This window comes from Halorhodospira sp. 9628, assembly GCF_022228075.1.
Classification (GTDB): domain Bacteria; phylum Pseudomonadota; class Gammaproteobacteria; order Nitrococcales; family Halorhodospiraceae; genus Halorhodospira; species Halorhodospira halophila_A.
The window spans coordinates 1-391047 of sequence record NZ_JAJNRF010000002.1 but is presented as its reverse complement, the minus strand read 5'-3'; the positions used below and the strand labels follow the sequence as shown (position 1 = coordinate 391047).

Below are 391047 nucleotides of genomic sequence, written 5' to 3'. Positions count from 1 at the left end.
GCCCCTTTTTCACTGACCCGCGCAAACCGACGCTTGCCCACCTGCAAGAGGCACCCGACGCCGGCCTCCAGGCGCGCCTTGGGATCCTCCACGCGCTCACCGTCGACCCGCACCGCCCCTTGTCGGACCATGCGCAGCCCTTCGGAGGTCGAGCCGACCAACCCCGCCTCCTTGAGCGCCGTGGCGATGCCGATCCCGCCCTGCTCATCATAGGACAGGGTGACGTGCGGCACATCCTCCGGGACGGCGCCGTGCCGGAACCGCGCGACGAAGGCCTCACGCGCCCGCTCGGCCTCCGCCCGCCCGCGGAACCGCTCGGCCAGCTCGAAGGCCAGGGCGTCCTTGGCATCCCGCGGGTTCATCCCCTCCTCGCTAATGCGGCGCTGCATCGCCTCGACCTCATCCCAGGGGCGCAGGCTAAGGAGCTCGAAATAACGCCACATGAGCTCATCCGAGATGGACATCAGCTTGGCGTAGATGTCCTCCGCGGACTCCTTCACACCTACGTAGTTGCCCAGCGACTTGGACATCTTCTTGTGACCATCGAGACCGACGAGCAGGGGCATGGTCATCACCGTCTGCGGCTTCTGCCCGAACTGACGCTGGAGCTCGCGGCCGACGAGCAGATTGAAGCGCTGATCCGTGCCTCCCAGTTCGAAATCGGCCTCCAGCGCCACCGAGTCGTAGCCCTGGATCAGGGGGTAGAGGAACTCGTGGATCGCAATCGCCGAACCGGCCTGGTAGCGCTGGTGGAAGTCGTCGCGCTCGAGCATGCGCGCGACGGTGTAGCGGGAGGCGAGCTGGATCAGATCCCCAGCCTGCATGGTGCCCATCCAATCGGAGTTGAACACCAGCCGCGTGCGCTCCGGATCGAGGATGGCGTAGATCTGCTCCTCGTAGGTACGCGCGTTTTCTCGCACCTCCTCCGGGGTCAGCGCCGGCCGGGTGGCGCTCTTGCCGCTCGGATCCCCGATGGTGGCGGTGAAATCGCCGATCAGGAACAAGACCTCGTGACCGAGGTCCTGAAACTGCCGAAGCTTGTTGATCAGCACCGTGTGGCCGAGGTGAAGATCCGGCGCGGTGGGATCGAAGCCGGCCTTAATGCGCAGCCGCTTGCCCGACTCCAGGCGCTCTTCGAGTTCCGCCTCCGGGATGATCTCCTCGACCCCGCGCCGGATCAGCGCCCGTGCATCTTCCTTCGTCATGCCTCGCCCCCTGCCCATCACTATGTAAAATCGCGTATTGTACCGTAACCCCCGGATTGTGGCCGAGCCCGGCGCCGCGTCAGTGGCTGCCGCGCACGCTCGCCCGGGACCGATCCCGCGAAGCGCCGACTGGAGCCTAGCCCCGTGCAGACCCGACTGACCGAGCTCGATTTCAAGGGCCGCCGGCCCGCGACGGGCCGACGCCGCCGGCACCGCCGCCCCGTGCTGCGCATCGCTGCCATCACCGGCAGCGCGAGCGCCGCCGCCGTCCTGATCTGGCTCTGGATGGATGGCTCACCGTCCCCGCAAGGGTCCCCAGCCGACTCCGAACTGGTGCTGCCCCCCGCCGAGGCCGCACCGGCCACCGCAGGCACGCGCACGGACAACGCCAACGGCCTTGAGGAGGCGCCGGCCGGCCGACTGACCACCCTGGCGCTCGCCCCTGCAGCCGACGAAAGCGATCCGCTGCCGGCCTCGACCGAAAGGGAAGACGAGGCCGCGCGGGCCGACGTACGCCCAGAGCTGGAGGAACACGAGGTCACGGTCCGCTCCGGCGACAGTTTTGCTCGCATCCTCTCCCGGGCCGGGCACACCGCCGGTGACGTGCAGCGCATCCTCAACGCCGGCGAGTCCGCCGAGTCCGCGCTCACGCGCCTGCGCCCGGGACAGACCCTGACCCTGCTGCGCGACGACGAGGGGACGTTGGCCGGGGTGCGTTTCGCCATGGACCCCGAGCAGAAGCTGCTCGTCCGCCGCGGCGATGACGGCTTCGAGGCGAAGACCGTGCCCCGGGAATTGGAGCGCGAACTGCGCCAGGTCGAGGGGACGATTGAGGGCTCGCTGTTTCTCTCCGCCCGCCGTTCCGGCTTGGACGATCGGATGATCATGCAGCTCGCCCGGGTTCTCGATGGCGACATCGACCTGGGGCGGGACCTGCGTAGCGGCGACACCTTCTCCGTGCTCTACGAGCGCACCCTTGGCCCCGATGGGCAGACGCTGCGCAAGCGCCTCAAGGCGATGCGCCTGGAAGGCGCCCGCAAGACGCTGGAGGCGCTGCGCTTCGAGGACCCGGACGGCCGGGTGAGCTTCTACACCCCGGACGGCACCAGCCTGGCGCGGACCTTCACCCGCTACCCCCTGGATTTCGAGCGAATCAGCTCCCACTTCGATCGCAATCGCCGCCACCCGATCCTCGGCGTGCGCCGGCCCCACCTGGGCGTGGATCTGGCTGCGCCCACCGGCACACCGGTGCGCGCCGCCGCCGACGGGCGCGTGGTGGAGCGCCGCCGCAACGGGGGCTACGGCCGGGTGATCACCCTGCGCCACGGCGAACGCTACCAGACCCTGTACGCCCACCTGTCGCGCTACGCCTCGGGCCTGAGCGTGGGCGACCGCGTCCAGCGCGGCGAGGTCATCGGCTACGTGGGGGCCACCGGGCAGGCCACTGGCCCGCACCTGCACTACGAGTTCATCGACAACGGCCGCCACCGCAACCCGGTAACCGTGGACCTGCCCCGCGCCGAGCCGCTGCCCGACGAGCATCGCAGCGCCTTCCGCGAGCACGCCGCGCCGCTGCTGGCGAGCCTGCGCGGCGAGTCGTCGGCGGACATCCAGCTGGCCAGCGGTGAGGAGCGCCGTTGAGCGAACGTGGCGCCGAGGGAGGCTACATCGGCCTGATGTCGGGTACCAGTGTCGACGGCATCGACGCCGCGCTGCTCCGCCTGGGTGCCGACGGCGCGGTAGGCGATATTGTCGCCAGCGCCTGGAGCCCGCTGAACGACGCCCTCGCCGCTGCGGTCCACGAGGTCGGCGCAGAGACGCCGCTGCACCGGCTCTGCGAGCTGGACCGGCGCCTGGCAGAAGCCTTCGCCGCAGCCGCGGCGGCGCTGCGGCAGCAGGCTCCCGCCGAGCTGCCGGTGCACGCCGTCGGCTGCCACGGCCAGACCGTCTGGCACCAGGGGCCGGACCCCACCACCGGGGAGCCGGGACACAGCCTGCAACTCGGCGACCCGAACCGTATCGCCAGCCGCACCGGGCTACCGGTGGTGGCTGACTTCCGCCGCCGGGATATTGCCGAAGGCGGGCACGGCGCACCGCTGGCGCCCACCTTCCATGCGCATTGTTGGGGGCAGCAGGATGAGGCGGTCGCGGTGGTCAACCTGGGCGGGATCGCCAACCTGACCCTGCTACCGGCCGACGGCGGCCCGGTGATCGGCTTCGACAGCGGGCCGGCCAACACGCTGCTCGACGCTTGGGCACGCCGCCACCTGGGCGCGCCCTTCGACGCCGACGGCACCTGGGCGGCCAGCGGCCGCGTGGATGCCGCGCTCCTGGCGCGGCTGCGCAGCGACCCCTACTTCGCCCGGCCGGCTCCGAAGAGCACCGGCCGCGAGTACTTCAACGCGGCCTGGCTGCTGAAGCACTGCCAGGGCACCGAGGAGCCGGTGGACGTCCAGGCCACCCTGGCGGAGCTGACAGCCAGCACCGTGGCCGATGCGCTGCACGCGGGAGGGGGCACCCCGCGCCGGGTACGGGTCTGCGGCGGCGGGGCCCGCAACGAGCACCTGATGAGGCGGCTACAGGCGCACTGCCCGGGGGCGGACGTGGCCAGCACGGCAGTGCTGGGTATGGACCCGGACTACGTGGAGGCGGCCGCCTTCGCCTGGCTGGCCTGGGCCCGCCTCCACGGCCACCCCGGCAACCTGCCGTCGGTCACCGGAGCACGGCGCCCCGCCGTTCTGGGCGGCGTCTACGCACCGTGACCCCGGCGGCGCGGCTCAGATGGAGAACGAGGAGCCGCAACCACAGGTGGTGGTGGCGTTGGGGTTGCGGATGATGAACTGCTCGCCCTCAAGGCCACTGGAGAAATCGACCTCCGCGCCCTGCAGATAGATGCCGCTGACCGGGTCAACGACGATCTGCACCCCGCGCTTCTCGATGATGGTATCGCCCTCCTCGACGGTCTCGTCGAAGGTAAAACCGTACTGGAAGCCGGAACAGCCGCCGCCGGTGATGAACACGCGCAGCTTCACGTCACCGCCCTGCTCATCCTGGAGCAGCTCGCGGACCTTGTCCGCGGCGGCATCGGTGAAGATCAGCAGCTGATCGTCGGCCGGGGCGTGGGTCTCGGGCTCGGCGATATCGCTCATGGGTGGTCCCTCCGCAGGTGGACGCCGGGGCCGACAGGCCCCTAGCGGATAACATGCATTTTGTAGGCGCCTACCCGCCAGGTCAAACCGGCCCCTAGGGCACGTAGGCCAACCCCTCCAGCCCGGCGGTCTCGTCGAGGCCGAACATCAGATTGAGGTTCTGGACCGCCTGCCCGGCCGCCCCCTTGGTGAGATTGTCGATCACCGAGAGGATCACCGCCCGGTCGCTGCGCCCCGGCGGCTGGTGCAGGCCGATGCGACAGTCGTTGGTGCCCCGGACCCAGCGCGTCTCCGGATGGGCGCCGCGGCCGACGAGGCGGACGAAGGGCTCTTCGGCGTAGCGCTGCCGGTAAAGGGCCTCGAGCTCGTCCAGCGGACGATCCACGGCCACGTGCAGGGTGGCCTGCATGCCACGGGTCATCGGCACCAGATGGGGGACGAAGGTCACATCCACCGGTGCCCCGGCGGTCTGCGCCAGGGTCTGCTCGATCTCCGGCAGGTGGCGGTGGCCGCTGGCGCCGTAAGCCTTGAAGCCCTCGTTGGCCTCGCAGAAGAGGGTGGCCACCTTGGCCGCCCGGCCGGCACCGGAGACACCGGACTTGCAGTCGGCGACCACCGGTCCATCACCGAGCGCACCGACCTCGAGCAGCGGCAGCAGCCCCAGGGCCACGGCCGTGGGGTAGCAGCCCGGATTGGCCACCAGCCGCGCCGCCGGCAGGGCGTCGCGGTAGCGCTCGGGCAAGCCGTAAACGGCCTCTTCAAGCAGCTCGGGACAGCTGTGGGCCATGCCGTACCACTCGTTCCAGACCGCCGGGTCGCGCAGCCGGAAGTCGGCCCCTAGGTCGATCACCCGGCAGCCGGCCTCGAGCAGCGCCGGCGCCGACTCCATGGCAATCCCGTTGGGCGTTGCGAAGAAGACCACATCGCAGCGGCTCAGACGCTCGGTGTCGGGCGCGGTGAAGACATTGTCGACCACCCCCTCGAGCGCCGGCATAAGCTCGTCCACCCGGGTACCGGCCTCGGCCCGCGAGGTGATCTCCGCCAGCCGCAGCCCGGGGTGGCGCGCGACCAGGCGCAGCAGCTCCATGCCGGTATAGCCGGTACCGCCGACAATGCCTACTTCGATCATGGGTCTTTCCTCTCCCCCTGGTTTCCGGTTACTGATAGCCGCATGGGCTCCCGCCGCCACGCGGGCAGGGCCTACAATACGCGCGGAGCCGGCGCCGAGCGAGACGCCGCCCCTATCCAAACGTCAGGAGGACCCGTCGTGCTGTACATCTGGATCCAAGCCTTCCACGTTATCGCGATCGTGACCTGGTTCGCGGCCCTGTTCTACCTGCCCCGGCTGTTCGTCTACCACGCCATGGCCGAGGACGAGATCAGCAACGAGCGTTTCAAGGTCATGGAGCGCAAGCTCTACCGCGGGATCATGAACCCGAGCGCGATTGTCGCCGTGGGCCTGGGCATCTGGATGCTGGTCTTGTTCCCGCAGCTGCTCAACGAGGGGTGGATGCTGACCAAGCTGGCCCTGGTCACCCTGCTGATCGCCTACCACCTGTACTGTGGCCAGCTCCTGCAGGCCTTCGCCGACGACCGCAACGAGCGCAGCCATGTCTGGTACCGGGTCTTCAACGAGTTGCCCGTACTGATCCTGATCTCGGTGGTCGTCCTCGCCGTGGTCAAGCCCTTCTAGACACCCCCAAGCGCACGGGACCCCGCCGGCGTCGCCGACGGGGTCCCGTGCAGCAGCGATCCGCTAGGCGGCGGGCTCAGCCCTCGCCTTCGCCCTCGCCTTCGTTAGCCGCAACCATCTGCATCTGCAGATAGCTGGCCTCGCCGAGCTGGTCCATGAGCTTGATCTGCGTCTCGAGCCAGTCGGCGTGGCCCTCCTCGTCGGCGATCAGGCTGGTGAACAGGTCGCGCGAGGCGTAGTCCTGCACCGACTCGCAATACGCCGCCGCCTCGCGGTAGTAGGCCAGGCTGTCGTGCTCACCGGCCAGGTCCGCCTCGAGCATCTCACGCACGTTCTCGCCGACCTTGAGCTTCTCCAGCTCCTGGAGGTTGGGCAGGCCACCGAGGAAGAGGATACGCTGCATGAACTGGTCGGCGTGCTGCATCTCCTCGATGGACTCCTCGTACTCCTTGGCGCCGAGCTTGTCGAAGCCCCAGTCGTACGCTAGGCGGGAGTGGAGGAAGTACTGGTTAATCGCCGTGAGCTCTTTCTTGAGCCCGCCGTTGAGGTATTCGATGACCTTCTTGTCACTTGCCATGGCGCCCCCTTGTGAACGCGTTCCTGAATGTAACCGTGGTTGATTCTATCAAGGCCCGGGCGCAGCGTCTGTCGATCCGGCGGCCGCCCGGGGGGCAGGCGGCTCCACTGTCACCGGTTCCGGCCCGGTCGAACCGGCAGCACGCCGCTCCAGCGGGCAGTCGGCGCACTCGCCGAGCAGCTGCCGCGCCTCGGGGCCGCATTTGCCGCAGCAACCGGCCACCCCCAGCCGTGTGCGCAGCTCGCGCATGGAGGCGCACCCGCAGGCCACTGCCTCGCGGATCTGCCGCTCGGTTACGGCGTTGCAGATACAGACGTACATGGCAGGCCCCCGATCACTCCGACAAGGGACCATCACACCTTGAACGCGAGTGATTGTCAATTGCGAGGATTTACTTGCCCGCGCGCATCAGTCCGCCGAGTTCGTATTCCTCCAGCGTGCGGCGCAGCATACGCCGGACCTCCTCGGGGGAGTCCATCTCGACGGCGCGGTTGGCCAGCTCGGCAGCGCGGGCGACCGGCACCCGGCGCACCACCCACTTGATGCGCAGCAGGCTCGAGACGCTCATCGACAGCCCCTCGATGCCGAAGCCGACCAGCAGGATCGCCCCCGCCGGATCGCCGGCCATGCCGCCGCAGACGGTCAGGCGCTTGCCGTGACGCCGCGCCGCCTGTGCCACATGGCGCACGGCCCCGAGCACGGCCGGATGGAGCTCGTCGTAGAGCCCGGCAACCCGACTGTTGTTGCGGTCCACCGCCAGCAGATACTGGGTCAGGTCATTGGAGCCGAGGGAGAGGAAGTCGGCCTGATCGCAGTAGCGATCGATCTGGTAGATGGTGGCCGGCACCTCGATCATCACGCCCAGCGGAGGGATGCGCGCCTGGATGCCCTCCTCGGCCAGCTCCTGGCGGGCACGCAGCAGCAGCCGGCGCACATCGGCGATCTCCTCGAGCCGGCTGACCATCGGCAGCAGGATCTGCAGGTTCCCCAGCCCCACGTCAGCGCGCAGCATGGCGCGCAGCTGCGTAAGGAAGATCTCCGGGTGGTCCAGGGTCAGGCGGATGCCGCGCCAGCCCAGGAAGGGGTTCTCTTCCTCGATCGGGAAGTAGGCCAGCGACTTGTCGCCGCCGACGTCCAGCGTGCGCAGGGTTACCGGCTGCGGCGCGAACTGCTCCAACACCCGGCGGTAGAGATCGGCCTGCTCCTCCTCGCCGGGAAAGCGATCGCGGATCAGGAACGGGAACTCGGTGCGGTGCAGTCCAATGCCGTCACAGCCGGCGGCCAGCGACAGGTTGATGTCCGAGATCAGGCCCGTATTGGCGTAGAGGGCGATCGTGCGCCCGTCGGGGCTGGTGGCCGGCTCGTCACGCACCGCCTCAAGCCCCTCGGTGAACTCCGCCTCGTCGCGGATCAGGCGCTGGTACTCATGCTCGACGGTCTCGGTCGGGTCGACGTAGAAGCGCCCGGCGTAGCCATCCACTACCACCGGCCGACCGTCCATCTGCCGGGTGCGCAGGTCGTCGACGCCCATCACCGCGGGGATGCCCAGCGCCCGGGCGAGGATGGCCACATGGGAGTTGCGCGAGCCGGTGGCCGAGACGACGCCGACGAGATGGTCGTGGGGGATCTCGGCGAGCTGCGAGGCGCTCACCTCGTGGCCCACCAGCACGGCCTGATCGGGCAGGGCCTCGACCCGGCCACCCTCGTCGCGCAGCCGCCCGAGGATCCGCCGGCCAAGATCGCGGATGTCGCTCGAGCGCTCGCGCAGGTAAGGGTCGTCCATGTTCTCGAAGACCTGCACGTGCTCACCGATGACCTGGCGCAGCGCCCCGGGCGCCCAGTTGCCGGCGCGGATGCGCTCGACGGTCTCGTTGACCAGGCTGTCGCCCTCGAGCATGCGCAGGTAGACGTCGAAGAGCATCTGCTCGTCAGCGGTGACCGAGGCGGAGATCTGCTGACCGAGCTGGCGAAGCTCCGCCGTGACCTCCGCCACCGCCTGCTCGAAGGCCGCCACCTCGGCTTCCGGGTCGGTGGCGACGCGGTCGGGGATGGCATTGAGATCCGACTGCGCGTAGGGCACCACCGCCGTACCGATGGCCACCCCGGGCGCCCCGGGCAGTCCGCGCAGCGCGCGGCTGTCCTCGGCCACCGGCTCGTCGCCAATACCGTGGATGCCGCCGCTGGCCCGAGCATGGGCGATGGCCCCCGCGAGCTGCGCGGCGAGGGTGACGAGGAAGGCGACCTCGCTCTCCTCGAAGCGGCGCTGCTCCGTCTGCTGGACGACGAGCACGCCGAGCACCGAACGGTAGTGGATGATGGGCACGCCGAGAAAAGAGGAGTAGCGCTCCTCGCCGGTCTCGGGGAAGTAACGAAAACGCGAGTGCGCCGGGGCGTTCTTGAGGTTGATCGGCTCCTCGCGCTCAGCGACCAGGCCGACCAGCCCCTCGGCGGAGGTCAGCCGCACACGGCCCACGGACTCGCTGTTGAGTCCGCGGGTGTCCATGAGCACGAAGTCGCCCTGGGCGGCATCGAGGAGGTAGACCGAGCAGACATCCACCGCCATGGCGTCGGCCACCCGCTCGACGATGATTCGCAGCCCCTGGCGCAGGTTGGGCGCTGCGTTCACTTCCCGGGAGACGCGGTGGAGGATTTCCAGCATGGGGCCCCGCCCTATCGCAATCGTCGCCGCGCCGCCGGCGGGATGGCTGCAGGGGTGCCACCCTCGGTACCGGTTCCGGCCCAGTCACCGGCCTGCAGGCAGCCGGAAAGTTCCTGCAGCGCCTGGCGGTAGACCTGGCGCTTGAAGAAGATGACCTCGTCGACCGGATACCAGTAGTCGACCCAACGCCAGCGGTCAAACTCGGGACGCGGCACCCGGTCGACGCGCACCCGCTGCTCGTCGGCGAGCAGGCGCAGCAGGAACCAGATCTGTTTCTGCCCGATACACCGGCTGCCACGGCGCCGGATCATGCGGCGGGGCAGGCGGTAACGGAGCCAGCGGCGCGTCGCACCGAGCACGGCCACGTCCGAAGGCGTCAGGCCGATCTCCTCGCGCAGTTCGCGGTAGAGCGCCTCCAGCGGAGTCTCGTTGGCCTCGACCCCGCCCTGCGGGAACTGCCAGGCGTCTTCTCCGGCCCGCCGAGCCCATAGCACCTGGCCGTCGTCGTTGGCGACGATGATGCCGACATTGGGCCGAAAGCCGTCAGAATCGACCACCCGGAGACGCCTCCCTACGCGGAAATTGCCGATGTTATTCTTTCACAGGGGGTGCAACCCGGGCAACGTTGCCGCAGGGCCGGGCCCGCCTGATCCCCGCTCCCCACCCACCCGATAACCGGAGGAGGTGCAGTGTCCGTCGCCCTGTTCGACCTGGATAACACTTTGATCGCCGGTGACAGCGACAGCCTGTGGGGCGAGTACCTGGTAGCCCGCGGAGCCGTGGACAGCGAGGCCTTCGCCGAGACCCACCGGCGCTTCCACCAGGACTATATCGAGGGGCGACTGGATATCGACGCCTTCCTCGCCTTCGCCCTCAGCCCCCTGGCCGAGCACCCGGAGGAGCAACTGAACGCCTGGCGTGCCGACTTCGTCCGCGAGTGGATCGAGCCGCTGGTGCTGCCCGCCGCCGAGGCCTTGCTCGACGAGCACCGCCGCGCCGGGCACCGCCTGGCCATCGTCACCGCCACCAACCGCTTCGTCACCGCGCCCATCGCCGAGCGTCTGGGGGTTCCCACACTGCTGGCCACCGAGCCGGAGCGCCGCGACGGCCGCTACACCGGCCGCCACACCGGCACCCCGACCTTCCGCGAGGGCAAAATCCGGGTGGTCGACGCATGGCTGCGCGAGCGCGGGCTGGAGCGGGCCGAGAAGTGGTTCTACAGCGATTCGCTCAACGACCTCCCGCTGCTGCGTCATGTCGAGCACCCGGTGGCCGTGGATCCGGACGAGACCCTACGCAGCGAGGCCCGGCGCAACGGCTGGCCCGTGCTGACCCTGCGCCAGACGGAGACGCCCGAGTGCTGCTCGGCCTGACCCTGCTGCTCGGGTTCCAGCTGCTCGGCGAGGTCATCGCCCGGCTCTTCGGCTTGCCGCTGCCCGGCCCGGTGATCGGCCTGGCCCTGCTGTTCGCCACGCTAATCGCCGTGGGCCGCGTCCCCACGGGGCTGCGCACCGCTGCCGAGGGGCTGCTGCGCTACCTGGCGCTGCTGCTCATCCCAGCGGGGGTGGGCATCCTCCTGCACCTGCCGCGGCTGCAGACGGACGCCGTGGCCATTACCGCGGCGCTGGTGGTCAGCACCGGGGTGGCGCTGGCCGTGACCGCGGCGCTGTTCCAGTGGCGCTGGCTGCGCCGCGGGCGCGCTGGTCGGGCGGAGGACGACGGTGACTGAGGATTTCCAGGACATCTGGGCCTTCCTGGCCGAGAGCCCGCTGCTGGGGCTCACGGTCACCTTGGTGGCGTTCCTGATCGGGCAGGCGCTCTGGCGACGGCTGGGCAACGCCCCGCTGGCCCACCCGGTACTGATCGCCACCGCCCTGCTCATCCCCTTCCTGCTGCTCACCGGCACCGACTACGACACCTATTTCGAAGGGGCTCAGTTCATCCACTTCCTGCTCGGCCCGGCCACCGTGGCCCTAGCCGTGCCGCTGTTCGATCAGCTGCCGCGCATCCGGGAACTGCTGCTGCCGATCACCGTCTCGGTGGTGGCCGGCAGCCTGGCCGCGGCGCTGTCGGCGGTGTGGGTGGGGGCGGCACTGGGCGCCTCGCGGGAGACCCTGCTGTCGCTGGCGCCCAAGTCGGTCACCTCGCCAATCGCCATGGGCATTGCCGAGCGGCTGGGCGGGCTGCCGTCACTGACCGCCGGTCTGGTGCTGATCACCGGCGCGCTGGGCTGTCTGATGGCACCACTGATCTTCCGCCTGCTGCGCATCCACGATGAGGCGGCACGCGGCCTGGCGCTGGGCCTGTCCGCCCACGGCTTCGGCACGGTGCAGGCGTTCAGCAGCAGCGCCGCGGCCGGGGCCTTCGCCGGCTTGGGCCTGGGGCTGGCCGGACTGGTGACCGCCTTCCTGCTGCCGGTGGCCCTGCCTTGGTTGGCGTCAGTCGGCGGCTGAGGCCCGCCGGCGCCGGGCGTACCAGCGCAGCCCACCGGGCAGCACCAGCGCGGCGGCGAGCAGCCCGAGCAGCGGTCCATCGCCGATGCGGGCGTAGGGGGTGACGCCGCTGCGCCGCTCCACCTCGGTAACCAGGGTGGCCACCTCGAACTGCGCCCGTCGCTCCACCACCCCACCGTCGGGACCGATCACCGCGGTGATCCCGGTGTTGGTGGCGCGCAGCATCCAGCGCCCGGCCTCGGCCGCGCGCATGCGCGCCTTCTGCAGGTGCTGATGGGGCGCCAACGAATCGCCAAACCAAGCGTCGTTGCTGACGTTCACCAGCAGATCCACCGCGCCCGCCGTGCGCCGCACGGCGACGGGGTAGGCCACCTCATAGCAGACCGTGGCGCCCAGGCGCAGGCGATCATCGACGGCCAGCGGCTCCGGGCGCGGCCCGGGGCTGTAGTCGGCCATCGGGGCGCCGAGGAAGTCGAGGCTGCGACCAAAGAGATCGCGGAACGGGACATACTCGCCGTAGGGGACCAAGTGGCGCTTGTGGTAGACATCGCGCTGCTCGCCGAGGACCACCACGCTGTTGTGCAACTGCCCGCCGTCCGGAGCCCACTCCCGGTAGGGGATGCCGAGCACCAGCGTCCCCCCGGCCTCGCGGACCCGCTCGGCGACCTGCTCCAGGTACGGCTGTACCGTATCGAAGCGACGCGGTATGGCGGTCTCCGGCCAGACCACCAGGTCCGCCCCGGCGTGCTCGGCGGTCAGCTCAGCGTAGCGGCTCTGGATGCGCTCGAGCTGCACCGGATCCCACTTGATGTCCTGACTGAAGTTGCCCTGGATCAACGCCGCGCGCACCGGCTCGCCTTGGGCCTCGGTCCACGGCCGGTCCGCTGCCAACCCGGCGGCGACCGCCGCCACAGCCAGCGCCGCCACGCTCGCCCCGCGCCGCCACCCGGGGGCCGTCACCAGCCACGCCGCGGCGCCGGCGAGCAACACCAGCAGGGCGCTCAGCCCGAGCACACCGATCACCGGCGCCAGCCCGGCCAGCGGCGTGTCCAGGGCGGCGTAGCCGACGAACAGCCACGGGAACCCGGTGAACAGCCAGGTACGCAGCCACTCCACCGCCACCCACGCCGCCGGCAGGGTGACCAGCAGGCGCAGCCCGGGGCCGCGCCCCAAACCGCGCCCCAAACCGCGCCCGAGGGCCACCGCCAGCATGGGGAACAGCGCCATAAAGGCGACGAACACCACGGTGACCAGCCCCGAGAGCGCCGGACCGGCACCGCCGTAGTCATTGATGCTGACGAACACCCAGGAGACACCGACGCCGAACTGCCCCAGACCGAAGGCGTAGCCGGCCTGCAGGGCACGCCGACGCGGTGCCAGCGCGGCCACGGCAAAGAGCACCGCCGGGGCGAGCACCGCCAGCAGCGCCCAGTCCAGCGGCGCGAAGGCCAGCGGCAGCCCGGCTCCGGCCAGGCCAGCGGCGAACACCCCGGCGCGCCCGGCAGCGAGACGCTCAGCCGTCGTCATCGCCCTCGCTCCCCACGGGCATGACCCGCAGCAGGTGGATGCGGCGCTGATCGGCGCGCAGGACGCGGAACTCGAAACCGGCGAAGACGATGCGCTCGCCGCGGCACGGCACGTGTCCGAAGCGCTGCGCCACCAGGCCGCCGACGGTGTCGAGGTCGTCCTCCTTGAGTCCGGCGGAGAGGGCCTCGTTGAACGCCTCGATGGGCGTGACCGCCTTGACGATCCAGCTGCCGTCGTCACGGGCCAGGATGGGGGCATCCTCATCGAAGTCGTGCTCGTCGTCGATCTCGCCGACAATCTGCTCGATCACGTCCTCGATGGTGACGATCCCGGCCAGACCGCCATACTCGTCGACCACCACGGACATGTGGTTGCGGCTCTCGCGGAACTGCTTGAGCAGCGCATCGAGCCGCTTGCTCTCGGGGATGAACAGCACCGGGCGCAGGACCTCGCGCAGCCGGAAGCCGTTGTGCCCCTCCTCGTGGAAGAGGCGCAGCAGGTCCTTGGCCAGGAGGATCCCGATGACGTCGTCCTTGCTCTCGCCGGTGACCGGGAAACGCGAGTAGCCGGTGCGCACGATGGTCGGCAGCAGGTCGCGCGGCTCGGTATCCCGGGCCACAGTGGTGACCTGGGAGCGGGGGATCATGATATCGCGGGCCTGGAGCTCGGAAACATGGAGCACGCCCTCGATCATGGACAGGGCGTCGGCGTCGAGCAGACCGAGCGACTGGCTGCGGCGCAGGTGCTCGACCAGCTCGTCCCGCGAGCGAGGTTCGGGCTGGGTCACCAGCCGGCGCAGGCGATCGCGCCACGAGACGCTCTCGCCAGCGCCGCTGCTACTGTTCGCTTCTCCGTCGGGCATGACCTCTTTCAACGCTCTAGATAGGGGTCCGGCACCCCAAGCGCGGCGAGGAGGCGCCGCTCCTCGGCCTCCATCCGCTCGGCCTGCGCCGGCTCCTCGTGATCGTAGCCCAGCAGATGCAGGGCCCCGTGGACCACCATGTGCGCCCAGTGGTCCGCCTCCGGTTTGCCCTGTTCGCGGGCCTCTTGGGCCACCACCGGGGCGCAGAGGACCAGATCGCCGAGGATCTCTGCCGCTTCGGGAGGCAGGCCCGGCGGTAGCTCGCAGGGGAAGGAAAGCACGTTGGTGGGCTTGTCGCGCCCGCGATACGCGTGGTTGAGCGCCCGGGACTCGTCCTCGTCGACGATGCGCACGGTGAGTTCGCCGCCGCGACCATGCGCATCGAGCACCGGCGCAAGCCAGCGCTGCACCTGCGCGGTGTCCGGCGCCGGCGTCCCGGCGACGTGCTGGAAGGCCAGCTCGAACTCGCTCACTTGCGTCCCTTGCCCGTACCCTGACCGCCGATCTGGCGACTCCGCGAATCGTACGCCTCGACGATGCGCTGCACCAGCGGGTGGCGGACGACATCCGAGGCGGCGAAGAAGGTGAAGCTGACGCCATCCACCTCGTGGAGCACCTCGACCGCATCGCGCAGCCCGGAGGGCTTATCCGGCGGCAGGTCGATCTGGGTGACATCGCCGGTGACCACGGCTGTGGAGCCGAAGCCGATGCGCGTGAGGAACATCTTCATCTGCTCGACGGTGGCATTCTGCGCCTCGTCGAGGATCACGAAGGCGTGATTCAGGGTGCGCCCGCGCATGAACGCCAGGGGCGCGACCTCGATGACGTTGCGCTCGATCAGCCGGCTGACCCGTTCGAAGCCGAGCATCTCGAACAGGGCGTCGTAAAGCGGCCGCAGGTACGGATCGACCTTCTGCGCCATGTCACCGGGCAGGAAGCCGAGGCGCTCACCGGCCTCCACCGCCGGGCGCACCAGGACCACCCGGCGCACTTCCTCGGCCTCCAGGGCCTCGACGGCGCACGCCACCGCGAGGAAGGTCTTGCCGGTGCCGGCGGGACCGATGCCGAAGCTCAGGTCGTTGTCGCGGATGCGCTGCACGTAGGCCCGCTGCCCGGGGCCGCGACCGCGCACGACGGTCTTGCGGGTGCGGATCGCCGCCGCCTCTTCGTCGCGCTCGTCGCGCCGCCGCTGCGCCGGCGCGCTGGCTTCGCTATTGGCCTCCCCATCGGCCTCCTCGTCCGGCTGCCCGGCCTCTTCGTGGAGCTCCTGCAGCCGCGCCTGCTGCAGATAGAGGTGCACGTCCTCCGGCTCGAGGTGCTGCGCGGCAGCGGCCTCGTAGAGTTCCTCAAGCACCTGCCGGGTGACGCGCACCGCCGTGTCCTCGCCGATGACACGGAAGCGATGCCCCTGGTTCTGGATCTCGACCGCCAGGCGCCGTTCGAGCTGGCGGAGGTTCTCGTCGAACTGCCCGCACAGCCGTGCCAGTCGTTCGTTGTCGGCCGGGGTCAGCTCGAGGTCGATAGCTTGCGGCCGGTCGCTCACGCCGTCACCCGCCTGCGCCGACTGCTGCGTGCATGGCTTGTTCCTCCACAGAGACGACGCGCCCCCGCAGTGAGTGGGTGCGCGCGTCGGTGATCTCAACTTCGGCAAAGCGGCCGATCCACGACGGATCACCCGGGAAGTTCACCACCCGGTTGCCCGAGGTGCGGCCACAGAGCTCGCTCGGGTCACGCCGGGACGGACCGTCGATCAGCACCGACTGCTTGGTGCCGAGCAGTGCACGGGCGGCGGCACTCTGCTGGTCGTGCAGGCGAGCCTGCAGGCGCTGCAGCCAGGCGCGCTTGTCGGCCTCGGGGACCCCGTCGTGGAGCTCCGCAGCCGGCGTCCCCGGCCGCGGGCTGTAGACAAAGCTAAAAGCGCCGCCGTCGAAACCGACGCGATCGACCAGGGCCAGGGTCTCTTCGAACTCGGCCTCGGTCTCACCGGGGAAGCCGACGATCAGGTCGGTGGCGAGCACCAGCCCGGGACGGACGGCGCGGATCTCCTCGATCAGTGCCTCGTAGGCGGCAGCATCGTGGCCGCGCTTCATGAGCTTGAGGATGAGGTCTGAGCCGCTCTGCACCGGCAGGTGGAGAAAATCGGCCAGCTCGGGTACCTCGCGGTAGGCGTCGATGAGCCCGCTATGGAACTCCGCCGGGTGCGAGGTGGTGAACCGGATGCGGTCGATTCCCGGGATCCGCGCCACCGCCTCGATGAGCAGGCCCAGATCGGCCGGCTCGCCGTCGTCGAGGGCGCCGGCGTAGGCGTTGACGTTCTGCCCGAGCAGGTTGACCTCGCGCACCCCCTGCCCGGCGAGGCTGCGCACCTCGGCGAGGACGTCGGCCACCGGCCGACTGATCTCGTCGCCCCGGGTGTAAGGCACCACACAGAAGGAGCAATACTTGCTGCACCCCTCCATCACCGAGACATACGCGGTAGGCCCCTCGGCCCGCGGCTGCGGCAGGTGGTCGAACTTCTCGATCTCGGGGAAGTCCGTGTCGACCTGTGCGCCCCCGCCGGCGCGCCGGCGCGCCAGCATCTGCGGCAGCCGGTGCAGGGTCTGCGGCCCGAAGACCAGGTCGACGAAGGGTGCGCGGCGCAGGATCTCGGCCCCCTCCTGGCTGGCCACACAGCCGCCGACGCCGATCAGCACCGAGGGGTTTTCCTGCTTGTAGCGCCGCCAGCGGCCGAGCTGCGAGAAGACTTTCTCTTGAGCCTTCTCGCGCACCGAGCAGGTATTGAGCAGCAGCAGGTCGGCCTCTTCGGGGCGCTCGACCCGGTGGGCGCCGGCCTGGCTGACCAGCACGTCGACCAGACGCTCGGCGTCGTAGTCGTTCATCTGGCAGCCCTGAGTCTCTACATAGACGCGCTCGCTCACCGTCTGCGCCACCTCGCGGTTTGCTCTCGCTTCACGGAATTCGTTTCCCGACATTCTAGCTTTGGCCATGCGGCACGCCCAACGACCCCGACGGTCATCCGGCAAGTGGCGCGAACAGCGCCACGCTGGCGTACCACAGGGCCGCCGCGGCGGCGCCGGCGGCGACGTCGTCGGCCATGATCCCCAGCCCGCCGTGCAGGCGCCGGTCGAGCCAGCGGATGGGGCCGGGTTTGAGGGCGTCGAAGAGTCGGAAGAGCACGAACAGCAGCGCGGCGTCCACCCACACGGAGAACACCCCGAAGCCGGTGACCAGCGGCAATGCGGCCACCAGGTAGCCCCCCACCTCGTCCCAGACAATGGCCGGGTGGTCGTGGACCCCGGCCTCCTCGGCCGCCCGGCCGCAGATCCAGACGCCGACGACGATCACCGCCAGGGTGACCAGCAGATAGAGGCTCAGCGGTGCGACATAGAGCAGCGCGAACAGCGGCAGCGCCGCCAGCGTGCCGAACGTCCCTGGCGCCCGCGGTGCCAAGCCAAGTCCGCCGGCGGTAGCGAGCCAGTGCAGGGGTCTACGCAGCCGGAACGGTGTGTTCAAGAGCCCTCCGCGAAGTGGTCGTAGCCGCCGGGATCCAGGGCGCAGACCACCCCGCCGGCGTCCACGCCGCGCAGCCCGGGCGTCTCCTCGACCGTGCCGATGCGCGTCACCGGGGTGGCGGCATGCTCGCGCAGGCAAGCCATCTCATCCTCGCGCTCCACCGGCAAGGTGAAGCAGAGCTCGTAGTCATCGCCGCCGTGGAGCAGGTGGCGCAGATCCCCGCGCTCGTCGATGAAGGCCTGGGAGCGGGGCAGCGCCTCCAGCTCCAGAGTGCCCCCAACACCGCTCTCGTCGAGCACCCGCGACAGGTCGGCGGCCAGCCCGTCGGAGACGTCGATGGCCGCACTCGCCCGGCCGAGCAGGGCCGTCCCGGCCGCCACCCGCGGCTCGGGCCGGAACAACCGCCCAGCCAGGTAGGCGGGGTCGCCGGCCAGGGGCGTCGCCTCCTCGCGCTCGAGCCACAGCTCCAGGCCGAGGGCCGCATCCCCCAGGGTGCCGGTGACCCAGATGCCGTCACCGGGCCGGGCACCGCCGCGACGCAGGCCGTGCTCGCCGGCGACCGAGCCGAGGGCGGTGACCGACACCGACAGCGGTCCGTGGGTGGTGTCACCCCCGACCAGGGCCACCCCGTGACGGTCGGCCAGCGCCTTGAAGCCAGCGCTGAAACGCTCTAGCCACTGCGGATCCTTCTCGGGCAGGGTCAGGGAGAGCAGGGCCCAGGCCGGCCGGGCACCGACGGCGGCCAGATCGCTGAGATTGACCGCCAGCACCCGGTGGCCCAACGCCTCCGGCGGGATGTCCCCGGGAAAGTGAATGTCCTCGACCAGGGTGTCGCAGCAGGCGGCCAGCAGGCCGGTGTCGGTGTGCAGCAGGGCCGCGTCGTCGCCGACCCCGAGCGCGACCCCGTCACGCTGCGCGGTCAGGTCGTGGAAATAGCGCTGGATGAGCGCTGCCTCGCCTCCGCCGATCACTGCCGATTCCCTCGCCCGGGTTTGCGCTCGCCCCGCTCGGCGGCGCGCAGCCCCACGGTGGCGCCGAAGCGGTCGAGCACGCCGTTGATGTAACGGTGCGACTGGTCGGCGCCGAAGCGGCGCGCCAGCTCCACCGATTCGTCGATGACCACGCGGTAGGGCACCTCCAGGCGCTCGGATAGCTCGTAGGCGCCGAGGCGCAGGATCGAGCGCTCCACCGGGTCGAGCTGCGCCAGGGGCCGGTCGAGCAGCGCCGAAAGCTGCTCGTCGAGCTCCGCAGCACGGTCCGTGATGGCGTAGATCAGTTCGCGGAAGTAGGCCACGTCGATGTCACCGAGGCCGGCGGCGAGGAACTGCCGCTCGATGTCCTCGGCCGACGCGCCGGTGACCGCGTACTGGTAGAGCGCCTGGACGAGCTTGGAACGCGCCCGGGAGCGGCGCTTGCCTTCGCCTGAAGCCGCCATTACGCCTCGAGCTGCCGCATCAGATCGACCATCTCCAGGGCCGAGAGCGCCGCCTCGGCGCCCTTGTTGCCGGCCTTGGTCCCGGCGCGCTCAATGGCCTGCTCGACGGTCTCGACGGTGAGAACCCCGTAGGAGACCGGCACGCCGGAGCCCATCATGGCCTGGGCAACGCCCTTGGTGCACTCGGCGGCCACGTACTGGTGGTGGTCGGTGCCGCCGCGAATGACGGCGCCGAGGGCAATCACCGCATCAGCGCGACCGGCGTCGGCCACGCGCTGGACCGCCAGCGGCAGCTCGAAGGAACCGGGCACGCGGATCAGCTCCAGATGCTCCTCCGGGACGCCGTGGCGCCGCAGGGTGTCGGCGGCGCCGTCGATCAGCCGATCGACGATGAGATCGTTGAAGCGCGCCGCCACGAGGGCGAACCGCGCGTCCTGCAGCGCGACGAGTTGTCCTTCGGTTACTTGCATGCCTGGTTTCCTGAAGAAAGTTTCGGTAGGACCGGCGCTTGCGCGGGTTCCGGCGCTAAACTACAAGCCCGGCGGGCGCCCCGCAAGCGCCGGCGGTCAGCCCTCGGGGGTGACGTACTCCACCACCTCCATGCCGAAGCCGGAGAGCGCGTGCATGCGACGCGGGGCGCTGAGCACGCGCATGCGGCGCACCCCGAGATCGGTGAGGATCTGCGCGCCGATGCCGTAGGTGCGCAGATCCAGTGGCACGCCGCCGCTCTCCTCGCTGCAGCCGCCGCCCTGGTAGCAGCGCATGTGCTCAAGGATGTCGTCGTTGGCGTCGGCATTGCGCAGCACCACCACCACGCCCGACTCGGCTTCGGCCACCTGGCGCAACGCCGAACGCAGCGGCCAGCCGCAGCGCGGCCCGGTGGCACCGAGCAGGTCGGCCAGCGGGTTCTCCAGGTGCACGCGCACCAACGCCGGGGTCTCCTCATCCACCTGCCCGGCGACCAGGGCGAAGTGGAGCGCGCCGCTGACATTGTCCTGGTAGGTGTGCATGCGGAAGGTGCCGTACTCGGTGGGCAGCTCGCAGGCGCCGACGTGCTCTACCGAGCGCTCGTTGCGCACCCGGTAGGCGATGAGATCGGCCACGGTGCCGATCTTCAGCCCATGGGTCCGGGCGAACGCCATGAGGTCGTCGCGCCGCGCCATGGTGCCGTCCTCGTTGAGGATCTCGACGATCACCGCCGCTGGGGCAAAACCGGCGAGTCGGGCCAGGTCGCAGCCGGCCTCGGTATGCCCGGCGCGGGTGAGCACGCCGCCGGGCTGGGCCATCAGCGGGAAGATGTGCCCGGGCTGGACCAGGTCCTCGGGGCGCGCACCCGGCGCCACCGCCGCCTGCACGGTTCGCGCCCGGTCGGCGGCCGAGATGCCGGTGGTCACACCCTCCGCCGCCTCGATGGAGACGGTAAAATTGGTGGTGTTCTTCTCATCGTTGTTATGGACCATCAGCGGCAGACGCAGCTGCTCGCAGCGCTCGCGGGTCAAAGTCAGGCAGATCAGGCCCCGGCCGTAGCGGGCCATGAAGTTGATGTCCTCGGGCCGGATGAGGCTCGCCGGCATCACCAGGTCGCCTTCGTTCTCCCGGTCCTCGTCGTCGAGGATGACCGCCATGCGCCCCTGGCGCAGGTCCTCGATGATCTCCTCGATACTGTTGAACTGCACCGTCTCGCTCATGCCCTCATCCATTCCCGAATCCGGCCTGTCGTAGCTGCTCAAGGGTCAGCCCACCGCCGCTGCCATCTCCTGTCCCGTCGCTTCCGGCGCTGAGCAGCCGCTCGACGTACCGCGCCACCAGGTCCACCTCGATGTTGACCGGATCGCCGGCGCGGCGTTCCCCCAGGTTGGTGGCGGCCAGGGTGTGCGGGATCAGGTTGACCTCGAAATCCCGCCCGGCAACGGTGTTGATGGTCAAGCTGACACCGGCCACGGCGATGGAGCCCTTGACGGCCACGTAGCGGGCGAGCCCCTCCGGGACCCGGAAGCGCCAGCGCTCGGAGCCACCGGCCGGCGCCCGCTCGACGACCTCGCCGACCCCGTCGACGTGCCCGGTGACCAGGTGGCCGCCCAGCGGCGTGGTGGGGGTGACCGCGCGCTCCAGATTCACCCGCGCACCGCTGCGCAGCCCGCCAAGGGTGGTGCAGCGCAGGGTCTCATCGGAGACGTCGGCACGGAACTGCCCATCCTCGATGCCAGTGGCGGTCAGGCAGACGCCGTCGACGGCGATGCTGTCGCCAACCCGACACTCGGCCAGCCCCAGGTCAGGGGCGTCGATGCGCAGGATCCGCCCGTCGCCGCTTTGCTCGATGGCGGCCACGCGGCCGCACGTCTCCACGATCCCGGTGAACATCCCGTTAATCCAACCTCGCGGTGATGCGGATTTCCTCCCCCACCCGGCGCACATCGCTGAACGCCAGCGGGCGGCGCTGGGCCATGGCGTCGATGCCGGGCAAAACCAGCAACGGCCGGGCCGCGTCGCCCATCAGGTGGGGGGCGGTGTAGACGATCAGCTCGTCGACCAGACCCGCCTGCACCCAGGCTCCGGCCAGGGTCGGCCCGGCCTCCACCCAGACCTCGTTGATCTCGCGATCGGCCAGGGCGTCGAGCACCGCACCCAGGTGGAGCCCTCCCTCCTGCAGAGGGATGGGCAGCAGCTCAGCCCCACAGCCGCGCAGCGCCCGCGCCCGGGCCTCGTTGACGTACTCGGCATGACCGACGAGCACCGGCCCCGGCGCCCGGAACAGCGCTGCCTGCGGCGGCGTGGTCAGGCGCGGGTCGAGGACCACGCGCAGCGGCTGTCGCTCGGCCGGAACCGCCGGTTCGACGTCGCGGGCATCCAGACGGGGGTCGTCCGCCCGCACGGTCCCCACCCCGGTGAGGACCGCCGCGGCCTGCGCCCGGCCCCGGTGGACATCGCGGCGCGCCGCCGCTGAGGTGATCCAGCGGCTCTCGCCGGAGGCCATGGCTGTGCGCCCATCCAAACTCGCCGCCAGCTTGACGCGTACCCACGGGCGCCCACCGGCGATCCGGCGCAGAAACCCACGGTTGAGCGCCTCGGCATCGGTGGCCAGCACGCCCTCGGTGACCGCTACTCCGGCGGCCTCGAGCTGCGCGATGCCGCCGCCGGCGACCCGGGGATTGGGGTCGCGGTGGCCAACCACCACCCGGGCCACACCGGCTTCGATCAGGGCGCGGGCACACGGAGGCGTGCGCCCGTAGTGGGCGCAGGGCTCCAGGGTGACATAGGCGGTGGTGCCGGCAGCCTCGCCGCCGGCCGCCTGCAGGGCCGCCGCCTCGGCGTGCGGCCCACCGGCCTGCTCATGGGCGGCCTCGGCCACCACCGCCCCGTCACGCACCAGCACGCAACCGACCCGCGGATTGGGGTGCGGCGGCGGGAACACTGCGGCCGCTCGCCGGACGGCGCGGGCCATCCAGCGGGCATCGTCCCGGTGGCTCTCAGTCGTCGTCACGCCGGTGCTGCTCCAGGCCTTCGATGACCTCGCGGAAGGCGCCGACATCCTCGAAACGGCGGTAGACCGAGGCGAAGCGGACATAGGCGACCACGTCGAGCTCGCGCAGCTCTTCCATCACGTACTCGCCAATGGTGCTGGCCCCCACCTCGCGGTCTCCGGCACCGGAGACCCGCTTGCAGACGCGGCGCACCGCCGCCTCGACGGCCTCAGTGGCCACCGGGCGCTTCTCCAGCGCCCGCCGGAAGCCAAGGCGCAGCTTGTCCTCGTCGAACGCCTCGCGCCGCCCGTCGGACTTCACCACCCGGGGGTAGACCAGTTCGGGGGCCTCGTGGGTGGTGAAGCGCTCGCCGCAGGACGGGCACTGGCGCCGCCGCCGCACCTGCTCCCCCTCACCGACCAGGCGGGAGTCGACCACGCGGGTGTCGGTGTTCTGGCAGTAGGGGCAGCGCATGGGCGGTCAGCCGTCGTCCGGCATCAGCCGTAGACCGGGAACTCGCGACAGATCTGCTGCACCTCGCCGCGCACGCGCTCGACCACCGACTCGTCGCCCATGTTGTCGAGGACGTCGCAGATCCAGTCGGCCAGGCGCGTGGCCTCGGCCTCCTTGAAGCCGCGGGTGGTGATCGCCGGCGTGCCGATGCGCAGGCCGCTGGTGACGAACGGCGACTGCGGGTCGTTGGGGACGGTGTTCTTGTTCACCGTGATGTTGGCCCGTCCCAGCGCGGCGTCCGCATCCTTGCCGGTGAGGTTCTTGGGGGTCAGATCCATCAGGAAGAGGTGGTTGTCGGTGCCGCCGGAGACGACGTTGTAGCCGCGCTCGATGACGCGCTGGGCCATGGCGCGGGCGTTGGCCACCACCTGCTCCTGGTACTGCTTAAACTCGGGCTCGAGGGCCTCCTTGAAGGCCACGGCCTTGCCGGCGATGGCGTGCATCAGCGGGCCGCCCTGAGTCCCCGGGAAGACCAGCGACTGGAACTTCTTCTCGAGATCCGGGTTGGAGCGGGCGAGGATGATGCCGCCGCGGGGACCGCGCAGGGTCTTGTGGGTGGTGGAGGTGACCGCGTCGGCATAGGGGATCGGGCTGGGGTAGACCCCGGCAGCGACCAGGCCGGCGATGTGCGCCATATCCACGACCAGGTAGGCGCCCACGGAGTCGGCAATCTCGCGCATGCGCGCCCAATCGACCACCTGGGAGTAGGCGGAGAAGCCACCGATGACCATCTTCGGCTGGTGCTCGGTAGCCAGGCGCTGGATCTCGTCGTAGTCGATCTGGCCGTCGTCGTTGATGCCGTACTGGACGGCATTGAACAGCTTGCCCGAGAAGTTGACCTTGGCACCGTGGGTCAGGTGGCCGCCGTGATCGAGGCTCATGCCCAGGATGGTGTCGCCGGGCTTGAGCAGGGCATGGAAGACAGCAGCATTGGCCTGGGAGCCCGAGTGGGGCTGGACGTTGGCGTAGTCGGCGCCGAAGAGCTGCTTGGCACGGTCGATGGCGAGCTGCTCGGCTACGTCGACGTGTTCACAGCCGCCGTAGTAGCGCTTGCCGGGGTAGCCTTCGGCATACTTGTTCGTCAGCACGCTGCCCTGCGCTTCCATCACGCGGGGACTGGCGTAGTTCTCGGAGGCGATCAGCTCGATGTGATCCTCTTGGCGCTGGCGCTCGTCCTCGATAGCGGCTGCCAGCTCCGGGTCGTAACCCGCGATGGTCATGTCTCGGGAGAACATATCGACTCCTTGCTCGGCTTGGGATCCGGCATTGCACAATCCGCCAGTATAACCGAAATTCCTCCCGGGTCCGAATCGCGCGCCGGTCGCCTTATGCATCAGGGCGATAGCGCCGCGGATGGAGGCTCGGCGGGGAACGCGCCCTTGGGCCCGGCCCCTCCAGCCACGCGCCCGCCGAAGCCCCGGTCGGCGGAGGCGCCCCCGGCTTGCCGGATCATTGCGGACGCGCCGAGCAGCGCAGCCCCGGCGGGGGATCAGCGCGAAGCTTTGCCGGTTCGCGCTGATCAGCGAGGTTCTGTCTGAGCGGCGCGCCAGCGCCGCGAGTTTAGCGAGCGGCCCCGCCGGGGTGAGCAACACAGGGAACCCCGCCGATAGGCGGGGCGCGTTCGCCGATCCGGCAAGCCGGGGGGCGCCTCCGCCGACCGGGGCTTCGGGCTGGGCATACCGGCCAGGTCGCGCGCGTTTCCCACCCCGCCTCCACGCGCCGTCCACTGTAGCGGATCGACCCTTGGAGCCCGCCGCAGCGATCTTCCTATACTGTGGGGTATGAGCCTCAGCGCCCGAACCTACAGCCGCGCCGAACAGGCCGCCGACCGAATCCTGCACTGGGTGGCCATCGCCGCCGCCCTGGCCGGAGCGGCCGTTCTGGTCACCCTGGCCATCCAGCGTGGCGACCCGACCCTGATCGGCAGCGTCACCCTCTACGGGCTGGCGCTGGTCGCCCTGTTTCTAGCCTCGGCGCTGTGCAACCACGACCTCACCGACCACCACTCGACGCGCGCCGAACGGCTGCGCCGCCTGGATCACGCGACGATCTTCTTTATGATCGCCGCGACCTACACCCCGTTCACCGTCAACGCCCTCGAGCCACCCCACGGCTGGGCGCTGCTGGCCTTCGTGTGGGCGGTCGCGCTGATCGGCATCGGCGCCAAGCTCCTGCTGCCCCGGCCGCCGGGCCGGGCGTTCTCGGTGGTCCTGTGCCTGACCCTAGGCTGGTCGGTGGTGGTCGTCCTCGATCCGCTGGTGGCGGCACTGTCCACGGCCGGGCTAATCCTGCTGGTACTCGGCGGCGTCCTGTACAGCGCCGGGGTACTGCTCTACCTCTGGCACCGCCTGCCCTACCACCACGTCGCCTGGCACGGGATGGTCCTCGCCGCCGCCAGCTGTCACTATGCAGCCGTTCTGGCGGGCGTAGTCCTGGCGCCGGAACCGACCCAGCTCTGATCCCTCCGGGGCACCTGCGTAACGGGCCGACATGACCGATCTACTGCTCTTCGCCGCCGGGCTGGCCGGCGTCATTGCCGGTGCCGAGCTGCTCGTCCGCGGCGCCAGCCAGTTGGCCCGGCGGCTGGGCCTCGCTCCGCTGGTCATCGGACTGACCGTGGTCGCCTTCGGCACCAGCGCCCCGGAACTGGCCATCACCCTGCGGGCCGCCTTCACCGACCACGCCGCCGATCTGGCACTGGGCAACGTCGTCGGCAGCAACATCGCCAACATCCTGCTGGTGCTCGGACTGGCGGCGCTGATCGCGCCGATCGTCGTCGCGCGGCGGCTGATCCGCATCCACGTGCCAGTGATGCTGGCCGCCTCGCTGCTCACCTTGCTCCTCGCCCGGGACGGGACGCTGGCCGGTTTGGACGGCGTGATCCTGCTCACCGGGTTGGCCGGCTATCTGGCCCTGACCCTGGCCCGGGACCGGGGCCAAATCGCGGCCGAGGCCGAACCGAGCGCTCCAGCACGCCTCCCCGGGGCCCTGCTGCGACTGGTGATAGGCATCCCGTTGCTGGCCGTGGGCGCCTTCCTGCTGGTGGACGCGGCGGCGGCGCTGGCCGCGGCACTGGGGATCAGCGATCTGGTCATCGGCCTGACCCTGGTGGCAGTGGGCACGTCACTGCCGGAGATCGCCACCACGGTCAGCGCCTACCGGCTCGGCGACCGCCAGATGGCGGTCGGCAACCTGGTCGGCAGCAATATCTTCAACCTCCTGGCCGTCCTCGGCCTGGCCGCTCTGGCCGCGCCTGGCGGGGTGACGGTGAACGCCGCCGCCCTCGCCTTCGACCTGCCGGTGATGCTCGCCGTCGCCTTCGCCTGCCTGCCCGTTTTCTTCACCGGGCACACCGTCGCCCGCTGGGAGGGGGCGCTGTTCCTTGGGTATTACGCCGCCTACTGCGCCTTCCTGTTCCTGGCCGCGGCGCAGCACCAGGCCCTGGGCCCCTTCAGCGCCGTGATGCTCGGTTTCGTGGTGCCCCTGACGCTGATCACGCTGGCCGTGGGCGTCACGCGGCAGCTGCGCGACTACCGCCGCGGGTTGTATAGTTGACGTGACACCCGAACCCTCTGGGAGTAGCCGACGATGAGCCGCCACTTCGACGCCGCCGCTGGCCTATGCGAGCAGCCAGAGCCGGAGACCGACGGTTTCAAGCTCAACCACACCATGCTGCGCATCAAGGATCCGCAGCGCTCCCTGGACTTCTACACCCGGGTACTGGGTATGCGCCTGGTGCGCCGCCTGGACTTCGAGGAGATGCGCTTTACGCTCTACTTCCTCGCCTTCCTGGACGACCGCCAGGCTGCCGAGGTCCCCAGCGAGGATGGTCCGCGCACCACCTGGAACTTCGGCCGCGAGGGGGTGCTGGAGCTGACCCACAACTGGGGCGACGAGAGCGACCCGGAGGTGGCCTTCCACGACGGCAACACCGAGCCCAAGGGCTTCGGCCATATCGCCATCACCGTCCCCGACGTCTACAGCGCCTGCGAGCGCTTCGAGGCGCTGCAGGTAGACTTCGTCAAGCGCCCTCAGGAGGGCCGGATGCAGGGCATCGCCTTCATTCGCGATCCGGACGGCTACTGGATCGAGGTGGTGCAGCCCGATCTGCTGGAACGCCAGGGGCTGGGCTGATCATGCCCGGCCTTTTGATGCTGCTCGGGATGGCGGTGCTGATCGTCGCCGGCATCGCCGTGCGCGAGCGCACCGAGGTGATCAGCAACACCGCGTTCATCCTCGCGGCGGTGCTGCTGATCCTGGCCATCCTCGCCTTTACGCGGACGATCTGAGCTTCAGCGCGGCCGACCGGCGAGGGCATGCAGCACCTCGCCCAGGCAGGCAGTCAGCCGGCGAGCCGCGTCGAGGTGCAGGAACTCGTCCGGGCCGTGGGCGTTGGAGCCGGGCCCGGCCACGCCGGTGACCAGGTACTGCGCCGCGGGGAAACGCCGCTCCAGCCAGTTGAGCAGCGGGATGGTCCCGCCCTCGCCCATGTGCACCGGTGCCGCTCCGAAGTGGCCCTGCGAGGCCTCCTCCAGGGCGCCGGAGAGCCATGGCTCAGGCTCCGGCGCGGCCCAGCCGGAAGCCACCGCATCGGGCTCGAAGCGCACCCGCGCCCGGGCTGGCGGATCCTCGCAGAACAGCGTCTCCAGCCCCTCGGCCACGGCCTCCGCATCGACGGTGGGGGGCAGGCGGAGCGCCAGCTTGGTGGCGGTGAACGGGCGCAGCACGTTGCCGGCGGCCTCCACCGGGGGCAGCCCCTCGGCACCGACCACCTCCAGCGCGGCGCGCCAGGTGCGATCGAGGATGCGCTCGGCGGGGTCTTCGGACTGCGCCTCGACCCCGCGCAGGAAGGGGTAGCGGTCGCGAGTCAGGTCGCCGAGCACGGCGCCGGCGTGCTCGGCCTGCTGCCGGCGCAGACCGGGGATGGTGACGCCGCAGAGCTGCGGCAGTACGCGGCCGGTCTCGGGATCCTCAAGGCGGCTGAGGAGCTGGCGCAGGATGCGGAAAGTCGACGGCACCACGCCGCCGGCGTCGCCGGAGTGCACCCCCTCACGGAGCACATCCACGCGCAGGGTACCGGTGATCATGCCGCGCAGCGAGGTGGTATTCCACAGTCGGTCGTAGGTCCCGCACCCGGCGTCGGGGCAGACGATGAGATCCGGCTGGCCGATGCGCGGTGCCAGGGCATCGAGGTAGGCCGGCAGGTCGAAACTGCCGCTCTCCTCGCACGCCTCGATGACCAGCACGCAGCGGGGATGGCGCAGCCCCGCCGCCTGCAACTCGGCGATGGCCACCACCGCCGAGAAGACGGCGTAGCCGTCGTCCACCGCACCGCGCCCGTAGAGCCGGCCCTCGCGCACCACCGGCTCCCAGGGACCGAGGCCATCAGACCAGCCCGTATTCTCCGGCTGTTTGTCCAGGTGACCGTAAAGCAACGCAGTGCCCGCCGAATCGTCGCTTCCGGGCAGATCGACGAACAGCAGCGGGGTCCGCCCCTCGAGCCGCTCGATGCCCACCTCTGCACCGGGCAGGTGGCGCTGACAGAAGGCCTCCGCCAGCTCCAGCGCCCGGTCCAAGTGGCCGTTGGCCGCCCACTCCGGGTCGAAGTGCGGCGATCGGGCCGGGATGCGCACGAACTGCTCCAGGGCCGGCAGGGCCTCCCGGTTCCAGGTATCGATCACCCGCTGCGTTTCCAGGACGTTAGCCACCTTGTTCCTCCGCCAGCTCTTGAATCACTTGGTCGTGGATGCTGCGCGCTGACTCGTCGGCGAGGACGAAGCAGGCGCGCCGTACGTGCCGGAGCTGCGCCGCCGTGCTGCGCAGGGTGCCCACGGCGACGCGGGCGGCGCGCTCCATGGGAAACCCGAAGGCACCAGTGGACAACGCCGGCATGGCCAGGCTGGTCAGCCAGTGCTCCTCGGCGCGGCGCAGCGCGTTGCGGTAGCAGGCGGCGAGCAGCTGCTCGCCGGGCTCGTCGACGCCGTAGACCGGCCCGAGGCAGTGGATGACGTGCCGGTTCGGCAGGGCGAAGCCGGAGGTGATCACCGCCTGCCCCGGCTGGATGGGCGCCAGCGGCCGGCACGCTTCGGCCAGCTCCGGGCCGGCGGCGCGATGCAACGCGCCGGCGACCCCGCCGCCGGGCATCAGCTGGGCATTGGCGGCATTGACCACGGCATCGCAATCATCCTGGGCGGCAATGTCCCCCACCCGCGTCTCTACAATGAGATCCGCGAATCGTGCCTGCATCCTCCCTCCTGACAACGGCGCCCGGCAACCGGCTGGCCACCGGGGCAACGTGACAAGGCCTCTTCCGGGAAGGTAGCAGTCAGGAGCCGCCGCGGGCCTCACGGATGGCCTCGTAGGCGGCCCGGATCTGGCGGGTCCGCTCGCCGGCGGCCTCCAGCTCCTCCTCCGAGACGCCCCGGGCAATCAGTCGGTCGGGGTGGCTCTGACTGATCGCGCGCCGGTAGGCCCTGCGCACCTCGTCACTACTCGCCCCGCGACTGAGCCCAAGCAGCCGGTAGGCGTGGTCCAGGGTCGGGCGCACGCCGCGGCGGACCGTGCCGCGGCGCAGCTCGGCCAGTCGGGCGTCGAGGTCGGCCCGGGACACCCCCACCTGGTGCCAGATGCGGCGCAGCAGTCTTTCCCGCGGCGCATCCAGGGCGCCATCAGCCAGCGCCACGCGCAGCTGGAACTCCAGAAAGCGGGCCAGCTCCTGGGGACGGTTGCGGCCAACCACCCGCAGCAGGCCAAGCACAGGACGCAGCGGGGCGTCGGGCGCCTTGCCGCGGTTGAAGATGGTGATCGCCCGCCGGCGGCCACGCTCGTCCAGCGGCAGCTCTCCCAGCACCCGGCGGGCGGCGGCGATCTCCTGCTCGCTGACGCGGCCGTCGCTCTTGGCCAGATGACCCATGGTCAGGGCCGTAGCGCCGAGGAAAAGACGCTGCGTGCGGCCCAGGCCGCAGCCGCTCCAGACCAGCCCCACGACCTGGGTCAGGCGCACCCACAGATCGATCAGGGCCCCCACGGCCAAGCCCGCCACCGCCCCGCTCCAGCCGGCGATGAGCCAGCCGCCGAGGGTGGCGAGGATCCGCCCCGACCAGCGGCGAACTATGCGGTACGGCTGCTGCATCCACCTCACCTTCCAGCGCGGGCCAAGGATACCCGAGCGGCTGCGTCGAGGGCAGCCCGCTTGCATCCCCGGCCGCGTTTTACAATGCTCGTCGATCGGGTGACCCTTAGGGGACACGGACGCTGCCAACAAGAAGGGGAATCATCGTGCCGGACAAGCATGTCGCAGTCGTCGGCGGAGGGATCGCCGGCGCCGGAGCCGCCTGGCTGCTGGCGGGCCGGCATCGGGTCACGCTCTTCGAGGCCGAGGACTACGTCGGTGGCCACACCTGCACCATCGACGCCCGCCTGAGCGACGGCCACCACCCGGTGGACACCGGGTTCATGGTCTTCAACCCGCGCAACTACCCCCACCTGTGCGCCCTGTTCGACCACCTGGGCATTGAGGCCCAGGCCTCGGACATGTCCTTTGCCTGCGCCGACCGCGACGACGACCTGGAGTATAACGGCGAGAGCCTGCGCGGGCTTTTCGCCCAACGGCGCAACCTGGTCCGCCCGGGCTTCCTGCGCATGGTCTACGACATCCTGCGCTTCAATCGCCGCGCCAAGCGCGATCTGGCCGGCAGCCTGGACGACCACCTGCCACTGGGCGAGTACCTGGACGCCGGCGGGTACGGCCCCGGGTTCCGCCGCCACTACCTGATGCCCATGGCCGCGGCGATCTGGTCCGCCTCGCCGAGCACCCTGCGCGCCTTCCCGGCCCGGCGCTTCCTGGCCTTCTTCCGCAACCACGGACTGCTCGATCTGGCCGACCGCCCGCAGTGGCACACCGTCCCCGGTGGCGCGCGGCGCTATATCGACCAGCTCCTGCCGGCCCTCCACGCGGTGCACACCAGCACGCCGGTGCGTCGGGTCCAGCGCCTAGACGCAGGAGGCGTGCGGCTGAGCGGTGACGACGGCGAACTGGGCGAGTTCGACGAGGTAGTCCTGGCCGCCCACGCCGACCAGACGCTGGCCATGCTCGACGCCCCCACCGACGAGGAGGCCCGGCTGCTCGGCCAATGCCGCTTCCAGGACAACCTGGCGCTGCTGCACACCGACCCCTCGGCCATGCCGCAACGCCGCCGCATCTGGGCCAGCTGGAACCACATCAGCGCCGCCGACGAGCAATCCCGGCGCCCGGTCTCGGTCACCTACTGGCTGAACCGCCTGCAGCAGGTGCCCAGCGAGCAGAACATCTTCGTCAGCCTCAACCCAGTGGACGCCATCGACGACGCCTACGTGCAGCGGCGGCTGGCCTTCACGCACCCGGTCCTCGACGGGGACGCCGCCGCCGCCCAGGACGCGCTGCCGGCGATCCAGGGCCGCGACCGGCTGTGGTTCTGCGGCGCGTGGACCGGCTTCGGCTTCCACGAGGACGGTCTGCGCTCGGCGGTGCGCGTCGCCGAGCAGCTCGGCTGCCCGCCGCCGTGGGGCGGCGAGGCGCAGGCCGCCCCGGCCAGCGCCACCGCGGCCGCCGGACAGCCGGCGGGGGAGGCGGCATGATCGAAGCCCCTGCGCTCTACGTCGGTGGGGTCACCCACCGGCGCAGCATCGCGCCGCAGTACCATTTCCGCTACCGCTACGCCGCGTTCCTCTTCGACGTTGACGACCTCCCGGCGCTGGATGCGCGGTGCCGGCTATTCGCCTACAACCGCAGCGGGCCGATCAGCCTTCACGATCGGGACTACGGCCCGCGGGACGGTACGCCGCTGCGCCCGTGGATCGATTCGGTGCTGGCCGAGCGCGGCCTGGACACGGCGGACGGCCGCGTCCTGCTGCTGACCGTGCCCCGAGTGCTCAACCACGCCTTCAATCCGCTGTCGGTGTGGTTCTGCCTCGACCGGGACGAGCGCCCGCGCGCCGTGCTCTGCGAGGTGCACAACACCTTCGGCGAGGTCTACGGCTACCTGCTCCACCAGGACGGGGCGCCCATGCCTTTCCCCATTCGCAGCCAGGCCACCAAGGTCTTTCACGTCTCGCCGTTCCTGCCCGTCGACGGCGAGTACCGCTTCCGCTTCTCGGCGCTGACCGAGTCGCTGGCGGTGGCCATCGGCTACCATGGCGAGGAGGGGCGCCGCCTGTCGGCGGTGCAGACCGGTGAGCGCCGTTCGCTGACCGACGGTCAGCTGCTGCGCATCCTCGGCCGGCTGCCGCCGCCGGGGATCCGCGCCCTGGTCGGCATCCACTGGCAGGCGCTGAAGATCTACCTGCGCGGTGGCCGATTCCACAGCAAACCCGAATCACCCAAGGAGCTCGTTGGATGACGCAGATCAGCCAAACCGGATCTGCCCGCACACAACCCGGTGTGCCGCTGGCAGCGCGGCCGCTGATCCGTTGGCTGGCGCGCTTTCGCACCGGCACCTTGCGCCTGCACCTGCCCGACGGCCGCTCGCTGATGTTCGGCGGCGAGATCGATGGCCCAGCTGCCGAGATGACCCTGCACCGGCCGGCCCGACTGGTCGCGCGCGTCCTGCACCGCGGCGACATCGGCTTCGCCGAGAGCTTCATGGCCGGCGAGTGGGACACCCCGGCGCTGGCGCCGCTGATCCAGGTGATGGCCAGCAATGAACACGCCTACAACGCCACGCCGGCAGGGCGCTGGTACACCCGCGCCCTGCTCGGGCTGCTGCACCGACTGCGCGCCAACACCCTGCGCGGCAGCCGGCGCAACATCGCCTACCACTACGACCTGGGCAACGACTTCTACCGCCTGTGGCTGGACGAGACCATGACCTACTCCTCGGCACTCTTCGCCGAGCCCGAACAGCCACTGGCCGACGCACAGCGCAACAAGTACCGGCGCACCCTCGATGAGCTGGGCGCGCAGCCCGGTGAGCGGGTGCTGGAGATCGGCTGCGGCTGGGGCGGTTTCGCCCGGGAGGCAGCCGGTGCCGGGTTGGCGGTGACCGGGCTGACGCTCTCCCGCGAGCAGCTGGCCTGGGCGCAGTCGGCGCTGGCCGAGGCGGACCTGAACGACCGGGCCGATCTGCGCCTGCAGGACTACCGCGAGGTGTCCGGGCAGTTCGACCACATCGTCTCCATCGAGATGTTCGAGGCCGTCGGCCAGGAGCACTGGCCCGCCTTCTTCGACACCGTCTACCGCTGCCTGCGCCCCGGCGGGCGGGCTCTGCTGCAGATCATTACCATCGACGAGGCATCCTGGCCGGTCTACACCGGTGGCCCGGACTTCATCCAGCGCTACATCTTCCCCGGCGGCATGCTGCCCACCGAGCACCACGTCCGCGAGGGCCTCGGCGCCGCCGGGCTGCACTGCGAGCGGGTGACCAGCCACGCCGGTGATTACGCCGACACGCTGCTGGCGTGGCATGAGCGTTTCCTCGCCTGTAGCGACCAGGTCCGGGCACAGGGCTTTGACGAGCGCTTCCGGCGCATGTGGCGCTATTACCTCGGCTACTGCGAGGGCGGCTTCCGTTGCGGGCGCATCGATCTGCAGCGTTTCCTGGTCCGGCGCCCGCATGCCTGACGAGACGCCGGTCTATCCGATCCGCACCGTCGCGGAGTTCACCGGCGTCAACCCGGTCACCCTGCGGGCGTGGGAGCGTCGCTACGGACTCATCCGTCCACACCGCACCGCCAAGGGCCACCGCCTCTACTCGGAGGGCGATATCGCGCGGATCCGGCGGATCCTCCAGCTCCTCGACCGCGGGGTGCTGATCAGCCGGGCCCGCGAAGCGCTCGCCGCCGAGGAGAGCGGCGAGGAGATCGCCGCCGGTGAGGAGCCTTGGCCGGCCTGGCGCAGCCACCTGGCCCGGGCCCTGGCGCGTTTCGAGCCCGCCGCTCTGGACGGCGCCCTGAGCGAGCTGCTCAGCCTCTACCCGGTGGACCGGGCGGCGAGCCACGTTCTGCTGCCGGTGCTCAGCGAGCGCCTGGCCGGCGATGCCGAGGCGGTGGCCGAGGGGCACCTGCTGGCCGCTTACCTGCGCGGGCGCCTGGGGCACCTGGCCAATCGGGCGCCGGCGCAGGGCCAGGGGCAGCGCCTGCTGCTGGCCGCACCGGCGCAGCCGGGACCCGCCACCGGCGTCACCGGCGTGGCCCTGTGCATCCTGGCGCTGACCGCCCTGAACCGGGGCCACCACCCGGTACTGCTCGGCGAGGCGGTGCCGGCGGCGGCCATCGATGCCGGGGCCCGCCGCGCTGCGGCGGACCACCTGCTGCTCTACGGCGGCGCCCATCCGGCGGCAGCCTGGGACGAGGCAGTAGCCAACCTGGCCGGCGGCTGGCCGGGCCAGACGGCGGTCACCGGCCCGGCCGCTGAGCAGCCCGATGGCCTGCCGGCCGGGGTGCGGGCCCTGGCCGGCGAGCCCCACCAGGTCATCGACCGCCTCTGCCACCCACCGCAACAGGGAGACTGAGCCGTGAGCACCGCCCTTGTCTGGCTGCGCCGGGACCTGCGCCTGGCCGATCAGCCGGCCCTGGCCCGCGCCGCACAGGCTGCGGAGCGCATCGCCCCGGTCTACATCCACGCCCCGGAGGAAGCCCGACCCGCCGCCGGCGCAGCCAGCCTGTGGTGGCTGCACCACAGCCTCGCCGCCCTGGACGCCGAGCTGGCCGCCGCCGGCAGCCGGCTTTGCCTGGACAGCGGATCGAGCGCCGAGCGGCTGTGCCACTGGGCGCAGATCAGCGACGCCACGGTGGTCTACTGCACGGCCATCGCCGAGCCGTGGGCCCGACAGCAGGAGGCTGCCGTCGCCGAGGCGCTGGCCGGGATCGGGGCCCGCCTGGAGGTCCTCCCCGACGGCCTGCTCACCGACCCGAGCGCTGTGCGCAACCGCAGCGGCACCCCGTACCGAGCCTTCACCCCCTTCTGGCGCAGTGTCCGCGCGCAGCTGGATCCACCACGTCCGACTTCGCCCCCGGCACTGCCCGGTTTGCCGGAGGCCATCCCGGAACCACAGCCGCTGGAGGCACTGGGGTTGCTGCCGCGCATCCGCTGGGACGAAAAACTGGCTGCCTCCTGGCAGCCCGGTACCGTCGGCGCCACGCAGCGCCTGGAGCGGTTCCTGGAAACGGCAGCAACCGCTTACGCCGAGCAGCGCGACTACCCGGCGCGACCAGGGACCTCGCGGCTGTCGCCGCACCTGCACTTCGGCGAGGTCAGCATCCGCACGCTCTGGCACGCCGTACATGACGCGCGGCAGGCGCAGCCGGCGGCGGCCGAGGCCCTGGACACCTTCCTTGCCGAACTGGGCTGGCGGGAGTTCGCCTACCACCTCCTCTGGCAGCAGCCGCAGCTGCACGACACACCCATCGACAAGCGGTTCGGCCGCTTCGCCTGGCGCGAGGATCCGGACGGCGCCCTGCTCGACGCCTGGCGCCGGGGTGCGACCGGCGTACCCCTGGTGGATGCCGGCATGCGCGAGCTCTGGGCCACCGGCTGGATGCATAACCGGGTGCGCATGGTGGTCGGCTCCTTCCTGGTCAAGAACCTGCGCCTGCCCTGGCAGCACGGCGAGGCGCACTTCCGCGATACGCTGGTGGACTGGGATCTGGCCAGCAACAGCATGGGCTGGCAGTGGGTCAGCGGCTGCGGTGCCGACGCCGCCCCCTATTTCCGCGTCTTCAACCCGGTCCGCCAGGGCGAGCGCTTCGACCCGGATGGCGAGTATGTCCGGCAGTGGGTCCCCGAGGTCGCCGGCCTGCCCAAGAGCCATATCCACCAACCCTGGGCGGCGCCCGCCGACACCGGGGCGCGCTGCGGCCTGCGCCTCGGGCACAACTACCCCGAGCCGCTGGTCGATCTGGCCACCAGCCGCAAGGAGGCGCTGGCAGCATTCCAGGCCCTCGGGTAGGGTAGGGTGCATGACAACAAGTACGCCCGTTTCCCAGACCCGCATCCAGAGCTTGCCGCTGCTGCACAGCGGCAAGGTCCGTGACATCTACGCCGTGGACGACCAACGGCTGCTGATCGTGGCCACCGATCGGCTCTCGGCCTTCGATGTCATCCTTCCGGACCCGATCCCCGACAAGGGGGCGGTGCTGACCCGGGTCTCGAACTTCTGGTTCCGCAAGACTGGGCACTTGGCCGCCAACCACCTGCTCGATACCCCACCGGAGTCGGTGGTGGCCCCGGAAGAGGCCGATCAGGTCCGCGAGCGCGGCGTGGTGGTCCGCCGCCTGCAGGCACTGCCCGTGGAGGCCATCGTCCGCGGCTACCTGGCTGGCTCCGGGTGGCAGTCCTACCAGCAGGACGGCACCGTCTCCGGGGTCGCCCTGCCCGGCGGCCTGCGCCAGTCGGACCGACTGCCCGAACCAATCTTCACGCCGACCACCAAGGCCGCTGTCGGCGACCACGACGAGCCGATCTCGTTCGCTCAGACCGTCGAGCTCATCGGCGCCGATCTGGCCGAACGGATCCGCACCATCGCCCTGGAGATCTTCGCGTTGGCCACCGAGCACGCGGAAGCCCGCGGGCTGATCATCGCCGACACCAAGCTGGAGTTCGGCGTCACACCGGAGGGCGAGCCGGTGATCATCGACGAGCTGCTGACCCCGGACTCGTCGCGCTTCTGGCCGGCCGACGCCTGGCAACCCGGCACTGCGCCCCCGGCCTTCGACAAGCAGTACATCCGCGATCACCTCGAGGCGCTGGGCTGGGACAAGCGCCCGCCGGCGCCCCACCTGAGCGACGACGTGATCCGCAGAACCGCGGATAAGTACCGCGAGGCCGAGCGCCTGCTCACCCGCTAGGCGCCGTCCGCGGAGCCGCGGCCATGGACCGACCCACGGGGCAGAATTGATCATGCACAATACAGACGTCGCGAATGTGGTAGAGTCACCCCGTCAGGGCATCAACCCCGCGGAGTGGATCCCCATGGAGCCAAGCGACTGCGAGAACTGCGCCATCCGCTCCGTCGCGCTGTTCGGCGAGATCGACCCGCAGACTGTCGCGCAGCTTCAGGATCAGGCCCAGGAGTTCCGCGAACCGGCAGGGACGGTGCTCTACCAGGAAGGCGGCAGCGCCGACTCGGCCTTTACCCTGCGCGAGGGCATCATCAAGCTGGTGCGCAACCAGCCCGGCGGGCGCGAGCAGATCGTGCGCCTGCTGGTCGGCGGCGACTTCTTCGGTGCCGAGGGGCTGTTCGGCGACGCCCACCACCACAGCGCCATCGCGCTCACCCCGGTCTCCCTGTGCCGGCTGCCCAACACCCTGCTGGAGCAGCTGCGCACCGCCGATCCGACCTTCACCAACGCCCTGCTCAACCGGTGGCGACGCGCCCTCAACGAGGTCGAGACCTTGGCCCTGGATCTGGGTGCGCGCAAGGCCGAGGAGCGCGTGGCCTCGTTCCTGCTCCATTGGCAGACCAAGCACGGCTGCCAGGCCGAGTGGCTGCCGCTGCCGCTGTCGCGCAGCGAGCTAGGCGACCTGCTCGGCCTGCGGGTAGAGACGGTCAGCCGGGTGATGGCGCGCTGGAAGCGCGAGCGGGTCTTCGAGGAGCGTGGCGGCCACGTGCGCCTGCTCGACGCCGACGAACTCCACCAGCTCGTGGAAAGCGCCCGCAGCACCTAGCCACCCGGCGGGCCACCCCCGCCCGGCGCCCGCCGCCAAAACCGCTTCTGAATCGCAAAACCAAAACCGCCCCACCCGGCGATGCCGGATGGGGCGGTGGCTACAGCGAATGCCGCAGCTGGTCAGGCGCGCATCAGCGCCACCGTGGTGTCGAGCATGCGGTTGGAGAAGCCCCACTCGTTGTCGTACCAGGCGCAGGCCTTGATCAGGCGACCGCCCATGGCACGGGTGAGGGTGGCATCGAAGATGCTCGACGACGGGTTGTGGTTGAAGTCGATGGAGACCAGCGGGTCTTCGTTGTAGGCGAGCACGCCGGCGAGCTCACCCTGGGAGGCCGCCTTCACCACCTGATTGACCTCCTCGACGCTGGTGTCGCGGGAGGCGGTGAAGGTCAGATCCACCAGCGAGACGTTGATCGTCGGCACGCGGATGGCGAAGCCGTCGAGCTTGCCGTTGAGCTCGGGCAACACCAGACCCACCGCCGCGGCGGCACCGGTCTTGGTCGGGATCTGCGAATGGGTGGCGCTGCGGGCGCGGCGCAGATCCTTGTGGAAGACGTCGGTCAGCACCTGGTCGTTGGTGTAGGCGTGAACCGTGGTCATCAGGCCGGCCTCGACCCCGATCTTGTCCTGGATGGCCTTGACCATGGGCGCCAGGCAGTTGGTGGTGCAGGAGGCGTTGGAGACCACCTCGAGCTCCGGGGTCATCTGCTGATGGTTGACGCCGTAGACGAAGGTGCCGTCCACGTCCTTGCCGCCGGGAGCAGAGATCACCACCTTCTTGGCACCAGCCTGGATGTGGGCACCGGCAGCCTCCTTGGTGGTGAACAGCCCGGTGCACTCCATGACGACATCGACCCCGAGGTCCTTCCACGGCAGGTCGGCGGGGTTGCGCTCGGCGCAGACCTTGATGCGGTCGCCGTTGACCACCAGGTCACCGCCTTCCACCTGCACATCGCCGGGGAAGCGGCCGTGGGCCGTGTCGTAGCGGGTCAGATGAGCGTTGGTCTCGGCGTCGCCGAGGTCGTTGATGGCGACGATGCGGATCTCGTCGGTGCGGCCGCTCTCGTAGAGCGCGCGCAGGACATTGCGGCCGATACGCCCGTAACCGTTGATCGCTACGTTGATGGTCATGGATCCTCCTCCCTCAATTACGCTTCATCTTGAATCTGCTGCGGTACTCGCCGGCGCCCCCGCCGTCCTGCACCGCGTCCGTTGCGTCGAAACGGCGACCGCGGCAGTGTAACCGATCCATCCGCGCTGCGGGGATACAGGCCATCAAGATTGAGGATGCCGGTAATTAGCTGGCGCGATAGCTGATTTGTCAGGGGCTTGCCATGGATGATCACTACCTCTTCACCTCGGAGTCGGTCTCGGAGGCCCATCCGGACAAGATGGCCGACCGAATCTCCGACGCCGTGGTCGACGCCGCCCTCGCCACCGACCCCCACGCCCGGGTGGCCTGCGAGACGGCGATCAAGACCGGCATGGTGCTGCTCTTCGGCGAGCTCACCACCTCGGCGTCCATCGACTTCGAACGGGTCGTTCGCGAGACCGTCCGCGACCTCGGCTACAGCGGCTCGCAGCTCGGCTTCGATGCCGACACCTGCGCGGTTCTCCACGCCCTGGGCCAGCAGTCGCCGGACATCGCCCGGGGGGTCGACCGCGACGACCCGCAGAGCCAGGGAGCCGGTGATCAGGGGCTGATGTTCGGCTACGCCTGCGACGAGACCCCGGCCCTGATGCCCGCCCCCATCCATCACGCCCACCGGCTCATGGAGCGTCACGCCCGGCTCCGCCGCGCCGGCAGCCTGCCGTGGCTACGCCCCGACGCCAAGTGTCAGGTCACCTGCCGCTACGCCGACGGCGAGCCGGTGGCCATCGACGCGGTGGTGCTCTCCACCCAGCACAGCGAGGCGGCGAAGCTGGAAACGGTGCGCGAGGCGGTCATCGAGGAGATCCTGCGCCCCACCCTGCCAGCGAGCTGGCTGGATGAGCGGACCCGCTTCTACATCAACCCCACCGGCCGCTTCGTCGTCGGCGGGCCGCTGGGCGATGCCGGGCTCACTGGGCGCAAGGTGGTAGTGGACACCTACGGCGGCATCGCCCGCGTCGGTGGCGGCTGCTTCTCGGGCAAGGATCCGTCCAAGGTCGACCGCTCGGCGGCCTACGCCTGCCGGTACGTGGCCAAGAACCTGGTCGCCGCCGGTCTCGCCCGCCGCTGCGAGGTGCAGGTCGCCTACGCCATCGGGGTCGCGGAGCCGGTCTCGATCTCGGTGGAGACCTTCGGGACCGGGGTGCTGCCGCGGGCCCGGCTGACCGAACTGGTCCGCCGCCACTTCGATCTACGCCCCTACGCCATCATCCGCGACCTCGGGCTGCTGCGCCCGGTCTATCAGATGACCGCCGCCCACGGGCACTTTGGCCGCGACGGCGAGGCCTTCACCTGGGAGCGCACCGACCGCGCCCAAGCCCTGGCCGCCGACGCCGGGCTCTAACCGCGGCGACGAACGCCCCGAGGAGGACACCCATGGCACTGAACTGGATCCCGCAAGGCGGTGAGGTCCTGATCCAGGGGGCCAGCCGCGGCATCGGGCTGCAATTTGTCGAGCAGTGCCTGGCGCAGGATCGGATCGCGCGGGTCTGGGCCTCCTGCCGGGATCCGGCGCGGGCGCAGGCATTGCAGGCGCTGGCCGAGGCCCATCCGCAACGGCTGCGGCTGCTGACCCTAGACGTGACCGAGGAGTCGACCATCCAGGACGCGGCGGCGGAGGTGGCGGCGGCGCAAGGCCGGCTGCATCTGGTGGTCAACGCCGCCGGGCTGCTGCACGACCGGGCCCGGCGGATCCGGCCGGAGAAGCGGCTGGAGGCGGTCACGCCAGAGGCGCTCTCTGCGCTGTTTCAGGTCAACGCCGCCGGCCCGCTGCTGGTCGCGCGTCACTTCCTGCCCCGGCTTGAGCACGGCGATCCGGCGGTCTTCGCGGCGATCTCGGCGCGGGTGGGCTCGATCGGTGACAACCGCAAGGGGGGCTGGTACGCCTACCGGGGCTCGAAGGCGGCGCTGAACCAGTTCATCCGCACCCTGGCGGTGGAGTTCGAGCGCCGGGCACCTCAGGTCAGCTGCGTGGCGCTGCACCCGGGGACGACGGACACGGATCTCTCGGCGCCGTTCCAGGCCTGGGTGCCGACCGATCAGCTGTTCCCGCCACAGCGCACGGTGCGCCAGCTGCTGGCGGTGATCGATGGCCTCGATGCCTCGGACAGCGGCGGGTTCTTCGCCTGGGACGGGCAGCCCATCCCCTGGTAGAGGCGCATCGGGCCTGGCGCGGTGGTGCTGCCGCTGCCCTCCTGCGGGTCCTTTCTGGACGCGCCGAGCAGCGCAGCCCCGGCGGGGGTTCAGCGCGAACCTTTACCGGTTCGCGCTGATCAGCGAGCGTCAGCGCGGCGAAGCCGCGCATTGTGAGCGGCCCCGCCGGGGTGAGCAGCGCAGGGGACCCCGCCGTCAGGCGGGGCGCGTTCAGCGGACCCGCAGGAGGGCAGCGGCAGCACCACCCCCTTGGGCCCCGCGTGGTTCCTAGGCGCCCCCCAGCAACCGGGCGAGTCCGGCGAAACCCTCCTGACCGCACTTGGCCCCGGCCACCTGATTGGCCCGGCACAGCGCCCGCTCCGGCGCCTGGCCGCGGCTCAGGGCGTCGATCAGCCCGGCATTGAAGCAGTCGCCGGCGCCCACCGTATCCACCACCTGCGCCGGCGGCCAGGCCGGCTCGTGGTGGAGAGTGCCGTCGCCGCGGCGCAGCCAGCCGCCGTCGGCGCCCCAGGCGCAGAAGGCCAGCCCACCGCAGGGCATCCCGGCCAGGAAACCCTCTGGATCGGCGTGGCCCGTGGCCTGCGCGTAGGCGCGGGCGTAGATCGCCACGTCGGCCGCCGCGGCCAGGGCGTGGATCTCCGGGCGGGACTTCTCGAGTTCCACCGAGATCGGCAGCTGCGGCGCCCGCGCCCGGGCATCCCGAATCATGGCCCGGGTGGCCGCAACATTGCGCCCCTCGAAGTGAAGCCAGTCGACACCGTCCAGGGGCAGCGCAGCGAACTCCGCGGCGGCAAGCTCAGGGAGATCGCGGTGGTGGACAATGGTCCGCGAGCCGGTGGCACGGCTGACCGTGATGTAGGAGACCGGGGAGCGCGCGCCGGCGCACACCGGCGCATGGCGATAGTCGATGCCGCGCTCGGTCAGTGCTGCAGCGATCCGTGCGGCGTCGGCATCGTCGGCCAGGACGCCGAGCCAGCGGCCGTGGTGACCGAGTTGGGCGAGCACATCCAGGGTATTGGCGGCGTTGCCGCCGCGGGCCACGCGCTGGGCGATGGCCCGCACCTCGTCGTCCTCGGCCGGATAACGTTCGGTGGTATTGATGACGTCGAGGGTGGCGATCCCGACGGCGAGGATCGTCGGCATGATTCGACTCCTTGCGACCGTCTCTCTTGGCGGCTGACCCAGCGGCAGGGCACGGGCGGGATCAGTCGCTGCCCTGCTCCGGATCGCGCCCAAGCAGATCACCGAGCCCGGCGAAGGGCGTGTGCGTCGCCTGGGGAGCGGCGCCGCGCCCCTTCTTGCGCGGTGCTTCCGGGCCGGTGGCCGGACCGATCTCGCGCTGATGCTCGTGGTCGTGGCAATAGAGGCACAGCAGCTCCCAGTTGCTGCCGTCCTCCGGGTTGTGGTCGTGGTTGTGGTCGATGTGGTGGACGGTAAGCTCGCGCACGTTGCGCCGGTCGAACTCGCGCCCGCAACGGCCGCATACCCAGGGGAAGAGCTTCAGCGCCTTCTCCCGGTAGCCGCGCTCGCGCTCGGCGCGCTCCTGCTGGGCCCGGGCGACGATGGCGTCCAGGCGTTTCCCGTCGGACTGCCCCATGGCTGACCTCCCTGATCCGGCTCGATGTACCTGTAGCACCGTCTATGGTAGCCACCCCTCCCCGGCACCGCCACGCCGCCGCGGCGGGCCGGGGCCGTCGGCCGCCCCTGCCGCCCGCGGGGCTCAGCCGGTGATGTAGGGGGTCTGGCGCAGGTAGCGATCCTCGCTCAGCTGATCGAGCAGGAAGGTGGCCACATCGGCTCGGCTCACCGAGCCGGCGCCGGTCTCCCGGTCGGTTCCGGCGCGCCACTGCCCGCGGGCCGGACGGTGGGTCAGCCGCCCCGGGCGAACCACCACCCAGTCGCGGTCGCTGTCGCGCAGGATCCGCTCGAGACGCTCCTTGTCCATCATCAGCTCCTTCATCAGGGTACGAATCAGCAGCCGGAAGACCACCGAGACCTGGGCGTAGCTGTCACCGACCCCCATGGCCGAGATCGCCACCACCCGGGGGACACCCTGCTGTTGCATCGCATCGACGATCACCCGGGTGCCCTCGCTACACAACCGCGGCGGGTTGCGCCGGGTCTGCCCCAGGGCGATGACCGCGCCGTCGCAGTCGTAGAGCGTCCGCCCCACGGCCTCCGGGTCGAGCACGTCGCCAACCACCACCTCGACCCCAGGGAGTTCCGGTACCCGGTCCGCGCTGCGCGCCAGCACCCGACACCGCCATCCGCGCGCCAGGGCCTGGCGCACCGCCTCGGCCCCGACGCCACGGGTCCCACCAAACACCGCAATCTTCATGGACGATTCTCCTCCCCTTCCCGATTCCACTGTGGTACAGTCCACCCGTGTTTGCAGAGGCGCCCCCGAAATTGGCGCCCCAGGTTACCGCCCGACGCTCCTGCGTGATCCCGGCCCGGTACCCTCGAACCGGTCGTGGATCGATCCGCCAAGGCCTTTCCTCGATGTTCCTTTCACTACCGGCGCTTGCGTCGGCGCCTTGGCGTGTCCTGATTCAGGAGTGTCTCTATGACCTTTGATAACCTCGGCCTCTCCCAAGAACTGCTCCGCGCCGTCGCCCAGCAGGGCTACGATCAACCGACCGCCATCCAGGCTCAGGCCATCCCGGCGGTACTCGGCGGCGGCGATGTCATGGCCAGCGCCCAGACCGGCACCGGCAAGACCGCCGCGTTCACCCTGCCGCTGCTCCAGCGCCTGACCGACACCGCTCCGCAGCAGGGCCAGCGCCGCATCCGCGCCCTGGTGCTGACCCCCACCCGCGAGCTGGCGGCGCAGGTCAGCGCCAGCGTGGACACCTACGGCCGCCACCTGCCGCTGCGCTCCACGGAGATCTACGGCGGCGCACCGATGGGCAAGCAGACTGCCGCGCTGCGCCGTGGGGTGGACATCGTGGTTGCGACGCCGGGCCGGCTGATCGACCACCTGGACCGGGGCAACGTGGACCTGCGTCAGGTCGACATGCTGATCCTTGACGAGGCCGACCGCATGCTCGATATGGGCTTCAAGCCGGCCATCGAGCGGATCCTGAAGTCGGTGCCGAACCACCGGCAGACTCTGCTCTTCTCGGCGACGTTCTCCGGCGCCGTGGGCGGCCTGGCGCGCCGTTTCCTCAACGATCCGACGGTCATCGAGACCGGCACCGCCAATGCCGCCGCCGAGGCGGTGGAACAGGGCGCCTACTTTGTGGATGCCGGGCGCAAGCGCGAGCTGCTCACCCAGCTGATCAATGACGGCGACTGGCGCCAGGTGCTGGTCTTCACCCGCACCAAGCGCGGCGCCGACCGCCTGGCCGAGCAGCTGGAGCGCGAGGGCATCCGCTCGCAGTCGATCCACGGCGACAAGAGCCAGGGGCAGCGCGGCCGGGCCCTGGCCGCGTTCAAGCGCAAGTCGGTCCGCGCCCTGGTCGCCACCGATGTGGCCGCCCGCGGGCTGGACATCGCCGGCCTGCCCCACGTGGTCAACTACGATCTGCCCAACAACCCCGAGGACTACATCCACCGCATCGGCCGCACTGGTCGCGGCGGGGACAGCGGGGAGGCCTGGTCGCTGGTCGGCGGCGAGGAGCGCGGCCAATTCAAGGCCATCCAGCGGCTGGTCAAGCGCGAGATCCCGGCGCAGATCGCCCAGGGCTTCGAGCCGGCCCGCCGCGGCGGCGGCAACCCCGGGCGCGGCAACCCGCGCCGCGGTCAGGGCGGGCGTCCCGGGCGCGCCGCCTGACGCCGGCAACCGGCACCCGCAGACCGGGTGAAAGGGGGGTGTCGCCGCGGCGGCACCCCCCTTTTTTGATCCCCACTACCCAGGCGCTGACCGCTAGGCGTCCTTGACACCCTTGGCGGTGGGCCCCGGGTGCGCCAGCCCTGCCGCCTGATCCAACCGCGGATGACCCTGGCGGAAGGTGTCGCGCAGTCGGCCGCTGCCGTCGTCCTGAGCATCGAGGGCCTGCAGGGTCCCGGTGACCAAGTGGATGGCCGCCAGCACATCGCCGGTGTGGCCGCTCTCCGAAATGGTGTGCATGTTGCGCACCGGGATCCCCAGCGAGGCGGCGGTGCAATCGACGTTGCCGAGCACCCCGGCCATGCCGTCGGTGCCGGTATCGCGACCGCTGACGTCGCGCTGGACAGGGATCTCCTGCTCGCTGGCCACGCGCTGGATCACGGCGTTGAGCTGCTCGCTGGCCACGGCACCGACGGTGTAGGTCACCCCGGCCCCCATGGTCAGCGGCTGGAAGCGCTTGTCCGAAACCCCGGGGGCGGCAACGTAGTCCTGGTCCACGTCCACGGCGATCAGTGCATCCGGGCGCAGCTCGCTGGCCAGTACGCGGCTGCCGAAGCGGCCGATCTCCTCGTAACTGGCGATGGCGAAGAGCATGCGCACGTTGCGAGCGCCGCCGGCCTGGGCGATCTGGTGCGCAGCCTCGGCAGTGGTGAAGCACCCCAGGCCGTTGTCCAGGTAGGCCCCGTAGAAGGTGTCCGGGCTGAACCCACGGCGGATAGGCCGGTTGAGGAGGATCGGGTCACCGGGGCGGACGCCCAGCCCCTCGACCTGCTTCTTCTTGTTCTCGCCGTGGACCTGCAGCTCCAGGTAGAGCTGCTCCTTCTTGACGCCCTTACGCCCGGTGCGGGTCTCCTCGTCGGCGAAGTGGATGGCCCCTAGGGCCTCGATCGTGCCGCCCTCGATGCGCCGGTAAGCACCGGGGTTCTCCGGGGCCTCGCTGAACAGGGTGACCTCGTGGCCGATCAGCGTGCCGGGCAGGAAGGAGTCGCTGTCGATCCAGACCTTGCCGTCGTCGCCGATGCTACGCACCTGCATGCGGATCTTGTCGGCGTGGCCGACCACCATCACCTTGAACAGGTCGTCCCGCCCCGGGTGGGTATCGAGGACGATCCCGGCGTGCCCCTGGAACTGGTGCACGCGCCAGTCGGCAGGCGCGAACGAGTCGAAGTACGGCTTGAGCACCCCGTAGGTCATGGCCCCTTCGAGGCCAACGGGGCTGGGCGCGGCGAGGACGTCGCGCATGCGCTGGAACTGCTCTTCGGGCATGGACTGGGTCCACGGCTTGCTGGACTGGGACATGGGCCTCCTCTCGCGTGTGGCTATCGGATTGCGTGATACTGGTCGCCAGGCTCACACCATAGCGCAGCTCAAGCCGTGGCATCGAACCGCAGATACGCCAGTGCCGGACTCGACGTCGGCACCTCCGGGTGCCGGGCGGCGGTGGTCGACCACCAGGGCGGGGTACTCAGCCGCGCCCGGGCCGAGTGGCCGGACGGCGTCATGCCCGCCGATCCGGAGACCTGGTGGGTGGTCGCCCGCTCGGCCCTGGCCCGGGCCGTGGCCGAGACGCGGCGACCGGTCGGCCGGGTGGCCGTGGACGGCACGTCCGGCACCGTTGTCTGGACCGCCACCGATGGCACGCCACTGACCCGCGCTATGCGCTACAACGAGCCTGCCGCCGGCACCTGGGCGGCGGTGGTCGCCCACCAGGCGCCGGCGACGAGCGGCGCCCACGGCAGCAGCTCCGGCCTGGCCCGCGCCCTGCACCTGGCCGCGCTCTACGGGTTGCGCGGCCCGTGCCAGCTGCTGACCCAGACCGACTGGATCGCCGGGCGGCTGTGCGGGCGTTTCGACTGCACCGACGAGAACAACGCCCTGAAGCTGGGTTACGATCCGGTCAGCCGGTGCTGGCCGGACTGGCTCCAGAGGGTACCCCTGCCCGACGACTGCTTGCCCGCCGCTTTCGAACCGGGCACCGCCATCGGCACGATCCGCGCCGAGGTGGCCCGGGCCACGTACCTGCGCGACGATTGCCAGATCGTCGCCGGCACCACCGACTCCATCGCCGGTTTCCTGGCCACCGGCGCCCGCGTCGGCGGAGAGGCTGTCACTTCGCTGGGCACGACGCTGGCCCTGAAACAGGTGAGCCGCCAGCCGGTCTTCGCCCCGGAACACGGGGTCTACAGCCACCGCCTGGGCGATCAGTTCCTCGCCGGTGGTGCCTCGAACTGCGGCGCTGGCATCCTGACTCGCTACTTCAGCGAAGCGGAGCTAGAGGCCCTGAGCGCCCGGCTTGACCCGGACCACGACACCGGCCTGGACTACTACCCGTTGCCAGCCGTCGGCGAGCGCTTCCCCTACGCCGACCCGCAGCTGCAACCGCGACTGGAACCCCGTCCCGAAGACCCGGTCCGCTTCCTCCAAGGGCTGATGGAGGGCGTCGCCGCCGTGGAAGCCGAGGGTTATCGCCGACTGCAGGAGCTAGGCGCACCGGCGCTGGAGCGCGTGATCACGGTGGGCGGCGGCGCCGCCAACCCGGCCTGGACGCGGATCCGCAGCCGCTACCTGGGCGTGCCCGTCAGCGCTGCCGAGGAGGCTGAGGCCGCCGTGGGCGCGGCCCGGCTGGCCGGCGGGCTGATCGACACCTAGCTGGAATACCCGCCCTGTCGACGACGCCCGGCCGGCTCCAGGCTGCCGTCCGTGAAGGCGCTCGGGTAACGGCGCAGCACCTCGGGGCCGTACTCCCGGGCGCGTCGCTCGTCGTCCCGCTTGCGGTACGGATCGAACACCCGCCCCGGCGGCAGCGGCTTGCGCGGGTCCATGTACCAGCAGTAGAAGTCCCACTCCTCCTGCAGCCGCCCCAACGGCACACTGAGGTGATTGTCCGGGCGGAGGGCGCTGAACCCGCCGAAATGACCGCCGTAGGACCCCGGACTGTACTCGGGGATGACCTGTAGCTCCTGCCAGGGCACCTCGATGTATTCGCCTTCACCAACCGGCGGGAGGGAGACGGTCTGGTTGCGACGATCGAAGGTCACCGTGTGCGGGGGCCGCTTGCCCCGGCGCATGCGGATATAGCTGCGCAACTGGCGCAGGGCGATGGCCAGGGCATACGCCGGCAGGAAGGCCAGCAGCAGGGAGAGGAGAGCAAGGGCGCCCATCCAGATCGCAAACTCCGATGGGTATTCAGCTAGAGCCATGTGGGCTGACAAGCTGGTCAGCGCCACGAATAAAACTAGGTACGCAACCGCCAGAATCAAGGGAAACGATACCGTATTTCCAGCATCGCATTTACAAAGCACTTGTACATGGTTCTCATTGGCCACCACAAAAACCGGCGCCTCTTCCGGCGCCCGATCCAGCACCGGCCAAGGCGGCAGACGATCCGCATTCCTGACCAACCAAGGATTTGAAGCCGAACGGCGCGCCAGCCAACGGCTGATGAATGGCGGCCGGTAGAATGTAAGTGCCATCGAGCCCTCCCTGTCACGCCCCCGTGCCCTGATCGCCCTCCGCCCGGGTGAACACCTCATCCACGGTGAGGGCGCGGGCAAGCACCGCGGCCTCGGCCCGGCCGTGCCAGGCGGGCACCGGCACCTGGGCCACCCAGTAGCGAGGTGTCCCGTCCGCCTCGGGCTCCGGCAGGGCGTCATCACCACCACCGGCCGCCGGCGCCAGCCGCTGGCGGACGAGGAAATACAGCTCGCCGCGCCACCCCGCCGGGACCGACACCTGGTCCCAAGAGAGCGTCAGGCTCAGGGCGCCCGGCGCCCCCAGGGGCTCCGCCTCAAGGAAGGCGGGCGGCAGCGGGGTGAGCTCTCCGCCAGCGCCGCTCTCGGGACAGCGCAGGACCCGGCACTCCAGGCGGTCCCGCCGCCAGACCACCCCCTCCAGGGTCAGGCGGACCTGACGCAGGCCACCGCGACCGCCCAGCTGCTGGCTGTACTCGGCGGCCACCCGCAGCGGCGGCCGGTGCAGGACCCGCTGCCACCAGGCAGCCACGGCCGGCCAGTCGTCCCAACTGCCGGCTTCGGCGGACCGCCGGGGCTGCGGCCCGGCCTCCACCGCCCGGGCGACCCAGGCCCACCCCGGATCCCCGGCCGACGCCCCCAGCCGCTGCCGTGACGACGCCGTGAAGGGGCCATTGCGGCAGAAGTCGGCAAACCGGGAGTCATTAAGGAACGAAGCTACCCCTGAGAAAGCGATACCCGTTACCAACAAGCCCACACCAAGCAGACCTGCCCCGGAAATCCACAACATGCCTGCGGCCCCGTAGGAGACACTCGCTGCAGTCCACGCTCGAGCGGCGGGTGCGTCGTCGCGACTGTGCCTTTGGAGACTCAGGCCTGCCGCATGAGCAGCACTTGCAAAAGCTGCGGCCGCACCCAGATAAGTGGTCACCGCTCCAAGCCGCTCCATGCGCGCGTACCGCGGGTCCCCCAACGGGATCCGCGGCTTCAGATAGGCCAACCGGGTCTGGGCCAGGAGCTCGGCCAGGGTCAGGGAGGAGGCTACGGCCCCGGCGATGTGGTACCAGTCCTCGGTGCGGGTCTGGCGCACGGCCTGGCCGATGTTGATCAGCTCCAGGGCGCCGAAGACGCTGCGCAGTGCGTGGCCGCCGGAGCTGGTGGAGAGGCGTTCGGCCAGGTCGGCCAGGCGTCCCTCCGGCATGCGGGTGGAACGCAGCTCGCGGACGCGGACCTCCTCCTCGATGCGCAACTCGGCGGCGCGCGGGCTGCCGAGGATCTGTAGCAGGCCATGGCCAGCATCGGCGGTGACGGCGTGGTAGTCCGGGGTGCCTGCGGCAAGGATGCGGAAGCGCCGCTCGTGGCCCTGGTGCTCGATGCGCAGGGTCCGGGTCTCGCCACCTGCTGGCGCCCCGGCCCGGCGCTGGAGCTCGGCGAGCGGGACGCCATCAAGGTCGGGTGCCGGGTAGCTGACCGTGGTCACTTCCAGCCCGGCCAGCAGGGACAAGCCGGGCAGCTCGCGGAAGCGCCGGGTGATGCGCAGCACGTGCTCAAGGGCGTCCCCCTGGTAGGTCACCGGCTCGGCAAAGGTGCTCAGCAGCAGGTACAGGACCTCCGCCGCATCGTCGGCGGTCACCGCACGGCGCTGCTCGGCCAGGTCGCAGCAACGCTCCCCCGCCTGGAGCCGCCGCGGAGCCCGGGCGAGCTGGATTTCCAGATCCCGGGTCGGGCGCGGCAAACCCGACCCCCGTGCCCCGGCGCCCAAGGCCAGGGGCTCCGCCGGCAGCAGGCGCGCCGCCACCCGGGCCAGCCCGGCCGGCTCGCCCTCGGCAGCGAGGACGGTGCGCAACAGGGCACGGGCCTGCTCCAGGTCGGCGGTGTCCGCCTCGCCCTCGGCCTCCGGGGTATCGCCGATGTGGCCGTCGGCTGCGTCTGCCGGCACCGCCAGCTCATGGAAGTGCACCCCCAGGGCGGCCAGGCCCTCTAGGATCCGCCGCGGGCTGTTGTCGACGTAGTCCGCCAGGGCGTCGGCGTAACGCTGACTGCCGAGCAACGCCAACCGCTGGCGACGTACCCGGCGGAGGGCGGCGCGGAGCTCGCTGCGCTCGGCCACGCCGAGCAACCGTTCGAGAAACTCGCGGTCCGGCGACCGCTCGCCGGGACCCAGGCGCTCCTCTACGAAGGCCAGCCGGAAGGTCCCCGCCGCCACCGCGTGGAGCGACTCGGCCGCCGCCAGCTGCTGCTCATCCACCTCGGGCGTCGCCCCGGCGGCCAGACGCTCCGGGTCGGTGCCGGTCTGCAGCCCGACGACCAGGGCCTCGAGATGATCCGCCAGCGCCGCCTGCTCGCGGGCCAGCCGACGCGCCTCACCCAGGGGATCGTCGAGGTAGAGCACCGCCAGGCCGTCGTCGGCGTAGGGGCTGAGGTCCTCGCGCACCGGTTCGGACTCCCCCTCCTCGGCCTCGGCGTCGCAGAAGGCGCCGCTCGCACCGATCCGCCCCGAATCGCCGGGCCCGGTGTCGGCCCTATCGGCAGGATCGATCGGGAAGAAGCGGTCCTCGGCGGGCGGCTCGGCATCCGGCGGCGCTGCGTCGTGGGCACCGGCACGGGGGTCATCAGGGGCAAGCCCACCGGCGGCCGCTACCCGCGCCCAGGGCAGCTGCACGGCCGAGAACAGCCCCTCCAGACTCACCGGTGCGCCCCCGACGCGCATCGGCAGCAGCAGCACCGGCCGCCCCTCGCCGCCCGGGCGCCGCACGTCGCCGCGCTCGTAGGCCAGGTTGACCTCGTGGAGGCGCCCGCGGGGATGGACGTAGCACTCGCGCCACAGGTACCGCCGGCCGCCCTCCCGGCGGAACAGGTAGAGCCAGCCGCCGAAGCCGAAACCGGCGTCCCGGTGGCGCAGCTCGGCGTTGCGGGCAAAGCGCACCAGGGTGGGCATCAGGACCGTAGGCGGCGAGGCGGCGGCCTCCGCCTCGTCCTCCGGGAGCCAGACCGGCTGCTCGGCCCCACGGGTGAGGGGGATCTTGCAGAACCCGTGGTGCCGGTCGGCGTCGATCAGGCTCAGCCTCAGCGCACCGGGGCCCTCCGGGAGCTCCTCGATCCGCGCCACCCACCCCTCGCCGTCGTGGACGCTCCAGCGCAGGGCCCGACTGCGGAACCAGTCGTCCTGCTCGGGCTCGGCCACCACCTCCCCGGGCAGAGGGGCATCGGGTCCGCCGCAGATGTCGACGCGCGTCTGCGGCCGGGGGTGGGAGGCCGGGGGCGGGTCGCCGCCGGCCAGGGTGCTCGGCGGCAGCTGCTCCTGAAGCAGCGGGGCCGGCGGGGTGTTCTCGTGATTGGCTACCATCGGGTCGAGGGCCCGGGCCACCGGCATACCTTCGACGAAGACATCCGGCGAGCCGCTACCGGGGAGGAAGGTGGCCGGCCCGGTGATCGTCCCGGAGACGGTGCCCCCTTTATCGCCGCCCTCGTCACCGCGGGAGCGCGCGAACTGCGAGCCCTCGGTACAAACCGGGTGCCCCTCGACGAAGACCGTGCCGGCGGTGGCCGCGGCGTCGCGAGACTCGGCGACGTTGAGATAGGGGATCGACACCGTCGAGCTGCCCACCGTAGTGCGGCAGACGTCGGTGGTCAGCAACTCGCCGCCCGAGCCGGCGTGCACCAGGGTGCGGCCATTGGCGGTGACCGTGGGCCGGCTCATGCGGATGCCTCCCCGCGCGACCCGCCAGCCTCTCCCCCACCTTCGCCGGGTCGTCGCAGTTCCAGGGCGCCGGCAACTCCGCCGCCCACGGCCGTGAGGAGAACCCGCTGCGGGCCTGACGCGACGCGCAACAGACCGGCCGCCGCCACCAGCTGCAGGGGCAGCGTGGCGGCCCCGGCGAAGCCCAGGGCCCGCCAGACGAGGTGGCGCGCCGCGACGGGCTCCCGGCGCAGAGCGGGCACTAGGCGGCGCGCGTTCGCCCAGGCGTGGCGTTCGGCCGGGGTCCGGCCGAATCCGTGGAGCTCGGCCCGGTCGCCGCCCTCCTCCGCCTCCGGCACCGCCGTCTGGAGCACCCGTTGCCAGGCTCCCGGCTGCTCCGGCGGACCGCCCAGGGCAAAACGCCGGAGCCGCACATCTGCCGCCCCGGCCCCGCGGTCACCGTGCAGTAGCAGGAAGGCGGCACCATCCGCGGCCGCCGGCCCGTCGACGGCAGGGAGACACTGGCGACGGACCCTTGGGTCGGCGCAGGCGGCCGGGGCGGCACAGGCATCCAAGCCACCGATCAGGATGCTTGTCAGGCGGCGCTCGACCACCGCCTGAACGGCGCGGTGAAGCAGCTGCAGGGGCGCCATCGCCCCCTGCGGCCGCCACCAGCGGACTCGCCGCAGGGCCGGCACCCGCTCTACCAGCTCCCCGACCAACCGGTCACGCCGTGCCCAGCACGCCCCGGGCCGGTGCGGGCCCGGCGGCAGGAGCACTGCCGCCGCGGGCTCCGCTGTCGCCAGCCGTTCGCGGAGCCGGGCCGCGCTGTCGCCGAGCAGGCGCTCCATCCGTGCCGCGTAGCCATCGCCCTCCCGGGCCGGATCGCTGAACACCGGGATTGGCTCCTGCGGCGCCTCGCCGAGGACCTCGGGCTGCGCGATGCGGTGGCCATCAACCACCGCGCAGGCCAGGGTGGCGGGATCGGCGCCGGCGGCGTGCTGGACAGCCAGCGGCTGGACGAACACGGCAGCGGGCGTGGTACGGCTCATCGCTCACCCCTTTCCAGGCCACCAGTGTCCACGCGCAGCGCCCAGCCCGGCCCCGGCGATGGCTCCGCCAGCCAGCCCCGCCAGACGACCCACACCCGGGCAGCATCGGCGTCGATGCCCAGGGTGTCGGCGTGCACCGGTACCCGCCGCCCACGCCCGGGCCGGCACAGGGTGACCTGCGGGCCACCGCCGGGCAGCCGCCAGGTGACGGTGCGCTCCGGCTCCGCATCCGGGATCACCCCCTGCAGACGGATGCGCTCACCGCCCTGCAGTGGGGCAGCGATGCGCTGATCCGCAGGGGCGGCGTTCCAGGCATCGGGATGCGGTAGGCGCCGGTAGCGCAGCCGGCCCTGCCGGTAGGCCTCGGCGTCCAGCTGGCCGAAGCGCCGGGCCCGGGGGGCCCAGGCGGCGGCCAGCGGGCCGAAACCAGCCGGGGCCCCGCGCCGGGTCGCGCGCTGACCATCCCAGAGCAACCGGGGCTGCGGCCCGGCGGCGGCACCCAGCCACACGGTCCGGTGCCCCCGCCCGACCGGATTGCGGGCATAGCGCCGATGCCGGGGCCCACCCGGTGGCCCGCCGTAGGCCAACTCGTAGGTGAGCGGCACCGGGAGCTCCAGGGGCCGGGGCGGGCTGGACCCGCGCGGCGCCCGCTCGCCGACGGCCCAGACCCGCTTGGGCGCCAGGCAGGGCCGGCCGCCGGCGTCCTCGACGCTCAGGCAGGCCGTCGCGCAGTCCTGGCCCGGCGGCGGCTGCACGGCACCGTGAAGCAGGCAGTCGCAACCCTGCTTGAAGGGGACGCACTCGGAGGCAGCCACCGGCGCACTGTCGGCGGGATCCCCGGCGTAGCGCTCGGCGGGCTCCAGCGCCGGTGGTGCATCGTCGAGGTGCAGCGCGCCGGCCGCCCCACCGCGGAAGAAGCCGGCCTTGACCGCCACCACGATCCCCGGGCGCCCAGCGGCGTCGAGGTCCGCCCAGGCGCGCGCGTCCAGCGGCCCCTGCACCGAAACGGACAGCATCGGCGCAGGCCTCAGTTGATGGCGACGCGTGCCCCGCGGATGCGGTACTCGCCGCGGGCCCGGGTCTCTACCGCCTCGGCGTCGATGCGGACGGTGCCGTCGGCACCGAGTTCCAGCTCGGCGCCGGCCACCTCCAGGCGGATGCCGCCGTGCCCGCCGCGCAGCAGGTAGCTGCCGTCGGGGCGCCGCTCGAGCGCGGCGCGGGGCGGCTCGTCAGCGTCGGCGAGGGCATGGACTAGGTAGAGTCCCCGATCGGCCGGATCGAGCAGCGCCACCACCCGGTCGCCGGGCTTGAGCGAGGCCAGCTCGCGGGCGTGGCCGGCCACCGGCCATTCGCTGATCCCCTCCGGGGTGTCGACGGCCACGCGGGTGGCCCGGCCCTGCGGCGTGGTGGTGAGAACCTCCGCCCAGCAGGCGGCGGTGGCGGCGTACAGCCCCACATTGGCGGGGCCAAGGACCGGTTCATCTTCCATGACGAACGTTCTCCTGTGCTATCCCATCCCTGGTTGCAAGCTTTACGGAACACCCACCGCCCGTGCGCCGTCAACAGTGCAAAACGTAAGGATTCTCCCCGGGCGGTAGACCCACCTCCCGACAGGAGGCAGACTCTCGTCCGGCGAGCCGCGACCCACGACTGCCCGGAGCCCCGCCATGAGCGACCGCAATAGCGAACTGATCCGCCGCGACCTGAACGTCCTGTTCCACCCGACCACGCAGATGAAGGACCACCACGACGGCCTGCCCCTGATTCCGGTGGAGGAAGGCCGCGGGGCGTGGCTTAAGGACCGCGACGGCAAGTGGTACCTGGACGCCATCAGCTCCTGGTGGGTGAACCTGTTCGGGCACTGCAACCCGCGCATCAACGAGGCCGTCCGCGGCCAACTCGAGCGGCTTGAGCACGTGATCCTGGCCGGCTGCTCCCACGAACCGGCGGTGCAGCTGGCCGAGCGGCTGGTAGCGCTCAGCCCCAAGGGACTCGAGCGGGTCTTCTTCACCGACAACGGCTCCTCGAGCATCGAGGTGGCCCTGAAGATGAGCCACCACTACTGGCGCAACACCGGGCACCCGGAGAAGACGCGCTACATCAACCTCTCCAACAGTTACCACGGCGACACCATCGGCGCGCTGAGCGTCGGCGACGTGGGCGTGTTCAAGGACGCGTACGAGCCACTGCTCATGGAGCCGATCACGGTGCCGTCACCGGACTGTTTCCACCGCGAGCCCGGCACCAGCTGGGCGGAGCACTCCGAGCAGATGTTCGTCCACATGGAGGCAGCCCTCCAGGAGCACGGCCACGAGACGGCGGCGGTGATCCTCGAGCCCCTGGTCCAGGGGGCCGGTGGCATGCGCATGTACGACCCGGTCTATCTGCAGCGGCTGCGCGAGGCGTGCGACCGCCACGGGGTGCACCTGATCGCCGACGAGATCGCCACCGGCTTCGGCCGCACCGGGACCCTGTTCGCCTGCGAGCAGGCGGGCATCGCGCCGGATTTCATGTGCGTCTCCAAGGGCATCACCGGGGGTTACCTGCCCCTGGCCGCGGTCCTGCTCACCGAGCCGGTCTACCAGGCGTTCTTCGACGACTTCACCCGGCTCACCGGCTTCCTGCACTCGCACAGCTACACCGGCAACCCGCTGGCCTGCGCCGCGGCCCTGGCCACGCTGGGGATCTTCGACAGCGACGATGTCCTCGCCCGCAACCGCGAGACGGCACAGCGCATGGCCGAGGCCGCCGCGCCCCTGGCCGGGCACCCGCACGTCGGCGAGGTGCGCCAGCAGGGCATGATCCTGGCCATGGAGATGGTCCGGGATCCGGGCCTGAAGACCCCCTTCCCTTGGCAGGAGCGCCGGGGCCTGATCGCCTACCGCCATGCGCTGGAGCGCGGCGTGCTGATGCGCCCGATCGGCAACGTCCTCTACTGGATGCCGCCCTACGTGATCGAGCCCGACGAGATCGCACTGCTTGGCGAAGTGGCCGCCGAGGCCATCGACCGGGCCACCCGCGACTAGCCGCCTGCTGCCCGGTCACCGGGCAGCCCCGAGCACGGAGACCCCGTCATGCCGCGCCTCTACATCGCCCAGCCCTTGGCGGCCGACAGCGTCATCGAGCTGACCGCCGACGCCGCCGCCCACGCCCGGGCGCTACGCTTGCGCCCTGGCGATACCGTGACCCTGTTCAACGGCAACGGCGGGGAGCACGCGAGCGAGGTGGTGGCCGTGGAGCGCCGGCGGGTGACGGTGCACGTCGGCGCCCACCAGCCCACCGAACGCGAGCTGCCGGCACCGGTGCAGCTCCTGCAGGCCGTGGGCAAAGGCGAGCGCATGGACACCGCGGTGGAGAAGGCAACCGAACTGGGCGTGAGCGAGATCGTGCCAGTCATGACCGAGCGCACCGTGGTGCGCCTGAACGATCCGCAGCGGGCGTCCAAGCGCCGGCGGCACTGGGAGGCGGTGGCCCGCGCGGCCTGCGAGCAGTGCGGCCGCAACACCCCACCGCGGGTGACCGAACCGGTCCCGCTGGGCCGGGCCTGGGCGCAGTGCGACGGCTATCCGCTGCGCCTGACCCTGGACCCGCTGGCGGAGCCGCGCCTCAGCGAGTTGACCGGGACGGCGGCGACCTCGCTGCTCATCGGCCCCGAGGGCGGGTTGAGCCCGGCAGAGCTCCAGGCGGCCGAGGCCCACGGGTACCGGCGCGGTCGGGCGGGCCCGCGGGTGCTGCGCACGGAGACCGCTGCGGTGGTCGCCCTCGCCGCGGTAGGCCTGGCCCTCGGCGAGCTCTAGCCGACGCCCGCCGAGGCGGCGCACGCCTGGGCCAGGGCGTCGGCGAGCTGCCCCTCGTCGTAGGGCTTGAGCAGCACTCGGGCGGCACCCAGCCCTGCGGCAGCGAGCCGCTCCTGATCCACGGCCCGCGTGCTCACGGCCACCAGCGTGCCGGCGTCAATGCCGGCCTCGGCCACCAGTCGCTGCAGCACGCCGAGGCCTTCCTCGTGCTGGAGCATCTCCATCTCCAGATCGACGAGCAGCGCCCGAGGCGTACCCGCCGCCACTGCGCGGTGGGCCTCCTCGAGCCCGGCGGCCCCTTCCGGGTCGAAGCCCTGGCGGGCCAGGCGATGCCCGGTGATCCGGCGCATGGTGCGCGAATCGTCGAGAACCAGGACGCGGGGCCGCGCGGAGGCCTCGCCGGCGGGCTGCTCCGGGGCCGACGCACCGGGCATCGGCAGGCGCAGGGTAAAACGGGTGCCGGCGCCCGGTGCGCTCTGCATCTCCAGCGTGCCGCCGAGTTCGTGGACCACGCCGGCCACCTCGTCCATGCCCATGCCGGCGCCCGGCTCACCCTCGGGGTCGAGGGTGGAGACGCCCGGCAGACAGATCAGGCTCAGCGCCTCGTCGTCACTGAGCGCCGCCGTGGGTTCGTTGGGGTCGTAGTCGGAGACCTGGCGCTGCAGCGCCTCGGAATCCAGGCCGGCGCCGTCGTCGCTGACCACCAGCAGCGCCTCGTCCTGGCCGTGGTGCAGGCTCAGGGCGACCCGGCCGACCTCGGGCTTGCCGGCGGCGGCGCGTGCCTCGGGGGGCTCGATGCCGTGGCGCACGGCATTGCGCAGCAGGTGCTCCAGTGCCGGTCCGAGGGCCACCAGGTGACCCTCGGGCAAAGTGCACGACGCCCCCTCGACCATCAGCTCGACGCGGCGCCCGCACTCGCCGGCAGTGGCGTGCACCAGGCGATCGAAGGCGTCGACATGCGGCTCTAGGGTCGCCCTTGCCGGCGCCGGGTCAGGCTCCGGGCTCAAGCCAGAGGGCCGGTCGGCGCCCGGGGCCGGATCGTAATCCGGCTGCGGTGCTTGTGGCGCCGCGGGGTCCAACCCCGGCTCGGCCGCTGCCTCGCCGGCAGGACCGGTGGAGGCGTCACCGCCCGCGTCCTCGGCGGATTCGGCCAACTCAGTGGCCAGCGCATCGCCGAGGACCTCCGCGCCGGTACCGCTCTGCAGGCCCCAGGCGTCGGCGGTACTGGCCTGTGCGTCGCCGTCTTCGCCGGCCCAAAGCTCGCTGTAGTCGTAAGCCTGCGCTCCAGCGCTCGCCTCCGCGCCACCGCCTAGGACCTCGCGGCGCAGCACGCCGACGCTGTCGGCCAGCTGCTCAAGGCCGTGGCGCAGGCGCTGCCCGGTCTCAGCCGTGGCGCCGTCGGCCAGGGCGGTGGCCACCTCGCCCTCCAGCTCGTGGCAGCGGCTGAAGAACTCGGTGAGCCCGGCGAAGCGCGCCCCGCCCTTGAGGGTGTGCAGGATGCGCTGGATGGCCAGCCCGGCCTCCGGGTCGCCGGCGCGCCAGCGCTGCAGGGCGGCGCCGATCTGTGACAGCGCCGGCCCCACCTCGGCGTAAAACAGCGCCTGCAGATCGACGTCGCTGCGCACCAGTGCCCGCGCGGCCGACCCCGCCTCGTCCTCGACGGGCGCCGGCATGGCCAGGGTGGCCCCGGGCAGACGCCGGGCGGCGGCCTGGACCTGCGCGACCCGGCCGCTGCCCGGAGCCTCGGTCAGCGGCTGAAGCAACGCCTCGGCCATGCTCGGCTCTGGCAGCCCACCATCGGCGCCCTGCTCGACCAAACGACGCAGCTCGCGGTCGTAGGCGGCGATAGCCCGCTTCTGCACCGGGTCCAGGGTGTCGCCCTGGTCGAGCAGATCGAGCACGGCCAGCGCGCTCCAGCAGACACTGCCGGCGGCGCTGTCGCCCAGGGTGGCCTCCAGCGGCTCAAGGACACCACGCAGCTGCCCCAGCGCCTGGCGCTCATCACCGCGGATCAGCTCCAGGAGCCCGCGCTGGTAGGCCAGGCGACTGGTGCGGACGGCCTCCCCGCCGGCCCCGCCCGAGGCCTCGGGTGCGCCCGGATCGAGGCACTGGCGCAACAGCGCCAGGCTGTCGTAGCGCGGCCCGCCGCGGGCGCGGCGCAGGCCGTCGATGAGGCTGGCCAGTTCCGCAACCGGATCTTCGGCGCGGACGGCGATGCGTTCGATGGCCCGCGGCAGCCGCAGGACGGCGTCCATCAGCGCGGCGCGCAGCGGTTGGGCCTCCACCGCGGCCGTCTCCGGCGCCTGGTAGGCCCGCTCAAGATCGCCGGCGGCGGCACGCAGCTCGGCGCTGAGGTGTTCAAGCTCGCGCACGCCGACGAACAAAAATCCGCCATGCAGGCGCTGGAGCTCACCGTGGAGCGCGGTCAGCGCGCCGGGCTCGTCGCCGACTTCCTGCAGACGCACGGCCGCGGCGCTGACGCTGTCGCGCAGCTCGGGCAGCAGCCGGGTCAGCTCGCGCCGGGGGTCGACGCCGAGGGCCTTGGTTCGTCGCTCATCCATGGGTTGGTTACAATGCCACAAACCACTCAGCTGCCGTGAATCTGCCCATGAGCGCTCGACTCGGCGTCGTGATGGACCCCATCGCCGCCATCCACCCCCGCAAGGACTCCACCCTCGCCCTGATGCTCGAGGCCCAGCGCCGCGGCTACGAGCTCTGGTACTTCCTGGCCACGGACCTCTACGCGGACGGCGGAGCCGCCTGCGGGCGCGGCCGGCCGGCAAAGGTCCGCGACGACGAGCGGGACTGGTACACGCTGGGCGAACCGCGGCCGATGCCCCTGGCCGAACTCGACACCATCCTCATGCGCGAGGATCCGCCGGTGGATGCCGGCTATATCAGCGCCACGCAGCTGCTGTCACTGGCCGAGGCGCAGGGGGTGCGGGTGGTGAATCGACCGGCGGCGCTGCGCGATGCCAACGAGAAGCTCTTCGCCCTGCACTGGCCCCACCTGTGCCCGGCCACCCGTGTGGCCGCCGACCCGACGCAGCTGCGTGCGTTCATCGCCGAGCAGGGCAAAGCGGTGCTCAAACCGCTGGATGCCATGGGGGGGGCCTCGATCTTCGTCCTCGAGGCGGGCGATCCGAACACCAGCGTGGTCCTGGAGACCCTCACCGACGGCGGCCGGCGCTACGCCCTGGCCCAGGAGTACCTGCCCCGCATCGAGGAGGGCGATAAACGGGTACTGGTCTTTGGCGGCGAGCCCTTCCCCCATGCCCTGGCGCGGATCCCGGCGCGGGGCGAGACGCGGGGCAACCTGGCCGCCGGCGGCCGCGGCGAGGCAGCACCGGTCACCGAGCGCGAGCGCGCCGTCTGCGCCGAGCTGGCCCCCACCCTGCGCGAACGCGGCCTGGAACTGGTGGGGCTGGACTTCATCGGCGAGCGGCTGACCGAGATCAACGTCACCAGCCCCACCTGCTTTCGCGAGATCGACGCCCTGTGCGGCGTCAACACCGCCGGCGCCTTCTTCGATCACCTGGAGGGCTCGGCATGACACGCCTGGTTTCCGCGGGCCGCGCCCTGGCGCTGGCGGCCCTGGCCGCCGCCATGGGGCTGGCCGGCTGCGCCGATGAGCCGGATTCGACCCGACTGCAGTTCATCTCCCTGGGCACGGAGGTGGAGATCCATATCCTCGATGCCGGCGACAGCGACGCCGAGGCGGCCGCCAAGGCGGCCCGGGCGGAGATCGACGCCATCAGCGAGGCCTGGGAACCGACTCGCGGCTCGGAGCTCGGGCCGCTCAACGAGCGGCTCGCTGCCGGCGAGGGCATGACCGTCAGCAAGGAGCTGATCGCCATCCTCGAGCGCGCCCGCGAGATGGAGGAGCGCACCGGCGGGCGCTTCAGCCCGGCCATCGGCGGACTCACCGAGCTGTGGGGCTTTTCCGCCCAGGACGGCCCGCTGGCCGAGCCGCCACCGGCCGAGGAGATCGAGGCCTGGGTGGAGCAGGCGCCGCGCATCGCCGACCTGAGCTGGGATGCCGATCGCTACGTGACCAGCAGCAACGACGCGGTGCGCATCGACCTCGGCGGTATCGGTAAGGGGTTTGCCGGCGAGCGCGCCATGGCCGCCCTGCGCGAGCAAGGGGTGCGCACGGCGCTGATCAGCCTCGGCGGCGATCTGATCGCCCTGGGGGCGCCGGCGGATCGGCCTTGGCGGATGGGCGTCCGCGACCCCCGGGCCGGCACGGTGCTCGCCGCCGTCGAGGCGCACGCCGATGAGAGCGTGTTCACCTCCGGCGACTACGAGCGCACCTTCACCCACGAGGACCGCCGCTACCACCATATCCTCGACCCGACCACCGGTTACCCGGCCATGGGCAGCCGCTCGATGACGGTGATCCACGAAGACCCGGTCCACGCCGACGCCGCGGCCACGGCGCTGTTCATCGCCGGCCCCGAGGACTGGCGGGCCCTGGCCGAGGCGCTGGAGATCCGCTATGCGCTGCTCATCGACCGCGAGGGCGTGGTCCGGATGAGCGAGGCCATGGCCGAGCGGGTTGAGTTGCGGGGCGAACCGGAGACGGTCCACGTCGAGTGAGCGAGGCACCAGCCGTGAACGACCCCGCGGTGCAACCGGATGACCGTCTGGGCATGGCGCTGTTCCTCGCCGTGGTGGCCCACGCCCTGGTGATCCTGGGCGTGGGGCTGACCTGGGAGGGCGACGAGCGCCCCCAGGATGCCTCGATGATGGAGGTCACACTGGCCTACGACGAGGCCGAGACCCCCCCGGAGGACGCCGACTACCTGGCCGATCTGGACCAGGACGGCGGGGGCGTGGCTGAGCAGGCGCAGATCCCCTCACCGGTGGCCGGCGAGCCGATCCCCGCCGTGGAAGCCCCCGAGCCGGGCGAACCGGCGGCCGCCCCTGAGGCGCGGGCCGAGTCTCTGATCGACAGCGAGCAGGCCGAGACGCCAACACCGCCCGCCGATGAGCAACCCCGGGCCGAGGAGCGGCCTTCGCTCCAGGATCTGCTCGACAGCCGGCGCCAGGCGGCCGCCGCCGAGGCGGCGGCGCTGCAGCAGCGGCTGAGCCAGCCCCGGGAGCCGACCAAGCGCTTTCTCAACGCCCGCACGCGCTCCCACGAGGCCGCCGCCTACATGGAGGCTTGGACGCGCAAGGTGGAGGCCGTGGGTAATCTCAACTACCCGAGCGAAGCCCGCGAGCGGGGGCTATCCGGGCAACTGATCCTCGAGGTAACGCTGATGCCGGACGGGTCGCTAGAGGACGTGCGCATCATCCAGCCGTCGCGCCACCGGCTGCTCGACGAGGCGGCGGTGCGCATCGTCCGGCTCGGTGCCCCGTACCCGGATGTACCCGAGGAGGTCCTCGAGGGGCAGGACCGCCTGGTGATCACCCGGACCTGGGCATTCATCGAGGGCCGGCGCGTGCGCGCTCAATAACTGCCTTGCCACCCTTGTCCCGGCTGCGCGCGGTGGCCGATACTGGAGCGCATGAGCGAGCAAACCGGACAAGGCGGGGACCAGCTGGGCAGTCAGTTCCTGATCGCTATGCCGGCCCTGGACGACCCGAACTTCGCACAGACCGTGACGCTGCTCTGCGAGCACAGCGAGGACGGGGCGATGGGCATCGTGGTGAACCGACCCACCGAAGTCACCCTCGGCGATCTGTTCCGCCACCTGGAGCTGGAGATCAGCGACGGCTGCCCGCAGGATCAGGTCGTCTACGCCGGTGGACCCGTGCAGCGCGAGCGCGGCTTCGTGCTCCACCCGGCCGGACAGGAGTGGAACGCCACCGCGCCGGTCTGCGAGGGCGTGGCCCTGACCACGTCGCGGGACATCCTCGCCGCCCTGGCGCGGGGCGAGGGCCCGGAGCGCTTCCTGGTGGCGCTGGGTTACGCCGGCTGGGGCGCCGGCCAACTGGAGGAGGAGCTGGCCCAGAACGCCTGGCTCTCCGGCCCCGCCGATGCCCGGGTCATCTTCGACACCGATACCAGCCAGCGCTGGCGCGCCGCGGCCGCGCACCTGGGTGTGGACATCGCCCTGCTCTCCTCGGAAAGCGGGCATGCCTGAGCCGCCCGGCGGCATGCTGATGGGCTTCGACCCCGGTGAGCGGCACATCGGCGTGGCCGTCGGCGAGGCCCTGTTGGGCACCGCCCGCGGCGTGACCACCCTCAGCGCACGCCACGGACAGCCGGACTGGGCGGCAGTCGCCGGGCTGCTTGAGCACTGGGCGCCGGCGGCGCTGGTGGTGGGGCTGCCCAGCCACGCCGACGGCAGCGATGCCGACAGCACCGCCCTGGCCCGGCGCCTGGCCGGCCGCCTGCACGGGCGCTTCGGGCTACCGGTGCACACCATCGACGAGCGCCTCTCCTCGCGTGCCGCGGAGGAGCGGCTCGACCCGCGGCAGCGCCAGCGCGACCCGCAGGCCGTGCACGCCGAGGCTGCCGCGGTCATCCTCGAGACCTTCTTTGCCCAGCAAGGGGTGGCATGACTGACGCCGAGATCGACGTCCCGCAGTTGCTCGACACCGTCGCCGCGGAGATCAACACCGAGCTGGAGCGCCGCGGCATCCGCTCGCCGATCCTGGTGGGCATCCACACCGGCGGCGTGTGGGTGGCCCGCGGGCTGCACGACCGGCTCCTCGCCCGCCCGCCAGTGGGCACCCTGGAGGTCGCCTTCCACCGCGACGACTATGCGACCTCCGGGCTCAAGGCGGCGGTGCAGACCTCCGAGGTTCCAGTGACCCTGGACGGACGTGCTGTGCTGCTGGTCGATGACGTGATCCACACCGGCCGCACCACGCGGGCGGCGCTCAACGCCCTGTTCGACTACGGCCGCCCACAGCAGGTGCTCCTGGCCGTGCTGGTCGACCGCGGTGGACGGGAGCTGCCGGTCCAGCCGGATGTCACCGGGACCCGGCTCGAACTCCCCGGTGGGCAGCGGCTCAAGCTGCGCGGCCCCGAGCCGCTGCGCTTCATGCTGGAAGGAGAGACGCCGTGAGCGTGCAACTCGACCCGCAGGGGCAGCTGCGCCACTTGGTCACCACCGAGGGGCTGCCCCGCGAGCTGCTCACCCGCATTCTGGATACCGCCGAGTCGTTCTCCGGGGTTCTCGGCAAGTCGGTCAAGAAGGTTCCGCTGTTGCGCGGGCGGACCATCATCAACCTCTTCTTCGAGCCGAGCACGCGCACCCGCACGACCTTCGAGCTGGCTGCCCAGCGGCTCTCGGCCGATGTGCTCAACATCGACGTGGCCACCTCCTCCACCAGCAAGGGCGAGAGCCTGCTGGATATGCTGCGCAACCTCGAGGCGATGCAGTGCGACGCCTTTGTGGTCCGCCACGCCGACAGCGGCGCCGCCGAGTTCATCGCGCGCCATGTGGCCCCCGGGGTGGCGGTGATCAACGCCGGCGACGGGCGTCACGCCCACCCTACCCAGGCCCTGCTCGACGCTTTCACCATCCGCCGCGAAAAGGGCCCACTGGAGCCGCTGACCATCGCCATCGTTGGCGATATCCTCCACTCGCGGGTGGCCCGCTCGCAGATCCACGCCCTGCTCGGCCTCGGCGCTGGCGAGGTGCGGGTGATCGGGCCGCGCACGCTGCTCCCGCGGGATATCGGGCGGCTGGGGGTGCGGGTCCACGAGGACATGGATGCCGGGCTCGACGGCGCCGACGTGGTGATGATGCTGCGCCTGCAGCGCGAGCGGATGCGTGGCGCCCTGCTGCCGAGCGAGAGCGAGTTCTTCGCCCGCTACGGGCTGACCGAGCGGCGCCTGGAGCGCACCCACCCGGAGGCCATCGTCATGCACCCCGGCCCGGTCAACCGCGGCGTCGAGCTCGACCCCCAGGTGGCCGACGGGCCGCGCTCGGTGATCCTGCGCCAGGTCACAAACGGCATCGCGGTGCGCATGGCGGTCATGTCCATGGTCCTCGGCGGGCAGGGCGAGATCCCCACCGAACCGATCGAGGAGGCGTCGAGTTGAGCCGCATCCACATCCACGGCGGACACGTCATCGACCCGGCCAGCGGCCTGGACGAGCCGCGCGATGTATTCATCGCCGACGGGCGGATTCTCGCCGTGGGCACGGCGCCGGACGGGTTCGCCGCCGACCGGGCCATCGACGCCACCGGGCAGCTGGTCCTCCCCGGCCTGGTGGACCTGGCCGCGCGGCTGCGCGAGCCCGGCGCCACGCGCAAGGGCGGCATCGTCCCGGAGAGCCGGGCGGCGGCGGCCGGCGGGATCACCACCCTGCTCCTGCCCCCGGACACCCGGCCAGCCATGGACACGCCGTCGGTGGTGGAGCTGGTGCACAGCCGCGCGCAGGTGGCCGATGCCGCCCGCGTGCGGCCGCTCGGGGCGCTGACCCGCGAGCTCGATGGCGAGTACCTGGCCGAGATGGCCGCCCTGCGCGACGCCGGCTGCCCGGCGGTCTGCGACGGCGGCCGCCCCGTCGCCAACACCCTGGTGTTGCGGCGCGCACTGGACTATGCAGCCACCTTCTCGCTGCCGGTCGTCCTCACCCCGGAGGATCCGAGCCTGGCCGACAGCGGCCGCGTCCACGAGGGCGAGACCGCCACCCGGCTGGGGCTGCCCGGGCAGCCGGCGGCGACCGAGACCGCCGCCGTCGGGCGGATCCTGGCCCTCGTCGAGGAGAGCGGCAACCCGGTCCACCTGGGCCGGCTGTCCACGGCGCGCGCCGCCGCCATGGTCGCCGAGGCGCGCCGGGCACAGCTGCCGGTGACCGCCGACGTGGCCATCCACCAGCTGCTGTTCACCGAACAGGACTGCGACGCCTACAACACCGCCGCCCACGTCCGCCCGCCGCTGCGCACCGCGCAGGACCGCGACGGGCTGCGCCGGGCGGTGGCCGAGGGGGCGATCACCGCCATCTGCTCGGACCACCAGCCCCACGACCCTGACGCCAAGATCTGCCCCTTCGCCGACAGCGAACCCGGTGTCAGCGGCGTCGACACCCTGCTCGGGCTGACCCTGCGCCTGGTCGACGAGGGGCTGCTGTCGATCGCCGAGGCGGTCGACCGGGTCACCCTGGGCCCGGCCCGGGCGCTCGGCCTGGAGGCCGGCACCCTGACGCCCGGCGCCGCCGCCGATGTGGCGGTCGTCGATCCGCGACAGACCTGGCGGGTGACCCCCGAGAGCCTGCACAGCCGCGGCCGCAACTCCCTGGTCCTGGGCCAGGAGCTGGCCGGCCGCGCCACCGCCACCCTGGTCGCCGGGCGCATCGTCTATCCCCGCACCCCGTGAACCGAACCGATTCGGAGGCAACCGTGAGCGCTTCGCCCAACGTCGTCGATGTCACCATCGAGAATTTCAAGGAACAGGCCATCGATGCCTCGATGCAGCAGCCTGTGCTGATCTACTTCTGGGCGCAGTGGTGTGAGCCCTGCAAGACCCTCAGCCCGCTGCTGGAAAAGCTGGCCGATGAGTATCAGGGCGGCTTCCGCCTGGCCAAGGTGGACTGCGACCAGCAACAGCAGCTGGCCACGCAGGTGGGGGTGCAGAGCCTACCCACCGCCCTGCTGGTCAAGGAAGGACAACCGGTGGACCAGTTCATGGGCGCCGTCCCCGAGGGGGAGCTGCGCCAGTGGCTGGGCCAGTACGTGGAGGCCCCCGAGACGGACCCCTATGAACAGGCCCGGGAGCTGATGAGCGAAGGCCGCTCCACCGAGGCGGTCCCGTACCTGCGCGCTGCCCGGGAACAGCGTCCCGATGAGGCCGGGGTCACCATCGACCTGGCCCGCGCGCTGCTGCAAAGCGGTGACGCCGACGAGGCCTTCACGCTGGTTGAGGGGCTGTCTGCCAACGATCAGCAGGACCCGCGGGCGCAGGGGATCCTCGCGCGCAAGGAGTTCGCCGAACGGGTGCGCGACCTGCCCGCGCTCGAGGCGCTGGAGCAGCGTGTGGAGGCCGACGCCGGCGACGGCCAGGCCCGCCTGGAACTGGCCTTGCGCCTGGTGGTAGCCGGCGGCGAGCTGGAGGCCCTGGACCACCTGCTCCACCTCGTCCAGCGCGACCCGGAGCGTCGTGACGAGGCCCACCAGGTGGCGCTCCAGGTCCTCGGCATGCTCGGCCCCGAGCACCCGGAGGCGCGCCGCTACCGCCAGCGGCTGTTCCAGCTGCTGCACTGAGCGGGGGCGTGGAGGCGTGCGGCCGGCGGGCCGATGTCAGATGGCCTCGCCGGCCTCCTCGGCCCGCTTGCCGCTGCGCTCGAGCACGCGGTCGATGAACGCCCGGGTCTCGTACGGGGCCCGGCGGTGGAGCAACCAGCGCAGATCCTCGAGGTTCTGCAGGTTCGGGTTGGAGAGCAAGTTGCGGTAGACGTTGCCCGGCCCCCAGTTGTAGGCGGCCAGGGCCAGCCATGTGGCCATCGGCTCGCCGTAGCTGGCGTAGCGCTCGTGGAGGTGGGCCAAGTAATGGCTGCCGAGGAGGATGTTCAGCCGCGGGTCGGCCAGATCCTCGGCCTCGATCTCCAGGCCCTCGCGCTCGCCGAAGCGCTCGAGCCACTCCGGTACGCGCTCGCCAACGTCCACCGCTGCCATCGGGCGGACCTGCATCAGGCCCACCGCCCCGGCACTGCTCACCACCCCCGGGCGGTAGTCGCTCTCGGTGCGCACCACGGCACGGATCAGATCGGCGCTCAGGCCGGTGACCTCAGCCGCCTCGTCGATCAGCTCGTCAAGGTGCTCGCGCGGGATCGCCCGGTTGGAGCCCACCGGCTGGTCGCGCTCGGCCTGCCGGTCCTCGACGATGGTCTCGACCACCGCCCGGGACACCTCGGGCATCCCGGCCGAGGCGCGCAGGCGCTCGAGCTGTTCGGAGCAGTCGGCGCCAGCCGCACCCCGCTCGGCCGCCCACGGCGAGTGGTGCAGGTGATACGCCCCGAGCGAGGCGAACACCAGACCACAGCCGCCGATGAGCCAGTTGGCGTGCATGCGCATGACGCACCCCCTTGCATGAAGCCCTGCCAATTTCCTCACTTTAACACGGGTATCAGGCGGCCGACGGCCTCGCCCCTGGCGCGGTTCGACGCGGCACGCAGCGCCCCGTATCATTCCGGGGTCGGTTCTTCCCAATAGCCTAGACGGGATCCGAGAGATCATGAGCGAAATCGCCAGCCGCCTGGCCGCGGTGCAGGAGCGCGTCCGCGCCGCCGAGGCCAGCCACGGCCGCCCGGCCGGCAGCGTGCAGATCCTGGCGGTCAGCAAACGCCACCCGGGGGCCGCCATCCGGGCCGCCCACGCCGCCGGGCAGCCCGCCTTCGGCGAGAACTACTTGCAGGAGGCCGCCGAGAAGCAGGCGGAACTGGCCGATCTGGACATCCAGTGGCACTTTATCGGCGGGGTACAGTCGAACAAAACCCGCGAGGTGGCCGAGCGCTTTGACTGGATTCACACCGTCGACCGGGCCAAGATCGCCCGCCGGCTCAGTGAGCAGCGCCCGAGCGATCGAGAAGCGCTTAACGTCTGCCTGCAGGTGAACATCAGCGAGGAGCCGCAGAAGGCCGGCTGCCCGCCGGACGACGTCTTCGAGCTCGCCGCCGCCGTGGACGGCCTGCCGAGGCTGCGCCTGCGCGGGCTGATGGCCCTGCCGGCACCGGCCGAGGCGTTCGCCGAGCAGCGCCAGCCGCTGGCCCGGCTGCGCAAGCTGCGCGAGGAGCTCCACGAGCGCGGCCACCGCGAGCTGGACACGCTGTCGATGGGGATGTCGGCGGACCTCGAGGCGGCCATCGCCGAGGGCGCCACCATCATACGGATCGGTACCGCGATCTTCGGGCCGCGGATGTAGAGGAGGAATCACTATGGCCCAGCACGCGCGCATCGCCTTCATCGGAGGCGGCAACATGGCCCGCTCGCTCATCGGCGGGCTGATCGCCGACGGCTACCCGGCCACGCACATCGTCGCCAGCGAGCCCGAGACCGAGCGCCGCGAACGCCTGGCCGGCGAACTGGGCATCGAGACCTGCGCCGACAACGCGGCGGCGGCGGAGGCCGCAGATGCCGTCATCCTGGCCGTCAAACCGCAGGTCATGCGCGGCGTGGCCGAGGCGCTCGGGCCGATCATCGCCCGGCGCGGCGCGGTGGCGATCTCCATCGCCGCCGGCATCCGCCTGGGCGATCTGCAGCGCTGGCTCGGCGCCGGAACGGCCATCGTGCGCACCATGCCCAACACCCCCTCGCTGGTACAGAGCGGTGCTACGGCGCTCTATGCCAACGAGCAGGCCAGTGAAGCGCAGCGCGAGCTGGCCGAGACCCTGCTGCGCGCCGTGGGGCAGACCCGGTGGCTGGAGAACGAGCAGCAGATGGACGCAGTGACCGCCATCTCCGGCAGCGGTCCGGCGTACTTCTTCCTGGTCATGGAGGCGTTGGAGGAGGCTGGCGTGGAGCTCGGCCTGGACCGCGAAACGGCCCGTCTGCTGACCCTGGAGACGGCCACCGGGGCGGCCCGCATGGCCCTGGAATCCGACGATCCGCCGGCGCAGCTGCGCCAGCGGGTGACCTCACCGGGGGGCACCACCGAGCGCGCCCTCGAAGTCCTGGAAGCGTCCGATCTGCGCGGTGCCTTGCAGCGGGCGGCCGAAGCCGCCGCGACCCGCGCCGATGAGCTTGGCAACCTGCTAGGGGAGCAGTAATGGAATCCAACCACTTCGCCGACGCCCTGATCTTCCTGATCGCCACCGCCTTCTCGCTCTACATCCTGGCGGTCCTGCTGCGCTTCTTGCTGCAGACGGTGCGTGCCGACTTCTTCAACCCGATCTCGCAGTTCCTGGTGCGCGCCACCTCACCGGTGCTCAACCCCCTGCGCCGGGTCATCCCCGGGGTCGGCGGCATCGATCTGGCGGCGATCGTACTGATGTTCGTCCTGCAACTGGCGGCGCTCTACATCATCTTCCTGCTCGCCTACGGGCAGCAGCCGCCGCTCGGGCCGCTGGCGATCGAGGCGGTGGGACGCCTGCTGGGCCTGGTGCTGAACCTCTATACGGTGCTGATCCTGATCGGCGTAATCATCAGCTGGGTCAACCCCACCGCCAGCCACCCGGGGCTGCACCTGCTCCAGCAGCTGGTCAACCCGATCCTGCGCCCGATCCGCTCCTTCATGCCGGATATGGGCGGACTGGACCTCTCGCCGCTGGTCGCCTTGGTGCTGATCCACGTGGTGCGGATGCTCACCGTCTACCCGCTGCGTGGCCAGGTACCACTGCCCATGTAGCCGCCGCAGCCCCGCGGCGTCGCCGGGGTGTCCGGCGGCGCCGTGATCCGTCCCGCACCCCCATCGACCGCTACGGTTGCCGACGCCATGGCCTGGATCACGCCGGACCCGGAACACGACGCCTGGCTGGTGCACGTGCGCGTCACTCCGCGCGCCAAGCGGGAGGCGCTGGACGTGCAGGGCGAGCGACTGCGCGTGCGCCTGAACACCCCACCGGTTGAGGGCAAGGCCAACGCCGCCCTGTGCAAGCTGCTGGCCCGGCGGTTCGGCGTGGCCAAGTCGGCCGTGACGCTGCTGCGCGGTGAGCGCAGCCGGGACAAGACCCTGCGCATCACGGCTCCCAAGCAGTGGCCGGAGGGGCTGCCGCGCCCGGAAGCCCCCCCGCCAACCTGAGGCGGCTTGTCCCGGCCATAGCCGGCTCGCTAGACTGCACGGCTATTGCTCAGCGAGCGGAAGTGTCATGGTGAGAAGCCCGCCGACCGACTCCGTCGGACTGGTGACCCAGCACAAGGCAACCTTCGAGGAGCCCCTGCCGCTCGTCTGCGGTCGGGAGCTGCCCCGGTACGAGCTGGTCTACGAGACCTACGGCGAGCTCAACCGCGAGGGCACCAACGCCATCCTGGTCTGCCACGCGCTCTCCGGCAATCACCATGCCGCCGGCTACCACTCCGAGCACGACCGCAAGCCGGGCTGGTGGGAGACGTGCATCGGTCCGGGCAAACCGCTGGACACCAACCGCTTCTTCGTTGTCTGCAGCAACAACCTGGGTGGCTGCCACGGCTCCACCGGGCCGGCCAGCATCAACCCGGAGACGGGTAAGCCCTACGGCGACCAGTTCCCCATCGTCACGGTGCGCGACTGGGTACGAAGCCAGGCACGCCTGGCCGATGAGCTGGGCATCCGCCAGTGGGCGGCGGTGGCCGGCGGCAGCTTGGGCGGCATGCAGGCGATGCAGTGGGCCATCGACTACCCCGACCGCCTGCGCCACGCCATTGTCATCGCCGCCGCGCCGCGGCTGTCGGCACAGAACATTGGCTTCAACGAGGTCGCCCGCCAGGCGATCATGAGCGACCCCGAGTTCCACGGCGGGCGTTACTACGATTACGGCGTCTCGCCCCGTCGTGGGCTGGCGGTGGCGCGCATGCTCGGACACATCACCTACCTCTCGGACGACGCCATGCGCGCGAAGTTCGGGCGCGATCTGCGCGGCGACATGAGCTTCGACTTCGAGCAGGTGGACTTCGAGGTCGAGAGCTACCTGCGCTACCAGGGACAGCGCTTCGTGCAGGACTTCGACGCCAACACCTACCTGCTGATGACCAAGGCGCTCGACTACTTCGATCCGGCCGCCGACCACGACGACGACTTCTCCGCGGCGCTCGCGCACATCCAGTGCTCGACCCTGCTGCTCTCCTTCTCCAGCGACTGGCGCTTCGCCCCGGCACGCTCGCGCGAGATCCTCCGCGCGCTGCTGGAACACAACAAGCCGGTCAGCTACATGGAGATCGAGGCCACCCAGGGCCACGACGCCTTCCTGATGCCCATCCAGCGCTACCTGGAGGCCTTCTCCGCCTACATGGGCAACGTCGCCCGGGAGGTGGGGGCGTGAATCCGCTGCGCCGCGAACTGGAGATCGTCGCCGACTGGATCGAGCCGGGCTCCCGGGTTCTGGACCTGGGCTGCGGCGACGGCACACTGCTCCACTATCTGGTCCAGCGTAAGGGCGTAACCGCCTACGGCCTGGAGATCGACCCGCGCAAGGTCACCCGATGCATGGACCGCGGCGTCAATGTGGTCCGTGCCGACCTGGACGAGGGGCTGGACGACTTCCATCGCGACAGCTTCGACCACGTCATCATGAGCCAGACCGTCCAGGCGGTGCGCTACCCGGACAAACTCCTTGAGGACATGCTGCGTGTGGGCCGCCACGGCATTGTCACCTTCCCCAACATCGGCTACTGGCGGCTGCGCATGCAGTTGCTGCTCAAGGGGCGCATGCCACGCAGCCCGGCCCTACCCAACGCTTGGTACAACTCGCCGAACATCCACCTGTGCACGGTGCGCGACTTCGAGCGCCTGTGCGCCACCATGGGCGTGCAGATCCGCGAGCGGCGCCTGCTCGACCGCGCCCACCGCTCGACACCGTTCATCGACCTGGCCCCGAACCTGCTCGGCGAGGTGGCCATCTACCGTTTCGTACGCGGCAGCGACTCCCTGTAGAATCCGGTCAAGGACGGGCGGTCGCCGCTCCGGGGTGCCGCCCGCGATCTCACCTGGCAGGAAACCGGGAAGTCTATGCAGCCCGAGTACGTGCGGTACAACCAGACCATCGTCGAGCGGCGGCGCTCCGCCTACCAGGACATCGTCATCGCCCACGATCCGGCGGTGGGGCACCTGCTCTACCTCGATGACGACCTGCAGATCGCCAACGCCGACGAGCCCTACAACCAGGCAATCACCCGGCCGCTGCGCGAGGCCAACGCACTGGGCGATGTGCTCATCCTCGGCGGCGGCGACGGCGGCGTCCTGCGCGCGCTGCTCGATGCCGGCGCGCGCCGGGCGGTGCTGGTGGATATCGACGGCGACGTCATCGAGCTCTCACGCCAGTACCTGCCGGATCTCTGCGGCGACGCCTTCGACCGGCCCGGCGCCGAGGTGGTGGTCGGCGACGCCTTCGCCTACCTCGACGCCGAGGAGCGCTGGGACGGCATCATCTATGACCTGACCATGGATCCGGTCCGAGAAGACCAGCCGCGAACCGAGTATATCCGCGAGATCCTCGCCAAGGTCTCGGACCGACTGAACCCCGGCGGGGTCATGGCCATGCAGTGCTGCGGCGCCGACGAACCCGGCCTGCGCGAGGAGATCCGCGCCGGACTGGCCCACACCTTCGCCGACTGGGGCGACTGGGAGGCCGAGGTACCGTCCTTTGACGTACCCTGGGTCTTTGCCTGGGCGCGCGCCCCGCGGGAGGCATCGTGACAACCTGGCTGATCACCCACCCCCAGTGCCTGGAGCATGACGCCGGCACCGGCCACCCGGAGAGCGCCGCGCGGCTGCAGGCCATCCTTCAGGCGCTCCAGCACGCCACCTTCGAGTACGTCCTGCGCGAGGAGGCGCCGCTGGCCACCACCGCGCAGCTCGAGCTGGCCCACGACCCGACCTACGTGCGCTCGCTGCTCGAAAGCGTCCCCGCGGAGGGGGCCCGGCACATCGATCCGGACACCCGCCTCTGCCCGGCCACCGGCGAGGCCGCGCGGCGGGCCGCCGGAGCCGTCTGCCACGGGGTCGACGGCGTGCTCTCCGGGAAGGCGCAGCGCGTCTTCTGTGCGGTCCGCCCGCCGGGCCACCACGCCGAGTCCGATCGGGCCATGGGATTCTGCTTCTTCAACAACATCGCCGTCGGCGCCGGCCACGCAGTGGCCAACTACGGCCTGCAGCGGGTGGCGATGGTCGATTTCGATGTTCACCACGGCAACGGCACCGAGGAGATCAGCCGCGGCCGGCCGGGGTTCCACTACTTCTCGACCCACCAGCACCCCCTGTTCCCGGGCACCGGCACACCGGGCAGCGACAACCCGGCGAACATCGTCAACGTCACCCTGGCTGACGGCGATGGCTCTGAGGCGTTTCGCGAGGCCTTTACGCAGACCATCCTCCCCGCCCTCGACGCGCTGCAGCCGGAACTGATCCTGATTTCGGCAGGCTTCGACGCCCACCGCTCGGACCCGCTGGCCACCCTGCAGCTGGACGAGACCGACTTCGCCTGGGCCACCCGGGAGTTGGTGGACGTGGCCAAGCGCCACTGCCAGGGGCGCGTGGTTTCGGTGCTCGAGGGTGGCTACAACACCTCCGTGGTCGGCCGCTGCGCCGCGGCCCACCTCGAGGCACTGATGATGTAGGCTAAAGGCCATGCACGTGGAGGCGAACCGGAGCCCTTACCTCAACCCCGCCGAGCGCGTGCGCGGGGCCCAACGCACCCAGCAGCCCGAGGCTGCCGGGCGGACCGACTTTGCCCGCCACGCGGAGGCCGCTCGCCCCGCCTCACCCGTCCGCCCCACACCGCTGGCCGCCGAGGGGTTGGCCAGTGGCGGCGTGGGCCAGCCGCCAACCCCCCGACTCGGCGACGCCGGGGGGTTCCGGCCGCCGGAGCTCATCGCCGCCCGCTACGAGGGCCAGGATCGCAGCCTGACGCCGGAGGGCGGGCTGCGCAGCGGCGGAGCCGGCAGCCACGGCCTCCGGCCGGATACCGAGGATCTGCCCCGGGGGCTGCGGCAACTGGTCGAGGTTCAGGCCATGTCGCAGCCCGATGTCCTCGGCCGCGGCGGCCGCCTGGATCTGACCATCTAAGCCCCCCATGCCGGTTCAGACTCGCTACCAGGACGATCTGGCCCGGGGCGTTATCCACCCCGATCCAGCCCAGCAGCGCGCCGTGCAGGCCCTGCAGACACTCCACGACGACCTGCTCGCGCAGCCGGCCGGCGCCGGGTGGCTGGGCTGGCTGCGCCGGCGCCCGGGCACCGCCGCCCCCGGACTCTACCTCCACGGCCCGGTCGGGCGCGGCAAGACCTATCTGGTGGACGCCTTCTTCGATGCCCTGCCCTTCGCGGCCAAGCAGCGCCTGCACTTCCACCACTTTATGCGGCGTACCCACGACGCGCTGCACCGGCTGCGCGATCACCGCGATCCGCTCGGCCACCTGGCCCGCGACTTCGCCGCCGAGCATCGGGTGCTCTGCTTCGACGAGTTCCACGTCAGCGACATCGCCGACGCCATGATCCTTGGCCGCTTGCTCGAGCAGCTCATCGGCGAGGGGGTTACTCTGGTGGCAACCTCCAACGTGCACCCGGACGATCTCTACCGCGACGGCCTGCAGCGGGCCCGCTTCTTGCCGGCCATCGATGCGCTCAAGCGCCACTGCCGCGTGGTGAACCTGGACGGTGAGCGGGATTACCGGCTCGAGCGCCTGGAGCAGGCGCCGGTCTACCTGATCGGCGCGGCCGGCGAACACGACGCGCGACTGCAGGAGCGGTTCGTGCAGCTCGCCCCGGAGCCCGGGCAGAGCGACGGCACCCTGGACATCGAGGACCGACCGATCCGCGCGCGCCGCTGGGCCGATGGCGTCGCTTGGTTCGATTTCACCGAGCTGTGCAGCGGGCCGCGCAGCGCCTCCGATTACATCGAGCTGGCACGACTGTTCCACACTGTGCTGGTCGCCGACGTGCCCCGCTTCGAGGCCAACCGCGAGGACGAGGCACGCCGGTGGATGGCGCTCGTCGACGAACTCTACGAGCGGCGGGTCAACCTGATCTGCTCGGCGACCGCAGCGCCGGAGGCCCTCTACGCCGGCCGGCGGCTGGCCTTTGAGTTCCAGCGCACCGCCAGCCGGCTCCACGAGATGCAGAGCCACGAGTACCTGGCCGAGCCCCATCGCCCCTGAAGCCAAGGAGAGATCGCCATGAACCAGCGCGGCGGCAAGACCGGCTACCGGCCGCAAATCCAGCGTCTGCGGCGAGGCGAAAAGCGCTCGCACCTGCTCTACTATCTACCGGTACACGACGGCAACGACGGGACGCGGCTCGGTGTCCTCGGCGATCTCTCGCCGGACGGGCTGCTGCTCATCGGGGACCGCGCTTTCACCCCCGGGCAGCGCCTGCAGCTGCAGATCCGTGGTGAGCCGGGCAGCGAGATCGCTGGCGATGTACGCATCGACGTCACCGCCGAGGCGCGCTGGTCGGCACCGGACGTGAACCCGGCCTATACGGCCACCGGGTTCCGCCTCGCCAACCCAGACGAGCGGACCCGACACGCCATTGAGACCCTGCTCCACGACCTCGGCCTGCTGGCCGGGGCGGACGACGAGGACGAGACAGGAGGACAGCCATGAGCGCCGACGCCGACAAGCACCCCCAGGACGACGACCCGCGTTCGCTATCCGATCACCGCATCCGCGAGAAGCACTCCCGCGAGGAGGTCCGGCGCTGGCGCGAGCAGGCGGCCGAGCACCATCGGCGCTGGTTCGACGTCATGAACAACCCCTACGGGCAGGACTGACGCTCCCCCCGGGGGCACGACGGCCACCGGGGGAGAGACGCCCCGCGCTTACGCCGGGACGCGGGGGTTGAGGCTGTAGGTGGTGGTCATGCTGGCCTGATCGAGGATGTGCGGGCGAATGGCCTCGAGCAGGTCGGGCCCGCGGAAACCCGCCGCCACCGGCGCACGCTCCACGTCGAGGGCGTAGAGGGTGAAGATATAGCGGTGCGGGATGGAGTCGTTCCACGGCGGGCACGGCCCGTCGTAGCCGTAGTAGGTACCGCGCATCTCGTCACTGCCGGCGAGGAAGTCGGTGTAGTCGTTGACCCCCTGCCGGGTGCCGTGGGGCCCCTCGGGTGCATCCTTGCCCCCGGGCACCACGCCCTCGGCGAAGGCGCCCTCGGCCACCTCGCCCAGCCCCGGATCAAGGTCGACCAGCAACCAGTGGTAGAAGTCCACCCGCGGCAGGTCCGAGGGGATCTCCCGGTCCTCGCGATTCACGTCGCCGGCGTGGCTCGGGGCGTCCGGGTCGTGGCAGACCAGGACCAGCGAGCGCGTGCCCGCCGGCAGATCCGACCAGGCGAAGTGGGGGCTGAGATTCCGGCCCAGGGCCATGTGGTTTTCGGCATCCGGGATCCCGAAGGCGTACGGCTCCGGGACCGGTCGACCGTCGGTCAGGCTCTGACTCGTCAGGCGCATAGCTTGCCCCTCCTGCTGTTTGGGTTACCCTCGTGGGGATTGTAAAGCCGGCAGGCGCAGCGTGACGATGCAACAGCGACTGTTCGCGTACGGGACCATCCTCGCGGGGGCCGACGATCCGCAAGTGCAGGCAGCCATCCAGCGCTACACCGAACGCATCGACGAAGGCTGGATCCGTGGGCGCCTTTACGACCTGGGCCCCTTCCCGGGCGCGGTCCCCCGCCTGCCACAGGATTCCCGCGAGACCTGGGTGCGCGGGGTACTCCTCACGGTGCTCGATCCTCGCCGGGTCTTCCGCGTCCTCGACCCCTACGAGGACTGCGATCCGCAGCGACCGCGGGCCGGGCTGTACCGCCGGGAACAGGTCGCCGCGCACCCCGCCTCGGCCCCGGAGGCGCCGCTGACCTGCCAGATCTACTGGATCAACCGGGTCCCGCCTTACGCCCGCTTGATCGACAGCGGCGACTGGCACCACCACGTACAGAGCCGGCCGCCCTACGCCCCGCGTGGCGGCGCCTCGTAGCTAACGCGGCAGCACCAGGTGGTCGGCCACCCGCTGCGGGTCGGGCGTGGCCAGCGGGGGGATGCGCCCGAGCCGCGGCGCCGGCAGGCGGGCATCGAGGCTGGCGATCTGCGCCTCGCGGCGCGGGTCGTCGGCCTCCAGCTCGCTGGCCACCCAGCCGGCCAGAGTGAGGCCGTCGGCACGGATCGCCTCGGCGCTGAGCAGGGCGTGGTTCAGACAGCCCAGGCGGACGCCGACGACCAGCACCACGGGCAGGCCGATCTGCCGGGCCAGACCGGCCACGTCCTGCGTCGGCCCCAGGGGCACCCGCCAGCCGCCGGCCCCCTCGACGACGGTGAACCGCTCCTGCGCCAGCGCCCGGGCCGCCGCGACCAACCCCGCAACATCGATGGATCGCCCCTCCTCCGCGGCCACCAGGTGCGGGGCGGCCGCCGCCTCCAGGGCGCACGGATTGACGGTGGCGTAGGGCGGAGCCGGATCGAACAGGGCCTGCAGCTGCTCGGCGTCGTCGTTGCGCAGTCCGGCGGCGGTGCGTCGGCAACCGGCGGCCACTGGCTTCATGGCCGCCACCGGGACCCCGCTGCGCTGCAGGAGACGGATCAGCCCCCCGGCGTAGACCGTCTTGCCGACTCCGGTGTCGGTGCCGGTGATGAACACCCCGGAGAGACCGTCCCGGTGCGCGCTCACCGCCGCCTCCGCCGGATACCGTGGACATCGAGCCGGACCTCGCCGGTCTCGTCGGCGCGCTGCGGGGTTCCGGCCATACCCCAGGCGTGGCCGTAGACCACCTCGTAGGTGGCCGGCACGCGGCCGTCGGGCTGACGCCAGGCGAGGCTATAGGCGGCCTCCACCCGGGCCAGGCGGTGGGGTGAGAGCAGACCGCGGGGGCGACCGGGGGCGGCGTTGGAGGCACCCAGGGCCTTGAGGTCGCGCATAACGGCACGCGGGTGGGCATAGGTGAGATTAAAGGGCTCGCCATCGAGCACCGGGTCGACGAACCCCGCCTCGAGCATCCGGTCGCCGACGTCGTGCTTGTCGGGAAAGCGGTGCACGCGGGCGTGATCGTCCACCTCGGCCCAAGCCCCGCGCAGCTCGTGCAGTGTATCCGGGCCGAAGGTGGCGAACATCACCGCCCCCTCCGGGGCGGTCACCCGCTGCAGCTCGCGCAGGGCCGCCGGCAGGTCCTCCGCCCACTGCAGGGCCAGGCTGGAGAAGACCAGTTCAAAGGTGTCGTCCGGGTACGGCAGGGCGTGAAGATCGGCGCAGACGCAGCGCGGACGTCGCAGCCACGGCGCCCGCCGCCGGGCCCGCTGCAGCATGGCCGGAGCGATGTCCAGGGCGTGGACCTCGGCTTTGCGGTAGCGCCGGATCAGCGCACGTGTCGCGTAGCCGGTCCCGGCACCGAGGTCGAGGACACGGCGCGGGGCCACCCGGACCGGATCGAGCCGCTCAAGCAGGCGGTCGGCGACCTCGCGCTGGAGTACGGCGACCTCGTCGTAGCGCTCCGCCGAGTCGTCGAAACTGCGTCGCACGCGACGGCGATCGATCCGCTGGGCATCGCCTGGGTTCACGATCGGACCTCCTCGAGGAAGCAGTGGATGGCCTGTGCCACTTCGGTGGCGTGGGTGCAGTGGGGCAGATGGCCAGCGTCATCGAGGATCTCCACCCGGCCGCCACAGGCCGCGGCGCCCCGCTGCAGCGCCGCCGTGGGCACCAGAGGATCACGCCCCCCCCCGAGCCATAGCGTCGGCGGCGGCTGCACCGCCCCGGCAAGCGCCCCGCGCAGGTCAGCCTCGGCGAGGGCCGCCAGCCCGGCCGCCAGCCCGTCGTTGGAGGCCTGACTGGGGTCGGCGACGGCAGCGGCATCGTCCGCCGAGACCCGCCCGAGCTGCCGGCGAAAACGCCGATCGGTCGCCGCCGGGCTCCGCCCGAGGCCAGCCTGCATGGCAGTCAGCTCTGCCGCCGGAGTCGCACACGGCCAGTCGGCCTCCATGGTAAACCGAGGCGTGGCAGCAATCAGGACCACACCGCGCAAGGGCTTGCCTCGGCGCAGGGCCTCCAGGGCAACGGTGCCGCCTAGCGACCAGCCCACCCAAACCGCATCGTCCGGCGCGGCATCGATGACCGGCGCAGCCACCCCGGCGAGTTCCACCGTGCCGGGGTCGGCGCAGCCGCCATGGCCCGGCAGCTCAAGCACGTCAGCCGGCACCTCCAGAGCGGCCCGCAAGGGGGCGAAGACGCGCGCATCGAAGGACCAGCCCGGGACCAGGAGCAGCGGCGCTGTCACGACACCGCCTCCGGGGTGGCGGGGTGGCGACGAGCGGCCGCATCCAGGGCCTCAAGCAGCCGGTCGATGTCCGCCTCGCCGTGGCAGGCGGTCAGGCTGACGCGCAGTCGGGCGGTTCCCGCCGGCACGGTCGGCGGCCGGATCGCCGCGACGCGCAGGCCGCGGCGATCGAGCTCGGCACTCCAGGCGCTGGCAGTGGCGCTTTGGCCGACGAGCACCGGGAGGATCGGCGTCTGCGGCCCCGGCGGTTGCGCCACCGGCAGGCCCAGCTCCCGGGCGCCGGCGCGGAAGCGGCTGATCAGCGCCTGCAGCCGCTCACGCCGCCACTGCTCGGCACGGGCGATGCGCACCGCCTCCAGGGCAGCCGCCGCCTGCGCCGCCGGCGGTGCCGTGGTGTAGATGTACGGACGGGCCCACTGGCGCAGGGCGTCAATCAGGGTCCGGCTGCCGGCGACAAAGGCACCGAAGGTACCGAACGCCTTGCCCAGGGTACCCACCAGCACCGGGACCCGCTCCGGCGCGCAGCCGGTGGCCGGCACGCTGCCCTGCCCCCCGGGCCCGATCACCCCGAGGCCGTGGGCGTCGTCGACCACCAGCACCGCACCGGCGGCCTCGGCGACGGCGGCCAGCTCAGGCAGCGGGGCAACGTCGCCGTCCATGCTGAAGACACCGTCGGTGACCACCAGCGCAGCGCGCTCGCCCACCTGCTCCGCCAGATGCGCGGGGTCGGCGTGGCGGTAGCGCCGCGGGCGCGCCCCAGCAAGGCGTACGGCATCGATCAGCGAGGCGTGATTCAAACGGTCCTCGGCCACCGCCTGCCCCCGCCGGACCAGAGCGGTGATCACGCCCAGATTGGCCATGTAGCCGGTGGAGAAGAGAAGCGCGGCCTCCCGGCCGGTGAACGCCGCCAGCTCCGCCTCGAGCGCCTCGTGCTCGGGGCGGTGGCCGGTGACCAGGTGCGCAGCCCCGGCGCCGCTGCCCGAGCGCTGCGCGTGCTCGGCGAGAACCCGGGCCGGGCGCGGGTCGGCAGCCAGGCCGAGGTAATCATTGCCGCAGAAGACGGTGCACCGCCGGCCATCGCGCCGGACGGCGGTGGCCCCGTCGTAGCCGTCGAGGACCTCGGCGTGGCGGTACAGCCCCGCCTCGCGGCGCTCGGCGAGCCGCGGCGCCAGCCGCGCATCGAGCCGGGCCGCCGGATCGCTCACGGCTCCAGCTCGGCGCAACGGTGGGGGTGCGGCTCGAGCGTCATCCCCAGGCGATGGAGCAGCTGCCGGTCTGCGTCCGTCTCCGGGTTGCCGGTGGTCAGCAGCCGCTCGCCAAGGAAGAGGCTATTGGCCCCGGCGCTCAGGCACAACGCCTGGAGCTCGTCGCTCATCTGCTCGCGCCCGGCGGCCAGACGGACGTAGGAGCCGGGCATGACGATGCGCGCCGCTGCGATGGTGCGCACGACCTCGAACGGGTCCACCGCCTCGGTCTCCTCCAGCGGGGTACCGGGAATGGGGATCAGTCGGTTGACCGGCACGCTCTGCGGCTGCACCGGTAGGTTGGCCAGGGTGGCCAGCATCTCGACGCGGTCGGCGCGCGACTCGCCCAGGCCCACGATGCCACCGCAGCAGACGCGCATCCCGGCGGCGCGGATGCGCTCGAGCGTCTCCAGTCGCTGCTCGTAACTACGGGTGGTAACCACCTGATCGTAGTACGAAGCGGAGGTGTCGAGGTTGTGGTTGAAGTAGTCGAGCCCGGCCTCGGCCAGCCGCTCAGCCTGCCCCTCGGCGAGCAGGCCGGCGGAGAGGCAGCTCTCCAGCCCCTCTTCCTTCACCGCCCGGATCATGGCTTCCAGGGTCCCCAGGTCGCGGTCCCTGGGACCACGCCAGGCTGCGCCCATGCACAGCCGGGTGGCACCGCTGGCGCGGGCCCGGCGGGCTGCCTCGCGGACGGCCTCGACGTCGATCAGCCCCTCGCGCTCCAGGCCGGTGTCGTAGCGGGCGCTCTGCGAGCAGTAGGTGCAATCCTCGGCGCAGGCCCCGGTCTTGATCGAGACCAGGGTGCAGGCTTGGACCTGGCCCGGGTTAAAGTGGCGGCGGTGCACCTCCTGGGCACGGAAGAGCAACTCCGGGAGGGGCAGCTCGAACAGGGTATGGATCTGCGACGGATCCCAGCTCAGGGCGTCGGTCTCGGTCATGATCGGCTCACTGCTGATTGGCCGCGGGCCGTGCCGCGCAGGAAGCGCTCATGGTAGCAAGGAGGCCGCCATGGTCAACTACAGGCTTGCACGATCAGTCAACAAGTGGCTGGATATTATCCCGCCAGCCCTCTACCCACCGCGCTGCCGGTTGTGCGATGACCCGGGCGTCGACGGCCTCGACCTGTGCCGCGGCTGCCGGGCCGACCTGCCGTGGAACACCCCCTGCTGCCCGCACTGCGCCCTGCCGGGGGACGGCGCCCTGCCGTGCCCTTGCCGGCAGAGCCCGCTGCCCTTCCGGGCAGCGGTGGTGCCGCTGCGCTACGAGGGACCGGCCGAGCGCCTGATCACCGCCTTCAAGTTCCACGGCCGGCTGGCCGACGGGCAGCTGCTCGGCGCGCTGCTCGCCGACGCCGTCCGCCGGGACGCGGCGCCACTGCCCGCGGCCGTCGTCCCGGTCCCGCTCCACGCCCGGCGGCTGCGCCAGCGTGGCTTCGATCAGACGGCGGAACTGGCCCGGGCGGTGCGCCGCCGGCTCCCTCCCCTGCCGCTGTGCCGGGCACTGCGCCGGCGCGACGGCGATGCCCGCCAGGCCACCCGCAGCGCCCGGGCACGGCGCAGCGCCATCCGCGGCGCGTTCAGTGCCCGCCCCGGGCGGGTGCCGGGACACGTGGCCCTGCTCGACGATGTGGTCACCACCGGGGCGACGGCCGCCGAGGCGGCGCGCACCCTGCGCGCCGCTGGAGTGCAGCGGGTCGATCTGTGGGCGCTGGCGCGGACGCCGTAGGCATCGCGCCCGGTGCAGGGGCTAGAGGTGCAGGTCGGCCACCAGGCCGGCAAAGACTACGCCGCCGAGCCAGGCGTTGTTGAGGAAGGCGCGAAAGCAGTCCTGGCGCTCACGCCGGCGGATCAGGTACTGCTGATAGGCGAACAGCCCGGCCGCCCCGGCCAGCCCCAGGTAATAGGCCACACCGGCCTCCAGGTGCAGGCCGACCTGCAGCAGCGCCAGCAGCATCAGCGCCTGCAGGATGGCAATCATCAGTCGGTCCAGGTCGCCGAAGAGGATGGCCGTGGACTTGACGCCGATCTTCACATCGTCATCCCGGTCGACCATGGCGTACATGGTGTCGTAGACGGTGGCCCAGAGCACGGTGGCGATCAGCAGCAGCCAGGCCACCACGGGCACCGCCCCGGTCTGCGCGGCGAAGACCATGGGCACGGCCCACCCGAAGGCCAGCCCCAGATGGATCTGGGGCAGGTGGGTGTAGCGCTTGGTGAAGGGGTAGGTCGCCGCCAGCACCACCGCTACCAGCGACATCAGGATGGTCAGCGGATTGGTCAGCAGCACCAGCCCGAAGGCGAGCAGGCAGAGCACGACAAACAGGGCCAGCGCCTCGCGCTCGGAGACGCGCCCGGTGGCGAAGGGCCGCTGCCGGGTCCGCTTGACGTGCCCGTCGATGTGGCGATCGGCGAAGTCGTTGATGACGCACCCGGCGGCCCGCATGATCACTACACCGAGGGTGAAGATGACCAGCAGATCGAGATCCGGCACCCCGGCAGCCGCGATCCAAAGCGCCCAGAGCACCGGCCAGAGCAGCAGGAAGTTGCCGATGGGCCGATCGAGCCGCGTCAGCTGCGCATAGGTCCGCAGGCGCGCGTTCACGCCCCCTGGGCCGGATGGCTCCCCGCTATGCACCTCGCCGCTCACCCTCAACACCCTCCGGGAAAAAGACCTCGGTTACCAACAGACGCCGGCCGGCAACGGACAGCGTCGAGCGTCGCGCCCAGCCCCCGGCCGGCGACGGCAGACCGTGAGCGCGCAGCCAGTCGGCCAGCGGCTCGCGTCCACGCAGCCGGGCCACCGCCAGCGGACCGCGCTGCACATCGGCCGCCGAGAAGAGCAGTCGGCCCAGGGGGCGCTCGCCCAAGCGCGGCAGCCTCGCCAGCGGCCCGAGCAAACGATCCGGCACGATACTTCGGGCGTAGATAGTCGGGCCACCCTCGCAATCGAGCACGACCTCGCGCAACCAGGCGTGTCGTCCCACCGGCAACCCGAGGGCGACGCCCTCATCCGGGGCCGGCCGCTGCCAGGCCTGGCGCAGAACGTGAACGTGAACCGGACCGAAGCGCTCGAGCTGCGCCGTCAGGGAGCCGCGCTCGGTGAGCAGCCGGTGCACTGCCGGTTTCGGCCGCCCCGGGACCGCGGCCACCCCCGGCCGCCAGGCTGCCACCCGGGGATGCCAGACAGCGCGTTCCCTCACCCCGTTTGCCACTGCGAATCCACCACCCGTCATTGCGGAGCCGATCACACCTGCCCGTAGCGCTCGGCTTCGCCGACCCAACGGCGGATGAGCTGCTCGGCGGTCCCGGGAGCCCGCTCCAGGAGCTCGGCCCCCACCTGCTGGACGGCCTCGAGCAGATCCGCGTCACGGCGCAGGTCGGCCACGCGCAGGCTCAGCGCACCGGTCTGCCGGGTACCCAGCAACTCTCCGGGGCCGCGGATGTCCAGATCCCGCCGGGCGATGGCGAATCCGTCATCGGTCTCCCGCAACACGGCGAGCCGCTGCCGGGCGCTCTCAGACAGCGGACCATGATACATGAGCACACAAGTCGACGCCGCGCGGCCGCGCCCGACCCGTCCACGCAACTGATGGAGCTGCGCCAGGCCAAGCCGCTCGGCGTTGTCGATGACCATCAGGCTGGCGTTGGGCACGTCGACCCCGACCTCGATCACCGTCGTGGCCACCAGCAGCGCCACCTCGCCCCGGGCGAACGCCCCCATGGTGCGTTCCTTCTCGGTCGGGGTCATGCGGCCGTGGACCAGCGCCACGCGGTGGGCATCGCCCACGGCCCGCTCGAGTTCGGCAGCGGTGTCCTCAGCGGCCTGCGCCTCCAGTTCGTCCGAGGCCTCGATGAGGGTGCAGACCCAATACGCCTGGCGCCCCGCGTCGAGGGCAGCGCGGATGCGCTCGATGACTTCTCCGCGACGCCGCTCGGCGACCACCACCGTCTGCACCGGCGTGCGTCCCGGCGGGCGCTCGTCCAGCGAAGAGACGTCGAGATCGGCGTAGGCGGTCATGGCCAGGGTCCGGGGGATCGGGGTGGCGGTCATGGTCAGCTGGTGGGGCTCGGCGCCACCGCCCTTGTCTTTAAGCGCCAGGCGCTGGTGCACACCGAAGCGGTGCTGCTCGTCCACCACGACCAACCCCAGACGGCGGAACTGCACCTCCTCCTGGAACAGCGCATGGGTCCCCACGGCGATGCCGGCACGGCCCTCGGCCAGGCGCTGGCGCGCCGCACGACGCTCGCTCGCCGACGCGCCGCCGGATAGCCAGGCCACTTCCACACCCAGCGGCTGGAACCAGCCCTGCAGACTGCGGCAGTGCTGCTCGGCGAGCAGCTCGGTGGGCGCCATCAGCGCCGCCTGGTAGCCACTGCCCACGGCCCGGGCGCAAGCCAGGGCGGCGACGACGGTCTTGCCCGAGCCGACATCCCCCTGCAGCAGGCGCAGCATCGGCACCGTATCCGCCATGTCCGCGGCCAGCTCGGCGTCCACCCGCTGCTGCGCGCCGGTCAGCGGGAAAGGCAGGCTCGCCTGCAGCTGCCCGGCCAGCGCCTCGCCCTGGTCCAGCGGCGGGGCGCCGGCCTCCGAGCGCAGCGCCTGGCGCCGGCGACGCAGGGTGAGGTGGTGGGCGAGCAGCTCCTCGCAGGCCACCCGGCGCACCGCCGGATGGGTGCCGGCGAGCAGCGCCTCGGTGTCGGTCTCCGGCGGCGGGCGGTGAATGGTGCGCAGGGCCTCGGCGAGGGTCGGCCACTGCCCGTCCACCCACGCGGCCTCGGGCAAGCACTCCGGGGCAGCCTCGGGGAGCAGCCCCAGAGCGGCGTCGACCAGCTTGCGCAGCTGCCCCTGATGCAGGCCGTCGGTGCTGGCATAGACCGGGGTGAGGGCGTCCTCACCGGGACCGTCGGCATCGCCGGGGGCCACCCGCTGGTGCTCCGGATGGGCCATCTGCAGGCCGCCGTAACCGGCCCGCACCTCACCGAAGCAGCGCAGGAGTACGCCGCGGGTCAGGCGCTCGGCCTGGCGCGGATGGAAATGGAAGAAAACCAGATCGAGCTGCCCGGTGCCGTCACTGAGCCGGCACAGCAGGCGCTTGCGCCGCCCCCGGGCCACCTCGGACCACTCCACCCGCCCCTCGATCAGCACCCGCTCGCCGGGCTGCAGGCCACCGATGGGGCGCAGGCGGGTGCGGTCCTCGTAGCGGATGGGGCGGTGCAGCAGCAGATCGCCCACCGTGTGCAGCCCCAGCCGTGCCAGGCGTTCGGCCAGGCGCGGGCCGACACCCGGCAGGCTGGTCAGCCGCCGCTGTGCCCCTTCCACGGCCGGGCTTCAGCCCTCCCGGGGCAGGTAGAGCACGGCGTCCATCTCCACCGCCGCCCCCTTGGGCAGGGCGGCCACGCCGAGGGCGGCCCGCGACGGGTAGGGCTCGGAGAGGTATTGGGTCATCACCTCGTTGACCAGGGCGAAGTGGCTCAGGTCGGTGAGGTAGATGGCGATGCGCACGGCGTCGGCCAGAGTGCCGCCGGCGGCCTCGGCGACGGCACCGAGGTTCTCGAAGACGCGGGCCACCTGGCTGTGCATGTCGGCGCCGACGAGCTCACCGGTCTGCGGATCCAGCGGGATCTGCCCGGAGATATAGACGAAATCCCCGGCCCGCACCGCCTGGCTGTAGGGGCCGATGGCGGCCGGCGCGGCCTCGGTGTGGATGGTTTCTCGGGACATGGGCGCTCTCTCTCTCCTTAACCGTCTTTCTTGCGCACGATGCGCTGCACCGGCGGCATGGCCCGCAGATGGCGCACCACGGCCGCCAGGTGGCGGCGGTCACGCACCAGGATCAGGAAGCGGACGGTGGCGATCATACCGTCGCGCTCCTCGATGGTGACGTTCTCGATGCTCGCCCCCTGCTCCGAGATGCCGTGGGCGAGCTGGGCCAGCGCGCCGCGCTCGTTGACCACGTCGATGCCGATCAGGGTGGGGAACTCGGCGTCGACATCAGCCTCCCAGTCCACATCCACCCAGCTCTCCGAACGTTTGCGCTGGCTGGCCACGTTCTTGCAGTCGCGGTGGTGGATGACCACGCCCCGGCCGGTGCTGACGAAGCCGACGATCGGGTCGCCGGGGATCGGCCGGCAGCAGCGCGCGAAGGAGACCACGGTGCCCTCGTTGCCGCGGATGGTCAGGGTGCCGTGGGGCTCGGGCTCATCGGGGCGCTCTTCGAGCTCGACCTCGCCCTGCTCCAGGCCGCTGAGCTGCTGCGCCACCAGCCACGGGACCCGGTTGCCCAGGCCGACATCGCGGAATAGGTCGTCGAGGCTGGCCAAGCCGGTGCCGGCCAGGGCCTCGTCGACACGCCCGGGATCGAGGGCGTCGAGGTCCACCGACAGCGCCGAGAGGGCGCGCTCGACCATGCGCCGGCCGAGTTCGATGGCCTCGTCATCGCGCAGCCGCTTGAGCGCGTGGCGGATGGCGGTGCGCGCTTTGGCGGTGACCACGAAATCGAGCCACACCGGATTGGGGCGCCCCACCGGGGCGGTGATGATCTCGACCATCTGCCCGCTCTGCAGCGGAGTGCGCAGCGGCGTAAGGCGGTGGTCGACCTTGGCGGCGATGCAGGAGTTGCCCACGTCGGAGTGGATCGCGTAGGCCAGGTCCACGGGCGTGGCGTTGCTCGGCAGTTCGAGGATGTCGCCCTTGGGGGTGAAGACGTAGATCTCGTCGGGGACCAGGTCGATCTTGACGCTCTCGATGAACTCCTCGGAGGTCCCGACGCTGCGCTGCATCTCGAGCAGGTCCTTGACCCACTGCCGGGCCCGCACCTGGGCCGTGTTGCCGCTCTCGCCAGCGTCCTTGTAGAACCAGTGCGCGGCGATGCCCGACTCGGCCACGGCGTGCATGTCGCGGGTGCGGATCTGCGCCTCGAGGCGGATGCGGTGCGGGCCGACCAGGGTGGTGTGCAGCGACTGGTAGCCGTTGGCCTTGGGGATAGCGATGTAGTCCTTGATCCGACCCGGCCGAGGTTTGTAGAGCCCGTGGAGGATGCCGAGCACGCGATAACACTCGTCGACGGTGTCGACGACCACCCGGAAGCCGTAGACGTCGAAGACGTCGCGGAAGTTGAGCTGCTTGTGGACCATCTTGCAGTAGATAGACCACAGGTGCTTCTCGCGGCCGGCCACGTCGGCGTGGATCCCGGCCTGCTCTAGGCGCGTACGCACTTGATCGCAAACGGTGTCGAGGATCACGCCGCGCCGCCCGCGCTGCCGGGCGAGCTTCTCCTTGAGCGCCCGGTAGCGCAGCGGGTAGTGGGCGGCAAAGCCCAGGTCCTCGAGCTCGGTGCGCAGGCTGTTGATACCCAGGCGCTGGGCGATGGGGGCGTAGATGTCGAGGGTCTCGCGGGCGATGCGGCGGCGCTTCTCCGGACGCATGATCCAGATCGTGCGCATGTTGTGGAGGCGGTCGGCAAGCTTGATCAGGATGACGCGGATGTCCTGGGCCATGGCCAGGATCATCTTGCGAAAGCTCTCCGCCTGCGCCTCCTCCTTGCTCTGGAAGTCGATGGCGCCTAGCTTGGAGACCCCGTCGACGAGCTCGGCCACCTGTTCGCCAAAGCGCTCGGCGATCCCCTCTTTAGCGGTGGGGGTGTCCTCGATGACGTCGTGGAGCAGTGCGGCCACGACCGCCTCGGCATCGAGGCGCATCTCGGCGAGGATGCGGGCGACGGCGATCGGGTGCGTGATGTAGGGCTCGCCGGAGCGGCGCCGCTGCCCCTCGTGGGCGGCGGCGCTGAACCGGTAGGCCTCGCGGACCTGTTCGATCTGGTGGGGCTCGAGGTAGCGCTCGAGCAGGGCACAGACTTCCTGGATGCGCCGCTCCGGGTCGGAAGCCGACGCCGATTCACCGGCGTTGATGACACTCGCGGCGCGCGCCATACATTTCCCGGACCGGTCTCTCAGGTGGTCGGATCGGAATCACCGGACCCCGTCCCGGCGTCCTCCGCCGACTCGTCGAAGGAGCGCTCTTGGCTGGCGCCCGGATCCGGCTGCACGGGGCCGCCGCCGACCTCGGCCTCGACGTCGGCGGCGCTGAAGCCACCCAGGCTCAGGCTCTCCGCCGCGTTATCCTCGGCGCCGGTCAGGATCTCGGAGGTGACGTGGCCGGCGGCGATCTCGCGCAGCGCCACCACTGTCGGCTTGTCGTTCTCCCAGTCGACCAACGGCTCGATGCCCTTGGCCAGCTGCCGGGCCCGCTTGGCGCCGGCGAGCACGAGCTCGAAGCGGTTGTCCACGTTGTCCAGGCAATCCTCTACGGTGACGCGAGCCATCGCGCTCCTCCAGACACAATTCAGCAGATTGACATGTTATTTTAGCGCGTTGCCGCCCTGCGAGGAAGGTCTCTCGCTGGCGCGGTGCGCATCCGGCGGGCCGGGCAGCAGTTCCAAAAGCAGGGTATCGAGCATCTCGTAGCCGGTTTCGCTGGCGCGGATCCGGCCCTCGCTCCACGTCAGCCAGCCGCGGCTGCATAGCGGCGCCAGCCAGGCGCGCAGTGCCGCGCGGGTGCAGCCACTGCGCGCCACGGCCAAACGCTCTGGGAGCCCCTGCCGCAGGCGTAGACCGTTGAGCAGGACCTCGAAGGCCTGTTCCGACGGCGTCAGCTCGATGCACTCGGCATCGGCCCGCTCGCTGCCGGCGGCGGCCATCCAGGCCCGCGGCGAGTGGCGCTGGCGCGTGCGCCGCACGCGGCCGTCAGGGTCGGTGAGCTTGCCGGCCGCCCCGGCCCCCAACCCTAGGTAGTCGCCGAACGTCCAGTAACCGAGGTTGTGGACACTACGCTGACCCGAACGGGCGAAGGCCGAGACCTCGTAGCGCTCCAGCCCCGCCTCCGCCAGCCGCCGGCGGCACGCCACCTCCATCGCCAGCAACGTGTCCTCCCCGGGCAGCCCCGGCGGTGGGCGGCGCCCGAAGGGCGTATCCGGCTCGATGGTCAGCTGGTAATGACTGAGGTGATCCACCCCCAGCTCGATGGCCGCGGCCACGTCGGCCTCGGCCCCGGCGACTTCCTGCCCGGGCAGGCCGTACATGAGATCGACGTTGACGCCGTTAAAACCGGCGCTGCGCGCCTCGGCCACTGCCTCGCGCGCGGCGGCGGCGTCGTGGATCCGCCCCAGACGGGCCAGCAGCGTGTCATCCAGGGTCTGCACCCCGAGCGACAGGCGGGTCACGCCGGCCTGGCGGAAGCCCCGCAGCCGGGCCGTCTCGTTGGCGCCGGGGTTTGCCTCCAGGGTGATCTCGGCCCCCGGCTCGAAGCCGAGGAGCGCATCGAGGTCGCCCAGCAGTTCGCTGATCACCGCCGGCGGGAAGAGGCTCGGCGTGCCCCCGCCGATGAACACACTGGCCACCCGGCGGCCGAGCGCCGCCGGCGCCTGGCGGCGCAGCTCCCGGCCCAGAGCGGCCCGATAGGCGCCGGCCGGGAGTTCACCGCGCAGGGCGTGGGCATTGAAATCGCAGTAGCCGCAGCGCTGCAGGCACCAGGGCAGGTGGATGTAGACCGCCAGCGGCGGCAGCCGCACCCCGGCGCCGGTGGTCATGGCCGTGACCAGTTCACCCGGCCACCTCCGCAGCGATGCCCTGGATCAGCCCGCGCAGCGCCTGGCCGCGGTGGCTACGGGCGTCCTTCTCGGGGGCATCCAGCTCGGCGGCGGTCCGGCCGAGCTCCGGATCCTCGAAGACCGGGTCGTAACCGAAACCGTGCTGACCGCGCGGGGTCTCGACGATCCGCCCCGTCCAGCTGCCGTGAGCGACCAGCGGCGCGGGGTCGGCGGCGTGGCGCAGATAGACCATGACGCAGTGGAAGGTACCACGCCGGCTGCCATCGCCGCGCTCACGCAGCTCGGCGAGCAGCCGCTCGATGTTGGCGGCGTCACCGGCATCGCTGCCGGCGTAGCGCGCCGAATAGATGCCGGGCTCGCCACCGAGGGACGGAACGGCGAGCCCGGAGTCGTCGGCGACCGCGGGCAGGCCGCTGCGCTCGGCGCAGTGGCGCGCCTTGATCAATGCATTCTCGACGAAGGTCAGCCCGGTCTCGGCCGGGGAGTCGATACCCAGGTGCCCCTGGCTGACCACCTCGGCGTCGTAGCCCTGGAGCATGCGGGTCATCTCGGCAATCTTGCCGGCATTGCCGGTGGCCAGCACGATCTTCATGTCGCCAGTGCCTCCTGCTGATGCTGCAACAGCTCGCCGACGCCCTTCTCGGCCAGGGTGAGCATGCGCTCGAGTTCGTCACGCCGGAAGGCGTGCCCCTCGGCGGTGCCCTGCAGCTCGATGAAAGCGCCGGCATCGTTCATCACCACGTTCATGTCCGTCTCGGCCTCACCGTCCTCGGCGTAGTCCAGATCGAGCACCGGCTCGCCGCGATAGACCCCCACCGAGACCGACGCCACCTGCCCGTGGAGCGGAGAAGCCGAAAGGGCGCGCTGGCGAACCAACCCGTCGAGGGCGTCGGTCAGGGCCACGAAGGCGCCCGTGATCGCCGCCGTCCGCGTGCCACCATCGGCCTGCAGCACGTCGCAGTCGACCACCACACTGCGTTCGCCCAGCCCCTGCAGATCAACAGCGGCCCGCAGCGAGCGGCCGATCAAGCGCTGGATCTCGACGGTCCGTCCCTGCTGCTTGCCCCGGGCGGCCTCACGATCCGAGCGGGTGTGGGTCGAGCGCGGCAGCATGCCGTACTCGGCGGTGACCCAGCCGCGCCCCTGCCCGCGCAGCCAGGGCGGCACACGCGCCTCGACGCTGGCCGTGCACAGCACACGTGTGTCCCCGAAACCGATGAGCACCGACCCCTCGGCGTGCTTGGTGAACTGTCGCTGGATGGAGATCGGGCGAAGCTCGTCGGCCCGTCGACCGCTTGGGCGCATAGTGCCTCCTGCTGATGGGGGGCAGCGTGGTCGCAGCCCCAGGTGGAGAGTATGGACGTGGTTGCCCGGGTAATGGATTATACGGGCTGGGGTTTCTACGGCGCTGCGCTCCCGGTGCCAGGGCGGCGCACCGCACCGGCGCAAGAGAGCCGGCGGAGGCGCGCGCCTGCACCTGTTCCCAAGGAGCGTCCATGCGCATCAACGAGCCCGTCACGCAGCGCAGGGTGGCCATCCCCCGAGGCGCCACCATCCTCTCGACCACCGACCCGAAGGGGCGGATCACCTACGTCAACGAGACATTCGAGCAGATCAGCGGCTACCGCCGCGATGAACTGATCGGCCAGCCGCACAACATGATCCGCCACCCGGACATGCCGCGCACGGCATTCTACGAGATGTGGGCGACGCTGCAATCCGGGCGCTCGTGGATGGGGCTGGTCAAGAACCGCTGCAAGAACGGGGATCACTACTGGGTCCACGCCTATGCGACCCCGGTGCTCGATGCCCGGGGGGAGATCGTCGAGATCCAGTCGGTGCGCACCGCCCCACCCTCCGAGGCGGCGGTGGAGCGGGCCACCGCCGTCTATGCGCAGGTTCGCGCCGCCGAACCGGACAAGGGCGAAGTCGCCCCGGTGCCGCGGCCGGCGCGTCGTTTCGGACTCCGCGAGCGGCTACTCGCCCTGCTCCTGCCGGCCCCCGCAGCCGCCGTGGCGGCCAGCGCGGCCGGCCTGGGCACCGCCGCCCTGGCCGCGGTCACGCTGACCGCTACGGCCCTGGCCGCCGGCGGCGCCGCCTACCTCTGGCGGCCATTGAACCAGGCGGTCGAGGCAGCCCGGCACCTGGTCGACGATCCGCTGGCCGAGCGACTCTACACCAATCGCCGGGATGAGGTTGGTCGCCTGCGGCTGGCCATGCTCCAGCTGCAGACCGAGATGACCGCCGTGCCCAGGCGCCTGGCCAGCGTGACCGATCACCTGCAGACGGTGCGCAACGAGGCCGGCGAGGCCATCGGCGAGGCACGCAGCCAGGCCCAGCGGCAGACGGCAGAGACCCAGCAGGTGGCCACGGCCATGGAGGAGATGTCGCAGAGCGTCCAAGAGGTGGCCCGTAACGCCTCCATGGGGGCGGAGACCAGCGAGCAGGCGCAGAGCCAGACCCACCACGGCATGCAGACGGTGCAGCAGAGCGCCGATGCGGTCCGCGAGCTGGTCGAGCGGGTGCGCGGCTCCTCGGAGATCACCCATCAACTGGCCCAGGAGACCGATCGCATCGGCACCGCCCTGGACCTAATCCAGCAGATCACCGAGCAGACCAACCTACTGGCGCTCAACGCCGCCATCGAGGCGGCGCGGGCCGGCGAGGTCGGCCGCGGCTTCTCGGTGGTCGCCGAGGAAGTGCGGGTCCTGGCCGACCGCACCTCGTCCTCGACCCAGGAGATCAAGGGCATCATCGACTCCCTGCAGGAGGGCACCGGGCGAGCCGTGGCCGCGATGAACGAGAGCAGCGAGCGCGCCGAGCACACCCTGGCCCTCTCCGACGAAGCCCGCGGAGCGCTGGAGGCGATCAATCAGGCGGTCTCTTCCATGCAGGAGATGAGCATGCAGATCGCCAGTGCCACCGAAGAGCAGAGCGCCACGGCCGAGGAGGTCAACCGCAACATCAGCAACATCGACCAGCTGGCGCAGCAGGTACAGCAGTGCACCGACCGCGCCGGCGAGCGGATGGAGATCCTCACCGGCGAGATCGACCACGCCGCGCGGCTCGTGCACCGTTTCGCGGATCAGCAGTAACACCGCGGCCGTGCCCTGGCATGGACACCACCGAAGCGATTAGCATTTGCGTCCTACCCGCCGGCCGGAGGTCGCACCGTTGATCCACAGCATGACCGCCTTCGAACGACGCGAGGCGCAGGGGGACTGGGGGGGGCGCTCCGGCCGCCTGACCTGGGAGCTGCGCTCGGTCAACCACCGGTATCTGGAGCTCCACCCGCGCCTGCCGGATGAGCTGCGCGCCATCGAGCCGCAGGTGCGTGAGCGTGCACGCCAGCGGCTCGGCCGCGGCAAGCTGGAGTGCACCCTGCGCTTCAGCCTCGAGGCCACCGGCCAGGGCGGGCTGGACGTGGACTGGCAGCGGGTGGACGAGCTATCACGGATCGCCGCGGAGATCGGCCGGCGTTTCGGGAACTCGGCCCAGCCGGCGTCCACCGCGGAGATCCTGCGCTTTCCGGGCGTGCTCGGCGAGCCGGCGGTGGACCTGGAGCCGGTGCGCGAGGCCGCTGTCGCCCTGCTTGACGACGCCCTGGAAGGGCTGCGCGACACCCGGCGACGCGAAGGGGAGCAGCTGGCCGAGCACATCCGCGCCCGCGCTGAGAGCGCTCGCGACATCGTCGCGGAACTGGCCGAGCAGCGCGGCACGATCAACCAGCGCATCCGCGAGCGGCTCACCGCGCGCCTGGACGAACTCCCGGCGCCCGCGGACCCGGGCCGCCTGGAGCAGGAGCTGGCCTACATCGCCCAGCGACAGGATATCGACGAGGAGCTGGAGCGCCTCGGCACGCACCTCCAGGAGGTTCTGCGCCTGCTGGAGGCCGCCGAGCCGGTGGGCCGGCGTCTCGACTTCCTGATGCAGGAGCTCAACCGCGAGGCCAACACCATCGCCTCGAAATCGGGCCATGTGGCCAGCAGCAGCGCCGCCCTGGACCTTAAGGTCCTGATCGAACAGATGCGTGAGCAGGTGCAGAATGTCGAGTAAGCCCACGCCCCCACGCGGCAACCTGTTCATCGTCTCGGCGCCTTCCGGCGCCGGGAAGACCAGCCTGGTCCGGGCCCTGCTCGAGCAGGTTCCCGGTCTGGAGCTATCAGTCTCCAGCACCACGCGCGCACCGCGCCCGGGCGAGCGCGACGGCGTGGACTACCACTTCTTCGACGAGGCGCAGTTCTTGGAGCGGGTCGAGGCGGGCCGGTTCCTAGAGTACGCGCGGGTCTTCGAAAACCTCTACGGCACGTCGCAGGACGCCGTCGAGGCGCGCCTGGACGCCGGCGCGGATGTGATTCTGGAGATCGACTGGCAGGGGGCGCAGCAAGTGCGCGCGGTGCTGCCCGAGGCAGTGTCGGTGTTCATCCTGCCGCCTTCCCGGACGGAGCTGCGCCGCCGGCTGAGCGAACGCGGCCAGGACAGTGCAGAAGTGATCGAGCGCCGCCTGGCCGAAGCGGTGGACGAGATCGCCCACTACGCCGAGTACGACTACCTGGTGATCAACGACACCTTCGGCCAGGCGCTGGGGGAGCTACGCACGCTGGTCGAGGCGCAGCGGCTGACCTGCCGACGCCAGCAGCGCCTCCAGGCCGAGCGCCTGGCGGAACTCTTGGCGCGCTGAGCCCGGCGGCACGGGCCCGGCAGGCCACAACGGCAACGGCGGCCGGGCTAACCGCGGTCCGTACGCAGGCGCACGACGATATCCACGCCAGAGATCTGCTTGCCCTCGGGGACCTGGACCTTACGCCGGACCTCCTGCTCATCCACCTGCAGGTGGACGTCCTCGATCTCGCCGCTGTCCTCGTCGTAGAGGTGATGGTGGGCCTCGGTCTTGGTGTCGAAGTACGACTTGCCAGAGTGAACGATGACCTCGCGCAGGAGGCCGGCGTCCTTGAACTGGTTCAGGGTGTTGTACACGGTGGCCAGCGAGACCTTGACACCCTGGGCCGTGGCCTCTTCGTAGAGGGATTCGGCGGTCACGTGGCGATCCTCGCCGGAGAACAGGAGACCGGCGAGGGCCAACCGCTGCTGGGTCGGGCGCAGCCCCACCGCACGCAGATAGCCGGCACCCTGCTCCTCGCTGAGGATCGAATTGTCTCGGGTTTGGGTCATTTCGGGTCCTTGTCCGCGGGCGGAAGTGCGGAAAAATACAGAATTAGTCTAATCCAAAGCAGACGGCCCACTCAACCGCGCAGCCCGTCTTCCCAACCGCGGCGAAAAGGTCGAGACTAGGCGCCCATGGACGCCGCAGCCTGGATACTCGCCGCCGCCAGCGTAATCGCCGCGGTCGTCGGCCCGGCGGCCGCCGTACACGCCCTGCTGACCAAACGCGAGCCCCAGGTGGCCGCGTCCTGGATGGCGGTGTGCATCATCTTCCCCGTCGGTGGAGCCCTCCTCTACTACGTCTTCGGCATCAACCGCGTCGAGACCCGAGCCCGCAAGCTGGTGGCTGAGGAGCGCATCCCGCCCAGCCCCGGGCCGTCCATGGAGACCCACAGCCCCTCGTTGGGCCCTGAGTACGCCGAGCAGATCCGCATCTCCGATGCCGTCACCGGGCGGCCGCTGGAGTACGGCAACCGGGTCCAGGCCCTGCGCAACGGTGAGCAGGCCTATCCGACCATGCTCGAGGCGATCGACGCGGCGCAGCGGACGATCTTCCTGAGCACCTACATCTTCGAGAGCAACACCAGCGGGCGGCAGTTCATCCGTGCCCTCACCGCTGCGCACCGCCGTGGGGTCGACGTGCGGGTGCTCATCGACGGTGTCGGCGAACTCTATTCCTGGCCCCGCGCCAGCCGGCTGCTCCGTCGCACCGGGGTGCCGGTGGCCCGCTTCCTGCCCCCGCGGCTGCTGCCGCCGCAACTGTCGATCAACCTGCGCAACCACCGCAAGATTCTGGTGGTCGACAGCCAGACCGGCTTTACCGGCGGCATGAACCTGGGCGACCGCCACCTGCTGCAGTCCGACCGCGAGCACCGCGTAGCGGACATCCACTTCTTAGTCGACGGCCCCGTGGTCAGCCAGATGGAGCAGGTCTTTCTGGAGGACTGGGCGTTCACCACCGGCGAGGAGCGAGGGACCACACACCGCGGCAGACCCCACGTGGACGGCGCCCTGAGCCGGATCATCACCGACGGACCCAACGAGGACCTGGACCGGCTAGTCATGACGCTGATCGGCGCCCTGTCGGCGGCCCGCGAGGAGATCTGGGTGGTCACGCCCTACTTCCTGCCCATGCGCTCACTGATGACCGCCCTGGAGGCGGCGGCACTGCGCGGCGTGGAGGTCAACGTCCTGCTGCCCGAGCAGAACAATCTGCCCTTCGTCCACTGGGCCACACGGCACATGCTCGGCGAGTTGATCCACTGGGGGGTGAACATCTACTACCAGCCACCGCCGTTCGCCCACACCAAGCTGTTCATCGTGGACCGGCGCTACGCCCAGGTCGGATCTTCGAACATGGATCCGCGCAGCCTGCGGCTGAACTTCGAGCTCAACGCCGAGTTCTACGACCGCACCATCGCCGGCGAGATGGCCGCCGACTGCCAACGCATCCGAGCCCGCTCGCGCCGCATCAGCGAGGAGGAGCTGCGCCAGCGCCCGCCCCTGGAGCGGGTCCGCGACGCCGCCTGCTGGCTCGCGTCCCCCTATCTCTAGCGGCATAATGCCGGTCATGGTCGAGACCGCAGAACACCCGCTGGCCGAGGCACTGCGCGCACGCCTGGGCCCCGATGCCGTCCTCAGCGAGCCCACGCGCACTGCCCCCTACATGGCCGAGCAGCGCGGCCAGTTTCCAGGCCGCGGGCGACTGGTGGTCCGCCCCTCCGACGCCGAGTCCGTGGCCGCCGCCGTCACCCTGTGCCGAACGCACGGCGCCGCGGTGGTGGCGCAGTCGGGCAACACCGGCACCGTCGGCGGCGGCTCTCCCCGGCACGAGACCGAGGTGGTGGTGAGCCTGGAGCGGCTGCAGCGCATCCGCAGCCTGGACGCCGACGACGGACTGTTGGTCGCCGAGGCCGGCTGCACCCTGGCCCACCTGCAGGAGGCCGCCGCCGACGCGCAGCGCTTCTTCCCGCTGAGCCTCGCCTCCGAGGCGCAGTGCCGGATCGGCGGCAACCTGGCGACCAACGCCGGCGGGCTGAACGTGCTGCGCTACGGCAACGCCCGCAACCTGGCCCTGGGCCTGGAGGTCGTGCTGGCCGACGGCCGCATCTGGAGCGATCTGCGCGGGCTGCGCAAGGATAACAGCGGCTACGACCTGCGCGATCTGTTCATCGGCTCCGAGGGGACGCTGGGCATCATCACCGCCGCGGCCCTGCGCCTGCTCCCGCCGCCGCGCAGCCGCCGCGTGGCGCTGCTCGCCCTGCCGCGGCTGGAGCCGGCCCTGCCCCTGGTGCGGGCCGCCCAGTCCGAGAGCGGCGAGGCGGTGGTCGGCGCCGAGTTGATGAGCGCCGAGGCCCTGGGGATGGGCCAGCTGCTCGACGATACCCCGGAGAACCCACTGCCCGGTTCCCCCTGGTACCTGCTGCTGGAACTCGCCACGGCCGACCCGCGGGCGGACCTGGACGAGGCGCTGGCAGCAGCTCTGGAACCGGCCGAGACCGCCGGCGACCTGGACGACGCCCTGCTCGCCCCCACCGAGGCCGCCGCCGCACGGCTGTGGCGGTTGCGCACGGCCATCCCTGATGGTCAGAAACGCGCCGGGGCGAGCATCAAGCACGACATCTCGGTGCGCCCCGGCACTCTCGCCGCGTTCGTTCCCGAGGCCCTGGCCGCCGTGACCGAGCTGGACCCCGGCGTCCGCCCCTGCATCTTCGGCCACGTGGGCGACGGCAACCTGCACTTCAACCTCAGCCAGCCGCCGGACGCCAAGCCCGAGGCTTTCCGCGCACGCGCCGAAGCCTTCCATCGGGCGGTGCACGATGTGGTCTGCCGCCATGGCGGCTCGGTCGCCGCCGAGCACGGCGTCGGCCAGGCGAAGCGCGACGAGGTCGCCCGCTGCGCCGACCCCCTGGGCCTGGAGTTGATGCAGCGGATCAAGGGCGCCCTGGATCCCGACAACCTGCTCAACCCGGGCAAGGGGGCCGCGGCGGCCCAAGCGCCGGCCCCACCGGATTGCGGAGACCCTTCATGAGACGAGGCTTGCTGCACGGGGCCCTGCTGCTGGCCCTGCTACCGCTGTTGGGCGCCTGCGCCAGCTCCGGGGATTCGGGCAATCCCAACGGAGAGGACGAGTGGGCCACCGAGGATGAGGCCTGGGATGACGACGATTGGGGCGCCTACGACGACTGGGATCAGGGCACCTGGGATCCGCTGGAGGGTTTCAATCGCCGGGTGCACGCCTTCAATGAGGTCGCCGACCGCTACGCCATCCGCCCGGTGGCCGTTGCCTACCGTGACACTGTGCCCAGCGGAGTGCGCCGCCCGATCAGCAATTTCCTCAACAACCTGCGCGAGCCGTTTCACGCCGGCAACCAGCTGCTGCAAGGCCGTGCCAGCGCCGGGACACGCAGCGTCACCCGCTTCGCCATCAATTCAACCATCGGCGTGCTGGGCCTATTCGACGTGGCTGGCGCCACCGGCCTGGAGCGGGAGCGCAGCGACCTTGGGCTGACCCTGGGCCATTGGGGCGCCCCCGAGGGCCCCTACCTGGTCCTGCCGCTGCTCGGCCCGAGCACGGCACGCGACAGCAGCGGCCTGGCGGCCCAGTATTTCAGTCGTGAATACCACAGCCCCACACACTGGGCGGACATCCCCTCTCCGGAGCGTTACACCGTGCCGATCATCGCCGGCATCGATACCCGGGTAGCCCTGCTCTCGCTGGACGAACTCATGGCCGAGACCGGCACCGACTCCTACATCTTCATGCGCGAGTCGTACCTGCAGAACCGTCGCGAGCGCCTCGGCGAAGACGACTGGGGTGACTGGGACGATGACGACTGGGAAAACGGCGACTGGGATGACGAGGACTGGGACGAAGAGGAGGACTGGTAGCGGACGCCGTGACCGCTCGCCACCGGTGTGACTCAAGTCAACAGACGCAGGCGCCGCTACACTGGTTAGGAAGTAACCAGCCCGGCCCCAGGCCGAAGGAGGGTGCCGTGTTCCATGTCCCCCCGATCCGGGATACGCAGCGCGATATCCGCCTCCGACAACTGGAGGGGATCGCTGAGATCCAGCCGGTGGCCCCGTACCCGCGTATCGAGCCGATCGGCCACTCCGGCGACGAGACCGGGCGGCCGGACGCGGTGGATGAGCGGCTGCGCCGCGGCCAGCGTGCCCGCGCGCGACGGTCCAGCAGCGGCGATAGCGACCATCAGGTGGACGAGTACGCCTAGTCGTAGACCTGCCCGCCGCTGAGGAAGTTGCCCAGCAGCCCGCTGATGCGCGGGAAAACCCGGTCGAAGCGCAGCTCCCAGTAGCCGTCGGCGGCCTGCTCCAGGCTGCGCACGGTGGCGTGGATCTGGCTCTGCGGCACCCGGCGCAAGTGCTCGGCGAAGCGCTCGGCGTTGGCGCGGTGGCGAAACCGGCTGCAGAAGTGGTGGGCCACCTTGTGGGTCTCACGGTGTTCGCGGGCGGCATCGAGCAGCGAGTCGACCAGCGCCCCGCCGAGTTCGGTGCGCAGGGTCTCACGGTCGAGTTCCGGGGACTCCTCAAGGATCAGAACCAGGCGCATCAACCGGTTGGTAAAGTACTCGGGGGGCAGGTCGAGCAGCGCATCCCCCATGGCGCTGAGATCCTGCACCACCGAGGCCGGGGTGACGTATTTGGCCCGTTTGCGCCGGTCGCCCTCCTCCTTGAGCACCACGCCCTCGACCCCGCGGGCATCGAGCCCCGCGATCACCTCGCGCAGCTCGCCGGCCTGATCGGCGGTGAAGCGGCCGTGATACGGCACCGCCGGCAACCCATGCGCGCGGAGCAGCTCGCGGCGCTCCTCGACCTCCATGAACTCGACGCGGTCCCAGCGCATCAGGTCGAAGACCAGCAGCGCCACGTCCTCGTCGATCTCCGGGGGGTGCCCCTCCAGGTAGGGGTTGCCCGGCCCGGCCACCTCGGCGCAGATGACCAGATCCGGCTCGGCGTCGAAGACGGCGGAGTCGATCAGATCGGGCAGACGGTCGGTGGTGAACGGGCAGACGAAGCCACCCCGGGAGAAGGCCAGCTCCTGGCCCCGGTAACGGATCAGGCGAACGTTGAAGCCATCGATCTTCTCCTCGGCGTGAAACGGGGCCCGGAAGTGCTGCGCCAGTCCCTGCTCGAGGTTCAGCACCCGACCGATGGAGGGGTAGCCGGGTACGGCACGATCGCCGAGGAACACGGTGCCCCGCGGCCAGCCGGAGAAGCCGTCGGTCAGGCGGATGTAGTCCAATCCGGCGTAGTGCTCATGCCGGGCCTTGTTGCGCGTCAGCGCCTGGTCGACCAGCGAAGCCTCGGGCATGGCGCCTCCTTGCTACGATTGCTGGAGTAGCCCCTGCACCGTCCTGCGGACACCGTCGCGATCCAGACCGTGCTCGGCCAGGATGTCACCGCGCGCCCCATGATGCACGGGAGCGTCCGGCAGCCCCAGGTGGGTGACCGGGGTGTGCACGCCGGCACTCGACAGGCACTCGGCCACGCCACTGCCGGCCCCGCCGGCGATGACGTTCTCCTCCAGCGTCACCAGGTGCCGATGTTCGCCGGCGAGCCGGCGCAGCAGCGCCTCGTCCAGCGGCTTGACGAAGCGCATGTTCACCACCGTGACGTCGAGCTCCTCGCCCACCGCCTCGGCCACCGGCAGCAGGGCGCCGAAAGCGAGCAGGGCGACACCGCTGCCCCCCTCGCGGCGCACCTCGGCCCGGCCCACCGGCACTGGTTCCATGTCGTCGGGCAGTGCCACGCCGGGGCCGGTGCCGCGCGGGTAGCGCACCGCCGCGGCCCCGTCGAGGGTCAGCCCGGTGGCCAGCATCCGCCAACACTCGGCCTCATCGGCCGGCGCCATGACGGTGAGATCCGGGATGCAGCGCAGGTAGCTGAGGTCGTAGGTGCCCTGGTGGGTGGCGCCGTCGGCACCGACGATCCCGGCCCGATCCACGGCAAAGAGCACCGGCAGACGCTGCAGGGCGACGTCATGGATGACCTGATCGTAGGCGCGCTGCAGGAAAGTGGAATAGATGGCCACCACCGGCCGCGCGCCCTCGCAAGCCAATCCGGCGGCCAGGGTGACGGCGTGCTGCTCGGCGATGCCAACGTCGAAGTAGCGTTCAGGGAAACGCCGCGCGTACTCGACCAGACCGGAGCCCTCGCGCATCGCCGGGGTGATCGCCACCACGCGCTCGTCGGTGCAGGCGGCGCGACAGACCCAACGGCTGAACACATCGGTGTAATTGAGCTTGCTCGCCGCCCCCTTGGTCAGCCCGCGGGCCGGGTCGAAGCAGCTCACGCCGTGGTAGGAGATGGGGTCCTCTTCGGCCGGGGCGTAGCCCTTGCCCTTGCGGGTGACCACGTGCAGCAGCCGCGGTCCGGGCTGATCGCGCAGGTTGCGCAGCACGCGGACCAGCCCCTCGACGTTGTGCCCGTCCACCGGACCGAAGTAGTGGAAGCCCAGTTCCTCGAAGAGCGTAGCCGGCGCCAGCAGCCCCTTGACGTGACCCTCGGTGCGCCGCGCCAGCTCGTGGATCGGCGGAAGGTAGCGGAGCATGTCCCGCGCACCCCGGCGCAACTGCCCGGCCAGCGGCTCGGAGAGCAGCCGCGTGAGGTAGTTGGACAGGGCGCCGACGTTCTCCGAGATCGACATCTCGTTGTCGTTGAGCACGACCAGCAAATCGGCCTTCACGTCGCCGGCGTGGTTAAGCGCCTCGAGCGCCTCGCCGGCACTGAGGCCACCATCGCCGATGATCGCGGCGCAACGCCGGTGCTCGCCGCCAGCACGCTCGGCCAGCGCCATGCCGAGGGCAGCGCTGATGCTCGTCGAGGAGTGGCCCACCCCGAAGGCGTCGTAGGGGCTCTCGTCGCGGACGGGGAATCCGGCGGGACCGCCGGCCTGGCGGATGCGGGGCAACTGGCTGCGCCGGCCGGTGAGCACCTTGTGGGCGTAGCACTGGTGGCCCACGTCCCAGACCAGTCGGTCGCGGGGGGTATCCAGGGCGTAGTGAAGCGCGAGGGTCAGCTCCACGGCCCCGAGCCCGGCAGCGAGGTGCCCCCCGCTCTGCGAGACGCTCTCGACCAGATAGTCGCGCATCTCCTGGGCCACGGCCGGCAATCGCTCCAGCGGCAGGCGCCGCAGATCCTCCGGATCATCGATGGCCGACAGCAATACCTTGTCCTCGTCGTGCGTTCCCATGGTCATCGGGGCATGATAGCCGATTCAGGCGTGGCCTGGACCAGGGTCGGCGTCGAAGTGCCTCGCCCCCCACCCACTAGGGCCGGACGGCGCTGGCCAGGATGTAGTCCAACCCGGCGTAAAGCCGGTCCGCATCCATCCGCCGCGCCCAGCGCGCCGGCAGACGGGCCACCGGATGAATCCGCTCGAGAGTCTCCGGGTGCGCCCGCAGCCACGCGTGCAGCGGCGCGTACACCTGCTCGCGAATCGAGCGCACGTGCACGTCCACGAAGCCGGCCGCGGTCAGATACCCGGGATAAGCGAGCCGTGTGTAGCGGTTGGCCTCGGGGATGGCGAAACGGCTCGCCACCAGCCACCAGGACAGGCGCTGACGCAGCCGATCCACGGCACGCTTGGCCGGCGGCAGCGGGATGATGTCGGCGGTCACCAGACGTCCGCCGGGGCGCAGGACCCGATACGCCTCGGCAAAGAAATCCGCCCGGGTCTGGAAGTGGAAGGCCGACTCCAGGGCCACCACACAGTCCACCGACGCATCGGCCAGCGGCATGGCCGTGGCCGAGCCCTCGCAGAGCTCGATGCGTTCCTCTAGGCCGGCCTCGACCACCCGCTGCCGGGCCACGGCCACCTGGGAGGCGGTGATGTTCAGCCCGATGATCCGGGCCGGCTCGTGACTACGCACCCAGAGCAGGTCCTGATCGGCGAACCCGAAACCGACATCGAGGACGGTGTCCTCCGGACCGAAGCCGGCGGTATCGGCCACCAGCCGCGCCAGCGCAGCGCTGGCCGCATCCAGGTCGTCCTCCTCGGCCCAGTACCCCAGGTTCAGATAGAGTCCCTCGGCGGTGATCGCACCGGTGCCGAGCAGGTCGTAGACGGCCTGGGCATCGCGGCGCTGAAAGGGGTTGAATAGCCAGTCCAGATAGCCGAGCGCGCTCCCGGCGGGACCGCGGCGTTCGTCGGATGGGGCGGGGTGTGGGGACATACCAGGCTCACGGACGCGTGTATACCAGGATCATACTACGGAGCCTGGTAGCCGTTGGCGCCCCACTCCAGACAGGGAGATTCAGCGGTGGAAAGCGCAGATGGCCCTAATCCTCGCACGCCTCACCGCCGTCCCCGCGGTTTTGGCCATTTGCCGCTCGGGCCATTACTTGGGGATAAAACGGGGAGGACTCAGGTAAGGTATCTGGTGGCTATGGGTGGAGTCGAACCACCGACCTTCGCATTATGAGTGCGTTCCAGGGCCTTTTTTAATCAATTTCTTACGCTCCAGGTTGCTGATTTTACACGTTTTCGACAAACCCCGACCAGTCCCGACCAGTCGAACTGCTGCACTCTGCTGCAGCACCAGTGCAGCAGTGCAGCGACCCTCGCATCTGCCATACTTCCGAGGCTGCCCCCTCGCACGGAGAGCGCCGTGGAGTTCCTCGTCGTACTCGGGTTCATCATCTGGAATATGTGGGCCAACGAGAATCACCCCGGCCGGATGGCCGTCTGCAATATCATCACCCTGGCCTTGGTCTTCGGCCTGATGCTCGGCCTATGAACGAAGCCCATTGCCTGCTCGATGAAGGCATCGGCTGGCTGCTGACCGCCGCCACCGTCGCCCCGGCCTTTGCCGCGGGCCTGGCCACCTTCATGGGCCTCGATGCCCTGGGCAAGCGGCGACACGCCCTGACCCACCGGCACTACCTCTACCAGCTTGCCGGCATCGGCCTGGGCGTGTTCCTCGTCTTCCCCGTCGTCGGCTCGATCATCGGGAGCGCACTACGCGAATGGGCCTGCTCGACGCTCTAGCGACGGCCTGACTCCTCGCCGCGCTTACAAGCCCCGGTCGCTGATGGCGTGGCCTGCCGGTCACGCTCCAGCGCCATGCGCGCCCTAAGGACGTCGCACTTCGGACTGAAAGCGCCTTCCACACCCCACCTGGCGTGAATTCCCCCGGGATATAGTCCTGGGTAAACGGGGCCTAGGTTGGCCAGGGCGCGCCTATTGCCCTTCATCCACCGAGACGGTTCTGAATGCGGTAGGCTGAGCATACGAAGTCGACCCGGGGCATCTAGACTCTTTGGAGGCGCCCTTAACAACCACAATAACCTCGGAAGAAAGGAACCAAAGGAGGAGCACATGGGCCGTCTCCGTTCGCTCTGGATGATCATCGGCGGGTGCCTCCTAGCGCTGTCCATGCACGCAGCATTCGCGGCAGATCCGCAACAGCGCCTTTTCAAGGCCGCATGGGGAGGTACAGGTGACTTCGAAGACGCGATGGAAGCGCTCGAGGCAGGTGCTGATGTCAACGTGCTAGACGAGCACGGCTGGACCGCCCTTATGCGCGCCGCTGTTGGAAACAAGCCAGCCATGGCGGAGGCCCTGATTGCCCACGGCGCCGACGTTAATGCTCGGAGCCAGGACGGCGGCCTAACTGCTCTCATGCACGCCGCCTCTCACAACACCAGCCCGGCCATGGTCGAGACCCTGATCACTCACGGAGCCGACGTCAATGCTCGGTGTCGTTTAGGCTGGTCTGCGCTAATGTTCTCCGCCGCGTTCAGCGTCTCCACCATCGCCGAGGCCCTGCTCACCCACGGCGTAGAAGTCAATGCTCGGGATAGGGACGGCGCGACCGCCCTCATGTTAGCCGCCGAGTACAATGACCCACCTATGGTCACTACCTTGATCGAGCACGGTGCCAATCTTGGAGGACGTGACGATCAAGGAAAGACAGCGGCGGATCTGGCTGAGGAAAATGCCGCTGTGCGAGGTTCCGACGTCTACTGGCGCCTCCACGACGGGCGCTACGAGTAAAAACCAGGCAGACGGGGAAGTTTCCCGGACCCGCTCCGCCCGTCCCCTTTGCCCCACCGACCGCCTAGCGCGGCCGCTAGAGGGTTCCGAGGCACAACGGCGACGCGACCCAAATCTGTCTGCGGGTGCGGCCACCGACAGGTCGTGCCGCTGCGGCGCTACTGTTGTTCCGTAAAGTCACACGGCCAGCCAGCCACAATGCCGCAAGCCGCCGACACCCACACGATCCGCGAAGGGACCCAGGTCATGCGGCTCTTGACCAACATGCTGTGCCGTAGAGTTACACGGCTAGCCGGCTACCCTGACGCAAGCTGCTATTTCCACACGATGCTGGCAGGGGCTTTTTGAGCACCTGCTTGCTCCACCTCTCGTCCAATATACCGCTGCCGGGTTGCGTTTCCCCGCGCGCAGTCCTCAGAGCAGATCCACCAGCTCGGTCCACGAATCTAGCTCAATTATCGTAGTCTTATTGGTTAGCGCCCCGTGTAACACAGACATAAGCTTCCTGCGAGCCCTGGAATCGGGATTCACGATTATCAGGTGTGTTAAAGTTTTTCCGCCTTCTGCGGCCGCAACCCGAAGCAGTACTTGGCTCAACAAATCTGTGTTAGGAACGGAGTATCCCACGACCACAAGGATTGGCCCCGTCCGTAGACCGTTCCGGGCCTGCTTCCAGATCTCACCAAGTACGGTATCTTCCGAGATTCTCTTGTTCCACACTGGCGGCACCACTTCGTCTCTCGACCGCTCACCATCCTCGTAAGGGTCTCGCCTTAAAGATACGCCTCCGTCATTGTGGCGACGCCAATTTAGTGATCCATGAACTTTCAGGAGCCGTATCGATTTATTGGCGATACGACCCGGCCCGGAGTGGTCGCTCCAGTCTTCTGCGCCATCACGCACTTCAATACCATATCCTGTCGCTGCCGACCACTTTTTACCGGCGTGCGATTTTAGGGCGGAATCTATGATGCAGTCATAGTTATAGGAAATAATTGAATCTCCGGATCTTAGCGCAGACGCTAACTGCTTGTGGTATTCACATTCAACACTTCCGCCGGAGCAGATGCTGCGCAGCGCACGAAATGTACTTGCCAGATAGCCGGAGAAATTCTCTAGATGCTTTTCATATTGCTTTACTCGACGGCCCCGGTCCACCCTTAAGGTTGCATGGAACTCGTTGAGGGATTCGAGCTGCGTAAAGAACGGCTCCATCGCTAGACGTTCCGACACGCCGAATTCTTTACGGGCAAACTCAACAAGTTTGGATAGACCTCTACCTTCCGAGGTATTTTTAAGTCTATCAATCTGGTCGAAGAAATCGGTGTCTAGTGGACTCTGCGCCCATGTATCATGGAAGCATGATGCGCCGCGCGATGCGCCAGCCCCCAAAAGAACATTTGCCTGCTTCGTAATTCCGAGCTTGGTTAGCTTCAAAAAGCCTCCTTATGGCGCGACTCTTAGTCGAGATAACGAACTGCTGACCTGCAGCTTAGGATCAATGCGAGCATCTCCTTCGATGCGCAGCATCTTGTTATGTGCTTCGTTCCCTGCGTTTTGCATCTTGCTTTTCCGCAGAAACCCTCGGGTTTTCAGGGGTCTTCTGATACAGCTCCTCTATCTCTTTCGGCTCAGTAATAGATTTTTTTACTATGAAGTTGACGAGATCGAACAACTTTGAAGAGACATAGTCAAAGTCGTCCTCTGACATTTCCCCGGGATGCACAGCGTTATTTCCAGTAATTCTAACGGTATCCGCAACCCTTATCACCTCTGGAGGCAAAACATTATCCTCGGCGAGAGAGCGAATATCGTCGTTTATGTTTGCGCCATCCTTTCCAAGATGTTTGCAGAGTTTTTGTAAGCCTAGACGTAGCAATGCTGCGGCGCCTCTTGGTGATTTCGCGGATATTTTCGCGGCCTCTTCATAGTCGGCCCTTACGTCATCCGGCATATCCGGTGCTGGGAGGGGTGCAACACCAGTGTCCGGATATAGCATCACACCACGGGAAGGCACGGGGATACCACGTTCATTTTTTCTAGTTTCCATGATCCGCCACAAGGAACTCTCCCGGCAGTAAGAGCATTTCGCTTCAGAATAAGGCCGTGGAGAGTCATACCGGGAAAACTTATACCATTCCATGTGAGCGAACGTGCCACATATTGGGCAATGAAAAGAAGATTTTGTTATGTCCGGCTCAACATAATTCATATCACGCTCGCCCCTCTTTATTTACATATTCAATGGTGGCATATGCGGAATCGGGAAGACCCGGGGGTCCGCTGAGTCTTTATAACGCAGTAAGGGCCTCTTTTAAGTCTCCCACCACAAATCACCCTCATGGCTCGCCATACCGATAGCTTCCAGCGCCTCTAGGGCAGCCTGGACGGCCTTGCGAGGCCGGTGTGTATAGCGGGCCGCGATGCTGTCGGTCGTCTGAGGCCCTTCTGAGAGAGCCTGGCGAACCGCCCGGATGCGATCACCTGTGTTCTTCGGGAACGTCGGCTTCTTCCCGGCCGGCTCTGCGGCGGTAGAAACCGCGGCCAACTCGGTCTGCTCCGCCTCGTGCTCGCTGCTCTCACCCGTCTCGTCCCCCGCCTCGTGTGGCGCCTGAAACTCGGGACGCAGCCAGCGCACATGCCCGCGCGCCTCCTCAGCGGCACGCTGGGCGTTGAGGTCTACGAGCCGCTGCAGTAGCTCTTGCTCGGCTTCTTCTTGGTCCTCGGGCTTGTCTTGAAGCGGCGTGGTCCCACCGGGACGGCAGAGCAGCACGTCTGCGAGGTCGTCCCAGCCATAAGCCTCGAACACTGCCCGGTCGAGTTCATCGTGTAGCTCCGCAAGTACCGAGACCAGCCCCTGCTCGTGGATCGTGCGCTCCTTCTTCGTCAGCGTCTCCCCGGCCCGGATTTTCTCCAAGACGTTGTACATGTTCGTGAGCGTAAGCTCCGAGTGGTGCCTTTGGCGCTCCTTGCGGTGAGCATCGAGATGCTCGGCGAGGTCTGCGATCCGCTCAGCTAGGCTGTCGCCCACCTCGGGGAAGGGGAATGTATTGAAACAGCTGGAATGATTGTAGGTCGGATCGTTGCCCGCCCCGAGCCAGCTTCCCGATGCCAATGCCCAAGCAAAATGGATTCGGCTAGACAGCACACCCAGGTAGAATGGAGCATCAAGTGCTATGTTGACCAGTTTAGATTCTGGCAGGATTGAATGCTCTAAAAAAACAAAAAAGTGGTGCTTAGAGGTTCTTGTTTTAGATATGTAACGCGGGAGTCCCGCTACCATGCGTCGCCAGTCGATTCTAGGCTCACCGAAAACCCACCAGTAATTACGATAGACAGAGCGCTTGTTCTGGTCTCTCTCGGGTTTAACCCTCTCGAAAACATGCTGATAGATTGCGGGATACCGCTTACGGACGGTTTCAAGGTCAAGTCCATGGAGATCTATGACTTTTACACCACGCGGTATCTGTGAGACGTCTCGACCGTTCCTGAAATCGCGGATCACCCGGTCGGTCGGGTCCAGACTTTCTTTAGAAAGCTGACTTGCTTTATCCGGCTCTACGATAAAACCGGAACCGTGGAGCTTAACTCCCATGGCACTTAAACCCGTGTTCGAGGCAAGCGACCGAGCGGCCCCGACGTTGGCTCCAACGGAAAGAGTGGGGTATATAACGCCCTCTTTTTTTCTGAGCGCCACCGTAACTCCGTCATCGCCACTTCGGACTTCATCAGTAGGTGTCGCAAGCACACCTTCGTGATGACCGTGCTGTGCGACGCTCATCGCAATCCGCACGGCGGCGCCGTCATTGCTGTCCACCCAAGGGTGATCCGGTATCGCAAAAACCAGAGACAGTGGCTTCTTATTATCCTGTAAATGAGCTTCCAAAACTCTACGATTGAACGATTGCCGAAGGCTGTTGGTCGTAATGAACCCGAAGCGCCGCAGCTCTCCCGATCTCGCCTTCTCAGCAGCGATGTGCCACCAATATAGTACAAAATCCGCCGAATCTGGCACTAGACGCCTGAATACGCGTCGCACCGCATCGGTATAGCCGTCTCCGAGGGCACGGCGCATATTGGAAGGACCGAGGAACGGGGGGTTCCCGACTATAAAATCCGCCTCCGGCCAGTCCGCTCGTCGGGGATTAATGTAGTGGTAGACCTGAAGGCGCTGAGCCTCGTCAGGCACCAGCTCGCCTGTAGCCGGGTGCTCTTTGTACGAGCGACCATCCCATATTGTTATCGGCTTACCATCTTCGTCGAGTTGCGGCTCCACATCGTCGTACTCGATCAGCGCGTCCCGATGCTCGATGTTGTGAAACCGACGCAGGATAGGCTCCGGGAGATTGTCCACCCGGCCGTGGATGCGGTAGTGCCACTGCACATAGCCGATCCACAGCACCATTTCCGCAATGTGGGCTGCCCACGGATTGATCTCCAAACCGAGGAACTGGTGCGGGTCTACGGTCATGCCCTCGGCATCGAAACCCGTTTGCCCACCACGCAGCTCCGAGAGCAGCTCTAGGACCTCACCCTCCAGGCGTTTGAGGTGTTCCATGGCCACATAGAGGAAGTTGCCCGAGCCGCAAGCCGGGTCCAGCACGCGCGTCTCCAGCAGCCGACCGAAGAAGCATTCCACGGCGTCCCGGGCTTCCTTCTCCTTCCCCTGGGCAAGCAGCATCGCCGCCTGCGCCTGAGCATCGGCCCACTCCTCGCGTAGCGGCTCGACGACCGTCGGCAGGACCAGGCGTTCAACGTATGGCCGGGGCGTATAGTGAGCGCCGAGCTTATGCCGCTCCTTGGGGTCCAGGGCCCGCTCCAGCAACGTCCCGAAGATCGCTGGCTCCACCTCGGTCCAGTCGTGGGAGGCTGCGTTGATCAGAAGATCAAGCTGCTCTGTGTTGAGGGGGATGGGGTTGATCTCATCAAAGAGCCCCCCGTTGAACTGCGGGATTCGCACCAACCAACGAGACTCAAATCCACCATCACGCATCCGCTCCCAAAGAGCTCGCATCGCATCCGGGAACACCTCGGGGTTCTGGCGTACTTCCCGCAGCATTTCCTGGTAGCGGCCGTGCGGGATAAGGCCGATGTCCTCGGCGAACATCGTAAACATGGCCCGCATCAGGAATCGGGAGACGCGCTCAACCTCGTAGCCGCCCTGCTCTAGCGAGCGCGCAAGCTTTGCCAAGTCGTCGCTGATCTGCCGGGTAACACGCGCCGCGCGCTTGGACAGGTCGAGCGCGTCCGGGTCCAGCCAGACAAGCCGAAGGCGCTCGCGGACCTCTGGATCCCGAAGATCCTCTAGGCGGATTCTGTGTTGAGCTGGGCTGGGGTATGGGACGTAGTTGCCGCCGCTACGTGAGAACTCCGAGTAGCACTCGATGACCTGCCCCACATCGACCACCAGGATGAACGGTGGCCGACCTTCCCATGCTGGCAGCGCCCGAACGTAGCCCTGGGCTTGCTCAAACGCCCGCTTGAGGGCCTTGTCCCAGCCGGTGGTGTTCTCTCCGGCCCTGATCTTCTTCGATTCCAGAACGAAGCAGCCACGCCGGTAGAGATCCGCCCTCCGGTTGTGGACGGAACCATCTGGGCCGTGCTCATGCAGGCGCCGCTCAAAGACGTACTCGTTCTCCTCAGCGCGATCCCCGGCCGGATCCGGCTTCGGAAGATCTAGGACATCACACAGCTCGGTGAGAAAGAGTTGGGAGTTGGCTTGCTCGGTCCCGGCGACGCCGCTCCAACGGCTGATGAACTGCTCGACCGGGTGTTCCGTGTCTACTGCTTGCTCGGCCATCCTTGTCCTCGGGCGCAGAGTGCGAGTACGTTTCCCACGAGGCTTATCAGGGTACCATTTCGCCCCTCGGTAGCCGAGCGGCCCGGCCTTTCACTTGCCTTGATGGGAGTCAATCACGCTCGACATGCCACATAGGTCTATGCCTGACCCGGGCGACCACGCTGCCCGGTGGATCAAAAACGATTGGACCGGTCAGCAACACCGACCGCCGAGGGGGCTACCACCCGACGCCTTGGTTGAGGTCGAACTGCGCGACGGTGAGCGCGAGACCAACATCGCAACTCGCTTCGTCTGGAGCCACACCGGGAGCGAGGTCGACATCCTACGTTATCGTCACCTTATCACCTGAAAATGGATGGTCAGTTCGCTGGGCAGCGTGTACCCGCCTCGATGTCGCGCTCGTCGAGGCCAGACTCTCTTGGTTAGCTCGGTCGACTGTCTTGGATGTCACGGGAGACTGAGGTCCAGGCAGAGCGCTGGGACGCGATGACACAGGACGAGCATTTCCTCGAGCCTCATTTGGCCGCGATGGAGCTTCATTACCTCCCGTACCGGAGGGATCATCGACACCGCCTTGGTTTTCAAAATACTACTCATCTTCCGCGAGGGTAAATGCAGCGATGAAGGGATGTCTACAAGTAGTTGGCTGGATGGTCGTCGGATTATTTGCTTTAGCATTCTTTAGCAGCCTATTCGATGATGGCCACGAAAGAGAAACCCTATATTCACACGGTACGGTGAACATCAGGAGCGAACCAACGACAGACTCAGAAGTTGTCGCCCAACTTAGCGAGGGCGATCAGATTGAAGTGCAGTATGACGATGCCCAAGAGGGCTGGGCACGGCTAGTTGGGCATGAGAGTGAAGGATACGTTTTTACTGAGGTTCTTCACGATACCCGACCGGAAGGATGCCACGACAACTGGACGAAATGCAAAGACAATAAAGACCTTATAAACAATTACGCTGGAATCACTGACGCTCAAATTTCATGCGAGAGAGCCGCAAGTGAACTCGCCAAATATGGCGACCCAGATTTCCCTTTTATATCATTTGGCAGATTCAGGCAAGGCGATAATTACATAGAAGAAGGGGTCATAGAGCTGATCGAAAATGAAGCAAAAATGTCGAACGCTTTTGGTTCAATGTTAAGAGTTCGTATACATTGCTATTATGACCTAGAAACAGAGCAAGTGGTTGACATAGATATTATTCAATAAACCGCAAGCAGTGAAGGCGCTACGTCATGAACCCTGATTACTTTGGAGACTCCTATGACATCGTCAAGAAGTTTTTTGTCGAGAGATTGCACGGCATCGGATATAAGGTTTATGCAGATCCCATGCTAACTGGTGAATGGGAAGATGATGGTGCGGCGTTCCTGAAATTCATTGGGGTCAAACACGCTGAAGATGCACCGGAAGATGGGCGCGGCATTGCCCTGTTCATAGACCCAGACACTGGAGTCAACGAGAAAGGCAGCATTAAACACTGCCCAATCGGATATGCTGCGGATCAAGCAGGTAAATTTTCAATTGTTTTTGCGTTTGATCAGTCTTTCTCTCGCGCACATGAAACAGCTAGCAAGATGCAGGAAAAGCTTGCGCAGCTACGCGACATGGGAGTAAACGGATTTTACTACCACTCCCATGCACCATTCCTTTTTGCCGCGCGCGATCTTTCGCATCTATCACAGGCAAGAGAGTCTTTTATTAAATCCGGGATTCCAAAAAAGAGGTTCATTGGCCTGTAGAGTGCGGACAAGATGGCAGATCAACTATCCGCGGCGTCAAATGAAAACACAGGTATGCGCAGCGAGATCGCCTGTAAGCACTCACAATTCAAACGGGTGCTGAGGCCAACGGCAAGCGCGGCATAGGGATAGATAGAGCCTTCCACCCTATGACCTTAGGAGCGCGTTCCTTGGTAAGACCCACCACAGGGAACGAGGCAGACAAGGTAGCTCCAGTCCCTCAGCGCGGGGCAATTGCTGCGGCCGTACTGGACAGATGGTTCGTCTTTGCCTCAACACGCCTCACCGCCCGGTTATATGCCGGATAGCTGATTGCGTTCCGCTGGTAGTCACGTTCCAGCGCTCGACGTTCGGCGTGAAGCGCGCGCCGGCGCTGTTCGATCTCCATGCTCCGGAACCAGTAGCCGAGGTCCACATCGTGTCCCCGCGCCTTGATGCCGACGCCCGAGGCGAGCGACTGAGGGATGCTCGTTGGGCGGTCGAGGAGATCGCGCTCGCCGCGTAGCGCGGACATAAGCGAGGCATTGTGCCAGGAGCCTGGGATGTACGCCCCACTTGGCACGTAGGCACGCCACAGGAAGCCCATGCGGGCGTTGAGCCGGTCCCGCCAGTCCGAGGCGAGCGGGTCGTAGATTTCCTGCCCGGTGAAATTCTGCTTGTTGAGGTATAGCTCGAAGCCGATCTGGAGCGGGCCGCCCATCTGCAACCACGCCGGGACGCCGGTGACGCCCTGCTGGGTGTCGAAGACATCGCCGGCCGGCACCCAACGCATAATGTCGAGGTACATGGGGTTGTCGTACTGGTCGCGCCACGGCAACCGCACCATGCGGTTCCAGCCGATGTCCGTGAACGGGATTGAGGCCCAGGTCATGCCTTGGACCTCGGGGCGCATCGTGCGCCGCTCCTCGTCCTCGTCGCCGGGCTCCAGCTCGAAGGCAAGCAGGTTGGCCAGGTAACCGATAGTGATGTACTTGGCGAGCTTCCAGGGCCGGTGGGCGATGGCCGTGGCGATGGCCGGCGCCGCGCGGTAGGTGTAGCTGATAAACGGCAGCACACTCTGCCGGGCGGCGTTCACCCAGGGGGCGCGGATGTTGTAGTCGAGGAATTGCACCCGCGCCTGCCGGGCCGCCTCGGGCGCATCCATGCCCATGCCGCGCAGGCGCATGTATGTCCCCATGCGGAAAATCTCATCCTCGACCTGGTAGAAGTCCACCATGCGCCGGTCGGCCTTCTTCACCCCGTCCCACAGCCGGTAACCAAGCTGGGAGAGGAAGCGCACCCGGCCACCCATCGACTCCTCACCGCGCCGGGCCTCGGCCAGCATCTCATCGACGATGGGCGCGAGCACATCGCGCTGGATCTCCTGGTGGACGAAGGTGCCGCCGAAGGCGCCATGCTCACGCGCCTCCTGGTACATGGGCCCCTTGTGCGCGAACTCCCGGATCCCCGCGGCAAGGTCACGCACGCGCACGTCGATCAGGTCCATGAGCCCGAGGTTCGACATCACGTTGTTGACGTGGACCACCGGGGACCGCGCGGTCTTCATAAGCTTCCAGTGGGTCAACAACTTACGCCACGTCCCCGGCGTCTGCATGATGTCGAGTTCGTTCAGGTCGCGCCAGATTTCCGGGCGGACGTACATGCCGGCCAGATCGCCCCACTTGAACGCCCGGGCGCCCTTGGCCACCCGGGTCTCGGGCACCCGCACCCAATCGACGCCCACAAACGTCGAGAGCCGCCGCGCCTCCTCGGCGTTGACGATCTCCGGCGCCTCGCCGGTCTCGGTGGTCGGCTCCATGGTGGCCCAATCCGGGTTCTTGGCGATGTCGGAGAAGAACCGGGCGCTGGAAATATCGTGCGCGAGAAGCTGGAAGCTCTTGATGAGGTTGTAGCGCACGTCGAGCACCTGGCCCATGTCCTCGCGCTCGGCGCGGGTGAAGTCGCGGCGGAGGATCAGCTTCTCGCCCCGGGTACCGGCCACCTCGAAGGTGCCGCGGTTCTCCCAGGTGTCAAAGCGCGCCGGAAGCTCCCGGTCGGCGGGCCAGAACACGCGCTCGCGCACGCGGCGCTGGGCCAGCTGCGCCGGGTCCATGCCGGTGAGCGGGTCCATGCCCTCGGGCGTGTACTCCAGGCGGTCGAGCATGACCCACTCGGTGCCGACCAGGTGGGTGTCGGCCTGGCCGGGACGCAGCTTCCGCCCCCACCAGTCGCGGGGCACGTTGCGAAGCAGCCGCTCGGTGGTGACCTCCTCCTTGAGCCCGCGCATCCGCAGCGAGTCGCCGCCGATCTTCTTGCGGTGTTTGCGCTGCGCCTGGTGCATCCACTTCGGAAGCCCCGAGAGTTCCGCCTCGTGCTTCTGGTAGCTGCGGTGCAGCCAGTCGGTGATCGCGCTATCGGCCTTCATCAGCCCAAGCTCGATCATCTGCCCGGTCAGGTCATCCAGGGCGGCACGGATCGGCACCGAGAGCGATTCCAGCGCCTCGGTCGGCACCTCGCCCTCATCGAGTACGCGCTGGAGCACCAGGCGCTCCTCGCGGCTGAGGTCGGCCTTCTGGATCTGCTCGACCAGCCCCTCCATCTGCCCGAGGATCCGCCGGCTCTCCGACTCCCGGGCGGCATCGCGCTGGATGAACGACTCGGGCACGCCGTAGCGGTCGATGAGCCCGGCCCGGGCCCGCTCCACCAGCGGGTGCAGCCAGCGCCCGAACGTGCCCTCCGGGTCCACGGTGCGCTCATGGAGCGTCTTGCGGATCTGCTCGGTCAGTTGCACACCCGGGCGGAAGCGGCCGTACTCATCCGTGCTGCCGGTCAGGTCGAACACCGCGCTGAACATGCGATCCACCGGGGCGCCCTTGCGGATGCCCTCGCTAACCTGGCGCTGCCGGTCCAACGCCTCGGTGCCCTCCTGGCCGCGGCGGGCAAAGGCCGCCTCGCCGGCCATCTGATCCGGCGTCTGCGCCTCCAGGGAGCGATGGGCCCGGCGCAACAGGGCCCGCAGGTCCGCGTCGTTGAGTCGGATGGTCAGCCCGAGCCCGCGCAGCCACTCGCGCAGTGCCGCCACCGCCCGCTCGATGATGCCGGCGTGGGTGCCGTCCTCGGCCATCTGCGCCAGGCGCTCCTCGGCGATGATCGCCCGGTGCGTGGCGTTCTGCGGATCGAAGGTGCCCGGCTGGAAGTAGCTGTCGATGATCGCCTGATTGCCCTTCACGCCGCCGGTGGCCGCCCACACCTGATTGAGCACCGGGCGGATCCCGGTGCCGAGAAGGTTGCGCAGCCCGTAGTGGCCGACCGCCTCGTGCAGCAAGGTCCGCTCCAGGGCTTGGGCGCTGTCGTGGCGATCCGCCACCAGGTAGATCACCCCTCGGTAGTAGACCCCGCGCATGTCCTCCAGGGCCCCGGCCTGCTCGGCCAGCGCGTGGATGTCGGCGGGCAGATCGCGCACGCTCTGCACCGTCTCCAGGCGCGGGCCGTTCCACCCGGCACTGACCGTGGCAACGTGGCGCCGGGCCTGCTCAACCGGGAGCCCTTGCCCCAGGGTCGAGGACCGCTTGAGGCTCGGCCCCTCGGCCCAATCGCGCAGCGCACCCAGGTCCACGCCTTCCATCTCGTGCCCAAGCGCCATGTCATCGACGCGCAGGCGAACATCGCCCGGTGTGCCGCGCTCGACCATCTCGGTGGCCATGCGCCGGATCTGCGCCCGCCCACGGCCATAGGGCGCCAGGGCCGGCGAGCCGCTGATCCGCACCTCGTGCGCATCGCCGTAGCGGACGTAGCGTAGGGTGTCGTCGGCCTCGTAGGCGTCCATGTCCACCACGATGTTGCTGTGGTGCCAGTCCACCGCGTCGCCCTGGCGCTGCGTGTAGTGCTCCGACGGGCCTTGCCGCGGGACCATGCCGATCCAGGGATCGTGGTAGGGGCCGCGGGCATACCGCTCCTCGCTGCCGCCGGCCTCGCCGCCTTCCTGGCTTTCGCGGGCGAGTTCCGCCTCCAGGGCCCGCACCTGGCCTTGCAGGTCTTCCAGGCGCTCGGCGCCGTCGTACTCCTGACTCAGACGGCTCTCGTACTCCCGAACCTCCTGCTCGGCCTCGGTGATGCGCTTTCGGTGGTGCTCGATCTCCGACTCGAACCCGCGAAGCTGGTGCTCAAGCGACTGGATCAGGCCCCGGGCCGAGCCGGTCACGCGCACGTCGGCCGAGTAGTCGCCGGCACGCTTGAGCCCCACGTCGGCGAACCGCTCGTGGGTGCCCCACACCGTCGCCATGATGTCGAAGCCGCCGATCTCGCCGATCTTCTTCGGCGGCGCCATGCCCTGCCCCTGCTTTAACTCCTCGATGCGCTGGAGCATCGCCTGGCCGGCCTCCAAGCGGTCGGTGAACGCCTGATCGCCGATCTTGGCGGTGAACGCCTCGCCGCTGGTGTCCTGGCGCTGGGCGATGTCCTGCTCGATGCGCGGGATCCGGTTCTCCGAGGCTTGGCGGCTCATCTGTGCGCGGTTGATCCGCTGACGGATCACCGACTGCTCGCGCTGGTGCGCCGCCTTGCGCCGCTGCTCACGCTCAAGGTTCTGGCGCAGTTCGGTGAGCTGCATGATCCGCGGGTCGGCCGTCGAGAGCGCCTTGGCCTGCTCGTACTGGCTGGCTTCGCCCAGGTCATCCATGTCGCGCAGCGTCGGGTCGCCGCGGAAGAAGCCTTCGATGAAGCGCGCCTTGCGCTCCATCATCTGCCACATGGTCGAGTCGTAGGTGCCCTTGGTCGAGTAGTCGTGAATCTCGATCTCGGGGTTCATGTTGCCCTGGCGCAGAATCCGGCCGTTGCGCTGCTCGTCGTCGGCCGGGTACCAAAGCGGGTCGAGGTTATGGACCGCGTAGAGCCGGCGCTGGGCGTTGACGCCGGTGCTCATCTTGGCCGTCGAGCCGATGAGCACGCGGACCTTGCCCTCGTTCACGTCGTTGAACAGCCGTTGCCGTGCGGCGTGGGTCTTGTAGTCGCGGATGTCGGCAATCTCTGAGCGCGGCACCCCGCGGCGGGCCAGTTCGGCGCGGATGTAGTTCGGCACCGAGAAGCCCCGTGTGCCCGAGAGCCCGAGGTTGGCAAAGATCATCTGCGTGGCCGGGCCAGCGTCCACCGGGGTCTCGCTGTAGCCATCGGCACGCGGCTCGTAGAACGGCTGCGCGCTCGTGCGCCGGTGGATCTCGGCCACGTTGTCGATGAGCATGTTGAGCTTGCTGCCCGGGTCTTCGCTCACCTCGCGGTCGGCCAAACGCATGTCGATGGCGGCATGGCGCCCATCGTTGATGACCGAGAGCATGATGTCGTCGCCAGGCTCCGGCGGGCCCTTGCGCCGCTCGATGGCCTCCATCCGCGCGGCCAGCTTCGCCTGATACTCGACCAGCGCCTCCGAGCGTTCGGCCAGGTTCATCTGCCGCTTGCCCCCGCGCAACCGGGGCCGGGTGACGTACTCGCCAAGCTGCTGGCTGGTCACCACGTCCATGTTCTGGCGAACCATGTTCGACAGTTCCGGGACGTTGACGAACTTGGCAAAGCGCGTCACCGACTTGTAGTTGCCGGCGGCGTCTTGCTCGAGGTCCGTGACCGTATCGCCAAAGGCGCCGGCCCAGGCGTCGAAGTGCGACAGCCCGCGCGCCTCCAACTCCTGCGGCTGGAGGTAGCGGCTGATCGTGTAGAGCTCGGCCATGGTGTTGGTCACGGCCGTCCCCGAGGCCAGCACGAGGTTCTGCCCCGGGTTCACCCGCTCCAGGTGGCGGCTCTTGGCGTACAGATCCCACGACGCCTTCGAGCCCTCGGGGCTGACCCCCTTCACGCCGGACATCTTCGTGGCGAAGTCCAGCTTGCGGAAGTAGTGGGCCTCGTCCACGAACAGAAAATCCACCCCCATCTCCTCGAAGGTGAATACCTGGTCCGTGGCCTTCTCCGCCTTGCCGGTAAGCCGCTGCTCCAGGCGCTCGATCTGCTTCTGCAACCGGGAGCGCGTGATGCGGTTCTCGGCATCCTTGTCCATCTGCTCAAGCAGTTCGCGGTAGTCGTCGATCTGCTGCTGGATCAGACCGTCCTGGAACTCGTTGCTGACCGGGATCATCCCGAACGCCGAGTGGGTGATGATGATGGCGTCCAGGTCCTCGCTCGCCACGTTGGCGATGAACTGCTTGCGCCGGCTGGTGTGAAAGCGCCGCTCATCTGCCACGGCAATGCGTGCCGTGGGGTACTGCTCATAGAACTCCTTGGTGAACTGCGCGAGCATGTGATTCGGGACCACGTACATGGGCTTGTTCACCAGCCCGAGCCGGCGCATTTCCATCCCCGAGCCGATCATCGCCGAGGTCTTTCCGGCGCCAACGCCGTGCGCCATGTATGTGTTGCCCGACTGGATGATCCGCGCGATCACCCGCTTCTGATGCGGGCGCCACTGCCAAGCGGACGAGACGCCCAGCGTGGTCAGGTAGGAGCCGTCGTACTCGCGCACGACCGTCGAGTTGAACTGCTCGTTGTAGATTTCGGCCAGTTCCGCGGCCCGGCCCTCGTCCTCCCAGGCCCAGGTCGAGAACTTCTCCTTGATCGTCTTGAGCTTGTCCTGTGCAGCCTGCGTGGCCTCGGTATCGACCCAGGTGGTCCGGGTGCCGTCAGCGAGCTTTTCCGAGCGGGTGACCTGTGGCGTGCGCCGGTTCAGTGCGTGCTCGATCAGCTCGGTGGCCGACAGGTCCGCCGTGCCCCACTCGGCGGTGGACGCCGCCGATCCCTTATCCCCACTGACCTCCCAATAGGCGAGCTTCGGCGTATAGCGCGCGGTGAGCGTGCGAAGCCCTAACCCATCGGTGGCGAACCGCTCCACGATTGCCTCGGGGATCCACGGGGCGCCCAGGGTGGCGCTGATCTCCGAAGGCGTTAGATCGACCGGCTGCACCGCCTCCAGGGCGGTGACGTTGCGCTCGAACTCGGGGTTCTTCTCCGCCGCCGCCTCGGCGCGGCGCAGCTTCTCGCGCACGTTGCCCGAGAGGTACGCATCGCGCAGGACGTAGGTGTCTTCGGTGCCGGGGAGCTTGTAGATGCTCTCGCCCAACTCCTCGATTGCCTGCGTCTGCGACTTGCCCGAGAGCGCGGCGATCTCTGGGATGTCGAGCCGGCCCTTGCGGTTGAGGACATGGAGCATCGCGTCGTTGACCGAGCGGATCTCGGGCGCGCGCTCGCGGGTGATGATGTTCTCGAAGAAAACATCGCTCTTGCCCGACTCTCCGGTTTCCTCGCTGTAGACCTCGATGGCGCGCAGGCGGTAGCTCTCGGGGTCATCCATGAACGGGTCGATGTTCTCCCGCTTCTCGATGACCAGATCCTCCATGGCAGCCGGGTCGAAGCTGCCCTCATCGAAGCTGCGCCCCTCCCGCTCGGCCTGCTCGCGGGCGGTCTTGCGAGCGGCGGCGACCTTGGTCAGCGATGCCCCCTCGGCAATCAGCCCCGAGGCGTCGAAGTCACCCTCGCGCCAGATCTCCCCGGCATACCGGGCTTCTTCGCGTGCCTCCGCGCGGGCCGCCTCCTGCTGAACGATGGTCGGGCGCCGGAACTGGCGTTCGAGCTTGTTGATCGGCCCGAACCGCTCCACGAAGGCGTCGTAGGCTTCGTTGAGCCGCGCCCGGGCGACCTTAGCGTTATCCGCCTGCCCGGCCAGATCCGCGGCGTAGACCGCGCGCAAGGCATCACGGATGGGGACCAGGCCACGGATGCGCTCGATATGCCCCTTGGCAATGCCCGCCTGCCCCTTGCCGCGGGCCTGCACCGGCACGCCGACACCATCGCGCACCTGCATCAGCCGCTCGCCGTCGAAGTAGAACGAGCCGTCCTTCTTCTGATCGGTGCCGAAGTCGATCTCCGCCCGCTCGTCCTGGGTCACCCCCTCGGCCATGACGTTCTCGGGGAACTGCTCGATGGCCCGCGCCAGGGCCTTGTCGAGCGGCTGGCCCTTGACCCCGCGCACGGCGTAGCGATTCTCGTAGAGCGGGTCAAAGAAGCCCTGCTCGCCGAGCACCATCTCCGGGTTCTCGGCGAAGTAGCGGCTCATCCGCCCGGTGATCGACTGCCCCTGTTTGTTCGGGAGAGTGACCTCAACCGTCTCCGTCCAGCTACGATCCCCAGCCGGCTCCCCCTCCAGGCGCTTGCGCAGCACCACGATGTCGGTGGTGACCGAGGTGTGGGCGGTCTTCTCGAAAGCGGCACCCGGCAGACGGATCGCGCCCACCAGATCGGCCCGATCAGCCAGGTACTCGCGGGCGCTGGCGTCGGCCTTGTTCATGGTCCCGGCCGACGTGACGAAGGCCAGGAGCCCGCCGGGGCGCACCGCATCGAGGGACTTGGCAAAGAAGTAATCGTGCAGGAGGAACCCTTGCGGGTATCGGGAATCGCTGCGGATGGGGATGTCGGCAAACGGCGGGTTGCCGATCACCAGATCGAAGGTATCCCGCGGCAAGGGGGCCCGGGTGAAGTCGTCCTGGCGCACGCCCCAGCGCGGGTAGAGCGCCCGGGCGATGCGCGCGGTGATGTGATCGAGTTCCAGGCCGGCGTAGTGCGTGCGCGCCGCCACGTCGGCGGGCATGGTGGCGGGGAAGTTGCCCACGCCCATGCCCGGCTCGAACACCTGGCCGCCGTCGAACCCGAGCCGACGGACCAGATCCCACATGCCCCGGGTGACCGTCTCCGATGTGTAGTGGGCGTACTGCAAGCTGCGCTCGGCGGTGCGGTACTCGGTATCGCTCAGTAGCTCGCGCAGTCGGGTGCCGATGTCCCGATAGCCCTTGGCGTACTCGCCCTGGGCGTCCGGGAACGCACCCTTGAGCCCGCCCCAGCCGATGTAGCGGGCAAGCTGCGTCTGCTCCTCCGGTGTGGCCGGCCGACCCTCGGCCTCAAGGGCCTGGATCAGTTCGATGGCGCGCAGGTTATCCCGCGCCTTCTGCTTCGGGCCGCGGGTTTCCTCGAGCCCGCCGGGCTCTACGGTAAAGTTCTGTGGATCTCGTCCGGGTCGCTCTCGAAGTCGATGAACGTCTCGCGCACGATCTCCTCGGCCTCCCGCCTGTGGGGCTGTTTCACCACCCCGTTCGGGAGCTTCGGCGCGTTGGCGGTCAGTTCCCGGTACATTTGGTACGCCTGCTTGGTCACTTCCTGGAGGTGTTCCTCCATCTTCCCGGAGCGCATCAGCTCGCGGTACATCTGCGGCGCCCGCTCCTGCATGGCCCGCAGATACGGCATCTGAAACTCCATGGCCCTGCCCCTCTTGCAGATCCCGCGCAAAGCGCAGGACGTAAGGCTTGATTCCCGTCCCGAAATTATCGAGTACCGCGCGGATGAACGCACGCAGATCCTTCCCGGCGGCCTGGAAGTCACGGAGCATCGCCTGAAAATGCGGCTTAGCCTGCTGGTAGGTGTTCTCATCGAAGGACAGCCCCGAACTCAGCCGCCCGGCCTTGGTGCCGAACAGCGCGGCAAGCCCCGCCACCGCCTCCTGCCCGGCGCTGGAGAGGTTCCCGCCCATGCTCTTGGCGATCTCCGCGGCCGTGCGCTCGACCGACTCCTGCTGCTCGGCGCGGGCCTGTTGCTTGCGCGGGCGCTTCTTACCATCGGGCTTCTCGGCCGTCTTGGCCCGGGCCCCCTGGGGGCGCTCGGTCTGTGCGGCACCACGCTCGGCGGCCACCTCATCGAACAGCGCCGATAGCTCGGCCTCGTCCATCCCGGCAAGCTGACCGGCCAGGGAGCCGTCGAGCTCTGCGTCCGGGGCGCTCGGCATCCCAGCATTCGGGTCTGCTTCGCTGGGTGTGGTCTCGATGTCAGCGGGCGCCTCGCTGACCTCGGGCTGCTCGGGCACGGCGGCTTCGGCCGGCGCCGGCTGCGCCGGCTCTACCGGGGCCTGCGCCTCATCCCGGGTCCGGGTGAACGCATCCTCGTTGAGCACGATCAGGGTGCGCGGGAGCCCTTCGGACTGGATCAGGTTGTAGACATCCAGCGAGCCCTCCACCGTCTCGAAACCGCGCTCGGGGAAGGCGATGGCGTCGTAGCCCTGCTCCTGCGCCTGGTCGATCACCTGCTGCGCACGGTCCCGGCCACGGGGCATCCGCTCGACCTGCATCACGCGGGCATCCGGGTCCAGGCGGAAGGTCAGCACCGAGCCGCGTGCGTCATCGGGCGGCATCCGCGAGGCTTGCAGCTCCCGCTTGTTCTCGGCCCACTGGCCGAACAGTTCGGCGGCCCGGCGGCTCTCGGTCAGGTAGAAGTGATCGCCCTGGTCAAAGGCGTTCATGCCGACGCCGGAACCGGAGCGCTCGGCGTCGAAGCGGTCGAAGTCTATGCCGGCGGCGGTGCCGTGGTACAGGTCACCATCGAGGCCCAGGGCGCTCGCCGTGTCCTCGGCGCCCTGCGCTGCCGCGGGCTCGGCGGCCGTCTGCTCGGCTGCCGGCTGCTCGGCGGCCTCAACCGGCTGCTGGCGCTCGGCGGGGAGCGGGCGCGCATCGGAGTCGATGATCTCCTCACCGGCCTGGTTGACGTACACCCCGTCCTCGTCCTCCAGGGCGCGGACCAGTTCGCCGTCGGATGCCTCGTGGGTCGGCGTGAAGGGCTCGCTCGGGGTGGTCGCGGCCGGCTCCGCGACGGGCTGGGGCTCCGGCGTCGGCTCGGCCACGGCCTCCGGGGACGGCTCGGGGTTGGCCTCGGCCGGGGCGGCGGTCTGCGCGCTCGGCTCGGCCTCCGTCTGCGGGGGGCGAAGCGCCCAGGCGCCCTCGCCCACTTGCTCCGGGGTGTGGTCGGGGAGTTTGCGGCTGCGCGCGGCGGCACGGGCGGCGGCCTGCGTCGGGTACGGGCTGCCATCGGCCTTGTAGACCAGTCCCGGGGCGGCTTGGGCGTCAGCGATGTCGGTCTGCGCCTGCGAGCCATCGAACAGCGCCCCCTCGCCGGCGCCGGCCGGGACGTGGCCGGCCTCACCGCCGGATAGGCGCTCATCGACGGCGCGCTGCTCGTCGTGAAGGCGCTGTTGCTCCTGCGTGGCGCCACCGATCATGTCGGTCTGCTCGGGCGCCGGAGCCTCGGCCGGGGCCTTGCGCTGCTCTGGCACGGCCTGGCCCAACAGGTCGGTCTGCCCCTCGGCAACCGGCCCCGGGGGCTGCTGCTCCTGCGCCGGTTCCTGCGCTGGCGCCTCGCCCTGCGTTTGCTGGAGAAGCGAGCGGCGAAGCTCGGGGTCGGTGTGCCAGCGCTGCCACCGCTCGCGCTCGGCCTCCAGGGAGCGCAGCCGCTCGCGGGCCCCGGTTTCATCCTGCACGTCAATCCCCAGCTCGCGGGCGCGCTGCGGGTTCTTCGACGGGTTGCGCAGAAGCCGGATGTCCTCGCTGATCTCCCGCTGCCGCGCGGCGGCCTTCTTCGCCAGTTCCTCGGCCTGGCGCATGGCCGAGTCATCGAGCCCGAACAGATCCACCTGCTCGGGCCCGCGGCCCTCGGCGCCCATCGCCTGCACCGCCTGCATCATGGCGGTGGCCGTCTCGATGCTCTCCCCGCGCTGGATGCGCTCGATGCCGAGCGCCTGCAGCCGCTCGTCGTTGGGTGCTGCCCGGGCTACCGCTGCTGCTTGCCGGTCCCCGATCTGCTCACTCTGGTGTAGTTGATAGAGGGTTTCCGATCCTTGGGACGCGATGGCGAATCCATCTCGGCCTTTAGCGCGTTCGAGTAAGCCTCGGCGTTGCGCTTGCGCCTCATCCGTTCCGCGTTGCTTGAAGAACGCCGCATAGTCGGCAACCTCCCCTTGTCCGTCGCGGATGTTCATTTCCGCATCCGCGACCATGGCATCTTCGCGCGTGAAGCCGTCGGCCTCGCGCACCACTTGAGCCGGAATCGTCTGCTCGCCCGTTCGACGGGCCAGGTCCAGCCGGTGCCGCCCGGTAATCACCTCCTGGCGGCCGTCCTCACGCTCCCATACCAGGATTGGCGCCGTGCCCAGGCGCTCGTACTGACCGCCCAGGGGCTCGACCACCCCCGATTCATCCGCCCCGCGCTTGAACTGTGGCACGTCGTGCGAAAGCTGGAGTTGCGCGACCGGCACCTCCTGCATCGGGAACTCCACCCCGATCTCATCGGCGGCCATCGACGGCTCGGCGTGCGGCGCCTGCTGCGCGGGCTCCTCGCCCTCGGCAACCGGATCCGCGTAGGTGCCCGGTCGGGCCACCCAGCCCGCCTCGTCCTCGGTCGGCTGCTCTTGCTCCAGCGGCGTGTCCGCCTGGCTGTACGCATCATCCTCCGGCTGCACACGCTCGAATCGCTCGGACGCGGCCGTGGGCGACTGCTCCTCCTGGCCGTAGAGCGAATCGAGCGGGGCATCCTGCTCGGTGTCACGGGTGGCCGACGGGGCGCGCGCACCGCGGCGCTGGAGCGGGAACAGGAGCGCCTGGAGGGCGGCGGCGCCAACGGCCGCCGTCTCGCCGCGCTCGGGCACCTCGTCCCAAATGGGGTGGTCCTCGTCGTACTCACGGCGCAGAAGGTTCTGCAACAGCGCGCCGGCATTCTCGACGGTGTACTCGGTCACGCCGGCCTCACCCATGCGGCGCAACAGGTAGGCGCTGGCCGACGGGCGCATCGGCTCCGGGATCTGACGCAGGATCGGCCCCAGGGAGAGGATCTGCACGATACCCGGCAGACGGCCCTCCGCGGAAAGCTCCAGGGCGTACTCATCGTCAATGCCCAGCTCGGCCGCCCGCTCCGGGTTCTCCTCCATGAACTGCTTGACGTTCTGATACGCCTCGGACTGACCGGCCGCCTGCGCCGAGAGCGCCGGGGCGACGTACTGCGCCCCACCCCGGGTCATGCCCGCGCCCCTGCCCACCACGGCCAGGCCGGCGTAGAACGCCAGCGAACCACCACCCTCGGCCGCCTGCTGCACGAAGCTCTGCTCATAGGCCGGGTGCGGCGCCAGGCGGTCCCGAACCCCCTCGGAGAAGTAGGAGCCGAGCCGGTACAGCCCGCCTTCCTCCACCGGGCGATTCGGGCCAACACCCCGGCGATGTTCCATCCGGTCCACATCAAGCTGAAAGCCCTTGAGCGTTTCGCCCAAGGCGCCCGTGGCACCACGGGCCACGGCCTTCGGCGCCTCGACCAGATGGCCGGCGACGGTGCGCTCGGCGGCATGGCGCTCGGCCACGGCCTTGCGATGCACCGACTTATCCAGGCCACGCATCAGGTCCGACCAGTCCTCGGGGCCGCTCGGCTGCGCGGTGGGCTCGGGCTGCGGTGACGGCTCCGGGGTGGCTGCCTCGGCGGGAGCCGGCTCCTGGCGGGGTGCTATCGGGGCGCCGGCGGTCACCGGCTGCGGCAGCTTCGCCAGCGTCCCCTCCACCTCGGCGGGATCGACGCCAAGACGGGTGATCTGCTGCCGGATCTGTGTCGGGCTCAGGCCCTCCTCGGCCAAGCGCGTGACCAGGCGGGATTTGCGCTCCGGGGACCAGCGTGGGACTTGAGCACGGATCCGCTCGAACGTGCGCTGGCTATCCTGCGCCGCCATGACCGCTCTGCCGTCCAGGGCACGCTCCTGGTCCGTGAGCCCCTGATTCTTCCACCCGCCCTCGAGCTGCGCCATGCTTACTCGGCCCTCTCCATTGTCCGGCGTGCCAATTCACGCAACCGGCGCATCAGCGCCGCATCGACCTGATCCTCATGCTCCAGCGCCCAGCGGATCGTCTTGCCCAGGGCATCCCGATCCGGGGTCCGCCCCTGAACGACCTCCTCGATGGTCGCCGCCACATCCTCCGGCGGGGCCTCGGCCCGGCGCTGGAACAGCCCGGCGACGTTCTGACGAACGCCCTCGACGGTCTCGTAACCCCGCCACCAGGCATCGCCGGCCTTGCCGATGCCTTCGCGCAGCCCAGCGGTATTCCGCTGGTACATACCGTCGGGGTCGGTGTAGTAGTCCCGGGCCGTTTGCATGGAATCGCCCACCGCATCGAGCGCCCGATTCCGAGCCTGGACGGCGGCGCTGTCGTTGACCCGCACCGGGTTATTGGAGATTGTCTCAGGGCGTTCGAGACCCATCCCCAACTGATCCCGCGGCAAGATGGGCCCGCCGGCCATGCCCTCGCCGAACGACAGCCCCGTGCGCTGATCCCGGTAGGGGAGCGCGTCGGCCGCGCCCGGTCCTTGCTCTGCCTGCTGCCCGGCGAACATCTGCTGCCCGCCGGGGGTCATCGGCTGACCGGGGGCCTGCCGGCCCGCGCCCTGGCCGGCGTACATTTGCGCCAGTTCCGCGCGCAGACGCTCGGCCTCCTGCGCCTGAATCTGCTGCGCGCGGGCTTGTACCGCTTCTTCATCCACATGGCGCCGGCTCATGCGCCCCTCGCCGGCTTCCTTGCGCTCCTGGTCGATCTGCTCGGCGGCTGCCTCCATCGCGCGTTGCGGGTGCAAAAGTGGGTAGTCGCCCGAGAAGGCGAGCCGGGCTGCGGCGTTGCCAACCTCGTGCGGAGGCATCAGGTGCCCGGCCTCGGCCTCCTGGCGGTAGACATTCAGCGCCGCATCCCGCGCCCAGCTCTCGACATGGGCCACGTTCGGGTCGCCGATGAACTCCTCGCCTACCTGGCGGCGGACGTAGTTGTTCACCTGCTGGCCGAGGGTGTCGTAGATCCGGTTGTAGTCGGTGCTGCCCGGGGTCAGGTCCAGCCCGGCGCCGCCGGCGCCGGTGCCCGAAGCCCCGGGTGCGTCGAGTTGGTAGAGCCGCCCATCCGGGCCACGCTGCACCCAGCCAAGTTCCTCGTGGCGCATCGGCTCGCCGAACTGCGAGCCCTGGCTCATCATTTCCCGGTGATCGGCCACCGGCTGCCCGGTGCGCTTATCGAAGTACACCCCTTCGCGCCACTCCAGGTCCGGCTCTGGGGCCTCGATCCCGGCAAAGCGCGCCACGTCCTCGGGCCGAAAGCCCAGCACCTGATCCTCGGCCTGTGCCGAGGGCTGACCGTCCTGCGTCCACAGCCCGGCAGTGCCGGTGTGCTCGGAGCCGATCAGAAGCGACCACTCGCCATCGTCGGACACCTGCGCCGCACCAATCGGGTGGCGCTTCTCGTCCAGGTGCAGCGCCGTGCGAAAGACCTCCGGGTTCTGCTGGACGATGCGCGTAGCCATCGCCTCGTCGCCGGATTGCATCGCGCCGTAGAAGTCCCGAGCGGTGCGCTGCATCTGCGCACGCTGGTGCTCGGCCATCTGCTGATCGTGGACCTGCTGCGCGCGCTCATTCTGCGCCCGACGCAGACCAGCGATCTCGCGCTGGTTACGAAGCTGCGCGCCGGTGCTCACCCCCTGGGTCAGCCCTTGGGCCATGCCGCCGAAGAATCCAGCCATGATCGCGTTCCTCTATTGGTACTGCTGCTGCCAGGGGGAGAGCCCAAACCCGGTGGAGGGCGTGCCGTGGACGTGGGTGGCGACTTGCATGTTGTTCGTCGGGTCGGGGCGCCACAGCCCGGCGGTATTGCCCGAGGCCGGGGCTGCCGTCGGTGCGGCGCTGGGGGTGTAAGGGACGCTCCCACCACCACCGCCACCGCCCATGGCGGCACCGCCAATCGACGCGCCCGCCATGGCGCCGGCCGGCCCACCGACCATGGCGCCTGCGACACCGCCCACGACCGTGCCGATCATCTGTCCGGTGCCCGCAGCCCGCGCGTCCGCCGCGCCGGCCTCCGCCTGGTGCATCGCCGCCGTGTTCTGCTTCGCACTCACCCGCCCGGCATGGGCTGCGTCCGTGGCCGAGTGCGCCAGCGAGAAACGGTGCGAGCCCATGCTCATCGCCCCACCGCGCAGCGCATCGGTACGCGCCTGCGCCCGCTGATGCTCGGCCCGACGCGCATGGTTGACGGTGCCGGCGGTGGCCGTCGCCTCGGCAAGTCCCGCCCGCCGGTCCATGCCCTGAAAGCGCCCGGAACTCGGGTCGATGCCGAAAGCGGCCATGCGCCGGCGCTCATCCTCGCGCTGGCGCTCGAACTGCTGCGAGACATCGGCCGCGGCCCGATCCGTGACGCCTGCGTAGTCGGCCTGAGCGCCACGCTCGGCCTCGGCGATCATCCGGTTTTCCAGGTCGCCGTAGAGGTCGTTGTACTCGTCCATCTGCCCCTGGGCCCACTTGAGCCGCTGGGCAGCCAGCTTGTTGGCTTGCTCCTGGGCCTCGCGCATCCGCCGCCGCTCACGCCGGGCCGCGCTGCGTCCTCCGCTCATGCTGTCACCTCGATTGGTTCAACCCGGCCGGGCTGGATCAGGTAGAACGCCCCGTCGCAATGGACGATGGCGGAATCGTGCGTGTATCGGTGGACCTGGACCATCGGCGCCTCGTGAACCGCTGCCCACTCGTTGTAGAGCGCCGCCCCGCGCAAGGCGCCCCCGGCATGGGTCAGCCTACACAGCGCACCGAGCATGATCCCCAACGGGCCGTCGAGCCCCGAGGCCGCTCGCATCCAACGCTCCAGGCGCCAGGGCCAGTCCTGGATGTTGAGCGCGGTGTAGACCTCGCCCTCGTGCTCGTAGAGCCGCTGCATCCCGCTCTTGGCGGCCATGTGCAGCGTCGGGCGGTTGTCCGCCTCGACCTTGCCAAGCAGTCGCGAGTAGCCCAGGGCGCCGAAGGCGTGCGCTTGCCCCAGGCGCACCGCCTCGGCCTTGTCCGAGCAGCGGCGGGTGAGCAGGTTGTGAACCTGCGCACTGGAATCGCTGATCCGGTCGATGGCGAAGAATCCGGTGATCTCTCCGCCCTCATAGACCCCCAGCACCGTGGTCGCCGGGTCGCTCAGGTAGGCGTCCCAAGCACTGCCTTGGCCGCAGCGGCCCGCGACCTCGGGGCTGTCCATGATTTTCTGTATGTGCCGTGGGTCCGTTGTCTCATAAACGGATTGGGTCAAGATCGTTTCCCTCAAAAGCGCGCGCACTTATCGTTTCAGCCCCGTCGCCGTCATCGTGCCGCCCCGATTTTCAAAGGCCATATTCGAGCCCGTATACCGGGCCTGGACCGTATAGGTATTCGTCCCGGTTCCCGGGCTTTTATCGAGGTACGAAAGACTCATTGGACCCAATCCCTGCGAGAAGATATACAGGTAGCCAAGGGAGTGGGCCCACGTCACATAACTGCCGACGTTGCCCCAGCTATGCACCGTGCTCCCGTTTTTCAAAAGGCGGGCCTGCACGCGGCCTATACGGATGTCTCCCTGCCTGAATGAGACATACCATTGGTCATTATCTACCGGAATGTCGGCGCCGAATAACATGGCCATTACGTCAATACGCGCCGGCTGCCCCTCGGAATTGAGATTCACACTGCCGAGTTCGCGCCAGGAAGTGCTCAGGTTCCTTGCGGTTAGATTGGAACCCTCCGTAATAACGACATTGTTGCCGCCGAGGGTGAGGATATTATCAATATCCGCCGAAGTCGCATGGATATTGCCCCGAAAATACCCATTCATAAACTCGGCGTTACCGTCACGCCGGATCCTGAAACCGGAGTTTCCGGGCGCGAAGTTGTCGCTCTCGATGGCGTTCTCAACGCCAAGATCCCATACGTTCAGATTGCCGATGTACGCCTCGGTCGCCTCCAGGGAATCGGCGGCGATCTGATCGACCGCGGCCTGTTTGATCTGCGCGTAGCTGATCGAGGCATCCTTGATGACGGCCTCATTCAGATAGACCGTCCCGCCGTCCACGACGAAGGGGAAGACCTTGCCCTCCTGGGTGTAGTCCACCGATGGGTGACCGAGCCATAGGCGGTCCACGTTGAGCCCGAAGGTCACCGCATCGCCGTCGGCCTCCAGGCCGATGCCACCGACCACCGGCGTCCCGTCGTTGGTGGTCTGGAGCCGAAGGGTCCACTGCGCGTTTACGTCGTTGCCGTCTACCGCGACCTTCGCGCGCTGCTCGATGGCAGCGTTCGCCTCATCGACGGAGCCGGAAAGCTGCGAGACGGCCTCGGCCCGGGCGCCCTCCTCGTCAGCGATGGCCGTCTCCAGACGGGCAACGTCGGCCTTACGCTCCGATTCCTCGTCCTCGATCTCCGCGCTCATGCTGTCGAAAGCGCTGACCCGGGCGCTCTGCTCCTCGGCAATGGCCGTATCCAGGCGCGTGACCTCGGACTCGGCATCACCCATGCGGGCCGTCAGGGAGTTAAAGCGCGTGCTGACCGATAGCGCCGAATCCACTTCGGCTATCGTGAACTGGATCGCCTGCGCCGCATTGCCACCGAAAGCGGCGACCAACTGCCCGAGTTCGATGGCCGCTGCCGACTCCTCATCGGCGTAGCTCTTTAGATCCGAACGGGCGTCCGCGATGGCCTGCTCCCGCTCGTTGGCCTCCGCCGCGATAGCCTCCTGGCGCTCGCCGGCCTCCTCGGCAATGCGCGCGGCAACCGAGCCCTCCAGTTCCGCCGGCCCATCGACCAGATCAATGCGTTCGCGCAGCGAGCCATAAAGCTGCGATTCGGTAATCTCCCCGGTCAGTTGCTCCAGGAAGTAGTCGGCGTCTCGGGCCGTCTCGGCGTAGCGCGACTGCGAGAATGGGCCCCGAACCCCGGCCAGGGAGACGTTGCGCACCCAATAGTAGCCACCCCAGCTACTCCCCACGACATCCGTGTGGATGCGCGCGAACTGCACCCCGACCATGACCGCCTGGCCGATGTCGGCGACCTGCGCACGCCAGACTTCGACGTGGGAGTGGTTGCTGTACTGCGGCCGCCCCCAGGTCAGCAGTACCCGGGTAAAAGACGCCTGGGCCTGGAAGTCGGCCACCCGCGGCGGCGTGGTGACGTTCGGCGGCGGCTCGACCGGCTCCAGGGTGCCGCCGGCGCCAACACCCGCGCGCAGCCCCTCCTTGAGTTTGGCGAGCCCGATCTCCACCAGGTCACGCCGGGTCAGCTTGGCATCGAGCGGGTCGCCCCGCTGGCCCTCGCCAAGCTCGATGACTTGCTTCACCGCATCGAGAAACTGGCGCTCGGCTGGGCTGGCGTCGGTGGGCACGCTGGGAAGCTGGGTGGTGCGGGTGGGCTTGCTCATTGCACCAGCGCCTCCATGCTATCCCCGAAGGCGACCTCATCCACCGTGTCGGTGCCGGTGACCTCCCACTCGAAGGATCGAGCCAGGTATCCCCCCGGCAAGGGGAAGGGGTCGGGGTTGGTGACCGTGTGCTCGTGGACCGGCTTGCCATCAGCGAACAGGCGAAAGGTGGTGTTCTCGTAGCTGGCCGCGATCACCTGCGCGGCACCGGCGTTGGCCGGCAGCGGGACCGGGAACTGCGGTGAGCGGTAGTGCATCGGCATCCGCGCATCGGCGCTGTCCCAGCGCTGGATCATCCCCTCGGGGTCGAGGAGGTAGAGCCCGTCATCGAGCGGGTCGCGGTGCCCGGCGATGGCCTCCAGGTCCAGGTCGATGAAGCCAAGCTCCGGTTGCCGCGGGTCGAAGATAAACCCGCCCCCGTCGTAGAAGCCGACGTAGCGCCCGCCCCACTCGAAGGCGCGGATCGTCTCGGGCTTGTACGCCGCCCACTCGCGCTCGGTGATGTGCTGATGGGTCAGCAGTTCGGCGCCACGGGTGCTGATCTGCACCAGACCGGCCGGAGAGGCGTAGACGCAGGCATAGCCGAACGAGACCATCGACGCCGGCGAGGCGCACGATTCGTTGACCTCCAGGCGCCGGGCCTGGAGCGCGCGCGGGTCGGAGCCAGTGACAAGATACGGCCGCCCGGCCGTGACCACCGCGATAGAGACATCGAAGACGCCAAGCGCGGTGATCGACTCATCCAGGCTCAGGCTGTATAGCTCCGGCCAGGCGTGCGGGCGGTACGGCTCGCTGGCGTAGAGCCGGTTGTCGGTGAACCCGAGCATGAAGCCGCCCGGGTGCGTGTCGAACCCGCGCAGCCCCTTCGGCGGCGGATCCCAGGCCGTGCTCTCCAGTGCCGTACCCAGGACCGTGCTCCGCACCGTGTCGGTGAAGCTCTGATCGGAGAGTTCCACCTCGGCGACGAAGCGAAACGCCGCCCCCCGGTTGCCCGAGGCCGTGCGGTAGATGCGCCGTCGCTGGATCAACCGCCCGGCGCCCTCATCGACCGAGAGCGGGGGAAGCTCGATCTCCACCGCCTGCGTCACACCGACCGTGATCTGCACCGGGTCCGATGTCGGCGGCCCCTCCTCGCCAAGTTCGGTGACCAGGGTGTGCGTGTAAAAGCGCACCTCCTGCCACTGCTCCGGATAGAAGGGGCGGAACGTGCCGGAGACGAACGCGCTGTAGGCCACGTTCTCGGCGTCGGTGTTGTTGAGCGTGAAGGTGGTCTCATCGACGACCCGGATTTGAAAGCCGTCGAGGTGGTTCAGGTACTCGGCCAGGTGGTTCTCGCCCCCCTCCTCATCCGGGCTCTGCGCCTCGATGTCAAAGCGCACCACCTCGCCGTCCTCCAGGCCGTGCTCGCCGTCGGTGACCACCCGGATAGGCCATTCCCGGTGGATCTGCGCAATGGCCACCGTGGGCGGCTCGACCGCGCTGACGCCAAGCTCATTGCTCGGCGCGGGCACGCCCAGCCGGTAGCTCGTCACCGGGTACCGCTCACCGCCCTGGTAGGCGGCCGGCGTGTAGGTGTAACGCGGCTCGTCATAGCGGGGGTCGCCAGCGAAGTAGATCCGCTGCCATACGTCGTCGTTGAGCGGGCCAGGGGCCACGTCCACGCGCCCCGGAAAGCGCAGCCAGTAATCCTCGCCGCCGACGCGCCAGCGGTAGATCGTGCCGACCGTGTGGCCATCCAGGTCCACCGGCTCCACCGGCTCGGGCTCGCGCAGGGGGCGCAGCGCGCCGCTGTCCAGGTCGCAGTTGCGCGCCGCCTGGGCCTGCCCCGCCTCCAGCAAACGAGCCGAGCGCCGCGGCCAGGAGCCCCGGAAGAACCGTGTGCGATGGTGCATGGTGATCCCTCTTAGAACCGGCTCGGCGCCGTGCGGATCGGGTCGGTGGTGAAGTTGCGGGCCCGCTCAAGCTGGAAGCGCGAGAGGTGATCGCGGTAGAGCGCGCGGTAGTGCATCCCAAGCTCCGGTGCGCTCCACTCCACCCCGGGCATGACCAGCAGCCGCGCCTTGGCCCCCGCAGCAATGGCCTCCGCGCCCCGACTCAGCAGCCAGCCGGGCACCTCGTTGGACTGCTCGGCGAGGCCCAGCAGCAGGTCGGCGGTGTGGGCCCGCTCGCCGCCCTCGGGCTCGACGCGCTTGGGCGGGGCGAAGCGCGCCGGGACAGCCTCGCCGCCCTGATCCCGGGCATGGACCAGGGCCAGGGCCACCGAGCCCTCCAGGGGCTCGAACTCGTAGACCCCATCCCCGGCCGGCGTCAGCGTCAGGCGGACCTGCCAGCCTTGGCCGTCGCGCAGCCACTCGTTGAGCGCATGGCGCACCGCGTTCAACGCCACGGCTTTCGGGCAGCCGGGCGCCTCGGGCAGCACGTCCCGCAGCAGCGTGTCGATCTTCTCCATGGGGAACCCCGGTTAGTTGTAGGTGGCCGGGCGGTAGAGGGTCTGCGTGCCCTCGGCCGGCCGATAGAGGGTCTGCGTATCGTCGGCCGGGTGGTGGATGGCTCCGTGCAGATAGCCGCCGATGCTGCGCGAGGAGGCGTCGGTGCTCGACGACACCAGGGCCTTCGCCACGACGATGGCCCGTGCGCGGGCCACCATGTCGGTGACGGCCTGGACGTTTGCAGCATCGCCGTCCGCCCACGTCCCCCGGGCAAAGCCGCGGGTAAGGGCCTCGGCCCGTGCGGCCGCCCACCGGCGACGTGAGCCGAGGGCCAGGGCGAGCGCGCGACTGGTGCCGAGCGCGCGCGCATTGCTCGTGCGCTGCCCCGAAGCCAAGGCATCGCCTGCCGAGCGGCCATGGGCGCTGACGCTGCGGACCCGGCGCGCACGCTCGCCGCCGGCGGTGCTCTCGGCGCTCGTCTGCGCCGCCACACGGCGGGTCCGGGCGGGGATTGCCCCGGCGCGGGTCTGCGCCTGCACCCACAGCGAAGTGTCCCCGGCCAGCAGCCCGAGGGCTTGCGCCGAGGTTTCGGCGTGAACAGCGGCACGGCCGCGTAGCTCGATCCCGGCCAGCGCCTCGCTGCCGGTTCTCGCCCCGGTCGATGCGGCATCGGAGCGAATCAGCCGCGCCGAGGCGCGCACCTGGGCGTTGGACTCGACCCGGGCAGCCAGCAGGCGCAGCCGGATCGCAGCCGAGGAAAGGCCACTGGTGGCCGCGATGCTGAACGCCCCACGCCGCTCGCGCTTGGGCAGGGCGCGGGCCTCGGTGCTCGACTCGACGCGGGCCGAGGTGATCCGCCTGCGGCTCACCCGCAAGGCATGGGCGGCCGACTGCGCGCAGGCACGGGCCGACGCCGCGACGATCCGACCCGAGCCGGCCCGGGCGGAACTGACCGCCTCGGCCCCAGCCTGCGCCGCCGCCGTGCGAATCCCGCGCGCGCTCACCTGCGTGACGGCGCGGATGTCGGTCGAGGCGTTGGTGAAGACGGTGAAGCCGATCCGTGGCGGGCGAACGCCGTTGATGCCAAGGCTGACGGGGCCGGCAACGAAGTTATGGCCGCCGGAGTGGCGGAAGCCCACCGCGCCGGTGGGGTGGCTGTTGTTCGTCCCGGTTACTGTCCACTCGGTGGGCTCGCGCTCGTTCGCGGGCCAGACCTTCATGCGCAGGGTAGAGCCCGACGCCCGGGCGCGCAGGAGGAAAAGCCCACTCGTCGCGCTGGTAACGCCCTCCTCGGCAATGACCGAGATGCTCGACGGGCTGGTGCCTATGACGGCCGAAAGGCCCGGGATCCCCGTGGTGTTGCGCAGCAGGAAGAAGTACCCGTTGCCGGTCGATTGCAGGCGCAGCGCAACACCGAACCCGTCCGCCCACGACGTGCTGTGCGAGGGGTAATCAATGGCCGCCAGGACTTCCTGCTCGTCCGTATCATCGGGCGGGGTGTCCCAGCGGACCACCGAGTAGATGCTGCTATTCGGACGCAGCCCGACCCCTTCGGGCATCACCGGGCTCTCGGTGACGGTGTACGCCGACATGTCGCCGACAAGCCGGGTGATATTCTCCGGGGTTTGTCCCAGCGCCACCCCGGTCCACTGCTCCAGGTACTCGTCCGGGACGGCCGGCCGGGACTCGCCGCTTGCACTGACTGCCGTGGTGGCGGTGGCAGCAGCGGACGCCGCCCGGGTCAAGACCGGCTGGGCGCTCGCCGAGGAGGACGCCAGGACGCCGGCACTGGCCCTGCGGACCCGCAGGATCACCACCTCGTTCGCGCTCGCCGCCGTGCTTGCCCCTACGCTGGCGCTGGCCTCCCGAAAGCGCCGACGCCCCGCGGCAACCGCCATCGACGTGACCGCCCCCGCGCTCGCGCTGGCCTGCACAAAACGCCGGCGTCTCGCGGTAGCAGCCATTGAGGTGACCGCCTGCGCGCTGGCCGCGAGGAGACGCTGACGGTTTGCGGAGGCCGCCGTCGAGGTGGACGCCTGCACACCCGCGCTGGCCTCCTTGGCCGCCCGGGTGGTGAACGCCTGCCACTCGGACCAATCACCAGCCTCGTCGCCCTCGACCGCGCGCACGCGCCACTGGTAGTCGGCGCCGGGGGCCAGGCCGGTCAGTTCGTAGTGCGTGTCGGGGATGCCCTCGACCAGCGTGCTTGGCCCGCCGAGTTCGCGCCACTCCAGGTCAAAGGTGGTCATGGCAGTTCCCAACCCAGCCGGGCGGAGCCTGCGGTGATCTGCGTGCTCTGGAGACTGACCGGGATCGGAGGCGGGCCACCCGGAGCGGGCGGCGGATCACCGTCCGTCCCGGCCGCCATCGGCCCAATAAAATAGGGATGGTTCTCCCGGTGAGACAGGCCGACAACGCCGGCGTCCCATTGGCTGTTGGTCGCCTCCAGCGTCCAGGCGGCAGGCTCGGGGGTTTCGTAAGGCCACACCTTGAGGCGCAGGTTCGAGCCCTGGGCCTGGGCGCGCAGGCTCCATAGGCCACCCGTGGACGGGGCAATCACCGTCTCGGTGTAGATATTCAGCCCCGTAGTGCCCTGGCCGATGGCAGCCCGCAGGACGTGATCCTCGCCCCAAACATGCTGCGAGTAGAGCCCGAGGTGATACCCCCCGCCGGAGAGGTTCGAGCGCAGCATCACGCCGATGTAGCACTCCGTCCAGCCTGGGGTAATGCTCGGGTAGTCCACCACGGTCAGGACTTCCTGATCCTCGGAGGGGAAAACGTCTACCCAATGGGCGTGGGTCATCGGACTGGAGGAAGGCGGGCGGGCCCCTACGCCGTCGGGCAGGGAGCCACGCGACTCGACGATCCAGTTCTGGTCGGCGCCGCCGTAGTAGCCAACGATATTCGGCGGGGTAGTGCCGATGGGCACGCCGGTCCAGTCCACTTGGTATTGAGCCATCAGACACCCCCGACGCGCCGCATCGTTAGCCGCTCACCCATCAGTCGATGGACACCTGGACCTCGCCGGCGGGGAACCGGAGGATGTCGCCCTCCAGGATCTCCCGGGCCGTTGCCAGGGGGGCGATAGCCAGGCGCGTGCCGCCGGAACTGGCGTCGTAGACGGCCACCTCATCGACCTCGCCCCAGGTGCCGGTCGCCTCGGAGAACTCCACGTCGGCGTTGGTGAACACGGCCCGGCCACTGCTCGATGCCGCGGTCGGAGCGCCGAAACTCGCCGCCTGGCGGCTGTGGCCGTTGCCGCTCACCTCACTGCCGCCGACACGGGCGGCCAGGTAGACGGTGCCGCTGCGAAAGACATGATCGAGAGCCATGTCGCGTGCTTCATTGGTAAAGCCTGTCATGGTGGCCTAGTCCTCTTGTCGTGCTATGCCCGCTGGTGGGGCTCTTGGGTGCGGGGGTCTGTGCGCTGGGAGACAGGCACCTTCTCGCCAAGCGCGTGGTAGAACCACTCGTAGTGGGCTTGGGCCTTCGGCTCGATGCCCGCTCGGGTGTCCTTGAGCCAGGCGCGGTAGAGCATCCAGTGGCGCAGCGGCTCGCGGTAGTGGCTGGGCATCTGCCCAAGGGTCGGGTAGGCACCAACCTCGAAGGCCGGAGGCTGCTGGATGTAGACGATCTGAACGCGCGTGCCAGGGCGCACCGCCGGCACGGTGTGAAAGACCCGGGGCTGGCGTTCATCCCACAGGTAATGGTCCACCTGATCGGCCTCGGGGCGGCCGCGCCAGGCCGGGTCGAAGCGGGCCAGGGTCGCCCCATCGACCCGCGTGATCGCCTCCCCGGGAAGGCCCTGGTCCACGTTCGCGGTGACCTCCATCAGCCGCACGCCATCCTCGGGGATGTGGTGGGTCACGCCCCGCTGCAAGGCGACCGAGGCCACCCGCTGGAACGCCTCGGGGCGCACCAGGGCAAGCTGGTCCAGGGCGGCGCGGAGCATGTCGGAGAAGTGCTCATCGGTCCACGCCGGGTAGTCGGGGTGCTCGATCAGGTCAAGCTGGACGCTGCGCACGAGGGCGGCGGTATCAAGCATGGCCGATGCCCTCCTCCACGCGCTGATGCGCCCGGACCTGGTGCATATCCCGCTGCGCCTCGATGCGCCCGGTCACGGCCGTGACGAACTGCTCGTAGTAGAGGGTGGCAAGCTGCGGGCGCGGGGTGCTCGACTTGGCGTGCGCCCGGGACATGACGTAGTAGTAGATCGGGGTCTGGAATACGTCATCGAGCGTGATGGGGCTCTCCAGGCTCTCCACCTCGGCCGGGGATGCGGAGTAGACGATCTCCAGGTGGCCGGCCGGATCCGGTTGCCCCGGGGTGACGTAGAACGTCTTGGGGTCGCGCTCATCGAAGACGAAGTGCTTGACCTCCGCGCTCGGTGGCTCCGTGTGCCAGTCCGGGCGGGTGGCGTCGAGGATGGCCCGGCGCACGGGTCGCACGGCACGGCCGGGGGTGTTGCCGTCACCGCCCATGTTGCGCACCACGTCGATCAGCGTGATGCCCCCCTGCGGCAACCGCTGCCGGGTGCCCGGGGTCAGCGCCACCACGTCGTTGAGGGCGTTGGCCGACGGCTTGAGAATGACGATCTCGCGCTGCGCGTCGGAGACATAGGTAAGCAGGTCGGCCGAGCCCCAGCGCACGCCGGCTTCATCGTTGAGCGTGCTCGAAGCCCGGTCGAGGATCATCTTCGCCGTCACCGTCGGCATCGTCTCAGCCCCCCGTCTCCAGTCGGCGGATCTCCGCGGCGAGCGACTGTGCCGAGCGGCGCTTGTCGAGCTTCACGCCGTGGCGCTGCTCGGCGTACTCGGCGAGCACGTCGCGGGAGAGCTTACGCACGGGGTAGAACTCGCCGCGGATCTCGATCACCAGGTCTTCCGCGCCCTCGCCGTCCTCCTCGCCGCTCTCGGGCTGCTCGCCCTCCTGGGCCTGCTTCTGCCCGGTGTCGGTCGCGCCGCTGACCAGCGCGTACTGATCGGGGTGGCGCTTGAGCATCCGCGCGGCGATCTCCTCCTCGACCTCCTGCACGTCGCCAGGGCCGGACCAGAACACGCCGCTGCCGTAGAGCCGATCCCGGTGGGTCGGCTCGCGGCCGATGTACTTCACCTTCATGGGGCTACCCTCCGGCGGGGCGGCGCGTGGCCGCCCCGGATTGCGGGGTTACTTGCCTTGCCAGTCGTAGGTGGCGACGACGGTGATCTCACCGTCCACGCCGGCGCCGAGCGAGGCGATGATGTCGCAGACCTCCTCGACCACCTTGGGGGCGTGGTTCGAGTCGGCGCGGATGCGACCAGCACTGGCCAGCGACTTGGAGCCGGTGAAGTAGGTCGCCTCGGTGTCGTTCTCGGTCATGTAGCCGAACGAGGCGCTGGCCCCGCTGCCGCAGGCACCGTGGACCACCATCAGATCCAGGAGCCGGGTGTGGGCCGGCAGGCGAATGAAGTGGACGGTATCGCCGCTGGAGCCATCGACGTTGAGAGTCGCGGTGGCCGTGGCGGTGTTGCCGTACTCGCCGGCATGGATGATGTCGGTGTGAAGCTGCTCGAAGTTGATGCGAGCCATGATTCAGTCCTCCAGGGATTCAGGGAGAGGGGACGGCGCTGGGCCGCCCCCATGGCCGGCTCAGGCGGTCGGATCCGGCGCGTAGGAGTCCACTGCGATCACGCCGTGGTCGGTCATCAGGCCGGTGTCCTGGCGCTTGAAGCGGACCTTGGCCTTGCCGCCCATGAACGCCATGGAGACCTCCATGCCGTTGTCGTGGTCCACCTTCTCCTCGTGCCAGTTCGCGTGGTAGCCGCTGGTGCCGTGGTTGCCATACGCCTCGGCGAGCGCCTGGGCGCCGAGCAACAGGGCCCGGTCCACCGGCGCAGCCGCCTCGTTCTCGACCACAGCACCGCTGGAGTTGTGGCTCTTGACCGGCGAGCCCTGGTAGAAGCGAACCGCGCGGTTGTGTTTCTTCACGAGGATCCCGTTCCACATGCCGCACTCGCCGAGAAACAGCGGGTGGTTCCAGCCCTGGCTGCGAGCGTGGGCGTTCGAGATGAACGTGCGCCAGTCGTTGCCCGACGTGCTCTGGAGGAACTGGTACCACTGCCGGCTGGAGATCGTGAGCAGGTAGAGCGGGTTGTCGTCGGCCTGCGGGTCCATGTTGCCGCTGGCGTCTTGCAGGCGGATCGGCTGGAGCGGGAACACATCGTCATCGAGGGTCGCCCGGAGCATGTCGATGGTCTCCAGGGTGATGATGTTCGTACTCCCGATCTGGCTCACGTTGTCCGCGCTGCCGGCGCAGAAGTACCGGCCGTAGGACGGCGGCGCCACGTCGTTCACCACGATGTCGGCGAACTCCTCGTGGCTCTCCTTGGGCACGGCCCAATCAATGCCATCGTCGTCACCGCGGGCACCGGCCATGTGGACGTGCGCAAGCTGATCCTCCAACCGTGCGCCGTAACCAGCCAGGTTGGCCTTGGCGATGCCGCGAAGCTGGTGAACAGTGCGCTTTTGCGTCATGCGACCGCCGGTGTCCACGCCAGCGCGGTACTGGTCGATGCGCAGGTCCATGGAACTGAACGTCAGATCCATCATGCGCCCGGCCAGCTTGCGATCACCCATCGTCGGGCGGCCGGTGATGATGTTGAACAGGTCCACGCTCACCTGGTCGCCGGCGCCGGTGCTCAGGTCGCGGATCTGCACGATGGGATAGTCCGGGCTGGTCTGCCCCTTGAGCTTGGACTCCGCCCCGGACTGCTTGGGCGCGGGGCCGGTCAGTCGGCGACGGAACGACGGCCGGCGCTGGGTCTCAGCGAAGGCCGCAACGGAATAGAGCTTCTTGGCCAGCGGAGAGCCGACCGGGATGTTGGTACGAGCCATGATCTTCGTCCTCGACTACTAGAGCCGGGCCAGAAACTCCTCGCGTTGGGAATCGCTCATCCGCTCGAGCTTCTCGGCAAGCTGGGTTGCCGACATGCGCTCGACTTCCTCGGATTCACTGGCCCCCGCGGCAGCGCCGCCCGGCAGGTCGGATAGAGAGTTGGGTGTGTCGTCGCTGGTCCGCTCCGCCTCTTGCAGCCGGCGGGCGGCAGCGGCGGTCACGTCCTCGGTGTTGCGTTGCGATGCGGTGGAGATGCCGAGCATCTTGACCACCTCGCGGAAGCGATCCTCCAGCGAGTAGTCCTGATACTTGGGGTTCGCGCGAAGCTGCTCATCGAGGGCCACAGCGGCGGCATAGCGCGGGTCGCCGCTTTGCTCCCATTCGATGAGGACCGGCTTGCCGTTGGCGTCGGTGACCGCGGCCTTGGCCTGATCGACCTCGGCCTGGATCCGCTGCTGCTCGGTCTGCTGCACGCGCTCCTCGGCCTGCTGGTGGCGACGCTCGATCTCCTCGCGGAGCTGCTGGTTCTGCCGGTAGAGCACCTCCAGCGGCTTCGCCAGTTCGTCGCCGTAGTCGCGCCGGAACGCCTCCAGGTCCAGTTCCTCGGTACCGCCCTCCTCTCCGCTATCGGGGGAGTTGCCGTCTTGCTGGGGGGCACCCTGGGCGCCCTTTGAAGGGGCCTGGCCCTGGCGCAGTTGCTCCAGCTCTTGCCGGAGCCGTTCAGCCTCGCGCTGGTACTCGGTGGCCTGCTTGCGCGCGCCTTCGAGCACCGAATACGGGATCTCGTGCCGGCCATCCCGCGTCTTGACTACCCGCTCGGGCTCATCGTCCGTGCCGGTGTTCTCGCCCTGGCCCTGCTGCTCGGTCTTCGGGTCGTCGCCCTGCTTGGACTGCTGCCCGCTATCCACCACCGCGCCCGTTTGGTCCGCGGTCGGTTCGCCGGCACCACCCTCGCCCTTGGCGCCCGAGTCGGCTGGCTCGCCCGAATCACTGCCTTGCTCGTCGGATTCGCCTTCGAGTTCAGCCAGGATCCGGTCGATCTCCTGCTCATCGTTCGGGATACCTTCGGGGTTGCTCAGGTAGTCATTGGTATTTCCACTCATCGCGTCGTCTCTCCTATCGCCTGGAGTTGCGTGGTCGGGGACTGTCGTGCCCCTAGAACGAAAAAGCCCGGCTCAGAGGCCGGGCGTTTCGGTGTGCCGCGTCTGCTGCGGCGAGGGGGGTGGGCCGTGTCGTGGCCCCTCCGGTGTCTGTTGCGCTGCCGCCTGTTCATCCCGGCGCAAGCGGGCCCCGCGCTCGAACAGTTCGGCGTGCTGGGCGGCCTCGGCGCGCATGTCCTCGTGGGATCCGCGCTCGATCTCGCTGATGGTCTTGGCGGTCTGCGCGGCCTGGTGTTCGGTATCGACGCCGGCGGTCTTCTGCGCCATGGCGATGGCGCGCTGGGCGTCGGCCATGGCCTTCTCGGCACGAGCCTCCAGGTCGCGGACCCGGGCCTCGCGCTCGCGCAGTTCCAGCTCGGCGGCCTGCTGCTGCATCTCGGCCTGGCGCTGCTCGGCCTCGGCCTGCTGCTGCGCTTGAAGGGCCTCCTCCTCGGTCTGCGGCTGCTTGCTGCCGCCGCCCATGCCGGTGACCGCGCGGATGCGCTCGACGAACTCCTTGCGGTTGGGTAGGTCGGAAGCCTCGATGATGATGTCCATCACGGCCGCCTGCAGTTCTGGGGGGAGCGTCTGCGTCAGCTCCATCATCCGCGCGAGCAAGTGCTGTCGGTACGTCGTGCTGCTCGGGGTCTCGTCGAGGGCGACCTGGGTGCGCAGCTTGAGGATGTCGTTGGTCCGGTACTCGTAGCCGAGCTCATCGTGCTCGGGGTGGTTCAGGAGGACATCCTTGACCTCGCCGGTGACCGACTCGACGCGCACCGGCAGGTCGGTCTTCTGGCCCAGGTCTTCGACGAGCATCGACATGAGCAACTCGGCGGCCAGACGCCGGCCGTCCTGGTAGTTCTCGATGATCTTGCCGAGCACCTGCTGGCCCTGCTCGACCAGACTCTTGATCGCCTCGCCCGACTGCCCGGATCCGGCGCCGCGACCCATCATCTCGTGGAATAGGCCCGAGGCGTCCTGGATGTTCTGCTTCGCCTCCTGCATCACCTCGAACTGCTGCGGGTTGAGCCGCGCGTCGGTGTCCACGTTGAACCCATTGGCGTTCTGCCGGCTCGGGTTCGTGATGATGTAGGCGTCCGAGCGCGCGACCTCCTGCGCCGCCTGGGCATGGTCGTCCACCGCATCCCGGTCGGCGATCACCCGGCGGGTGGAGAGGTTGTAGAGCATCTTGCTGCGCCGGGCGTTGACCTCCTCCTGCGGGGATTTCATCGCGCGGATCAGCCCGTAGGGGGCGCCGCTGCGATCCTCCCGGTAGCCGAAGAACGGCACATAGGGGAAGTGACCGTGGGTGTACGGCGAGGGGCGGTCGGCGAGTTGGTGCGGGCCGAGGTAGTAGGCCACGCGCAGCCGGAAGGAGCGGGCCTTGCGTGGCGTTACGAGACCCGCGGCAACGGCGTTCAGGTGCCGCCGGTCCTCTCGGTTGAGTTCGACGACCCGGCCATCGGGCAGGTCGAGCACCCACATATCGGTGTGGACGCGGTACCACACTTCGTAGAGCGCAAGCCGGTGGCGCTCGGTGTCCAGCCACTCCTCCTCTTGGAGCGATGTCGTCTGCTCGATCTCCCAGGAGCGGCCGAGCGAGACATCGACAGCGTTCGGGTCATCCCACGCCGGGCGCTGGGCGACCGACTGGCGGATCAGCCGCTTGTGCCGCGGGAAGTGTCCCTCCAGGTCGTCGGCGTCGTACCAGCGTTTGCGTACCAGGTACCGGGCGTCCCGGAGCATCGGGTCGCGGGAGCGGTAGTCGAACCAGATTTCGTCGCGGTGGACGGCCTGCACGCGGTACGGGTACTTGAACGGGTCGGACTCGCGGCTGACCTCCAGCCACCCGATGCCGACCTTCACTTGCGATTCGTGGGCCTCCGAGCACCCGGTGTTGAAGCGTGCGAGGCGCACGGCCTCCTGGAGTTTGACGTTCAGGGCCTCGGCCACCTCGGTGGCCTGGTCGTCCTCGCCGCGCACGATGGGGTCGGTGCGGGTACGCGCCTCCAGGCCGAGCACGGTGTCGATAGTTGGGCGAATCAAATTGACGACGATGGGCGCGATGCCCAGCTCACGCATCCGCTGCATCGTCTCGGTATCAAGCTGATTGCCATCGTAGAAGTCGGCCTCGCGCGCGGCCTCGGCACGCCATGCGGGCTCATAGCGCAGGTCGGTGAGGATCTGCTCGATGCGCTCGCGGGGCAGTGGCTTTGTCATACGGGTCAGACTCTCCAGTCGGGTGCCGGGCGGGCGACGGTGGTGCCGGCGGATGCGGACGGCGGCTCGGCGTGGCGGATCATCATCAGCGCGTACCGGGTAGCGTCGAGCAAGTCGTCGCGCTCCTTGACGATCTTCCCGTCCTTGCGGTGGTAGAGCCGGAACTCCTCAAACCAGTCTTTGAGGTGGCTGAATACCTTGAACCGACCGGTCTGCATTCGGTCGAGCATTTCGGCCAGGCCGGCCTCCACACTCGTGCGCGAGAGCCGGGTGTCGTCTCGGGTTTCTGGGAACGCGGCGTGGGTGGGGAGCATGTTGAGCCCCTGCTCCCGGTACTGCTCGGCAAGCTGCACGCCGGAGCCCTTCTCGGTCTGGTACCCGTCGTGCGGCCAGGCCCACGGCAAGCGCGGCCCCCAGGGCTTGAGCGCCGCGGCGTGGATCACGGGCGTCGCCTGGCTCTTTCGGTAGCCGTTGGTGACGTAGATCGTGTCCGAGTCGCGGTCCCATACGATCTTCGCGGCGGCGGTCGGGTGGTCCCAGCCGAAGTCGAGGCCACCGATCACTGGCCAGATGGCAGGCACCGTGAACGGCTCGACGCTGATCTCCTCCTCGGCGATGGGGAAGATCCGCCCGGAGCCGAGGGTCGGGATGCCGTGGGCGCGAGCCTCGCGCTCGTGTGCCGGGAACGAGGCGATGATCCGCTGGCGCTCCTCGGCGTCGATGTGCTCGGCGTCATGGATGGTCATGTTCGTGTCGTGGCGCTGATCGGAGTCTTCCATCAGATACCTCGACACGACCGACGACATGCCCATCAGCGGCGTGAACGAGAGCGCGACGATCCCTCCCGTGGCGATAGTCCGCGCCAGGCCCTCGTCGTAAATGTCCTCAGGCGGTTCTTCGTCATACCAGACGAAATCGACCGGCGGGCCCTGCCACTTGCGCCGGCCCTGGGCGTAATAGCGAAACCGAAGGAAGGAGTAGCCGCCGCTTGCGTGCTTCACACGGATGTAGTCGTAGAGGTGGCTGACGCCGGCGGCCATGCCGTAATCGCTGGTCAGACACCGCTTGGGGACCAGTCCCGTGCCCTCCTCGCCCGGATGCCCAAGAAGTACGCGCTGGCCGTTATCGCGCGTCGTCTCGCCGGTCTCACCACTCGCCCACACCACTACGGGGCGATCCCAGCGCCGGCCGGGCCACCAGTCGGGGTACTCGCCGGTGAGGTGATAGGCGACCTCGGCGCCGGTCGCAAACGTCTTGCCCTGCTGGTTGCCTGCCCGTAATAGCCTTTCGCGGAAGCTCGCCCCGGCGGCGTGGAACTCGCGCTGCTTGGCGTAGGGTCGGTAGTCGGCCAGGCGCTCCTGGGCAAGCTCCTCGTCAATCTGCGCGAGGATCGCGCGCCGCTCCAGGGGCGACAGGCCCTCAATGAAGCTCGGGTCGAGAACCTGCATCGCTGCCCTTCTTCACTGGCGACTGCTCGGCCTTCTGCTCGGCGGCCTTCACCTGCTCACGCAGGGCCTTGAGCGTGTCGCGATCCAGGGTGCCGAACATGCCCCGTTGCTCGTTGTCGGCCTTGTACCCGCCGACGTGCTTCATCAGCTTGTCGAGGGCCTGGTTCTTGTCGATCAGCCGGTACTCGAGCACCTGCGCCTCGCTGCCCGGGATGGCGCGCACCTTCACGCGGGAGAGCGCGGCAGCGGTCTGGTCGTCCAACTCCTGGACCGGCTTCGGCGAACCGTCCTCGCGGAACAGCTTGCGCGGGTCAGCCATCGCCACTCGGGCCAGCTCCTCGATCACCCGCTCGGCGGTGATCTCCAGCTTCTGAGCCCGTTGGCTTTGGCCTTTGTCGATTTCCGCACGCACCCAAGGTTTTCCAAGCAGTTCCGGGCCTATCCGCGATGCGGTCTTCTCGCTGTAGCCGGCGCGGATCGCCGCCTTCGAGGCGTTGGCGTCAATCAGGTATTCCTGCACGAACCGGCGCTGCCGGTCGGTAAGCCCGGAGGTCTTGCCCATGGTTTTGATCCTGCTTCTACGGAGCCCGGTCACGCACACGAACCGCACCGGTGATCAGTGGCCGCGTTGCTCCAACACCTGTTCTGCCGCTTCCTGGGTGTTTTTATATACAGCCCCGGAGATTTGCGCGCGGTGGTACTCCGTCAGCCCCCACATGACGATGCCGAGCATGAGGGCGACGAGGGCGCCGACGACGCTGGCCACCTTCCAACCGCCGGATCCATACCCTCGGCGGTAGGCCAGATCATCCCGCAGCGAGTCGAGTTTCCCGCCCAGCGTCTCGCCCATCCGGTCTACCTTGACCTCGATACGATCCTGGCCTTTCTCCAGGATCACGACGCGGCCCTCGACGTGGCCCAACTCGCGGTGCAGGTTGACGTACAGTTCCGCGTTGGTTTGTTCTGGTGGCTGGGTCATTGATCTTCGATCAGGTTTACGATCCGTGGTAGCCAGTACCCGGCGTGCTCCTCTCGCCAGGCCGTATGCCCGATAGTGTCGGCCTCGCGCTCGGTGTCGATGCCGCGCACGCGCTGGTCTTCGGTTTGTGGGCCGTAGCGCCCCATCGCGCCCCAGTGGTGGCGCCAGGCCCAACTGACCGGATTGACCCAGGCCCAAAGCCGCGCCATTTGCACGGCGAAATCGCGCCGGTTGTAAAGGACCGTGATGCTCCGGGCGCCGGGGCCGAACTCGGCGTGCTTGGTGAGCGCTGGCTGGATCAGCAACATGCGGTCACACTTCATCCCCGCCTCCAGGGCCTCCCAGCAGACCAAGGCGCCATTGGAGAATGCGACGACGTGATCCTCGGGGCCGATGTCGGTAGCCAGGTCGTGCCCAACTCGACGAGAGCGCCGGCGCGTCGTCAGTGGGCCCACCCAGCCGTAGTCGTGGATCACGGCCTCGCAACCAGCAGCGATCAGTTCGGCGGCCAGGGCGTCCCAACCCGAGGCGTTCTTGTTGAACGCCCCGTGGACGAGGTGGACAACGGATCCGCGCTTACTCATCGCAGTTCACCCGGACGCTGTGCGGGGCCGCGGCGGCGTTGGCGCGCTGGCGAAGCGCCTGCCGGTCTTCCTTGCCGGTTGCCAGGCAGTAGTCATGCACCGCCTGGCCGACGCGCTCGGCGGCCCGGTCGCCGCGCTCGGTGATGGCCGCACAGCCAGCCATCACGGACACCACCAGACCGATGCCGGCGGCCATTACAAGAAGAAGTCGCCCGTGCCCGAGCCCCTGGTATCGTTCGATCATTCCTCCCACCCCGCCTGGATCAGTCGGTCCACGTATTCCTGGTTGACGTAGCGCCCATCGGTCATGCGCGGACTGCCAGCGTTGTACGCCGCGGCAACGCCCGTCCAGCCATGCTGATTCCCGAAGCGCCGGTATAGGCGCATCAGATACTCGCACCCGTATTGCAGGTTGGTTTCCGGGTCGCAGAGCGCGGAGAGGAAGGTTCCCTTGAATCCGATCTCGCGCGCGGTGGCGCCCATGATCTGCATGAGCCCCCAGCTCGTACGCTGGCCATAGGACTCGGTGGGGCGCGAGGCGCCGGGGGGTGCGTAGAAGGGGCCGCCACGGTGAGGCGCGTTGTGGCGCACGTCCCATAGCCAGCGGTAATTGGCTTCCATCCGCATCGCGTAGGGATTGCCGGCGCTCTCGACCTCGATGATCGCGCGCAGCAGGCGCACAGGGATCCCGTACCGCTCCGAGAACCGGGCGGTAAGCTGGTCGATGTCGTGCATGTGGGGGGCACCGGGGGGCAGGAATAAAAAAACCCGGCGATCCGCGAGGAAGCCGGGCTTGCTTACACCAATGGCATGGTAGCTATCGAGACATAGTATTGTCAGACCTGCTGCGCGTCAATATCAGGCAGCCGACTATCGAGCACCGCAGCCACCCTTTTGAGTCCTACCGCCTCCCAATCGTCGATCTGGTCGTGCGCCGCCTGCACCACCCGCCGGTAGTTCGGCCAAGACTGTCGCGGGAACCCCACCTTGCGCGCGTAGTCCGCGGGGCGCAGGCGCGGGTTGCCGAGTCCGGTCCACCGCTTATCCCCCATCGCCGCGAGCATCAGCGACTCCAGGCGATCCGCTGCCACCTTGAGCCCGGGAATCCGCTCCCGCACGGCGAGGGTCAGCAGGTCGTGCAACCGGAACACGCCCTCATCGGACACCCATTCCGCGGCCGGCTCAGCGTAGGCGATGTAGAGCCACAGCCGGGAGGGCTCAGGGCAGTCATCCACGGCCGCGAGCACCCGGCCACAGTCGATCCCATGGGCAACGGCCCCTGCCGTGCTGGTCGCAGGCGAGAAGTCGATCCGGCAGCGGTAGCGCATCTGATCGGATTCCGGCGTCTGCCACCCGTGGAGCGTTGCGATGGTGATGGCCAGCTTGGCGCTGTAGGTCCGTATCACGCCTCTCCCTCCCCCTCTACGGGCACAATCTGAACGCGGGTCCACCCCTTCTTCCTCGGTGCGAACGTCGGCTCGGCGGTGAGTCTCACGATGCACTGCGGGTCGTCGTCTTCGATGATCCCCAGGCCGTGCGGGTTGCGCTTTGAGGGGCGAACGAGGCAGTCGAGCAGCGGCTTGAGCCCGCCGTAGAGCCCGTCCCAATCCGGCAGCCGCTCGCTGTAGCGCTGGATGTGAACCTGGCAGCGTGCGACAGGCTGCGCCGGCGGCGTCACGGCTGCGCGCACCATCCAGGCCACGGCTTCGGTGTGCCGGCGCCGGTCGCGCCAGTGCATCCGCTGCCAGCGGTTGAGCAGGATCGTCGGCTCCGGCAACTCGAAGTCGATCATCCGTCACCCTCCGCGGCCCGGAACCCGCGGCAACGCCGCCCCCGGGCCGGACGCCTGAGCCCCTTCTTGCACTCGGTCACCAGCTCGCCCCATGCGCTGCCGAGGTCTCGGGCGTAGAGGCAGATTTCGCACTGGCGCTCGCGGATCTGCATGGCATGAACGGCCTGCTCGACGGAATCCAGCGCGTCTCGAGGTACATGACGCCGACTCATCAGAATCCCTCCTCATCGACGCGCGGCAGGGCGAATCCCTCGACGCGCAGCAGCCCCATTTGCAGCCAGATCGCCCGGGTCCGGGCCGCGGCCAGGATCCAGGCGCCGAAGATCGCACCCGGGCCCAGGTGATCCGGGCACGGCACCCGGCCGTCGAGCACGTCATGGCAGGCCGAGCAGCAGAACGCGCCTTCGAGGTCCGAGCCTTTGGTCGCCATGCCCCCGTTGCCCAGGGGCGGGTGGGCAAGCACCACGGTCTCGGGATCCCAAGAGCACACGCCGGGCAGCCGAAGCTGGCATTGCTGACCTCGGGCGGAGTCGCGGAGCCTCTTCGAGCGCACCGGCGGCGTTTTCTGGAGCATCACGCAAGTTCCCTCCCCGCCCAATCCGGCTCGGTCAGCCCCATGCCCAACCCCGTGAAGTGCTGGTAAACGTCATCGAGGTACTGACGCTTCTCAGGCACCGTCATCAAGCGGGTCACCGGAAAGTCGATGGGCACCTGCATCAGCAGCAGCTTCATTTCGTACTCAAGCGGGCGCACCACCCGGTCGTACTGCTCGCGGAAGTCCTCGTGAGCGGCCCTGAGAATCGGCACGCCGAAGTGCAGCTTGCAGAACGCCCGGTACTCCTCGGCGCTTTGATCCCCCTGCTCCTCGGCCTCGTTCATCCACAGCCGCTGCAGGCGGTTTTGGTTCAGTGAGCGTGGCGCCCCTTTGCTCAGACTGGCTGTGAAGGGCGGCTTGCGGCTCTGGATCAGGGCCATGAGCCGCCGGCGGTCGTTCTCGTCCCGGACTGCGATCTGCGTCATCGGACATCCCCCGTCAGCCGGGTCCGGGTGCGGTACCGGATCCAGTCGCGCACCGTGAAGTAGTGGTAGCCCAGGCGCTGGGCGATCTCGACGGTGCTAAGGCCCTGCTCGTGTAGAACCCTGGCCCGCTCAACGATCTCGTCAGTTGCCCGAGCCCGAGGGTGTCGCTCACCGTGAGACATCGGCATAGGGCTCACACCTTGTTCCAGGGGCGCATCGAGGCAGCCCACTCGGGGTTCGGGAACACGCCCATGAAGCGATACCCGCGGTCGTCGATGGTCACCAGCGCCGGCGGCTTGCACAGCGGCCAGCGCACTTGGCGGACCAACCAACGCCCAGCCCTATGCGCCTCATCTCTCAACGACTCGCCGCCGAGCTGGTACCCGGCGTCGATCCAGGGCTTGCGGTTGGTGATCAGGAATGCCCCGGCGGCGTGCCGGCGCATCCACCGCTTCATCGCGCGCCGGCCCCCGAGCTTGTGGCTGCGCGAGGAGTGGATCGCCACCTGGTACCCCTCACCGAGCGCGTCGAGGATGAACTCAAACGCCCCGGGCACCGGACCATCCGGGATCACGCGACCCCCCTGCCAGCCGCTTTCATAGCTATGGATGACGCCATCGAAGTCCAGGCAGATGATCGGCTGCATGTCAGTCATCCCCCGTGCCCATCAGCCATACCAGCGCATCCATCACCCCGCGCACCGTGACCACGAATGCCACGACCACGGCCGGAATCATTGCCACCCACATAGCTGCTGTACTCATGCGACCTCCTTGTTCGCTCGCGCGAGGATCTTTCCGGCGCTCACCACCCAGCGAGCGCCGTACCCAAAATCCCGTTGTTCGCCGATCTCGCGGACACGCTCGCTACTGATCGGCGGGTAGACGGTGCAGACATCCGGCCAGGCGATCTGGACCAGGACGTAGTGAACTCCAGGGCGCAGATGCTCGGCGTTGAGCTTGAGCATCGGGTCGGCCCCGGTGTAGGTCGTCGCCTTGACCTCCAACTGCCGCCCGTCGCGGGCGGTCAGGTCGGCGGCGTGCCCATCGCCCTGCGGGCGGACGGTCTGATCGACGCGGGCCCCGTAGACCCGGGCCGCGGCCAGTTCGGAGAGCACGCCGGCAAGATGCATCCCATAGGGACTGACCTTGGCCGCCTGGAATCCGACCGGGCCGGCCTTGGTCGCCAGGCGTTGCGCGGCCAGCGTCGAGGCGAACGCCACCTCGGCCGGGGTCAGGCGCACCGCGGTTGGCGCGATCACCGCGCACCGCGTGCGGCAGACTCCGCCGCCAGGGCGACGTAGCCCACGTCATCGAGATAATCGTCTTCGCGGTACTCGCCCTGGGCGCCGCGGACCTTCTTGAGCACCGACATGAACTCCCAGCCCTCGGTCTCGGCCATGTACCCCCGGGCAAGGATCCGCGCCCCGTAGATCGTCCAGAACGCATCGACGGCGGCGGCCATCGACCGCTCCCCGTTCTCCTGGTCCCGGCTCTTGCCGCGCTGATTCATCACCTCACCAGCCCGGGCCAGGTAGTCTGAGGCGGTATTCGTCATCGCCCCTTCCTCCCCTGCCAGCCCTCGCGTACCGAGCGCTCCAACGCCGCGGCGGCCGGCTCGCCGTAGATCGAACGGAACCGCTCCAGTGCCTTCCGACGCTGCTCCCGTGTTGGTGCGTGGAGAATCTGCACCGCCTGCTCGCGCAACGGGGCCGCGCACGGCCCGATGACCTGCTCCCGGTACGTCGCCACCCGGGCCGCCCCGCCGGCGGTACCCCCGACCTCTCGCACCTCGACCCGGGTGCCGACCTCGTGCCCGTCCTGCTCGGCGTAGGTCATCCGCCCATCGAATGCCGCTTGGAGTTCGGCCAGAACCGGATCCTCGATCAGTGCCGAGAGAGCCTTGCGGTTGTGTTGCCGGATGTCCTCGATCACAACGCCACCTCCCGCAGCAAGCGCATCCACTTGGCCAGGAACCAGTCACCGCCCTGGCTCGACGGCCTCGGGAAGACCTGGTGGGGCTGGAACTCGCAGAGCAGCCAGACCCGCGGGGCGCGCAGCCGGATATGGGGCGCATCCGGGGCCTGGCAGATATGGAAGAACGGCCGGTGCGCGTAGCCGCGCTTGCGCCCGCCGTCCACCGCCTCCTGCCAATCGCCGAGTTGATAGCGATGGCTGCGGCAGAAGTAGAGCGGCGCGTAGCCGTCCCCCATCCGCCGCATCAGCTTGTAGCCAAGCTGGATCACTCCGCCTCAACCTCCCGACGCGCATGCAGCACGTCGTTCCAATCAGTGCCCGGCACGGGCGGGAAATGGACCTCGACATCGAAGCCCGTGAGAACCAGACGGTGCGCCAGGCCATAAGCCGCGGCGTGACCGGCGTAGTTGTGGTCGTGGTCGGCGTAGATCCGCACCGACCGCGTGCCGGCCGGCGGGGTCCAGGACTTCATCAGGGCGGTGTTGATGAGCGCCCACACCGGGACGCCGTGGAGCATCTTCGCGGCAATGGCCGACTCGATCCCCTCGGCAACACCGAGCACCGGCCCAGGTGGGTAGAGCGGGATCGACGCCCCGGCGAGCGAGCCGGACTTGCTCGGCAGGATCTTCCGCGGCTCCATGCCCGAGAGCTTCTGCCCGCCTTGCAAGTAGGTGACGTGGTAGGTCTCGAAGGCTCCGTCGCGTAGCACGGGCGCGCACATCGCCGGGTAGTGGCCGATCACTCGCTGATGCTCGTCGTAGTAAGCCAGGGAGCGGTGCCACCGCAGCCCAGGGGCCATTTCCAGCCCCCGGCTCTCCAGGTACCGACTGCGCCCGCTGTGCTCCACCTCCCGCTGCAACCGCTCGGCGCGGGTTGGCTTGCGCCGGGCCGGGATCGGCCCGGCGCCGATCACCTGTTCGATACGCTCCGCCGCGGCCTTGAAGTCGAGCCCCAGGCGACACATCACCAACTGCACCCCGTCTCGATCCCCGTTCGAGCAGTGGCAGAAGAAGCTGCCCGAGCCGTGATGATCGGAGAAGCGGTACTTCGGCTTATCGTCCGGGCGGCAGGGGCAGCGTTGGTGCTTGCGGCTCTCGATCCACTGCGGGCCCAGGATCTCGCTGATGATTCGCTCCCACTGCCCGCGGCAACGCTGGCGAAGGTCGCTCATACCGTCACCCCCGCCTGCTTGGCCTTGGCCTTGCCTTTGGCGAATGCGATCTGCCGGCTCTTGACCCAGGAGAGCATCGCCGGGCCCGGCTCACGCGGGGCGACGTTGCGCAGGCTCGGGTGGTTCGGCCAGGTGCCGAACTTTTCCTTGAACTTGTTGGCCGCCCAGCCGTCCTTGTAGCCGCGTTGTTGCGCCACCCCACGCAGTTCGGCGTAGAAGCGGGCTTGCTCGACCAGGCGATCCCCCTGGGCTTGCTGCTTTGTGCGCCCCTGCTCGTCGGTCTCGAGCAGATCACCCTCGACGAACGCGACCTCGCGGCGCTTGCGCGGCGGCTCCCACCCGCACGCAGGACAGTCTCGGCGGTGCTCGTAGACCAGCGAGCACTCGCCGCAGGTGATCGGCTCACTCTCCTTCTTGCGCCGGCTCACGACCCGATCCTGGACCCGCTCGGCGCCCGAGAGCGTCCACTCCACAGGGTCCGATACCCGCCCCAGGGTTCGGCGCACGCCGCCGTGGTCGATCACGATGGCGTCCTCCTTGCCCGGCGCGGGGCGCAGCACCCGGCCTACGGTCTGGTGGTAGCGCACGAGGCTTTTGGTCGGACGGGCGAGGACGACGCAGGAGAGCGCCGGGGCGTCGAAGCCGAAGGTGAGCACGTCCACGTTGACGACCACCTGGCTGGCGCCGCTGTAGACCCGCTCTGTGACCACATCGCGCTCGGCGCGCTGCATCCCGCCGTGGATGTAATCGGCCCGGACGCCGACATCACGGAAGCGGTCACGCAGGCTCAGGGCATGGGCCACCGAGTTGGCGAAGACGACCGTCTGCCGATCCGGGGCGATCCGTCCCCACTGCTCCACCACGTCACCGACCATCTTGGGCGTGTTCCACCGCTGCTCGATGCCGGCTGACTCGAAATCGCCGCGGGCCTGCTTGAGCCCGGACAGATCAGCCGGGGTCGGCTCGAAGTAGCGCGCCGGCACCAGGTAACCGTCTTCGGTGAGTTCCTGCACCGTGGCCGCTTGGATGATCTGCTCGTAGAGCATCCCCAGCCCCCGGCCGTCACCGCGCGCCGGGGTGGCGGTCAACCCGAGGATGATGGCGTTCGAGTAGTGCTCGCGGAGAATCCGCAGGTAGGTCGGAGCGACGGACAGGTGCGCCTCATCGACGATCACCAGATCCGCGCCTGGAGCCCGGCCGATGCGCCCCTTGTCGAGCCAGGAGCGCAGCGTGTCCCAGGAGCAAATCTGCGCCGGCTCTTGCGGGCACCGCCTCTGACCGGCCATGACGATGCCGTGAGGCACCTGAGCCCGGCCGAACGTGGCGCTGGCCTGGCGGATCAGCTCGCGGCGCGGAGCGAAGAACGCCACACGGCGGCCCTTGGCAACAGCCCCCGCGGCAATGGCCGATGAGATCATCGTCTTGCCGGAACCTGTGGGGCTACTCAGGATCAGCGCGCGAGAGCCGGCACTGATGGCCCGGCGCAAGCGGTCGATGGCCTGGGCCTGGAAGGGACGGAGGCTGCTCACCATGGCACGTCCTCCTCCGAGGCGAAGCCCCCGCGCGCATCCTCTCCCCTATCTACTACCTCTATATCCCCCTTCCTATTGCCGGGGGAGTTCTTTTCTGTGTCTGAGTCTGTATCTGCCTCTGTATCTGGCCCGTTTCGGGAACGTTTCTGTAACGTTTCACCCGTTTCACTCGAAGCCTTCGCCCGCTTGCTTGCCCGGTGCGCCTGGACCCGGGCGGTGCTGTTGTCGCTCTTGTACTGGCGCTTGTGCCAGCCAAGGGGCTGCCAGTTCTGGTCAATCAGCCCGACCTCACGCAGCCGGCGGTTCAACTCGCCCAACTCTCGGACCTGGAGCCCGAGCTTGACGGCCAGCTTGCGCTCCAGGAGTTCCGCGTCGGTGTTCTGGTCGAGGATTCCCTTGCCCTTGCAAGCCAGTAACGCGACGTAGTGCCAGCGATCCTCGAACGCGAGTAAGCGCAGCTTCTCGTCGTCCACGATCTCGGTGTAGAGGCGGAACCAGGGCAGGGATTGGTTGCTGTTCTTGTTCTTGGCCATCAGCGTTGCTCCCCGCTGCTGACGGCGGTTTTTACCGGGTTCGACTTCGCTGTCTGCACTAGGTGCTTGCCGATGCTGTCCGTGAGTGTCATGCTCAAATCCTCAACTTAAGGGTTGATCCAGAACCCCGGCTCATGGCCCGTCACAGCCGCCGGGGTTCTTTTTTTGCCCTACTCATTGCCCATTCACCGCTGGGCCACCCCTCCCTCCTTTGCTGCCTCGCTCCGGTGTGGTGATGTGAAAACATCCGGCCTGAGCTCCTCGGCGGTCACTGCCCCGCTGGTCAGGCGCTCGATCACCCGGCACCGCTCGGCGGAGACACGCCGTATCCCGTACATCCAGTGCTTGACGGCGCTAACGCTGACGCCGATTTCGCGCGCCAGGCGTGCGAGCGTCGTTCTCACTGGCTCGTCCTGCCCGTACACCCACGCTCGTAGATCCATACCCTAAAGGTACTCGCAGTAGCGCACCAAGGCAAGAAAGGGGAGCAAAGGTCACAAGCGCCAAGCGGGCGCAGACCAGTGGAAAGATCGAGCGGCTTGTCTAAACTTGAGGCGCAAGGGTACAGTGAGTACACACACCCCTTGCACGGGCAATCCGCCCAAAAGAAGGGGGGAGGGAAGTGAAAAAATCCGCGCGCGATGAACTAACGAAAAGGTAAGAGCTGTGTCTGAAAACTCTTGGAGGGAGCGAGCACGCGAACGGATGCGTGAGCTGAACCTAACGACGGACGACCTCGCGGCTGCGCTAGGGGTTACCCGCTCGGCGGTCGGCCACGCACTCCGCGGACGCACCCGGATCAACACCGACCAACTGCTCACCCTCTCCACAACCCTGGAGTGCTCCCCGACTTGGCTGCTTATCGGCGACCAACATGGAGCGGAACTAGACCCGGGCATCACCCCCCTCTACCAGTGGGAGGTTGCCCGTCAACTAGGTAAAGGAATGAAGCCTGATAACGACAGCGTTGTGGACTGGTTGCCATCGCCGGATCCACACCGGACTTACATTGCCTTCAGCGTGCCTCACCTAATCTCGGTGGCCGATCACTTTGCCGAAGGAGACCGAATTTACATCGATGTCGACCTCGAACCCGAGCACATGCGGTTTGTACTTGCCCTGATTGACGGAGAACCGATGATTCGTCGCTACCTCAAAGAAGGGGGGCAAGCCTTCCTCGCGCCCACCAACCCGAACTGGCCTGCCCAGCCAACCCCGGCCGAGCAAGCCGAGATCATCGGCGTTATCACGCAGCGAATCCAAAAGCTTTAGCTCCCCCGCCCCCCTCCGCAAGACCACCGAGCCTCGTGACTGCGACACCCTGACACATATACTTTTGTTCATTCAGCCCTGATGCCCGGCGCGCACCTCCGGGCTTTTTTTGCCTTCCTGTGTGACAAATAGTACTTGCAAGTGGTACCGCACCTGTCTACTCTTTGAGGTACAGAATGTAGCCCAGGAGCGTCCGTCATGTACCGCCTCCCCGGACACACCGACCCGATTGACCTTGCCGAGCGGGTCCATGCGCACCGCGAGGGACTGATCTGCGCCCGTGAGGACGCCATCGACCGCCGGGCCGCCGAGCACATCCAGGACGCCGAGAACGGGCGGCATGACCTGGAACTGATCGAGTACGCCTTCCAGCACGACCTGGAGCACCGGCTGTTCCGTGCCCTGCGCAAGTCCGCCCTGGCCGGGCATGAGCCGGCGCGTACCGCCTACTACGACCTGATGGACCGCTGGGCCCGCGAGCGGGTCGAGGACGAGGACCGCGAGCAATGAAAGACGCCATGGGGGCCGTGCTCGCTGTCACGGCGCTGATTCTTCTGATGGGCCTGGAAACCGCCCTGGGAGGGTGACATGGACGAGAAAACGGCCGACGAGGTTATCGACCGGATCTTCGCGGCACGCATGGCCCTGGCCCGCGCCGAGTTGGACGAGTGGACGCAGGTGCTGGCTTCGGTGATCGGTGGGCTGAAATCGGACCTCGCCACGGTGGCGACAGCGCCCAACGCACAAGGTGCGCTTCTCAGCATCGCGCACCGCCTAGAAGCGCGCGCGGCAGGGCTGGAGGAAGGGCAATGAGCGCCCCGTTCACGGAGGGCGTCCGCGCTCGCCAGCGCGGCGAGGAGAGCGACCCACCGGCCGAGCCCGAGGCGCGGGAGCAGTACGAGGCGGGCTACGTCGCCGCCGAGGACGTAGAGGAGCTAGGGCTGTGAAAGACACCCCTGCACAGACGATGACGCCATCCGTCCGCGCCGCGGTGATCCGGGAAGCGCGCCAGCGCACCCGCGAGTCCTTGCAGGTGGCCCTGGCGAGCCTGGATGAGCACGAGCGCGATGCACTGGCCGACGCCCTCGCAACGTGGATCACCGAGCGCACGTTTTGCGCCACACCCGGCGAGCGGGCGATCAACGGCATGGTCACCGACGCCCTGGAGCGCCGGGGAATCGACATTTGGGAAGGGCCGATTGGCCCGACTGTAGAGCGGGGCGACCCCGCTGAGGAGGAAGCGTGAGCGAGAGCACTGCCATTGAGCACAACCGGGAGTCTGTGCCGGCACGCTCTGAGGCACCCGACAACGGGAGCCTGGTTCAGAACATCATCCGCGCGGCATCCGACCCGTCAACCGACGTGGAGAAGATGGAACGCCTCTGGTCGATGTACGAGCGGATCGAGGCGCGCAACGCCGAGGCCGAGTTCAACCGCGCGATGTCCCGCTGCCAACGCCAGATGGGGCGGGTCTCGGCTGACGCCAATAACCCGCAGACCCGTAGCCGGTACGCCACCTACGCGCGGATGGATGCCGCCCTGCGCCCGATCTACACCCAGGAGGGCTTCTCGCTGTCGTTCGATACCGAGGCGGTGCAGGACGGCTGGGTGCGCGTGCTCTGCTACGTCTCGCATGAGACCGGCCACACCCGCACCTACCGGGTGGACATGCCCTCCGATGGGATCGGCGCCAAGGGCAACGCCGTGATGACCCGCACCCACGCCAGCGGCTCGGCGATGAGCTACGGGATGCGCTACCTGCTCAAGCTGATCTTCAACGTCGCCATCGGCGAGGACGACGACGACGGCAACGCCGCCGCCAACCCACCCCGCCCTGCTGCCCAGGGCAGCCAGACCGTCAACGCCGAGCAGCTTGCCGCCATCGAAGGGGCGCTGCGCCGCTGCCCCGAGGGCACCCAGGGCCGCGTGCTCAAAAGCATGAAGGTCGAGCGCCTGACCGACATCCCGGCCTCGACTGTGCCCACCGTACTCAAGCGACTGGAACTGACCGCGAAGCATCACAGCCAGGAGGCATCCGAATGATCGTCCACGACGTGGAACAGGGCACCCCCGAGTGGCACCGCGCCCGCGCGGGGGTCATTACCGCAAGCCGCTTCGCCATGCTGCGGGAACGCATGAAGACGGGGGCGAACAAGGGCGACTGGAAACAGGATGCACGCAAGTACGCGATGCGCCTGGCTATCGAGCGGATCACCGGCTGGCCGCTGGACGTGGACGAGTACCAGCCCTGGCAGGCCGAACGTGGTCACCGGCACGAGGAGGAGGCGCGGGAAACCCTGTCGCTGATCCTCGGCGCCGACATCGAGCAGGTCGGCTTCGTCACCACCGATTGCGGCCGCTTCGGATGCAGCCCCGACGGGCTGATCGGCTCGGACGGGGGCGCCGAGTTCAAGGCATTCCTCGACCCGACCAAGATCATGGCCATGTGGCTAGACGACGACTTCTCCGAGGTCCGCGACCAGGTGCAGGGGTGCATGTGGATCTGCGAGCGCGACTGGTGGGCGGTCTTCCCCTACCACCCCGGCCTGAACCCGAAGCTCCACCGCGAGCACGCCGACCCGGACTACATCCAGGCGCTCACCGCCGACCTGACCGCCTTCGACGCCCTGGTGGAGTCCTACCAGATTCGCCTGGCCGATGACGGAACCCGCGCCCCCGAGGAAACGGCCGCCTCGCAGAGCGAGGACGACGAAAGCGTCGTGGGCATTTTTGAGGGAGGCAGCGCGTGATGCAGCACGTCTTCCGCGTCGTGGACCTGGAGACAACCGGGTTGGATCCGGAGCGCGACGGGATCTGCGAGTTCGCCTCGGTCGATGTCGCGGTCGATACCGCGACCGGAGAGAGCGAGGTGATCGCCTACTGCCAACAGATCACCAACCCGGGGCAACCGATCCCCGCCTCGGCCAGCGCCATCCACCACCTGACCGACGAGGACGTGGCCGATGCCCCGTCCCCGATGGACTGGCTAGCGCGAGCCGCGCAGCACCCGGGTCCGCTGGTCGCACACAACGCCGAGTTCGAGCGGGCATTTTTCGAGTGCCACGGCATCAACAACGCCACCTGGCTCTGCACCCAGCGCCTTGCAAAGCATCTGCTGCCGGGCCTGGAAAGCTACTCGAACCAGTTTCTTCGCTACCACCTCGGCCTCATTGCCCCGGGCGCGAAGGGGATGCCGGCGCACCGGGCCCTGGCCGATTGCTACGTCACAGCCGCGCTGCTGGGCAACCTGCTGGCCCGCGATCACGGCTGCCCGAGCATCCGCGCCTTGATCGACTACGCCGATCAGCCGGTCGCCCTGGAGCGAATGATGTTCGGCAGGTACCGCGGCCGCCGGTGGGAGGAGGTACCGACCGATTACCTGCGCTGGATGCAGCGCCAGGCAGACGGATGGGACCGCGACACCGAGCACACCCTGGAACTGGAACTTCAAAACCGCTGCGTCACGGTCTGAGGAGGCCGCCGCCATGCAACAGATGATCGAGATTCAGGCCCAGCCCGGGCTCATCCAGGTCAACTACGAGCAGCTTGAGGCCGCCCTGGCCGAACGCCTGGAGCAGTACCGCCAGGTGGTATCCCCCGACGGTGTGAAGGCCGCCAAGGCCCAGGCCACGGAGATCAACGCGCTCAAGAAGACCCTGGCTGAGCGCCGGAAGAAGGCGGCCGACGAGGCGCGGCAGCCGATCACCGAGTTCGAGCGTCAGATGAAGGCCCTCGAACAACGCTGCGAGGAAGCCCGCCAGGATCTACTGGAGCAGGTGCGCCGGTACGAGGACCAGACCCGCGAGCGGGCCCGCGCCCTACTGGCGAGTCTGCGCGATGAACTCTGGCAGTCCGAGGGCGTGAGCCCCGACTACCGCACCGCCGACTACGAGGATCTGGTTCTCCTGAGCAGCGTCACCCCAAAAGGCGCGCTGACCAAGGCGGCACGGGAGAAGCTGCAGGAGCGGGTCCGCAATGACCGCGACCGCGAGCAGATGGTCACCACCCGGCTCCTGGAACTGGAGGCCCGCAGCTACCGCGAGGGCCTGCACGCCCCGCTGACCCGGGAGCACGTCGAGCACGTCCTGGTCGCCCCCGACGACGAGTACGAGTCGGCGCTGCGCGCCACCCTAGACCGCGAACTGGAGCGCCAGGAGCAGGCCGCCCGACGGCAACGCGAGCAGTGGGAGCGCGAGCAGGCCGAGGCCCGAGCACGCGAGCAAGCTGCGCAGGCCCGGCGCGAACGGGCCGCTGAATTGGAGCGCGCCGGCTGCGAGGAGGGCCGCGCCCTGGAGGCCGCCCAGGGGGGTGAGTCACCGCAGCCTGCCGCCTCCACCCCAGGACCACAACCGCCCCCGGCAACGGCCCAGAACGGGAAGGTCCGCTACTCCGTGCTCGCCACCTTCTACATCGAGGTATCGCCGCGCGTGAAGCGTGCGGCCATCGAGGCCGAGTGCCGCCGGGTCATGGAGCGCGCCGGCGTCACGACCCTACAAAGCGTCCAAGCGCTCCCCATCAACCAAGTCGAGGAATCGTTGACGTGAAGAAGCTGCTCATTGGTATGGCACTGGCGTTTGCGGTGACTGCCACCCAAGCCAGCGAGGACTGCGAAGCGGTCCACGAGTTCGCCTTCCAAGTGATGAAGGAGCGACAGGTCGGGCAGACGATCACCAGCGTCATCGGCCAACTGCCCCGGGCAGTCGATCCGTCCGTGTGGGGGCTGATGACGATGATCGTCTACGAGGCCTACGAAATGCCACGGAACCTGAGCCCTGACTACCAGCGCGCGGCCGCAACCGAGTTCGCCGCGAATTGGTATCTGAACTGTATCCGCGTAACCGAACCCGGCGCACTCCCGGGGACGACCTACTAAGCGAGGGACGAGTAATGGCAGAACGCGGCGTTAACAAGGCGATCCTGATCGGCCGATTGGGGCAAGCCCCGGAGGTGCGCCACACCGGCAGCGGCACCCCGGTCGCCCAGGCATCGCTGGCAACCAGCGAATCCTGGAAAGACAAACAAACTGGCGAGGAGCAGCAACGCACGGAATGGCACCGGCTGGTGTTCTGGCGCGGTCTCGCGGAAGTCGTCGGGAAGTACCTGAACAAAGGGGATCGGATCTACGTCGAGGGGAAAATCCAGACGCGCAAGTGGCAAGACCAGCAAGGCCAGGACCGCTACACCACGGAGATCGTGGTCGATCAGATGCAGATGCTCAACACCCAAGGCCAAGGCGGCCAAGGCGGTGGCTATGCCCCTCAGCAAACAGCCCCGCAACAGCAAGCGTCCCAGCAACCGGCGAACGGCGGCGGGGCCCCGGCGGACTTCGATGACGACATCCCGTTCATGCGGGTGGACTGGAGGGTGTTCTGATGCTCGCCCCCCGCAGAAGCTGCTCAGTGCAGCACATCATCCTGGACCCGCGGCTGCGTGAGGATCGCTACCGCCTGCACAGGGCTACCGAGCAGGCGGCCGGGATCGACGTGCGCGCCTGCATTGACGAGCCGCTGACCCTTCGCCCGGGCGCCAAGGAGTTGGTGCCGCTGGGCGTTGCGCTCAACATCGACGACGCCTGGGCCTGTGCGCTGCTGATGCCGCGCAGCGGCCTTGCGCACAAGCACGGCCTGACGTTGAGCAACTCCGTCGGCCTGATCGACAGCGACTACCAAGGCCAGGTCTTCGCATCGGTCTACCACACCGGGTGCCCGGATCGGGAATACACCATCGAGCCTATGGAGCGGATCGGCCAACTGGTCTTTGCCCCGGTGTTCCGGGTCGATCTTGTGGAGGTCGCCGAGTTCGCGCCAACCGAGCGCGGTACCGGCGGTTTTGGCTCATCGGGTGCCGTATGAACCGGCGGCCCACTCGCACCCCGGACGAACACCGGGCACTCCTGGAGCAATCACTGACCGATCAGGCCCGGGCGCTAACGCGCTCGCGCCTGGCGCGCAACGAGGCCGAGGGACGCCATGACTCCGACGATTGATCCTGGCCGCCACGGTTGCCACTCCGATCTGGCGCCGCGCACGCGGCTACCGGCCTGGAGTATCACCACACGGTGCGGCGCATACGCCGGCCGCGCGTTCATGGACGAGGAGCACATCCTTCGCCGCTGCGATGGTTGCGCCTACCGCTTCCACATCCCGCGCGAGAGGGGGCAACGCCACGGCCTGGTGATTGCTGATGGGGAACAGGAGCCGAACCGATGACCGACACCAAGAACACCAAGGCGGTGAGCGCGCACGACATCACCTACCTGGGGCTGCTGCACCAGGTGCTCCACCAGGGCGAAGACTCCTCGGACCGCACTGGCGTAGGCACACGCTCGATCTTCGGGGAGCAGCTTCGATTCGATCTGGCCGACGGTTTCCCACTGCTGACCACCAAGCGGGTGTGGTGGCGCGGTCTACGCGAGGAGCTGTTCTGGATGCTGCGCGGGCAGACCGACCTGCACGAGCTGCCCGAGGACGTGCGCAAGCTTTGGTCGCCCTGGGCGAAGGCCGGGATGCTTGGGCCCATCTACGGCGCGCAGTGGCGACATGCGCAAGGGGTCGATCAGATCCAGCGCATCGAGCAAATGATCCGCACGGAACCCCACTCGCGCCGGATCCTCCTCTCGTCCTGGCGCCCGGAGGCCATTCACCTGATGGCTCTGCCCCCGTGCCACGTACTGATGCAGTTCCGGGTACTCGGTGGCCGGCTCCACTTGCAGCTCTACCAGCGCAGTTGTGACTACTTCTTGGGCGGGCCCTTCAACCTGGCCGCCTACTCGCTGCTGCTGTCGATGATGGCCAAGGTCACCGGGTATTCGCCGGGGACGTTCATCTGGACGTTCGGCGACGTGCATCTGTACCACAACCACCTCGCCCAAGCCCGCCGGCAACTGATGGCCCCGGCCACGGCCGCCCCGCGCGTGGAACTGGAGCCGGCCGCCTCGGTGATCGACTACGCCGAGGGGCGCGCGGCGGTGGAACTCCACGCCTACTACCCGAGCGAGACGATTCCAGCCCCGGTGGCGGTGTGAGCATGGACGAGAACATCAAGCTGCACGGTTTATGGGACCAGGCGGAATGGCGCTGCGCCTGGGAATCGGCCCTGCGCTTCATCCACGAGGACGGGCCCGGGCTCTACGGGCGAAGCCAGGCGGTCACCTACGAGTACGACGGCGATGGCGAGGACATCGCCATCTGTGTCTGGCGCAACAAGCACGGGCTCAATGCAACGCGCGTGTCACTACAGGGAGAAGGGGCATGAGGCAGGTTCTTTATATCGACGACGTGGCCGAGCGGATGGGGATGTCCCGAGACGCCTTGCGATCCGCGGTCAAACGCGGCCACGTGCCCCGGCCCGGAAGGATCGGCCGGCGATGGGCATGGGATCGAATAGAGTTCGAGGAGTGGCTGGGGCATCACCTGAGGCAGACGAAGCGTGCCTAGCCTTTTGAGCAGTGGCACGAGAAGCAGGTTCGGCCATAAATGACGATCTGCGCGCGTTGGCATGCTCCGCTAGCCCCGGTCAGAGTGCGACGCTCTGCGGCGGTTGGACTGCTTCACTTCTGGGTTAAGCCGCGGGCCGAGATAGCTTTGAGCGATGCCGGCTAACAGACCGCTAAAAAGGACGGTCTGGATCTGGGTTACCTGTCCTTCCTCCAGGTAGTGCAAGCAAGGGGGAGCAAGCAGGTGCCAGAACCAGACCAGCGCCGAGAGGATCAATGCGCTGCCAATCAGCGTAGCCCCTATAATGGCAATCCAGTTCGCGACCTCACGGAAGCGCTCGCCGCGGGCTGTCTCGCCTTGAAGAACGATGTCCTCGTAGTCCTCGTTCTGAAAAGCTTCGGCCTCGCGCCTGGATAGCGGATCAAAAGAGGACTCGCCCTGCTCGCCAGCTCCCTTTGGAAGCGGGATGCGCCTCTTCGACCCACCGGCCTGCTTATCCATCACTCCCAGCCTGATCTTCAGCCTCTTCTTTGTGCCGACGGTAAAGCTCCTCGAAGTGGGCCTCGATCAGATCGTTTGAGATTGACCCGTTCATGCCTTGGCTATGCCACGTAATGAACCAAGGAGTTCCACTCTGATGGGTAATGGTTGAGAGCAGGAGCCCGCTTTTATCCCCGTAAATCTCCAACACCTGGTCAAGCAGGTCATCCTCGTAGTCGTTGAGCTCGGCCGGTTTCGCAGCAATAGCCTCTACCGGGCTACTGCGGTAGCATTTGACTTGGTCGTAAACCGATCTCACGACGGGTCCATACCGCCACGCCTCAACCGGCTCGTTGATGAGCGGGCGGCTGTAAAGCCCAAGCATCCAGCCGTGAGCAATGTAGACTAGCTTGATGAGCTGCATGGGCGTGAGGGGCTGCCCACGCTCGTGGGCCTTCTCCAGCAAGCGCTTTGCTACGCCACTTGCGTCATGCCCCGCCATAAGCACCTCCTTTGAGTGAACTTCGGTGCGCTTGACACCCGTCTATGCGCGACAATGTCCGAAAACTGGTGTTCCGCGGGTGCGACCCTTAGCCGCGGCCAGCCTCGCTGGCTTGTGTGAAACTTGGGCGCGGCCATACAAACGTCGATCAGCCCATCTTCTTGGCCAGGTCCGCCGCCCGGTGGTTCGCGTAGCGCCTCAACGTCTGCATCGACTTGTGTCCGGTGATCGCGGACACCTCGGTGAGCGAGAACCGGCCCGACTCGACCAGCCGCGATGTCGCCTCATGGCGCAGGTCGTGGAAGGTAAAGCCCTCGACCTCGGCCGCCCGGCGCAGACGCTTCCAGGCCGAGCCGATGCCATCGGCGCACCACGGCCAGACCGCACCGTCGATCCGGCGCGGTATTGACTCCAGCGCCGCCACCGCCGCCCTGGACAGCGGCACCTCGCGCGGTTCGTTGGTTTTGGAATCCGGCACGCGCACTACCCGAGCGCGCAGATTCACGTCCGCCCAGCGCATCGCGGCGATCTCGCCGCGGCGCATCCCCGTCTCCAGCGCCACGGTCAGTAGGGCGTCGAATTGCGGGGTGGCGTGCTCACGCAGCCGGCGCTCCTCCTCCGGCTGGAGCCTGCGATCCCGGGCTTGCCCCGGGGAGGGCCACCAGATCGACTCGGTGGGATCACGCAGCCCCTCCATGCGCCACTCGCTGCGCGCTACCGTGTAGAGGTGTGAGAGCAAGGCTAGATCGCGGCGCACGGTGCCCGAGGAGACATCCTCCAGGCGATCATCACGCCAGCGCGCCACGTCGGAGCCACGCAGGTTGATGAGGGCATAAGGCGCCAGGCCGGATCGCAGCCACAGGCGGATCCTGCCACGCTCCTGGCTTTGGGATTTCTTGCGCGGGATGACCTCGCGCTGGTACCGATCCAGTGCCTCGGCGAGTGTGGTGCGCGCCGCCTCCCGGGTGTCGATCCACTCGCCGCGGTCCATTTCCGATTCCTGGTCACGGACCCAGCGTTGCGCGTCGGCTTTCGTCGGAAAAGACTTGACCAGCGGCGGGTATCCCTGCCGCCGGATTTGTGCTTGCCAGCGTTTGCCGCGCTTGATGATGGTGGCCATGGGAGGATCATGCCACCACCGCCACTGCGATAGCTAGCTCGCTCCGAGTGCAGCAGTAGTGCAGCAGTTGGCGTTTTCGGAGCGGGGTTGGCGCTGTAAGTATCTGATTTTATGGTGGCTATGGGTGGAGTCGAACCACCGACCTTCGCATTATGAGTGCGACGCTCTAACCAGCTGAGCTACATAGCCACGTGGCACCGCGTATTCTCCGAGCCCGCGCTGATCGTGTCAAGGCTGCGGCCGCCGTGTGCCGGGGCCCTTGGTACGCTGGGCCGGTTCCGTCAGAATAAGTGCCGGGGCGCCCGGACGCGGCAGGTCCGTGCTGTGCGCCAACGACGATCCACCACGAACGACCTGGAGGAGATTCCGCATCCATGCAGATTCAGATCAATCCTGGCGCCGGCGTGCACGTCTCAGACGCGCTGGAAGAAAGCATCCGTGAGGCACTGGGCGCAGTCGACCGGCGCTTCGGGGAGCAGTTGACCCGCATCGAGGTGCACTTCCAGGACATCAACGGCCCCAAGGGCGGGGTCAACAAGCATTGCCGCATCGAGGCCCGCCCCCGTGGGCTGGATCCAGTGCTGGCGGAGAACACCGCCGATGATGCCTACGACGCCGCCCGCGGCGCGGCCAAGAGGCTTGAGCGGGTACTTGAGGGCCGCCTGGGCAAGCTCGCCGACAAGCAGCGCAAGGCCGACCGGAACGCGGAACGGCCGGAGTAAGGCTTTCGGGCGCGGCGGCGGCAGCTGCGCCGCGCCCGCTTTGCCGCCCCGAGGCGGGCAGTGTCAGACGTTGAAACGGAAATGCACCACGTCTCCCTCGTTGAGGACGTACTCCTTCCCCTCCAGCCGCCAACGCCCGGCATCCTTGGCACCCTGCTCGCCGTTGTAAGCAATGTAGTCGTCGTAGGCGACCACCTCGGCCCGTATGAAGCCGCGCTGCATGTCGGTGTGGATGCGGCCGGCCGCCTCGGGGGCGGTGGCGCCGCGGCGCACGGTCCATGCCCGGACCTCCTTCTCGCCAGCGGTAAAGAAGGTCTGCAGACCGAGTAGGTCGTAACCGGCCCGGATCACGCGGTTGAGCCCCGGCTCCTCGAGCCCGTACTCGGCCAGGAACTCGTCGCGCTCCGCGTCATCGAGCACGGCCAGCTCGGCCTCGATGGCGGCGCAGACCGGCACCACCCGGGCACCCTCGCTCTCGGCCAGGGCCTGGACGTCGGCCAGCAGCGGATTGTCGCTAAAGCCGTCCTCAGCCACGTTGGCGATGTACATCAGCGGCTTGAGGGTGATCAGGTGGTAGCCTTGCAGCTGCCGGCGCTCCTCTTCGCTGAATGCCTGGGTCCGCAGCGGCTGCCCCTCGTCGAGGGCCTGGCGGGCCCGCTCGAGTAGATCGCGCAGGCGCACCGCCTCCTTGTCACCACTCTTGGCGGCCCGCTCCTGGCGCTGCAGCGCCCGCGAGACGGTGTCCAGATCGGCCAGCGCCAGCTCGGTGTGGATGGTCTCGGCGTCGGCCCGCGGGTCGACGCGCCCCTCGACGTGGTGGACGTCCTCGCTCTCAAAGCAGCGCAGGACCATGGCTACGGCGTCGGTCTCGCGGATATGGGCGAGAAACTGGTTGCCCAGCCCCTCTCCGCGGGAGGCGCCGGAGACCAGACCGGCGATGTCCACGAACTCCATGGTGGTGGGGATGGTGCGCTCGGGGCGCACCAGCTCCGCCAGCCGGTAGAGCCGCGGATCGGGGACGGCTACGATGCCGACATTCGGGTCGATGGTGCAGAATGGGTAGTTCTCTGCCGGGATGTCGTTCTGGGTCAGGGCGTTGAACAGCGTCGATTTGCCGACGTTGGGAAGCCCGACGATGCCGCAGTTAAATCCCATGGCGCGATCCTGAAAGCGGTTGGGTGACTTGGAGGGCGCGTGCAGGCCGGCGGGCCGGCCCGTCTCCCCTAGGCGTGGAGCTGCTGGCAGGCGCGGTCCCACTCCCCGGCCAGCAGACGCGCTATCTCGTCGGCGGCGTCGTCGATGGCCCGTTCGAGCAGGCGCAGCTCGTCGGGGGCCGGACGGGAGAGGACGTGCGGGACCACCTGGTCCTTGTGCCCCGGGTGACCGACGCCGATGCGCAGCCGGGCGAATTCGGCGGTACCGAGGGTCGACTGGATGTGGCGCAGACCGTTGTGCCCGCCGTGCCCGCCGCCCCGCTTGAGCCGGACGCTGCCCGGTGGCAGGTCGATCTCGTCGTGGGCGACCAGGATCGCCTCGGGCGGGATCTTGAAGAAGTTCGCGAGCGCACCGACGGCCTGACCGCTGTGGTTCATATAGGTCATCGGTTTGACCAGCCGGCAGTCGTAGCCGTCGATGAGCACACGGGCACAATCGCCGCGGAACTTGGACTCTTCCCGCAGCTCGCCCCCGTAGCGACGGACCAGCTCATCAACAAGCCAGAACCCGGCATTGTGCCGGGTTCCAGCGTACTTGCTGCCAGGGTTGCCGAGGCCAGCGATGAGCCGGAAATTGCCTTCCCGGCCGGCCACTTCGGCGTTACTCGGACTCGGAGGACTCGGCCTCGTCGCCGCTGCTGGCGCCTCGCGTCTTACGAGTTGCCTGAACCGAGACCACAGGCGCATCGTGCCCCTCGCCCTGTTGCAGCGCCGCCGACTGGACCCCCTCGGGCAGCGTCAGCTCACTGATGTGGACCGCCTGGCCAACCTTGAGGCTGGAAACGTCGATATCGATATGCGGCGGCAGATCCTTGGGCAGGCAGACCACCTCGAGATCGAGCAGGTCGTGGTGGAGCACGCCGCCCTTCTTCACGCCCGGGGACTGCTCCTCGCCGTGGATGTGCAGCGGCACATGCACGGTGATCGGCTGGTCATCGCGAACGCGCTGCAGGTCGATGTGCTGAACCAGCGGTTTGAACGGATGGCGCTGCAGATCCTTGACGATGGCCTGCTCGGTCTCAGAGCCCATCTGGACCTGCAGGATCGTGGAGAAGAAGGACTCCTCCTCGAGCAGCCGGTAGAGCTGATCGTTCTCGAGCGCCACCGGTTGCGGCTCTCTGCCGGCACCGTAGACGACACCCGGGACGCGCCGGGCACGACGCAGACGGCGCATGGCGCCGCGGCCGGTCTCCGTGCGCGGATGCGCGTCGAGCCTCATTTCCACCGTCATGATTGGTTCCACTCCTGGTTGGGAATCACTCCACGAAGAGCTCGCTCACCGACTCGTCGTTGCTGACCCGACGCATCGTCTCGGCGAGGATCTCCGCGATACTCAGTTGTCGAATCTTCGGGCACGCGGCCGCTTGCTCGCCGAGCGGGATGCTGTCGCTGACCACCAGCTCGTCGAGCTCGGAGGCCGCGATCTTATCCACTGCGCTGCCCGAGAGCACCGGGTGGGTGATGTACGCGACCACCTTGCGTGCGCCCCGCTCCTTGAGGGCGCCGGCAGCCTGGCAAAGGGTGCCGGCGGTATCCACGATGTCGTCGACGATGATGCAGGTCTTGTCCTGCACATCGCCGATGATGTTCATGATCGAGGACTCGTTGGGCCGTGGACGGCGCTTGTCGATGATGGCCAGCTCGGCATCGTCGAGCCGCTTGGCCACCGCCCGCGCCCGGACCACGCCGCCAACATCCGGCGAGACCACCACCTTGCGCGGGTAGAGCTGACGCCAGATGTCACCGAGCAGGATCGGCGAGGCGTAGACATTGTCCACGGGGATGTTGAAGAACCCCTGAATCTGATCGGCGTGCAGATCCACGGTCACCACCCGGTCGTAGCCGGCAGCCTGCATCATGTCCGCGACCAGCTTGGCCGAGATGGGCACGCGCTGAGAGCGCGGGCGCCGGTCCTGCCGGGCGTAGCCGAAGTACGGGATCACCGCGGTGACGCGCGCGGCCGAGGAACGGCGCAGCGCGTCAACGATCGCCAGCAACTCCATGAGGTTGTCGTTGGCCGGCTGACAGGTGGACTGCACGACGAAGACGTCCTTGCCGCGGACGTGCTCGTTGACCTCCACCATGATCTCGTCGTCGCTGAAACGGCCGACCACCGCGTGCCCGAGGCGGATCTTCAGATGGGCAGCAATGGCCTCCGTCAGTTGCGGGTTGGAGTTCCCCGCAAAGACCATCATGGGTCCGTTTACTTGCACGGCTAGACGTCCACCTTACAACTCGGTGTGTAGCGGATATGGCTGGGGCGGCAGGATTCGAACCTGCGAATCCCGGTACCAAAAACCGGTGCCTTACCGCTTGGCTACGCCCCAGTTGTTGACAGGTCAGCCGGGGTGAGCCGCCGCCGCCAGCGCAGTGTGCAGCGGAGACCGTTCCACGGCCCGAGCGACGAACCCGGACCACCTCCCGGGCAGGCGCTCTAGGGCAGCTTGCGCTGGCTCTTCGGCCTGGAAGCCGACGAAACAGCAGCTGCCGGTGCCACTCATTCGCGCGTCGCCGTGCCGGGCGAGCCACTCGAGGGCTTCAGCCACCGCCGCCCAGCGGCCCCGGACCACCGGCTCGCAGTCGTTGCGAACGGCGCCGGCGCGAAGGTCGGCTATTGTGACCGGAGACGTATCGCGTGTCAATTCCGGTGCGCCAAAGACTTCGGCGGTGGAGATGCTCGCCCCCGGATCGACCACCAGGTACCAGCGGTTGCCCCCCGGCTCGGCGGGCATCGGTCGCAGGTGCTCGCCCACGCCTTCCCCCCAGGCACTGCGCCCACGGACGAACACCGGCACATCGGCGCCGAGGGCCAGACCGAGGCCCGCGAGCGCCTCCTCGCCCAGCCCGGCCCGCCACAAGTGGTTGAGGGCTACGAGCACCGTGGCGGCGTCCGAGGAGCCGCCGCCAACCCCGCCCCCGGCCGGCAGGCGTTTGTCCACATGGATATCCGCGCCGTACCCGCAGTCGGTGGCCACCTGCAGCGCGTGAGCGGCGCGCACGGTCAGGTCGTCCTCCGGGGCGACCCCGGGCAGATCGCTGCAACGCACGATGTACCCGTCGGAGCGCGGGCGCAACCAGATGCGGTCGCCATAGTCGAGCAGCTGGAAAGCCGTCTGCAGCTCGTGGTAACCGTCGGCGCGCCGACCGAGGACGTGAAGGAAGAGGTTGATCTTGGCCGGCGCCGGCCACACGCTCCACTCAGCCATCCCCGCGACTCCACCCCGACAGCGCCACCCGCATCTGCGTCGAGCCACTATGTAGATCCACGCGGCTGGGCAGGTCCATACCGTCCACTTCGGTCCAGCCCTGGAAGTCCACCTCCCAGCCGGCCTGCTCCAGCCGGTCCGGCCGACCGGCGCGATCCAGACTCAGCTCGTCCACCCCCAGGCCCGCGGCCGGACGGCCAACGATCCAGTCGCGCAGTGCAGTCACCGGCAGCCGGTGGCCGGTCTGCGCGGCCAGCAGATCCTCCGGGCTCTGCGCCGTGGCACTCTGCCCGGCGCCGTCGCGCAGGGTCACCTGACCCGGCTGGCCTTCGATGCGCACGGCACCGGCCCCGAAGGGCCCGGAGAGGTTGATGGTGTAGGACTCGCCCCGCTGCTGCCAGCGCAGGGAGAGGCTGACCGCCTCGCCGTCGGCGCGCAGGGCGGCGCGCCCCCTCACCGACCAGTCGCGCAGCTCGGCGCGCTCCTCCAGGAACGCCTCGTAATGCGCCTGCCGCTCGTCCTCGGGGACGAGCAGCGCGCAGCCCGAAAGCACTCCGACCGCCAGCAGCCCGGCAAGCAGCCGCGCCCCCCATCTACTCGTCATCCAGATCCACCTCGTAATCCTCCAACGTCCGCTCCAGAACCCGTCGGCCGCGTTCGGCGTCCAGCGCCCGGCGCCAAACCTGGCGCGCCTGCTCTCGCTCGCCGAGCTCCCAGAGCACCTCGCCCAGGTGGGCACCGATCTCGCCGTGGGGCTCCTTCTCGAAGGCGCGGCGCAGATAGTCCAGCGCGGCCTCCGGATCTCCCTCTCGGTAGAGCAGCCAGCCCTTGCTGTCGAGGAAGGCGGCGTTGTCCGGCTCCTGCTGCAGCGCGCGCTCGATCAGCTCGCGGGCCTCGGCCAGATCGCGCTCGGCATCGACCAGGGTGTAGCCCAGGGCGTTCTGGGCGTGGGCGTCGCCCGGATCTGCCTCGAGGACCCGACGCAGATCCTCCACGGCGCCGTCCACATCCCCGGTCTCCGCACGCACCAACCCGCGCCCGTATAAGAGGTCCTGATCGTCGCCGTCCGCCTCCAGCCCGCGCTGGTACGCGCCCAGCGCTGCCTCCGGTCGTCCGGCCTCGCGCAGCAGGTGCCCCTCCAGCAGCGCCGTGCGCGACGTCAGCGCCGGCTGCGTCTCGCGCACCCGCTCCAGGTGCGCCAGCGCGTCGTCGGTCTCCAGGGCGCCGGCGTGCCCGGCCTGGAAGGCAACCCGCAGCAGGGTCGCCCCGGCCTCGCGATCCGCTGGCGCGAGCTCGAAGGCCCGCGCGGCCGCCGCCACCGCCTTGTCGTCATCGCCGGCCCGCTCCGCCGCCGCGGCCAGAACCCGGTGCGCCTCTGGCACGTCGGCGTGGACCTCGGCCAGCTCGGCCAGCACGCGTGCAGCCGCTTCGGCGTCGGCCCCATGCCCGAGGAGCATGCCGAGCTGCAGGAAGGCCTGTCCCGCTGTCCCCGGCCAGCGCTCGATGGTCTTCTCCAGCTCTTCGCGCGCGGCAGTCTCGTCACCCCTGCGCAGGGCCAGCAGGCCGAGCAGCTGATGGGCCTCGACCCGCTCCGGGGCAAGCTCCCGCCAGCGCTCGGCGGCCTCGCGGGCCACGCCCTCCTCTTCGAGGACAAAGCTCAGCTGCACCGCCCGTTCGGCCACGCGCTCGTCGCGGCTGACTGCCATGGCCCGGGCGTAGTGGCTCAGGGCCTGGTCCAGCCGATCCCGGCGCACCGCGATCTCTGCAGCTAGCACATGGCGGATGGCCTCATCCCGTGGCGAGGGCTCCCACGGCTCGGCCTCAGGGGCCAGGGCAGCCGTCGGCGCTTCAGCGGGGGGATCGGTATCGGGCTGGGGGCCGGCACACCCGACGACCAGGGCGCAGACGGCCAGCGCGACACCAGGCCGCAGGCGGCGAAACGCCGGACAGCGGCCGCCCCTGGAGAATTCGATCGGATCGGGCATTTTTTCCGTGGGCGAGACGCTTTACCGAAGCGTCCGCATTTCGTAATAATCCGGGTTGACGCCTGATGGTGCCCTAACGAAGCCTAATGACGCCAGTCTCATGCCATTATTTGCAATTGGACTCAATCACGATAGTGCGCCAGTAGCAGTCCGTGAGAGCCTGGCGTTCAACGCCGAGGCCCTCGGGGACGCCCTGCAGAGCGCCCGCAGCGAGACCGGTGCCGACGAGGTGGCAATCCTCTCCACCTGCAATCGCACCGAGATCTACATCCGGCTGCCGCATACGGACCCCGAGGTGGTCATTGGCTGGCTGACCCGCCACCAGCGGGTGGATCTGCGCAAGGTCCGGCCCCACCTTTACGTTCGCCGCAGCACCGAGGCCATGCGCCACCTGATGCGGGTCTCGGCGGGGCTCGACTCCCTCGTCCTCGGCGAGCCGCAGATCCTCGGCCAGGTCAAGGACGCCTACCACAAGGCGGCCAGCGCCGGCTGCCTCGGCGCGGTGCTCGAGCGCCTGTTCCAGCACGCCTTCTCGGTGGCGAAGCAGGTGCGCACCGACACCGACATCGGCTCCAACCCGATCTCGGTGGCCTTCGCCGCCGTGACCATGGCCAAGCAGATCTTCGACGACTTCCCCAAGCGCACCGCGGTGCTGGTCGGCGCCGGCGAGACCATCGAGCTGGTCGCCCGCCACCTGGCACAGCAGGGGATTGGCCAGGTGCTCGTCGCCAACCGCAACGTCGAGCGCGCCAAACGACTGGCCGAAGCCCACGACGGCGAGGCCATGAGCCTCAACGACCTGCCGCGCCGTCTCCCCGAGGCCGACGTGGTGGTATCCTCGACAGGCAGCTCATTACCCATCCTCGGCAAGGGCACGGTCGAGCGGGCGGTACGCGCGCGCCGGCACAAGCCGATGTTCATGCTCGACCTGGCGGTACCGCGGGACATCGAGCCCGAGGCCGGCGAAATGGACGACGTCTACCTCTACACGGTGGACGACCTGCGCGGGGTAGTGGCCGAGAACATGCGCTCGCGCCAGGACGCCGCGACCCAGGCCGAGGCCATCGTCGAGCAACAGGTCCGGCACTATCTCGAGTGGCGCCGCGCCCGCGACGCCGGCGAGGCGATCCGTTCGTTCCGCAACCGGGCCGAGAGCTACGCCCGCGCCACCCGGGCGCAGGCGGCGCGGCAGCTCTCCCGCGGCGAGGACCCCTTTGAGGTGATCGAGTGGTTGACCCACACGCTCACCCGGCGGCTGGTCCACGCCCCCACCGTTGGCCTGCGGGCCGCCGCCGCCAGCGGCGACCGCACGCGGATCCAGCACGCACTGGAGACCCTGGCCATCGACCAACAGCTGGTAGAGAGGTCTAGTGAAGGCGACGATTCGCAACAAGCTGGAGCGGATGGCGGAACGGCACGAGGAGATCGGCGCGCAGCTGGCGGATCCTGATGTCGTCGGCGACCCGTCGAAATTTGCCGAACTTTCCCGCGAATACGCCCGGCTGGAACCCGTCGTCCAGGACCTGAACGCCTACCGCGAGGCGGCCGATGCGGTCGCCAACGCGGAGGCGATGCTCGACGACAGCGACGCCGAGATCCGCGCCATGGCCGAGGAGGAGGCCGACGAGGCGCGCCATCGGCTCGAGGAACTCGAGGGCCGGCTACAACGGCATCTGGTGCCCACCGACCCCGACGACCAGCGCAACGTCTTCCTCGAGGTGCGCGCCGGTACCGGCGGCGACGAAGCCGCGCTGTTCGCCGGCGACCTGCTGCGCATGTACCTGCGCTACGCCGAGCGCCAGGGCTGGAAGACCGAGATCCTCTCCGCCCGCGAGGGCGAGCATGGCGGCTACCGCGAGGTCATTGCCCGGGTCAGCGGGCGAAGCGTCTACGCCCGCCTCAAGTTCGAGTCCGGCGCCCACCGCGTCCAGCGGGTACCAGCCACCGAGTCCCAGGGGCGGATCCACACCTCGGCGTGCACGGTGGCCATCCTGCCCGAACTCGACGAGGTCAGCGGCATCGAGATCAACACCGCCGACCTGCGGGTGGATACCTTCCGCTCGTCGGGCGCCGGCGGCCAGCACGTCAACACCACCGACTCGGCCGTACGCATCACCCACCTGCCCAGCGGGCTGGTGGTGGAGTGCCAGGACGAGCGTTCGCAAAACAAGAACCGCGCCAAGGCGATGGCGCTGCTCCAGGCGCGCCTCAACGAGCAGGAGCGGGCCCGGCAGCAGTCGGAGCGCAGCGAACAGCGCCGCCTGGCGGTGGGGTCGGGGGATCGCTCAGAGCGGATCCGGACCTACAATTTCCCGCAGGGCCGGGTGACGGACCACCGCATCGGGCTTACGCTCTACAAGATCGAGCAGATCATGGAAGGGGGGATGGATGAACTCCTGGATGGACTGATCCAGGAGCACCAGGCCGAAGCCCTCGCCGAGATCGCCGAGGACTCCGGCTGATAAAACCGCGGCGCAGCGCGTGATCTAGGCCACGCGCTGGCGCTCGCGGATCTCCTCCAGCGACTTGCAGTCGATGCACATGGTCGCTGTCGGGCGCGCCTCAAGCCGACGCAGGCCGATCTCGACCCCGCACTGCTCGCAGTAGCCGTAGTCGCCCGTGCGGATGCTCTCCAGCGCCTGATCGATCTTGCGGATCAGCTTGCGCTCCCGGTCCCGGGCCCGCAGCTCCAGGGCAAACTCTTCCTCCTGGGTCGCCCGGTCCGACGGGTCGGCGTGGTTGTTGGCGTCGTCGCGCATGTGGTGAACGGTGCGCTCCACCTCCTCCTGGAGTTCGCGCTTCCACGCCAGAAGCAGCTGTCGGAAGTGCTCCAGCTGCTCGTCGCTCATGTACTCTTCGGTCTCGCCGGCCTGATACGGCTCAAAGCCCTTGACCGGCATCGCGTGTCTCGTCGGAGCCATACCGCGTCCTCCTCCCTTTGCGGCCCTCGCCGCCCTCAGCGAAGCGCTCGGGCTGTGCTCGCCAGAGCACTAGCCCGAGAGAAATACATCAGCATTTGCGCAGAGTCAACTACAGCAGTGCGCGCTCGCGCAGGCTGCCGCGCAGCTGCCCTGCGGCCTCCCGGAGGACCTGTTCGGTGGTCTCCCAGTCGATGCAAGCATCGGTGATGGACACCCCGTAGTCCAGCGTGCCCGGGTCGGCACCGAGCTTCTGGCTGCCCCATCCGATATTGCTCTCGAGCATCACCCCGACGATCGAGCGGTTGCCCTCGCGGATCTGACGGATGACATCCTCGAGGACCATCGACTGCAGCGCCGGGTCCTTGTTGGAATTGGAGTGGCTGCAGTCGACCACCACGCGCTGCGGCATGCCGGCCTTCTCCAGAGCCTGCTCGCAAAGGCGGATGCTCACCGAGTCGTAGTTCGGCTGCGAGCCGCCGCGCAGCACGACATGGCCGTACTGGTTGCCGCGCGTCCGGATGACCGTGATGCGCCCCTCCTGATCGATGCCCAGGAAGCTGTGGGGCGACGCTGCCGATTGCAGGGCGTTGATCGCCACCGTCTGGCTGCCGTCGGTGGCGTTCTTGAACCCCACCGGAGTGGAGAGGCCGCTGGCCAGCTCGCGGTGGGTCTGGGACTCCGTGGTGCGGGCGCCGATGGCGGTCCAAGAGACCATATCGCCGTAATACTGCGGCGCGTAGGGGTCGAGGGCCTCGGTGGCCGTGGGCAACCCCATGGCGGCGATCTCGCGCAGCAGCTCGCGCCCCATGCGCAGACCCTTGTCAATCCGGAACGAGTCGTCCATATCCGGATCGTTGATCAGGCCCTTCCAGCCCGTGGTGGTACGCGGCTTCTCGAAATACACCCGCATGACCACGTAGATGTAGTCGCTGAGCTCATCGTGCAGCGCCTTGAGCCGCCGCGCATAGTCGAGCGCCGCCTCGGGGTCGTGGATGGAGCACGGCCCGACCACGGCGAACACGCGCTGATCCTTGCCATCGAGGATATCCCGCAGGGCCTGACGCCCCTCCAGCACGGTCTGCCGGGCGGCATCCGTCAGCGGGACCTCGGCCTTGATCTCAGCCGGAGTCGGAAGACGCTCACCGTTGGCTACGTTGACGTCGTTGACGTTATCGCTCTCTTGCATGTCGGTCTCGAGTCGCCCCGCCCGCCGGCGGGTGGTGAATGGCTAGCCGATCAATAGTAATCGCGCTTGACTCAGACCATCAAGGAGCTTTAGACCGCGTGCCGCACCGCGGCCCGCCAGTAGTAGCCGGGCGAACCGCCGTGCACGGCGGCGGCGTCGATGACCAGCCGCACCACCTCGCCGCCGGCAGCGGGGACGGAGAACATCGGCTCGAGGAGCACCTCCTCGAGCACTGCACGCAGGGCGCGGGCCCCGGTGCCCCGCGCCTGCGCCCGCCGCGCCACCGCCTCAAGGCCGTCGGCGGTGATCTCGAGCTCACAGCCGTCGCGGGCGAACAGGAGCTGGTATTGACGGATTAGGGCGTTGCGCGGCTCGGTCAGGATACGGATTAAGTGCTCGGTGGATAGCGGCTGCAGGCACTCGACCACCGGCAGGCGACCAACCAGCTCGGGGACCAGGCCGAAACGCTGCAGCGCAGCGGCGCGATGGGCCATGGGCGCCGCCGGGCCAGTGGCGGCAGCGGTGAAACCCGCACCCGGGCGCTCGGCGGCGAGGGCCTCCAGGCCCTCGAAGGCGCCGCCGCAGATGAACAGGATCTGGCCGGTATCGACGGTAACCGGGCTGCCCTGGCACCCGGCGCTGGAGACCGTCACCCGGCGCCCTTCGAGCAGCTTGAGCAACGCCTGCTGCGCCCCCTCGCCGGCCAAATCGGGTCCGCCTTCGACCCCACCCCGGGCGGCGAGCTTGTCGATCTCGTCGATGTAGACAATGCCCCGCGCAGCCCGCTCCGGATCGGCGTCACAGGCCGCGAGCAGCCGCCCGATCACCGCTTCGACATCCTCGCCGGCGTAGCCGGAGGCGGTCAGCGTGGTGGCGTCAACGCTCACGAAGGGGACCTCGACGCAGCGCGCCAGGCACTCGGCCAGGTGGCTCTTGCCGGTGCCGCTGGGGCCGACAAGCAGGATGTTGCTCTTGCCCAGCTGCACCGACTCGCCGCGGGCGGCAGCGACCAGGCGTTTGTAGTGGTTGTAGACGGCGACCGAGAGGACCTTCTTGGCCTGCTCCTGACCGACGACGTAGTGATCCAGATAGCGGCGCAGCGACCGGGGCACCGGCAGGGAGGCGAGGATCCGCTGCTGCCGGCGCTCGCGATCGGCCTCCAGCGCTTCGTTGCAGCTGGCGATGCAGTGCTCGCAGATAAACGCCGCCTCGCCGCCGATCAGCGGCCCGGCGACCTGCTCATCGTGCCCGCAGAAGGAACAGCGCCGCTCGGTCTCCTCTGGCACACCCGGGATGCTCTCGGGGGCCTCGAGCCAGGCACCGGACACATCGCCACACCATCCCGGCATTGCACTCTCCCCGCTGCTCGTTTGCCATAGGCCTCACCCTGTTCCAACGGCAGGCCAGCAGGAACCTTGAGAGTGGTATACTCCCGTCCATGGATCGCAAACTACTCGACATCCTCTGCTGCCCGATCACCAAGCGCCCCCTGCAGCCGCTCTCGGCGCAGGAGCTGGAGGCGCTCAATCGCCACATCGCCGAGGGGCAGGCCCGCTACCTGGACGACACGGTGGTGGACGCACCACTGGACGAGGGCCTGATCACCGACAACGGCAGCCGTATCTACCGGGTGGATGACGGCATCCCGGTGATGCTCGAAGAGCGCAGCATCCCGGGCGCCACCGCCGGGCGCGGCTGAGCGGCGAGACCCCTGCGGGAGGGCCGGTGAGCGAGGCAGGGCGGAGCATCGGCCAGGCGCTGCGCGAGGGCATCGATGCGCTGCGGGCGTCGAGCGCGTCGGCGCGGCTTGATGCCGAGCTGCTTCTCGCCGAGGTCCTCGGTGTCGGCCGCAGCCACCTGTTCGCCTTCCCCGAGCGCCCGGTCCCCACCGCGACCATCGACGCCTACCGGAACCTGCTCACCCGTCGGGCCGCCGGTGAGCCCGCGGCCTACCTGCTGCGCCGCTGCGAGTTCCGCGACCTGTCGCTGACGGTGACCCCGGCAGTCCTTGTGCCCCGCCCCGAGACCGAACACCTGGTCGAGCAGGCCCTGGCTTGCCTGCCCGCCGGGGGCAGCCTGCTCGAGCTGGGCACCGGCAGCGGCGCCGTCGCCCTGGCGGTGGCCAGCGAACGCCCCGACGCCCGGATCACCGCCACCGAGCGCAGCGAGGCTGCCCTGGCCGTGGCGCGGGAGAACCGGCAACGCCTGGGACTGACGAGCGTGGAGCTGATCGCCGGTGACTGGGACGAGGGGGTGCCGGCCGGCCCCTTCCAGGTCATCGCCAGCAACCCACCTTACGTCGAGACCACCGCTCCGGAGTGGACCAACGGCGGCCTCGGGCACGAGCCGCGCGAGGCGCTGGCCGCCGGCTGCGACGGGCTGGCAGCTATCCGCAGCCTGCTTGCACCGGCTGCCGGAGAGCTGGCCCGGGGCGGCTGGCTGATGCTCGAGCACGGCGCTGCCCAGGGCGAGGCCGTGCGCGGGCTGTTCGCCGCCGCCGGGCTGGAACAGGTGCGCACCGAGCGCGACCTGGCCGGACTCGAGCGACTGACGCTGGGGAGACGACCGTGAACGACGAGCAGCTGCTGCGCTACAGCCGGCAGATCATGCTGCCGGAGCTCGATATTGCCGGGCAGCAGCGCCTGGCCGGCAGCCGGGCGCTGATCGTGGGCGCCGGCGGGCTGGGCTCGCCGCTGGCCCTCTACCTCGGGGCCGCCGGGGTGGGCGAACTGCGCATCGCCGATGACGACACCGTGGACCTGTCCAACCTGCAGCGCCAGATCGCCCACCGCCACGACGCCATCGGCCAGCCCAAAGCGACCTCAGCGGCGCGGGCCGTCGCCGCTCGCAACCCGGAGATCACCCTCTCGCCGCTGCAGGAGCACCTCGAGGGCGGGCGCCTGAGCGCTGAGGTGGCCGCTGCCGACGTGGTCATCGACGCCACCGACAACTTCGCCACCCGCTTCGCCCTCAACGCCGCCTGCGTGGCGGCACAGCGGCCGCTGGTCAGTGCCGCGGTGATCCGTTGGGAGTTGCAGGTCACCGCCTTCCGCCCCGGCGGACGACCCTGCTACCGCTGCATCTACGCCGAAGGGGATGAACCGCAGCTGACCTGCAGCGAAAGCGGGGTGCTCGGCCCCCTGCCCGGCGTGGCAGGGACCCTCGAGGCGGTGGAGGCGATCAAGATCCTCTCCGGCGCCGGCGACCCCCTCTTCGGCCGCCTGCTGCTGATCGACGCCCTGCGCATGCGCCTGCGCACACTGACCGTGAACGCCGACCCCCACTGCCCGGTCTGCGCCGACGCGGCGTAGACCCCAGTCAGTGGTAGCTATCGCTGCCCGGGGCAGCGTTGGCGTCGCTGAGCACCTGCGCCACATCGACCCGGTCGTAGCTGTAGGTGGCGCCGCAGAACTGGCAGCGCACCTCGACCACACCCTCCTCGGCGAGCACCTGCTCGACCTCCTCGCGGCCGAGACCGCGGAGGATGGAGGCGATGCGGCCGGCCGAGCAGCGACACCGGAAGGCGAGCGTGCGCGGCTCGAAGACGCGCACGGTCTCCTGATGGAAAAGCCGGTGCAGGACATCGTGCGCCGGCCGCTCGAGCAGCTCGCGATCGGTCAGCGTCTCGGCCAGGTAGCCGATGCGATCCCAGGCGTCGGGATCCGCCTCGGTGGGCTGCGTGCCGCCACTGGCGGGCAGCCGCTGGTGCAGCAGCCCACCGGCCCGCCGGCCGTCGCAGGCCAGGTGCAAGCGGGTGGGCAGCTGCTCGGAATCCCGGAAGTAGGCTTCCAGCGTGGCCGCCAGACCACCGTCATCGATGCCGACTACGCCCTGATAGCGCTGTCCCTCCTCCGGCTCGATGGTGATGGCCAGGCGGCCGCCGGCGCACAGCTCGGCGAGGCCGCCGCGGGCGGGTTCGCCCTCGTAACGGGCGGTTCCGCGGAGGGTCCCGTCGGAGGCGTCCACCTGGGCCAGCAGCATGGACACCGCCGCGCCCTCGCCCCCCTCGACCTGGAGGCTGAGCACACCGTCGGAGCGGATGGTGGCACACATCAGCGCCGCCGCAGCCATGGCTTCGCCGAGTAGACGCGCCACCGCCGGCGGGTAGTCGTGGTGCTCACGAACGGCGGCGAACACCTGATCCAGCTGCACGATCTCGCCGCGTACGTCCGCGTTCTCGAAGATGAAGCGTTGACTGGCGTCGCTCACGATCCGTCCAGCTTTCTCTTGAGTAGCTCGTTGACCTGCTGCGGGTTGGCCTTGCCGCCGGAGGCCTTCATGACCTGCCCGACGAAGAAGCCGAAGAGCTTCTCCTTGCCCGCACGGTACTGCTCGAGCTGCTTCGGGTTGTTGGCGATGGCCTCGTCGACTAGGGCCTCGATGGCCGAGGTGTCGGTGACCTGCTTGAGGCCCTTACTCTCGATCACCTCGTCCGGCTCGCCCTCGCCGGCCCACATGGCCTCGAAGACATCCTTGGCGCCACGGCTCGAGAGGGTCTCGTCCTCGACCCGGGCCACCAGCTTGCCGAGCATCTCCGGGGTGACCGGCGAGTCGCCGATCTCCCGACCATCCTTGTTGAGGTAGGCGAGCAGCTCGCTCATCAGCAGGTTGGCAGTGCGCTTGGCGAAGCCGCCGGACTCGCTGACCGCGTGCTCGAAGTAATCGGCCATGTCCCGGGTGGCGGTCAGCACGCCGGCGTCGTAGGCCGGCAGGCCGTACTCCTCCTCGAAGCGCCGGCGCTTCTCGTCCGGCAGTTCGGGCAGGGTCTCGCGCACCTCTTCGACCAGCGCCGAGTCCACCTCCACGGGGAGCAGGTCCGGCTCCGGGAAGTAGCGGTAGTCGTTGGCCTCCTCCTTGGTGCGCATGGAGCGGGTGACGCCCTTGTCGACGTCGTAGAGGCGGGTTTCCTGGACGACTTCACCGCCGGACTCGAGCAGATCGATCTGCCGCTCGACTTCGTACTCGAGGGCCCGCTCGACGAAGCGAAAGGAGTTGAGGTTCTTGAGTTCGGCGCGGGTGCCGAAGGCTTGCTGCCCGGCCGGACGCACCGAGACGTTGGCGTCGCAGCGGAAGGAGCCTTCCTGCATGTTGCCGTCGCAGATCTCCAGGTAGCGCACCAGGGCGTGGAGCTTCTTCATGTAGGCGGCGGCCTCGGCCGGCGAGCGCAGATCCGGTTCCGAGACGATCTCCATCAGCGGCGTCCCCGCGCGGTTGAGATCCACCCCGGTCATGCCGTGGAAATCCTCATGCAGGGACTTGCCGGCATCCTCCTCGAGGTGGGCACGGGTGATGCCGATGCGCTTGCCGACGCCGTCCTCGAGTTCGATGTCCAGCTGACCACCCTCGACGATGGGCAGGTCGTACTGCGAGATCTGATAACCCTTGGGCAGATCGGGGTAGAAGTAGTTCTTGCGCGCAAAGACCGACCGCGGCGCGATGCGCGCCCCGACGGCCAGGCCGAACTTGATGGCCATGCGCACCACCTCGCGGTTGAGCACCGGCAGCACCCCGGGCATGCCGAGGTCCACCGGACAGGCCTGGGTGTTCGGCTCGGCGCCGTAGGCGGTCGGCGCGCCGGAGAAGATCTTGGTGCGGGTCGCGAGCTGCGCGTGGATCTCGAGACCGATGACGGTTTCCCACTTCATGGGTGCGGTCGCTCCGTAGGCTTTGGGCGCGTCGAGCGGACGCGGGCGTGGGTTCTAGGGTATCCGGGGTCGCCCCGCATCTACTCGAACCCTTCAGGGACCTGCTTGTGCCAGTCCGTAACCTGTTGGTACTTGTGCCCGACGTTCAGCAGCCGGGCTTCGTCGAAGTAGCCGCCGATCAGCTGCAGCCCCACGGGCCGGCCGCGCGAGAAGCCGGCGGGGACCGACAGGCCGGGCAGGCCGGCGAGGTTCACCCCGAGGGTGTAGATGTCGGAGAGATACATCTGCACCGGGTCATCGGCGCGCTCGCCCAGATCGAAGGCCGGGGTCGGCGAGGTGGGCCCGGCCAGCACGTCGACCTGCTCCAGCGCCTGGCGGAAGTCGTCCGCCACCAGGCGGCGGATCTGCTGCGCCTTGCGGTAATAGGCGTCGTAATAGCCGGCGGACAGCGCGTAGGTGCCAACCAGAATGCGGCGCTGGACCTCGTCGCCGAAGCCCTCGGCACGGCTGCGCTTGTAGAGATCCTCCAGATCCTGCGGGTCAGCGCAACGGTGGCCGAAACGCACGCCGTCAAAGCGCGCCAGGTTGGACGAGGCCTCGGCCGGCGCGATGACGTAGTAGGCCGGCAGGGCCAGCTCCATGTTGGGCAGCTGCACCTCGACGAGTTCGGCGCCCTCGCCCTCAAGCACCTGCAGGGAGGCCTCGACCCGGGAGCGGACGTCGGGATCGAGCCCCTCGCCGAAGAACTCCCGCGGTACGCCGATGCGCAGCCCCTTGATTGAGCGGTTGAGCGACTCGCTGTAGTCGGGCACCACATGGTCGACGCTGGTCGAGTCGCGCTCGTCCAGGCCGGCCATCGGACCAAGCAGCAGCGCCAGGTCCTCGGCAGTGCGTGCGAACGGCCCGGCCTGATCGAGGCTGGAGGCGAAGGCCACCATGCCGTAGCGCGAAACGCGGCCGTAGGTGGGCTTGAGTCCGCAGATCCCGGAGAGTGCCGCCGGCTGCCGGATCGAGCCGCCGGTGTCGGTCCCCGTGGCAGCCGGGGCCAGGCGCGCCGCCACAGCGGCGGCCGAGCCGCCGGAGGAGCCGCCGGGGACCGCGTCCAGGTCCCAGGGGTTGCGCACCGGACCGAAGTAGCTGGTCTCGTTGGACGACCCCATGGCGAACTCGTCCATGTTGGCTTTGCCGAGCATGACCACGCCGGCCTCGGCCAGACGCCGCACCACGGTGGCGTCGTACGGCGCACGAAACGGCTCAAGCATGCGCGAGCCGCAGGTGGTCGCCACCCCGTCGGTACAGAAGATGTCCTTGTGGACCAGCGGCACGCCGGTCAGTGGCCCGGCCTCGCCGGCGCGCAGCCGGGCGTCGGCGGCGTCCGCGGCAGCTCGGGCCTGCTCGGCGGTGACGGTGATCAGGCTGTTGAGCCCGGGGTCGTACGTCTCGATGCGCTTGAGCAGGGCATCGGTGAGTTCACGGCTGGAGACTTCTCCGGCGTGCAACGCCGCGGAGATCTCGGCAACGGTCTTCTGGTGCATGGGTGTTCGGCTTCCGTTACTCGACGACGCGGGGGACGAGGTACAGGCCGGCCTCGACGGCCGGCGCCCCGGACTGATAGTGATCGCGCAGGTTGGGCTCGGTGACCTCGTCCGGGCGCAGGCGCTGCGTGGCATCCCAAGGGTGGGCCATAGGCTCGACGCCCTCGGTATCGACGCTTGCCATCTGCTCGACGAACTCCAGGATCCCCGTCAGGTCGCGGGCGTACCCGGAAACCGCCCCGTCGTCGATCCGGATGCGGGCCAGGTGCGCGATCTGCTGCACCTCATCTGCCTCGATGGCCATAGAGCCTTTCTCCCCATAACTGGCGCGATAGCAACCGTAAAACCTACCATAGCCCCGAGCTTGCCCAAACCCCGGGGCACTGCTAGATTGAGCCACCTTCGACCTTAGGAACGCTGGGCATGTTTAAGGGTATCCGCGGACTCTTCTCCAACGATCTATCCATCGATCTTGGCACGGCCAACACGCTGATCTACCTGCGCGGTCAGGGCATCGTCCTGAGCGAGCCGTCGGTGGTCGCCATCCAGCAGGATCGCGACGGCGGCAGCAAGCGCATCGCGGCGGTCGGCGCCGAGGCCAAGCGCATGCTCGGGCGCACCCCGGGGACGATCCGCGCCATCCGGCCCCTGAAGGACGGCGTCATCGCCGACTTCACGGTGACCGAGAAGATGCTCCAGCACTTTATCAAGAAAGTGCATGAGGCCCGCTTCTTCAAGCCCAGCCCGCGGGTGCTCGTCTGCGTGCCGTGCGGCTCCACGCAGGTCGAGCGCCGGGCCATCCGCGAGTCGGCGGCCGGCGCCGGGGCCCGCGAGGTGCACCTGATCGAGGAGCCGATGGCGGCGGCGATCGGCGCCAATATGCCCGTCGACGAGGCCAGCGGCTCGATGGTGCTCGATGTCGGCGGCGGCACCTCGGAGGTCGCGGTGCTCTCGCTCAACGGCATCGTCTACTCCGCCTCGGTCCGCCTCGGCGGCGATCGCTTCGACGAAGCCATCGTCAACTACGTCCGTCGCAACTACGGGATCCTCATCGGAGAAGCCACCGCCGAGCGCATCAAACAGGAGATCGGTACCGCTTTCCCCGATACCGAGGTCAACGAGATCGAGGTCCGCGGCCGCAACCTGGCGCAGGGCGTGCCGCGCAGCTTCACCCTGAACTCCAATGAGATCCTCGAGGCGCTCCAGGAGCCGCTGTCCGGGATCGTCTCGGCGCTCAAGACCGCTCTGGAACAGACGCCGCCGGAACTCGGCGCCGACGTTGCCGAGCGCGGTATCGTGATCACTGGCGGCGGTGCGCTGCTGCGCAACCTCGACCGGCTGATCATGGAGGAGACCGGGCTGCCGGTGGTCGTCGCCGACGAGCCGCTGACCTGTGTCGCCCGTGGCGGTGGCCGGGCCCTGGAGCTCATGGACGAACGGGGCGCCGATCTGTTCGTCAGCGAATAGACGAACCACCGCAGCTGCAAACCCGGGTGGGGCCTGCGTTAGACTGGCAGGCTCCGCAAGCTGACGCTGCGAGGCTCGGTGAACCATTAAGCCGTTATTCACACAGGGTCCGTCGGCCACCGTGCGCCTGGTGCTGCTGGCCACGGTCTCGATCCTGCTCATGAGCCTGGACCACCGCGAGCACCTCGTCGAGCCGGTCCGCGAGACCGTCTCCGGGGTGGTGTATCCGCTGCGGTTCGTCGTCGACGCCCCCTTCTCCATCGCGGAACGGGTCTCCGAGCGGCTGGCCACACGCCATCAGATCATGGAGGAAAACCGCCAGCTGCGCGACCGGCACCTGGCGTACCAGGAGCGGCTCCAGCGCATGCAGGCCCTGGAGCGGGAGAACGAGCGCCTGCGCGAGCTGCTCGGCTCCTCGGAACGGCTCGAGACCGAGGTGGCCATCGCCGAGCTGATGCGCGTCGAGCTCGACCCCCACACCCACCTGGTCGAGATCGACCGCGGTGCCAGTCAGGGGGTGTTCGTCGGCCAGCCGGTCCTGGATGCCAACGGGGTCATGGGCCAGGTGGACCGGGTCGGACCCCGCTCGGCCAGCGTGCGGCTGATCTCTGACCCAAGCCACGCCATCCCGGTGGAGAACCATCGCAACGGGCTGCGCACCGTGGCTCTGGGCAGCGGCGACCCGCAGCGACTGGAGCTGGCCAACGTGCCGGGCAACGCCGACATCCGCGAGGGTGATCTGCTCACCGCCTCCGGGCTTGGCGGCGCCTTCCCACGCGGCTACCCGGTCGCCGAGGTCACCTCGGTGGAGGTGGAGGCCGGCGAGCCCTTCGCGCGGGTGACCGCCCGGCCGGCCGCGGAACTCGACCGCAGCCGCAAGCTGCTGCTGGTCTCCGTGGCCGACGACCCGGATACGCCCGGCGCCGAGGACGACGCCGGGGCCGCCGACGACAAGAGCGAGGACGAGTCTTGACGGGTCATCGGCCACGCAATGGGGGCGGGGTGATCCTGCTCAGCTTCATCATGGCCCTGATGCTGACCATCGTACCCATGCCGGGCTGGGCGCAGGAGTTCCGCCCGGAGTGGACGGCGCTGATCCTGCTCTACTGGAGCCTGGCGTTGCCCGAGCGCGTGGGCGTCGGCGTCGGGTGGCTGGCCGGGCTGTTCCAGGACGCCCTGCTCGGGACCCTGCTCGGGCAGCACGCCCTGGCCTTCGCCCTGATCGCCTTCCTGGCGCTGCGGCTGCACCAGCACCTGCGCCTGGTGCCGGTCTGGCAGCAGGCGCTGGTCGTGCTCGGGCTGCTGCTGGTGGCGCAGTTGGTGATCCTCTGGATCAACGGCATCATCGGACGGCCGGCACCGGACTGGCAGGCGTGGGCTGCGATCCTGGTTGGCGCTGCCATCTGGCCGATGGTCTTTCACATCATGAGGGGGGTGCGGCGCCGCTTCCAGGTGCAGTGACACCGGCGGGAACGGCGGGCAATGAGGTAGCTGGTGAGCCTTTCCATTCGCGATCAGCAACAGGACGCCTCCAGGATCCGGCGACGGATCGTGGTGGCCGGCGTGTTGTGCATCCTCGTGGTCGCCGGGCTGATGACCCAGATGGTGCGCCTGCAGGTGGTCGATCACCATCACTACGCCACCCTCTCCCAGGAGAACCGCATCAAGGTCAACGCGATCCCGCCGAGTCGCGGCCAGATCCTCGATCGCAATGGCGCCATCCTTGCGGAAAACCGCCCCTCTTACCAGCTGGTGGCGACCCCGGAGCGCGTCCCGGACATCGACACCATGCTCGACGAGGTCGGCGAGATCATCGAGATCACTGAGGCCCAGCGCGAGCGCTTCCTCAACCGCCTGAACAACTCCCGTCACTTCGAGGCCCTGCCGCTGCGCACCCGACTGGACGAGGAGGAAGTGGCCAAGCTCGCCGTCCACCGCCACCGCTTCCCCGGCCTGGAGGTGGATGCCCGGCTGGTACGCCACTACCCGCAGGGCCAGACCGGGAGTCACGCCGTGGGCTACGTCGGGCGCATCACCGCCCGGGACCTGCGCCGCATCGACCGCACTGCCTACCGCGGGACCAATCACATCGGTAAGAGCGGGATCGAGCACGCCTACGAACAGGTCCTCCACGGTGAGGTGGGCGTCGAGCGTGTGGAGACCAACGCCGCCGGCCGCGTGCTACGCACCCTCGACCGCCACCCGCCGCGATCCGGCGACGACCTCATCCTGACCCTAGACATCGATCTGCAGGACGCCGCAGAGCGCGCCCTGGGCGATCAGCGCGGGGCGGTGGTGGCCCTGGACCCGGACAGCGGCGACATCCTGGCCATGGCCAGCCGTCCGCACTACGACCCCAACAAGTTCGTCCGCGGCATGAGCCGGGAGCGCTTCCAGGAGCTGGAGGACACTGGCTGGCAACCGCTGATCAACCGCCCGATCCGCGGGCTCTATCCGCCGGCCTCCACCATCAAGCCCTTCGTCGGCCTGGCCGCCCTGGAACATGACGTCATCCGCCCGGATACCGAGATCCACTGCGACGGCAGCTATCACGTGGAGGGCCGCGACGAACCCTTCCGCTGCTGGCGGGACTGGGGGCACGGGGATACCGACTTTGTCCGGGCGGTGGCCGAGTCGTGCAACGTCTTCTTCTACGACACCGCCTTCCGCCTCGGGATCGATCGGATGTCCGCGTTCCTCGAGCCGTTCGGCTTCGGCACGCCGACCCGGGTGGACACCTCCGGCGAACGCAGCGGGATCCTCCCCAACCGCGACTGGAAGCGCCGTGCCCTGGGCGGCGGCTGGTACCACGGCGAGACCGTGATTACCGGCATCGGCCTGGGCTACTTCAGCACCACGCCCATGCAGCTGGCCCGGGCCACCGCCATCCTGGCGAACCAGGGACGCATCGTCGAACCGCGCCTGGTCCAGACGATCCGCGATGGCGAAGCGGGACACGAGTCGCGAACCGCCGCTAGCACCCCCCAGGAACGCATCGAGCTGAACGACCCGGAGCACTGGGAGCTCACTACCGAGGCCATGCGAGCCGCCGTCGAGCACCCCCGCGGCACGGCGCGGCTGATCGGCGACGATCTGGACTACAGCCTGGCCGGCAAGACCGGTACCGCGCAGGTCACCGAGAGCCGCGAGGACGACGACGAGGAGGAGATCCCCGAGCATCTGCGCAGTCACGCCCTGTTCATCGGTTTCGCGCCAGCGGAGGATCCGGAGATCGCCGTGGTCGTGGTGGTCGAGAACGCCGAGGGCGGCGGCGGTGCCGCAGCGGCCCCGGTGGCCCGCGCCGTTACCGATGTCTGGCTGACCGAAGATTACGCCTTCCTCGAGGACCTGGAGGCCGGCCGCATCGACGAGAGCGAGGTCGAGGACGAGGAAGAGGCCCCGATGGAGCTGATGCCATGAGCACAAGCGCCCTGCCCGGCAGCCAGGGGGTTGGTGTCCGGCTCTCGTTCCTGCAGTCGCGACTACACCTCGACGGGGTGCTGCTGACCGCGTTGGCCGCTGTCGCCGCCTTCGGCGTGGCAGTCCTATACAGCGCCTTCGGCGAGGACTGGGACCAGACCCGGAACCAGGTCATCCGCGTCTCCTTCGGCTTCCTGGCGCTATTCGCCTGCGCGCAGATTCCGCCGCGCACCCTGCGCCGCTGGGCACCTTGGGTCTTCGGCGTGGGCATGGCGCTGCTGGCCGCGGTGATGGTCATGGGCGTCATCGGTCAGGGGGCGCAGCGCTGGATCGACCTCGGCTTCATGCGCTTCCAGCCGGCCGAGCTGATGAAACTGGCCCTGCCGCTGATGCTCGCCTGGCTGCTGGCCGATCACGACATCCCGCCCCGCCCGCGGCGCGTGATGCTGGCGCTGGTGCTGATCGCCGCGCCGGTCGGGATGATCGCCGTCCAGCCGGACCTGGGCACCGCCGTGCTGGTGGCGGCCTCAGGCTTCTTCATCCTCTTCCTGGCCGGCCTGGGGTGGCGGTGGATCCTGGGCGGCGTCGCCGGAGCCGGCGCCGCGGCACCGCTGCTGTGGTTCTTCGTCATGCACGACTACCAGCGCGCCCGGGTACTGACCTTCCTCAACCCCGAGAACGACCCCCTCGGCGCGGGCTACCACATCATCCAGTCGAAGATCGCCATCGGCTCCGGCGGGCTGTTCGGCAAGGGCTGGCTCAACGGCTCCCAGGCGCACCTGGAGTTCATTCCTGAACGCCACACCGACTTCGTGCTGGCGGTGGTGGCCGAGGAGTTCGGCCTGATGGGCGTGGCGCAGCTGCTCGCCGTCTATCTGATCATCGTCGGCCGCGGCCTCTACATCGCCGCCCGCGCTCAGGACAACTTCAGCCGTCTGCTCGCCGGCAGCATCTCGCTGACGTTCTTTATCTACGTCCTGGTCAACGCCGGGATGGTCTCGGGGCTGCTGCCTGTGGTCGGTCTGCCGTTGCCGCTGGTCAGCTACGGCGGCTCGTCACTGGTGACCATCATGGCGGCTTTCGGTATTCTCATGGCCATTCACACCCACCGTCGTCTCTGGTCGTGAGGGCCTGCAGCCGGTCATGAACCAACGCCTCCGTCACGCCACCGTGGCACTGCTGTGCGCCAGTGCGCTGCTCGGCACTGCCACCGCCACCACCACCGAGCGCGAGCGTTTCGCCGATCAAGTGGCCGAGCGCCACGACCTGGACGCCGAGCACCTGCGCGCGGTGCTCGCCGCCGCCGAGCACGATGAGCGGGTGCTCGAGCGCATCGCCGCCCCGGCCGAAGGACTCCCCTGGCACGAGTACCGCGGGATCTTCCTCACCGAAGAGCGCATTGCTGCCGGCCGCGACTACGGATCCGAGCACCGCCGAATGCTTGCCGAGGTCAGCGACGAGCACGGCGTGCCCGAGCCGGTGATCCTGGCCATCCTCGGCGTGGAGAGCTACTACGGCCAACGCCGCGGCGACCACCGGGTCCTCGACGCCCTGAGCACGCTGGGCTTCTCCGACCACCCGCGTGCCGGCTTCTTCCGGGACGAGCTGGAGGCCTACCTACTGCTCAGCCACGAGAACGAGTGGGACCCCACGGAGCCCACCGGCTCCTACGCCGGCGCCCTGGGTAAGGCGCAGTTCATCCCGTCGAGCTACCGCGCCTACGCCGTGGATCAGGACGGCGACGGGCGCCGCGACCTGATCGACAACCCGGCGGATGCCGCCGGCAGCGCCGCCCACTACCTGGCCCGGCACGGCTGGGAGCCCGGCGCGCCGGTAGCCCGCCGGGTGGAGGCCGAGGGCGCAGACTGGCAGCAGGCGCTGGCCGACACCAACCGCCCCGTGCCCGCCCGAAAGACCGTCGCCGAGCTGGAGGCGCTGGGGGTCGAGGTGCCGGAGTCGCTCGACGGCGACACCCCGGCGGCGCTCATCGAACTCGAGGGCGAAAGCGGCCCGCAGCTGTGGCTGACGCTGCAGAACTTCTACGTCCTGACCCGTTACAACCACAGCGCCCTCTACGCCATGGCCGTCTACCAGCTGGCCGAGGCCATTGCCGGGGGGCAACCCGAGTGAGGCCGCTTGCCACGGTGCTGCTCACTACGGCCAGCGGCGTAGCACTGATCGCCGGCTGCGCCGCCCCGGAGCGCGACCTGCCACCGCCCCGTCCGGATGAGGACCCGGCCGAACGGGTTGCCACCGACGGGCCCTCGGATCGCGACCCCGAGGAACTCGCCCGCCTGCCCGACGCCGTACCGCAGGACGTGCCGCCGAGCCGCTACGGCAATCCCGACCAGTACGAGGTCTTCGGCGAGACCTACCACACCATGAGCCGGGAAGAGGCCGAGGGCTTCACCCAGCGCGGGCGCGCCTCCTGGTACGGGACCAAGTTCCACGGCCGGCGCACCTCCAGCGGCACCCCCTACGACATGTACGCCATGACCGCCGCCCACCGCGAGCTTCCGCTGCCCACTTGGGTGGAGGTCACCAACCTGGAAAACGACCGCCGGGCGGTGGTCAAGGTCAACGACCGGGGCCCCTTCGTCGACCCCGACGAGCGCATCCTGGATCTGTCTTATGCCGCCGCGGTGCGCCTGGACGTGGCCGATCAAGGCACGGCCCCGGTGAAGATCCGCGTGGTGACCCCGGACGATCCGCCGCGGGACAAGGCCGACAACACGGATGCCGAGGTCGGCGATGCGCCGGCGGTGGAGACCTTCGGCGTCGACGATGAACGCGAGCCCGATCCCATCGAGGAGCTGATCACTGCACGGGAGGAGCGCGAGGACGAAAACGACTCCGGCAACACGCCCGCCTCCGCCGGCATCCCGGCAACGGTCCAGGTGCGCACCGCCGACCGCCTGCTGGACGAGGCCGGGGCGATCCAGCCGATCGCCATCCATCTGCAGACCGGCGTGTTCGGCCAGCGCGAGAACGCCGAGCGAATGCGGACCCGGATTCGCGAACTGGACCCGGAAGCCGAAGTGGCCGTCGAGGAGATCGATGGGGCCGAGGGGCCGCTGCACCGCGTTCGCCTGGGGCCGCTGGAGAACCTCGCCGACGTGGACCGCCTAGAACGGACCCTGGAGGAGGCGGGGATCGATCACTACCGCATCACCCCGTAACCCCCCCGCCCCCACCCGCAAACGCGTTACAATGAGAGCTCGTTGTGCCATCCGTCGAGACCGCCGCCATTCCGATGATGAGACGAACCCTCCTACGACTGCTCGTCCCCGCCCTGCTGACCGCCGGGCTCCTTCCCATTGCCACCGCCGACGACCGCTGGGGTACGCCCATCGTCGAATCGGTCCCCACGCCATCGCCGCCGAGCATCGGCGCACCGAGCCACCTGCTCGTCGACATGCACAGCGGCTACATCCTCGCCCACCGCGACCCCGAGGAGAGCTGGGAGCCGGCCAGTCTGGCCAAGATCATGACCGCCTACGTGGTCTTCGAGGAGCTCGCTGACGGGCACATCGGACTCGAGGACAAGGTTACCGTCAGCGAGAACGCCTGGCGCTCCAGCGGATCGCGGATGTTCCTGGAGGTCGGCAACGAAGTCACCGTGGCCGAGCTGCTGCAGGGGCTGATCGTGCAATCCGGCAACGACGCCGCCGTGGCGCTGGCCGAGCACGTAGCCGGGGACGAGGACACCTTCGCCCAGGTCATGAACCAGTACGCCAGCCGCCTGGGCATGGAGAACACCCGTTACACCAACGCCACGGGCATGCCCCATGAGCAGATGCGCACCACGGCCAGGGACACGGCGCGCCTGGCCCGGGCCATGATCGACGACTTCCCCGAGTTCTACGACTGGTACTCGCAGCGCTCCTTCGAGTACGCGGGGATCAACCAGCACAACCGCAACCGCCTGCTCTGGCGCGACGAGACCGTCGACGGGCTGAAGACCGGCTACACCAGCTCCGCCGGCTACAACCTGGTCACCTCCGCCGAGCGCGGGGGCATGCGCCTGATCTCCGTGGTCCTCGGTACCGAAAGCGAGGATGCGCGGGCCCAGCAGAGCCTGCAGCTACTCAACTACGGCTTCCGCTTCTTCGAGACCCACCGCCTCTACAGCGCCGGCGAGCAGCTGACCGAGGCGCGCGCCTGGATGGGCGAGGTCGACTCCGTGGCCCTGGGCATCCCGGACGATCTCTACGTGACCATCCCCCGCCAAGAGTACGACAACCTCACCGCCTCGGTAAGCGTCGACGGCCAGATCCGCGCCCCGGTGGCGGCTGGCACGGAGATTGGCACGCTGAAGATCGAGCTTGCCGGCAGCGTGATCCACGAGGAGCCGCTGATCGCCATGGAGGACGTCGAAGAGGGGGGCCTCTGGCGCCGCATGATCGACCAGGTCTGGCTGCAGTTCGAGTAGCCGATGGGCAATCCGGCGACCTGCTACCTCAACGGCGAGCTGATGGCGCTCGCCTCGGCGCGGATCTCGCCCCTGGATCGCGGCTTTCTTTTCGGCGACGGGGTCTACGAGGTGATCCCCTGCTACGGTGGCGTGCCCTTCCGGCTCGATGCGCACCTGCGGCGGCTGGCCAACTCACTGGCGGCCATCGACTTGGCCGATCCGCTCTCCCCAAGGGGCTGGACGGAGGTCTTCGAGCAGGTCTGCCGGGCTAACGGCGGCGGCGATCAGTCGCTCTACCTCCAGGTCACCCGGGGCTGCCCCGAGCGGCGCACCCACGAGTTCCCCGGGCGCAGCGAGCCGACCGTCTTTGTCATGAGCTCACCGCTGCCGGCGGCCGGTGCCTTTGCCGACGGGCTGCACGCCACCCTGCGCGAGGACCTGCGCTGGGCCCGCTGCGACATCAAGGCGGTAGCCCTACTGCCCAATGTGCTGCTGCGCCAGGAGGCCATCGCCGCCGGCGCCGACGAGGCCATCCTGCACCGCGATGGACAGATCACCGAGGGTGCGGCGAGCACGGTCTTCCTCGTCCGCGACGGCGAGCTGGCGACACCGGCGCTTCACCCCGGCCTGCTCCCCGGGATCACGCGGGAAGTAATCCTCGAGCTGGCCGAGCAGCACGGGCTACCCTTTCGGTGTCGCCCGATCGGCCTGGACGAACTGCGGTCGGCGGACGAAGTCTGGCTGTCGAGCGCCACCAAGGAGGTCGCCCCGGTGCTGCGCATCGACGGAGACCCGGTGGGCAACGGCAGCCCCGGGCCGGTGTTCGCGGCCATGCGGGGCTGGTTCACCCGACTGCGTGAGGCAACCGCCCGCGGGAGGCAGCCATGAGCGAATTCAACGCCGACAATACGCCCCTGGAGTTCCCCTGCCGGATCGGGGTCAAGGCCATGGGACACGCGGGCGCCGACCTGGCCACGCGCGTCGAGCGCATCGCCGCCGGCCACGCTACGATCCTCGAGGTGCGCACCACCGGCAGCCGCACCGGCCGCTATGTGTCGGTAACGGTGACCATCGAGGCCCACAGCCGCGACCAGCTCGAGGGGCTCTACCGCGAGCTCAATGCCGATGACGCCATCATGGTGACCCTCTAGGAGGCCGCCCTTTTGCCCTGCGCCCTCGAACACATCCATACCCGCTACCTGGGTGAGCAGCCTTACGAGGCCACCTGGTCCGCCATGCGCACCTTCACCGACGAGCGCAGCGCCGCGACGGCCGATGAGCTCTGGCTGCTCCAGCACCCGCCGGTCTACACCCTGGGCCAGGCGGGCCGCGCGGAGCACATCCTCGATGCCGGCGAGACGCCGGTGGTGCGCACCGACCGCGGCGGCCAGGTCACCTGGCACGGTCCGGGGCAACTGGTTGCCTACCCCCTACTCGACCTGCGGCGCTGGAACCTGGGGGTACGCACCCTGGTCCACGCCCTGGAGCAGGCGGTCATCTCGCTGCTCGCCGCCTACGGGGTCCCCTCAGGCCGCCGTGAGGACGCCCCGGGGGTCTACGTGGAGGGGGCCAAGGTAGCCGCGCTGGGGATCCGGGTCCGCCGGGGCTGCAGCTATCACGGGCTGTCGCTGAACGTCAGCAACGACCTAAACCCCTTCCAGCGCATCAACCCCTGCGGCCATGCCGGTCTGCCCACGACGCGGCTGCGTGACCTGGGCATCACCACGTCGCTGGACCGGCTCGAGGTGGAACTGGGCATCTATCTGCTGCAGGCCATCGACGCCGCCTCCCGCGAACCCCGCCAAGAGCCCGCCTGAGGATACAGCGGCGCGCCCCCCTGGGGCGGGCGCTAACGAGCGCACCCCTGCGGGGTACCCTGCGCTGCTCCCCCGCTCGGGGCCGCTCGCTTAACTCGCGGCGCTGTCGCGCCGCTCGGACAAAACCTCGCTGATCAGCGCGAACCTTCCCCGGTTCGCGCTGATCCCCCGAGCGGGGTGCGCTGCTCGGTGCGCTCAATGCGCCCGCCCCAGGGGGGCGCGCCGCTGCACCCTCAGGCGGGCTCAGCCGCCGGCGGTGTGCCCAGGCGGACCGGCTCCATCAGGTAGCAGAGTACATCCTGACGGATGGCCGTCGTATTGCAGGCGAGCATGGCCGGCATCGCCGGACGGCGCAGGCGGATCGTCTCACCATCGCGCTGGAAAAACTCCGCCGCCGCCTCGCGCCCGTCATTGTCCTCCACCGTGAAGAACGCCCGGGACTCCGGCGACACCCGAGCGAACACGGTCCCCTCGGGCAGATCACGGAAATTGCACCGCTCCAGATCGTCCATCAGCTGTAGATCCGCCCCGCGCGCCTCGCCGAAACCGAAGCTGCACTGCTCCGGAATCCGAACCGCAGCCACCGTGTGATAGACCGAGATATCCGCGGGCGCCCCCTGGGGCAGGCGGGAGAGGTGTAGCGCGCTGGAGATCAGTTCGGCGGCGTGATCCGCCGCCCCGGGGCTGCCCGGCTGCCCGCACTCCACGGTGACCGCCGGCGCCAGCCGGGCCATGGCCAGCGACTGTACCCCTTGAGGCCGCGTGAAGTAGACCACCGTGCGCGAGAACAGCGCAGCGAGCTGAAGATACGGCCCCTCGAGGCGATTAACGCAGCCGTAGTGCGGGTTCAGCCCGGTGTTGTTGTGCACATCGATGCTGGCGAAACAGCCCCGCGAGCGTACGCGGGCCACCACCTCGGCGGCGAGGTGCTGTTCCGGGCTGTCGGGCAGGCTCGTCCCCGGCCACACCCGATTGTAGTCGGGCTGTTCGGGCAGACGGCGGACGCCGTGCCGGGCTGCACGCACATTGCCGATGAACAGCAGCAGGGTCCGCGGCAGCGGACGGCCCTGGAAATCGGCCAGGACCTGCCGCACCGCCTCCCAGCCGGTGGTCTCGTTGCCGTGGAGCAGGACGGTGACGAAAAGCGGCGGTTCACGGCGCCCGGGCACCTCGATCAGGCTCGGCCCGCCGAGGCGCTCCTCCAACTCGGCGGGCCCTGCGCGGAGCAGTCCTTCCGGCAGTCCCTGGTAGGTCTTCAGCATGGGCCGATCGCCCTCCTGTCTGGTTTCTAAAGCGGCCAGCGATGAACCGGTTCACCGTCGGCAGCTCGATCCAGGTAGGCCCGCGTCAGGGCCTGGTTGTCGTCGCCGTGGCGCTCCATCCAGGCGAGCTGCCAATCGGCGCCGGTGCGCCCGCTGGCCACCCGCTCCTCCACCACGCGCAGGTGCGCGGTGGCCTCGGCCTCGGCCACGCCGGCCCGTACCAGCCCGCGGCGGGCCTTGGGCAGCAAGCGCTCGGCGACCAGGTCGCCCAGCCGGCCGAACCAGCCGTCCAGCCACTCCACCTCGGCGTCCAGGCCGTAACGGGCGGCAGCATAGAAGTTCTGCTCAGCGATGTGGAACGGCAGCTCCTCCACCAGCCCTGGGCGGGATTCGGCCAGCTCGGCCACCGCACCGTAGAAAAAGGCGGCGTTGGCCAGCACGTCGGCCAGGGTCGGGCCGGCGGCCATCACCCGATGCTCAAGACGCAGCTGGCACCGGCCGTCGACCACGTCCACCAGCGGCCGGTTCCAGCGCCAGATGGTGCCGTTGTGCAGGCGCAGATGGGCCAGCGCTTCCACCGGGGTGTCCTGGAGCACCGGCAGCAGCACGGGGTGGTGCTGCCGATTCTCGACAAAGAAGCCATAGAGGGCGTCGCGTGCATAGCCACTGCCGAACCCCACCCGCGCCAGGGTACCGGCGCCGCGCGGCTCCAGGCGAGTGCACGCCACAGCCTGCTCGAACAGCGGGATGCGGCTCTCCTGCCAGAGGCGGCGCCCGAAGAGCAGCGGCGAATTGGCGGCCACCGCCACCGATGCCGCCGACAGCGCCACCGCCGCATTGAAGAACGCCGCGATGCGCTGCGGCGGCACCTGCAGGTGCAGCTGCAGCGAGGTGGTGGCCGCCTCCAGCATGACGTCGTGACGCTCGGTGCGGAAGCGCTCCGCCCCCTCGATATCGAGAGTCAGCGGCTGGCGCCCGCGCAGCGCCAGCACCTGCTCGTTCAGCGCGGCGTAGCGCGGCGACGGGGTCATGTTGCTCAGGCACAGGTCCGCTTCCCGCACCGAAGGCAGGATACCCACTAGGGCGACCCGGCAGCCGGCCTCCGACGCCGCCTGCTGCGCTCGCGCCCAGCGCCCGGTCAGCTCCGCCTGCAGGGCCTGCAGCGAGGAGCCGGCCAGCGCATGCACGTCCGTGTTGATCTCCAGGTTGAAGCGCGCGAGCTCATTCTCGACGCGCTCATCCTCGACCCGGCTTAGCACCCGATCGCTGACCGGCGCCGGGCGCCCCTGCGCATCCACCAGCCACGCCTCGAGCTCGAGACCGATGCTCGGCGCCCCCTGCGCGACCCGTCCGGCCCGCAGCCACTCGCCCAGCAGCCGGGTCTCGTCCCGGAGCCTCTGGCGAAAGACCGAGAAGTCGTCGCTCCCGAAGCGTGCCCGACCGATCTCCTGTCCCACGTCCGTCGCTCCCTCGCTACTCCGGCGCCGGACCGGCCTCCGCCAGCACCTGGCGGCGCAGCTGCTCGAGCCGTTCCGGCGTGCCGATATCGGACCAGATCCCGGGCCAGTAGGTCCCGGTGAGTTCCCCGCGCTGCGCAGCACTGCGCAGCAACGGCGCCAGCGGGAAACACCCGCGCCGGCACCCGCGCCAGAGGCGGGGGTGGAAGGCGCCGATCCCGGCAAAGGTCAGCCGCTGTCCGCTCCCGGTGGTCACCCGTCCCTGACCGTCGAGGGCGAAATCGCCGTCGGGGTTATGGGCCGGGTTGTCCACCAGCACCAAGTGCGCAGCGACCGAGAGCGAGCGGGGCAGGCGCTGCAGCGGGTAGTCGCTCCAGACGTCGCCGTTGACGACCCAGAACGGGCTGTCGCCGAGTAGAGGCAGCGCCTGGCGGATGCCGCCGCCGGTGTCCAAGGCGCCTTCCGGCTCGCGGCTGTAGTGCACGCGCACCCCCCAGGCGCGCCCATCGCCGACCGCCGTCTCGATCTGCTCACCCAGCCAGGCGGTATTGATCACCACCGTCTCGACCCCGGCCGCGCTCAGGCGCTGCAGCTGCCAGCCAATCAGCGGCATCCCCGCAACCTCCAGCAGCGGCTTCGGGGTGGTGTCGGTCAGCGGGCGCATCCGCTCGCCGCGCCCGGCGGCCAGGATCATGGCACGCATCTCAGTCCACCTTGGCGTCCGGGACCCGCCCCGGCGCCTCCGCCAGGGCCCGCACCTCGTCCACCAGCGCGCGTAGCGCCGGCTCCTCCTCCGCTGCTGCGCGCAGATACTTAAAGAACCGCGGCGCGTCGGCCAGGTAATGCGGCTTGCCGTCACGGTAGGCCAACCGGGCGAAGATACCGAGCACCTTGAGGTGACGCTGCACCCCCATCCACTGGCAGTCCGCCCAGAACAGCTCGAACGCCCACGGCACGGGTACGCCGGCCTCGAGCGCCAGGCGGTGATAGCGCTGAAGGGTGGCCACTTCGCGTTCGCGCGGCCAGCTGATGAAGGCATCGCGCACGAGGGAGACAGCATCATAGGAAACCGGCCCGTCCACCGCGTCCTGGAAGTCCAGCACACCAGGCAGCGGCGCACAGTCCATCAGATTGCGCGGCATGTAGTCCCGGTGACAGAACGCCCGGCTCTGGGCGGCAAGCCGTTCGAGCAGATCGTCCAGACCGCCGCCAAGGCGCCGCCGGGCTTCCGCGGCAGCCACCCCGCAGCAGTGCGGCAGGTACCAGTCGGTGAACAGCTCCAGCTCCCGGCGCAGCCGCGGGGTATCGTAGGCGGGCAGACCGGCCACCGGCACGGCAGCCTGGGCGCGGACCAGGGCGTTGACGGCAGCGTCGAGCAGCGGCTGGGGGTCGGCCCCATCCTGGAATGCCTGCAGGTAGGTGCGGCGGCCCAGGTCGGTGAGCAGCAACAGGCCCCGCTCCTGGTCGGCGGCCTCCACTCGCGGTGCGTGGACCCCCGCAGCAGTCAGCAATCCGGCGACGTGTACAAAGGCCGCCACGGACTCGGGCTGCCCCGGGGCGTCCATGATGATCCGGCTACCCCCGTCGGGCAGCTCGATCCGGAAGTAGCGGCGGCTGCTGGCGTCGGCCGCCGCCGGCGTCAGCGCCGGCGGCTGCGCGGCATCGAGCTGCCACCGAGCCCACTCGCGCGCCTCGGCGGCGCGGGCATCATCCCAGGCCAGTGCGTTCATCCCTCCATTGCGCGCCACGGCGGCGCCGATTGCAAGCCGTCGTGCGTTGCCACGCGCCCCCCCGTGTGCCAAGGTAGCGGCGCTCGCCGCCGGATCGCAACGAACCGTGAACCGTTCACTCCCACTCACCGCCGTCCTTGCGGCAGGCCTGGCCGCCTCCGTGGTTGCAGCCGCCGATGCGGACAACGTCGAAGAGGCCCGTGTCCCCCCCGGCCACATCCCCAGCGACCCTGGCGCACTCCGGCAGATCCAGCTTTGCGGCCCCCCACTGGCGCCATCCCCCGACGCCGTGGACCGCACACGGCGCAACCACCCCGACACACCCCTGATCCTGGATGCCGAAGCCATCGACGCCGATGGCCTGCGCGCCCTCTACCGTCTGCGCGGCGACGCTGAACTGCGCCGGCTCGATCAGCACCTGCGCGCGGAGAACCTCGATCTCGACGAGGCGGCGGGTCGCGCGCGCGTGCCTGGGGCCTTCGCGTACTCGGAGTCCGGCCTGCACCTATGGGGCACGGCGGGGCGCTTCGACCTCGACGAAGACCGCATCGAGGTGGACGGCGCGGAATTCCGGATCCATCCGCACATGCACGGCGCCGCCCGGCACCTGGTCTCCACCGGAGCGGAGCAGACCCGGCTAACCGACCTGCGCTACTCCACCTGCCCGCCGGGGGATGAGTTGTGGTGGCTGCACGCCGGGTCGCTGGACCTGGATCACGACGCCGGCCTGGGCGAGGCGCGCCACGCGCGGGTGGAGCTCGGCGGCATCCCCTGGTTCTACACCCCGTATCTGCAGTTCCCCATCGACGACCGGCCACGCACCGGGATCCTGCCGCCGAGCTTCGGCCAGTCCGATACCGACGGTGGCTATTTCACGCTGCCGGTCTACGTGCGCCTGGCGCCGAATTACGACCTGACCCTGCAGCCGACCTACTACTCGCGACGGGGGGTTCAGCTCGGTGGGGAGTTCCGCTATCTGCGCCCGAGCTTCGATGGCGAGCTGTCCGCGGAGTACCTGCCCGACGACGACGTCTACGCCGATCAGCTGCGCGAAGACGGCGAGCCGGAGATCGATGCCGAACGCTGGGCCGTGGACTGGTCCCACCGCGGGGATCTACCCTACGGCGTCGACTACCAGGTAGACGTCGAGCGCGTCGGCGACGTGGACTACCTGAGGGACTTCTCATCGGATCTGGTAGGCAGCAGCGATGCCGAGCTCGAGAGTCGCGCCCTGGCGCGGCAGTCCCGCGGCGATCACGAGTGGGAGGCCGAGCTGCAGCACTGGCAGAACCTGCGCCCGGACGACCGCGACGACCCGTACCGGCGCTGGCCCGCGATCGGCTACCAGCACACGCCCGGGGTGCTGCCCGGTGGCGTGGAGTACCGCCTGGAGGGCGAGGCGGTGCGCTTCGAGCTGCCCGAGGGTCCCGAGGCAGAGAATGACGAACAGCGCCCGGTGGGACGACGCTACCACGTCAACCCGCGGATCTCCTGGCCCCTGCAGCGCCAGGCCTTCTTCATCGAGCCGGGGCTGAGCCTGCACCACACCCGCTACGACCTAGATCGGGCCGGCGACGCCCCCGGTGACGAGCAGCTCAGCCGCACCGTGCCCATCGCCAGCCTCGATGCCGGCATCTTCCTCGAGCGGCCGTTCCAGCTCGGCAACCGCCCTTTCCTGCAAACGCTGGAACCCCGGGTGTACTATCTTTACGCCCCCTACCGCGACCAGGGGGACTACCCGGACTTCGACACCAGCGAGCGCGGCAACACCGTGGCGCAGCTCTTCCAGGAGAACCGCTTCTCCGGCATCGACCGCATCGGTGACGCAGACCAGATCACCGCCGCGGTGACCACCCGTTTCCTCGACATCGTCGATGGCCGCGAACCGTTACGCGCGAGCATCGGCCAGGTCTACTACCGGGAGGATCGGCGGGTGACCCTGGACACCGACCCGGACGACCCGGCCCTGACCCGCAGCAGTTCGGACATCTTCGCCGACGCCGAGCTGCGCCTGCCCGGCGGGCTTTCGGTCCGCGGCGAATACCGCTACGACCCGGAGCGGGAAGTGGCTGCAGCCACCAGCCTCGCCGCCGACTGGCAGTACCAGCCCACCCCGGGCGCCCTGGTGAATCTCGGCTACCGGGTCCGCCAGGAAGCCAAGGACGACGAGGACGATGAACCGGTGCTGGAGACCACGCAGGACCTGATCGAGGCCTCGGCGGTGGTGCCCATCGACGCCCGTTGGCGCGGCGTTGGCGGCTGGCAGTACTCGCGGCTGGAACGGACGAACCTGGAAGTGGTCGGAGGAGTGGAGTACCGCCAGTGCTGCTGGGCGGTGCGCGGTGTCGCCCGGCGCTTCCGCCGCGGCGCGGCCCGGGAAGTGGAAAACACCTTCATGCTCGAATTCGAGCTCACCGGCCTGGGCCGACTGGGCCAGGACACGGCATCCTTCCTTGAAGACGTGGTGCCCGACTACGACGAAACGGTATTCTAGACCCCATGAAGATTCGAGCCTTTCTCTGCGCCGCAACCCTGCTCGCCGGGCTGCCGGCCCTGGCCGCCAGTGAGACCCTGGACCGCATCGTGGCCGTCGCCGACCAGGAGGTCGTGCTCGCCTCGGAGCTGGAACAGGAGATCGAGCAGATCCGTGCCCAGTTCTTCCAGCGCGGTCAGCAGCCGCCACCGGCGGACCAGCTGCGCGAGCAGGTTCTCGAGCGCCTGGTGATGCAGCGCTTGCAGATGGGCCATGCGCAGCGCGCCGGCATCCAGGTAGACGACGCCACCCTGGACGCCGCCATGCAGCGCATCGCCGCGCAGAACAACATGACCCTCGCTCAGCTGCGCGACGCCCTCGCCCAGGAGGGGATGGACATGGCCGGTTTCCGTGAGGACCTGCGCGAGCAGATCACCGTCGAGCGACTCCAGCAGGCCGTGGTCCAGCAGGAGGTCGAGGTCTCGCCGCAGGAGATCGACGAGGCCGTCGAGGCGGCGGCGGCTCGGGATAACATGGAGTACCGGGTGGCGCACATCCGCATCGGCACGCCTGAGGGCGCCTCCTCGGATGACCTGCGCGCCGCCGAAGAGCGGGCCGGCGAGATCCGCGCCCGTGCGGTGGACAGCGACAGCGACTTCGCCACCCTGGCCGAGACCTTCTCGGATGCGGCCACCGCCGGCGAAGGCGGCGAGATCGGCTGGCGACTGCCCGGCCAGTTGCCCTCGGCCTTTGCCGACGTCGTCGAAGGCATGGAGCCGGGCGAGGTCAGCGAGCCGGTCCAGGCGGCCGACGGTTTCCATATCGTCAAGCTCATCGACCGGCGCAGTGAAGATGCCCAGATTGTCGAGGAGACCCGCGCCCGCCACATCCTCCTGCGCCCCGGCGACGGCATCGAGGTGGAGGACGTCCGGCAACGGCTGAACAGCTTCCGCGAGCGCATCGACGAGGGCGAGAGCTTGGAGTTCCTCGCCCGGCAGTACTCGCAGGAGCCGGGCGCCGAGGCCAGCGGCGGGGACATCGGCTGGACCCGCAGTGGCCAGCTGGTCGCCTCCTTCCAGGAGCAGCTGGATGAGCTCGAAGTGGGTGAGGTCAGCGAGCCGTTCCGCACCGAATACGGCTGGCACATCGTCCGCGTGGAGGATCGGCGCGAGCGCGACGTCACGGACGATCGCCGCCGCGAGCGCATCGCCCAGCAGATCCACGAGCGCAAGAGCCAGGAGGCCCTGGAGCAGTGGCTGCGGGAGCTGCGCGAGGAGGCCTACGTCGACTACCGCCTGGGGGGGTCGTGAGCGACGGCCGCCCGCGCATCGCGGTCACCTGCGGCGAACCGGCTGGTATCGGCTACGAGCTGGTAGCCGCTGCGGCCATGCGCAGTCACGCCGCGGAGCTGGTCGCCATCGGCGATCCGGCGCTGCTGCGCGAGCGCAGCCGCGTCCTCGACGCCCCCGAGCTGGCCACCCCGGCGTGGTCCCCCGAAACGCCGCGGGCGGCCCACCGTGCCGGTTGCCTGCCCGTGGATCCCGTGCGGTTGGCCCGCCCGGCCCACCCCGGGACGCTGGACCCGGCCAACGCCGAGGCGGTGGTCGCCAGCCTCAGGCGGGCGGTGCGGCTGGCCGCCGAGGGTCAGGTGGACGGCATCGTCACTGCTCCGGTCCACAAGGGGGTGATCAATGACGCTGGTATCCCCTTCTCGGGCCATACCGAGCTGCTCGCCGAGTTAACCGCCACCGAGACGCCGGTGATGATGCTGGTCGCCGGGGAGCTCCGCGTGGCCCTGGCCACGACGCACATGGCGCTCCATGAAGTGCCTTCGGCGATCACCCCCGAGCGGCTGGAGGCGGTGATCACAGCGCTGCACCACGACCTGGTCGACAAGTTCGCCATCGCGGCACCGCGCATCCTGGTCACTGGCCTCAACCCCCACGCGGGCGAGGGTGGCCACCTGGGCCGCGAGGAGCTCGAGGTCATCGAGCCGACCCTGGAGCGACTGCGCGACGCCGGCCTGCTGGGGCTGGTGGGGCCTTTGCCGGCGGATACGGCCTTCACGCCGCGCTCGCTGGAGGGGGCCGACGCGGTGCTGGCCATGTACCACGACCAGGGTCTGCCGGTGCTCAAACACGCCGGCTTTGGCCGGGCGGTGAACGTCACCCTGGGGCTGCCCATCGTGCGCACGTCGGTGGATCACGGCACGGCCCTGGAGCTGGCCGGGACGGGACGGGCAGACGGCGGGAGTCTGCAGGCGGCCATCGAGCTGGCGGCCGACCTGGCGCTGCGCCGTCAGCACCGGCCGGGCTGACCGCCCCACCGCCGCAGGGCGGGGCAAGCGAGCATACACGAGATCGCTCCGAGGAGGGCGGGGACGCCGGGGTGACCCGGGGGCGGACGAGCGCGCCTCGCCTGCGGCGAGGTCCCCTGCGCTTCTCGTGCGGGCAGGGCCGCTCGCTTAACTCGCGGCGCTGCGCGCCGCTCGGACAAAACCTCGCTGATCAGCGCGAACCAGGAAAGGTTCGCGCTGACCCCCTGCCCGCCCTGCGATGCTCGGCGCGCTCAATGCCCCCGGGTCACCCCGGCGTCCCCGCCCTCCTCGGAGCAAGCACCGTCAGTCAGTACGACTCCCTCTCACCGCCCTGCGGCGGTCTCCGGTGCGCCCCGTGCGGCATCGGCGAGGCGCACGAAGGCCTCCACCGAGAGCGTCTCGGCCCGCGCCCCGGGATCGACCCCCGCCGCCTCGAACGCCGCCTCCGCGACCCGCCCCTTGAGGCTGTTGCGCAGCGTCTTGCGCCGCCCGGCGAAGGCCGCCGTCACCACCTCCTGCAGCCACGCCTCGTCCTGGGCCGGCGCCGGCAGCGGACGGTGGGGGACGAGGCGAACAAACGACGACATCACCTTCGGCGCCGGGAAGAACGCCCCGGCCGGCACGTTGAAGCAGCGCTCCACCCGGCAGCGGTACTGCACCATCACCGACAGCCGCCCCCGGGTCCGGCTCCCCGGCGGCGCCACCATCCGATCCACCACCTCCCGCTGGAGGAGCAGGTGCAGATCCTCGATGGTGTCCGCGGCGGCGAGCAGGTGAAACAGGATCGGCGTCGAGACGTTGTAGGGCAGATTCCCCACCACGCGCAGTCGCCCCTGGGCCGGAGCCAGCCCGGCCGGATCCAGCTCCAGGGCGTCACCCTCGATCACCGTCAGGGCAGGGCCGAAACGCTCGCGCAGCCGGGGCGCCAGATCGCGGTCGAGCTCCACCGCCGTCAGGCTGCCCAGGCGTTCGAGCAGCGGCTCGGTCAGTGCCCCCTCGCCGGGGCCGATCTCCAGCAGCGTCTGCCCCTGCCGCGGGGCGATCGCCGTGATCATGCGCTGGATGACCGACGGATCGCGCAGGAAGTTCTGCCCGAAACGCTTACGCGGGCGGTGGCTCAAGCCAGGCGCTCCCGGGCCGCACGGGCCTGGGCACGGACCTGCTCCGGCGCCGTGCCGCCGATGTGGGAACGCGCCGCCACCGAGCCATCGAGGGTCAGGACCGCAAAGACGTCGTCGCCGATGGCCGCGGAGAACTGCCGCAGCTCCTCGAGGCTGAGCTCGGCCAGGTCGCGGTCGGCCTCCGTGGCGTAGCGCACGGCACGGCCGACCACCTCGTGGGCGTCGCGGAAAGCCAGCCCCTGGCGAACCAGGTAATCGGCCAGATCGGTGGCGGTGGCGAAACCGGCCCGGGCCGCCTCGCGGCAGCGTTCGCGGTTGACGGTCAGCGCCGGGACCATATCGGCGAAGGCGGTGAGCGCATCACGGGCCGTATCCACGGCATCGAACAGCGGCTCCTTGTCCTCCTGGTTGTCCCGGTTGTAGGCCAGCGGCTGGCCCTTCATCAGGGTCAGCAGCTGAACCAGGCTGCCCTGGGCCCGGGCGGCCTTGCCGCGCACCAGCTCCGCCACGTCGGGGTTCTTCTTCTGCGGCATGATCGACGAACCGGTGCAGAAGCGATCCGGCAAGTCGATGAAGCCAAACTGCTGCGACGTCCACAGCACCAGCTCCTCGGCCATGCGCGAGAGGTGCACGAGGACCAGGCTGGCGTCGGCACAGAACTCGATGGCGAAGTCGCGGTCACTGACCGAGTCCAGGGAGTTGCGCGTCGGCCCATCAAAGCCCAGCTCGCGGGCGGTCGCCTCGCGGTCGATGGGGAACGAAGTCCCGGCCAGCGCCGCGGCGCCCAGGGGGCACTGGTTGAGCCGGCGACGGCAGTCGGCCAGCCGGTCGCGATCGCGCTCGAGCATCTCGTACCAGGCCAGCATGTGGTGGCCGAAGGTCACCGGCTGGGCCACCTGCAGGTGGGTGAAGCCGGGCATGATGGTGTCGGCCTCGCGCTCGGCCAGATCGACCAGGCCGTTCTGGAAGCGGGCAAGCTCGGCGCGGATGGTGTCGATGGCCTCGCGCAGGAAGAGACGCACGTCGGTGGCGATCTGGTCGTTGCGCGAGCGGCCGGTATGGAGCTTCTTGCCGGCCTCGCCGATGCGCTGGGTCAACCGGTGCTCGATGTTCATGTGGACATCCTCGAGCTGCGGCGACCAGGGGAAGCGCTCCTCGACCACCTCCTGGCGGATCTCGGCCAGGCCCTGGAGGATGGCGTCGCGCTCGGCCTCGGTCAGCACACCGCGCTCGGCAAGCATGCGGGCGTGCGCCTCGGAGCCCTGGATGTCGTGCAGGGCGAGGCGGGCATCGAACTGCACCGAGGCCGAGAAGCGCTCGACGAATGCGTCGGTCGCCTCAGTGAAACGGCCGGTCCACAGCTGCTGGCCGGGGGCTGCGTCTTTCTGGCTCATAGCGGGTGCTCACGATCGCTTTTCAGTGGGCGGAAAGGGTCTCAAGCCGGTCGTCCCGCCCGGCGGGGGCGCCGGCGCGGCCGTCATTGTAGTGCCGAGCGGCCGTCGCGCGCGCCCCCTGCGGCGTCACTATCGGCGACAACAGGTTGAAACCGGGGCGGCATTGCGACGACACTTTAGCGTGTTTTTCTCCGAGTCTAACCAGTCAGGATGGACCGTAATGGCCGCTGAATCCCTGCGAATCGCCACCCGCCGTTCCCAGCTTGCCATGTGGCAGGCCGAGCACATCGCCGCCGAACTGCAGCGCCTGCACCCCGGCCTGGAGGTGGAGCTGGTCCCCATGTCCACCCGCGGCGACGAGATCCTCGATCAGCCGCTGGCGCGCATTGGCGGCAAGGGCTTGTTCATGAAGGAACTCGAGGACGGCATGCTGCGCGGCGACGCCGATCTGGCCGTGCACTCGATGAAGGACATCCCCTGGCGCCTGCCCGACGGCTTCGCCCTGGCCGCCGTCTCGGACCGGGCCGATCCGCGGGACGCCTTCGTCTCCAACCACTACACGGACCTGGATGAGCTCCCCCACGGCGCCCGGGTCGGTACGGCGAGCCTGCGCCGTCAATGCCAGATCATGGACCGCCGGCCCGACCTGCACATCGAGGTCCTGCGCGGCAACGTCCAGACCCGGCTGCGCAAGCTCGACGATGGCGTTTACGACGCCATCATCCTGGCCGCCTCCGGGCTCGACCGCCTGGAGCTGACGCACCGCATCGCCGGGCGCCTGACGCCGGAACAGAGCCTGCCTGCGGTGGGCCAGGGTGCGCTCGGCATCGAATGCCGGGAGGGCGACGAGCGGGTCATGAAACTCGTGGAGGGTCTCAACCACGAGCCCACCCGCATCCGCATCAGCGCCGAGCGGGGCATGAACGCCCGGCTCGAGGGCAGCTGCCAGGTTCCCATCGGCGGCTACGCCGAGCTCGACGGCGACGAGGTCCACCTGCGCGGTCTGGTGGGCGCCGTTGACGGCAGCGAAGTCATCCGGGGCGAGATCCGCGGCCCCGCCGCCGATGCCGAGAACCTGGGCCGCCAGCTGGGCGACGACCTACTCGCCCGCGGGGCCGACCGCATCCTCAAGGCCCTCGCCGAGCAGCCATGACGGGGCCCCTGGACGGCACCGGCGTCGTCGTCAGCCGACCCGCCCACCAGGCGGAGGGTCTCGCTCACGCCCTGGAGGAGGCCGGCGCCGAGGTGTGGCGGTTTCCCACCCTGGAGATCGCCGCCGAGCCGGACGACGCGGCACGGCAGGAGGCAGCCCGGCAGGCCGCCGGCGCCGACTGGCTGATCTTCGTCAGTCAGAACGCCGTCGACCACGGGCTGCCACGCATCCGCGCCGCCGGTGGCCCCGCCGCCCACGCCCGCTGCGCCACCGTCGGCCGGGGCACCGCCGAGGCACTTCGTCGCAACGGCATCGAGGAGGTGCTCTACCCCCGCCATGGCGCCACGAGCGAGGATCTGCTGGAGGAAACGGAACTTGGCAGCATCAGCTCGGGGCGTGTCATGATAGTCCGCGGAGTCGGAGGGCGGCCGCACTTGGCCGAGACACTCCGCGACTGTGGCGCCGAGGTGGGTTTTCTGGAAGTCTATCGACGCATCCGGCCGTCGGCCGACCCCACCCCGCTGCTCGCGGCCGCCGAGGCCGACCGCGTTCAGGTCGTCATCGCCACCAGCGGCGAGGTTCTGGAGAACTTCCTGGAGCTCGTCGGGGACCGTGGCCGACGGTGGCTCGCCCGGGCTGCGGTGGTCGTCATCGGCGACCGGGTGGCGGTCATGGCGAGCCCCCACGCCGGACATGTCGAGATCGCGGCAACCGCGGCGGAAGAAGAGCTCACGGCGGCCACCGCACGCGCCGCCAGGGCCGTGGCAGAGATCAGGAGTAGGCGAAGATGAGCAACCCCAACCGTCCGGAGGACCGGAATCGCCCGGAGGATCCGAACCGCGGCGCGCAGAGTTCCTCCGAATCGCGCAGCGGTGATAGCCCGCGTCGCGGCGATGCCCGCCCAGGGCAGCCCGCCCCCCAGCCCGGCGCTGCCACCGGCAGCAGCAGCCAGGAGAGCGCCGGCGGTGGCCAGAGCGATACCCGGCCCGGTGAACAGCCGGGCGAGGCGGGCAGCAGCAGCGACGCCACCGGCCAGGAACGTTCCAGCAGCGCCGCCGCGAGCACCCAATCGAGCCAGGAGCAAGCCTCCGGCGGCGACGACAAGGAAGGCAAGGAGGACCACAAGGGTAAGGAGCAGGACAGCGGCAAGTCCGGCTCCGGAAGTGGCGGCGGCAGCGACGGAGGCGGTGGCAGTCGGCTGAGTTCCACCCCCGAACCGCGCAGCCGTTTCACCCTGTGGTTCGTCATCGTTCTGCTCGGCGGCGGCACCATTGCTGCGGGCGTCTACGGTTATCAGCTCTACGAGGAACTGCAGGCCGCTCAGCAAGAGCTCGACGAGCGCGTCGCCGCCCAGGAGGAGCGCGATGCCGAGCTCGACGAGACCCTTGAGAAGGCACGCGAGCAGGCCGAGGCCGCCGCCCGCCTGGAAGAGTACCTGGAGGACTTCGACGCCCTCGCCGCGGACGTCGAGGCAGCCAAGCAGGCCAGCGACGATACCGCCGATAGCCTGGCGTCACTGGAGTCCCGCGTGGACGATCTGGCCGCCCGGTTCGATGAGCTGGGCGATGCGGAGGGCGTCGGCGAGGCCGCGCTGGGGGATCTGGACGCGCGACTGACCGAGCGCATGGACGAGATCGAGTCCCGCCTTGAAGAGCGGGTCGAGGAACTTGCTGCGGCGCAGGAGGGGCTCGACGAGGACATGGAGCGCCTCGGGGCGCGCAGCGAGCAGGAAGAGGAAGGCTGGCTGAAGGCCGAGGCCGGCTACCTGGCGCAGATTGCCATCCACCGGGTCCGCCACCACCACGACGTGGATTCCGCCTTGGCCGCCCTGCGGGGCGCCGACGGCCTCCTGGCCGAACTCGGCGGCGAGAGCATCCCGGAGCGCCAAGCCATCCGCGAGGCCATCGACGCCCTGCTCGACTACTCCGGCCCGGATATTGGCGGCATCCGCGAGCGCATCACTGCGCGCATGGACGAGATCAATGACCTTGCCCTCACCGGCGATCCGGGCGAGGGCGTGGCCCCGGATCTGCCGGAGCTCGACGAAGCCGAGGAGGGCTGGCGGGGCGCTCTGAGTCGGGCCTGGAGCCGCCTGCGCGAGGGACTCGGTGAGCTGGTCCGGGTGCAACACGAGGAGGAGCTGGAAGAACTCCTCACCCCGGAGCAGCAGTACTTCCTGCGCGAGGGGCTGCGTCTGCAGCTGGAGAGCGTCCTGCTGGCACTGCACAGCGGCGACCAAGAGAGCTATCGCGCCGGGCTGGAGCGGGCCGCCGGGTGGCTGGAACGCCGCTTCGACACCGACGACGAGCGCGTCGCCGAGGCCAGAGACGACCTACTGGACTTGGCCGACGAGCCGATCCGGCACGACCTGCCGGATATCGAACCCCTCCTTGAACCAGTGAAGCCGTTCTGACATGCGCCGCCTGTTCATCTACCTACTGATCCTGGCCGGTGCCGTACTTACGGCGCTGTACTTCAACCAGCAGGAGGGCTACGTGATGCTCTCCGTGGGGCCTTGGCGGCTGGAGATGAGCTTGCTCTTCTCCGCCGTGGTCCTGGGGCTCTTGGTCCTCCTGCTCTACCTGGCCCTGGCCGCCCTTGGGCGGCTGTGGAGCATGCCGCGCCGGCTGCGTAGCTGGCAGGGCCAGCGGCGGCAGGAGTCGGCCCGCACAGAACTCACCTCCGGGCTGCTGCGCTTTGCCGAGGGTGACTACGACACCGCCGAAAAGCAGCTGGTGCACAGCGCCCGGCGCAGCGAGGCGCCCCTGGTGAACTACCTGACCGCGGCGATCGCCGCCCAGCGCCGGGGCGCCCGCGAGGTGCGGGACGGCTACCTGACCACGGCCGAGAAGAGCGGGCCCGACGCCAACCTGGCGGTCCGGCTGCTCCAGGCGCAGCTGCAGGCCGAATCGGGGCAGTGGGAAGAGGCTCAGGCGAGCGTGTCGGCCGTCCTCGATAAGGAGCCCAAGCATCGCCGGGCCCTGGAGCTGATGATCGGCTGCTGTCGCGCCCTGGGCGACTGGGAGCGGCTCGAGCCCCTGCTGCCGCGCATCGACCGCCAAGGCATCCTGCCCAAGAACGAACTCCTCGATCTCAACCGCTGGGTGGCCCGAGAGCGCCTGGCGCGGGCCTCCGGCGAGGACAAGCAGGCCCTGCAAGAGGCGTGGCAGGACCTGAGCCGGGGCCTGCGCAAGGATCCCGAGGTGCTCTGCGCCTACGTGGACGGGCTGATCACCCTCGGGGAGGTACAGAGCGCCGAGGAGCTCATCCAGAAGCAGCTGCAGAAGGAGTGGAACCCCGAGCTGCTCGAGCGCTACGCTCGCCTGCCGGCCGACGACACCGCCACCTACACGACGCGGCTGGAGAAGGCCGAGGGCTGGATCCAAGCCCACCGGGACGATCCGAAGACCCTCTACGCCGCGGGCATCCTGGCCCTGCAGGCCGAGCAGTGGGACCGGGCCCGGGACTACCTGCAGGCCGCCGTGGACCAGACGGCCCGGCCGGAGTACCTGCGCACCCTCGGTGCCCTGCAGGAGCATCTGGGGGACTACGACGGGGCCCGGGCCACCTATCGCCTGGCCATGGACCTCTCCGGCGCCGGCAGCGACGCCCTCCCTGGTCTGCCGGGGCCCGCCCCGGAGCGCCCGGCGGCGCCGGAGCTCGAGGAGGGCCGTTCGGACGCCCCCCCCGACTACGCCCCCGGCGACGACACCGAGGGGCGACCCCGCAACGACTGACACCCACGCTGCGGGCGACCGGCGGGCAAACGAGAGGCCCCGGGCCACTTAGAGTGGCCCGGGGCCTTTTTCGTACCCCCTTCTGCCGCCGCCCCGGCGCTACGTCTGCTTCCCGGCGTCCACAGCCTCGGTCATCTGCGCCTCGACCACCGACAGGGCGGTGAGGTTGACGATGGCCCGGACCGTCGAGGACGGCGTTAGCAGGTGGGCCGGCTTGGCGGTCCCGAGCAGGATCGGCCCCACCGAGACACTGTCGGTGGTCGCCTTGAGCAGATTGAAGGAGATGTTGGCGGCGTCCAGCCCGGGCATGATCAGCAGGTTCGCTTCGCCCTCCAGCTGCGCATCGGGGAAGATGCGCCGCCGCACCTCCTCGGAGATCGCCGCATCGCCGTGCATCTCGCCCTCGACCTCGAGGGCCGGGTCCCGATCCTGGATCAGCTCCAGGGCGTGGCGCATCTTTTCCGCCGATGGCTGCGACGAGGTCCCGAAGTTCGAGTGCGAGAGCAGGGCCACCTTCGGCGTGGTTCCGAAACGGCGCACCTCATCGGCGGCCAGCAGGGTCATCTCGGCAATCTCGTGGGGGTTGGGATCCTGGTTGACGTAGGTGTCCGCCAGGAAGAAAGTCCCCTTGGGCATGATCAGCACGTTCATGGCCGCCAGGTTCCGCACCCCACGGCGTCGACCGATAACGTCCTGGATATGCTGCATCTGCCGCTGGTAGCGCCCCTCGATACCGCCGACCAGGGCATCTGCATCGCCCAAGTGGACCATCAGCGCACCGATGACGGTATTGCGCGTGCGCACCACGGTCCGTGCCCGCGCCGGGGTCACACCGCGGCGGGCCATCAGGTGGTAGTACGCCTGCCAGTAGTCGCGGTAGCGCGGGTCGCCCTCCGGGTCGACCAGCTCGAAGTCCTCGTCGATCTGCACGCGCAGGCCGAGCTGACGCAGCCGCTTCTCGACCACTCGCCGCCGCCCGACCACGATGGGCCGCGCCAGATTCTCGTCCACGACCAGCTGCACGGCGCGCAGGATGCGCTCCTCCTCGCCGTCGGTGTAGACCACCCGCTTGGGCTGCTCGCGGGCGCGCTCGAAGATCGGCTTCATCACCAGGCCCGACTGGAACACGTACTGCTGCAGCTGCAGCCGATAGGCCTCGAAGTCGTTGATCGGCCGGCAGGCAACCCCGCTCTCCATGGCGGCGTGGGCCACTGCCGGCGCCACGCGGCTGATCAACCGGGGGTCGAACGGCTTGGGGATCAGGTAGTCGGCCCCGAAGCTCCAGGGCCGCCCCCCGTAGGCCGCCACCACTTCCTCGGAGGACTCCTCGGTGGCCAGGTCGGCGATGGCCTCCACCGCGGCGATCTTCATCGCCTCGTTGATGGCGCTGGCGCCCACGTCCAGCGCCCCACGGAAGATGAATGGGAAGCACAGGACGTTGTTCACCTGGTTCGGATAATCCGAGCGGCCGGTGGCGAGCACCGCATCGGGACGGGCCTCCCGCGCCTCCTCGGGGAGGATCTCGGGGACCGGATTGGCCAGCGCCATGATGATCGGCCGATCGGCCATCAGATTGACCATCTCGGCGTTGAGCACCCCCGGTGCCGACAGGCCCAGGAAGATATCCGCACCCTCGATCACTTCACGCAGGCTCCGCGCGGCCGTCTCCCGGGCGTAGCCCTCCTTGCGCGGATCCATGTACTCCTTGCGCCCCTTATAGACCACGCCCTTTCGATCAGTGACGGTGATCTGCTCCCTGGGCAGGCCCATGGCCACCAGCAGGTCGAGGCAGGCGATAGCCGCCGCCCCGGCACCGGAGCAGACCAGGGTGACGTCCTCCAGGCGCTTACCCACCACGCGCAGGCCGTTGCGGATGGCCGCGGCGGTGATGATGGCGGTGCCGTGTTGATCGTCGTGGAAGACCGGGATGTTCATCCGGCGCTTGAGGGCCTCCTCGATCTCGAAGCACTCCGGCGCCTTGATGTCCTCCAGGTTGATGCCCCCGAAGGTCGGCTCCAGGGCGGAGACGATGTCGACGAAGCGCTCGGCGTCCGGCTCGTCGACCTCGATATCGAAGACATCGATGCCGGCGAACTTCTTGAACAGGACGCCCTTGCCCTCCATCACCGGCTTCGACGCCAGCGGACCGATGTTGCCCAGTCCGAGGACGGCGGAGCCGTTGGTGATCACCGCCACCAGGTTGCCCCGGGTGGTCATGGCGGCCGCCTCGCGGGGATCGTTGACAATGGCTTCGCAGGCCGAGGCCACGCCGGGCGAGTAGGCCAGGGCGAGGTCACGCTGGTTAGCCAGCGGTTTGCTGGGGATGACCTCGATCTTGCCAGGGGTTGGCTGTCGGTGGTATTCGAGGGCGGCTTCTTTGAAGTCGTCGGACATATAAATTCCCTTGGGGTGTTGAATCAGCCCAGTATAGGGTGAGCTTGATGCTTGCTTCCAGGGTGGCCGGGCCTACCGGGCCGGGTAGGTCCGCGCCAGGAAACGCTCCACGGCAGCCGCGAAGGCCTCGGGCTGCTCGGCGTGCAGCCAGTGACCAGCGCCCTCCAGGGCCTCGAACTCGGCCGCCGGAAAATACCCGGCCGCGGCATCCCGGTGCCGGACCGGGTCGAAGTAGTCAGAGGCCGTTCCATAGAGGAACAGTGCCGGGCCGTCATAAGTACCCGCCAGATCCGGAAAACCCTGGATATCCGGCACCGCCTCGGCGAGGAGCTGCAACGGGATACGCCACTGGTAACCACCCCCGGCGGCAGGGACCAGGTTGGTCAGCAGGAACTGGCGGACCGCCGGCGACGTGATCTCGGCCGCCAGGGCGGCATCCACCTCGCGCCGACTGGCGGCCCCGGCCACATCGACCCGTTGCAGGGCGGCGATCACGGTGGCGTGCTCGTGCCGGTAGGCCACCGGAGCGATGTCTGCGGCGACCACCGCCGCCACCCGCCGAGGCCGGGTCAGGGCGAGGGTCATGGCCACCTTGCCGCCCATGGAGTGGCCCAGCACGGCCACCCGCTCAACACCCTCGCGATCGAGCAGCGCCTCCACATCGGCGGCCAGTGCCGGGTATTCCATGCCCGGCCGATGCGGTGACCGGCCGTGGTTGCGCAGATCCGGGGTCAACACCCGGTAGTCAGCGGCGAAGCGGCGGGTGAAGCGGTTGAGGTTGCCGCCACTGCCGTAGAGGCCGTGGAGCAGGAGCAGCGGCGCCCCCGCACCGCGGGTGGTCAGGGAGAGTTGCACCGGTTCGCGCATAGGACCTCGTATGATTCAGGACTCGGGGAGACGGCGGGCATCGCCCACCTGGACCAGCGCCTTGAGCTCCTGGACGGCCACGGCCAGGACGGCGCCGCCCGGCGCCGCGCTCTGCTGCACCTCGGCCAGCACGGTCTGCAGGCGCTCCAACGCCACGCGCCGCTCGCCCAGGAAACCGTCGACGGCCGCCGGATCGGCGCCGCGGGTCGCCACCAGCTGCGCCGTCAGGCCGCGCAACTGGAGATCGTAATCCGCCACCAGCCCCTCGCGGAAGCGCACCTGCCAACCGTCATGGGCCTCGAGCCGCTCCAACCGCCGACGCAGACCCGCCAGGCCGAGGCCCTCGACCAGACGGAAGTGGCTGGCTGCGATGGCCAGGATGTCGGCCCCGGTGGATTCTGCCACCTTCACCCAGTCCAGCGCCGGGTAGAGCTCGGGCAGGGTCGCCATCCGCCGCGCCAGCCCCGGCGGCAGGCCGGCCTGCTCGAGCCGCTTTCCCTCGGCCGCCAGAGCCTCCGCCCGAGCGGCGGGCAGCAGATCGCTGAGGTGCTCGTTGAGCCGCTGCAGGCTCGGCCGCACGCGAGATACCGCAGCCGCGGCGCCGCCCTCGGCGTCCCCGAGCCCGGCACCGAGGTTGCGCAGCAGCCACAGCGTCGCGTGCTCGTGGAGTTCTCGCACCCCCTGGAGCAGGCCGGTGACCACGCCGTGGTCCACCTCGCTCGCCCGCGCCTCGACACCCTCCCAGGCGGCGTCGAGCGCGAACATCGCCTCGGCCACGAACCACGCCCGCACCACCTCCGCCACCTCGCAGCCCGAGCGCGCGGCCAGCCGCGCGCAGAAGGTCTCGCCCATGCGGTTGACCACCCGGTTGGCGGCGGCGGTGGCCACCAGTTCCCGGCGCAGACGGTGGCCGCGGACGCGCTCGGCGTAACGCTCGCCGAGCGCCGGCGGGAAGTAGTCGAACAGCAACGGCTCCATGAACGCCTCACCGGGCAGCGCCGAGGCGCGCAGTTCGCGCTGGACGACGATCTTGGCGTAGGCCAGTAGTACCGCCAGTTCGGGCCGCAGCAGCCCCAACTCCCGCGCGGCCCGCTCGGCCAGTGCCTCATCGTCGGGCAGCCCCTCGAGGGTCCGATCGAGAACGCCGTCACGCTCGAGCCGGCGCATCAGCTCGGCGTGCTCATCGAGCCGCGCCGTGGCCTCGGCTTCGGCCAGGCTCAGGGCGCCGGCCTGGGCGCGGCAGGTCTCGAGGACCCGTTCCGCCACCTCCTCGGTCATTTCCGCCAGAAGCGCATCACGGTGACGGCCGGTGAGTTCGCCGTCGTCGCGGGCTTCGTTAAGCAGGATTTTGATATTGACCTCGTGGTCGGAGCAGGCCACACCGCCGACGTTGTCGATGGCGTCGGTGTTGATCCGGCCGCCGGCGGCGGCGTACTCCACCCGCGCCGCCTGGGTGAAGCCCAGGTTGCCGCCCTCGCCCACCACGCGGCAGCGCAGCTGACGCGCGTCGATTCGCACTCCGTCGGTGGCCTTGTCGCCGACCTCGGTGTGGCTCTGCTCCCGGGCCTTGACGTAGGTACCGATGCCGCCGTTCCAGAGCAGATCCACCGGGGCGCGCAGCACAGCCTGGATGAGCTGGTCCGGGGTCAGCTCAGCGGTCTCAATGCCGAGCGCCCGGCACGCCTCGGAGGAGAGCGAGACGGACTTGGCACTGCGCGGATAGACGCCGCCGCCGGCGGAGATCCGCGCCGGATCGTAGTCCGCCCAGCTAGAACCCTCCAGAGCGAACAGCCGCTGACGCTCAGCGTAGGCAAGCGCCGCGTCCGGCTGCGGGTCGATGAAGACGTGCCGGTGGTCGAAGGCGGCCACCAGGCGGATCTGCTCGGAGCAGAGCATGCCGTTGCCGAAGACATCGCCGGACATGTCGCCGATGCCGACTACTGTCAGAGGCTCGCGCTGGACATCGCGACCAAGCTCGCGGAAGTGCCGCCGCACCGACTCCCAGGCACCGCGCGCGGTGATGCCCATCGCCTTGTGGTCGTAACCGGCCGAGCCACCCGAGGCGAAGGCATCGTCCAACCAGAAGCCGTGGGCCGCCGAAACGCTGTTGGCCAGATCCGAGAAGCTAGCCGTACCCTTGTCCGCCGCGACCACTAGATAGGGGTCGTCACCGTCGTGGCGGAGCACCCCTTCCGGCGGCACCACCCGGCCATCGCGGAGGTTGTCGGTAACCTGGAGCAGCGCCTCGATGTAGGACCGGTAGGCGTCGCGGACCGCTTCACGCTGCGCCGCCCCGGCGCCGGGCAAATCCTTGACCACGAAACCGCCCTTGGCCCCGACCGGCACGATAGCGGCGTTTTTGACCATCTGCGCTTTCATCAGCCCGAGCACCTCACTGCGGAAATCCTCGCGCCGCGTCGACCAGCGCAGCCCGCCGCGGGCCACCTCGCCGCCGCGCAGGTGAACCCCCTCGAAGGCCGGGGCATAGACGAAGATCTCCGCCCACGGCACCGGCCGCGGCAGGTCGGGGATACTGGCCGGATGCAGCTTGAGGGCGAGCGGTGCCCCTGTCGCGGCGGTGTAGTGGTTGGTGCGGGCGGTGGCCTCCAGCGCCGCCAGCAGCTGGCGCAGGATCCGATCCTGATCCAGGCTGGCCACCCCCTGCAGCGCCTCGCGGATGGCCGCCGCCTCGCCGCCGACCCGCTCGGCGTCGGCGCGTCCGGGGTCGAAGCGGGCGTGGAAAAGGGCCACCAGCAGCGCGGCGATGCGCGGATGCGCCGCCAGGGTCTCGGCCATGTAGGCCTGGGAGAAGGTGCTCCCGATCTGACGCAGATAGCGGGCATAGGCACGCAGCACAGCCACCTCGCGCCAGTCCAGGCCAGCGGCCAGGACCAGGCGATTGAAGCCGTCGCTCTCGGCCGCCTGTGACCAGACGGCGCCGAAGGCGTCGCGGAAACGCTCGCCCACCGCCTGGGGGTCGCACCCCCCCACCCCCTGCCAGCACAGACCGAAATCGTGAATCCAGCAGACCGGAGCACCGGTGGCGGCGACCTCGAAGGGTTGCTCGTCCACCACCCGCAGGCCCATGTCCTCGAACACCGGCAGCGCGTCGGAAAGGCTGGCCGGGCGTGCCCCGTGGAAGAGTTTGAAGCGCAGCGCCCCAGCACCGGCCTCCACGGGCCGGTAGAGGACCATCTGCGGGCCCGCGCCGCGGTTCACGCGCTCGATCCGCTCTACGTCCTGGGCCGCCACCCGGGCGGGCACCCCCTCCTGGTAGGCCACCGGGAAGGCGTCGGCGTAGCACTGCGCCAGGCGACTGCCCTGTTCCTCGCCGAGCCGCTCGTGCAGAGCCTCCTGCAGGCTGTCGGCCCACGAGCGCACGGCCTCGGCCAGACGCCCCTCGAGAGCGCACAGGTCGACATCGGGCACGCCGCGCCCGGGCAGGGGCAGGATGAAGCGGATGCGCGCCAGGAGCGACTCGCCGATCTGGACGCTGAAATCGCTCTCGGGCGCCCCCAGGGCCTGCTCGAGGCGGGCCTGGATGCGCCGCCGATTGGCCGTGTCGTAGCGCTCCCGCGGGACGTAGACCAGGCAGGAGGCGAAGCGCTGCCAGGGATCGTAGCGCACCAGCAGGCGCACCCGCGGGCGCTCGCGCAGGTGGAGCACGGCGCGAGCGATGCGCTCGAGTTCGTCAACCTCGATCTGGAAGAGCTCGTCCCGCGGGTAGGTCTCAAGGATGTTGAGCAGCGCCTTACCGGCGTGACTCTCGGCCGGGTAACCGGCGCGCTGAAGGACCGTGGCCACCTTGCGGCGCAGCAGCGGAATCTCCTGAGCGCTGCGGTAGTAGGCCGCCGAGGTGTAGAGACCCAGGAAACGGTGCTCGCCCACCACCCGCCCCTGCGCATCGAAACGTTTGACCCCGAGGTAGTCCATGGGGCCGGGACGGTGCACCGGCGAGCGGGCGTTGGTCTGGGTCAGGATCAGCGGCTCGGGCTCCAGTGCGCGCTCCTGCACCTCCGGGGCCAGAGCGGCAAAGCGCAGCGAGGGGGTCGCCGGCGCGTGACGCAGGATGCCGCAGGCCCGGTCCGGCTCCGGCACCAGGCAGAGGCCGTCGTCGGCCTGCTCGAGGCGGTAGGCCCGGTAGCCGATGAAGGTGAAATGGTGCTCGGCCGCCCAACGCAGAAAGGCGTCCACCTCGGCCCGGTCTGCGGCGGCGAGCCCGGGTGGCGGACACTCCTGGAGCTCGTCGGCGGCAGCCAGGAGCTGGCTGCGCATCGCGCGCCAGTCGTCGACAACGGTGGCGACGTCGTCGAGGACGGCCTGCAGTCGCCGATGCAGGGCATCAAGCTCCTCGGGGGCGGTGCGCCGATCCACCTCGAAGTGCATGAACGCGGTCAGGGGGGCATCCGCGTCGTCCACCGCCGCGACGCCCTCGCCCCCTTCCTGGCGGCGCACGGCGAGCACCGGGTGGAACAAACGGTGGATGGCGAGCCCCTGCTGCTGCAGGGCCATGGTCACCGAATCGATCAGGAAGGCACGGTCGTCGACGACCAGGTCGACGACGGTGTGACGGCTCTCCCAGCCGTGCTGCTCCGGGTCCGGGTTGTAGACGCGAATCGCCGCCTGGCCTGGCGGCCGGCGCCCGGCCAGGCGCCAGTGGGCGACGGCGGCGCCGAGGAGGTCCTCGGGATCCCGATCCTCGAGATCCTCGGCCGCGACCCGGGCGTAATAGCGCGTCACGAAACGCGCCAGATCGTCCGCCTGTTGTCGGGGCCAGCGCCTGCCGATCCGCTCGCCCAGGCGTCGACGCGGATCGTCGCTGCCGCCGCAACCCCGCTCACCAGCACCGCTCATCACCTGCCCCTCTGTCCGCCAGCACCCCCACCCCGCGGGGCGCGCCACTCCACTGTAGTGGCTCGGGGGGCACCGCGGCCAGGGAGGCGGCCGCTACACCTTGACCTGGGCAGCGGCCGCCTCGAGGGCGCGGCACAGGGGCCCGGGCAACCGGTGGCGGGGCTCGTAGCTCTCCAGCAGGTTCTTCACCGACAGGCCCAGGGCAACATCGCCCTCGACGCTAAGCCGCCGGCGGAAGAAGAGCATGTCCGGGTCGGCAGCGCCGCCGGCCAGCGCCAGGAACGCGGCGGCATCTCCACGGATGGTGACATCCGCCCCAGCGGGCTCGGCCGTGGCCAGTCGTCCATCGCGGAGGGTGAAGCCGTAGGCCAGCCGGGCGTCGGTGACCTCCAACGCCAGCGTCCGGTCGACGAGGATCTCCAGCTCGCCGTCGGCCAGCGCGTCCGCCAGCACCTGCTGCAGAACCGCCGGCACCACGGCGGCATTGACCGGCCCGGGCACGAAGCGTAGCGGTGCCAGTAGCAGCGGCAGGGCCTGATCGAGCTGCGGTCTCTTCATCGGTCTGCCTCCGCCATCCCCGGCTCGGGGGCCTTGCGGGTGTGTCCGGCCTCGCCCCACCAGTAGCCGTCGCACTGCTGCCCCGGCTCCGGCTCGTGCAGCGTCGCCGGCTCGCCGGCGATCGCGGACCGGAAAGCGGCCACCACCTGGTCCATGGCACCGGGGCGTGGTGAAAGGCGCACCGCGCTCACGCCCATCTGCTGCATGTCCGGGATGGCCGGGAGCAGATTGGCGCAGCCCCAGGACTGGGTCTGGATACCGTTGATGACCAGAAACGGCTCCCCGGCCCGGGTGGTCACCGGCAACCCCTCGGGGTGGTGACCGCAGACAAAGCCGCAGTCGTCCTTGGGGCGGTCGTAGTGCCGGGCCGAGAAACACCGGGCCGAGAAGGCCAGCGGCTGGCGGCCGTAGGCGAAGACCTCGGTCTCCATGGCTTCGCCGTCGAGTTCGGTGAGTTCGCCGAGCACCCCGCGCAGGGAGTCACCGGGCAACTCCATGGGCGGCACCCAGCGCACCGCGCCGGCGCGCTGCATGGCACGCAGGGCGCGACCGCTGTAGAGGTTGAGGGTCGGCCCGGCGACAAAGGGGAGGCCGCGGCGCTCCAGTTCGCTGACCGCGGTGAAGTCGTTGGCTTCGACCCGCAGCTCGCCGTTATCGCACAGCCGACGTACCACCGACGCCTCGGAGCGCGCCTCGACGAGGCTCAGGGTGGAGAGCACCACCTCGTGGCCCTCCTCGGCCAGCTCGCGGCCGAGACCGATCCACTCCTCGGGACGCAGCTCGCGGCGGCGGCCGCAGACTGTCTCACCCAGGTAGAAGGTATCGACCCGCCCGCTCAACCCGTCGTAGAACCGGCGGATATCGGCCGCCGGCCAGTGGTAGAGAATCGGCCCGATCGCGATCTTCATCGGCTTGCCCTCTCGCCGGTCACTGCCAGTTGCGCTCGTAGGGGCCGAGGGTGGTGGTGGCCCCCTCGGAGAACTCGCGCAGGGCCGCCACCTGCGCCGGGTCCGGGGTGTAGTCGCCCTCGGCTTCGGGGATGCGGTCGATGAGCTGTCGCCAGATGCGGGTCACCTTACCCACGTAGGCCGGGCTGCGCTGGCGTCCCTCGATCTTGACCGCGTGGATGCCGGCGCGCTTGAGCCGCGGCAACAGCTCGGCGGTCTCCAGGCTGGTGGGCGACTCGAAGGCGTGCTCCAAGGCCCCCTCGACGTCGTAGCGCCCCTTGCAGATGGTCGGATAGCCCGCCGGCTCGTCGGGCGCGAAGCGGTCGATGAGCAGCCCACCGAGCCGCGCCTCGCGGCCCTGGGGGGTCTCCTGCCACTGCACGGCCCACGCCGGCGAGCACGCCCCCACGGTATTGGGCGATTCGCCGGTGGCGTAAGAGGAGAGCAGGCAGCGCCCTTCGGCCATGACGCACAGCGAGCCGAAGCCGAAGACCTCGAGCTCGACGTCGGTATCACCGGCCAGGGCCTCGACCTGCTGGATGGAAAGCACGCGCGGCAGCACGGCGCGGCTGACCCCGTAGCAGCGCTTGTAGAAGTCGAGGGCCTCGGGGGTGGTCGCCGAGGCCTGGACGGAGAGGTGCAGGCCCAGATCCGGCCACTGTTCAGCGGTGTACTCGAGCAGGCCCAGATCGGCAACGATGACGGCGTCGGCGCCGATGCGGGCGGCTTCGTCGATGGAGCGCTGCCATTGCGCCCATCCACCGGCCTGGACGTAGGAGTTGACGGCGACGAGGACGCGCACGCCCCGCTGATGGGCGTGCTCGACGCCCCGTGCGGCCTGCTCCGGGGTAAAGTTGAGCCCCGGGAAGTGGCGTGCGTTGGTCGCATCCCGGAAGCCGATGTAGACCGTGTCGGCCCCGTTGTCCACGGCGGCGCGCAGGGCGGTCAGGTTACCGGCCGGGCAGAGCAGTTCCATGGGTTCCTCCGTCGCTCACCGACTAACCGATGCATTCTAACCGATCGCCGGCCTGAGCGAAGCCTGCCGCTACGCCTGAATGGCGCCGAGCCGCGCGGATTGCGGGGATGGCCCCTGCCGGGTGCGGCGTCATTGAGCGCGCCGAGCAGCGCAGCCGTCGCGGGGGGCCAGCGCGAACCTTTGCCGGTTCGCGCTGGTCAGCGAGGTTTTGTCCGAGCGGCGCTTCAGCGCCGCGAGTTAAGCGAGCGGCCCCGCGGCGGTGAGCAGCGCAGGGGACCCCGCAGGGGCGCGCTCGTTCGACGCCGCACCCGGCAGGGGCCATCCCCGCAATCCGCGGCGACGAGCGGCAGCTACTTGCGCTTTTTCGGCGGCAGCAGATCGGTGATGCTGCCGCTGGCCATCTCCGCCGCCATGGCCACCGTCTCGGAGAGGGTCGGGTGGGGATGGACGGTCAGACCGATGTCGTGGGCATCCGCCCCCATCTCCAGGGCCAGGCCGATCTCGCCGATCAGATCGCCGGCACCGGGGCCCACGATGCCGCCGCCGATCACCCGCCCAGTGTCCGCATCGAAGAGGATCTTGGAGACGCCATCGCTGGCATCGAGCGACAGCGCGCGACCGTTGGCCGCCCACGGGAAGGCCCCCTTCTCGTAGGCGATCCCCTCGGCCTTCGCCTGCTCCTCGGTCACCCCCACCCAGGCGACCTCCGGATCGGTGTAGGCCACCGAGGGGATGGCCCGGGCGTCCCAGGCGCTCTTCTCCCCAGCGATCACCTCGGCGGCGATCTTGCCCTCGTGCACCGCCTTGTGGGCCAGCATGGGCTGGCCGACGATATCGCCGATGGCGTGGATGTGCGGCACTGCGGTGCGCATGTGCTCGTCCACGCTCAGGCAGCCGTCATCGCCCGGCGTCAGTCCGGCGGCCTCAAGGCCGATACCGTCGCTGTTCGGACGGCGGCCCACCGCCACCAAGACGCGATCGAAGCGGTCACTCTCCGGGGCATCCGCACCGCTCAAGGTGACCGTCAGCGACTTCTTGTTCGCCTTGACCCCGGTCACCTCCGTGTTGAGGTGGATCGCCTCGCAGCGCTTGGCCAGGCGCTTGCGCAGGACCTTGACCAGATCCGGGTCGGCCCCGGGCATGAGCCGGTCGGAGAGTTCGACCACCGTCACCTTGCTGCCCAGCCCGGAGTAGACCGAGGCCATCTCCAGGCCGATGATCCCGCCGCCAACCACCAGCAATCGCTCGGGGATCTCCTCGAGCTTGAGGGCACCGGTGGAGTCCATCACCCGCGGGTCGTCCACGGCCAGCGACGGCGGGATCGCCGGCCGCGACCCGGCGGCGATGATGCAGTGCCGGAAACTGATGGTCCGCGTTCCCTCCTCACCGGCCACCCGCAGGTGGTGGGCATCGGCGAAGGTCGCCTCGCCGGTGACCACCTCAACCTTGCGCTGTTTGGCGATGCCGGCCAGCCCCTGGGTCAGCTGCTTGATGATGCCGCGCTTCCAGTCGTTGAGCCGCTCCAGATCGATCTTCGGCTTACCGAAGGCGATCCCGTGGGCGGCGAACTGATCCGCCTCGTCCACCACCTTGGCGGCGTGGAGCAGCGCCTTGGAGGGGATGCAGCCGACGTTCAGGCAGACGCCGCCGAGGACCGGGTACCGATCCACCAGCATCACCTTCAGCCCCAGGTCGGCGGCCCGGAAGGCGGCACTGTACCCCCCCGGCCCCGCGCCGAGGACGACCAGGTCGCAGTCCGCCTCCTGCGGGGCATCGGTGGCGGCCGCGGCCACCCCTTCGTCCGCCGGGGTCTGCTCGGCGGGTGCCCCGGTGGCGGCCCCACCGGCCGCGCCCTCGCCGGCAGCCGGATCACCGCCGGCGGCCTCTTCCGCCTGGAGGGTCAGGATCGGAGACCCCTCGGAGACCGTATCGCCCACCGCCACGTGCACCTCACGCACCACCCCGGCCGCGGATGCGGGCACCTCCATGCTCGCCTTGTCGGATTCCAGGGTGATCAGTGATTGCTCGGACGCGACCCGATCCCCCGGTCCGACCAGCACCTCGATGACCTCCACGGCCTCGAAGCCGCCGATATCCGGTACCTTGACCTGTTGCTCAGCCATGCCGTGCTCCAATCCTTGCCGAGTCCGCCGGCGCAGCACGCCGGCGCTGGTTTGCGCGGGGGCGGCCGGCGGCCGCCCCCGCCCGCTGGGCGCCCCTTACAGCACCAGCCGGCGCAGGTCGCCGAGGACCTGGCTCAGGTAGGTGGTGAACCGGGCGGCCATGGCGCCGTCAATGACGCGGTGGTCGTAGGAGAGCGACAACGGGAGCATCAGCCGCGGTTGGAAGGCCTGCCCATCCCACACCGGCCGGGTCTCCGACTTGGAGACGCCGAGGATCGCCACCTCCGGGGCGTTGACGATGGGCGTGAACGCCGTACCACCGATGCCACCGAGGCTCGAGATGGAGAAACAGCCTCCCTGCATGTCCGCCGGAGAGAGCTTGCCGTCGCGGGCCTTGGCCGAGAGGGCGCCGAGGTCCTCGGCGATCTGCAGCACACCTTTCTGATCGGCGTCGCGCAGGACCGGGACCACCAGCCCCTCGGGGGTGTCGACGGCCACGCCGATATGGCAGTAGTGCTTGATGATCAGCTCCTGCCCGTCCGCCGAGAGGCTGGCGTTGAAACGCGGGTACTCGGCGAGGGCCGCGGTGGCCGCCTTGACCAGGAAGGCCAGCGGGGTGAGCTTCACGCCCCGGGCCTCGGCCTCCTTCTTCAACGACTGGCGGAAGGCCTCCATCTCGGTGATGTCGGCTTCATCGAACTGTGTGACGTGGGGGACATTCAGCCAGCTGCGGTGCAGGTGCGGCCCCGAGAGCCGCTGGATGCGGGTCAACGCCACCCGCTCCACCTCGCCGAAACGGCTGAAGTCCTGCTCGGGGATCGGCGGGATCCCGGCCCCTTCGCCGGCCGGGGCGCCGGCGGCGGTACCCGTTGGCGGGACCTCCTGGCCCTGCATCACGCGCTTGACGTAGGCCTCCACGTCCTCGCGCCGAATACGCCCCTTGCGTCCGCTGCCGCTGACGCGCCCGAGGTCGACGCCGAGCTCGCGGGCGTAGCGACGAACCGAAGGGCTGGCGTGGGCGGCGCGGTGGCCGTCGCGATCGATCGGCGGCTGCCCGCCGCTGGACGCGGCGGGGCCTGTGCCGCTGCCCGCCGGGGCGGGCGCAGGGGCCACCGGCGCCGATCCGCCGGCCGGCTTCTCGCTTCCGGACGATCCGGCCGTTTCCTCGGCCGGGGCGCCCTCAGCGGCCGGGGCCTCGGCCGGTGCCGCCGGCTCAGCCGGCCCGGATGCGGCATCGGCGGCGGCCGTGTCGACGGTGGCGATCACACTCCCCTCGGAGACCATATCACCGACGGCGATGTGCACCGCCCGGATCTCGCCCCCGACCTCCGCCGGCACCTCCATGCTCGCCTTGTCGGACTCGAGGGTAATCAGCGACTGCTCCGGCTCGATCCGGTCCCCGGGCGCGACCAGGACCTCGATCACCTCCACGGCCTCGAAGCCGCCGATATCCGGTACCTTGAGCTCCTGTTCCGCCACGGTCACACCTCCCACGGGTTCGGGGCATCCGCCGCCAGCTGGTACTTGCCGATGGCCTCGCTGACCTTCCCGGCCTCGATCTCGCCCTCATCGGCCAGGGCGTAGAGGGCTGCCGCGGCGATGTGGTAGCGATCCACCTCGAAGAAGCGCCGCAGCTTCTCGCGGGTATCCGAGCGGCCGAAGCCATCGGTCCCCAGGGACCAGAACTTGCGTCCGATGTAGGGACGGATCTGATCCGGGTAGGCGCGCATGTAGTCGGTGGCGGCAATGGCCGGGCCACTGTAGCCCTCCAGGCACGCCTGCAGGTACGACTGCCGACGCTCGGACTCCGGGTGGAGGCGGTTGCCCCGGGCGCAGGCCATGCCGTCGCGGGCCAGCTCGGTGAACGAGGGGCAGCTCCAGATATCGGCATGGACGCCGAAATCGCCAGCGAGCAGCTCCGCGGCGGCGATCACCTCGCGGAAGATGCTCCCCGAGCCCATCAGCTGCACCCGCGGCCCCTTCTTCTTGGGGCCGGCGCGGAAGAGGTACATGCCGCGGCGGATGCCCTCCTCGGCCCCCTCGGGCATCGCCGGATGGGTGTGGTTTTCGTTGTAGACGGTCAGGTAGTAGAAGCAGTTCTCCTGCTCGGCGTACATCCGGCGCAGCCCGTCCTGGACGATCACCGCCAGCTCGTAGTCGAAGGCCGGGTCGTAGGAGACGCAGTTGGGGATGGTCGAGGCGAGGACGTGGCTGTGGCCGTCCTGGTGCTGCAGCCCCTCGCCGTTGAGGGTGGTCCGGCCGGCGGTGCCACCAATCAGGAAGCCCCGGGCCTGGATATCCCCGGCGGCCCAGCACAGGTCCCCCACCCGCTGGAAGCCGAACATGGAGTAGAAGATGTAGAAGGGGATCATGTTGACGCCGTGGTTGGCGTAGGCCGTGGCCGCCGCCATCCACGAGGACATGGCACCGGCCTCATCCAGCCCCTCCTCGAGGATCTGCCCGGTCTGCGCCTCGCGGTAGGACATCAGCTGATCGGCGTCCTCGGGCTCGTAGAGCTGCCCCACGTTGGAGTAGATGCCGAGCTGACGGAACAGCCCCTCCATCCCGAAGGTGCGCGCCTCGTCGGGGATGATGGGCACCACCCGCTGGCCGATCTGCTTGTCGCGGGTGAGCACCGTCAGCGCGCGCACGAAGGCCATGGTGGTGGACAGCTCCCGCTCGCCGCTGTCCTTGAGCAGCGCGTCGAAGGCGGAGAGCTGCGGGACCTCGAGCGCCGGCGCCCGCTCGTAGCGCACCGGCATGTAGCCGCCCAGGGCCTGCCTACGCTCGTGGAGGTAGCGCATCTCCGGGGCGTCGTCATCGGGCTTGTAGAAGGGCGTCTCCTTGAGCTGCTCGTCGGGGATGGGGATCTCGTAGTGGTCGCGGAACCGGCGCAGGGCGTTCTCACCCATCTTCTTCTGCTGGTGGGTGATGTTCTGCCCCTCGCCGGCCTCGCCCATGCCGTAGCCCTTGACGGTCTTGGCCAGGATCACGGTCGGCTGCCCGGTATGGTTCACCGCGGCGTGGTAGGCCGCGTAGACCTTGTGCGGGTCGTGGCCACCGCGGTTGAGCCGGTAGATGTCGTAGTCGGACATGCCGGCGACCATCTTCTCCAGCTCCGGGTACTTGGCGAAGAAGTGCTTGCGGGTGTAATCACCGCCGCGCGCCTTGAAGGCCTGGTACTCGCCGTCGACGGCCTCCTCCATGCGCTGCTGCAGCAGCCCCTCGTGGTCAAGCTCGAGCAGCGGATCCCAGCGCGAGCCCCAGATCACCTTGATCACGTTCCAGCCGGCGCCGCGGAACTCGCCCTCGAGCTCCTGGATGATCTTGCCGTTGCCGCGCACCGGACCGTCGAGGCGCTGCAGGTTGCAGTTGACCACGAAGATCAGGTTGTCGAGCTGCTCGCGGGCGGCCAGGCCGATCGAGCCCATCGACTCCGGCTCGTCCATCTCGCCGTCGCCCATGAAGCACCAGACCTTGCGGTCTGCGGTGTCCTCGATCCCGCGGTGGTGCAGGTACTTCATCATGCGCGCCTGCTGCACCGCCTGGATCGGGCCGAGGCCCATGGAGACGGTGGGGAACTGCCAGAAGTTGGGCATCAGCCAAGGGTGGGGATAGGAGCTGATGCCGTCGCCGTCGACGTCCTGACGAAAACCGGCCAGCTGCTCGGCGCTGAGCCGCCCCTCGAGGAAGGCGCGGGCGTAGATCCCCGGCGCGGAGTGCCCCTGGAGGAAGACCAGATCGCCGTCCTGCTCCTCGTTGGGCGCCCGCCAGAAGTGGTTGAAGCCGACCTCGTAGAGGGTGCAGGCCGAGGCGTAGCTGGCGATGTGCCCGCCGATGCCGTCGTGCTCACGGTTGGCGGCAACCACCATGGCGATGGCGTTCCAGCGCACCAGCGCCCGGATACGCCACTCCAGGTGGTGATCGGTGTACTCCGGCGGGCGCACCTCGAGGTGCCGGGGGATGGTGTTGATGTAGCCGGTGGTGGCCTTGAAGGGCAGATGGCCGAGCCGGCGCCGGCCCTTGCTGACCAGGTGCTCGAGGATCTGCTGCGCCCGCTCGGGCCCCTCGTGCTCGATCACCGCATCCAGGGCGTCGAGCCACTCCTGGATCTCCTCCGGATCCGGATCGTCGCGCAACTCGGGTATCGATTTCATGGTCCACCTCCTGGTTAAGAGTCGCCGGGACCCACGGGGCGCGACACGGCGGGTGGCCGTCCCGCACCCGGCGGCCTTGTGGGCCCCCGGGGGATCCCCGCAGACGGGCGAGCTTTGTTGTTCTTGTCGTCGCTAGGTCACGGCTGCCTCTCCGCTCCCTCGGGCGGTTCCTCGAGCAGCTCGTCGAGCGAGGCGCTCTTGCGCGTCGACATCCCCGCGGTGACCGCAAAGCGCATGGCGTCCTCGACACTCATATCGACGGGCTCGACCACCGAGGCCGGAACCAGCAGCGTGTAGCCACCCACCTGGTAACTCATGGGGGTGTAGACGGCGATGGTGTGCTCGTCACCGAGCCCTTCGGCCACCCCCGCCCACTGCCTGCGCGTCACCACGCCGAGCACCCGGTAATCGCTACCGGGCAGCGGCACCGTGACCACCTGGTCGCCCAGCTCCTCGGCCCGGGAGACAAACCCGGTCAGGTCCTGCACCGCCCCGTAGATGGTCTTGACCACCGGCAGCTGCAGGAGGATCTGCTCGAACCACTCCCACAGGCGGCGCAGAAGGTAGAAGTTGAGGAGGACGCCGATGGCGAAGATGCCGGCCAGTGCCAGGGCCACGCCCAGGCCGGGGTGATACCAGGTCTCGGGGATGATCAGCTGCACGACGCTCCCGAGCGCCCGCTCGGCGGTCATGATCAGCCAGTAGAGAAGATAGAGGGTGACGACCGCCGGCAGAACCGCCAGCAGCCCCTTGAGGAAAATACCGCTAATCCTGCGCATGGTATTGCTCCCCGCTGGCTTGCCGGGGCGCCGTGGCGCCCCGGCAAGGCTCTGGGGACAGCTCCCGGTTCAGCTCACCTTGGGGGCGAGCTCGCCGGACTCGTAACGCTCGACCATGGTCTCGAGGGGGACCGGCTTGATCTTGGACGCCATCCCCGCCGAGCCGAAGGCCTCGTAGCGGGCCTTGCAGATCTCCTTCATAGCCTCGGTGGAGGCCTTCAGGAACTTGCGCGGGTCGAAGTTGGACGGGTTCTCGGCCAGGTGCTTGCGCACCGCGCCGGTGGAGGCCAGGCGCAGGTCGGTATCGATGTTGACCTTGCGCACCCCGTTGCGGATGCCCTCTTGGACCTCCTCGACCGGTACGCCGTAGGTCTCGGGGATCTCACCGCCGAACTGGTTGATCAGCTCCAGCCACTCCTGCGGCACCTGGGAGCTGCCGTGCATGACCAGGTGGGTGTCCGGCAGGCGCTGGTGGATCTCCTTGATCCGGCTGATGGCCAGGATGTCGCCCGTGGGCGGACGGGTGAACTTGTAGGCGCCGTGGCTGGTGCCGCAGGCGATGGCGAGGGCGTCGACATGGGTATCGCGGACGAACTGCGCCGCCTCCTCCGGGTCGGTGAGCAGTTTGTCCTTGTCCATCTTGCCCTCGGCCCCGACGCCGTCCTCCTTGCCGGCCTCACCGGTTTCGAGGGAGCCGAGCACGCCGATCTCGCCCTCGACCGAGACACCGCCGGCATGCGCCATCTCGGCAGCGCGGCGGGTCACTCCGGCGTTGTAGTCATAGTCGGCGGGGGTCTTGCCATCTTCCTTCAGCGAGCCGTCCATCATCACCGAGGTGAACCCGGACTGGATGGCGCGCATGCAGGCACCGGGGTTGGCACCGTGGTCCAGGTGGACCACCAGCGGGACGTCCGGATAGGACTCCACGGCGGCCTCCATCAGGTGCCGATAGAAGGGGACGCCGGCGTACTTGCGGGCCCCGGCGGACGCCTGGACGATAGCCGGGCTATCGCACTCCTTGGCCGCCTCCATGATGGCGTGGAGCTGCTCCATATTGTTGGCATTGAACGCCGGCATGCCGTAGCCGTGCTCGGCTGCATGATCGAGCAGCTGTCGCAGGGTGATCATCGCCATAGTCTCGACTCCTCCGCTATCTGTGCATTCACTCTAGAGATAATCGTCCACGCAGACGATGCGCAACGTGTTCGTACCGCCCGCGGCACCGAGCTCCTCGCCGTGGGTGACCAGGACGTAGTCGCCCTGGTTGACCAGTCCCTGACGGGAGAGGCGCGCCAGTAGCCGGCTCTTGAGGGCGTTGAGGTCCTCCTGCTCGGCATCGAACTCCAGCGGATAGACGCCGCGGTAGAGGGTCACCCGCCCCCGGGTCTCCGGGTGGCGGGTCAGGACGTAGATCGGCAGCCCCGAGCTAATCCGCGACATCCACGAGGCCGTTCCCCCGGATTCGGTGATGGCGATCAGCGCCTTGATGGAGAAGTGGTTGGCGGCGTACATCGCCGCCATGGCCACCGTCTCGTCGACCTGTGTGAAGTGCTCGTCCAGCCGGTGGTGGGAAACCGTCACCGTGCGACTGCGCTCGGCCGCCCGACAGACCCGGTCCATGGCGGCCACCGTCTCGGCCGGGAACGAGCCGGTGGCGGTTTCGGCCGATAGCATCACGGCGTCGGTGCCGTCCCGCACGGCGTTGGCCACGTCGAAGACCTCGGCCCGCGTCGGGATGGGGTTGTCGATCATCGACTCCATCATCTGCGTCGCCGTGATGGCCACCCGGTTGCGAGCCCGGGCGGTCTGGATGAGCTGCTTCTGGACCTCGGGCAACGCAGCATCGCCGATCTCCACGCCGAGATCGCCGCGGGCGACCATGATGGCATCGGCGGCATCCATGATCTCCTCGGCGGCGTCCAGTGCTTCGGCGCGCTCGATCTTGGCCACGATCCCGGAGCGCCCACCGGCCTCGGTGAGCAGCCGCCGGGCCTCGTGGATGTCGTCAGCGCACCGCGGGAACGAGACCGCCACGTAATCGGCGGCCAACTCGGCGGCCGTAACGATATCGACCCGGTCCTTGTCGGTGAGCGCCGGTGCGGAGAGCCCGCCACCGCGGCGGTTGATGCCCTTGCGATCGCTGAGTTCACCGCCAACCTGCACGGTGGTGTGGACGGCGGTCCCCTCGATGCGCTCGACCCGGACCACCAGGCGGCCGTCGTCGAGCAGCAGTTCGTCGCCGGGATGCAGGTCATCCGGCAGGGCCCGGTAGGCGACCCCGACGCGGGTGTGGTCCCCAGCATCCGGATCCACGGCGGGATCGAGGATGAAGGGGTCGCCGCGGCGCAGCTGGATCGGGCCATTGCGAAAGCGCTCGATGCGGATCTTCGGCCCCTGCAGATCCACCAGCACCCCGACACGGCGACCATGGGCCTCGCCCCAGGCGCGCACGGCCTCGACCCGCTGGCGGTGGTCGCTGGCCTCGCCGTGGGAGAGGTTGATGCGCACCACATCCACCCCGGCGGCGAGGACGGCCTCCAGGCCCTCGGGCCGGTCCGTCGCCGGCCCGAGGGTCGCCAAGATCTTGGTTCTGCGGGGCATCACGCCACCGGCTCCCTGACTGAGTACCGCGTCGATCACGAATGCGCCGCCGCGTGCTGCTCGAGGGCCGCAACACCGGGCAGCTCGCGACCCTCGAGGAACTCGAGGAAGGCGCCACCGCCGGTGGAGATGTAGGAGACCCGCTCGGTGATGCCGAACTGCTCCACGGCGGCCAGGGTGTCACCGCCGCCGGCGATCGAGAAGCCGTCACTGGCGGCAATGGCCTCGGCCAGTGCCTCGGTACCGCCGGCGAAGGGCGCCATCTCGAACACGCCCACCGGGCCGTTCCAGACCACCGTACCGGCATTGCGCAGCATGCCGTCGTAGCGGGCACGGGTCTTCGGCCCGACATCGAGGATCATCTCGTCGTCGGGCACGGCCTCCACCGGGTGGACGCTGGCCTCGGCGTCCGCGGAGAACTCCCTGGCGGTGATCACATCCTCGGGGATCGGGATCTCGCCACCCTTGGCGCGGGCCTCTTGCATCAGGCGCTTGGCGGTTTCGACGAAGTCAGCCTCATAGAGGGACTTGCCGACGGAGTATCCCGCCGCGGCAATGAAGGTGTTGGCGATCCCGCCGCCGACAATGAGCTGATCCACCTTGTGAGTGAGCGCCTCCAGCACCTGCACCTTACCGGAGACCTTGGAGCCGCCGACGATGGCGATCATCGGCCGGGCCGGGTTGTCCAGCGCCTTGCCCAGGGCCTCCAGCTCGGCGGCGAGCAGCGGACCGGCACACGCCTCGGGCGCGAAACGGGCCACGCCGTGGGTGGAGGCCTGGGCACGGTGCGCGGTGCCGAAGGCATCCATGACGAAGACATCGCACAGTGCCGCCATGCGTCGGGCCAGATCCTCGTCGTCCTTGGTCTCGCCGGGCTGAAAGCGCACGTTCTCCGCCAGCGCGACGCCGCCCTCGGCAACGTCGACGCCATCGAGCCATTCACGCACCACCGGCACCTCGCAACCCAGGATCTCGCCCAGGCGGCGGGCCACCGGAGCCATCGAGGCCTCGGCGTCGTATTCGCCCTCCTTGGGCCGCCCGAGGTGGGACATCACCAGCACCCGGCCACCGGCCTGCATGGCCTGGCGGATGCTCTCGGCGGCAGCGCGCACGCGGGTATCGTCGGCGACCTGGCCCTCCTTGATCGGGACGTTCAGGTCCTCGCGGATGAGCACCCGCTTGCCCGCCAGGTCGAGATCGGTCATGCGCTTCGCTTTCACGGCCACTCTCCTCTAGTCGATTCTGGTTCTGCGCCCGCGGGCGGGGGCCCTCAGCCGAGGACCCGCCGGCCCGCATCAGCCACGCTGTCCGCGGTCAGGCCGAAGTGCTCGTAGAGTTCCGGCCCCGGCGCCGATTCGCCGAAGGTGTCGAGGCCGACTACGAGGCCGCACTGACCGACCCAGCCCTGCCACAGGCCGGTGGCACCGGCCTCGACGGCCACCCGCGGTACATCACCGGGCAGCACCTGCTGACGGTAGGCCTCGTCCTGCGCGCAGAACGCCTCGACACAGGGCATGGAGACCACGCGAACGCTGCGCCCCTCGCCCTCGAGACGGTCCCGGGCCGCCATGGCCAGATCCACCTCGGAGCCGGTGGCCAGGATGACCAGCTCGGGCTTGCCGGAGCCGGCCTCCTTGAGGACATAGCCACCGCGGGCGATGGACCGGGCTTGGTCGCCGCTGCGCTGCTGCGGCTCCATGCCCTGGCGCGACAGTGCCAGCACGCTCGGTCCGTCCTCGCGGGCGATGGCCGCCGCCCAGGCCGCTGCAGTCTCCTGGGCGTCACACGGACGCCAAACGTGCAGGTTGGGGATCAGGCGCAGACTGGCCAGCTGCTCGACAGGCTGGTGCGTGGGTCCGTCCTCGCCGAGGCCGATGGAGTCGTGGGTGTAGATCATCACCACCCGCTGCTTCATCAGCGCCGCCATACGCACGGCGTTGCGGGCGTAGTCGGAGAAGATCAGGAAGGTGCCGCCGTAGGGGATGAACCCGCCGTGCAGGGCGATGCCGTTCATGATGGCGGTCATCCCGAACTCGCGCACGCCGTAAAAGACGTAGTTGCCGTCGGGCTGCTCCTGGCTGACCGTCGAGCAACCGTCCCACCAGGTGTTGTTCGAGCCTGTCAGGTCGGCGGAACCGCCGAGCAGCTCGGGCAGTTGCGGCCCGAAGTGACCGAGCACCGCCTGGGAAGACTTGCGGGTGGCGTCCTTCTTGCCGCCGGCGAACTTCTCCAGGCCCTCGGCAACCAGCTCTTGCCAGTTGCCCGGCAACTCACCGCGCATCCGCCGCTCCAGCTCGTCGGCCAGCTCGGGGTGTTCCTTGCGGTACGCCTCGAGGCGCTCGCCCCACTCCTGGAGCAGCTGCTCGCCACCAGCACGCGCATCCCACGCCTTGTAATGGGCTTCGGGGATCTCGAACGGGCCGTGCTCCCAGCCCAGCTGCTTGCGGCAGGCGGCGATCTCCTCTTCGCCCAAGGGGGCACCGTGCACGCCAGCGGTGCCGCACTGATTGGGCGCACCGAAGCCGATCACCGTCTTGCAGTCGATCAGCGTCGGGCGGCTGGTATCGGCGCGCGCCTGCTCGATGGCCTGCCGCACGGCCTCGCCGTCGTGACCATCCACCGGGCCGATCACCTGCCAGCCGTAAGCCTCGAAACGCTTGCGGACATCCTCCGTGTACCAGCCCTCGACGTTGCCGTCGATGGAGATGCTGTTGTCGTCGTAGAAGGCAATCAGCTTGCCCAGCCCCAGGGTGCCGGCCAGCGAGCACGCCTCATGGGAGACCCCCTCCATCAGGCAGCCGTCGCCCATGAAGACGTAGGTGTAGTGATCGATGATCTCGTGGCCCGGGCGGTTGAAGCGCGCCGCCAGCATCCGCTCGGCCAGCGCCAGGCCAACGCTGTTCGCCAGCCCCTGGCCCAGCGGCCCGGTGGTGGTCTCCACGCCCGGCGTGTAGCCGTACTCCGGGTGCCCCGGGGTCCGGGAGTGCAGCTGGCGGAAGTTCTTGAGGTCGTCGGTGGTGAGGTCGTAGCCGGTCAGATGGAGCAGCGCATACTGCAGCATCGACCCGTGACCATTGGAGAGGACGAAACGATCGCGGTCGAACCAGCCCGGCCGCTGGGGCGCATGGCGCATGTAGTCCCGCCACAGCACCTCGGCGATGTCCGCCATACCCATCGGTGCCCCCGGGTGGCCGGAGTTGGCCTTTTGGACAGCGTCCATGGCCAGGGCGCGAATGCCGTTGGCGAGCTCTCGTCGGCTCAGTTCGGTCGACGCCATGTTCTACCTCCCTCAATGGAATATTGTTCTGTTGCGGCTCGGGTCGAGCGTGCCGCCATACTGCCCCGAAACTTTACGGATCGCGAACGATCAGCAAAAGCAAACCGTCCTGATCGTCCGAATAAGCGGCTACCGGGTCAGCTGGGCGAACACCGCCGGCAGGCGCTCCGGCAGGCGCTCCACGTGCTCGACCACCGAGTAGCCGTTGGCCCCGAAGATCCGTGACACGTAGGCGTCCGCGTCCCGATCCAGGGTCAGGCAGTAGCTGGTCACCCCTCGGGCGGACAGCTCCTCGGCAGCCTTGCGGGCGTCGTGGCGCAGGTACTGCGGATCCCGCACGTCGACGTCGTGCGGCTCTCCGTCGGTGACGATCAATAACAGCTTGCGCCGCTGCGGTTGACGCACCAAGTGGGCCCCGGCGTGGCGCATTGCCGCGCCCATGCGGGTCGAGTACTGCCCGCGCATCCCAGCCAGGCGGGACTTCGCTTCCTCGCTCCACGGCTGATGGAAGTCCTTGAACCGGTAGTACTGGACGTCGTGCCGACCGTCCGAGGAGAAGCCGTGGACGGCGAAGGGGTCACCGATGCCGTTGATGGCCCAGCCGAGCAGCGAGGTGGCCTCGCGGGTCAGCTCGATGACGGTCTTCTCGCTGCCGCCCATAGCGTCGTTGGTGGACTCGGAGAGATCGAGCAGAAGCAGCACCGACAGATCCCGGGTCTTACGGATGTAGCGGGTGTTGATGCGCGGATCGGGGCTCATGCCCAGGCGCAGGTCGACCATGGAGCGCACGGCGGCGTCGATATCCAGCTCGTCGCCGTCCTCCTGTCGGCGCTCGCGGATCACCCCCTGGGGCTGCAAGGCGTCGACGAGGTAGCGCAGGCGGCTGGCCACCGGCCGGTAGTCCTTGAGGACCTGGTCCATGACCTCGGGGTCGCCGCGTTTCGGACGGCGCTCGACCACCGTGACCCAGTCGGGGCGATTGAGCTGGACCTGGTAATCCCACTCCGGGTAATGGAACGGCGGGCTGGCCGGCTCCACCCCTTCCATCTCGTTGTAGCTGACCCCGAAGTCCTCGTAGGGGAAGAGCTCCGTCCCGAGGACCCAGACCTCCTGCGCGTCGTCGCCGGCGAGTTCGCAGTCAACCTCGTTGACGAACTCCATCAGGTTGACCTGGCGGCGCACCTGCCGGTGGCTGGCCGGGATGTACTCCGCCTCGAGCCACTCCTCCTCATCGCTGGCGAAGAGGTAGCGGTTGTCGTCGCGGTAAGGGACGGCCATCCGCTGCAGGACGCGGGCCGAGGGCATGGGGTAGCGCTGCGCCAGGCTATTGTGCAGCTCCATGCCCAGCTCCCACGACAGCCCCACGTCCCGGGGGCGATCGGCGAAGTGGTAGTGGAAGATCTCGCGCACCTGCTGGACCCAGGGGTCGTCGTCGGCGTACTCCGGGTCAAGCAGGGCGTGGGCAGCCCGCTCCAGGCGCTCGACCACCGGATCCAGCTCCACCTCGCGCTCGGCGGCCCGGGCCCGGTGGAAAGGCAGCCACAGCCGCTGCAGCCCCGGAAACTCGTCGATGGCCAGCGCCTCGACCCGGGCGTCCTCGATCAGGCCGATGACGGCCATCTGCGCCGGATTGAGCATCTCGGGCGAGAGCGGCTCGATGGTATGGACCAGGTGCGCGGCCGCGTGGGCGGCCGCGGCCCGATAGAGGTCCTTGCCCGGCAGCCCGTGGTAGTCGTCGTAAGCGTCGGGCAGATGGATCACCCGCTGCTCGATGAACGGCTTGTACCCCTCGCGGGTCTCGAAGTCCCCGGAGGTCGGCCGCATGAAGAAGTCCCGGGCCCAGAGCGCACGCAGGTAGAAGTTGAGCTTGCGCTGGTTATCCACCAGCAGCGTGCCGCGGCGCTCCTGCTGGAGCATCGCCTGACTGTCGGCACTCTGCAGGCCGAAGTAGGCGCGCTGCTGCTCGAAATCGCGGGCGTGGGCCTGGGCGCCCCACAGCGCCCAGCGCCGGAACCCGCCCAGGGTGAGCTTGGAGAAGAGCTCGTCGAGGTTCTCGAGCATCGGCCGCAGGCCGCGCGGAGCCTTGGCCGAAAGCTGGTGGACGAGGTTCAGGAACTGGCGCAGCAGCTCCGGATCGCCGAGCCGTCGCGCGGCAGTGGGTAAGCCGGCCAGCAGCAGGGCAATCACCTGGCCGCTGACCATCGAGGAGAGCTTCATGGCGGCAGTGACCACCTCGGTGAGCACGTCCTCGCCCACTTCCTTGGCCACCGCAGGCATCGCCTCCAGGTAGCAGATGACCAAGTCGGCGCCGCGGCCCAGCTCGGCCAGGGCCCGGGCCCCTTCCAGGTAGTTGTGCAGCCCCCGTGGCGACATCACCCGCGACGCCTCGGCGAAGCTCGCCTCCAGCGTCTCGGCGATCCGCGGATCCGCCGCCACCAGGGTCTCACGGTAGTCCTCGAGGCGCACCGTCATCGCAATCCCCCGCACTGCCCCCGGGTGATCACCCGGTCGTTCAGAAGTAGGTCGCCACCGCCTGATCCAGCGTCTCGCGCATGTCCGGATCGTCGGTCAGGGGGCGCACCAGCGACATGGTGCAGGCTGAGCGCGGCTCGATGCCCTTGGCGATCAGGTTGCCGGCGTAGACCAGCAGACGCGTGGAGATCCCTTCATCCAGCCCGTGACCTTTGAGGTTGCGGGCGCGGTGGGCGATCTGCACCAGCTTGTCGGCGATATCGCTGTCGACGCCGGTCTCGTGGGCGACGATCTCCGCCTCGGCCGCGGCCTCCGGGTAGTCGAAGTCGAGGGCGCCGAAACGCTGCTTGGTGGACTGCTTGAGGTCCTTCATCAGCGACTGATAGCCGGGGTTGTAGGAAATCACCAGGTGGAAGTCCGGGTGGGCGTGCACCAGCTCGCCCTTCTTCTCGAGCGGCAGGGTGCGCCGGTGGTCGGTCAGGGGGTGGATCACCACGGTGGTGTCCTGGCGCGCCTCGACCACCTCGTCGAGGTAGCAGATGGCGCCGATCCGCGCCGCGGTGGTCAGCGGCCCGTCCTGCCAGCGGGTGCCATTGGCGTCGAGCAGGTAGCGGCCCACCAGGTCGGCGGCGGTCATATCCTCGTTGCAGGCCACCGTAACCAGGGGACGCTGCAGCTGCCAGGCCATGTACTCGACGAAACGAGACTTGCCGCAGCCGGTCGGCCCCTTGAGCATGACGGGCATGCGGGCCTGGTAGGCGGCCTGGTAGAGATCGACCTCGTCACTGACCGGCCGGTAGTACGGCGCTTCAGTGACGCGATACTGGTCCACATCGTGCTCGGTCATCGGCCCCTCCGCTCGGGTACTGGCTTTTCGAATGGCGACGGGGGCGATCCCGGCCACCATTCGAAAAGCAGCGGTGCGGTCCCGGCGACCACCGCCCGGCGCGGGCGGCGATCGCCGGGCACACCCCGGCCACTAGGCGTCGATGGGACCCCGATAGATCACCATCGCGGTGCCCTGCGTCTGCCGGTAGTTGTCGTAGCCAATCAGGCGCACGTGGTGCTCCGGGTGCTCCTTGTGGCACGCCTCGGCCTCTTTGAGGATGGCGTCCACGTCGGTCTCGCCGAACATCGGCAGCTTCCACATGTACCAGTAGTGGTCGAAGGCGTTCTCCGGCTCGGTGTGCTCGATGGCCGGGTTCCAGCCCTGGTCGACGATGTACTGGACCTGCTTGCGGACGTCCGCGTCGCTCATCTCCGGCAGGTAGGAGAAGGTCTCGAAGCGACGGCTGTTCGGATCGGACAGCTTGGACTTGTAATCCTGGATCTCACTCATTGCTCAGTCTCCTTCCCCTTTACCGGTGCGCCGTGTCCAGCTTGTCCACGGTGTCGAACTCGAACTTGATCTCCTTCCACGTCTCCATGGCGGCCTTCAGCTCGGGGCTGCTCTTGGCGGCCTCGGTGAGGATCTCCTTGCCCTCCTTCTCGAGCTCGCGGCCCTCGTTGCGGGCCTTGACGCAGGCCTCCAGGGCCACGCGGTTGGCCGCGGCGCCGGCGGCATTGCCCCAGGGGTGGCCCAGCGTACCGCCGCCGAACTGGAAGACCGCATCGTCACCGAAGATCGACAACAGAGCCGGCATGTGCCAGACGTGGATCCCGCCGGAAGCGACGGCGAAGGCGCCCGGCATCGCGCCCCACTCCTGATCGAAGAACAGGCCGCGGGAGCGGTCCTCCTCGATGTAAGGCTTGCGCAGCAGGTCGATCCAGCCCAGCGTCGACTGGCGGTCACCCTCGAGCTTGCCGACCACCGTTCCGGTGTGCAGCTGGTCGCCGCCCATCAGGCGCAGGATCTTGGTCAGCACCCGGAAGTGGATGCCGTGGTTCGGGTTGCGGTCGAGCACCGCGTGCATGGCGCGGTGGATGTGCAGCAGCATGCCGTTGTCGCGGCACCAGTTGGCCAGGCCCTGGTGGGCACAGAAGCCGGCGGTGATGTAGTCGTGCATGATGATCGGCGCGCCGATCTCCTTGGCAAACTCGGCACGCTTGTACATCTCCTCCGGCGTCGGGGCGGTGACGTTGAGGTAGTGGCCCTTGCGCTCGCCGGTTTCCTCCTCGGCCTTCTGGATCGCCTCCATGACGAACTCGAAGCGGTCGCGCCAGCGCATGAAGGGCTGGGAGTTGACGTTCTCGTCGTCCTTGGTGAAGTCGAGACCGCCGCGCAGGCACTCGTAGACCGCGCGGCCGTAGTTCTTGGCCGAGAGGCCGAGCTTGGGCTTGATGGTGCAGCCGAGCAGCGGCCGGCCGTACTTGTTCATCTTGTCCCGCTCGACCTGGATGCCGTTCGGCGGCCCGGGGCAGGTCATCACGAAGTGCAGCGGGAAGCGCACGTCCTCCAGGCGCAGGGCGCGCACGGCCTTGAAGCCGAAGACGTTGCCCACCAGCGAGGTGAAGACGTTGACGATCGAGCCCTCTTCGAAGAGGTCGATGGGGTAGGCGATGAAGGCGTAGAAGGCCTCGTCGTCGCCCGGCACGTCCTCGACCTTGTAGGCGCGACCCTTGTAGTGCTCCAGGTCGGTGAGCAGGTCGGTCCAGACCGTGGTCCAGGTCCCGGTGGAGGACTCGGCGGCGACGGCGGCGGCCGCCTCCTCGCGGTCCACGCCGGGCTGCGGCGTCACCTTGAACACGGCCAGAAGGTCGCTATCCTTGATCTTGTAATCGGGCTCCCAGTAGGTCTCCCGATAATCCTTGACGCCCGCGGTGTACGTCTTGCTAGCCATCGATCCTCTCCTCAAGCGTTTCTGCTCGTAAGTCCAAACACGCCCCGGGGCTTTGATGAGCAGCACCGGTTCTTGTGGCTGCCCCTTGCGGCATGTCTTCAGACAGCATAGCCTTGCAGTTCAAGAAGAAAAAGAAATTGTTTTTGGTGCTTGGATAAGTTTTCCATTATTAACAAGCATTGGGGGAGGCCCAGGAGGATGAACATCACACTACGGCAGCTACAGGTGTTCGAGTCTGTAGCCCGACATCTCAGCTTCACCCGTGCCGCCGAGGAGCTGTATCTCACGCAGCCGGCGGTCTCCATGCAGATCAAGCAGCTCGAGCAGCAGGTCGGACTGCCCCTGTTCGAGCAGATCGGTAAACGAATCTACCTCACCGAGGCCGGCGAGGAGGTGCGGCGCTATGCCCAGCGCATCTCCGCCGAACTGCGCGAGCTCGCCGACGGCCTCGAAGCCCTGCGCGGGCTGAACAGCGGCCGACTGCGACTGACGGTGGCCTCGACCGCCAACTACTTCGCCACCGACCTGCTCGCCGCCTTCACCCGGCGACAGCCCGGGGTGACGTTCCAGCTAGAGGTCACCAACCGGGAGGGGGTGATCCGCCGCATTCAGGACAATGAGATGGACCTGGCGGTCATGGGTCGCCCGCCGGAGGGGCTGGATGTCGCCGCCGAGGCCTTCATGCCGAATCCGCTGGTGATCATCGCCGCGCCGGACCACCCACTGGCAGACGGCTCGCCGATCCCACTCGAACGCCTGCAGGACGAGCTCTTCGTGCTGCGCGAGCAGGGCTCGGGCACCCGCAACGCGGTCCAGCGCGTGCTCGAGGAACGCGGCATGAACCTGCGCGGCGGACTCGAAATGAGTTCCAACGAGGCCATCAAGCAGTCGGTACAGGCCGGACTCGGGCTCGGCGTCGTCTCCATCCACACCGTAGCCCTGGAGCTCGAGCTGGGCCGGCTGCGGGTGCTCAACGTCGAGGGCTTCCCTCTGGAGCGGCAGTGGTACCTGGTCCACCGCTCGGGCAAGCGCCTCTCGCCGGCGGCGGAGGCGTTCCGTCAGTTCATCCTCGACGAGGCCCACCGGCACTGGCAGGTCCCGGAGACGCCAGGGGTTGCGCCCCCGCAGGAACCGCCGCTGCAGGCCGTTCCGTGAGCCCGTTTATTCCAATAATCATCAATCCTTAGTTCCCCGCGGGGCGCCCCGGGCTTAGCTTGCCGGGGCGCCCTGGGTTCAAGCCGGGAGGAGTACCCATGAACAAGCCGTGGATCGCACCGTCCATCCTGTCCGCCGATTTCGCCCGCCTGGGCGATGAGGTCAACGCCGTTCTCCGGGCCGGCGCCGATGCCATCCACTTCGATGTCATGGACAACCACTATGTCCCCAATCTGACCATCGGCCCGCTGGTCTGCCAGGCGCTGCGCGATCACGGCATCACTGCGCCCATTGACGTGCATCTGATGATCAAGCCGGTGGACCGGATCATCCCCGATTTCGCCGCGGCCGGGGCCGACTGGATCACCTTCCACCCCGAGGCCAGCGAGCACGTCGACCGCTCCCTGAGCCTGATCCGCGAGCACGGCTGCCGGGCCGGCCTGGTCTTCAACCCGGCCACGCCGCTCGACTGCCTGCGCTACGTCGCCGATAAGGTCGACATGGTGCTGCTGATGTCGGTCAACCCCGGCTTCGGGGGGCAGAAGTTCATCCCCGGGACCATCGACAAGATCCGCGAGGCGCGGCAACTGATCGATGAGCTGAACCCGGACGCCCGCCTGCAGGTCGACGGCGGGATCAAGGCCGAGAACATCCGTCAGGTGGCCGAGGCCGGCGCGGACACCTTCGTGGCCGGCTCGGCGGTCTTCGGGGCCGAAGACTACGGCCAGGCCATCGCCGATATGCGCAAGGAGCTCGAGGCTGCGCACCGCGCCGGTTGAGCTCGCGTTCAAGGGAATTTCTAGTCAGCGAGCAAGAGGGTCAAGCCATGTCCGAGAAGCATCCCATCATTGCGGTCACAGGCTCCTCCGGGGCAGGGACCAGCACCGTCAAGAACGCCTTCGAGCACATCTTCCGCCGGGAACAGGTCACCCCGGTGGTGATCGAGGGCGACGCTTTCCACCGCTTCAACCGGCAGGAGATGCGCGACCAGCTGGCCCGAGCCGCCGAGGAGGGGCGCAACCTGAGCCACTTCGGGCCGGAGGCCAACGTCTTCGACGAGCTCGAGCACTCCTTCCGCCGGTACGGCCAGGAGGGCATCTGTCGACGCCGCAGGTACCTTCACAGCGATGAGGAGGCGGAACCCTACGGACTGCGCCCCGGCGAGTTCACCGACTGGGAGGACGCCGGCCAGGACAGCGATCTGCTCTTCTACGAGGGGCTGCACGGCGGCGTCGTGACCGAGGAGCACAACGTGGCGCAGCACGTGGACCTGCTCGTCGGCGTGGTGCCCATCGTCAACCTGGAGTGGATCCAGAAGATCCATCGCGACGGCGCCGAGCGCGGCTACACAGCCGAGAAGACCGTGGACACCATCCTGCGGCGCATGCCGGACTACGTGAACTACGTCACGCCGCAGTTCTCGCGGACCGACATCAACTTCCAGCGCGTACCCACGGTGGATACCTCGAACCCGTTTATCGCCCGGGACGTGCCGACGCCGGATGAGTCCTTTACGGTGATCCGCTTCCGTCAGCCGGAGCGCTTCGGGATCGATTTCCCGTACCTGCTGAACATGATCCCCGACTCCTTCATGTCGCGGCGGAACACCATGGTGGTCCCCGGCGGCAAGACCGGCTTCGCCATGGAGCTGATTATGACGCCGATCATCCACGAGTTCGTCGAGCGCAGTCGCAAGCTCAAGGGCTCGCGCTAGGCGGCGCGGCCCGCGGCCGGCAGGAGAAACCGAAAGAGGGGGCGTCACCGCGGTGACGCCCCCTCTTTATTCGGGATCGACCCACCTCGGGGCGGGCCGTCAGGACTTAGAACTGCTCTTCGAGATCCTCGTCGCCGAAGTCGTCATCGAAGTCGTCATCAAAGTCGTCCTCGAAGTCATCAAAGGCCTCGTCCTCGTCCATCGGGGCCGGCTCATCGCCCTCCGGCATCTCCTCGAACTCGTCGAGCTCCTCGAAGTCGTCGCCGCCGCCGCAGCCCGCCAGCGTCAGCCCGCCGGCGATGGTCAGGACCCCCAGGATGGTTGCCAGCTTGCGCATCAGTCCTCTCCTCTCTAGGCGATTTGGAATGATCCGGGGAAGCGCGCATCAGCACGCGCCCCCGCCTCAATCACAAGGACACCGGCACACTGCGTCAAGTTCCCCCGGGGTGAACCCTTGGGCGACGCCAGGGGAGCGGGCATAATCAAGGCCTTCAACGGCAGCGTGAAACAATGGAGGCGGTCGTGACACGGAGCTCCCAACCGCAGTTCAATGGCGGCTACCCCCTGCGGCGCCCGCGCCGGATGCGCCGCGACGCCTTCTCCCGCCGACTCATGCGGGAGACCCGGCTGGGCCCGGAGGATCTGATCCAGCCGGTCTTCGTCCTCGACGGCGAGGATCGCACCGAGCCGGTGCCCTCCATGCCCGGCGTCGAGCGCATGACCATCGACCGACTGGTCCAGGAGGCGCGGGAGCTGCACGCCCTCGGCATCCCGCTGATCGCCATCTTCCCGGTGACCCCCGCCGAAGTGAAAAGCGAGGACGCGCGCGAAGCCTACAACCCGAGCGGCATCGCCCAGCGCGCCGTGCGTGCGGTCAAGGATGCGGTCCCCGGGATGGGCGTCATGACCGACGTCGCCCTCGACCCGTTCACCAGTCACGGCCAGGACGGGCTGATCGACGAAACCGGCTACGTCATGAACGAGGAGACCGTCGAGGTCCTGGTCCGCCAGGCGCTCTCCCACGCCGAGGCCGGAGCCGACGTGGTCGGCCCCTCCGACATGATGGATGGCCGCGTGGGGGCGATCCGCAGCGCCCTGGAGTCCCACGACCACCGCAATGTGCGCATCCTCTCCTACGCGGCCAAGTACGCCTCCTGCTACTACGGTCCGTTCCGCGATGCCGTGGGCTCCTCGGACAACCTCGGCAGCGGCGTGGCCGGACCGGGCAAGGACAGCTATCAGATGGACCCGGGCAACAGCGACGAGGCCCTGCACGAGGTGGCCCTCGATCTGCAGGAGGGGGCCGACATGTTCATGGTCAAACCCGGCCTCCCCTACCTGGACGTCATCCGGCGGATCAAGGACGAATTCGGGGTGCCGACCTTCGCCTACCAGGTCAGCGGCGAGTACTCCATGCTCAAGGCAGCCGCCCAGAACGGCTGGCTCGACGAGCGCGAGTGCGTGCTCGAGGCGCTGCTCTCGCTGCGCCGGGCGGGCGCCGATGGCATCCTGACCTACCACGCACGGGCTGCGGCTCAGTGGATGCGCGAAGAGGACTGAGATCTTGAAGAGCTACTTCGCCCGGATCTTCGGCTCCTCGCCGGTCGCACCTTTGCAGCAACACATGGCCGAGGTGGTCGACTGCGTGGAGGTGCTGCCGGAACTCTTCCGGGCCTCGGCGGCGGGCGACGTGCAGCGCATGCGCGACGCCCACCGCCAGATCGTCCAGCACGAGCACGAGGCGGACCGCCTGAAGAAGGAGATCCGCGCACACCTGCCGCCGGATCTGTTCATGCCGTGGGACCGGCGTGACTTCCTCGAGCTGCTGCGCGCCCAGGATCGGATCGCCAACAAGAGCAAGGACATCGCCGGGCTGATGATCGGCCGCCAGATGCAGTGGCCGGCGGCACTGGAAGAGGCCACCCTGGGTCTGCTCGATCAGGGCATCGAGGCGGCCCGCCAGGCCAAGGCCTCGGTACGCGAGCTCGATGAGCTGGTCGAGGCCGGCTTCCGCGGCGCGGAGCTGGAGATCGTCGAGAGCCTGCTGGACAAACTCGACGACGTAGAGGCCGAAACCGACCGCATGCAGGTCCAGCTGCGCTCGCAGCTGTTCGAGATCGAGCGCGAGCTCTACCCGGTGGATGTCATGTTCCTCTACCAGATCATCGAGGCCCTCGGCACCCTCGCCGACCGTGCCCAGCAGACGGGCGCCCGCTTTCAGATCCTGCTCGCGCGCTGAGGCATGGAATACGCCGTCGTCTACCTGGCCCTCGCCGCTGCGTTCGGACTGTTCATGGCCTGGGGCATCGGGGCCAACGACGTGGCCAACGCCATGGCCACGTCGGTGGGCTCGCGGGCACTGACCATTCGCCAGGCGGTGGTGATCGCCGCCATCTTCGAGTTCGCCGGCGCGGTGCTCGCCGGCGGCGCGGTGGCAGCCACGGTCCGCGGCGGCATCGTCGACACCTCATCACTGGTCGGCGAGGAGGAGATCCTCGTCTTCGGCATGCTCGCCGCCCTCGCCGCCGCTGGCTGCTGGCTGCTGGTGGCCTCCTGGCGAGGTTGGCCGGTCTCCACCACGCACTCGATCATCGGCGCCCTGGTCGGCTTCGGTATCGCCGGACTGGGCTGGGGGGCCATCCACTGGCCGGCCGTCGGGCAGGTGGCCGCCAGCTGGGTCACCTCGCCGCTGATCGCTGCGGTGGTCAGCTTCGCCCTGTTCCGCTCAGTGCAGATGCTGGTCCTCGACCGCCGCCATCCGCTGGAGGCGGCGAAGAAGTGGGTGCCCTTCTATATCTTCCTCACCGGGTTCTTCGTCTCGGTCATCACCCTCTTCCGTGGGCTGCAGCACATCGGGCTGGAGCTGGGCTTCGCCACCAACCTCCTGCTGTCGCTCGCCATCGGCCTGGTCATGGCCTGGGCCGGCAAGCTGGCGATCCATCGCACCCGCTTCGACGAGCGCCCTCACCGGCGCTACCAGTTCCGTAACGTCGAACGGGTCTTCGCCGTACTGATGATCATCACCGCCTGCGCCATGGCCTTCGCCCACGGCTCCAACGACGTAGCCAACGCCGTCGGGCCGGTGGCCGCGGTGGTCGCCACCGTGACCAGCGGCGAGATCCAGCCCGAGGCACCGGTCCCGGTGTGGGTCCTGGTCCTGGGCGCAGTGGGTATCGTCGCTGGATTGCTGATGCTCGGCCGCCACGTCATCGCCACGGTGGGCAAGAACATCACCCAGCTCACCCCGAGCCGGGGGTTCGCCTGCAATCTGGCCACCGCCGGGACCGTGGTCACCGCCTCGGGCATCGGCCTGCCCATCTCCACCACCCACACCCTGGTCGGGGCCGTGCTCGGCGTCGGGCTGGCCCGTGGACTGGCCGCCATCGACCTGCGGGTGGTGACCGGGGTGTTCATGTCGTGGCTCGTCACCCTGCCTGCCGGTGGCATCCTCGCCGTGGTCTTTTTCTACTTGCTCTACTGGAGCTTCGGCTGAACCGGGACAGACCCATGAGCGATCACTACGCCGTCGTCGGCAACCCGATTGCCCACAGCAAATCACCCCAAATCCACGCCCGCTTCGCCGCGGAGGTAGGGGCCGACCTGTTCTACCAGCGCTTGTGGGCCCCGGAGGAACACTTCGACGCCGTGGCGCAAGCGTTCTTCGCCGGCGGCGGCCACGGGCTCAACGTCACCGTGCCGTTCAAGGAGGCAGCCTGTGCCTTCGCCGACACCCTCAGCGAGCGGGCCCGAACCGCCGGCGCCGTGAACACCCTGCGCGCCGAGGCCGACGGTCGCCGCTTCGGCGACAACACCGACGGTATCGGCCTGCTGCGCGACCTGCGCGACAATCACGGGGTCCAGCTGGCCGGCCGGCGCCTGCTCCTGCTCGGCGCCGGCGGCGCCGCCCGAGGGGTCCTGAGCGAGCTGCTCGCCGAGGGGCCACAGACGCTGGTCATCGCCAACCGCACGGTGAGTCGCGCCGAGGCCCTCGCCTCCGCCGACACGCGCATCCGCGGTTGCGGCTTCGAAGCGCTGCACGGGCATACCTTTGACGTGGTACTGAACACCACCGCCGCCGGGCTGCAGGGCGAGATGCCACCCCTGCCCGACGACTTGCTCGCCCCCGGCGCCGCCGCCTACGACCTGGTCTATGCCGACGGCGACACGCCGTTCATGGCCTGGGCACGGGCGCGCGGCGCCGCCGTGGTCTGCGACGGTCTGGGCATGCTCGTTGAGCAGGCAGCGGAATCGTTCTATCTCTGGCGCGGCACCTACCCGCAGACTGCTCCGGTCATCGCAGCACTGCGCGGCGGGGCCTGAACCGCCTGTCTACGCGCGGGGCCGCTCAGACCTCGCGGCTGTTGACCATGACCTCGGCCTCACCGGTGAGCACGGTGCGCTTGCGCACGTAGCAGCGGGTATCCAGGCGCACGCGATGGCGCTCGCGCTCCACCTCGATGACTGTGGCCTCGGCGCGCACGGTGTCACCGATGCGCACCGGCGCCTGGAAGCGCAGCTGCTGACCGAGGTAAATGGCCCCCGGCCCCGGCATGCGGGTGCCGAGGACGCAGGAGATCAGCCCACCGAGGAACAGCCCGTGGGCGATGCGCCCCTTGGCGAAGGTCGTCGAGGCAAACTCCTCGTTGATGTGCACGGGGTTATTGTCCCCGGAGAGGCCGGCGAAGAGGACCAGGTCGGCCTCGGTGACGGTCCGCGTGTAGGATCCCGCCATCCCCGGCTCCAGATCCTCGACGCAGTACCCCTGCAGCTCATGAACCATGCGCTTCTTGCTCCCGCTCGCCGTCGTTGAACGCGGTAAATACGGATGGTGACTGGGTTGTCACTCTGACACGCGCGGGTGCAAAAAGGCCAGTGGGACGCCGTGCCGGACCGCCGGCAATCGGCGTTTGCGCCCACGGGGGCTCGTGCATATACTACCGTCCCGCTTTTGTCGGCGGGTGATCGACACCGGCGGCGCACCGCGCCCAGAGGGCCGGCCGCCCCCTGAAAAAAACGACCCCGCAGCATCCCAGAGGCGACCGTGACGGACGAAAACGCACCCGGCCTGTACCGGCCCAGCTTCGAACGAGACAACTGCGGTTTCGGGCTGATTGCCCATATGGATGGTAACCCCAGCCATTGGCTCATCGAAACCGCTGTAGCCGCCCTCGGGCGACTCACTCACCGTGGCGCGGTGGCGGCCGACGGCAAGACCGGCGACGGCTGCGGCCTGCTGCTGACCAAGCCCGACGCCTTCCTGCGCGCCGTGGCAGAGGAGGCTGGCCTGGAACTCGGCGAGCAGTACGCCGTGGGCAGCCTGTTCCTCCACCCCGACGACCAGCGCGCGGAAGCCGCCCGCGAGGCCCTACGTGAGGCGCTGCGCAGCCAGGGGCTGGAGCCGGCCGGATTCCGCGAGGTCCCGGTGGACCCCTCGGCGCTGGGGGCCCAGGCCCTCCAAACCCGTCCCCGGATCGAACAAGTCTTCGTCAACGCCGATCCGGGGATGGAGGCCCAGGACCTGGAACGGCGGTTGTTCATCGCCCGCCGGCTTACCGAGAAGGCAATCAGCAGCGAAGACGAGGTCTTCTACGTCGCCAGCCTTTCGGGCCGGGTCCTCTCCTACAAGGGGCTGGTGATGCCGGATTACCTCCCCTCCTTCTACCAGGACCTTCAGGACCCGCGCCTCGCCTCTTCCCTTTGCGTCTTCCACCAGCGTTTCTCCACCAACACCCTGCCCCAATGGCGCCTCGCCCAGCCGTTCCGCTACCTGGCTCATAATGGCGAGATCAACACCATCCAGGGCAACCGCAACTGGGCCAATGCCCGGGCTTTCACGCTGAACACCCCGCTGATCCCTGACATGGAAGCGGTGCACCCGCTGGTCAACAGCGAGGGTTCCGATTCCTCGAGCCTCGACAACATGCTCGACGTGCTCCTCCAGGGGGGGATGGACATCTTCCGCGCCATGCGCCTCCTCATGCCCCCGGCTTGGCAGAACGTCGACTCTATGGACGCAGACCTGCGCGCGTTCTACGAGTACCACTCCATGCACTGCGAGCCCTGGGACGGTCCGGCCGGCATCGTCCTCACCGACGGCCGCCACGCCGCCTGCACCCTGGATCGCAACGGCCTGCGGCCGGCACGCTGGGTGATGACCCGCGATCGCCACATCACCCTGGCCTCGGAGATCGGCGTCTGGGACTACGACCCGGCCGAGGTGGTGGCCAAGGGGCGACTCAAGCCCGGCGAAATGCTCGCCGCCGATACCGAAACCGGACAGCTGCTCACTCCCGAGCAGATCGACGAGCGGCTGATGCGCCGCAAGCCTTATAAGGTCTGGCTCAGCGACCACCTGCGCCGCCTCGAGCCCCTCGCCGGCCACGACGGCCGCACGCCGCAGCCCGATGCCAAGGCCCTTGAAGTCCACCAGAAGCTCTTCGGCGTCTCTTTCGAGGAGCGCGACCAGGTGATGAAGGTGATGGCCGAGGACGGCCAGGAGGCCGTCGGCTCGATGGGCGACGACACCCCACTGCCGGTGCTCTCGCGCAAGGTCCGAGCCCTCTACGACACCTTCCGACAGCAGTTCGCCCAGGTCACCAACCCGGCGATCGACCCGCTGCGCGAGCGGATCGTGATGTCGCTGGAGACCTGTCTGGGCCGGGAAAAGAACCTCTTCGACGAGTCCGAGGATCACGCCAAGCGCATTACCGTGGACTCGCCGGTGCTCTCCGGCGCAAAGTTCGCGGCGCTCAAGGCCCTGGACGACCCGGAGTACGCCCACACCGTCATCGACCTGACCTACGACCCCGCTCAACTGAGTCTGCGCAGCGCCATCGAGGCCGTCGCCGCCGAGGCCGAGGCAGCGGTCCGCGCCGGGTCGACGCTGGTGGTGCTCTCCGACCGCCGGGTCGAGCGCGGCCGGCTGACCATCCACGCCCTGCTGGCCACCGGCGCCGTCCACCACCGCTTGGTGGCCCGGGGCCTGCGCTGCAACGCCAATCTCATCGTCGAGACCGGCACCGCCCGCGACCCCCACCACATCGGCTGCCTGATCGGTTACGGGGCAACCTGCGTCTACCCCTACCTCGCCTACGAAGTCGTGGCCGAGATGGCCCGCTCCGGGCGGATCGAGGGGGACGTCGAGGAGCTCTGCCTCAACTACCGCAAGGGGCTGAACAAGGGGCTGTACAAGATCCTCTCCAAGATGGGGATCTCCACCATCGCCAGCTACCGCGGGGCACAGCTGTTCGAGTCCGTGGGCCTGTCCGACGAGGTGGTGGACCTGTGCTTCACCGGCACCACCAACCGCATCCAGGGCATGGACTTCACCGACCTCGAGGCCGACGCGCGCGAACTGGCCCGGCGCGCCCACCGCCCCACCGAACTCCTCGACCAGGGCGGGGTCTTCAAGTACGTCCACGGCGGCGAGTACCACTGCTACAACCCCGAGGTGGTCTCCTACCTGCAGCAGGCGGTGGAGAACGGCGACTACGCCACCTACAAGCGGTTCGCGGACGAGGTGAACCAGCGCCCCACCGCCACCCTGCGTGATCTGCTCGGGCTCAAGACCCCGGAGCAGGGCATTGCGGTGGACGAGGTCCAGCCCATCGACGACATCCTCACCCGGTTCGACTCCGCCGGGATGAGCCTCGGGGCGCTGTCGCCAGAGGCCCACGAGGCCCTGGCCATGGCCATGAACCGCCTCGGCGGCCGGTCGAACTCCGGTGAAGGCGGCGAAGACCCGGCCCGCTACGGCACTGATCGGGTCTCGAAGATCAAGCAGATCGCCTCGGGGCGCTTTGGCGTCACCCCGCACTACCTCGTCAACGCCGAGGTGCTGCAGATCAAGGTGGCCCAGGGCGCCAAGCCCGGCGAGGGCGGACAGCTGCCGGGGCACAAGGTCAATGAGATGATCGCCCGGCTGCGCTACTCCAAGCCCGGGGTGGCCCTGATCTCGCCGCCGCCGCACCACGACATCTACTCCATCGAGGACCTGGCGCAGCTGATCTTCGACCTCAAGCAGGTCAACCCGCAGGCGCAGGTCTCGGTGAAGCTGGTGGCCGAGGCCGGCGTCGGCACCGTGGCCGCCGGCGTGGCCAAGGCGTATGCCGACCTGATCACCATCGCCGGCTACGACGGCGGCACCGGCGCCAGCCCGCTGACCTCCGTGAAGTACGCCGGCGGCCCGTGGGAGCTGGGCCTGACCGAGACCCACCAGACCCTGCGCGCCAACGACCTGCGCGACAAGGTGCGGCTGCAGGCCGACGGCGGCATGAAGACCGGCCTGGACGTGATCAAGGGGGCGATCCTCGGCGCCGAGAGCTTCGGCTTTGGCACCGCGCCCATGGTGGCCCTCGGCTGCAAGTACCTGCGCATCTGCCACCTGAACAACTGCGCCACCGGCGTGGCCACCCAGGACAACGTCCTGCGCCTGAAGCACTTCGTCGGGACCGCTGAGAAGGTGGCGAACTACTTCCGCTTCGTCGCCGAGGAAACCCGCGAGTGGTTGGCGTTGCTCGGTGTACGCCGGCTCGAGGACCTCATCGGGCGAACCGACCTGCTGGAGATCCTGCCCGGCGAGACCGAGCGCCAGGGGCGTCTGGACCTGTCGCCGATCCTCTCCGACGGCGGTGTCCCCGAAGACAAGCCCAAGCGCTGCCTGGAGCCGTCCAACGTGCCCTTCGACAAGGGCGAGCTGGCCGAGCGGATGGTGGCCGACTGCCTGCCGACCATCGAGGCCGGCACCGGCGGTGAGTTCCACTACACCCTGCGCAACAACAACCGCTCCATCGGCGCCCGGCTCAGCGGCGAAATCGCCCGCCGCCACGGCAACCAGGGCATGGCGAACAGCCCGGTCACCCTACGCCTGACCGGTACCGCGGGGCAGAGCTTCGGCGTCTGGAACGCCGGCGGGCTGCACATGGTGCTCGAGGGGGACGCCAACGACTACGTGGGCAAGGGCATGGCCGGCGGTAAGCTCGTCCTCTACCCACCCGAAGGCAGCCGGTTCGAGGCGCGCAAGACCACCATCATGGGCAACACCTGCCTCTACGGCGCCACCGGCGGGCGGCTCTACGCCGCCGGCACCGTCGGCGAGCGCTTCGGTGTGCGCAACTCCGGCGCCACCGCGGTGGTCGAGGGCGTCGGCGACCACGGCTGCGAGTACATGACCGGCGGCGTGGTCTGCGTGCTCGGGCCCACCGGGGTCAACTTCGGTGCCGGCATGACCGGCGGTCTCGCCTTCGTCCTTGACGAGGCCGGCACCTTCGCCGACCGCTACAACCACGAGCTCATCGACATCCACCGACTGCAGTCGGAAAACATGGAGGCTCACCGCAACTACCTGCGCGAGCTGATCCGCGAGTTCGTGGCCGAGACCGGCAGCGTGTGGGGACGGGCGGTCCTCGACGACTTCCGCGGCTACCTGCCCCGCTTCTGGCTGGTCAAGCCGAAGGCCGCCGATCTTCACACCATCCTCGATACGCTCCGCCAGGCGGCCTGACGGCCGCCGGCGGCGCCCGAGCACGGACGGATTAGTCAGCCATGTCCAGCAGTGTCTTCCAGTTCCTCGAGATCCCGCGCCGCGACCCGGACAAGCTCCAGGTCGACGAGCGCATCCGCCGCTTCGCCGAGATCTACGGCCGCTACGACGAGCAGACCGCCGCCGCCCAGGCGGGGCGCTGCCTCGACTGCGGCAACCCCTACTGTGAGTGGAAGTGCCCGGTCCATAACTACATCCCGCACTGGCTGCGGCTGGTGGCCGAGGGCAACCTGTTCGAGGCCGCGGAACTCTCCCACAAGACCAACACCCTGCCCGACGTTTGCGGTCGCGTCTGCCCACAGGACCGACTCTGCGAGGGGGCTTGCACCCTCAACGACGGCTTCGGTGCAGTGACCATCGGGTCGGTGGAGAAGTACATCAGCGACGAGGCCCTGCGCCAGGGCTGGCGGCCCGATGTCAGCGACGTGGTCGACACGGGCAAACGGGTGGCGATCATCGGCGCCGGTCCCGCCGGGCTTGGTGCGGCCGACGTGCTCGCCCGCAACGGGGTCCGGCCGGTGGTCTTCGACCGCTACCCGGAGATCGGCGGCCTGCTGACCTTCGGCATCCCGCCGTTCAAGCTCGACAAGGACATCGTCCGCCGGCGCCGCGAAATCCTCGAGGGCATCGGCGTCGAGTTCCGCCTCAACACCGAGGTCGGGCAGGCGGTCAGCTTCGACGAACTCCTCGCCGAGTACGACGCCGTCTTCCTTGGTACCGGCACCTACACCTACATGCGCGGCGGCTTCCCCGGCGAGGATTTGCCCGGGGTCTACGAGGCGCTGCCCTACCTGGTCTCGAACATCAACCGCGAGGAGGGCTGGCAGGGCACCGAGGACGAGTTCATCGACATGCGCGGCAAGCGCGTCGTGGTCCTCGGCGGCGGCGACACGGCCATGGACTGCAACCGCACCGCCATCCGGCAGGGGGCGGCCAGCGTCACCTGCGCCTACCGCCGCGACGAGCAGAACATGCCCGGCTCCCGGCGCGAGGTCGAGAACGCCAAGGAGGAGGGCGTCGAGTTCCTCTGGAATCGCCAGCCAATCGAAGTCATTGGAGAAAACCACATCGAAGGGGTTAAGGTAGTCCGGACCGAGCTCGGTGCCCCGGACGAACACGGGCGACGCCGGCCGGAGCCGGTGCCCGGCTCCGAAGAGGTGCTGCCGGCCGACAGCCTCATCATCGCCTTCGGCTTTCGGCCCAGCCCGCCGCATTGGCTGGAGCAGCACGGCGTCGAGCTCGACGATTGGGGCCAGGTGCGGGTCAGCCGGCAGGACGGAACCTTCGGGCAGACCACCAACCCGAAGATCTTCGCCGGCGGCGACATGGTCCGCGGCTCCGATCTGGTCGTGACGGCTGTCTGGGAGGGCCGTGAGGCAGCCAAGGGCATCCTTGATCACCTACAGGTATAGGAGTGACGCGGTGAGCAGCTCTGAGCTCAAGAACGATCGAATCCTGCGCGCGTTCCAGCGCCAGCCCGTGGACCGGACCCCGGTCTGGATGATGCGCCAGGCCGGCCGCTATCTGGCCGAATACCGAGAGGTGCGGGCCCAGGCCGGCAGCTTCATGGGCCTGTGCCGCAGCCCCGAGTTGGCGGCCCGGGTCACGCTGCAGCCGCTGGAGCGCTATGAGCTCGATGCCGCCATCCTCTTTTCGGACATCCTCACCATCCCGGAGGCCATGGGGCTGGGGCTGAACTTCGTCTCCGGTGAGGGACCGGTCTTCGAGCACCGGGTCAAGACGGCCGCCGACATCGACCGCCTGCCGCAGCCCTCCGCCGACAAGGAGCTGAGCTACGTCATGGACGCGGTCGCGGCCTGCCGCAAGGAGCTGGCCGGTCAGGTGCCGCTGATCGGCTTCACCGGCAGCCCCTGGACGCTGGCCACTTACATGATCGAGGGCGGCTCCAGCAAGACCTTCGCGGCCAGCAAGAGCCTGCTCTTCAACGAGCCGGAGGCCGCCCACCGGCTGATGACCAAGCTGGCCGACACGGTGGCCGACTACCTCAACGGGCAGATCGAGGCCGGTGCCCAGGCGCTGATGATCTTCGATACCTGGGGCGGCGCGCTGGACCCGGTGCGCTACCGGGAGTTCTCGCTGGCCTACATGCAGCGCATCGTCGAGCAGCTGCCCCGCGAGCGCGAGGGGCGGCGCATCCCGGTGACCCTGTTCACCAAGGGCGGCGGGCAGTGGCTGGAAGACATCGCCGACACCGGCTGTGACGGCGTCGGTCTTGACTGGACCACCTCACTGACCGAAGCCCGCCGCCGCATCGGCGACCGGGTGGCGCTGCAGGGCAACCTGGATCCGTGCATGCTGCACGCCAACCCCGAGGTAATCCGCCGCGAGGTGGCCCGCTGCCTCGAGGAGTTCGGCCACGGGCCGGGCCACGTCTTCAACCTCGGCCACGGGATCCAGCCGGAGACGCCGCCCGAGAACGTCGACGCCATGATCCGTGCCCTTCACGAACTCTCCCCGGCCTACCATGACGCAGCGGCCACCTCGGCCACGTCGTAGGCGGCGGAGACGGCGTACCCTCTCGGCGGGCGTCATTCCGGTGCGCTTCGCCGAGCGGGGGCGTCTCTATCTGCTCCTGCGCGCCTTCCAGTACTGGGACTTCCCCAAGGGCAAGGTCGAGCCCGGCGAGGAGCCACTCGAGGCAGCCCGGCGCGAGGTCCAGGAAGAGGCCGGAATCACCGAGCTGACCTTCCGCTGGGGCTACGCGTTCTTCGAGACCGGCCCCTACGCCCAGGGCAAGGTGGCCCGCTACTACGTCGCCGAGACCACCACGCGGCGCGTGGTCCTCGGCATCAACCCGGAACTCGGCCGCCCGGAGCACCACGAGTACCGATGGGTCACGCCGGGCGAGGCGTACCGACTTGCGTCGCCGCGTGTCCGCGAGGTCCTCGACTGGGCCGAGACGCAGATCGCCGGCGCCGTGCACGACGGCGCCTGAGTGCCACCCTCAGCTCCGCCCGAAGCGCCACCCCACCGCGCCCTCCCAGGCGTCCCGGGCGAAATACCCGAGCAGCGCCAGCACGATCACCGCCCCGCCAAGCATCGACGGCACCGGCGGCACCTCGGCGAAGACCAGCCACACCCAGACCGGCCCCAGGGCCGCCTCGAGCAGCAGCACCAGGCTGACCTCCGGCGAGGGCAGGTAGCGGGTGGACTGGGCGATGAGCACCAGGGCCAGGGGCATCTGCACCAGACCCATGACGCCGAGCACCGCGTAGCTCTCCCAGCCCAGGGCCAACGGCGCCGCCCAGGGGGCGGCACACAGGGCGGCGACGACGCCGCCGGTGGCCACCACCGGCAGGCGGTTGATCTCCGGACGGGCACGCAGCAGCGTGAGGTTGGCGCCCATATTGGCGGCGGCCAGCAGGGCCGCCAGGTCGCCCAGCCGCCCGCCGGGTTCCGCCGGAGCGCTGAAGATCACGGCCATGCCGACGATCACCGCGGCGATGGTCCACCAGGTCCGGCTCTGGATCGGCTCACGCAGGAAGAGCCAGGTGAACACCGCCGAGAAAAGCGGTGCGGTGGCGAAGAGCACCAGCACGTTGGCGGCGTGGGTGTTGAGCACCGCGAAGACAAAGAGGATCGAGTTCAGCCCGAAGAACAGCCCGGAGGCCGCCGCGGCCCAGCCTCCCCGGCGCCAGATGCGCAGGGTGTAGCGGCCCTGGGTGGCGAAGAGCAGGGCGCTGACCGCCACCGCCATCAGCAGCCCCCGCCAGAAGACCACATCCCAGCCCCCGGCCCCGGCCAGGCGCACCAGCACCGCATCGAAGCTCAGCGCCGTCACTCCGGCGGCGGCGATCATCAGGCCCTTGGCACGGTCCTGGGCGCCGAAGGGCGCCGCGCTCCGCGGCATACTGACTGAACTCCCTGTTGGATGACCCCGCCGGCCCGGCGGGAGGCTTGGCGTCGCGACGAAGGCCGGGAGGATAACCCCTCCCGGCCCTCGTTTCAGTAGGTCTCGAAGCGAATCCCGGCGTAGATGGTGCGCTCCGGGGCAGGCTCGAAGTAGCCACCTTCCTCGAGCGACCCGTCGACTTCGGCCGTTGCCGCATTGATGCGCACGTTGGCGTCGTAGGTCTCGTCGAAGAGGTTGTTGACCCCGAAAAAGGGCTGCGCCTCGTAGGCGTCGGTGACGAAGGTGCGGCTGGCGTGCAGGCCGACCTCGGAGTAGCCGGAGCTGCGCTGGGTGTTGCGGTCGTCGGCCCAAATACCCTCGCTGGCCCGCAGGTCACCGGCCACCCGCCAGCCGTTGGGGGCCTGCCAGGCGGCCTCCAGATAGCCGTGGGCGCGGGGCACGCCCGGGATGCGGTTGCCGCGGACCTGATCGTTGTTCTGGGCGCCGTCGACCTCATCCAGTGCCGGCGTAACATAATCCCGGAAGGTGAACTGCCCGTAGGCCAGCGCGGCGGTCAGCTCCAGGCGATCCGTCGGGAACGCCTCCACCCCCAGCTCCACGCCCCGCCGGCGGGTCTCGCCGGCGTTCCTATACCACTCCGGACCGTCGGTCTCCCCCTGCGGGACCAGCTCGTCTTCGGTCACCACCTGGAAGAGGCTCACCTCGTAGCGCAGCCGCCGATCCAGGGCCCGCCCCTTGACCCCGACCTCCAGGGAGCGCGCCTGCTGCGGCTCGATCGCGTCGTTGATGCCCCCTTCGTCGCGGTCCCAGAGCTCCCAGAGGGTCGGCGTCTCGAAGGCGGAGCTGGCGTTGGCGTAGAGGCTGTGATCCTCCGCCACGGCGTAGCGCACCCCGGCCAGGTAGCTCGGCTCGGTGTAGGTCTGACTTTCGGTTCCCCCATGCGTCGCCTTGCGATCGTCGATGCTCATCCGGGTCCAGTCCAGACGGCCGCCGCCGACCAGCCGCCAGCGCGGCGCCACCTGCCACTCCGCCTGCAGATAGCCCGCCACCACCTGGGCCTGCTCAATCTGATCGTTAGTCCGCTCGCCCTCGCGCCCATCGAGGTTCTCGTAGCGCTGCCGGTCGTCGTACTGCCACTCGGCGTCGGCGCCCACGGAGACCTGCACCGGCCGCCCGGCGGCCTCGGTGCGGCGCACGTGGCGGCCACCGACGCCGCCGAAGTAGCGCTCGAAGGTCACAATGCCACCAGGACTGAGCCGGTCTTCACCATCCGGCCCCTGATATTCATCACCGCCGTCAAAAGGATTCCGCCGGTAGAAGTCCCGGCGCTGCAGGAAGGCCCGGCCCTCCCAGCGTTCGGTGGCCGACGGCTCCGCGGTGAGGATCACCGCCCCGCTCTGCTGCTCCACCTCCTCGCCGGCATCGAAATCGAGGGCGTTCTCCGCGGCCTGCTGCCGATCCTCCCGCACCTTGTCACGGTTGAGCCCCCCCGGGTCCTCCGCCTCCGGGGCGTCGAGAAGATTGGCAATGAAACGCAGCCGCTCACCGCCTTCCAGATCGCGATCGAGCTTGATGTTCAGCCGCCGCTGCGCTGAGCCCGAGTGGTCGCGGTAGCCATCCATCTCCTGATTGGAGGCGGTCACCGCCGTCCGCCACGTCTCCTCGGCGCGCCCGCCCCAGACCCGCTGGGCCCGCTCGCCGTGGCTGCCGAAGAGCACCTCGCCGCCCAGGAAGTCACCGCTGTCCGGGGGCTCCAGCGTGGTGAAGCGAAAGACGCCCCCGGCGGCGTTGCCGTAGAGGGCGGAGGCCGGCCCGCGGATGACCTCCAGGCGCTCCACGAAGGCCGGGTCGAGCGCATCGAGCTGGCTCTGGCCGTCGGCCACCGTGTACGGCACATCGTCCACGAAGGCGCGGACGCCGCGCAGCCCGAAGGGCGAGCGGGCGCCGAAACCCCGCACCGACAGGCGCAGATCCTGGGCGGCGTTGTAGCGGTTCTGGGTGTGCACCCCGGGTACGCGGTCGAGCCCCTGGTCCAGGGAGAGGCGGCGGCGATCGGCGTAGGCCTCCCGGCCGACTACGGAGACCGCCGCCGGATAGGCGTCGGGATCCACATCGAGCCCGGGCACGGTGGCGACCACCGGCGGCAGCGCGGCCTCCTCACCCGCCGCCGGGCCGGGCACACCGGCAGCTAGCGACAACCCTACCCCGAGTGCCCCGAGAAAGGCGCCTGGCCTGCATGCTACATTCGACCCTGACCCGCGCCGCGCACCAGGACCACCGATGATTCGCCGGCTGACCATGACCACGCCCGTCCCGCTGCCCATGCTTGTCACCCCGTTGCTGCTCTTCGCTCTCGCCAACCCCGGCCACGCCGCCGAGACCGCGCCGGCGGAGCTGGAACCGGTCCCGCTCGGCACCCGCACGCTGCCCGAGGGTGTGCGTGAGGTAATCAGCGACGGACAGGATCGCACGGCGCTAGCGGTCACCGTCTACCTGCGGGGGCCGGCGGTGTTCCGCGAGACCCGCGAGATCGGGCTCCCCGACGAGCCGGCGCGGCTCGTCCTCACCGACGTCCCGGAACACATCGATGCCGGCACGGTCAGCCTTGATTCCGAGCACCTCCCCCGGGTCGGTGCGGTTGCCTTCACGCCGGGCGACCTCGATGAGGAGGGGCTGCTGCGCCACCACTTGGGCAGCGAGATCCGCTACCGCGCGGGCGCCGACCGCACCTGGGAACGTGGCTATCTGCTCACCTTCGACGCCGACGAGGTGATTGTCGCCACCGACGAGGCGGTCTACCCGCTGCCACGCGGCAGCGAGACCCGCTTCGCCTTCCCGGAGCGGCCGCCCCGGCTGCACGGGCGACCCACCCTCGAGCTGGCCATCGACAGCGAGCGCGGCGGCACCCACCCCGCTAACCTGGCCTACCGCAGCGAGGGCCTGACCTGGCATCCCGACTACCAGCTGCGCGTCATCGAAGACGCCGAGCCGCGCCTAGACGGCTACGCCCGCGTGGAGAACGAAACCGGTATCGACCTGCAACAGGCCCGCTTGAGCCTGATCGGCGCCAGCCTCGGTGACGCCCCTGTCCGCACCCTCGCCCGGGCCGAGTCGGTCACGGCCGATCGACTCGACGGCCTGCCCCGGTTCCAGACCGCCGAACCCCACGATCTGCTCGCCGGGCGCAGCCACCGCATCCAGCTCTTCAGCCAGACGCCCGACGCCTTCGACCGCTATCACCGGCTGCGCAGCAACGCCGGTGCCGAGCCAGACCGCCCGCAGCAATCGCCGGCCCGGCGCATAGCCAGCTGGCAGGCCGGCACCGATCTGCCCCCTGGCCGCGTAACGCTGCTCACCGGCCCGCCCGGGGCCGCCGAGCCGGTGGGCGAGGGGCGCATCCCGGGGACCGCCGCCGGGGACGAAATCGAGGTGGAGCTGGGCCCCGCCTTCACCGTCACCGGCGAGCGCACCCTGCGCGAGCGCCGGGCACTGGAGACGACCGAAGGCTTCGAGGCCGCCTGGCGCATCCGCCTGCGCAACCGCGGCGAGGCCGCCACTCGGATCGAGCTCGAGGAACGTTTCCCCGGCGACTGGGAGCTGCTCGAGACCAGCCACGAGCCGGAACGCGCTGAAGGCCGTTGGGCCCTGTGGGACCTGGCGCTGGAGGCCGATGACGAGACAACCCTCGAATACCGGGTGCGCGTGGAGCGAGAGGAATGAGCGAAGACCCCATCTGCCTCGAGGGCCTGAACTACAGGGATCTGCATAGCCGGACCGGCCTGCTGGAACTCGATCGGCGCTTCCTGGCGCACCTCCGCGCCGTGGCTCCGGAACGGGCGGCGCAGCTCGAGGCGCACCGCGACCCGGACCGCCCGAACCTCAGTGACCGCGACCTGGGGGAATGGCTCATCGCCACGGCACCCTGCCTCGAGGCGTTCCTGGCCGAGGCCTTCGGCATCAAGGCCTCCCTGCAGACCGTCCGTGACGCCCTGACCCGGGACGGCGAGGTGCTCGCCTTCCGGCGGGACTGGGTCCAGAAGCGGGCCCGCCGACGCAAGACGCCCCCCCAGGTGTCATTCGCCGAGCTCGACAGGTGGCTGGATCAGGCCTTGGATGCCCGGGGCATTGACCGCCGGGACCGCGAACTGGCCGTAGCCCGGCTGGCCGCACAGTACACCGCCGAAAGCGACGCAGAAGCCGAACGTGAGCGTCTGCTGGACTGGTGTGCCGCGGCCCTGCACACCCCGCCGGGCCAGGCCGCCGTCGCCGACTGGGCGGCGTTCCGGCTGCCGCAGCGGGTGGACCACACCAACCTGGTGGCGCTGGAGGCCGAGGCCACCGAGGCGCAGGGCCAGCCCGTCCGCTTCCACGCCCCCCGCGCGCGCTGGCGCAGCCGGGACGGCTTCGAGCTCACTGACGGCCGCGCCCCGCAGCGCCAAGTCAGCGCCGAGGCCCACTACTGCATCTACTGCCACGACCACGAGGGCGACTTCTGCTCACGGGGCTTCCCCGAGAGGAAGGGCGACCCGGAGCTTGGGTACAAGGCGGATCCGCTCGGGGTACAGCTCACCGGCTGCCCGCTGGAGGAGCGCATCTCGGAGATGAACCGCCTCTACCGCGACGGCCACCCGCTGGCCGCGCTCGCCGTGGCGATGGTGGATAACCCCATGATTCCGGCCACCGGCCACCGGATCTGCAACGACTGCATGAAGGCCTGTATCTACCAGAAGCAGGACCCGGTGGACGTCCCGCAGATCGAGACCCGCACCCTCACCGACGTGCTCGGGCTGCCCTGGGGCGTCGAACTTTACCACCTCCTCGCGCGCTGGAACCCGCTGCGCGCCCGTCAGTACCTGCCCGCCGAGGAGAACGGCCGCCGGGTGCTGATCGCCGGGCAAGGGCCCGCGGGCTTCACCATGGCCCACCACCTGACCATGGCCGGGTGCACCGTGGTGGCCGTCGACGGCCTGAAAATCGAACCGCTGCCCCAGGCGTGGCTGGACGGACCGATCCGCGACTGGGGCGACGTCTGGGAACCGCTGCAGACGCGCACCCTCTACGGCTTTGGGGGCGTCGCCGAGTACGGCATCACCAACCGCTGGGACAAGAACTTCCTTAAGCTCATCTACCTCACCCTGGCCCGGCGCGAGCGCTATGCCGTCCACGGCGGCGTCCGGCTGGGCGGCACCCTCACCCTAGAGGATGCCTGGGCGCTCGGGTTCGACCACGTCTGCATCGCCACCGGGGCCGGCTACCCCCGGGTGCTGGAGGTCGGCAACAGCCTGGCCCGGGGCATGCGCCAGGCCAACGACTTCCTCATGGCCCTGCAGCTGACTGGGGCCGGCAAGAGTGAGAGCATTGCCAACCTACAGGTGCGCATGCCGGCGGTGGTCATTGGCGGCGGGCTGACCGCCGTCGATACTGCCACCGAGGTACAGGCCCACTACATCGCTCAGGTGGAGAAGGTCCTCGCCCACTACGAGGCCCTGGAGGCTGAAGGCGCCGGGTTCGGGGCCGGGCTCGGCGTCGAGGACCAGGCCATCCTCGAGGAGTTCCTGGCCCATGGGCGCGCCGTGCGTGCTGAGCGCGAGCGCGCCCATGCGGCCGGCGAGGCGCCGCGATTCGCGCCGCTGCTCCAGGCTTGGGGCGGCGTCACCATCGCCTACCGCAAGGGCCTCACCGCCTCGCCGGCCTACGTGCGCAACCATGAGGAGCTCACCAAGGCCCTGGAGGAGGGCATCCTCTACGCCGAGGGGCTCGAGCCCCTGCACGTGCGCCTGGACGAGCACGACCACGTCCACTCGGTGGTCTTCCGGCGCATGCGCCACGACGGCGGCCGCTGGTACGCCACCGGGCGCGAGACGGAGCTTGCGGCCCGCTCGATCTTCGTCGCCGCCGGGACCGTGCCCAATACCATCTACGCCCACGAGCACCCGGGCAGCCTTCAGCTGCAGGGCATCCACTACCGGCCCTACGGCTACCGGCGCAGGGGCCTGCAGCCCATCGCCGCCGGCGAGCACTGCAAGGCACCGGAGATCGGCCCGTTCACGTCTTACCAGTCGGCCGGGCGCACGGTCTCGTTCATCGGCGACACCCACCCGGTATTCGCCGGCAGCGTGGTGCAGGCCATCGCCTCGGCGCGACGCAGCTACCCGCAAGTGCTCGCCGCCCTCGGCGGGCTTCCCATGCAGCCCGGTCGCAAGGCTCGCGCCTTTCTCGACAACCTGGCCGCGCGGCTGACCCCGCGGGTGGTCTCCGTGGAGCAGCCGAGCCCGGCCGTGGCCGAGATCTGGGTCCGGGCACCGCTGGCCGCAGCCCGTTTTCGGCCCGGGCAGTTCTTCCGCCTGCAGACGCTGGAGACGCACAGTCCGGTGGTCGACGGCACCCGCCTGCAGGTGCCACTGATGACCGTCTCGGGCACCGGTATCGACGGCGACTGCATCCGCCTGATGCTGTTGCAGTGGGGGGCCGCCCCGCGCATCGCCGCCCGCCTGCAGCCCGGCGACCCGTTGGTGCTGATGGGCCCCACCGGCGCCCCCACGGAGATCCCCGAAGACCGCACGGTGATGGTGGTGGCCGGCCGCTGGGGCGCGGCGGTGATGCACGATATCGGCTCGGCGCTGCGCGCGGCGGGCAACCGGGTGCTCTACATCGCCGCCTTCGGCAGCGCCGACGAGATCGACCACCCCGATGAGCTGGAGGCCGGCGCCGACCAGATCGTCTGGGCCACCGCACGCGAGCCCGCCTTCGAGCCGCGCCGCCCCCAGGACAGCGCAGTGATCAGCGCCGACATGGTCGACCTGGTCCGCCGCTACGGCGACGGCGAGATCGCCCCCGATGCCCCGGGGCTACCGCTGGCCGAGGTCGACCGGATCCTGGTCGTCGGCGGCACCGGGCTCCTGTTCGGCTTCCAGCAGGCACTGGCGGACGGCCTGTCGGCGTACTTCCCGGACCACCTCGAGGCCGTGGGCACGGTGGGCAGTCCCATGCAGTGCATGCTCAAGGGCGTCTGCGCCCAGTGCCTGCAGTGGCAGGTGGACCCGGAGACCGGCGAGCGCACCCGGGCCGTCTTCTCCTGCGCCGAACAGGATCAGCCACTGGGCTGGATCGACCTGGGTAACCTGGCTGCACGGCAACAGCAGAACCGACTCCTCGACCGACTCACCGCCGCCTGGGTGGAGCGGCTGCTGCAGCGACGCGCACCGGACTGATATGCAATACTTCGGATATCAGACCCGAGCGTCGATACCCAAGGAGGAATCGCAATGGACGTAAGCAGGAACATGGGCACCGTGGATCGCGCCATCCGTGCCGTGGTGGGCATCTGCCTGATCGCTCTGGCGTTCATCGGGCCACAGACCGCCTGGGGATGGATCGGCCTGGTCCCGCTGGCGACCGCCATCGTCGGGGTCTGCCCGGCCTACATCCCGCTGGGCCTGAAGACCTGCGCCAAGTAGCACCGAGGCCTAGCTAACGCCGAGCCGGCGAACCGCCTCACGTACGGCGGTTTCGCCGGAGACGGCATCCAGCGTGCGCCGCGACGTCACCCCGGCGTCGAGCAGGGCCGCCAGCAGCGCGGCCACATCATCCCGCGGAATCTCGCCGTAGGGCAGCCCCTCGCCGAGGGTCACCCGCCCGCGGGCGCGTTCATTGAGCAGACGCCCGGGACGCAGGATGGTCCAGTCCATGGCCGTCGCGCGCAGGCGGTCATCGGCCTCACGCTTGGCCGCCAGGTACGGCCGCAGCCGCTCCGGGGCCTGCTCGGGGCACTCCGTGCGCATCGCCGAAACCATCACGAAACGCCGCACCCCGGCCGCCTCGGCCAGCTCGATGATCCGCAACGCGCCTTGACGGTCCACCGCCTCGGTCTTGTCGGCACCGGTATGCGGGCCAGAACCGGCCGTGAAGACCACAGCGTCCGCGCCGCGGACTGCCTGGCTACAGTCACGCTCGAGGTCAGCCACCACGGTCTCGGTGGCCCCCGCGGCCGCCAGGGCCGGCTGCTGGTCCGGATCCCGGACCATGGCCCGCACCTCGTGCCGGCTCGGCGCCAGCCGCTCCACCAGTCGCCGCCCCACCTGCCCGTGGGCCCCGATGATCAACACCCGCATCCTCTGCCCTCCGCTCGCGTCGCTGGCCTGCCTGGGCCTAGCCTACGCCGTCGGCGACGCCGCCGAAACGGGCACCGCGCAGGCGGTTCAGCGCAGCCATGACCTCGATCGTCCGCGGGCGGGCCAGGTCCCCGTCCGGGCGGGGCAGCAGCTGATCCCAGTGGCGGTTCAGCAGATCGGCCAGCCACGCCGGCGGGTCCTCGACCCGGCCGCTGTCCGAGAGTCGCTCGAGCAGCAGGCCGATGGCCCGCACCTGGGCGGGATCGGCGATCTGCTCCACGGCGCGCAGGTCGACGGCCTCCCGGCCGAGCAGCAGGGTATCGCGCCCGCGGCCCTGCACCTTGCGCTTACCGGGCTTGGTCTCGGTACGCACTGTACCCCCCTCCACGGCGCGGGTCGTCGGCCAGGCCAGCGGCGAGCGCACCTCGGCGTGGCGCCCGGTGGCGTACTCGGCGGCTACCCGCCGCGCCTCGGCGGTGACATCGGCCGGACGGTACTCCTGCATCTGGATGACCGTATCGGCGCTGTCCAGATAGTCGCCAGAGCCGCCCATCACCAATAACGTGGACACCGCATGGCGATCGCGCAGCTCGGCGATGCGATCGACCAGCGGCGTGATCGGTTCGGCATCCCGGGCCACCAGGGCCTGCATGCGCCGATCGCGGATCATAAAGTTGGTCGCCGAGGTGTCCTCGTCCACCAGCAGGGTGCGCGACCCCGCCTCGAGGGCCTCCTGCAGGGCGGCCGCCTGGCTGGTGGAGCCGGAGGCCAGGTCCGTGGAGAAGGCGGTGGTGGACTTGCCAAAGGGCAACTCGCCGATGTATGGCGACAGGTTCACGGCGTGGACGGCGCGCCCGTCCTCGGCGCGGATCTTCGCCGCGTCCTCGACGCTGACGACGCCGTCGCGACCATCCCCGGGGACGTGGTCATAGACCCCGAGCTCCAAGGCATTGAGCAGGGTCGACTTGCCGTGAAAGCCGCCGCCGACGATAAGCGTGATCCCCGCCGGGACGCCCATACCGGCGATCGGACCGGCATTGGGGGCGTGCAGCGTCAGGCGCAGCGAATCGGGGCTGTGGAAGGGGATGGCATCGCTCAGGGGCCGGTCGTCCACGCCGGAGCGCCGCGGCAGGACCGCCCCTTCAGCGACGAAGGCCACCAGGCCGCGCTCGTCGAGCTGCGCACGCAGCGCCTGCTGGTCCTCCACCGCGGCGCAGTGGCGCTCCAGCGAAGCGCCGTCGAGTTGCTGCGCCTCGGCAGCAGCGGCGACGATCCGCGGCAGTTTCCGGCAAAGGATCTCGGCCGCCTGGCGACCGAGGATGGTCCGCCCGCGCGCCGGCAGGGCGACGGTGAAACGCAGCTCGACACCGGCGTCGGTGAACAGCACGGCACTGCGATCAAGCACCGTCTGAGCGCCTGAATCGATGCGGACCGCCTGCTCGCTGGCGGCGGCACGCTCGAAGGCCCGGGCGATGTAGTCACGCGCCGCGCGGCGCCGGGGCTCGCCGATCAAGGCCGCTTCGGGCAGCCCCGCCCGCTCCCACGGCACCACAGCCCGCAGCCGCGAAGGCGCGGCAAACGGGTCGGCCTGGACCTTGTCCACACACAGGGTGAAGCCGGGGAAAGCGTGGCGGCCCTGGATGTCCTTGTACGCCTTGTAGCCCCGGCCGTCGATGCGCTGGAGGGTATTCTGCAGCTGTTCCATGCCGCCTCACGGTAGCCGAGCCGGGCCGCGCCGGCCAAGAGGGGCCGGCTCAACCGCGAACGTCGCCACGGTCCTCGCCGGCGGCGAGGGCACCGAGCCGCTGCAGCGCCCACTCCGTGGCCGCCACATCGGCCTGGGCGCAGTTCAGCCGCAGGCAGCGTCCGTACCGCCCGGTGGGCGAGAACACCGGCCCCGGGGCCACGCTGACCCCCTCGGCCAGCGCCCGGCGCTGCAGCTCCAGGCTGTCGCAGCCGGCCGGCAGTTCGACCCAGACCACGAAACCGCCCCGTGGCCGGGTCACTCGGGTCCCCTCGGGGAAGTGGCGGCGTACCAGACCGGCGATCCAACGCACGTGCCGCTCGTAGTTGCGCCGGGCCCGGCGCAGGAAGCGGTCGTAGCCGCCCTGCTCCAGGTAGTCGGCCACGGCCAGCGTACTCAGGGTGCAGGTGGCTTGACTGGTTGCGTACTTGAGGTAGACGAGACGATCCCGGTAGCGCCCCGGCGCCACCCAGCCGACGCGCAGCCCGGCACCGAGGATCTTCGAGAACGAACTGCAGTAGAGCACTTCGCCCTGGCCATCGAAGGCCTTCGCCGCCCACGGGCGGGTGCCGTCGAAGGCCAGCTCACCGTAGACGTCGTCCTCGATCAGGGGCACGTTGTGGGCGTTAAGCAGTGTCACCAGTTCCTGCTTGCGCGCCTCCGGGGTCACGTGGCCCAGCGGATTGCCGAAAGTGGGCATGAGCACGCAGGCACGGATCGACCAACGCGACAGGGCCCGCTCAAGGGCCTCGGGGATCATCCCCGAGTGGGGGTCGGTGGCGACCTCCAGGGCCTGCATCCCCTGGGACTCGATGGCCTGGAGGATGCCGTAGAAGGTGGGTGACTCGATGGCCACCACGTCGCCGGGCTCGGCCACGGCACGCAGGCTGAGGGTGATTGCCTCCTGGCAGCCGGCGGTCAGCACGATGTCGTCCGGCGAAAGGCTGCAGCCGGCGTAGGCCATGCGCCGGGCGATCTGGGTGCGCAGCTCAGCACAGCCCGGCGGGAAGTCGTAGGCATTGACGCGCTCGCGCTGTCGGCGGCGCACCCGGGCAAAGCTGCGGTCCATGGCCGCCGCCGGCAGGAAAGCGGCGGGCGCCGCGGCAGCACCCAGCGAGACCACGTCCGGCTCGTGGTGGGCGCGGACCAGATCGAGCACACGCTCCTGGCCGAGCACCAGACTGGGCGCGTCCACTTCGCCCACCTGCTCGCTCGGCGCCGCGGCGGCGGTGGTGCGTTCGCGGACGTAGAACCCGGAGCGTGGCCGCGCCTCGAGGATCTCGCGCTGCTCAAGCAGTTCACAGGCGGCGACGATGGTCGCCATGCTCACCCCGAAGTGCCGGCGCAGCCGTCGCAGTCCGGGCAGCCGGTCGCCAGGGGCATAGACGCCCTGTTCGATCTGCCCGGCGAGGGTCTCGGCCACTCGTTCGTAGAGCGGTGTGGTCATCACGGTCCAGTCTAACGCAACTGTACCGGTTCATAATGTCCAAAACTGATTCTGTATCGCCCGATGGATCGCGACGATCATAGTCATCGATCCCGAGAAGCAACGCAGGAATGCAATAATGTCCCAGGCCCTAAACGCCGAAGCAGGCTGGCAGTACGAGCAGTATACCCCCGGTTTTGCCGACTACTGGGATGACCTGGTGGGGTGGGAGACGCGTCTGGCCCGCGAAGGCGCCTTCTACAACCGCCTGGTGGGCGCCCACGGCGCCAAGAAGGTCATCGACCTGGCCACCGGCACGGGGGTCAACGCCGTCTCGCTGGCTCAGGCCGGCTTCGAGGTGACCGCCGTCGACGGCTCCGAGAACATGCTGATCAAGGCCCGCGAGAACGCCAGCAAGTACGGCGTGGAGTTCAGCGACACCCGGGCCGTCGACTGGCTGGAGCTCGACAAGGTCATGGGCACCGAGCAGTACGACGCTGCGGTGTGCCTGGGCAACTCCTTCACCCACCTGTTCGATCACGAGGACCGCCGCACCGCGCTGCTGGCGATGTACCGCGTGCTGCGTCCGGGCGGGATGCTGATCATCGATCAGCGCAACTACGACGACATGCTCGACAACGGCTACAGCTCCAAGCACGCCTACTGCTACACCGGCGAGGGTGTGGACGTGGGCCCGGCCGAGCTGCACCGGACGATGGCGCGTTTCCAGTACGTCTTTGCCGACGGCTCCACCTTCCAGCTGAAGATGTACCCGCTGCGGCAGGACTACATGACCCACCTGCTCGAGGACGCCGGGTTCATCAACGTGGAGCGCTACGGCGACCTGCAGAAGCCGTACTACCGCAACGATGTGGACTTCATCCAGCAGGTGGCCTACCGCCCGCTGGAGTCCTGAGACACCTCCGGCGCCCTCGGGCGCCCGGATGCACGGACGCGGCCCCGCCCCAGGGGCCGCGTTTTTTTGTGCCCACTCGCCGGACCTGCTCCCACCCGATAACCGTACCGCGGCTGCCTTGAAGCCACGCACCGGTGCATCTAGCTTCAGATGTTGAAAGCTGACCCACGCGTGGACAGCGCAGGAGGTCGATGATGAACCGGCGGCAAAAGTGAGCGGAAGAAGCGCGGCGCAGGATCCTGGAGTCGGGCGATCAGGAGCTGATCAACCGGCTACACCTGCTGGAGGCGAGCCAGGCCCGGGCGGGACGTGGCGGACGTGGACCGGGACTGCTGGGAACGGCGGCGGCCGTCGGCGGCGGTGCCTATCTGGGCACCCTGCTCGCCGGGATGACCCTTAACGCCGAGATGCAGCGGGCCTTTGCCGCCGTTGCCGAGGACATGGGCTTTAGCCCGGGGGATCTCGGCCTCAGCCCCGCCGCGATGGAGGGCGACGTGGGCGATGTCGGCGGCGACGACGGTGGCCTGTTCGACGGCTTCGGCGGGTTCTTCGACATCTGACCCACCCCCCGGCGGGCGGCTGCCCGCCGGGGTGGCGCCGGCAGCGGGCTCAGACCCGCCAGAGGTCCATGAACTCGTGGACCGGCATCTGCTCCAGCCGCTGCTGCTCGCCGAGCGCAGCCTCAATCGCGCCAGCTTGCCGCGGCGCGAAGCGGGACGATACGGCGTTGCGGAACTTCTCCTCAAGCACCGGGATGCCCTCGTCGCGACGACGGCGGTGGCCGATGGGGTATTCCACGGCGATGCGCTCGGTCTTCGAGCCGTCCTTGAAGACGACCTGCACGGCGTTGCCGATGGATCGCTTGTCGGGGTCCATGTAATCCCGCGAGAAGCCCTCGTTTTCGGTGACCTCCATGCGCTCGCGCAGGGCATCGATCCGCGGATCCGCGGCCACGGCGTCCTCGTAGTCGGCGGCGGTGAGGCGGCCGAAGATCAGCGGGACCGCAACCATGTACTGCAGGCAGTGGTCGCGGTCGGCGGGGTTGTTCAGCGGCCCAGTCTTGTCGATGATCCGCACCCCCGCCTCCTGGGTCTCGATGATGACCCGGTCAACCTCATCGAGCCGCGGCGCCACCTCCGCGTGGAGCTTCAGGGCTGCCTCGACGGCCGTCTGGGCGTGGAACTCCGCCGGGAAGGAGATCTTGAACAGCACGTGCTCCATGACGTAACTGGCGTAGGCCTGGGAGCGACGGATCGGCTCGCCACGGAAGAGCACGTCCTGGAAGCCCCACCCCTGGGCGGAGAGGGCGGAGGGGTAGCCCATCTCGCCGGTGAGGCTCATCAGCGCCAGCCGCACGCCGCGCGCCGAGGCGTCACCGGCGGCCCAGCTCTTGCGCGAGCCGGTATTCGGCGCGTGGCGATAGGTGCGCAGCGCCCCGCCGTCGATCCAGGCGTTGGAGACGGCGTTGATGACATCCTCGCGGCTGCCGCCGAGCAGCCGGGTGGTCACGGCCGTGGTGGCCAGCCGTACCAGCAGGACGTGGTCGAGGCCGACGCGGTTGAAGCTGTTCTCCAGCGCCAGCACGCCCTGGATCTCATGGGCCTTGATGGCGGCGGTGAGCACCTCGCGCATGGTCAGCGGCGTCTCGCTCCGGGCGAGCCGCCGGCGGCTCTCGTAGTCGGCGGCGGCGAGGATGCCGCCGAGGTTGTCCGAGGGGTGGCCCCACTCGGCAGCCAGCCAGGTGTCGTTGAAGTCCAGCCAACGGATCAGGGCGCCGATGTTGAACGCGCCCTGCACCGGGTCGAGGCGATAGGCGGTGCCCGGCACCACCACCCCGTCGCGCATCTCGGCGCCGGGGACGATCGGTCCGAGCAGCTTGGTGCAGGCCGGGTAGTCGAGCGCCATCATGGCGCAGGCGAGGCTGTCCATCAGGCAGTGCCGGGCAGTCTGATACGCCTCGGCGGAGTCGATGTCGGTGGCGCTGACGTAGTCGGCGATGGCCACCAGCTCGGCATCGGGATCGGGGCGCTGGGCGCTGCGGATGTCTCCGGACATGGGAAGCTTCCTCAAGAACCAGTTGCAGGTTGATCTTGGCACCGCCGCCGGGCGCGATGGCGTTGCGGCGGCGGTGTTGGCTGGCGGGCGAACCGCGTCAGCGCTGGTCGATCGGCGGCACCGTGCGCAGATGGTGACCGGTGTAATCGGCGCTGGGGCGGATGATGCGGTTCTTGGCCCGCTGCTCCATGACGTGGGCCGCCCAGCCGCTGTGCCGGGACATCACGAAGATCGGCGTAAACAGCTTGGTGGGGATGCCCATGAAGCGGTAGGCCGAGGCGTGGTAGAAGTCGGCATTCGCGAACAGCCCCTTCTCGTCCCACATCAACTGCTCCACGGCCTCGGAGACCGGGAACAGGGTCTCGTCACCGACCTCCGCGGCGAGCTCGCGGGACCACTCCTTGATCACGGCGTTGCGCGGGTCGACCTCGGTGTAGACCGCATGGCCGAAGCCCATGACTTTCTCCTTGCGCTCGAGCATTCCGGCCAGCTCGCGTCGCGCCTCCTCCGGGCTAGACCACTGCTCGAGCATCTCCATGGCAGCCTCGTTGGCGCCACCGTGGAGCGGGCCGCGCAGGGTCCCGATTGCCCCCGTGATGGCCGAGTGCATGTCCGACAGCGTCGAGGCGCAGACCCGGGCAGCGAAGGTGGAGGCGTTGAACTCGTGCTCCGCATAGAGGATCAGCGAGACGTGCATGACGTTCTTGTGCAGCGCGTTGGGCCGCTCACCGCGGAGCAGGTAGAGGAAGTGGGCGCCGATGGAGTCCTCGTCGCTGTCGGTATCGATGCGCACACCTTCGTGGCTGTATCGGTACCAGTAGGTGATGATCGACGGGAAGACCGCCAGCAGACGGTCCGCCACCTCGGCCTGCTGCGAGAAATCGGTCTCGGTCTCCAGGGTGCCGAGCATGGAACAGCCAGTGCGCATCACATCCATGGGGTGGGCATCCCGCGGGATCTGCTCAAGGACCGCCTTGACCGCCGGCGGCAGCTCGCGCATGCCGGAGAGGCGGCGCTTGTACGCCTCGAGCTGGGCGCGGTCGGGGAGTTCGCCGTAGAGCAGCAGGTAGGCCACCTCCTCGAACTCGCACTGTGCCGCCAGGTCACGGACGTCGTAGCCGCGGTAGGTCAGGCCCGTCCCCTCCTGGCCGACCGTGCACAGCGCCGTCTCCCCGGCGGATTGGCCACGCAGCCCGGCACCGGTCTTCTTTCCCGTCATCGCTTCTCTCCTCCTGTTCGTACGTCGCGCCCGAAGAGCTCATCGAGCTTGCGCTCATAGTCGTGGTAGCCGAGCACCTCGTAGAGCTCTTCGCGCGTCTGCATGCGATCGAGCATGCCCTCCTGGGTTCCCTCGGCACGAATGGCGCCGTAGACCTCCTCGGCGGCCCGGCTCATGGCCCGGAAGGCCGAAAGCGGATAGAGGACGAGCCCCGCCCCCGCCTCGCGCAGCTGCGCCACCGTGAAGTACGGCGTCTTGCCGAACTCGGTGATGTTGGCCAGCACCGGCACCGAGAGCCGGTCGGTGAAGGTGCGGATGTCCTCAAGGCTGTGCATGGCCTCGGCGAAGACCATGTCGGCACCAGCCTCCACGTACGCCTCGGCGCGCTCCAGGGCGGCCTCCAGACCCTCCGAGGCGCGGGCGTCGGTGCGCGCCATGACCACCAGCTCCGGATCGGGCCGCGCGTCCACCGCCGCTCGGACCCGATCGACCATCTCGGCGGTGGAGACCAGCTCCTTGCCCGGGCGGTGACCGCAGCGCTTGGCCTGGACCTGGTCCTCGATGTGCACCGCGGCCGCCCCGGCGCGCGTCAGCTCGCGGATAGTCCGCGCGACGCTGAAGGCACCGCCAAAGCCGGTGTCGATATCCACCAGCACCGGCGCGCGGGTCACGTCGGTGATGCGCCGGACGTCCTCGACCACATCGGCCAGCTGGGTGATCCCCAGATCCGGCAGGCCGTACGAGGCATTGGCCACCCCGGCGCCGGAGACGTACAGCGCCTGGAACCCGGCCCGCTCGGCGAGCAGCGCCGAATAGGCGTTGATGGCGCCGACCACCTGCAGCGGTTGTTCCTGCGTAACGGCGTCGCGGAAGCGGCGTCCCGCGGATGACTGATCGGTCATGTTTTCGTTCGCTCCGTGTCGTGATCGGGTGGGCGGGCCGGACGGGTCAGGCGACGGCGTCGCCGCCCACGCGGACCAGGGTGCGGCCGGTCACCTGCCGGGCGAGCATCGCCTCGGCGGCATCGCGCAGCCCGTCGAGTTCCACCTCGCGGGTAACGAAGCCTTCCGGGTCCTGCGGACGCAGGTCTTCGCCGAGCCGCCGCCAGCTCTCCAGGCGCAGGGGGCGCGGGCAGTTGGCGGAACTGACGCCGAGCATGCTCACGCCGCGCAGGATCCACGGCATGACGGTGGTCTCGAGCTTCACGCCCCCGGCCAGACCGATGGAGGCGACGTTGCCGTACTCCTCGACCTGGGGCAGCAGCCCGGCGAGCAGGGGACCGCCAACGTTGTCGACCACGCCGGCGAAGCGGGCGCGATCCAGCGGCCGCTCGCTGAGCCCGATCGCCTCCGGGCTCACCACCTCGGCGGCGCCCAGCGCGTGGAGATATGACGCCGCATCCTTCTTGCCGGAAACCGCTACCACGCGGTAACCGGCGTTGCTGAACAGATCCACGGCGATGCTGCCCACGCCCCCCGAAGCCCCGGTGACGAGCACATCGCCCAGCGCCGGGGTCTGCCCGGCCGCCTCCATGCGAATCAGGGCCAGCGCCGCCGTGAATCCGGCGGTACCGAGTGCCATCGCCTGGCGGGGCGTCAGCCCTCCGGGCAGCGGCACGACCCAGTCGGCAGGGATCCGCACGTACTCGGCGAAGCCGCCGTCGTGGACCTCACCCAGACCGCAGCCGGTGATCAGCACCTGCGCCCCGACTTTCACATCGTCGCTGTCGCTCTCAACCACGACGCCGGCGGCATCGATCCCCGGGGTGATGGGGAAACGGCGCAGGATCTTGCCCTGGCCGGTCAGGGCCAGCGCATCCTTGTAGTTGACGGAGGAGTACGCCACCCGGACCAGCACATCGCCAGCGGGCAGATCGGCGGCACCGAGGGTCACGACCCCGCCCTGATCCTCCCTGCCGGATTCCGGGACCCGCCACGCCGTGAATTCCTGCATTTTTTATCACCTCTGACGGCCAGTTCAGCGAGTTTACAACAGCGCTTCACCGCCTCCCAAATCATATAACAACCAATATGTTAGGAGCTCTCATGGCGTTTTCTGCGTGTTCTCCGCGCGCTTCGTACGGGAGCAGCATTATGTTCAACAATGATCCGGCTCACGCTGCATTGCGCGCGCCCCGGGCCAAGGGCAGGTTGGACCCCACGCAAAGCTTGGTGCACCATGAGCTGCGGTCAAAAACCGACCCCGCAGCGAGGACTCACAGGCTCGACCCATGGCGCCGCGCTCCTATATCCCCCTGGCCGCGCTGGCCCTGATTGCCGGGGCAATCGCCACCGTGCTGATCATCGGCGAACAGCGCGGCGCGGACACCGACGCCAGCAACCGGGGCGAACCGGGCGACCCGGCCGAACGCCGCGGTGCACTAGTCGATGAGATCATCTTCACCGAGGAGTCCGACCCGGGCCGGCTCACCGCGCTCATCGAGCACGGCTCGCACCACCTATTCACTCAGGGTATCGACAGCGCCACCATCTTCCGCCAGGCGCAGGACTCGGAGCAGGTCGACCACTTCCTTTCCCACGGCACGGCCATCGAGCTGACCCTCAACCCGGCCGCCTTCGAGGACGAGCAGCGACTCAATCCATTCCGCGAGCCGCGCATCCGCGAGGCGCTGAATCGCCTGATCGACCGGCGCCACGTGGCCGAGGAACTCTTCGGCGGTCTTGCGGTGCCCCGCTATCTGCCGATCAACACGGCCTTCCCCGACTACGCCCGGCTGGCGGAGACCGCACGCTCGCTGGAACTCAAGTACCGCCATGACCCGGAGCGCGCCGAGGCGACCATCGCGGAAACCATGGAGGCGCGCGGCGCCGCGCGCCGGGAGGGCCGCTGGTATTACGCCGACGAGCCGGTGACCCTCACCGTGCTCATCCGCACCGAGGACAACCGTGAGCGGGTCGGGGACTACATCGCCAACCTGATGGAGGATCTCGGCTTCACCGTCGAGCGCCTCTACCGCACGGCCGAGGAGGCCTCCCGCATCTGGATGACCGGCGACCCGGCCGCCGGACGCTGGCACATCTACACCGGCGCCTGGGTCTCGACCGTGATCAACCGCGACATCGGCGACAACTTCAACTACTACTACACCCCCCGAGGCCGCCCCGACCCGCTATGGCAGGCGTATGAGCCCACCGAGGCGTTCAGCGAGGCCGCCGAGCGCCTGGAGCGCCGCGACTACACCAGCGTCGGGGAACGCCAGGAACTCATGGAGGAGGGCCTGACCCTGGCGATGGAAAACTCGGCGCGCATCTGGCTGGCGGATCAGCTCAGTGTCTGGCCCCACGCCGCCGATCTTGAGGTGGCCGGCGACCTGGCCGGCGGGCTCTCCGGGTCGCAGCTGTGGCCCTTTACCCTGCGTTTCAGCGATCGCGTGGGCGGTCGCGTGGTGGCAGCCACGCCGAGCATGCTCACCGAACCGTGGAACCACGTCGCCGGCAGCAACTGGATCTTCGACCGCATGATCCTGCGCGGGTTGACCGACTCGGCGGTGCTGCCCGACCCCTTCACCGGCCTCTACTGGCCGCAGCGACTCGACTCGGCGGAGGTCACGGTCACTGAGGACGCGCCGGTCAACCGCACCCTGGACTGGGTCTCGCTGGAAACCGCTGAGACCATCGAGATCCCCGGTGACGCCTGGATCGACTGGGACCCGGAGGAGCAGCGCATCCTGACCGTGGACGATCGCCACGAGGATGGACTGACCGCCCGCTCGCGGGTAGTCCTCCACTACGAGGACGACTACCTCGAGCGCCGCTGGCACAACGGCTCGCAGGTCTCCGTGGCCGACGTGGTGCTGCCTTGGATCCTGAGCTTCGCCCGAGCCGACGAGGACAGCCCGCTGTTCGATCCCTCCCACCTGCCGGAGTTCGAGGTCTATCAACGCAACTTCCGCGGCTGGCGGATTACCGATACCGACCCCCTGACCGTCGAGGTCTACAGCGACCAGGTCTACCCGGACGCCGAGAACCTGGTCGCCGCCCGCATCCCGGCCGCTCAGCCCTGGCACGTGGTCAACCTGGGCATCCAGGCCGAGCGCCGCGGCGAGCTCGCCTTCTCCTCGAGCAAGGCCGACCGCATGGATGTGGAGTGGCTCAACCTGGTCTCGGGGCCGAGCCTGGAGGTTCTCCGCGGCTACCTGCGCGCTGCCGCTGAGGCCGAGCAGGTGCCCTTCGAGCAGGCCCTTGGCGAATGGCTGCGTGAGGGCGAGGCCGCCGAGCGCTACCGCGCCCTCGACACCTGGCAGCAGGAACGCGGCCACTTCTGGGTGGATGATGGGCCGTTCTACCTGCACTCGGTCCGCCCGGTGGAGGGCAGCATCGTGCTGCGTCGCTACCCGGATCACCCGGATCCGGCCGACAAGTGGCTGCGCTTCACCGACCCGCGCATCCCGGAGCTGGAAATCGACGGACCGCTGCTGGTCGAGCACGGCGAGGATCTCGAGCTGACGGTCCGCATCACCTACGCCGGCGAACCCTACCCGGACGAGGAGATCGAGACCGCCCGCTTTCTCCTCTTCGACCGGGACGACCGGCTGGCGCTGAAAGGCGAGAGCGAGCCGGACGGCGACGGACAGTGGCGCATCCGCGTCCCCGCCGAGGCGCTGGAGACGCTGGGCACCGGAGCCAACAGCATGGAACTGGCCGTCACCTCACGAAGCGTGGCCCTGCCGGCATTCGCCACCCACGCCTTCGCCACCCTACCGGCCGGCGGCCCCGAAGCAGACAGCCAGGAGGAGGAGTAGCCGTGGCCAGCGCCGCCCCCGTCAGCCGCACCGCCTCCTTGCTCCGCGACCTCCGTCATCTTGGGGTTTTCACCGCCAAGCGGCTCATCGCCCTGCTGCTGACCGTGCTGATCGGTGTCTACCTGACCATCCTCATCGCCAACATGGGCGGGCAGGTGGATGAGCTGCGCATGGCCCAGATCCAGGGCGAAGTGGCCGAACAGGTCCGGGGAGACCCGGCCTTCCAGGACCTCGACTCGGAGGAGCGCGAGGAACTGATGCAGCGCCAGATCGACCTAGAGGTCGAGCGCCTGCGCCTGGACGAGCCGTTCATCGTGCGCAGCTTCGACTACCTGCGCGCGGCCATGACCCTCGACCTGGGGCGGGCGGAGCAGATGCACAGCGATGCCGGTTCCCGGCAGGTCTACAACATCATTGCCGAGCGCCTGCCGGCGACGCTGCTGCTCTTCGGCACCGCCAACCTGCTGGTGTTTTTCGTCTCGGTCTTCGCCGCGCTGTCGCTGTCACGACGCTACGGCAGCCGGCTGGACCAGACCGTGATCGGCCTGGCACCCACCTCGGCGGCGCCGGCGTGGTTCTACGGCATCTTCCTGATCCTGCTGCTTGCGTTCATCTTCCCGCTGCTGCCGTCCGGCGGCATGGTGGCGGTGCCGCCGCCGGAGGATCCGTGGGCCTATGCAGCCAGCGTGATCCGCCACATGGCGCTACCGGTGGCGGCGATGTTCATCGCCCAGATCTTCATATCGATCTACTCGTGGCGGACGTTCTTCCTCATCCACTCCAGCGAGGATTATGTGGAGATGGCCCGTGCCAAGGGTTTGCCCGACGCCCTGGTGGAGCAGCGCTACATCCTCCGGCCGACACTTTCGCCGATCATCACCAGCTTCCTGCTGATGCTCATCGGCCTATGGAGCGGTGCGATCATTCTCGAACAGGTCTTCAACTGGCCGGGCCTGGGCACGCTACTCTTCGAGGCCATCGGGCACCGTGACACGCCGGTCATCATCGGCTCGGTGGTCATCTTTGCCTACCTGCTGGCCGTGACCGTGTTCCTGCTGGACTTCCTCTACGCCATCCTGGACCCGCGGGTCCGCATCGACGGGGGGCAGGGATGATCCGCTGGCGCGATGGGCTCACCCAGGTACGACGCTACCCGTCCGCCGTGGCCGGGCTGCTGATCATCGCCATGCTGATCGCCACGGCCATCTATGCCGTGACCGCCATCCCCTACTCCGAGGCGCAGAAGCTCTGGCGCGGCGGCGACGCCTGGCAGGACCTGCCGGTCAACGCCAGCCCGGCGTGGACCGACCGGCTTCTCGGCGGGGATGCCCCGCGCACCATCACCGTCTCCAGCGAGGATGCGCCCACCGAGCGCCAGGATCTGGGCGCAGCACGGCTCGAGACAACCACCCTGGAGGTCGACTTCCCCTACGACGGCTTCCCCTCGGAGATCAATCTCTTCCTCGAGGCGGAGTTCGAGCAGGGCCAGCCCTTCACGCGGGTGCACTGGCGCACCCCGGACGGCGAGGAGATCCCCATCGACGCCCGCCGGGTGGGGGAGCGGGAGCGCTTCTCCATCTCCCAGGACCGGCAACTGGAGAGTCGGCTGGGCCGCGCGCCCCAGGTCGGCCTGTTCACCGACGCCGAGCCCGGAACCCCGGACCCGACAGTGCGCACCGGCACCTACGAGCTGGTTATCGAGACGGTGCACTTCGAAGAGTCCGCCCGGCTGCACGCCGAGCTGGTCGTCTACGGGCAGGTCCACGGCGCCTTCGGCACCGACCACCAGCGCCGCGACCTGGCCGTAGCCCTGCTCTGGGGCACGCCGGTCGCCCTCGCCTTCGGACTGCTCGCCGCCGTGGGCACCACAGTGACCACCCTGATCATCGCCGCCACCGGGGTCTGGTACGGGGGCTGGGTGGACGCCACCATCCAGCGGCTCACCGAGGTGAACATCATCCTGCCGCTGCTGCCGATCCTGGTGATGATCGGCACCCTCTATTCGACCAGCATCTGGCTGATGCTCGGCGTCGTCGTGGTGCTGGGCATATTCAGCGCCGGGATCAAGATGTACCGCTCGATGCTGCTGCCCATCCGTGAAGCGCCCTATATCGAGGCGGCGCGCGCCTATGGGGCCGGGGGCGGCCGGATCATCCTGCGCTACATGGTGCCGCGGATCCTGCCAGTGCTCATCCCCACCTTCGTCACCCTGATCCCCACCTACGTCTTCCTGGAGGCGTCGTTGGCGGTTCTCGGCCTGGGTGACCCGGTGCTGCCGACGTGGGGCAAGGTCCTGCACGATGCCCAGGCCCAGAGTGCGCTCTACCACGGCTTTTACTACTGGGTGCTGTCGCCGGCGGCGCTGCTGATGCTCACCGGACTCGGCTTTGCCATGCTCGGCTTCGCCCTAGACCGGATCTTCAACCCGCGGCTGAGGAACCTCTGATGGCCGGTGCCCCGCTGCTCGAGATCGAGAACCTGCGCCTGGGCTACGCCACCGCGCGCGGCACCCTGTGGGCGGTGGACGGCGTGAACTTGGAGGTGCGCCGCAACGAGGCCCTGGCCGTGCTCGGCGAGTCCGGCTGCGGCAAGAGCTCGCTGGCGCGTACCCTGCTGCGCACGCTGCCGCGCAACGCCCATGCCCCCAGCGGCCAGATGCGCCTGGACGGACGCGACGTGCTCGGCCTTCCGGAGGAGCGCTTCCGCCGCGAAGTGCGTTGGGTGCGCATCGCCCTGGTCATGCAGGCGGCCATGAACGCCCTCAACCCGGTGGTGCGCGTCGGGGAACAGGTGGCTGAACCGCTGCGCGTGCACCACCGGCTGGGCCGGCGGGAGGCACACCGTCGCGCCGGCGCCGCCTTCGAGGAGGTGGGCATCGCCACGGATTTCCTGCGCCGCTACCCCCACGAGCTTTCGGGGGGCATGCGCCAGCGCGCGGTGCTGGCCATGGCGCTGGTGACCGAACCGGACCTGGTCGTCCTCGACGAGCCCACCTCGGCGCTGGACGTGCTCACCCAGGCATCCATCATGAACGTGCTCAAGCGCATCAAGGCCCAACGCGGGGTCAGCTTCGTGCTGATCACCCACGATATCGCCACCTCCAGCGAACTGGCCGACCGGGTGGCGCTGATGTACGCCGGGCAGGTGGTGGAGACCGCCAGCGCCGAGGCGTTCTTCGGCCATCCCGCCCACCCCTACTCGCGGCTGCTGATGGACTCGGTGCCCCGGCTGCACCAGGAGCAGCCGCCACGCGCCATACCGGGCCGCCCCCCGAGCCTGCTCGAGCCGCCGACCGGCTGCCGCTTCGCCGAACGCTGCCCGAAGGCCTATGAGCGCTGCAGCGAGCCACCACCCGAGGTTGCCTACGATACCCGGCACCGAGTCCGCTGCTGGCTTCACCACCGCTCGGGAGGGGGACCATGAGCTTGCACTCACCCATCGCGGCGCGCACCACCGGCAGCACCGATGAGGCACTGCTGTGCGTTGACGGCCTGCACACCCACTTCGAACTGCGTCAGTGGGGGTTCCTGCGGACCGGCACGGTGCGCGCCGTCGACGGCGTAGCCTTCAGCCTGGACGCCGGTGAGGCCATTGCGGTGGTCGGCGAGAGCGGCTGCGGCAAGAGCTCTCTGGCGCGCACCCTGCTCGGGCTGCACCGGCCCACCGCCGGCTCGGTGCGTTTCGCCGGTACCGAGGTGGGTGAGCTCAACGGCGCGGCCCTCAAGACATACCGCGCGCAGGTCGGCTACGTCCAGCAGGACCCCTACGGGGCCCTGCCACCGTTCATGGAGGTGCAGCGGATCCTGGCCGAGCCGCTGATTATCCACGGCGTCCGCCCGCGCGCCGAGCGCTGGCGGCGCATCGAGGCAGCCCTCGAAGAGGTTGGCCTCAGCCCCGCGGCCGAGGTGGCCGGCAAGTTTCCCCACCAACTCAGCGGCGGTCAGCAGCAGCGCGTGGTCATCGCCCGGGCACTGCTGCTGCGGCCGGCGATGATCATCGCCGACGAGCCCGTCTCCATGCTCGACGCCTCGGTCCGGGTGGAGATCCTCAACCTGCTCCACCGGGTGCAACAGGAGCACGACTTGGCCCTGCTTTACATCACCCACGACCTCTCGACGGTCCGCCACTATGTGGACCGGGCGATGGTGATGTACGGCGGACGCATCGTCGAGCAGGCCCCTGTGGACGCGCTGTTGCAGCGGCCCCAGCACCCCTACACCGAGGCCCTGCTCAGCGCCCTCGGCGACCCCGATGCCGCCAACGCCGGCCGCCCCCGCCCAGTCCCCGGGGGCGAGGCGCCCAGCCTGATCCAGCCACCCACCGGATGCCGTTACCACCCACGCTGCCCGCACGCCATGGCGGGTCGGTGCGAGCTCGATCCGCCGCCGCCGGACTTCCGGCCCCGCCCGGAGCATCGAGCCGCCTGCTGGCTTCGCGAGTGACCCCGGTGCGTGGCGTCGAGCACATCCCGTGGCTCTACGACGCCGGTATGGCCGTCTGCGAACGCTTAGGCATGCACCGCTGGCGCGAGGCGCTCGTCGACGGGGTCCGCGGCCGTGTCCTGGAGGTAGGCTGCGGGACGGGACGGACCCTACCGCTCTATCCCGCCGAGACCGCGGTGTGGGCAGTGGATCCGGACGCCGCCGCGTTGCGCCGCGCCCGGCGCCGGGCGCCGCAGGTCCCGCTGTACGTTGGCCGCGCGGAGGCACTGCCCTTCGCCGACGGCAGCTTCGACACGGTCACCACCAGCCTGAGTTTCTGCAGCGTCGGCGATACCGCGGCGGGGCTGCGGGAGATCCGCCGGGTCCTCGACGATCACGGGGTGCTGCGAATGCTCGAGCACGTGCGCTCACCGGGGCTGGCGGGCCGGGTGCAGGACCGCATCCAGCCGGTGTGGACCGCCGTCAGCGGCGGCTGCCACCTCAACCGGGATACCGAGGCAGCCGTGCGCGCGGCGGGGTTCCGCATCGACGGCACCTCGCGACGGGCGCGCGGGGTCATGCGCTGCTTCGCCGCCTACAAAGCGTAACAGTCAGGACCGGCCCAGACGCTGCCACAGATCCGCCAGGTGGGCCGCCAGGCCAGCCAGCAACCACCCCGAGACCCAGTACCACGGGGCACCGGTCAGCGCGGCGCGCAGCGCCAGCAGCAGGAAGCCGCCGGCCGCCAGGGTGGTCACGATGGTTGCCGGCGCCAGGCCATGACCGGTGCGCCGGTAGAGCGCGTAAAGCAGGGCCCCCTCGAGGAGCATCAGCACCAGGATGGCGTCGATGACGCGGCCGCTGGCAAACCATTCCGCCATCATCCCGCTCACCACTCGGCCAGCCGTTCACGCAGCTCGTCCCGGAGGATGTCCACCTCAGGGCGGGCCTGCTCAAGGATCGTATCCACCCTGTGAAAGTCGAGCACGCGGATATCGCGGATCGCCGGGCTGATCAGGATATCGGGCTCCTCCCGCCGCCGCTTCTCCTGCAGGATGGAGTACTGCATGACCTGGAACGTGTTGAAGATGTTGTCCAGGTACGCCGGGTTGCGCAGTGCCTCGTCCTTGCCCTCCTCACGGGTGCCGAGCACATTGACCGCCACCACCACGTCGCAATCCTCAGCGAGCAGGTCGAACGGCACCGGATTGGTCAGGCCGCCGTCGACCAGCACCCGATCCTGATAGGAGACCGGGCTGAACAGCCCCGGCATGGCCATGCTCGCCTGGACCGCCGGCCACAACGCACCCGAATCGAAGACCACCGCCTCGCGCTTCCAGTAGTCGGTGGCCACAATCTGCAGCGGAATCTCCAGCTCGCCAAAGCGCGACACGCCCGTCTCCTTGCGCAGGTGGGCGATAAAGGCGTCGGACTCCACAAGCCCGCCGTCGCGATCCGACGGCTGCACGAAGTCGAGCCACTGCCGCCATTTGCCGCCCATCAGCGTCTGCAGCCAGTTCTCGTCCTGATCGGCGACGAGCTCATCGATTCCGGCTCGGATCTCCTCGGCGCTAAGCCCGGCGGCATAGAGCGCGCCCATGATGGCGCCGATGCTGCAGCCACTGATCCGGTGCGGACGCACCCCGAGCTCCTCGAGCGCCTCGAAGACCAGCAGGTGGGAGAGGCCGCGGGCCCCGCCGCTGCCGAGCGCCAGGCCGATACGCGGCCTCCCGTCCCGGTCCACCTCGCCGCCCCGGGCGCCGGCAACCGGGGTGGCCGACATGCCCACCAAGGGCATCAGGGATGCGCTGATCATCATCTTCAGGGTGTGGCGTCGTGGGCGGTCGGGGAGGTCGTGTGGCACTGCGAATCCTCGCTTCAGGCTGCCGCTGAAGGTGCAGCGGTCTCGGGTGAACATAGCAGGCATGGCCCCGACTGTCCTCAGCCCGCGCCGCCGGCGACCGGGCGGCGCAACAGGGCGACATCGTCCCGCGGTAGGTGCAGCTCCGCGCCCCAGCGTCGGGCGAACCAGCAGAAGGTCGCCTCGGCGAAGAAGGCGATGTGGGTCGGGTCGCGCAGGTAGTGCCAGGCACCGAACGCCTCGGCGGACGGCTGGCGCTTGGTCATGATACCCAGCCAACCCCCGGGTCGCACGCACCCCCAGAGCCCGTCGAGCTCGGCCGCCGGCTCGGCCAGGTGCTCGACCACCTCGGTGGCGGTAACCACCTCGTAGCGATCGCGCAACGGCGACGGATCGGGGAAGTAGAAGGGATCGTAGACCTCGGCCTGATAGCCTGCCTCACGGAACATCGCCGCCAGCGCGGGGCCGTGGCCGCAACCGAAATCCAGCACGCGCGCCGGCGGCACCACCGCGGCCATCAGCGGATCGGCGATCCGGGCCAGGAAGCGCCGGTAGCCCGGGTCGTTCACCGCATTCCGGTGCTGGTCGTAGACAGCCTTCTCGTCCGCCGCCGACAGGTGCTGCTGGGGCGGTACGTGGACCAGGGCGCAGCTCGGGCATCGGTAATACGTGCGCTCGGCCCGATGGAACAGCACCGCCGAGCTGCCGCACAGGGGGCAGGGGCGAACGCTCACGGCGCCACCCCGCCGGCCTCCTCCGCGCGGACCGCCTCCAGGCGCCTGCCATCCGCGGTCAGCAGGCGCAGACGGTCGACTTCGGGCATATAGAGGAAGTACACCCCGGCGAGCACATCCAGGAACGCCTGCTCGGCTTCCGCCAGGCCCGCGTCGCGGCAGGCCATGCGCGTGGCGGCCAGGCCGCTGAACACGATCCGCTCGCCGGTCAGCCGGTAGGCGCCGGCGTAGCGATTACACGGCGCCTGCCCGTGAACCCGCCCCTCGGCATCGAGATCGAGCGTGATGATCGCCTCGGGGATCTCGCCGTCGACGGCCACGATCTGCCACTCACCCCCGGTCAGCAACGCCCGGGGATCGCCGCCGCAACCGCGATGCTGCGTACCGTCCAGGGTGTAGTCGACGCGGTACGGGTGCGGCATGCCGGTGGCCACATCGGCGCACAGCGCCTGCTCGACGACAACCTCCAGCGCGCGGCCGTTATCGGTCTCCGCCGTATAGCGCAGGGCCGTGTCCGTTACCTCCGGGTCCGGCTGCGCGGCGGCCACCTCGAGGCGGCCGTAATCGGCCAGCAGCCGCATGCGCTCGCCGTCCATGCGCAGCATCCACCCCGGCTCCTGCCCGCGGGCAATGAACGGTTCATCGGCGGTACCCAGCCCCGGTGCCGGCTCCGGGACAGTCTCGGGGGCCTCGATGGGCTCGGGCTCGGCCTCGGCCAAGGGGGCGGGGGGATCCTCACGGACCCCGGCCGGCTCGCGGTCCTGCGCCCGCTCGGGAGTAGCGCACGCGGCCAGCAGGAGAAGGATCGGAAGAGTGGTCGCGACGGTACGGATGGTGGTCATGGGTCCAGAATACCCGAAAGCGGTGCTCCAGCGGCACTGCCTCGGTGCAACGGAATCCGGACCGCTCGCGGCGGCGCCGCCCCGTGCGGGGGCGCCGCCCCGTGCGGGGGCGGCGCACGGCGCGTACCGGCTCAGTTGGCCTTATGGATGGCCCGCTTACCCACGGCCAGGGCCGCTTCGTGGACGGACTCGGAGAGCGTCGGGTGGGCGTGGATGGTGCGCGCGATGTCCTCGGCGGAGCCGGCGAACTCCATGGTCACCACCGCCTCGGCGATGAGTTCGGAGGCCTGCGGACCGATGATGTGGGCCCCGAGCAACCGGTCGGTCTCGGCGTGGGCGATGAGCTTGACCATCCCAGCGGTCTGGTCCATGGCACGGGCCCGCCCGTTGGCAGCAAAGCCGAAAACCCCGGTGTTGTAGGGGATGCCGGCCTTCTTCAGCTGCTCCTCGGTCCGACCCACCCAGGCGATCTCGGGGTCGGTGTAGATCACCCACGGGATGGTCTCGTAGTTGAGGTGCCCGCCCTTGCCGGCGATCCGTTCCGCCACCAGGATGCCCTCTTCTTGGCCCTTGTGGGCGAGCATCGGCCCGCGCACGACGTCGCCGACGGCGTAGACGTCGGGCAGGTTGGTCTTGCAGTCCTCGTCGACATTGATGAAGCCACGCTCGTCGAGGAGCAGATCGACCTCTTTCGAGCAGAGGTCATCGGTGTTGGGTCGCCGGCCGACGCAGACGATGAGGCGGTCGACCTCCAGCTCCTGCCCACCGTTCTTGTCCTCGTAGGAGACCGTGACCCCACCGTCGACCCGGGTGCCGGTGACCCGGCAACCCAGGCGGATATCCAGCCCCTGCTTCTTGAACTCCTTCTGGGCCGTGCGCGCCACCTGGCGGTCCACCGGCCCGAGGAATTCGTCCTGCGCCTCGAGCAGCACCACCTCCGAGCCGAGGCGGCTCCATACCGAGCCCATCTCGAGGCCGATGACCCCGGCGCCGATGATGCCGAGCCGCTGCGGCACCTCGGTGAAGTCCAGCGCCCCGTCGGAGTTGACGATGCGCTCGTGATCCAGCGCTGCGGCGCCGATCTCGACGCTGCGCGAGCCGGTGGCCAGTACGACGGAGTCGGCGCTGTAGCGCTCACTGGTGCCATCCGAGCGGCGGACCTCCACGGTCTTCGCCTCGACCAACTGGCCGTGACCGTGGATCCACTCGATCTTGTTGGCCTTGAACAGCTGACGGATGCCCCCGGTGAGATCCTTCACCACCTTGTCCTTGCGGGCGATCATCTTCTCCACATCCAGCTCCACCCCCTGGGCGGTGATGCCGTGGGCGCTGAGCTGCTCGGTGACCTTGTGATACTGCTCCGAGCTGTCGAGCAGCGCCTTGGAGGGGATGCAGCCGACGTTCAGGCAAGTGCCGCCGAGGGCGGGCTCGCCATCCTTGAAGACGAAGGCGTCGACCACGGCAGTGCGCATGCCCAGCTGGGCGCAGCGAATGGCAGCGCTGTATCCGGCGGGGCCGGCACCGATAACGATGACATCGTAGTGATTGGACATGTTGCGACCCTGTTCTGTGGTTGTATGTGCGCTCGAGGGCCTCCGGCCCCGGGCGGATCCTGGGCCCGCGCCGCTAGATTTCGAGCAGCAGCCGGGCGGGATCCTCGATGCAGTCCTTGACGGCCACCAGGAACTGCACCGCCTCGCGGCCGTCGATGATGCGGTGGTCGTAGGTGTGGGCCAGGTACATCATCGGCCGGACCACGATCTCACCGTCCTCGACCACCGGTCGTTCCTGGATCTTGTGCATCCCCAGGATGCCGCTCTGAGGCGGGTTGAGGATGGGCGTGGAGAGCAGCGACCCGAAGATCCCGCCGTTGGTGATGGTGAAGGTCCCGCCGGTAAGCTCGTCCATGCTCAGCTTGCCCTGCTGGGCACGCTTGCCGAGCTCGTTGATCTGTGACTCGATCTCGGCGAAGGAGAGGCGGTCGGCGTCGCGCAGCACCGGCACCACCAGCCCCCGCGGCGAGGAGACGGCGATGCCGATGTCGTAATAGCCGTGGTAGATGATGTCATTGCCGTCGATCGAGGCGTTGACCGCCGGATAGCGCTTGAGGGCCTCGACCGCCGCCTTGACGAAGAACGACATGAAGCCTAAGCGCACGTCGTGGGCCTTTTCGAAACGCTCGCGGTAACGGGCGCGCAGATCCATCACCGGCTGCATGTCCACCTCGTTGAAGGTGGTGAGCATGGCCGCGGTCTGCTGCGCCTCGACCAAACGCTCGGCGATGCGCTGGCGCAGCCGGGTCATGGGCACCCGCTGCTCGGGTCGGTCGCCCAGCGGGGCGGCCTCGGCGGCGGGGGCGCTCTGCGGTGCTGTAACCGCGGTGGGCGCTGCCTCGGCCTCGGCCCGACGCTCCAGATGGCGGAGCACGTCTTCCTTGGTCAGGCGACCGTCGCCACTGGAGGACTCGATCCGGGCAGGATCCAGGCCGTGCTCGCGGACCAGACGGCGCACCGCCGGGCTGAGCCCGTCCAGGCTCGCCGCCGGTGCCGCCTCCGCGTCCGCGGCCGCGACGGGCGCCTCGGGGGCCGTGTCCTCCCCGCCCTGGGGGGCCGGCTCGGCGTCGTCCGACGCCTGTCCGCCGGCCGCGGCCGCCGCTGCGGTCTCGGCGGCCGGGGGGTCATCGGTGGCGGCTGCGGCACCCGCCTCGACGTGCCCGAGGATATCGTCCGGGGTGACCGTATCGCCCACCGCACGGTCGATCCCCTGCAGCACACCGTCGGCGGGCGCCGGGACCTCCAGCACCACCTTATCCGTCTCCAGATCGACCAGGTTCTCGTCCTGGCTCACCGCCTCGCCGGGCTGCTTATGCCAGGCCACCACCGTCGCCTCGCTGACGGACTCGGGCAGCGCTGGCACCTTGATCTCGACGCTCATGCAGGTCCCCTTCTCTGGTGTTCTCGTCCGGGCTCGATCGCCGCGTGCCGCCTAGCCAAGGGCATCCTCGACCAGCGCCCGCTGCTGCTCGTGGTGGCGCTTGGGGTAGCCGACCGCCGGCGATGCCGCCGCCGAGCGCCCGGCGTAGCGCAGCCGCTGATCCGGCCCCATGCAGTTGTAGAGGTGGTGGTTGGTGGAGTACCAGGCGCCCTGGTTCTTCGGCTCCTCCTGGCACCAGACCACCTCGGTGGCGGCCGCGTAGCGCTCGGTCAGCAGCCGGCGCAGCGCCTTCTCCGGGAACGGGTAGAGCTGCTCGACCCGGATGATGGCGATGTCATTGCGGGCCTCCCGCCGGCGGGCCTCGAGCAGGTCGTAGTAGACCTTGCCGGCGCACAGCACCACCCGGCGGCAGGCAGCGGGATCGAGCCCGTCCACCTCATCGATGATGTTGTGGAAGTGGCCGCCGGTCAGGTCGTCAAGCCCGGAGGTGGAGAGCTTGTGCCGAAGCAGGCTTTTCGGCGTCAGCACCACCAGTGGCTTGCGGTAGCGGCGCAGCATCTGCCGGCGCAGCATGTGGAAGAACTGCGCCGGCGTCGAGGGCACGCAGACCTGCATGTTGTTCTCGGCACACAGCTGCAAGTAGCGCTCCAGGCGGGCCGACGAGTGCTCCGGCCCCTGCCCCTCGTAGCCGTGGGGCAGGAACATGGTCAACCCCGACAGCCGCCCCCACTTGGCCTCGGCCGCGGCGATGAACTGGTCGATGACCACCTGCGCGCCGTTGGCGAAGTCACCGAACTGCGCCTCCCAGATGGTCAGGGTGTCCGGCTCAGTGGTGGCGTAGCCGTACTCGAAACCGACCACGGCCTCCTCGGAGAGGAGCGAGTCGATGACTACGAAGTCCTGCGGCTCGGTGGTCACGTCCTGCAGCGGCACGAAGTTGGAGCCGTCACGGGCGTTGTGCAGCACGGCGTGGCGGTGGAAGAAGGTCCCCCGGCCGGAGTCCTGGCCGGTCAGACGCACGCGGTAGCCGTCCTGCAGCAGCGTGGCGTAGGCCATGGTCTCGGCAAAGCCCCAGTCCAGCGGCAGCGCACCGGCGACCATTTTGCGCCGGCTCTCCATGATGGAGGCCACCCGCGGATTGAGTTCGAAGCCGTCGGGCAGGGCGTCGAGAATCTGCTGCAGCCCGCGCAGGCGCTCCTTGTCCACGGCGGTCTCCACCGGCTCATTCCACTCGCCGCCGACGAACCGGGTCCAGTTCGCGGCGTAGTCGTTGCGCACGCCGGTGAGGATGTTCGACGCCACCACCTCCCGGTTTTCAAGGGCCTCGCGGTAGGCGGCGACCATCTCCTCGGACTCCCGCGGCCCGAGGATGCCTTCCTGCACCAACCGCTCGGCGTAACGCTGGCGTACCGTCGGCTGGTTGCGGATCTTCTGGTACATCATCGGCTGCGTGGCCGCCGGCTCGTCGGCCTCGTTGTGGCCGTGGCGGCGGTAGCAGATCAGATCGATGACCACATCGCGGTGGAAGGTGTTGCGGTAATCCAGGGCCAGGGCCGTGGTGAAGGCTACCGCCTCGGGGTCATCGCCGTTGACGTGGAAGATCGGCGCCTGAACGATCTTCGCCACTTCGGTGCAGTAGTGGCTCGAGCGCGTGTCTTGCGGGTGCGAGGTGGTGAACCCGATCTGGTTGTTGACCACCACGTGCACCGTACCCCCGGTATAGAAACCGCGGGCCTGGGAGAGCTGGAAGGTCTCCATGACCACGCCCTGCCCGGCGAAGGCGGCGTCACCGTGGATGAGCAGGGGCAGGACCTGCTCGCCCTGGGGATCGCGACGCCGGCGCATGCGCCCGCGGCAGGAGCCCTCGACCACCGGGTTGACGATCTCCAGGTGCGACGGATTAAAGGCCAGAGCCACGTGCATGGGACCGCCCGGGGTCTGGATGTCCGACGAGAAGCCCATGTGGTACTTGACGTCGCCGGAGCCCTGCAGCCCGTCGGGTTGATGGCCCTCAAACTCGGCGAACAGGTCGCCCGGGTCCTTGCCCATGATGTTAATCAGCACGTTGAGCCGGCCCCGGTGGGCCATGCCCAGCACCATCTCCTTGACGCCCTCGCGTCCGGCGCCCTGGATCAGGTCGTGGAGCAGGGGGATCAGCGAGTCCCCACCCTCCAGGGAGAACCGCTTCTGGCCCACGTACTTGGAATGCAGGTACTTCTCGATACCCTCGGCCGCAGTCAGGCGCTCGAGGATCTCTTTCTTGCGCGCGGCGCTCAGCCGCGGACGGCAACCGGTCCCTTCGAGCCGCTCCTGGATCCAGCGCTTCTGCACCGTATCCGTGATGTGCATGTACTCCGAACCGACGGACCCGCAATAGACCTCCTCGAGCTGAGCGATGATCTCGCGCAGCGTCATTTGCGTCGGCGCGTAGAGGGACCCGGTGTTGAACGTTTGGTCCAGCTCCGCCGGCGACAGGCCGTGGAAGGCCGGATCGAGATCCGGCACCGGCGGTTTCGGGCGCAGGTCCAGGGGGTCGATATCCGCCGCCTGGTGACCCCGAAAACGGTAGGAGTTGATCAGCCGCAGCACCGCCGCCTGCTTCTCGGCCGCCTCGGCGCTCAGCCCGCCCTGGACAGCGCCGGAGGCCCGCGCCGGAGTGCCGCCATTGTCCCGCGCGTGCTGCTCAAAGCGGGCCCGGATGGGGCTGTGCGGGATGTCCTCACCGGTGCCGGACTCCCGGGTCAGGCTGTGGAAGTAGGCGCGCCACTCCGGGTCCACGCGGCTCGGATCGGCCAGGTACGTCTCGTACAGGTCCTCGATGAAGGCCGCATTGGCCCCGTGCAGGTAGGAGGTGTTGCGAAGGTGTTCGAAAAGGCCGCGATCAGTCATGCCACCACTCTAAGGCTCGGAGCGAACGGAGAGAACCCGTGCGCCCGGGGCGCGGCGGCCCCGGCGGGCCAGCGCACCCCGGGCGCCACCGCTAACCGTGATCGCCTCCGCCGCCGTCCGGTGAGGCGGCCTCGGCGGGCTGCGTCCGTCCGGCGAGCAGGATGCCGATCTCGTAGAGCAACCACACCGGCACGGCCAGCAGCACCTGCGAGAGCACATCGGGCGGGGTGAGCATCATACCCACCACGAAGGCACCGACAATCACGTAGGGGCGCTTGGCCGCGAGGCTCTCCCGGGTGGAGATGCCACTGCGCACCAGAAGGATGGTCGCGATCGGCACCTGAAAGGCCGCACCGAAGGCGAAGAACAGGGTCAGCACGAACGACAGGTATTCGCCGATATCCGTCATCATCTGCACGCCTTCCGGGGAGACCAGTGCAAAGAAGCGGAAGGCGATCGGGAAGACCACGAAGTAGGCGAAGGCCGCCCCGAGATAGAACAGCCCGGTGCTGGAGATCAGCAACGGCCAGATCATCCGCCGCTCGTGGCGGTACAGCCCCGGCGCCACGAAGGCCCAGAGCTGGTAGAGGATGTAGGGGATGGTGATGAAGATGGCCGCCACCAGGGCCAGCTTCATGGGAATCAGAAACGGCGAGGCCACCTTGATAGCAATCATCGAGGTGCCCTCGGGCAGGACTTCCTGAAGCGGCCCGGAGATCCAGCGGTAGAGTGTGTCCCGGAAGGGGTAGAGGAGCAGGAACGCCCCCAGGACCACCACGACGATGCGCAGCAGGCGGTCGCGGAACTCCTTCAGGTGGCTAAGCAGCGGTGCCTCCTGAAGCTTCTCGTCACCCCCCTCTTTCTCGTCGGGCTCGCCGGCACTCACTGGTCCTGCTCCTTGTCGGCGCCGCGCGGCTTACCGCCCTCGGATTCCTCGGCCCTGCGGAGCCGGGCGGCGCGCCGGGCCTCCCGGGTCTCCCGCTCGACGTCCTCCTCAGCCCCCGTGAAGGCGCGGCGGGTCTGCTCGACATCGCGCCGAACCGACTCGCCCGCCTTGCGAATCTCCTCGACCCGCAGCTCGCGCTCGACCTCGCGGCGCGTCGCGTTGAACGAAGAGCGCGCCTTCCCGGCCCATCGGCCGAGCACGCGCACGGTACGAGCCATGCGCTCGGGGCCGAGCACCAGCAAGCCGATCAGGCAGATGATCAGAACTTCCCAGAAGCCGAGGTCGAACATGGCGATCCTGCGTCAGGGCCGTACCGGAGGCGCGCCGGCGCCTCTCAGGAGGCGCTACGGTCGTGCTGCTCGGCACTCTGGCGGGTGGCACTGCTCTCCCGGGCGTGGCCCTGCTCAGAGGCGGGGTCGCCCTGGTGCTCCAGCGGCTCGGGCTCCTCCGACGACTCCCCATCGGCGCGCTTCTGCGCCTCTTCCTCTTCGCCCTCCCGCATCGACTCCTTGAAGCCGCGGATGGCACCACCAAGGTCCCCGCCGATATTGCGCAGCTTCTTGGTGCCGAACAGCAGCGCCACGATCAGCAGAATGATCAGCAGCGACCAGATATTGAATCCCATCTCCTCACCCTCCGACGCCGTGCGGCGCCTTCCGTTATGCGTTGCTCACTCGCCGCGGGCCGCTTTCTCGTCCAGGCCCGAACGGCCCACCCGTCGCTCCAGCTCCGCCAGCACCTCATCCACCGACACCCCACTGGCGGAGAGCATGACGAGAGTATGGAACCACAGATCGGCGGTCTCATAAACGATCTGTTCCCGCTCGCCGCCCTTGGCGGCGATCACCGTCTCGGTCGCCTCCTCGCCAACCTTCTTGAGGATGGCGTCCAAGCCTTTGTGGTGAAGCCGCGCCACATAGGAGGCATCCGGCGATGCACCGCGGCGCCGCTCGATGGTCTCGGCCAGCTCGCGCAGGGTGTCGGCCGCCGACCGCCCGGTTCCGGCTTCGCTCATTGTCGGACCTCGATACCGCGTTCCGCCATGTACGCCTTGGCCTCGCCGACGGTGTGGTCGCCGAAGTGGAAAATGCTCGCCGCCAGAACGGCATCGGCTCCCCCCTCGTCGACCCCATCGGCCAGGTGTTCCAGATCCCCCACGCCGCCGGAGGCGATCACCGGCACGGTCACCGCATCGGCGACGGCGCGGGTCAGGCCGAGATCGAAACCGGCCCTTGTGCCGTCTCGGTCCATGCTGGTCAGCAGGATCTCGCCGGCTCCCAGCGCCACCAGGCGCTGGCACCAGCTGATGACCTCGAGCCCGGTGGGATTGCGCCCGCCGTGGGTGAAGACCTCCCAGCGCGGCGGATCCTCCTCAACCTGCTTGGCGTCCACCGCCACCACGATGCACTGCGAGCCGAAGCGTTCGGCGGCCTCGCGGACGAACTCCGGGCGGTGAACCGCCGCGGTGTTGATAGCCACCTTGTCGGCGCCGGCATTGAGCAGGCGGCGCACGTCGGCCACGGTGCGCACGCCGCCACCGACGGTCAACGGGATGAAGACCTGCCCGGCCACCGCCTCCACCACATCGTAGATGGTATCGCGCTCCTCGTGGCTGGCGGTGATATCCAGGAAGGTCAGCTCGTCAGCCCCCATGGCGTCGTAGCGCCGGGCGATCTCCACGGGGTCGCCAGCGTCGCGAATGTCCACGAAACGGACGCCCTTGACCACCCGGCCGCCATCCACATCCAGGCAAGGGATAATGCGCTTAGCGGTCATCGCCGGCCTCCCGCGCCGTGCGGATAGCGGCGGCCAGCTCAAGGCCGCCGTCGTAGATGGCCCGCCCCACGATGGCCCCGGCGATGCCCTCCGGGCTCGCGGCCAGGCTGCGCACGTCCTCGAGGCTGCTGACACCGCCGGATGCGATCACCGGGATGGAAACGGCCCGGGCCAGCTCGCGGGTGGCCTCAACGTTGCAGCCCTGCATCATCCCGTCCCGGCCGATGTCCGTGAAGATCAACGCCGCCACGCCGGCGTCCTCGAACCGGCGAGCGAGGTCGACGGCGGCCACCTCGGAGGTCTGTTCCCAGCCATCGGTGGCGACGTACCCGCCCCGCGCATCCAGCCCCACGCACACCCGCCCGGGGATCTCGCGGCAGAGCTCCTCCACGAAAGCCGGCTCGCGCACGGCACGGGTGCCGACAATGACGTAACCCACGCCGGCGTCCAGGTAGCGCAGGGCCGTATCCCGGCTGCGGATGCCACCGCCGATCTGCAGCGGCGTATCGGGGTAGGCGCGGGCGATCGCGTGGATCGTCTCCTCGTGGGCAGGCCGGCCCTGCACCGCGCCGTCGAGGTCGACCAGGTGGAGGCGCCTGGCGCCGGCCGCCACCCAGCGCCCGGCCACTGCCACGGGGTCGGCGTCGAAGATGGTCTCGTCGTCCATCCGGCCCTGGCGCAGCCGCACACAGTGGCCGTTCTTGAGATCGATGGCGGGGATTACGATCACGTCCAGCTCCCGTCCCAGTCGAGGAAGTTGCGGTAGAGGCGCAGGCCCGCGTCCTGGCTCTTCTCCGGATGGAATTGCACGGCGAAGCAGGGCCCGTCCGCCACGGCGGCGGCGAAACGGCACCCGTGCTCGGCCTGGCCGACGATGATGCCCGGATCGTCGGCCACGACGTAGTAGCTGTGCACGAAATAGAACCAAGTCCCGTCCTCGATGCCGGCCCACAGCGGGTGCCGGCAAGGCCGGTGCACCCGGCTCCAGCCCATGTGCGGCACCTTCAGCGGCCGCCCGCGGCCGTCGCGCTCGCCGTCTGGGAATCGTACGGCACGTCCGGGCAGCACACCCAGGCCGTCCACCCCGCCGCTCTCCTCGCTGTGGGTCAGCAGCGCCTGCATCCCCAGGCAGATACCGAGGAAGGGACGGCTTTGCGCGGCCTCGATTAGGGCAGCGGTCAGCCCGAGGCGGTCGAGTTCGGTCATGCAGTCGCCGATGGCGCCGACGCCCGGGAGTACAACACGCTCGGCATCCCGGACCCGGGCGGGGTCGGCGGTCACCTCGAGACCCGACTCGTCACCGGCGGCGTGGGCCAGGGCCCGGTAGACCGAGCGCAGGTTGCCCATACCGTAGTCAACGATGGCCACCCGGCTCATGGCTAGAGGGCCCCCTTGGTGGAAGGGATCCGACCCGCGGCGCGCTCATCCAGGCTGACGGCCTGGCGCAGCGCGCGCCCGAAGGCCTTAAAAAGGCATTCGACCATGTGGTGAGCATTGCGTCCGCGCAGCACGTCCAGGTGTGCGGTCACCGCAGCGTGGCTGGTCAGGGCCCGGAAGAACTCCTCGACGAGTTCGGTATCAAAGCGTCCGATCAGCGCCCGCGGGAACTCGGCCTCATAGACGAGCCCAGGCCGGCCGGAGAGGTCGAGCACGGCACGCGATAGCGCCTCGTCCAGGGGCACATAGGCGTACCCGTAGCGGGTCAGCCCGGCCTTGTCGCCCCACGCACGAGCCAGCGCCTGCCCGAGCGCGATGCCCACGTCCTCCACGGTGTGGTGGTCATCGATCCAGGTGTCCCCCTTGGCCTGGACGTGCAGATCCAAGCCGCCGTGACGGGCCACCTGGGCGAGCATATGCTCGAAGAAGGGGACCCCGCAGTCGAGTTCTGCGCTCCCCTCGCCGTCGAGATCCACCCGCACCCGCACGGCGGTCTCGCCGGTGGTGCGCTCGACTTCTGCCGTTCGCTTGGCCATGGCCGTAACGCCCTCGCAGTTGGAATCGATCCGGGCCTGACGCCCGACGGGCGAACGAGGATATCACACGGCGCCGGCCGGCCCCGGCGGCGCCTCCAGCCAGAAGGTCACCGGCCCGTCATTGACCAGCTCAACCTGCATGTCCGCGCCAAAGACCCCGGCGGCCACCGGCCCCGTCGCCCGGGCGTGCAGAGCATCCAGAAAGATACCGAACAGGTCCTGACCGGTCTGGGGGTCGGCAGCGGGTCCGAAGCTCGGCCGCATGCCCTTGCGTGTATCCGCGGCCAGGGTGAACTGCGGCACAGCTAGCACACCGCAGGCCCGATCGAGGGCGGAGGCGTTCATGCGCCCGGCGTCATCCGGAAACACCCGGTAGCCCAGCACCCGCTCGGCCAGGCGCCGGGCCTGTTGCGGGCCATCCCCGCGCACGGCACAGACCAGGGCGACCAGCCCGTGCCCGATCTGCCCGACAACCTCGCCCTCGACCCAAACCCGGGCCCTTCCTGAACGCTGAATAACGGTGATCATCGCCGACGATGCCAGATTTGTCTTACACGCACTGCGGCTGCCCCTGATTTCCCTGCTACGGGCGCTGGGGCATTGTAGACCACGGCTACCGGCAGTCGAACTCCTGAGGCTTAACGGAAGAGCCCAGTCGATTGTGCGGGAGCCTGGGTGGGGCGATGGATCGCTCGGCCTTCAGGGACCGCTCAAGGAAGAGTAAGGCCCCCGCCCATTAGCCCGAGGGAAGCGGGTTCAAGCCGACGCAGGATGCGTCGGCTTTTTTTTTCGTCCGATCAGGCCTTCTTGCTGCCGCCAGAGGTGCTGCGCCCTGCAGAGGATTTCTGCGAGCCGGCAGCCCCCGACGTCGCGGTTCCGGATAGCTCCTGCATCGCCTCCTGAGCCCGCTTGGTCGCATCCTGCCAGGCCTGGAGCACGCGCTGGCCCTCCGAGTCCCACTGCTCCGCCATGCGGGACGGATCCATGTTCTTCACGCTGTCGAACCAGGCGTTCCAGAGCTTGCTCTGCGCCTCGGTCCAGGACTTCATCATCTCCTGGGTCTGCTTAACCGCCTCCTGCATCCCCTCGCTGGCATGCTCTCCGGCACCGGCCTGCTGTGCCCACTTCTGCGCCCACTGCACCTGGGCGTCGAGGGCCTCGCGGACCGCCTTCTCCCAGGCCTCCAGGTTCTGCTGATAGTGGCGCTGCCACTCATCGCCCTGGGACACCCCGGTGGGCATCTGCATGCCACGCACCGTCTGCAGCCACGTATCCCACATGCGCTGCTGCATCTCGGTCCAGTTCCGGACCATTTCTTCCATCGGTTGGTTACCGCTCATTGGAATCCTCTCCTGTATGTCCTCACGAAGAACTCCGGGCACGGCCACATGGGTAAAGGCTCGTCCCGGGCGCGCATGGCACCCCACCGGGAAAGTGTAGCGAGCCTGCCCCCGAACACCACCGCCCGGGTTGCCTTGCCGCCCCGGGAACAGGTTAGCTATCGCCATGACCGAAGAGCCAGCCCCACCACGCAGCCTGGAATGGACCCTCTCCGTCCTGGCCCGACTGCCCCTGCCCGTACTGCACGCCGTCGGTGCGGCGGTCGGCACCACCCTGGCCTACCTGCCCAATCGGACGCGGCAGGTCGCCGAGATCAACCTGCGCCTCTGCTTCCCGGATCTGGCCGCGGGCGCGCGGCGCCGCCTGGTTCGCAACGCCCTGCAGGAGACGTGCAAGACCGCGCTGGAGATCGCGCCGGTCTTTAAGCGCCCGCCTGAACGGGTGGTCGGCTGGGTGCGCCAGGTCCACGGCCGAACCCACTTCGACCAGGCCCTGGATGAAGGTCGGGGCGTGCTCCTGCTCGCCCCCCATATCGGCTGCTGGGAACTGCTCAACCTCTGGGTGGCTGCGCGACAACCGCTCACGGCCCTGTACCGCCCCCCCCGCCAGCCCGCTCTGGAACCCATCCTGCTCGCCGGGCGCTCGCGCAACGGAGCCCGCCTGCTCCCCGCCGGCCCCCAGGGCGTGCGCGGCGTACTGCGCGCCCTCGCCCGCCGGGAGGTGGTCGGCATCCTGCCCGACCAGGAGCCGGACGGCAGTGAACCCTTCGCGCCGTTTTTCGGGGTCCCCGCCAAGACCATGACCCTGGCCGGGCGCATCGCCCAGCGCTCCGGCGCCGTGCCACTATTCGCGTTCGCCGAGCGACTCCCCGCCGGTCGCGGCTACGATCTGCACTTCCTGCCCGCCGACCCTGACGTCGCCGGCCGCGACCCGACCTCGGCCACGGCGGCGATCAACCGGGGAGTCGAGCAGTGCGTGCGCATCGCTCCGGCGCAGTACCAGTGGACCTACAAGCGCTTCAACACGCAGCCCGATGGCAGTCGCCCCTACCCGAAAAAACGCCGACGGCGAGGTTGAAATACCCCCCTCATGGCAACTAGACTGCTCGTTTATCTTTGGGCTGAAATGCCCGGATAATCATTTGCCATGGACAACGACGAAGGGGTCGACGAGCGCATGCCGATTGTGAAAGTCCGCGAAAACGAGCCATTCGAGGTGGCCCTGCGCCGCTTCAAGCGTTCCTGCGAGAAGGCGGGCGTGCTGTCCGAGATCCGCCGGCGCGAGTACTACGAAAAGCCCACGCAGGTGCGTAAGCGCAAGCAGGCCGCCGCCGTCAAGCGGCACATGAAGCGGCTCAACCGCGAGCAGCAGCGGCGCCAGCGGCCCTACTGACCCCCGGACCCAGGAACCGATGGCCGCACCCAGCAGCGTCAAGGAAACCGTGCTCGAGGCAGTGAAATCCGCCATGCGTTCCGGCGACAAGGAGCGATTGGCGGTCCTGCGCTCGGCGAGCGCGGCACTCAAGCAGCGTGAGGTGGACGAGCGCTGTGACCTCGCCACCGACGACAGCGCGGCCATCGATGTCCTGGCCAAGGCGGTCAAGCAGCGGCGGGAGTCCGCGGAGCAGTACCGCGACGCCGGCCAGACCGCCCGGGCCGAGGCCGAGGAACGAGAGATCGAGATCCTCTCCGAGTTCCTTCCCCAAGCGGCCAGCGATGAAGAGATCGACGCCCTGATCGAAGAGGCCATCAACAACTCAGGGGCCGCATCGATCAAGGACATGGGCCGCGTCATGGGATCTCTCAAAGAGAAGCTCCAGGGGCGGGCCGACCTCGGCGCAGTCAGCGCTCGCGTCAAGAACCGCCTCGGCGGCTGACCCCGCCCTCGCCGCGATACCGTCTGGAGCCTTCCAGACCCCGGAGGCTGGCCGATGGCCGGGCGGATCCCCGATGAGTTCATCGATGAGGTGCTGCAACGCACCGACATCGTCGCCGTCATCGGCGAGCGCGTGCCGTTGCGCCCGGCCGGCAGCAATTACAAGGCGCGCTGCCCCTTCCACGACGAGCGCACCCCCTCGTTCAACGTCAATCCTGAACGACAGACCTACCACTGCTTCGGCTGTGGTGCCCACGGCACGGCGATCCGCTTCCTCATGGAACACGACCGCATGGAGTTCCGTGAGGCCATTGAGGAGCTGGCCGGCCGGGTTGGCCTGGAAATCCCGGACGGCGGCGGGGCCCGCCGGGCCGCCGACGAATACGCCCCGCTGTACCGCGCTCTGGCCCACGCCCACCAGTTCTTCCGCGACGCACTGCGCAACCACCCTGCGCGCCAGAGCGCCGTAGAATACCTGCGTCGGCGCGGGATCTCCGGGGAGGTGGCCGCCCGTTTCGGCCTCGGCTTCGCCCCGCCGGGCTGGGACAACCTCCTGCGCCAGCTCGATGACCCGCGACCGGCCATCCGCGCCGGACTGATCATCGAACGGGAACAGAAGACCTACGACCGTTTCCGCGATCGCATTACCTTCCCGATCCACGATCGCCGCGGTCGCGTGGTGGCCTTCGGCGCCCGAGTGGTCTCCGACGGCGAGCCCAAGTACCTCAACTCCCCGGAGACCCCGGTCTTCCACAAGGGCCGTGAAGTCTACGGCCTCTACCAAGCCCTTCAAGCCGAGCGCCGCCCCGGCCGGCTGATCGTGGTCGAGGGGTACATGGATGTCATCGCCCTGACCCAGCAGGGCATCCCTGGCGCCGTCGCCACCCTGGGTACCGCCACCACCGCCGAGCAGGCGACGCTGCTACTGCGCTCCGCGGACGAACTGGTGCTCTGTTTCGACGGCGACGACGCCGGCCGCAGCGCGGCGCTGCGCGCCGTCGAGAACCTGCTCCCAGTCCTGCAGGGCGACCGCGAGGTCCGCGTGCTGCTGCTGCCCGAGGGCAGCGACCCCGACGACCTGGTGCGCAGCGAGGGCCGCGAGGCCTTCGAAGCACGCCTGGATGCCGCCACGCCGGTCATCGAATTCTTCCTGGCCCACCTCGGCGAGGAGTGCGACCTGACCACCGTCGACGGCCGCGCCCGCCTGCTGGAACGGGCCAGCAACCCGCTGCGGCGGCTACCACGGGGCATCGTGCGCGAGACGCTGATCGGCCAGCTCGCCGAGCTGACGCGCACCGAGCCCGAACGCATCGACCGCATCCTCGAAGGACGGGGCGAAGCCACCCGCAACCAAGGCGCCGCGCAGCCGCGCAGCGCCCCACGCAATCCCGAGACAAGCCTGCAGCGCACCCCCGTGCGCCACGCCATCGCCCTGCTGCTGCAGCAGCCGCAGCTCGCGGCGTACGCCGGCGACCCGGACCGCTTCGCCGATCGAGACATTCCTGGACTAGACTTGCTGCAACAGCTCCTTGAACTGGCGCGCACGGAACCCAATATCACAACGGCAAGGGTCTTGGAGCGGTTCCGCGACACCCCGCACGAGACCCCGCTACACCGGCTGGCGGCCTGGCAACGAACCGCCATGGCCGAGGGGGACCACCAGCAGGAACTCCAGGACGCCCTCATGCGGATCGAGGAGCAGATCATCCACAACGAGCAGAAGCGGTTGGTCCGTGAGCTCGAGCAGGAGGAACGGGATGAGCAGACCATGGACCTGGAGCAGGAGCGGCTGCGTCAGGCGACACGACTGCAGCTGCTGATGGACCGGCTCAAGCGGGGCCGGATCAGCGCCGATGAACAGCAGGAGATGGAGGAACTTCGCGCGGCGTTTCGCCTCTAAAACCTGACGCGCCCTTGAAGGAACCCGAACCTGGACGCTACACTGTACGGTTCCGCCCAGCGGCGCCTTCCCCGAGCAACCGCGGATCAGACCGATCGCCTATGTCACAGGATCAACAGTCGCAAATCAAGCAGCTCATCGCCAAGGGCAAAGAGCAGGGCTTTCTGACCTACGCGGAGGTTAACGACCACCTCCCCGACGATATCGTCGACCCCGATCAAATCGACGATATCATCGGCATGATCAACGACATGGGGATCAACGTCCACGAGACGGCCCCGGACTCGGACGAGCTGCTCCTGGCTGAAACCACCGTGGCCACCGACGAGGACGAGGCCGAAGAGGCCGCTGCCGCCCTCGCCGCCGTGGACGCCGAGTTCGGCCGGACCACCGACCCCGTGCGCATGTACATGCGCGAGATGGGCAGCGTCGAGCTGCTCACCCGCGAGGGCGAGATCGAGCTGGCCAAGCGGATTGAGGACGGGCTCGACCGTGCTTTGATGGCCCTCTCCTCCTACCCGGAGGCGGCCCGGCAGCTGATCATGCTCTACGACCGCGCCCAGGAGGGCGAGGCCCGGCTGACCGACATCCTAGCCGGCTTCCGTGACCGCGAGGACGGCTCCGAGCAGCTTCCGGAGGCCCCCGCTGCCGCCCCGGAGACCGCCACCGAGGACGAGGAGGAGACCACCGCCACCGAAACCGGCCCCGATCCCGAGGCGGTGGCGGAGCTCTTTGAGCGCCTGCGGGCCGCCTACAACGAGATGCAGGAGGTTTTGGCCAGCGAGGGTTCGGCCGCACCGCGCATCGCCGAACTGCGGGGCGAGCTGGAGGAGATCTTCCTGAGCATCAAGTTCACCCCGAAGGTGGTGGACGCTGTGGCCGACCGGCTGCGTGGCACGGTGGATACGATCCGCGCCCGAGAGCGCGAGATCATGAATCTGTGCACCCGCGAAGGGCGAATGGCTCGCAAGGAGTTCGTCAAGAGCTTCCAGGATCGCGAAACCGACCCCACTTGGCTCGACGACCTGCTGGCCGAGGGGGGCGAGCGCGCCGAGCGACTGAAGCCGCACGCCGAGACCATCCGCAAGGCCCAGGCGGATCTCAAGGAGATCGCCGACAAGAACGGCCTCTCCGTGGCGGAGATCAAGGAGATCAACCGCCGCATGTCCATCGGTGAGGCCAAGGCCCGCCGCGCCAAGAAGGAGATGGTCGAGGCCAACCTGCGCCTGGTCATCTCCATCGCCAAGAAGTACACCAACCGCGGCCTGCAGTTCCTGGACCTGATCCAGGAGGGCAACATCGGCCTGATGAAGGCGGTGGACAAGTTCGAGTACCGGCGCGGCTACAAGTTCTCCACCTACGCCACGTGGTGGATCCGCCAGGCCATCACCCGCTCCATCGCCGACCAGGCGCGGACCATCCGCATCCCGGTGCACATGATCGAGACGATCAACAAGCTCAACCGGGTATCGCGGCAGATGCTTCAGGAGATGGGCCGCGAGGCCACCCCCGAGGAGCTCGCCGAGCGCATGGAGATGCCCGAGGACAAGGTGCGCAAGGTCCTCAAGATCGCCAAGGAGCCGATCTCCATGGAGACGCCCATCGGCGACGACGAGGACAGCCACCTGGGCGACTTCATCGAGGACACCAGCGTCACCTCGCCGGTGGACTCGGCCACCTCCGAAGGCCTGCGCGAGTCGGTGCGCGAGGTACTCTCCGGGCTGACGCCCCGGGAGGCCAAGGTCCTGCGCATGCGCTTTGGCATCGACATGAACACCGACCATACCCTCGAAGAGGTCGGCAAACAGTTCGATGTCACCCGCGAGCGCATCCGCCAGATCGAGGCCAAGGCGCTGCGCAAGCTGCGCCACCCGACCCGCTCGGAGGGACTGCGCAGCTTCTTGGAGGAGTAACCCGCGCCCGAGCCGATCCCCGGGGTGCCGTTGCCGGCGCCCCGGGGTTGTGTTTTGATCCCTGCGGGATCCCTATCCCCTCCGACGGGCCTGTAGCTCAGTGGTTAGAGCAGGGGACTCATAATCCCTTGGTCGTCGGTTCGAATCCGACCGGGCCCACCATTTCCCGCCCTCCAATCCATCGTTACGCAAAAACCCACGTACTGCGTCCAGCCTCCCGGCGACCCGCGTGACTCGATCGTGACTCTTCCCGTCACTCCCCGATCAGCGTCAGCGTCACGCGTCGAGCATGCCCCCCGCTGCGGTGCTCCCAGAGGTAGAGCCCCTGCCACGTCCCCAGCGCCGGGCGACCGCCGCTGATCGGGATGGTCACGCCGCTGCCGGTGAGCATGCTGCGGATGTGGGCCGGCATGTCGTCAGGGCCCTCCATGTCGTGCTCGTACATGGGGTCGCCGTCCGGCGCTACACGGGCCATGAACCGCTCCAGATCGGCGCGGACACTGGGATCGGCGTTCTCGGTGATCATGAGCGAGGCGCTGGTGTGGTGGCAGAAGGCATGCGCGAGGCCACGCGAAACGCCGTACTCACCAATGGCGTCGGCGAGGCGACGGGTGAGCTCATGGGTCCCACGGCCGCGGGTCTGCACGGTGAGGGTCTGCTGCTCGATCTTCATGACACATGGACTCCGGGGCGATGATTCGAGCCCGACACCCTAGCGCCGCCCCGGGATCCGCTCAAGTTGCGGCCGCGGCACACAAAACGTCCATGACGCGCCCCGCTGCGCCGGTTACCATGACGGCGTGAACGACTCGAAGCCCCCCGCACTGTTCTCCTACCGCCCCTACTGGGCGGCCCGCTTCGGCGTAGCGCCGTTTCTGCCCATGTCCCGGCGAGAAATGGGCGAGTTGGGCTGGGACAGCTGCGACATCATCCTGGTCACCGGCGACGCCTACGTCGATCACCCGAGCTTCGGCATGGCCATCATCGGCCGTCTGCTCGAGGCCCAGGGCTTCCGCGTGGGTATTATCGCCCAGCCCGACTGGCGCGACACCACCGACTTCCAGGCCCTGGGGGCACCGAACCTCTTCTTTGGCGTCACCGCCGGCAACATGGACTCCATGGTCAACCGGTACACCGCCGATGGTCGGCGCCGCAGCAACGACGCCTACAGCCCCGATGACGAGGGCGGACGCCGCCCCGACCGGGCCACCATCGTCTACAGCCAGCGCCTGCGCCAGGCCTACCGCGACACGCCGATCCTCCTGGGCGGGATCGAGGCCAGCCTGCGCCGCCTGGCCCACTACGACTACTGGTCCGACAAGGTCCGGCGCTCGGTGCTGCTCGACGCCAAGGCCGACCTGCTGCTCTACGGCAACGCGGAACGGGCCCTGGTCGAGGTCGCCCACCGCATCGCCGCCGGCGAGCCGCCGCAGCGGATCCGCGACGTGCGCGGCATCGCTTACGCCCGCCCCGCTCCCGGCCCCGCGGAGGACGACCCGGCCGACCAGCAGGGCGTGCTGCGGCTGCCGGACTGGGAGAGCGTGCGCCGGGACGCGGATCGTTTTGCCGAGCTGGCACGCATCACCCGCCAGGAGACCAACCCGCACAACGCCCGGACCCTGGTGCAGGCCCACGGCGATCAGGAGGTCTGGATCACGCCGCCTCCGCTGCCGCTGAGCACCGAGGAGCTGGACACCCTCTACGAACTGCCCTACCAGCGGGGGCCGCACCCAGACTACGCCGGACGCCGGATCCCCGCCTGGGAGATGATCCGCTTCTCGGTGAGCATCATGCGCGGCTGCTTCGGCGGCTGCAGCTTCTGCTCGATCACGGAGCACGAGGGGCGGCTGATCCAGTCCCGCTCCCGGGAGTCGATCCTGCGCGAGATCGACGAGATCGCCGAGCGCACCGAGGGCTTTACCGGGGTCATCTCGGATCTCGGCGGCCCCAGTGCCAACATGTACCGCATGGGCTGCAAGGACCCGCAGGCCGAGGCCCATTGCCGGCGCATGTCGTGCCTCTACCCCCGCATCTGCCGCAACCTTGACACCGATCACGAGCCGCTGATCGACCTCTACCGCCAGGCCCGGCAACGCCCCGGCGTGAAGAAGGTCCTGGTGGCCTCGGGCGTGCGCTACGACCTGGCCATCCACTCCAAGGCTTACGTGCGGGAGCTGGTCAGCCACCACGTCGGCGGCTACCTGAAGATCGCGCCGGAGCACACGGAGCCCGGGCCCCTGGGGCGGATGCTCAAACCGGGCATGGACACCTACGATCGCTTCAAGGCGCTGTTTGAGGACTACAGCCGGCGGGCGGGCAAGGAGCAGTACCTAATCCCGTACTTCATCGCCGCCCACCCGGGCACCACGGACGAGGACATGCTGCAGCTGGCCCTGTGGCTCAAGCGCAACGGCTTCCGGCCCAACCAGGTGCAGGCCTTCCTGCCCACGCCCATGGCGCTGGCCACCGCCATGTATCACAGCGGCCGCGACCCGCTGCGCCGGGTCGGGCCGGAGGGCGGCGCCCCGGTGCACACCGCCCGGGGTCTGCGCACGCGTCGGCTCCACAAGGCCTTCCTGCGTTACCACGACCCGGAGAACTGGCCGCTGCTGCGCCAGGCCCTGCAGCGCATGGGCCGCGCGGACCTGATCGGCAACAGCAAACGTCACCTGGTGCCCGCCCACCAGCCGCCGGGCACCGGATCCGCCGGCGAGGGGCGACGGACCCCGACGGGCAAGCACCCCCGCCGGCAGACGCCGCCCGCGGGCGCCCCCCCGGCCCGGCAGCGAAAGGGCCGGGGGCGGGGCAGGCGCCAGCGCTAATCCGCGGGCGCTGACCCGGCGGAGCGGTCGTCATCCCCGCTCTGCCCCCAGCTCGCGATACAGATCCCGATACGCCCGCGCCGAGGCCTCCCACGAGTAGCTCCCGGCCATGCCGCGGGCCTGGATGGCGTGCCAAGCCGACCGATCCCGCCAGTGCGCCAAGGCCCGCTCCACCGCCTCGGCCAGGGCGGCGCCCTCCGCCGCAGCCAGGTGGAAACCGTTACCGCTCTGGGGGTGGGCATCCACGTCCACGACCGTATCCGCCAGCCCGCCGGTGGGGTGGACCACCGGCGGCGTCCCGTAGCGCAGGGAGTAGAGCTGGTTGAGCCCGCACGGCTCAAAGCGCGAGGGCATCAGAAACAGATCACTGCCGGCCTCGATCTGGTGGGCGAGCGCCTCATCGTAGCCGATCACCACCCCGACCTGCCCCGGATATTGTTCGGCCGCGGCACGCAGCGCGGCCTCCAGCCTATGATCCCCCGAGCCGAGAAGGGCCAGCCGCGCGCCGCTGGCCAGCAGACGCGGCAACGCCGCCAGGATCAGGTCCACACCCTTTTGCTCCACCAGCCGACCGACGAAACCGAGCACGGGCCCGTCGCCCTCCGCCAGGCCAACGGCCCGTGCCACGGCCCCGCGATTGGCCCACCGGGCCGGGTCGTCCGGTTCGGCGTAGCGGGCGGCCAGATGGGGGTCACGCCCCGGGTCCCAGGTCTCGGTATCGATGCCGTTGACGATGCCGAACAGCCGGTCCCGCCGGTGGTGGAGGAGCCCCTCCAGCCCCCAGCCAAAGGCCGGGGTCTGGATCTCGCGAGCGTAGGTTGGGCTGACCGTCACCAGGGCGTCGGCGAAGACCAGCGAGCCCTTGATAAAGGCCAGCTGGCCGAAAAACTCCAACCCCTCGGGGTGCCAGAGCTCGGCTGGCAGCCCGAGCCGGGGATAGAGTTCCGCCGGAAAGAGCCCGCGGTAGGCCAGATTGTGGATACCGAACACGGTGGCCGGCCGCTCGCTGCGCTCGCGCAGGAACACCGGGGCCAACGCGGTCTGCCAGTCGTTGCCGTGGAGCACGTCGGCGCGCCAGTCCAGCAAATCCCCCGCTGCCAGAGCCGCAGCCACCTGCGACAGACGGCAGAACCGCCAATGATTGTCCGGCCAGGCATCGCCCCCAGCCGTGGCGTAGGGACCGCCGACGCGTGCGAACAGCGGCGGATCGTCGAGCAGCCAGACCCCAACCCCGGTGCCAGGCAGCCGCCCTTCAATCAGCGCCACATCCCCGTCGGCCCACGGCACCTGACGCCGGCGGACCGTGCCCTCCAGCTGCTCGGCGGCACCCGGATAGGCGGGCATCAACAGGCGTACGTCGCAATCGAGCTCAGCCAGCCCCCGGGTCAGGCCGAAAGCCACGTCGCCCAAGCCCCCGGTCTTGGCCAGCGGCCAAGCCTCGGCGGTGGCGAACAGGATCCTCACGCACCCTCCCCGACCAGCACCAGGCCGGCCAGCGGCGGCAGGGTCAGCACCACCGAATACGGGTGGCCGCTCCACGGCACCGGCTCGGCGATCACGCCACCGGCGTTGCCCACATCCGAGCCGCCGTAGAGGGCCGAATCGGTGTTCATCCGCTCCGCCCAGTACCCAGCGACCGGCACGCCCAGCCGATAGCCGTGGCGTGGCACCGGCGTGAAGTTGAGAACCACCATTGCCCGCTCGCCGGCGTCACCGCAGCGCAGGTAACTGAGCACCGACTGCTCGGCGTCGTGGCAGTCCACCCAGGCGAAGCCCGCCTCGGAGAAGTCGTGCCGGTGCAGCGCCGGCTCGCCCCGGTAGAGCCCGTTGAGATCGCCGATCAGGCGCTGCACGCCGGCGTGGCGTGGATCGGATAGGGCCGCCCAGTCCACCGTAGAATCGGCATCCCATTCGCTGCGCTGGCCGATCTCGCAGCCCATGAACAGCAGCTTTTTGCCCGGATAGGTGAACTGGTAGGCGTAGAGCAGGCGCAGGTTGGCCAGGCGCTGCCAGTCGTCGCCGGGCATGCGGTCAAGCAGGCTGCCCTTGCCGTGGACCACCTCGTCGTGACTGAACGGCAGGACGAAGTTCTCGGTGAAGGCGTAGAGCAGACCAAAGGTCAGCTGGTCGTGGTGGTAGCGGCGGTGGACGGGGTCCTCGCCGAGGTAGGTCAGGGTGTCGTGCATCCAGCCCATGTTCCACTTCATGGTGAACCCCAGCCCACCGAGGTAGGTCGGGCGCGTGACCTGCGGCCAAGAGGTGGACTCCTCCGCGATGATGCAGGTCCCAGGCTGCTCGCCGTGGGTAACGGTGTTGACCTCGCGCAGGAAGGCGATGGCCTCCAGGTTCTCGTTGCCGCCGTGGACGTTCGCCACCCAGTCACCGTCCTCGCGGGAGTAGTCCAGATAGAGCATGGAGGCCACTGCGTCGACGCGCAGCCCATCCAGATGGTAGGCCTCGAGCCAGTACAGGGCGCTGGAGAGCAGGAAACTGCGCACCTCGTTGCGGCCGAAGTTGAAGATCAGCGTCCCCCAGTCGCGGTGCTCCCCCTGGCGGGGATCGGCGTGCTCGTAGAGCGGCGTACCGTCGAAGCGGGCCAGCGCCCAGGCGTCCCGCGGGAAGTGGGCGGGCACCCAGTCCAGGATCACTCCGATGCCGTGGCGGTGGCAGTAGTCAATGAAGTAGCGGAAATCATCCGGGCCGCCGAAGCGGCTGGTCGGGGCAAAGTAGCCGGTGGTCTGGTAGCCCCAAGAGTCGTCCAGCGGGTGCTCGGTGATCGGCAGCAGCTCGATGTGGGTAAACCCAGTGCGCTGGACGTACGCGACCAGCTCGTGGGCAAGGGTGCGGTAGTCGAGGAAACCGCCCTGCGCATCGCGCTGCCAGGAGCCAAGGTGGACCTCGTAGATCGACCAGGGCGCCTGCTGCCAGGCGCTGCCCTCCCGGCGCCGGCGCTCCATCCACTCGCCGTCCTCCCAGGCGTAGGCCTCCGGCGGCTCGACCACGGCGGCCGTTTCGGGCCTTTGCTGGTAACGCCGGGCACAGGGGTCGGTCTTGAGCATGGGGCCACAACCGCCGTGACCGCGTAACTCGAACTTGTACAACGCCCCCGGCTCCAGCCCGGGGATAAACAGCTCCCACACCCCGGCCTCGAGGCGCAACCGCATGGGGTGAAGACGCCCGTCCCAGCGGTTGAAGTCGCCCACCACGCTGACCCGCTCGGCGTTGGGCGCCCAGACGGCAAAGGCCACGCCCGCCACCCCCTCCACCGTGGTGCAGTGCGCGCCTAGAAAGCGCTGGGCGTGCCAGTGCCGCCCCTCGGCGTAGAGGTGCAGATCGAACTCGGAGAGCACCGGCGGGAAGCTGTAGGGGTCGTAGGTGCTGCGCCAGCTCCCGCCAGCGTCGCGCCAGCAGAAGACGTACGGCGCCTGCAGGGCGGCGGGCAGCGGCGCCTCGAAGAAGTCGGTACCCGCGATACGGGGCACCGCGGTGCCGTCCTTGAAGGTTACCTCCACGGCTTCCGGGTGGTAGATCCGCACCCGGCGCTCGGCGCCGTGGGGCCCGCCGAGGTAGGCGAAGGGGTCGGCGTGACGGCCCTCCGCGATACGCTGCCGGTCGTCACCCCCGGCATCCTTCTGAATGGATCGATTCACGCGCACACCCCGCTCGCCGGCTTCAATGGACCCTGCCGGAAGGGGCGCTGGCACGCAATACCCTGTCGATCGCCGGAAAAGCCGTCCATACTGCCCTTCAGGCCTCTGTCACCAGGAAGATCCGACGTGTTATCCCATCGCTCTCCCCGTTTCGTCAGCCGCCTGACCCGAGACACCCTGGCCCTGATCCTCGCCGGCGGCCGCGGCACGCGGCTGCGCGAGCTCACCCAGTGGCGTGCCAAACCGGCGGTTCCGTTCGGCGGCAAGTTCCGCATCATCGACTTCCCCCTGTCCAACTGCATTAATTCCGGCGTGCGGCGCATTGGCGTACTCACCCAGTACAAGGCCCACTCCCTGATCCGGCACATCCGTCAGGGCTGGAGCTCGCTGAGCAGCGACTTCGGCGAGTTCGTCGAACTGCTGCCAGCCCAGCAGCGCATCGCCGACTCCTGGTACCAAGGCACGGCCGATGCGGTTTATCAGAGCCTGGACATCGTCCGGCTGCACGATCCCGACTACGTCCTGATCCTCGCCGGCGACCACATCTACAAGATGGACTACGGGCCGCTGCTTGCCTACCACGTGGAGAGCGGCGCCGACGTCACCGTCAGTTGCCTCGAGGTCCCCATCGAGGAAGCCAGCGCCTTCGGCGTCATGGGCATCGATGACGACAGCCGGGTGGTTCGCTTCGACGAGAAGCCGGCCAACCCCACGCCGATCCCCGGCCGCGACGACCGTGCGCTGGCCTCCATGGGGGTCTACGTCTTCAACCGGAACTTCCTCTTCCGAACCCTCGGGGCGGACGCCCGCAGCGGCTCGGAGCATGACTTCGGCAAGGACATCATCCCGCAGCTGATCGACCAGGCCCGAGTCATGGCCTACCCCTTCCGGGAGCCGACCACCGGGGACCAGGCGTACTGGCGGGACGTAGGAACCATCGACGCCTTCTGGCGGACCAACCTTGAGCTGATCGACGTCACCCCGGAGCTCAACCTCTATGACCGCAAGTGGCCGATCTGGACCTTCCAGGAGCAGCTGCCCCCGGCCAAGTTCGTCTTCGACGAGGAGGGCCGCCGCGGCACCGTAGTCGACTCCATGGTCTCCGGCGGGTGCATCATCTCCGGGGCGCGGCTACGGCGCTCGCTACTGTTCTCGTCGGTGATCGTCGATGAACGCACCCGGGTTGAGGACTCGGTGATCCTCCCCGAGGCCCATATCGAGCCCGACTGTCGGATCCGCAACGCGGTGATCGACAAGTACTGCCACATCCAGGCGGGGACCGTGATCGGCGAAGATCCCGAGGAGGACGCGCGGCGCTTTACGGTCAGCCCCAGCGGTGTTGTCCTCGTCACCCCGGAAATGCTCGGCCAGGAGATCCACGTTGTCTATTGATGCCAGCGACCCGAACGCGACAGAGACCCAGCCCGTGCGCGTGGTGCTGTGCTGGCACATGCACCAGCCGAGCTACCTCGACCCCGGCACCGGCGACTACCTACTACCTTGGACCTACCTGCACGGGATCAAGGACTACGCCGACATGGCCGCCCACCTCGAGGCCAACCCGGCGGCGCGCGCAGTGGTCAACTTCTCCCCGGTTCTCCTCGAGCAGCTGGAGGACTACAGCCGCCAGATCGCCGGCTTCCTGGAAAGCGGCGAACGGCTGCGCGACCCCCTGCTGCGCGCCCTGGCCATGCCCACCCTGCCGGTCAACGAGCACGAGCGGCGCCGCCTGGTCGAGCAGTGCCAGCGCATCAACCGCCAGCGGCTAGCGGACCCGTTCCCGGCATTCCGGCACCTGCTCGAGATCGCCGAGATGGTCAGCGCCCACCCGGCGAGCATGCGCTACCTCAGCGACGCCTTCTTGGTGGATCTGATCACCTGGTACCACCTGGGCTGGATGGGCGAGACCGTCCGCCGCGGCGAGCCGCGGGTCCAGCGGCTGATCGACCAGGGCAAGGGCTTTACCCTCCACGACCGACGCGAACTGCTCGGCGTAATCGGCGAGCTGCTCGCCGGCCTGCCCCACCGCTACCGCCACCTGGCCGAGACCGGGCGGGTCGAGCTGTCGATGACCCCCTATGGGCACCCCATCCTGCCACTGCTCCAGGATCTGCAGTGCGCCCGCGAGTCCTGGCCCGAGAGTTCCATGCCGGTGGTCGACCGCTATCCCGGCGGCGAGGACCGGGCGCGCTGGCACCTCGAGCAGGGCATACGGCGCTTTGAGCACACCTTCGGCCACCGGCCGCGGGGGTGCTGGCCGTCGGAGGGGGCGATCAGCCAGGCCACCCTGAGGCTACTGCAGGAGTTCGGATTCCGCTGGGCGGCCAGCGGCGGCGCGGTCCTGGACAACAGCCTCGGCCCGGAGGGCACCGGCAACGGCCAGTGGCACCGGGCCTACGCCCTCGACGCCGAGGGCGACAGCGGCGACGGAACCCGCTGCTTCTTCCGCGACGACGGGCTGTCCGACGCCATCGGCTTCGAGTTCTCCGACTGGCACGGCGACGACGCCGTCGCCAATCTAATCAGCCGCATGGAGGCCATCGCCGCCGGCTGCGAGGCACCGGAACAGACGGTCATCCCGATCATCATGGACGGCGAGAACGCCTGGGAGCACTACCCCGCCAACGGTTTCCATTTTCTCAACGGCCTGTATCAGCGGCTCGGCGATCACCCGGGACTGGTGCTGACCACCTTCGCCGAGGCGGCCGAGGAACTCGAGCCGCGCCCCCTGTCACGACTGGTGGCCGGCAGCTGGGTCTACGGCACCCTCTCCACCTGGATCGGCGAGGTGGACAAGGATCGGGCCTGGGAGCTGCTTGCCGAGGCCAAGCAGGCGTTCGATCAGCGTATCGGCGCGCTCGACGAAGCCGCCCGGGAACGCGCCGAGGCGCAGCTGGCCATCTGCGAGAGTTCGGACTGGTTCTGGTGGTTCGGCGACTACAACCCCGCCGACGTGATCCGCGACTTCGACCACCTCTATCGGATCCAACTCGCCGCGCTGTACCACGCCCTGGGCCAGGAGCCGCCGGAGCACCTGAGCCACGCCTTCGCGCGCCAGGGCCGGGGCTCGCCCGAGCGCGGCGGCGTGATGCGCCACGGACGCGCCGAGCCGTGAGCGGCGCGGAGCTGGCCGAGCGGCGCCGGGCTGGGGTGCTGGTTCACCTCAGCGCCCTGCCTGGGCCCGCAGGCAACGGCGACCTGGGGCAGCACGCCTACCGCTTCGTGGACTGGCTGGCGGCAAGCGGCTTCACCATCTGGCAGATGCTGCCGCTCGGCCCCACCCACGACGACCTCAGCCCCTACCAGGGGTTGTCGGTTCACGCGGGCGAGCCGTGCTACATCGACCTAAACGCACTGGCCGAGCGGGGGTGGCTGACGCCGGAGGAGCTTCACCCCCCAGAGACCGGAGACGATCCTGTCGCGCTGCGGGCCTGGCGCCGCTCCTGCCTGCACCGCGCCCACCAGCGGCTGCGCGAACAAGGTGACGCACCGACCGAGGCGCAGATCGACGCCTTCCGGCGCGAGCAGGGCCACTGGCTGGAGGACTACGCCCTCTACGCCGCCCTGCGCGAGGAGCACGGCGACGCGGCCTGGTGGACGTGGCCCGCCGCCGAGCGGGACCGCGAACCGGCGGCGCTGGAGGCAGCCACCCACCGGCTGGCCGGGCGGATCGACCGCCACATCTTTGAACAGTACCTCTTCTTCAGCCAGTGGCAGGCGTTGCGCGACTACGCCGCCGAGCGCGGTGTCCAGTTCTTCGGCGACGTCCCCATTTTCGTCGCCCACGACAGCGCCGATACCTGGGCCCACCGGCGGTACTTCCGACTCGACGACGAGGGGCATGCGGCCCTCGTCGCCGGCGTGCCACCGGACTATTTCTCCGCCGAGGGCCAGCGCTGGGGCAACCCGCTCTACGACTGGCAGCGCCTGCAGGGCGACGGCTTCGCGTGGTGGCTCCAGCGGCTGGCCACCCAGCTGGCCCTGTTCGACTTCGTGCGCATCGATCACTTCCGGGGGCTGAGCGCCTGCTGGGCGATCCCGGCCGAGGCGCCCACCGCCCGGGACGGATACTGGGAGGCAGCCCCCGGGGACGCCCTACTCGAGGCGGTGGAGGAGCGCTTCGGTCGGGTCCCGCTGGTGGCCGAGGATCTGGGCGTGATCACCGAGGACGTGGAGCGGCTCCGCGAGCGCTTCGCCCTGCCGGGGATGAAGGTGCTGCACTTCGCCTTCGACAGCGACGCCGCCAACCCCTACCTACCCCACCAGCACCACCGGCACTGCGTCGTCTACACCGGTACCCACGACAACGACACCACCCTGGGCTGGTACGCCGACCTACCGGAGGCGACGGCGCAGCGGCTCCACGCCTACCTGGGCCACCCCGGCGAACCGATGCCGTGGCCGCTGATCCGGGCAGCGCTGGCGTCGGTGGCGGGACTGGCCGTGATCCCGTTGCAGGATCTGCTGGCGCTGGGCGGCGAGCACCGCATGAACGTGCCCGGGGTTGCCGAGGGCAACTGGCGCTGGCGTTTTGAATGGGAGTGGCTGCCCGACCCCCTGGCCGGGCAGCTGCGCGCCCTCAACGAACTCTACGGCCGGCTCTAGGCGGCGGTCGCCGCCTAGAGCCAGCGCATCCGCCCCAGCTCCAGCGGGTGACCGAGCAGCGGGTGGCTCGGGTACATGCAGATACGGAAGTACTGCAAGCCGTTGAGGCGGGGTTGAATGTCCAGGGAGAACAGCGGATCCCCGTCGTCATCACCGCCAGTGGGCGAGAACACGAAACGCTGGGTCTGGCCCGGATCCCGGGGGTGGGGCACCGGGCTGAAGCGGCACTCGACGGTGACATCATCGGCACCCAGCCCGTTGAGCTGCGCCTTCACCCGCAGACGCAGCGGCTCTCCGTGGCGCAGGGCGTCCGGGGCCTCGTCGATCAGCTCCAGGGCCGTCCCGTCCCAGCAGGCCCGCACATGCTCCTTCCAGGCGGCCAGACCAGCGGCGCCGGCCAACTCCTCGTCGGTCAGGCGCCGATGATGTCGGGCGGCCGGGCCATAGAGATCGCGCACATAGTCCATCACCATGCGCTGCGCATTGAACCGGGGCAGCGTACTGCGCATCGAGGCCTTGGACATCTGCACCCAGCCGGCCGAGTAGCCGCGCTCACCGCAATCGAAGTAGAGCGGCGCCACCTCACCGGCAAGGGTATCGAGCAGGTCGCGGGCCTCCTCGCCGTCACGGTACTCCGGATCGAAGCCCGGCGCGTGGGGGTAGATCGCCCAGCCGTTGTCCCCGGCGTAGCCCTCATCCCACCAGCCATCCAGAACCGAGAGATTGACCACCCCGTTGATGGCCGCCTTCTGACCGGAGGTGCCGCACGCCTCCAGGGGGTACTCCGGATTGTTCAGCCACACGTCGACACCGGTCACCAGCTTGCGCGCCAGCGCCATGTCGTAGTTCTCCAGCAGCAGAAGCCGCCCGATCAGATCGGGATCGAGGGTCAGCTCGTGGATCCGCCGAATCATCTCCTGGCCCTGCTCATCGTGCGGGTGGGCCTTGCCGGCGAAGATCAGGATCATCGGCCGCTCGGGATCGTTGAGCAGCTGCTTGAGACGCTCGAGGTCGCGGAAGATCAGCAGAGCGCGCTTGTAGGTGGCAAAGCGGCGGGCAAAACCGAGCACGAGGACATCGGCCTCGGGGTCGCGGATGAAGCGGGTCATGCGCCGGATCATCGCCTCGGCCATGCCGTTGCGCTTGCACCGCGCCTCGACCCGGGCACAGACGTCGCGGAGCATCTGCGACTTCAGGCTCTGGCGCATGCTCCAGTAGCGGTGATCGGGCAGCTCGTCGACCACGCTCCAGAACGCCTCGTTGCTCAGCTCGCTGCGCCAGGCCGGCCAGCGCTGATCGAAGAGATTGCCCCACTCCTGGGCCAGGAAGGTCGGCACGTGCACGCCGTTGGTGATGGCGTGGATGGGGTTCTCCTGAGCCGGCACATCAGGCCAGATGCGCGCCTCCATCTCCGAGGCCACGCGGCCGTGGATTCGGCTGACCCCGTTGTGGAAGCGCGATCCGCGCAGGGCCAGGCTGGTCATGTTGAAACCCGGCTGCTCAGCCCGCCCGTTGCCCAGCGCCAGCAGGGCATCGATATCGAGCCCGGAGTCCCCGAGCGCAGCCCCCAGGTATTCGCGGACCATCTCCGGATCGAAGATGTCGTGACCCGCCGCCACCGGCGTGTGCGTCGTAAACACCGAGCCCCCGGCGACGGCCTCCATCGCCGTGACGAAATCGACGCCGGCCGCCACCCACTCGCGGCAGCGCTCGACGAGCTGGAAGGCCGAGTGCCCCTCGTTCAAGTGCCAGACCGTCGGCGCCACGCCAAGCTTGCGCAGCGCCCGTACGCCCCCGATGCCGAGGCAGAGCTCCTGCTTGATGCGCATCTCGGTGCCGCCGCCGTAGAGCTGATAGGTGATCGAGCGATCCTCGGGGGTGTTCTCGGGCACATCGCTGTCGAGCATGTACAGACGCACGTGGCCGGCCCGCACCGACCAGATGCGCAGCTGCACCGATCGTCCGGGGAAGTCGACAGCCACCCGCAGCTCCTCGCCGTCACCATCCTGGCGTGGGTAGGCGGGCAGCTGCGCCACCTCGGTGGGCACGTAGTGCGCCACCTGGCGCCCTTCGTGATCGATGCTCTGGATGAAGTAGCCCTGGCGATAGAGCAACCCGACCGCGATCAGCGGCACGCGCAGATCGCTGGCCGCCTTGCAGTGGTCACCGGCGAGGATGCCGAGGCCGCCAGAGTAAAGGGGCAGGCTCTCGTGCAGGCCGAACTCGGCGCAGAAGTAGGCCATCAGGTCCTGGTCCGGATCCAGGTGCGGGGCAACCTCCGGCGACGTGTCCTGCTCCAGATAGGTGTCGTAGGCGGAAAGGGTCCGGTTGTAGTCTTCCAGGAAGGTCGGGTCCTCGGCGGCACGCTCTAACGCCTCCTGGGGAACCCGGCGCAGGAAAACCTTGGGGTTGTGGCCGCTGGCCTCCCAGCACTCGGGGTCAATCTGGTAGAACAGCCCCCGGACTCGCCGGTCCCAGGAATAGTAGAGGTCATCGACCAGCTCGCGCAGGCGGGCGAGTGACGGCGGAAGGCAGGGGTGGACTTCCAGGGTGAAGACGCGTTCGGACATGGGTGGGGCAACTCCCTCTGTGGACCCCTCTGTTTAGCACATGTCGCCGGGGCGCACACGCACGTCCCACAACGAGAAAGGCCCGCCAGGGGCGGGCCTTTCTCTCAATGGCAGCTTACTGCCGCTCTGGCGGCGGTTTAAAGCGCTGCGACGTCCTCGGCCTGCAGGCCCTTGGGGCTGCGGGTCACGCTGAACTCGACCGCTTGACCCTCGTCCAGGGAGCGGAAACCGTCGCCCCGGATGGCACGGAAGTGGACGAACACGTCTTCACCCCCCTCGCGGCTGATGAAGCCGTAGCCCTTGGCGTTGTCGAACCACTTAACCGTACCTTGTTGACGCTCTGACATCTCAAACAACCTCTGTATTAATCATCGTGACGCGACCTCCATGAGGACCAGGGTCAGGTCTTGCTGTCGGTCGCACCCCATATATTGGCACAAGTTGGGGGCCTCGCAACCTGCCACCCACGAGTTTTTTTCAACCGATTTTGTTGCGACGCAACATGGCCACTGCTATGCTGCATGGCAACAATCGAGACAAAGCCCGGAACGGCGCGAAAGGAGCGGTGGCAATGATGAACTACCAAGAGATGATCAAGCAGATGCAGACCCAGTTCGGGCCCTATGCCGAGCCCTTCCACGGTGTGAACAGCAAGATGCTCGAGCACTGGGAGAAGATGACCGATTACCAGCTGGACATGGCCCGGCGCTACACCGACGCCACCCTCGGCAACCTGCGCGAGGCAAGCGAGGTCCAGTCGCCGGAGCAGCTGCAGAACTACCTGCAGAAGAGCGTGGAGGCGGCCCGCGAGACCTCGGACAGCCTCGCCAAGGACGCCCGGACTCTGGCCCAGCTCAGCCAGGCGATGACCGAGGACCTGCAGCAGTCGGTCCGCGAGAGCACCAGTAGCCTGGCCGCGAAGACCACCAAGGCCGCGTGAGCGGACGCTAAGACGGCGCCACGCGCCGCCTCTGTCGGGCAGAGGCGGCGCGTGGCGCCGTAGCTATTCGCTTGAACGAATACCGCGCGCCCCCTACCCTGAGCGCATGCCCCTGACGCCCGACCACCTGTTCCGACTCTTCGGCGACCCCACGCGGCTGCGTTGCCTGCTTCTGCTGCGCCGCGAGGGCTGGTTGTGCGTCTGCGAGCTCACTGAAGCACTGGGCATTATTCAGCCCAAGATCTCCCGCCATCTAGCCATGCTCCGCGAGGCCGGGCTGGTCGAGTGTCGACGCCGCGGGCAGTGGGTCCACTACCGCATCAGCCCCGAGCAGCCTCCGTGGGTGGCGCCGATCCTCGACGCCGCCGTCCAGGCCAGCGACGCCCTGGCCTGGCACCAGGAGGATCGTGAACGGCTGGAGCGTATGGCCAACCGAGTCACCACCAAGGATCAAGCATGAACGAGACCTCCCTGCTCGAGTGCGTGGAGAAGCGCACCGGCGAGAACGTTTCCGCCAGCATCATCTGGCTCCACGGCCTGGGCGCCGACGGCCACGACTTCGCGCCCATCGTCGATGAACTCCGCCAGAGCGCCGGTTACGGCGTGCGCTTGATCTTCCCCCACGCCCCGGTCCAGCCGGTCACGGTCAACGGCGGCATGTCCATGCCGGCGTGGTACGACATCCGGGGCCTTGGCGGCGGCGGCATCGATGAGGATACGCCGGGGCTCGAGCGAGCACGACTGCAGATCGAGGCGCTGATGCGCCGGGAGGTGGAACGCGGCACCCCCGCCGAGCGCCTGTTCCTCGCAGGCTTCTCGCAGGGCGCCGCCACCGCCCTCTACACGGCGCTCAACTCGTCAACCCCGCCGGCCGGGGTCATTGCGCTTTCGGGCTGGTTGCCGAGCGCCACGGAGACCGGCCACGACGGGGCACGGGCCCCGGTCTTCATGGCCCACGGGACGCAGGATCCGATCGTTCCCATCGAACTCGGCCGCCAGGCGGCTGCCGAGCTGGAGGCCGCAGGCCATCCCGTGGAGTGGCACGATTTCCCTATGGAGCACGCGGTCTGCATGCCCGAGATCCAGCGCCTGGACACCTGGCTATCGAACCGGCTCGGGCGGTCGTAGCCGGCCCGCGCGGCCTTCAGTCGTCACACTCGAAACCGAAGGCATCCAGTCCCTCTTCCAGGTAGTCGGCCGCCAGCGGCGTAGCGAGGATATAGTCAGCGGTCCGCGGGTTCCACGCCGACTTCGCCTCGCTGCGCGCCTCCGTCCACTCGCTGGCATCGAAATCGCCGCGTCCGATCCACATCAGCGCCACGACCTCGGCCTGCTCCGCCGGCTCCATGTCCTCGAAGGTGGCACGCAGCTCTTGCACGCTCAGGTCATCGGCGTGGTCGGCAAGGACCTGAAGCGCCCAGTCGTCCTCGGGGCCATCCGGCGAGTCGGGGATGACCACCGCCTCCTTAGCCTGGAACTCCCGGCACTTGCGGATGATAAAGCAGACAGTATCCAGACTGACCTCGAACATGACCTTTCCCCTCGCCAGAGGCGGACCTGAGGGTCCACGTTGCCTGGGTCCCCGGCCGAGCGCAAGCGGCGCCCCGAGGGCTACGGGATACCCAGGTCTTTGTGGATCTGCATGCTCAGCCACCACTGCGGGTGCGCACGGCAGTAGTCCAGTGCCGCACGGGTATGCGCATCGCGCTGGGCATCGTCCAAGGGCTGGAGATAGAAGTGGCGGAATGCCAGGTGGGCGTAGCGCTCCGGCTCTGCTCCGGGCTGCGGATAGATCAGCTTGAGTTCGTCACCGGCGGTGACCGCCAGCTCGGTCCCTGCTTTGGGGCTAACGCAAAGCCAGTCCACGCCCGGCGCCAGGGGCAAGGTGCCGTTGGTCTCCACGGCCACCTCAAACCCCCGGGCGTGCAGGGCTGCCAGCAGGTCCGCGTCGAGCTGTAACGCCGGTTCACCGCCGGTGCAAACGACATAGGGCGCACCGCCATCGGGCCACTGCGCCGCCACCGCCGCGGCCAGCTCCCCGGCGTCACCGAAACGCCCCCCGCCGGGACCGCCGGTACCCACGAACTCGGTATCGCAGAACCTGCAGACGGCCGTCGCTCGATCGGGCTCCCGGCCGCTCCACAGGTTGCAGCCGGCAAAACGCACAAAGACAGCCGGCCGGCCGCTTCGCCCTCCTTCGCCCTGCAGGGTATAGAACAGACTGTGGACGGCGTAGCTCACGGCTCAATCCGGCCAGGCGATGGCCCCGACGCCGTCGCGCTCGTAGCAGTCCACGCGGTGGAGTTCCGGCAGCCGCTGGTGCGCGGAGCGCGCCACCCAGGCGGCCAGACTGGCCACGTCCCCGGCCTCGAGACCGGCGATCGCGTCCAGGCGCTGGTGGTCCAGCGCCTGGCGCACAGGCGCGAAGGCCGCCTTGACGTCGCCGTAGTCCAACGTCCAGCCGAGCACGCGGTCCAGCGGGGCAGTGACATGGACCCGCAGCCGATAGCCGTGCCCGTGCAACCGGCCGCGTCGATTTCCGGGCCCCGAAACGCAGGTGGCGGCCTCAAAACGCTGGGCCTTCCAGATGGTGTGCTGCTCGCCGTCGTAGGTGCAGCCAGAGTGCTCCGTCTCATGGACATGCAATCGGGTAAGCCCGGGGCAGCGGGGACGGAGCTGCTCCCAGAGCCAGACGGCAATGAGTTCACTGGTGGGGTTGTCCAGGAAGTCGTTCAGGCAGGCGCGGTCCAGGGCCTCGCCCAGCGGCGCCCACGCCGCCCCCAGCCCCTCAGCATCGGCGCCGGTGGCCTCGAGCACCACCAGGTACCCGTGCCCGTGCATGCGCCCGCACGGGTGGCCTTCGGGGACGTAGGGCAGCCGATGGGCCGCCTCGAACCGGAAGGCCCGCCACGCCCAGTCCACCTCACCGCGGCCGACGCCGCGATCCGGGGCACTGCGCAGCGCCAGCCGCCGCGGGGTCACGCCAGCGGTGCGCAAGCACCGGCCGAGCTCGTCGAGCAGCCGGTCGTCAGCGGGATCCTCGAGGCGCTCGTTGAGGAGCGTGTAGTCAAATGGCGCCGTCACGCGGGCGCACGCATCGGCCAGCGCGTCCGGATCGGCGGCACCACCATCGGGCGCCGCCCGCACACGCAGCCGGAAGGAGTGGCCGTGCCAGCCCCGGCCAACGCGTCGCGCGGCCTCGAAGGGCACCTCGGCGGTGTAGAGCAGGGATTCCATCCTGCTGATGCTATCACGGCCGTGCGGCAATCAGCGGCACCCACTGCTCACTGGCCGAGGCGCCACCGTGCACGCCCACCTGGGCGAAACGGCCCTCACCCACCAGCCGATCCTTGATCACCCAGCCGTCCGCAGGCAACAACACCCAGTCGCCGATCCTCCGGCGCAACCGGGGGTGCTCGGGCATCGGACCGAACCAACCGGCTGCAAGCAGCTCTTCGGCCCGGGCGACCTGGCAGACGGCCCCCAGGCGCTCCCGACAATAGAGCTGGAAGTCGGTCTCGGTGCCGGGACGCAGGTAGCAGTAAGCCGCCCGCGGCTCGCCGCACAGCGGCAGGGCCAGCATCTCGGCGAGTTCCGGATGGTCCTCGAGGTAGAGGGTCCGCTCGGGGGCGGTGTCGATCAGGCCGTGATCGGCCGTGGCCAGCACCACGGTATCGGTACCCTGGACCCCGTCGAGCAGTCGCTGCCAGGCGATATCGATGGAGCGAAACTGATCGCGCACCGGCGCACTGTCGACCCCGTGCTGATGGCTCAGCGTATCCAGATCCGGCCAGTAGGCGTAGACGAATCGGCGCTGCCGGCCGGGCTCGCGGGCGATCCGCACGAGCACCTCGCGCAGCTCGTCCAGCCCCTGATAACCGTGGCGCCGGGCATAGCGTCCCGTGACCCCGCGGCTGTACGGCGTATCGACCAGCCAAGAGGGCTGGACGACGTGCGTCTCGGCCTCGAAGCGATCCCAGATCGGGTCGCGCTGAAGCAACTCGGCGCTTTCCGGCTCGATACCGGACCACTGCCCCTTGCCCACCCGCGGCCCGAAAGGCAGCCAGGCGGTGACGGCGCCGAGCTCGTGGACGTACATGAACCAGCCTGTGACCCCGTGCCCCCGCGGTGGGCGGCCGGTAATGATACTGGTCAGCGCCGCCGAGGTGGTGGCCGGGAAAACCGAGGTCAGCCCCCGAACCCGGTCTCGGGCCAGTGTGCTGGCCGGCTGTCGGGCCAGGAAGTGGTCGCCGAGGCCGTCGATAATCCAGAGGATCACCGTGCGGGCATCCTCCAGCCCCAGGTCCGGATCGGGGTCGAGGGCTGGATAGTGGCTCGACCCGGCCGCGAATGCGCGACCCAGGGAGGCCATCAGGTTGACCAGCCCGCTGCCCTCGTAGCTCGGCTTATCCATCGCCGGAAACCTCGCTCTCCGCAGGGAAACAGGGCAGTTCGACCCAGAAGACCGACCCGACCCCGGGCTCGCTGGAGAAGCCTAGCTCTCCGCCCATCTGCTCAACCAGGCGGCGAGTCACCACCAGGCCGATTCCGGTCCCCTCCACCTCCGAGGATTCCAGGCCCAGGCGATTGAAGGGGTAGAAGACCTCGCGCTGGCGCTCCTCAGGGATGCCGACCCCGGTGTCCCGCACCCGGAACCGGATCCGGTTGGCGGCGGACGCTTCGACCTCGAGGTCCACCCGCCCCTGCGGCCGGTTGTACTTCACGGCATTGCTGAGCAGGTTGAACAGCACCTGCCGGATGCGCTGTGGATCGGCCCGGATCGTTGCCGGGGCATCAGCGGCCTGCTGCACCGACAGGTGCACCCCAGCATCGGCGGCCAGGGGACCGAGCAGCTCGACGCACTGATCAACCAGCGACCCCGGCGCCACCCACTCCGGCTGCAGCTGCACCCGACCGGCCTCAACCCGGGAGAGATCGAGGATGTCGTCGATCAGCGACAGCAAGTGCCGACCACCCCCGAGGATCTGCTCGACGTAGCCGGCCTGGCGCTCGGAGAGCGGCTCGCGCGGGTCCTGATCGAGGATCTGGGCGAAACCGAGCACGGCGTTCAGCGGCGTGCGCAGTTCGTGGCTCATGCTTGAGAGGAACTGGCTCTTGGCCCGATTACCCCGCTCGGCCTCCTCGCGGGCCTGCTGCAGTTCGAGGTTGGCGCGGCGCAGCTCGGTGGCCGCCCGCTCGGCGCGCGCCCGCTCTTGATCGAGGCGCTGGTTGGCCCGGCGCAGCTCGAACTCGTCCACCACCATGGCCGCCAGCTCCTGCAGGGTCTCCAGCTCGGCGCCGGAGAGGGTCCGCGGCCGGCGATCCCCGAGGCATAGGGTGCCGATCCGCGCGCCGCCATCGACGACCAGCGGCACCCCGGCGTAAAAGCGCAGGTGCGGGGGCCCGGTAACCAGCGGATGGTCCGCGTAGTACGGATCCCGGTGGCTGTCAGTGACCACCAGCGGATCCCCGGTCTCGATCACGCAGTTGCAGAAGGCGATCTCGCGCGGCGTCTCCGTCAGCTCCAGCCCGCGAGCCGCCTTGAACCATTGCCGCTCGCGCTCGACCAGCGAGATGAAAGCGATGGGCACCTCGAAGACCCTTGCGCACAAGCCCACCAGCCGGTCAAAGGCCACCTCGGGGCCGCTTTCACCGCCTTGGTACCGCGCCAGGGCCTCGAGGCGGTGCGCCTCGTCCGCCGGGATGCGGGATGATGCCATGGTCAGAAGGCCTCGCCTGCCAGCCGCATGCCTGAATCCACTCGGGTCTCAAGGGTACCGCAAGTCATCCAGCCACGCGCGCAGCCCGAGCAGCGCAGCTGCCGCCGGATCGTCGATGCGCCAAACCGGCACCGGCTCGAGGTAGCTACGGAAGCGCCCTTTGGCCAGGAAGCGCTCGAGCAACGGCGAGTCGGCTAGCCGCGAGGCACTCAACCGCGGCAGGATCCCGCCGGCGAGGAACACACCTGCGCGCGCACCCAGGGTGAGCGCGAGGTTGCCGGCGGTCCCGCCGAGCAGGGCGAGGAAACGGTCGATGGTCTCCCGGGCCGCCGGGTCGGCCTCGCCGTCGGCGGCAGTAATGGCCTCCGGGGCCGCCTCGACCCCGTGGAGCACCCGGTGCAGCCGGCTCAACCCGGGCCCACTGAGCACCGCCTCGGCGGAGACGTGGCCGAGTTCCCCGCGCAAGGCACCGAGCAACGTTGCCTCGGTCTCGTCGGCGGCGGCGAGGGTGACGTGGCCGCCCTCGCCGGCGATCACCCCCCAGCCCCGGACGGCCGGCACCAGCCCGGAGACGCCCAGGCCCGTGCCCGGCCCAAGCACCGCCATCGCCCCACCCGACGCCGGCGTACCGGATCGCAGCACAGTGCAGTGCGCCGCCGGATCCAGTTCGGGCAGAGCGCGGGCCAGCGCCTGGTAGTCGTTAACCAGCTCGGCACGAGCCGCCCCGGTACGGCACGCCAGCTCGCCGACCTCGAGCTGCCAGCCGAGGTTGGTCAGCCGAACCTCCCCCTGAGCCACGGGTCCGGCCACTGCCGCCGCCACCCACCAGTCTTCGTCGGCGTGCCCGGTGCGGTGGCGCTGCAGCGCCTCGCTGGGGCCGGCGAGATCGCGATTGCGGTACTGCGTGACCGGCCCCGGGGGTTCGCCCGGAACCGCCTCCGCCACGCGGGTATGCGTACCGCCGATGTCGGCCAGCAGGTAACGGGTCACAGCGCCTCCGAACTCCTTGCGCGGTGAGCATCGTGCAGGGCCTGGATGAACTCCGTCCGCCAGCGGTGGATATCCTGCCGGCGCAGGGCCTCGATCATCTGCTGCCAGCGCTCGCGTCGCTCACCCAGCGGCATGGTCAGCGCCTGGTGCATAGCATCGACCATCTGGTCCACATCGTAGGGATTGACCAGCACCGCGCCATCCAACTCCTGCGCCGCGCCCGCATAGCGCGAGAGCACAAGGGCACCCGGATCACCGGGATCCTGAGCGGCGACGAACTCCTTCGCCACCAGGTTCATGCCGTCGCGCATCGGGGTGATCAGCCCGACATCGCTGCGCGCCAGAAAGCCAAGGATGTTCGAGCGGTGGAAGCCGCGGTTGAGGTAGCGCAGCGGCACCCAGTCGTACTCCGCGAAACGACCATTGATGTGGCCGGCCAGGTACTCCAGGTGCTGGCGGATCTCCTCGTACTCGGGCACATCCCCGCGTGAGACGGGGGCGATCTGCAGGAAGACCACATCCCCGCGCTGCTCGCTGTGCTGCTCGAGCAGGGCCTCGTAGGCCTCGAACCGGTTGCGCAGGCCCTTGCTGTAGTCGAGCCGGTCGACCCCGATCATCAGCCGCCGATCGCGCAGACTCTGCTGCAGCCGCCGCCCCTGCTGGGAGTTGTAACCCCGCTGGGCCTCGCGGGCTACCTGATCGACATCGATGCTGATGGGGAAGACCTCGGCCCGGGGGCGCGGGAGCTGCGGGCGGTAATGCGCCAGGCAGTCGAAGAAGTTGTCCCGGTCGATGGCTGTCTGGAACCCCACCAGGTCGTAGCGGCACAGGGACTCAAGCAGACGCTCGTGGCCCGGTAGAGCGCGGTAGACATCCCAGGGCGGGAAGGGGGTGTGCAGGAAGAAGCCGATGGGCGCCTCGACGCCCTGTTCGCGCAGCAACTGCCCGAGCGGGATGAAGTGGTAGTCATGGACCCAGATAACCTCGTCGCCCTCAAGCAGCGGCGGTAGGTGCTCGGCGAACAGCCGGTTCACCTCCCAGTAGCCCTCGACGCGCTCCCGGCGGCAGTGCACGAAGGACATGCGGTAGTGGAACAGCGGCCACAGCACCTGGTTGGCGTACCCCAGGTAGTACCGGTTGTATTCACTGCGACTCAGACGCAGGGTGGCGTAACGCACCCCGTTGGCGGTCTGCACGCGCGGCTGGCGCAACCCGTCGATGCGCTCGTCGACGCCGCCGTCCCAGCCGAACCAGATCCCGCCAGACTCCTCCAGCGCCGAGCGCAGGCCGACAGCGAGCCCACCCTGGGCCGCCTGCAGCTGGCTGGGCAGGGCCACACGGTTGGAAACGGTCACCAGTCGACTCACAGCGGTTCCTCCCAAGTACGACTCAGGCGCATGGCCGAGTTAATGAGTCCGACCATGCTGTAGGTCTGCGGGAAGTTGCCCCAGAGTTCTCCAGTGTACGGGTCGATATCCTCCGAGAGCAGACCGACGTGATTGCGGCACTCGAGCAGGCGCTCGAACAGCGCGCGGGCCTCCGCGTCACGCCCGACCGCGGCCAGGGCATCGATATACCAGAAGGTGCAGGTGGTGAAGGCCGTGTGCGGCTTGCCGAAGTCGTCCTCGTGGACGTAGCGGAACAGGAAGTCGCCGTGGCGCAGCTCCTGCTCCACGGCGCGCACGGTTCCGGCCAGACGCGGGTCGCCCGCGCGCAGGAAACCCCATTCGTAGAGCAGCATCAGACTGGCGTCGAGATCCTGGCCGCCGAAGCTGGCCATGTAGCTGTTGCGCTGCTCGTTCCAGGCCTCGGTGCGGATGGTGGCTGCCATCTCGTCGGCGCGGCGGCGCCAGTAGTCGGCCCGCTCCATCAGCCCCAGTTTAGCGGCGATAGCGCGCAGGTTGCGGGCAGCCGCCCAGCAGATTGCCGCCGAGAAAGTGTGCACCTTCTCAAAACCGCGGAACTCCCAGGGGCCGGCATCCGGCTCGCGGTAGACGGCCACGGCCTGCTCGCCGAGCTGCTCAAGGCGACGGAACAGCGCTTCATCGCCGCGGCGGCGCAGGCGCTCATCGAAGAACAGGTGCGCCGTGGCCAGGATCACCGAGCCGTAGACGTCGTTCTGCTGCTGCTCGTAGGCCTGGTTGCCGATGCGGACCGGGCCCATCTCCCGGTATCCGGGCAACCCGTAGGCGATGGTCTCGAAGAGATCATCGCGGCCGTTGATGCGATACACCGGGCGCAGGGAGCGACCCTCGATACCGGCGGTGGTGTTGATGATGAAGCGCACGTAGTGCTCCATCGTCTTGGTCGCCCCCAGCCGGTTGAGGGCGTTGATCACGAAGTACGCGTCACGCAGCCAGCAGTACCGGTAGTCCCAGTTGCGACCGGTATCCGGCGCCTCGGGGACCGAGGTGGTCACCGCGGCGATCACCGCACCGGTGTCCTCGTAGGTGTTGAGCTTAAGCGTGATCGCGGCGCGGATCACCGCCTCCTGCCACTCGAAGGGGATGGCCAGGTTGCGCACCCACTCCTGCCAATAGATGCAGGTGTGCTCATAGAACTGGTAGCCCGTCTCATGGGGCGACTGGGGCAGCGTCTCGTCGGGACCGAACACGAGCGTCAGGTCGTCCTCGAGGATGAACGGGGTCTCATCCTGGATCGCGGTCAGCGAGGCGTCGGTGGTCAGGCGCAGGACTTGGCCCGGGCCGACGTAGCGCACGTGATTGCTGCCCTGGGTGACGCTGGGCAACGCCCGACCATGATCGAACACCGGCCGCACCACCAGCCGAATCAGGGGCGAACCGGCCACCCGGCGCACCTGGCGGATCAACTCCACCGGGCGGAAGGTTCGTCCGAACTGCTCGAAGCGCGGGGCGAAGTCGGTCACCTCCACCACCCCGCCCTGATGATCGTAGAGCCGCGTCACCACGATGGCGGTGTTCCGCTCGTACCACTGCTCGGTGCGCGCCAACCCCTCGAGTTCGATGGCGAACCGCCCCGCCCCGGCGCCGGCGGCCGGATCGCCGAGCAGGGAGCAGAACACCGGATCGCCGTCGAAGCGGGGCATACAGGCCCAGGTGATCTCGGCCTGGCGGTTGACCAGCGCGGCAAAGGCGCAGTTGCCAATCAGGGCTTGCTCCAGCGTGCTCACGGGACCTCCTCGTCACTCGGATCCACACCTTTCGGAGGATACCCTACTCGCCCCGGGCCGGGTTCGCCTCCCGGGCCACCGCCTCGCCACGCTCGTTGACGCTCAGCACGCACAGCCCCTGGGGCGGGACATCGAGGGCATTGTTGAACTTGGTGGTCATGTTGTGGAAGGCCACCAGCCCGGTGAGTTCGATCAGGGCCTCATCATCCAGATGGCGCTTCACCGCCCCGACCACGTCGGCGCTGACCGGGGTGTCGCTGCGCGTGACCGCCTCGACGTAGCCGAGCACCACCCGCTCCCGGCTGGTGAAACCCTCCCCCTCGGCCCAATCGGCGACCGCACGGATCTTCTCCCAGGGCACACCCTGTCGTTGGAGGCTGTGGGCGCTCTGATCAACCGTGAAAGGGCATTCGTTGAGCTGCCCCACGCGCAGCCCCACCAACCCGCGCAGACCGGGCTCGAGGTCGGCGCGCCGGCGCTCGAACGCCGCCCCGAGGAGCATCAGCGGCGCCAGCAACCGGGGCCGGCGCGCCCACAGGCGGATCGGTTCGGACACCGAGCCGGCGCGCCGCCGCTGCCACCAGAACCAAGGGCGCAGGTACCAGGGGTAAGCGCTCAGGGGCATGGGATCTACGTACATGGGTGTCCTCTTTCCGGGGATTGCGGGTGCTGCCGGAGGCTATCGGCGCCGCCACTCGCAGCGTCCGGCACAGGCGCCGCGCCGAGCCAGCGCAGGTGGCTACCACAGCCGGCCACGCAGTCGCTAGCGCCGAAGCCCGACACCACCACGATACCGCCATTGCGGCGGTTGCGCCGACACTCCGGCTCGGCGTGCCGGGTGACCGACACCACGATGACGCGCCGGTCGCCGGTCAGGTAGTCCAGGTGCCAGCGCCGCGGTTTGTCCCGGCGCAGGTGCCGGGCGATCCGGGCATCCATGTTGCGCCGCGCGCTGCCCGTGTAGACCCACCAGCCGGCGGGGAATCCCACCATCCCGAGCCGGCCCACTCTGACCCGCATCGCCTCGGTAAGGAACAGCGTCAGGCAGTAGGTGGTGGCGTCCTGTTGCACCCCTGTTCCCACGGCTAGCGACTCAGCCGGACCTCGCGGATCAGCGCATCGAGCTGCTCCAGCTCGAAAGGCTTGACGATATAGTCGTTGAACCCCTCGTCCAGGGCTCGGCGACGGACCTCGTCGCTGGCATCGGCGCTGACCGCCACCAGCGGTGTCTCGTGCAGCGCCGGATCGGCGCGCAGCTGCCGGGCCAAGGCAAAGCCGTCGGTATCCGGCAGGTGCATGTCGAGCAGGATCAGATCCGGCCGCTTGCGCTTGGCCATCTCCAGCCCGGTGCCTCCGTCGTAGGCCTCGAGCAGCTCCACGCCCCGGCGCTTGGCCACCAAACCGCTGAGCAGCAGCATGTTGACCCGATTGTCCTCCACCGCCAGCACACGCAGGGGCGGATCATCGGCGCGCTCATCCAGCAACTGCGGGTCGAGGCTCGGCGTGTGGTGCCGATCCCAGCCCTCACCGTCGATGCCGGGCAGGCTCAGCCGGAAGCGGGAGCCCTGATCCGGTGCGCTCTCGACCAAATGCAGATCACCGCCCATCAGGCGGCTGAGCCGCAGCGCCAGCGGTAGCCCGATCCCCACGCCCTCGATGCTTCCCGTCTCGCGCCCGAGCCGGTCGAAGGTCTCGAAGAGCCCCTCGCGGCGCTCCGGATCAATCCCCAGCCCCGTGTCGGCCACGTCGACCCACACCTGCCCGGCCTCGTCGCATCCGTAGCTGAGGACCACCGATCCGCCCTCACGGTTGTACTTGATGGCGTTGGTCAGCAGGTTCAGCACCACCTGCTTGAGCCGCAGCCGGTCCGCCCAGACACACACCCCGCTGGAGCGCCCGGAACCCTCCAGGCGCAGGCTGACGCCGTGGTCGGCGGCCTGATCACGCACCAGGCGCAGACCCTCCTGCAGCAGATCGGAGACGCGCACCGTCTCCGGCGTCAGTGACGCCCGGCCGGCCTCGATCCGCGCCAGATCCAGGATGTCGCCGACCAGATCACGCAGGTGCCAGCCGGCACTGAGGATGTGGCGCAGGTATTCGCTGCGGGTGGCGGCATCGAGCTCATCGTCGGCATAGAGCAGCTGCGCGAAGCCGACGATGGCGTTGAGCGGGGTGCGCAGCTCGTGGCTCATCGCCGAGAGGAACTCCGACTTGGCCCGGTCCGTGCGCTCGGCCGCCACCCGCGCCTCGGCGTGCTCGGACTCGCGCGCCTTATAATCCTCGATATCGAGCAGGGCGCCGGCCACCGCGGTCATCCGGCCGGCGGCATCGCGCACCGGCGTCCCGGTCGCGCGCAGCCAGCGCTGCTCCCCGCCGGCAACCCGGGCTTGGAACTCGACATCGTAGGCGGTGCCGTCATCGATGCACCGGCGATAGGCCTCCTGCAACCGCTCGCGATGCTCGAGGGCATAGTGGTCCAGCCCCTCGCGGGCCGGCCGCGGGGCGTCGTCGGTCAAGCCGAAGAGGGCCCGGGCGCGCGGACACAGCTCGATGCACTCGGTCTGCAGGTCGATACGCCATACGCCCAAGCCCACCGACTCGGCGGCCAGGGTAAGTAAGTCGTCCGGGTCGGACTCGGCATTCAATCTGGGCAAACGTCCACCCTCAGCAGTGCAGGAACCAGCGGCCCACGGCCCTGCGGGGACCGATTCCCCACGGGATCACTGTAGCCCCGGAGCAGCGGTTGGCCCAACCCCGACCGCGCCCACAGGGAAGTGACTCCACCAACGAAAGACCGTACTCTGGATCATACATTGGTTCAGGCGCGGCCGCGCCGCCGCCGACACAGAGGAGGGCTCCGCGTTGCGAGTCAACGAACCGGTCACGCAGCGCCGTGTTGCCGTCTGGGATGGCGCCAACATCCTGTCGACCACCGACTCCCGCGGACGGATCCGCTACATCAACGAGGACTTTGTCCGCATCAGCGGCTACCAACCGGACGAACTCATCGGGCAACCCCACAACGTGATCCGTCACCCGGACATGCCGCGGGTGGTGTTCGAGCACATGTGGCAGCGCCTGCAGTCCGGGCAACCGTGGATGGGGGTGATCAAGAACCGCTGCAAGAACGGCGATCACTACTGGGTTCACGCCTACGCCACGCCCATCCGAGACGATACGGGCAACATCACCGAGATCCAGTCGGTGCGTCAGCAGATCGGCGACGAGGCGGTGATCGAGCGGGCCGAACGCGCTTACCGGCGCCTGCGCGCCGCGGAGCCGGACAAGGGCCCCCTGCCCGCCGGGCTGATCGAACGGCGGCGCCCGGGCGGTGGCGTCTGGCTGGCCGGCGGTGCGCTGGCCGCACTGCTCGGCGTCGCCCTCGGCGCCCTGCTGCCGGTCGGCACCGGGGGCCAGCTGTCGCTCGGCATCGCCGGCATCGCCGCCCTCGGCGCCGCCGGCCTGCAGGTGCTGAGTCAGCTCCGTGGCGCCCGCGAGCAGGCCCGAGCGCTGCTCGATGACCCGCTCAGCGAGGCGATCTACCTCGGCCGCCGCGACGATCGAGCGTCGATCCAGCTGGCGCTGCTGCACCTCGCCTCCGAGACCCAGGCCATCGCCAAGCGCCTGGGGGACGACGCCCGCCGCCTCTCCGCAGAGGCCGCCGAGGCCCGCCAGTCGATGCACGCGGTGCGCGACGAGGCGCAGCAGCAGAGCGACGAAACCCGCAGCGTAGCCACCGCCATGGAACAGATGAGCGCGACGGTCCAGGAGGTGGCCCAGAACGCTTCGGCCACCGCCGATGCCACCGAGCGCGCCGGGAAACAGACCGAGCGGGGCCGGCAGACCGTGGAACAGAGCACCGCCGCGGTGCGCTCCCTGGTCCGCGACATCGAGAACGCCGCGGCCACCATCGAACGGGTCAACGGCGAGGCGGAGCGCATCGGCAAGGCGGCCACCCTCATCGGCAAGATCACCAAGCAGACCCACCTGCTCGCCCTGAATGCGTCGGTGGAATCCGCCCGCGCCGGCGAGGCGGGGCGCAGCTTTACCGTCGTCGCCGAGGAGGTGCGCAAGCTCGCCGGGCAGACGGCGGAATCGACCCGCGAGATCGATGGCATCATCGAGTCGCTGCAGAGCGGCTCGGCCGAGGCCGTCGAGGCCATGCGTGAGAGCCGCAGTCGCGCCGAGCAGACCCTGGCGCACGCCGACGAGTCCAGCAGCTCGCTGCAGGAGATCCAGGCGGCCGTCGACGAGATCCGCGACATGGCCGGCCAGATCGCCACCGCCACCGAACAGCAGGGGGCCACCTCGCAGGAGATCGCGCGCAGCGTCTCGAGCATCGAGGGGGTGGCCGAGCGGGTCACCGGCGAATCGCTGCGAACCGACGAACGGCTGCAGGCGGTCACCGAGCGCATCGCCGGCATCGAGGCTCTGACCGGCCGGTTCGTGCGTCGCCGCTGAACCGGCCCACGGGGCCGCGCAGGCACCGCGCCGCCGAACCGCCAACCGCACGCCGCATGCGTGCGCGCGAGTGCTCGTTCAGGTAGTGTATAACCCCTGCGCGACACCCTGATCCGTGCCGGGCGCAGCACCACCAACCCCTGGATCGCGATGCCTCACAGCCCGCAACGTGCCAACGTGCCGGGTACCCCACCGAGCGGGGACGCCGGCCACCGTCGAGGGAGCCCCTGCGACCCCGCGGAGCAGGCCATCGAGGACCTGCTCGTGCAGGTGCGGCAGTGGCGGTTCGAGAGCCCGGGCCTGGTGCGAGCCAGCGTGCCCGTACCGGAGGTCGACCCGCTCGCTTGGCTGGAGGCCAACCCGCTGGCGCCGCGCTGCTACTGGCAGGACCGCTCCGGTCAGATCCGCCTGGCCGGCATCGGCGCCGCTTGGCGGTACACGGCCGACACCCCGGACGACCACCCCGCGCTGCTGCGCCACGCCCAGAGCCTGGCGCGCCACCCCGGGGTCCACCTGCTCTGCGCCTTCTCCTTCGATGGCCGCTCTGGTGCCGGCGAGTGGCAGGGTTTCCCGGCCAGCCTGGCCCTACTCCCCGCAGTGGAACTGCAAGGCAACCGCGCCGGGCAGCAGCTGAGTGTCAACCTGTACGCCGAAAGTGCTGCGGAACTCCGGCAACGCCGGAGCGAGCTGACCGGGCTCCTTGAGGATCTGCGCCCGGCAGCCGTGAGCGAACACCGGCCGGCACGGGTCACCGACCGCACGGAGGACCTGGATTTCGCCGAGTGCAGCAGCCGCATCGAGGCGATCCTCCGAGACATCCGGGTCGGCCACGTGCACAAGGCGGTGCTGGCCCGGCAGGTAGCCCTCCGACTCGACCGCCCGCTGGCCGCCTTCACCACGCTGCGCCGCTGGTCGGCGATCACCGACGGCAGCTACTGCTTCGCCATCGAGCACGCCGGACGGATCTTCATGGGCTGCTCGCCGGAGCGGCTGTTCTACCGCAGCGGGCGTTCGGTCCAGACCGAATCCCTGGCCGGCACTGTGCGCCGCGGTGAGACCGCGGCGGAGGACGCCGCCCTGGAGGCGTCCTTGCGGGAGGACTCTAAGCTGGTCCGCGAACACGCCTGGGTCACCCGCTACATCCGCGGGGAACTCGAGCCTTGGGCGATCCGCATCGACGCCCCCGAGCAGGCCGGAGTGCTCAAACTCGACCGCATCCAGCACCGCCGGCTGCCCATCGAGGCGACCCTGCGCCCGGGGGTCGGCGACCACCAACTGCTCGATGCCCTCCACCCGACACCGGCGGTCTGCGGCTTCCCGCGCCGCCGGGCCCAGGACCTGATCAGCCGCCAGGAGGGTTTCCGCCGCGGCTGGTACAGCGGGGTCATCGGCCTGCTTTCCGGCGATGCCTCGGAGCTGGCCGTGGCTATCCGCTCGGCGCTGGTCGCCGGCGACCGGGCCTGGTGCTACTCCGGCGTCGGCATCGTCCAGGGCTCCGAGCCCGAGGCCGAGTGGCAGGAGCTGGAGGCCAAGATCGAGTCCTTCCTCTCCGCCGTGCAGGGCTAGTCCGGGGGACAGCGTGCGCACCGAGGACCTCAACGCCACCTGGGCCGGCAGCCTTATCGACCGTCTGCACGGCCACGGCGTGGTGGACTTCTGCGTCGCCCCCGGCAGCCGCAGTGCCCCTCTGGCACTGGCCGCCGCCCGACGAACCGAGGCCGCCTGCGGGCTGCGCGTGCACACCCACTTCGACGAACGCGGCCTGGCCTTCTACGCATTGGGGCTGATTCGCGCCAGCCAGCGCCCGGTAGCGGTGATCACCACCTCGGGCACAGCAGTGCCGAACCTCCACCCCGCGGTCGCGGAGGCCCGGCAGAGCCGGCTACCCCTGGTGGTGATCAGCGCCGATAGACCGCCCGAACTACACGACTGCGGCGCCAACCAGGCCATGCCCCAGGAGGGCCTCTTCGCCCCGCTGGTACGGGCCACCCTGGCACTGCCGACACCCGAGACGGCGCTGTGCGGCCGCTGGCTGAACCGGCGTCTGGACGCCACCCTGACCGCCGCCACCGACCCCGGCGGCAGCGGGCCCATCCATATCAACATGCCGCTGCGCGAACCCCTCTACGGGGGCGCCGAACAACCCGCGGCGCCCCCGCCCCTGCCACCCGGCCACCAGGGGCAAGTAGCGGCGCCGCCGCTTAAGGAGGCGGACCCACCGCAGCTGTTCGTCGCCGGTGAGCTGCGCAGCGACGAGGCCGAAGCGGTGCTGGAGACCGCCGCCGCCGGCAACATCCCCGTCCTCGCCGACCCCGGCAGCCAGCTGCGCTTGCGCGCCCACCCGTGCGTGGTCGGCGGGGCGGAGCTATTGCTTGCCACGGCCGCCGGGCGCGAGGCCCTGGGCCACGCCCGCCAGGTCGTCCAGTTCGGTGGCCGGCTCACCGGCCGCCGGCTGCCCGCCTGGCTCGCCGACCACGCACCGCAGCGCTGGCTGGTCACCCGTGGCGATGAGGATCTCGACCCCGACTGGCACGCGACCACGGTTCAGGCGGATATCGCCGCCGCATGCCGCACCCTTCGCCCCGACGCGCCACAGCCGCCACTACCCGGCCTTGCCGAGGCCCGCGCCCGGGTGGCCGAGGCGTGCCGCACGGCGCTGGCCAACGCCCCGTTCGCGGAGCCGGCCGCCGCCGAGCGAATCAGCCAGGTGCTGCCACCAGGCATGGCGCTGTTCCCCGGCAACAGCCTACCGATCCGGGTCTTCGATCTCTTTGCCGCACCCGCCCACGGCAACCCCTGCGTCACGCAACGCGGCGTCAGCGGCATCGATGGGCTGATCGCCACCGCCGCCGGTTTCGCCCACCACCACCGGGACGGCGTCACGCTGGTGGTCGGCGACCTATCGGCCCTGCACGACCTCAACAGCCTGGCCCTGCTCGGCGAGGCCCGACATACCTGCGTGGTGGTGGTGCTCAACAACGATGGCGGCGGCATCTTCGATCTGCTGCCGGCCCGCGAAGAGACCGGCGAGGCCCATCGCCGCCTGTTCCGCATGCCCCACGGCTACGGGTTCGCCCGTGCGGCCGAGCAGTTCCGGCTGCCCTACTGGCACTGCGGCGACGGCGACAGCCTCCAGGCGGCTCACCGCGAGGCGCGATCCAGGCCCGGCGGCAGCGTCATCGAAGTGGTGTGCCCGCCCGGCGCCGGCAGCGGGCAGATAGCGGCCCTGTTCCGCGCCCTCGAGGCGTTGTGACCGATGGCGGATGCAGGACCCACCGCCCACACCCCCGATGTCGTCTGCCTGCACGGCTTCCTGGGCGATCCCGACGAGTGGCGGCCGGTGGCCGAGGCGCTGGCGCCGGGGTTGCGCTGCCGAACCCCGCCCCTGCCTGGACACGACGGCGCACCGCCGCCGGGGCAAACCTTTGATGCGCTGGCCGACGCCCTCTGGGCGCGCCTGGCCCCCGAACTGCCGCCGCGCTTCGCCCTGGTTGGCTACTCCCTCGGCGGTCGCCTGGCCCTCGCGCTTGCCGACCGGCATCCCCAGCGAATCAGCGCGCTGATCCTAGAGGGCGCCCACCCGGGGCTGCAGGAGGCCTCGGAGCGGGCGCAGCGGCGTCACCACGATGACGCCTGGGCGCGACGCCTGGGCACTGGCTCATGGCCGGAGAGCCTGGATGCGTGGTATCGCCAGCCGGTGTTCGCCGACCTGAGCGAGGCGCGTCGGCGGGCGCTGATCCAGCGCCGGGCCCACCACCACCCCGAGCACCTGGCGGACACCCTGCGCGCCGCCAGCCTGGCCGGACAGCCGGATCTGCGCCCGGCGCTGCGCCGCCTCGCAGCCCCCTGCGCCTACATCGTCGGCGCGCGGGATCAGAAGTTCTCGGCCATCGCCGACGACCTGGCCACCCAGACCCCGGGGCTTACGGTTGTCAAAATCGATGGCGTCGGGCATAACTGCCACGCCGAGGCCCCCGAGGCGGTGGCCGCAGTCATCCAACGCATCTGCACCGGTGAGCACCCCTGATATGAGCGAAGAGCACCCGAACTCCATCGAAACGGCGCTGGACTGGACCGACTGCTCCAGCGGCTACACGGACGTCCTTTATCACAAGGCCGACGGGATCGCGAAGATCACCATCAACCGCCCCGAGGTGCGCAACGCCTTCCGGCCGCGCACCGTCCTTGAGATGCAGCAGGCCCTCGCCGATGCCCGCTTCGACCAGGAGATCGGCGTGGTCATCCTGACCGGCTACGGCGACCTGGCCTTCTGCTCGGGCGGTGATCAGCGGGTGCGCGGCGACTCCGGCTACCAGGACGAGCAGGGCACCCACCACCTGAACGTCCTCGACCTGCAGCGCGACATCCGCTCCTGTCCGAAGCCGGTGATCGCCATGGTGGCCGGCTACGCCATCGGTGGCGGCCACGTGCTGCACCTGATCTGCGACCTGACGGTGGCCGCCGACAACGCGCGCTTCGGCCAGACCGGACCGCGGGTGGGCTCCTTCGACGGCGGCTTCGGAGCCAGCTACATGGCCAGCGTCGTCGGCCAGAAGAAGGCCCGGGAGATCTGGTTCCTGTGCCGGCAGTACGACGCCGAGGAGGCGCGGGCCATGGACCTGGTCAACAAGGTGGTGCCGCTCAGCGAGCTCGAGCGCGAGACCGTGGCCTGGTGCCAGCGCATCCTCGAGCACTCGCCCATCGCCCTGCGCGCACTCAAGTCCGCATTCAACGCCGGCGTCGACGGGCAGGCCGGCATCCAGGAGCTGGCCGGCAACGCCACCATGCTCTTCTACATGACCGAAGAGGGGCAGGAGGGCCGTAACGCCTACCTGGAGAAACGCAAGCCGAACTTCCGGCGCTTCAAGCACAACCCCTAACCGTGTCCACGCAGCTGCGCTCGGTGGAGGTTCGCCGCTACCGGGTGGCGCTTCTGCCCGGCACGGCCCCGGTTGCGGAGCGCCACGGCGCCCTGCTGTTCTGGGAGAGCGAGGAAGGATGCCGGGCCATCTCGGAGATCGCCCCGTTGCCCGGGTTCAGCACCGAGGGCCTGGACGAATGCATCGACGCCTGCCGGCACTTCTTCGCCGCCGGTGCCGAAAGGGCCGCCGGCGAGCTGCAGCAGGCCACCTCCGGCACCGGCGTCCCCGAGGCGCTGCGGGCGCTCCCACCGGCCGCGCGCTTCGGCCTGGAGGCCGGCTGGCTGCAGTGGGTCCACCCTCCCGGAGAGACGCCGCAGGTGACCAGCTGCCGCCTGATCGGCCACGAGCAACGCCGCATCGACGCACCGGTCGGCCCCTGCGTTAAGGTGAAGGTGGGCCGGGCCAGCGTGGCGGAGGACGCACGCCGCTTGGCGTACATCCTTGACCGGCTGCCCGCTACCACGCAGCTGCGACTGGACGCCAACCGCAGCTGGACCCCCGAGGAGGCGGCACGCCTCTGCGCCGGGCTGCCCGCGGAGCGCGTGGCCTTCATCGAGGAGCCGCTGCGCCCGGGTGCCTCGTACGCCGGATGGTCGTCACGGACAGCCATCCCCTTCGCCTGGGATGAGACCCTCCGCGAGCATCCGGACGCCGACCTCACCACCGCCGGGCTCGGTGCAGTGGTCCTCAAGCCGATGCTGACCGGGTTGACCCGCACCCGCGCGTGGATCGACGCCGCCACCAGCGCCGGTGTGCAGGTGGTGCTCAGCGCTGCCTTCGAAAGCAACATCACCCTGGACCTCTACGCCCGGTTGGCCGCGAGGTGGGGGCTGCAGGCCACTCCGGGACTGGATACCTTCGGCGCCTGGCCCGAGGCCCTGCTCGAGCCCCTGCGCAGCCAGCCCGGGCACACAACCAAGCCGGTACGCCGGCGTGAGCAGCTCACTGCGGAGGCCCCGCTGCTGTGACCATGCCCGCCCGGTTCCCGTGCCGACTGACGCGGGCCAGCCACCGCTGGCCGCAGCACCCGGCGCTCATCGAACCGGGGTTCTGCTACACCTTCGCAGCCCTCCACGAGGCGGTCAGCCGGCGCGCCCGGGCCCTGCAGGAGCAGGGCCTCGGCGCCGGGACATGGACCTCCCTTCGCATCACCACCGACACCGCCGGGGTCATCGACTGGCTGGCCGTGTTGCGGGCCGGCGGGCGTGTCCTGCCGGTCTCGGAGCGCATGCCGGAGGCCGCCCTGCAGGGGCTGCTGGCCGGGCACGGCATCTCCGGTCTGATCCCAGCCCCCGGCGCCGAACTCCGACACACCGGCGAAGGCCCGCCCGGCACACCCGCTGCGGATCTGCAGTGGCGCTTCAAGGCCGACGCCCCCTGCGCCGGGGTGGCCACCTCCGGCTCGACCGGGACGCCGCGCATCGCGGCACACAGTTACGCCAACTACGTCCGCAGCGCCCAGGGCGCCCTGGCATACCTGCCGCTGCGCAGCCCGGATCGCTACCTGCTCTCCCTACCCCTGTTCCATGTGGGCGGGCTGGGGATCATCTTCCGCTGCCTGGAGGCCGGGGTACCCATGGTCGTTGGTGGTCGCAGCGAGGACGCGGCCTTCCTGAGCACCCACCGCATCAGCCATGTCTCCATGGTGGAGACCCAGCTGCGCCGCCTGCTGCATGCGGCCGACACCCCCCTGCCCTTCCTGCGCTGCGTGCTGCTCGGCGGCGGGCCGGTAGCGGCCGATCTGCTGGAGCAGGCGCAGGCGCGGGGGGTTCCGTGCTACATGAGCTACGGCCTGACCGAGATGACCGCTCAGGTGGCCACTTGGCCTGCGCTGCGCGGTGGCGGACGGGTCCTGCCCTTCCGCGAGCTGCGCATCGACGAGGGTGAGATCCGCGTGCGCGGCGAGACGCTCTGCCCGGGGTACCTTGACGGCGGCAGCGTGGCGCCGCTGACCGACGGGGACGGCTGGTTCTCAACCGGCGACCTGGGGTACTGGCATGCGGGGCGCCTGGTGATCACGGGACGCCGCGACAACCAGTTCATCAGCGGCGGCGAAAACATCCAGCCTGAGACCATCGAGGCGGCTCTCCGCGAGCACCCGGTGGTCCGCGAGGCGGTGGTGGTCCCACGCAGCGATCGCGAGTTCGGCCAGCGCCCAGTGGCGTTCGTGCAGACGAACGGCGACGAGCTCCCCGTGAGCGCATTGCGCGAGTGGCTGCGAGCCCGACTGAGCCCGCACATGACCCCGGTTGCCTGGCACCCGCTGCCCGAGACGCGGGGACTCAAGATCCGCCGGGCCGAACTCATTGAGCGGGCCGAGCAGCTGCGCAACGAGACCGGCTGAGCGCCGGGCCCGCCGGCATCGTCGACGGGACAATAGGCGGGGAGGCGCGGATTGCCCTAGACTGGGGCCGGAGGCCCCCGGACGGGGGTCGCAGCCAGTGGAAGGAGATGCCCATGTCCCTCGGCTACTGGATGGTCCTCGTCGCCGCCATCCTGCCCATGGCCTTCGCCGGCGCCGCCAAGTTTGGTGGCGGGCAGTTCGACAACACCCGCCCCCGGGAGTGGCTCGACCGCCAGGAAGGGTGGCCAAAGCGCGCCCACTGGGCCCAGCAGAACGGCTACGAGGCCTTCCCGCCCTTTGCGGCGGCGGTCATCATCGCCCACCAAGTCGGCGCGGCGCAGGGCGTGATCGACACCCTGGCGGTGCTCTTCGTCCTGCTGCGAATTGCCTACGGGCTGTTCTACATCGGCGATTACGCGAGCCTGCGCAGCCTGGCCTGGATGGCCGCTTTGGCCTGCGTCATCGGCCTGTTCCTCGCCGCCGCGGCGGCCTGATCGGCCGCCCGACCCGTTTTCCACAGGACCCGGCGGCGGCACCGCTGCCGCCGGATCACGCATCGATGGAGAGAGCGACTCTCAAGGGAGGCAAGACCATGGCAGGACGAGTTCGCGGCAGCAGAAGAACCGCATCCCTGATCGCCTTCGCTACCGCGGCGCTGCTCGGCAGCGGGCTGGCAGCGGCTCAGGCCGATCGCGGCGCCGGCATGGGACAAGGTTTCGGGCCTGGAGGCCCGGGTGCCGGAGCGATGCAGCAACCCGGCATGGGAATGGGCATGGGCTCCGGCCTGGGCTACGGCCCGTGCTGGGACTGGATGCGCGGCGGTTTTGAGGGCGGCTTCGGTGATCCACGGACGCCCCTCTGGGAGCTGGAGCTTGAGGGCGACAAGCTCGCCGAGATGCGCAAGCTCCGCCGCGCCTACCGGGAGTTCGAGGCCCACGTAGGGGTCGAACTGGCCGAAATGCGCGACGATATGGCCGAGCTGATGGCGGTCGAGCAGCCGGACCCCGACGCCATCGAAGAGCTCCATGGCCGCATGTCCGAGCTGCAGGGCGAGCTGTTGGCCGAGCGCGTGCGCATGCGCAACGAGATGATCGGACTGCTCGACGCCGAGCAGCGCGAACGCTTCCGTGAGGAGTTCGGCCCGCGGCGCTGACCGCCACGAGGTCGCTGCAGGCCGCCCCGGATCGGGCACGCCCGATCCGGGGCGGGGCCGTGCGGGTCAGCCGATGCGCTCGTCGGCGCGATCGCTGAGCAGCACGGCGATCCAGCGGGTCTCGGGCTGCGCCTCAAGGGCCAGCTTGGCGATCATGGTCAGCGGGATCGACAGCAGCATCCCTACCGGCCCGAACACCCAGCCCCAGACCATCAACGAGATCAACACCACCAGTGGCGACAGCCCCAGAGTCCGCCCCATCAATCGCGGCTCGGTGATGGAACCGATGGCCACATTCACCGCCACGTAAAGGACGACGGTGAGCACCGCATCGAGCAGCCCTCCCCCGAGCAGGGCCACCACCACCGCAGGGGCGGCAGCAATGATCGACCCGACCGTGGGGATAAAGTTCAGCAATCCGGCGAGGATGCCCCAGAGGATCGGGAAATCCACCCCAATCAGCCAGAGCCCGGTGCCGATGATCACGCCGGTCAGCGTGCTGGTCGCGCTCTTGATGAAGATGTAGCGATCAACGGCGTGGAGGAACCGGCGAGTGCGCACCCGCGCCCGACGACTGGCCGGGAAGGCCACCGAGAGCTTGCCGGGCAGCGTGCTCTCCTCGAGCAGCAGGAACATGAAGGCGAGCAGCACCAGGAAGGTGGCCGCCGTAAACTGGCCGATGCCGCTGGCGATGGTCGCCGCCGCATCGGTCAGCGTACCCACTGCCGGCAGCGGCACCTCCTCGGGGAGGGCCTCCGGCGGCACACCCATGGCGACGACGTAATCGCGCACCTGACCGAAGACCACGGTGAGCTGCTCCTGATACTGCGGCGCTTGCGCAGCCATGGTCTCCACCGCGCCGCGCAGGGCGAGGAAGAGCAGGAAGAAGACCAGCCCCACCCCCAGGAAGAGGATCATCACCGCCACCGCTGCCGGCACGCCGCGGCGCTGCATCCAGTTCAGCGGGGTCGCCGAGGCGATGGCCAGGAACGCGGCCAGCAGCAGCGGATTGACGATGCCGGAGACCGCCTGGAGCCCGGCCAGGATGATCACGAGCGCAGCCCCGCCCACCAGCCAGTGCCAAGAGGAGGGTCCTTTCTGGTTGAGTACGGTCACGTCGGTTTCCCTAACGCTTGAGCGACTCCGGAAACGCCCGGGTGCAGCAGAGCCGCGACCGGGCGAACGGGGGATCAGGGTAACAGGGCGCGGCGCGCCGCTCAGTCCCGCAGAGGATCGTCAGACCCCGGCAGCGGGCCATCCGCCGGGTGCCGGCTCAGGCGCACCGTGGCCGGTTCCCGGTCGTCCGTCGGCTCCCCGTAGACCAGGGCCATCTCCTCGTGCGTGACCACCGAGGCCACCGGTTCCAGCCCGCCACGGTGGGCCAGGATCGTGCGGTAGGCAAGCACCGCTTGCACGTATCGCCGGGTCTCGTAGTAGGGGATCGACTCGATCCAGACATCCAGAGGGCGTCCATCCCGCTCCAGCCACCCCGCGACACGGCTCGGACCGGCGTTGTAGGCCGCCAGTGCCTTCGGCCGGTTGCCTTCGAAGCGCTCCAATAGCCGCTGCATATACTCGGCACCGAGGCGCACATTGAGTTCCGGATCGTTCAGCGCCCGGGCATCCGGCAGGGGCTCACCGTTGGAACGGGCCATCTGGCGGGCAGTACCCGGCAGCAGCTGCATCAGCCCGCGGGCCCCCGCCGGCGAGACGGCATCCCGATGGAAACCCGACTCGCGCCGGGCGACCGCCATGAGCAGGCAGGATTCGATGCCGGTCTCCGCGGCCGCCCGCCGGAAGGCATCCCGGTAGGCATGGGGGAAACGCCACTGCAACGCCTCGTGGGCCCCGGCGCGGTTGGCAGCGACCACCGCCAGCTCGTGCCACCCCTGCCGATAGGCGTGGGCAGCTAGGGCGCGTTGTTCCGCCGCCTCACGGCCTTGCAGCAGGTGGCGCCACTCGTCCCGGGCCAGACGCAGTTCACCGACACCGTGGAGCAGGCGGACCCGCACGAGGGCGGGATCCGGAGCAGGCGGATCCGGTTCCGGGCGGACCTCGCGCAGCGCATAGGGCCGCCCGACCCGTTCGGCCGCCATGAACCCCCAGAACGAGCGCTCCCCCGCCGCCTCCCGCCAGTGCTCACCTGCCAGCGCCGGGTCTCCCAGCGCGGCCCGCGCCCGACCAAGCCAGTACTGCCAGCGCGCACTGCGTGCGGAGGCCTCGGGCAGACGGGTGTACCAGTAGACCAGGTCGGTCCACTGCTCCTCGATCACCGCCCGGCGCATGCGCTGCTCGAGCAAATCGGTATCGTCCTGCTCGGCCAGCCACCGGTCGACCCAACCGCGGTTCTCAGGGATGCCCCGGATGATCGAGTACCAGGCAACCCGCTCAAACACCTCCCGCCGCTCGCCCGCGGGCAGCTCGGCAAGCCCGTCGCCACTCTGCTCCAGATAACTGCGCGCGGCCGCGGTGTCCACGCGGGCCAGCCGGTAGAGCCCGTCGGCAGTAAGCTGTCGACGCAGCCGCGGCGGCAGACCCTCATCGAGCTCGATGATCCGCGCCGGATTTCGGTCGAGCCGCTGGAGCCACTCGGCGGCGACCAGCCAGCGCTCCCCACCGAGCAGCCCCTCGAGATAGCGCATCAGACCCGCCTGCTCGTTGCGAAAGGCCAGACGCATACGCTCCCAGACAGCCCGGTCGTCGATGACGCCAGCCCCGCGGGCTGCCTCGAATAGCCCGTCGCATGCTGACGGCCGCGAGACCCCGGCGTGCCAGGTGCGCCGAGCAAAGGCGAGGGCCTCTCCCCGGCGCGTTTCCAGATGGGCCTGCCACCAGTGACAGCGCAGAGCCAGGCGGGAGGGTGGCTCGTCGGTCACCCGGCGCACCGCCGCGTCGTCCCCCGCCTCGGCGTAGCGACGCAAGGCGACGCGCTTGAGGACATCGGCCAGCGGGGTACCGGCATAGCGCTGGCGGTAGGCCACCACACGCTGCGGATCGACCTCGGGGAGCGCACTGCGCAGACGGTGGAAGTCGAGGTAGGCGGCCATCGGGTGGGCATCGCCGAGACAGGGCTCAAGCTCGGCCACGCGGGACCAGTCATCGGCGCGCGCCGCCTCCAGGGCCTCGTGGAAGCGCTCGCCGTAGTCGGCGTCCGGGCAGCCCCGCTCCGGCCCGGCGGTCCCCGCAGAAAGGCCGAGCATCAGGAACAGTGCCGCCAGGACGAAGCCGCGATAACCGCCGGAAGGGACCATGCTCTGCCGACTCCGGCGCAGGTGCGCGTGGTTGCCAGGCTCCCGTGAACGCTAGCGCCGCCGCGCGACCGGGTCAACTGCACAGACCGCCGCACGCGGCAAGCGCCGCCACGGCCGTGGTAGCCTTGGCCCGGAACGGAAGACCAGCAAGGGGGATGAGCGTGGGGACAGTCGGCACCATCCTGCAGGGCATCGGTATCGTGGTCGGCGGCCTATTCATACTCGCGGGCCTGGTTCTCGCCATCGGGCCGTTCATGATCCCCACGCAGCCGGCGGACGGGGTCAAGGACGGCCGCGAACTCGGCGGTGACGACAGCCGCTTTGTCTCGATCTCGTTCCCCGGTTACCCCGACGGGCTGCAGCTGCACTACGTCGCCGCTGGCGAAGAGCACGCCGATACCGGGCGGCCGGCCTGGCTTCTCCTGCACGGCTTCTCGTTCAGTACCGTGACCTGGGAACCGCTTCTGCCGAAACTGGGACGCGACCGCTACACCGTGGCCTACGACCAGATCCCCTACGGGCTGAGCGACAAGCCCGACTATCCCGGCGAGGGACCCAACCCCTTCACCCTGGAGGCCGACGTCGACCACCTGTTCAGCCTCATGGATGAACTCGGCCAGGAGGAAGCGGTGCTGGTGGGCAACTCCGCCGGCGGGGTGATCGCTCTGGAGGCGGCACGCCAGGCGCCCGAGCGGGTCGCCGGTCTGGTGCTGATCAACCCAATGGCCGCCCTAGAGCGACCCACGCTACCCCAGTGGCTGGCGCAACTGCCGCAGGCCAAGCGCCTGAGCCTGCTGGGAGGGCGCTGGTTCGGGAAAAGCACCGAACTGCTCGAGCGCTCTTATTACGACGAGGACGCCATCACCCCGGAGCGCGAGGCCCGCATGACCATGCACACCGCCATGGCCGGCTGGGACCGGGCCTGGGGGCAGCTGATGCACCGCTCGCTGACCGACGCCCTGCAAGTGCGCGGCCCCCTGGCAGGCATCGAGACCCCGACGCAGGTCATCATCAGCGTCGAGGACGAAGTCATCCCTGCCGCGGATTCCCACCGCGTGGCTGACGCCCTGCCCAACGCCGAGCGGGTGGAACTGCAGGCGTGCGGCCACCTCCCGCAGGAGGAGTGCCCGGCAAAGGTGGCGGAGGCCATTGAGCGCTGGCGCGAACGGCAGGGTCTCTAGCCCGCAGAGTCCGCACCCAGGAGGAGCAGTATGAGCGCGGAACATCCGCAAGTGGTGGTGATCGGCGCCGGCCTGGCCGGCCTGGCCGCAGCCCGCGATCTGGCCCTGGGTGGTGCCCACGTCCGGTTGCTGGAAGCCTCCAGGGAGGTGGGCGGGCGGGTTCGCACCGACCGCCTGCGCCTCGATGGCGGCTTGGCCGACGATCAGGAGCCGGCCTTCCAGCTGGATCGCGGTTTCCAGGTCTTGTTGACCGCCTACCCGGAGCTGCGCACCCGCGCTGACCTGGGCGCCCTACGCCTGCGCCGCTTCGCCCCCGGGGCCCTGATCCGGACCGAGGGCGGCCTGCACCGCCTCAGCGATCCATTCCGCGCCCCGCAGGCGCTGTTGAAGACCCTGCGGGCGCCGGTGGGCAGCCTGGGCGACAAGGTGCGCATCGCCCGGCTGCGGGCGCGTCTGCGCCGCGGCGATCCCGAGAGCCCCCTGTACGGACCGCAACGCAGCAGTGCCGAGTCGCTCACCGCCGAGGGCTTCTCCGGGCCGATGATCGAGCGTTTCCTGCGGCCGCTGTTCGGCGGCGTGCTGCTCGACCCGCAGCTCCAGACCTCGGCCCGGCTGCTCAACTTCGTCTTTCGCATGTTCGCCGAGGGCGATGCGGCGATCCCCGCCGCTGGCGTGGGCGACCTACCCCGGCAGCTGGCAGACCAGCTGCCCGCGGAGCGGGTGACACTGCGGCTGGGCACCGCCGCCGAGGCCATCGAGGATGGGCCAAGCGTGCGGCTTGCGGACGGTGAACGGCTCAGCCCCGATGCGGTCGTTGTAGCCACCGACGGCCCGGCTTTCACCCGACTGACCGGGCAGCCCACCGCCGCCGGCCGACCGGTAACCTGTCTGCAGTTCGCCGTCCCTGAGCCACCGGTCACCGACCCACTGATCCTGCTTAACGGCGAGGGCGAGGGGCCCGTCCTGCACCTGGCGGTGCCTAGCGTGGTCGCGCCGGAGTATGCCCCAGCCGGCTGGCACCTAGTCAGCGCGACGGTGCTCGGGGACGCGCAGGATCTGGACGACCCCACCCTGCAGTGCGAGGCCGTATCGCAGCTGCGTGACTGGTTCGGGCCGGTGGTCGATCATTGGCGGCCTCTGCGCCTAGAGCGCATCCCGTACGGACAACCGGTCCAGGCACCGCCTGCTCTGACCGAGCCCTATCAGGGCGCGCGGCTCGGCGGGGGCCTCTATGCCTGCGGCGACCACCGGGCCCACGGATCGCAGCACGGCGCACTGCGCTCCGGCGCCCGCGCAGCGGACGCGGTTCTTTCGGATTGCCGCGGGGGCGATTGGCGTTAAGCGATGGGGAAGGTGGCCCGCCCGGCAGGATTCGAACCTGCGACCTTCGGCTCCGGAGGCCGACGCTCTATCCGGCTGAGCTACGGGCGGTAAGGGGTTTAGCGTACCGAATTTCGGGCGCTACGCCAAGGGCTCCGAACCACGCATGCGGGGCAGCAAGGTCGCAAAATTGCACGGCCGGGTGCGGGCATCGAGCTGATCGGCGAGCACTCGATCCCACGCGGTGCAGCACCCGCCGGTGGACCCCGGCAGGGCAAAGATGAGCGTAGCGTTGGCCACACCCGCCACGGCCCGCGACTGCAGGGTGGCGTTGCCGATTTCCTCGAAGGAGCGCTGCCGGAAAAGCTCGCCGAAGCCCGGGATCTCGCGATCAAAAAGCGGCCTGATCGCCTCCGGCGTCACGTCGCGGGCAGTGAGCCCAGTCCCACCGTTGATGAGCACCCCGTCCACCCGATCATCCGCAACCCAGGCCGAGACCTCGGCGCGGATCCGATAGCGATCATCCGGGACGATGGTCCGACCGGCCAGGGCGTGGCCGGCTGACTCAAGCCGCTCCGCCAGCGCGGCCCCGGAGGTATCCTCCGCCAACCCCCGGCTGTCGGAAACGGTGAGCACCGACAGGGCCAGGGGCTTAAACACCTCGCCGGCGTGTCCTGCCACCTCGGCTACTCCTGCTGCTCATCGGGGTGGACGGGCGCCTCACGCTCGGTGGCCGGGGGGATCATCTCCTCCGGATCCCAGATGAAGAACGTCCAGACCAGCATGAGGATCATCAGGGCAACAACCACGTACAGGTAAAAACGCATGGCGGACTCCGCGAAGACCTTACCGGTACGATACCAGCCCACGTATCCTCGGGGACAAGCCTGACGGCGTGGCACGATAGAATGCCAGCCATCGGACACGTTCAATGCAGGACTCGGTTTATGCCCTGGATACTCAAGTGGTTCCTCTACGCCGTGATCGGGCTGTTCGCCCTGCTGGTGGCGACGGCAACGCTGATCAGCGTGATCCTCGACCCCAATGACTACCGGGACGACATCGCGGCTGCCGTTCAGGAAGAGACCGGACGGGAGCTGACCATCGACGGGGACATCCGGCTCTCCTTCTTCCCGTGGCTGGGGGTCGAAGCCGGCCGCGTCACCCTCGCCGACCGGGACGGATTCCACGAGGACCCCTTCTTGGAGGTGGAACGGGTGGACGCGGCGGTGCGTCTCCTGCCCTTGCTCTGGGGCCAGCTCGAGACACGGCTGGTCAGTGTCGAGGCTCCCATCGCCCGGCTCATGATCAACGAGGAGGGCGAAGGCAACTGGGAGGACCTGGTCGCGCGGTTCGCCGAGGAGGAAGAACCGCCGGCGGAACCGACGGACGGGGCACCGCTCGGCGAGCTGCCACCCATCCTCCGGGATGCCGCCTTCGGCGGACTGCAGGTCCGGCGCGGGCAGCTGTTCTGGGAGGACCGCAGCATCGATGACCGCAAGGAGGTGGAACGCTTCGACCTGGACATCGAGGCGCTGCGCCTTGGGCGCCCGGTGGCCGTGCAGTCGAGCTGGGTCGGCCAGGGCGAAGATCTGCCCCGAATCGACGGTCAACTGCGCCTGCAGGCCACCCTGGACGAGGCCCTGGAACAGTTCGACCTGGACGGACTAGAGATGCTCATCGAGGCCCAGGGGGCCGAGGTGCCCGGCCGCCAACAGCGTCTGGGTGTGACCGGCCACGGCAGCATCGGCCTGGGCGAGACGCTGCGGGTGGACTGGCCGGAGCTGGAAGCCACTGCCGCCGGGATCACCCTCCAGGCGGCGGCCGACCTGGAGATGGATGAAGACGGCGCCTTTGGCGGCATCGACTGGCAACTGCCCGCGTTCAATCTGCGCACAGCCCTAAGCCGGCTGGACGTCGGCATGCCCACGCCGGCAGACGCCACGGCGCTGACCCGTGTCGGCGGCACGGGACGGATCGAGCTGGATGGCCAGCAACTGTTGCTGCCCGAATTCGGCTTGGATGTGGATCAATCGCGCATCGAGCTCGACGGCGGGATCGAGAACTGGACCGGCCCGGCCATGACCCTCAATCTGACCGTCGACGAGATCAACCTGGACCGCTACCTGCCCGCCGAGCAACGGCGTGCCGTGGACGAGCCGACGGCGCCGGATACCGGCCTGCCCGATCTCGAGGAGGTCGCTCTCGACCTGCCGCTGGAGCCCCTGCGCACCCTAGCACTCAATGGCGGGCTGGAGATCGGCGCCCTGACCCTCTCCGGGCTGCTGATCGAGGACATCCGCGGAGATCTCAGCGGCAAAGACGGCCGCGTGGGCATTGCCGGCATGGAGGCTCGCCTCTACGAGGGCGAGTATCGCGCCGCCACCTTCCTCGATGCCCGCGGCGACTATCCGTACTTCGAGCTCGACCACCGCCTGGATAACGTGCGGTTCGCACCGCTGCTCGAGGACCTCCTCGAGCGGGACTGGCTCCACGGCCGGGGCCGCTTCGCTCTGCGGGGCGAAGGCGGCGGCGAGAACCTCTACCAGCTGATCGAGGACTTCCGCGGCGATGCCGAGCTGGATGTCAGCGAGGGCGCGGTGCTTGGCCTGAACATCCCGCACATGTTCCGCGAGGGCGTGGCCCGAGTCCGGGCCCAGCCGAGGCCGGAGCCGCCGGAGGACGAGGCACGCACGGATTTCGGATCCTTGACGGCAGGCTTCGAGCTGCGCGACGGCGAGATTCACAACGACAACCTGCGCGCCGAATCGCCGATCCTGCGCGCTCGCGGCGCCGGTCACGCCAACGTGCTCAGCGAGACCATCGACTACCGCGTGCGCCTATCGGTGATCGACAACCTGGAGGACGCCGACGGCCGACCGATTCGCGAGCTCAAGGACATCACCGTACCCCTGGAGTTCAGCGGTGACCTGTTCAGCCCACGCATCCGCTTCGACCTCCGCGCTGCGCTGACCGAGCAGGAGATCCGGCGTCTGCGCGAGGCCCAGCAGCGGCTCGAGGAGGCCGAAGAGAAGGTCCGAGAGGGCTTCCGGGAGCGGATTGAACAGGAGCTCGAGGAGCAAACCGACCGCGCCGAGGACCGCATCCGTCAGGAGGCGGAGAGCTTCCTGCGGCGGCTGCGCTGAGCGGATGCGCCGCTGGGCCACCCCAGACCGCTGCCAGGCGCTTCAGGAGCAACTGATCGCGTGGCAGCGGCAGCACGGGCGAAACGACCTGCCCTGGCAGCAGCCGGCCACGCCCTACCGGGTGTGGATCTCCGAGGTCATGCTGCAGCAGACCCGGGTCGAGACCGTCGTACCCTACTTCGAGCGCTTCATGGGGCACTACCCGGACGTAATCGACCTCGCCCACGCCGAACTCGACGATGTCCTCGGGCTCTGGGCCGGGCTGGGCTACTACGCCCGTGCCCGCAACCTGCATGCCGCCGCACAGCGAATTGAGGCCGATTGGAACGGTCACCTGCCCGACGAGCTCGCGGCCCTGCAGACGCTGCCTGGTATCGGCCCCTCCACGGCGGGTGCCATCCGCTCGCTGGGCCACGGCCTACCCGCGCCGATCCTCGACGGCAACGTTAAACGGGTGCTGGCGCGGCTCGCCGGCATCGAGGGCTGGCCCGGGCGCAACCCGGTCGCGCGGGAGCTGTGGGCGCTTTCCGCCGCCCTCATCCCTGAAGACGACTGCCGCCGGTTCAACCAGGGGCTGATGGATCTCGGGGCACTGGTCTGTACGCCGCAGGAACCGGCGTGCCTGCTATGCCCCCTGGCCTCGGCGTGCACGGCCCGGGCGGCGGGCCATCCCGAGGCCTACCCGGCCCCCCGACCGGCGCGCCGGCGCCCCCGGCGCCAACGGCAGCTGCTGTTGATCGAGCACACCGACACCCTGCTGCTGGAACGCCGCCCAGCCACGGGCATCTGGGGCGGGCTATGGTCCCTGCCGGAGTGCCAGCCGGACGAAGACCCGTTGGCGCGGGCACAGGCGTTGGGCGCGCACTGCGAACCGGCCGGAAGGCTACCCGAGCGACACCACGCACTGACCCACTTTGAGCTGATCCTGCAGCCGGTGCGGCTGCGCTGGCACACAGCGGCAACCGCCGTCGGCGAGCCCACCGCCCAACGCCGCTGGTTCCGTCCCGGCCAGGAGACGTTGCCCGGACTGCCGGCACCGATCCGGCGGATCCTCCGCGATGCCGGCTATCCGGTGACCTGAATCCAGGTACGCTGGCAGCAACATGGACCGGGTCGGTACACTAACCGGACGCTTACATCCATCAAGAGGGCAGCATGTCGAGAAAGGTGCACTGCGTGAAGCTCCAGCAGGAGGCCGACGCCCTGGACCGCCCACCGTACCCCGGCGAGCTGGGCCAGCGGATCTTCGAAAACGTAAGCAAGCAGGCCTGGAGCATGTGGGTCCAGCAGCAGACTATGCTCATCAACGAATACCGGCTCACCCCGGCCGACCCCAAGGCCCGCGCCTTTCTCGAGCGCGAGATGGAGAACTTCTTCTTTGGCCAAGGCTCGGCACCACCGCCGGATTTCAGCCCTGATGGCAGCTGAAAACGGCGCCGCCCCTTGACTCGGGGGGCGGTTTCAGCTTGAATACGCAGCCGATGGCCGGGTAGCTCAGTCGGTAGAGCATGGGATTGAAAATCTCAGTGTCGGCGGTTCGATTCCGTCCCCGGCCACCATTTCTCTTTCCCGCGGCGTCCTGCAAAGCCCCAACGCCACCTTAGCCCCCTGTATAGCTGAACCCTGAGGCACAGGCGCTGTCTCTTCAGACCCCGGGTCAGCCAACATCCCGTGCGGATCGTTCCACCCCGGCGGCGAAGAGACCTGCGTCAGGACCGGAGATCGGCTCAACCTGCACCTGCATCACGCTCGGCACGACGGACGGTCCGAACTGGTGGAAGACCGGGGCATCGGCCGCATCGCGGCCGTGCCCGAGTTGAACCCGCGCACCCTCAAGGGTCTCCCTGGTCGGATCAAAGGTAAACCAGCCACCACCAACATACGCCTCGAACCAAGCGTGAAGGTCCATCGGCTCCAACCCCTGGAGATAACCCGTCACGAGGCGCGCCGGGATACTGAGGCTGCGGCAGAGTGCAATACCCAGATGCGCAAAGTCACGGCAGACCCCCGCACGGCGTTCAAGGACCTGCTGCGCTGAGATCGGCTCCGGATCCGTTGTCGGCTGGTATGCGACATTGTGATAGATCCACGTCGCGATGGCTGCCACCTGGTCATAGCCGGGTGACTGGCCGGCAACGATATCGCTCGCCTGCGCAAGGAGTCGGTCCGATTCACAATAGCGGCTGGGCAGCAGGTGGATGAGTGTTTCCTGGGGAAGGTCCTGTACGGGCACGAACGGCGCGCCCGGCTGCTGCTCGACGCCAGCCGGCACGCGAACATCAGCGCTCACCGACACCGTAAGCGCTCCCGCAGAAGCGAGCAGGCGCTGGCAGGCATTGCCGTAGAGGTCGCGGTACTCCGTGATGGGCAGGCTTGGCCGCACGGCGTAGCGATCCCGGGCCACCCACTGCCGTCCACTGCTGCGTGCACGCAGCATGAATAGCATGAGGCTCTCGCCCTCCAGCTCGAGTTCCAGATGGCAACTGACTCGTAACCACATGCTTGCTGCGGGGCCTCCTCGGCAGCGCCTTTGAGAGATGCTTGGGAGGCTTCCTGAGCCCGCCCGCATCTGCTGACTGCATGGTTTTGGCGGACAGCGACGGCGGTGCCGATGGATCGACGCGGACCGCCTATCGATAGCGCAGATGATCCCGTGTCAACTGATCCAGCGACGTAATCCCCATCAGCTTCATGTCACGGATGACCTCGTTGTAGAGATTGTCAAGCGCTTTCTCGACCCCCGCCTGGCCACCGGCGGCCAGCGCGTAAAGGTACAGGTGACCGCCGGAACAGGCCGTGGCGCCGGCAGCAAGCGCCTTGAGGATGTGAGTACCGCGCTGGATGCCGCCATCACATATAATGTCGATCTGCCCGCCGACGGCGTCCGCGATTTCCGCGATCTGATCGAAGGGCGCCCGCGAGCCATCGAGCTGCCTTCCCGCATGGTTCGAGACCATGATCGCCGAGGCACCGATATCCACCGCCCGCCGCGCATCCTCCGGGCTCATCACGCCCTTGAGACAGAACGGTCCTCCCCATTGGGCGCACAACTGCTCGGCGTGCCGCCAGGTCAGCCCCTGATCGAGCATGGTCGAGAAGTACTCGCCCACCGAGATGGGGACTTTGCTCCCCTCGCGCACGTGGGTGCTGAGCTGCGGCAGGCTGAAGGGCTCCCTGGTGTAGTAGTTGAATGCCCAGCGCGGGTGCCAAGCGAAGCTAGCCAGGCTGCGCAGCGTCAGTCGCGGCGGTGAAGTGAAACCAGTGCGCAGGTCCCGCTCACGATTCCCCCCGGTGATGGTATCCACGGTCAGCGTCAGAGCCTCGAAACCGGCGGCCTGGCAACGCTCGATCATCGCCCGGTTCAGCTCGCGGTCCTTGTGGAAATAAAACTGGAACATCTTCGGCGTGGAGTAACGCTCGCCGATCTCCTCAATGCTGACCGTACCGAGCGACGAGATACCGAAGAACGTATGGTATTTCTGCGCGGCTGCGGCCACCGCGCGCTCACCCTGGTAGTGAAACAGGCGCTGGAGCGCGGTCGGCGAGCAGAATACGGGCATGCCCAGCCGCTGCCCCATCACGGTCACCGAGGGGTCGACCTCCTCCACCCCGGCGAGCACGTTCGGTACCAGATCGCACCGCTCGAAGGCCTGGGTATTGCGCCGATAGGTGATCTCGTCCTCGGCCGCCCCGTCGATGTAGTGGAAGATGGGCCCGGGCAACCGCTTGCGGGCCAGCTCGCGAAAGTCACTTACATTACGGCAGTCTTTGATGCGCTCGAACATGCACCTCTCCCTCGGCTTCGCGGCTATCCACCGCGTCCCTGGCAATCTCATCGCCACCGACCATCCCGCGCGACGCGACGCGAGGGACCAGAGTAATCACCTATAGCATAGCGCCGGTGCATGCCTGACAACCCGCTTCGATTGCGGGAGAGCGACAAAACGGGGAGGGGGAGAACTTCCAGCCAGCGCACCGCCGCCAGGGCGGTGCGCACCCGTCAATCGCGGGGCAGTCGCCCGCCGTTGAGCTGGCGCAGGATGCGCTGCCCGATGAGCTCGAGCCACAGCGCCCCACGCTCGGCCTGCGCCAGCGCATCGGCGCGCAGGGCTTCCAGGCGCCCCCAGTAGCGCACCAGTAGCCGCATGGTCGCCCAAGCCAGGAAAAACCCCAGACCGTAACCGAGGATGTCGACCAGAGCACCGGGTGCACCGCCACCACCCAAAGCGATCAGGATCCCCCCGTAGAGGATGCCCATCGGGACGAACAGGCCGACCCCCACCACGGCCTCCAGCGCCGTGCGCACGGCGTGACGCGCGGCCCCGAGGTGAGCACGCAGATCCTTGCCCTCCGGAGCACTCAATCCGAGCAGGGGCCACAGTCCGGCGCGGTGGCCCAGGAAGCGCCCAACCCCCATGGCAAAGAGCAGCGCCCAGGCCGGCACTGCGGCGACCGCGGCGGTCACGACAAGGACCACAGCCAGGACCAACGGCCCGAGCAGCACGGCCACCGGCGAGCCGCGTTCCAGGCCATGGCCGGCCCAGATGGCGTCCAGGAAGGCCATCCCCACCCAGTGCAGCAGGTAGTAGATCAGGATGGCGAACACCAGTGCTGCCAGCCCGATCCAGGACTCGCGACTCCAATGCATGGGCACTCCCCCGAATGAATCCTGAGCCACAGCTTACTGATTCCGACTCCGGCGGTGCCAGGGGCAAAACACCCTCGCCGGGACCCTATCGGTGCAGCGTGACGGAAGACCGCACTCCGCCTACACTGCAGAGATAGAGACGCCGGTCTGAGCAAGAGGAGTGCACCATGCACGTGCGGTACTGGATGTTGGTGATCATCGCCGCGGGCCTGCTGGCCCTTTCGGGCTGCAACGATTCATCCGCCCCTGAAACCCCCGAGACGGACGAGACGGGCGATCAGGAGGCGCATTTCGAGCCGGCCGAGGATCCGATGGAGGGCGCCCGCGAGGAGGCGGCAACCGAGGAAGGAAACAACAGCGTGTCGACCGACGAGGCGACATCGGCCGATGAGGAAGCTGAGGCACAGCCAGTGGCCGACCAAACCGAACAGGGCAATGAAGACCACCCCGGACTCGCCATCTACCGCAGTGGCACCGCTCCGAGCTGCCGTTCGTGCCACGACCGCGGCATCGCCGGTGCGCCGGTCCTCGGGCAGGAGGCAGACTGGGCGGACCGCTCGCGCGACATCGACGAGCTGCTCGACGCCACCCTGCGGGGCAAGGGCGCCATGCCGGCCTACCGCGGGCGGGCCGATGAGGACGAACTGATCAAGGCCATCGAGTACATGCTCTCGACCCTCGACAACGCATGAGCGGCAGCGGTGACGAGCGCCGCAGCCGGGCTGTACCCAGCAGCCGGTGGGGTCGCCTCTATCACTTGGGGCGGGCCACCGGCGATCTAGCTCTGGGGATCGGCTGGAGCGGCCTGCGCGACCTGACCGGGGGCGAAGAGGGCCAGGGCCGGATCGAGCTCTCCCCGGAGCGCGCCCGGCGGATTACCGACCGACTCGGGCGCATGCGGGGCGCCGTGATGAAGATGGGCCAGTTGATGTCCATGGACGGCACCGACGTACTGGCCCCCGAGATCGCGGAGATCATGGGCGCACTGCGCCATGAGGCGGAGGCGATGCCGCTAAGCCAGCTCGACAGCGTCCTGCGCCGCGAGTTCGGCAAAGGGTGGCTCAAGCGGTTCCGTGATTTTGACTTCACCCCCGTAGCCGCCGCCTCGATCGGCCAGGTCCATCGTGCCGTGGCCGCCGACGGGCGGGAACTGGCGCTGAAGATCCAGTTCCCCGGGGTGCGCGAGAGCATCGACAGCGACCTGGACAATCTCGGTTTCGTGATGCGTCACAGCGGCCTCATGCCGCGCGGCCTACGCGTCGAGAGCCTGCTCGACGAGGCGAGGCGCCAGCTTCACCAGGAGGCCGACTATGAGGCGGAAGCCGACGCCCTGGAGGCCTACGACCGGGCGCTGGGCGACGACCCGGAGATCACCCTGCCCGGCGTGCACCGGGACCTGACCACCCCCCGGGTGCTGGCCATGGACTATGTCCACGGCACCCCGGTCGATCAGCTGGCCGGTCGGGGCGGCGAGCCGGCTTCCCTGTGCGATCATGCGGCCTCGTTGCTCAGCCGGCTGGCGTTGCGCGAGCTCTTCGAGTTCCGCCTGGTGCAGACCGACCCCAATTTCAGCAACTTCCTCTACGACGCCGAACGCGGCTGCCTGGTGCTGCTCGATTTCGGCGCCACGCACTCGGTGCGCCCCGAACTGGTCGAAACCTATCGGCGCATGGGGCGCGCCGCTCGGGATCGGGACCGTGAGGTCTTGCAGTCGTGCGCACGGGAACTCGGGTATCTGGGGCCTGGCGCGTCAGCGGAGCAGGAGGGGGCGCTACTGGAGCTGCTGGAGATGACCAGTGAGCCGCTGCGTCACCAAGGGGCCTACGACTTCGGCGCGTCGGACCTGTTCGAGCGGGTCTACCACCGGGGCCGGACCATGTTCTTCAGCGACCGCTTCGCCGGGACGCCAGCCTCCGATACCCTGTTCCTGCACCGCAAGTTCATGGGCACCTTCATGCTCTGCCGGCGCCTGCAGGCACGGGTCGACCTGCGCGGCCTCATCGACCCGTACCTGGCGGACACCGGGGTCGACTCGCCACCGCGGCCGACTACGGGGTAACCGCGAGGGCCTACAGACCTCGATCGACGATGTGGCGCAGACCGTCGGGATCGACAATGCCCGGCACCTTGAAGCTGGTGCCGTCCTTGCAGACGAAGCTCAGGCGTCCGTATCCGAGGATGCGCCCCATCCAGCCGTAGTAGACCCCGACGGCCTGGATATGCTCACGCTCGAAGACACGCGCCGTGCGCACGATCAGACCGGTACCGGCGATCAGCTTGTTCGGCGTCAGCTCCAGCTCGGTGTTGAGGAAGATGCTGAGCGAATGGGCCGCGGTGCCGGGCAGCACGATCAAATAGAGGATGGTGGCCAGGACGTACCCGAAGGTACCCAGAGGCGCCAGCACGAGCAGCAGCGTCGCGGTCAGCACCAGGATGGTGGGCAGGAAAACCCCCCAGTGCACCTCGGCCTGGTAGACGATTGGCTCGCCCGGATCGCGCACCGTATCCGCCAGACGCTCTCGATCGCGCAGGGAGAAGGCCAGCAGCCCCAGTATCACCGCCGGCGGCAGCAGCATGGTTCCGGCCACCAGCAACATGGTCCCGGGAGCGGTCCCGAACCACGCCACCCCGATGACCAGGCACAGCAGCGACGCGAAGGCGATACCGCCGGCGCTGATGTACAGCCGGCGCCGCCAGCACAGGCCATCACGCACGCCCTCGGCTGAGTGCCGCGGCCACCAGCGCATCAGCGCCGAGACCAGCGCAGCCGGGAAGAGGACGACGAACGCCAGCAGGAAGCCGAATGCACCCTCGCCCCAGACGATGAACGTCCCGACCAGGGCGACCAGCGCACCGATGGCCAGGGCAATGTTCAGCCAGCGCCCCAGCCGGCTTTTCCAAGTTCCCTCCGCGGGCGTGGAAGCCTCTTCCTCGCTCATGGCACCTCCTCAGGGGGTCAGCCGCGCGACACGCTCGCGCACCAGGTGGTCAACACCGAGCCGGCCGGAACCGACCAGCATGAACGCCAGGGCGACGAAGGCGTAGAGCACGGCCATCTCGGCGCTCGGGCCATCCACGGCGAACAGCGGGTCGCCCGCGGCGAAATGCACCCCGAAAGCGGCAACCAGCATGGTGCCGAGGATCACCGCAGCCGCGGGGCGGGTCAGCAGGCCGGCGGCGAGTAGCAGGCCTCCGATCAACTCGGCGATCCCCGCCAGCCAGGCAAAGAACAGGGGCACCGGCAGGCCGATGCCCTCCACCATACCGACGAACCCCTCCTGGGGCGGGATCTTGGGCAAACCGTGGCCCACGGCCATCATCAGTCCGGCGCCAACCCGCAGCGCGGTCAACCCCGCATCAGCGACCAGCGTAGCCGGGGCCACCCCTCCGAAAAGCAGATCTCGCGCCGTTTGCATGATCGCTAGCCTCTCTCCTGTGCCTATTGAATCCGTGCGGTGACGACCAACCGGGCGGTCAATCGGACCATAACGCTTGCCCCGGATGCCTTCAACAAGCATCCATGGCGCCGGGCCCGGCCCCTAGGCGATCCCGTGGAGGTAGGCCCCGGCGACCAGCCCCGCGCCGGCGACGAGGGCGAGCAGCAGCTGGAACACCCCGGTACGGGCCAGGCAGCGATTGTAATCCTCGCCGCTGCTCGCACCCATCAGCGAGCGCCAGATGCGCACCCCGAAGGGCAGCACGGCCAGCCCCAGGGCCGCACCGGTCCACGGCACCCCGAACGCGGCCAACCCGAGCAAGCCCAGCGCCACGCCAGCCAGCAGCCCGCCGAACAGCCAGACCGATCCCAAGGGCCCTAGCAGGATGGCCAGCGTCCAGCGCCCGGCCTCACGGTCTCCCTCGCGGTCGCGCAAGTTATTGACCAGGAGCACCGCGGCCGCGGGCAACCCGACGGCCAGTCCCATCACCAGCGCCGGGGGGCTGATCGCCCCCGTATACAGATAGACCACACCACCGACGGCAACCAGCCCGAAGAAGAAGATGACGAACAACTCGCCGAAGGGGCCGCGTGAGATCGGGAACGGCCCCCCGGAATACGCGTAACCGGCCAGCACCGAGAGGATACCCAGCACCAGGATCGGCAACCCGCCGATGGCCACCAGGTAGGCACCGCAGACCAGGGCCAGAGCAAAGGCGCTGTAGGCGGCCGCCATGACCTGGCGCGGGGTGAGCCAACCGCGCTCGGTAACCCGCACCGGACCGATCCGCTCGGCGCTATCGGTCTGATTGAGGGTGTCGGCGGCATCGTTCTGCAGATTGGTTCCGATCTGGATCGCCGCGGTGGAAAGCGCCGCAACCAGGGTCACGTCCAGGCGCAGGACACCACTTTCCACCCAGCCCACAGCGGAGCCGGCGAGGATCGGGGACAGCGAAAGCGGCAGCGTGCGCGGCCGGATCGCGTGCCAGGCGATCGTTGGCCAGGACGGGCGCGGGGACGTTTGCGTCATCGACCGATCCATGCGAGAACCTGTTCAGCGGCAAGAACGAACGGAGCGCGAACCGCGCCGGGATGCGGCGATTGTGACCGGTCCGCGGGGAGAGGTCCAGCCTGGCGGGGGAGGGAGACGGCCATGCAACTGGAACTGTACGGGGTACTGACCGAGGCCGCCGGAGCAACCCGGCTCGAGCTGCCGGCCCCGCCCGAGGGCACGGTGGCCGCGGCGCTCGATGCGGCCGCCGTGGCCTGCCCGGGGCTGGCCGAGCACCTGCCGCAGGTGGCCGTGGCCGTGGGCGATACCCTGGTCCCGCCGGATACGCGGGTGGACGACGACAGCGTCCTGGTTCTGCTGCCACCGGTCAGCGGTGGCTAGCCCTGGGGCTATTTGCGGAACAGCCACAGCAGCAGGGTCACCACCGCGCTGACCAGCAGCATGGTGGTGATGGGGAAGTAGAAGCGGAATCCATCGCGCTCGATGGCGATGTCCCCGGGCAGGCGACCCAGACCGAGCTTGTCGATCCAGGGCCAGGCGAGCCCGACCAGAACCAGCAGGATCCCGAGGACGATGAGCAGGCGAGGGATGTCCGACAACACGACCTCCCGTTGCGGACGCCCTTACTCGGCCGTCAGACGCCGGACCCCCGAGTCGCTGCCGAGCAGCAGCAAATCCGCCGGGCGCAGGGCGAAGATCCCGTTGGTCACCACGCCGGGGATATTGTTCAGGGTCTGCTCGAGCTTCATGGGCTCGGTGATCGACAGACCGTGAACGTCGAGGATCACGTTCCCGTTGTCGGTGGTGAACCCCTCGCGCAGCTCCGGCCGGCCGCCGAGCCGAACCAGCTCCCGGGCCACGGTGCTGCGCGCCATCGGGATCACCTCCACCGGAAGCGGGAAGGCACCGAGGACATCGACCATCTTGCCCTCATCGGCCACGCAGACGAACCGGTCCGAGGCCGAAGCAACGATCTTTTCGCGGGTCAGCGCCCCGCCACCGCCCTTGATCAGTTGCAGGAAGCGGTTGGCCTCGTCGGCCCCGTCGATGTAGACCGGCAAGCGGCCGGCACTGTTGAGGTCGGTCACGTCGATGCCGCGGTCACGCAGCCGCTGGGTGCTGGCCTCCGAGCTGGAGACCGCCCCGGCGATGCGATCGCGCATGTCTGCCAGGGCATCGATGAACAGATTGACCGTCGAGCCAGTCCCGACGCCGACATAGGCGTCTTCCTCGACGTACTCCAGCGCCGCCTCGGCGGCCAGACGCTTGCCCTGATCGCTCATCTCGACTCCTGATGCATTTTGATCCAAGTGGGTTCGGTACGACCGCCGCTAGCGGTATGCTGTAGGTGATATGGCTACCCATCATAACCAAGTCAAGCCCGACGCCGACAAACCGGCGCTGGAACAGGATCAGCGCGCCTACCTTGAGCGCATCCTGACCGCCTGTGTCTACGACGTCGCCGAGCAGACGCCGCTGGAGGCCGCGCCGATCCTCTCAGCGCGCATGGGCAACCACCTGCTGCTCAAGCGCGAGGATCTCCAGCCGGTCTTCTCCTTCAAGCTGCGCGGCGCCTACAACCGCATCATCCGCCTTTCCGAGGAGGCCCGCCAACGCGGAGTGATCTGCGCTTCGGCGGGCAACCACGCCCAGGGTGTTGCGCTCTCGGCGCGACGGCTCGGCATCGAGGCCACCATCGTCATGCCGCGGACCACACCGCAGATCAAGGTGGACGCGGTGCGCCGCTTCGGCGGCAACGTCGTGCTGCACGGCGACGGCTACGACGCCGCGTCGGGCAAGGCGCAAGAACTGATCGACAGCCACGGCCTGACCTACATCCCACCCTACGACCACCCGGACGTCATCGCCGGCCAGGGCACGGTGGGCATGGAGATCCTCCACCAGCACCCGCGCGACATCCATGCCGTGTTCATCCCGGTCGGTGGCGGCGGACTGGCCGCGGGCATCGCCGTCTACATCAGCCAGCTGCGCCCGGATATCCGCATCGTGGCCGTCGAGCCCGAGGATGCCCCGACCCTGGCCACCAGCCTCGAGCGCGACGAGCGCGTCCGCCTCGATCAGGTGGGGCTGTTCGCGGACGGCGTGGCGGTGCGCCAGATCGGCGAGCATACCTGGCCCATCCTGCGCCGCCACATCGACGAGGTGGTGCTGGTCAGTACCGATGAGATTTGCGCGTCGATCAAGGAGGTCTTCGAGGAGACCCGCTCCATTCTGGAGCCGGCCGGGGCACTCGGTGTGGCTGGCGCCAAGAAATACGCCAGCGCGCACGGCATCCGCAACGAAACCCTGGTGGCGATCAACAGCGGCGCCAACATGAACTTCTCACGGCTGTCCCACGTAGCCGAGCGCGCCGAGCTGGGTGAGCACCGCGAGGCGGTGCTGGCGGTGACCATCCCCGAGCGCCCGGGCGCCTTCCGGCGCTTCTGCGAGACCATCGGCGAACGACCGATCACCGAGTTCAACTACCGCATGGCCGACCCGGACACCGCCCACGTCTACGCCGGAATCGCCCTGCAGGAGGGCGACCAGGAGCGCCACGCCCTGATCGACCGGCTGCGCGAACAGGGGTACCCCGTGCTCGACCTAACCCGGGACGAGATGGCGAAGGTCCACGTGCGCCACATGGTCGGCGGCCGTGGGCACGGTGTCGCCGACGAGGTGGTCTACCGCTTCGAGTTCCCGGAGCGCCCCGGTGCATTGATGCAGTTCCTGGCCAGCCTGGGGGGACGCTGGAACATCAGCCTGTTCCACTACCGCAACAATGGCGCCGCTTACGGTCGGGTCCTCTGCGGGATCCAGGTGCCCGCCGACGCGCGCGAGGCCTTCCAGGAGTTCCTGCACGAACTCGACTACAGCTGCGTCGAGGAGACGGACAACCCGGCTTACAAGCTGTTCCTGAGCTGAGCCCGCGCACACGAGGAGATCCGTTATGCACGCACGCACCTGGCTGCCGCTCGGCATCACCCTGGCCGCCCTAACGGCGGGCGGCAGCAGCCACGCCCTCGGGCAACAGCCGCCGGAAAAGGATCCGCAGGCCGAGCCCCGGGGCAGCGCCGTCGTCTTCATGTATCACCGCTTCGGCGAGGACCGCTATCCGTCCACCAGCGTCCGGCTCGAGCAGTTCGAGGCACAGCTCGACTACCTTGAGGAGGAGGACTTCAACGTCTGGCCCGTCGAGTGGGTCATCGACGTGCTCCGCCACGGTGGCGAGCTCCCGGAACGGACGGTATCGATTACCGTCGATGACGCCTACGCCTCCGTGTACGAGGAGGCGTTCCCCCGCCTGAAGGAGCGCGACTGGCCAATGACGGTCTTCGTCGCCACCGACGACGTCGACTCGGGCCGCTCCGCCTATATGGACTGGGAGCAGATGCGCGAGATGCGCGACTCGGGCCTCGTCCGCTTCGCCAATCACTCCTCCAGCCACGACTACCTCGTCCGCCGGGATGACGAGGAGGACGACGAGGCGTGGCGGGCGCGCATGCGCGAGGACGTCGACAACGCCCAGCAGCGCCTGCAGGAGGAACTCGGCGAGGACGTGAACACCGACCCGAAGCTCTACGCCTACCCCTTCGGCGAGTACAACCCGGAACTGGCCGACCTGCTTCGTGACAAGGGGTACACCGCTTTCGGACAGCATTCCGGGGCCATCGGAACACTCAGCGACAAGCGTGCCCTGCCGCGCTTCGCGGTCAACGAACAGTTCGGCGACATGGAGGACTTCGAACTGCGTGCCAACAGCCTGCCGCTGCCCGTCGAGTCGATGGAACCCTTCGACCCGCTCCTCGACGCGGACAACAACCCGCCGCGCATGGAGATCCAGCTGGCCGAGGACCACGACGTCGGCGCCGGCCGCCTGAACTGCTTCGCCAGTGGCCAGGGGGCGATGGAGGTGGAATGGCTGGACGACGAGCAGACCCGCTTCGCCGTGCAGGCCGAGGAGCCCTTCGGCAAGGGTCGCGCCCGCTACAACTGCACCGCACCGCACCGCGACGGCAGCGGGCGCTTCTTCTGGTTCAGCAAGCAGTGGCTCAACCCCTGACCCGGGGCGGCGGAGGCGATCACTCGCCGGCCGCCTCCGCCTCGTCCGGCCCCCCGGCTTCGGCCAGCTGCGTCGGCTCGTGCTCGACCTCGTCGAGACGCAGGCCGTTGATCCGTGCGAGTTCGTTGAAACGGATCATCGAGCGCACCTCTTCAACGTAGGCCTGGCCGCGTTCCGAGTAGGCCGTCAATCCGGCGCTCAGTGCCTCCCCGTCGAGCTCCCGCGCCTCATCCCGCATCTCGGCGCGCAGATCACGCAGATCGTCGTAGGCGTGCCCGACATTGAGGGTGAAGTAGTAGGAGCGCACGGAGCGCTGCAGGGACGGGAAAACCCGGATGCGGTGGCTCTCACCTTCGCCGCGACGCTCGGGGACCAGACCCTCCTCCTGCGTCCAGGTCCACTCGCCGAAGAGGTTGTTGGCCTGCCGGGTGAAGCGCGAGGTTCCCCAGCCGCTCTCGTTGGCGGCCTGGGCCAGAGCCATATCCGGCGGGATCTCGTCGAGCCGGTGGAGCAACACCTCAATGGCATCGTCGTCGTCGAGATCGACCCGGTAGTGCTCGGCCAGGGCCTCCAGGCGCTCGCCGGCGGCACCGTCGAGCTCGTCGCGACGGGCCCCGGCCTCGACCACGAACGCGCGGGCCTCGCGCAGACGGGCATTTTCTGCCAGTACGATGGGCGTCAGGATACGGAAGAAGACCTCCTTGCGGGTCTGCACGTCCACCTCGTCGAGGTCCTCGGGGAAGCTATCCGCAGTCACCGCCGGAACCACTTCGTCGGGAGGCCACTGCTCGCCGCCGTGCTCGCGCAGACGCTCAAGCAGAACCTCACTGCTGTCGGCTTCGATGAAGGTCAGCTCGGGGACCCGAAACGGCTCCGGATCCACGACCTCCGGCGGTGGCTGCCCGTCGACCCGCTCCTCAAACGACTGGTAACCCCAGTAAGCCACCGGCGCGGCGAAAAACACCGCCAGGATCGCGCTGATGACCAACCAGCGCCCCATGCGCCAGTCTCTGGTGCCGGATTCGTTCATGATCGCGTCGGCTCCCTTTTGTGGGCTGATGCCGGCGCTGCCATGGCGCCGGCCCGTGGAGAGGGGATCGGCCGCGTCGACGGGAAGATGAGCCCACCGACCGCGGACGCCGGCGACGCACCCGGGTTGGAAAGGCCCCGCTCAGTCGTCGGCCAGGCGGAGGATGGCCGTCCACTGCGCCTCGGTGACCGGGACAATGGACAGACGATTGCCCCGCCGGATCAACGGGAACCCCTCAAGCTCGGGGCACTCCCGCAGCTCCTGAAGGGTGACCCGGCGGGACAGGCGCTCGCGAAAGCGGACATCGACGCAGAACCAGCGGGGCGCCTCCGGGGTGCTTTTCGGGTCGTAGTGGGGGTCGTCAGGATCGAAAGCCGTAGGATCCGGGTAAGGGTCGCTGACCACCTCCATCAACCCGACCACCCCCGGCGGACGGGTGTTGGAGTGGTAGAAGAAGGCCACATCACCCGGACGCATGTGATCACGGATCATGTTGCGCACCTGGTAATTGCGCACCCCATCCCAACGATCAGTCCCCTGCGGGGCCGCAGCGAGATCCTCGATGCCGAACACGTCGGGCTCGGACTTCATCAACCAGCGGTTCATGCCGCCTCCTGCCGGATCGTGCGTACCGGCAGACTGACATAGCCACGCTCGGTGATCACCCCGTCCAGGGGCAGGTCCCAGGCTTCGCCGGGCAGTTCCGCCACCTGCTGCGTGCTGAACGCCAGGCCAACGATCCGCGGAGGGTGCCAGGGGTAGCGGCGCATTCGGGCGAAGGTGGCGTCGTAGAATCCGCCGCCCATACCGAGCCGCCGCCCGGCGGGATCAAAGGCAACCAGCGGAGCCAGCACCAGATCCAGCCCCCGCACCGGCACCTCGTCCGCCAGCGCGGGCGGCGGCTCGGGGACTCCGTACCGATTGGGGCGCAGCGGAGTGCCCGGGACCCAGCGCCGGAAGGCCATGCGGCGACCGTGCCGACGCAACGCCGGCAGGTAGACAGCCCTCCCGCGCTGGTGCAGTGCCGTGAGGATCGCCCCGGTAGGCGCCTCGCCGTCGGCGTCGAGGTATCCGGCTACGCGATGCAGGCCCCGGGTCACGACCAGCCTGAGCACCTCGTCGCGCAAGCGGAGTCCGGCACGACGACGGTCGCTGGCAGGGATCCGGCGACGGTGCTCGCGCAAGCGACGGCGGATGTCGCGCTTGGCAGCCAAGGCGGCACTCCTCGACACAAGGGGGAAGGAGGTATGCGCGGCAAGGGAAAAAGGACACCCCCCGCGTATGCCGTACAGGCCTGCCCTTGAACCCTTCGGTTCAGGTAGGGACGGGGGGAGCTGCCTTAGGCTTTCCGCTCGAAGCGGACATGCACACCGGTCAACCCACGCCCGGTCCCTTGGGCATTGCTCTGAGGCTCAAGATAACTCGGCCTGAGATCGAACACCGCAGGGGATGCCGTGACTCCATGATCACCCACGGCAGGGTTTCGTGCAAGCAATCTCAGGAGCCACCGTCGACAGCCTCCGAAATGCGCGCGTCCAGCCGGGCCAGGCGCTGGCGTACGTCTGCCAGCTGCTCGTTCTCGGCCTGGACGCTGAGCAGTTCGTAGGCGATGTTCAGCGCCGCCACCACGGCAACCCGATCCGTGCCGACCACATTGCCGCTCTTGCGGATCTCGCGCATCTTGCGATCCACATAGTCCGCGGACTGCAACAGCTCGTTTTTGGCGTCCTCGGGACACGCCACGGTGAAGTCCTGATCGAGGATGCGTACCTTGACCGCTTCGGTCATGCGCTACTGCTCCATCGCCTTGAGCCGGCTGATCATCGACTCGATCTGGGACCGGGCGAGTTCGTTCTTCTCCTGAAGCGCGGCCCGATCCGCCTGGAGCTGCTCCTGCGCCTGGCGAAGCAGGCGGTTTTCTTCGCGCAGGCGCTCGTGCTGGCGCAGCAGCTGCTCGATGCGCTGCTCCAGACGCACCAGCTCTTCGACCGAGTAATCAGACACTTGGAGTCACCTCCCCTGATCGCCGACTATAGTGCGCCGGTCGGGCACGGTCAATCGGCAGCGCCGCTGTTAGGATGGGACCATCCCGGTTCCACGACAGATGAGGGTGGACGAGCCATGGCTTCCGGACAACGTTATCAGGGGGTCGCCGAGGTCCTCGAGGCGGTCGGTACGCCGGTGGGTGCAGCCGAAGCCCACGGGATGCTGGCCGGTATGCTCAGCGGCACCGGCGAGGCCGGGCAGGCGCACTGGATCGCCGAGGTGCTGGCGGATACCGAACCGCGCGGCGAGTCGGCCCGCGCCTGCCTAGAGACCCTGACGCTGCTCTACGACGAAACCGCCACCGAACTCGCTGACGACGCCATGGGCTTTGCGCCGCTGCTGCCGCCCGAGGACGAGCCGCTGAACGAGCGGGTCCGCGCCCTGGCCGCCTGGGGCAGCGGGTTCCTGTTCGGCATCGGCCGGACCGAGCCCGGCCAGGACACCGAACTGCCCGCCGAGGTCCGCGAGTTCCTCAGCGACCTGGCCGAGATCGCCCGGGTTGCCGCCGAGCCAGCCGACGACGAGGATGATGAGGCGTCCTACACGGAGCTGCTCGAGTACATCCGCGTCGGCGTCCTGCTCTGCCGCGAGCACATGGGGCACCCGAGCATCGAGGCGCAGAACTCATGAGCGAGGCCATCGACTTCCGGCAGCTCGCCCGCGAGCAGCGGGAGACCCTGGCACGGCGCATGGGCGAGGCCGCGGTGGCGGTGATCCCGGCGGCACGGGAGCAGCCGCGCAATCGCGACGTGGATCATCCGTTCCGCCAGGACAGCGACTTCCGCTACCTCACCGCCTTCCCGGAGCCGGACGCCGTAGCGGTCATCGCCCCGGGCCGGCCCGAAGGCGAGTACATCCTGTTCGTCCGCGAGCGGGATCCCGACGCGGAGCGCTGGGCCGGGGCACGCACCGGTCCCGAGGCGGCCTGTGCGGCCTACGGCGCTGACCAGGCTTGGCCGCTGAGCGAGCTTGATCAACGCCTGCCCGATCTGCTCGTCGGCCGGGAGCGGCTCATCGGTCCGCTGGGGCGCGACGAACACTGGGATCGCAGGCTGCTGCAATGGCTGCAGGCCGGCCGCGAACGCGCCCGTGGCCTAAGCGTGGCGCCGAGCAGCATCGAACTGCTCGATCACAACATCCACGAGCAGCGCCTGATCAAGCGCCCGGCTGAACTGGAGGCCATGCGCAGGGCCGCCGGCATCTCGGTGGCCGCCCACCGGCGCGCCATGCAGGTGGTGCAGCCGGACATGCCCGAGTACACCCTGGCTGCCGAACTGCTCGGCATCTTCCATCGCCACGGCGGCGAGGCGGCCTACCCGAGCATTGTCGCTGGGGGCGCCAACGCCTGCGTGCTCCACTACATCACCCTGCGCGACCGGTTGCGCGAGGGCGATCTGGTGCTCATCGACGCCGGCGCCGAGGTGGACGGCTACGCCGCGGACATCACCCGCACCTTCCCGGTCAGCGGCTCCTTCAGCGCCGAACAGCGGGCCGTCTACGACGTGGTCCTCGCCGCCCAGGAGGCAGCTATCGAGCAGGTGCGCAGCGGCAACGACTTCGACGCCTTCCACCGCACCGCCACGCGCATCCTCACCCAGGGCATGGTGGATCTTGGCTGGCTTGAAGGCGAAGTCGACGGCCTGATCGAGCAGGGCGCCCACCGGCGCTTCTTCCCGCACCGCACCGGGCACTGGCTGGGACTGGACGTGCACGACGTCGGCAGCTATGCAGTAGAGGGAGCGTGGCGCGTCCTCCATCCCGGCATGGTGGTGACCGTCGAGCCGGGGCTCTATTGCCCACCGGGCAGCGAGGAGGTGGACCGTCGCTGGCACGGGATCGGCGTGCGTATCGAGGACGACGTGGTTGTCGAACGGGAGACTCCGCGCGTGCTCACCAGCGGCGTCCCGAAAACGCCCGAGGCCATCGAGGATCTGATGGGCGCCGTGCGCGGCGCGGGCTACGAGGAAAGTGGAGATTTCGACTGACGTTGGAGACCGAGCCCTACGACATCATCATCGCCGGCGGCGGCCTGGTCGGCGGCGCCCTGGCCTGCGGGCTGGCCCAGGCCGGGCTGCGCGTGGCGGTGATCGAGCCGGTCCCAGCGGATCATGGTGCACAGCCAAGTTTCGATGAACGCCATACGGGCCTCGCTCCCTCCAGCCGCTACATCCTCGACGCCTGGGGGCTGTGGCAACCAGTGCGGTCGGTGCTCACCCCGATCCGACACATCCACGTATCGGAGCAGGGCGGCTGGGGCTTCGTCCACTTCGACGCCGGGCAAGAGGGGGTGGATGCGCTTGGCTGGCTGCTCGCCAACCGGCAGATGGGCACCGTCCTCGGCGAGCGTCTGGAAACCGACGAGCGCATCACCCTGATCAGTCCCGCTCAGGTGCAGGCCGTGGAACAGGGCAGCGATCGCGTCCGGGTGACCTCGGCCGGGACCGACGGTGAGCAACGGCTCAGCGCGCGCCTGCTCGTCGCCGCGGACGGAGCCGATTCCCAGACCCGCAAGCTGGCCGGACTTTCGGTGCACAGCCGTGACTACCGCCAGAGCGCGGTGATCACCACCGTGACGCCGGCCCGACACCACCAGGGTTGGGCCTTCGAGCGCTTCACCCGAGCCGGCCCCCTGGCGCTGCTGCCCATCGCCGAGGGGCGCTGCGCCATCGTCTGGTCCGTGCCGCCGGAACGCGCCGAGGCCTACCGCGACGGCGACGATGCGCGGTTCCTGGCCGCCCTCCAACAGGCCTTCGGCTACCGCCTGGGCCCCTTCCGCAGCTGCGGTCACCGCCTCACCTACCCGCTGGTGGAACGCTACACCCCGACCCCGTATACCGGCCGGGTGCTGCTGCTTGGCAATGCGGCGCATACCCTGCACCCGGTCGCCGGACAGGGCCTCAACCTCGCTCTGCGCGACGCGGCGACGCTGGTCGAGCTCATCGGCGACAGCCGCGCCGGCGGCGGCGACCCCGGCGCCGAACCGCTGCTCCGGGCCTACGTCCGGCGACGCTCCGAGGATCTCCTGCGCACGCGGGCCTTTACCAACACCCTGGTGAGCGGCTTCGGGTCAGCCCACCCGCTGCTGCGGCTGGCGCGCAGTGCCGGACTAGCCGCCCTGCAGCGCTGCCCCCCCATGCGGCGCACCCTGCTGCGCACCGGCGCCGGGCGGGTCGGCCCGTTGCCGGTCGCCGCCTGCCGACCACCGGAGGCCACCGGGGAGGACCCGTCGTGAAGGAAGCGGACGTCATCATCCAGGGCGCCGGCGCGTCGGCGCTGGCGACCGCCGTCGGACTCGCTCGAGGCGGCCTGGCGGTCACCCTGCTGGATGCCGCAGAGGTTTGTGCGGCCCCGGCACCGGGGAGCGAGCCCCGGCACTCGGTGATCGACATCGTCTCCGGGCGGGTCCTGCGCCATCTCGGTGGCTGGCCCTTCATCACCCGGGACCGCACCTACCCGATCGAGGCGCTGGAACTGGAGGACTGCAACGCCGCGGCTCACCTGACCCTCAGCGCCTGTGAAGTCGGCGAGACGCGCCTCGGGCACGTGGTTGAGCGGGGCGTGATTGACCGCGCCCTGCGCAAGCTCTTCGACGCCCTACCGCAGACGCGCCGCCTGGCCACGGGCCCTGTCCGCGACATCGCCGCCGACCGGCAGCGGCTGACCATTCACCTCGAGGACGGGCAGGCGCTGACCGCCAGGCTGCTGGTGGCCGCCGACGGCGACAACTCCCCCCTGCGCCGGCTGGCGGGTATCCGCTGGCGCCGCGCCGGTTACGGACAGGACGCCGTGATCGCCCGGATCCGCACCGAGCGCCCCCCGGGGCACACCGTCCGCCAGCGCTTCTGCGGCGACGAGCCGTTGACCCTGCTGCCCCTCGACGAGCACGAGTCAGCCCTGCTCTGGCCGGTACCCCGGACGCGCGCTCGGCGGCTTCTGGAGGCAGACAGCAGCTCGTTTCACCATCAGCTGGAGATCGCCAGCGGCGCCTTGCTCGGCGGCATCGAGGCGTCATCCGCCCGCCAGGCACAACGGCTGATCCGCGGGCGTGCGGAGCGCTACATCGGACCGCGACTGGCGCTGGTCGGCAATGCGGCCCACACGGTACACCCGCTGGCCGCGCAGGCAGTGAACCTCAGCCTGCTGGATGCCGCCACGCTGATCGAGTGCGTCCTGGAGGCCCACTCGGCCGGGCGCGATCCGGGCGGCATCGGCCCGCTGCGTCGCTACGAGCGGCGTCGCCGGGGCAGCAACGCGCGCATGCAGAACGGTCTGGACATCACCCAGTGGCTTTTCGGCGCGCAGGCAGCGCCGTTGCCCCTGCTGCGAGGCACGGGGCTACGCATCGCGGCCCGCTTGCCGCCCCTGCGACAGGCGCTGATGACCGGTCTGATGGGCCTCCACGGCGACCTCCCGGAGCTCGCCCGCGGACCTGGCGTATAACGAATTCCGGTCCAGGGTGCCAAGACGCTTGCCAGCCAGAAACAAGAATCATTATCATCGATCGCTGTCATGGACCAAACACAGGGAGAACCCATGTTCCGTCGAATCCCCGTCGTGACCGCGCTGGTCGCAGGAGCCGTCTTGGTAACCGGGTGCGACACCGGTGACGATGAGCTGACCGTCTATTCGGCGCGCCAGGATCACCTGATCAGCCCCATTCTCGAGCGTTTCACCGAAGAGACCGGGATCTCCGTGCGCTTCGTCACCGATGACGCCGGCCCGCTGATGGAGCGGCTCAAGGCCGAGGGCGAGCGCACCCCAGCGGACGTGCTGCTCACCGTGGATGCCGGCAACCTGCACCAGGCCACCGAGAACGACCTGCTCGCCAGCCTCGACTCGGCGCAGCTGCGCGAGCGCATCCCTGAGCACCTGCGCGATCCGGAGGATCGCTGGTTCGGTCTGTCCGTGCGCGCACGCACCATCATGTACAGCCCCGAGCGGGTCGATCCCGAAGAACTCGACACCTACGCCGGCCTGGCCGACGACCAGTGGGAGGGACGGCTGTGCCTGCGGACCTCGCAGCAAGTCTACAACCAGTCTCTGGTGGCCATGATGCTTCACCACGAGGGCGAGGAGGAGACAGCCCGCATCGTCGAGGGCTGGGTCGACAACCTGGCCACCTCACCCTTCTCCAACGACACCTCGGTCCTCGAGGCCATCGAGGCCGGCCAGTGCGACGTGGGCATCACCAACACCTACTACCTCGGGCGCATCCTGCGCGATGACCCGGACTTCCCGGTCGAGGTCTTCTGGCCCGATCAGGATGGCCACGGCGTCCACGTCAACGTGTCCGGGGCCGGCGTAACCCGGCACGCCTCCAATCCCGAGAAGGCCCAAAAGCTGCTCGAGTGGCTGGCCAGCGATGACGCCCAGGAGCAGTTCGCCGCCATTAACCTTGAGTATCCCGCGGTGGAGGGCGTCGAACTCGATCCCATCGTCGCCGGGTGGGGCGAGTTCAAGCCCGATACCATCAACGTCAGCGAAGCCGGCCGGCTCCAGCGCCAGGCCACCATGCTGATGGATCGGGCCGGGTACCGGTAAGCGACGTGGTCTCGCTCACGAGCGCGGCGCGCAGCCCCAGGCTGCGCCGACTCTGGCAGCGCATCGGCCCCTGGCGTGTCTTCGCAGTCATCGCCGGGGGCCTGCTGTTTACGCCCATCCTGGTGACCCTGTTCTCGTGGCTGAACCCGGATCACGAGGTCTGGCGCCACCTGGCCGACACGCTGCTGCCCGAGATCCTGCGCAACACCGCCATCCTCATCTTTGGCGTCGGCAGCGCCGTAATGGTCCTGGGCGTGGGCCTGGCGTGGCTGACGGCGGTCTGCGAATTCCCCGGGCGCCGCTTCTTCGACTGGGCCCTGATGCTGCCGCTGGCGGTTCCGGCCTACGTGCTGGCCTTCGTATTCATCGGCTTCTTCGAGTACGCCGGCCCGCTGCAGACCGGACTGCGGGAGCTCATCGGCCCCGGTTTCGAACTACCCTCGGTGCGCTCGGCACCGGGGGTGGTGCTGGTCATGGCGCTGGTCTTCTATCCTTACGTCTACATGCTCACCCGGACGGCGTTCCTCGCCCAGGGCCGAGGCCCCCTGGAGGCCGCCCGCATCCAGGGGCTGTCACCGTGGGCGGCGTTCTTCCGGGTGGCCGTCCCCATGGCCCGGCCGGCCATCGCCGCGGGCACGGCCCTGGCCCTGATGGAGACGCTGGCCGATTTCGGCGCTGTAGCCATCTTCAACTTCGAGACGTTCACCACGGCCATCTACCGTGCCTGGTTCGGCTTCTTCAGCATCAACGCCGCCGCGCAGCTGGCGGCCATCCTGCTGCTGATCATCCTCGCCGGGCTGTGGGTCGAACGCCGGGCCCGCGGTCGGGCTCGCTTCTCCCAGGGCGGCACCCAGCACCTGGAGCGCATCCAGCTGCGGGGCTGGCGCCGCTGGGCGGCCACAGCGGCAGCCGGCACCGTTCTGGCGCTGGGCTTTGTCTTACCCATGATCCAGCTGCTGATCTGGGCCTCCCGGCGCCTCGAGGATCTGGACAGCACCTACTGGTCGCTGATCCAGAACACCCTCACCCTCGGCGCCAGCGCCGCAGTGCTCACCGTGCTGATCGCACTGCTGCTGGCCTATGCCCGCCGCGTGCAGCCGGACCGGCTGACCCAGCGCGCGGTCACCGCCGCGACCCTGGGCTACGCGCTACCCGGCGCAGTGCTGGCCGTCGGCATCATGCTGGCGCTGACCTGGCTCGATCACCTGGTAGCCAGCCTGGTCGGCCCCTGGGGCGGACTGGGCACCACCTTCCTTGCGGGAAGCATCTTCGCCCTGATCCTCGCCTACGTAGTGCGCTTCATGGCGGTCGCCTACGGCGCCGTGGACAGCAGCCTCGAGCGGGTCCGTCCCGTCTTGCGCGATGCGGCGCGAAGCCTGGGCGCCGGCGACCGCGAGGTGATCCGCCGGATCTACGTGCCCATGCTCGCCCCGGGGCTACTCACCGCACTGCTGCTCGTCGGCGTCGACGTGATGAAGGAGATGCCCGCCACCCTGCTGCTGCGACCCTTCGGCTGGGATACCCTGGCGGTGCGCATCTACGAGTTCACCACCGAGGGCGTGTGGGAGCGGGCGGCGGTGCCGGCGATCACCTTGGTCGGCGTCGGGCTGCTGCCGGTGATCCTGCTCGTACGGGGCACGATCCGCGGTCGCTAGGGCCCGGCACCCGGCGCCTCAGGGCCCCTCGTTTGGGTTTATCGGACTTTGTGCGTATAGTATTTCGCCACCCTAGCGACCGATTCCAGAGATGCCGCAAAGAACTCCGCTCTACGATAGACACGTGGGCGCCGGCGCCCGCGTGGTCGATTTCGCCGGCTGGGAGATGCCGCTTCACTACGGCTCTCAGCTGGCCGAACACCAGGCCGTGCGCAGCGACGTCGGCCTGTTCGACGTCTCCCATATGGCCGTCACCGACCTCTCCGGCCCGGCTGCCCGTGGCCTGCTGCGCCAACAGCTGGCCAACGATGTCGCCAAGCTGGACGGGCGCCCCGGGCAAGCCCTCTATAGTTGCCTGCTCAACGAGCGCGGCGGTGTCGTCGACGACCTGATCGTCTACCTACGCGACGAGGAGACCTACCGCGTGGTCTCCAACGCCGCCACCCGCGAGAAGGTCCGCCCGCGGCTGCTCGAACAGGCGCAGCAGGCCGGCGTCACCGCCGAGGCCCGGGACGACCTGGCCATGGTCGCGGTCCAGGGGCCGCGGGCGACCTCCCTGCTCGAGCAGCTCTACGGCGACGAGGCTGCCGCAGCGCTGGCCTGTAAACCGTTCCAGGCGGCCACGGTGGGTGAGGTCTTTGCCGGGCGCACCGGTTACACCGGCGAGGACGGCTTCGAGCTGATCCTACCGGCCGACCAGGCCCCCGCTCTGTGGGATCGGCTGACTGAGGCCGGCGCCCAGCCGTGCGGGCTCGGCGCCCGCGACAGCCTGCGCCTCGAGGCCGGACTCAACCTCAACGGCAACGAGATGGACGAGGAGACCACGCCGCTGGAGGCCGCGCTCGGGTGGACCGTGGCGTGGGCCCCGGAGGATCGCGACTTCGTCGGCCGTGCGGCACTCGAGGAGCAGCACCGCCAGGGCGTCGCCTGGCGCCTGATCGGCCTGGTGGTCGAGGGTCGCGCCCCGGCCCGCGCGGGCTACGTCGTGCGCACTGACGCTGGCGACGGGGTGATCACCAGCGGCGCCCATTCGCCGACCCTCGGCGGGCCCATCGCACTGGCCCGCATCCCCGCCGACGCCGAGGGCGATTTCCGCGTGGTCATCCGCAACCGCGAGGCCGCCGCGCGGCGTGTCAAACCGCCCTTCGTCCGCCATGGTAAGGTATGCGTCTAGCCCTTCCACGGCTTTCAGACGCGAATTCATCCCCGAATTGCGAGGAACGCATCCCATGAGTCAGGTACCTGAAGACCTCAAGTACACGCGCAACCACGAGTGGGTCCGCGTGGAAGCCGATGGCAGCGTGACGGTGGGGATCACCGAGCACGCCCAGGAGTCGCTGGGCGACCTGGTCTTCGTCGAACCGCCGGAGGCCGGAAGCCAGGTCCAGGCCGAAGAGGCGTGCGCGGTGGTCGAGTCGGTCAAGGCCGCCTCCGACGTCTACGCCCCGATCAGTGGCGAGGTCACCCAGGGCAACGAGGCCCTGGCCGACAACCCCGAGGCCGTGAACACCGACCCTTACGGCGATGGGTGGATCATGCGCATCCAGCCCGCCGACACTAGTGAGATCGACGGTCTTCTGGATGCCGCCGCCTATCAGGAGCTGGTGGCCGACGAGGGTTGAAACCCGTCCGCTAACACGGGACCCGAACGATGCCGTTTGTACCGCATACCGAGCAGGAGATCCGCGAGATGCTCGACGCCATCGGCGTCGAGCGGATCGAGGATCTCTTCGACGAAATCCCCGAATCGCTGCGTAAGGCGTCCATCGATGCCATCCCCGCCGGGATGAACGAGATGGAGGTGACGCAGCTTATGCGTCGCCGGGCCGCGCAGGACGTGCAGCCGGCCTGCTTCGTGGGCGCCGGCGCCTACGATCACCACGTTCCGGCGGCCGTCTGGGAGATCACCACCCGCGGTGAGTTCTACAGCGCTTACACGCCGTATCAGGCCGAGGCGTCGCAGGGCACCCTGCAGCTGCTCTACGAGTTCCAGACCATGATGTCGGAGCTCACCGGGCTGTACGCCTCCAACGCCTCGCTCTACGACGGCGCCACCGCGCTGGCCGAGGCGGTGCTCATGGCCGTGCGGGCCAACCGCAAGGCCAAGAGCAAGCGGGTACTGATGCCGCGCAGCGTGCATCCGTACTACCGGCGCGTGGTCGAGACCATTGTCGCCAACCAGGGCATCGAGCTGGTTGAGGCGCCCCTGGACGACACCGTCGGGCGCATCGATCCCGAGGCACTCGGCCGCTTCGAGGACGAACCCTTCGCCGCGGTGGTGGTCCCGCAGCCGAACTTCTTCGGCGCCCTCGAGGAGGTGGACCGCCTGACCGACTGGGCCCACGGTCTGAACGCCTTGGTCATTGCCGTGTGTAACCCGGTCGCTCTGGCGCTTTTGACCCCACCCGGCGAGTGGGGCAGCGAAGGCGCCGACATCGCCTGTGGCGAGGGGCAGCCGCTGGGCATCCCGCTGGCCTCCGGCGGCCCATACTTCGGCTACATGACCACGCGCAAGCAGCACGTGCGTCAACTGCCCGGCCGGATCGTCGGGCGAACGGTCGACGCCGACGGGCGAACCGGCTATACCTTGACATTGCAGGCCCGGGAGCAGCACATCCGCCGCTCCAAGGCGACGTCCAACATCTGCACCAACCAGGGGCTGATGGTCACCGCGGCCACCGTGCACCTGTCCCTGCTCGGTGCCGAGGGGCTCGCCCGCGTGGCGGCGGTCAGCCACGAGCGCACACGGGAGCTGGTACAGAAGCTGACAGCCATCGATGGAGTCGAGCGGCTCTTCGACGGCCCCTTCTTCCACGAGGTCCCGCTGCGGATCCCCGCGCCTGCCGAGGAGGTCCTGCCGACGCTCGCCCACCGCGGCGTACTCGGTGGCTACGACCTCAGTCAGGAATTCCCGGAGTGGGGTCCGGCGCTGCTCGTCTGCGCCACCGAGACCCGCACCTCCGAGGAGATCGACCGGTTCGCTGCGGCGCTGGCCGATGCCCTGCGCAACACCGGGCAGCGCGCCCGCGCCTGAGCCCCACAACCGCGCATCGTCGCGGAGGAGGTATCGCGCCATGGCCACCGTCACCCTCAAGGGCACCCCGTTCCGTACCTGCGGCGAGCTGCCGGGCACCGGCTCGGCAGCCCCGGATTTCCGGCTGGTTGACAGCGAGCTGCAGGATCACCGACTGGGCGACTTCGCCGGTCGGCGGCTGGTGCTCAACATCGTGCCGAGTCTCGACACTCCGGTGTGCAGCGCCTCGGCCAAGCGTTTCGATGAGCTGGCCCGCAGCCATGCGGAGGTCACCTTCGCCACCGTCTCCGCCGATCTGCCCTTTGCCCAGCAGCGCTTCTGTAGCGCGGAGGGCGTCGGCAACGTGGTGATGCTCTCGGCCATGCGCGATTCGGCCTTCGCCCGCGACTACGGCGTGCGCATCGAGGAGGGCCCCATGGAGGGCCTGTGCGCCCGGGCCGTGGTGATCATCGATGACGGCGGGCAGGTGGTGTACACGCAGCTCGTCCCCGAGATCGCCGAGGAACCCGACTACGACGACGTGCAGCGCGCCCTGTGATTATGACTGAGGAGTCCGAAGCTGTGCTCATCTATGACATCAGCCGTGAGGGCCGGCGTGCCTACGCCCAGGCCCCCAAGGAGGCGCCGGGGGCTGACAGCCTCCCGCGCCGTTTCCGCCGCCAGCGCCAGCCTCAACTGCCGCAGGTCTCGGAGCTGGAGACGGTGCGTCACTACACCCGGCTGTCGCAGAAGAATTTCTCCATCGACACCCATTTTTACCCGCTGGGCTCCTGCACCATGAAGTACAACCCGCGGGGTGCCAACAACCTCGCGATGCTGCCCCAGTTCCTCGAGCGCCATCCGCTGGCGCCCGACGAGACGGGGCAGGGCTTCCTGGCCTGCATCCACGAGCTCCAGCAGGATCTGGCCGTCGTCACCGGCATGCAGGATGTCACGCTGTCGGTGATGGCCGGCGCCCAGGGCGAGTTCGCCGGTGTGGCCATGATCCGCGCCTACCACGACGCACGCGGCGACGACGGGCGCACCGAGATCCTGGTGCCCGATGCGGCCCACGGCACCAATCCGGCCACTGCCACCATGTGCGGCTACAAGGTGCGCGAGATCCCCACCGGTGCCGACGGGGACGTCGACATGGAGGCGTTCAAGGCGGCCGTCGGACCGCAGACCGCCGGGATCATGCTCACCAACCCGTCGACCGTGGGGGTCTTCGAGCGGCGCATCGAGGAGATCGCCACCACCGTCCACGAGGCCGGCGGCCTGCTCTACTACGACGGCGCCAACCTCAACGCCATCCTCGGCAAGGCGCGGCCCGGTGACATGGGCTTCGACGTCATCCACATGAACCTGCACAAGACGTTCTCCACGCCCCACGGCGGCGGGGGACCGGGTGCCGGTGCGGTGGGCGTCAGCGAGCGCCTGCTACCCTACCTACCCATCCCCCGGGTCACCCGGGAGGGCGATCACTACCGCTGGCTCACCGAGACGGACTGCCCGAGTTCCATAGGCCGGCTGTGCACCTTCAACGGCAACTCCGGGGTGCTGCTGCGCGCGTACGCCTACATGCGCATGCTCGGCCGCGAGGGCATGCCCCGGGTGGCCGAGTACTCGACGCTCAACGCCAACTACCTGATGACCCGGCTGCGCGAGGCCGGCTTCACCGTGGCCTACCCGGAGCGCCGGGCCAGCCACGAGTTCATCGTCAGCCTCAAGCACGAGGCCAAGGAGCTCGGCGCCAACGTCATGGACTTCGCCAAGCGCCTGCTCGATCTCGGCTACCATGCGCCGACCACCTACTTCCCCCTGTTGGTGCCCGAGGCGTTGCTCATCGAGCCGACCGAGACCGAGTCCAAGCGCGAGCTCGACGGCTTCGTCGACGCCATGGTGCGCATCCGCGAGGAGGCGCGCGAGAACATCGACATGGTCAAGGGCGCTCCGTACCGCCTGCCCGTGCGCCGGCTCGACGACGTCAAGGCCGCGCGTGAGCTCGATCTGCGCTGGGAAGGCTAACGAACACCCACGACAAGGAGGATTCAATGTCCGCCATTATCAGCGGCTCTGTCGCTTTCGACACCATCATGGTGTTCCACGACCGCTTCCGGAACCACATCCTGCCGGAGCAGGTCCACATCCTGAACGTCTCGTTCCTGGTGCCGCAGCTGCGCCGCGAATACGGCGGCTGCGCCGGCAACATCGCCTACAACCTGAAGATGCTCGGTGAGGAGCCGCTCACCCTGGCCACCGTCGGCGCCGACATCGGCAGCTACGCCGACTGGATGACAAGCCACGGCATCGAGCAGCGCTATATCAGCACGCTCAACGAGCACTACACTGCCCAGGCCTACATCACCACCGACATGGACGACAACCAGATCACGGCGTTCCACCCGGGCGCCATGGGCGACGCCCACAAGGTTGACGTCCCCACCGACGCCGGCGGCAAGGTCGGGGTGGTCGCCCCCAACGGCCCGGAGGGCATGGTCAAGCACGCCCGGCAGTTCGTCGACGCCGGTATCCCGTTCATCTTCGACCCGGGCCAGGCCATGCCGGCGTTCGACGGTGATCAGCTGCGTGAGTTCGTCGAGGGCGCCACCTGGGTGGCGGTCAACGACTACGAGTCGCGCCTGCTCACCGAGAAGACCCACATGGAGCTCGAGGACATCGCGAACAAGGTCGAGGCGCTGATCGTGACCCGCGGCGCCGAGGGCTCCCACATCTACACCAACGGCCAGATCATCCACGTGCCGGCGGCACCGATCAGCCAGGTCGCCGACCCCACGGGTTGCGGCGACGCCTTCCGGGCCGGGCTGCTCTTCGGCCTGCTGCGCGATCTGGACTGGGAGACCACCGGCCGTATCGCCTCGCTGATGGGCGCGATCAAGGTCGAGCAGAGCGGTACGCAGAACCACTCCATCGACGCCGATAGCTTCAAGAGCCGCTACGAGTCGGCCTTCGGCACCCGCCTCGACGTGGCCATCGGCCGCTGAGGCGACCCCTTTCGACGGTATCTGATGGCCCCCGCCAGGCGGCGGGGGCCATCGGTCAACGGTTGCCGGAGCCGTCCCGTGCCCAGCAGCGGACGCTACAGCATTGATCCCGCCACAGGGCTCCTGCACCCGGCCCGCCACTGCCCTTCACCGAATCACGGCCCCCGCCCGCCTGGCTGCGTCGTCGACCTGCTGGTCCTCCACGCCATCAGCCTGCCCCCCGGGGAGTTCGGCGGCGGCTGGATCGACGAGCTGTTCACCAACCAGCTCGACCCGGCGGCTCACCCCACCTTTGAGTCGATCGCCGATCTGCGCGTCTCTGCCCACCTGCTCATCGACCGCCAAGGCAATGTCACGCAGTACGTACCGTTCCACCGCCGCGCGTGGCACGCCGGCCGCTCGTCGTTCCGGGGACGCCCCGAGTGCAACGACTTCTCGGTGGGGATCGAGCTCGAGGGCGACGAGCGCACTCCGTTCACGGAGGCTCAGTACGTGACGCTGCTCCCGGTGGTACAGACGCTGCGGGCCCGCTACCCGGCGATCAAGCCGGATCGCATCGCCGGCCACAGCGATATCGCCCCGGGACGCAAGACGGACCCGGGGCCGGCCTTCGACTGGCAGCGACTGCTCAAGGCGCTCTGAGCGGCCGCTCAGGCGTGCTCGGGACACTTGAGGCTATGCACCGCCTCGCTGCCGTCATCGATCCGCACGGCCGTCAGCGTATTGCCCCACTGGCAGCCCGTGTCGATGCTCAGCACCCCGTGGTCATTGTGGAAGCCAAGCAGCGACCAATGCCCGGTCACCAGCTTCACCGGATCCGGCGAGGCGCGCAGCCTCCTCCGGGCGACAAACCATGGGTAGTGCCCCTCTGGGGCACGGTCGGGTCGACCCTTCTCGCGCAGCAGCAGCCGACCCTGACCGTCGACGAAGCGCATGCGCATGAAGGCGTTGGTGATGAAGCGCAGCCGGTCGTAGCCCTCGAGCTCGTCGGACCACTCGATGGGCCGGTTGCCGTAGATGTTGTCCATCAGGTCGTCGAGGGGGATGTCGCCGCGCAGGGCCCGCTCCAGCTCGTGGGCGCGCAGCTTCGCCTCGGCCACGCTCCAGGCCGGCGGCAGGCCGGCGTGGGCCATGGCGTAGCCCAGGCTCTCGTCGACGTGCATCAGCGGCCGGCGCCGCAGCCACTCGATCAGCTCATCGACGTCCGGGGCATCCAAGGTGCCGCGCAGGGTATCGGCGTTCTTCAGCCGGCCGTGGCCACTCCAGACCGACATCAGGTGGATGTCGTGGTTGCCGAGGACGGTGATCGCCCGATCGCCGAGCTCGTTGCGCACCAAGCGCAGCACACCGAGCGAGTCCGGGCCACGGTTGACCAGATCGCCCACGAACCAGATCGTGTCCTGCGCCGGATCGAAGCGGATCTGCTCCAGTAGTCGCTTGAGCGGGTCGCAGCATCCCTGGATGTCACCGATCGCGTACGTGGCCAATGGCAGCCTCCTTCCTCTGCATGACGCCTACGGGATCTCGGCGGGTCAGGGTCTCACGTCCCGGCGGCGGCCTGCAGCTTTTTCTCCAGGGCCTCGAGCAGGGCCCGGTGGGCCTGGACGAAGGCATCGATTCCCTCGCGCTCAAGTTCGGCGAGGACACCGTCGAGGTCGATGCCCTGCGCCCGCAGCTCGTCGAGCACCGCGGGCGCCTGCTCGAGCCGCTCGGTGATCCGCTCCTGCGGCTGGCCGTCCCGGCGGTATGCCTCGTAGGTGGCCGGCGGCAAGGTGGTGACGGTCTCCGGGCCGGCAAGCGCCTCGACATAGTAGGTCTCCGGGTAGCGCTCGCCCTTGACCCCGGTGCTAGCCCAGAGCAGCCGCTGGGGCCGCGCTCCGGCCTCGGCCAGGGCGGCGAAGCCGGCGCCGTGGAAGATCTCCCGATAGACCGAGTAGGCGGTCCGCGCGTTAGCGATGGCCGCCTGCCCGGGCGGCACGGGCGCCGACGCATCGTCCGACAACAGCGGATCGATCTTGGCGTCGAGGCGGCTGATGAACAGGCTCGCCACCGACGCCGGCGCGGCGACCGGATCCCCGGCCTGACGGCGCCGCTCAAGGGCGCGCACGTACGCATCGGCCACCTGCCGGTAGCGCTCGACCCCGAAGATCAGGGTCACGTTCACCGGTATGCCCCGGACCGTCAGCTCCTCGAAGGCCTCCACGCCGGCCGAGGTGGCGGGAACTTTGATCATGACGTTGGGCTCGCCGGCCTCGGCGGAGAGGCGCAGAGCCTCCGTGACTGTGCCGCGCGCATCCCCGGCCAGATCCGGTGACACCTCCATACTGACGTAGCCGTCGACGCCGTCGCTGGCCTCATAAACCCGACGCAGGACCCGCGCCGCGGCGCGGATGTCGTCCATGGCCAGCGCCTCGAAGACCGCTTCCGGGTCACGGCCGACCTGCCCGATCGCCTCGGTGATGGCCTGGTCGTAGGCGTCGGTGCCACCGATCGCCTTCTGGAAGATGGCCGGATTGGTGGTCACGCCGCTCAGCCCGTCCTCCCGGACCAGGCGCTCCAGCTCCTCCGGCAGCATGCCGCGATGGATGTTGTCGTACCAGACGCTCTGCCCGACGCCGGCCAGCCCTCGAAGCGGATTGTCCGTCATGACCCCTCTCAATGCCTTAGTTTATCTGATGGTTGGATCAGTATAACGAGGGGGTCCGGGGACGGAAACCGCGGAACGGCCGGCACCCGCCGCCCTCACGATGGGCCCCGCTAGCCGCTATAATGAGCGGTTTATCACCCATCCGTGGAGAGGCTCATGCCTACGCGATCCCGGACGGCGGCGCTGGTGCTGCTCGCCCTGCTGATCCTCGCCGGTGGCTGCGGCCAGAAGGCCGATCTCTACCTCCCCGACGAAAGCGGCGAAGAGGACCCGTCATGACGCACCCCGGCTTCACCCGACACGATGACCGCCTGTGGGTGGAATCACTGCCCCTCGACGAGGTGGCCGAGCGTTACGGCACCCCCTGTTACGTCTACTCCCGCGCCGCTATCGAGGCGCGCTGGAATCGCTACCGCACCGCCCTCGGCAGCGATGCCGATATCTGCTACGCAGTCAAGGCCAACGGCAACCTCGGCCTGCTCAATCTGCTCGCCCGCCACGGCGCCGGCTTCGACATCGTCTCGGGCGGCGAACTGGAACGGGTCCTGCGCGCCGGCGGGGAAGCCGCGCGGGTGGTCTTCTCCGGCGTTGGCAAGGGCACCGACGAGATCCGCCGCGCGCTGCGCGCCGGCATCCGCTGCTTCAACGTGGAGTCCGCCGCCGAGCTCGAACGCATCGCCGGCGTCGCGGAGGCCGAGGGCACCCCGGCGCCGGTGGCCCTGCGGGTCAACCCCGACGTCAACCCCGAGACCCACCCCTACATCGCCACCGGACTGGCACAGAGCAAGTTCGGGATCGCCCTCGACGAGGCCGAAGCCCTCTATCGGCAGGCGGCCGACGACCCACGCCTGCAGGTACGCGGCATCGCCTGCCACATCGGCTCGCAACTGCTCTCGGTGGCTCCCCTGACCGAGGCCGCCGAGCGGCTGGCGGCACTGGCGCGCCGTCTGCAGGAGCAGGGGATCGTCCTGGACCACGTCGACGCCGGCGGGGGGCTCGGGGTGCACTACGTCGATGAGCGGCCACCGAGCCCGGCGGAGCACATCGAGGCCGTCACGGCGCCGCTGCGGGATCTCGGGGTAGCGGTTCTGGTCGAGCCGGGCCGGGCCATCGTCGCCGAGGCCGGCGTCCTGGTCACGCGCATCGAGTATCTCAAACAAAACGGAGGCAGGGAGTTCGCCATCGTCGACGCCGGCATGAACGACTACCTGCGCCCGGCGCTCTACGACGCCGCCCACACCGTCGAGTCCATCGCCCCGACGAGCGCGCACTGCCGCCCGGTGGATGTGGTCGGACCGGTGTGCGAGTCCGCAGATACCTTCGCCCGCGATTGCCCGCTGCCGGCCGCCGCCGGCGGTCTGCTGGCCATCCGCAGCGCCGGCGCCTACGGCGCCGTCATGGCTTCAGCGTATAACGCCCGGCCTCGGCCGCCGGAGGTACTCGTCGATGGTCCCCGGAGCCATCTGATCCGCCGCCGTGAGACCCTCGACGAGCTGATGACCGGGGAAGCGCTGCTACCGGAGGAGTGAAGCCGTGCGCTTTACCAAGATGGAGGCGCTGGGCAACGACTTCGTCGTCCTCGACGGCGTCCGCCAGCGCCTGGAGCTGACCACCGAGACCATCCGCAGCCTGGCCGACCGCCGGCTCGGCGTCGGCTGTGACCAGCTGCTGGTCGCCGAGCCGCCGGCGCACGTCGCCGCCGACGTCCGCTACCGGATCTTCAACGCCGACGGCGGCGAGGTCGAGCATTGCGGCAATGGCGTCCGCTGTCTGGCCCGCTTCCTAATCGACGAGGGGCTGGCCGCGCCGGGGGTGCTGCGGATCGAGACGGACGGCCGGATCACCGAGGCGGAGCCCCGCGACGACGGCCAGGTGAGCGTCGACATGGGTCCACCGGAACTCGAGCCCGCACGGATCCCGTTCCAGGCGCCGGTGAGGCAGGAGGCGTACCGGCTGGCCACTAGCAGCGGTGAGCGGACCATCGGTGCGGTCTCGTTGGGCAACCCGCACGCCGTCCTCCGCGTCGACGACGTCGACACCGCCGCCGTGGCCGAGCTTGGGGCCGAGATCGAGCGGCACGCGCGCTTCCCGCGGCGGGTCAACGTCGGCTTCATGGAGGTCTGCAGCCGCGATCGGATCCGTCTGCGTGTCTTCGAGCGCGGCGTCGGCGAGACGCCGGCCTGCGGCACCGGGGCGTGTGCCGCCGTGGTCGCCGGCCGCCTGCGCGACTGGCTCGACACCACGGTGACCGTGGAGCTGACCGGCGGAGTGCTCGTGATACACTGGCACGGTCCCGGGCGCTCGGTGTGGATGACCGGCCCGGCACGCACCGTTTTCCGCGGCGAGATCGAGCTACCCGCCTCCGCCGCGGTGACGCCCCGGGGACCGACCCGCTAAGCAAGCAGGACGAACGGTGTGACAGAGAGCGCGAAGCGTGAAGAGGCCCCGCTGCTCGACGAGGCCGAGGTGGCCGCCTACCTGGTCGAACACCCCGACCTGCTGCACCGCCACCCCGAAGTTCTCGCGCGGCTCGAACTCCGCCACGACTGCGGCGATGCCACCTCGCTGATCGAACACCAGGTCCGGGTCCTGCGGGAGGAGAGTGCGGGGCTGCGCCGGCGTCTCGACGACATGGTCCGGGTGGCCCGGCAGAACGAGGGAACCGCCGAACGGCTCCACGAGCTGACCCTGGACCTGTTCGCCGCCGACGACCTGCAGGCGGCGGTCGAGGCCCTGCGTGCCGGACTGCGCGAGGGTTTCCAGGCCGATGCCGTCGGTCTGCTGCTCATCGCCCCGGAGCAGGGCGGTGCCGCGGCGCGCGAGCCCCTCCCCGAGTTGCTCGGCGACGGCGACCCGACGCTGACCTGCTTCAGGCCCCTGCTCGAGCGCGGCCGCCCCAGCTGCGGGGCACCCACCGACGCCCAGGCCCGGACCATCTTTCCGGACACCGAGACAACCGTGGCCAGTGCCGCACTGGTACCGATGATCGACGAGCGTGCCGTGGGCGTGCTCGGCATCGGCAGCAGCGATCCCCAGCGCTACCACCCGGGCCAGGGCACGGTCTTCCTGCGCCGGCTCGGTACCACCGCGGCGCGCGTATTCGACCGGCTCCTGCACCGGGGGTAGCCTTGGATCTTAGCTGGCTGGAGCGGTTCGACCGCCACCTGGCCTCGGAGCGCCGCCTGGCTGAACCGACACGGCAGCGCTACCGCCAGGATCTGGAGGCCTTCGCCGCCTATTGCGCCGAGCAGGACCTCTCCAGCTGGTCCGCCGTGAATCACGACGTGGTCCGTGCCTGGGTCGCCCGCGGCCGCCGTCGCGGCCTGGCCGGCCGCACCCTGGGCCGGCAGCTGGCCGCGCTGCGCAGCTTCTATCGCTTCCTGATCCGGGAAGGGGCGGCCGCCGCGGACCCGGCCGCCGAGGTACGTCCGCCACAGACCCCGCGGCGCCTGCCCGGCACCCTCGACCCGGACGAGGCGGCCGGACTGCTCGACGGCGCCGACTTCGAGCACCCGCTCCAGGCCCGCGACGCCGCGCTCTACGAGCTCATCTACTCCAGCGGGCTGCGCCTCTCCGAGGTGGTCGGGCTGAACGTGATGGACATCGACCGGCGCGACGGGCTGGTCCGCGTGCTGCGCGGCAAGGGCGCCAAGGACCGGGTGGTGCCGGTCGGACGCCAAGCCCTGCGAGCCCTCGACGCCTGGCTCCGCCACCGACCGGCTTGGGCGGACGCCGAGGAGACCGCCGTGTTCGTCGGCCGCCACGGTGCGCGGCTGGGTCCGCGCACCGTGCAGCGCCGGCTCCAGCGCCTGGCCCGACTGCGCGGGGTCCAACGGCGGGTCCACCCGCACATGCTCCGCCACTCCTTCGCCACACACATGCTCGAGTCCAGCGGCGACCTGCGCGCCGTCCAGGAGCTGCTCGGGCACGCCGACATCTCCACCACCCAGATCTACACGCACCTCGACTTCCAGCACCTGGCCCAGGTCTACGACCGCGCCCACCCCCGGGCCCGGCGGCGCCGGGACCCGGATCCGGAGTGAACCGCGGGCTCGGTGCCACGGCAGCGTCGACCCGCGGGCGATGCTCTCGGGTACAATGAGCGGCGCGAACACTCAGGAGGCCGATCTTGGAAACACTGCACGGCACCACCATCCTCGCCGTCCGCCGCGAGGGGCAGGTCGCCCTCGGCGGCGACGGACAGGTCACCCTCGGGCACACGGTGCTCAAGGGCAACGCGCGCAAGGTCCGCCGGCTCTACCACGGCCGGGTTCTGGCCGGTTTTGCCGGCGCCACGGCGGACGCATTCACACTGTTCGAGCGCTTCGAGGCGCAGCTTGAGAAGCACCACGGGCAACTGGCCCGCTCCGCCGTCGAGCTGGCCAAGGAGTGGCGCTCGGACCGCGTCCTGCGCCGCCTGGAGGCCCTGCTCGTGGTCGCCAACACCGAATCCCTACTGACGCTCTCCGGTACCGGCGACGTCATCGAGCCGGAGCACGACCTGATGGCCGTCGGCTCCGGCGGTCCCTACGCCCAGGCCGCCGGCCGGGCCCTGCTCGAGTCCACCGAATTGCCCGCGGCCCAGATCACCCAGCGGGCGCTGGAGATCGCCGGCGATATCTGCGTCTATACCAACCGCCACATCACCGTGGAGACGCTGCCCGAGACCCGTGAGGAGTCGTAACGACATGTCGGAAGCCACGATGACCCCGCGCGAGATCGTCCAGGAGCTGGACAAGCACATCGTCGGCCAGGGCGAGGCGAAGCGCGCCGTGGCCATCGCCCTGCGCAATCGCTGGCGGCGCATGCAGGTCGACGAGCCGCTGCGCAGCGAGATCACCCCCAAGAACATCCTCATGATCGGCCCCACTGGCGTCGGCAAGACCGAGATCGCCCGCCGGCTGGCACGGTTGGCGCGGGCGCCGTTCATCAAGATCGAGGCGACCAAGTTCACCGAGGTCGGCTACGTCGGCCGCGACGTCGAGTCGATCATCCGCGACCTCACCGACCTGGCCCTGAAGCTGGTTCGCGAAGAGGCCATGGCCGAGATGCGCCACAAGGCCGATCGGGCCGTTGAGGACCGCCTGCTCGACACCCTGCTGCCCGGGCCCAGCGGCGGCGGACCCGAGGACGTAGAGAACCGCACCCGGGAGAAGTTCCGGCAGAAGCTGCGCAACGGCGAACTCGACGACCGCGAGATCGAGGTCGAGGTCCAGGCCAGCGGGCCCGGCGTGGACATCATGGCTCCGCCGGGGATGGAGGAGATGTCCAACCAGCTCCAGGGGCTGTTCCGCAACATGGGCCAGGAGCGGACCCAGCGGCGCAAGCTAACCGTCGCCGAGGCCAAACGGGTGCTGCGGGACGAGGAAGCCGCCAAACTGGTCAACGAGGAAGAGGTCAAGGCCGAGGCCGTCAAGCGGGTCGAGGAGCAGGGCATCGTCTTCCTCGATGAGGTCGACAAGGTCACCAAGCGTGCCGAGCAGAGCGGCGGCGGGGACGTCTCCCGCGAGGGCGTCCAGCGCGACCTGCTGCCGCTGGTCGAGGGCGCCACGGTCTCCACCAAGCACGGCATGGTGCGTACCGACCATATCCTGTTCATCGCCTCCGGCGCCTTCCACGTTGCCAAGCCCTCGGATCTGATCCCGGAGCTCCAGGGGCGCCTGCCCATCCGCGTTGAACTGGAGGCCCTGGGCACCGAAGAGTTCGTGCGCATCCTCACCGAGCCGAGCAGCTCGCTGGTGGCGCAGTACCGGGCCCTGATGGCCGCCGAGGGATTGACCCTGGAATTCACCGACGACGGCGTGCGCCGCATCGCCGAGATCGCCCGTCAGGTCAACGAGCGAACCGAGAACATCGGCGCCCGGCGCCTGCACACCGTGATGGAACGCCTGCTCGAGCAGCTCTCCTACGAGGCGGCGGACCACAGCGGCCAGACCCGCACCGTCGATGCGGCCTATGTGGAAGAGCACCTGGCCGGCCTGGCCGAGGACGAGGACCTGAGTCGGTACATCCTGTGACCGGCCCATCCGAGACAACCCGCAGGGGCGGGTAGGGGGAGGACAGCGTGAGCGACGACAAGACCACCCACTTCGGCTACCGCGAGGTCCCGCTGGAGGAGAAGGCCAAGCGGGTCGGCTCGGTTTTCGATTCGGTGGCGGACCGCTACGACTTCATGAACGACCTGATGTCCGGTGGCCTGCACCGCATCTGGAAACGCCAGACCATCGGCCAGACCGTGCTGCGCCCGGGCCACGAGGTTCTGGACATCGCTTCGGGCACCGGCGATCTGGCCAGCCTGGCGCTGCCCCGCGTTGGCCCCGAAGGCCGGGTGGTGATGAGCGACATCAACCTCTCCATGCTCGCCCGGGGGCGGAACCGCATGATCGACGAGGGCGTCGGCAAACAGGCTGCTTGCGTCCTTGCCGACGCCGAGGAACTGCCCTTTCCCGACGCCTCCTTCGATCGGGTGACCATCGGTTTCGGTCTGCGCAACGTCACCCGCAAGGAAAACGCCCTGGCCGAGATGCGCCGCGTGCTACGCCCCGGTGGACGGGCTGTGATCCTCGAGTTCTCCCACGTGTACGTCTCGGCACTGCGACCACTCTACGACCTCTACTCCTTCCGCATCATGCCGATGATGGGCAAGCTGGTGGTCAACGATGCGGAGAGCTACCGCTACCTGGCCGAGTCGATCCGCATGCACCCCGAGGCCCCGGTGCTCAAGGGCATGATGGAGGAGGCCGGCTTCGAGGACTGCGACTACACCCTGCTCACCGCCGGTGTGGCTGCCATCCACACCGGCTGGGTCTACTGAAGACGCCGACGCCATGCTCGACGCCCTGATCAACCGCTGGATCCACCTGGATCCCGACGCCGCCGAGCTGCTCGCCCCGCTGCTCGGCCGGCGGGTGCGTCTGAGCGTGGAGGGATTCCCGCACTTGGTGGTGCGCTTCCGCGAATCGGGTGTCGTGCTCTGCGGCAGCGGGGCCGACGCCGACGAGGAGACCGACGCCGAGATCATCGCCAGCCGCGAGGCACTGACGGCGCTACTCAGTCAGGGCAGCGACGCCGTGGGACGACTGCGCATCCGCGGTGAGGTGGCGGTGGTCGAGCACCTGCGCAACCTGTTCAGCGGCCTGCGCCCGGACTGGGAGGAACCGCTGGCGCGCCTGCTCGGCGACCCATTGGCACAGTGGAGCGCCGACACCCTGCGCAACGCAGGCCGCTGGCTCAGCGAAAGCGCGCAGCAGAGCGCCACCGACCTCGGCGAGTGGCTGGCCGAGGAGTCCGGCCTAGTGCCGGAGCCCGAGCGCGCCCGCGCCTTCCTGGAAGACGTGGACCGCCTGCGCGCTGACACCGACCGCCTCGCCGTACGCATCCAGCGGCTGGAACGAGGGCGCTGATGATCGGACCGCGTCGCCTGTTGCGCCTGACCCGGATCCAGCTGGTGATGCTCCGCAACGGCGTCGACGACGTCGTGTTGGCGGCCCCCATCTTCCGCCCGCTGCGCTTTCTGGTCATCTTCATGCCCTGGCGCTGGGTACGGCGCAAGGTCCCCCGCGGGGTGCGCGTCCGGCGTGCCCTGGAGGAGCTGGGACCGATCTTCGTCAAGCTCGGGCAGATCCTGTCGACGCGCCAGGACTTGCTCCCGGCCGACGTTGCCCGTGAGCTGGCGCGGCTACAGGATCGCGTACCGCCGTTCCCCCATGAGGATGCCCGGCGCATCGTCGAGCGGACCTACGGTTGCCCCATCCAGGACGTCTTCGCCCACTTCGAGGACACCCCCATCGCCTCGGCCTCTATCGCCCAGGTCCACGGCGCGCAGCTGCACGACGGCAGCGAGGTGGTGGTCAAGGTGGTACGCCCGGGCATCCCGGCGGTCATCCGCCGCGACCTGGACCTGCTACATACCGCCGCCGCCCTGGCCGAGCGCTACGTACCCGACGCACGACGTCTGCACCCGGTGGACGTCATCCGCGAGTTCGAGAAGAACCTCTACGACGAGCTCGACCTCATGCGCGAGGCGGCCAACGCCTCGCAGCTGCGGCGCAACTTCGAGAACTCGGAGCTGCTCTACGTGCCAGCCGTCTACTGGCGCTACACCGGGCGCAACGTAATGGTCATGGAGCGGGTGCACGGGTTGCCGATCAGCGACATCGAGGCCCTCAAGGCCCACGGCATCGACCTCAAGAAGCTCGCCGAGCGCGGCACCGAGATCTTCTTTACCCAGGTCTTCCGCGACAGCTTCTTCCACGCGGACATGCACCCGGGCAACATCTTCGTCGACCCCACGCGGCCCACCGAGCCGCGTTACATCGCGATCGACTTCGGCATCATGGGTTCGCTGGCACCGACGGACCACCACTACCTGGCCGGTAATTTCATGGCCTTCTTCAACCGGGACTACCGGCGGGTGGCCGAATTGCACGTCGAGTCGGGATGGGTCCCGGCGGGTACCCGGGTCGAGGAGTTCGAGGCCGCCATCCGTACCGTCTGCGAACCGGCCTTCGCCCGCCCGCTGCACGAGATCTCCTTCGCCCAGCTGCTGCTGCGGCTGTTCCAGACCGGCCGGCGCTTCAACATGGAGGTGCAGCCGCAGCTGGTGCTGCTGCAGAAGACCCTGCTCAACATCGAGGGGCTGGGCCGCAACCTCTACCCCGATCTGGACCTGTGGACCACGGCCAAACCATTCCTGGAGCGCTGGATGCGCGAGGAGCTGGGCCCGGCGGCAGCGCTGCGCAACATCCGCAAACAGCTGCCGGAGTGGGGGGACAAGCTACCGGAGCTGCCCAACCGAATCGACCGCGGGCTGGACGACCTGGCCAGCATGCGCGCGGAACTCCACCGCCACTGCCAGGAGATGGAACAGCTGCGTCGGGAGGTCGACCGGGGCAACCGACGGGTCTACGCCGCCATCGCCGGGGCTGCGCTGATCATCGCCGCCGTGCTCAGCCACACCGGCGAGGGGACGCCCGAGGCCTGGGCCGATGTGCCCCCGGCCACCTGGGGCCTGGGCGGACTGGGGCTGATGGCTTTGGTTCTGGCCCTGGCGGGGGGGGGGGGGGGGCCCCCCCCCCCCCCCCCCCGCCCCGGGGGGGGGGGGGG

375 protein-coding genes, 5 tRNA genes, 1 other RNA gene and 2 pseudogenes are annotated in these 391047 nt (G+C 69.2%); 177 read left to right on the top strand and 206 right to left on the bottom strand.

Annotation, left to right across the window (positions count from 1 at the left end):
* Positions 1–1205: tyrosine--tRNA ligase (tyrS, locus tag LRG10_RS04375; RefSeq protein WP_201169410.1), on the bottom strand; the 1205-nt coding region annotated here is incomplete at its 3' end.
* 144 nt (positions 1206–1349) lie between these two features.
* On the opposite strand from tyrS, the gene LRG10_RS13225 reads away from it, so the two are divergent.
* Both LRG10_RS13225 and LRG10_RS04365 read left to right on the top strand, forming a co-directional pair.
* Positions 1350–2846, top strand: a complete 1497-nt coding sequence (locus LRG10_RS13225; protein ID WP_238634784.1) for a peptidoglycan DD-metalloendopeptidase family protein — start codon at positions 1350–1352, stop codon at positions 2844–2846.
* Positions 2843–3967 carry an anhydro-N-acetylmuramic acid kinase gene (locus LRG10_RS04365; RefSeq protein ID WP_255772042.1) on the top strand — a complete coding sequence of 375 codons (1125 nt, stop codon included), beginning with the start codon at positions 2843–2845 and terminating at the stop codon, positions 3965–3967. The genes LRG10_RS13225 and LRG10_RS04365 overlap by 4 nt, the downstream gene beginning before the upstream one ends.
* Before the next feature lie 15 nt (positions 3968–3982).
* Here the strand turns inward: LRG10_RS04365 and erpA are convergent, their stop codons facing one another.
* Together erpA and argC are read right to left on the bottom strand one after the other, a co-directional pair.
* On the bottom strand, positions 3983–4354 hold the full coding sequence (gene erpA, locus LRG10_RS04360) for an iron-sulfur cluster insertion protein ErpA (RefSeq protein ID WP_201169413.1): 372 nt from the start codon (positions 4352–4354) through the stop codon (positions 3983–3985).
* Positions 4355–4448: 94 nt separating this feature from the next.
* Positions 4449–5483 (bottom strand): N-acetyl-gamma-glutamyl-phosphate reductase, encoded by a 1035-nt coding sequence (gene argC, locus LRG10_RS04355; protein WP_201169415.1) that lies wholly within the window; start codon positions 5481–5483, stop codon positions 4449–4451.
* Between the two features lie 138 nt (positions 5484–5621).
* Here argC and hemJ point away from each other — a divergent pair, with 138 nt between their 5' ends.
* On the top strand, positions 5622–6047 hold the full coding sequence (gene hemJ, locus LRG10_RS04350; protein WP_201169417.1) for a protoporphyrinogen oxidase HemJ: 426 nt from the start codon (positions 5622–5624) through the stop codon (positions 6045–6047).
* A gap of 76 nt (positions 6048–6123) precedes the next feature.
* Here hemJ and bfr read toward each other — a convergent pair whose 3' ends face one another.
* From bfr to LRG10_RS04330, 4 genes are all read right to left on the bottom strand, one after another.
* Positions 6124–6624, bottom strand: a complete 501-nt coding sequence (bfr, locus tag LRG10_RS04345; RefSeq protein WP_201169418.1) for a bacterioferritin — start codon at positions 6622–6624, stop codon at positions 6124–6126.
* Between the two features lie 48 nt (positions 6625–6672).
* Complete coding sequence (locus LRG10_RS04340; RefSeq protein ID WP_201169420.1) at positions 6673–6945, bottom strand: bacterioferritin-associated ferredoxin; 273 nt, start codon at positions 6943–6945, stop codon at positions 6673–6675.
* A gap of 70 nt (positions 6946–7015) precedes the next feature.
* Positions 7016–9283, bottom strand: a complete 2268-nt coding sequence (ptsP, locus tag LRG10_RS04335; protein WP_201169423.1) for a phosphoenolpyruvate--protein phosphotransferase — start codon at positions 9281–9283, stop codon at positions 7016–7018.
* Positions 9284–9294: 11 nt separating this feature from the next.
* Positions 9295–9840, bottom strand: coding sequence for an RNA pyrophosphohydrolase (locus tag LRG10_RS04330; protein ID WP_201169426.1), 546 nt, complete (start codon positions 9838–9840; stop codon positions 9295–9297).
* Between the two features lie 132 nt (positions 9841–9972).
* Between LRG10_RS04330 and LRG10_RS04325 the strand changes: the two genes are divergently transcribed.
* Genes LRG10_RS04325 through LRG10_RS04315 form a run of 3 tightly spaced genes read left to right on the top strand, consistent with a single transcriptional unit; the run spans position 9973 to position 11736 of the window.
* Complete coding sequence (locus LRG10_RS04325; RefSeq protein WP_201169429.1) at positions 9973–10656, top strand: HAD family hydrolase; 684 nt, start codon at positions 9973–9975, stop codon at positions 10654–10656.
* Complete coding sequence (locus LRG10_RS04320; RefSeq protein ID WP_201169431.1) at positions 10641–11012, top strand: CidA/LrgA family protein; 372 nt, start codon at positions 10641–10643, stop codon at positions 11010–11012. Before LRG10_RS04325 ends, LRG10_RS04320 begins: the two co-directional genes overlap by 16 nt.
* The gene (locus tag LRG10_RS04315; protein ID WP_201169434.1) at positions 11005–11736 is read left to right on the top strand and encodes an LrgB family protein; all 732 of its coding nucleotides are present in this window, start codon (positions 11005–11007) and stop codon (positions 11734–11736) included. The genes LRG10_RS04320 and LRG10_RS04315 overlap by 8 nt, the downstream gene beginning before the upstream one ends.
* Here the strand turns inward: LRG10_RS04315 and lnt are convergent.
* From lnt to glyA, 14 genes are all read right to left on the bottom strand, one after another.
* A complete protein-coding gene (lnt, locus tag LRG10_RS04310; RefSeq protein ID WP_238634783.1) occupies positions 11722–13263 on the bottom strand; it encodes an apolipoprotein N-acyltransferase in 1542 nt (513 codons plus the stop codon). The two genes, LRG10_RS04315 and lnt, sit on opposite strands and share 15 nt — an antisense overlap.
* Positions 13250–14125 (bottom strand): HlyC/CorC family transporter, encoded by an 876-nt coding sequence (locus tag LRG10_RS04305; protein WP_201241484.1) that lies wholly within the window; start codon positions 14123–14125, stop codon positions 13250–13252. The genes lnt and LRG10_RS04305 overlap by 14 nt, the downstream gene beginning before the upstream one ends.
* 8 nt (positions 14126–14133) lie before the next feature.
* Positions 14134–14598: an rRNA maturation RNase YbeY gene (ybeY, locus tag LRG10_RS04300; protein ID WP_201169450.1), complete on the bottom strand. Its 465-nt coding sequence runs from the start codon at positions 14596–14598 to the stop codon at positions 14134–14136.
* Positions 14595–15668, bottom strand: coding sequence for a PhoH family protein (locus LRG10_RS04295; protein WP_201169452.1), 1074 nt, complete (start codon positions 15666–15668; stop codon positions 14595–14597). Before LRG10_RS04295 ends, ybeY begins: the two co-directional genes overlap by 4 nt.
* A 4-nt stretch (positions 15669–15672) precedes the next feature.
* A complete protein-coding gene (gene miaB, locus LRG10_RS04290) occupies positions 15673–17043 on the bottom strand; it encodes a tRNA (N6-isopentenyl adenosine(37)-C2)-methylthiotransferase MiaB (protein ID WP_201169825.1) in 1371 nt (456 codons plus the stop codon).
* 94 nt (positions 17044–17137) lie between these two features.
* Positions 17138–17638, bottom strand: coding sequence for a phosphatidylglycerophosphatase A (locus LRG10_RS04285; RefSeq protein ID WP_201169454.1), 501 nt, complete (start codon positions 17636–17638; stop codon positions 17138–17140).
* Entirely contained in the window at positions 17635–18609 is a 975-nt protein-coding gene (thiL, locus tag LRG10_RS04280; RefSeq protein WP_338018462.1) for a thiamine-phosphate kinase, read from the bottom strand. Before thiL ends, LRG10_RS04285 begins: the two co-directional genes overlap by 4 nt.
* Positions 18606–19073 carry a transcription antitermination factor NusB gene (gene nusB / locus LRG10_RS04275; RefSeq protein WP_201169456.1) on the bottom strand — a complete coding sequence of 156 codons (468 nt, stop codon included), beginning with the start codon at positions 19071–19073 and terminating at the stop codon, positions 18606–18608. The genes thiL and nusB overlap by 4 nt, the downstream gene beginning before the upstream one ends.
* Complete coding sequence (gene ribE / locus LRG10_RS04270) at positions 19073–19543, bottom strand: 6,7-dimethyl-8-ribityllumazine synthase (protein WP_011813696.1); 471 nt, start codon at positions 19541–19543, stop codon at positions 19073–19075. Before ribE ends, nusB begins: the two co-directional genes overlap by 1 nt.
* Positions 19544–19639: 96 nt before the next feature.
* Positions 19640–20761, bottom strand: coding sequence for a bifunctional 3,4-dihydroxy-2-butanone-4-phosphate synthase/GTP cyclohydrolase II (gene ribBA / locus LRG10_RS04265; protein WP_238634782.1), 1122 nt, complete (start codon positions 20759–20761; stop codon positions 19640–19642).
* A 4-nt stretch (positions 20762–20765) separates the two neighbouring features.
* Positions 20766–21434: a riboflavin synthase gene (locus tag LRG10_RS04260; RefSeq protein ID WP_238634044.1), complete on the bottom strand. Its 669-nt coding sequence runs from the start codon at positions 21432–21434 to the stop codon at positions 20766–20768.
* 4 nt (positions 21435–21438) lie between these two features.
* Positions 21439–22554, bottom strand: a complete 1116-nt coding sequence (gene ribD, locus LRG10_RS04255; RefSeq protein WP_238634781.1) for a bifunctional diaminohydroxyphosphoribosylaminopyrimidine deaminase/5-amino-6-(5-phosphoribosylamino)uracil reductase RibD — start codon at positions 22552–22554, stop codon at positions 21439–21441.
* Complete coding sequence (gene nrdR / locus LRG10_RS04250; RefSeq protein WP_201169462.1) at positions 22541–23008, bottom strand: transcriptional regulator NrdR; 468 nt, start codon at positions 23006–23008, stop codon at positions 22541–22543. Before nrdR ends, ribD begins: the two co-directional genes overlap by 14 nt.
* A gap of 23 nt (positions 23009–23031) precedes the next feature.
* Positions 23032–24282, bottom strand: coding sequence for a serine hydroxymethyltransferase (gene glyA / locus LRG10_RS04245; protein WP_201169464.1), 1251 nt, complete (start codon positions 24280–24282; stop codon positions 23032–23034).
* Between the two features lie 546 nt (positions 24283–24828).
* Between glyA and LRG10_RS04240 the strand changes: the two genes are divergently transcribed.
* The 4 genes from LRG10_RS04240 to LRG10_RS04225 are packed head-to-tail and all read left to right on the top strand — an operon-like array spanning position 24829 to position 27336.
* Positions 24829–25506 (top strand): hemolysin III family protein, encoded by a 678-nt coding sequence (locus LRG10_RS04240; protein ID WP_201169466.1) that lies wholly within the window; start codon positions 24829–24831, stop codon positions 25504–25506.
* A gap of 31 nt (positions 25507–25537) precedes the next feature.
* Positions 25538–26602 carry a calcium/sodium antiporter gene (locus LRG10_RS04235; protein ID WP_201169467.1) on the top strand — a complete coding sequence of 355 codons (1065 nt, stop codon included), beginning with the start codon at positions 25538–25540 and terminating at the stop codon, positions 26600–26602.
* A 33-nt stretch (positions 26603–26635) separates the two neighbouring features.
* A complete protein-coding gene (gene gloA, locus LRG10_RS04230; protein ID WP_238633366.1) occupies positions 26636–27181 on the top strand; it encodes a lactoylglutathione lyase in 546 nt (181 codons plus the stop codon).
* 2 nt (positions 27182–27183) lie between these two features.
* A complete protein-coding gene (locus LRG10_RS04225; RefSeq protein WP_201169471.1) occupies positions 27184–27336 on the top strand; it encodes a hypothetical protein in 153 nt (50 codons plus the stop codon).
* 3 nt (positions 27337–27339) lie between these two features.
* On the opposite strand, the gene LRG10_RS04220 is transcribed toward LRG10_RS04225, so the two are convergent.
* From LRG10_RS04220 to djlA, 3 genes are all read right to left on the bottom strand, one after another.
* Positions 27340–28755 carry a M20/M25/M40 family metallo-hydrolase gene (locus tag LRG10_RS04220; protein WP_238634780.1) on the bottom strand — a complete coding sequence of 472 codons (1416 nt, stop codon included), beginning with the start codon at positions 28753–28755 and terminating at the stop codon, positions 27340–27342.
* Complete coding sequence (locus LRG10_RS04215) at positions 28748–29293, bottom strand: macro domain-containing protein (protein ID WP_201169475.1); 546 nt, start codon at positions 29291–29293, stop codon at positions 28748–28750. The genes LRG10_RS04220 and LRG10_RS04215 overlap by 8 nt, the downstream gene beginning before the upstream one ends.
* A gap of 79 nt (positions 29294–29372) precedes the next feature.
* The gene (gene djlA / locus LRG10_RS04210; RefSeq protein WP_201169478.1) at positions 29373–30179 is read right to left on the bottom strand and encodes a co-chaperone DjlA; all 807 of its coding nucleotides are present in this window, start codon (positions 30177–30179) and stop codon (positions 29373–29375) included.
* 146 nt (positions 30180–30325) lie between these two features.
* Between djlA and LRG10_RS04205 the strand changes: the two genes are divergently transcribed.
* The 7 genes from LRG10_RS04205 to LRG10_RS04175 all read left to right on the top strand — a co-directional run bounded on the left by LRG10_RS04205 (position 30326) and on the right by LRG10_RS04175 (position 37688).
* Positions 30326–31663 carry an FAD-dependent oxidoreductase gene (locus tag LRG10_RS04205; protein ID WP_201169481.1) on the top strand — a complete coding sequence of 446 codons (1338 nt, stop codon included), beginning with the start codon at positions 30326–30328 and terminating at the stop codon, positions 31661–31663.
* The gene (locus LRG10_RS04200) at positions 31660–32424 is read left to right on the top strand and encodes a DUF1365 domain-containing protein (protein WP_201169484.1); all 765 of its coding nucleotides are present in this window, start codon (positions 31660–31662) and stop codon (positions 32422–32424) included. The genes LRG10_RS04205 and LRG10_RS04200 overlap by 4 nt, the downstream gene beginning before the upstream one ends.
* On the top strand, positions 32421–33644 hold the full coding sequence (locus tag LRG10_RS04195) for a cyclopropane-fatty-acyl-phospholipid synthase family protein (protein ID WP_201169486.1): 1224 nt from the start codon (positions 32421–32423) through the stop codon (positions 33642–33644). Before LRG10_RS04200 ends, LRG10_RS04195 begins: the two co-directional genes overlap by 4 nt.
* Complete coding sequence (locus tag LRG10_RS04190) at positions 33637–34533, top strand: MerR family transcriptional regulator (RefSeq protein WP_201169489.1); 897 nt, start codon at positions 33637–33639, stop codon at positions 34531–34533. The genes LRG10_RS04195 and LRG10_RS04190 overlap by 8 nt, the downstream gene beginning before the upstream one ends.
* A 3-nt stretch (positions 34534–34536) precedes the next feature.
* Entirely contained in the window at positions 34537–35970 is a 1434-nt protein-coding gene (locus LRG10_RS04185) for a deoxyribodipyrimidine photo-lyase (protein WP_238634779.1), read from the top strand.
* A gap of 10 nt (positions 35971–35980) precedes the next feature.
* Positions 35981–36868, top strand: a complete 888-nt coding sequence (locus LRG10_RS04180; RefSeq protein WP_201169495.1) for a phosphoribosylaminoimidazolesuccinocarboxamide synthase — start codon at positions 35981–35983, stop codon at positions 36866–36868.
* 124 nt (positions 36869–36992) lie between these two features.
* On the top strand, positions 36993–37688 hold the full coding sequence (locus LRG10_RS04175; protein WP_201169498.1) for a Crp/Fnr family transcriptional regulator: 696 nt from the start codon (positions 36993–36995) through the stop codon (positions 37686–37688).
* Positions 37689–37810: 122 nt separating this feature from the next.
* On the opposite strand, the gene gap is transcribed toward LRG10_RS04175, so the two are convergent.
* Positions 37811–38821, bottom strand: coding sequence for a type I glyceraldehyde-3-phosphate dehydrogenase (gene gap, locus LRG10_RS04170; protein ID WP_201169501.1), 1011 nt, complete (start codon positions 38819–38821; stop codon positions 37811–37813).
* A 203-nt stretch (positions 38822–39024) separates the two neighbouring features.
* On the opposite strand from gap, the gene metK reads away from it, so the two are divergent.
* A complete protein-coding gene (metK, locus tag LRG10_RS04165; protein WP_201243061.1) occupies positions 39025–40185 on the top strand; it encodes a methionine adenosyltransferase in 1161 nt (386 codons plus the stop codon).
* A gap of 32 nt (positions 40186–40217) precedes the next feature.
* Positions 40218–40994, top strand: a complete 777-nt coding sequence (locus tag LRG10_RS04160) for an SDR family oxidoreductase (RefSeq protein WP_201169504.1) — start codon at positions 40218–40220, stop codon at positions 40992–40994.
* Between the two features lie 267 nt (positions 40995–41261).
* Here the strand turns inward: LRG10_RS04160 and LRG10_RS04155 are convergent, their stop codons facing one another.
* The 3 genes from LRG10_RS04155 to LRG10_RS04145 form a co-directional block, all read right to left on the bottom strand.
* A complete protein-coding gene (locus tag LRG10_RS04155; RefSeq protein WP_238634778.1) occupies positions 41262–42137 on the bottom strand; it encodes a PfkB family carbohydrate kinase in 876 nt (291 codons plus the stop codon).
* Positions 42138–42198: 61 nt separating this feature from the next.
* Positions 42199–42591, bottom strand: a complete 393-nt coding sequence (locus LRG10_RS04150) for a YajD family HNH nuclease (protein ID WP_201169506.1) — start codon at positions 42589–42591, stop codon at positions 42199–42201.
* A 123-nt stretch (positions 42592–42714) separates the two neighbouring features.
* On the bottom strand, positions 42715–43332 hold the full coding sequence (locus LRG10_RS04145; protein WP_238633360.1) for an NAD(P)-dependent oxidoreductase: 618 nt from the start codon (positions 43330–43332) through the stop codon (positions 42715–42717).
* A 228-nt stretch (positions 43333–43560) separates the two neighbouring features.
* On the opposite strand from LRG10_RS04145, the gene LRG10_RS04140 reads away from it, so the two are divergent.
* Complete coding sequence (locus tag LRG10_RS04140; RefSeq protein WP_201169509.1) at positions 43561–44769, top strand: DEAD/DEAH box helicase; 1209 nt, start codon at positions 43561–43563, stop codon at positions 44767–44769.
* A gap of 93 nt (positions 44770–44862) precedes the next feature.
* Here the strand turns inward: LRG10_RS04140 and LRG10_RS04135 are convergent, their stop codons facing one another.
* Positions 44863–46125: a M20/M25/M40 family metallo-hydrolase gene (locus tag LRG10_RS04135; protein WP_238634777.1), complete on the bottom strand. Its 1263-nt coding sequence runs from the start codon at positions 46123–46125 to the stop codon at positions 44863–44865.
* A gap of 75 nt (positions 46126–46200) precedes the next feature.
* Between LRG10_RS04135 and LRG10_RS04130 the strand changes: the two genes are divergently transcribed.
* Positions 46201–47475 (top strand): FGGY-family carbohydrate kinase, encoded by a 1275-nt coding sequence (locus tag LRG10_RS04130; RefSeq protein ID WP_201169515.1) that lies wholly within the window; start codon positions 46201–46203, stop codon positions 47473–47475.
* On the opposite strand, the gene LRG10_RS04125 is transcribed toward LRG10_RS04130, so the two are convergent.
* The 5 genes from LRG10_RS04125 to LRG10_RS04105 all read right to left on the bottom strand — a co-directional run bounded on the left by LRG10_RS04125 (position 47472) and on the right by LRG10_RS04105 (position 54516).
* Positions 47472–47987 (bottom strand): hypothetical protein, encoded by a 516-nt coding sequence (locus LRG10_RS04125; protein ID WP_238634776.1) that lies wholly within the window; start codon positions 47985–47987, stop codon positions 47472–47474. The two genes, LRG10_RS04130 and LRG10_RS04125, sit on opposite strands and share 4 nt — an antisense overlap.
* A 325-nt stretch (positions 47988–48312) precedes the next feature.
* Positions 48313–51996: a PAAR-like domain-containing protein gene (locus LRG10_RS04120; protein WP_238634775.1), complete on the bottom strand. Its 3684-nt coding sequence runs from the start codon at positions 51994–51996 to the stop codon at positions 48313–48315.
* Positions 51993–53027 carry a hypothetical protein gene (locus LRG10_RS04115; RefSeq protein ID WP_201169524.1) on the bottom strand — a complete coding sequence of 345 codons (1035 nt, stop codon included), beginning with the start codon at positions 53025–53027 and terminating at the stop codon, positions 51993–51995. The genes LRG10_RS04120 and LRG10_RS04115 overlap by 4 nt, the downstream gene beginning before the upstream one ends.
* Positions 53024–54043: a DUF2169 domain-containing protein gene (locus tag LRG10_RS04110; RefSeq protein ID WP_201169527.1), complete on the bottom strand. Its 1020-nt coding sequence runs from the start codon at positions 54041–54043 to the stop codon at positions 53024–53026. Before LRG10_RS04110 ends, LRG10_RS04115 begins: the two co-directional genes overlap by 4 nt.
* An 11-nt stretch (positions 54044–54054) precedes the next feature.
* Complete coding sequence (locus tag LRG10_RS04105) at positions 54055–54516, bottom strand: hypothetical protein (RefSeq protein WP_238634774.1); 462 nt, start codon at positions 54514–54516, stop codon at positions 54055–54057.
* Between the two features lie 178 nt (positions 54517–54694).
* Between LRG10_RS04105 and LRG10_RS04100 the strand changes: the two genes are divergently transcribed.
* Both LRG10_RS04100 and LRG10_RS04095 read left to right on the top strand, forming a co-directional pair.
* Positions 54695–56053 (top strand): adenosylmethionine--8-amino-7-oxononanoate transaminase, encoded by a 1359-nt coding sequence (locus tag LRG10_RS04100; RefSeq protein ID WP_201169533.1) that lies wholly within the window; start codon positions 54695–54697, stop codon positions 56051–56053.
* A gap of 48 nt (positions 56054–56101) precedes the next feature.
* A complete protein-coding gene (locus LRG10_RS04095; protein ID WP_238634773.1) occupies positions 56102–56824 on the top strand; it encodes a 16S rRNA (uracil(1498)-N(3))-methyltransferase in 723 nt (240 codons plus the stop codon).
* On the opposite strand, the gene LRG10_RS04090 is transcribed toward LRG10_RS04095, so the two are convergent.
* Positions 56821–59385, bottom strand: a complete 2565-nt coding sequence (locus tag LRG10_RS04090; protein WP_238634772.1) for an ATP-binding protein — start codon at positions 59383–59385, stop codon at positions 56821–56823. The two genes, LRG10_RS04095 and LRG10_RS04090, sit on opposite strands and share 4 nt — an antisense overlap.
* Positions 59386–59432: 47 nt before the next feature.
* Between LRG10_RS04090 and gshB the strand changes: the two genes are divergently transcribed.
* Genes gshB through trxA form a run of 9 tightly spaced genes read left to right on the top strand, consistent with a single transcriptional unit; the run spans position 59433 to position 66993 of the window.
* Positions 59433–60377, top strand: a complete 945-nt coding sequence (gene gshB / locus LRG10_RS04085; protein WP_201169538.1) for a glutathione synthase — start codon at positions 59433–59435, stop codon at positions 60375–60377.
* The gene (locus tag LRG10_RS04080) at positions 60374–61423 is read left to right on the top strand and encodes an FAD:protein FMN transferase (protein ID WP_201169540.1); all 1050 of its coding nucleotides are present in this window, start codon (positions 60374–60376) and stop codon (positions 61421–61423) included. Before gshB ends, LRG10_RS04080 begins: the two co-directional genes overlap by 4 nt.
* Complete coding sequence (locus LRG10_RS13220) at positions 61420–62286, top strand: TonB family protein (RefSeq protein ID WP_201169543.1); 867 nt, start codon at positions 61420–61422, stop codon at positions 62284–62286. The genes LRG10_RS04080 and LRG10_RS13220 overlap by 4 nt, the downstream gene beginning before the upstream one ends.
* Before the next feature lie 51 nt (positions 62287–62337).
* A complete protein-coding gene (locus LRG10_RS04070; RefSeq protein ID WP_201169546.1) occupies positions 62338–62916 on the top strand; it encodes a YqgE/AlgH family protein in 579 nt (192 codons plus the stop codon).
* Positions 62909–63337, top strand: coding sequence for a Holliday junction resolvase RuvX (gene ruvX, locus LRG10_RS04065; protein ID WP_201169549.1), 429 nt, complete (start codon positions 62909–62911; stop codon positions 63335–63337). Before LRG10_RS04070 ends, ruvX begins: the two co-directional genes overlap by 8 nt.
* Positions 63334–63846 (top strand): bifunctional pyr operon transcriptional regulator/uracil phosphoribosyltransferase PyrR, encoded by a 513-nt coding sequence (gene pyrR / locus LRG10_RS04060; protein WP_201169552.1) that lies wholly within the window; start codon positions 63334–63336, stop codon positions 63844–63846. The genes ruvX and pyrR overlap by 4 nt, the downstream gene beginning before the upstream one ends.
* Entirely contained in the window at positions 63843–64829 is a 987-nt protein-coding gene (locus LRG10_RS04055) for an aspartate carbamoyltransferase catalytic subunit (RefSeq protein ID WP_201241867.1), read from the top strand. The genes pyrR and LRG10_RS04055 overlap by 4 nt, the downstream gene beginning before the upstream one ends.
* Complete coding sequence (locus tag LRG10_RS04050; RefSeq protein WP_201169558.1) at positions 64826–66109, top strand: dihydroorotase; 1284 nt, start codon at positions 64826–64828, stop codon at positions 66107–66109. Before LRG10_RS04055 ends, LRG10_RS04050 begins: the two co-directional genes overlap by 4 nt.
* A gap of 23 nt (positions 66110–66132) precedes the next feature.
* Complete coding sequence (trxA, locus tag LRG10_RS13215) at positions 66133–66993, top strand: thioredoxin (protein ID WP_201169561.1); 861 nt, start codon at positions 66133–66135, stop codon at positions 66991–66993.
* A 36-nt stretch (positions 66994–67029) separates the two neighbouring features.
* On the opposite strand, the gene LRG10_RS04040 is transcribed toward trxA, so the two are convergent.
* Positions 67030–67803 carry a lytic transglycosylase domain-containing protein gene (locus tag LRG10_RS04040; RefSeq protein ID WP_238634771.1) on the bottom strand — a complete coding sequence of 258 codons (774 nt, stop codon included), beginning with the start codon at positions 67801–67803 and terminating at the stop codon, positions 67030–67032.
* A 160-nt stretch (positions 67804–67963) separates the two neighbouring features.
* On the opposite strand from LRG10_RS04040, the gene LRG10_RS04035 reads away from it, so the two are divergent.
* The 12 genes from LRG10_RS04035 to LRG10_RS03980 all read left to right on the top strand — a co-directional run bounded on the left by LRG10_RS04035 (position 67964) and on the right by LRG10_RS03980 (position 76126).
* Positions 67964–68650 (top strand): YggS family pyridoxal phosphate-dependent enzyme, encoded by a 687-nt coding sequence (locus LRG10_RS04035; protein WP_201169567.1) that lies wholly within the window; start codon positions 67964–67966, stop codon positions 68648–68650.
* Positions 68651–68663: 13 nt separating this feature from the next.
* A complete protein-coding gene (gene proC / locus LRG10_RS04030; RefSeq protein ID WP_201169570.1) occupies positions 68664–69494 on the top strand; it encodes a pyrroline-5-carboxylate reductase in 831 nt (276 codons plus the stop codon).
* Positions 69494–70072: a YggT family protein gene (locus tag LRG10_RS04025; protein ID WP_201169573.1), complete on the top strand. Its 579-nt coding sequence runs from the start codon at positions 69494–69496 to the stop codon at positions 70070–70072. The genes proC and LRG10_RS04025 overlap by 1 nt, the downstream gene beginning before the upstream one ends.
* Before the next feature lie 87 nt (positions 70073–70159).
* Positions 70160–70465 (top strand): DUF167 domain-containing protein, encoded by a 306-nt coding sequence (locus tag LRG10_RS04020; RefSeq protein ID WP_238634770.1) that lies wholly within the window; start codon positions 70160–70162, stop codon positions 70463–70465.
* A 67-nt stretch (positions 70466–70532) separates the two neighbouring features.
* The gene (locus tag LRG10_RS04015; RefSeq protein ID WP_201169577.1) at positions 70533–71681 is read left to right on the top strand and encodes a homoserine O-acetyltransferase; all 1149 of its coding nucleotides are present in this window, start codon (positions 70533–70535) and stop codon (positions 71679–71681) included.
* Between the two features lie 5 nt (positions 71682–71686).
* Complete coding sequence (gene metW, locus LRG10_RS04010; RefSeq protein WP_201169828.1) at positions 71687–72292, top strand: methionine biosynthesis protein MetW; 606 nt, start codon at positions 71687–71689, stop codon at positions 72290–72292.
* 75 nt (positions 72293–72367) lie between these two features.
* Positions 72368–73054, top strand: a complete 687-nt coding sequence (locus LRG10_RS04005; protein ID WP_201169579.1) for a spermidine synthase — start codon at positions 72368–72370, stop codon at positions 73052–73054.
* Positions 73048–73974 (top strand): histone deacetylase family protein, encoded by a 927-nt coding sequence (locus tag LRG10_RS04000; protein ID WP_370645227.1) that lies wholly within the window; start codon positions 73048–73050, stop codon positions 73972–73974. The genes LRG10_RS04005 and LRG10_RS04000 overlap by 7 nt, the downstream gene beginning before the upstream one ends.
* A 10-nt stretch (positions 73975–73984) precedes the next feature.
* On the top strand, positions 73985–74422 hold the full coding sequence (locus tag LRG10_RS03995; protein ID WP_238634768.1) for a hypothetical protein: 438 nt from the start codon (positions 73985–73987) through the stop codon (positions 74420–74422).
* A gap of 7 nt (positions 74423–74429) precedes the next feature.
* A complete protein-coding gene (zapE, locus tag LRG10_RS03990; RefSeq protein WP_201169585.1) occupies positions 74430–75512 on the top strand; it encodes a cell division protein ZapE in 1083 nt (360 codons plus the stop codon).
* An 18-nt stretch (positions 75513–75530) separates the two neighbouring features.
* Positions 75531–75959: a PilZ domain-containing protein gene (locus LRG10_RS03985; RefSeq protein WP_201169587.1), complete on the top strand. Its 429-nt coding sequence runs from the start codon at positions 75531–75533 to the stop codon at positions 75957–75959.
* Positions 75956–76126, top strand: coding sequence for a hypothetical protein (locus tag LRG10_RS03980; RefSeq protein ID WP_201169588.1), 171 nt, complete (start codon positions 75956–75958; stop codon positions 76124–76126). Before LRG10_RS03985 ends, LRG10_RS03980 begins: the two co-directional genes overlap by 4 nt.
* Positions 76127–76174: 48 nt before the next feature.
* Here LRG10_RS03980 and LRG10_RS03975 read toward each other — a convergent pair whose 3' ends face one another.
* Entirely contained in the window at positions 76175–76804 is a 630-nt protein-coding gene (locus LRG10_RS03975; protein WP_201169589.1) for a YbhB/YbcL family Raf kinase inhibitor-like protein, read from the bottom strand.
* A gap of 67 nt (positions 76805–76871) precedes the next feature.
* Here LRG10_RS03975 and LRG10_RS03970 point away from each other — a divergent pair, with 67 nt between their 5' ends.
* A complete protein-coding gene (locus tag LRG10_RS03970; RefSeq protein WP_201241876.1) occupies positions 76872–77327 on the top strand; it encodes a gamma-glutamylcyclotransferase in 456 nt (151 codons plus the stop codon).
* On the opposite strand, the gene bioD is transcribed toward LRG10_RS03970, so the two are convergent.
* The 5 genes from bioD to bioB are packed head-to-tail and all read right to left on the bottom strand — an operon-like array spanning position 77328 to position 81796.
* Positions 77328–78014, bottom strand: coding sequence for a dethiobiotin synthase (gene bioD / locus LRG10_RS03965; protein ID WP_201169591.1), 687 nt, complete (start codon positions 78012–78014; stop codon positions 77328–77330).
* Complete coding sequence (bioC, locus tag LRG10_RS03960) at positions 78011–78898, bottom strand: malonyl-ACP O-methyltransferase BioC (RefSeq protein WP_201169592.1); 888 nt, start codon at positions 78896–78898, stop codon at positions 78011–78013. The genes bioD and bioC overlap by 4 nt, the downstream gene beginning before the upstream one ends.
* Positions 78895–79614: an alpha/beta fold hydrolase gene (locus LRG10_RS03955; protein ID WP_238634767.1), complete on the bottom strand. Its 720-nt coding sequence runs from the start codon at positions 79612–79614 to the stop codon at positions 78895–78897. Before LRG10_RS03955 ends, bioC begins: the two co-directional genes overlap by 4 nt.
* Positions 79611–80819, bottom strand: a complete 1209-nt coding sequence (gene bioF / locus LRG10_RS03950; RefSeq protein WP_238634766.1) for an 8-amino-7-oxononanoate synthase — start codon at positions 80817–80819, stop codon at positions 79611–79613. Before bioF ends, LRG10_RS03955 begins: the two co-directional genes overlap by 4 nt.
* Positions 80816–81796: a biotin synthase BioB gene (gene bioB, locus LRG10_RS03945; RefSeq protein ID WP_201241878.1), complete on the bottom strand. Its 981-nt coding sequence runs from the start codon at positions 81794–81796 to the stop codon at positions 80816–80818. Before bioB ends, bioF begins: the two co-directional genes overlap by 4 nt.
* Positions 81797–81866: 70 nt before the next feature.
* Between bioB and LRG10_RS03940 the strand changes: the two genes are divergently transcribed.
* Positions 81867–82583, top strand: coding sequence for a ComF family protein (locus LRG10_RS03940; protein WP_238633334.1), 717 nt, complete (start codon positions 81867–81869; stop codon positions 82581–82583).
* 21 nt (positions 82584–82604) lie between these two features.
* Here the strand turns inward: LRG10_RS03940 and ubiA are convergent, their stop codons facing one another.
* The 9 genes from ubiA to rph all read right to left on the bottom strand — a co-directional run bounded on the left by ubiA (position 82605) and on the right by rph (position 91767).
* Positions 82605–83459 carry a 4-hydroxybenzoate octaprenyltransferase gene (gene ubiA / locus LRG10_RS03935; protein WP_201169601.1) on the bottom strand — a complete coding sequence of 285 codons (855 nt, stop codon included), beginning with the start codon at positions 83457–83459 and terminating at the stop codon, positions 82605–82607.
* Between the two features lie 25 nt (positions 83460–83484).
* On the bottom strand, positions 83485–84027 hold the full coding sequence (locus LRG10_RS03930; protein ID WP_201169604.1) for a chorismate lyase: 543 nt from the start codon (positions 84025–84027) through the stop codon (positions 83485–83487).
* A 74-nt stretch (positions 84028–84101) separates the two neighbouring features.
* The gene (gene recG / locus LRG10_RS03925; protein ID WP_238634765.1) at positions 84102–86177 is read right to left on the bottom strand and encodes an ATP-dependent DNA helicase RecG; all 2076 of its coding nucleotides are present in this window, start codon (positions 86175–86177) and stop codon (positions 84102–84104) included.
* 9 nt (positions 86178–86186) lie between these two features.
* The gene (locus LRG10_RS03920; RefSeq protein WP_201169608.1) at positions 86187–86579 is read right to left on the bottom strand and encodes a RidA family protein; all 393 of its coding nucleotides are present in this window, start codon (positions 86577–86579) and stop codon (positions 86187–86189) included.
* Between the two features lie 17 nt (positions 86580–86596).
* On the bottom strand, positions 86597–88786 hold the full coding sequence (spoT, locus tag LRG10_RS03915) for a bifunctional GTP diphosphokinase/guanosine-3',5'-bis pyrophosphate 3'-pyrophosphohydrolase (RefSeq protein WP_201169609.1): 2190 nt from the start codon (positions 88784–88786) through the stop codon (positions 86597–86599).
* Between the two features lie 20 nt (positions 88787–88806).
* Positions 88807–89178 carry a DNA-directed RNA polymerase subunit omega gene (rpoZ, locus tag LRG10_RS03910; RefSeq protein WP_201169610.1) on the bottom strand — a complete coding sequence of 124 codons (372 nt, stop codon included), beginning with the start codon at positions 89176–89178 and terminating at the stop codon, positions 88807–88809.
* A 36-nt stretch (positions 89179–89214) separates the two neighbouring features.
* Positions 89215–90441 carry a radical SAM family heme chaperone HemW gene (gene hemW, locus LRG10_RS03905; protein WP_238634764.1) on the bottom strand — a complete coding sequence of 409 codons (1227 nt, stop codon included), beginning with the start codon at positions 90439–90441 and terminating at the stop codon, positions 89215–89217.
* 13 nt (positions 90442–90454) lie between these two features.
* Complete coding sequence (gene rdgB, locus LRG10_RS03900; protein WP_201169612.1) at positions 90455–91054, bottom strand: RdgB/HAM1 family non-canonical purine NTP pyrophosphatase; 600 nt, start codon at positions 91052–91054, stop codon at positions 90455–90457.
* Entirely contained in the window at positions 91051–91767 is a 717-nt protein-coding gene (rph, locus tag LRG10_RS03895; RefSeq protein ID WP_201169615.1) for a ribonuclease PH, read from the bottom strand. The genes rdgB and rph overlap by 4 nt, the downstream gene beginning before the upstream one ends.
* A gap of 191 nt (positions 91768–91958) precedes the next feature.
* Between rph and LRG10_RS03890 the strand changes: the two genes are divergently transcribed.
* The 3 genes from LRG10_RS03890 (at position 91959) to gmk (ending at position 95143) form a co-directional block, all read left to right on the top strand.
* Positions 91959–93557: a PAS domain-containing methyl-accepting chemotaxis protein gene (locus LRG10_RS03890; protein ID WP_238633331.1), complete on the top strand. Its 1599-nt coding sequence runs from the start codon at positions 91959–91961 to the stop codon at positions 93555–93557.
* Positions 93558–93636: 79 nt separating this feature from the next.
* On the top strand, positions 93637–94518 hold the full coding sequence (locus LRG10_RS03885; RefSeq protein ID WP_201169619.1) for a YicC/YloC family endoribonuclease: 882 nt from the start codon (positions 93637–93639) through the stop codon (positions 94516–94518).
* Positions 94508–95143 (top strand): guanylate kinase, encoded by a 636-nt coding sequence (gene gmk, locus LRG10_RS03880; RefSeq protein ID WP_201169620.1) that lies wholly within the window; start codon positions 94508–94510, stop codon positions 95141–95143. The genes LRG10_RS03885 and gmk overlap by 11 nt, the downstream gene beginning before the upstream one ends.
* Positions 95144–95190: 47 nt before the next feature.
* On the opposite strand, the gene irrA is transcribed toward gmk, so the two are convergent.
* Positions 95191–95634 carry an iron response transcriptional regulator IrrA gene (gene irrA / locus LRG10_RS03875; protein WP_201169622.1) on the bottom strand — a complete coding sequence of 148 codons (444 nt, stop codon included), beginning with the start codon at positions 95632–95634 and terminating at the stop codon, positions 95191–95193.
* Positions 95635–95760: 126 nt separating this feature from the next.
* On the opposite strand from irrA, the gene LRG10_RS03870 reads away from it, so the two are divergent.
* The 4 genes from LRG10_RS03870 to LRG10_RS03855 all read left to right on the top strand — a co-directional run bounded on the left by LRG10_RS03870 (position 95761) and on the right by LRG10_RS03855 (position 99860).
* A complete protein-coding gene (locus LRG10_RS03870; RefSeq protein ID WP_201169624.1) occupies positions 95761–97179 on the top strand; it encodes a phospholipase D-like domain-containing protein in 1419 nt (472 codons plus the stop codon).
* A 16-nt stretch (positions 97180–97195) separates the two neighbouring features.
* On the top strand, positions 97196–98656 hold the full coding sequence (locus tag LRG10_RS03865; protein WP_238634763.1) for an FAD-binding oxidoreductase: 1461 nt from the start codon (positions 97196–97198) through the stop codon (positions 98654–98656).
* The gene (locus LRG10_RS03860; protein ID WP_201169627.1) at positions 98653–99516 is read left to right on the top strand and encodes a VacJ family lipoprotein; all 864 of its coding nucleotides are present in this window, start codon (positions 98653–98655) and stop codon (positions 99514–99516) included. The genes LRG10_RS03865 and LRG10_RS03860 overlap by 4 nt, the downstream gene beginning before the upstream one ends.
* 107 nt (positions 99517–99623) lie before the next feature.
* Positions 99624–99860, top strand: a complete 237-nt coding sequence (locus LRG10_RS03855; RefSeq protein WP_201241890.1) for a hypothetical protein — start codon at positions 99624–99626, stop codon at positions 99858–99860.
* Here LRG10_RS03855 and LRG10_RS03850 read toward each other — a convergent pair.
* From LRG10_RS03850 to LRG10_RS03840, 3 genes are all read right to left on the bottom strand, one after another.
* Positions 99857–100960, bottom strand: coding sequence for an RNA ligase (locus LRG10_RS03850; RefSeq protein ID WP_238634762.1), 1104 nt, complete (start codon positions 100958–100960; stop codon positions 99857–99859). The genes LRG10_RS03855 and LRG10_RS03850 overlap by 4 nt on opposite strands.
* 12 nt (positions 100961–100972) lie before the next feature.
* Entirely contained in the window at positions 100973–102841 is a 1869-nt protein-coding gene (gene dxs / locus LRG10_RS03845) for a 1-deoxy-D-xylulose-5-phosphate synthase (protein ID WP_370641495.1), read from the bottom strand.
* A gap of 76 nt (positions 102842–102917) precedes the next feature.
* Positions 102918–103823 (bottom strand): class I SAM-dependent methyltransferase, encoded by a 906-nt coding sequence (locus LRG10_RS03840; protein WP_201169633.1) that lies wholly within the window; start codon positions 103821–103823, stop codon positions 102918–102920.
* 435 nt (positions 103824–104258) lie between these two features.
* Here LRG10_RS03840 and LRG10_RS13060 point away from each other — a divergent pair, with 435 nt between their 5' ends.
* The 3 genes from LRG10_RS13060 (at position 104259) to LRG10_RS03830 (ending at position 105646) form a co-directional block, all read left to right on the top strand.
* Positions 104259–104387 (top strand): hypothetical protein, encoded by a 129-nt coding sequence (locus LRG10_RS13060; protein ID WP_255772038.1) that lies wholly within the window; start codon positions 104259–104261, stop codon positions 104385–104387.
* Positions 104384–104638: a hypothetical protein gene (locus tag LRG10_RS03835; RefSeq protein ID WP_238634761.1), complete on the top strand. Its 255-nt coding sequence runs from the start codon at positions 104384–104386 to the stop codon at positions 104636–104638. Before LRG10_RS13060 ends, LRG10_RS03835 begins: the two co-directional genes overlap by 4 nt.
* Before the next feature lie 330 nt (positions 104639–104968).
* On the top strand, positions 104969–105646 hold the full coding sequence (locus LRG10_RS03830; protein ID WP_238634760.1) for an ankyrin repeat domain-containing protein: 678 nt from the start codon (positions 104969–104971) through the stop codon (positions 105644–105646).
* A 414-nt stretch (positions 105647–106060) separates the two neighbouring features.
* Here the strand turns inward: LRG10_RS03830 and LRG10_RS03825 are convergent, their stop codons facing one another.
* The 3 genes from LRG10_RS03825 to LRG10_RS03815 all read right to left on the bottom strand — a co-directional run bounded on the left by LRG10_RS03825 (position 106061) and on the right by LRG10_RS03815 (position 111446).
* Positions 106061–107083, bottom strand: a complete 1023-nt coding sequence (locus tag LRG10_RS03825; RefSeq protein ID WP_238634759.1) for an SIR2 family protein — start codon at positions 107081–107083, stop codon at positions 106061–106063.
* 97 nt (positions 107084–107180) lie between these two features.
* Positions 107181–107708 carry a DUF4145 domain-containing protein gene (locus tag LRG10_RS03820; RefSeq protein ID WP_238634758.1) on the bottom strand — a complete coding sequence of 176 codons (528 nt, stop codon included), beginning with the start codon at positions 107706–107708 and terminating at the stop codon, positions 107181–107183.
* Between the two features lie 252 nt (positions 107709–107960).
* The gene (locus LRG10_RS03815) at positions 107961–111446 is read right to left on the bottom strand and encodes a DNA methyltransferase (protein ID WP_238634757.1); all 3486 of its coding nucleotides are present in this window, start codon (positions 111444–111446) and stop codon (positions 107961–107963) included.
* A 650-nt stretch (positions 111447–112096) separates the two neighbouring features.
* On the opposite strand from LRG10_RS03815, the gene LRG10_RS03810 reads away from it, so the two are divergent.
* Entirely contained in the window at positions 112097–112666 is a 570-nt protein-coding gene (locus LRG10_RS03810) for an SH3 domain-containing protein (RefSeq protein WP_238634756.1), read from the top strand.
* A 26-nt stretch (positions 112667–112692) separates the two neighbouring features.
* Entirely contained in the window at positions 112693–113199 is a 507-nt protein-coding gene (locus tag LRG10_RS03805; protein WP_238634755.1) for a hypothetical protein, read from the top strand.
* 220 nt (positions 113200–113419) lie between these two features.
* On the opposite strand, the gene LRG10_RS13210 is transcribed toward LRG10_RS03805, so the two are convergent.
* From LRG10_RS13210 to LRG10_RS03615, 39 genes are all read right to left on the bottom strand, one after another.
* Positions 113420–121924: an N-6 DNA methylase gene (locus LRG10_RS13210; protein WP_370645226.1), complete on the bottom strand. Its 8505-nt coding sequence runs from the start codon at positions 121922–121924 to the stop codon at positions 113420–113422.
* Between the two features lie 266 nt (positions 121925–122190).
* Positions 122191–122379, bottom strand: a complete 189-nt coding sequence (locus LRG10_RS13205; RefSeq protein WP_370645225.1) for a hypothetical protein — start codon at positions 122377–122379, stop codon at positions 122191–122193.
* Between the two features lie 4428 nt (positions 122380–126807).
* A complete protein-coding gene (locus tag LRG10_RS03795; protein ID WP_238634753.1) occupies positions 126808–128553 on the bottom strand; it encodes a hypothetical protein in 1746 nt (581 codons plus the stop codon).
* A 12-nt stretch (positions 128554–128565) separates the two neighbouring features.
* Positions 128566–129420: a hypothetical protein gene (locus LRG10_RS03790; protein ID WP_238634752.1), complete on the bottom strand. Its 855-nt coding sequence runs from the start codon at positions 129418–129420 to the stop codon at positions 128566–128568.
* Positions 129417–130043, bottom strand: coding sequence for a hypothetical protein (locus LRG10_RS03785; RefSeq protein ID WP_238634751.1), 627 nt, complete (start codon positions 130041–130043; stop codon positions 129417–129419). Before LRG10_RS03785 ends, LRG10_RS03790 begins: the two co-directional genes overlap by 4 nt.
* Before the next feature lie 78 nt (positions 130044–130121).
* Positions 130122–132230 carry a DUF1983 domain-containing protein gene (locus tag LRG10_RS03780; RefSeq protein ID WP_238634750.1) on the bottom strand — a complete coding sequence of 703 codons (2109 nt, stop codon included), beginning with the start codon at positions 132228–132230 and terminating at the stop codon, positions 130122–130124.
* Positions 132227–134122 (bottom strand): hypothetical protein, encoded by a 1896-nt coding sequence (locus LRG10_RS03775; protein WP_238634749.1) that lies wholly within the window; start codon positions 134120–134122, stop codon positions 132227–132229. The genes LRG10_RS03780 and LRG10_RS03775 overlap by 4 nt, the downstream gene beginning before the upstream one ends.
* A gap of 11 nt (positions 134123–134133) precedes the next feature.
* Positions 134134–134679, bottom strand: coding sequence for a hypothetical protein (locus LRG10_RS03770; protein WP_238634748.1), 546 nt, complete (start codon positions 134677–134679; stop codon positions 134134–134136).
* 12 nt (positions 134680–134691) lie between these two features.
* The gene (locus LRG10_RS03765) at positions 134692–136908 is read right to left on the bottom strand and encodes a fibronectin type III domain-containing protein (protein ID WP_238634747.1); all 2217 of its coding nucleotides are present in this window, start codon (positions 136906–136908) and stop codon (positions 134692–134694) included.
* The gene (locus tag LRG10_RS03760; RefSeq protein ID WP_201169665.1) at positions 136905–137618 is read right to left on the bottom strand and encodes a hypothetical protein; all 714 of its coding nucleotides are present in this window, start codon (positions 137616–137618) and stop codon (positions 136905–136907) included. The genes LRG10_RS03765 and LRG10_RS03760 overlap by 4 nt, the downstream gene beginning before the upstream one ends.
* Before the next feature lie 40 nt (positions 137619–137658).
* Positions 137659–137991 carry a hypothetical protein gene (locus LRG10_RS03755; RefSeq protein ID WP_201169666.1) on the bottom strand — a complete coding sequence of 111 codons (333 nt, stop codon included), beginning with the start codon at positions 137989–137991 and terminating at the stop codon, positions 137659–137661.
* A gap of 53 nt (positions 137992–138044) precedes the next feature.
* The gene (locus LRG10_RS03750) at positions 138045–138704 is read right to left on the bottom strand and encodes a DUF6682 family protein (RefSeq protein ID WP_201169668.1); all 660 of its coding nucleotides are present in this window, start codon (positions 138702–138704) and stop codon (positions 138045–138047) included.
* Entirely contained in the window at positions 138697–139374 is a 678-nt protein-coding gene (locus LRG10_RS03745; protein WP_201169670.1) for a DUF6682 family protein, read from the bottom strand. The genes LRG10_RS03750 and LRG10_RS03745 overlap by 8 nt, the downstream gene beginning before the upstream one ends.
* 4 nt (positions 139375–139378) lie before the next feature.
* Positions 139379–139777, bottom strand: coding sequence for a hypothetical protein (locus LRG10_RS03740; protein WP_238634746.1), 399 nt, complete (start codon positions 139775–139777; stop codon positions 139379–139381).
* A 48-nt stretch (positions 139778–139825) separates the two neighbouring features.
* Positions 139826–140227, bottom strand: a complete 402-nt coding sequence (locus LRG10_RS03735) for a hypothetical protein (RefSeq protein ID WP_201169674.1) — start codon at positions 140225–140227, stop codon at positions 139826–139828.
* Between the two features lie 60 nt (positions 140228–140287).
* Positions 140288–141532: a N4-gp56 family major capsid protein gene (locus LRG10_RS03730; protein WP_201169677.1), complete on the bottom strand. Its 1245-nt coding sequence runs from the start codon at positions 141530–141532 to the stop codon at positions 140288–140290.
* 18 nt (positions 141533–141550) lie between these two features.
* Complete coding sequence (locus LRG10_RS03725) at positions 141551–142636, bottom strand: hypothetical protein (protein WP_238634745.1); 1086 nt, start codon at positions 142634–142636, stop codon at positions 141551–141553.
* Between the two features lie 72 nt (positions 142637–142708).
* Positions 142709–144892 (bottom strand): hypothetical protein, encoded by a 2184-nt coding sequence (locus LRG10_RS03720; RefSeq protein WP_238634744.1) that lies wholly within the window; start codon positions 144890–144892, stop codon positions 142709–142711.
* Positions 144893–144897: 5 nt separating this feature from the next.
* Positions 144898–146340: a terminase large subunit domain-containing protein gene (locus tag LRG10_RS03715; RefSeq protein ID WP_238634743.1), complete on the bottom strand. Its 1443-nt coding sequence runs from the start codon at positions 146338–146340 to the stop codon at positions 144898–144900.
* Positions 146312–146902, bottom strand: coding sequence for a terminase small subunit (locus LRG10_RS03710; protein ID WP_238634742.1), 591 nt, complete (start codon positions 146900–146902; stop codon positions 146312–146314). The genes LRG10_RS03715 and LRG10_RS03710 overlap by 29 nt, the downstream gene beginning before the upstream one ends.
* Before the next feature lie 54 nt (positions 146903–146956).
* Positions 146957–147319: a hypothetical protein gene (locus tag LRG10_RS03705; protein ID WP_238634741.1), complete on the bottom strand. Its 363-nt coding sequence runs from the start codon at positions 147317–147319 to the stop codon at positions 146957–146959.
* A complete protein-coding gene (locus LRG10_RS03700) occupies positions 147316–147903 on the bottom strand; it encodes a hypothetical protein (RefSeq protein ID WP_238634740.1) in 588 nt (195 codons plus the stop codon). Before LRG10_RS03700 ends, LRG10_RS03705 begins: the two co-directional genes overlap by 4 nt.
* The gene (locus LRG10_RS03695) at positions 147896–148147 is read right to left on the bottom strand and encodes a hypothetical protein (RefSeq protein ID WP_201169689.1); all 252 of its coding nucleotides are present in this window, start codon (positions 148145–148147) and stop codon (positions 147896–147898) included. Before LRG10_RS03695 ends, LRG10_RS03700 begins: the two co-directional genes overlap by 8 nt.
* Positions 148144–148638, bottom strand: a complete 495-nt coding sequence (locus LRG10_RS03690; protein WP_238634739.1) for a lytic transglycosylase domain-containing protein — start codon at positions 148636–148638, stop codon at positions 148144–148146. The genes LRG10_RS03695 and LRG10_RS03690 overlap by 4 nt, the downstream gene beginning before the upstream one ends.
* A 101-nt stretch (positions 148639–148739) precedes the next feature.
* Complete coding sequence (locus LRG10_RS03685) at positions 148740–149309, bottom strand: hypothetical protein (protein WP_201169691.1); 570 nt, start codon at positions 149307–149309, stop codon at positions 148740–148742.
* Complete coding sequence (locus tag LRG10_RS03680) at positions 149306–149695, bottom strand: hypothetical protein (RefSeq protein WP_238634738.1); 390 nt, start codon at positions 149693–149695, stop codon at positions 149306–149308. Before LRG10_RS03680 ends, LRG10_RS03685 begins: the two co-directional genes overlap by 4 nt.
* Positions 149692–149907 carry a hypothetical protein gene (locus LRG10_RS03675; protein WP_201169693.1) on the bottom strand — a complete coding sequence of 72 codons (216 nt, stop codon included), beginning with the start codon at positions 149905–149907 and terminating at the stop codon, positions 149692–149694. The genes LRG10_RS03680 and LRG10_RS03675 overlap by 4 nt, the downstream gene beginning before the upstream one ends.
* Entirely contained in the window at positions 149907–150269 is a 363-nt protein-coding gene (locus LRG10_RS03670; protein WP_238634737.1) for a nuclease domain-containing protein, read from the bottom strand. Before LRG10_RS03670 ends, LRG10_RS03675 begins: the two co-directional genes overlap by 1 nt.
* Positions 150269–150715 carry a hypothetical protein gene (locus tag LRG10_RS03665; protein ID WP_238634736.1) on the bottom strand — a complete coding sequence of 149 codons (447 nt, stop codon included), beginning with the start codon at positions 150713–150715 and terminating at the stop codon, positions 150269–150271. Before LRG10_RS03665 ends, LRG10_RS03670 begins: the two co-directional genes overlap by 1 nt.
* Positions 150712–150903: a hypothetical protein gene (locus tag LRG10_RS03660; RefSeq protein ID WP_238634735.1), complete on the bottom strand. Its 192-nt coding sequence runs from the start codon at positions 150901–150903 to the stop codon at positions 150712–150714. Before LRG10_RS03660 ends, LRG10_RS03665 begins: the two co-directional genes overlap by 4 nt.
* A gap of 5 nt (positions 150904–150908) precedes the next feature.
* A complete protein-coding gene (locus tag LRG10_RS03655; RefSeq protein WP_238634734.1) occupies positions 150909–151361 on the bottom strand; it encodes a hypothetical protein in 453 nt (150 codons plus the stop codon).
* Positions 151362–151475: 114 nt separating this feature from the next.
* Positions 151476–151976 carry a hypothetical protein gene (locus tag LRG10_RS03650; protein WP_201169703.1) on the bottom strand — a complete coding sequence of 167 codons (501 nt, stop codon included), beginning with the start codon at positions 151974–151976 and terminating at the stop codon, positions 151476–151478.
* Positions 151973–152272 (bottom strand): hypothetical protein, encoded by a 300-nt coding sequence (locus LRG10_RS03645; protein WP_238634733.1) that lies wholly within the window; start codon positions 152270–152272, stop codon positions 151973–151975. The genes LRG10_RS03650 and LRG10_RS03645 overlap by 4 nt, the downstream gene beginning before the upstream one ends.
* A complete protein-coding gene (locus LRG10_RS03640) occupies positions 152269–152649 on the bottom strand; it encodes a hypothetical protein (RefSeq protein ID WP_238634732.1) in 381 nt (126 codons plus the stop codon). The genes LRG10_RS03645 and LRG10_RS03640 overlap by 4 nt, the downstream gene beginning before the upstream one ends.
* Positions 152646–152960, bottom strand: a complete 315-nt coding sequence (locus LRG10_RS03635) for a hypothetical protein (RefSeq protein WP_238634731.1) — start codon at positions 152958–152960, stop codon at positions 152646–152648. The genes LRG10_RS03640 and LRG10_RS03635 overlap by 4 nt, the downstream gene beginning before the upstream one ends.
* Entirely contained in the window at positions 152957–153862 is a 906-nt protein-coding gene (locus tag LRG10_RS03630; RefSeq protein WP_201169711.1) for a toprim domain-containing protein, read from the bottom strand. The genes LRG10_RS03635 and LRG10_RS03630 overlap by 4 nt, the downstream gene beginning before the upstream one ends.
* Positions 153859–155394 (bottom strand): DEAD/DEAH box helicase, encoded by a 1536-nt coding sequence (locus tag LRG10_RS03625; RefSeq protein WP_238634730.1) that lies wholly within the window; start codon positions 155392–155394, stop codon positions 153859–153861. Before LRG10_RS03625 ends, LRG10_RS03630 begins: the two co-directional genes overlap by 4 nt.
* Positions 155388–155927: a hypothetical protein gene (locus LRG10_RS03620; protein ID WP_238634729.1), complete on the bottom strand. Its 540-nt coding sequence runs from the start codon at positions 155925–155927 to the stop codon at positions 155388–155390. Before LRG10_RS03620 ends, LRG10_RS03625 begins: the two co-directional genes overlap by 7 nt.
* 185 nt (positions 155928–156112) lie before the next feature.
* Positions 156113–156331: a YdaS family helix-turn-helix protein gene (locus LRG10_RS03615; protein ID WP_238634728.1), complete on the bottom strand. Its 219-nt coding sequence runs from the start codon at positions 156329–156331 to the stop codon at positions 156113–156115.
* Positions 156332–156632: 301 nt separating this feature from the next.
* Between LRG10_RS03615 and LRG10_RS03610 the strand changes: the two genes are divergently transcribed.
* From LRG10_RS03610 to LRG10_RS03530, 17 genes are all read left to right on the top strand, one after another.
* On the top strand, positions 156633–157199 hold the full coding sequence (locus tag LRG10_RS03610; protein WP_238634727.1) for a LexA family transcriptional regulator: 567 nt from the start codon (positions 156633–156635) through the stop codon (positions 157197–157199).
* Positions 157200–157397: 198 nt separating this feature from the next.
* On the top strand, positions 157398–157709 hold the full coding sequence (locus tag LRG10_RS03605) for a hypothetical protein (RefSeq protein ID WP_201169720.1): 312 nt from the start codon (positions 157398–157400) through the stop codon (positions 157707–157709).
* 78 nt (positions 157710–157787) lie between these two features.
* Complete coding sequence (locus LRG10_RS03600; protein WP_201169723.1) at positions 157788–158012, top strand: hypothetical protein; 225 nt, start codon at positions 157788–157790, stop codon at positions 158010–158012.
* A complete protein-coding gene (locus LRG10_RS03595) occupies positions 158009–158146 on the top strand; it encodes a hypothetical protein (protein WP_201169726.1) in 138 nt (45 codons plus the stop codon). The genes LRG10_RS03600 and LRG10_RS03595 overlap by 4 nt, the downstream gene beginning before the upstream one ends.
* Complete coding sequence (locus tag LRG10_RS03590) at positions 158143–158445, top strand: hypothetical protein (protein ID WP_201169728.1); 303 nt, start codon at positions 158143–158145, stop codon at positions 158443–158445. Before LRG10_RS03595 ends, LRG10_RS03590 begins: the two co-directional genes overlap by 4 nt.
* Positions 158442–159242, top strand: a complete 801-nt coding sequence (locus LRG10_RS03585) for an ERF family protein (RefSeq protein WP_238634726.1) — start codon at positions 158442–158444, stop codon at positions 159240–159242. The genes LRG10_RS03590 and LRG10_RS03585 overlap by 4 nt, the downstream gene beginning before the upstream one ends.
* Complete coding sequence (locus LRG10_RS03580) at positions 159239–159949, top strand: YqaJ viral recombinase family protein (RefSeq protein WP_201169732.1); 711 nt, start codon at positions 159239–159241, stop codon at positions 159947–159949. The genes LRG10_RS03585 and LRG10_RS03580 overlap by 4 nt, the downstream gene beginning before the upstream one ends.
* Positions 159949–160671, top strand: coding sequence for a putative quorum-sensing-regulated virulence factor (locus tag LRG10_RS03575; protein ID WP_201169734.1), 723 nt, complete (start codon positions 159949–159951; stop codon positions 160669–160671). Before LRG10_RS03580 ends, LRG10_RS03575 begins: the two co-directional genes overlap by 1 nt.
* Positions 160672–160684: 13 nt before the next feature.
* Positions 160685–161743 (top strand): DUF1351 domain-containing protein, encoded by a 1059-nt coding sequence (locus LRG10_RS03570; RefSeq protein ID WP_238634725.1) that lies wholly within the window; start codon positions 160685–160687, stop codon positions 161741–161743.
* On the top strand, positions 161740–162072 hold the full coding sequence (locus LRG10_RS03565) for a hypothetical protein (protein ID WP_238634724.1): 333 nt from the start codon (positions 161740–161742) through the stop codon (positions 162070–162072). The genes LRG10_RS03570 and LRG10_RS03565 overlap by 4 nt, the downstream gene beginning before the upstream one ends.
* Before the next feature lie 14 nt (positions 162073–162086).
* The gene (gene ssb / locus LRG10_RS03560) at positions 162087–162572 is read left to right on the top strand and encodes a single-stranded DNA-binding protein (protein WP_238634723.1); all 486 of its coding nucleotides are present in this window, start codon (positions 162087–162089) and stop codon (positions 162570–162572) included.
* Between the two features lie 26 nt (positions 162573–162598).
* On the top strand, positions 162599–163051 hold the full coding sequence (gene dut, locus LRG10_RS03555; RefSeq protein WP_238634722.1) for a dUTP diphosphatase: 453 nt from the start codon (positions 162599–162601) through the stop codon (positions 163049–163051).
* Positions 163048–163185, top strand: a complete 138-nt coding sequence (locus LRG10_RS03550) for a hypothetical protein (protein WP_238634721.1) — start codon at positions 163048–163050, stop codon at positions 163183–163185. Before dut ends, LRG10_RS03550 begins: the two co-directional genes overlap by 4 nt.
* Positions 163169–163408: a hypothetical protein gene (locus tag LRG10_RS03545; protein ID WP_238634720.1), complete on the top strand. Its 240-nt coding sequence runs from the start codon at positions 163169–163171 to the stop codon at positions 163406–163408. Before LRG10_RS03550 ends, LRG10_RS03545 begins: the two co-directional genes overlap by 17 nt.
* On the top strand, positions 163405–164223 hold the full coding sequence (gene thyA, locus LRG10_RS03540) for a thymidylate synthase (RefSeq protein ID WP_238634719.1): 819 nt from the start codon (positions 163405–163407) through the stop codon (positions 164221–164223). The genes LRG10_RS03545 and thyA overlap by 4 nt, the downstream gene beginning before the upstream one ends.
* A 2-nt stretch (positions 164224–164225) precedes the next feature.
* Positions 164226–164453 carry a hypothetical protein gene (locus tag LRG10_RS03535; RefSeq protein WP_238634718.1) on the top strand — a complete coding sequence of 76 codons (228 nt, stop codon included), beginning with the start codon at positions 164226–164228 and terminating at the stop codon, positions 164451–164453.
* Positions 164450–164635: an AlpA family transcriptional regulator gene (locus LRG10_RS03530; protein WP_255772037.1), complete on the top strand. Its 186-nt coding sequence runs from the start codon at positions 164450–164452 to the stop codon at positions 164633–164635. The genes LRG10_RS03535 and LRG10_RS03530 overlap by 4 nt, the downstream gene beginning before the upstream one ends.
* Before the next feature lie 69 nt (positions 164636–164704).
* Here LRG10_RS03530 and LRG10_RS03525 read toward each other — a convergent pair whose 3' ends face one another.
* The 4 genes from LRG10_RS03525 to LRG10_RS03510 all read right to left on the bottom strand — a co-directional run bounded on the left by LRG10_RS03525 (position 164705) and on the right by LRG10_RS03510 (position 166926).
* On the bottom strand, positions 164705–165136 hold the full coding sequence (locus tag LRG10_RS03525) for a hypothetical protein (protein WP_238634717.1): 432 nt from the start codon (positions 165134–165136) through the stop codon (positions 164705–164707).
* Entirely contained in the window at positions 165129–165617 is a 489-nt protein-coding gene (locus tag LRG10_RS03520) for a Panacea domain-containing protein (protein WP_238634716.1), read from the bottom strand. Before LRG10_RS03520 ends, LRG10_RS03525 begins: the two co-directional genes overlap by 8 nt.
* A gap of 148 nt (positions 165618–165765) precedes the next feature.
* The gene (locus LRG10_RS03515; RefSeq protein ID WP_238634715.1) at positions 165766–166737 is read right to left on the bottom strand and encodes a site-specific integrase; all 972 of its coding nucleotides are present in this window, start codon (positions 166735–166737) and stop codon (positions 165766–165768) included.
* Between the two features lie 112 nt (positions 166738–166849).
* A tRNA-Met gene (locus LRG10_RS03510) sits at positions 166850–166926 on the bottom strand.
* Between the two features lie 185 nt (positions 166927–167111).
* On the opposite strand from LRG10_RS03510, the gene LRG10_RS03505 reads away from it, so the two are divergent.
* Complete coding sequence (locus LRG10_RS03505; RefSeq protein ID WP_201169752.1) at positions 167112–167459, top strand: HPF/RaiA family ribosome-associated protein; 348 nt, start codon at positions 167112–167114, stop codon at positions 167457–167459.
* Positions 167460–167522: 63 nt separating this feature from the next.
* On the opposite strand, the gene ychF is transcribed toward LRG10_RS03505, so the two are convergent.
* From ychF to LRG10_RS03465, 8 genes are all read right to left on the bottom strand, one after another.
* A complete protein-coding gene (gene ychF / locus LRG10_RS03500; RefSeq protein ID WP_201169754.1) occupies positions 167523–168614 on the bottom strand; it encodes a redox-regulated ATPase YchF in 1092 nt (363 codons plus the stop codon).
* Positions 168615–168682: 68 nt separating this feature from the next.
* Complete coding sequence (pth, locus tag LRG10_RS03495; RefSeq protein ID WP_238634714.1) at positions 168683–169267, bottom strand: aminoacyl-tRNA hydrolase; 585 nt, start codon at positions 169265–169267, stop codon at positions 168683–168685.
* 7 nt (positions 169268–169274) lie between these two features.
* Entirely contained in the window at positions 169275–169904 is a 630-nt protein-coding gene (locus LRG10_RS03490; RefSeq protein ID WP_201169758.1) for a 50S ribosomal protein L25/general stress protein Ctc, read from the bottom strand.
* 25 nt (positions 169905–169929) lie between these two features.
* A complete protein-coding gene (locus LRG10_RS03485) occupies positions 169930–170868 on the bottom strand; it encodes a ribose-phosphate diphosphokinase (protein ID WP_201169835.1) in 939 nt (312 codons plus the stop codon).
* Positions 170869–170925: 57 nt separating this feature from the next.
* A tRNA-Gln gene (locus LRG10_RS03480) sits at positions 170926–171000 on the bottom strand.
* A gap of 12 nt (positions 171001–171012) precedes the next feature.
* The gene (gene ispE, locus LRG10_RS03475) at positions 171013–171879 is read right to left on the bottom strand and encodes a 4-(cytidine 5'-diphospho)-2-C-methyl-D-erythritol kinase (RefSeq protein ID WP_238634713.1); all 867 of its coding nucleotides are present in this window, start codon (positions 171877–171879) and stop codon (positions 171013–171015) included.
* Positions 171872–172483, bottom strand: coding sequence for a lipoprotein insertase outer membrane protein LolB (gene lolB, locus LRG10_RS03470; RefSeq protein ID WP_201169761.1), 612 nt, complete (start codon positions 172481–172483; stop codon positions 171872–171874). The genes ispE and lolB overlap by 8 nt, the downstream gene beginning before the upstream one ends.
* Positions 172473–173864, bottom strand: a complete 1392-nt coding sequence (locus LRG10_RS03465; RefSeq protein ID WP_238634712.1) for a tetratricopeptide repeat protein — start codon at positions 173862–173864, stop codon at positions 172473–172475. Before LRG10_RS03465 ends, lolB begins: the two co-directional genes overlap by 11 nt.
* Before the next feature lie 100 nt (positions 173865–173964).
* Here LRG10_RS03465 and hemA point away from each other — a divergent pair, with 100 nt between their 5' ends.
* Complete coding sequence (gene hemA, locus LRG10_RS03460; RefSeq protein ID WP_201169763.1) at positions 173965–175314, top strand: glutamyl-tRNA reductase; 1350 nt, start codon at positions 173965–173967, stop codon at positions 175312–175314.
* On the top strand, positions 175235–176326 hold the full coding sequence (gene prfA / locus LRG10_RS03455; protein WP_201241898.1) for a peptide chain release factor 1: 1092 nt from the start codon (positions 175235–175237) through the stop codon (positions 176324–176326). Before hemA ends, prfA begins: the two co-directional genes overlap by 80 nt.
* A 24-nt stretch (positions 176327–176350) precedes the next feature.
* On the opposite strand, the gene dksA is transcribed toward prfA, so the two are convergent.
* The 3 genes from dksA to clpX all read right to left on the bottom strand — a co-directional run bounded on the left by dksA (position 176351) and on the right by clpX (position 179320).
* On the bottom strand, positions 176351–176785 hold the full coding sequence (gene dksA / locus LRG10_RS03450) for an RNA polymerase-binding protein DksA (RefSeq protein ID WP_201169766.1): 435 nt from the start codon (positions 176783–176785) through the stop codon (positions 176351–176353).
* Between the two features lie 109 nt (positions 176786–176894).
* Complete coding sequence (locus LRG10_RS03445) at positions 176895–177971, bottom strand: 3-deoxy-7-phosphoheptulonate synthase (protein ID WP_238634711.1); 1077 nt, start codon at positions 177969–177971, stop codon at positions 176895–176897.
* An 89-nt stretch (positions 177972–178060) separates the two neighbouring features.
* Entirely contained in the window at positions 178061–179320 is a 1260-nt protein-coding gene (gene clpX, locus LRG10_RS03440) for an ATP-dependent Clp protease ATP-binding subunit ClpX (protein ID WP_201169771.1), read from the bottom strand.
* Between the two features lie 89 nt (positions 179321–179409).
* Between clpX and LRG10_RS03435 the strand changes: the two genes are divergently transcribed.
* Genes LRG10_RS03435 through LRG10_RS03425 form a run of 3 tightly spaced genes read left to right on the top strand, consistent with a single transcriptional unit; the run spans position 179410 to position 181282 of the window.
* Positions 179410–179670: a Trm112 family protein gene (locus LRG10_RS03435; protein WP_201169773.1), complete on the top strand. Its 261-nt coding sequence runs from the start codon at positions 179410–179412 to the stop codon at positions 179668–179670.
* A 26-nt stretch (positions 179671–179696) separates the two neighbouring features.
* Positions 179697–180542 (top strand): peptide chain release factor N(5)-glutamine methyltransferase, encoded by an 846-nt coding sequence (gene prmC / locus LRG10_RS03430; protein ID WP_201169775.1) that lies wholly within the window; start codon positions 179697–179699, stop codon positions 180540–180542.
* Positions 180539–181282, top strand: coding sequence for a molybdopterin-synthase adenylyltransferase MoeB (locus LRG10_RS03425; protein ID WP_201169776.1), 744 nt, complete (start codon positions 180539–180541; stop codon positions 181280–181282). Before prmC ends, LRG10_RS03425 begins: the two co-directional genes overlap by 4 nt.
* A 7-nt stretch (positions 181283–181289) precedes the next feature.
* Here the strand turns inward: LRG10_RS03425 and LRG10_RS03420 are convergent, their stop codons facing one another.
* The 4 genes from LRG10_RS03420 to gatC form a co-directional block, all read right to left on the bottom strand.
* Positions 181290–182180, bottom strand: coding sequence for an Hsp33 family molecular chaperone HslO (locus LRG10_RS03420; RefSeq protein WP_201169778.1), 891 nt, complete (start codon positions 182178–182180; stop codon positions 181290–181292).
* Positions 182177–183616, bottom strand: coding sequence for an Asp-tRNA(Asn)/Glu-tRNA(Gln) amidotransferase subunit GatB (gatB, locus tag LRG10_RS03415; protein WP_201169779.1), 1440 nt, complete (start codon positions 183614–183616; stop codon positions 182177–182179). Before gatB ends, LRG10_RS03420 begins: the two co-directional genes overlap by 4 nt.
* Before the next feature lie 80 nt (positions 183617–183696).
* Positions 183697–185151, bottom strand: coding sequence for an Asp-tRNA(Asn)/Glu-tRNA(Gln) amidotransferase subunit GatA (gene gatA / locus LRG10_RS03410; RefSeq protein ID WP_201169780.1), 1455 nt, complete (start codon positions 185149–185151; stop codon positions 183697–183699).
* Between the two features lie 16 nt (positions 185152–185167).
* Positions 185168–185455, bottom strand: a complete 288-nt coding sequence (gatC, locus tag LRG10_RS03405) for an Asp-tRNA(Asn)/Glu-tRNA(Gln) amidotransferase subunit GatC (protein WP_201169782.1) — start codon at positions 185453–185455, stop codon at positions 185168–185170.
* 119 nt (positions 185456–185574) lie between these two features.
* On the opposite strand from gatC, the gene LRG10_RS03400 reads away from it, so the two are divergent.
* The 11 genes from LRG10_RS03400 to lipB all read left to right on the top strand — a co-directional run bounded on the left by LRG10_RS03400 (position 185575) and on the right by lipB (position 196269).
* A complete protein-coding gene (locus tag LRG10_RS03400) occupies positions 185575–186618 on the top strand; it encodes a rod shape-determining protein (RefSeq protein ID WP_201169784.1) in 1044 nt (347 codons plus the stop codon).
* Positions 186619–186703: 85 nt separating this feature from the next.
* The gene (gene mreC, locus LRG10_RS03395) at positions 186704–187591 is read left to right on the top strand and encodes a rod shape-determining protein MreC (protein ID WP_201169837.1); all 888 of its coding nucleotides are present in this window, start codon (positions 186704–186706) and stop codon (positions 187589–187591) included.
* Positions 187588–188079, top strand: coding sequence for a rod shape-determining protein MreD (gene mreD, locus LRG10_RS03390; protein WP_238634710.1), 492 nt, complete (start codon positions 187588–187590; stop codon positions 188077–188079). Before mreC ends, mreD begins: the two co-directional genes overlap by 4 nt.
* 33 nt (positions 188080–188112) lie before the next feature.
* A complete protein-coding gene (gene mrdA, locus LRG10_RS03385; protein WP_238633320.1) occupies positions 188113–190038 on the top strand; it encodes a penicillin-binding protein 2 in 1926 nt (641 codons plus the stop codon).
* Positions 190035–191165 (top strand): rod shape-determining protein RodA, encoded by a 1131-nt coding sequence (rodA, locus tag LRG10_RS03380; RefSeq protein ID WP_238633319.1) that lies wholly within the window; start codon positions 190035–190037, stop codon positions 191163–191165. The genes mrdA and rodA overlap by 4 nt, the downstream gene beginning before the upstream one ends.
* A 16-nt stretch (positions 191166–191181) precedes the next feature.
* On the top strand, positions 191182–192168 hold the full coding sequence (mltB, locus tag LRG10_RS03375; protein ID WP_238633318.1) for a lytic murein transglycosylase B: 987 nt from the start codon (positions 191182–191184) through the stop codon (positions 192166–192168).
* Positions 192165–193217: a septal ring lytic transglycosylase RlpA family protein gene (locus tag LRG10_RS03370; RefSeq protein WP_238634709.1), complete on the top strand. Its 1053-nt coding sequence runs from the start codon at positions 192165–192167 to the stop codon at positions 193215–193217. The genes mltB and LRG10_RS03370 overlap by 4 nt, the downstream gene beginning before the upstream one ends.
* A gap of 74 nt (positions 193218–193291) precedes the next feature.
* Positions 193292–194470 carry a D-alanyl-D-alanine carboxypeptidase family protein gene (locus LRG10_RS03365; RefSeq protein ID WP_201242975.1) on the top strand — a complete coding sequence of 393 codons (1179 nt, stop codon included), beginning with the start codon at positions 193292–193294 and terminating at the stop codon, positions 194468–194470.
* 3 nt (positions 194471–194473) lie between these two features.
* The gene (locus LRG10_RS03360) at positions 194474–195340 is read left to right on the top strand and encodes a D-amino acid aminotransferase (protein WP_201242973.1); all 867 of its coding nucleotides are present in this window, start codon (positions 194474–194476) and stop codon (positions 195338–195340) included.
* Complete coding sequence (locus LRG10_RS03355; RefSeq protein ID WP_201169802.1) at positions 195337–195603, top strand: YbeD family protein; 267 nt, start codon at positions 195337–195339, stop codon at positions 195601–195603. Before LRG10_RS03360 ends, LRG10_RS03355 begins: the two co-directional genes overlap by 4 nt.
* Before the next feature lie 12 nt (positions 195604–195615).
* Positions 195616–196269, top strand: coding sequence for a lipoyl(octanoyl) transferase LipB (gene lipB, locus LRG10_RS03350; protein ID WP_201169804.1), 654 nt, complete (start codon positions 195616–195618; stop codon positions 196267–196269).
* Between the two features lie 233 nt (positions 196270–196502).
* Here the strand turns inward: lipB and LRG10_RS03345 are convergent, their stop codons facing one another.
* The 4 genes from LRG10_RS03345 to LRG10_RS03330 are packed head-to-tail and all read right to left on the bottom strand — an operon-like array spanning position 196503 to position 200718.
* The gene (locus LRG10_RS03345) at positions 196503–197531 is read right to left on the bottom strand and encodes a M14 family metallopeptidase (protein WP_238634708.1); all 1029 of its coding nucleotides are present in this window, start codon (positions 197529–197531) and stop codon (positions 196503–196505) included.
* Positions 197532–197557: 26 nt separating this feature from the next.
* Positions 197558–198988: a glutamate-cysteine ligase family protein gene (locus LRG10_RS03340; RefSeq protein WP_201169810.1), complete on the bottom strand. Its 1431-nt coding sequence runs from the start codon at positions 198986–198988 to the stop codon at positions 197558–197560.
* Between the two features lie 16 nt (positions 198989–199004).
* The gene (gene murU, locus LRG10_RS03335; protein ID WP_201169813.1) at positions 199005–199691 is read right to left on the bottom strand and encodes an N-acetylmuramate alpha-1-phosphate uridylyltransferase MurU; all 687 of its coding nucleotides are present in this window, start codon (positions 199689–199691) and stop codon (positions 199005–199007) included.
* Position 199692: 1 nt separating this feature from the next.
* A complete protein-coding gene (locus tag LRG10_RS03330) occupies positions 199693–200718 on the bottom strand; it encodes an aminoglycoside phosphotransferase family protein (protein WP_201169816.1) in 1026 nt (341 codons plus the stop codon).
* A 106-nt stretch (positions 200719–200824) separates the two neighbouring features.
* On the opposite strand from LRG10_RS03330, the gene LRG10_RS03325 reads away from it, so the two are divergent.
* Genes LRG10_RS03325 through pdxA form a run of 3 tightly spaced genes read left to right on the top strand, consistent with a single transcriptional unit; the run spans position 200825 to position 205508 of the window.
* Complete coding sequence (locus tag LRG10_RS03325; RefSeq protein ID WP_201169819.1) at positions 200825–203212, top strand: LPS assembly protein LptD; 2388 nt, start codon at positions 200825–200827, stop codon at positions 203210–203212.
* 5 nt (positions 203213–203217) lie between these two features.
* The gene (locus LRG10_RS03320; RefSeq protein WP_201169821.1) at positions 203218–204501 is read left to right on the top strand and encodes a peptidylprolyl isomerase; all 1284 of its coding nucleotides are present in this window, start codon (positions 203218–203220) and stop codon (positions 204499–204501) included.
* Positions 204498–205508 carry a 4-hydroxythreonine-4-phosphate dehydrogenase PdxA gene (gene pdxA / locus LRG10_RS03315; RefSeq protein WP_238634707.1) on the top strand — a complete coding sequence of 337 codons (1011 nt, stop codon included), beginning with the start codon at positions 204498–204500 and terminating at the stop codon, positions 205506–205508. The genes LRG10_RS03320 and pdxA overlap by 4 nt, the downstream gene beginning before the upstream one ends.
* Before the next feature lie 323 nt (positions 205509–205831).
* Here the strand turns inward: pdxA and rsmA are convergent, their stop codons facing one another.
* Together rsmA and argH are read right to left on the bottom strand one after the other, a co-directional pair.
* A complete protein-coding gene (gene rsmA, locus LRG10_RS03310) occupies positions 205832–206629 on the bottom strand; it encodes a 16S rRNA (adenine(1518)-N(6)/adenine(1519)-N(6))-dimethyltransferase RsmA (RefSeq protein WP_201169840.1) in 798 nt (265 codons plus the stop codon).
* Positions 206626–208023, bottom strand: coding sequence for an argininosuccinate lyase (argH, locus tag LRG10_RS03305; RefSeq protein ID WP_201169842.1), 1398 nt, complete (start codon positions 208021–208023; stop codon positions 206626–206628). Before argH ends, rsmA begins: the two co-directional genes overlap by 4 nt.
* Before the next feature lie 220 nt (positions 208024–208243).
* On the opposite strand from argH, the gene hemC reads away from it, so the two are divergent.
* Genes hemC through LRG10_RS03285 form a run of 4 tightly spaced genes read left to right on the top strand, consistent with a single transcriptional unit; the run spans position 208244 to position 212913 of the window.
* The gene (hemC, locus tag LRG10_RS03300) at positions 208244–209176 is read left to right on the top strand and encodes a hydroxymethylbilane synthase (RefSeq protein ID WP_201169844.1); all 933 of its coding nucleotides are present in this window, start codon (positions 208244–208246) and stop codon (positions 209174–209176) included.
* Positions 209173–209967 (top strand): uroporphyrinogen-III synthase, encoded by a 795-nt coding sequence (locus tag LRG10_RS03295; RefSeq protein ID WP_201169846.1) that lies wholly within the window; start codon positions 209173–209175, stop codon positions 209965–209967. The genes hemC and LRG10_RS03295 overlap by 4 nt, the downstream gene beginning before the upstream one ends.
* A complete protein-coding gene (locus LRG10_RS03290; protein WP_238634706.1) occupies positions 209964–211589 on the top strand; it encodes a uroporphyrinogen-III C-methyltransferase in 1626 nt (541 codons plus the stop codon). The genes LRG10_RS03295 and LRG10_RS03290 overlap by 4 nt, the downstream gene beginning before the upstream one ends.
* Before the next feature lies 1 nt (position 211590).
* Positions 211591–212913, top strand: a complete 1323-nt coding sequence (locus tag LRG10_RS03285; protein ID WP_238634705.1) for a heme biosynthesis HemY N-terminal domain-containing protein — start codon at positions 211591–211593, stop codon at positions 212911–212913.
* 99 nt (positions 212914–213012) lie between these two features.
* Here LRG10_RS03285 and LRG10_RS03280 read toward each other — a convergent pair whose 3' ends face one another.
* The 18 genes from LRG10_RS03280 to LRG10_RS03195 all read right to left on the bottom strand — a co-directional run bounded on the left by LRG10_RS03280 (position 213013) and on the right by LRG10_RS03195 (position 241698).
* Positions 213013–215307 (bottom strand): NADP-dependent malic enzyme, encoded by a 2295-nt coding sequence (locus LRG10_RS03280; protein WP_201169856.1) that lies wholly within the window; start codon positions 215305–215307, stop codon positions 213013–213015.
* A 72-nt stretch (positions 215308–215379) separates the two neighbouring features.
* Positions 215380–216174: an alpha/beta fold hydrolase gene (locus LRG10_RS03275; RefSeq protein ID WP_238634704.1), complete on the bottom strand. Its 795-nt coding sequence runs from the start codon at positions 216172–216174 to the stop codon at positions 215380–215382.
* Between the two features lie 15 nt (positions 216175–216189).
* Entirely contained in the window at positions 216190–221028 is a 4839-nt protein-coding gene (locus LRG10_RS03270; RefSeq protein ID WP_238634703.1) for an NAD-glutamate dehydrogenase, read from the bottom strand.
* A 93-nt stretch (positions 221029–221121) separates the two neighbouring features.
* The gene (locus LRG10_RS03265) at positions 221122–221586 is read right to left on the bottom strand and encodes an SCP2 domain-containing protein (protein ID WP_201169863.1); all 465 of its coding nucleotides are present in this window, start codon (positions 221584–221586) and stop codon (positions 221122–221124) included.
* Positions 221583–222494, bottom strand: a complete 912-nt coding sequence (locus LRG10_RS03260) for a U32 family peptidase (RefSeq protein ID WP_238634702.1) — start codon at positions 222492–222494, stop codon at positions 221583–221585. The genes LRG10_RS03265 and LRG10_RS03260 overlap by 4 nt, the downstream gene beginning before the upstream one ends.
* Before the next feature lie 19 nt (positions 222495–222513).
* Positions 222514–223509, bottom strand: a complete 996-nt coding sequence (locus LRG10_RS03255) for a peptidase U32 family protein (protein ID WP_201169867.1) — start codon at positions 223507–223509, stop codon at positions 222514–222516.
* Between the two features lie 350 nt (positions 223510–223859).
* Positions 223860–225632 carry a dihydrolipoyl dehydrogenase gene (lpdA, locus tag LRG10_RS03250; RefSeq protein WP_201242980.1) on the bottom strand — a complete coding sequence of 591 codons (1773 nt, stop codon included), beginning with the start codon at positions 225630–225632 and terminating at the stop codon, positions 223860–223862.
* Positions 225633–225728: 96 nt separating this feature from the next.
* Positions 225729–227111 (bottom strand): dihydrolipoyllysine-residue acetyltransferase, encoded by a 1383-nt coding sequence (gene aceF, locus LRG10_RS03245; RefSeq protein WP_238634701.1) that lies wholly within the window; start codon positions 227109–227111, stop codon positions 225729–225731.
* Positions 227112–227113: 2 nt separating this feature from the next.
* The gene (gene aceE / locus LRG10_RS03240; RefSeq protein ID WP_201169874.1) at positions 227114–229789 is read right to left on the bottom strand and encodes a pyruvate dehydrogenase (acetyl-transferring), homodimeric type; all 2676 of its coding nucleotides are present in this window, start codon (positions 229787–229789) and stop codon (positions 227114–227116) included.
* 137 nt (positions 229790–229926) lie between these two features.
* Positions 229927–230568: a DUF502 domain-containing protein gene (locus LRG10_RS03235; RefSeq protein WP_201169876.1), complete on the bottom strand. Its 642-nt coding sequence runs from the start codon at positions 230566–230568 to the stop codon at positions 229927–229929.
* Positions 230569–230637: 69 nt separating this feature from the next.
* Positions 230638–231702, bottom strand: coding sequence for a class II fructose-bisphosphate aldolase (fba, locus tag LRG10_RS03230; protein WP_201169878.1), 1065 nt, complete (start codon positions 231700–231702; stop codon positions 230638–230640).
* A 33-nt stretch (positions 231703–231735) separates the two neighbouring features.
* A complete protein-coding gene (gene pyk / locus LRG10_RS03225; protein ID WP_201169880.1) occupies positions 231736–233169 on the bottom strand; it encodes a pyruvate kinase in 1434 nt (477 codons plus the stop codon).
* A gap of 35 nt (positions 233170–233204) precedes the next feature.
* Positions 233205–234389, bottom strand: coding sequence for a phosphoglycerate kinase (locus LRG10_RS03220; protein WP_201169882.1), 1185 nt, complete (start codon positions 234387–234389; stop codon positions 233205–233207).
* Positions 234390–234439: 50 nt separating this feature from the next.
* Positions 234440–236446: a transketolase gene (tkt, locus tag LRG10_RS03215; protein WP_238634700.1), complete on the bottom strand. Its 2007-nt coding sequence runs from the start codon at positions 236444–236446 to the stop codon at positions 234440–234442.
* A 129-nt stretch (positions 236447–236575) separates the two neighbouring features.
* Positions 236576–238918, bottom strand: a complete 2343-nt coding sequence (locus tag LRG10_RS03210) for a nitric oxide reductase activation protein NorD (RefSeq protein ID WP_238634699.1) — start codon at positions 238916–238918, stop codon at positions 236576–236578.
* 40 nt (positions 238919–238958) lie between these two features.
* Positions 238959–239765: a CbbQ/NirQ/NorQ/GpvN family protein gene (locus LRG10_RS03205; protein WP_201169889.1), complete on the bottom strand. Its 807-nt coding sequence runs from the start codon at positions 239763–239765 to the stop codon at positions 238959–238961.
* A gap of 132 nt (positions 239766–239897) precedes the next feature.
* Positions 239898–240257: a ribulose bisphosphate carboxylase small subunit gene (locus tag LRG10_RS03200; RefSeq protein WP_201169891.1), complete on the bottom strand. Its 360-nt coding sequence runs from the start codon at positions 240255–240257 to the stop codon at positions 239898–239900.
* 19 nt (positions 240258–240276) lie between these two features.
* Complete coding sequence (locus tag LRG10_RS03195; protein ID WP_238634698.1) at positions 240277–241698, bottom strand: form I ribulose bisphosphate carboxylase large subunit; 1422 nt, start codon at positions 241696–241698, stop codon at positions 240277–240279.
* Between the two features lie 198 nt (positions 241699–241896).
* Here LRG10_RS03195 and LRG10_RS03190 point away from each other — a divergent pair, with 198 nt between their 5' ends.
* The 3 genes from LRG10_RS03190 (at position 241897) to LRG10_RS03180 (ending at position 244567) form a co-directional block, all read left to right on the top strand.
* Complete coding sequence (locus LRG10_RS03190; protein WP_011813846.1) at positions 241897–242853, top strand: LysR family transcriptional regulator; 957 nt, start codon at positions 241897–241899, stop codon at positions 242851–242853.
* A gap of 98 nt (positions 242854–242951) precedes the next feature.
* Entirely contained in the window at positions 242952–243632 is a 681-nt protein-coding gene (gene rpe, locus LRG10_RS03185; RefSeq protein ID WP_201242984.1) for a ribulose-phosphate 3-epimerase, read from the top strand.
* 47 nt (positions 243633–243679) lie between these two features.
* Positions 243680–244567, top strand: coding sequence for a phosphoribulokinase (locus tag LRG10_RS03180; protein ID WP_201169898.1), 888 nt, complete (start codon positions 243680–243682; stop codon positions 244565–244567).
* Between the two features lie 106 nt (positions 244568–244673).
* Here LRG10_RS03180 and LRG10_RS03175 read toward each other — a convergent pair whose 3' ends face one another.
* Positions 244674–244904, bottom strand: coding sequence for a hypothetical protein (locus tag LRG10_RS03175; RefSeq protein WP_238634697.1), 231 nt, complete (start codon positions 244902–244904; stop codon positions 244674–244676).
* Between the two features lie 173 nt (positions 244905–245077).
* On the opposite strand from LRG10_RS03175, the gene hemB reads away from it, so the two are divergent.
* From hemB to aroE, 4 genes are read left to right on the top strand one after another with little or no spacing between them, the layout of a single operon-like run.
* Entirely contained in the window at positions 245078–246127 is a 1050-nt protein-coding gene (gene hemB, locus LRG10_RS03170) for a porphobilinogen synthase (protein ID WP_201169904.1), read from the top strand.
* Positions 246128–246131: 4 nt separating this feature from the next.
* The gene (locus LRG10_RS03165) at positions 246132–246806 is read left to right on the top strand and encodes a TIGR00153 family protein (protein ID WP_201169907.1); all 675 of its coding nucleotides are present in this window, start codon (positions 246132–246134) and stop codon (positions 246804–246806) included.
* A 3-nt stretch (positions 246807–246809) separates the two neighbouring features.
* On the top strand, positions 246810–248060 hold the full coding sequence (locus LRG10_RS03160) for an inorganic phosphate transporter (RefSeq protein ID WP_201169910.1): 1251 nt from the start codon (positions 246810–246812) through the stop codon (positions 248058–248060).
* Between the two features lie 14 nt (positions 248061–248074).
* Positions 248075–248887 (top strand): shikimate dehydrogenase, encoded by an 813-nt coding sequence (gene aroE, locus LRG10_RS03155; RefSeq protein ID WP_238634696.1) that lies wholly within the window; start codon positions 248075–248077, stop codon positions 248885–248887.
* A 25-nt stretch (positions 248888–248912) separates the two neighbouring features.
* Here aroE and LRG10_RS03150 read toward each other — a convergent pair whose 3' ends face one another.
* Positions 248913–249347 carry a MaoC family dehydratase gene (locus tag LRG10_RS03150; RefSeq protein ID WP_238634695.1) on the bottom strand — a complete coding sequence of 145 codons (435 nt, stop codon included), beginning with the start codon at positions 249345–249347 and terminating at the stop codon, positions 248913–248915.
* Between the two features lie 261 nt (positions 249348–249608).
* On the opposite strand from LRG10_RS03150, the gene gltB reads away from it, so the two are divergent.
* The 4 genes from gltB to LRG10_RS03130 are packed head-to-tail and all read left to right on the top strand — an operon-like array spanning position 249609 to position 257064.
* Positions 249609–254069 carry a glutamate synthase large subunit gene (gene gltB / locus LRG10_RS03145; RefSeq protein ID WP_238634694.1) on the top strand — a complete coding sequence of 1487 codons (4461 nt, stop codon included), beginning with the start codon at positions 249609–249611 and terminating at the stop codon, positions 254067–254069.
* 41 nt (positions 254070–254110) lie between these two features.
* Complete coding sequence (locus tag LRG10_RS03140; protein WP_201169916.1) at positions 254111–255520, top strand: FAD-dependent oxidoreductase; 1410 nt, start codon at positions 254111–254113, stop codon at positions 255518–255520.
* A 10-nt stretch (positions 255521–255530) separates the two neighbouring features.
* Positions 255531–256625: a uroporphyrinogen decarboxylase gene (gene hemE / locus LRG10_RS03135; RefSeq protein WP_201169917.1), complete on the top strand. Its 1095-nt coding sequence runs from the start codon at positions 255531–255533 to the stop codon at positions 256623–256625.
* Positions 256594–257064: an NUDIX domain-containing protein gene (locus LRG10_RS03130; protein ID WP_201169918.1), complete on the top strand. Its 471-nt coding sequence runs from the start codon at positions 256594–256596 to the stop codon at positions 257062–257064. Before hemE ends, LRG10_RS03130 begins: the two co-directional genes overlap by 32 nt.
* 9 nt (positions 257065–257073) lie before the next feature.
* Here LRG10_RS03130 and LRG10_RS03125 read toward each other — a convergent pair whose 3' ends face one another.
* Together LRG10_RS03125 and LRG10_RS03120 are read right to left on the bottom strand one after the other, a co-directional pair.
* On the bottom strand, positions 257074–257979 hold the full coding sequence (locus LRG10_RS03125) for a DMT family transporter (RefSeq protein WP_201169919.1): 906 nt from the start codon (positions 257977–257979) through the stop codon (positions 257074–257076).
* 95 nt (positions 257980–258074) lie between these two features.
* On the bottom strand, positions 258075–260180 hold the full coding sequence (locus LRG10_RS03120; protein ID WP_238634693.1) for a TonB-dependent receptor: 2106 nt from the start codon (positions 260178–260180) through the stop codon (positions 258075–258077).
* An 82-nt stretch (positions 260181–260262) separates the two neighbouring features.
* On the opposite strand from LRG10_RS03120, the gene LRG10_RS03115 reads away from it, so the two are divergent.
* The 3 genes from LRG10_RS03115 to LRG10_RS03105 are packed head-to-tail and all read left to right on the top strand — an operon-like array spanning position 260263 to position 265439.
* Complete coding sequence (locus LRG10_RS03115; protein WP_238634692.1) at positions 260263–261702, top strand: DUF4139 domain-containing protein; 1440 nt, start codon at positions 260263–260265, stop codon at positions 261700–261702.
* Positions 261699–265193 carry an FAD-dependent oxidoreductase gene (locus LRG10_RS03110; RefSeq protein WP_238634691.1) on the top strand — a complete coding sequence of 1165 codons (3495 nt, stop codon included), beginning with the start codon at positions 261699–261701 and terminating at the stop codon, positions 265191–265193. Before LRG10_RS03115 ends, LRG10_RS03110 begins: the two co-directional genes overlap by 4 nt.
* Positions 265194–265247: 54 nt before the next feature.
* Positions 265248–265439, top strand: coding sequence for a DUF2892 domain-containing protein (locus LRG10_RS03105; protein ID WP_201169928.1), 192 nt, complete (start codon positions 265248–265250; stop codon positions 265437–265439).
* 9 nt (positions 265440–265448) lie between these two features.
* On the opposite strand, the gene LRG10_RS03100 is transcribed toward LRG10_RS03105, so the two are convergent.
* From LRG10_RS03100 to LRG10_RS03090, 3 genes are read right to left on the bottom strand one after another with little or no spacing between them, the layout of a single operon-like run.
* Positions 265449–266093, bottom strand: a complete 645-nt coding sequence (locus tag LRG10_RS03100) for an SDR family oxidoreductase (protein ID WP_201169931.1) — start codon at positions 266091–266093, stop codon at positions 265449–265451.
* A gap of 37 nt (positions 266094–266130) precedes the next feature.
* A complete protein-coding gene (locus LRG10_RS03095; RefSeq protein WP_201169934.1) occupies positions 266131–267798 on the bottom strand; it encodes an ABC-ATPase domain-containing protein in 1668 nt (555 codons plus the stop codon).
* A 49-nt stretch (positions 267799–267847) separates the two neighbouring features.
* Positions 267848–269284 carry a PLP-dependent aminotransferase family protein gene (locus LRG10_RS03090; RefSeq protein ID WP_201169936.1) on the bottom strand — a complete coding sequence of 479 codons (1437 nt, stop codon included), beginning with the start codon at positions 269282–269284 and terminating at the stop codon, positions 267848–267850.
* A gap of 118 nt (positions 269285–269402) precedes the next feature.
* Here LRG10_RS03090 and LRG10_RS03085 point away from each other — a divergent pair, with 118 nt between their 5' ends.
* Both LRG10_RS03085 and LRG10_RS03080 read left to right on the top strand, forming a co-directional pair.
* Positions 269403–270179 (top strand): bifunctional 2-polyprenyl-6-hydroxyphenol methylase/3-demethylubiquinol 3-O-methyltransferase UbiG, encoded by a 777-nt coding sequence (locus LRG10_RS03085; RefSeq protein ID WP_201169938.1) that lies wholly within the window; start codon positions 269403–269405, stop codon positions 270177–270179.
* A 389-nt stretch (positions 270180–270568) separates the two neighbouring features.
* Entirely contained in the window at positions 270569–270739 is a 171-nt protein-coding gene (locus LRG10_RS03080; RefSeq protein WP_238634690.1) for a hypothetical protein, read from the top strand.
* A gap of 49 nt (positions 270740–270788) precedes the next feature.
* On the opposite strand, the gene LRG10_RS03075 is transcribed toward LRG10_RS03080, so the two are convergent.
* The 4 genes from LRG10_RS03075 to LRG10_RS03060 form a co-directional block, all read right to left on the bottom strand.
* On the bottom strand, positions 270789–272234 hold the full coding sequence (locus LRG10_RS03075) for a bifunctional 2-methylcitrate dehydratase/aconitate hydratase (protein WP_238634689.1): 1446 nt from the start codon (positions 272232–272234) through the stop codon (positions 270789–270791).
* A gap of 97 nt (positions 272235–272331) precedes the next feature.
* Positions 272332–273453, bottom strand: a complete 1122-nt coding sequence (gene prpC, locus LRG10_RS03070) for a 2-methylcitrate synthase (RefSeq protein ID WP_201169944.1) — start codon at positions 273451–273453, stop codon at positions 272332–272334.
* Entirely contained in the window at positions 273450–274355 is a 906-nt protein-coding gene (gene prpB, locus LRG10_RS03065) for a methylisocitrate lyase (RefSeq protein WP_201169946.1), read from the bottom strand. Before prpB ends, prpC begins: the two co-directional genes overlap by 4 nt.
* Before the next feature lie 46 nt (positions 274356–274401).
* The gene (locus tag LRG10_RS03060; RefSeq protein WP_201169948.1) at positions 274402–275406 is read right to left on the bottom strand and encodes a YhdH/YhfP family quinone oxidoreductase; all 1005 of its coding nucleotides are present in this window, start codon (positions 275404–275406) and stop codon (positions 274402–274404) included.
* A 277-nt stretch (positions 275407–275683) separates the two neighbouring features.
* Between LRG10_RS03060 and LRG10_RS03055 the strand changes: the two genes are divergently transcribed.
* From LRG10_RS03055 to LRG10_RS03030, 6 genes are read left to right on the top strand one after another with little or no spacing between them, the layout of a single operon-like run.
* Entirely contained in the window at positions 275684–278215 is a 2532-nt protein-coding gene (locus LRG10_RS03055; RefSeq protein ID WP_238634688.1) for an ABC transporter substrate-binding protein, read from the top strand.
* 2 nt (positions 278216–278217) lie between these two features.
* Complete coding sequence (locus tag LRG10_RS03050; RefSeq protein WP_201169953.1) at positions 278218–279330, top strand: ABC transporter permease; 1113 nt, start codon at positions 278218–278220, stop codon at positions 279328–279330.
* Positions 279327–280661, top strand: coding sequence for an ABC transporter permease (locus tag LRG10_RS03045; protein ID WP_201242995.1), 1335 nt, complete (start codon positions 279327–279329; stop codon positions 280659–280661). Before LRG10_RS03050 ends, LRG10_RS03045 begins: the two co-directional genes overlap by 4 nt.
* Entirely contained in the window at positions 280661–281638 is a 978-nt protein-coding gene (locus LRG10_RS03040) for an ABC transporter ATP-binding protein (protein WP_201169959.1), read from the top strand. Before LRG10_RS03045 ends, LRG10_RS03040 begins: the two co-directional genes overlap by 1 nt.
* Entirely contained in the window at positions 281635–282657 is a 1023-nt protein-coding gene (locus LRG10_RS03035; protein WP_238634687.1) for an ABC transporter ATP-binding protein, read from the top strand. The genes LRG10_RS03040 and LRG10_RS03035 overlap by 4 nt, the downstream gene beginning before the upstream one ends.
* Positions 282658–282662: 5 nt before the next feature.
* Complete coding sequence (locus tag LRG10_RS03030; RefSeq protein WP_201170306.1) at positions 282663–283244, top strand: methyltransferase domain-containing protein; 582 nt, start codon at positions 282663–282665, stop codon at positions 283242–283244.
* 3 nt (positions 283245–283247) lie between these two features.
* Here the strand turns inward: LRG10_RS03030 and LRG10_RS03025 are convergent, their stop codons facing one another.
* The 17 genes from LRG10_RS03025 to LRG10_RS02945 all read right to left on the bottom strand — a co-directional run bounded on the left by LRG10_RS03025 (position 283248) and on the right by LRG10_RS02945 (position 297931).
* Positions 283248–283517, bottom strand: a complete 270-nt coding sequence (locus LRG10_RS03025; RefSeq protein ID WP_201169961.1) for a hypothetical protein — start codon at positions 283515–283517, stop codon at positions 283248–283250.
* A gap of 8 nt (positions 283518–283525) precedes the next feature.
* Positions 283526–284500 carry a patatin-like phospholipase family protein gene (locus tag LRG10_RS03020; RefSeq protein ID WP_238634686.1) on the bottom strand — a complete coding sequence of 325 codons (975 nt, stop codon included), beginning with the start codon at positions 284498–284500 and terminating at the stop codon, positions 283526–283528.
* Positions 284501–284577: 77 nt separating this feature from the next.
* Positions 284578–285231, bottom strand: a complete 654-nt coding sequence (locus LRG10_RS03015; RefSeq protein WP_238634685.1) for a class I SAM-dependent methyltransferase — start codon at positions 285229–285231, stop codon at positions 284578–284580.
* Entirely contained in the window at positions 285228–286073 is an 846-nt protein-coding gene (locus LRG10_RS03010) for an META domain-containing protein (protein WP_201169964.1), read from the bottom strand. Before LRG10_RS03010 ends, LRG10_RS03015 begins: the two co-directional genes overlap by 4 nt.
* Before the next feature lie 131 nt (positions 286074–286204).
* On the bottom strand, positions 286205–287626 hold the full coding sequence (lpdA, locus tag LRG10_RS03005) for a dihydrolipoyl dehydrogenase (RefSeq protein WP_201169965.1): 1422 nt from the start codon (positions 287624–287626) through the stop codon (positions 286205–286207).
* Between the two features lie 73 nt (positions 287627–287699).
* On the bottom strand, positions 287700–289007 hold the full coding sequence (odhB, locus tag LRG10_RS03000; RefSeq protein WP_238634684.1) for a 2-oxoglutarate dehydrogenase complex dihydrolipoyllysine-residue succinyltransferase: 1308 nt from the start codon (positions 289005–289007) through the stop codon (positions 287700–287702).
* 51 nt (positions 289008–289058) lie between these two features.
* Positions 289059–291896, bottom strand: coding sequence for a 2-oxoglutarate dehydrogenase E1 component (locus LRG10_RS02995; protein WP_201169970.1), 2838 nt, complete (start codon positions 291894–291896; stop codon positions 289059–289061).
* A 91-nt stretch (positions 291897–291987) separates the two neighbouring features.
* A complete protein-coding gene (gene tatC, locus LRG10_RS02990) occupies positions 291988–292782 on the bottom strand; it encodes a twin-arginine translocase subunit TatC (RefSeq protein WP_201169972.1) in 795 nt (264 codons plus the stop codon).
* Positions 292779–293132 carry a Sec-independent protein translocase protein TatB gene (gene tatB, locus LRG10_RS02985; protein ID WP_201241765.1) on the bottom strand — a complete coding sequence of 118 codons (354 nt, stop codon included), beginning with the start codon at positions 293130–293132 and terminating at the stop codon, positions 292779–292781. The genes tatC and tatB overlap by 4 nt, the downstream gene beginning before the upstream one ends.
* Before the next feature lie 44 nt (positions 293133–293176).
* Positions 293177–293467: a Sec-independent protein translocase subunit TatA gene (gene tatA, locus LRG10_RS02980; RefSeq protein ID WP_201169976.1), complete on the bottom strand. Its 291-nt coding sequence runs from the start codon at positions 293465–293467 to the stop codon at positions 293177–293179.
* 45 nt (positions 293468–293512) lie between these two features.
* Positions 293513–293857, bottom strand: a complete 345-nt coding sequence (locus tag LRG10_RS02975) for a phosphoribosyl-ATP diphosphatase (RefSeq protein ID WP_201169978.1) — start codon at positions 293855–293857, stop codon at positions 293513–293515.
* A complete protein-coding gene (gene hisF / locus LRG10_RS02970; protein WP_201169980.1) occupies positions 293854–294618 on the bottom strand; it encodes an imidazole glycerol phosphate synthase subunit HisF in 765 nt (254 codons plus the stop codon). Before hisF ends, LRG10_RS02975 begins: the two co-directional genes overlap by 4 nt.
* Complete coding sequence (hisA, locus tag LRG10_RS02965) at positions 294608–295348, bottom strand: 1-(5-phosphoribosyl)-5-[(5-phosphoribosylamino)methylideneamino]imidazole-4-carboxamide isomerase (protein ID WP_201241764.1); 741 nt, start codon at positions 295346–295348, stop codon at positions 294608–294610. The genes hisF and hisA overlap by 11 nt, the downstream gene beginning before the upstream one ends.
* The gene (gene hisH, locus LRG10_RS02960) at positions 295345–295995 is read right to left on the bottom strand and encodes an imidazole glycerol phosphate synthase subunit HisH (RefSeq protein ID WP_201169984.1); all 651 of its coding nucleotides are present in this window, start codon (positions 295993–295995) and stop codon (positions 295345–295347) included. The genes hisA and hisH overlap by 4 nt, the downstream gene beginning before the upstream one ends.
* Before the next feature lie 2 nt (positions 295996–295997).
* Positions 295998–296591, bottom strand: a complete 594-nt coding sequence (gene hisB / locus LRG10_RS02955; RefSeq protein ID WP_201169986.1) for an imidazoleglycerol-phosphate dehydratase HisB — start codon at positions 296589–296591, stop codon at positions 295998–296000.
* A 63-nt stretch (positions 296592–296654) separates the two neighbouring features.
* Entirely contained in the window at positions 296655–297119 is a 465-nt protein-coding gene (gene dtd, locus LRG10_RS02950) for a D-aminoacyl-tRNA deacylase (protein WP_201169987.1), read from the bottom strand.
* A 269-nt stretch (positions 297120–297388) separates the two neighbouring features.
* Positions 297389–297931, bottom strand: coding sequence for a hypothetical protein (locus LRG10_RS02945; RefSeq protein WP_201169988.1), 543 nt, complete (start codon positions 297929–297931; stop codon positions 297389–297391).
* A gap of 166 nt (positions 297932–298097) precedes the next feature.
* Between LRG10_RS02945 and LRG10_RS02940 the strand changes: the two genes are divergently transcribed.
* The 6 genes from LRG10_RS02940 (at position 298098) to LRG10_RS02915 (ending at position 303782) form a co-directional block, all read left to right on the top strand.
* A complete protein-coding gene (locus tag LRG10_RS02940; protein WP_238634683.1) occupies positions 298098–299009 on the top strand; it encodes a lysophospholipid acyltransferase family protein in 912 nt (303 codons plus the stop codon).
* Between the two features lie 99 nt (positions 299010–299108).
* The gene (gene rpsU, locus LRG10_RS02935) at positions 299109–299324 is read left to right on the top strand and encodes a 30S ribosomal protein S21 (protein ID WP_011813897.1); all 216 of its coding nucleotides are present in this window, start codon (positions 299109–299111) and stop codon (positions 299322–299324) included.
* Positions 299325–299343: 19 nt separating this feature from the next.
* Positions 299344–299808 (top strand): GatB/YqeY domain-containing protein, encoded by a 465-nt coding sequence (locus LRG10_RS02930; RefSeq protein ID WP_201169990.1) that lies wholly within the window; start codon positions 299344–299346, stop codon positions 299806–299808.
* 54 nt (positions 299809–299862) lie between these two features.
* On the top strand, positions 299863–301707 hold the full coding sequence (dnaG, locus tag LRG10_RS02925; protein ID WP_201241762.1) for a DNA primase: 1845 nt from the start codon (positions 299863–299865) through the stop codon (positions 301705–301707).
* Positions 301708–301808: 101 nt separating this feature from the next.
* The gene (gene rpoD / locus LRG10_RS02920; protein ID WP_201169992.1) at positions 301809–303620 is read left to right on the top strand and encodes an RNA polymerase sigma factor RpoD; all 1812 of its coding nucleotides are present in this window, start codon (positions 301809–301811) and stop codon (positions 303618–303620) included.
* 86 nt (positions 303621–303706) lie between these two features.
* A tRNA-Ile gene (locus tag LRG10_RS02915) sits at positions 303707–303782 on the top strand.
* A 91-nt stretch (positions 303783–303873) separates the two neighbouring features.
* Here LRG10_RS02915 and LRG10_RS02910 read toward each other — a convergent pair.
* Positions 303874–304293 (bottom strand): secondary thiamine-phosphate synthase enzyme YjbQ, encoded by a 420-nt coding sequence (locus LRG10_RS02910; protein WP_201169994.1) that lies wholly within the window; start codon positions 304291–304293, stop codon positions 303874–303876.
* Between the two features lie 127 nt (positions 304294–304420).
* Here LRG10_RS02910 and LRG10_RS02905 point away from each other — a divergent pair, with 127 nt between their 5' ends.
* Positions 304421–306442: a YgiQ family radical SAM protein gene (locus tag LRG10_RS02905; protein WP_238634682.1), complete on the top strand. Its 2022-nt coding sequence runs from the start codon at positions 304421–304423 to the stop codon at positions 306440–306442.
* A 30-nt stretch (positions 306443–306472) separates the two neighbouring features.
* Here LRG10_RS02905 and glgA read toward each other — a convergent pair whose 3' ends face one another.
* Together glgA and glgB are read right to left on the bottom strand one after the other, a co-directional pair.
* A complete protein-coding gene (gene glgA / locus LRG10_RS02900) occupies positions 306473–307906 on the bottom strand; it encodes a glycogen synthase GlgA (RefSeq protein WP_238634681.1) in 1434 nt (477 codons plus the stop codon).
* Positions 307903–310092, bottom strand: a complete 2190-nt coding sequence (gene glgB, locus LRG10_RS02895; protein WP_238633456.1) for a 1,4-alpha-glucan branching protein GlgB — start codon at positions 310090–310092, stop codon at positions 307903–307905. Before glgB ends, glgA begins: the two co-directional genes overlap by 4 nt.
* A gap of 126 nt (positions 310093–310218) precedes the next feature.
* On the opposite strand from glgB, the gene glgC reads away from it, so the two are divergent.
* The 3 genes from glgC to malQ are packed head-to-tail and all read left to right on the top strand — an operon-like array spanning position 310219 to position 314697.
* Positions 310219–311484, top strand: coding sequence for a glucose-1-phosphate adenylyltransferase (glgC, locus tag LRG10_RS02890; RefSeq protein ID WP_238634680.1), 1266 nt, complete (start codon positions 310219–310221; stop codon positions 311482–311484).
* A 58-nt stretch (positions 311485–311542) separates the two neighbouring features.
* Positions 311543–313207 carry a glycoside hydrolase gene (locus LRG10_RS02885; protein WP_370641507.1) on the top strand — a complete coding sequence of 555 codons (1665 nt, stop codon included), beginning with the start codon at positions 311543–311545 and terminating at the stop codon, positions 313205–313207.
* Positions 313204–314697 (top strand): 4-alpha-glucanotransferase, encoded by a 1494-nt coding sequence (gene malQ / locus LRG10_RS02880; protein WP_238634679.1) that lies wholly within the window; start codon positions 313204–313206, stop codon positions 314695–314697. The genes LRG10_RS02885 and malQ overlap by 4 nt, the downstream gene beginning before the upstream one ends.
* Positions 314698–314711: 14 nt before the next feature.
* Here malQ and glgP read toward each other — a convergent pair whose 3' ends face one another.
* Both glgP and LRG10_RS02870 read right to left on the bottom strand, forming a co-directional pair.
* The gene (gene glgP, locus LRG10_RS02875; protein ID WP_238634678.1) at positions 314712–317267 is read right to left on the bottom strand and encodes an alpha-glucan family phosphorylase; all 2556 of its coding nucleotides are present in this window, start codon (positions 317265–317267) and stop codon (positions 314712–314714) included.
* A 137-nt stretch (positions 317268–317404) separates the two neighbouring features.
* Positions 317405–317614, bottom strand: coding sequence for a cold-shock protein (locus tag LRG10_RS02870; RefSeq protein ID WP_201170011.1), 210 nt, complete (start codon positions 317612–317614; stop codon positions 317405–317407).
* A 224-nt stretch (positions 317615–317838) separates the two neighbouring features.
* Here LRG10_RS02870 and LRG10_RS02865 point away from each other — a divergent pair, with 224 nt between their 5' ends.
* The 3 genes from LRG10_RS02865 to LRG10_RS02855 all read left to right on the top strand — a co-directional run bounded on the left by LRG10_RS02865 (position 317839) and on the right by LRG10_RS02855 (position 319335).
* Positions 317839–318207: a phasin family protein gene (locus LRG10_RS02865; RefSeq protein WP_201170014.1), complete on the top strand. Its 369-nt coding sequence runs from the start codon at positions 317839–317841 to the stop codon at positions 318205–318207.
* A 106-nt stretch (positions 318208–318313) separates the two neighbouring features.
* Entirely contained in the window at positions 318314–318667 is a 354-nt protein-coding gene (locus tag LRG10_RS02860) for a metalloregulator ArsR/SmtB family transcription factor (RefSeq protein ID WP_201170016.1), read from the top strand.
* A complete protein-coding gene (locus LRG10_RS02855; RefSeq protein WP_201170019.1) occupies positions 318664–319335 on the top strand; it encodes an alpha/beta hydrolase in 672 nt (223 codons plus the stop codon). The genes LRG10_RS02860 and LRG10_RS02855 overlap by 4 nt, the downstream gene beginning before the upstream one ends.
* A gap of 16 nt (positions 319336–319351) precedes the next feature.
* Here the strand turns inward: LRG10_RS02855 and LRG10_RS02850 are convergent, their stop codons facing one another.
* The 12 genes and pseudogenes from LRG10_RS02850 to LRG10_RS02800 form a co-directional block, all read right to left on the bottom strand.
* Positions 319352–319738 (bottom strand): DUF3775 domain-containing protein, encoded by a 387-nt coding sequence (locus tag LRG10_RS02850; RefSeq protein WP_201170021.1) that lies wholly within the window; start codon positions 319736–319738, stop codon positions 319352–319354.
* An 80-nt stretch (positions 319739–319818) separates the two neighbouring features.
* Positions 319819–320448, bottom strand: coding sequence for a 7-carboxy-7-deazaguanine synthase (gene queE, locus LRG10_RS02845; protein ID WP_238633617.1), 630 nt, complete (start codon positions 320446–320448; stop codon positions 319819–319821).
* 3 nt (positions 320449–320451) lie between these two features.
* A pseudogene (locus LRG10_RS13155) lies at positions 320452–320787 on the bottom strand (6-pyruvoyl tetrahydropterin synthase family protein); the annotation flags it as partial.
* Between the two features lie 18 nt (positions 320788–320805).
* A pseudogene (locus tag LRG10_RS13150) lies at positions 320806–321129 on the bottom strand (6-pyruvoyl tetrahydropterin synthase family protein); the annotation flags it as partial.
* Between the two features lie 328 nt (positions 321130–321457).
* Positions 321458–322621 (bottom strand): alkaline phosphatase family protein, encoded by a 1164-nt coding sequence (locus LRG10_RS02835; protein ID WP_238634676.1) that lies wholly within the window; start codon positions 322619–322621, stop codon positions 321458–321460.
* A complete protein-coding gene (locus LRG10_RS02830; RefSeq protein ID WP_238634675.1) occupies positions 322614–323927 on the bottom strand; it encodes a GAF domain-containing hybrid sensor histidine kinase/response regulator in 1314 nt (437 codons plus the stop codon). Before LRG10_RS02830 ends, LRG10_RS02835 begins: the two co-directional genes overlap by 8 nt.
* A gap of 48 nt (positions 323928–323975) precedes the next feature.
* Complete coding sequence (locus LRG10_RS02825; RefSeq protein ID WP_201170032.1) at positions 323976–324917, bottom strand: glucokinase; 942 nt, start codon at positions 324915–324917, stop codon at positions 323976–323978.
* Positions 324914–326284, bottom strand: a complete 1371-nt coding sequence (locus tag LRG10_RS02820; protein ID WP_201170034.1) for a trehalose-6-phosphate synthase — start codon at positions 326282–326284, stop codon at positions 324914–324916. Before LRG10_RS02820 ends, LRG10_RS02825 begins: the two co-directional genes overlap by 4 nt.
* Positions 326281–328068: a glycoside hydrolase family 15 protein gene (locus LRG10_RS02815; protein WP_201170036.1), complete on the bottom strand. Its 1788-nt coding sequence runs from the start codon at positions 328066–328068 to the stop codon at positions 326281–326283. The genes LRG10_RS02820 and LRG10_RS02815 overlap by 4 nt, the downstream gene beginning before the upstream one ends.
* Before the next feature lie 43 nt (positions 328069–328111).
* Positions 328112–328708 (bottom strand): carboxymuconolactone decarboxylase family protein, encoded by a 597-nt coding sequence (locus LRG10_RS02810; protein ID WP_201170038.1) that lies wholly within the window; start codon positions 328706–328708, stop codon positions 328112–328114.
* Positions 328699–329139, bottom strand: coding sequence for a GIY-YIG nuclease family protein (locus LRG10_RS02805; protein WP_201170310.1), 441 nt, complete (start codon positions 329137–329139; stop codon positions 328699–328701). Before LRG10_RS02805 ends, LRG10_RS02810 begins: the two co-directional genes overlap by 10 nt.
* Positions 329140–329153: 14 nt before the next feature.
* The gene (locus LRG10_RS02800; protein ID WP_201241419.1) at positions 329154–330722 is read right to left on the bottom strand and encodes a PAS domain-containing hybrid sensor histidine kinase/response regulator; all 1569 of its coding nucleotides are present in this window, start codon (positions 330720–330722) and stop codon (positions 329154–329156) included.
* 208 nt (positions 330723–330930) lie between these two features.
* Between LRG10_RS02800 and LRG10_RS02795 the strand changes: the two genes are divergently transcribed.
* The 9 genes from LRG10_RS02795 (at position 330931) to LRG10_RS02755 (ending at position 340948) form a co-directional block, all read left to right on the top strand.
* Entirely contained in the window at positions 330931–332529 is a 1599-nt protein-coding gene (locus tag LRG10_RS02795) for a PAS domain-containing methyl-accepting chemotaxis protein (protein ID WP_238633621.1), read from the top strand.
* A 177-nt stretch (positions 332530–332706) separates the two neighbouring features.
* Positions 332707–334095 (top strand): chorismate-binding protein, encoded by a 1389-nt coding sequence (locus LRG10_RS02790; protein WP_238633622.1) that lies wholly within the window; start codon positions 332707–332709, stop codon positions 334093–334095.
* 13 nt (positions 334096–334108) lie between these two features.
* Positions 334109–335782, top strand: coding sequence for a 2-succinyl-5-enolpyruvyl-6-hydroxy-3-cyclohexene-1-carboxylic-acid synthase (gene menD, locus LRG10_RS02785; RefSeq protein WP_238634674.1), 1674 nt, complete (start codon positions 334109–334111; stop codon positions 335780–335782).
* A gap of 3 nt (positions 335783–335785) precedes the next feature.
* On the top strand, positions 335786–336556 hold the full coding sequence (menH, locus tag LRG10_RS02780) for a 2-succinyl-6-hydroxy-2,4-cyclohexadiene-1-carboxylate synthase (protein ID WP_238634673.1): 771 nt from the start codon (positions 335786–335788) through the stop codon (positions 336554–336556).
* 1 nt (position 336557) lies between these two features.
* Positions 336558–337409 (top strand): 1,4-dihydroxy-2-naphthoyl-CoA synthase, encoded by an 852-nt coding sequence (gene menB, locus LRG10_RS02775; protein ID WP_238634672.1) that lies wholly within the window; start codon positions 336558–336560, stop codon positions 337407–337409.
* A 2-nt stretch (positions 337410–337411) separates the two neighbouring features.
* The gene (gene menC, locus LRG10_RS02770; protein WP_238634671.1) at positions 337412–338419 is read left to right on the top strand and encodes an o-succinylbenzoate synthase; all 1008 of its coding nucleotides are present in this window, start codon (positions 337412–337414) and stop codon (positions 338417–338419) included.
* Positions 338420–338421: 2 nt separating this feature from the next.
* Positions 338422–339795 carry an AMP-binding protein gene (locus LRG10_RS02765; RefSeq protein WP_238634786.1) on the top strand — a complete coding sequence of 458 codons (1374 nt, stop codon included), beginning with the start codon at positions 338422–338424 and terminating at the stop codon, positions 339793–339795.
* A gap of 113 nt (positions 339796–339908) precedes the next feature.
* Positions 339909–340289: an MAPEG family protein gene (locus LRG10_RS02760; protein WP_201170063.1), complete on the top strand. Its 381-nt coding sequence runs from the start codon at positions 339909–339911 to the stop codon at positions 340287–340289.
* A gap of 98 nt (positions 340290–340387) precedes the next feature.
* On the top strand, positions 340388–340948 hold the full coding sequence (locus tag LRG10_RS02755; RefSeq protein ID WP_238633626.1) for a Spy/CpxP family protein refolding chaperone: 561 nt from the start codon (positions 340388–340390) through the stop codon (positions 340946–340948).
* Between the two features lie 66 nt (positions 340949–341014).
* On the opposite strand, the gene LRG10_RS02750 is transcribed toward LRG10_RS02755, so the two are convergent.
* Positions 341015–342064: an AI-2E family transporter gene (locus tag LRG10_RS02750; RefSeq protein WP_201241411.1), complete on the bottom strand. Its 1050-nt coding sequence runs from the start codon at positions 342062–342064 to the stop codon at positions 341015–341017.
* Between the two features lie 101 nt (positions 342065–342165).
* Positions 342166–344199, bottom strand: a complete 2034-nt coding sequence (locus LRG10_RS02745) for a transglycosylase SLT domain-containing protein (protein WP_238634670.1) — start codon at positions 344197–344199, stop codon at positions 342166–342168.
* 161 nt (positions 344200–344360) lie between these two features.
* Between LRG10_RS02745 and LRG10_RS02740 the strand changes: the two genes are divergently transcribed.
* Complete coding sequence (locus tag LRG10_RS02740; RefSeq protein ID WP_238634669.1) at positions 344361–345380, top strand: alpha/beta fold hydrolase; 1020 nt, start codon at positions 344361–344363, stop codon at positions 345378–345380.
* Between the two features lie 30 nt (positions 345381–345410).
* Entirely contained in the window at positions 345411–346721 is a 1311-nt protein-coding gene (locus LRG10_RS02735) for an NAD(P)/FAD-dependent oxidoreductase (RefSeq protein ID WP_238633628.1), read from the top strand.
* Positions 346722–346734: 13 nt separating this feature from the next.
* On the opposite strand, the gene LRG10_RS02730 is transcribed toward LRG10_RS02735, so the two are convergent.
* The 3 genes from LRG10_RS02730 to LRG10_RS02720 all read right to left on the bottom strand — a co-directional run bounded on the left by LRG10_RS02730 (position 346735) and on the right by LRG10_RS02720 (position 347527).
* Positions 346735–346811: transfer RNA gene (locus tag LRG10_RS02730), tRNA-Arg, on the bottom strand.
* A 30-nt stretch (positions 346812–346841) separates the two neighbouring features.
* On the bottom strand, positions 346842–347381 hold the full coding sequence (gene moaB, locus LRG10_RS02725; RefSeq protein ID WP_201170076.1) for a molybdenum cofactor biosynthesis protein B: 540 nt from the start codon (positions 347379–347381) through the stop codon (positions 346842–346844).
* 5 nt (positions 347382–347386) lie between these two features.
* A complete protein-coding gene (locus LRG10_RS02720; RefSeq protein ID WP_201170078.1) occupies positions 347387–347527 on the bottom strand; it encodes a hypothetical protein in 141 nt (46 codons plus the stop codon).
* A gap of 120 nt (positions 347528–347647) precedes the next feature.
* Here LRG10_RS02720 and LRG10_RS02715 point away from each other — a divergent pair, with 120 nt between their 5' ends.
* From LRG10_RS02715 to LRG10_RS02700, 4 genes are all read left to right on the top strand, one after another.
* Positions 347648–349846 (top strand): AsmA family protein, encoded by a 2199-nt coding sequence (locus LRG10_RS02715; protein WP_201170080.1) that lies wholly within the window; start codon positions 347648–347650, stop codon positions 349844–349846.
* Positions 349847–349850: 4 nt separating this feature from the next.
* Positions 349851–350927, top strand: a complete 1077-nt coding sequence (mutY, locus tag LRG10_RS02710; protein ID WP_201170082.1) for an A/G-specific adenine glycosylase — start codon at positions 349851–349853, stop codon at positions 350925–350927.
* A 74-nt stretch (positions 350928–351001) separates the two neighbouring features.
* Positions 351002–351274, top strand: a complete 273-nt coding sequence (locus LRG10_RS02705; protein WP_201170085.1) for an oxidative damage protection protein — start codon at positions 351002–351004, stop codon at positions 351272–351274.
* A gap of 55 nt (positions 351275–351329) precedes the next feature.
* Positions 351330–351405: transfer RNA gene (locus LRG10_RS02700), tRNA-Phe, on the top strand.
* Between the two features lie 98 nt (positions 351406–351503).
* On the opposite strand, the gene LRG10_RS02695 is transcribed toward LRG10_RS02700, so the two are convergent.
* The 3 genes from LRG10_RS02695 to LRG10_RS02685 form a co-directional block, all read right to left on the bottom strand.
* On the bottom strand, positions 351504–352346 hold the full coding sequence (locus LRG10_RS02695) for a transglutaminase family protein (RefSeq protein WP_201170087.1): 843 nt from the start codon (positions 352344–352346) through the stop codon (positions 351504–351506).
* Positions 352347–352476: 130 nt separating this feature from the next.
* Entirely contained in the window at positions 352477–353631 is a 1155-nt protein-coding gene (locus LRG10_RS02690) for an alpha-hydroxy acid oxidase (RefSeq protein WP_201170089.1), read from the bottom strand.
* A 215-nt stretch (positions 353632–353846) separates the two neighbouring features.
* Entirely contained in the window at positions 353847–354494 is a 648-nt protein-coding gene (locus LRG10_RS02685) for a hypothetical protein (RefSeq protein WP_201170091.1), read from the bottom strand.
* Positions 354495–354661: 167 nt separating this feature from the next.
* Here LRG10_RS02685 and LRG10_RS02680 point away from each other — a divergent pair, with 167 nt between their 5' ends.
* On the top strand, positions 354662–355186 hold the full coding sequence (locus tag LRG10_RS02680) for a cytochrome c5 family protein (RefSeq protein ID WP_201170094.1): 525 nt from the start codon (positions 354662–354664) through the stop codon (positions 355184–355186).
* On the top strand, positions 355183–356553 hold the full coding sequence (locus tag LRG10_RS02675) for an AarF/ABC1/UbiB kinase family protein (protein ID WP_238634668.1): 1371 nt from the start codon (positions 355183–355185) through the stop codon (positions 356551–356553). Before LRG10_RS02680 ends, LRG10_RS02675 begins: the two co-directional genes overlap by 4 nt.
* Positions 356554–356563: 10 nt before the next feature.
* On the opposite strand, the gene LRG10_RS02670 is transcribed toward LRG10_RS02675, so the two are convergent.
* The 3 genes from LRG10_RS02670 to menA form a co-directional block, all read right to left on the bottom strand.
* Positions 356564–357433 (bottom strand): PH domain-containing protein, encoded by an 870-nt coding sequence (locus tag LRG10_RS02670; RefSeq protein ID WP_201170098.1) that lies wholly within the window; start codon positions 357431–357433, stop codon positions 356564–356566.
* A gap of 9 nt (positions 357434–357442) precedes the next feature.
* Positions 357443–357910 carry a DoxX family protein gene (locus tag LRG10_RS02665; protein ID WP_201170100.1) on the bottom strand — a complete coding sequence of 156 codons (468 nt, stop codon included), beginning with the start codon at positions 357908–357910 and terminating at the stop codon, positions 357443–357445.
* A 123-nt stretch (positions 357911–358033) separates the two neighbouring features.
* Positions 358034–358960: a 1,4-dihydroxy-2-naphthoate octaprenyltransferase gene (gene menA, locus LRG10_RS02660; RefSeq protein WP_201170101.1), complete on the bottom strand. Its 927-nt coding sequence runs from the start codon at positions 358958–358960 to the stop codon at positions 358034–358036.
* Between the two features lie 123 nt (positions 358961–359083).
* Here menA and LRG10_RS02655 point away from each other — a divergent pair, with 123 nt between their 5' ends.
* Entirely contained in the window at positions 359084–359323 is a 240-nt protein-coding gene (locus tag LRG10_RS02655; RefSeq protein ID WP_201170102.1) for a MoaD/ThiS family protein, read from the top strand.
* Positions 359324–359331: 8 nt separating this feature from the next.
* Here the strand turns inward: LRG10_RS02655 and LRG10_RS02650 are convergent, their stop codons facing one another.
* Together LRG10_RS02650 and rpiA are read right to left on the bottom strand one after the other, a co-directional pair.
* Complete coding sequence (locus LRG10_RS02650) at positions 359332–359541, bottom strand: DUF2905 domain-containing protein (RefSeq protein ID WP_201170103.1); 210 nt, start codon at positions 359539–359541, stop codon at positions 359332–359334.
* A gap of 24 nt (positions 359542–359565) precedes the next feature.
* The gene (rpiA, locus tag LRG10_RS02645; RefSeq protein WP_201242154.1) at positions 359566–360225 is read right to left on the bottom strand and encodes a ribose-5-phosphate isomerase RpiA; all 660 of its coding nucleotides are present in this window, start codon (positions 360223–360225) and stop codon (positions 359566–359568) included.
* Between the two features lie 70 nt (positions 360226–360295).
* On the opposite strand from rpiA, the gene ilvA reads away from it, so the two are divergent.
* Both ilvA and LRG10_RS02635 read left to right on the top strand, forming a co-directional pair.
* Positions 360296–361867, top strand: a complete 1572-nt coding sequence (gene ilvA, locus LRG10_RS02640; protein WP_238634667.1) for a threonine ammonia-lyase, biosynthetic — start codon at positions 360296–360298, stop codon at positions 361865–361867.
* 25 nt (positions 361868–361892) lie between these two features.
* Positions 361893–363005: a polysaccharide deacetylase family protein gene (locus LRG10_RS02635; RefSeq protein ID WP_201170105.1), complete on the top strand. Its 1113-nt coding sequence runs from the start codon at positions 361893–361895 to the stop codon at positions 363003–363005.
* A gap of 19 nt (positions 363006–363024) precedes the next feature.
* Here LRG10_RS02635 and LRG10_RS02630 read toward each other — a convergent pair whose 3' ends face one another.
* The 6 genes from LRG10_RS02630 to LRG10_RS02605 form a co-directional block, all read right to left on the bottom strand.
* Positions 363025–364035, bottom strand: a complete 1011-nt coding sequence (locus tag LRG10_RS02630; protein ID WP_238634666.1) for a glucosaminidase domain-containing protein — start codon at positions 364033–364035, stop codon at positions 363025–363027.
* Between the two features lie 141 nt (positions 364036–364176).
* Complete coding sequence (locus LRG10_RS02625; protein ID WP_238633638.1) at positions 364177–364641, bottom strand: EVE domain-containing protein; 465 nt, start codon at positions 364639–364641, stop codon at positions 364177–364179.
* The gene (locus LRG10_RS02620) at positions 364638–365249 is read right to left on the bottom strand and encodes a 5-formyltetrahydrofolate cyclo-ligase (protein ID WP_201170114.1); all 612 of its coding nucleotides are present in this window, start codon (positions 365247–365249) and stop codon (positions 364638–364640) included. The genes LRG10_RS02625 and LRG10_RS02620 overlap by 4 nt, the downstream gene beginning before the upstream one ends.
* A gap of 54 nt (positions 365250–365303) precedes the next feature.
* Positions 365304–365487: non-coding RNA, 6S RNA (gene ssrS, locus LRG10_RS02615), on the bottom strand.
* A 45-nt stretch (positions 365488–365532) separates the two neighbouring features.
* Positions 365533–365823, bottom strand: a complete 291-nt coding sequence (locus LRG10_RS02610; protein ID WP_201170116.1) for a cell division protein ZapA — start codon at positions 365821–365823, stop codon at positions 365533–365535.
* A gap of 3 nt (positions 365824–365826) precedes the next feature.
* Entirely contained in the window at positions 365827–366039 is a 213-nt protein-coding gene (locus LRG10_RS02605; RefSeq protein WP_201170117.1) for a TIGR02449 family protein, read from the bottom strand.
* 117 nt (positions 366040–366156) lie between these two features.
* Here LRG10_RS02605 and LRG10_RS02600 point away from each other — a divergent pair, with 117 nt between their 5' ends.
* The 13 genes from LRG10_RS02600 to ampD all read left to right on the top strand — a co-directional run bounded on the left by LRG10_RS02600 (position 366157) and on the right by ampD (position 379937).
* Positions 366157–366711: a UPF0149 family protein gene (locus LRG10_RS02600; protein WP_201170118.1), complete on the top strand. Its 555-nt coding sequence runs from the start codon at positions 366157–366159 to the stop codon at positions 366709–366711.
* The gene (locus tag LRG10_RS02595) at positions 366708–368066 is read left to right on the top strand and encodes an aminopeptidase P N-terminal domain-containing protein (protein ID WP_201170119.1); all 1359 of its coding nucleotides are present in this window, start codon (positions 366708–366710) and stop codon (positions 368064–368066) included. Before LRG10_RS02600 ends, LRG10_RS02595 begins: the two co-directional genes overlap by 4 nt.
* A gap of 2 nt (positions 368067–368068) precedes the next feature.
* Positions 368069–369313 carry a 2-octaprenyl-6-methoxyphenyl hydroxylase gene (ubiH, locus tag LRG10_RS02590; RefSeq protein WP_238634665.1) on the top strand — a complete coding sequence of 415 codons (1245 nt, stop codon included), beginning with the start codon at positions 368069–368071 and terminating at the stop codon, positions 369311–369313.
* Complete coding sequence (locus tag LRG10_RS02585; protein WP_238634664.1) at positions 369310–370521, top strand: FAD-dependent monooxygenase; 1212 nt, start codon at positions 369310–369312, stop codon at positions 370519–370521. Before ubiH ends, LRG10_RS02585 begins: the two co-directional genes overlap by 4 nt.
* Before the next feature lie 93 nt (positions 370522–370614).
* Complete coding sequence (locus LRG10_RS02580; RefSeq protein ID WP_238634663.1) at positions 370615–371622, top strand: Fe(3+) ABC transporter substrate-binding protein; 1008 nt, start codon at positions 370615–370617, stop codon at positions 371620–371622.
* A 5-nt stretch (positions 371623–371627) separates the two neighbouring features.
* A complete protein-coding gene (locus LRG10_RS02575) occupies positions 371628–373277 on the top strand; it encodes an iron ABC transporter permease (protein ID WP_201170125.1) in 1650 nt (549 codons plus the stop codon).
* A 91-nt stretch (positions 373278–373368) separates the two neighbouring features.
* Entirely contained in the window at positions 373369–374451 is a 1083-nt protein-coding gene (gene gcvT, locus LRG10_RS02570; protein ID WP_238633644.1) for a glycine cleavage system aminomethyltransferase GcvT, read from the top strand.
* A gap of 55 nt (positions 374452–374506) precedes the next feature.
* Positions 374507–374899, top strand: a complete 393-nt coding sequence (gcvH, locus tag LRG10_RS02565; protein WP_201170128.1) for a glycine cleavage system protein GcvH — start codon at positions 374507–374509, stop codon at positions 374897–374899.
* Between the two features lie 29 nt (positions 374900–374928).
* Positions 374929–376311 carry an aminomethyl-transferring glycine dehydrogenase subunit GcvPA gene (gene gcvPA / locus LRG10_RS02560; RefSeq protein WP_201170129.1) on the top strand — a complete coding sequence of 461 codons (1383 nt, stop codon included), beginning with the start codon at positions 374929–374931 and terminating at the stop codon, positions 376309–376311.
* A 40-nt stretch (positions 376312–376351) separates the two neighbouring features.
* Positions 376352–376849 carry a thiol peroxidase gene (tpx, locus tag LRG10_RS02555; RefSeq protein WP_201170130.1) on the top strand — a complete coding sequence of 166 codons (498 nt, stop codon included), beginning with the start codon at positions 376352–376354 and terminating at the stop codon, positions 376847–376849.
* Between the two features lie 2 nt (positions 376850–376851).
* On the top strand, positions 376852–378318 hold the full coding sequence (gene gcvPB / locus LRG10_RS02550; protein ID WP_201170131.1) for an aminomethyl-transferring glycine dehydrogenase subunit GcvPB: 1467 nt from the start codon (positions 376852–376854) through the stop codon (positions 378316–378318).
* Positions 378319–378344: 26 nt separating this feature from the next.
* Positions 378345–379295, top strand: coding sequence for a carbohydrate kinase family protein (locus tag LRG10_RS02545; protein WP_201170132.1), 951 nt, complete (start codon positions 378345–378347; stop codon positions 379293–379295).
* Between the two features lie 78 nt (positions 379296–379373).
* Entirely contained in the window at positions 379374–379937 is a 564-nt protein-coding gene (ampD, locus tag LRG10_RS02540) for a 1,6-anhydro-N-acetylmuramyl-L-alanine amidase AmpD (protein WP_238633647.1), read from the top strand.
* 8 nt (positions 379938–379945) lie between these two features.
* Here ampD and LRG10_RS02535 read toward each other — a convergent pair whose 3' ends face one another.
* The gene (locus LRG10_RS02535; RefSeq protein ID WP_201170136.1) at positions 379946–380782 is read right to left on the bottom strand and encodes a symmetrical bis(5'-nucleosyl)-tetraphosphatase; all 837 of its coding nucleotides are present in this window, start codon (positions 380780–380782) and stop codon (positions 379946–379948) included.
* Positions 380783–380835: 53 nt separating this feature from the next.
* On the bottom strand, positions 380836–381942 hold the full coding sequence (tal, locus tag LRG10_RS02530) for a transaldolase (protein WP_201170139.1): 1107 nt from the start codon (positions 381940–381942) through the stop codon (positions 380836–380838).
* Between the two features lie 156 nt (positions 381943–382098).
* On the opposite strand from tal, the gene LRG10_RS02525 reads away from it, so the two are divergent.
* From LRG10_RS02525 to ubiB, 10 genes are all read left to right on the top strand, one after another.
* On the top strand, positions 382099–382221 hold the full coding sequence (locus LRG10_RS02525) for a lipoprotein (protein ID WP_201170142.1): 123 nt from the start codon (positions 382099–382101) through the stop codon (positions 382219–382221).
* Positions 382218–383471: a diaminopimelate decarboxylase gene (gene lysA / locus LRG10_RS02520; protein WP_238634662.1), complete on the top strand. Its 1254-nt coding sequence runs from the start codon at positions 382218–382220 to the stop codon at positions 383469–383471. The genes LRG10_RS02525 and lysA overlap by 4 nt, the downstream gene beginning before the upstream one ends.
* A gap of 19 nt (positions 383472–383490) precedes the next feature.
* Positions 383491–384339 carry a diaminopimelate epimerase gene (gene dapF / locus LRG10_RS02515; protein WP_238634785.1) on the top strand — a complete coding sequence of 283 codons (849 nt, stop codon included), beginning with the start codon at positions 383491–383493 and terminating at the stop codon, positions 384337–384339.
* An 18-nt stretch (positions 384340–384357) separates the two neighbouring features.
* Positions 384358–385068, top strand: a complete 711-nt coding sequence (locus LRG10_RS02510; protein WP_238634661.1) for a DUF484 family protein — start codon at positions 384358–384360, stop codon at positions 385066–385068.
* A 2-nt stretch (positions 385069–385070) separates the two neighbouring features.
* On the top strand, positions 385071–385985 hold the full coding sequence (gene xerC / locus LRG10_RS02505) for a tyrosine recombinase XerC (protein WP_201242144.1): 915 nt from the start codon (positions 385071–385073) through the stop codon (positions 385983–385985).
* An 86-nt stretch (positions 385986–386071) separates the two neighbouring features.
* Entirely contained in the window at positions 386072–386626 is a 555-nt protein-coding gene (gene hslV, locus LRG10_RS02500) for an ATP-dependent protease subunit HslV (RefSeq protein WP_201170157.1), read from the top strand.
* Between the two features lie 4 nt (positions 386627–386630).
* Complete coding sequence (gene hslU, locus LRG10_RS02495; protein ID WP_201170160.1) at positions 386631–387959, top strand: ATP-dependent protease ATPase subunit HslU; 1329 nt, start codon at positions 386631–386633, stop codon at positions 387957–387959.
* A gap of 47 nt (positions 387960–388006) precedes the next feature.
* Positions 388007–388756, top strand: coding sequence for a class I SAM-dependent methyltransferase (locus LRG10_RS02490; protein WP_238634660.1), 750 nt, complete (start codon positions 388007–388009; stop codon positions 388754–388756).
* A 13-nt stretch (positions 388757–388769) separates the two neighbouring features.
* Positions 388770–389345 (top strand): SCP2 domain-containing protein, encoded by a 576-nt coding sequence (locus tag LRG10_RS02485; protein ID WP_238634659.1) that lies wholly within the window; start codon positions 388770–388772, stop codon positions 389343–389345.
* On the top strand, positions 389345–391047 hold a 1703-nt coding region (gene ubiB / locus LRG10_RS02480; protein ID WP_238634658.1), incomplete at its 3' end, for a ubiquinone biosynthesis regulatory protein kinase UbiB. The genes LRG10_RS02485 and ubiB, both read left to right, overlap by 1 nt.

Excerpts from the sequence above, each read along its gene's own strand:
- LRG10_RS04175 (WP_201169498.1), top strand. The coding sequence starts at position 36,993 with ATGGAGCCAAGCGACTGCGAGAACTGCGCCATCCGCTCCGTCGCGCTG.
- LRG10_RS04125 (WP_238634776.1), bottom strand. The coding sequence starts at position 47,987 with ATGGGCGCCCTTGCTCTCCTCTCCCTGCTGCTGGCCTTCCTGCCGGCG.
- pyrR (WP_201169552.1), top strand. The coding sequence starts at position 63,334 with ATGACTGACGCCGAGATCGACGTCCCGCAGTTGCTCGACACCGTCGCC.
- LRG10_RS03490 (WP_201169758.1), bottom strand. The coding sequence starts at position 169,904 with ATGACGGTGGAAATGAGGCTCGACGCGCATCCGCGCACGGAGACCGGC.
- mltB (WP_238633318.1), top strand. The coding sequence starts at position 191,182 with ATGAACCAACGCCTCCGTCACGCCACCGTGGCACTGCTGTGCGCCAGT.
- lnt (WP_238634783.1), bottom strand. The coding sequence starts at position 13,263 with ATGACGACGGCTGAGCGTCTCGCTGCCGGGCGCGCCGGGGTGTTCGCC.
- hisF (WP_201169980.1), bottom strand. The coding sequence starts at position 294,618 with ATGACCGCTAAGCGCATTATCCCTTGCCTGGATGTGGATGGCGGCCGG.
- LRG10_RS03675 (WP_201169693.1), bottom strand. The coding sequence starts at position 149,907 with ATGAGTCGGCGTCATGTACCTCGAGACGCGCTGGATTCCGTCGAGCAG.
- LRG10_RS03235 (WP_201169876.1), bottom strand. The coding sequence starts at position 230,568 with ATGCGCAGGATTAGCGGTATTTTCCTCAAGGGGCTGCTGGCGGTTCTG.
- LRG10_RS02485 (WP_238634659.1), top strand. The coding sequence starts at position 388,770 with ATGCTCGACGCCCTGATCAACCGCTGGATCCACCTGGATCCCGACGCC.
- LRG10_RS04155 (WP_238634778.1), bottom strand. The coding sequence starts at position 42,137 with ATGCCGACGATCCTCGCCGTCGGGATCGCCACCCTCGACGTCATCAAT.
- LRG10_RS03545 (WP_238634720.1), top strand. The coding sequence starts at position 163,169 with ATGACTCCGACGATTGATCCTGGCCGCCACGGTTGCCACTCCGATCTG.
- LRG10_RS03750 (WP_201169668.1), bottom strand. The coding sequence starts at position 138,704 with ATGCTTGATACCGCCGCCCTCGTGCGCAGCGTCCAGCTTGACCTGATC.
- LRG10_RS03835 (WP_238634761.1), top strand. The coding sequence starts at position 104,384 with ATGAACGAAGCCCATTGCCTGCTCGATGAAGGCATCGGCTGGCTGCTG.
- LRG10_RS03775 (WP_238634749.1), bottom strand. The coding sequence starts at position 134,122 with ATGCACCATCGCACACGGTTCTTCCGGGGCTCCTGGCCGCGGCGCTCG.
- LRG10_RS03260 (WP_238634702.1), bottom strand. The coding sequence starts at position 222,494 with ATGAAGATCGCGATCGGGCCGATTCTCTACCACTGGCCGGCGGCCGAT.
- LRG10_RS03570 (WP_238634725.1), top strand. The coding sequence starts at position 160,685 with ATGCAACAGATGATCGAGATTCAGGCCCAGCCCGGGCTCATCCAGGTC.
- LRG10_RS03785 (WP_238634751.1), bottom strand. The coding sequence starts at position 130,043 with ATGGACAGCCCCGAGGTCGCGGGCCGCTGCGGCCAAGGCAGTGCTTGG.
- LRG10_RS02595 (WP_201170119.1), top strand. The coding sequence starts at position 366,708 with ATGAGCGAGGCCATCGACTTCCGGCAGCTCGCCCGCGAGCAGCGGGAG.
- LRG10_RS03760 (WP_201169665.1), bottom strand. The coding sequence starts at position 137,618 with ATGGCTCAATACCAAGTGGACTGGACCGGCGTGCCCATCGGCACTACC.
- LRG10_RS02690 (WP_201170089.1), bottom strand. The coding sequence starts at position 353,631 with ATGTTCGAGCGCATCAAAGACTGCCGTAATGTAAGTGACTTTCGCGAG.
- LRG10_RS04195 (WP_201169486.1), top strand. The coding sequence starts at position 32,421 with ATGACGCAGATCAGCCAAACCGGATCTGCCCGCACACAACCCGGTGTG.
- ruvX (WP_201169549.1), top strand. The coding sequence starts at position 62,909 with ATGCCTGAGCCGCCCGGCGGCATGCTGATGGGCTTCGACCCCGGTGAG.
- LRG10_RS02910 (WP_201169994.1), bottom strand. The coding sequence starts at position 304,293 with ATGAAGATCGAGCAGCAGACCCTCACCGTGCAGACCCGCGGCCGTGGG.
- djlA (WP_201169478.1), bottom strand. The coding sequence starts at position 30,179 with ATGCAGCAGCCGTACCGCATAGTTCGCCGCTGGTCGGGGCGGATCCTC.
- LRG10_RS04005 (WP_201169579.1), top strand. The coding sequence starts at position 72,368 with ATGCAGCCCGAGTACGTGCGGTACAACCAGACCATCGTCGAGCGGCGG.
- gcvPB (WP_201170131.1), top strand. The coding sequence starts at position 376,852 with ATGACTGAGGAGTCCGAAGCTGTGCTCATCTATGACATCAGCCGTGAG.
- LRG10_RS03085 (WP_201169938.1), top strand. The coding sequence starts at position 269,403 with ATGTCCCAGGCCCTAAACGCCGAAGCAGGCTGGCAGTACGAGCAGTAT.
- LRG10_RS03105 (WP_201169928.1), top strand. The coding sequence starts at position 265,248 with ATGGACGTAAGCAGGAACATGGGCACCGTGGATCGCGCCATCCGTGCC.
- LRG10_RS02630 (WP_238634666.1), bottom strand. The coding sequence starts at position 364,035 with ATGAACGAATCCGGCACCAGAGACTGGCGCATGGGGCGCTGGTTGGTC.
- ribE (WP_011813696.1), bottom strand. The coding sequence starts at position 19,543 with ATGCAAGTAACCGAAGGACAACTCGTCGCGCTGCAGGACGCGCGGTTC.
- LRG10_RS03195 (WP_238634698.1), bottom strand. The coding sequence starts at position 241,698 with ATGGCTAGCAAGACGTACACCGCGGGCGTCAAGGATTATCGGGAGACC.
- gcvH (WP_201170128.1), top strand. The coding sequence starts at position 374,507 with ATGAGTCAGGTACCTGAAGACCTCAAGTACACGCGCAACCACGAGTGG.
- LRG10_RS03505 (WP_201169752.1), top strand. The coding sequence starts at position 167,112 with ATGCAGATTCAGATCAATCCTGGCGCCGGCGTGCACGTCTCAGACGCG.
- ssb (WP_238634723.1), top strand. The coding sequence starts at position 162,087 with ATGGCAGAACGCGGCGTTAACAAGGCGATCCTGATCGGCCGATTGGGG.
- LRG10_RS02765 (WP_238634786.1), top strand. The coding sequence starts at position 338,422 with ATGCCCGCCCGGTTCCCGTGCCGACTGACGCGGGCCAGCCACCGCTGG.
- LRG10_RS03860 (WP_201169627.1), top strand. The coding sequence starts at position 98,653 with ATGAGACGAGGCTTGCTGCACGGGGCCCTGCTGCTGGCCCTGCTACCG.
- tatA (WP_201169976.1), bottom strand. The coding sequence starts at position 293,467 with ATGGGATTCAATATCTGGTCGCTGCTGATCATTCTGCTGATCGTGGCG.
- LRG10_RS04135 (WP_238634777.1), bottom strand. The coding sequence starts at position 46,125 with ATGTCCCAGTCCAGCAAGCCGTGGACCCAGTCCATGCCCGAAGAGCAG.
- LRG10_RS03695 (WP_201169689.1), bottom strand. The coding sequence starts at position 148,147 with ATGATCGAACGATACCAGGGGCTCGGGCACGGGCGACTTCTTCTTGTA.
- LRG10_RS02695 (WP_201170087.1), bottom strand. The coding sequence starts at position 352,346 with ATGTGGTTACGAGTCAGTTGCCATCTGGAACTCGAGCTGGAGGGCGAG.
- menA (WP_201170101.1), bottom strand. The coding sequence starts at position 358,960 with ATGACGCAAACGTCCCCGCGCCCGTCCTGGCCAACGATCGCCTGGCAC.
- fba (WP_201169878.1), bottom strand. The coding sequence starts at position 231,702 with ATGGCGATGATCACCCTGCGACAGCTGCTCGATCATGCAGCCGAGCAC.
- gatB (WP_201169779.1), bottom strand. The coding sequence starts at position 183,616 with ATGAAGTGGGAAACCGTCATCGGTCTCGAGATCCACGCGCAGCTCGCG.
- LRG10_RS04240 (WP_201169466.1), top strand. The coding sequence starts at position 24,829 with ATGAGCCTCAGCGCCCGAACCTACAGCCGCGCCGAACAGGCCGCCGAC.
- LRG10_RS02885 (WP_370641507.1), top strand. The coding sequence starts at position 311,543 with ATGCACCAGCCGAGCTACCTCGACCCCGGCACCGGCGACTACCTACTA.
- LRG10_RS02685 (WP_201170091.1), bottom strand. The coding sequence starts at position 354,494 with ATGCATTGGAGTCGCGAGTCCTGGATCGGGCTGGCAGCACTGGTGTTC.
- LRG10_RS02835 (WP_238634676.1), bottom strand. The coding sequence starts at position 322,621 with ATGGATAAGCCGAGCTACGAGGGCAGCGGGCTGGTCAACCTGATGGCC.
- LRG10_RS03150 (WP_238634695.1), bottom strand. The coding sequence starts at position 249,347 with ATGGTTCATGAGCTGCAGGGGTACTGCGTCGAGGATCTGGAGCCGGGG.
- LRG10_RS03535 (WP_238634718.1), top strand. The coding sequence starts at position 164,226 with ATGGACGAGAACATCAAGCTGCACGGTTTATGGGACCAGGCGGAATGG.
- LRG10_RS03940 (WP_238633334.1), top strand. The coding sequence starts at position 81,867 with ATGGTCAACTACAGGCTTGCACGATCAGTCAACAAGTGGCTGGATATT.
- LRG10_RS03665 (WP_238634736.1), bottom strand. The coding sequence starts at position 150,715 with ATGACGCAGATCGCAGTCCGGGACGAGAACGACCGCCGGCGGCTCATG.
- LRG10_RS03205 (WP_201169889.1), bottom strand. The coding sequence starts at position 239,765 with ATGACCGAGCACGATGTGGACCAGTATCGCGTCACTGAAGCGCCGTAC.
- LRG10_RS02855 (WP_201170019.1), top strand. The coding sequence starts at position 318,664 with ATGAACGAGACCTCCCTGCTCGAGTGCGTGGAGAAGCGCACCGGCGAG.
- LRG10_RS03795 (WP_238634753.1), bottom strand. The coding sequence starts at position 128,553 with ATGGCTGGATTCTTCGGCGGCATGGCCCAAGGGCTGACCCAGGGGGTG.
- glyA (WP_201169464.1), bottom strand. The coding sequence starts at position 24,282 with ATGTTCTCCCGAGACATGACCATCGCGGGTTACGACCCGGAGCTGGCA.
- LRG10_RS03280 (WP_201169856.1), bottom strand. The coding sequence starts at position 215,307 with ATGTCCGACGACTTCAAAGAAGCCGCCCTCGAATACCACCGACAGCCA.
- LRG10_RS03710 (WP_238634742.1), bottom strand. The coding sequence starts at position 146,902 with ATGGGCAAGACCTCCGGGCTTACCGACCGGCAGCGCCGGTTCGTGCAG.
- LRG10_RS02735 (WP_238633628.1), top strand. The coding sequence starts at position 345,411 with ATGAGCGCGGAACATCCGCAAGTGGTGGTGATCGGCGCCGGCCTGGCC.
- lysA (WP_238634662.1), top strand. The coding sequence starts at position 382,218 with ATGACGCACCCCGGCTTCACCCGACACGATGACCGCCTGTGGGTGGAA.
- LRG10_RS02675 (WP_238634668.1), top strand. The coding sequence starts at position 355,183 with ATGAGCGGCAGCGGTGACGAGCGCCGCAGCCGGGCTGTACCCAGCAGC.
- LRG10_RS03720 (WP_238634744.1), bottom strand. The coding sequence starts at position 144,892 with ATGACAAAGCCACTGCCCCGCGAGCGCATCGAGCAGATCCTCACCGAC.
- LRG10_RS03115 (WP_238634692.1), top strand. The coding sequence starts at position 260,263 with ATGATTCGCCGGCTGACCATGACCACGCCCGTCCCGCTGCCCATGCTT.
- LRG10_RS03100 (WP_201169931.1), bottom strand. The coding sequence starts at position 266,093 with ATGCGGGTGTTGATCATCGGGGCCCACGGGCAGGTGGGGCGGCGACTG.
- LRG10_RS04235 (WP_201169467.1), top strand. The coding sequence starts at position 25,538 with ATGACCGATCTACTGCTCTTCGCCGCCGGGCTGGCCGGCGTCATTGCC.
- LRG10_RS03190 (WP_011813846.1), top strand. The coding sequence starts at position 241,897 with ATGAACATCACACTACGGCAGCTACAGGTGTTCGAGTCTGTAGCCCGA.
- LRG10_RS02610 (WP_201170116.1), bottom strand. The coding sequence starts at position 365,823 with ATGACCGAAGCGGTCAAGGTACGCATCCTCGATCAGGACTTCACCGTG.
- LRG10_RS03295 (WP_201169846.1), top strand. The coding sequence starts at position 209,173 with ATGACGGGGCCCCTGGACGGCACCGGCGTCGTCGTCAGCCGACCCGCC.
- LRG10_RS03130 (WP_201169918.1), top strand. The coding sequence starts at position 256,594 with ATGACGCAGCGGCCACCTCGGCCACGTCGTAGGCGGCGGAGACGGCGT.
- LRG10_RS02940 (WP_238634683.1), top strand. The coding sequence starts at position 298,098 with ATGACCGAAGAGCCAGCCCCACCACGCAGCCTGGAATGGACCCTCTCC.
- LRG10_RS03355 (WP_201169802.1), top strand. The coding sequence starts at position 195,337 with ATGAGCGAATTCAACGCCGACAATACGCCCCTGGAGTTCCCCTGCCGG.
- LRG10_RS03740 (WP_238634746.1), bottom strand. The coding sequence starts at position 139,777 with ATGAAGGTGAAGTACATCGGCCGCGAGCCGACCCACCGGGATCGGCTC.
- lolB (WP_201169761.1), bottom strand. The coding sequence starts at position 172,483 with ATGACGAGTAGATGGGGGGCGCGGCTGCTTGCCGGGCTGCTGGCGGTC.
- LRG10_RS04025 (WP_201169573.1), top strand. The coding sequence starts at position 69,494 with ATGGAATCCAACCACTTCGCCGACGCCCTGATCTTCCTGATCGCCACC.
- LRG10_RS03025 (WP_201169961.1), bottom strand. The coding sequence starts at position 283,517 with ATGGCGGAATGGTTTGCCAGCGGCCGCGTCATCGACGCCATCCTGGTG.
- LRG10_RS02830 (WP_238634675.1), bottom strand. The coding sequence starts at position 323,927 with ATGGCATCATCCCGCATCCCGGCGGACGAGGCGCACCGCCTCGAGGCC.
- LRG10_RS03180 (WP_201169898.1), top strand. The coding sequence starts at position 243,680 with ATGTCCGAGAAGCATCCCATCATTGCGGTCACAGGCTCCTCCGGGGCA.
- LRG10_RS04225 (WP_201169471.1), top strand. The coding sequence starts at position 27,184 with ATGCCCGGCCTTTTGATGCTGCTCGGGATGGCGGTGCTGATCGTCGCC.
- LRG10_RS04040 (WP_238634771.1), bottom strand. The coding sequence starts at position 67,803 with ATGCGCATGCACGCCAACTGGCTCATCGGCGGCTGTGGTCTGGTGTTC.
- LRG10_RS03680 (WP_238634738.1), bottom strand. The coding sequence starts at position 149,695 with ATGATCGACTTCGAGTTGCCGGAGCCGACGATCCTGCTCAACCGCTGG.
- tal (WP_201170139.1), bottom strand. The coding sequence starts at position 381,942 with ATGACGGACAATCCGCTTCGAGGGCTGGCCGGCGTCGGGCAGAGCGTC.
- LRG10_RS03575 (WP_201169734.1), top strand. The coding sequence starts at position 159,949 with ATGCAGCACGTCTTCCGCGTCGTGGACCTGGAGACAACCGGGTTGGAT.
- LRG10_RS03060 (WP_201169948.1), bottom strand. The coding sequence starts at position 275,406 with ATGCAGGAATTCACGGCGTGGCGGGTCCCGGAATCCGGCAGGGAGGAT.
- gatC (WP_201169782.1), bottom strand. The coding sequence starts at position 185,455 with ATGGCCATCGAGGCAGATGAGGTGCAGCAGATCGCGCACCTGGCCCGC.
- LRG10_RS02600 (WP_201170118.1), top strand. The coding sequence starts at position 366,157 with ATGGCTTCCGGACAACGTTATCAGGGGGTCGCCGAGGTCCTCGAGGCG.
- LRG10_RS03850 (WP_238634762.1), bottom strand. The coding sequence starts at position 100,960 with ATGCCCGAGGCTTCGCTGGTCGACCAGGCGCTGACGCGCAACAAGGCC.
- LRG10_RS04180 (WP_201169495.1), top strand. The coding sequence starts at position 35,981 with ATGACAACAAGTACGCCCGTTTCCCAGACCCGCATCCAGAGCTTGCCG.
- LRG10_RS03790 (WP_238634752.1), bottom strand. The coding sequence starts at position 129,420 with ATGAGCGGAGGACGCAGCGCGGCCCGGCGTGAGCGGCGGCGGATGCGC.
- LRG10_RS02635 (WP_201170105.1), top strand. The coding sequence starts at position 361,893 with ATGCACGCACGCACCTGGCTGCCGCTCGGCATCACCCTGGCCGCCCTA.
- LRG10_RS03270 (WP_238634703.1), bottom strand. The coding sequence starts at position 221,028 with ATGAGCGGTGCTGGTGAGCGGGGTTGCGGCGGCAGCGACGATCCGCGT.
- menH (WP_238634673.1), top strand. The coding sequence starts at position 335,786 with ATGGCGGATGCAGGACCCACCGCCCACACCCCCGATGTCGTCTGCCTG.
- LRG10_RS03595 (WP_201169726.1), top strand. The coding sequence starts at position 158,009 with ATGAGCGCCCCGTTCACGGAGGGCGTCCGCGCTCGCCAGCGCGGCGAG.
- LRG10_RS03445 (WP_238634711.1), bottom strand. The coding sequence starts at position 177,971 with ATGCAAGAGAGCGATAACGTCAACGACGTCAACGTAGCCAACGGTGAG.
- ispE (WP_238634713.1), bottom strand. The coding sequence starts at position 171,879 with ATGGCTGAGTGGAGCGTGTGGCCGGCGCCGGCCAAGATCAACCTCTTC.
- ychF (WP_201169754.1), bottom strand. The coding sequence starts at position 168,614 with ATGGGATTTAACTGCGGCATCGTCGGGCTTCCCAACGTCGGCAAATCG.
- LRG10_RS02670 (WP_201170098.1), bottom strand. The coding sequence starts at position 357,433 with ATGAGCGAGGAAGAGGCTTCCACGCCCGCGGAGGGAACTTGGAAAAGC.
- LRG10_RS03780 (WP_238634750.1), bottom strand. The coding sequence starts at position 132,230 with ATGAGCAAGCCCACCCGCACCACCCAGCTTCCCAGCGTGCCCACCGAC.
- LRG10_RS02705 (WP_201170085.1), top strand. The coding sequence starts at position 351,002 with ATGTCGAGAAAGGTGCACTGCGTGAAGCTCCAGCAGGAGGCCGACGCC.
- LRG10_RS04340 (WP_201169420.1), bottom strand. The coding sequence starts at position 6,945 with ATGTACGTCTGTATCTGCAACGCCGTAACCGAGCGGCAGATCCGCGAG.
- LRG10_RS03700 (WP_238634740.1), bottom strand. The coding sequence starts at position 147,903 with ATGAGTAAGCGCGGATCCGTTGTCCACCTCGTCCACGGGGCGTTCAAC.
- LRG10_RS02545 (WP_201170132.1), top strand. The coding sequence starts at position 378,345 with ATGTCCGCCATTATCAGCGGCTCTGTCGCTTTCGACACCATCATGGTG.
- LRG10_RS04105 (WP_238634774.1), bottom strand. The coding sequence starts at position 54,516 with ATGGAAGATGAACCGGTCCTTGGCCCCGCCAATGTGGGGCTGTACGCC.
- LRG10_RS03870 (WP_201169624.1), top strand. The coding sequence starts at position 95,761 with ATGGACGCCGCAGCCTGGATACTCGCCGCCGCCAGCGTAATCGCCGCG.
- LRG10_RS04070 (WP_201169546.1), top strand. The coding sequence starts at position 62,338 with ATGAGCGAGCAAACCGGACAAGGCGGGGACCAGCTGGGCAGTCAGTTC.
- LRG10_RS02755 (WP_238633626.1), top strand. The coding sequence starts at position 340,388 with ATGGCAGGACGAGTTCGCGGCAGCAGAAGAACCGCATCCCTGATCGCC.
- LRG10_RS02930 (WP_201169990.1), top strand. The coding sequence starts at position 299,344 with ATGGCCGCACCCAGCAGCGTCAAGGAAACCGTGCTCGAGGCAGTGAAA.
- LRG10_RS04260 (WP_238634044.1), bottom strand. The coding sequence starts at position 21,434 with ATGTTCACCGGGATCGTGGAGACGTGCGGCCGCGTGGCCGCCATCGAG.
- LRG10_RS02580 (WP_238634663.1), top strand. The coding sequence starts at position 370,615 with ATGTTCCGTCGAATCCCCGTCGTGACCGCGCTGGTCGCAGGAGCCGTC.
- LRG10_RS03725 (WP_238634745.1), bottom strand. The coding sequence starts at position 142,636 with ATGAGTGGAAATACCAATGACTACCTGAGCAACCCCGAAGGTATCCCG.
- LRG10_RS03515 (WP_238634715.1), bottom strand. The coding sequence starts at position 166,737 with ATGGCCACCATCATCAAGCGCGGCAAACGCTGGCAAGCACAAATCCGG.
- rpsU (WP_011813897.1), top strand. The coding sequence starts at position 299,109 with ATGCCGATTGTGAAAGTCCGCGAAAACGAGCCATTCGAGGTGGCCCTG.
- hslU (WP_201170160.1), top strand. The coding sequence starts at position 386,631 with ATGTCGGAAGCCACGATGACCCCGCGCGAGATCGTCCAGGAGCTGGAC.
- dnaG (WP_201241762.1), top strand. The coding sequence starts at position 299,863 with ATGGCCGGGCGGATCCCCGATGAGTTCATCGATGAGGTGCTGCAACGC.
- LRG10_RS04160 (WP_201169504.1), top strand. The coding sequence starts at position 40,218 with ATGGCACTGAACTGGATCCCGCAAGGCGGTGAGGTCCTGATCCAGGGG.
- LRG10_RS02810 (WP_201170038.1), bottom strand. The coding sequence starts at position 328,708 with ATGTACGTAGATCCCATGCCCCTGAGCGCTTACCCCTGGTACCTGCGC.
- LRG10_RS04080 (WP_201169540.1), top strand. The coding sequence starts at position 60,374 with ATGACACGCCTGGTTTCCGCGGGCCGCGCCCTGGCGCTGGCGGCCCTG.
- gshB (WP_201169538.1), top strand. The coding sequence starts at position 59,433 with ATGAGCGCTCGACTCGGCGTCGTGATGGACCCCATCGCCGCCATCCAC.
- erpA (WP_201169413.1), bottom strand. The coding sequence starts at position 4,354 with ATGAGCGATATCGCCGAGCCCGAGACCCACGCCCCGGCCGACGATCAG.
- irrA (WP_201169622.1), bottom strand. The coding sequence starts at position 95,634 with ATGACCCAAACCCGAGACAATTCGATCCTCAGCGAGGAGCAGGGTGCC.
- lpdA (WP_201169965.1), bottom strand. The coding sequence starts at position 287,626 with ATGTCCAATCACTACGATGTCATCGTTATCGGTGCCGGCCCCGCCGGA.
- LRG10_RS03140 (WP_201169916.1), top strand. The coding sequence starts at position 254,111 with ATGTCCAGCAGTGTCTTCCAGTTCCTCGAGATCCCGCGCCGCGACCCG.
- LRG10_RS03620 (WP_238634729.1), bottom strand. The coding sequence starts at position 155,927 with ATGGCCAAGAACAAGAACAGCAACCAATCCCTGCCCTGGTTCCGCCTC.
- dapF (WP_238634785.1), top strand. The coding sequence starts at position 383,491 with ATGGAGGCGCTGGGCAACGACTTCGTCGTCCTCGACGGCGTCCGCCAG.
- LRG10_RS03605 (WP_201169720.1), top strand. The coding sequence starts at position 157,398 with ATGTACCGCCTCCCCGGACACACCGACCCGATTGACCTTGCCGAGCGG.
- LRG10_RS04215 (WP_201169475.1), bottom strand. The coding sequence starts at position 29,293 with ATGCAGGCACGATTCGCGGATCTCATTGTAGAGACGCGGGTGGGGGAC.
- LRG10_RS03075 (WP_238634689.1), bottom strand. The coding sequence starts at position 272,234 with ATGTCCGGAGACATCCGCAGCGCCCAGCGCCCCGATCCCGATGCCGAG.
- gcvT (WP_238633644.1), top strand. The coding sequence starts at position 373,369 with ATGCCGCAAAGAACTCCGCTCTACGATAGACACGTGGGCGCCGGCGCC.
- LRG10_RS03975 (WP_201169589.1), bottom strand. The coding sequence starts at position 76,804 with ATGCGCCTGACGAGTCAGAGCCTGACCGACGGTCGACCGGTCCCGGAG.
- LRG10_RS03810 (WP_238634756.1), top strand. The coding sequence starts at position 112,097 with ATGGTCGTCGGATTATTTGCTTTAGCATTCTTTAGCAGCCTATTCGAT.
- LRG10_RS03035 (WP_238634687.1), top strand. The coding sequence starts at position 281,635 with ATGAGCTTGCACTCACCCATCGCGGCGCGCACCACCGGCAGCACCGAT.
- LRG10_RS04305 (WP_201241484.1), bottom strand. The coding sequence starts at position 14,125 with ATGCCCGACGGAGAAGCGAACAGTAGCAGCGGCGCTGGCGAGAGCGTC.
- LRG10_RS03625 (WP_238634730.1), bottom strand. The coding sequence starts at position 155,394 with ATGGTGAGCAGCCTCCGTCCCTTCCAGGCCCAGGCCATCGACCGCTTG.
- clpX (WP_201169771.1), bottom strand. The coding sequence starts at position 179,320 with ATGCCGGGATGGTGTGGCGATGTGTCCGGTGCCTGGCTCGAGGCCCCC.
- LRG10_RS03125 (WP_201169919.1), bottom strand. The coding sequence starts at position 257,979 with ATGCCGCGGAGCGCGGCGCCCTTCGGCGCCCAGGACCGTGCCAAGGGC.
- LRG10_RS02850 (WP_201170021.1), bottom strand. The coding sequence starts at position 319,738 with ATGTTCGAGGTCAGTCTGGATACTGTCTGCTTTATCATCCGCAAGTGC.
- LRG10_RS03705 (WP_238634741.1), bottom strand. The coding sequence starts at position 147,319 with ATGACCCAGCCACCAGAACAAACCAACGCGGAACTGTACGTCAACCTG.
- LRG10_RS03550 (WP_238634721.1), top strand. The coding sequence starts at position 163,048 with ATGAACCGGCGGCCCACTCGCACCCCGGACGAACACCGGGCACTCCTG.
- LRG10_RS03670 (WP_238634737.1), bottom strand. The coding sequence starts at position 150,269 with ATGCTCCAGAAAACGCCGCCGGTGCGCTCGAAGAGGCTCCGCGACTCC.
- ilvA (WP_238634667.1), top strand. The coding sequence starts at position 360,296 with ATGGCTACCCATCATAACCAAGTCAAGCCCGACGCCGACAAACCGGCG.
- hisB (WP_201169986.1), bottom strand. The coding sequence starts at position 296,591 with ATGGCCAAGCGAACGGCAGAAGTCGAGCGCACCACCGGCGAGACCGCC.
- LRG10_RS03080 (WP_238634690.1), top strand. The coding sequence starts at position 270,569 with ATGACCCTTAACGCCGAGATGCAGCGGGCCTTTGCCGCCGTTGCCGAG.
- LRG10_RS03365 (WP_201242975.1), top strand. The coding sequence starts at position 193,292 with ATGATGAGACGAACCCTCCTACGACTGCTCGTCCCCGCCCTGCTGACC.
- LRG10_RS04145 (WP_238633360.1), bottom strand. The coding sequence starts at position 43,332 with ATGAAGATTGCGGTGTTTGGTGGGACCCGTGGCGTCGGGGCCGAGGCG.
- LRG10_RS04200 (WP_201169484.1), top strand. The coding sequence starts at position 31,660 with ATGATCGAAGCCCCTGCGCTCTACGTCGGTGGGGTCACCCACCGGCGC.
- LRG10_RS03765 (WP_238634747.1), bottom strand. The coding sequence starts at position 136,908 with ATGACCACCTTTGACCTGGAGTGGCGCGAACTCGGCGGGCCAAGCACG.
- LRG10_RS03285 (WP_238634705.1), top strand. The coding sequence starts at position 211,591 with ATGCGCCGCCTGTTCATCTACCTACTGATCCTGGCCGGTGCCGTACTT.
- LRG10_RS03715 (WP_238634743.1), bottom strand. The coding sequence starts at position 146,340 with ATGCAGGTTCTCGACCCGAGCTTCATTGAGGGCCTGTCGCCCCTGGAG.
- LRG10_RS03110 (WP_238634691.1), top strand. The coding sequence starts at position 261,699 with ATGAGCGAAGACCCCATCTGCCTCGAGGGCCTGAACTACAGGGATCTG.
- LRG10_RS02975 (WP_201169978.1), bottom strand. The coding sequence starts at position 293,857 with ATGAGCGAAGCCGGAACCGGGCGGTCGGCGGCCGACACCCTGCGCGAG.
- dksA (WP_201169766.1), bottom strand. The coding sequence starts at position 176,785 with ATGGCTCCGACGAGACACGCGATGCCGGTCAAGGGCTTTGAGCCGTAT.
- LRG10_RS04110 (WP_201169527.1), bottom strand. The coding sequence starts at position 54,043 with ATGCTGTCCGTTTCGGTGCAGGGGCCGCTGGACGCGCGCGCCTGGGCG.
- LRG10_RS02760 (WP_201170063.1), top strand. The coding sequence starts at position 339,909 with ATGTCCCTCGGCTACTGGATGGTCCTCGTCGCCGCCATCCTGCCCATG.
- LRG10_RS03400 (WP_201169784.1), top strand. The coding sequence starts at position 185,575 with ATGTTTAAGGGTATCCGCGGACTCTTCTCCAACGATCTATCCATCGAT.
- LRG10_RS03970 (WP_201241876.1), top strand. The coding sequence starts at position 76,872 with ATGCAACAGCGACTGTTCGCGTACGGGACCATCCTCGCGGGGGCCGAC.
- LRG10_RS03645 (WP_238634733.1), bottom strand. The coding sequence starts at position 152,272 with ATGACGAATACCGCCTCAGACTACCTGGCCCGGGCTGGTGAGGTGATG.
- metK (WP_201243061.1), top strand. The coding sequence starts at position 39,025 with ATGGATGATCACTACCTCTTCACCTCGGAGTCGGTCTCGGAGGCCCAT.
- mutY (WP_201170082.1), top strand. The coding sequence starts at position 349,851 with ATGCGCCGCTGGGCCACCCCAGACCGCTGCCAGGCGCTTCAGGAGCAA.
- LRG10_RS03580 (WP_201169732.1), top strand. The coding sequence starts at position 159,239 with ATGATCGTCCACGACGTGGAACAGGGCACCCCCGAGTGGCACCGCGCC.
- LRG10_RS02995 (WP_201169970.1), bottom strand. The coding sequence starts at position 291,896 with ATGACTGATCGCGGCCTTTTCGAACACCTTCGCAACACCTCCTACCTG.
- prpB (WP_201169946.1), bottom strand. The coding sequence starts at position 274,355 with ATGACCGATCAGTCATCCGCGGGACGCCGCTTCCGCGACGCCGTTACG.
- LRG10_RS03890 (WP_238633331.1), top strand. The coding sequence starts at position 91,959 with ATGCGCATCAACGAGCCCGTCACGCAGCGCAGGGTGGCCATCCCCCGA.
- LRG10_RS03630 (WP_201169711.1), bottom strand. The coding sequence starts at position 153,862 with ATGAGCGACCTTCGCCAGCGTTGCCGCGGGCAGTGGGAGCGAATCATC.
- LRG10_RS04020 (WP_238634770.1), top strand. The coding sequence starts at position 70,160 with ATGGCCTGGATCACGCCGGACCCGGAACACGACGCCTGGCTGGTGCAC.
- LRG10_RS03160 (WP_201169910.1), top strand. The coding sequence starts at position 246,810 with ATGGAATACGCCGTCGTCTACCTGGCCCTCGCCGCTGCGTTCGGACTG.
- gap (WP_201169501.1), bottom strand. The coding sequence starts at position 38,821 with ATGACCATCAACGTAGCGATCAACGGTTACGGGCGTATCGGCCGCAAT.
- LRG10_RS02720 (WP_201170078.1), bottom strand. The coding sequence starts at position 347,527 with ATGCGTTTTTACCTGTACGTGGTTGTTGCCCTGATGATCCTCATGCTG.
- LRG10_RS03095 (WP_201169934.1), bottom strand. The coding sequence starts at position 267,798 with ATGGAACAGCTGCAGAATACCCTCCAGCGCATCGACGGCCGGGGCTAC.
- zapE (WP_201169585.1), top strand. The coding sequence starts at position 74,430 with ATGCCGGTTCAGACTCGCTACCAGGACGATCTGGCCCGGGGCGTTATC.
- dxs (WP_370641495.1), bottom strand. The coding sequence starts at position 102,841 with ATGGGAACGCACGACGAGGACAAGGTATTGCTGTCGGCCATCGATGAT.
- LRG10_RS03920 (WP_201169608.1), bottom strand. The coding sequence starts at position 86,579 with ATGTCCCGAGAAACCATCCACACCGAGGCCGCGCCGGCCGCCATCGGC.
- LRG10_RS03735 (WP_201169674.1), bottom strand. The coding sequence starts at position 140,227 with ATGGCTCGCATCAACTTCGAGCAGCTTCACACCGACATCATCCATGCC.
- LRG10_RS04095 (WP_238634773.1), top strand. The coding sequence starts at position 56,102 with ATGCCGCGCCTCTACATCGCCCAGCCCTTGGCGGCCGACAGCGTCATC.
- rdgB (WP_201169612.1), bottom strand. The coding sequence starts at position 91,054 with ATGAAGATCGTGCTGGCCACCGGCAATGCCGGCAAGATTGCCGAGATG.
- LRG10_RS03600 (WP_201169723.1), top strand. The coding sequence starts at position 157,788 with ATGGACGAGAAAACGGCCGACGAGGTTATCGACCGGATCTTCGCGGCA.
- argC (WP_201169415.1), bottom strand. The coding sequence starts at position 5,483 with ATGATCGAAGTAGGCATTGTCGGCGGTACCGGCTATACCGGCATGGAG.
- LRG10_RS03980 (WP_201169588.1), top strand. The coding sequence starts at position 75,956 with ATGAGCGCCGACGCCGACAAGCACCCCCAGGACGACGACCCGCGTTCG.
- LRG10_RS04120 (WP_238634775.1), bottom strand. The coding sequence starts at position 51,996 with ATGAGCCGGCCCACGGTCACCGCCAATGGCCGCACCCTGGTGCACGCC.
- LRG10_RS04100 (WP_201169533.1), top strand. The coding sequence starts at position 54,695 with ATGAGCGACCGCAATAGCGAACTGATCCGCCGCGACCTGAACGTCCTG.
- LRG10_RS03255 (WP_201169867.1), bottom strand. The coding sequence starts at position 223,509 with ATGGAACTGCTCTGCCCGGCCGGTAACCTGACCGCCCTGCGCGCCGCC.
- rpoZ (WP_201169610.1), bottom strand. The coding sequence starts at position 89,178 with ATGGCTCGCGTCACCGTAGAGGATTGCCTGGACAACGTGGACAACCGC.
- rodA (WP_238633319.1), top strand. The coding sequence starts at position 190,035 with ATGAGCACAAGCGCCCTGCCCGGCAGCCAGGGGGTTGGTGTCCGGCTC.
- tkt (WP_238634700.1), bottom strand. The coding sequence starts at position 236,446 with ATGGCGTCGACCGAACTGAGCCGACGAGAGCTCGCCAACGGCATTCGC.
- LRG10_RS03210 (WP_238634699.1), bottom strand. The coding sequence starts at position 238,918 with ATGACGGTGCGCCTCGAGGACTACCGTGAGACCCTGGTGGCGGCGGAT.
- LRG10_RS04035 (WP_201169567.1), top strand. The coding sequence starts at position 67,964 with ATGAGCGAAATCGCCAGCCGCCTGGCCGCGGTGCAGGAGCGCGTCCGC.
- LRG10_RS03525 (WP_238634717.1), bottom strand. The coding sequence starts at position 165,136 with ATGGATAAGCAGGCCGGTGGGTCGAAGAGGCGCATCCCGCTTCCAAAG.
- LRG10_RS03265 (WP_201169863.1), bottom strand. The coding sequence starts at position 221,586 with ATGAAGAGACCGCAGCTCGATCAGGCCCTGCCGCTGCTACTGGCACCG.
- LRG10_RS02870 (WP_201170011.1), bottom strand. The coding sequence starts at position 317,614 with ATGTCAGAGCGTCAACAAGGTACGGTTAAGTGGTTCGACAACGCCAAG.
- LRG10_RS02665 (WP_201170100.1), bottom strand. The coding sequence starts at position 357,910 with ATGCAAACGGCGCGAGATCTGCTTTTCGGAGGGGTGGCCCCGGCTACG.
- LRG10_RS03755 (WP_201169666.1), bottom strand. The coding sequence starts at position 137,991 with ATGGCTCTCGATCATGTCTTTCGCAGCGGCACCGTCTACCTGGCCGCC.
- hemC (WP_201169844.1), top strand. The coding sequence starts at position 208,244 with ATGGCCGCTGAATCCCTGCGAATCGCCACCCGCCGTTCCCAGCTTGCC.
- gcvPA (WP_201170129.1), top strand. The coding sequence starts at position 374,929 with ATGCCGTTTGTACCGCATACCGAGCAGGAGATCCGCGAGATGCTCGAC.
- ribBA (WP_238634782.1), bottom strand. The coding sequence starts at position 20,761 with ATGAGCGAGACGGTGCAGTTCAACAGTATCGAGGAGATCATCGAGGAC.
- LRG10_RS03045 (WP_201242995.1), top strand. The coding sequence starts at position 279,327 with ATGATCCGCTGGCGCGATGGGCTCACCCAGGTACGACGCTACCCGTCC.
- LRG10_RS03660 (WP_238634735.1), bottom strand. The coding sequence starts at position 150,903 with ATGCCGATGTCTCACGGTGAGCGACACCCTCGGGCTCGGGCAACTGAC.
- aceE (WP_201169874.1), bottom strand. The coding sequence starts at position 229,789 with ATGAAATCGATACCCGAGTTGCGCGACGATCCGGATCCGGAGGAGATC.
- rpe (WP_201242984.1), top strand. The coding sequence starts at position 242,952 with ATGAACAAGCCGTGGATCGCACCGTCCATCCTGTCCGCCGATTTCGCC.
- LRG10_RS03530 (WP_255772037.1), top strand. The coding sequence starts at position 164,450 with ATGAGGCAGGTTCTTTATATCGACGACGTGGCCGAGCGGATGGGGATG.
- rpiA (WP_201242154.1), bottom strand. The coding sequence starts at position 360,225 with ATGAGCGATCAGGGCAAGCGTCTGGCCGCCGAGGCGGCGCTGGAGTAC.
- LRG10_RS03770 (WP_238634748.1), bottom strand. The coding sequence starts at position 134,679 with ATGGAGAAGATCGACACGCTGCTGCGGGACGTGCTGCCCGAGGCGCCC.
- LRG10_RS03730 (WP_201169677.1), bottom strand. The coding sequence starts at position 141,532 with ATGGCTCGTACCAACATCCCGGTCGGCTCTCCGCTGGCCAAGAAGCTC.
- gloA (WP_238633366.1), top strand. The coding sequence starts at position 26,636 with ATGAGCCGCCACTTCGACGCCGCCGCTGGCCTATGCGAGCAGCCAGAG.
- spoT (WP_201169609.1), bottom strand. The coding sequence starts at position 88,786 with ATGGCGCGCGCCGCGAGTGTCATCAACGCCGGTGAATCGGCGTCGGCT.
- LRG10_RS03690 (WP_238634739.1), bottom strand. The coding sequence starts at position 148,638 with ATGCACGACATCGACCAGCTTACCGCCCGGTTCTCGGAGCGGTACGGG.
- rpoD (WP_201169992.1), top strand. The coding sequence starts at position 301,809 with ATGTCACAGGATCAACAGTCGCAAATCAAGCAGCTCATCGCCAAGGGC.
- argH (WP_201169842.1), bottom strand. The coding sequence starts at position 208,023 with ATGAGCCAGAAAGACGCAGCCCCCGGCCAGCAGCTGTGGACCGGCCGT.
- tatB (WP_201241765.1), bottom strand. The coding sequence starts at position 293,132 with ATGTTCGACCTCGGCTTCTGGGAAGTTCTGATCATCTGCCTGATCGGC.
- LRG10_RS13205 (WP_370645225.1), bottom strand. The coding sequence starts at position 122,379 with ATGGAGGAACACCTCCAGGAAGTGACCAAGCAGGCGTACCAAATGTAC.
- aroE (WP_238634696.1), top strand. The coding sequence starts at position 248,075 with ATGAGCGATCACTACGCCGTCGTCGGCAACCCGATTGCCCACAGCAAA.
- LRG10_RS02680 (WP_201170094.1), top strand. The coding sequence starts at position 354,662 with ATGCACGTGCGGTACTGGATGTTGGTGATCATCGCCGCGGGCCTGCTG.
- LRG10_RS03200 (WP_201169891.1), bottom strand. The coding sequence starts at position 240,257 with ATGAGTGAGATCCAGGATTACAAGTCCAAGCTGTCCGATCCGAACAGC.
- LRG10_RS03360 (WP_201242973.1), top strand. The coding sequence starts at position 194,474 with ATGGGCAATCCGGCGACCTGCTACCTCAACGGCGAGCTGATGGCGCTC.
- LRG10_RS04115 (WP_201169524.1), bottom strand. The coding sequence starts at position 53,027 with ATGAGCCGTACCACGCCCGCTGCCGTGTTCGTCCAGCCGCTGGCTGTC.
- LRG10_RS02625 (WP_238633638.1), bottom strand. The coding sequence starts at position 364,641 with ATGAACCGCTGGTTGATGAAGTCCGAGCCCGACGTGTTCGGCATCGAG.
- LRG10_RS02860 (WP_201170016.1), top strand. The coding sequence starts at position 318,314 with ATGCCCCTGACGCCCGACCACCTGTTCCGACTCTTCGGCGACCCCACG.
- odhB (WP_238634684.1), bottom strand. The coding sequence starts at position 289,007 with ATGAGCGTCGAGATCAAGGTGCCAGCGCTGCCCGAGTCCGTCAGCGAG.
- LRG10_RS04150 (WP_201169506.1), bottom strand. The coding sequence starts at position 42,591 with ATGGGGCAGTCCGACGGGAAACGCCTGGACGCCATCGTCGCCCGGGCC.
- LRG10_RS03055 (WP_238634688.1), top strand. The coding sequence starts at position 275,684 with ATGGCGCCGCGCTCCTATATCCCCCTGGCCGCGCTGGCCCTGATTGCC.
- LRG10_RS02745 (WP_238634670.1), bottom strand. The coding sequence starts at position 344,199 with ATGGTCCCTTCCGGCGGTTATCGCGGCTTCGTCCTGGCGGCACTGTTC.
- lpdA (WP_201242980.1), bottom strand. The coding sequence starts at position 225,632 with ATGGCTGAGCAACAGGTCAAGGTACCGGATATCGGCGGCTTCGAGGCC.
- LRG10_RS03320 (WP_201169821.1), top strand. The coding sequence starts at position 203,218 with ATGAAGATTCGAGCCTTTCTCTGCGCCGCAACCCTGCTCGCCGGGCTG.
- LRG10_RS02945 (WP_201169988.1), bottom strand. The coding sequence starts at position 297,931 with ATGAGCGGTAACCAACCGATGGAAGAAATGGTCCGGAACTGGACCGAG.
- LRG10_RS03090 (WP_201169936.1), bottom strand. The coding sequence starts at position 269,284 with ATGACCACACCGCTCTACGAACGAGTGGCCGAGACCCTCGCCGGGCAG.
- hisH (WP_201169984.1), bottom strand. The coding sequence starts at position 295,995 with ATGAGCCGGGTGGCCATCGTTGACTACGGTATGGGCAACCTGCGCTCG.
- LRG10_RS03290 (WP_238634706.1), top strand. The coding sequence starts at position 209,964 with ATGAGCAACCCCAACCGTCCGGAGGACCGGAATCGCCCGGAGGATCCG.
- LRG10_RS03865 (WP_238634763.1), top strand. The coding sequence starts at position 97,196 with ATGGTCGAGACCGCAGAACACCCGCTGGCCGAGGCACTGCGCGCACGC.
- LRG10_RS03275 (WP_238634704.1), bottom strand. The coding sequence starts at position 216,174 with ATGCGCGAACCGGTGCAACTCTCCCTGACCACCCGCGGTGCGGGGGCG.
- LRG10_RS02525 (WP_201170142.1), top strand. The coding sequence starts at position 382,099 with ATGCCTACGCGATCCCGGACGGCGGCGCTGGTGCTGCTCGCCCTGCTG.
- dtd (WP_201169987.1), bottom strand. The coding sequence starts at position 297,119 with ATGATCACCGTTATTCAGCGTTCAGGAAGGGCCCGGGTTTGGGTCGAG.
- rph (WP_201169615.1), bottom strand. The coding sequence starts at position 91,767 with ATGCGCCCAAGCGGTCGACGGGCCGACGAGCTTCGCCCGATCTCCATC.
- LRG10_RS03815 (WP_238634757.1), bottom strand. The coding sequence starts at position 111,446 with ATGGCCGAGCAAGCAGTAGACACGGAACACCCGGTCGAGCAGTTCATC.
- LRG10_RS03485 (WP_201169835.1), bottom strand. The coding sequence starts at position 170,868 with ATGATGGTCTTTGCGGGGAACTCCAACCCGCAACTGACGGAGGCCATT.
- LRG10_RS03610 (WP_238634727.1), top strand. The coding sequence starts at position 156,633 with ATGCGTGAGCTGAACCTAACGACGGACGACCTCGCGGCTGCGCTAGGG.
- LRG10_RS03655 (WP_238634734.1), bottom strand. The coding sequence starts at position 151,361 with ATGCAGCCGATCATCTGCCTGGACTTCGATGGCGTCATCCATAGCTAT.
- glgP (WP_238634678.1), bottom strand. The coding sequence starts at position 317,267 with ATGTCCGAACGCGTCTTCACCCTGGAAGTCCACCCCTGCCTTCCGCCG.
- LRG10_RS03435 (WP_201169773.1), top strand. The coding sequence starts at position 179,410 with ATGGATCGCAAACTACTCGACATCCTCTGCTGCCCGATCACCAAGCGC.
- hemW (WP_238634764.1), bottom strand. The coding sequence starts at position 90,441 with ATGACCACCGGCGCCGGGGTGCGGCTGCCGCCGCTGGCGGTCTACATC.
- LRG10_RS03330 (WP_201169816.1), bottom strand. The coding sequence starts at position 200,718 with ATGAACGCACTGGCCTGGGATGATGCCCGCGCCGCCGAGGCGCGCGAG.
- LRG10_RS02865 (WP_201170014.1), top strand. The coding sequence starts at position 317,839 with ATGATGAACTACCAAGAGATGATCAAGCAGATGCAGACCCAGTTCGGG.
- gmk (WP_201169620.1), top strand. The coding sequence starts at position 94,508 with ATGTCGAGTAAGCCCACGCCCCCACGCGGCAACCTGTTCATCGTCTCG.
- LRG10_RS03520 (WP_238634716.1), bottom strand. The coding sequence starts at position 165,617 with ATGGCGGGGCATGACGCAAGTGGCGTAGCAAAGCGCTTGCTGGAGAAG.
- LRG10_RS04090 (WP_238634772.1), bottom strand. The coding sequence starts at position 59,385 with ATGGATGAGCGACGAACCAAGGCCCTCGGCGTCGACCCCCGGCGCGAG.
- bfr (WP_201169418.1), bottom strand. The coding sequence starts at position 6,624 with ATGGCAAGTGACAAGAAGGTCATCGAATACCTCAACGGCGGGCTCAAG.
- LRG10_RS04140 (WP_201169509.1), top strand. The coding sequence starts at position 43,561 with ATGACCTTTGATAACCTCGGCCTCTCCCAAGAACTGCTCCGCGCCGTC.
- thyA (WP_238634719.1), top strand. The coding sequence starts at position 163,405 with ATGACCGACACCAAGAACACCAAGGCGGTGAGCGCGCACGACATCACC.
- nusB (WP_201169456.1), bottom strand. The coding sequence starts at position 19,073 with ATGGCGGCTTCAGGCGAAGGCAAGCGCCGCTCCCGGGCGCGTTCCAAG.
- proC (WP_201169570.1), top strand. The coding sequence starts at position 68,664 with ATGGCCCAGCACGCGCGCATCGCCTTCATCGGAGGCGGCAACATGGCC.
- LRG10_RS03175 (WP_238634697.1), bottom strand. The coding sequence starts at position 244,904 with ATGCGCAAGCTGGCAACCATCCTGGGGGTCCTGACCATCGCCGGCGGG.
- LRG10_RS03985 (WP_201169587.1), top strand. The coding sequence starts at position 75,531 with ATGAACCAGCGCGGCGGCAAGACCGGCTACCGGCCGCAAATCCAGCGT.
- LRG10_RS03040 (WP_201169959.1), top strand. The coding sequence starts at position 280,661 with ATGGCCGGTGCCCCGCTGCTCGAGATCGAGAACCTGCGCCTGGGCTAC.
- hemA (WP_201169763.1), top strand. The coding sequence starts at position 173,965 with ATGCCATTATTTGCAATTGGACTCAATCACGATAGTGCGCCAGTAGCA.
- prpC (WP_201169944.1), bottom strand. The coding sequence starts at position 273,453 with ATGACGGGAAAGAAGACCGGTGCCGGGCTGCGTGGCCAATCCGCCGGG.
- pyk (WP_201169880.1), bottom strand. The coding sequence starts at position 233,169 with ATGCCCCGCAGAACCAAGATCTTGGCGACCCTCGGGCCGGCGACGGAC.
- ptsP (WP_201169423.1), bottom strand. The coding sequence starts at position 9,283 with ATGCTGGAAATCCTCCACCGCGTCTCCCGGGAAGTGAACGCAGCGCCC.
- LRG10_RS03465 (WP_238634712.1), bottom strand. The coding sequence starts at position 173,864 with ATGCCCGATCCGATCGAATTCTCCAGGGGCGGCCGCTGTCCGGCGTTT.
- tpx (WP_201170130.1), top strand. The coding sequence starts at position 376,352 with ATGGCCACCGTCACCCTCAAGGGCACCCCGTTCCGTACCTGCGGCGAG.
- LRG10_RS03830 (WP_238634760.1), top strand. The coding sequence starts at position 104,969 with ATGGGCCGTCTCCGTTCGCTCTGGATGATCATCGGCGGGTGCCTCCTA.
- LRG10_RS02715 (WP_201170080.1), top strand. The coding sequence starts at position 347,648 with ATGCCCTGGATACTCAAGTGGTTCCTCTACGCCGTGATCGGGCTGTTC.
- murU (WP_201169813.1), bottom strand. The coding sequence starts at position 199,691 with ATGCGTGCCATGATCCTGGCCGCCGGGCGCGGCGAGCGGATGCGCCCG.
- LRG10_RS03995 (WP_238634768.1), top strand. The coding sequence starts at position 73,985 with ATGCACGTGGAGGCGAACCGGAGCCCTTACCTCAACCCCGCCGAGCGC.
- gatA (WP_201169780.1), bottom strand. The coding sequence starts at position 185,151 with ATGCACCAGAAGACCGTTGCCGAGATCTCCGCGGCGTTGCACGCCGGA.
- LRG10_RS02655 (WP_201170102.1), top strand. The coding sequence starts at position 359,084 with ATGCAACTGGAACTGTACGGGGTACTGACCGAGGCCGCCGGAGCAACC.
- LRG10_RS03010 (WP_201169964.1), bottom strand. The coding sequence starts at position 286,073 with ATGACCACCATCCGTACCGTCGCGACCACTCTTCCGATCCTTCTCCTG.
- menB (WP_238634672.1), top strand. The coding sequence starts at position 336,558 with ATGAGCGAAGAGCACCCGAACTCCATCGAAACGGCGCTGGACTGGACC.
- nrdR (WP_201169462.1), bottom strand. The coding sequence starts at position 23,008 with ATGCGCTGCCCCTACTGCCAGAACACCGACACCCGCGTGGTCGACTCC.
- LRG10_RS04015 (WP_201169577.1), top strand. The coding sequence starts at position 70,533 with ATGGTGAGAAGCCCGCCGACCGACTCCGTCGGACTGGTGACCCAGCAC.
- LRG10_RS03345 (WP_238634708.1), bottom strand. The coding sequence starts at position 197,531 with ATGCTGAAGACCTACCAGGGACTGCCGGAAGGACTGCTCCGCGCAGGG.
- LRG10_RS03805 (WP_238634755.1), top strand. The coding sequence starts at position 112,693 with ATGAACCCTGATTACTTTGGAGACTCCTATGACATCGTCAAGAAGTTT.
- LRG10_RS03840 (WP_201169633.1), bottom strand. The coding sequence starts at position 103,823 with ATGTCCCCACACCCCGCCCCATCCGACGAACGCCGCGGTCCCGCCGGG.
- bioB (WP_201241878.1), bottom strand. The coding sequence starts at position 81,796 with ATGACCGAGACCGACGCCCTGAGCTGGGATCCGTCGCAGATCCATACC.
- LRG10_RS03745 (WP_201169670.1), bottom strand. The coding sequence starts at position 139,374 with ATGCCGACGGTGACGGCGAAGATGATCCTCGACCGGGCTTCGAGCACG.
- hemB (WP_201169904.1), top strand. The coding sequence starts at position 245,078 with ATGGAGGCGGTCGTGACACGGAGCTCCCAACCGCAGTTCAATGGCGGC.
- LRG10_RS04190 (WP_201169489.1), top strand. The coding sequence starts at position 33,637 with ATGCCTGACGAGACGCCGGTCTATCCGATCCGCACCGTCGCGGAGTTC.